The 461373-nt window shown below is 73.0% G+C and carries 412 protein-coding genes, 6 tRNA genes, 9 pseudogenes and 1 riboswitch (2 of these 428 only partly in view); of the genes and pseudogenes, 163 read left to right on the plus strand and 264 right to left on the minus strand.

Annotated features, from left to right (window positions below; all coding sequences use genetic code 11):
• The 7 genes from O7612_RS24800 to O7612_RS24830 form a co-directional block, all read left to right on the plus strand.
• Positions 1–1900, plus strand: partial view of a lantibiotic dehydratase gene (locus O7612_RS24800; protein ID WP_282267782.1) — the 3' portion only. 1130 nt of this gene lie to the left of the window's left edge; 1900 of the gene's 3030 nt are visible here — the last part of the coding sequence; its start codon lies off the left edge, out of view; it ends in the stop codon at positions 1898–1900.
• Positions 1897–3159, plus strand: coding sequence for a lanthionine synthetase C family protein (locus O7612_RS24805; RefSeq protein ID WP_282267783.1), 1263 nt, complete (start codon positions 1897–1899; stop codon positions 3157–3159). The genes O7612_RS24800 and O7612_RS24805 overlap by 4 nt, the downstream gene beginning before the upstream one ends.
• Positions 3160–3171: 12 nt before the next feature.
• Positions 3172–5256, plus strand: a complete 2085-nt coding sequence (gene fxlM / locus O7612_RS24810) for a methyltransferase, FxLD system (protein WP_282267784.1) — start codon at positions 3172–3174, stop codon at positions 5254–5256.
• 128 nt (positions 5257–5384) lie between these two features.
• Positions 5385–6509, plus strand: a complete 1125-nt coding sequence (locus O7612_RS24815) for a hypothetical protein (protein ID WP_282267785.1) — start codon at positions 5385–5387, stop codon at positions 6507–6509.
• Positions 6510–8156: 1647 nt separating this feature from the next.
• Entirely contained in the window at positions 8157–8282 is a 126-nt protein-coding gene (locus tag O7612_RS24820; RefSeq protein ID WP_282267787.1) for a hypothetical protein, read from the plus strand.
• A gap of 337 nt (positions 8283–8619) precedes the next feature.
• Positions 8620–9096, plus strand: a complete 477-nt coding sequence (locus tag O7612_RS24825; RefSeq protein ID WP_282267789.1) for a hypothetical protein — start codon at positions 8620–8622, stop codon at positions 9094–9096.
• On the plus strand, positions 9093–11000 hold the full coding sequence (locus tag O7612_RS24830; RefSeq protein WP_282267790.1) for a recombinase family protein: 1908 nt from the start codon (positions 9093–9095) through the stop codon (positions 10998–11000). The genes O7612_RS24825 and O7612_RS24830 overlap by 4 nt, the downstream gene beginning before the upstream one ends.
• Positions 11001–11157: 157 nt before the next feature.
• On the opposite strand, the gene ligD is transcribed toward O7612_RS24830, so the two are convergent.
• A complete protein-coding gene (gene ligD / locus O7612_RS24835) occupies positions 11158–12120 on the minus strand; it encodes a non-homologous end-joining DNA ligase (RefSeq protein ID WP_282267791.1) in 963 nt (320 codons plus the stop codon).
• Positions 12121–12376: 256 nt separating this feature from the next.
• Between ligD and O7612_RS24840 the strand changes: the two genes are divergently transcribed.
• The 3 genes from O7612_RS24840 (at position 12377) to O7612_RS24850 (ending at position 15739) form a co-directional block, all read left to right on the plus strand.
• The gene (locus O7612_RS24840) at positions 12377–12763 is read left to right on the plus strand and encodes a helix-turn-helix domain-containing protein (RefSeq protein ID WP_282274044.1); all 387 of its coding nucleotides are present in this window, start codon (positions 12377–12379) and stop codon (positions 12761–12763) included.
• Positions 12764–12921: 158 nt separating this feature from the next.
• The gene (locus O7612_RS24845; RefSeq protein ID WP_282267793.1) at positions 12922–13509 is read left to right on the plus strand and encodes a TetR/AcrR family transcriptional regulator; all 588 of its coding nucleotides are present in this window, start codon (positions 12922–12924) and stop codon (positions 13507–13509) included.
• Between the two features lie 13 nt (positions 13510–13522).
• On the plus strand, positions 13523–15739 hold the full coding sequence (locus O7612_RS24850; protein WP_282267794.1) for an MMPL family transporter: 2217 nt from the start codon (positions 13523–13525) through the stop codon (positions 15737–15739).
• 143 nt (positions 15740–15882) lie between these two features.
• On the opposite strand, the gene O7612_RS24855 is transcribed toward O7612_RS24850, so the two are convergent.
• Positions 15883–17139, minus strand: coding sequence for an erythromycin esterase family protein (locus O7612_RS24855; protein WP_282267796.1), 1257 nt, complete (start codon positions 17137–17139; stop codon positions 15883–15885).
• 214 nt (positions 17140–17353) lie between these two features.
• On the opposite strand from O7612_RS24855, the gene O7612_RS24860 reads away from it, so the two are divergent.
• Positions 17354–17545 carry a DUF2795 domain-containing protein gene (locus O7612_RS24860; protein WP_282267798.1) on the plus strand — a complete coding sequence of 64 codons (192 nt, stop codon included), beginning with the start codon at positions 17354–17356 and terminating at the stop codon, positions 17543–17545.
• Positions 17546–17614: 69 nt separating this feature from the next.
• On the opposite strand, the gene O7612_RS24865 is transcribed toward O7612_RS24860, so the two are convergent.
• The gene (locus O7612_RS24865) at positions 17615–18514 is read right to left on the minus strand and encodes a Gfo/Idh/MocA family oxidoreductase (protein ID WP_282267800.1); all 900 of its coding nucleotides are present in this window, start codon (positions 18512–18514) and stop codon (positions 17615–17617) included.
• 235 nt (positions 18515–18749) lie between these two features.
• Here O7612_RS24865 and O7612_RS24870 point away from each other — a divergent pair, with 235 nt between their 5' ends.
• Positions 18750–19145, plus strand: a complete 396-nt coding sequence (locus O7612_RS24870) for a hypothetical protein (protein ID WP_282267802.1) — start codon at positions 18750–18752, stop codon at positions 19143–19145.
• Positions 19138–19563 carry a hypothetical protein gene (locus O7612_RS24875; RefSeq protein WP_282267804.1) on the plus strand — a complete coding sequence of 142 codons (426 nt, stop codon included), beginning with the start codon at positions 19138–19140 and terminating at the stop codon, positions 19561–19563. The genes O7612_RS24870 and O7612_RS24875 overlap by 8 nt, the downstream gene beginning before the upstream one ends.
• 33 nt (positions 19564–19596) lie before the next feature.
• Here the strand turns inward: O7612_RS24875 and fabG are convergent, their stop codons facing one another.
• Together fabG and O7612_RS24885 are read right to left on the minus strand one after the other, a co-directional pair.
• Positions 19597–20355, minus strand: coding sequence for a 3-oxoacyl-ACP reductase FabG (fabG, locus tag O7612_RS24880; protein ID WP_282267806.1), 759 nt, complete (start codon positions 20353–20355; stop codon positions 19597–19599).
• A 124-nt stretch (positions 20356–20479) separates the two neighbouring features.
• The gene (locus tag O7612_RS24885; RefSeq protein WP_282267808.1) at positions 20480–22132 is read right to left on the minus strand and encodes an alpha-amylase family protein; all 1653 of its coding nucleotides are present in this window, start codon (positions 22130–22132) and stop codon (positions 20480–20482) included.
• Positions 22133–22261: 129 nt separating this feature from the next.
• Between O7612_RS24885 and O7612_RS24890 the strand changes: the two genes are divergently transcribed.
• The gene (locus O7612_RS24890; RefSeq protein WP_282267809.1) at positions 22262–22873 is read left to right on the plus strand and encodes a DUF1349 domain-containing protein; all 612 of its coding nucleotides are present in this window, start codon (positions 22262–22264) and stop codon (positions 22871–22873) included.
• A gap of 216 nt (positions 22874–23089) precedes the next feature.
• Complete coding sequence (locus O7612_RS24895; RefSeq protein ID WP_282267811.1) at positions 23090–23761, plus strand: DedA family protein; 672 nt, start codon at positions 23090–23092, stop codon at positions 23759–23761.
• Positions 23762–23904: 143 nt separating this feature from the next.
• Here O7612_RS24895 and O7612_RS24900 read toward each other — a convergent pair whose 3' ends face one another.
• The 7 genes from O7612_RS24900 to lysX all read right to left on the minus strand — a co-directional run bounded on the left by O7612_RS24900 (position 23905) and on the right by lysX (position 33365).
• On the minus strand, positions 23905–25467 hold the full coding sequence (locus O7612_RS24900) for a cellulose binding domain-containing protein (protein ID WP_282267813.1): 1563 nt from the start codon (positions 25465–25467) through the stop codon (positions 23905–23907).
• A gap of 223 nt (positions 25468–25690) precedes the next feature.
• The gene (locus O7612_RS24905) at positions 25691–27127 is read right to left on the minus strand and encodes a carbohydrate-binding protein (RefSeq protein ID WP_282267814.1); all 1437 of its coding nucleotides are present in this window, start codon (positions 27125–27127) and stop codon (positions 25691–25693) included.
• A gap of 76 nt (positions 27128–27203) precedes the next feature.
• Positions 27204–27935: a membrane protein insertase YidC gene (yidC, locus tag O7612_RS24910; protein WP_282267816.1), complete on the minus strand. Its 732-nt coding sequence runs from the start codon at positions 27933–27935 to the stop codon at positions 27204–27206.
• 127 nt (positions 27936–28062) lie between these two features.
• A complete protein-coding gene (locus O7612_RS24915; protein WP_282267818.1) occupies positions 28063–28368 on the minus strand; it encodes a DUF6412 domain-containing protein in 306 nt (101 codons plus the stop codon).
• 10 nt (positions 28369–28378) lie between these two features.
• The gene (locus tag O7612_RS24920) at positions 28379–29287 is read right to left on the minus strand and encodes an alpha/beta hydrolase (RefSeq protein ID WP_282267820.1); all 909 of its coding nucleotides are present in this window, start codon (positions 29285–29287) and stop codon (positions 28379–28381) included.
• Positions 29284–30009 carry a DUF998 domain-containing protein gene (locus tag O7612_RS24925; protein ID WP_067310197.1) on the minus strand — a complete coding sequence of 242 codons (726 nt, stop codon included), beginning with the start codon at positions 30007–30009 and terminating at the stop codon, positions 29284–29286. The genes O7612_RS24920 and O7612_RS24925 overlap by 4 nt, the downstream gene beginning before the upstream one ends.
• Positions 30006–33365, minus strand: a complete 3360-nt coding sequence (gene lysX / locus O7612_RS24930; RefSeq protein WP_282267824.1) for a bifunctional lysylphosphatidylglycerol synthetase/lysine--tRNA ligase LysX — start codon at positions 33363–33365, stop codon at positions 30006–30008. The genes O7612_RS24925 and lysX overlap by 4 nt, the downstream gene beginning before the upstream one ends.
• A gap of 202 nt (positions 33366–33567) precedes the next feature.
• On the opposite strand from lysX, the gene O7612_RS24935 reads away from it, so the two are divergent.
• Both O7612_RS24935 and O7612_RS24940 read left to right on the plus strand, forming a co-directional pair.
• Positions 33568–34707 carry a glutamate--cysteine ligase gene (locus O7612_RS24935; protein WP_282267827.1) on the plus strand — a complete coding sequence of 380 codons (1140 nt, stop codon included), beginning with the start codon at positions 33568–33570 and terminating at the stop codon, positions 34705–34707.
• 120 nt (positions 34708–34827) lie between these two features.
• Positions 34828–36198, plus strand: coding sequence for an FAD-dependent oxidoreductase (locus O7612_RS24940; protein ID WP_282267829.1), 1371 nt, complete (start codon positions 34828–34830; stop codon positions 36196–36198).
• A 63-nt stretch (positions 36199–36261) separates the two neighbouring features.
• Here the strand turns inward: O7612_RS24940 and O7612_RS24945 are convergent, their stop codons facing one another.
• Positions 36262–36414 (minus strand): hypothetical protein, encoded by a 153-nt coding sequence (locus tag O7612_RS24945; RefSeq protein ID WP_282267831.1) that lies wholly within the window; start codon positions 36412–36414, stop codon positions 36262–36264.
• Positions 36415–36648: 234 nt separating this feature from the next.
• Here O7612_RS24945 and O7612_RS24950 point away from each other — a divergent pair, with 234 nt between their 5' ends.
• Positions 36649–37593: a hypothetical protein gene (locus tag O7612_RS24950; protein ID WP_282267833.1), complete on the plus strand. Its 945-nt coding sequence runs from the start codon at positions 36649–36651 to the stop codon at positions 37591–37593.
• A gap of 548 nt (positions 37594–38141) precedes the next feature.
• A complete protein-coding gene (locus O7612_RS24955; RefSeq protein WP_282267835.1) occupies positions 38142–39008 on the plus strand; it encodes an aminoglycoside phosphotransferase family protein in 867 nt (288 codons plus the stop codon).
• 306 nt (positions 39009–39314) lie between these two features.
• Here O7612_RS24955 and O7612_RS24960 read toward each other — a convergent pair whose 3' ends face one another.
• Complete coding sequence (locus tag O7612_RS24960) at positions 39315–40121, minus strand: DNA-formamidopyrimidine glycosylase family protein (RefSeq protein ID WP_282267836.1); 807 nt, start codon at positions 40119–40121, stop codon at positions 39315–39317.
• A gap of 143 nt (positions 40122–40264) precedes the next feature.
• Between O7612_RS24960 and O7612_RS24965 the strand changes: the two genes are divergently transcribed.
• The 3 genes from O7612_RS24965 to rocD all read left to right on the plus strand — a co-directional run bounded on the left by O7612_RS24965 (position 40265) and on the right by rocD (position 43494).
• A complete protein-coding gene (locus O7612_RS24965; protein WP_282267837.1) occupies positions 40265–41116 on the plus strand; it encodes a thrombospondin in 852 nt (283 codons plus the stop codon).
• Positions 41117–41467: 351 nt separating this feature from the next.
• Positions 41468–42283, plus strand: a complete 816-nt coding sequence (ddaH, locus tag O7612_RS24970; RefSeq protein ID WP_282267839.1) for a dimethylargininase — start codon at positions 41468–41470, stop codon at positions 42281–42283.
• A complete protein-coding gene (gene rocD, locus O7612_RS24975; RefSeq protein WP_282267841.1) occupies positions 42280–43494 on the plus strand; it encodes an ornithine--oxo-acid transaminase in 1215 nt (404 codons plus the stop codon). Before ddaH ends, rocD begins: the two co-directional genes overlap by 4 nt.
• Positions 43495–43565: 71 nt before the next feature.
• On the opposite strand, the gene O7612_RS24980 is transcribed toward rocD, so the two are convergent.
• From O7612_RS24980 to O7612_RS25005, 6 genes are all read right to left on the minus strand, one after another.
• A complete protein-coding gene (locus O7612_RS24980; protein ID WP_282267843.1) occupies positions 43566–44618 on the minus strand; it encodes an acyl-CoA desaturase in 1053 nt (350 codons plus the stop codon).
• 221 nt (positions 44619–44839) lie between these two features.
• The gene (locus tag O7612_RS24985) at positions 44840–45991 is read right to left on the minus strand and encodes an FHA domain-containing protein (protein ID WP_282267845.1); all 1152 of its coding nucleotides are present in this window, start codon (positions 45989–45991) and stop codon (positions 44840–44842) included.
• Positions 45992–46108: 117 nt separating this feature from the next.
• Positions 46109–49915, minus strand: coding sequence for a hypothetical protein (locus tag O7612_RS24990; protein WP_282267846.1), 3807 nt, complete (start codon positions 49913–49915; stop codon positions 46109–46111).
• Between the two features lie 48 nt (positions 49916–49963).
• Positions 49964–50284, minus strand: a complete 321-nt coding sequence (gene cutA / locus O7612_RS24995) for a divalent-cation tolerance protein CutA (protein WP_067313973.1) — start codon at positions 50282–50284, stop codon at positions 49964–49966.
• Positions 50285–50336: 52 nt separating this feature from the next.
• Positions 50337–51356, minus strand: coding sequence for a 1-acyl-sn-glycerol-3-phosphate acyltransferase (locus O7612_RS25000; RefSeq protein WP_282267849.1), 1020 nt, complete (start codon positions 51354–51356; stop codon positions 50337–50339).
• Positions 51356–52186: a patatin-like phospholipase family protein gene (locus O7612_RS25005; RefSeq protein WP_282267851.1), complete on the minus strand. Its 831-nt coding sequence runs from the start codon at positions 52184–52186 to the stop codon at positions 51356–51358. The genes O7612_RS25000 and O7612_RS25005 overlap by 1 nt, the downstream gene beginning before the upstream one ends.
• Before the next feature lie 192 nt (positions 52187–52378).
• Between O7612_RS25005 and O7612_RS25010 the strand changes: the two genes are divergently transcribed.
• Entirely contained in the window at positions 52379–54145 is a 1767-nt protein-coding gene (locus tag O7612_RS25010; protein WP_282267854.1) for a serine/threonine-protein kinase, read from the plus strand.
• 77 nt (positions 54146–54222) lie between these two features.
• Here the strand turns inward: O7612_RS25010 and O7612_RS25015 are convergent, their stop codons facing one another.
• The 8 genes from O7612_RS25015 to O7612_RS25050 all read right to left on the minus strand — a co-directional run bounded on the left by O7612_RS25015 (position 54223) and on the right by O7612_RS25050 (position 63485).
• Entirely contained in the window at positions 54223–55281 is a 1059-nt protein-coding gene (locus tag O7612_RS25015) for a glycosyltransferase family 4 protein (protein WP_282274045.1), read from the minus strand.
• Positions 55282–55608: 327 nt separating this feature from the next.
• Positions 55609–57288, minus strand: a complete 1680-nt coding sequence (locus O7612_RS25020; RefSeq protein WP_282267856.1) for a trypsin-like peptidase domain-containing protein — start codon at positions 57286–57288, stop codon at positions 55609–55611.
• Positions 57289–57372: 84 nt separating this feature from the next.
• Positions 57373–58926 (minus strand): HAMP domain-containing sensor histidine kinase, encoded by a 1554-nt coding sequence (locus tag O7612_RS25025; RefSeq protein ID WP_282267858.1) that lies wholly within the window; start codon positions 58924–58926, stop codon positions 57373–57375.
• Entirely contained in the window at positions 58923–59624 is a 702-nt protein-coding gene (locus O7612_RS25030; RefSeq protein WP_067312683.1) for a response regulator transcription factor, read from the minus strand. Before O7612_RS25030 ends, O7612_RS25025 begins: the two co-directional genes overlap by 4 nt.
• A gap of 140 nt (positions 59625–59764) precedes the next feature.
• Entirely contained in the window at positions 59765–60382 is a 618-nt protein-coding gene (locus O7612_RS25035; RefSeq protein ID WP_282267861.1) for a PadR family transcriptional regulator, read from the minus strand.
• Positions 60379–61209 (minus strand): DUF4097 family beta strand repeat-containing protein, encoded by an 831-nt coding sequence (locus tag O7612_RS25040; protein ID WP_282267863.1) that lies wholly within the window; start codon positions 61207–61209, stop codon positions 60379–60381. Before O7612_RS25040 ends, O7612_RS25035 begins: the two co-directional genes overlap by 4 nt.
• Before the next feature lie 501 nt (positions 61210–61710).
• Positions 61711–62709, minus strand: coding sequence for a lysophospholipid acyltransferase family protein (locus tag O7612_RS25045; protein ID WP_282267865.1), 999 nt, complete (start codon positions 62707–62709; stop codon positions 61711–61713).
• Positions 62706–63485 carry a GNAT family N-acyltransferase gene (locus O7612_RS25050; protein WP_282267867.1) on the minus strand — a complete coding sequence of 260 codons (780 nt, stop codon included), beginning with the start codon at positions 63483–63485 and terminating at the stop codon, positions 62706–62708. Before O7612_RS25050 ends, O7612_RS25045 begins: the two co-directional genes overlap by 4 nt.
• A gap of 164 nt (positions 63486–63649) precedes the next feature.
• Between O7612_RS25050 and O7612_RS25055 the strand changes: the two genes are divergently transcribed.
• The 5 genes from O7612_RS25055 to O7612_RS25075 all read left to right on the plus strand — a co-directional run bounded on the left by O7612_RS25055 (position 63650) and on the right by O7612_RS25075 (position 71178).
• On the plus strand, positions 63650–64315 hold the full coding sequence (locus tag O7612_RS25055) for a hypothetical protein (protein ID WP_282267869.1): 666 nt from the start codon (positions 63650–63652) through the stop codon (positions 64313–64315).
• Between the two features lie 150 nt (positions 64316–64465).
• On the plus strand, positions 64466–65398 hold the full coding sequence (locus tag O7612_RS25060; RefSeq protein ID WP_282267871.1) for an ABC transporter ATP-binding protein: 933 nt from the start codon (positions 64466–64468) through the stop codon (positions 65396–65398).
• Positions 65395–66219, plus strand: coding sequence for an ABC transporter permease (locus tag O7612_RS25065; protein ID WP_282267873.1), 825 nt, complete (start codon positions 65395–65397; stop codon positions 66217–66219). The genes O7612_RS25060 and O7612_RS25065 overlap by 4 nt, the downstream gene beginning before the upstream one ends.
• Before the next feature lie 311 nt (positions 66220–66530).
• Positions 66531–70310: a multifunctional oxoglutarate decarboxylase/oxoglutarate dehydrogenase thiamine pyrophosphate-binding subunit/dihydrolipoyllysine-residue succinyltransferase subunit gene (locus tag O7612_RS25070; RefSeq protein WP_282267875.1), complete on the plus strand. Its 3780-nt coding sequence runs from the start codon at positions 66531–66533 to the stop codon at positions 70308–70310.
• A gap of 688 nt (positions 70311–70998) precedes the next feature.
• Positions 70999–71178, plus strand: coding sequence for a DUF6104 family protein (locus O7612_RS25075; protein WP_088645992.1), 180 nt, complete (start codon positions 70999–71001; stop codon positions 71176–71178).
• A gap of 282 nt (positions 71179–71460) precedes the next feature.
• On the opposite strand, the gene O7612_RS25080 is transcribed toward O7612_RS25075, so the two are convergent.
• On the minus strand, positions 71461–73644 hold the full coding sequence (locus O7612_RS25080) for a glycosyltransferase (RefSeq protein ID WP_282267876.1): 2184 nt from the start codon (positions 73642–73644) through the stop codon (positions 71461–71463).
• On the minus strand, positions 73637–74230 hold the full coding sequence (locus O7612_RS25085; RefSeq protein ID WP_282267878.1) for a hypothetical protein: 594 nt from the start codon (positions 74228–74230) through the stop codon (positions 73637–73639). The genes O7612_RS25080 and O7612_RS25085 overlap by 8 nt, the downstream gene beginning before the upstream one ends.
• A gap of 334 nt (positions 74231–74564) precedes the next feature.
• Between O7612_RS25085 and pta the strand changes: the two genes are divergently transcribed.
• The 4 genes from pta to O7612_RS25105 all read left to right on the plus strand — a co-directional run bounded on the left by pta (position 74565) and on the right by O7612_RS25105 (position 79924).
• Positions 74565–76640 (plus strand): phosphate acetyltransferase, encoded by a 2076-nt coding sequence (gene pta / locus O7612_RS25090; protein WP_282267880.1) that lies wholly within the window; start codon positions 74565–74567, stop codon positions 76638–76640.
• On the plus strand, positions 76637–77758 hold the full coding sequence (locus O7612_RS25095; protein ID WP_282267881.1) for an acetate kinase: 1122 nt from the start codon (positions 76637–76639) through the stop codon (positions 77756–77758). Before pta ends, O7612_RS25095 begins: the two co-directional genes overlap by 4 nt.
• An 88-nt stretch (positions 77759–77846) precedes the next feature.
• On the plus strand, positions 77847–78743 hold the full coding sequence (locus O7612_RS25100) for an alpha/beta hydrolase (protein WP_282267883.1): 897 nt from the start codon (positions 77847–77849) through the stop codon (positions 78741–78743).
• 218 nt (positions 78744–78961) lie between these two features.
• On the plus strand, positions 78962–79924 hold the full coding sequence (locus tag O7612_RS25105) for a chlorophyllase (RefSeq protein WP_282267884.1): 963 nt from the start codon (positions 78962–78964) through the stop codon (positions 79922–79924).
• Positions 79925–79970: 46 nt separating this feature from the next.
• On the opposite strand, the gene O7612_RS25110 is transcribed toward O7612_RS25105, so the two are convergent.
• From O7612_RS25110 to O7612_RS25120, 3 genes are all read right to left on the minus strand, one after another.
• On the minus strand, positions 79971–80933 hold the full coding sequence (locus O7612_RS25110; RefSeq protein ID WP_282267887.1) for a zinc-binding dehydrogenase: 963 nt from the start codon (positions 80931–80933) through the stop codon (positions 79971–79973).
• A gap of 106 nt (positions 80934–81039) precedes the next feature.
• Positions 81040–82218 (minus strand): NADP-dependent malic enzyme, encoded by a 1179-nt coding sequence (locus tag O7612_RS25115; RefSeq protein ID WP_282267889.1) that lies wholly within the window; start codon positions 82216–82218, stop codon positions 81040–81042.
• A gap of 148 nt (positions 82219–82366) precedes the next feature.
• Positions 82367–82717, minus strand: a complete 351-nt coding sequence (locus O7612_RS25120) for a S24 family peptidase (RefSeq protein WP_282267891.1) — start codon at positions 82715–82717, stop codon at positions 82367–82369.
• A gap of 84 nt (positions 82718–82801) precedes the next feature.
• On the opposite strand from O7612_RS25120, the gene sodN reads away from it, so the two are divergent.
• The 3 genes from sodN to O7612_RS25135 are packed head-to-tail and all read left to right on the plus strand — an operon-like array spanning position 82802 to position 84167.
• On the plus strand, positions 82802–83206 hold the full coding sequence (sodN, locus tag O7612_RS25125) for a superoxide dismutase, Ni (RefSeq protein WP_067311955.1): 405 nt from the start codon (positions 82802–82804) through the stop codon (positions 83204–83206).
• Entirely contained in the window at positions 83203–83763 is a 561-nt protein-coding gene (locus O7612_RS25130; RefSeq protein WP_282267895.1) for a GNAT family N-acetyltransferase, read from the plus strand. The genes sodN and O7612_RS25130 overlap by 4 nt, the downstream gene beginning before the upstream one ends.
• Positions 83760–84167, plus strand: a complete 408-nt coding sequence (locus O7612_RS25135) for an ATP-binding protein (RefSeq protein WP_067311948.1) — start codon at positions 83760–83762, stop codon at positions 84165–84167. The genes O7612_RS25130 and O7612_RS25135 overlap by 4 nt, the downstream gene beginning before the upstream one ends.
• A 39-nt stretch (positions 84168–84206) precedes the next feature.
• On the opposite strand, the gene O7612_RS25140 is transcribed toward O7612_RS25135, so the two are convergent.
• On the minus strand, positions 84207–84596 hold the full coding sequence (locus O7612_RS25140; protein WP_282267898.1) for a hypothetical protein: 390 nt from the start codon (positions 84594–84596) through the stop codon (positions 84207–84209).
• A gap of 42 nt (positions 84597–84638) precedes the next feature.
• On the opposite strand from O7612_RS25140, the gene O7612_RS25145 reads away from it, so the two are divergent.
• Positions 84639–85589, plus strand: coding sequence for a diacylglycerol kinase family protein (locus O7612_RS25145; protein ID WP_067311944.1), 951 nt, complete (start codon positions 84639–84641; stop codon positions 85587–85589).
• A 443-nt stretch (positions 85590–86032) separates the two neighbouring features.
• The gene (locus O7612_RS25150) at positions 86033–86290 is read left to right on the plus strand and encodes a WhiB family transcriptional regulator (protein WP_067311984.1); all 258 of its coding nucleotides are present in this window, start codon (positions 86033–86035) and stop codon (positions 86288–86290) included.
• A 131-nt stretch (positions 86291–86421) separates the two neighbouring features.
• Here the strand turns inward: O7612_RS25150 and O7612_RS25155 are convergent, their stop codons facing one another.
• From O7612_RS25155 to O7612_RS25170, 4 genes are all read right to left on the minus strand, one after another.
• Positions 86422–87180 carry a CbiX/SirB N-terminal domain-containing protein gene (locus tag O7612_RS25155; protein ID WP_282274046.1) on the minus strand — a complete coding sequence of 253 codons (759 nt, stop codon included), beginning with the start codon at positions 87178–87180 and terminating at the stop codon, positions 86422–86424.
• A gap of 122 nt (positions 87181–87302) precedes the next feature.
• The gene (locus tag O7612_RS25160) at positions 87303–88067 is read right to left on the minus strand and encodes a phosphoadenylyl-sulfate reductase (RefSeq protein WP_282267902.1); all 765 of its coding nucleotides are present in this window, start codon (positions 88065–88067) and stop codon (positions 87303–87305) included.
• Complete coding sequence (locus O7612_RS25165) at positions 88064–88222, minus strand: IS1 family transposase (RefSeq protein WP_172898451.1); 159 nt, start codon at positions 88220–88222, stop codon at positions 88064–88066. The genes O7612_RS25160 and O7612_RS25165 overlap by 4 nt, the downstream gene beginning before the upstream one ends.
• Entirely contained in the window at positions 88219–89940 is a 1722-nt protein-coding gene (locus O7612_RS25170; RefSeq protein WP_282267904.1) for a nitrite/sulfite reductase, read from the minus strand. Before O7612_RS25170 ends, O7612_RS25165 begins: the two co-directional genes overlap by 4 nt.
• Positions 89941–90275: 335 nt before the next feature.
• Between O7612_RS25170 and O7612_RS25175 the strand changes: the two genes are divergently transcribed.
• Complete coding sequence (locus O7612_RS25175; RefSeq protein WP_282267906.1) at positions 90276–91922, plus strand: glycosyltransferase family 39 protein; 1647 nt, start codon at positions 90276–90278, stop codon at positions 91920–91922.
• Positions 91923–91938: 16 nt separating this feature from the next.
• On the opposite strand, the gene O7612_RS25180 is transcribed toward O7612_RS25175, so the two are convergent.
• The 5 genes from O7612_RS25180 to O7612_RS25200 form a co-directional block, all read right to left on the minus strand.
• The gene (locus O7612_RS25180; RefSeq protein WP_282267908.1) at positions 91939–93474 is read right to left on the minus strand and encodes a glycosyltransferase family 39 protein; all 1536 of its coding nucleotides are present in this window, start codon (positions 93472–93474) and stop codon (positions 91939–91941) included.
• A complete protein-coding gene (locus O7612_RS25185; RefSeq protein ID WP_282267910.1) occupies positions 93471–94466 on the minus strand; it encodes a glycosyl hydrolase in 996 nt (331 codons plus the stop codon). Before O7612_RS25185 ends, O7612_RS25180 begins: the two co-directional genes overlap by 4 nt.
• Positions 94463–96115 (minus strand): glycosyltransferase family 2 protein, encoded by a 1653-nt coding sequence (locus O7612_RS25190; protein WP_282267912.1) that lies wholly within the window; start codon positions 96113–96115, stop codon positions 94463–94465. Before O7612_RS25190 ends, O7612_RS25185 begins: the two co-directional genes overlap by 4 nt.
• Positions 96116–96376: 261 nt before the next feature.
• Complete coding sequence (locus O7612_RS25195) at positions 96377–97900, minus strand: PAS domain-containing sensor histidine kinase (RefSeq protein WP_282267914.1); 1524 nt, start codon at positions 97898–97900, stop codon at positions 96377–96379.
• A gap of 49 nt (positions 97901–97949) precedes the next feature.
• On the minus strand, positions 97950–98981 hold the full coding sequence (locus O7612_RS25200; protein WP_282274047.1) for an SIS domain-containing protein: 1032 nt from the start codon (positions 98979–98981) through the stop codon (positions 97950–97952).
• Positions 98982–99169: 188 nt separating this feature from the next.
• On the opposite strand from O7612_RS25200, the gene O7612_RS25205 reads away from it, so the two are divergent.
• Positions 99170–101017 (plus strand): tetratricopeptide repeat protein, encoded by a 1848-nt coding sequence (locus O7612_RS25205; protein ID WP_282267916.1) that lies wholly within the window; start codon positions 99170–99172, stop codon positions 101015–101017.
• A gap of 181 nt (positions 101018–101198) precedes the next feature.
• Here the strand turns inward: O7612_RS25205 and O7612_RS25210 are convergent, their stop codons facing one another.
• Positions 101199–102788 carry an MDR family MFS transporter gene (locus O7612_RS25210; RefSeq protein ID WP_282267918.1) on the minus strand — a complete coding sequence of 530 codons (1590 nt, stop codon included), beginning with the start codon at positions 102786–102788 and terminating at the stop codon, positions 101199–101201.
• Between the two features lie 106 nt (positions 102789–102894).
• Between O7612_RS25210 and O7612_RS25215 the strand changes: the two genes are divergently transcribed.
• A complete protein-coding gene (locus O7612_RS25215) occupies positions 102895–103464 on the plus strand; it encodes a TetR/AcrR family transcriptional regulator (RefSeq protein WP_282274048.1) in 570 nt (189 codons plus the stop codon).
• A gap of 117 nt (positions 103465–103581) precedes the next feature.
• On the opposite strand, the gene O7612_RS25220 is transcribed toward O7612_RS25215, so the two are convergent.
• Entirely contained in the window at positions 103582–104076 is a 495-nt protein-coding gene (locus O7612_RS25220) for a GNAT family N-acetyltransferase (RefSeq protein WP_282274049.1), read from the minus strand.
• A 23-nt stretch (positions 104077–104099) separates the two neighbouring features.
• Complete coding sequence (locus O7612_RS25225) at positions 104100–104315, minus strand: biotin/lipoyl-binding carrier protein (protein ID WP_067312089.1); 216 nt, start codon at positions 104313–104315, stop codon at positions 104100–104102.
• Between the two features lie 126 nt (positions 104316–104441).
• Here O7612_RS25225 and O7612_RS25230 point away from each other — a divergent pair, with 126 nt between their 5' ends.
• Positions 104442–104678: a hypothetical protein gene (locus tag O7612_RS25230; RefSeq protein WP_282267922.1), complete on the plus strand. Its 237-nt coding sequence runs from the start codon at positions 104442–104444 to the stop codon at positions 104676–104678.
• A gap of 99 nt (positions 104679–104777) precedes the next feature.
• Here O7612_RS25230 and rsrA read toward each other — a convergent pair whose 3' ends face one another.
• The 5 genes from rsrA to O7612_RS25255 form a co-directional block, all read right to left on the minus strand.
• Positions 104778–105065, minus strand: a complete 288-nt coding sequence (rsrA, locus tag O7612_RS25235) for a mycothiol system anti-sigma-R factor (protein ID WP_067312082.1) — start codon at positions 105063–105065, stop codon at positions 104778–104780.
• Between the two features lies 1 nt (position 105066).
• Positions 105067–105885, minus strand: a complete 819-nt coding sequence (locus tag O7612_RS25240) for a sigma-70 family RNA polymerase sigma factor (RefSeq protein ID WP_089004164.1) — start codon at positions 105883–105885, stop codon at positions 105067–105069.
• 338 nt (positions 105886–106223) lie between these two features.
• On the minus strand, positions 106224–106835 hold the full coding sequence (locus tag O7612_RS25245) for an alpha/beta family hydrolase (protein ID WP_282267929.1): 612 nt from the start codon (positions 106833–106835) through the stop codon (positions 106224–106226).
• 74 nt (positions 106836–106909) lie between these two features.
• Complete coding sequence (locus tag O7612_RS25250) at positions 106910–107302, minus strand: WhiB family transcriptional regulator (protein WP_282267931.1); 393 nt, start codon at positions 107300–107302, stop codon at positions 106910–106912.
• 200 nt (positions 107303–107502) lie between these two features.
• Positions 107503–108201: an SOS response-associated peptidase gene (locus O7612_RS25255; protein WP_282267933.1), complete on the minus strand. Its 699-nt coding sequence runs from the start codon at positions 108199–108201 to the stop codon at positions 107503–107505.
• A 101-nt stretch (positions 108202–108302) separates the two neighbouring features.
• Here O7612_RS25255 and aroA point away from each other — a divergent pair, with 101 nt between their 5' ends.
• The 4 genes from aroA to O7612_RS25275 all read left to right on the plus strand — a co-directional run bounded on the left by aroA (position 108303) and on the right by O7612_RS25275 (position 112683).
• Positions 108303–109604: a 3-phosphoshikimate 1-carboxyvinyltransferase gene (gene aroA, locus O7612_RS25260; RefSeq protein WP_282267935.1), complete on the plus strand. Its 1302-nt coding sequence runs from the start codon at positions 108303–108305 to the stop codon at positions 109602–109604.
• 204 nt (positions 109605–109808) lie between these two features.
• A complete protein-coding gene (gene rsgA / locus O7612_RS25265; protein ID WP_282274050.1) occupies positions 109809–110702 on the plus strand; it encodes a ribosome small subunit-dependent GTPase A in 894 nt (297 codons plus the stop codon).
• A 187-nt stretch (positions 110703–110889) separates the two neighbouring features.
• Positions 110890–111708, plus strand: a complete 819-nt coding sequence (gene hisN / locus O7612_RS25270) for a histidinol-phosphatase (RefSeq protein ID WP_282267937.1) — start codon at positions 110890–110892, stop codon at positions 111706–111708.
• 60 nt (positions 111709–111768) lie between these two features.
• The gene (locus O7612_RS25275) at positions 111769–112683 is read left to right on the plus strand and encodes a hypothetical protein (RefSeq protein ID WP_282274051.1); all 915 of its coding nucleotides are present in this window, start codon (positions 111769–111771) and stop codon (positions 112681–112683) included.
• 73 nt (positions 112684–112756) lie between these two features.
• Here the strand turns inward: O7612_RS25275 and O7612_RS25280 are convergent, their stop codons facing one another.
• Positions 112757–114034, minus strand: a complete 1278-nt coding sequence (locus O7612_RS25280) for a glycosyltransferase (protein WP_282267939.1) — start codon at positions 114032–114034, stop codon at positions 112757–112759.
• A gap of 323 nt (positions 114035–114357) precedes the next feature.
• On the opposite strand from O7612_RS25280, the gene O7612_RS25285 reads away from it, so the two are divergent.
• Both O7612_RS25285 and O7612_RS25290 read left to right on the plus strand, forming a co-directional pair.
• Positions 114358–115152, plus strand: a complete 795-nt coding sequence (locus tag O7612_RS25285) for an ATP-binding protein (RefSeq protein WP_282267940.1) — start codon at positions 114358–114360, stop codon at positions 115150–115152.
• A gap of 73 nt (positions 115153–115225) precedes the next feature.
• Positions 115226–115798 (plus strand): DUF5709 domain-containing protein, encoded by a 573-nt coding sequence (locus O7612_RS25290; protein ID WP_282267941.1) that lies wholly within the window; start codon positions 115226–115228, stop codon positions 115796–115798.
• Between the two features lie 21 nt (positions 115799–115819).
• Here O7612_RS25290 and O7612_RS25295 read toward each other — a convergent pair whose 3' ends face one another.
• Entirely contained in the window at positions 115820–116488 is a 669-nt protein-coding gene (locus O7612_RS25295) for a response regulator transcription factor (protein ID WP_282274052.1), read from the minus strand.
• Positions 116489–116499: 11 nt separating this feature from the next.
• Positions 116500–117630: a DUF5931 domain-containing protein gene (locus tag O7612_RS25300; protein WP_282267942.1), complete on the minus strand. Its 1131-nt coding sequence runs from the start codon at positions 117628–117630 to the stop codon at positions 116500–116502.
• Positions 117631–117749: 119 nt separating this feature from the next.
• On the opposite strand from O7612_RS25300, the gene O7612_RS25305 reads away from it, so the two are divergent.
• A complete protein-coding gene (locus O7612_RS25305) occupies positions 117750–118184 on the plus strand; it encodes an ATP-binding protein (protein WP_282267943.1) in 435 nt (144 codons plus the stop codon).
• Positions 118185–118187: 3 nt separating this feature from the next.
• Here the strand turns inward: O7612_RS25305 and O7612_RS25310 are convergent, their stop codons facing one another.
• On the minus strand, positions 118188–119126 hold the full coding sequence (locus O7612_RS25310; RefSeq protein ID WP_282267945.1) for a ribose-phosphate pyrophosphokinase: 939 nt from the start codon (positions 119124–119126) through the stop codon (positions 118188–118190).
• A 63-nt stretch (positions 119127–119189) separates the two neighbouring features.
• Between O7612_RS25310 and glpK the strand changes: the two genes are divergently transcribed.
• From glpK to O7612_RS25335, 5 genes are all read left to right on the plus strand, one after another.
• A complete protein-coding gene (glpK, locus tag O7612_RS25315) occupies positions 119190–120674 on the plus strand; it encodes a glycerol kinase GlpK (protein ID WP_282267948.1) in 1485 nt (494 codons plus the stop codon).
• Between the two features lie 70 nt (positions 120675–120744).
• Positions 120745–122160 (plus strand): hypothetical protein, encoded by a 1416-nt coding sequence (locus O7612_RS25320; RefSeq protein ID WP_282267951.1) that lies wholly within the window; start codon positions 120745–120747, stop codon positions 122158–122160.
• Between the two features lie 208 nt (positions 122161–122368).
• Entirely contained in the window at positions 122369–123940 is a 1572-nt protein-coding gene (locus tag O7612_RS25325) for a glycosyltransferase family 39 protein (protein ID WP_282267953.1), read from the plus strand.
• Positions 123937–125676 (plus strand): glycosyltransferase family 2 protein, encoded by a 1740-nt coding sequence (locus tag O7612_RS25330; protein WP_282267955.1) that lies wholly within the window; start codon positions 123937–123939, stop codon positions 125674–125676. Before O7612_RS25325 ends, O7612_RS25330 begins: the two co-directional genes overlap by 4 nt.
• Positions 125673–126671, plus strand: coding sequence for a glycosyl hydrolase (locus O7612_RS25335; protein WP_282267957.1), 999 nt, complete (start codon positions 125673–125675; stop codon positions 126669–126671). Before O7612_RS25330 ends, O7612_RS25335 begins: the two co-directional genes overlap by 4 nt.
• On the opposite strand, the gene O7612_RS25340 is transcribed toward O7612_RS25335, so the two are convergent.
• Positions 126620–127396 carry a hypothetical protein gene (locus O7612_RS25340; protein ID WP_282267959.1) on the minus strand — a complete coding sequence of 259 codons (777 nt, stop codon included), beginning with the start codon at positions 127394–127396 and terminating at the stop codon, positions 126620–126622. The genes O7612_RS25335 and O7612_RS25340 overlap by 52 nt on opposite strands.
• A 75-nt stretch (positions 127397–127471) precedes the next feature.
• On the minus strand, positions 127472–128305 hold the full coding sequence (locus O7612_RS25345; RefSeq protein WP_282267961.1) for a phosphoribosylaminoimidazolesuccinocarboxamide synthase: 834 nt from the start codon (positions 128303–128305) through the stop codon (positions 127472–127474).
• Between the two features lie 145 nt (positions 128306–128450).
• Between O7612_RS25345 and O7612_RS25350 the strand changes: the two genes are divergently transcribed.
• Positions 128451–129785, plus strand: coding sequence for an ABC transporter substrate-binding protein (locus O7612_RS25350; protein ID WP_282267963.1), 1335 nt, complete (start codon positions 128451–128453; stop codon positions 129783–129785).
• Positions 129786–129855: 70 nt separating this feature from the next.
• On the opposite strand, the gene O7612_RS25355 is transcribed toward O7612_RS25350, so the two are convergent.
• The 5 genes from O7612_RS25355 to O7612_RS25375 form a co-directional block, all read right to left on the minus strand.
• Positions 129856–130107 carry a hypothetical protein gene (locus O7612_RS25355; protein ID WP_282274053.1) on the minus strand — a complete coding sequence of 84 codons (252 nt, stop codon included), beginning with the start codon at positions 130105–130107 and terminating at the stop codon, positions 129856–129858.
• A gap of 153 nt (positions 130108–130260) precedes the next feature.
• A tRNA-Met gene (locus O7612_RS25360) sits at positions 130261–130334 on the minus strand.
• Between the two features lie 213 nt (positions 130335–130547).
• Positions 130548–130621: transfer RNA gene (locus tag O7612_RS25365), tRNA-Met, on the minus strand.
• A 114-nt stretch (positions 130622–130735) separates the two neighbouring features.
• Positions 130736–133723, minus strand: a complete 2988-nt coding sequence (locus O7612_RS25370; protein ID WP_282267964.1) for a UPF0182 family protein — start codon at positions 133721–133723, stop codon at positions 130736–130738.
• Between the two features lie 117 nt (positions 133724–133840).
• Positions 133841–134854 (minus strand): PDZ domain-containing protein, encoded by a 1014-nt coding sequence (locus O7612_RS25375; RefSeq protein WP_282267965.1) that lies wholly within the window; start codon positions 134852–134854, stop codon positions 133841–133843.
• Positions 134855–134967: 113 nt separating this feature from the next.
• Here O7612_RS25375 and O7612_RS25380 point away from each other — a divergent pair, with 113 nt between their 5' ends.
• A complete protein-coding gene (locus O7612_RS25380) occupies positions 134968–136266 on the plus strand; it encodes a zinc-dependent metalloprotease (RefSeq protein ID WP_282267967.1) in 1299 nt (432 codons plus the stop codon).
• A gap of 221 nt (positions 136267–136487) precedes the next feature.
• On the opposite strand, the gene O7612_RS25385 is transcribed toward O7612_RS25380, so the two are convergent.
• Positions 136488–137090 (minus strand): hypothetical protein, encoded by a 603-nt coding sequence (locus O7612_RS25385; protein WP_282267969.1) that lies wholly within the window; start codon positions 137088–137090, stop codon positions 136488–136490.
• A 306-nt stretch (positions 137091–137396) separates the two neighbouring features.
• Complete coding sequence (locus tag O7612_RS25390) at positions 137397–137927, minus strand: M48 family metallopeptidase (RefSeq protein ID WP_282267970.1); 531 nt, start codon at positions 137925–137927, stop codon at positions 137397–137399.
• Positions 137928–138438: 511 nt separating this feature from the next.
• Between O7612_RS25390 and O7612_RS25395 the strand changes: the two genes are divergently transcribed.
• From O7612_RS25395 to O7612_RS25405, 3 genes are all read left to right on the plus strand, one after another.
• Positions 138439–138606, plus strand: a complete 168-nt coding sequence (locus O7612_RS25395) for a DUF5679 domain-containing protein (RefSeq protein ID WP_007464795.1) — start codon at positions 138439–138441, stop codon at positions 138604–138606.
• A 266-nt stretch (positions 138607–138872) separates the two neighbouring features.
• Positions 138873–139955 carry a hypothetical protein gene (locus O7612_RS25400; protein WP_282267972.1) on the plus strand — a complete coding sequence of 361 codons (1083 nt, stop codon included), beginning with the start codon at positions 138873–138875 and terminating at the stop codon, positions 139953–139955.
• An 86-nt stretch (positions 139956–140041) separates the two neighbouring features.
• Positions 140042–141373 carry an AarF/ABC1/UbiB kinase family protein gene (locus O7612_RS25405; RefSeq protein ID WP_282267975.1) on the plus strand — a complete coding sequence of 444 codons (1332 nt, stop codon included), beginning with the start codon at positions 140042–140044 and terminating at the stop codon, positions 141371–141373.
• A gap of 301 nt (positions 141374–141674) precedes the next feature.
• On the opposite strand, the gene O7612_RS25410 is transcribed toward O7612_RS25405, so the two are convergent.
• The 3 genes from O7612_RS25410 to O7612_RS25420 all read right to left on the minus strand — a co-directional run bounded on the left by O7612_RS25410 (position 141675) and on the right by O7612_RS25420 (position 144731).
• Complete coding sequence (locus O7612_RS25410; protein WP_282267977.1) at positions 141675–142040, minus strand: WhiB family transcriptional regulator; 366 nt, start codon at positions 142038–142040, stop codon at positions 141675–141677.
• A gap of 130 nt (positions 142041–142170) precedes the next feature.
• Complete coding sequence (locus O7612_RS25415) at positions 142171–142428, minus strand: hypothetical protein (RefSeq protein ID WP_282267979.1); 258 nt, start codon at positions 142426–142428, stop codon at positions 142171–142173.
• A gap of 122 nt (positions 142429–142550) precedes the next feature.
• On the minus strand, positions 142551–144731 hold the full coding sequence (locus O7612_RS25420) for an ATP-dependent DNA helicase UvrD2 (RefSeq protein WP_282267981.1): 2181 nt from the start codon (positions 144729–144731) through the stop codon (positions 142551–142553).
• A gap of 87 nt (positions 144732–144818) precedes the next feature.
• Between O7612_RS25420 and O7612_RS25425 the strand changes: the two genes are divergently transcribed.
• Positions 144819–145061, plus strand: coding sequence for a mycoredoxin (locus O7612_RS25425; protein ID WP_067308489.1), 243 nt, complete (start codon positions 144819–144821; stop codon positions 145059–145061).
• Between the two features lie 62 nt (positions 145062–145123).
• Here O7612_RS25425 and O7612_RS25430 read toward each other — a convergent pair whose 3' ends face one another.
• Complete coding sequence (locus tag O7612_RS25430) at positions 145124–146455, minus strand: MFS transporter (RefSeq protein ID WP_282267985.1); 1332 nt, start codon at positions 146453–146455, stop codon at positions 145124–145126.
• A 236-nt stretch (positions 146456–146691) separates the two neighbouring features.
• Here O7612_RS25430 and O7612_RS25435 point away from each other — a divergent pair, with 236 nt between their 5' ends.
• Both O7612_RS25435 and O7612_RS25440 read left to right on the plus strand, forming a co-directional pair.
• Complete coding sequence (locus O7612_RS25435) at positions 146692–147669, plus strand: helix-turn-helix transcriptional regulator (protein WP_282267986.1); 978 nt, start codon at positions 146692–146694, stop codon at positions 147667–147669.
• 74 nt (positions 147670–147743) lie between these two features.
• Complete coding sequence (locus tag O7612_RS25440; RefSeq protein ID WP_282267987.1) at positions 147744–147965, plus strand: DUF397 domain-containing protein; 222 nt, start codon at positions 147744–147746, stop codon at positions 147963–147965.
• Positions 147966–148058: 93 nt separating this feature from the next.
• On the opposite strand, the gene nudC is transcribed toward O7612_RS25440, so the two are convergent.
• Genes nudC through O7612_RS25455 form a run of 3 tightly spaced genes read right to left on the minus strand, consistent with a single transcriptional unit; the run spans position 148059 to position 151662 of the window.
• Entirely contained in the window at positions 148059–149024 is a 966-nt protein-coding gene (gene nudC, locus O7612_RS25445; RefSeq protein ID WP_282267988.1) for an NAD(+) diphosphatase, read from the minus strand.
• Positions 149021–150355, minus strand: coding sequence for a pitrilysin family protein (locus tag O7612_RS25450; protein WP_282267989.1), 1335 nt, complete (start codon positions 150353–150355; stop codon positions 149021–149023). Before O7612_RS25450 ends, nudC begins: the two co-directional genes overlap by 4 nt.
• Positions 150352–151662: a pitrilysin family protein gene (locus tag O7612_RS25455; protein ID WP_282267990.1), complete on the minus strand. Its 1311-nt coding sequence runs from the start codon at positions 151660–151662 to the stop codon at positions 150352–150354. Before O7612_RS25455 ends, O7612_RS25450 begins: the two co-directional genes overlap by 4 nt.
• A 221-nt stretch (positions 151663–151883) precedes the next feature.
• Here O7612_RS25455 and O7612_RS25460 point away from each other — a divergent pair, with 221 nt between their 5' ends.
• The 4 genes from O7612_RS25460 to O7612_RS25475 are packed head-to-tail and all read left to right on the plus strand — an operon-like array spanning position 151884 to position 155076.
• The gene (locus tag O7612_RS25460; RefSeq protein WP_282267991.1) at positions 151884–152948 is read left to right on the plus strand and encodes an ABC transporter substrate-binding protein; all 1065 of its coding nucleotides are present in this window, start codon (positions 151884–151886) and stop codon (positions 152946–152948) included.
• Positions 152945–153724 (plus strand): ABC transporter ATP-binding protein, encoded by a 780-nt coding sequence (locus O7612_RS25465; protein ID WP_282267992.1) that lies wholly within the window; start codon positions 152945–152947, stop codon positions 153722–153724. The genes O7612_RS25460 and O7612_RS25465 overlap by 4 nt, the downstream gene beginning before the upstream one ends.
• On the plus strand, positions 153714–154598 hold the full coding sequence (locus O7612_RS25470) for an ABC transporter permease (RefSeq protein WP_282267993.1): 885 nt from the start codon (positions 153714–153716) through the stop codon (positions 154596–154598). Before O7612_RS25465 ends, O7612_RS25470 begins: the two co-directional genes overlap by 11 nt.
• Position 154599: 1 nt before the next feature.
• On the plus strand, positions 154600–155076 hold the full coding sequence (locus O7612_RS25475; protein WP_282267994.1) for an Rrf2 family transcriptional regulator: 477 nt from the start codon (positions 154600–154602) through the stop codon (positions 155074–155076).
• 160 nt (positions 155077–155236) lie between these two features.
• Here O7612_RS25475 and O7612_RS25480 read toward each other — a convergent pair whose 3' ends face one another.
• From O7612_RS25480 to O7612_RS25510, 7 genes and pseudogenes are all read right to left on the minus strand, one after another.
• The gene (locus tag O7612_RS25480) at positions 155237–155437 is read right to left on the minus strand and encodes a hypothetical protein (RefSeq protein WP_282267995.1); all 201 of its coding nucleotides are present in this window, start codon (positions 155435–155437) and stop codon (positions 155237–155239) included.
• A gap of 418 nt (positions 155438–155855) precedes the next feature.
• Positions 155856–157169 carry a DEAD/DEAH box helicase gene (locus O7612_RS25485; protein ID WP_282267996.1) on the minus strand — a complete coding sequence of 438 codons (1314 nt, stop codon included), beginning with the start codon at positions 157167–157169 and terminating at the stop codon, positions 155856–155858.
• A 219-nt stretch (positions 157170–157388) separates the two neighbouring features.
• Positions 157389–157592, minus strand: coding sequence for a cold-shock protein (locus tag O7612_RS25490; RefSeq protein WP_067374184.1), 204 nt, complete (start codon positions 157590–157592; stop codon positions 157389–157391).
• A 198-nt stretch (positions 157593–157790) separates the two neighbouring features.
• The gene (locus tag O7612_RS25495) at positions 157791–161366 is read right to left on the minus strand and encodes an ATP-dependent DNA helicase (RefSeq protein ID WP_282267998.1); all 3576 of its coding nucleotides are present in this window, start codon (positions 161364–161366) and stop codon (positions 157791–157793) included.
• Between the two features lie 64 nt (positions 161367–161430).
• Positions 161431–165615 carry a PD-(D/E)XK nuclease family protein gene (locus O7612_RS25500; protein ID WP_282267999.1) on the minus strand — a complete coding sequence of 1395 codons (4185 nt, stop codon included), beginning with the start codon at positions 165613–165615 and terminating at the stop codon, positions 161431–161433.
• Positions 165616–165667: 52 nt separating this feature from the next.
• On the minus strand, positions 165668–166213 hold the full coding sequence (locus tag O7612_RS25505; protein ID WP_282268000.1) for a TIGR00730 family Rossman fold protein: 546 nt from the start codon (positions 166211–166213) through the stop codon (positions 165668–165670).
• Positions 166214–166403: 190 nt separating this feature from the next.
• Positions 166404–167249 (minus strand): annotated as a pseudogene (locus tag O7612_RS25510) (TIGR00730 family Rossman fold protein); the annotation flags it as partial.
• Positions 167250–167404: 155 nt separating this feature from the next.
• Here O7612_RS25510 and O7612_RS25515 point away from each other — a divergent pair.
• Positions 167405–167575 carry a hypothetical protein gene (locus O7612_RS25515; RefSeq protein ID WP_282268001.1) on the plus strand — a complete coding sequence of 57 codons (171 nt, stop codon included), beginning with the start codon at positions 167405–167407 and terminating at the stop codon, positions 167573–167575.
• Positions 167576–167658: 83 nt separating this feature from the next.
• Here the strand turns inward: O7612_RS25515 and dapE are convergent, their stop codons facing one another.
• A complete protein-coding gene (gene dapE, locus O7612_RS25520; RefSeq protein ID WP_282268002.1) occupies positions 167659–168732 on the minus strand; it encodes a succinyl-diaminopimelate desuccinylase in 1074 nt (357 codons plus the stop codon).
• A gap of 72 nt (positions 168733–168804) precedes the next feature.
• Here dapE and dapD point away from each other — a divergent pair, with 72 nt between their 5' ends.
• Positions 168805–169761, plus strand: coding sequence for a 2,3,4,5-tetrahydropyridine-2,6-dicarboxylate N-succinyltransferase (gene dapD, locus O7612_RS25525; RefSeq protein WP_282268003.1), 957 nt, complete (start codon positions 168805–168807; stop codon positions 169759–169761).
• Positions 169762–169836: 75 nt separating this feature from the next.
• Here the strand turns inward: dapD and O7612_RS25530 are convergent, their stop codons facing one another.
• Complete coding sequence (locus O7612_RS25530; protein ID WP_282268004.1) at positions 169837–173178, minus strand: S8 family serine peptidase; 3342 nt, start codon at positions 173176–173178, stop codon at positions 169837–169839.
• A gap of 175 nt (positions 173179–173353) precedes the next feature.
• Here O7612_RS25530 and O7612_RS25535 point away from each other — a divergent pair, with 175 nt between their 5' ends.
• Together O7612_RS25535 and O7612_RS25540 are read left to right on the plus strand one after the other, a co-directional pair.
• The gene (locus O7612_RS25535; protein ID WP_282268005.1) at positions 173354–173902 is read left to right on the plus strand and encodes a sugar O-acetyltransferase; all 549 of its coding nucleotides are present in this window, start codon (positions 173354–173356) and stop codon (positions 173900–173902) included.
• Between the two features lie 92 nt (positions 173903–173994).
• Positions 173995–176571, plus strand: coding sequence for a hypothetical protein (locus tag O7612_RS25540; RefSeq protein ID WP_282268006.1), 2577 nt, complete (start codon positions 173995–173997; stop codon positions 176569–176571).
• Here the strand turns inward: O7612_RS25540 and O7612_RS25545 are convergent.
• The 5 genes from O7612_RS25545 to fdxA form a co-directional block, all read right to left on the minus strand.
• On the minus strand, positions 176554–177195 hold the full coding sequence (locus O7612_RS25545) for a nucleoside/nucleotide kinase family protein (RefSeq protein ID WP_282268007.1): 642 nt from the start codon (positions 177193–177195) through the stop codon (positions 176554–176556). The genes O7612_RS25540 and O7612_RS25545 overlap by 18 nt on opposite strands.
• A complete protein-coding gene (locus O7612_RS25550) occupies positions 177195–177833 on the minus strand; it encodes an SIMPL domain-containing protein (RefSeq protein ID WP_282268008.1) in 639 nt (212 codons plus the stop codon). The genes O7612_RS25545 and O7612_RS25550 overlap by 1 nt, the downstream gene beginning before the upstream one ends.
• 47 nt (positions 177834–177880) lie before the next feature.
• On the minus strand, positions 177881–178897 hold the full coding sequence (locus tag O7612_RS25555; RefSeq protein ID WP_282268009.1) for a prephenate dehydrogenase/arogenate dehydrogenase family protein: 1017 nt from the start codon (positions 178895–178897) through the stop codon (positions 177881–177883).
• Between the two features lie 10 nt (positions 178898–178907).
• Entirely contained in the window at positions 178908–180005 is a 1098-nt protein-coding gene (gene dapC, locus O7612_RS25560) for a succinyldiaminopimelate transaminase (RefSeq protein ID WP_282268011.1), read from the minus strand.
• Between the two features lie 65 nt (positions 180006–180070).
• Positions 180071–180397 carry a ferredoxin gene (gene fdxA / locus O7612_RS25565; RefSeq protein WP_282268012.1) on the minus strand — a complete coding sequence of 109 codons (327 nt, stop codon included), beginning with the start codon at positions 180395–180397 and terminating at the stop codon, positions 180071–180073.
• Positions 180398–180476: 79 nt separating this feature from the next.
• Between fdxA and O7612_RS25570 the strand changes: the two genes are divergently transcribed.
• A complete protein-coding gene (locus O7612_RS25570) occupies positions 180477–181439 on the plus strand; it encodes a GNAT family N-acetyltransferase (protein ID WP_282268013.1) in 963 nt (320 codons plus the stop codon).
• Between the two features lie 18 nt (positions 181440–181457).
• Here the strand turns inward: O7612_RS25570 and O7612_RS25575 are convergent, their stop codons facing one another.
• The 3 genes from O7612_RS25575 to mshB form a co-directional block, all read right to left on the minus strand.
• Complete coding sequence (locus tag O7612_RS25575; protein WP_282268014.1) at positions 181458–181922, minus strand: hypothetical protein; 465 nt, start codon at positions 181920–181922, stop codon at positions 181458–181460.
• An 81-nt stretch (positions 181923–182003) separates the two neighbouring features.
• Positions 182004–182462, minus strand: a complete 459-nt coding sequence (locus tag O7612_RS25580; protein ID WP_282274054.1) for a hypothetical protein — start codon at positions 182460–182462, stop codon at positions 182004–182006.
• 2 nt (positions 182463–182464) lie between these two features.
• Complete coding sequence (mshB, locus tag O7612_RS25585) at positions 182465–183502, minus strand: N-acetyl-1-D-myo-inositol-2-amino-2-deoxy-alpha-D-glucopyranoside deacetylase (RefSeq protein WP_282268015.1); 1038 nt, start codon at positions 183500–183502, stop codon at positions 182465–182467.
• Between the two features lie 86 nt (positions 183503–183588).
• Between mshB and O7612_RS25590 the strand changes: the two genes are divergently transcribed.
• Positions 183589–185733: a prolyl oligopeptidase family serine peptidase gene (locus O7612_RS25590; RefSeq protein WP_282268027.1), complete on the plus strand. Its 2145-nt coding sequence runs from the start codon at positions 183589–183591 to the stop codon at positions 185731–185733.
• A gap of 297 nt (positions 185734–186030) precedes the next feature.
• Here the strand turns inward: O7612_RS25590 and O7612_RS25595 are convergent, their stop codons facing one another.
• A complete protein-coding gene (locus tag O7612_RS25595; protein ID WP_282268029.1) occupies positions 186031–186795 on the minus strand; it encodes a class I SAM-dependent methyltransferase in 765 nt (254 codons plus the stop codon).
• Between the two features lie 212 nt (positions 186796–187007).
• Between O7612_RS25595 and O7612_RS25600 the strand changes: the two genes are divergently transcribed.
• Positions 187008–187439 (plus strand): DUF5980 family protein, encoded by a 432-nt coding sequence (locus O7612_RS25600; RefSeq protein ID WP_282268031.1) that lies wholly within the window; start codon positions 187008–187010, stop codon positions 187437–187439.
• Positions 187440–188090: 651 nt separating this feature from the next.
• Here O7612_RS25600 and O7612_RS25605 read toward each other — a convergent pair.
• The 7 genes from O7612_RS25605 to O7612_RS25635 form a co-directional block, all read right to left on the minus strand.
• Positions 188091–188222 (minus strand): hypothetical protein, encoded by a 132-nt coding sequence (locus tag O7612_RS25605; protein ID WP_282268033.1) that lies wholly within the window; start codon positions 188220–188222, stop codon positions 188091–188093.
• The gene (locus tag O7612_RS25610; protein ID WP_282268034.1) at positions 188219–188536 is read right to left on the minus strand and encodes a prevent-host-death protein; all 318 of its coding nucleotides are present in this window, start codon (positions 188534–188536) and stop codon (positions 188219–188221) included. Before O7612_RS25610 ends, O7612_RS25605 begins: the two co-directional genes overlap by 4 nt.
• A gap of 149 nt (positions 188537–188685) precedes the next feature.
• Positions 188686–190428: an ABC transporter substrate-binding protein gene (locus tag O7612_RS25615; protein WP_282268035.1), complete on the minus strand. Its 1743-nt coding sequence runs from the start codon at positions 190426–190428 to the stop codon at positions 188686–188688.
• 119 nt (positions 190429–190547) lie between these two features.
• Positions 190548–191534: an ABC transporter permease gene (locus tag O7612_RS25620; RefSeq protein WP_282268037.1), complete on the minus strand. Its 987-nt coding sequence runs from the start codon at positions 191532–191534 to the stop codon at positions 190548–190550.
• Positions 191535–191546: 12 nt separating this feature from the next.
• Positions 191547–192596 (minus strand): ABC transporter permease, encoded by a 1050-nt coding sequence (locus tag O7612_RS25625; protein ID WP_282268041.1) that lies wholly within the window; start codon positions 192594–192596, stop codon positions 191547–191549.
• A complete protein-coding gene (locus tag O7612_RS25630; RefSeq protein WP_282268043.1) occupies positions 192593–193600 on the minus strand; it encodes a dipeptide ABC transporter ATP-binding protein in 1008 nt (335 codons plus the stop codon). The genes O7612_RS25625 and O7612_RS25630 overlap by 4 nt, the downstream gene beginning before the upstream one ends.
• Before the next feature lie 55 nt (positions 193601–193655).
• Positions 193656–194702 (minus strand): ABC transporter ATP-binding protein, encoded by a 1047-nt coding sequence (locus tag O7612_RS25635; RefSeq protein WP_282274055.1) that lies wholly within the window; start codon positions 194700–194702, stop codon positions 193656–193658.
• 278 nt (positions 194703–194980) lie between these two features.
• Between O7612_RS25635 and O7612_RS25640 the strand changes: the two genes are divergently transcribed.
• The 6 genes from O7612_RS25640 (at position 194981) to O7612_RS25665 (ending at position 202520) form a co-directional block, all read left to right on the plus strand.
• Positions 194981–195529, plus strand: coding sequence for a Uma2 family endonuclease (locus O7612_RS25640; protein ID WP_282268045.1), 549 nt, complete (start codon positions 194981–194983; stop codon positions 195527–195529).
• Between the two features lie 32 nt (positions 195530–195561).
• On the plus strand, positions 195562–196998 hold the full coding sequence (locus tag O7612_RS25645; RefSeq protein WP_282268048.1) for a TldD/PmbA family protein: 1437 nt from the start codon (positions 195562–195564) through the stop codon (positions 196996–196998).
• Positions 196995–198410 carry a metallopeptidase TldD-related protein gene (locus O7612_RS25650; protein WP_282268050.1) on the plus strand — a complete coding sequence of 472 codons (1416 nt, stop codon included), beginning with the start codon at positions 196995–196997 and terminating at the stop codon, positions 198408–198410. The genes O7612_RS25645 and O7612_RS25650 overlap by 4 nt, the downstream gene beginning before the upstream one ends.
• A gap of 286 nt (positions 198411–198696) precedes the next feature.
• Positions 198697–199503, plus strand: coding sequence for a hypothetical protein (locus tag O7612_RS25655; RefSeq protein ID WP_282268052.1), 807 nt, complete (start codon positions 198697–198699; stop codon positions 199501–199503).
• A gap of 12 nt (positions 199504–199515) precedes the next feature.
• Positions 199516–201432: a fumarate reductase/succinate dehydrogenase flavoprotein subunit gene (locus tag O7612_RS25660; RefSeq protein WP_282268054.1), complete on the plus strand. Its 1917-nt coding sequence runs from the start codon at positions 199516–199518 to the stop codon at positions 201430–201432.
• Entirely contained in the window at positions 201432–202520 is a 1089-nt protein-coding gene (locus tag O7612_RS25665) for a succinate dehydrogenase/fumarate reductase iron-sulfur subunit (protein ID WP_282268056.1), read from the plus strand. Before O7612_RS25660 ends, O7612_RS25665 begins: the two co-directional genes overlap by 1 nt.
• A gap of 143 nt (positions 202521–202663) precedes the next feature.
• On the opposite strand, the gene O7612_RS25670 is transcribed toward O7612_RS25665, so the two are convergent.
• On the minus strand, positions 202664–203104 hold the full coding sequence (locus O7612_RS25670) for a (deoxy)nucleoside triphosphate pyrophosphohydrolase (RefSeq protein WP_282268058.1): 441 nt from the start codon (positions 203102–203104) through the stop codon (positions 202664–202666).
• 182 nt (positions 203105–203286) lie between these two features.
• Between O7612_RS25670 and O7612_RS25675 the strand changes: the two genes are divergently transcribed.
• Positions 203287–203595, plus strand: coding sequence for a 4a-hydroxytetrahydrobiopterin dehydratase (locus O7612_RS25675; protein WP_282268061.1), 309 nt, complete (start codon positions 203287–203289; stop codon positions 203593–203595).
• 69 nt (positions 203596–203664) lie between these two features.
• Here the strand turns inward: O7612_RS25675 and O7612_RS25680 are convergent, their stop codons facing one another.
• Positions 203665–204795, minus strand: coding sequence for a DUF4190 domain-containing protein (locus O7612_RS25680; RefSeq protein WP_282268062.1), 1131 nt, complete (start codon positions 204793–204795; stop codon positions 203665–203667).
• A 111-nt stretch (positions 204796–204906) separates the two neighbouring features.
• On the opposite strand from O7612_RS25680, the gene O7612_RS25685 reads away from it, so the two are divergent.
• Positions 204907–205269 carry a PH domain-containing protein gene (locus O7612_RS25685; RefSeq protein WP_067313722.1) on the plus strand — a complete coding sequence of 121 codons (363 nt, stop codon included), beginning with the start codon at positions 204907–204909 and terminating at the stop codon, positions 205267–205269.
• Here the strand turns inward: O7612_RS25685 and O7612_RS25690 are convergent.
• A complete protein-coding gene (locus tag O7612_RS25690) occupies positions 205257–205676 on the minus strand; it encodes a MerR family transcriptional regulator (RefSeq protein ID WP_282268069.1) in 420 nt (139 codons plus the stop codon). The two genes, O7612_RS25685 and O7612_RS25690, sit on opposite strands and share 13 nt — an antisense overlap.
• A 59-nt stretch (positions 205677–205735) precedes the next feature.
• Between O7612_RS25690 and O7612_RS25695 the strand changes: the two genes are divergently transcribed.
• Positions 205736–206629: an NAD(P)-binding domain-containing protein gene (locus O7612_RS25695; RefSeq protein ID WP_282268071.1), complete on the plus strand. Its 894-nt coding sequence runs from the start codon at positions 205736–205738 to the stop codon at positions 206627–206629.
• Positions 206630–206664: 35 nt separating this feature from the next.
• Positions 206665–207384, plus strand: coding sequence for an ElyC/SanA/YdcF family protein (locus O7612_RS25700; protein WP_282268073.1), 720 nt, complete (start codon positions 206665–206667; stop codon positions 207382–207384).
• Positions 207385–207541: 157 nt separating this feature from the next.
• Here the strand turns inward: O7612_RS25700 and O7612_RS25705 are convergent, their stop codons facing one another.
• Entirely contained in the window at positions 207542–208012 is a 471-nt protein-coding gene (locus O7612_RS25705) for a GNAT family N-acetyltransferase (RefSeq protein ID WP_282268075.1), read from the minus strand.
• Positions 208013–208085: 73 nt separating this feature from the next.
• On the opposite strand from O7612_RS25705, the gene O7612_RS25710 reads away from it, so the two are divergent.
• A complete protein-coding gene (locus O7612_RS25710) occupies positions 208086–208697 on the plus strand; it encodes a hypothetical protein (protein ID WP_282268077.1) in 612 nt (203 codons plus the stop codon).
• 17 nt (positions 208698–208714) lie between these two features.
• Here O7612_RS25710 and O7612_RS25715 read toward each other — a convergent pair whose 3' ends face one another.
• From O7612_RS25715 to O7612_RS25740, 6 genes are all read right to left on the minus strand, one after another.
• Positions 208715–209212 (minus strand): GNAT family N-acetyltransferase, encoded by a 498-nt coding sequence (locus tag O7612_RS25715; protein WP_282268079.1) that lies wholly within the window; start codon positions 209210–209212, stop codon positions 208715–208717.
• A 67-nt stretch (positions 209213–209279) separates the two neighbouring features.
• The gene (locus O7612_RS25720) at positions 209280–209675 is read right to left on the minus strand and encodes a VOC family protein (RefSeq protein ID WP_282268081.1); all 396 of its coding nucleotides are present in this window, start codon (positions 209673–209675) and stop codon (positions 209280–209282) included.
• A 13-nt stretch (positions 209676–209688) separates the two neighbouring features.
• The gene (locus tag O7612_RS25725) at positions 209689–210252 is read right to left on the minus strand and encodes an exonuclease (RefSeq protein ID WP_282268083.1); all 564 of its coding nucleotides are present in this window, start codon (positions 210250–210252) and stop codon (positions 209689–209691) included.
• A gap of 32 nt (positions 210253–210284) precedes the next feature.
• Positions 210285–211370 carry a redox-regulated ATPase YchF gene (ychF, locus tag O7612_RS25730; RefSeq protein WP_282268085.1) on the minus strand — a complete coding sequence of 362 codons (1086 nt, stop codon included), beginning with the start codon at positions 211368–211370 and terminating at the stop codon, positions 210285–210287.
• A gap of 68 nt (positions 211371–211438) precedes the next feature.
• Complete coding sequence (locus O7612_RS25735) at positions 211439–211591, minus strand: hypothetical protein (RefSeq protein ID WP_282268086.1); 153 nt, start codon at positions 211589–211591, stop codon at positions 211439–211441.
• Complete coding sequence (locus tag O7612_RS25740; protein WP_282274056.1) at positions 211588–211965, minus strand: hypothetical protein; 378 nt, start codon at positions 211963–211965, stop codon at positions 211588–211590. The genes O7612_RS25735 and O7612_RS25740 overlap by 4 nt, the downstream gene beginning before the upstream one ends.
• A gap of 224 nt (positions 211966–212189) precedes the next feature.
• Here O7612_RS25740 and O7612_RS25745 point away from each other — a divergent pair, with 224 nt between their 5' ends.
• The 9 genes and pseudogenes from O7612_RS25745 to valS all read left to right on the plus strand — a co-directional run bounded on the left by O7612_RS25745 (position 212190) and on the right by valS (position 223684).
• A complete protein-coding gene (locus O7612_RS25745) occupies positions 212190–212699 on the plus strand; it encodes a SigE family RNA polymerase sigma factor (RefSeq protein WP_282268088.1) in 510 nt (169 codons plus the stop codon).
• Positions 212696–213283: a hypothetical protein gene (locus O7612_RS25750; RefSeq protein WP_282268090.1), complete on the plus strand. Its 588-nt coding sequence runs from the start codon at positions 212696–212698 to the stop codon at positions 213281–213283. The genes O7612_RS25745 and O7612_RS25750 overlap by 4 nt, the downstream gene beginning before the upstream one ends.
• 113 nt (positions 213284–213396) lie before the next feature.
• Positions 213397–214419: pseudogene (locus O7612_RS29505) on the plus strand (DNA-3-methyladenine glycosylase 2 family protein); the annotation flags it as partial.
• Between the two features lie 177 nt (positions 214420–214596).
• Positions 214597–214977 (plus strand): annotated as a pseudogene (locus tag O7612_RS29510) (DNA-3-methyladenine glycosylase 2 family protein); the annotation flags it as partial.
• Positions 214974–215486, plus strand: a complete 513-nt coding sequence (locus O7612_RS25760) for a methylated-DNA--[protein]-cysteine S-methyltransferase (protein WP_282268091.1) — start codon at positions 214974–214976, stop codon at positions 215484–215486. The pseudogene O7612_RS29510 and the gene O7612_RS25760, both read left to right, overlap by 4 nt.
• Positions 215487–215523: 37 nt before the next feature.
• Positions 215524–217329 (plus strand): ABC transporter ATP-binding protein, encoded by a 1806-nt coding sequence (locus O7612_RS25765; RefSeq protein WP_282268093.1) that lies wholly within the window; start codon positions 215524–215526, stop codon positions 217327–217329.
• 98 nt (positions 217330–217427) lie between these two features.
• Positions 217428–219260 carry an ABC transporter ATP-binding protein gene (locus tag O7612_RS25770; protein WP_282274058.1) on the plus strand — a complete coding sequence of 611 codons (1833 nt, stop codon included), beginning with the start codon at positions 217428–217430 and terminating at the stop codon, positions 219258–219260.
• A 145-nt stretch (positions 219261–219405) separates the two neighbouring features.
• Entirely contained in the window at positions 219406–220986 is a 1581-nt protein-coding gene (locus tag O7612_RS25775; protein ID WP_282268095.1) for a trypsin-like peptidase domain-containing protein, read from the plus strand.
• Positions 220987–221068: 82 nt separating this feature from the next.
• A complete protein-coding gene (valS, locus tag O7612_RS25780) occupies positions 221069–223684 on the plus strand; it encodes a valine--tRNA ligase (RefSeq protein WP_282268097.1) in 2616 nt (871 codons plus the stop codon).
• Between the two features lie 69 nt (positions 223685–223753).
• On the opposite strand, the gene O7612_RS25785 is transcribed toward valS, so the two are convergent.
• From O7612_RS25785 to O7612_RS25800, 4 genes are read right to left on the minus strand one after another with little or no spacing between them, the layout of a single operon-like run.
• Positions 223754–224464 carry an ABC transporter permease gene (locus O7612_RS25785; RefSeq protein ID WP_282268099.1) on the minus strand — a complete coding sequence of 237 codons (711 nt, stop codon included), beginning with the start codon at positions 224462–224464 and terminating at the stop codon, positions 223754–223756.
• Positions 224464–225414, minus strand: a complete 951-nt coding sequence (locus tag O7612_RS25790) for an ABC transporter ATP-binding protein (RefSeq protein WP_282268101.1) — start codon at positions 225412–225414, stop codon at positions 224464–224466. Before O7612_RS25790 ends, O7612_RS25785 begins: the two co-directional genes overlap by 1 nt.
• Positions 225411–226295 carry an ABC transporter permease subunit gene (locus O7612_RS25795; RefSeq protein ID WP_282268103.1) on the minus strand — a complete coding sequence of 295 codons (885 nt, stop codon included), beginning with the start codon at positions 226293–226295 and terminating at the stop codon, positions 225411–225413. The genes O7612_RS25790 and O7612_RS25795 overlap by 4 nt, the downstream gene beginning before the upstream one ends.
• Positions 226288–227202: an ABC transporter ATP-binding protein gene (locus O7612_RS25800; protein ID WP_282268104.1), complete on the minus strand. Its 915-nt coding sequence runs from the start codon at positions 227200–227202 to the stop codon at positions 226288–226290. Before O7612_RS25800 ends, O7612_RS25795 begins: the two co-directional genes overlap by 8 nt.
• Before the next feature lie 142 nt (positions 227203–227344).
• Here O7612_RS25800 and O7612_RS25805 point away from each other — a divergent pair, with 142 nt between their 5' ends.
• The 4 genes from O7612_RS25805 to galT all read left to right on the plus strand — a co-directional run bounded on the left by O7612_RS25805 (position 227345) and on the right by galT (position 231665).
• Positions 227345–228037: a DM13 domain-containing protein gene (locus O7612_RS25805; protein WP_282268106.1), complete on the plus strand. Its 693-nt coding sequence runs from the start codon at positions 227345–227347 to the stop codon at positions 228035–228037.
• A gap of 126 nt (positions 228038–228163) precedes the next feature.
• Positions 228164–229693, plus strand: coding sequence for an adenylyl-sulfate kinase (cysC, locus tag O7612_RS25810; RefSeq protein ID WP_282268108.1), 1530 nt, complete (start codon positions 228164–228166; stop codon positions 229691–229693).
• A 98-nt stretch (positions 229694–229791) separates the two neighbouring features.
• A complete protein-coding gene (locus tag O7612_RS25815) occupies positions 229792–230592 on the plus strand; it encodes a DeoR/GlpR family DNA-binding transcription regulator (protein ID WP_282268110.1) in 801 nt (266 codons plus the stop codon).
• Positions 230589–231665 (plus strand): galactose-1-phosphate uridylyltransferase, encoded by a 1077-nt coding sequence (galT, locus tag O7612_RS25820; protein ID WP_282268112.1) that lies wholly within the window; start codon positions 230589–230591, stop codon positions 231663–231665. Before O7612_RS25815 ends, galT begins: the two co-directional genes overlap by 4 nt.
• A 456-nt stretch (positions 231666–232121) precedes the next feature.
• On the opposite strand, the gene O7612_RS25825 is transcribed toward galT, so the two are convergent.
• Complete coding sequence (locus O7612_RS25825) at positions 232122–233339, minus strand: NADP-dependent isocitrate dehydrogenase (protein ID WP_282268113.1); 1218 nt, start codon at positions 233337–233339, stop codon at positions 232122–232124.
• A 147-nt stretch (positions 233340–233486) separates the two neighbouring features.
• Between O7612_RS25825 and O7612_RS25830 the strand changes: the two genes are divergently transcribed.
• Positions 233487–234320, plus strand: coding sequence for an MBL fold metallo-hydrolase (locus O7612_RS25830; RefSeq protein WP_282268115.1), 834 nt, complete (start codon positions 233487–233489; stop codon positions 234318–234320).
• Between the two features lie 103 nt (positions 234321–234423).
• On the opposite strand, the gene O7612_RS25835 is transcribed toward O7612_RS25830, so the two are convergent.
• On the minus strand, positions 234424–235374 hold the full coding sequence (locus tag O7612_RS25835) for a malate dehydrogenase (protein ID WP_282268117.1): 951 nt from the start codon (positions 235372–235374) through the stop codon (positions 234424–234426).
• Positions 235375–235561: 187 nt separating this feature from the next.
• Positions 235562–236422: a bifunctional methylenetetrahydrofolate dehydrogenase/methenyltetrahydrofolate cyclohydrolase gene (locus O7612_RS25840; protein ID WP_282268119.1), complete on the minus strand. Its 861-nt coding sequence runs from the start codon at positions 236420–236422 to the stop codon at positions 235562–235564.
• Positions 236423–236837: 415 nt separating this feature from the next.
• Between O7612_RS25840 and O7612_RS25845 the strand changes: the two genes are divergently transcribed.
• The 5 genes from O7612_RS25845 (at position 236838) to O7612_RS25865 (ending at position 242756) form a co-directional block, all read left to right on the plus strand.
• Positions 236838–238442, plus strand: a complete 1605-nt coding sequence (locus O7612_RS25845; protein ID WP_282268120.1) for an ABC transporter substrate-binding protein — start codon at positions 236838–236840, stop codon at positions 238440–238442.
• Between the two features lie 187 nt (positions 238443–238629).
• Positions 238630–239568 (plus strand): ABC transporter permease, encoded by a 939-nt coding sequence (locus O7612_RS25850; RefSeq protein ID WP_282268123.1) that lies wholly within the window; start codon positions 238630–238632, stop codon positions 239566–239568.
• 18 nt (positions 239569–239586) lie between these two features.
• The gene (locus O7612_RS25855) at positions 239587–240543 is read left to right on the plus strand and encodes an ABC transporter permease (protein ID WP_282268125.1); all 957 of its coding nucleotides are present in this window, start codon (positions 239587–239589) and stop codon (positions 240541–240543) included.
• A gap of 145 nt (positions 240544–240688) precedes the next feature.
• The gene (locus O7612_RS25860) at positions 240689–241726 is read left to right on the plus strand and encodes an ABC transporter ATP-binding protein (RefSeq protein WP_282268127.1); all 1038 of its coding nucleotides are present in this window, start codon (positions 240689–240691) and stop codon (positions 241724–241726) included.
• Positions 241710–242756 carry a dipeptide ABC transporter ATP-binding protein gene (locus O7612_RS25865; protein WP_282268129.1) on the plus strand — a complete coding sequence of 349 codons (1047 nt, stop codon included), beginning with the start codon at positions 241710–241712 and terminating at the stop codon, positions 242754–242756. The genes O7612_RS25860 and O7612_RS25865 overlap by 17 nt, the downstream gene beginning before the upstream one ends.
• A gap of 136 nt (positions 242757–242892) precedes the next feature.
• On the opposite strand, the gene purH is transcribed toward O7612_RS25865, so the two are convergent.
• Both purH and purN read right to left on the minus strand, forming a co-directional pair.
• Positions 242893–244464, minus strand: coding sequence for a bifunctional phosphoribosylaminoimidazolecarboxamide formyltransferase/IMP cyclohydrolase (gene purH, locus O7612_RS25870; RefSeq protein ID WP_282268131.1), 1572 nt, complete (start codon positions 244462–244464; stop codon positions 242893–242895).
• On the minus strand, positions 244461–245081 hold the full coding sequence (gene purN, locus O7612_RS25875; protein ID WP_282268133.1) for a phosphoribosylglycinamide formyltransferase: 621 nt from the start codon (positions 245079–245081) through the stop codon (positions 244461–244463). The genes purH and purN overlap by 4 nt, the downstream gene beginning before the upstream one ends.
• A gap of 183 nt (positions 245082–245264) precedes the next feature.
• Here purN and O7612_RS25880 point away from each other — a divergent pair, with 183 nt between their 5' ends.
• Positions 245265–245564 carry a CD225/dispanin family protein gene (locus O7612_RS25880; RefSeq protein WP_282268135.1) on the plus strand — a complete coding sequence of 100 codons (300 nt, stop codon included), beginning with the start codon at positions 245265–245267 and terminating at the stop codon, positions 245562–245564.
• Positions 245565–245590: 26 nt separating this feature from the next.
• Entirely contained in the window at positions 245591–246181 is a 591-nt protein-coding gene (locus O7612_RS25885; protein ID WP_282268137.1) for a hypothetical protein, read from the plus strand.
• Positions 246182–246667: 486 nt separating this feature from the next.
• Here the strand turns inward: O7612_RS25885 and O7612_RS25890 are convergent.
• Positions 246668–247945 (minus strand): annotated as a pseudogene (locus O7612_RS25890) (DUF6350 family protein); the annotation flags it as partial.
• A gap of 156 nt (positions 247946–248101) precedes the next feature.
• Between O7612_RS25890 and O7612_RS25895 the strand changes: the two are divergent.
• On the plus strand, positions 248102–248359 hold the full coding sequence (locus O7612_RS25895) for a hypothetical protein (RefSeq protein WP_282268139.1): 258 nt from the start codon (positions 248102–248104) through the stop codon (positions 248357–248359).
• A gap of 127 nt (positions 248360–248486) precedes the next feature.
• Here O7612_RS25895 and sucD read toward each other — a convergent pair whose 3' ends face one another.
• The 3 genes from sucD to O7612_RS25910 all read right to left on the minus strand — a co-directional run bounded on the left by sucD (position 248487) and on the right by O7612_RS25910 (position 251349).
• On the minus strand, positions 248487–249374 hold the full coding sequence (sucD, locus tag O7612_RS25900) for a succinate--CoA ligase subunit alpha (protein WP_282268141.1): 888 nt from the start codon (positions 249372–249374) through the stop codon (positions 248487–248489).
• Positions 249375–249376: 2 nt separating this feature from the next.
• Positions 249377–250555, minus strand: coding sequence for an ADP-forming succinate--CoA ligase subunit beta (gene sucC, locus O7612_RS25905; protein ID WP_282268144.1), 1179 nt, complete (start codon positions 250553–250555; stop codon positions 249377–249379).
• A 389-nt stretch (positions 250556–250944) separates the two neighbouring features.
• Entirely contained in the window at positions 250945–251349 is a 405-nt protein-coding gene (locus O7612_RS25910) for a cobalamin B12-binding domain-containing protein (protein WP_282268146.1), read from the minus strand.
• Positions 251350–251734: 385 nt separating this feature from the next.
• Here O7612_RS25910 and O7612_RS25915 point away from each other — a divergent pair, with 385 nt between their 5' ends.
• Positions 251735–252451: a M23 family metallopeptidase gene (locus O7612_RS25915; RefSeq protein WP_282268148.1), complete on the plus strand. Its 717-nt coding sequence runs from the start codon at positions 251735–251737 to the stop codon at positions 252449–252451.
• 405 nt (positions 252452–252856) lie between these two features.
• Positions 252857–253606, plus strand: coding sequence for a M23 family metallopeptidase (locus O7612_RS25920; protein WP_282274059.1), 750 nt, complete (start codon positions 252857–252859; stop codon positions 253604–253606).
• A gap of 75 nt (positions 253607–253681) precedes the next feature.
• On the opposite strand, the gene pcrA is transcribed toward O7612_RS25920, so the two are convergent.
• Complete coding sequence (gene pcrA / locus O7612_RS25925) at positions 253682–256120, minus strand: DNA helicase PcrA (protein ID WP_282268152.1); 2439 nt, start codon at positions 256118–256120, stop codon at positions 253682–253684.
• A 263-nt stretch (positions 256121–256383) separates the two neighbouring features.
• Between pcrA and O7612_RS25930 the strand changes: the two genes are divergently transcribed.
• Both O7612_RS25930 and O7612_RS25935 read left to right on the plus strand, forming a co-directional pair.
• A complete protein-coding gene (locus O7612_RS25930; RefSeq protein WP_282268153.1) occupies positions 256384–258234 on the plus strand; it encodes a bifunctional metallophosphatase/5'-nucleotidase in 1851 nt (616 codons plus the stop codon).
• 275 nt (positions 258235–258509) lie between these two features.
• The gene (locus O7612_RS25935) at positions 258510–258935 is read left to right on the plus strand and encodes a chorismate mutase (protein WP_282268155.1); all 426 of its coding nucleotides are present in this window, start codon (positions 258510–258512) and stop codon (positions 258933–258935) included.
• Positions 258936–259055: 120 nt separating this feature from the next.
• Here the strand turns inward: O7612_RS25935 and O7612_RS25940 are convergent, their stop codons facing one another.
• The 8 genes from O7612_RS25940 to O7612_RS25975 form a co-directional block, all read right to left on the minus strand.
• Positions 259056–260069 carry a dipeptide ABC transporter ATP-binding protein gene (locus O7612_RS25940; protein WP_282268157.1) on the minus strand — a complete coding sequence of 338 codons (1014 nt, stop codon included), beginning with the start codon at positions 260067–260069 and terminating at the stop codon, positions 259056–259058.
• Positions 260062–261096, minus strand: coding sequence for an ABC transporter ATP-binding protein (locus tag O7612_RS25945; protein WP_282274060.1), 1035 nt, complete (start codon positions 261094–261096; stop codon positions 260062–260064). Before O7612_RS25945 ends, O7612_RS25940 begins: the two co-directional genes overlap by 8 nt.
• 19 nt (positions 261097–261115) lie before the next feature.
• A complete protein-coding gene (locus O7612_RS25950) occupies positions 261116–262093 on the minus strand; it encodes an ABC transporter permease (protein WP_282268159.1) in 978 nt (325 codons plus the stop codon).
• The gene (locus O7612_RS25955) at positions 262086–263012 is read right to left on the minus strand and encodes an ABC transporter permease (RefSeq protein ID WP_282268161.1); all 927 of its coding nucleotides are present in this window, start codon (positions 263010–263012) and stop codon (positions 262086–262088) included. Before O7612_RS25955 ends, O7612_RS25950 begins: the two co-directional genes overlap by 8 nt.
• Positions 263013–263161: 149 nt before the next feature.
• Positions 263162–264805 (minus strand): ABC transporter substrate-binding protein, encoded by a 1644-nt coding sequence (locus O7612_RS25960; RefSeq protein ID WP_282268163.1) that lies wholly within the window; start codon positions 264803–264805, stop codon positions 263162–263164.
• 681 nt (positions 264806–265486) lie between these two features.
• Entirely contained in the window at positions 265487–266683 is a 1197-nt protein-coding gene (locus tag O7612_RS25965; protein WP_282268164.1) for a thioester domain-containing protein, read from the minus strand.
• Positions 266684–266856: 173 nt separating this feature from the next.
• Entirely contained in the window at positions 266857–267543 is a 687-nt protein-coding gene (locus O7612_RS25970) for a response regulator transcription factor (protein WP_282268166.1), read from the minus strand.
• Position 267544: 1 nt separating this feature from the next.
• Positions 267545–268858 (minus strand): ATP-binding protein, encoded by a 1314-nt coding sequence (locus O7612_RS25975; protein WP_282268168.1) that lies wholly within the window; start codon positions 268856–268858, stop codon positions 267545–267547.
• 168 nt (positions 268859–269026) lie between these two features.
• On the opposite strand from O7612_RS25975, the gene O7612_RS25980 reads away from it, so the two are divergent.
• From O7612_RS25980 to O7612_RS25990, 3 genes and pseudogenes are all read left to right on the plus strand, one after another.
• Positions 269027–270631, plus strand: a complete 1605-nt coding sequence (locus tag O7612_RS25980) for a PspC domain-containing protein (RefSeq protein WP_282268170.1) — start codon at positions 269027–269029, stop codon at positions 270629–270631.
• Positions 270628–270813 (plus strand): annotated as a pseudogene (locus tag O7612_RS25985) (hypothetical protein); the annotation flags it as partial. The gene O7612_RS25980 and the pseudogene O7612_RS25985, both read left to right, overlap by 4 nt.
• A gap of 581 nt (positions 270814–271394) precedes the next feature.
• Positions 271395–272642: a phosphatidylserine decarboxylase gene (locus O7612_RS25990; protein WP_282268172.1), complete on the plus strand. Its 1248-nt coding sequence runs from the start codon at positions 271395–271397 to the stop codon at positions 272640–272642.
• A gap of 63 nt (positions 272643–272705) precedes the next feature.
• Here the strand turns inward: O7612_RS25990 and O7612_RS25995 are convergent, their stop codons facing one another.
• From O7612_RS25995 to O7612_RS26005, 3 genes are all read right to left on the minus strand, one after another.
• Complete coding sequence (locus O7612_RS25995; protein WP_282268174.1) at positions 272706–273635, minus strand: CDP-alcohol phosphatidyltransferase family protein; 930 nt, start codon at positions 273633–273635, stop codon at positions 272706–272708.
• Positions 273636–273982: 347 nt separating this feature from the next.
• Complete coding sequence (locus tag O7612_RS26000; RefSeq protein WP_282268176.1) at positions 273983–275068, minus strand: NUDIX domain-containing protein; 1086 nt, start codon at positions 275066–275068, stop codon at positions 273983–273985.
• Positions 275069–275187: 119 nt separating this feature from the next.
• Positions 275188–276135, minus strand: a complete 948-nt coding sequence (locus O7612_RS26005; protein WP_282268177.1) for an NUDIX hydrolase — start codon at positions 276133–276135, stop codon at positions 275188–275190.
• Positions 276136–276279: 144 nt separating this feature from the next.
• Between O7612_RS26005 and O7612_RS26010 the strand changes: the two genes are divergently transcribed.
• The gene (locus tag O7612_RS26010; RefSeq protein ID WP_282268179.1) at positions 276280–276711 is read left to right on the plus strand and encodes a PspC domain-containing protein; all 432 of its coding nucleotides are present in this window, start codon (positions 276280–276282) and stop codon (positions 276709–276711) included.
• 6 nt (positions 276712–276717) lie between these two features.
• On the opposite strand, the gene guaA is transcribed toward O7612_RS26010, so the two are convergent.
• Both guaA and O7612_RS26020 read right to left on the minus strand, forming a co-directional pair.
• Positions 276718–278274, minus strand: a complete 1557-nt coding sequence (gene guaA, locus O7612_RS26015; RefSeq protein WP_282268182.1) for a glutamine-hydrolyzing GMP synthase — start codon at positions 278272–278274, stop codon at positions 276718–276720.
• A 68-nt stretch (positions 278275–278342) separates the two neighbouring features.
• The gene (locus O7612_RS26020; RefSeq protein WP_282268184.1) at positions 278343–280049 is read right to left on the minus strand and encodes a GMC family oxidoreductase; all 1707 of its coding nucleotides are present in this window, start codon (positions 280047–280049) and stop codon (positions 278343–278345) included.
• A 123-nt stretch (positions 280050–280172) separates the two neighbouring features.
• Between O7612_RS26020 and O7612_RS26025 the strand changes: the two genes are divergently transcribed.
• Positions 280173–281288 carry an LCP family protein gene (locus O7612_RS26025; protein ID WP_282268185.1) on the plus strand — a complete coding sequence of 372 codons (1116 nt, stop codon included), beginning with the start codon at positions 280173–280175 and terminating at the stop codon, positions 281286–281288.
• A 66-nt stretch (positions 281289–281354) separates the two neighbouring features.
• Here O7612_RS26025 and O7612_RS26030 read toward each other — a convergent pair whose 3' ends face one another.
• The 3 genes from O7612_RS26030 to guaB all read right to left on the minus strand — a co-directional run bounded on the left by O7612_RS26030 (position 281355) and on the right by guaB (position 285665).
• Positions 281355–282797 carry a M1 family metallopeptidase gene (locus O7612_RS26030; protein ID WP_282268187.1) on the minus strand — a complete coding sequence of 481 codons (1443 nt, stop codon included), beginning with the start codon at positions 282795–282797 and terminating at the stop codon, positions 281355–281357.
• A gap of 156 nt (positions 282798–282953) precedes the next feature.
• Positions 282954–284072: a GuaB3 family IMP dehydrogenase-related protein gene (locus O7612_RS26035; protein WP_282268189.1), complete on the minus strand. Its 1119-nt coding sequence runs from the start codon at positions 284070–284072 to the stop codon at positions 282954–282956.
• Between the two features lie 30 nt (positions 284073–284102).
• On the minus strand, positions 284103–285665 hold the full coding sequence (guaB, locus tag O7612_RS26040; RefSeq protein WP_282268191.1) for an IMP dehydrogenase: 1563 nt from the start codon (positions 285663–285665) through the stop codon (positions 284103–284105).
• 196 nt (positions 285666–285861) lie between these two features.
• Here guaB and O7612_RS26045 point away from each other — a divergent pair, with 196 nt between their 5' ends.
• Positions 285862–286272 carry a DUF5319 domain-containing protein gene (locus tag O7612_RS26045; protein WP_067309774.1) on the plus strand — a complete coding sequence of 137 codons (411 nt, stop codon included), beginning with the start codon at positions 285862–285864 and terminating at the stop codon, positions 286270–286272.
• 31 nt (positions 286273–286303) lie between these two features.
• On the opposite strand, the gene O7612_RS26050 is transcribed toward O7612_RS26045, so the two are convergent.
• On the minus strand, positions 286304–287128 hold the full coding sequence (locus O7612_RS26050; protein WP_282268194.1) for a helix-turn-helix transcriptional regulator: 825 nt from the start codon (positions 287126–287128) through the stop codon (positions 286304–286306).
• Positions 287129–287384: 256 nt separating this feature from the next.
• Here O7612_RS26050 and O7612_RS26055 point away from each other — a divergent pair, with 256 nt between their 5' ends.
• Positions 287385–287768 (plus strand): WhiB family transcriptional regulator, encoded by a 384-nt coding sequence (locus O7612_RS26055; RefSeq protein ID WP_067315890.1) that lies wholly within the window; start codon positions 287385–287387, stop codon positions 287766–287768.
• A gap of 230 nt (positions 287769–287998) precedes the next feature.
• On the opposite strand, the gene O7612_RS26060 is transcribed toward O7612_RS26055, so the two are convergent.
• From O7612_RS26060 to groES, 4 genes and pseudogenes are all read right to left on the minus strand, one after another.
• On the minus strand, positions 287999–289435 hold the full coding sequence (locus O7612_RS26060) for a non-reducing end alpha-L-arabinofuranosidase family hydrolase (RefSeq protein ID WP_282268199.1): 1437 nt from the start codon (positions 289433–289435) through the stop codon (positions 287999–288001).
• A 180-nt stretch (positions 289436–289615) separates the two neighbouring features.
• Positions 289616–290683: pseudogene (locus O7612_RS29515) on the minus strand (molybdopterin-dependent oxidoreductase); the annotation flags it as partial.
• A gap of 898 nt (positions 290684–291581) precedes the next feature.
• Positions 291582–293222, minus strand: coding sequence for a chaperonin GroEL (gene groL, locus O7612_RS26070; RefSeq protein ID WP_282268205.1), 1641 nt, complete (start codon positions 293220–293222; stop codon positions 291582–291584).
• 72 nt (positions 293223–293294) lie between these two features.
• A complete protein-coding gene (groES, locus tag O7612_RS26075; RefSeq protein ID WP_084261531.1) occupies positions 293295–293609 on the minus strand; it encodes a co-chaperone GroES in 315 nt (104 codons plus the stop codon).
• 260 nt (positions 293610–293869) lie between these two features.
• On the opposite strand from groES, the gene O7612_RS26080 reads away from it, so the two are divergent.
• The 7 genes from O7612_RS26080 to O7612_RS26110 all read left to right on the plus strand — a co-directional run bounded on the left by O7612_RS26080 (position 293870) and on the right by O7612_RS26110 (position 301332).
• Positions 293870–295072 (plus strand): methyltransferase domain-containing protein, encoded by a 1203-nt coding sequence (locus O7612_RS26080; RefSeq protein ID WP_282268207.1) that lies wholly within the window; start codon positions 293870–293872, stop codon positions 295070–295072.
• Positions 295073–295082: 10 nt separating this feature from the next.
• Positions 295083–295562, plus strand: coding sequence for a Cys-tRNA(Pro) deacylase (gene ybaK, locus O7612_RS26085; RefSeq protein ID WP_282268209.1), 480 nt, complete (start codon positions 295083–295085; stop codon positions 295560–295562).
• A gap of 266 nt (positions 295563–295828) precedes the next feature.
• Positions 295829–296929 carry a substrate-binding domain-containing protein gene (locus O7612_RS26090; RefSeq protein WP_282268211.1) on the plus strand — a complete coding sequence of 367 codons (1101 nt, stop codon included), beginning with the start codon at positions 295829–295831 and terminating at the stop codon, positions 296927–296929.
• Between the two features lie 119 nt (positions 296930–297048).
• Positions 297049–297873, plus strand: coding sequence for an ATP-binding cassette domain-containing protein (locus tag O7612_RS26095; protein ID WP_145921701.1), 825 nt, complete (start codon positions 297049–297051; stop codon positions 297871–297873).
• A complete protein-coding gene (locus O7612_RS26100; RefSeq protein WP_282268215.1) occupies positions 297870–299129 on the plus strand; it encodes an ABC transporter permease in 1260 nt (419 codons plus the stop codon). The genes O7612_RS26095 and O7612_RS26100 overlap by 4 nt, the downstream gene beginning before the upstream one ends.
• A 40-nt stretch (positions 299130–299169) precedes the next feature.
• Positions 299170–300351 (plus strand): ROK family protein, encoded by a 1182-nt coding sequence (locus O7612_RS26105; RefSeq protein ID WP_067313439.1) that lies wholly within the window; start codon positions 299170–299172, stop codon positions 300349–300351.
• Between the two features lie 243 nt (positions 300352–300594).
• Complete coding sequence (locus O7612_RS26110; RefSeq protein WP_282268218.1) at positions 300595–301332, plus strand: DUF4142 domain-containing protein; 738 nt, start codon at positions 300595–300597, stop codon at positions 301330–301332.
• A 187-nt stretch (positions 301333–301519) separates the two neighbouring features.
• Here O7612_RS26110 and O7612_RS26115 read toward each other — a convergent pair whose 3' ends face one another.
• The 4 genes from O7612_RS26115 to tsaB are packed head-to-tail and all read right to left on the minus strand — an operon-like array spanning position 301520 to position 304106.
• The gene (locus tag O7612_RS26115) at positions 301520–301774 is read right to left on the minus strand and encodes a hypothetical protein (protein WP_282268220.1); all 255 of its coding nucleotides are present in this window, start codon (positions 301772–301774) and stop codon (positions 301520–301522) included.
• 16 nt (positions 301775–301790) lie between these two features.
• On the minus strand, positions 301791–302837 hold the full coding sequence (tsaD, locus tag O7612_RS26120; RefSeq protein WP_282268221.1) for a tRNA (adenosine(37)-N6)-threonylcarbamoyltransferase complex transferase subunit TsaD: 1047 nt from the start codon (positions 302835–302837) through the stop codon (positions 301791–301793).
• Entirely contained in the window at positions 302830–303306 is a 477-nt protein-coding gene (gene rimI / locus O7612_RS26125) for a ribosomal protein S18-alanine N-acetyltransferase (RefSeq protein WP_282268223.1), read from the minus strand. Before rimI ends, tsaD begins: the two co-directional genes overlap by 8 nt.
• Positions 303303–304106 carry a tRNA (adenosine(37)-N6)-threonylcarbamoyltransferase complex dimerization subunit type 1 TsaB gene (gene tsaB / locus O7612_RS26130; protein ID WP_282268225.1) on the minus strand — a complete coding sequence of 268 codons (804 nt, stop codon included), beginning with the start codon at positions 304104–304106 and terminating at the stop codon, positions 303303–303305. Before tsaB ends, rimI begins: the two co-directional genes overlap by 4 nt.
• A 311-nt stretch (positions 304107–304417) precedes the next feature.
• Here tsaB and O7612_RS26135 point away from each other — a divergent pair, with 311 nt between their 5' ends.
• On the plus strand, positions 304418–305248 hold the full coding sequence (locus O7612_RS26135) for a helix-turn-helix transcriptional regulator (protein ID WP_282268227.1): 831 nt from the start codon (positions 304418–304420) through the stop codon (positions 305246–305248).
• Positions 305249–305404: 156 nt separating this feature from the next.
• Here O7612_RS26135 and ung read toward each other — a convergent pair whose 3' ends face one another.
• The 5 genes from ung to O7612_RS26160 form a co-directional block, all read right to left on the minus strand.
• Positions 305405–306106: a uracil-DNA glycosylase gene (gene ung / locus O7612_RS26140; protein WP_282268228.1), complete on the minus strand. Its 702-nt coding sequence runs from the start codon at positions 306104–306106 to the stop codon at positions 305405–305407.
• Between the two features lie 55 nt (positions 306107–306161).
• Positions 306162–306644: a tRNA (adenosine(37)-N6)-threonylcarbamoyltransferase complex ATPase subunit type 1 TsaE gene (gene tsaE / locus O7612_RS26145; RefSeq protein ID WP_282268229.1), complete on the minus strand. Its 483-nt coding sequence runs from the start codon at positions 306642–306644 to the stop codon at positions 306162–306164.
• On the minus strand, positions 306641–307738 hold the full coding sequence (locus tag O7612_RS26150; RefSeq protein ID WP_282268230.1) for an alpha/beta hydrolase: 1098 nt from the start codon (positions 307736–307738) through the stop codon (positions 306641–306643). The genes tsaE and O7612_RS26150 overlap by 4 nt, the downstream gene beginning before the upstream one ends.
• Positions 307735–308853 carry an alanine racemase gene (gene alr / locus O7612_RS26155; protein WP_067313501.1) on the minus strand — a complete coding sequence of 373 codons (1119 nt, stop codon included), beginning with the start codon at positions 308851–308853 and terminating at the stop codon, positions 307735–307737. The genes O7612_RS26150 and alr overlap by 4 nt, the downstream gene beginning before the upstream one ends.
• 70 nt (positions 308854–308923) lie before the next feature.
• Positions 308924–310393, minus strand: coding sequence for an NAD(P)H-hydrate dehydratase (locus O7612_RS26160; protein ID WP_282268233.1), 1470 nt, complete (start codon positions 310391–310393; stop codon positions 308924–308926).
• 379 nt (positions 310394–310772) lie between these two features.
• Here O7612_RS26160 and O7612_RS26165 point away from each other — a divergent pair, with 379 nt between their 5' ends.
• Both O7612_RS26165 and O7612_RS26170 read left to right on the plus strand, forming a co-directional pair.
• Entirely contained in the window at positions 310773–311069 is a 297-nt protein-coding gene (locus O7612_RS26165; protein ID WP_282268235.1) for a hypothetical protein, read from the plus strand.
• Positions 311066–312688 carry an alpha/beta hydrolase gene (locus O7612_RS26170; RefSeq protein WP_282268237.1) on the plus strand — a complete coding sequence of 541 codons (1623 nt, stop codon included), beginning with the start codon at positions 311066–311068 and terminating at the stop codon, positions 312686–312688. The genes O7612_RS26165 and O7612_RS26170 overlap by 4 nt, the downstream gene beginning before the upstream one ends.
• Before the next feature lie 8 nt (positions 312689–312696).
• On the opposite strand, the gene glmS is transcribed toward O7612_RS26170, so the two are convergent.
• Complete coding sequence (gene glmS, locus O7612_RS26175) at positions 312697–314610, minus strand: glutamine--fructose-6-phosphate transaminase (isomerizing) (protein WP_067313510.1); 1914 nt, start codon at positions 314608–314610, stop codon at positions 312697–312699.
• A gap of 458 nt (positions 314611–315068) precedes the next feature.
• Between glmS and O7612_RS26180 the strand changes: the two genes are divergently transcribed.
• Together O7612_RS26180 and O7612_RS26185 are read left to right on the plus strand one after the other, a co-directional pair.
• Positions 315069–315515: a hypothetical protein gene (locus O7612_RS26180; RefSeq protein ID WP_282268245.1), complete on the plus strand. Its 447-nt coding sequence runs from the start codon at positions 315069–315071 to the stop codon at positions 315513–315515.
• A gap of 129 nt (positions 315516–315644) precedes the next feature.
• Entirely contained in the window at positions 315645–316841 is a 1197-nt protein-coding gene (locus O7612_RS26185) for a pyridoxal phosphate-dependent aminotransferase (RefSeq protein WP_282268248.1), read from the plus strand.
• A 95-nt stretch (positions 316842–316936) separates the two neighbouring features.
• On the opposite strand, the gene glmM is transcribed toward O7612_RS26185, so the two are convergent.
• The 7 genes from glmM to O7612_RS26220 all read right to left on the minus strand — a co-directional run bounded on the left by glmM (position 316937) and on the right by O7612_RS26220 (position 322623).
• Complete coding sequence (gene glmM / locus O7612_RS26190; protein WP_282268251.1) at positions 316937–318292, minus strand: phosphoglucosamine mutase; 1356 nt, start codon at positions 318290–318292, stop codon at positions 316937–316939.
• Between the two features lie 116 nt (positions 318293–318408).
• Complete coding sequence (gene rpsI / locus O7612_RS26195; RefSeq protein WP_282268253.1) at positions 318409–318873, minus strand: 30S ribosomal protein S9; 465 nt, start codon at positions 318871–318873, stop codon at positions 318409–318411.
• Positions 318874–318893: 20 nt separating this feature from the next.
• Positions 318894–319337, minus strand: a complete 444-nt coding sequence (rplM, locus tag O7612_RS26200) for a 50S ribosomal protein L13 (RefSeq protein WP_007465158.1) — start codon at positions 319335–319337, stop codon at positions 318894–318896.
• Between the two features lie 211 nt (positions 319338–319548).
• Complete coding sequence (locus O7612_RS26205) at positions 319549–320862, minus strand: nitrate/nitrite transporter (RefSeq protein ID WP_282274061.1); 1314 nt, start codon at positions 320860–320862, stop codon at positions 319549–319551.
• A gap of 413 nt (positions 320863–321275) precedes the next feature.
• Positions 321276–321581, minus strand: a complete 306-nt coding sequence (locus O7612_RS26210; protein ID WP_172898447.1) for a type II toxin-antitoxin system PemK/MazF family toxin — start codon at positions 321579–321581, stop codon at positions 321276–321278.
• Positions 321559–321816 carry a DUF6364 family protein gene (locus O7612_RS26215; protein WP_067314550.1) on the minus strand — a complete coding sequence of 86 codons (258 nt, stop codon included), beginning with the start codon at positions 321814–321816 and terminating at the stop codon, positions 321559–321561. The genes O7612_RS26210 and O7612_RS26215 overlap by 23 nt, the downstream gene beginning before the upstream one ends.
• Before the next feature lie 105 nt (positions 321817–321921).
• Positions 321922–322623: a class I SAM-dependent methyltransferase gene (locus O7612_RS26220; protein WP_282268258.1), complete on the minus strand. Its 702-nt coding sequence runs from the start codon at positions 322621–322623 to the stop codon at positions 321922–321924.
• 150 nt (positions 322624–322773) lie between these two features.
• Here O7612_RS26220 and O7612_RS26225 point away from each other — a divergent pair, with 150 nt between their 5' ends.
• From O7612_RS26225 to O7612_RS26245, 5 genes are read left to right on the plus strand one after another with little or no spacing between them, the layout of a single operon-like run.
• Positions 322774–325017 (plus strand): molybdopterin oxidoreductase family protein, encoded by a 2244-nt coding sequence (locus tag O7612_RS26225; RefSeq protein ID WP_282268260.1) that lies wholly within the window; start codon positions 322774–322776, stop codon positions 325015–325017.
• Entirely contained in the window at positions 325014–326450 is a 1437-nt protein-coding gene (locus O7612_RS26230; protein WP_282268262.1) for an FAD-dependent oxidoreductase, read from the plus strand. Before O7612_RS26225 ends, O7612_RS26230 begins: the two co-directional genes overlap by 4 nt.
• Positions 326451–326479: 29 nt before the next feature.
• The gene (gene nirB, locus O7612_RS26235; protein ID WP_282268264.1) at positions 326480–329041 is read left to right on the plus strand and encodes a nitrite reductase large subunit NirB; all 2562 of its coding nucleotides are present in this window, start codon (positions 326480–326482) and stop codon (positions 329039–329041) included.
• Positions 329038–329385 carry a nitrite reductase small subunit NirD gene (gene nirD / locus O7612_RS26240; protein ID WP_282268266.1) on the plus strand — a complete coding sequence of 116 codons (348 nt, stop codon included), beginning with the start codon at positions 329038–329040 and terminating at the stop codon, positions 329383–329385. Before nirB ends, nirD begins: the two co-directional genes overlap by 4 nt.
• Positions 329385–330473 carry a uroporphyrinogen-III synthase gene (locus O7612_RS26245; protein WP_282268268.1) on the plus strand — a complete coding sequence of 363 codons (1089 nt, stop codon included), beginning with the start codon at positions 329385–329387 and terminating at the stop codon, positions 330471–330473. The genes nirD and O7612_RS26245 overlap by 1 nt, the downstream gene beginning before the upstream one ends.
• Positions 330474–330568: 95 nt before the next feature.
• On the opposite strand, the gene O7612_RS26250 is transcribed toward O7612_RS26245, so the two are convergent.
• The 4 genes from O7612_RS26250 to O7612_RS26265 form a co-directional block, all read right to left on the minus strand.
• Entirely contained in the window at positions 330569–331192 is a 624-nt protein-coding gene (locus O7612_RS26250) for an ATP/GTP-binding protein (protein ID WP_282268270.1), read from the minus strand.
• On the minus strand, positions 331173–331535 hold the full coding sequence (locus tag O7612_RS26255; RefSeq protein WP_067313317.1) for a DUF742 domain-containing protein: 363 nt from the start codon (positions 331533–331535) through the stop codon (positions 331173–331175). The genes O7612_RS26250 and O7612_RS26255 overlap by 20 nt, the downstream gene beginning before the upstream one ends.
• Positions 331536–331622: 87 nt before the next feature.
• Positions 331623–332030 (minus strand): roadblock/LC7 domain-containing protein, encoded by a 408-nt coding sequence (locus O7612_RS26260; RefSeq protein WP_067313320.1) that lies wholly within the window; start codon positions 332028–332030, stop codon positions 331623–331625.
• Complete coding sequence (locus tag O7612_RS26265) at positions 332027–335302, minus strand: nitrate- and nitrite sensing domain-containing protein (protein WP_282268277.1); 3276 nt, start codon at positions 335300–335302, stop codon at positions 332027–332029. Before O7612_RS26265 ends, O7612_RS26260 begins: the two co-directional genes overlap by 4 nt.
• 426 nt (positions 335303–335728) lie before the next feature.
• Between O7612_RS26265 and O7612_RS26270 the strand changes: the two genes are divergently transcribed.
• Entirely contained in the window at positions 335729–336910 is a 1182-nt protein-coding gene (locus O7612_RS26270) for an ABC transporter substrate-binding protein (RefSeq protein WP_282268279.1), read from the plus strand.
• Between the two features lie 189 nt (positions 336911–337099).
• Here the strand turns inward: O7612_RS26270 and O7612_RS26275 are convergent, their stop codons facing one another.
• Together O7612_RS26275 and O7612_RS26280 are read right to left on the minus strand one after the other, a co-directional pair.
• Positions 337100–337966 (minus strand): ABC transporter permease, encoded by an 867-nt coding sequence (locus tag O7612_RS26275; protein ID WP_282268281.1) that lies wholly within the window; start codon positions 337964–337966, stop codon positions 337100–337102.
• Positions 337967–338066: 100 nt separating this feature from the next.
• Complete coding sequence (locus O7612_RS26280) at positions 338067–339095, minus strand: ABC transporter substrate-binding protein (RefSeq protein ID WP_282268284.1); 1029 nt, start codon at positions 339093–339095, stop codon at positions 338067–338069.
• A gap of 260 nt (positions 339096–339355) precedes the next feature.
• On the opposite strand from O7612_RS26280, the gene O7612_RS26285 reads away from it, so the two are divergent.
• The 4 genes from O7612_RS26285 (at position 339356) to O7612_RS26300 (ending at position 343855) form a co-directional block, all read left to right on the plus strand.
• Positions 339356–340141 carry an ABC transporter ATP-binding protein gene (locus O7612_RS26285; RefSeq protein ID WP_282268286.1) on the plus strand — a complete coding sequence of 262 codons (786 nt, stop codon included), beginning with the start codon at positions 339356–339358 and terminating at the stop codon, positions 340139–340141.
• Positions 340142–340143: 2 nt separating this feature from the next.
• A complete protein-coding gene (locus O7612_RS26290) occupies positions 340144–341094 on the plus strand; it encodes an LLM class F420-dependent oxidoreductase (RefSeq protein ID WP_282274062.1) in 951 nt (316 codons plus the stop codon).
• On the plus strand, positions 341091–341399 hold the full coding sequence (locus tag O7612_RS26295; protein WP_282268289.1) for a cupin: 309 nt from the start codon (positions 341091–341093) through the stop codon (positions 341397–341399). Before O7612_RS26290 ends, O7612_RS26295 begins: the two co-directional genes overlap by 4 nt.
• An 86-nt stretch (positions 341400–341485) precedes the next feature.
• Complete coding sequence (locus O7612_RS26300) at positions 341486–343855, plus strand: hypothetical protein (RefSeq protein ID WP_282268291.1); 2370 nt, start codon at positions 341486–341488, stop codon at positions 343853–343855.
• A gap of 175 nt (positions 343856–344030) precedes the next feature.
• Here O7612_RS26300 and thiC read toward each other — a convergent pair whose 3' ends face one another.
• The 7 genes from thiC to thiE all read right to left on the minus strand — a co-directional run bounded on the left by thiC (position 344031) and on the right by thiE (position 350137).
• Positions 344031–345623, minus strand: a complete 1593-nt coding sequence (gene thiC, locus O7612_RS26305) for a phosphomethylpyrimidine synthase ThiC (RefSeq protein WP_282268293.1) — start codon at positions 345621–345623, stop codon at positions 344031–344033.
• A gap of 17 nt (positions 345624–345640) precedes the next feature.
• The gene (gene thiD, locus O7612_RS26310) at positions 345641–346429 is read right to left on the minus strand and encodes a bifunctional hydroxymethylpyrimidine kinase/phosphomethylpyrimidine kinase (protein WP_282268294.1); all 789 of its coding nucleotides are present in this window, start codon (positions 346427–346429) and stop codon (positions 345641–345643) included.
• Positions 346426–347151, minus strand: a complete 726-nt coding sequence (locus O7612_RS26315; protein ID WP_282268296.1) for a thiamine phosphate synthase — start codon at positions 347149–347151, stop codon at positions 346426–346428. Before O7612_RS26315 ends, thiD begins: the two co-directional genes overlap by 4 nt.
• 250 nt (positions 347152–347401) lie before the next feature.
• Positions 347402–348172: a thiazole synthase gene (locus O7612_RS26320; RefSeq protein ID WP_282268297.1), complete on the minus strand. Its 771-nt coding sequence runs from the start codon at positions 348170–348172 to the stop codon at positions 347402–347404.
• A 5-nt stretch (positions 348173–348177) separates the two neighbouring features.
• The gene (thiS, locus tag O7612_RS26325) at positions 348178–348378 is read right to left on the minus strand and encodes a sulfur carrier protein ThiS (protein ID WP_282268298.1); all 201 of its coding nucleotides are present in this window, start codon (positions 348376–348378) and stop codon (positions 348178–348180) included.
• A 9-nt stretch (positions 348379–348387) separates the two neighbouring features.
• Positions 348388–349458, minus strand: a complete 1071-nt coding sequence (thiO, locus tag O7612_RS26330) for a glycine oxidase ThiO (RefSeq protein WP_282268300.1) — start codon at positions 349456–349458, stop codon at positions 348388–348390.
• Positions 349459–349510: 52 nt separating this feature from the next.
• Positions 349511–350137 carry a thiamine phosphate synthase gene (gene thiE, locus O7612_RS26335; protein WP_282268302.1) on the minus strand — a complete coding sequence of 209 codons (627 nt, stop codon included), beginning with the start codon at positions 350135–350137 and terminating at the stop codon, positions 349511–349513.
• A riboswitch (TPP riboswitch) is annotated at positions 350132–350240 on the minus strand. It overlaps the preceding gene by 6 nt.
• A 338-nt stretch (positions 350241–350578) precedes the next feature.
• On the opposite strand from thiE, the gene O7612_RS26340 reads away from it, so the two are divergent.
• Positions 350579–356398, plus strand: coding sequence for a ThuA domain-containing protein (locus O7612_RS26340; RefSeq protein ID WP_282268304.1), 5820 nt, complete (start codon positions 350579–350581; stop codon positions 356396–356398).
• A 74-nt stretch (positions 356399–356472) separates the two neighbouring features.
• The gene (locus O7612_RS26345) at positions 356473–357021 is read left to right on the plus strand and encodes a hypothetical protein (protein WP_282268306.1); all 549 of its coding nucleotides are present in this window, start codon (positions 356473–356475) and stop codon (positions 357019–357021) included.
• Positions 357022–357216: 195 nt separating this feature from the next.
• Here O7612_RS26345 and O7612_RS26350 read toward each other — a convergent pair whose 3' ends face one another.
• From O7612_RS26350 to O7612_RS26360, 3 genes are all read right to left on the minus strand, one after another.
• Positions 357217–358179, minus strand: a complete 963-nt coding sequence (locus tag O7612_RS26350; RefSeq protein WP_282268307.1) for an aldo/keto reductase — start codon at positions 358177–358179, stop codon at positions 357217–357219.
• 86 nt (positions 358180–358265) lie between these two features.
• Positions 358266–359945: an ATP-binding cassette domain-containing protein gene (locus O7612_RS26355; protein WP_282268308.1), complete on the minus strand. Its 1680-nt coding sequence runs from the start codon at positions 359943–359945 to the stop codon at positions 358266–358268.
• A gap of 41 nt (positions 359946–359986) precedes the next feature.
• On the minus strand, positions 359987–360592 hold the full coding sequence (locus tag O7612_RS26360) for a methyltransferase (protein ID WP_282268309.1): 606 nt from the start codon (positions 360590–360592) through the stop codon (positions 359987–359989).
• A 202-nt stretch (positions 360593–360794) separates the two neighbouring features.
• Here O7612_RS26360 and O7612_RS26365 point away from each other — a divergent pair, with 202 nt between their 5' ends.
• A complete protein-coding gene (locus O7612_RS26365) occupies positions 360795–361910 on the plus strand; it encodes a hypothetical protein (RefSeq protein WP_282268310.1) in 1116 nt (371 codons plus the stop codon).
• 71 nt (positions 361911–361981) lie between these two features.
• On the opposite strand, the gene O7612_RS26370 is transcribed toward O7612_RS26365, so the two are convergent.
• The gene (locus O7612_RS26370) at positions 361982–362476 is read right to left on the minus strand and encodes a GyrI-like domain-containing protein (RefSeq protein WP_282268311.1); all 495 of its coding nucleotides are present in this window, start codon (positions 362474–362476) and stop codon (positions 361982–361984) included.
• Positions 362477–362629: 153 nt separating this feature from the next.
• Here O7612_RS26370 and O7612_RS26375 point away from each other — a divergent pair, with 153 nt between their 5' ends.
• Both O7612_RS26375 and O7612_RS26380 read left to right on the plus strand, forming a co-directional pair.
• Entirely contained in the window at positions 362630–363430 is an 801-nt protein-coding gene (locus tag O7612_RS26375; protein WP_282268312.1) for a phytanoyl-CoA dioxygenase family protein, read from the plus strand.
• Positions 363431–363435: 5 nt separating this feature from the next.
• Entirely contained in the window at positions 363436–364260 is an 825-nt protein-coding gene (locus tag O7612_RS26380) for a TrmH family RNA methyltransferase (protein ID WP_282268313.1), read from the plus strand.
• Between the two features lie 89 nt (positions 364261–364349).
• Here O7612_RS26380 and truA read toward each other — a convergent pair whose 3' ends face one another.
• The 57 genes from truA to O7612_RS26665 all read right to left on the minus strand — a co-directional run bounded on the left by truA (position 364350) and on the right by O7612_RS26665 (position 408446).
• On the minus strand, positions 364350–365180 hold the full coding sequence (gene truA / locus O7612_RS26385; protein ID WP_282268314.1) for a tRNA pseudouridine(38-40) synthase TruA: 831 nt from the start codon (positions 365178–365180) through the stop codon (positions 364350–364352).
• A 73-nt stretch (positions 365181–365253) separates the two neighbouring features.
• Positions 365254–365826, minus strand: coding sequence for a 50S ribosomal protein L17 (gene rplQ / locus O7612_RS26390; RefSeq protein ID WP_067301474.1), 573 nt, complete (start codon positions 365824–365826; stop codon positions 365254–365256).
• Between the two features lie 34 nt (positions 365827–365860).
• A complete protein-coding gene (locus O7612_RS26395) occupies positions 365861–366883 on the minus strand; it encodes a DNA-directed RNA polymerase subunit alpha (RefSeq protein ID WP_007073009.1) in 1023 nt (340 codons plus the stop codon).
• A gap of 95 nt (positions 366884–366978) precedes the next feature.
• On the minus strand, positions 366979–367605 hold the full coding sequence (gene rpsD / locus O7612_RS26400; protein WP_067301470.1) for a 30S ribosomal protein S4: 627 nt from the start codon (positions 367603–367605) through the stop codon (positions 366979–366981).
• Positions 367606–367619: 14 nt separating this feature from the next.
• Entirely contained in the window at positions 367620–368027 is a 408-nt protein-coding gene (gene rpsK / locus O7612_RS26405; protein WP_030329919.1) for a 30S ribosomal protein S11, read from the minus strand.
• A gap of 85 nt (positions 368028–368112) precedes the next feature.
• Positions 368113–368493, minus strand: coding sequence for a 30S ribosomal protein S13 (gene rpsM, locus O7612_RS26410; RefSeq protein WP_067301467.1), 381 nt, complete (start codon positions 368491–368493; stop codon positions 368113–368115).
• 260 nt (positions 368494–368753) lie between these two features.
• Positions 368754–368867: a 50S ribosomal protein L36 gene (gene rpmJ, locus O7612_RS26415; protein ID WP_043965539.1), complete on the minus strand. Its 114-nt coding sequence runs from the start codon at positions 368865–368867 to the stop codon at positions 368754–368756.
• A gap of 92 nt (positions 368868–368959) precedes the next feature.
• Complete coding sequence (gene infA / locus O7612_RS26420) at positions 368960–369181, minus strand: translation initiation factor IF-1 (protein WP_007073013.1); 222 nt, start codon at positions 369179–369181, stop codon at positions 368960–368962.
• 262 nt (positions 369182–369443) lie between these two features.
• Positions 369444–370067: a DUF1707 domain-containing protein gene (locus O7612_RS26425; RefSeq protein WP_282268316.1), complete on the minus strand. Its 624-nt coding sequence runs from the start codon at positions 370065–370067 to the stop codon at positions 369444–369446.
• A gap of 45 nt (positions 370068–370112) precedes the next feature.
• Positions 370113–370964, minus strand: a complete 852-nt coding sequence (gene map, locus O7612_RS26430; protein ID WP_282268318.1) for a type I methionyl aminopeptidase — start codon at positions 370962–370964, stop codon at positions 370113–370115.
• 96 nt (positions 370965–371060) lie between these two features.
• Entirely contained in the window at positions 371061–371714 is a 654-nt protein-coding gene (locus O7612_RS26435; protein ID WP_067301462.1) for an adenylate kinase, read from the minus strand.
• The gene (gene secY / locus O7612_RS26440; RefSeq protein WP_282268324.1) at positions 371715–373043 is read right to left on the minus strand and encodes a preprotein translocase subunit SecY; all 1329 of its coding nucleotides are present in this window, start codon (positions 373041–373043) and stop codon (positions 371715–371717) included.
• Positions 373044–373277: 234 nt separating this feature from the next.
• Complete coding sequence (gene rplO, locus O7612_RS26445; RefSeq protein WP_282268325.1) at positions 373278–373721, minus strand: 50S ribosomal protein L15; 444 nt, start codon at positions 373719–373721, stop codon at positions 373278–373280.
• Positions 373721–373903, minus strand: a complete 183-nt coding sequence (gene rpmD / locus O7612_RS26450; protein ID WP_067301451.1) for a 50S ribosomal protein L30 — start codon at positions 373901–373903, stop codon at positions 373721–373723. Before rpmD ends, rplO begins: the two co-directional genes overlap by 1 nt.
• Entirely contained in the window at positions 373903–374517 is a 615-nt protein-coding gene (rpsE, locus tag O7612_RS26455) for a 30S ribosomal protein S5 (RefSeq protein ID WP_282268327.1), read from the minus strand. Before rpsE ends, rpmD begins: the two co-directional genes overlap by 1 nt.
• 33 nt (positions 374518–374550) lie before the next feature.
• Positions 374551–374940, minus strand: coding sequence for a 50S ribosomal protein L18 (gene rplR / locus O7612_RS26460; RefSeq protein WP_282268329.1), 390 nt, complete (start codon positions 374938–374940; stop codon positions 374551–374553).
• The gene (rplF, locus tag O7612_RS26465; protein ID WP_204924859.1) at positions 374937–375479 is read right to left on the minus strand and encodes a 50S ribosomal protein L6; all 543 of its coding nucleotides are present in this window, start codon (positions 375477–375479) and stop codon (positions 374937–374939) included. Before rplF ends, rplR begins: the two co-directional genes overlap by 4 nt.
• A 16-nt stretch (positions 375480–375495) precedes the next feature.
• Positions 375496–375903, minus strand: a complete 408-nt coding sequence (gene rpsH / locus O7612_RS26470) for a 30S ribosomal protein S8 (RefSeq protein ID WP_067301438.1) — start codon at positions 375901–375903, stop codon at positions 375496–375498.
• Positions 375904–375999: 96 nt separating this feature from the next.
• On the minus strand, positions 376000–376185 hold the full coding sequence (locus O7612_RS26475; RefSeq protein WP_007465272.1) for a type Z 30S ribosomal protein S14: 186 nt from the start codon (positions 376183–376185) through the stop codon (positions 376000–376002).
• Between the two features lies 1 nt (position 376186).
• Positions 376187–376756 (minus strand): 50S ribosomal protein L5, encoded by a 570-nt coding sequence (gene rplE / locus O7612_RS26480; protein WP_067301437.1) that lies wholly within the window; start codon positions 376754–376756, stop codon positions 376187–376189.
• Complete coding sequence (rplX, locus tag O7612_RS26485; RefSeq protein ID WP_172898445.1) at positions 376756–377076, minus strand: 50S ribosomal protein L24; 321 nt, start codon at positions 377074–377076, stop codon at positions 376756–376758. Before rplX ends, rplE begins: the two co-directional genes overlap by 1 nt.
• On the minus strand, positions 377073–377441 hold the full coding sequence (rplN, locus tag O7612_RS26490; RefSeq protein WP_007073026.1) for a 50S ribosomal protein L14: 369 nt from the start codon (positions 377439–377441) through the stop codon (positions 377073–377075). The genes rplX and rplN overlap by 4 nt, the downstream gene beginning before the upstream one ends.
• Positions 377442–377541: 100 nt before the next feature.
• The gene (rpsQ, locus tag O7612_RS26495; protein ID WP_282268337.1) at positions 377542–377823 is read right to left on the minus strand and encodes a 30S ribosomal protein S17; all 282 of its coding nucleotides are present in this window, start codon (positions 377821–377823) and stop codon (positions 377542–377544) included.
• Complete coding sequence (rpmC, locus tag O7612_RS26500) at positions 377820–378056, minus strand: 50S ribosomal protein L29 (protein WP_067301431.1); 237 nt, start codon at positions 378054–378056, stop codon at positions 377820–377822. Before rpmC ends, rpsQ begins: the two co-directional genes overlap by 4 nt.
• The gene (gene rplP / locus O7612_RS26505) at positions 378056–378481 is read right to left on the minus strand and encodes a 50S ribosomal protein L16 (RefSeq protein ID WP_067301427.1); all 426 of its coding nucleotides are present in this window, start codon (positions 378479–378481) and stop codon (positions 378056–378058) included. Before rplP ends, rpmC begins: the two co-directional genes overlap by 1 nt.
• Before the next feature lie 3 nt (positions 378482–378484).
• Positions 378485–379357: a 30S ribosomal protein S3 gene (gene rpsC, locus O7612_RS26510; protein WP_067301424.1), complete on the minus strand. Its 873-nt coding sequence runs from the start codon at positions 379355–379357 to the stop codon at positions 378485–378487.
• Entirely contained in the window at positions 379357–379815 is a 459-nt protein-coding gene (rplV, locus tag O7612_RS26515; RefSeq protein ID WP_282268345.1) for a 50S ribosomal protein L22, read from the minus strand. Before rplV ends, rpsC begins: the two co-directional genes overlap by 1 nt.
• Before the next feature lie 40 nt (positions 379816–379855).
• Positions 379856–380137, minus strand: coding sequence for a 30S ribosomal protein S19 (gene rpsS, locus O7612_RS26520; RefSeq protein WP_007073032.1), 282 nt, complete (start codon positions 380135–380137; stop codon positions 379856–379858).
• 12 nt (positions 380138–380149) lie between these two features.
• The gene (rplB, locus tag O7612_RS26525; RefSeq protein WP_053653944.1) at positions 380150–380989 is read right to left on the minus strand and encodes a 50S ribosomal protein L2; all 840 of its coding nucleotides are present in this window, start codon (positions 380987–380989) and stop codon (positions 380150–380152) included.
• 12 nt (positions 380990–381001) lie between these two features.
• On the minus strand, positions 381002–381304 hold the full coding sequence (gene rplW, locus O7612_RS26530; protein WP_067301418.1) for a 50S ribosomal protein L23: 303 nt from the start codon (positions 381302–381304) through the stop codon (positions 381002–381004).
• Positions 381301–381978 carry a 50S ribosomal protein L4 gene (gene rplD / locus O7612_RS26535; protein WP_282268349.1) on the minus strand — a complete coding sequence of 226 codons (678 nt, stop codon included), beginning with the start codon at positions 381976–381978 and terminating at the stop codon, positions 381301–381303. Before rplD ends, rplW begins: the two co-directional genes overlap by 4 nt.
• Entirely contained in the window at positions 381975–382640 is a 666-nt protein-coding gene (rplC, locus tag O7612_RS26540) for a 50S ribosomal protein L3 (protein WP_282268350.1), read from the minus strand. The genes rplD and rplC overlap by 4 nt, the downstream gene beginning before the upstream one ends.
• Positions 382641–382651: 11 nt before the next feature.
• The gene (gene rpsJ / locus O7612_RS26545; protein WP_007073037.1) at positions 382652–382960 is read right to left on the minus strand and encodes a 30S ribosomal protein S10; all 309 of its coding nucleotides are present in this window, start codon (positions 382958–382960) and stop codon (positions 382652–382654) included.
• A 354-nt stretch (positions 382961–383314) separates the two neighbouring features.
• The gene (gene tuf / locus O7612_RS26550) at positions 383315–384508 is read right to left on the minus strand and encodes an elongation factor Tu (protein WP_067301408.1); all 1194 of its coding nucleotides are present in this window, start codon (positions 384506–384508) and stop codon (positions 383315–383317) included.
• 223 nt (positions 384509–384731) lie between these two features.
• Positions 384732–386828 carry an elongation factor G gene (gene fusA / locus O7612_RS26555; protein WP_282268353.1) on the minus strand — a complete coding sequence of 699 codons (2097 nt, stop codon included), beginning with the start codon at positions 386826–386828 and terminating at the stop codon, positions 384732–384734.
• A gap of 75 nt (positions 386829–386903) precedes the next feature.
• Positions 386904–387374 (minus strand): 30S ribosomal protein S7, encoded by a 471-nt coding sequence (rpsG, locus tag O7612_RS26560; protein WP_067301402.1) that lies wholly within the window; start codon positions 387372–387374, stop codon positions 386904–386906.
• 1 nt (position 387375) lies between these two features.
• Positions 387376–387750: a 30S ribosomal protein S12 gene (rpsL, locus tag O7612_RS26565; protein ID WP_007465318.1), complete on the minus strand. Its 375-nt coding sequence runs from the start codon at positions 387748–387750 to the stop codon at positions 387376–387378.
• 469 nt (positions 387751–388219) lie between these two features.
• A complete protein-coding gene (locus O7612_RS26570) occupies positions 388220–388570 on the minus strand; it encodes a hypothetical protein (RefSeq protein WP_282274063.1) in 351 nt (116 codons plus the stop codon).
• A gap of 638 nt (positions 388571–389208) precedes the next feature.
• Complete coding sequence (locus O7612_RS26575; RefSeq protein WP_282268355.1) at positions 389209–389577, minus strand: hypothetical protein; 369 nt, start codon at positions 389575–389577, stop codon at positions 389209–389211.
• Positions 389578–389746: 169 nt separating this feature from the next.
• Positions 389747–393637 (minus strand): DNA-directed RNA polymerase subunit beta', encoded by a 3891-nt coding sequence (locus O7612_RS26580; RefSeq protein WP_282268359.1) that lies wholly within the window; start codon positions 393635–393637, stop codon positions 389747–389749.
• Between the two features lie 164 nt (positions 393638–393801).
• Entirely contained in the window at positions 393802–397233 is a 3432-nt protein-coding gene (locus tag O7612_RS26585; protein ID WP_282268361.1) for a DNA-directed RNA polymerase subunit beta, read from the minus strand.
• Between the two features lie 584 nt (positions 397234–397817).
• Complete coding sequence (rplL, locus tag O7612_RS26590) at positions 397818–398207, minus strand: 50S ribosomal protein L7/L12 (protein ID WP_067301388.1); 390 nt, start codon at positions 398205–398207, stop codon at positions 397818–397820.
• A 54-nt stretch (positions 398208–398261) separates the two neighbouring features.
• Positions 398262–398810, minus strand: a complete 549-nt coding sequence (gene rplJ, locus O7612_RS26595; protein WP_067301385.1) for a 50S ribosomal protein L10 — start codon at positions 398808–398810, stop codon at positions 398262–398264.
• 579 nt (positions 398811–399389) lie between these two features.
• On the minus strand, positions 399390–400076 hold the full coding sequence (locus tag O7612_RS26600; RefSeq protein WP_282268365.1) for a hypothetical protein: 687 nt from the start codon (positions 400074–400076) through the stop codon (positions 399390–399392).
• Positions 400073–401080 (minus strand): ATP-binding cassette domain-containing protein, encoded by a 1008-nt coding sequence (locus O7612_RS26605; protein ID WP_282268367.1) that lies wholly within the window; start codon positions 401078–401080, stop codon positions 400073–400075. Before O7612_RS26605 ends, O7612_RS26600 begins: the two co-directional genes overlap by 4 nt.
• A gap of 82 nt (positions 401081–401162) precedes the next feature.
• Positions 401163–401879 (minus strand): 50S ribosomal protein L1, encoded by a 717-nt coding sequence (gene rplA / locus O7612_RS26610; RefSeq protein ID WP_282268369.1) that lies wholly within the window; start codon positions 401877–401879, stop codon positions 401163–401165.
• Positions 401880–401961: 82 nt separating this feature from the next.
• On the minus strand, positions 401962–402393 hold the full coding sequence (gene rplK, locus O7612_RS26615) for a 50S ribosomal protein L11 (protein ID WP_067301374.1): 432 nt from the start codon (positions 402391–402393) through the stop codon (positions 401962–401964).
• Between the two features lie 187 nt (positions 402394–402580).
• Positions 402581–403303, minus strand: coding sequence for a transcription termination/antitermination protein NusG (gene nusG, locus O7612_RS26620; protein WP_067301371.1), 723 nt, complete (start codon positions 403301–403303; stop codon positions 402581–402583).
• Between the two features lie 38 nt (positions 403304–403341).
• Entirely contained in the window at positions 403342–403761 is a 420-nt protein-coding gene (gene secE, locus O7612_RS26625; RefSeq protein WP_282268372.1) for a preprotein translocase subunit SecE, read from the minus strand.
• A 216-nt stretch (positions 403762–403977) separates the two neighbouring features.
• Positions 403978–404050 (minus strand) — tRNA-Trp (locus tag O7612_RS26630).
• A 128-nt stretch (positions 404051–404178) separates the two neighbouring features.
• On the minus strand, positions 404179–404571 hold the full coding sequence (locus O7612_RS26635; protein WP_282268374.1) for a MaoC/PaaZ C-terminal domain-containing protein: 393 nt from the start codon (positions 404569–404571) through the stop codon (positions 404179–404181).
• A gap of 1 nt (position 404572) precedes the next feature.
• Positions 404573–405019 (minus strand): MaoC family dehydratase N-terminal domain-containing protein, encoded by a 447-nt coding sequence (locus tag O7612_RS26640; RefSeq protein ID WP_282268376.1) that lies wholly within the window; start codon positions 405017–405019, stop codon positions 404573–404575.
• Positions 405020–405148: 129 nt separating this feature from the next.
• A complete protein-coding gene (gene rpmG, locus O7612_RS26645) occupies positions 405149–405316 on the minus strand; it encodes a 50S ribosomal protein L33 (protein ID WP_013288652.1) in 168 nt (55 codons plus the stop codon).
• Between the two features lie 132 nt (positions 405317–405448).
• Positions 405449–405521, minus strand: a tRNA-Met gene (locus O7612_RS26650).
• Between the two features lie 26 nt (positions 405522–405547).
• Positions 405548–405620, minus strand: a tRNA-Thr gene (locus O7612_RS26655).
• Positions 405621–405716: 96 nt separating this feature from the next.
• Positions 405717–408236 carry a bifunctional diguanylate cyclase/phosphodiesterase gene (locus tag O7612_RS26660; RefSeq protein ID WP_282268380.1) on the minus strand — a complete coding sequence of 840 codons (2520 nt, stop codon included), beginning with the start codon at positions 408234–408236 and terminating at the stop codon, positions 405717–405719.
• Positions 408237–408299: 63 nt separating this feature from the next.
• Complete coding sequence (locus O7612_RS26665; RefSeq protein WP_282268381.1) at positions 408300–408446, minus strand: hypothetical protein; 147 nt, start codon at positions 408444–408446, stop codon at positions 408300–408302.
• A gap of 482 nt (positions 408447–408928) precedes the next feature.
• Between O7612_RS26665 and O7612_RS26670 the strand changes: the two genes are divergently transcribed.
• A complete protein-coding gene (locus O7612_RS26670; RefSeq protein ID WP_282268382.1) occupies positions 408929–409441 on the plus strand; it encodes a GyrI-like domain-containing protein in 513 nt (170 codons plus the stop codon).
• Positions 409442–409505: 64 nt separating this feature from the next.
• Positions 409506–409979 carry a hypothetical protein gene (locus O7612_RS26675; protein ID WP_282268383.1) on the plus strand — a complete coding sequence of 158 codons (474 nt, stop codon included), beginning with the start codon at positions 409506–409508 and terminating at the stop codon, positions 409977–409979.
• A gap of 144 nt (positions 409980–410123) precedes the next feature.
• On the opposite strand, the gene O7612_RS26680 is transcribed toward O7612_RS26675, so the two are convergent.
• The 3 genes from O7612_RS26680 to O7612_RS26690 are packed head-to-tail and all read right to left on the minus strand — an operon-like array spanning position 410124 to position 411410.
• Positions 410124–410666 (minus strand): DapH/DapD/GlmU-related protein, encoded by a 543-nt coding sequence (locus O7612_RS26680; protein WP_282268385.1) that lies wholly within the window; start codon positions 410664–410666, stop codon positions 410124–410126.
• Positions 410667–410719: 53 nt separating this feature from the next.
• Positions 410720–411022, minus strand: coding sequence for a precorrin-4 C11-methyltransferase (locus O7612_RS26685; protein WP_282268387.1), 303 nt, complete (start codon positions 411020–411022; stop codon positions 410720–410722).
• The gene (locus O7612_RS26690) at positions 411015–411410 is read right to left on the minus strand and encodes a hypothetical protein (protein ID WP_282268388.1); all 396 of its coding nucleotides are present in this window, start codon (positions 411408–411410) and stop codon (positions 411015–411017) included. The genes O7612_RS26685 and O7612_RS26690 overlap by 8 nt, the downstream gene beginning before the upstream one ends.
• A gap of 503 nt (positions 411411–411913) precedes the next feature.
• Here O7612_RS26690 and O7612_RS26695 point away from each other — a divergent pair.
• The 4 genes from O7612_RS26695 to O7612_RS26710 all read left to right on the plus strand — a co-directional run bounded on the left by O7612_RS26695 (position 411914) and on the right by O7612_RS26710 (position 415665).
• A complete protein-coding gene (locus O7612_RS26695) occupies positions 411914–412756 on the plus strand; it encodes a hypothetical protein (RefSeq protein ID WP_282268390.1) in 843 nt (280 codons plus the stop codon).
• The gene (locus O7612_RS26700) at positions 412726–413586 is read left to right on the plus strand and encodes a protein phosphatase 2C domain-containing protein (protein ID WP_282268392.1); all 861 of its coding nucleotides are present in this window, start codon (positions 412726–412728) and stop codon (positions 413584–413586) included. The genes O7612_RS26695 and O7612_RS26700 overlap by 31 nt, the downstream gene beginning before the upstream one ends.
• A 71-nt stretch (positions 413587–413657) precedes the next feature.
• Positions 413658–414611: a DMT family transporter gene (locus O7612_RS26705; protein WP_282268394.1), complete on the plus strand. Its 954-nt coding sequence runs from the start codon at positions 413658–413660 to the stop codon at positions 414609–414611.
• A 106-nt stretch (positions 414612–414717) separates the two neighbouring features.
• Complete coding sequence (locus O7612_RS26710; RefSeq protein ID WP_282268396.1) at positions 414718–415665, plus strand: hypothetical protein; 948 nt, start codon at positions 414718–414720, stop codon at positions 415663–415665.
• 90 nt (positions 415666–415755) lie between these two features.
• On the opposite strand, the gene O7612_RS26715 is transcribed toward O7612_RS26710, so the two are convergent.
• The 3 genes and pseudogenes from O7612_RS26715 to O7612_RS26725 form a co-directional block, all read right to left on the minus strand.
• Positions 415756–416496, minus strand: coding sequence for a hypothetical protein (locus tag O7612_RS26715; protein ID WP_282268398.1), 741 nt, complete (start codon positions 416494–416496; stop codon positions 415756–415758).
• A 490-nt stretch (positions 416497–416986) separates the two neighbouring features.
• Entirely contained in the window at positions 416987–417616 is a 630-nt protein-coding gene (locus O7612_RS26720; protein ID WP_282268400.1) for a hypothetical protein, read from the minus strand.
• A gap of 89 nt (positions 417617–417705) precedes the next feature.
• Positions 417706–417885, minus strand: a pseudogene (locus O7612_RS26725) (GntR family transcriptional regulator); the annotation flags it as partial.
• Between the two features lie 3 nt (positions 417886–417888).
• On the opposite strand from O7612_RS26725, the pseudogene O7612_RS26730 reads away from it, so the two are divergent.
• Positions 417889–418752, plus strand: a pseudogene (locus O7612_RS26730) (integrase); the annotation flags it as partial.
• On the opposite strand, the gene O7612_RS26735 reads toward O7612_RS26730, so the two are convergent.
• Positions 418743–419345: a hypothetical protein gene (locus tag O7612_RS26735; protein ID WP_282268402.1), complete on the minus strand. Its 603-nt coding sequence runs from the start codon at positions 419343–419345 to the stop codon at positions 418743–418745. The pseudogene O7612_RS26730 and the gene O7612_RS26735 sit on opposite strands and share 10 nt — an antisense overlap.
• A gap of 155 nt (positions 419346–419500) precedes the next feature.
• Positions 419501–419584: transfer RNA gene (locus O7612_RS26740), tRNA-Tyr, on the minus strand.
• A gap of 148 nt (positions 419585–419732) precedes the next feature.
• Here O7612_RS26740 and O7612_RS26745 point away from each other — a divergent pair.
• On the plus strand, positions 419733–420227 hold the full coding sequence (locus tag O7612_RS26745; RefSeq protein WP_067301337.1) for a YajQ family cyclic di-GMP-binding protein: 495 nt from the start codon (positions 419733–419735) through the stop codon (positions 420225–420227).
• A gap of 141 nt (positions 420228–420368) precedes the next feature.
• Here O7612_RS26745 and O7612_RS26750 read toward each other — a convergent pair whose 3' ends face one another.
• Positions 420369–421628: an MFS transporter gene (locus O7612_RS26750; RefSeq protein ID WP_282268408.1), complete on the minus strand. Its 1260-nt coding sequence runs from the start codon at positions 421626–421628 to the stop codon at positions 420369–420371.
• A gap of 201 nt (positions 421629–421829) precedes the next feature.
• On the opposite strand from O7612_RS26750, the gene O7612_RS26755 reads away from it, so the two are divergent.
• A complete protein-coding gene (locus O7612_RS26755) occupies positions 421830–423047 on the plus strand; it encodes an MFS transporter (protein WP_282268410.1) in 1218 nt (405 codons plus the stop codon).
• A 114-nt stretch (positions 423048–423161) separates the two neighbouring features.
• Here O7612_RS26755 and htpX read toward each other — a convergent pair whose 3' ends face one another.
• From htpX to O7612_RS26790, 7 genes are all read right to left on the minus strand, one after another.
• The gene (gene htpX / locus O7612_RS26760; RefSeq protein ID WP_282268412.1) at positions 423162–424040 is read right to left on the minus strand and encodes a zinc metalloprotease HtpX; all 879 of its coding nucleotides are present in this window, start codon (positions 424038–424040) and stop codon (positions 423162–423164) included.
• A 188-nt stretch (positions 424041–424228) separates the two neighbouring features.
• Positions 424229–425767, minus strand: a complete 1539-nt coding sequence (locus O7612_RS26765; protein ID WP_282268413.1) for an NADH-quinone oxidoreductase subunit N — start codon at positions 425765–425767, stop codon at positions 424229–424231.
• 31 nt (positions 425768–425798) lie between these two features.
• Positions 425799–427331 (minus strand): NADH-quinone oxidoreductase subunit M, encoded by a 1533-nt coding sequence (locus O7612_RS26770; RefSeq protein WP_282268414.1) that lies wholly within the window; start codon positions 427329–427331, stop codon positions 425799–425801.
• Positions 427332–427504: 173 nt separating this feature from the next.
• On the minus strand, positions 427505–429418 hold the full coding sequence (locus tag O7612_RS26775) for an NADH-quinone oxidoreductase subunit L (protein WP_282268415.1): 1914 nt from the start codon (positions 429416–429418) through the stop codon (positions 427505–427507).
• Positions 429415–429852: an NADH-quinone oxidoreductase subunit NuoK gene (nuoK, locus tag O7612_RS26780; protein ID WP_282268416.1), complete on the minus strand. Its 438-nt coding sequence runs from the start codon at positions 429850–429852 to the stop codon at positions 429415–429417. The genes O7612_RS26775 and nuoK overlap by 4 nt, the downstream gene beginning before the upstream one ends.
• Positions 429853–430030: 178 nt before the next feature.
• A complete protein-coding gene (locus O7612_RS26785; RefSeq protein WP_067301321.1) occupies positions 430031–430537 on the minus strand; it encodes an NADH-quinone oxidoreductase subunit J in 507 nt (168 codons plus the stop codon).
• Positions 430534–431220, minus strand: a complete 687-nt coding sequence (locus O7612_RS26790) for an NADH-quinone oxidoreductase subunit I (protein WP_282268419.1) — start codon at positions 431218–431220, stop codon at positions 430534–430536. The genes O7612_RS26785 and O7612_RS26790 overlap by 4 nt, the downstream gene beginning before the upstream one ends.
• A gap of 139 nt (positions 431221–431359) precedes the next feature.
• On the opposite strand from O7612_RS26790, the gene O7612_RS26795 reads away from it, so the two are divergent.
• Positions 431360–431935 carry a Uma2 family endonuclease gene (locus tag O7612_RS26795; RefSeq protein WP_282268421.1) on the plus strand — a complete coding sequence of 192 codons (576 nt, stop codon included), beginning with the start codon at positions 431360–431362 and terminating at the stop codon, positions 431933–431935.
• Here the strand turns inward: O7612_RS26795 and O7612_RS26800 are convergent.
• Positions 431916–432338, minus strand: coding sequence for an ester cyclase (locus O7612_RS26800; protein WP_282268423.1), 423 nt, complete (start codon positions 432336–432338; stop codon positions 431916–431918). The two genes, O7612_RS26795 and O7612_RS26800, sit on opposite strands and share 20 nt — an antisense overlap.
• Positions 432339–432537: 199 nt before the next feature.
• Here O7612_RS26800 and O7612_RS26805 point away from each other — a divergent pair, with 199 nt between their 5' ends.
• Complete coding sequence (locus tag O7612_RS26805) at positions 432538–433575, plus strand: glutathione S-transferase C-terminal domain-containing protein (protein WP_282268425.1); 1038 nt, start codon at positions 432538–432540, stop codon at positions 433573–433575.
• Between the two features lie 55 nt (positions 433576–433630).
• On the opposite strand, the gene O7612_RS26810 is transcribed toward O7612_RS26805, so the two are convergent.
• The gene (locus O7612_RS26810; protein ID WP_067301307.1) at positions 433631–434044 is read right to left on the minus strand and encodes a GntR family transcriptional regulator; all 414 of its coding nucleotides are present in this window, start codon (positions 434042–434044) and stop codon (positions 433631–433633) included.
• Between the two features lie 93 nt (positions 434045–434137).
• Here O7612_RS26810 and O7612_RS26815 point away from each other — a divergent pair, with 93 nt between their 5' ends.
• From O7612_RS26815 to O7612_RS26825, 3 genes are all read left to right on the plus strand, one after another.
• On the plus strand, positions 434138–434323 hold the full coding sequence (locus tag O7612_RS26815) for a hypothetical protein (RefSeq protein WP_084261006.1): 186 nt from the start codon (positions 434138–434140) through the stop codon (positions 434321–434323).
• Complete coding sequence (locus tag O7612_RS26820) at positions 434320–434628, plus strand: hypothetical protein (protein WP_282268428.1); 309 nt, start codon at positions 434320–434322, stop codon at positions 434626–434628. Before O7612_RS26815 ends, O7612_RS26820 begins: the two co-directional genes overlap by 4 nt.
• A 110-nt stretch (positions 434629–434738) precedes the next feature.
• Complete coding sequence (locus O7612_RS26825; RefSeq protein WP_282268430.1) at positions 434739–436097, plus strand: S8 family peptidase; 1359 nt, start codon at positions 434739–434741, stop codon at positions 436095–436097.
• Between the two features lie 103 nt (positions 436098–436200).
• Here O7612_RS26825 and nuoH read toward each other — a convergent pair whose 3' ends face one another.
• Together nuoH and O7612_RS26835 are read right to left on the minus strand one after the other, a co-directional pair.
• Positions 436201–437166 carry an NADH-quinone oxidoreductase subunit NuoH gene (gene nuoH / locus O7612_RS26830; RefSeq protein WP_282268431.1) on the minus strand — a complete coding sequence of 322 codons (966 nt, stop codon included), beginning with the start codon at positions 437164–437166 and terminating at the stop codon, positions 436201–436203.
• Positions 437166–437918: an NADH-quinone oxidoreductase subunit C gene (locus tag O7612_RS26835; protein WP_282268432.1), complete on the minus strand. Its 753-nt coding sequence runs from the start codon at positions 437916–437918 to the stop codon at positions 437166–437168. The genes nuoH and O7612_RS26835 overlap by 1 nt, the downstream gene beginning before the upstream one ends.
• A 198-nt stretch (positions 437919–438116) precedes the next feature.
• On the opposite strand from O7612_RS26835, the gene O7612_RS26840 reads away from it, so the two are divergent.
• Positions 438117–439163 carry a glucose 1-dehydrogenase gene (locus O7612_RS26840; RefSeq protein ID WP_282268433.1) on the plus strand — a complete coding sequence of 349 codons (1047 nt, stop codon included), beginning with the start codon at positions 438117–438119 and terminating at the stop codon, positions 439161–439163.
• A 16-nt stretch (positions 439164–439179) separates the two neighbouring features.
• Here the strand turns inward: O7612_RS26840 and O7612_RS26845 are convergent, their stop codons facing one another.
• The 6 genes from O7612_RS26845 to O7612_RS26870 form a co-directional block, all read right to left on the minus strand.
• Entirely contained in the window at positions 439180–440496 is a 1317-nt protein-coding gene (locus O7612_RS26845; RefSeq protein WP_282268434.1) for a DUF2252 domain-containing protein, read from the minus strand.
• 160 nt (positions 440497–440656) lie between these two features.
• The gene (locus tag O7612_RS26850) at positions 440657–442543 is read right to left on the minus strand and encodes a carboxypeptidase-like regulatory domain-containing protein (RefSeq protein WP_282268435.1); all 1887 of its coding nucleotides are present in this window, start codon (positions 442541–442543) and stop codon (positions 440657–440659) included.
• Positions 442544–442777: 234 nt separating this feature from the next.
• Entirely contained in the window at positions 442778–443356 is a 579-nt protein-coding gene (locus O7612_RS26855) for an NADH-quinone oxidoreductase subunit B (RefSeq protein ID WP_282268436.1), read from the minus strand.
• A 228-nt stretch (positions 443357–443584) separates the two neighbouring features.
• Positions 443585–445042, minus strand: a complete 1458-nt coding sequence (locus O7612_RS26860) for an aminotransferase class V-fold PLP-dependent enzyme (protein ID WP_282268437.1) — start codon at positions 445040–445042, stop codon at positions 443585–443587.
• Positions 445039–446589 carry an MFS transporter gene (locus tag O7612_RS26865; RefSeq protein ID WP_282268438.1) on the minus strand — a complete coding sequence of 517 codons (1551 nt, stop codon included), beginning with the start codon at positions 446587–446589 and terminating at the stop codon, positions 445039–445041. The genes O7612_RS26860 and O7612_RS26865 overlap by 4 nt, the downstream gene beginning before the upstream one ends.
• Positions 446590–446620: 31 nt before the next feature.
• Positions 446621–446935: an MGMT family protein gene (locus O7612_RS26870; RefSeq protein ID WP_282268439.1), complete on the minus strand. Its 315-nt coding sequence runs from the start codon at positions 446933–446935 to the stop codon at positions 446621–446623.
• A gap of 13 nt (positions 446936–446948) precedes the next feature.
• Here O7612_RS26870 and proB point away from each other — a divergent pair, with 13 nt between their 5' ends.
• Both proB and O7612_RS26880 read left to right on the plus strand, forming a co-directional pair.
• Positions 446949–448106 (plus strand): glutamate 5-kinase, encoded by a 1158-nt coding sequence (gene proB / locus O7612_RS26875; protein WP_282268441.1) that lies wholly within the window; start codon positions 446949–446951, stop codon positions 448104–448106.
• 49 nt (positions 448107–448155) lie between these two features.
• Positions 448156–449397: a glutamate-5-semialdehyde dehydrogenase gene (locus O7612_RS26880; protein WP_282268444.1), complete on the plus strand. Its 1242-nt coding sequence runs from the start codon at positions 448156–448158 to the stop codon at positions 449395–449397.
• A gap of 131 nt (positions 449398–449528) precedes the next feature.
• Here the strand turns inward: O7612_RS26880 and O7612_RS26885 are convergent.
• The 6 genes and pseudogenes from O7612_RS26885 to O7612_RS26910 form a co-directional block, all read right to left on the minus strand.
• Positions 449529–450347 (minus strand): annotated as a pseudogene (locus O7612_RS26885) (prenyltransferase/squalene oxidase repeat-containing protein); the annotation flags it as partial.
• Between the two features lie 116 nt (positions 450348–450463).
• Positions 450464–451714 (minus strand): adenylyltransferase/sulfurtransferase MoeZ, encoded by a 1251-nt coding sequence (moeZ, locus tag O7612_RS26890; protein ID WP_282274064.1) that lies wholly within the window; start codon positions 451712–451714, stop codon positions 450464–450466.
• Positions 451715–451755: 41 nt separating this feature from the next.
• The gene (locus O7612_RS26895; RefSeq protein WP_348774252.1) at positions 451756–452799 is read right to left on the minus strand and encodes a DUF3152 domain-containing protein; all 1044 of its coding nucleotides are present in this window, start codon (positions 452797–452799) and stop codon (positions 451756–451758) included.
• Positions 452800–452967: 168 nt separating this feature from the next.
• Positions 452968–453975 carry a DUF3152 domain-containing protein gene (locus tag O7612_RS26900; RefSeq protein WP_282268448.1) on the minus strand — a complete coding sequence of 336 codons (1008 nt, stop codon included), beginning with the start codon at positions 453973–453975 and terminating at the stop codon, positions 452968–452970.
• Positions 453976–453980: 5 nt separating this feature from the next.
• Positions 453981–454976: an alpha/beta hydrolase gene (locus tag O7612_RS26905; RefSeq protein WP_282268450.1), complete on the minus strand. Its 996-nt coding sequence runs from the start codon at positions 454974–454976 to the stop codon at positions 453981–453983.
• A gap of 77 nt (positions 454977–455053) precedes the next feature.
• Positions 455054–456973, minus strand: coding sequence for a hypothetical protein (locus O7612_RS26910; protein WP_282274066.1), 1920 nt, complete (start codon positions 456971–456973; stop codon positions 455054–455056).
• A 2074-nt stretch (positions 456974–459047) separates the two neighbouring features.
• On the opposite strand from O7612_RS26910, the gene O7612_RS26915 reads away from it, so the two are divergent.
• The 3 genes from O7612_RS26915 to O7612_RS26925 all read left to right on the plus strand — a co-directional run.
• On the plus strand, positions 459048–459686 hold the full coding sequence (locus O7612_RS26915; RefSeq protein WP_282268452.1) for a TetR/AcrR family transcriptional regulator: 639 nt from the start codon (positions 459048–459050) through the stop codon (positions 459684–459686).
• 65 nt (positions 459687–459751) lie between these two features.
• The gene (locus O7612_RS26920; RefSeq protein WP_067315195.1) at positions 459752–459979 is read left to right on the plus strand and encodes a DUF3107 domain-containing protein; all 228 of its coding nucleotides are present in this window, start codon (positions 459752–459754) and stop codon (positions 459977–459979) included.
• Positions 459980–460350: 371 nt separating this feature from the next.
• Positions 460351–461373 carry the 5' portion of a DEAD/DEAH box helicase gene (locus O7612_RS26925; protein WP_282268455.1) on the plus strand. 711 nt of this gene lie beyond the right edge of the window, so only the first 1023 of its 1734 coding nucleotides appear in the window; its start codon is at positions 460351–460353; the stop codon falls past the right edge of the window.

The following is a 461373-nucleotide window of genomic DNA, read 5'->3' on the forward strand; positions in this document are numbered from 1 at the left end:
GCACTTCGGCGCTGTGGCCGACGCGCCTGCGGCTCTGCTGTCCGGTCGTGACGAGCGTCTGCTCGCGATGGCTCAGCAGGCGTTGATCGACGGTGTTGGTGAGGTGGTTCTCGATGACGCGGCCGTCGAATGGCTTGCCGGCACTGACCGGGTCACCGGGCCTGTCAGCCCTCACGTCGACGTTTCGGCAGAGGTCCGCGCGGTTTCGCTGGAGGCGCTGACACAGGGACGGTTCACTGTCGCGCTGACCGGCATGGGCCGCTCGGCGATGGCGACGAGCGGGCGTTTCCTCGACGGGCTGCCCTACGCCGACCGGGAGTTGATGTGCCGGGAGTTCGCACATCTTCCTGTCGCGGTGGACGGGGCCATTCCGGCGCAGCTGAGCTTCCCGCCGCGCAAGCTACACACCCAGAACGTGCTCAACTCCCGGCAGGTACTCCCGTGGCTGATCAGCCTCGCCGAGCACCGGCCCATGGCCGAGAACGTAATTAGCCTTGACGACCTCGGTGTGACCGCCGGCCGCGATCGGCTGGTGCTGGTGTCGATGTCCCTGCGGCGGGTGGTGGAGCCGACAGTGGCGCATGCCGCCGCCGTACACACGATGCCGCTGCTCGGCCGGTTTCTCCTGGAGCTGCCGCGAGCCACGGACGCCCGGCTGAAACCCTTCGACTGGGGTGCGGCCTCCTGCTTGCCGTTCCGACCCGCGCTGAGACACGGCCGCGTCCTCCTGACGGCGGCCAGGTGGCGCGTCGATCCGACGGCCCTGCCCGGTGCGGACGCAAGCGATGACGAATGGTTGACGGCTTGGGAGGCGCTGCGGAAGAGGCTGCGGCTGCCGGCATGGGTCCAGGTCGGCAACGGTGACCAGAGGCTTCGGCTCCACCTCGATCAGGCCATGGACCGTGCCCTGCTCCGCGCCCACCTGGACGCCAGCGCCGGACCGGTAACCGTGGTGGACGCGGCGAGCCCGGAGGACTTCGGTTGGCTCTCCGGCCGCGCCCACGAGATCGTCGTGCCCGTCGCCTCGACGGCTGCGCCCGCTGCCGCGCCGGCTGCGATTACCGCGCGAGGCGCATGGCCGCCACCCGCTCCCCCCGAGCCGGTCATACCGGGTGCCAGTGGCCTGCTGTCCGCTTCGGTGGTCGTCGAGCCTTCGACAATGGAGCTGGTTGTGATGCGAGGGCTGCCAGCGCTGTTCGCCGACTGGCCCGAGCCGCCGCTGTGGTGGTTCGTCCGCATGCGACACCCCACCCCGCAGCTTCGACTACGACTGCACACCGATGACTACGGCGACGCGGCGGTACGGGTCGGGCGGTGGGTCGCCGGGCTCCGACAGCAGCGCCTTGCCGGCGACTGGAGCCTGGACACCTACCATCCCGAGTCCGGTCGCTACGGCTGCGGCACCGCGCTGGCAGCAGCCGAGAAGTTGTTTGCCGCCGACTCCACCGCAGCCCTGGCACAGCTGGTAGCGCAGCGCGCGTCTGGAATCGATCGGCAGGCACTGACCGCCCTGAGCATGGTCGACCTGGCCGCCTCGATGCTCGGCAGCCGCACCGACGCATGCGAGTGGCTGGTGGCGCGCCCCGAGCAGACCGGGCAGGCACCGGTCAACCGGGACGTGCTGCGCCAAGCGGTCACCCTCGACCCGGGCGAACTTCCCGAGACCATCCAGCATGCATGGCAGGAACGCTCCAGGCCCGCGACGCGGTACGCCGCCGAACTGTCCGCCGTCGTCGGCCCGCTCACCCCCGCCTCGGTGCTCGCGTCGCTGATACACCTGCACGTCGTTCGCGCTCTCGGTCCCGACGAAGACGCCGAGCAGCTCACGTATCGGTTGGCACGCCATGTCGCGCTGGCGGCGGTGCGTCGCCGGACTCGCGCCGTAGGAGCATCCCGATGACCAGAGCACCGCTGAGGACACCGTTGCTGCGGGCGGCCGAGGCGATGGCTGCGTGTATCACCGACACCCTGACCGAGCCGCCGCCCCCGGACTTCGCGGCGGACGACTACGGGCCACGCAGTACCCGCTGGTACGCCCAGTCGCTGTCCCGGGGTGCCGCCGGGGTGGCAATCCTGCACGGGGTGCGAGCGCAGACAGGACACGGCGGGTGGGAACCTGTCCATGCCTGGCTGCGACGCGCGACCGCTGACACGCTGAACAGCGGCAGCGGAGCCGGACTCTGGTTCGGCGCACCCGCTGTCACCCACGCGCTGACCATGGCCATGCCGCACTCCCGCCCGGCAGCCCTGGACGCGCTTGATCATGCCCTCGATGACCTGGTGGAACGCCGCCTGGCCGCTGCCACGGCCCGCCTCGCGGCGCGTGCCCGGCCCTCGCTGTCGGAGTTCGACCTCGTACGTGGGCTGACCGGCCTGGGAGCCCACCTGCTACGCCGAGCCCCGCACGGACCTCTGCTCCGGCGGGTGCTGGCGTACCTGGTCCAACTCACCGAGCCGGTGCACACCGACGACGCCGCAGGTCGACTCGCGCCGGGGTGGTGGAGCGCAGACCCCGCAGACCGCGAAGGTCTGGAGCCGGGCGGACATGCCAACGTCGGCATGGCGCACGGTATCGCCGGTCCATTGGCTCTCCTGGCTCTGGCGCTGCGGCAGGACATCTGGGTGCCGGGGCACGCGGAGGCGATCCGCCGGATCTGCACGTGGCTCGACTGTTGGCAGCAGACGAGCCCTGCGGGACCGTGGTGGCCGGAGAAGATCACCGTCGCGGAGTTGCACGCCGGGAAGCCCTCCATGAGCGGACCGGCGCGGCCGTCCTGGTGCTACGGCACCCCCGGACTCGCCCGCGCCCAGCAGTTGGCCGGGATCGCTCTCGACGACGCCGCCCGGCAAGAGGCGGCAGAAGAGGCCCTGATCCGTTGCCTGGCCGACCCCCTCCAACTCGGCCGGATCATCGATCCGTCGCTGTGTCACGGCTGGGCAGGGCTTGCCGCTACGGCTTGGTACGCCGCCGCCGACGCCCGCACCACCAGTCTGCAGAAACAGCTGCCTCAGATAGTGCGCCTGCTGATCCAGCACGCCACGGACACCACCCCGGCACGATCCGGCTTGATCACCGGCCCCGCCGGAATCGCCCTCACCCTGCATACCGTCGCGACCGGCAGCGACGTCCGCTGGGCCACCAGCCTACTGATCAACTAGACGAGGAGCGTCGTGGATCTCGATTCCGAACCCGACACCGAGCCACCCGCCGTGGCACCGGTAAGCCGCTGGCGGCAGACCAACCTGACCTTCTCGGACTGGCAGACCGCTGAGGATTTCGCCGCTACACGGCTCGCCCCTGAGCTCGCCGCTGCGGAAGACCACCGGGCGATCACCGCCTTCTGGTTCATTCGTAAGGGCGAGACGTGGCGGCTGCGGCTCCTGCCCGGCGACCGGCTCGCCCAGGTCTATGCCCTCCTCGCCGCCATCACTGACGACGACCGCATCCGCGGTGCCACCGAGCCCGTCTACCGGCCCGAGGCGTACGCCTTCGGCGGGGACCAGGCAATGACGATCGCCCACACCCTCTTCCACACGGACAGTCGCCACATCCTCGGCCATCTCGCCACCGCTGGCGGCACCCATCGGCGTGAACTCGGCGTCCTACTCGCCACCCGGCTCATGCGCGCCGCCGGACTGGAGTTTTCGGAGCAGGGCGACGTCTGGCGGCTCCTCGCCTCCCGCCGGCACCAGCCGAACGCCCCCACACCGAGCCCACGGCTCATCGCGGCGGTGCAGCGCCTGATCACCGCAGCCGACGACACGGCCGCAAGCCCACTGGCCGTCACCCCGCAATGGCCGAAAGCCCACGAGCAGGCAGGCGCGGACCTCAGCTTCCTCGACCGGCACGGCGCGCTAACCCGCGACCTACGCGAGGTGCTGACCCACCACCTCCTGTTCCTGTTCAACCGGCTCGGCATCTCCGCCGCTGACACCTGGCTACTCGCGACGGCGGCCGTGACCGTCACCTTCCACCACCCGTTCGACACCCCATCCGGCTATCAACCCGCCGCCAAGATCGACAGTAGGGTCAACGCAGTGAACACTTCCTTCACCGCACCGGGAACGTCGAGCGCCGCAACGCTGCGCGAACAGCTCGTCAGCACGCTCGAACAGCGCGGCCACATCCGCTCCGCCGCCGTGGCGCACGCATTCCGTACGGTCCCCCGCGAGCAGTTCCTCCCTGGTATCGACCTGGAGACTGTCTATACGCGCCGCCAGATCGTCACGAAACGAGACCCCAGCGGTGCGGCGTTGTCGTCAGCGTCGAGCCCCAGCCTCGTCGCTGACATGCTCGAACAACTCGCCCCACAACCCGGCCACCGCGTCCTGGAGATCGGCGCGGCCACCGGCATCAACGCCGCCCTGCTCGCCGAGCTGACCAGCCCCGGCGGCAAGATCGTCACCATCGAACTCGACCAGGACCTCGCCGACGGCGCCCGAGCCGGCCTCGACCGCACCGGCTACGACACCGTCGAGGTGATCTGCGGCGACGGAGCCCTCGGCGACCCCGACCACGCGCCCTACGACCGGATCATCGTCACCGCCGGCGCCTGGGACATTGCCGCCGCCTGGTGGGACCAACTCGCCGACCACGGCCGCATCGTCGTCCCCCTGCGCGTGCACGAGAGCGGCCTGACCCGATGCTTCGCCTTCGACCGCACCAGCCCCCACCAGCTCGTCAGCACCACGACGCCACTGGTCTGCGGATTCGTCCCCATGCGCGGCAGCACCGAACACACCGACCACCACGTACGCCTCGACACCGACGTCGTCCTCAAACTCGACGCCACCGACCAACCCGACCGCACCGCCCTCACCAACGCCCTGAGCCACCCCCGGCTCGAACGCTGGACCGGCATCCAGGTCAACGACACCGACCCCATCGGCCACCTCGACCTATGGCTTCTCGTGCACGCCAACAAGCCATTCGGCCGCCTCGGCGTCGGTGACACCACCCGCACCAACGGACTGGTCACCCCCGCCTACCGATGGGCCGGCGCCGCCATCTACCACGGCGGCACCATCGCCTACCTCGCCTTCCAAGACACCGGCGACGGCCACCACGAACTCGGCGCGATCGCCCACGGACCGAAGGCCAACGCGCTCGCCACCGACCTGACCAACCTGCTCGACCAATGGGACGCCGCAGGCCGCCCAAACCAGCCCACCGTCACCGCCCACCGCGCAGGAACCCGGCCCGCCGACCACGGCGACATCAGCCGATCCGACACCACCCTCAGGATCTCCTTCTGACCGCATCCAGGCCGGGGCGGTGTCCTGTCCCGCCCAGGGACGAGCGCGGCTGAGTCTGAGCCGTCACGTACGACCTGAACGCACCTCGTTGCCCACATGCGGGCCCTTCCGCAGCAGATGAGGACACCATGACTCCGTCTCTTGCCGCCACCATCGCGGCCCGCTTCCCTCTCGTCGCCCGCAAACGACCGCCCGCCAAACCACTGGACGCTCGGGTCGACCGGCTTGTCAGGCTCGCCGAGACCGCACACTGCGAGAGCGATCCGGACAAGGCGTCCATGGTGTTCAACGGGGCGGCCCTCGTCGCCTCCGACTGCGGAGACGCCAATCTTGCCCGCGCCTGGTGCCGCCGCCACGCGAGCCTCTACTTCAACCAGGCCCCGCTGAACGGCTACGCGGCCCGCTTCGCTCTCGAACCAGTCGTCAACCTCGCTCGCCTGCGCATTCGGGACGGCGACGGCGACGGCGCGTACCGCCTACTCACCCACCTGTACTCGGCCATCGTCGGCGGCACTCTCGCTTTTCTGGACGGCCTGGAGATACATCCTCGACAGCTTCCCGCCGATCCCGAAGAGCTCAACCAGATCATCAGTTGGCTGCGCGGCACCCTGCTCTCCGACGGAACCCGCGCCCTCACCCTTGCGGGACGGTGGGACGACGCTGTGACCCATGTACGCCAATACGACGGGATCGGACCGACACTCGTTGATGGGCGACAGGTCGCGGTCGTCGCCCATCTCCTGCAAGACGAAGGGCCGTCAGCAGCGGCTCTCCTCGCGGCCACCGAGATCGAGGCGCCGTGGGAGCAAGCGGTGCATGGGCTCCTCAAGACCTGGCGGGAGTTGGCCGTGGGGGCGGTCGCCGTCGACCACGCTGACCTCATCGATCGAGTGTCAGCCGTACCGCGAGCTCCCGGGCTCGCAGTGTTCCGCGTTCGCCTCGGGCTGGCAGCCCTGGACCTCTCGGTGGGCTTGCCAACCGATGTCGTAGATGGCCTGATCAAACAGCTGGTGGCAGATGTTGTTCATGACGAGGACGCGAACGCGGCGCGCGACCTCATCAATCACTCCGCTGTCGCGGCCGAACACCAAGGGACGCTCCGCCCGTTGATGAAGGCGAGCGGGTTAGACCAGGGCTATCTGCCAGCTTCGGCGATTGATCCACTTTCCGTAGCGCTCGACCTGGCCGGAACCGTAATAGCTAGGCGACGTGATCGAGATCGGGGAGCAGGACTACATGCACGGACGCAGTGATCTGACTCCACGAGTCACCCGCGTCGGTGACCAGATTCGGTGGCACGGCCACGGCTCGTCGAACGAGAAAGGTCTGGCGCTACGGGTAGACGGCACGCCGCTCGGCCAAAGCCCGCGACCGGCACTCGTTCGGATACGCGCCTTGCGCGTCACGCCATCGTCGAGGCCGTGGTGAGCACGACCTATCTGGCCAACGTGGCACTCGAAGAGGTCGAAAGAGCCCAGGCGGAACTTGAACGCCACCTGACGGTCCGACCGTCCGGAGAGTGTGTGACGTGCGGTGAGGTCGAGCCGTGCTCCGGACGCCAAGAGGCCAGCACCACGATCATCAAGTATGGACTTCTGCCGCGCCGTCGGCCGGGCGCTTCGGGGGTACGCCGCGCCACGTTAACCACGATGGGTGCTGCCCCGACTTCGTGGTTCACGTCGGCGACCGACGGCGACGGTCACGAGCTGCCCGGGACGAGATCCGAGACATAGGCGCGCACAGGCATCCCGCAGTTCGGTCGCTGGAAGTGCGCCGAGCAGGGGACGTTCTCGGGGGGTGAGTCGGCCGAATTCGGCGGCCACGGCGGACGCCGCCAGGCGCGGCACTGCCGGTGGCAGATGTGCGGGTAGAAGGGATATTTCTTATCAGTCGGTTCCGGTCCACCGGCCCTCCTCACCCCCGTTGACGTGCTTGTACGACGTACTGAAGGGGGCGTCCTCACCCGGCTGTTCGTGGTCGTTGCGTTCCTCGTTGGATCACTCGTTAGACATCTCGTTAGAACCCTCACCCCTGAACAGCACGTGTTTCGCGGCCAATCAGCTCGACCGATGCAAGCTCAGCGGGCGCCGAGGATTCGGGCTTGGGCTTACCGCGGTCACCCCTCCATGGGACGAGCGCCGCTGCGAGGGGGTCGGTCGGACAGGGCGAGTAGGCGGCGGGGACGGAGGCCATCCGGCGCGGACGGCGGACGGGGACGGGGACGGCGGGGTCGCACTGGTTGGTGCGGACGGCCTCGCAGGACGAGGCGCGGAGACGGGGTCGCCGACCGCCCGGGACGGCGGACGGGGTTGGCGGACGGGTCGTGCCGACGCACCGCACCACATGGCGATCTCGTCCACAACCCGAGGCGGTCAGCCAGGTCGCGCGCTCAAGCAAAAGGTGATCTTGTTCAAGTGGGTGGAGATTCTATGCAACCTGTCACTGATCGTATCGGCGTTCCACGCCGCTTCCGTGCCGCCGGAAGTCGCCACCTCACGAGCCTGACCTGTGTGTTCAACCCGTTGAGGATCTTGTTCAACCGGGCGCCGGCGGGCAATGCGAGTTGTTCGGCGCGGAGCGCGGTTTCCAATCCGAGGCCCGGATTTGTAATCCCTTAGTGTCAGCGCTCGTCGGCGGACGTGGCCCACACGCCCATGCCGAAGCCCAGCCCCACCACCCCCGGCGGCCGGCCCCAGCCGGCAACGGCCGGTTTGCTCCTCCCCCCTATCCACGTCCCTTGCACCCCCGATCCGGGAGTACCGGACGGGCGCGGACCGTCCGCCCGGGAAGCGGACGACGGCAGACATCGCGGGGTATCGACCCCGCCCGATCGCGGGTCTCCGGCTCGCGGTGACGAGCAGTCGGCAGAGAGCACGATCGCCCGCGGCGACGTGCCGGAGGTGCGGTTCGACGTCACCGTGCTCGATGGTGAGGCCGGTCGGCGGCTGGCCGTGCTGCAAGCCGAGGTGATCCTCGACGTGCTGACCTGGCTTCACGACCAGCGGCACCACGCCGAGCCCGCCTGACCGGTCGCCCTCCGGGCCACTCGGTGTGCCGTGGCCGGTGTTGCCCTCGGGGCGGTCTTGATCCCTTCACCGAGTTGAGCGGTGATCGACGCCCACGGGTCGACCGGCAGCACCAGCGGTCGGCCCGTGGCCCGCCCCGACGCCAACCAACCGCAGGAGGTACGCACGTCATGTACGCCACCGTCGGCCGCGACGACACCAGCAGCAGCGTCGTCTACGGCCCCCACGACACACCGGCCATCGCACCGAACGATGGGGCAGTCACCACCTGCCCACCGGGGGCCGCTGACCGCACTACCGGCACCCTGGCCGAGGCATGAACATCCACCGCACGAAAGTGCTCCAGCGTGTGGCGTTCTACGGCTGGACCGCCGAGGCCAGCGACCTCGACACGGCAGCCCGCGTGGTCGGCGGTCAGTACCAGCAGTGCGTCTCGGTGCTGCCCTACGGCGCGATCACGGCGGTGTTCTCCGACCTCGGTACCCGGCCTGACTACCGGCGGGCACCCGCCACCCTCACCGTCGACCACGAGCGGGAGATCAGCCGTGACGGTGGTCTGGATGCCCTGCTCACCGAGGCGAACCGGCCAGAACGCCGGTTCGACTTCGTGATCAGCACCGACGTCCACCCCCTGTCCTGCGACACGGCGACGAGGACCGCGCTGCTACGTGCGTTCGCGGTCGCCGGCATCGAGTTCCTCCACGCCCCCGAGATCCGCGACGGTGACCGGCTGCCGGTCATGCCCTGGCGGCTGCGGAGCGTCGCCTACATCAACGTGCTGACCCAACTCATCCGCGACGGAGGCCACCTGTGACGAGCACCCTGCCCGAATGGCTCCGCCCACCCGCCACCACAGCCCCGAAGCGGACGATCCGGGTCGCGTTCCTCGGACGTACCTCGACCGAGGAGCAGCAGGATCCCACGCTGTCGATCCCCCGGCAGTTGACCAACTCCGAACGGGCTCTGCTGCCCAACATGGTCATCGTGGCGTGGTTCTGGGACGTGGAATCCTCCCGCAAGGAACTCAGCCAGCGCGGCCGGGGCACCGCGTGGCAGAAGTTCGACATCGCCGTGCAACGAGACGGCGGCCTCGCCGACATGCTCGACGAGGCCACCTCGCCGGATCGCCGCTTCGATGTCGTCATCTGCGAGTCGATCGACCGCATCGCCCGCTGGACCCACCAGGGCACCAAGATCGAGCACGACCTTGAACTCGCCGGGGTGCCACTGCTGGCCGCCGACGAGCCGGTCATGCAGTCGAACAGCCGTAAACGGGCCGCCCAGATCCTCCTGCGCCGCACCAAGCAGGGCGTCGCCGAGTGGTACATGATCGAGATGCTGGAGAAGTCGTGGGACGGCTTCGAGGAACACACCACCCAGGGCTGGAACGTCGGCAAGCCCCCGTACGGCTACCTCGCCGAGAAGCACAAACACCCGGTCCCCGCCAAGCGGGCAGAGGGCAAGCACAAGACCAAGCTGAAGATCGACCCCGACCGAGGGCCGGTGGTCGAGCAGATCTACGCCTGGCGCATCGACGAGAAGCTGTCCTACCGGGCCATCGCCGAACGACTCAACACCGACCTCGACCGCTACCCACCCCCACAACCTGTCGATCCCGCCCGCGCGGTCGGACGATGGACCGGCTCGGCGGTCCGCGAGATCCTCGTCAACCCCAAGTACACCGGCCACATGGTCTGGAACCGGCGCTCGACCAAAGACAAACTGCACCCCGGCAAGGTCAACCCCCGCGAGCAGTGGGTCGTCTCCGCCCAGCCCACCCACCCCGGCATCGTGTCTATCGAGACGTTCCTCGCCACCCAGAACGTGGGCCGATCCCGAGAACGCTCCCGCGCCGACGCCCACCACGGAACCCCCAACCGGCACCGACAGACCAAACGGGTCTACGCGCTGCGCTCCTACGTCTGGTGCGCTCCGTGCCAGCGACGCATGTTCGGCCGCACCGTCACCCAGTACACCTACTACTCCTGCCAACCCCGAGAGAGGGCCATCCCCGAGGGGCACCCGAGCATGATCTCCGTGACGGAGGAGGTGCTGCTCGACTTCACCAATCGGTTCTTCAACACCTACGTCCTCGGCCCCGACCGGGTGCAGCTCGCCACCCGCAGCCTGGACATCGCCGCCCAACAAGCCGCCGAGGAACAGCGGCGACAGATCGCAGTGCTGCGACGGACTCTGGACGACATCGCCGCTCGTCGCCGTCGCCTCCTGCGGGTCATCGAGGAGAACGACGACCCCGACGGCACCGTGTTCGCGGAAATCTCCGAACGCCGAGCCCAACTCGACCGTGACCGCGAGATCAAGACCGCTGAACTCGCCCACCTCGAAGAAGCCATGCCCACCGACCCCGGCAGCGCCGACATCCTCGCCGCCCTACCCGAGATGGAAGTCAAACTCGGCCTACTACCAACCGACCGTCTCCGCCGCCTCCTGGACGCCTTCGCCGTGCAGATCCACCACGACGTCCGCACCAACCAGGTCTCGTTCCGAGCCACCGTCAGCCAACACGCCGCCCCACACCTGGCCCGGCTAACCCGCGCCACGGCAGACGGCCCCCGCCCCGCCACCCACCACCACCACCACACCAGCACAAACAACGCTGCCCCCGCCGACGACGACGGCGGGGGCAACGACCATTTGCAGTTCTGTGACATGCCCCGCCGGGGGCACCACGGACGACCAGCACGAGAAGGCCGCTGACCAGGGGAAACCCGATCAGCGGCCTTCGTCGTACACACGCCGGGGCGTCCAGCCGCCGGCAGGACCCGCAGCGACCTTCGTCGCATACGCGGCCCCGGCGTCCAGCCGCCGGCCGGAGAGCAGGCGGCAGGACCGTCGACGGCCGGGCGGCGGGCCGTCAGTGGCCGGTCTCGCGGCGGGCCTTGGCGCGGCGTTTCCCCTCGTGCATCGCCTGCACCCGGGGCACCGGGATGGTGCGCCCCTCGGCCACCAGGTCGACCGGGAGCCGCTGCGGCGCGGGCATCGCCCCGGCCCACGGATCCCGGTCGCCGAGCAGCGCGGGGACGGCCCGTACGGTGAAGTCGCCGGGGGTGACGGCGTCGAGGTCGTCCCAGGCCACCGGGAACGACACCGGCAGCCCGGGGCGCAGCCGGGGGCTGTACGCGGCCACCACGGTCGCCCCGCCGGACCGGGTCGGGTCGACGAACACCCGTCCGCCCCGGTCCTCGCGGATGAACGCCGTGGTGGCGGATTCCGGATCGAGGCGTTCGGTGTGCACGGCGAGCGCCCGGGTGGCGGCGGCCACCTCCTCGGCGCTGGTGTCGGGGTGCACCGGGACGAAGATGTGCAGCCCCTTGACGCCGCTGGTCTTCACCGCGCCGACCAGCCCGACGTCGGCGAGTGCCCGGCGCACCGCCCCGGCGACCCGGGCCACCGCCGGGAAGGCGTCCCCCTCGGGCGGGTCGAGGTCGAGCACCAGATGGGTGGGCCGCTCCGGGTGGGTCGCGGTGACCAGCGCCGGGTGGTACTCGACGGCCCGCTGGTTGGCGAACCAGAGCAGGGTGCGCCGGTCGTCGCAGAGCGCGTACGACACCTGGCGGTGGGAGGTCTCGGCCCAGATCGCGGTACGGCGTACCCACTCCGGGGTGTACGTCGGCAGGTTCTTCTGCATGAACGGCTCCTGCCCGCGCAGCAGCCGGACCACCGACAGCGGCCGGTCGTGCAGGCCGGGCAGGATGCGGTCGCGCACGGCGTCCAGGTAGTCGACCAGATCCCGCTTGGTCACCTCGCCCCCGGCGAGCAGGGGCTGGTCCAGGTTGGTCAGGCCGACCCCGTCCCGCGTCTCCTGCGCCCCGCCCATCCGTCCACCCTCCCGGCCGCACCGACCCGGCGCAACCCCGACCCGGGCGACCCACGGATCCGTCGCCCCGACGTTCGTCTGTGACGATGGCACCGGCGGAAGGAGGGGCCTCGTGTCCCAGGAACACGGCGACGGCTGCGCCGACGCGGAGAACAGTGGCGACGGCCACGCCGACGCGGCAGACAACGGCGACGGCCACGCCGACGCGGCAGCCAGCGGCCACGGCCACGTGGAAGACGGTGCTGACGGATGCGCCGTGGAAGACGGTGGCGACGGCTGCGCCGTCGGTGGGCGGGAGACCGGCTGCACGCTGCGGGAGGCGCTGGACCGGGTGGGCGGCAAGTGGAGCATCGGCATCCTGCTGGCCGCCTCCCCGGGACCGGTCCGCTTCTCCGAGTTGGAGCGGCGGGTGGAGGGGATCAGCCGACGAATGCTCACCCTGACCCTGCGCAACCTGGAACGGGACGGGCTGCTGCACCGCCGGGCATATCCGACCGTGCCACCGAGGGTCGAGTACCGGGCGACCCCGATGGCGAGGGAGTTGTACGAGCCGCTGCTGGCGTTGACCGCCTGGGCGCAGCGGCACCGTTCGGCGATCAGCGAGGCGCGGGCCGCCTACGACCGCGCGCACGACCGGCCGTGAGGCCCGGCCGGGGCTCCGGGAGGACGGTGGTTCCCCGGAGCACGGTGTACGGCGCGGGCGGTCCACCCGGCCGCGAGGGCGGGCCTGTGGTGAACGCCACCCTCTTTCTCTGACCGATCGGTCAGTGTCTGACCGATCGGTCAGGCATGCTGGAGCGCATGATCCGACGCGCCCCCCGCACCCACGGCGAGATCCTCGCCGCGGCGGCCCGACGGTTCGCGGTGACCGGTTACAAGGGCACCTCGTTGCAGGACATCGCCCGCGAGGTGGGCTGTTCCAAGGCGGCGGTGCTCTACCACTTCGCCGGCAAGGAGACCCTGCTCGCCGAGCTGATGGCCGGGCCCATCTCGGCACTCTGCGAGCTGGACGAGCGGATCTCGGCGCTGTCCGGGGCGGCGGCGCAGCGGGCGGCGGCGGAGGGCTTCGTCGACCTCGCGGTGCGGTTCCGGGGCGAGATCACGCTGCTCCGCGGAGAGTTCCCGGAGCTGCTCGCCCAGCCCGCCTTCGCCCACATCCAGCGGATCTCGGAACGGCTGATCGAGGCGATGACCGGCCCCGACGGCGGGCAGGACGCGCGGGTCGCCGCGCTGGTGCTGCTCGCCGGCATCGCCGAGGGGTGCGGCGCGTTCGCCGACATCCCCGACGAGGAACTGCGTCCCGCCCTGCTGGCCGTCGCCCAGCGGGTGCTCGTGACTCCCGCACCGCCGCCACCACCGCCAACTCCCGACTACCAACACCAGGATTGAGGACAAGGATCTGATGGCGACCCTGCTGTACCGGCTAGGCCGGGCATCGTTGCGCCGCCGGCGACTCGTCGTCGCCGTCTGGCTCGTCGTACTCGTCGGCCTCGGCATCGCCGCCGCCACCCTGAAGGGACCGACGGCCAGCAACTTCACCATGCCCGGCACCGAGTCGCAGCAGGCGCTGGACCTGCTCGCCGAGCGGTTCCCGGCGGCCAGCGGCGCCACCGGCACCATCGCGGTGAAGGCTCCCGCGGACGGCCAGTTGACCACCCCCGAGGGACAGGCCGTGGTCAAGGAGGTCGTCCAGGAGGCGGCGACGCTGCCCGGGGTGGTCGGCGCGGTCGACCCGTACCGGTCCCAGGCGATCACCCCCAACGGCCGGTTCGCGCTGATCCAGGTGCAGTTCGCCACCGTCGGCGACGACGTCACCGCCGACCAGCGCGAGGCGTACGAGAAGGTCGGCGCGAAGGCCGAGGCGCAGGGCTGGCAGATCGCCCCCGGCGGTGAGGTCCTCAACGCCGAACCGGAGGTCGGCTCGACCGAGGCCCTGGGTGTGCTGGTCGCCGCGATCGTCCTGATCATCACCTTCGGCTCGCTGGTCGCCGCCGGGATGACCATGCTGAACGCGCTGATCGGCGTCGGGGTCGGGATGGCCGGCCTGTTCGCCCTCAGCGGCGCGGTGGAGCTGACCAGCACCGCGCCCATCCTGGCCCTGATGCTGGGCCTGGCGGTCGGCATCGACTACTCGCTGTTCATCACCTCCCGTCACCGGCAGCACCTGATCGAAGGGCTCAGCCCCGAGGAGGCGGTCGGCCGGGCCGTCGGCACCGCCGGTTCCGCCGTCGTCTTCGCCGGCGCCACCGTGGTCATCGCGCTCGCCGGACTCGCCGTCGTCGGCATCCCGTTCCTCACCGTGATGGGTCTCGCCGCCGCCGGCACGGTCAGCGTGGCGGTACTGGTGGCGATCACCCTGGCTCCGGCACTGCTCGGCTTCGCCGGCCGCCGGGTGCTCCCCCGCAAGCTGCGCAGAGCCGGGGAGGCGACCGCCACCGAGGCGACCGAGAGCACCGGGACGACCGGAGCCGCCGCCACGCCGGCCGCCGAGGACCGCTCCGGTTTCGGTTTCCGCTGGGCGCACTGGGTGACCCGGCTGCGCGTCCCGGTCATCCTGGTCGGCCTGCTCGGCCTGGGGCTGCTCGCCCTGCCGGCCCAGGACATGCGGATCGCCCTGCCGGACGCCAGCACCGCCCCGGTGGGCAGCCCGGCCCGGACCAGCGCCGACCTGATCCGGGAAGGATTCGGTCCGGGGTTCACCGGCCGGCTCGCCGTGGTGGTCACCTCGGATTCCCCGCAGGAGACCGCGACCGCGGTACCCCAGGTCACGGCGCTGGTCCAGCGGACCGAAGGGGTGTTGGCGGTGGCTCCGCCGCAGCTCGACCCGTCCGGGCGCACGGCGCTGATCGGGGTGATCCCGAAGAGCGGTCCGACCGACGCCGCCACCGAGACCCTGGTCCACGACATCCGGGACCGGGTGGGCTCGGTCGGTGACGCCGAGGTGCTGCTGACCGGGGTGACCGCGATCGGCATCGACGTGTCCGAGAAGCTCGCCGACGCGATGCCGGTCTACCTGCTGCTGGTGGTGGGCTTGTCAATCCTGCTGCTGATGCTGGTCTTCCGGTCGATCCTGGTGCCGGTGAAGGCGGCCCTGGGCTTCCTGCTCACCGTCGCCGCCACCTTCGGCATCACCGTCGCGGTGTTCCAGCAGGGCCACCTCGCCGGCCTGGTCGGCCTGGACAGCCCGGCCCCGCTGATCAGCTTCCTGCCGATCCTGCTGATCGGCATCCTGTTCGGTCTGGCCATGGACTACGAGGTCTTCCTGGTCTCCCGGATGCGGGAGGACTTCGTACACGGGGACACCGCCCGGCAGGCCACCATCAACGGGATGGGGCACGGTGCCCGGGTGGTCACCGCCGCCGCGCTGATCATGATGTCGGTCTTCGGCGGCTTCATCTTCCTCGACGACCCGGTGATCAAGTCGATGGGCTTCGCGCTGGCGGTCGGTGTCGCCATCGACGCCTTCGTGGTCCGGATGACCATCGTTCCCGCGGTGATGTCGCTGCTGAACACCCGGGCCTGGTGGCTCCCCCGCTGGCTGGACCGGGCGCTACCGAACGTCGACATCGAGGGTGAGGGCCTCCGCGCCCACCTCGACAAGCAGCCGGTCAACGTCTGACCCCCACCCGCCCCCCTGTCGATCATGGGGTTGTGGTGCCGGACAATGGTGGCAGAAAACCACCGACCGGGCACCACAACCCCATGATCCACCAGCAGGGTGGGGTCCGGCCAGCATGGTGGGGGGTTGGCGCGTGGGGTGGGTCAGAGGCCGGAGGGGTAGGTTTCCAGCTCGTTGACGGTGGTCGCGGCGGGGAGCGGGTGCAGGGCGGTGGAGTCGTCGCACCAGACGAAGGCGTCGTAGCGGTCGGCCAGCCGGGTGGGCACGTAGTTGCCCCAACGCTCGGCGGCCGGGTCGTAGACCACCCCGATCGCCCGGTGGTCGGCCACGCCGGTGAACCAGGCGGGTTGGTCGGCGCCCCCGAAGACGAGCACCGCCCGCTCCGGCAGCAGCCCGTGCAGCCGGTGTTCCACCGAACCCTCCAGGGCCGGCGGCACCGTCATCACCTCGGCCGGTGAGCCCCAGTGCGGGGCGGCGACCACCGTCCCCCGGTAGCCGCCGAGGCCGATCAGCGTCACCGCGTCCCGGCCCCACCGTTCCCGGACCAGCTGCCCGATGTTGACCATCCCGTCGCCGGCCATGTCGGTGGCGCGGGCGTCCCCGATGTGGGTGTTGTGCGCCCAGACGATCCCGCGTGCCGCCGGACCGTAGCGGTCCAGCAACCGGTCCAGGGTGTCCGCCATGTGGATGTCCCGCACGTTCCAGGAATCCGGTCCGCCGTGCACCATCGCCCGGTAGTACCGTTCCGCGCCGGCCACCACCTCCGCGTTCTGCCAGGCGGCGAAGGCCTCCGGGCCGTCCGAGACGACATGCGCCCGGGTACGCGCCAGCAGCCGGACCACCTCCTCCTCGCAGCGCGCCGAGACGAACCGGCTCGCCGCGCCGTACGCCTCGACCCGCCCGCCGTACGGCTCGAAGCACCGGTACGCGTCCTGCGCCGCCTCCATCGCGCCCGGGTCCTCCTCGCCGAGGTAGTCGAAGATCGCCTGCATGGACTCCCCGAGGCTGTAGACGTCCAGCCCGTGGAAGCCGGTCCGCTCCCCCTCGGGACGTTGCAGGTTCCACGCCCGCAGCCAGCGGCAGAACCGGTCCACCTCGGCGTTGGCCCACATCCAGGTCGGCCACCGGGTGAAACCCCCCAGGGCGGTACGCGGGTCCGGTGCGCCACCGGGTGCGCCGACCACCGACCGGTGCACCCGGTCACAGGCCGGCCAGTCCCCCTCCACCGCCACGAAGTCGAACCCCTGCTCGGCGATGAGCCGCCGGGTGAGCTGCTCGCGTAACCGGTAGTAGTCGTGGCTGCCGTGCGTCGCCTCACCGATCATGACCATGCGGGCGTCCCGGACCCGGTCCAGCAACGGGTCGAAGTCGCCCGGCGTACCGAGCCGCTGTACCAGCATGGGCGGGGCTACCCGGCGGCGTCGGCGGACAAACGCCGCCCGGCCCGGACCGTCCCGCCGCCCCGGACGATCCCGCCCCGCCGCCCGCCCCGGAGGTGCCGCCCCGAACCGCCGCCCCGAACCGGACGGTCCCGACCCCGATCCGGGGCCGCCCAGTCCCGTGCCGGTCGGTGTGGGCGGTGTGGCGGCGGCCGGAACGGGTAGCCGGACGGTCATGAGCGGCACCGGGATGCGGTTGCAGGAGTACCTGGCCGGCCTCGACTATCCGGTCTCCCGGGAGGACCTGGTCCGCTGGGGGCAGGAGAACGGCGCGAGCACCGACCTGCTCCAGCGGCTGCGTACCCTGCCGGTCGAACGGTTCGACGACCCGGCCGCGCTGCACGAGGCCCTCGGCACCCTGACCTGACCCACGGACTGCCCCTGCCTGCGGACGACCGGTGCCCGACGATCCGGCCGGCGGTCCCGGCGGGTCGGGTCAGACGTCGACGGTACGGGCCTCGGCGCGGGCGGTCTCCGCCGCCGCCAGGACGGCCACCACCTCCCGACCGAAACGGACGTCGCACCGGTGGTCCCGGGCGCCCGAGTCGACCTGCGCCAGCAGCTGGTCGACGGCCGTGCCGAAGGCGGTCAGCGCGCTGCCGTCGCCCGGTGGGACGGAGCTGGTGCCGTTCTCGCCGTAGAAGGTGTAGTCCCGGGTGACCGCCGCCGGTGGCGCGTCCAGGGTCAGCGACAGGGCGCTGGTCGCGCCGCCGTCGTGGGTGAGCAGCAGGTGCACCAGGCCCCGGGGGCCGTCCATGGCCGCCACCCGGGTGACCCGGCCGAGCACCGGCAGGACGATCGACAGCGCGTGCGGGCCGATGTCCCACAGCGCCCCCTGCTCCCGCCGCCAGGCGGAGCCGCCGTACGGGCTGCCGGGCTGGTAGATCGAGGCGAGCTGGACGGCCCGGGCGTGCTGCCAACCGCCGGCCGCGGCGGTGGCGGCGAGGAAGGCGTCGATGTTCGGCAGGAACCGCTGGGTGAAGAAGACCACCGAGGCCACCCCGGCGGCCTGCGCGGCGGCGACGACCCGGTCGGCGTCGGCGGTCCCGAGCGCCAGCGGCTTGTCCAGCAGCAGGTGCCGGCCGGCGGTGGCGGCCCGGACGGCGATCCCGGCCTGCACGTCCGGGGGCAGCGCCACGGCCACCGCGTCACAGGCGTCGATCAGCGCGTCGGCATCGTCGAACGCCGGTACGCCGAGCCGGGCGGCCAATGCGGCGGCCCGTTGCGGGTTGCGCCCCCAGACGCCGGCCAACGCGGCGCGTGGATGCGCGTCCAGCCCCGCGCCGTGCGTCTGCGCCGCCCAGTGACCGGTGCCGAACAGGCCGAACCGCAGCACGAGGAACCCCCGGTGTCGTCGTCGGCCACGGGAGCCCGTGGCCGACGCCCACGCTAGTCGCCCGCCCAGCGGGCCGCCGCGATGCACGCCGCACCACGGGCCGCAGCGATGCACGCCGCCCAGCGGGCCGCAGCCGACGCGCCGTACCGCAGGCCGCAGCCGACATGGCCGTCCGGGCGTGCCGTGGCGGTCAGTAGGCTGTGCCGGTGAACGACACACCCATCGGACGTCCGCGATGACCGGTGCGGCGTCGGCCGGTTCGCCGGTGGACGGCGTCCCCGCCACGGTGACGATCGTGCTGTCGCTCGTCCTCGCGTTGTGGGCTCTGGTGGCGGCGGTCCGGCACCGGCCGCCGGACCGGGTGCAGTCCGTCGGGCTGGGCCTGCTGGAGGTGGCGCTGCTGGCGCTGACCGTGCTGGCCCTGGTGGCCGTCGCCGGGGGCGAGCGGGCCGGCGAGCCGGGCGCGTTCTTCGGATACCTGGTGACGCTGGTCTGCCTGCCCCCACTGGCCTGGGTGCTGGCCCGGATGGAGCCGACCCGGTGGGGGTCGGCGATCGTCTGCGCGGTCTGCCTGGTCCTGCCGGTGGTCGTGGTCCGGCTGCAACAGACCTGGGAGGTCGCCGGTGGCTGACACCCGCGCGACGCACCGCGCCACCAACGCGGGACCGGGCCGGCTGCTGATCGCCGTCTACATCCTGTTCGCCATCGCCGCCACCTCCCGGGCCGGCCTCCAGATCGCCACGAAGTTCGACCAGGCGCCGGTGGCGTACCTGCTCTCGGCGGTGGCCGCGTTGATCTACATCGTGGCGGCGGTCGGGCTGGCCCGCGCCGGGCACGCCGGCCGCCGGGTCGCGCTGGCCTGCTGCTCGGTGGAGCTGGTGGGGGTGCTCGGCGTCGGGGTGCTCAGTCTGGTCGACCCCGGACTCTTCCCCGACGAGACGGTCTGGTCCGGCTTCGGCAGCGGGTACGGCTACATCCCGCTGCTGCTGCCGGTGCTGGGGCTGCTCTGGCTCTGGCGTACCCGCGCCGCCACCCGCCCCCACGCCTGAGGCCCCCGGGGCGACAGGCGACAGGCGTGCTGGTCAGTCCTTCGGCCCCCCGGCGACGTAGATGACCTGGCCGGAGACGAAGGACGCACCCTCGCTGGCCAGGAACGAGATGGTGTGCGCGACGTCCTCCGGGCGGCCGGGACGGCGGACCGGGATCTCGGCGGCGGCGTGCTTCTGGAGCGCCTCGAAGTCGACCTTCATCCGGGCCGCGGTGGCGGCGGTCATGTCGGTGACGATGAAGCCGGGGGCGACCGCGTTGACGGTGATCCCGAACGGCCCCAGCTCGATGGCGAGGGTCTTGGTGAAGCCCTGGAGGCCCGCCTTCGCCGCCGCGTAGTTGGCCTGGCCCCGGTTGCCCAGCGCGGAGGTGCTGGAGAGGTTGACGATCCGGCCGTACTTCTGCTCGACCATGTGCCGCTGGGCCGCCTGGCTGAACAGGAACGCGCCGCGCAGGTGCACCCCCAGCACGGTGTCCCAGTCGGCGTCGGTCATCTTGAACAGCAGGTTGTCCCGCAGCACCCCGGCGTTGTTGACCAGGACGGTCGGCTCGCCCAGTTCGCTGGCGACCCGCGCGACGGCGGCCTCCACCTGGGACCGGTCGGCGACGTCCGCGCCGACCCCGAGCGCCCGGCCACCGGCGGCGGTGATCGCGTCGACCGTCTGCCCGGTCGCCGACTCCTCGATGTCGACCACGGCGACCGCCATGCCGTCGGCGGCCAACCGCCGGGCGGTGGCCGCGCCGATGCCGCGCGCGGCTCCGGTCACGATGGCGACGCGGGGCTCCTCCGACACGATTACCTCCCGGTAACTTGTGGCTCGATCGGAGGAGCTTAACGCAACGGCGGCCCGGACGGACCCGTCGCCGGCCGGCGACGTTGCCGGCCGGCGACGGGTGCGGGCCGGCGACGGGGTGCGGTCAGTAGGTGGTGGACCGGCAGAGCCGGATCCAGCGGTAGCCGTGCCCACCCAGCTTCAGGCTGTCCAGCTTGCCCACGTCGCCGTAACCCCGGTCGCTGAGGACGTCGATCGGCAGGTCCGCCTCGGCGGCCAGGGTGCCCAGGTCCACCTCGACGTCCTCGGTGCCGAGGTTGTGCAGGAAGACCATGGTGCCGGTGGGGCCGTCGGCGCGGTGCGCGAGCACCCCGGCCGGCACCGGCACGTCGATGTGCGAGGTCGAGCCGGAGCCGATCTCCGGGGCCTCCCGCAACGTCCGGATCATCCGCTCGAACCAGGCCAGCAGCGACGTCGCGTCGCCCCGTTGGGCGGTGACGTTGACCTTCTGGTAGCCGAAGTCACCCTTGTCGATCACCGGGCGGACCAGCTTCTCCGGGTCGGCGGTCGAGAAGCCCGCGTTCTCCTTGTACGACCACTGCATCGGGGTACGGATAGCGTCCCGCCCGTCGAGCGCCAGGTTCTCGCCCATCCCGATCTCCTCGCCGTACCGCAGCACCGGGGTGCCGCGCAGCGAGAACTGGAGCGCGTACGCCAGCTCGATGTGCCGGCGGTCGTTGCCGAGCATCGGGGCGAGCCGACGCCGGATGCCCCGGCCGTAGAGCTGCATGTTCTCGTCCGGCCCGAACTTCGCCAGCACGTCGTTGCGCTGGTCGGCGGTGAGCCGGGACAGGTCGATCTCGTCGTGGTTGCGCAGGAAGGTGGCCCACTGGCCGCCGGTGGGCAGCTTCGGGGTGTCCCGCAGCGCGTCGATGATCGCCTCCGGGTCCTCCCGGGCCAGGGCGAGCATGAGCCGGCCGTTGAGCATGAAGTCGAAGAGCATGTGGATCCGGTTGCCCGAGCCGCTGCCGTCGCCGAAGTAGACCGGCAGCTGGTCCGGTTCGACGTTCGCCTCGGCGAGCAGCACCGCGTCGCCGCGCCGCCACTGGACGTGCTGGCGCAGGTCGGTGAGGAAGTCGAAGTCCTTGGGCGCGTTCGGGTTGCCCGGTTCGGTCTGCTCGATGATGAACGGCACGGCGTCCATCCGGAACCCGGAGACACCGAGCTGGAGCCAGAACGAGGTGATCTTCTTGATCTCGGCGCGGACCTTCGGGTTCTCGATGTTCAGGTCCGGCTGGAACTTGTAGAAGCGGTGGTAGTACCACGCCTTGGCGGTCCGGTCGTAGCTCCACGTCTCGTGCTGCTCGCCCGGGAAGACCATGCCCTGGTACCGGTCCGCCGGCTCGTGGTCGGCCCAGACGTACCAGTCGCGGTACGGCGAGTCGGGCGAGGAACGGGCGGACTGGAACCACGGGTGCTGGTCGGAGGTGTGGTTGACCACCAGGTCGATGATCACCCGGATGCCCCGGTTCTGGGCCTGGTGCAGCAGTTCGGCGAAGTCACCGAGGGTTCCCAGGCGCGGGTCGACATTGTAGAAGTCGGTCGCGTCGTAGCCGTCGTCCTGGTTGGGCGAGGGATGGATGGGGTTGAGCCAGAGGCAGGTCACCCCCAGCCGCGCCAGGTAGTCGAGCCGCCCGATCAGGCCCCGGAAGTCACCGATCCCGTCACCGTCGGAGTCCGCGTACGTGTCGACGTCGAGGCAGTAGACGACGGCCTCGGAATACCACCTGTCACCCATGCCGGCCTAATGTCTCCGATCCGTCGGCACCGCAAACGCGAGACCTCCTCCGCTGGCCGCACCGGACGGCCCGGGTCACCGCTCCCGCACCGGGCACCCGGTCACCGTCGTCCGGGGTACGGTGCCGGCATGGCTGATCATCCGACGGTGGCCCCCCGCGTGGTGGACTGGGACGAGGGCCGGTGGCTGCACCCACCGGTACGGGTGGAGCGGACCGACGGCGGCCTGCTGGTCGAGCCGGGCGCGGAGAGCGACCTGTGGCGGCACACCAGTTACGGCTTCGTCCACGACGACGGGTCGGCGCTGCTCGCCGGGTTCCCCGTCGGCACCGCGGTCGAGGTGACCTTCGTGCTGGACTACACGGCGCAGTTCGACCAGGCCGGGGTGCTGGTCCGGGTGGACGAACGGAACTGGGTGAAGGCCGGGGTGGAGATCAGCGACGGGTTGCCGCAGGTCGGCGCGGTGGTCACCCGCGAGGTCTCGGACTGGTCGGTGGCCCCGGTGCCGGACTGGACCGGGCACGAGGTGACCGTGCGGGTCAGCCGGGACGGCGATGCGCTGACCGTCCGGGCGCGCACCGACGGTACGGCGTGGCGGCTGGTCCGGCTCGCCCCGCTCGCCCCGGACGCGGCCGCGCTGGCCGGGCCGTTCTGCTGCTCGCCCTCCCGGGGCGGGTTGACCGTCCGGTTCACCGGCTGGCGGCAGGGGCCGGCGGACCCGGCCCTGCACCCGACGGACTGACCACCGGAAACCTCTGCCCGGCTCCGGGCCACGTCACGGGACTGGGCCGGAGCACGCCCGGCTGACCCCCGGATCAGCCGGGGCCGGTCCGGCCGCGACCGGGGTCAGCGGGGTCGGGAGGCCGGGCGGCGGCGGGTGGAACGGCCCACGACCAGGTGTAGGCGGCGGCCCAGCGGGTAACAGTGTCGGTCCCACCGGTGCCGCGAAAGGACGACAATGGCCCTCGCCCAGGATGTCGACCCGAACAAGTTCACCGGGCTGACCGGTTGGGTGGCGAGCGTCATCGACTCGCTCGGGGCGGTCGGTGTCGCCTTCCTGGTGGCGTTGGAGAGCATCATCCCGCCGATCCCCAGCGAGATCGTGCTGGCGATGGCGGGCTACCTGGCCGCCGAGGGGCGGTTCAACCTGGTGGTGATCGTCGCCGCCGCCACGGTCGGTTCGCTGGTCGGCGCGCTGGTGCTCTACTGGCTCGGCGCGGCGATCGGCGAGGAACGGCTCAAGCACTGGCTGGACCGCATCCCGCTGGTCGACCGGGACGACCTGGAGAAGGCCGACCGCTGGTTCGAACGGCACGGCCGGTGGGCGGTGCTGATCGGCCGGCTGGTGCCGGTGGTGCGCAGCCTGGTCTCCGTCCCGGCCGGCGCGAACCGGATGCCGATGGGCGAGTTCGTGCTGCTCACCACGCTGGGCAGCGGGGTGTGGAACGCGCTGGTCGTCGGCCTCGGCTACACGCTGGGCTCGCGCTGGCAGGACGTGGAGAAGTACAGCGACTGGTTCAACTACGCCATCTTCGCGGTCTTCGCGGTCATGATCGTGAGCTGGGCAGCCAAGAAGGTCCGCTCCCGGCGTGACCGGGACGACCGGCGCTCGGTCACCGCCGACCACTGACCGTGGCTCACCCCACGGACCCCTGACCGGGCCACCGCGCCGTCCACTGACCGGGCCGGCCGGCACAGGTCAGCCCGCCCCGAGGGGCCGCCCGCCCGGGAGACCGGCCCGCCGGACCGGCCGGCCCCACCGGGCGGTGGTGCTCAGAACCTCGCGGTGATCGAGGTGAACTCCCAGAGGTTCTGGGCGATGCCGGAGCAGTTGGCGACCACTCCCCCGTCCGGGCAGGCGCGGTCCCGGTTGACCGACCAGAAGGTGAAGCGGGACAGCCCCCGGGCCCTGGCCCAGTCCCGGATCTGGGTCCAGGTGGCCGGCGAGGTCAGCTCCCGCTGGTCGGACAGGCCGTTCATGCCGCTGATGCCCATGTGCGCGTACGCGGTCGCGTCGGACCAGCCGAACGCCGACTTCAGGGTGTTCTTCAGCCCCTCGGCGGCGTTGACGGTGTTCTGGTACATGTTCGCCCCGCCGCCGAAGTCGAACGGCATGATGGTGAAGGTGTCGATGTTCGCGCCGAGCGCGGCGGCCTGATTGACCAGCCGGGTGCCGTGGTACGACGGCCCGGTGGTCGAGGTGCCGAAGGTGACGATCGTCCTGATCCCCGGGTTGTTCTGCTTGACGATCTTCAGCGCGCCGAGGATGCGGTCCTGCACCACCTCGTTCTCGAACTCGTCGCTGTTCTCGATGTCGATGTCGATCGCCTTCAGGCCGTACGCGTTGATCACCTGCTGGTACGCCCCGGCGAGGGCGCTGGCCGACGCGCAGTTCGGGCCGAGCTTGTTGCCGCTCCACCCGCCGAACGACGGGATGACGTCGCCGCCGGCCGCCCGGATCGCGGCGATGGTGCCGGCGTGCGTGCCACCGGTGAGTGGCCCGGAGCCGTCCCAGGCCGGGGTGCAGCCGCCACCGGAGAGCACGAACGCGATGGTGAACCACTTCACCCCGGTCGCGCCCATCACGGTGGCCGGTGCGGGCGGGTCACCCCAGCCCGGGTAGAGGTAGGGGGCGGCGGCCATCGTGCCGGTGCCGCCGGTGCAGCCGGTGGTGGTGGCCGACACCGGGGACGACTTCGCCGACTCGCCGGCCGCGTTGTACGCCGTGACGGTCCAGCTGTGCGTGGAGCAGGCGGCCAGCCCGGAGACGGTGGTCGAGGTGCCGGTGACGGTGGCCTTCACCGTGCCGCCCTCGTAGACCCGGTAGCCGGTGACCGTGCCGGAGACGGCGTTCCAGGCCAGCGTGGCCGACGACGCGGTGGTGCCGGTGACCCGTAGTCCGCCCGGGGTGGCCGGGCCGGTCGGGTTGCCGGGGCCGCCGCCGGTGCAGGCCGCGCCGTTGACCGTGCAGTTGGTCGGGTCGCCGGTGCCCGCGACGACGAAGCCGAAGCTGGTGCTGGCACCCGGCGCGAGGCTGCCGTTCCAGCTCTGGTTGAGGGCGGTGACGTGCTGGCCGGAGCTGCTGAGCCGGGCGTCCCAGAACGAGCCGACGGTGCTGCCGGACGGCAGGTCGAACTGGACGTTCCACGAGCTGATGGCGGTCGAGGTGTCGTTGGTGACGGTGAACTTCGCCTCGTACCCGCTGCTCCAGCTGGCGGTGCGGACGAAGGCGGCGGTGGCGGCGGACGCGGCCGGCGGGGCCACGACCGTGCCGGTGACCAGGGCTGCGGCGAGCGCGACGGCGAGGGTGGCCGCGCGGGGGGAGCGGAGTCTCACGGGTGGCCTCCAGGGACCGGGGCGGGGGGTGCGACCGGTCCGCCTGCGCGGACCGGGGGCGCGGTCCGGGGGTGGGACCGCCGGGACGACCGGGATACCGATCCACGGTCGTCCACGTCCGCGCTCATTATTAAGACTCTTAACTGTTAATGTCCAGAGCCCACCGCCCGGTCACCGGCGGGGGTCCGCGCCGTACCGGCGACGGACCCGCGGCCGGGCAGGCTCACCGGCGGAAGGTGAACCAGTTGACGTTGACGAAGTCGGCCGGCTGGCCGCTGCTGAAGGTGAGGTAGACGCTGTGCCGACCGGTCACCGCCGACACGTTGCCGGGCACCGACCGCCAGCTCTGCCAACCCCCGGTGTTGGCCAGGGCGAAGCTGCCGATCGGGGTGCCGGTCGGGCTGTCCAGCCGCACCTCGACCAGGCCGCTCACCCCGCCCGCCGCCCCGGAGGCCACCCGGGCCAGGAAGTCGCGCGGTCCACTGGTGCCGAAGTCCACGTTGTCGTAGCGGGCCCAGTCGCCGTTACGCAGCGCGGCGATGTTCTGCCCACCCTCGGCGCACGTCTCGACGGCCACCCCGTTCTGCGCCGAGAACGCCTCGGCCTGGATCGTCGAGTAGGCGTCCACGGTGCCCGACGGGGGCGGCGTGGTCGGGGGCGGCGTGGTGGGGGTCGGCGTCGGGGTGGAGCCGCCGCCCCGGCGATAGACCGCCACGTAGTCGACCACCATCGGCCGACCGGAGACGGTCGATCCGGTCGGGGTGACCGACCCGGCCACCCCGTCCGGGAAGGAGCCGCCCATCGCCACGTTGAGCAGCAGGAAGTAGCCGCCGTGGCCGGTCATCTGCGCCCAGTAGCCGGCCCCGACCTGGGTCTCGGTGACGGTGTGGAACAGCTGGCCGTCGACGTACCAGCGCAGTTGCTGCGGGCTGACCGAGGTGTCCCACTCGGTGCGGTAGGTGTGGAAGGCGGCCTGGCAGGCGCTGCCGGGGCAGACCCGGGTGGCGCCCAGCCCGCTGAACTCGTTGCACGGCCCCCCGGGGGCGACCCCGCAGTGCAGCGCGCCCCACACCTGGTTGAGCCCGTTGACGTTCTCCATCACGTCGATCTCGCCGATGCCCGGCCAGTTCTGGTAGTTGCCCCGGTACGGCGAGCCGAGTGCCCAGAACGCCGGCCAGTAGCCGGCCGCCTGCGCGCCGGTGACGTTGGGCATCTGAATCCGCCCCTCGATCGCCAGCACCCCGCCGGCCGGGGGCTTGAAGTCGGTGCGCACGGTCTCGATCCGGGCCGAGGTCCACCGGCCGCCGGAGTCGCGCAGCGGGGTGATCCGCAGGTTGCCGGACCCGTCGTGGGCCAGGTTGGCGGTGCTGCCGGTGTACGTCTGGATCTCGCCGGTGCCCCAGTTGGCCGGGCCGCCGGGGTAGCTGGTGCCGGTGTCGACGATCCAGTTGGCCGAGGACGGCAGGGTGCCCGCCGCGCCGGTGAAGTCGTCGCTCCACACCAGGTTCCACCCCGAGGGCGGGGTCGGGACGGCGGCCTGCGCGGCGACCGAGACGCCGGTCAGCGCGGTGGCGGCGGCGAGGGTGACCGCCAGGGCGAGCCGGCGGCGGGGCCGGCGCGGGGCGGTGGGGGCGACCGGAGCCGCCGGGACAGCGTTCATCGGGATGCCTCTCTGGGGGACGGGAGCAAAGAGAGCGCTCTCTGAGCGGTTTTCTACGCTCCCGTCCCACCACTTGTCAACGCTCGTCGATGGCTCCGGCCGGCACCGGTCGCGGCCGGCGCAGCAGCACGTGCTCGGCCACCGTCCACCCGGTCGTGGTGACCAGGTAGAGCACCGCCGCCAACGGCACCACCAGCGCCAGCAGCACCGTGCCGTACGGCAGCAGCGGCAGCACCCGGGCCAGCAGCGCCGCCCCCGGCTGGTCGGCCGGGACGGCAGCCGACGCCGCCGCCCGCCGGGACAGCACCGTGGCCAGGCCGGCCAGGGTCGCCAGCAGCACCCCGAAGACCAACAGCACCGACGGCGACAGCCCGTCGCCCAGATGCCAGCCCAGCGGCACCCCGGCCAGCCGCGCGTCGAGCAGCCCGGCGGCACCGTCACCGGTGCCGAACAGGCGGTACATCACCAGGAAGAACGGCGCCTGGAGCAACGCCGGCAGGCACCCCGCCACCGGCGACGCCCCGGCCCGGCGGTAGAGCGCGAACACCTCCGACTGCAACGTCGCCGGGTCACCCGCGTACCGCTGCCGGAGCTGGCGCAGTTGCGGGGCGAGCGCCGCGCGACGCCGCTCCGCACGGACCTGGGCGACGGTGAGCGGTGAGATCAGCAGCCGGACCGCGACGGTGAACACCACGATCGCGGCGGCGGTGGCGGCCCCGCCGGCCAGCGGTGTCAGCAGCCCGGTGAGCCAGCCGACAACGGAACCCGCGGCGGCCGCCGCGTCGTGCACAGGTGAGAAGGCGAGCATGATGGAACCCCTCGGGCCGAATCCGGTCGTCCGCACGGGACGGCTGCCGGCCGCCCGTCAGGGCTACCGGTGGTCCACCGTGGGACGGATGACGACGGAACCGGTCGGGGGTCGGCGGCGCGCGGGATCAGCCCGCGACCGGGGACCAGCCGACCGGCGGGGAACCCCCGGGTGCCCGGGGACGCGGCCGACCCGGCGCGTCCGGGTCGACCTGGCGGGGCACGTGTCGACGCCGGATCCGTGACCCGACCGCCTGCCGTCGCCCGCCACCCGCGGCGTGCGCCGGGCGGGGTCGGGCCGCCAGCAGGGCGACCAGCAGCAGCGCGGCCACCACCGCCGCGCCGGCCAACAGGTCGCCCGGACGGTCCGCGAGCAACGTCAGCCCGACGAGCGCGTACGCCCACAGAGCCGTCACCACCCGCAGACCCGACATGCGCGCCAGCCTAGGACCCGCTGTCACGCCGGACCGCCGCGACCGCGTCGGCCACCACCGCCGGCCGGTCCACGTGCACCAGGTGCCGGGCGTCCCGGAACACCTCCTGCCGACCGGCCGGGAAGCCCGCCGCCAACCGGGCGTGCCCGGCCCGCCACGCCGCCCGGCCCGCCGGGGTGGCCACGTCGCCGAGCGCGGTCAGCACCCGCACCGGGAGCACCGGCGCGGGGGTCACCGCCCGCAACGCCGACAGCTCCGCCGCCACCGCCGGATGCCCCAGCCACTGTGTCAACGCCCCGACCAGCACCGCCCCCGAACCCCACGGCACCGCCGCCGCCGGATCGGGCGGCCGGACGCTCATCCGGCGTACCGCCCGCCGCCACGCCCACGGGCCGCAGCGGCGGGCCAGTCCGGACCGGTCGAGCCCCCCGGCCAGCACCGGGGCGAGCGCCGTCACCGCGCCGGCCGACCACGCCGACCACCACGCCCACCGGGCCGCCCCGCCCGGGTCCACCAGGCTCGGGTCCACCAGCACCAGCCCGGCCAGCCGGCCCGGATGCCGCCGGGCGTACGCCTCGGCGGGCAACGCCGCCGCCGAGTGCGCCACCAGCACCGGCCGGTCCAGCCCGGCGACGGCCGCGTCGATCCGGCCCAGTTCGGCGGTGAGGGTGGGTGCCGCGCCGTCGTCCGGCCGGTCCAGCCGGCGTACCCGGTAGCCGGCGGCGGTCAGCAGCGGGGCCAGCCGGTCCCAGGTCGACGCCCCCTCCCCCATCCCCGGGCAGAGCAGCACCGCCGGTCCGCCGGCCCGGGCCGCCCGGTCGGCGTCGGCGACGGGCCTGACCGCCCGGTCGTCGTGGGCCGCGGGGCGGACCGCCCGGTCGGCGCCGGCGGCGGGCCGGTCGGCGGGTGGGCCGGTCACCGGGACCGCTCCGGGCGGGAGCCGGTCCCCCGGAGGGCGACGGCGGCGGCCAGCAGCAGCCAGCCGGACAGCCCGGCCAGCTGGGTCCGCTGCCACAGGCCCAGCCCGTACCCCGGGTGGACCGAGGCGACCAGCGTCCCGACCGTGCCGACCGCCAGCACCACCGCCACCACCAGGCCGGTCCGGCGGCGGGCCGGGCCGCGCAGCACGGCGAGCAGCGCCACCAGGGAGAGCAACGCCCCGGCCACCGCCACCGACGAGGTGACGGTGTGCGCCTGGTGCCGCCAGGACAGCTCACCCAGCTCCTCCAGCCGCGCGCAGCGGGCGTCCACCGACGGGGCGCAGTCCATCGTGGTCCAGCCGCCGTCCACGGCGGTCGCCACCCCGAAGACCACCAGCCCCCAGCGGGCCACCCGGGGCACCTCCCGGGCCACCCGGCCCAGCAGCACCCCGGCCACCACCGCACAGAGCCCGGTCACCACGTCGCCGAGCTGGAAGAACAGGTGGTACGGCTGGTCCCGCGCGGCCAGCTCGCTCAGGTAGCTCCGCACCGGCCGCAGCCCCGGATTGAGCACCGGGGCGAGCAGCCAGGAGGCGTAGCAGACCGCCGCCGCCAGCAACGCCACCGCCGCCCCGGTCCGGGCGGCCCGGTGTCCGTCGCCCGCACGGCCCGCCGACCCGGACGCCGGGTCCGGGTCAGAGTGCGGGCGGGGGCGGCTCACGAGGACTCGCGGACCATCGGGAACGGCAGGGTCTCCCGGATGGACCGGCCGGTCAGCAGCATCACCAGCCGGTCCACGCCCAGCCCCAGGCCGCCGGTCGGCGGCATCGCGTACTCCAGCGCGGTGAGGAAGTCCTCGTCCAGCTCCATCGCCTCCGGGTCACCGCCGGCCGCCTTCAACGACTGGGCGGTCAACCGCCGCCGCTGCTCGGTCGGGTCGACCAGCTCCGAGTACGCGGTGCCCAGCTCCATCCCGAACGCCACCAGGTCCCACCGCTCGGCCAGCCGGGGGTCGGTCCGGTGCTGCCGGGTCAGCGGCGAGACCTCGGTCGGGAAGTCCAGGTAGAAGGTGGGCAGGTCGGTGGCCGCCTCGACCAGCCGCTCGTACAGCTCCGACAGCAGCTCGGCGCGCTCCCACCCCGGGTCGTACGGCACCCGGGCCGCATCGGCGAGGCGACGCAGGGTGGCCACCCCGGTCTCGACGGTCACCTCCTCGCCCAGCGCGGCGGAGACCGCCCCGTGCACCGTGTGCACCGGCCACGGCCCGCCGATGTCCACCAGCTCACCGGTGTCGGGTCGACGGGCCAGCGGAGCGCCGTGCACCGCCACCGCCGCCGCCACGATCAGCTCCCGGGCCAGCTCCCGCATGTCGTGGTAGTCGGCGTACGCCTGGTAGGCCTCCAGCACGGTGAACTCCGGGTTGTGACTGAAGTCGACACCCTCGTTGCGGAACACCCGGCCCAGCTCGTACACCCGCTCGACGCCGCCCACCGCGAGCCGCTTGAGATACAGCTCGGGGGCGATCCGCAGGGTCAACCGCAGGTCGTAGGCGTTGCTGTGGGTGACGAACGGGCGGGCGTTGGCCCCGCCGTGCACGCGTTGCAGGATCGGCGTCTCCACCTCCAGGAAGTCCCGGGTCACCAGGGTCCGCCGCAGGCTGGTCAGGGTGGCGCTCCGCGCCCGCAGCAGCTCCCGCGCCTGCGGGTTGATCGCCAGGTCCAGGTAGCGGCGACGGACCCGCGCCTCCGGGTCGGCCAGCCCGTGGTGCTTGTCCGGCAGCGGACGCAGGCACTTGGCGGTGAGCCGCCAGTCGGCCACCCGGACCGACACCTCGCCGCGCCGGGTGGCGTACACCTCGCCGGTCGCGCCGACGTGGTCGCCGATGTCCACGGTGGCCCGCCACCGGTCCAGCTCCTTCTCCAGCACCAGTTGCAGGTCGCCACTGCCGTCGCGGACGGTGACGAAACAGATCCGGCCGTGGTCGCGGACCAGCAGCACCCGCCCCGCCACCGAGACCGTCTCCCCGGTGCCGGTGTCCGGGGCCAGCCCGGCGTGCCGCCGCCGCACCGCCGCGCAGTCGTCGGTCCGCGACCACCCCACCGGGTACGCCTCGACGCCCTGCTCCCGCAGCCGGTCCAGCTTCGCCCGCCGGACCCGGACCTGCTCGGGAAGCTGCTCGCGGGCCGGTTCCGGGCTGACCGCCTGCACGGCACCGGCCTCCGGCGGCACGAAACCCACCCCGCCACCGACCGGGGGCACCCCGTACAGCGGGGACGGTCGGCCACCGGGCAACGCCAGGAAACCCTCGGCGACGGCGGCGGCCAACCCCACCCGGGCCAGCTCCCGCCGCTCACCGAAGCACAGGTAGCGGGGCGTCCAGTGCGGCTGGTACTTGGCGTTGGACAGGTACAGCGACTCCAGTTGCCACCAGCGGGAGAAGAACAGCAGGGTACGCCGCCACAGCCGGATCACCGGCCCGGCGCCGATCCGCGCGCCCTGCTCGAAGACCGACCGGAAGACGGCGAAGTTCAGCGACACCCGCTCGACGCCCAGCCGGGGGGCGGCACCGAGCAGCGCGGCCACCATGAACTCGGTGACCCCGTTGTCGGCGGTCCGGTCCCGGCGCATCAGGTCCAGCGACAACCCGTCGACGCCCCACGGGCTCAGCGACAGCAGCGCCCGCACCCGGCCGGTGCCGTCCCGGGCCTCGACCAGCACACAGTCACCGTCGGCCGGGTCGCCGAGCCGGCCCAGCGCCATCGAGAAGCCGCGCTCGTGCTCGGTGTCCCGCCAGCGGGTGGCCAGCGCGGCGAGGTCGGCCAGCTCGTCCGGCGGGATGTCGGCGTGCCGGCGGACGGCGGCGGTGTAACCGGCCCGCTCGGCCCGGTGCACCGCCTGCCGGACCGGCCGCATGTCCCGGCCGCCCAGGTCGAACTCCCGGGCCAGCAGGATCGCCTCGTCGCCCAGTTGCAGCACCTTCAGCCCGTGCCGGTGGTAGGCCCGCGCGCCGATCTCGCTGGCCCCCATCACCGCCGGGGTCCAGGCGTACTCCCGGGCCTGGTCCAGCCAGGCGGTGATCGCCGGCCCCCACGCCTCCGGGTCGCCGACCGGGTCACCGCTGGCCAGGCTCACCCCGTTGACCACCCGGTAGGTCAGCGCCGCCTTGCCGCTGGCCGAGAAGATCGCCGCCTTGTCCCGCCGGGTGGCGAAGTAGCCGAGCGAGTCCCGGTCGCCGTACCGGGCCAACAGTTCCCGGATCCGCTGCTCCTCCTCGGGGTGCAGGACGGCGGCGGCGCGCTGCGAGCGCAGCAGGGTGAACAGGCCGGCGAGGAAGGCGGCCGCGCCCATCCCGCCGAGCAGCAGGTTGACCCAGCCGGGGGCCTGGCCATGCCGGGTGACGTCCAGGGTGATCGCGCCGCCGAAGACCTTCTCGATGGCGTACCCGATCCGGTCCAGCCAGCTGCGCAGGCTGCCGGGCACGGCGGCGAGCAGCAGGTAGCCCAGCCCGACGGCCGTCGCGGCGAGGCCGAAGAACACCCCGAGGGCGCGGCGGGTGCTGCCGCTGCGCACCCGGGCGTAGAACTCCCGCCGGGCGGCCCGCAGCAGGACGAGCGCGGCGGCGGCGAAGCCGGTGCCCACCCAGACACCGACGGTCTCGACCAGGGTGAACAGCCGTCGGCCGGCGTCGTCGGTGAGCTGGTCCGCGCCGACGGTCACCAGCAGCAGGCCGGTCAGCACGCCGACCACCAGGCTGAGGATGAAGTAGACGACCAGCACCCAGTACGCCAGCCGCTTGCGGCGCAGCACCGCCGCGGCGAGGGTGCCGAGGAAGACGGCGTACGCCAGGTTGGCGGGGGCCGGCACCAGCAGCGTGTCGATGGTGCTGCGGACCGGCTGGAACTCGGCGTTGGCCGCGCTGCTCACCGCGGCCAGCGCGCAGATCGCGGCGACGAACCACAGCAGCGACGCGAACATCCGGGGCACCTGCCGCCGCCAGTCCGGCGCGGACGGCCGCCCGGGCTGGCCGGGTCGCACGGGCAGCGGGGGTGCCTCCCGGGACACCGTCGTCGGGGTCACCTGGCCTCCCTCCCTCGCCGCCCCCACCCGCCCCGGCCGGGGCGGGGGTGCGGCACGGCACCGGTCGGCGGACCGGGCCATGGTAAGCATCCGGCGCGACGGCTCGCCGTGTCGGGTTTTCCCCGCCGGACACAGCGGGTAATGGGCCGGACAGCACCGCGGCGGACCCGCCGCGGCCGGGACCGGACGGACGGTGATGGTGATGACCAGTGGGGTGGCGGCCGGGGAGGTGACCCCGCAGCGGGCCGGGGTCGACCGGCTCACGGTGGGGGTGGAGGAGGAGTTCCTCCTGGTCGATCCACACACCGGGGCCGCGGTGCCCGCCGTCGACCTGGTCATGGAGCAGGTGCCGGCCGAGCTGCGCGGGCAGGTGGAACGGGAGTTCCAGACCAGCCAGATCGAGATCGGCAGCCCGCCCGGGTTGGAGCTGGCGTCGATCCGGCACTCGTTGGGCGTGCTGCGCGGCGCGCTGGCCGACGCCGCCGAGCGGGCCGGCGTCCGGGTGCTGGCCATCGGGACGGGGCCGGTGGCGGGACCGGTGCCGGCGGTGGTCGACAAGCCCCGCTTCGACCGGATGATCGAGCGGTTCCGGCTGCTGGTGCCCGGCCCCGGCAACAACGGCATGCACGTGCACGTGGGTGTCCCCGACCCGGACACCGGGGTGCAGGTGCTCAACCACATCCGGCCGTGGCTGCCGGTGCTGCACGCGATGACCACCAACTCGCCGTTCTCGGAGGGCGTCGACACCGGGTACGCGAGCTGGCGGTCCGTCGAGTGGGAACGCTGGCCGTCGGTCGCGCCGACCCCGTACCTGGAGTCGCACGAGCACTACGAGCGGCTGATCCGGCAGTTGATCTCCAGTGGGGTGATGCTCGACGAGGGGATGCTCTACTGGTACGCCCGGCTGTCGGCGAAGTACCCGACGGTGGAGGTCCGGATCGGCGACGTCTGCCCGTCGGTCGACGACGCGGTGCTGGTGGCCGCCCTGGTCCGGGCGTTGGTGGCCACCGCGATGGCGGACGTGGCGGCGGGCCGCCCGGCGGTCAACACCGACCACCACCTGCTGGTCGCCGCGCACTGGCGGGCCGCCCACGACGGGTTGGAGGGCGACGGCGTCGACCTGGCCAACGGTGAGCTGTGCCCGGCCTGGGAGCTGGTGGACCGGCTGGTGGAGCGGGTCCGCCCGGCGCTCGAGGCGCACGACGACCTGGCCGAGGTGACCGAGTTGCTGGCCGGGCTGCGCCGGCACGGCACCGGGGCCGCCCGGCAGCGGGCCGTGTTCGCCCGGTCCGGCCGGCTGGAGGACGTGGTCGCCGAGGTCGCCCGGCAGACCCGTGGCTGACCGCCCCGGGACTCGTCGGGCCGGCCAGCTCACCGCCAGGGGCGGCCAGCTCACCGCCAGGGGCGGCCAGCTCACCGCCGGTCGGCCCGGGGCCGCCCGACGCGTGGGAGAGTGGGTGTCGTGGCAGAGCGGCTGATCGTCGTCGGAGGGGACGCCGCCGGAATGGCGGCGGCCTCCCAGGCCCGTCGCCGCCGGGGCGTCGACGACCTGGAGATCGTGGCGTTCGAGCGGGGACACTTCACGTCGTACTCGGCGTGTGGCATCCCGTACTGGATCAGTGGGCTGGTCGAGGAGCGGGACGCGTTGATCGCCCGCGACCCGGCCACCTTCCGGGACGACTACGCCATCGACGTGCGGCTGCGCACCGAGGTCACCGGCATCGACCTCGACCGTCGGGAGGTCACCGCCCGCCGGCTCGACGACGGCCGCGAGGTCCGCGAACGGTTCGACACCCTGATGTACGCCACCGGCGCGGTCCCGAACCTGCCCGACTGGGCGGACGACGACGTCGCCGGCATCTTCGGCATCCAGACGCTGGACGACGCGGCGGGGCTGCGGGCCTGGCTGGACGGCACCCCCACGCCCCGCCGGGCGGTGGTGGTCGGCGGTGGCTACATCGGGGTGGAGATGGCCGAGGCGCTGATCCAGCGCGGGCTCGCCGTCACCCTGGTCGAGCGGGGCGAGCAGCCGATGGCCACGGTCGACGAGGACATGGCCCGCCTGGTCGCCGAGGCGATGCGGGGGCTCGGCGTCGAGATCCGTACCGGCGTCACGGTGAGTGGGGTCGAGCAGCGCGACGGCCGGGTGTCCGCGGTGGTCACCTCCGCCGGCCCACTGCCGGCCGACGTGGTGGTCCTCGGCCTGGGGGTACGCCCCAACACCGCGCTCGCCGCCACCGCCGGCCTCCCGCTCGGCAAGACCGGCGGGGTGCTGGTGGACCGACGGATGCGGGTGGTCGGGGTGCCCGACGTCTGGGCGGCCGGCGACTGCGTGGAGACCCTGCACCGGGTCACCGGCATGTCGGTGCACGTCCCCCTCGGCACCCACGCCAACAAGCAGGGCCGGGTCGCCGGGATCAACATCGGTGGCGGGTACGCCACCTTCCCCGGGGTGATCGGCACCGCCGTGACGAAGGTCTGCGACCTGGAGGTGGGGCGTACCGGGCTGCGGGAGCGGGACGCCCGCGCGGCCGGGTTCGAGTTCGTCTCGGTGATCGCCGAGTCGACGAACCGGGCCGGCTACTACCCGGGGGCCGAACCGATGACGGTGAAGCTGATCGCGGAGCGTCCCACCGGACGGCTGCTCGGCGCGCAGATCGTCGGCCGCTCGGAGGCGGCGAAGCGGATCGACGCGCTGGCCGTGGCGCTGTGGAACGAGATGACGGTGGACGAGATGACCGCCCTCGATCTCGGCTACGCCCCGCCGTACGCCCCGGTCTGGGATCCGGTGCTGATCGCCGCCCGCAAGGCCGTCGACGCCCTCGACCGCTGAAGCCACCACCTCGCTGAAACCCACCGCACCACCCCCACCCGCACGCTGACCCCCACCCCCCCTTCACCAGCACAGCGCCGCACCCCCTGCACCCACCCGCCACCACCACACCCCACCCCACCACCGCCACCGCACCCCGCCCCACCACCGCACCCGCTCCACCACCGCCACCGCCACCGCACCGCACCGCACCCCGCCCCACCGCGGCCGCTTCACGCCCCGCCCACCAGCACCGCGGCCGTATCACGCCCCGCCCCACCCCCACCGCAGCCGTATCCCACTCCGCCCCACCAGCACCCCGAGACACCGCGCCCACCGCCGTGCCCCGGTGCCGGCACGGGTCCACCATCCCCCGCCGCAGCGTCACGTGCGCCGGCACGCGTCGCTTTGTGAAGAGTTCTTGTCGCCAGGACGACAAGAACTCTCCACAAAGCATGGTCTGCTTGTCGGATGCGGATGCCTGGCGACGATGCTGCCGCCCTCGACTGGTTGCTCTTCACGCAGACCGGTGTGGTGAGCTGGGCGCAGGCCACCGCCGAGCTCACCCCTTCCCGGGTACGCCACCTGCTGGCCACCGGTCGCTGGGAGCGGGTGTGCCGGGGCATCCTGCGGGCCGGCGGTGGCCCGGTGACCGTCGACCAGGCGCGGTGGGTGGCGGTCCTGGCCGCCGGTACCGACGCCGTCCTGGCCGGCCTCGCGGCGGCCCAGGCGGGCGGGCTGCGTGGCCGTTGGCGGTACGAGACCGTGGACGTGCTGATCCCGTACCACCGTCAGGCCCCCGACCTGCTACGCCGGCTGCCACTCGGCATGCCGGCGGTACGGGTACGACGAACCCGGCACCTCGACGACGACCGGCAGCGGGGACGGCCGGACCGCACCACGATGGCCCGCTCGCTCGTCGACGCCGCACAGTGGATGCGGTCCGACGACGATGCGCAGGCGGTGCTGGCGGCCGGCTGCCAGCAACGGCGGGTGACCCCCGACGAACTCGATTCGGTGGCCCGCCGGTTGCCCCGCCTGCGGCGAGCGGCGGTGATCCGGCGGACCATCGGCGACCTGGCCGGCGGGGCAGAGGCACTGTCCGAGATCGACCTGGTCCGGCTCTGCCGCCGGTACGGGCTACCCCGGCCCGAGTTGCAGGAACGGCGGCGCGACGCCGACGGGCGGACACGATACCTGGACGCCTACTGGCGGCGGTGGGGGCTGCATGTCGAGGTCGACGGGGCGCACCACATGGACGTTCGGCACTGGGCGGCGGACCTGCGCCGGCAGAACGGAGTGTGGATCTCCGGGGACCGGATTCTGCGGTTCACCGCCTTCGACGTCCGCCACCGCCCCGACGAGGTGGCGGCCCAGCTCCGTGCGGCCCTCACCGCCGCCGGCTGGCACCCCTGACCAGCGCCTTCATCATTGTCCACCCGCCCGCCGCCCGACCGGCCCCACCCGACCACCACCCGGCCAGCCCCACCCGGCCGCCGCACGGCCGGCCCCACCCGACCACCACCCGACCGGCCCACCCGACCGGCCCACCCGACCGCCGCACGGCCGGTCCCACCCGAACACCACCCGGTCGACCCCGCCCGAGCGCCGCCGGCCACAAGCCGGCCCCGACCGCATCGACCGGCCCCGGCCGCCGGCAACGCCCGACCGGCCCCGCTCGCCCGACCGGCCCCGCTCACCCGACCATCACCTGGTCGGCCCGGCCCACAAGCCGGCCCGCACCGACCGGACCGCCCGCCGGTACGTCTGACCCGCCCGCCCGCCGGTAACGCCTGACCGGCCCGCCCGCGTGGGTGTCCACACGTCGTCGGGCCAGCCGGTGCCCCGTCCCTGGCCATGCGCCGGGCGCGGCCGATCCGACCGGAGCAAGCGCTCGGTTCTTATCGTGGAGAGTTGTTGTCGCCAGGGCGACAACAACTCTCCACGATCGGCACCATGCAGGGGTGGAGATTCCGGCGGGGTTGTCGTGGGTACGGCAGCGACCGGGCGGGCCGGAGTGGCTGGCGACGCTGCCCCGGTGGCGCGACGATTGCGCGCGGCAGTGGTCGCTGCGGCTCGGGCCGCCCTTCCCGTACGCGTTCGCCTCGCTGGCGATGCCCGCCGACCTGCCCGACGGCACCCCGGCGGTGCTGAAGTTGCAGTATCCGGATCCGGACAGCCGGCACGAGGCCGACGCACTGGCGCACTGGGACGGCGAGGCGGCGGTCCGGCTGCTCGCCCACGATCCGCGGCGACGGGCGCTGCTGGTGGAGCGGTGCCGGCCCGGCTCGCCGCTGCACGAGCTGCCCGCCGACGAGGCGGTGGACGTGGTCGCCGCCCTGCTGCCCCGGCTGTGGCGACGGACGGCCGGACCGTTCACCCCGCTCGCCGAGGAGGCGACGGGCTGGCGGCACCGGTTGCCCGAGCAGTGGGACCGGGCCGGCCGGCCGTACGAGCGGCGACTGCTCGACGCGGCGCTCGACCGGCTGGACCGGCTGGTCGACAGCCAGGGCGAGCAGGTGCTGGTCAACCAGGACCTGCACGCCGGCAACGTGCTGCGGGCCACCCGGGAGCCGTGGCTGGTGATCGACCCGAAGCCGTTGCTGGGCGAGCGGGAGTTCGCGGTGGTGCCGATCGTGCGCGGCGTCGAGCTGGGCCACTCCCCGGAGGCGGTACGGCGGCGGCTGGACCGCATCACCGGCGCGCTCGGGCTGGACCGGGAACGGGTGGTCGGCTGGACGGTCGCGCACTGTCTCGCCTGGAGTCTGGACGGCGACACGGTCTTCACCAACCAGGTCGAGGTGGCCCGCTGGCTGGTCGACGGCGCGTAGGCGGCGTACCCCGCCGGCATGCCGGGCCGGGCGGCGCGGGCGGCGGGCAGGCGGGCAGGTGGGCAGCGCCGGTCGACGGGCCGGCATGCCGAGTGGGTCGGCGCGGGCGGCGGGCAGGCGGGCAGGTGGGCAGCGCCGGTCGACGGGCCGGCATGCCGAGTGGGTCGGCGCGGGCGGCGAGCAGGCGGGCAGCGCCGGCGGCGGGCAGACGGGCAGCGCCGGTCGACGGGCCGGCATGCCGGGTGGGTCGGCGCGGGCGGCGAGCAGGCGGGGCAGCGCCGGTCGACGGGCCGACAGCCGGGCCGGTCAGGGTTGGCAGGTGGGGCACCAGTAGAGGTTCCGACCGGCCAGCGCGCCCCGGCTGACCGGGCTGCCGCAGACGTGGCAGGGTTCGCCGGGGCGGCGGTAGACGTACACCTCACCGCCGTGCCGGTCGACGCGGGCGGGGCGGCCCATCGCCTCGGGCAGGTGGGCGTCGCGGACGGTGTCGATCCGGCCGCGCCCCACCGCCTGGGTCATCAGCGCCACCAGGTCGGCCCAGAGCGCCACCCAGCCCTCCGGGGTGAGCTGCCGGCCGGGCAGCGTCGGCCGCAGGCCGGCCCGGAACAGCGCCTCGGTCACGAAGATCAGGCCGGTACCGGCCACCACCGACTGGTCCAGCAGCAACGCGGCGAGCGGGGTGGGGCTGCGGCGGATCCGGGCGTACGCCCGCTCGGGGTCGGCGTCGGCGCGCAGCGGGTCCGGGCCGAGCCGGCCGCGCAGCGCCGCCACCTCGGGCGGGGTGAGCAGTTCACAGGCGGTGGGTCCGCGCAGGTCGAGCCAGTGCCGGTCGCTGGCCAGCCGCAACCGGACCTGCCCCACCGGTACGGGCGGCTCGCCGTCCCCGTCGGTGAACCTGCCGTACAGGCCGAGGTGGACGTGCAGGGTCCGCTCGTCGGCGTAGTGGTGCAGCAGGTGCTTGCCGTACGCCTCGGTGCCGTCCAGGACGGTGCCGGAGAGCAGGGCGGCGCCCTCGGTGAAGCGGCCCTGCGGGCTGCTGGCGGTGACCTTGTCCCCGGCGAACAGCTCGGCGTGCCGGGCCGCCAGGCGGTGGATGGTGTGTCCCTCTGGCACGGGTACCAAGGGTAGTCAGCCCGTTCCGGTACCACCCCCGGCGGTCGGCGTGTGGTCGATCGACGCACGGGGTACGTACCGGTCGTTCCCGCGTGGCGGCCACCGACCCTTCCGAGGGCTGCACGCATCGACAAGGAGGTGTGGTGGTGAACGTTCCTTCGCTCCTGCGGCGTCGTACGGCGCAGGACAGCAACGGTGACGGGGTGGTCGACGCGCGCGACGGCCAGCCGGTGGTGACGGACCGGGACGGCGACCGGACGACGTACCGCGACGGGTCGCCGACCACCGACGGCGGGCGCGACGCCGACGTGGCGCGGCGCACCGCCGAGCGTGGGCCCACCGGCGGCGGACGCGACGCGGAGCAGCGGGCGGCGGAGCGCGGCGCGCTGGCCCGGGCGGCGACCGCCCGCAGCGCCGTCGACGGCACCCGCAGCGCCGCCGCCGCCCGACCCGCGACGGTCGACGACGAGCCGCGCACGCCGACCGACCCGATCCGGGTCGCCGACACCGGCCCGGTGCGCACCGCACCGCGCCCGGTGGACGCCGGCCGCCCGACCGACCGGGACCGGACGACGCCCGTCGCCCCGGCCGGCGTCACCACCGGCCCCGCCGACCGGGACCGGGTGACCGCCGACGAGGCCCGCCCGGAGCCCCCGGTGGTGGCCGGCCCGAAGCCGAGGACCAGCCTGCTCGCCACCCTCGGCCTGATCGTCTCGGTGGTGGGCGCGACGTTCGTGCTCACCGGCACCCTGGCCGGGTACGGCATCGCGCTCGGCGCGCTCGGCGCGGTCCTCGCGGTGCTGGGCCTGGTCGCGACCCGGCGGCGGCACGTGGCCGGCACCACCGACGCGCTGCTCGGCGTGCTGGTCGGCCTGACCGCGGTGGTGCTGGGGGTGCTCGCCTTCACCGGTCAGTTCGACTGGCCGACCACGGACGGCGACTGGGTGGCCCGGTTCCGGGAGTGGCTTGACTCACAGTTTGTGGACCGGTTCTGAGGGCACATTTGATCTCGCCGGCGGTTCGCCGGCGATGTTGGACCAGCCGGCTCGCCGGCACCGCCCGACCAGTCTGGTGGTTCACCAGCCGGGCACCCACTCGTTCGGGGGCAGCGGTTCGCCGCCACCGATGCGCACAGGGGCCGTCACCTCCGCCGGGGTGACGGCCCCTTCGCGTGCACTCCACGCAACGAATCGCTACCGCTGACCGTCCAGACGCAACGAACCACCGCCGGACGCAAGTCTCGGCGGTGGTTCCCGCACCCCAGACCCGCATACCGTTGAGCCACGGCGCCAGCCCGTGGGCCACGGAGGCCGGGCGCGCCCGACCCCGGGAGCAGGACAATGCCGATGGACGCCACCAGCCAGCGCTTCCTGATGTGCCGGCCGACGTACTTCGCCGTCGACTACGCCATCAACCCGTGGATGGACCCGACCGCGCCGGTCGACACCGCGCTGGCGGTCCGGCAGTGGGAGCAGCTCCGCCGCACCTACCTCGACCTCGGCCACACCGTCGAGCTGATCGACCCGGTCGCCGGCCTGCCGGACATGGTCTTCGCCGCCAACGGCGGCACGGTGATCGACGACCGGGCGATGGCGGTGCAGTTCCGCGACCCGCAGCGCGCCGACGAGGCCCCCGCCTACCGCGCCTGGTTCGAGGCCGCCGGCTTCGAGGTGTACGACCCGAAGCACGTCAACGAGGGCGAGGGCGACGTGCTGCTGGTCGGCGACCAGCTGCTCGCCGGCACCGGGTTCCGCACCGCGCACGCCTCGCACGCCCAGTTGCAGGAGGTCTTCGGCTATCCGGTGATCACCCTGCAGCTGGTCGACCCACGCTTCTACCACCTGGACACCGCGCTGACCGTGCTCGACGAGCGGACCGTGGCGTACCTGCCCGAGGCGTTCTCCCCCGGCAGCCGCGCGGTGCTGCGTCGGCTGTTCCCGGACGCGGTCCACGCCAGCATGGCCGATGCCGAGGTGCTGGGCCTCAACGCGGTCGGCGACGGCCGGCACGTGGTGCTGCCCGCGCAGGCCACCGGACTGGCCGCGCAGCTGCGCGACCGGGGCTACCGGACCATCGGTGTCGACCTGTCCGAGCTGCGCAAGGCCGGCGGCGGACCGAAGTGCTGCACGTTGCGACTCCGTCAGGGAAAGGCGAGCCAGTGATCGACGACATGCTGCGGACCCCGTCCGCCGTCCGGGACGCGGAGCGGTACACCGCGCACAACTACCACCCGCTGCCGGTGGTGATCTCCTCCGCCGAGGGCTCCTGGCTGACCGACGTGGACGGCCGCCGCTACCTGGACTGCCTCGCCGGCTACTCCGCGCTGAACTTCGGCCACCGGCACCCGGAGCTGATCCGGGCCGCCCACCAGCAGCTCGACCGGCTCACCCTGACCAGCCGGGCGTTCATCCACGACCAGTTCGCCGACTTCTGCCGGGAGCTGGCGGCGCTGTGCGGCAAGGACCTGGTGCTGCCGATGAACACCGGCGCCGAGGCGGTGGAGACCGGAATCAAGGTGGCCCGCAAGTGGGGCTACCAGGTCAAAGGGGTCGCCCCGGGGCGGGCCAACATCATCGTCGCCGACGGCAACTTCCACGGCCGGACCACCACCATCGTCAGCTTCTCCACCGACCCCGACGCCCGCGCCGACTTCGGGCCGTACACGCCGGGGTTCACCGTGGTGCCCTACGGCGACCTGGCGGCCCTGGAGGCGGCGATCGACAGCAACACGGTCGCCGTGCTGCTGGAGCCGATCCAGGGCGAGCAGGGTGTCGTGCTGCCGCCGGAGGGCTACCTGCCGGGCGTACGCCGGGTCTGCACCGAACGCAACGTGCTGTTCGTCGCCGACGAGATCCAGTCCGGCCTGGGCCGCACCGGGCGTACCTTCGCCTGCGACCACGAGGGTGTCGTGCCGGACATGTACCTGCTGGGCAAGGCGCTCGGCGGCGGCATCGTGCCGGTCTCCGCGGTGGCCGCGGACGCCGACGTGCTCGGCGTGCTCCAGCCGGGCCAGCACGGCTCGACCTTCGGCGGCAACCCGCTCGCCTGCGCGGTCGCCACCGAGGTGGTCCGGCTGCTGGCCACCGGCGAGTTCCAGCGCCGCTCCACCGAGCTGGGGGAACGGCTGCGGGCCGGGCTGGAAGGGCTGCTCGGCAAGGGCCTGGTCGCGGTGCGGGTTCGCGGGCTGTGGGCCGGGGTGGACATCGACCCGGCGCTGATGACCGGCCGGCAGGCCTGCGAGCGGCTGATGGAGCGGGGCGTGCTCGCCAAGGACACCCACGGCTCGACCATCCGGCTGGCCCCGCCGCTGGTGATCACCGCCGACGAGATCGACCACGCGGTGGCGCAGCTCGCCGCGGTGCTGGCCGGCTGACCCCGTACCACGGACGGCGCCGGGACCACGGTGGTCCCGGCGCCGTCGGTCGGTGGGTCAGGCCCGCCGGCTCAGCCCTCGCGCAGCGGTCGCCCCACGGCGTGCAGGTGCGCCAGCCCCTGCCGGTACGAGTCGATCAGCCCCGTCTCCGCGTACGGGATGCCCTGCTCGGCGCAGTACGCCTGGACCAGCGGCCGGGCCTTGCGCAGGTTGCCCCGGGGCATGTTCGGGAACAGGTGGTGCTCGATCTGGTAGTTGAGACCGCCCAGCGCCAGGTCGACGAACCGGCCGCCCGCCACGTTGCGCGACGTCAGCACCTGCTTGCGCAGGTAGTCGAGGTCGTCCTCGTCGGTCGGCATCAGCATGCCCTTGTGGTTCGGGGCGAACGCGCACCCCATGTAGAGCCCCCAGAGCCCCTGGTGGACGGCGGCGAAGAGCAGCGCCTTCCCCGGTGACATCACCGCCAGCAGCAGGCCCACGTAGCCGACGGTGTGCACCGCCAGCAGCAGCGCCTCCACGACCCGGTGTCGCATCGGCACCCGCCAACGGCCGTCCGCCTCCCGGCCGGTCAGCGCCCGGATGCTCGCCACGTGCAGCGCCAGGCCCTCCAGCAGGAGCAGCGGGAAGAACAGCCACGCCTGCCGGCGGGCCATCCACCGGCCCAGGCCCCGGGTCGCCATCACCTGCTCGTCCGTCCACACCAGCACACCCGCGCCGACGTCGGGGTCCTCGTCGGCGTGGTTCGGGTTGGCGTGGTGCCGGTTGTGCTTGTCCACCCACCAGCCGTAGCTGAGCCCGACGGCGAGATTGCCGGCGATCAGGCCGGCCGCCTCGCTGTGCCCGCGGCGGCGGAACATCTGCCGGTGCCCGGCGTCGTGCCCGAGGAACGCCACCTGGGTGGTGGCCACCGCCATCACGACCGCCATCGGTAGCTGCCACCACGAGTCGCCGACCATGCCCACCAGGACCCAGCCGGCCAGGAAGGCGCCCAGGGTTCCGACGATGCGGGCGGCGTACCGGCCGGGACGCCGGTCCAACAGCCCCGCCTCGGCGACCCGACGGGACAGGCGCGCGTAGTCGCTGCCCCGCTGGGCTGTCGACGCTGCCAACGTCGAAGAACTCATCCGATGTCGCCCTCCGGTAACGCGGGCCGCACTCGGTGTGCGACCCTCCGTCACCAATCCTGGCCACATCGACACCGTTGGACAATCCTGTCAGCCCCCGATTCCGGGGTGGTGTTACCCCTACTGGACCCGCGCCCGGTGGGACGCCACCGCCGACGGGCGGACGCGGTGGCGGGCAGCGTCCCCGCCCGTCGTGCGGGCACCACCGCGGCCGTGCCGGGTCAGTTGCGGGGCAGCCGCATCGCCATGGTGGGGGCCTCCGCCATCACCGACGTGGGGGTGAACGCCGCGCCGGTGGGCAGCTCGCGGGCCCGGCCGATCTGCACCCCGGGATAGAGCTCCACCATGTCCGCGCCGCCGAGCACCCGGGACTGCTTCGGGGCCAACGCGACCCGCTCCGCCTCGACCAGCGAGCCGTTCGGCCGGATGCCGGAGCCGTTGGTGCTGACGTCGGTGACGATCACCTCGCCGACCCGCAGCTCGAACCGGACGTGCGCCCGGCTGATCCAGCGCCGCGCCTCGTCGTTGAGCCACTGGCCGAGCATCACGCCCCCGGACTCCTCGGGTGCCCGGCCCACCGTCACCGGCTGGTCCTCGGTCAGCACGAAGCGGCGGCGGATCAGGCCGCCGATCCGGATCGCCAGCACCTCGCTGCGCGGCCGGGGGCCGGCGTCGGAGAGCCGGACCCCGTGCCGGGGGCAGGTCGGCACACCGTTGCGCAGGGCCGGCGGCGGCTGACCGGCCGGGGCACGGTCCACCCGGGCCAGGTCGGCGAACGCGCCACCGCCCCCGCCCCCGCCGAACAGCGCGCAGCCCGGCTCGGGGCACCGCCACTGCCGGGCCAGCAACTGCCCGCCGGTCGGGGACCGGTCACCCTCGACCGGGGTGTGCCCGCCGCCGACGTGCGCGACGAAGGCCGGACCGCCGGCGCCGGGCACCGGGGCGACCACCCGCCCCGGCTGCTCCACCAGCCACGGGAACCGACCCCGCAGACCGTCCCACCGGACCCGGCTGACGACCGGGAGACCGAGCAGGTCGGCCACCTCCAGCATCCGGTCACCGGGGTTGTCGAGCACCTCCACCAGGCCGTCGTCGGCCCAGCGACGGACCACCATCCGTTCGTTGGAGGTGAGGTCGGCGTCGGACAGCAGCGCCCGGTGCACGACCGCGTAGACCGGGACGCTGTCCTCGGCCAGCTCGCGGGAGAGCGCGTCGATCACCATGCCGAGCCGCAGCAGGCTCGCCGGACGGCCCCCGTCGAGGTCCTGGTAGCGGATCACCTCGGCCAGGTCCAGGACGGCTCGGGCCAGGGACGGGTCGGTGCAGACCCGCCCCTCGATGGCGTCCAGCACCTTGCTGATCTCGAATCTCATCGCGCGCTCCGGGGGATCTCGTCGCTCTGCCGGGCCGCCACCGCCGGCCCGACCAGCACCCGCGCCGGCTCGGCGGTGGGCGGGCGCTGCCTTGGCACGACCCTACCGGTGGCCGGGTCACCTCATCCGGCCCACCGCCGCCCGCAGCCGGGTCACGTCACGCCGACGACGCTCGTAGGTGGCGGCGAGGGTGATCAGCGTCAGCCCGCCGACGGCCAGGTAGATCCAGCGGGGCAGCAGGTCCCAGCCCCGGACCAGCTCGTGCAGCGCGAGCAGGACGAGGCTGCCGCCGCCCAGCACCACCGGGGCCTGCCAGCGCCGGACCGCCCCGGCCAGCACCACCCCCAGCGCCGCGGCACCGAGCAGCAGCCGCCGCCAGGGTTGCGGGTCCGAGGCCACCAGCACCGACACCAGGCTGGGCAGCAACCCGGCGGCGAGCGCCGGACCGAGCGCGAGCCAGCTCGTCAGCCCGGGTCGGGCGCGCAGCGCCAGCAGGCCGGCGACCAGCGTCAATCCGGCCGCCGGCAGGGTGTACGCCTCCAGCAGCACCACCTCGCCGCTGATCAGCAGCAGCCACGCCCCGAGCAGCTCACTGCCACCGGCCACCGCACCGAGGCCCCACCGTCGGCCGGTCGACTGGCCCGGGTACAGCACCCGCAGCGCGGCGGCGGCCCCCCAGAGCACGCAGATCACCGCCGCGTGCCGGATCGCGCCGATGGTGAGCAGCAGGGCCAGCACGGCCACCGCCTGCGCCGCCGCCTCCAACGCCCGTACGGTGAGCGGCCCGCGCCGGGTCAGCAGAGGGGCGCCGAGGAGCACCGCCACCGCCACCCCGAGTACCGGGAGACCGGCCGTCCGCGGGGGCAGGCCGGCGGCCAGCGTCGCGGTGAGCGCGAAGCAGGTGGCCGCCGCGACCGTGGTCAGCCAGCCGAGCAGCCGGACCCCGGCCCACCGGCCGACCGCGCCGACGACCGCCGCGGCGGTCACCAGCAGGGCCAGCCCGGCCAGCGTGCCGGCCCGGGTGGCCAGCAGCCCGAGCAGACCGGCGACGGTCCACAGCAAGCCGACCGGGGTGGTCACCGCCGCCCCCGGACCGCCGAGCGCGGCGGTGAGCAGGGCGGCCACCCCGACGAGCAGCACCACGGCCGGCACCAGTGGCCAGCCGACGGGCGTGCCGAGCAGCAGTACGGGCAGCGCCGCCGCCACGAACGGCAGCGCCGCGACGGCCGGACCGGACCGGCCGCCGGCGTGCCGGTGGGTGACCAGCGCGGCGGTGAGGGCGACGACCAGCAGCGCCGCCCCGACCACGGGGACGGCCGCCGGCCCGTCCCCGGTCGGCACCCCCGCCCAGGGGCGGACCGGCCCACCGTACGGGGCGAACAGCGCGGTCAGGGTCACCGGGGCGGCGGCGAGCAGGGCGCACCCGGCCAGCCCGACGCCGACCACCCGCTCCGGTGTCACCGGCTCGGAACGCCGGTCGGCCAGTGCCGACGCGAGCAGCGCCAGGGCGGCGTAGAGCGCCACCGGCTCGCCGCCGGGCACGGCGGTCGGCGCCACCACGGCGGCGAGCGCCACGGCGAGCGCGGTGCCGGCGTACCCGTCGAGGTCGGGTCGGTGGCGACGCAGCGTGAGCAGCGGGACCAGCAGCAGCACGGCGGCGACGAGCCCGGCCCGCAGCTGCCACCACGACGGTGATCCGGCGGCCAGCAGCGCGACCGCCGCACCGGCCGGCACGGTGAGCAGCGCGACCGCCAGGGCGAGCCCGGCGACCCGGCGCGCGGCGGCGTTCACCGGACGGCCGGGCAGCGCCACCACCGACCCGACGGCCAGCACCACCCCGAGCGCCACCAGCAGCCCCACCGGGTCGGCCGCCGCCACCAGCAGCCCGTGCCCGAGCAGCGCCCCCGCGCCCACGGCACCGACCAGGACGGTGGCGGTCCGCCGGCCGCGCAGCACCGCGACCGGCAGCAGCGCCGCGCCGACGACCAGCTCGACCGCGAGGGTGGCCGGCCACGGGGTGACCGTCACCGCCGGCAGCGCCATGGCGATGACCGCCAGCCCCAGCAGCACGGTCACCGGGCGGGCCGCCCTCGGCAACAGCAGGAACCCGGCGGTGACGGTGAGCAGCACGGTGAGCGGGAGCTGCCAGCCCCAGGGCAGGTCGGGACCGGCCTCGGCACCCCGCCACGCGGGCAGTGACCGGTCCACCGCGAGCGCGGCGACGCCCCCGGTGGCGAGCACCGCGACCTGGGCCGCCCCGGCCGCGACCAGCAGCGCCCCGACCCGGGGACCGCTGCGGTGCCGCTGCGGCAGCAGCCGGACGGCGCCGGCCAGGACGGCCGCCACCAGGCCCACGGCGAGCAGCAGGAACCCGGCCCGCACCTCACCCACCGGCCGCAGCAGCGCGACGGCCAGCAACGGCACCAGCAACCCGGCGGCGATCTGCTGGAACACCCGGGCACCGGCGACCCGTGCCGCGCCGGTCAGGACCAGACCGACGAGGAGCAGCGGCAGGCCGGCGAGGAGCGGCTGACCGCCGGCCCGACCCAGCGCCAGCGGCACCAGCGCGCAACTCGCGGCGACCGTCACCGCCGTGCCGAAGCCGAGCCAGCCGAGCACCCGCCCGGCGAGCACGGCGGTGGACCCGGCCGGCCCGGCCGCCGGTCCCCCGCCGGCGACCGGCCCTCCACCGGCCAGCGGTCCTCCACCGGCCAACGGTCCCCCACCAGCCAACGGTCCCCCACCGGTGACCGGTTCCGCCGGTCCTCCGGCCGCCGGGGCGGTGGCGGTGCCCGACCCCCCGGCGGGCACCACCACCTCTCCCCCCGGACCCGCCGCGGCGGGCGCCGACGGGCGGCGGCGCAGCGCGGCCACGACCGCGAGGTCGAGCAGCGCCACACCGAGGAACACCAGCGTCCAGCCGGTGGCACCGGGCCGGGACTGCGCCGCCGCCAGCGGCAGCACCGGCTGGACCAGGAGCAGCGCCGCGAACCACGGCACGGTGAGTCGGCTGAGCAGGGCGTATCCGGCGGCGACCCCCGCGCTGACCCCGCCGACCAGGGCGGCGTAGCGGGTGCCCGGCCAGTCGGCGGTGCCCAGCAGGTTCACCGACCAGGCGGCGTACCCGTCGAGGACCACCAGCAGCAGACCCACCGCGGCGAACGTCTCGGCGGTGCCACGCAGTCCGCGCCACCTCGCCACCAGCGGCACCACCAGGGCGAGGGCGGTGAACGCGGCCAGGATCAGCGCCCGGCCGGCCACCCCCACCGTCGCCCAGGCGACCGCCGTGAAGACCACCGCCGCCGTACCGAGCAGGAGGCCACCGAGGACGAACAGCAGCCACTGGATCGTCCTGGTCGAGGTCTCCGGCCGGCCCGGCGTCTCCCCCGTCGCGGTGGGGGCACCGAACCCGGCCGGCGGCACGGTCGCACCGGCCGCGACAGTCCCGGCCGGACGCCCCGGATACGCGACCGGGTTGGTCGGGTGCGCGACCGGCGGTGAGGCCGGGGTGGACGGGTGGCTGGCAGGCACGGCCGGGGTGGACGGGTAGCCGGCGGGCACGGCCGGGGTGGTCGGCGTAGCGGGGCGGAGCGTCGACGGCACCGGATGCGCGGCCGGCAGGCCCGGATGTGCCGCCGACGGCACCGGCCGGGCGGTCGCACCGACGCGGGTGGGGGCGGGGATCTCGCGACGGATGCCGGCCGCCAGTTCCGCCCGGCGGCGCTGCGCCGCGAGCAGCCGCGTGCCGAGTCCCTGGTACGCCTCCCGCGCCCGCTCGACCTCACGACCGAGAGTGACGATCTCCCGGTCCAACCGGACCACCTCGGCGGCGGGCGGGTACGGCCCGAGCCCGCAGCGGGCACACCCCCGGGTCAACTCGGCGGGCGCACCGCAGCGCGGGCAGGGGTAACCGGTGTTCTCCACCCGGCCATCCTGCCGGTGGGCCGCAACCGCAGGCCAGAGTGCCCGTACCTAGGTACGGGTGTTCTCGTGCACCCAGAGCGCGTACGCCGGATCGCCGCTCTCCACCCGGGTGACCAGGATCTCGGGCACCTCGTAGGGATGGTTGGCGCGGATCTGCCCGACCAGTGCCGTGGCCCGGTCGGGCGCGGTCTTGAACTGCACCGACCACTCGGTGCTGGTCTCCACCCCGGCCCGCCACCAGTACGTGCTGTCGACCTGGCCGCCGACCTGGGCGCAGGCGGCCAGTCGCCCGGCCACCGCGGCGGCCGCCATCAGGTCCGCGACGGAGCGCGAGTCCACCACCGTCGTCACCACGCAGATCTGGTCCACCAGCGCACCCTACGTGGGAATGGCGTCGAACCGGTCGACCGTGACGCTGCGTTCATTCGGTGGTCACCCCGTCCCGGTTGGCGGCGATCCACCGGTCGATCCGGTCCCACCAGTCGAAGAGCCAGTCGATGCGCTCCTGTCGGCCGGTCGGGACGTCCTCCGGGGGCACCGACCAGAAGCGCATCACGATCCGTTTGTCCATCGGCAGTTCGCGCCACACGTCGGCGACGGTGAGCATCCGGTCCAGGCCGGTGTGCGCCACGAAGATCACTCCGGCCTCCGGGGCGGCGTCCAGGGCGGCGAGCACCCCGCCGGGCTGCGGGGCGAGCACGTGCTGCATCCGTTCGGCACGCACCGCCATCCGTTCCAGGCCGAGCGCGCGCAGCTTGGAGATGGCCCGCAGCCGCCGGCCGGGGGTGAAGTTGCCGCCCTCGGGGAAGATCACGAAGGCGTCGTCGTCGTCCAGACCGGTGGCGAGGTGGCCGATCTGCCGGACCGCCGCGCCCCGACCGTCACCGGCGGCGATGAAACGGTTGGGCAGCCGGTTGAGCAGGACGTCGATCGCCGGATCCCACTGGAGCGCCTCCTTGAGCACGATCCGGGGCTCCCGCCGGAACCAGTTGACCAGGGAGTGGATCAGGATGAACGAGTCACCCGGGCCGGCGTGCCGGCAGAGCACCAGCTCCGGTCGGCCGGGCAGCGCGGTGTCCGGGTCGGTGCCGACCACGTCGATGCTCAGCCGCAGCGTCCACCGGGCCTGCCAGAACAGCACCCGGAGGAACCGGCCGGCGAGCACGTAGTGCGCCCGCTGGAACGCCGGCGTCCGCTTCCACCGGCCGAACCCGGAGGCCAGCCAGAGCACGAAGAGCGCGACCAGCGCGGCGGCGTCCCAGACCAGGTAGACGCAGCCGATCCAGAGCAACCGCAGCGGGCGCAGTCGGCCCGGCACGAACGGCGACACGGCGAGCGCGAGCAGCGCCCACACCGGCACGGTGGTCAGCACCGTGACCGCGAGCAGCACCACCCCGGGGGCGAACAGCAACCGGCGTACCCACCGTGGGGGCAACGGCATCAGCGGTCCAGTGTCGCCAGGTAGGCCCGGGACGCGGTGTAGGCGCGGCTGATCCGCCGTCCCACGGCCGCCATGTCCCGGTAGGCCCAGGGGCTGTCGTCGCGCGGCTCCAGCCCGCCGGTCGGCAACACGTGCACCCGCACCCCCTCGGGCAGCGCGGCCAACTCCCGGGCGAACCGGTGCCGGCGGGCGATCTCGAACGCGACCTGGGCGATCTCCCAGGGCCGTCGGGGCGGCGTCAGCTCCCGCTCGATCCGCCCCACCTGGAGTACGAAGATCTGCGTCGCGCCGACCGCCACCGCCTCGCCGATCGGGATCGAGTTGACGATCCCGCCGTCGATGTAGTGCTGGCCGTCGATCTGGGCCGGCGGCAGCAGGCCGGGCACCGAGGCGGACGCGAGCACCGCCGGCACCAGCGGTCCGGTGTGGAACCAGTGCTCGGCGGCCCGCTCGATGCTGGCCGCGCAGCAGCGGAACGGGACCTTCAGGTCGGCGAAGGTGGTCTGCGCCCCCAACTCGCCCTCCAACAGCTTGCGCAGCGGCCGGGGCGAGTGCAGGTGGGTGCGGGCGGCGAACCGGCGCAGTTGCCGGGCCACCGAGTCGCCGTACACCTCGCTCGCCTCCGGGGAGGCCCAGAGCCGGACCAGCCGGTCGGTGACCGCCTCGGACGGGTCGGCGGCGACCAGCGCGCCGTTGACCGCGCCGATCGAGGTGCCGAGCACGACGTCGGGGCGGATCCGGGCCCGGAAGAGGGCGCGCAGCATGCCCACCTCGACCGCGCCGAGCACTCCCCCGCCGCCGAGCACGAACGCCACCGGACCGCCACTCATGCCGTTCATCCTGGCACGCCGCCACCCGCACCCTGCGGTGCAGCCGCTGGCCACCGACGCGGGCCGCCGATCCGTAGCGGTGGGAGCACCCGCCGTCGCGGACGGTCACCGGGCAACTGGACAACCGTTGACAGTGGGGACACATTCCCGCAACCTGACACCACCCCGACCCCCAGGCAGGTGCGAACACTGATGGCAGCCCTGAACGCCGGTAGGTTGCTGGCCCGCAGGTACCGGCTCCTCGACAGGATCGGGGCCGGCGGGATGTCGGTGATCTGGCGGGCCCGCGACGAGGTGCTCGACCGGGTCGTCGCGGTCAAGGTGCTCGCGCCGTCGCTGGCCGCCGACGCCCGGTTCCGCGACATGGTCCGCGAGGAGGCGCGTTCCGCCGCGCAGCTGGTGCACCCGCACGTGACCGCGGTGCACGACTACGGCGAGGCGCTCGCCCCGGACGGTGAGATCACCTCGTTCGTGGTGATGGAGCTGCTCACCGGCGAGGAGCTGGAGCACCGGCTGTCCGAGGGGCCGCTGCCCTGGCCGGAGGCGGTCGAGGTGGGTGCCCAGGTGGCCGAGGCGCTGGCGGCGGCGCACCGGCTGGGCATCGTGCACCGGGACATCACCCCGGCGAACGTGATGATGACCAGGGTCGGTGCCAAGGTGCTGGACTTCGGCATCGCCACCCAGGTCGGCACCCCCGACGACGACGAGGACGGGGGCACCTTCGGCACCCCGGCGTACGTGGCCCCGGAGCGGTTGGACGGTGCGCCGGCCCAGCCGTCGACCGACGTCTACTCCCTCGGGGTGCTGCTCTACGAGACGTTGACCGGCCAGCCGCCCTACCCGGCGGAGACCTGGGAACAGCTCGCCGCCGCGATCACCGACGAGACGCCGCCGTCGCTGGACGGCGTGCCCGGGCTGCCGCCGGTGGTGGTCGACGTCTGCCTGCGCTGCCTGGCGCGGGATCCGCACGAACGGCCGACCGCGCACCAGGTCGCCACCGCGCTGCGCGACCAACTGCTGCCGGGCGACCCGCAGGCGGCCACCATGCTCTCCCCGACGGTCAGCCTGCCCGCGCTCGCCGGGCCACCCGCCGCCCCGGGGGTCGCGGCCACCGGCACGGGTACCCGGCCCACCGCCACCGCCCGGGTCGCGTCGGACGCCGGGGCCGTCCCGGCGGCCGGTGCCGGTGCCACCACGGCGGCCGGTAGCGGGGCGGGGCTCGGCGGTGCCGCCGGGGCCGGAGCCGGACGCGGCGGAGTCGCGCGGGCCGGGGCGGTCGGCGGTGCCGGCGACCGGGCCACGGGCGACGCGACGACGGGCGCCGGGGTGGCGGGTGTCGGGACGGCGGGCGGTCGTCCCGTCGGTCGCGCGGGCGGTGTCGGCGACGGCGGCCCACCCCCCGCGCCGGCCGAGCCGGAGTTGCCACCGTCGCGGCGTCCGCTGGTGGCGGTGGGCGCGCTGGTCGTGTTCACCGTCGCGGCCGTCCTGCTGCTCGCCCCGCTCCTGGAACCGGGAACCCACACCCCACCGGTGGCCCGGCCGACCGAGAGCCCGGTGACCGAACCGCCGCCCGCGCGCACCCAGCCACCGGCGGACCCCACCTCGCCGGTGGCCCCCCGCAGGGCCACCGGCACGCCCACGCCCACGCCACCCCGCACCCCGTCGACCCCGGAGGGCGGGCAGAGCGCCGGTGGGCTGACCGAGGCGGCCGAACGGATGCGCCGGCTGGTCGACGACGGGGTCCGCACCGGTGAGATCCGCGAGGACGTCGGCATCGACCTGCGCAACGTGCTGGCCAACCTGACCCGCGCCGCCGCCGAGGGGAACCCGGACGTGCCCGCCCAGGCGGTCGCGCTCCGCGAAAAGGTGACCCGACGGGTCGACGAGGGCGGCATCACCGCGACGTACGGCCGTCAGCTCGAATCCGCCGCCCGGGACCTCGCCGCGACCGCCACCTGACCGTCCCCGCCACCCGGTTCGACCCACCGGCCGCGCGCACCCGCTGACCGGTCGACGGGTCGCGGCGCGGCGGCCGGTCAGCGGGTGCGCAGCGGAACGTGGCCGGTGGCGGGGTGGGGTCGGGCCGGGTGTGCCACCGCCCGGTAGATCGCCTCGTAGCCGCGCGCCATCCGGTCGGTGGAGAAGTTCTCGGCGACGTGCGCGACGCAGGCCGCCGGGTCGAGCCGGTCCACCTCGCGCAGCGCCGCCGGCAGTGCCTCGGCACCGTCACAGATCAGCCCGGTCACCCCGTCGACCACCACCTCCGGCACCGCGCCCCGGCGCAGTGCCACCACCGGCGTGCCGGTCGCCATGGCCTCCACCATCACCATGCCGAAGGGCTCCTCCCACTGGATCGGCATGATCAGGCACCGGGCGTCGACCAGCAGCCGCAGGGTCTCCTCCCGGTCGGCGTTGACGATCACGGTGACGTCCTCGCCCAGCATCGGCTGGACCACCTCGGCGAAGTACTGCCGCTCGGCGGGCTCGTTGCACTTGCCCGCCAGGGTGAGTGGCAGGCCGGCCGCCCGGCAGGCCCGGATCGCCAGGTCCGGGCCCTTGTCGGGGCTGAACCGGGCCAGCCAGAGCACCGGGCCACGACCGGGCTCCCGCTTGGCGGGCACGTCCCGGCCGTCCAGGGCGTTGTGCACCGTACCCACCCAGGGCAGGCCGGGGTTGGCCCGGCGTTGGGCGTGTGAGATCGCCACCAGGCCGACCCCGTGGTCGGTGTCGCTGAGCACCGCTCCGTACTCCCCGACCGGGTTGCCGTGCACGGTGGCCACGGTGGGCACCGCACGCCGGCCGGCGATCAGCGGCCCGATCGTGGTGTGGTCGTGGATCACGTCGAAGTCGGCAGCGGAGATCAGCTGCCGGACGCGCGCCAGGTGGGCCAGTTCCGGCAGCGACTCGCCCAGCCGGTCGTACTGCAACTCGTCGATCGTGCAGACGTACTCGGCGGCCGTGCCGTGCTGCCGCCCGGCACCGAAGAGGGTCACCTCGTGACCGCGCCCGACGAGCGCGTCGACCAGCCCGTGCACCACCTGCTCCAGCCCGCCGTAGCCGGGCGGCGGCACCGACAGCCAGGGCGGGACCAGCATCGCTATCCGCAGCGGCCGCTCCGGCGGCGGCCGGTCCGACAGGCGGTGGGTCACGGTCACGGATCCTCCCCGTCGTCCCGGTGAAGCGGGACCGGCGGCGAGTTCCCGTCGACCGGGCGGTCAAACGCCCCCAACCCGGCCGGGCCGCCAGAGCCGCACGCACCCGGCCGGGCCGGGCCGCCAGAGCCGCACGCACCCGGCCGGGCCGGGCCGCCAGAGCCGCACGCACCCGGCCGGGCCGCCCCGGGCAGGAAGAAGGGCGGCGGGCGGTGGAGCCAACCCCCTTGGCTCCGCCGCCCGCCGCCCCGGAGGAGGCAGGTCTGATGGCTATGACGTTTCGGCGAGCGTGACGGTTGCCGTCGCCTCGACACCATTTCGCTTGTAGGTCACCTGGACCCGGTCGCCGACCTTGCCGGCCTGTACCGCGCCGACCAGATCGTTGGAGTCGTTGATCACCTTGTCCCCGAACTTGGTGATCACGTCGCCCCGCTGGATACCGGCCTTCTCGGCGGCGCTACCCCCGCTGACGGCGGCGACCAGTGCCCCGCCGTCCTCGGCCGCGTTGACGCTGACGCCGAGGGAGGGGTGACTGATCTTCTCGCCCCGCTGGAGCTTCTCCGCGACGTCCTTGGCCTTGTTGCTCGGGATGGCGAAGCCCACCCCGATGTTGCCGGTGCTGCCCTGCCCGGCGGTGGCGATGGCGGTGTTGATGCCGATCACCTCGCCCCGGGTGTTGACCAGCGCGCCACCGGAGTTGCCCGGGTTGATCGGGGCGTCGGTCTGGAGCAGGCCGGAGATCGAGCTGGCGCCGCCCTGGGGGGACTGCTGCGGGCCGTTGCCGCTGCCGGCCTGGATGGTGCGGTCGCGGGCGCTGAGGATGCCTGCCGTCACCGAACCCTGGAGGCCGAGCGGGCTGCCCAGGGCGAGTACCTGGTCACCCACCTGCATGGCGTCGCTGTCGCCGAACTTCGCCGCCTTGAGGTTGTCGATGCCGCTGGTCTGGACCACCGCGAGGTCGGTCTTCGGGTCGGTGCCGACGATCTTGGCGGGGGCGGTCTTGCCGTTGGCGAAGACCACCCGGACGGCATTACCGGAGGCGGAGGCGACCACGTGGTTGTTGGTCAGCACGAAGCCGTCGGAGCTGAGGATCACGCCCGATCCCTCACCGTTGTCGGTGATGATCGAGACGACGCTGTCCTGCACCGACGCGGCGATCTTGGGCAGGTCGGCACTGTCGATCACCGGCGCGGCGGAGTAGGTGCGGGTGATGCCGCCCCGGTCGCCGTCCACCGCCAGGGCGAGCGCGCCGCCGGCCACACCGGAGCCGAGCATCAGGGCGAAGACCGCCACCCCGGCGCCGACGAACTTGGCCACCCTGCCGGCCTGCGGCGCGGGGGCGGGAGCCCACGGCTGCTGCTGGCCGGGGTGCTGCGGGCCGCCCGGACCGGCCGACCCGGGATACCCGGCGGACGGCTGACCGTGCTGGCCCGGGTAACCGACGCCCGGCTGCCCGGTGCCGCCGGCACCCGACTGACCCGGGTAACCGACGGACGACGTGCCGGCACCCGGCTGACCCGGGTAACCCGCGGACGACGTGCCGGCACCGGGCTGACCCGGGGTGCTCAGGTGGTGGTGCTGGCCGGACTGGCCGGCGGCCCACCCGGACCCCGGCTGCTGCTGGCCGGGCTGCGGGTGACCGGCCGACGGGTACTGGCCCGCCGGCGGGTAACCCGGGTAGCCGGTGGACGCCGGATAGCCGGGCCGGTACGCCTGGCCACCCGGCTGGTACGAGGACTGCGGGTACCCGGGCGGCGCGTACGGCGACGACGACTGCGGCGGCGCGTACGGCGATCCGGCGCCGGGCGTGCCGGCCGGCTCGGTGCCGGCGGCGGTGGGGGTGGTGTCGGACTCGCCGCGCGCGGCGCGGGACGGCTCGGCGGAGGGGTGCGACGGCTCGGCGTCGGTGGCAGCCGGCCGACGCTGCGGGTCGGTCTCGAACTCGGTCATGACCTTAGTTTTCCCCGTGGCACTGTCACCAGCCTGGATCCTGCCTGGAAGTTTTCTGAAAGTCACACCCCGGCCGGTGGAACCTCACTCGGTGTCACCGTCGGGCTCGGGCAGCAGCGGCAGCCGGACCCGGAAGGTCGCCCCGCCGCCCGGCGTCTCGTCCACCTCCACCGTGCCCTGGTGCGCGGTGACCAGCGCGGCGACGATGGCCAGCCCCAGGCCGGTGCTGGTGATTCCGCTGGCCCGCCGGGTCCGGGCCGCGTCGGCCCGGTAGAACCGTTCGAAGACTCGCTCGGCCTGTTCCGGGGCGAGCCCCGGGCCGGTGTCCGCCACCTCGACCACGGCCAGGTGCCCGGTCTCCGACCGCAGCCGCAGGGTCACCGACGCCTCGGGTGGGGTGTGGGTCAGCGCGTTGGTCATCAGGTTGCCGATCACCTGCCGTAGCCGGGCGTCGTCGGCGTGCACCACCAGCGGGCCGGATCCCGGGGCGATCTCCAGCTCGATGCGCCGTTGCGGGGCGACCACCCGGGCCGCCTCGACCGCGTCCGTGGCGAGCACCGGCAGCTCGACCGGGGCGAGCGACAGCGGGCGCTCCCGGTCCAGCCGGGCGAGCAGCAGCAGGTCCTCCACCAGCAGACCCATCCGGGACGCCTCGTCCTCGATGCGGCGCAGCAGGTCGGCGGTCTGTTCCGGGGCGCGGGCCGCACCCTGCCGGTACAGCTCGGCGAAGCCCCGGATGGTGGTCAGCGGGGTCCGCAGCTCGTGCGAGGCGTCCGCGACGAACTGCCGCATCCGTTCCTCCGACCGCCGGGCGCGGGCCTCGGACGCCAGCGCGGCGTCCGCCGCGTCCCGGGCACCGGCCTCCGCCGTACGGGCCGCCATCTCGGAGGCGGCCCGGGCGGTGAAGGCGGCCTCGATCTGGGCCAGCATCGCGTTCAACGCCCGGGAGAGCCGGCCCAGCTCGGAGGTGGCGCACTCCTGGCCCTCCTCCGGGTCGGGCACCCGACGGGTCAGGTCACCACCGGCGATCGCGGCGGCGGTCCGTTCGATCTCCACCAGCGGTTTCAGGCTGGTCCGCACGATGGCCGCGCCGATCGAGGCGAGCAGGATCAGCACCGCCCCGCCGACCAGCATGTCTATCCAGATCAACCGCTTGACGGCCAGGTCGACGTCGGTGAGGTGCTGCCCGACGGCGAGCACCCGGCCGTCGGAGAGTTCCCGGTAGAGCATCCGCCACCGTTCCCGGCCGTCCTGGGACCGGACCGTGAACGGGTCGCCCTCCGCGCTGCGGAAACCGGCCACGTCGGCGGGGACCGGTGGCAGGTCGTCCGTTTCGAGGGCCGGGTCGTAGCCGATGAACCGGGAGCTGTCGCCGTCGGCGAGCGCCACGACGTAGTCGGTGGGCAGGGTGGCCTTGGCCCACCCGGCCTCCAGGTTGGGCAGCACCCGGCCGACCTGGATGCTGGCCGTCTGCAACTCGCCGTCGACCTGCCCGATCAGGTACTCACGCAGGAAGTACGTGGTCAGCGAGCTGATCACGACCAGCGCGACGGCGACGAGGGTGAGGACCGCCGCGACCAGCTTCACCCGCAGCGGGACGCTCCGGATCCGCCCTTTCGCCTCGTCGAGCGGGCTCACGCCGCCGGCTTGCGCAGGACGTAGCCGACGCCACGCAGGGTGTGGATCAGGCGGGGCTGGGTGTTGTCCACCTTGCGGCGCAGGTAGGAGATGTAGGACTCGACGATGTTGTCGTCGCCCCGGAAGTCGTAGTTCCACACGTGGTCGAGGATCTGCGCCTTGGACAGCACCCGGTTGGCGTTGAGCATCAGGTAGCGCAGCAGCTTGAACTCGGTCGGCGAGAGCTGCACCCGTTGACCGGCCCGGTGCACCTCGTGGGTCTCCTCGTCCAGCTCCAGGTCGGCGAAGGTGAGCCGGGACGGGGCGTGCTCGCCGGTGGCCGTACGCCGCAGCACCGCCCGGATCCGGGCGGTCAGCTCCTCCAGGCTGAACGGCTTGGTGACGTAGTCGTCACCGCCCAGGGTCAACCCACGGATCTTGTCGTCGGTGGCGTCCCGGGCGGTCAGGAACACCACCGGGGTACGCGTGCCGCCCTCCCGGAGCATCCGGATGACCTCGAAGCCGTCGAGGTCGGGCAGCATCACGTCGAGCACCACCAGGTCGGGGCGGTGGTCCTTGGCCGCGTGCAGGGCCGCACTGCCGTTGGTGGCGGTCGCGACGTCGAACCCCGCGAAGCGGAGGCTGGCGGAGAGCAGTTCGAGGATGTTGGGATCGTCCTCGACGACGAGCAGTCGCGCCTCGGTCTGGGTAGCGGCCATGCTGGCCATCATCCGTGACGTCGCTGCGGCGGCGCTGGACGGTTCCTGCAAAAATCCTGTGAAGCCGTCCGGCGCCCCGGTCGTGGCCGGCGACCGGGGCGACGGCCGGCGACCGGGGCGGTGCCCGCGACGGGTGGCCGTCAGCGCAGCAGCCGGCTCAGCCCGTCCAATGCGCCGTCGAGGACCCGGATCGCGGTACGGAGCTGGGTGTCGCTGAGCTGTCCGGCCCGGACCAGCGCCCCGACCTCGACGGTGAACGCGGCCAGCCGCCGGTCGAACTCCGCGAGCAGCGGGGAGTCACCGTCGCCGGGGGCGGCCGGGCGGGGCTGCGGGGTGGGGGCCGACCGGTCCCAACGGGTCTGCCGGGTCTGTCGGGTGGCCTCGCGCAGTTCGCGCTTGAGGTCGCGTACCGAGCCGCGTACCTCGGTCTGGATCTCCCCGGCCAGGGCGGAGAGGTCCTCCACCGAGGCGCTGATGTCGGATTCCAGGGTGGTCACCTCGTCGGCGCGCTGACGCAGCTCGGTCCGGCCCGCCTCGGTGATCTCGTAGACCTTGCGGCCCCCGGCGGCGGTGTGGGTGACCAGGCCGTCGGCCTCCAGCCGTTGCAGCCGGGGATAGATGGTGCCGGCGCTGGGGGCGTAGAGGCCGAGGAAGCGCTCCTCCAGCAGCCGGATCAGCTCGTACCCGTGCTTGGGGCCGTCGTCGAGCAGCCGGAGCAGGTAGAGCCGGAGTCGCCCGTGACTGAACACGGCGGTCACGGCAGCTCCTCCGGGTCGTCGTCCACCGGCCGGGCGAGCAGCGCGATGCTGCCGGAGGTCGCGGATGCCCAGAGCTTACCCGCGCCCGCGCCGAGCACCCCGTGGCTGTCCTTGACCGGACCGACGCCGACGCTGCCACCGACCTGGGGAAACCCGCTGGTGATCCGGCCGGAGGCGGTGTGCAGGTGGACGGCGAGGTCGCTGTCCTCGCGGACCCGGACGGTGATCGGCCCGGAGATGGTGGTGAGCCGGATCTCGCTACGTCGGGGGTTGTCCAGGTCGCAGGTGATCGCCCCGGAGATGGTGTTGGCGTACACCCGGCCGGCCGCGCTCTCGGCGAGGGTCACCTCGCCGGAGACCGTGTCCAGGGTGAGGTCACCGGTGACCCCGAGCGCCTCGACCGGGCCGGAGACGATCCGCGCGTTGGTGCGTCCGGCCAGGCCCATCAGGGCGATCCGCCCGGAGGTGACGTTGACGTTGGTCTCGTTGACCAGCCCGGAGGCGACCAGCGCGCCGTCGACCAGGTGCAGGTCGGCCAGGGTGCCGGCCGGGACGGCGATGGACACCTCGGCCCGGAAGCGACGGCCGAACTGACCGAGCCACCAGAGGAACCCGGGCCAGCGGGGGTGGCGCTCGTGGCCGACCCGGAGCACGCCGTCGCGGTGTTCGACGATGACCGGCCGGCTGCTGACCCGGGTGACGTCGACCCGGACCGGGCCGTCGGTGCCGACCACGTTGAGCCGACCGGTGACCATTCGTACGTCGAGTCGGGTGACCGGCTCCTCGATGGTCAGTTGCTGTGGTCTGTCGACCGTCCAGTTGGTCATGACGTCTCCCCTCGATGGGTCACGGCCGACGGCCGCGCCACTGCACGGGGGAAGCGTAACGCGATACATCGCGATAGAACAAGACTGTCGCGAGTCGTGAACCCGTCCCACCCGCGCACCCCGCCGGCCACCGCCCCGACCCGACCGGTCCGGTGCCCGCCCCCGACGCGGGGACCTGGCGGTTCTTCGCCGGGTTCACCAGGCGGTCCTGACCGGCCGATGCTGAAGGGACCGCCCGGCATGATGCCGGGTGGTCCCTTACGTGTCCCGCCCGGCGACCCGACCCGCAGTCGGCGGAGGGGTCTTATCCGGCGGACGAGCTATTCCTGTCCGTCATATTCATGCCGCAGCGTCATATCCGACTGGTTGGTGGTAGACCTGCCAGGCTCACCCCACGCGACCGGGTGGCCAGGGTCGACCCTGCGCGCCTGGCGGCCCGTTCCGCCCACGGGTGGACGTGACCAGCACCCGCCGCGACGGCACGCCGCACCCCGCCGACCCTCAGGCGGCCAGGCGAAGGCCCGCCCCGGCGGCCGGCGTGACCACCGAACCGGGCGGGACCACCGGGCCGGGCGCGACCACCGGGCCGGGCGCGACCACCGGGCCGGGTAGGGCCACCGAAATGGGCGCGGCGACCGGGGCGACAGCGGCCAGGGTGGGGCGGCCGGGGACCGGGCGGGGCGGGAGCAGGTGCACGGCCGACTCGGCGGTCCGGGCCAGCAGCCGACGGTCCGCGCCGGGGGCCGGGTGCAGGGCGGCGGTCACCGCGACGTCGACCACCAGGTCCCGGGCGGCCACCACCCGGCGCACCGAGCGCCACAGGGTCTCGTCGCCGAGGAAGGCGGCGGTGGTGGTCGTCGCCCCGGTGGTAGCAGAGCGGTAGCTGATCCGCAGCGGCACCACCGGTGCCCCGGCGTCGATCGCCGCCTGGAAGGCCGCCGGGCGGAAGCCCCGGCGCGGCCGGCAGTCGGTCGACGGCGCGACGCCGCACCAGGTCGTACCCTCGGGGAAGACGGCGACCGGGTGACCGGCCCGCAGGGTGGCCGCGATCCGGGCCACCGTGTGCGGCAGGTCCCGGGGCCGCGACCGGTCGACGAAGAGCGCGCCGCCGGCGCGGGCCAGCAGGCCCAGCAGCGGCCAGCGCCGGACCTCCCGCTTGGCCAGCAACCGGGCCGGCGCGACCGCCAGCACCGCGAGGATGTCCAGCCAGGAAACGTGGTTGGCGACCAACAGCGCCCGCCGGCGCGGCAGCCGCCCGCGCACCGCCAGCCGCACCCCGAGCGCCCCGGCGGTCCCCCGCGCCCAGCCCCGGACCGCCGCCGCCCGCTCCGCGGCCGGCAGCACCGGCAGCAGGACGACCACGGCGGCCCCGACCAGCACCATGCCGAGCACCCCCAGCAGCCGGGCCACCCGGCGGGCCGGCGACACCTCCGCCCGCCGCGCCGACGGCAGGCAGGCCGGTCCGCAGCCGGCTGTCGGCCGCCACAACTCGGCGCTCACCGCGCCGCCCCGCCCAGGAAGTGGCGCAGGTAGCGCGGGTTCATCCGGTCCAGCGAGAAGAGCACGTAGAAGTCCGCGCAGCGGAAATCCGGGTCGTACGCCGGCTCACCGGCGATCCACGCGCCGAGCCGCAGGTAACCGCGCAGCAGCGCCGGGATCCGCGCCCGGCCGGCGGAATCCCCGACGGCGGTCTCCACAGCCGCCGCGCCCGGCTCGGCGAACCAGGGCCGCAGTGGGCGGATCCGCAACAGCGGGGGCGCGAGGTGACCGGCCCGGGCCAGCGCCCACGCCTCGGCGACGGCCCGGCCGCCGTCGTCGACCGGTACCGAGGCGCACCCGCCGAGCCAGTTGGAGCCGCGCAGGTGCAGGTAGCGGGTCAGCCCCGCCCACATCAGGTTGATCACCGCGCCGGAGCGGTGGTCCGGGTGGACGCAGGAGCGACCCGTCTCGACCAGCAGATCGCGCAGCGGGTCCAGCGCGGTCAGGTCGAACTCGCCGGCGGCGTACCGGCGGTCGGTCCGGCCCGGTGGCAGCAGCCGGTAGGTGCCGACCACCGCGCCGGTGCGCTCCTCCCGGACGATCAGGTGGTCGCAGTGGACGTCGAGGTCGTCGGCGTCCAGTCCGGCGACGCCCGGACGCAGGGTCGCGCCGAGTTCGGTGGCGAACACCTCGTGGCGCAGGCGTTGCGCGGCCGCGACCTGGGTCGGGTCGTCGGCGATCAGCAGGGTGTATCCACTGGTCGTCAGGGGTGCGCCAGCGGCATGCAGAACAGCCATGAGACCTGTGTAGGTGCCCCGGGTTGCCGGGTGCCTGGAGACGGGTGTCGATCCGGTGAACGCCGGCCGGCGGACCGGCCCCCACGGTGGCCTGCACGGGGCGTGCGAGGCTGGCGGCGGACATCCGGCCGTCCACGGCCGGAGGACGAGGCAGTGGAGGGGCGATGATCGTCGAATTCCGGTACAACGGGCCGCCCGGCTCGGGCAACGGCGGCTGGAGCGCCGGGGTCTTCGCCGGGGCGTACGACGCGGACCGGCCCGTCGAGGTGACGCTGCGTCGCCCGCCCCCGCTGGACACCCCGCTCACCCTCACCGACGGCGACGTGTACGACCCGGACGGGCAGCTGGTCGCCGAGGTGCGCCCGGCCGGCGACCCGCCCGCCCCGGTCCCCCCGGTCGACCCGGCGACCGCGGACGCCGCCTCGGCCGGCTACCCGGGCCTGCGGGACCACCCCTTCCCCGGGTGTTACGTCTGCGGCCCGGACCACCCGGACGGCCTGCGGATCTTCCCGGGCCGGCTGCCCGACGGCCGGACGGCCGCGGCGTGGCGGACACCGCGGCGGGTGACCGCGCCGACCGTCTGGGCGGCACTGGACTGCCCCGGGGGCTGGGCGGTGATCGCTCCCGGCCGGCCGTACGTGCTGGGCCGGATCGCGGTGACCCTCGACGCGCTACCCCGGCCGGGCGAGGGCTGCGTGGTCACCGGGGCGGTGGTCAGCGCCGAGGGACGCCTCGCGGTGGTGCACACCAGCCTCTACGACGACGCCGGCCGGCTGCTCGGCCGGGCCCGCGCCACCTGGGTCGCGCTGCCGCCCACGCCTCGTCCCTGAGGACGACCCGCTCCTGCCTGAGACGGAGTACGACCTACCGAACGGGACTGATGGCGTAACTTGACCTGACCAGCGAGGCTGGCAGCGGCGCATTCCGCAACGGCGCCGCAGGACGCGGCGCGCGACGCGCCGCCGCACGGGAGGAGAACGATGTCCGACGGGCAGTGGAGCCCCAGCACCGGCCAGATCGTCGTGTCCGGGTTGACCAAGCAGTACAAGAACGTACGGGCGGTCGACAACCTGTCCTTCACGGTCGAGTCCGGTCGGGTGACCGGCTTCCTCGGCCCGAACGGGGCGGGCAAGACGACCACCCTGCGGATGCTGCTGAACCTGGTCACCCCGACCGGTGGCACGGCGACCATCGGTGGCCAGCGGTACGCCGACCTGACCGACCCGCTGCGCCACGTGGGCGCGGTGCTGGAGGCCTCCAGCGCGCACAAGGGCCGTACCGGTATCAACCACCTGCGGGTGATCTGTGCGGCGGCCGGCCTGCCCCGCAGCCGGGCCGACGAGGCGTTGGCCCTGGTCGGGCTCACCCCGGCGGCGAAGCGCAAGTTCAAGGGCTACTCGCTGGGCATGAAGCAGCGGCTCGGCATCGCCGCCGCGATGCTCGGTGACCCCCGGGTGCTGATCCTCGACGAGCCGGCCAACGGTCTCGACCCGGAGGGTATCCGCTGGATGCGGGGCTTCCTCAAGGGGCTGGCCCACGAGGGGCGCACCGTGCTGGTCTCCAGCCACCTGCTGTCCGAGATGCAGCTCCTCGCCGACGACGTGGTGATCATCGCGGCCGGCAAGCTGATCCGGCAGGGGCCGGTGGAGCAGGTGCTCGGCTCGATGGCGCAGGGCGGCCGGGTGCGGGTGCGCACCCCGCAGGCAGAGAAGCTGACCGTGGCGCTGCGCGAGCAGTCCGCGACGGTGGAGGCCGACGAGCACGGCGTGCTGCTGGTCAGCGGAGTGGAGGCGCCGGCGATCGGCCGGGCCGCGCTGGCCGCGCAGGTCGAGCTGCACGAACTGACCCCGGAACGACCCGACCTGGAACGGGTCTTCCTGGAGCTGACGGCCGGGAAGGCGGGCATCCGATGAACCTGGTCCGATCCGAGCTGTTGAAGATCCGTACCACCAGCACGTGGTGGATCTTCGGGCTGATCACGCTGCCGCTGTGGGCGCTGACCGCACTGATCAACTGGTTGCAGACCGACGCGCTGGCCAGCAACAACTTCGGTGACGTGCCGGCCGACCAGGCCGACCAGATCCAGGCCGTGCAGTCGGTGGACAGCCTCGCCGCCAACGTCTACACCAACGGGCAGTTCTTCGGTCTGATGATCGTGATGCTGCTCGGCATCATCGTGGTGACCAGCGAGTTCTTCCACCAGACGGTCACCACCACCTTCCTCACCGTGCCGCACCGGACGGCGGTGATGCTGGCCAAGCTGGCCGCCGCGGCCATTCTGGCCGTGCTGTTCTGGCTGGTCACCACTGCGCTCAACCTGCCCTTCGGTGCCCTGGTGATGAACAGCGTCGACCTGGGCTCCCAGCTCGGCAGCGGCGCGGTCTGGCGGGCCACCGCGCTCAACGGCCTGGCCTACCTGCTCTGGTCGGTGCTCGGGGTCGGGATCGGGGTGCTGATCCGCAGCCAGATCGGTGCCACGGTCACCGGCATCCTGCTGTACCTGGGTGGCGCGGTCGGCGCGGCCATCGCGATCAGCATCCTGGCCGCCCGGTGGGGCGACTGGATCAACGACCTCCAGGTGCTGGTGCCGTCGCTGGCGTCGTCGCTGATGGTCAGCGGGACGGAGATCCCGGGCAATCCGCCCCGCTGGGCGGGTGCGGTGGTCCTGATCGGGTACGCCGTGGTGGCCGGTGCGATCGGCACGCTCACCATGCGGCGGCGGGACATCTCCTGACCCGACCCGTTTCCGGTCCGGGCCGGCCCGGCGTGACGACCGTCGCGCCGGGCCGGCCGGCTGTTCAGGGCTTGCCGCCCGGCCCGGTTGCGGTCCGGGTGGGGGAGCACACTCCGCCCCGAAGTCAACAGGACACGAAGAGGTCATTGACTTCTGGCATCTTCTGTGAATCCTGCCACCCAACGGAGGTGGAAATGCCTACCGTAATCTCACGGCGTAGCCTGGGAGCCGTCCCCCGCCCACGCGCACTTCCGGACGACGGCGGACACCGCGTGACACACAAACCCGCGTGAAAGAGGCGATTACCGGCCGTGTCGACCCAGCAGACTTCGCAGGAGAACCCACTGGCGGGTTTCGGCCCGAACGAGTGGATCGTCGAGGAGATGTACCAGCGCTACCTCGCCGACCCATCGAGCGTCGACTCGGCCTGGCACGACTTCTTCGCCGACTACCGCCCCGGCACCGCGACCTCGCGCCCGGCCGAGGGTAGGGGCACCCCGGCCGCCGAGCCGGAGCCGGCCGAGCCGCAGCAGCCGGCCGCCGCGAAGGAGCAGCCCGCCACCCAGGAGCAGCCGGCCGCCAGCGCCAAGCCGGCCACGGCCACGAAGGCGACCACCACCGCGAAGGCCGCCCCGGCCAAGCCCGCCGCCGCCAAGCCGGCCGCGACCACCAAGCCCGCCACGAGCGCCAAGCCGGCCGCCGCCGCCAAGCCGGCCGCGAAGGCCCCGACGGCCAGCGCCGCCGGCACCACGCCGCTGCGGGGGGTGGCCGCCCGGATCGTGCAGAACATGGACGCCTCGCTCTCCGTGCCGACCGCCACCAGCGTGCGCGCCGTTCCGGCCAAGCTGCTCGTCGACAACCGCATCGTGATCAACAACCACCTCGCCCGGGGACGCGGCGGCAAGGTCAGCTTCACCCACCTGATCGGGTACGCGCTGATCCGGGCCGTGGTGGAGCACCCGGAGCTGAACAACTCCTTCGCCGAGGTCGACGGCAAGCCGGCGATGGTCCGCCCGGAGCACGTCAACCTGGGCATCGCCATCGACCTGACCAAGCCCGACGGCACCCGTAACCTGGTCGTGCCGTCCATCAAGGGCTGCGAGCAGATGGACTTCCGGCAGTTCTGGCAGGCGTACGAGGACGTGGTCCGGCGGGCCCGCCGCAACGAGCTGACCATGGAGGACTACGCCGGCACGACGATCTCGCTGACCAACCCCGGCGGTATCGGTACGGTCCACTCCATCCCCCGGCTGATGCAGGGGCAGAGCGCGATCATCGGGGTCGGCGCGATGGAGTACCCCGCGCCGTACCAGGGGATGAGCGAGGCGACCCTGGCCGAGCTGGCGGTCAGCAAGATCATCACGCTGACCAGCACCTACGACCACCGGATCATCCAGGGCGCGCAGTCCGGCGAGTTCCTCAAGGTCATGCACGAGCTGATGCTCGGCGAGCGCGGCTTCTACGACCAGATCTTCACCTCGTTGCGCATCCCGTACGAGCCGGTGCGCTGGGTGCGGGACGTGGCCGTCGACTCCGAAGGCCAGATCAACAAGACGGCGCGGGTGCACGAACTGATCCACGCCTACCGGGTCCGGGGCCACCTGATGGCCGACACCGACCCGCTGGAGTTCGCCATCCGCAAGCACCCCGACCTGGACGTCCTCCAGCACGGGCTGACCCTGTGGGACCTGGACCGCACCTTCCCGGTCAACGGCTTCGCCGGCAAGCAGCGGATGAAGCTGCGCGAGATCCTCGGTGTGCTGCGTGACTCGTACTGCCGGCGGCTCGGCATCGAGTACATGCACATCCAGGACCCGGAGGAGCGCCGCTGGATCCAGGAACGGATCGAGCGCCGCTACGAGAAGCCGGCCGCCGACGAGCAGAAGCACGTGCTCAACCGGCTCAACGCCGCCGAGGCCTTCGAGACCTTCCTGCAGACCAAGTACGTCGGCCAGAAGCGGTTCTCGCTGGAGGGCGGCGAGTCGCTGATCCCGCTGCTCGGCGAGGTGCTGGAGGCGTCCGCCGAGGACGGGCTGGACGAGGTCGTCATCGGCATGGCCCACCGGGGCCGGCTCAACGTGCTGGCCAACATCGTCGGCAAGCCGTACGAGAAGATCTTTTCGGAGTTCGAGGGCCACCTCGACCCGCGTTCCACCCAGGGTTCCGGCGACGTGAAGTACCACCTCGGCCAGAACGGCAAGTTCACCACCCCGGACGGCGACCACTCGGTCAAGGTCTCGGTGGTGGCGAACCCGTCGCACCTGGAGGCGGTGGACCCGGTGCTGGAGGGGATCGTCCGGGCCAAGCAGGACCGGATCGACCTCAAGCTGGAGGGCTATACCGTGCTGCCGCTGGCGGTGCACGGTGACGCCGCCTTCGCCGGGCAGGGCGTGGTCGCCGAGACGCTCAACCTGTCCCAGCTGCGCGGCTACCGCACCGGCGGCACCGTGCACGTGGTGGTCAACAACCAGGTCGGTTTCACCACCGCGCCGGAGTACAGCCGGTCCAGCCTCTACAGCACCGACGTGGCCCGGATGATCCAGGCGCCGATCTTCCACGTCAACGGCGACGACCCGGAGACCGTGGTCCGGGTCGCCCGGCTGGCCTTCGAGTACCGGCAGGCGTTCAACAAGGACGTCGTGATCGACATGGTCTGCTACCGCCGGCGCGGGCACAACGAGGGCGACGACCCGTCGATGTCCAACCCGCAGATGTACAAGATCATCGACTCGAAGCGTTCGGTCCGCAAGCTCTACACCGAGGAGCTGATCGGCCGGGGCGACATCACCGTCGAGGACGCCGAGGAGCTGCTCCGCGACTACCAGGCGCAACTGGAGCGGGTCTTCAAGGCCACCCGGGACGCCGCCACCACCCCCCGCCAGGTGAGCCGGCCGAGCCGCGAGGACGAGCCGGAGCCGCAGGTGGAGACCGCCACCGACGCCGCCGTGGTCAAGGCGATCGGCGAGGCGCACGTCAACCTGCCCGACGGCTTCACCCCACACAAGCGGATCCAGCAGTTGCTCGACCGGCGGGCCAAGATGTCCGTCGAGGGCAACATCGACTGGGGGTACGGCGAGATCATCGCGTTCGGCTCGCTGCTGCACGACGGGATCACCGTCCGGCTCGCCGGTCAGGACTCCCGCCGGGGCACCTTCGTCCAGCGGCACGCCTCGATCGTCGACGCGAAGACCGGCGAGGACCACCTCCCGCTCAAGTCGCTCACCGCCGACGGCGAACGGTCCCGGTTCTTCGTGCACGACTCGCTGCTCAGCGAGTACGCCGCGATGGGCTTCGAGTACGGCTACTCGGTGGAGAACGTCAACGCGCTGGTCTGCTGGGAGGCCCAGTTCGGCGACTTCGTCAACGGCGCCCAGTCGGTGATCGACGAGTTCATCTCCTCCGGCGAGGTGAAGTGGGGCCAGCGCTCCGCGGTCACCCTGCTGCTGCCGCACGGTCACGAGGGGCAGGGTCCGGACCACACCTCCGGACGCCCCGAGCGGTTCCTCCAGATGTGCGCCGAGGACAACATGCGGGTGGCCATCCCGACCACCCCGGCCAACTACTTCCACCTGCTGCGTCGCCAGGCCCTGTCGCCGAAGCGCAAGCCGCTGGTGGTGTTCACGCCGAAGTCGCTGCTGCGGCACAAGCTCTGCGTCAGCCCGGTGGAGGACTTCACCACCGGCACCTTCGCCCCGGTGCTGGCCGACACCGCCGCGCCGGCACCCGAGCAGGTCAAGCGGGTGCTGCTCTGCTCGGGCAAGGTCTACTACGACCTCTTCCAGGCCCGGCAGGAACGGGGTGTCACCGACACCGCGATCGTCCGGATTGAGCAGCTCTACCCGCTGCCGGTGCAGGAGATCCGGGCCGCGCTGGCGGCGTACCCGAACGCGGAGGACTTCGCCTGGGTACAGGAGGAGCCGGCCAACCAGGGGGCGTGGAGCTTCGTCGCGCTCAACCTGCTGGAGCACCTGGCCGACGTCCGGCTGCGCCGCATCTCCCGGCCCGCCGCCGCCGCCCCGGCGGTCGGCTCGGCCAAGATGCACGAGGTGGAGCAGACCGCGCTGATCGACGCCGCCCTCCCCCGCCCCTGACCGCGACCGTCCCGACTCGATCCACCCGGCCCGCGCCCCTCCCCGGGGGCGCGGGCCGTCCCGTGCCGCCCCACCCAGGCCTGGCCGCACCACCCCGCCCTAGCCGCACCACCCCACACCGCCCTGCCCTGCCCTGCACCGCCGCACCGCACCACCCAGCACCGTCGCACCACACCGCACCGGCACACCGCAGCGCCACACCGCCGCACCGGCACACCGCCACACCGCACCGCCACACCACCCCGCACCGCCGCACCGCACCGCCACACCGCCACACCACACCGCACCGCCACACCGCCACACCACACCGCACCGCCACACCGCACCGCCACACCGCCACACCATCCCGCACCGCACCGCACCGCACCGCACCGGGCGAGGCTCCCCCGTGGGGCGGTCGGCACGGACCACAGTTTCGGGGAGAGTTGTTGTCGCCCCAGCGACAACAACTCTCCCCGAAAGGGCCGAACCCGCTGCGCGGTGGGCGCAGCGGGTGGCGTCAAAGGCCGCCTCCGACAGCTCTCCCCCGTCACGGGCCGAACCCGCTGCGCGGTGGACGCGGCGGGTGGTGCAGGGTGACCGCTCGGGACTGCTTCGCCACCCGGGTGGCGAAGCAGTCCCGAGCGGGAGGGATCATGTCCATTTCCGGGTTGGCCCGAGGCCCGGAACTCAGCAGTGAGGAGGCACGATGTACTTCACCGATCGTGGGATCGAGGAACTGGTGCAGCGGCGGGGTGACGAGCAGGTCACCCTGGAGTGGCTCGGCGAGCGGCTGCGCGACTTCGTCGACCTCAACCCCGAGTTCGAGACGCCGGTCGAGCGTTTCGCCACCTGGCTGGCCCGCCTCGACGACCTCGACGAGGACTGATCCCGGCCGGGCGTACCGTCGGCCGGCACCGCCCACGGCCTATCCACCGCCCGGCACCGCCCACGGCGTACCGCCGGCCGGCACCGCCCACGGCCTACCGCCCAGCACCGCGCACGGCCTATCCACCGCCCGGCACCGCCCACGGCGTACCGCCGGCCGGCACCGCCCACGGCCTACCCAGCGGCCGGGACCGCCCACGGCGTACCGTCGGGCGTACCGCCGGCCGGGACCGCACACGGCCTACCCGATGGCCGGGACCGCCCACGGAAACCCCCCGACGGGTCAGCCGCTGCGGACGGGTTCCAGGCCGATGCGGCGGAGCTTCTGCCAGCCCAGCCGGCCTCCGGTCACCGCGGTGACCACCGCCTGGACCAGCACCAGGTACATCAGCTGGCGGTAGACGAACTGTTGCAGGGGCAGCACCCAGAGCACCCCCAGCTTCTCCCGGTCCAGCCGGAACGCCACCACGGCGGTGGCGGTCTGTACCCCGAGCATGGCCAGCCAGGCCACCGCCGTGGCCTTGCGGTCGAGGAAGAACAGGCCGTACAGGGCCAGCAGGTCGATCACCGGCGCGAGCAGGGGCAGCAGCACCCCGAAGAGGCTGAGGAAGAACATGCACCGCCGGGTGAACCGGCCGGACGCGCCCCGGTCGAAGACCGAGCGGCGGTGCTTCCACATCGCCTGCATGGTGCCGTAGCTCCAGCGGTAGCGCTGCTTCCAGAGCTGCCCGATGGTCGCCGGGGCCTCCGTCCAGGCGCGGGCGGTCTCCTCGTAGACCACCTTCCAGCCCGCCCGGCCCAGGGCGATGGTGATGTCGGTGTCCTCGGCCAGGGTGTCGTCGGTCATCCCCCCGGCGTAGCGCAGCGCCTCCCGCCGGAACCCGCCGATCGCGCCTGGCACCGTCGACATGCACCGCAGGGTCTCGTAGAGCCGCCGGTCCAGGTTGAACCCGATGACGTACTCGATGTGCTGCCACTTGGCGATCAGGCTGCGCCGGTTGCCGACCTTGACGTTGCCGGCCACCGCCCCCACCTGCGGGTCGGCGAAGGGTTGCACCAGCCGGCGGACCGCGTCGGGCTCGAAGACGGTGTCCCCGTCGACCATCACGATGAGGTCGTGCCGGGCCAGCGCCAGACCGGTGTTCAGGGCGCTGGGCTTGCCGCCGTTGGGCTTGCGGACGACCCGGACGTTGGGCAGGCCGAGCGCGTCCACGATGTCGGCGGTGCCGTCGGTGGAGCCGTCGTCAACGACGACCACCTCGATCCCGCCCGGGTGGTCGCCACCGGCCAGCGAGCGGACCGCGGCGGCGATCCCCTCCTTCTCGTTGTAGGCCGGGACGATCACCGAGACCGGGGCGGTGACCGGTGGCCCCCAGCTCCAGTCCCTGCGCCGTCGACGGCGGGCGTGCCGCCCGGCCAGCACGAACAGCACGGACGTACGGCCGACGGTGAGCAGGCCGACGACGACGAAGAGCCCGCCGAACACGGTCAGCATGTGGTCGGCGCCCTGCACCGCCCAGATCAGCATCCGGCCGCGCCACCGGTCGGCGGCGGAGGCGGGCACGGCGGCGTCGACCCGGTGGTCCACCCCGGCGGCGGCGAAGGCGAGGTTCAGTCCCTCCGTGGCGGTGACGAACCGGTATCCCCGCTGCTTCATCATCGGGATGAACCGGTCGAGGGCGGCGACGGTCTGCGCCCGGTCGCCACCGGCGTCGTGCCAGAGGGTGACGGCGCCGGAGTCGCCCTCCGGGGCGGCGTTCTCGATGATCCGGTCCACCCCGGGCAGCGACCAGTCCTGGCTGTCGGTGTCGTTGAGGAAGGTCAGGTAGCCGAGGTCACCGGCGGCGGTGAGCACCGGCCAGTCCCGGTTGTCGATCGCCCCCGGGTGCGAGGAGTACGGGAACCGCACCAGCGAGGTCCGCAGGCCGGTGGCGCTGGCCACGGCGAGCTGGGTCTGGGCGTACTCCAGCCGCTGTCGCCACCCGGGCAGCTCGGCGAGGTCGGGGTGGGTGAAGGTGTGCACCCCGAGCTGGTGCCCGCCGTCGGCCAGTTCCCGGGCCACCCCGGGATACCGGGCGACCTGCGACCCCAGCACGAAGAACGTCCCCTTGACCTGGTGGGTGTCCAGGACCCGCAGCACCTCGCGGGTCCAGACCGGGTCGGGGCCGTCGTCGAAGGTCAACGCGATGGTGCGCGGCGGCAGCCGGTAGGAGCGGACCATCTCGCTGCTGGCGCTGATGATCGGCCCACCGGTCACCACCGAGGTGGGTACCTCCCGCTGCCCGCCGGTGCTCTGCCGGCGGTCCGGGGCGAAGGAGGCGTTGGCGTACGCGCCGACGAGCAGCACGCCGGCCAGCAGGGACAGCACCGTGCCGAGCAGGATCCAGCTCGGTGGTGGCACCGCCCGGCGTCGGCGGGCCGGCCCGACGCCGCGACGGTGTCCCGCCCGGACGGGCGGCTCACCCATCGACGCGTCCGCCGTCGCCGGGCACCGGGTCGGGCAGGGTCGGCGGTTCGTCCGTCGGCTCCGGTGCCGGCGGCGTCGTGGTCGTCGGGGCGGGCCGGGTCGGTCGGGGCGAGGCCGATCCGGTGGCCGGGCTGCGGCTCGGCGACCGGCTGGCGCTCGGGGACGGCGACGGGGTGCCGGTGGAGCGGACCGCGGACGGGGTGACCGGGACGGCGGCGGGGGTGCCCGCCGCCGGCTTCCGGGAGGCGGCGGTCGGCGGCGCGACGTCGGTGGGGGCCACGGTGCCGGCGGCGGGAGCGCGGGTGGTCGCCCCGGGCGACGGTGACGGCGACCGTTCGGGCTGCGCCACCTCGTCGACGAAGGGGAGCACCGCGTGCGGCGCGATGCCGCCCGCGAAGCTGACCCCCACCAGGCCGGTGTAGATCAGGCCCACCAGCCCGAGGGCGTACGCGAACCAGCGCAGCCGGGAGTGGCGTCGGCCGGTGGGGTCGACGAACACCGGGGTCGGCGGGGTGACGGCGGCGATCGTCGCGGTGGGGCCGTCGGCACGGCTGATCACCACGGTCGGCCCATCGAATTCCGTCACGCCGTCGATACAATGTGGATCAGCAGCAGACTGACCGCCGGCCGCACCCACCGGTCTCGATTTCCCGGAGTGTGCATTTTTCCTGCTCAGACGGTCGGCAGCCATGGGATGCGAGTCTAGGCACGAGGATCACTCAGCTCCTAGCCCGTCCCACTAATGAGACTCGGGTCGCACTGGCGGACGCTCGCCGTCGCGCTGACGCCCACCGGACCGGCCCCGGCGGGTCGCACCGGACCGGCACCGTCTGGCCCGCACCGGACCGGCACCGGCGGGGCGTACCGGTTCGGGGCGAAGGTCCCGGGCGGGGCGCGACCTGATCTTCTAGGGTGGGGGCGTGGCCCGCAGCGTCTACCTGACCAGCGTGGGGTCCGGCGGGGGTAAGTCGACCATCGCCCTCGGCCTCGCGGAACTCCTCTCCCGGCAGGTCGAACGGATCGGCGTGTTCCGGCCGCTGGTCTCCGACGCCGGCCCCGACCCGATCCTCGCCCTGCTGCACGACCGCTACCGGATCGAGCTGCCCGAGGCCGACCTGACCGGCGTGACGTACGCCGAGGCGGCGGCCCTGGTCGCCGACGGACGGCGGGAGGAGCTGATCTCCCGGATCGTCGAGCGGTACCGGGCGGTCGAACGACGCTGCCCGGCGGTGATCGTGGTGGGCAGCGACTTCGCCGACGGCGGGGACACCGCCGGCCCCCGGGAACTGGCCTTCAACGCCCGGCTGGCCACCGAGTTCGGCAGCGTGGTGGTGCCGGTGGTGGACGGCTTCGGGCAGCAGCCGGAGGCGATCACCGCCGCCGCGCGGGGGGCGTACCACGATCTGGCGGACCTGGGCGCGACGGTGCTGGCGGTGATCGCCAACCGGGTGACCGGCGCGTCGACCCTGCCCGAGCTGCCCGTCCCGACGTACGCCATCCCGGAGGTGCCGAGCGTGTCCGCGCCGACGGTGGCCGAGGTGGCGGCGGCCCTCGACGCCACCCTGCTGGCCGGGGACGCCGCCGCCCTCGGCCGGGACGTGCTCGACTACGTGGTCGGCGCGGCGCACGTGCCGATCCTGCTCGACCACCTGACCGAGGGGGCGCTGGTGATCACCCCCGGCGACCGGGCCGACCTGCTGGTCGCGGCGGCCACCGCGCACGTCGCCGGCCAGGTCTCGCTGGCCGGGGTGGTGCTCACCCTCGGCGAGCAGCCCGACCCCCGGGTCATGCGTCTGGTCGAACGGCTCAACACCGGCTTCGCCGTGCTCTCGGTGACCAGCGACAGCTACGACACGGTCGAGGCGTCCAGCCACATCGAGGGCCGGCCCGGCCCGGCCAACCCGCGCAAGGTGGAGGCCGCCCTCGGCGCGTTCGAGGGCCACGTGGACACCGTCGACCTGGCCCGCCGGCTGCGGGTCAGCCGCTCCGAGCGGGTCACCCCGCTGATGTTCGAGTACGACCTGATCGACCGGGCCCGCGCCGACCGCCGCCGGCTTGTGCTGCCCGAGGGCACCGACGAGCGGATCCTGCGGGCGACCGAGATCCTGCTCCGCCGCGGGGTGGCCGACCTGACCCTGCTCGGCCGCCCCGACGAGGTGGCCCGCCGCACCCGCGAGCTGGGCATCGACCTGACCGGCGCGGAGGTGGTCGACCCCGCCGGCAGCGCCTGGCGGGACGGGTTCGCCACCCGGTACGCGGCCCTGCGCGCCCACCGGGGCGTCACCGTCGAACTGGCCCACGACATCGTGGCCCAACCCAACTACTTCGGCACCATGATGGTGGCCACCGGGCACGCCGACGGAATGGTCTCCGGGGCCACCCACACCACGGCCGCCACCATCCGGCCCGCCTTCGAGATCATCCGTACCGTGCCGGGCGTCTCGGTGGCGTCGAGCGTGTTCTTCATGCTGCTCGCCGACCGGGTGCTGGTCTACGGCGACTGCGCGGTCAACCCCGACCCGGACGCCGCCCAGCTCGCCGACATCGCCATCTCCTCGGCCGACACGGCGGCCCGGTTCGGCATCGAGCCGAGGGTGGCGATGCTGTCGTACTCGACCGGGGACTCCGGCGCGGGAGCCGACGTGGAGAAGGTCGCCGCCGCCACCAGGCTGGTCCGCGAACGCCGGCCCGACCTGCTGGTCGAGGGGCCCATCCAGTACGACGCGGCGATCGACCCGCAGGTCGCGGCGACCAAACTGCCACGGAGCACGGTCGCCGGCCGGGCCACCGTGTTCATCTTCCCGGACCTCAACACCGGCAACAACACCTACAAGGCGGTGCAGCGGTCGGCGGGGGCGGTGGCCGTCGGCCCGGTGATGCAGGGCCTGCGCCGACCGGTCAACGACCTGTCCCGGGGCGCGAAGGTCGCCGACATCGTCAACACGGTGGCGATCACCGCCATCCAGGCGGCCGGATCGCCGGAGGAGGGGTCGTGACCGACCGGGTGCTGGTGCTCAACTGCGGGTCGTCGTCGGTGAAGTACCGGCTCTACGCCGGGGGGTCGACCGTCGACTCCGGCACGGTGGAGCGGGTGGGCGAGCCGGGCCGTGGACCGGCCGACCACGGCAGCGCCGTCCGGGACGTCCTCGGCCGGCTCGACCTGACCGGGTTGACCGCGGTGGGGCACCGGGTGGTGCACGGCGGCCGGCGGTTCAGCGCGCCGGTCCGGATCGACGACGTGGTCTTCGCCGCGATCGGGGAACTGGTGCCGCTGGCGCCGCTGCACAACCCGGCCAACCTCGCCGGCATCGAGGTCACCCGGGAACTGCTGCCGGACGTCGCCCAGGTCGCGGTCTTCGACACCGCCTTCCACCACACCCTGCCCGAGGCCGCCGCCACCTACGCCATCGACCTGGAGACCGCCCGCCGGCACGACATCCGGCGGTACGGCTTCCACGGCACCTCCCACGCGTACGTGTCGCGGCGCACCGCCGAACTGCTCGACCGGCCGTACGACCGGGTGCGGACGATCAGCCTGCACCTGGGCAACGGGGCGAGCGCCTGCGCCGTGGACGGTGGGCGCAGCGTGGCCACCTCGATGGGGATGTCGCCGCTGGAGGGGCTGGTGATGGGCACCCGCAGTGGGGACCTCGACCCGACGGTGATCTTCCACCTGCGCCGCGAGGGCGGGCTGGGCGTCGACGAGATCGACGATCTGCTCAACCACCGCAGCGGGCTGCTCGGGCTCACCGGGGCCAACGACATGCGGGAGGTGCTGTCCCGCCGGGCCGACGGGGATCCCGCCGCCGTCCTCGCCTTCGACGTCTACTGCCGGCGGATCACCGGCTACGTCGGGGCGTACTACGCGCTGCTGGGCCGGGTGGACGCGGTCACCTTCACCGCCGGGGTGGGCGAGCACTCCCCCGAGGTGCGGGCCGCCACCCTGGCCGGGCTGGGCCGGCTCGGCATCGCCGTCGACCCGGAGCGCAACGCCGGCACCGGCGACCGGGTGATCTCCCCGGCCGGCGCGGAGGTCAGCGTCTGCGTGGTCGGCACCGACGAGGAACGGGAGATCGCCCGGCAGACCCGCGCGGTGCTGACCGGCGGGGACTGACCGGTGGAGGCGCACCGACCGGGGTGGTGACCACCATCGGTCCGGACGGCCGGGCCGGGACGGGCCGCGGACCACCTACCGTCGAGGGATGGGGGTGAGACGGCTGTGCGCCGTGGTGCTGGCCGCGTCGCTCGCCGGCTGCGCCCCGGCCACCGTCGCCACCGAGCCGCCCCCGCCGGCCCGGCACGCCCCGGACCAGGCCCGACCGGTCGCGGTCCGCACCCTCACCGTCGACGCGTCCGGGCCACGCCCGCTGCCGGTGACGCTGTGGTACCCGACCGAACGCGGCACGGTCGCCCCGGGCCGGTTCCCGGTGGTGGTACACAGCCACGGCCTGCTCAGCCTGCCCGAGTTGCACGCCGCGCTGGCCACCCGGTGGGCCGCCGCCGGGTTCGTGGTGGCTGCGCCGGCATACCCGTACACCAGCCGGCGGGCGACCCGGTTCAGTCGCGCCGACGTCCGCAACCAGCCCGCCGACGCCTGGCGGCTGATCCGGCACCTGGTCCGGCTGGACACCCGCGTCGGTGACCCGCTGGCCGGGCACCTGGACGTCGGCAGGTTCGCCGCGACCGGCCACTCGGCGGGCGGCTTCACCACCGCCGGCATGTTCACCTCCGGCCACCCGGCCCGGCTACGCTCCGGCGTGATCATCGCCGGGGGCGGGCTGGCCGGGGCCTTCGCCGGACCGGCCGCCCCGCTGCTCTTCGTGCACGGCACCGCCGACCCGGTGGTGCCGTTGACCGTCGGGCAGGCCGGCTACCGGCGGGCGACCGGCCCGAAGGCGTTCCTCGGCGTGCTCGGGCAGGGTCACGGCGAGTACCTGACCCCGGGCCGGCCCGGCTTCGACCAGGTCCTCGCCGCCACCACCGACTTCCTCCGCTGGACCCTCTACGACGACCGGGACGCCGGCCGCCGGCTACGCACCGACGCCGCCCGTCCCGGCGTCACCACCTTCGACGACCGGCTGGCCGGCCCGGGTCCGTGACCGCCGCCCCCGACGGGGCGTCCGGGCCGCGACGAAGGCGTGCGCCGGTCCGGGCAGGCGCGTGCACCGGCCCGGGACAGGACCGCCCACCGGGACGAGGCGGGGCCGCCCGCCGGGCCGGGGCGGGGCCGCCCGCCGGGCCGGGGCGGGGCCGCCCGCCGGGACGAGGCGGTTCGTAGCAGGCCGGGTAGCCCGACCGGCAGGGCACAATCGGGTTCATGTTCCGTCGCCGTACCCCGGTCCTGCTGACCGCCGCGCTGCTCGCCACCGGCCTCGCCGGCTGCTCGACGCCGGCTCCCGCCCCCACCGCGGCACCGCCGGCACCGCCGAAGACCACCGCCCCGGCTCCGCGTGTCCCCGCCGGCACCGCGCCGGCCGAGGCGTTCGCGGTCGGCGTACGACAGCTCACGCTGAACCGGGGCGGCGACCGCCCGCTGCCGGTGACCCTCTGGTACCCGGCCCGGGGCGGTGCGGGTGCGGCGGCGCAACGGGATGCGACGGCGGCCACCGGACGCTTCCCGGTGGTGGCGTTCAGCCACGGCCTCGACGGGCGGCCGACCGACTACCGGGCGCTGCTGACCCGCTGGGCGGCGGCCGGTTTCGTGGTGGCCGCGCCGACCTTCCCGCACACCGGCAAGGGCACCGACGGCAGCGTCCTCGACGTGCTCAACCAGCCCGCCGACGTGTCGTACGTGCTGGACAAGGTGCTGGCGCTGGACACGAGGGCCGGTGACCCGCTGCGCGGCCGGCTCGCCACCGACCGGGTGGCGGCGGCGGGACACTCGGCCGGCGGGGTGACCACCATCGGCCTGTTCACCACCGGCCGGGACGAGCGGCTGCGCGCCGGGGTGGTGCTCGCCGGGACCGGGCTGGGGGTGGGCACCGCCTTCGCCGGGGCCGCCGCCCCGCAGCTCTTCGTGCACGGCCGGGCCGACGAGGTGGTCGACTACGCCGCCGGTAAGGCCGTCTACGACGCGGTGCCCTGGCCGAAGGCGATGCTCAGCCTGCCCCGGGGCGACCACGGCCGCGCGCTGCTCGGCGACGAGGCGGCCCTGCGGGTGGTCTCCGACACCACCATCGAGTTCCTCCGCTGGACCCTCTACGGCGACCGGGCCGCCAAGGGCCGACTGCCCGCCTCGGCGGCCCGGGGTGACATCGCCACCCTCGACGACCGGCTCTGACCGGCCCCGCCGCCGACCGGCCGGCGGCCCGGTCGACGCCGCGCCGTCAGACGGTGTGGTCGACGACGATCTTGCCGAAGACCTCACCGGAGTGCAGCCGGGCGAAGGCGTCGGGCACCCGGCTGAACGGGACCACGCTGTCCACCACCGGGCGCACCTCGTGCTCGGCGCAGAACGCGAGCAGCTCGGTCAGCTCGTCCGGGGTGCCCATCGAGGTGCCGAGGATCTCCAGCTGCATGGCGAAGACCCGTCGCAGGTTCACCGCCGGCAGGTGCCCGGAGGTCGCCCCGGCGACCACGATCCGGGCCAACGGCGCGGCCGACTTCAACGAGTGGTCGAAGGTGGCCGCGCCGATCGTCTCGATCACCACGTCGACCCGCTCCGGCAGCCGGGCGCCGGGCTCCACCGCGGTCGCGCCCAGCGCGGCGATGCGCTCCCGCTTGCCGGCGTCGCGGCTGGTGGCGTACACCCGCTTGCCCAGTGCCACGCCGAGCGCGACCGCTGCGGTGGCGACGCCGCCGCCGGCCCCCTGCACCAGCACCGACTCGCCGTCGGCGACCCGGCCACGAGTGGTGAGCATCCGCCAGGCGGTGAGCCAGGCGGTCGGCAGGCAGGCCGCGTCGGTCGCCGACAGGCCGGTCGGCAGGGGCAGCAGGTTCATCCGGGGTACCGCCACCCGCTCGGCGAGGGTGCCCTGGTAGTGCTCGGAGAGGATGGAGACGCCGCGCGGGTCGCCGGGGGTGGGCAGCACCGGGTAGACGACCACCTCGTTGCCCTCGGGGTCGGTGCCAACCGCGTCGCACCCGAGGATCATCGGCAGCTGACCGTCGGCGAGCCCCACCCCGCGCAGCGACCACAGGTCATGGTGGTTGAGCGAGCTGGCCCGGACCTGCACGGTCACCCAGTCGTCGTGCGGGTGGGCGGGCTCGGGACGGTCGCCGACGGTGAGCGCGGCGAGCGGGTTGTCGGCGTCGAACCGGGAGGCGAAGGCGGCACGCATGATCCGCACCGTAACAGCGCGACGATCGTTCCCGAAGGGTTCGGGCGGCTCAGGCGCGGGCGACGCCGTCGTGGCGGGCGGGTCAGCCGCGGGCGACGCCGTCGTGGCGGGCGGCTCAGCCGCGGGCGACGCCGTCGTGGCGGGCGGCTCCGGCGACCGCCGCCGCGACCGCCGGGGCGACCCGGGGGTCGAGCGGGGATGGCACGATGGCGTCCGCGCTGAGCGACCCGGCGACCACCCCGGCGATCGCGTCGGCGGCGGCCACCTTCATCCCGTCGGTGATCCGGGTGGCCCGGGCGTCCAGCGCGCCCCGGAACACCCCGGGGAAGGCGAGCACGTTGTTGATCTGGTTGGGATAGTCGCTGCGTCCGGTGGCGACCACCGCCGCGTGCCGGGCGGCCACTTCCGGGTCCACCTCCGGGTTCGGGTTGGCCAGGGCGAAGACGATCCCCCCGGGGGCCATCCCGGCGACCGCAGCCTCGTCGATCCGCCCGCCGGAGACGCCGATCAGCACGTCCGCGTCGCGCAGCGCCTCGGTGACGTCACCCCGGCGGCCCTGGGCGTTGGTGGTCCCGGCGAGGTGCGCCTTGGTCTCGGTCAGGTCGGCCCGGTGCCGGCCGATGATGCCCCGGGAGTCGCAGACCACCACCTGCTCCGGGTCCACTCCCCCGGCGACCAGCATCCGGGTGACCGCGATCCCGGCGGCCCCGGCCCCGCTGACCGTCACCCGCAGGTCGCCGAGCTTGCGGTGGAGCAGGGTCGCCGCGTTGCGGAGCGCGGCGAGCACCACGATCGCGGTGCCGTGCTGGTCGTCGTGGAAGACCGGGATGGGCAGCGCCTCGTCGAGTTGCCGTTCCACCTCGAAGCAGCGCGGGGCGCTGATGTCCTCCAGGTTGATCCCACCGAACGACGGGCCGAGGGCGCGCACCGTCGCCACGATCTCGTCGACGTCCTGGGTGTCCAGACAGATCGGCACCGCGTCCACGTCGGCGAACTGTTTGAACAGCACCGCCTTGCCCTCCATCACCGGCAGCGCCGCGCGCGGGCCGATGTTGCCGAGGCCGAGCACGGCGGAGCCGTCGGTGACGACCGCGACGGTGTGCGACACCCAGGTGTAGTCGTCGACCAGGGCCGGGTCGGCGGCGATCGCCTCGCACACCCGGGCCACCCCCGGGGTGTACGCGAGGGAGAGGTCCTCCCGGTTGGTCAGCGGGACCGTCGAGGCGACGGCCAGCTTGCCGCCGAGGTGCAGTCGGAAGACGGGGTCGGCGGAATCCACGGTGGATGCGGACATGGTGACTCCAGGATCTGTCGAAGCAGACGGAGCGGCCGGCGCGAGGGCGCGAGGTGAGGCGGAGCGGCGACACGCGGGTACTCGGTACGGGGGTCACCCGGGCACCTCCCGAGCATAGTCAGCCCACCGGCGTCGCATGTGAGGAGGGTCATATCGACACGGTCGGCAGCCGGCCGGGGCGGGGCCAGTAGCGGAGCACCACCCGACCCAGCACGTCGGCCACCCCGTACGTGCGCGAGTCGTCGGTGCCGAACTCGTTGTCACCGCGCAACCACCAGCCGTCGTCCTGCCGACGGACCGCGCGCTTGACCACCAGCAGGTCCGGGCGGCTCCGGAAAACGGCCACCACCACGTCGCCGGGGCGGACCGGTCGGCCACCCCGGCGGACCAGCACCGCGTCGCCGTGGCGCAGGGTCGGCGACATGGACGGGCCGACGACGCCGACGGCGGTGACCGGGGCACGCAACCGTGGGGTGGAACCGGGCCCGCCGACCGTCACGAGGTTTCCCCTCCGCCCCTGCCGGGGACGTCCTCAGGAGTAGTGTCGTCTCGGATCATCGCAAACATCCCATGGAGGACCCTGATGCGACTTGCCCGCATCCTCTCGCCCCGTGTGACCGCCAGCGCGCACTGCGACCTGCCGTGCGGCGTGTACGACCCGGCCCAGGCCCGGATCGAGGCCGAGTCGGTCAAAATGATCTGCGAGAAGTACCAGGCGAACACCGACCCGGAGTTCCGCACCCGGGCCATCCTGATCAAGGAGCAGCGCGCCGACCTGGTCAAGCACCACCTGTGGGTGCTCTGGACCGACTACTTCAAGCCGGCGCACTTCGAGAAGTACCCGCACCTGCACCAGCTCTTCAACGAGGCCACCAAGGCGGCCGGCGCGGCCGGCGCCAAGGGCGCGACCGACCCGGCCAAGGCCGACGAGCTGCTCCAGAAGATCGACGAGATCTCCAAGATCTTCTGGGAGACCAAGCAGGCGTGACCCTGCCCGCCACGGCACCGGCGATCCGGCCGGCACGTCCCGAGGACGTGCCGGCCGTCGTCACGATGGTGCACGAACTGGCCGACTACGAGCGGGCCGCCGACCAGTGCCTGCTCACCGTGGCACAGCTCGACCGCGCCCTGTTCGGCCCGGCCCCGGCCCTGTTCGGTCACGTCGCGGTGGACGACGACGACCGGCCCGTCGGCTTCGCGCTGTGGTTCCTCAACTTCTCCACCTGGGCCGGTGTGCACGGCATCTACCTGGAGGACCTGTACGTCCGGCCGACCCACCGGGGCACCGGGGCCGGTCGGGCGCTGCTCGCCACGCTCGCCGGGATCTGTGTGGAGCGCGGCTACCAACGGCTGGACTGGTCCATGATCCACTGGAATCCGGCCGCCCGGTTCTACGCCTCGATCGAGGCCGATCCGATGACCGAATGGATCCCGTACCGGCTCAGCGGAGCGGCCCTGCGCGGCCTCGCCGGGCGAGGGGTGACGTCGGCCACGCACGTGTCGGCCCGGCCGGGTAGAGTCCCGGACCGGGGGGATGAGGCGTGACTCAACTGACCGGCCAGCCAGCGACCGACGACGACGTCGTGCACCTCACCGTGCCCGCCGACGGCGGATACCTGGGCGTGCTGCGCACCGCCACGGCGGGGCTCGCGGCCCGTCTCCAGTTCGCTCTCGACGAGATCGAGGACCTACGGATCGCGGTCGACGAGGCGTGCGCCATGCTGCTCGCCATCGCCACCCGCGACGCCGAGTTGGAGTGCCGCTTCTCGGTCACCGAGGACGCGCTGACCGTCGAGGTGACGGTGCCGACCGTGCGCGGCGCGGCGCTGCCGGGCGAGTCCTCGTTCGCCTGGAAGGTGCTCACCGCGCTGACCACCTCGGCGGCGGCCGAGTCGGCCGACGGCCGGGCCACCATCTCGCTGTTGACCCGCCGCTCCGCCGGTTACTGACCCCCGGCCGCCCGGCCGTCCCGGGCCGGTGGCCGAGGGTCAGTCGAAGCCCAGCGCCCGGGTGGTGGGTGGGCTGACCAGCAGCGCGCAGACGCCGAGGCCGAGCGCCATCAGGGGGACGCCGAGCCAGCCCAGCCCGCCGGAGATCATGAACCAGCCGACCGGCAGCAGCATCAGCTCCAGCACCATCGCCGGGGCCCGGGCACCGGCCCGACGACGGGCCAGCGCCCCGCCGAGCGCCCAGAGGGCGACCGCACCGGCGACCGCGAAGCCGGTCACGAAGAGTGCCGAGACGAGGTCGGTCTTGGTGGCGGTGAGGTCGGCCCAGACGAGCCACCCGGAGAGCAGCGCCAGGGCGACCGCCTCGGCCCGCAGCAGGCGTACCGCCCACCGCAGGGTGTCGGGAACCGGCGCGGAGTCGATCGTCACGCGGGCCACGATACCGCTGTCCGATCACGTAAAGTGCCGCCCATGCGGGCCGTCCTGGTGGTCAATCCGAAGGCCACCACCACCAGCGAACGCAGCCGGGACGTCCTGGTCCGGGCACTGCGCAGCCAAGTAGACCTGTCGGTGCGGTACACCCGCCGCCGGGGTCACGCCACCGACCTGGCCCGGGAGGCCGCCCAGGAGGGTGTCGACCTGGTGGTCACCCTGGGTGGCGACGGCACGGTCAACGAGGTGGTCAACGGCCTGATGACCGCCGAGCCACCGACGATCCGCACCGGCGGTTCCCCGGCGGACCGGTTGCCGGCGCTGGCCACCGTGCCGGGCGGCTCGACCAACGTCTTCGCCCGGGCCCTCGGGCTGCCCCGGGAGTGGGCGGACGGCACCAGCATGATCCTGGAGGGGTTGCGGCTGGGCCGGTCCCGGACGATCGGGCTGGGCCGGGCCGACGACCGCTACTTCACCTTCTGCGCCGGCTTCGGCCTGGATGCCGCGGTGATCAACCGGGTGGAGCAGGCCCGGCGGCGGGGGCGGGTGTCGTCACCGTCGCTCTACTTCCGGTCCACCCTGAGTCACTACTTCCTCGGCGCGCACCGCCGTCACCCGGCGATCAGTCTGGAGCGGCCCGGCGAGCCCGCCGAGGGCGAACTGGGCACGGTGATCATCCAGAACACCGCGCCGTGGACGTACCTGGGCGACCGGGAGGTCAACCCGAACCCGGAGGCGTCGTTCGATCTCGGGCTGGACGTGTTGGCGCTTCGTCAGCTACGCGTCGCCAGCACAACACGGACAGTGACCCAGCTGCTGTCCCGACACCCCGACCCGCACGGCAAGCAGGTGCTCCGACTGCACGATCTGGAGGAGTTCACGCTGGTCTCGGCCCGTCCGCAGGCCTTCCAGCTGGACGGGGACTACCTCGGCGAGCGACACAAAGTCAGATTCACCTCCGTTTCCGGCGCACTGAGAGTAATCTGTTAGGTCTCGGGTAACGCCCTAGGTCGAGCGGTCGGGACACCGCGCGGCGCGGTGGCCGCCACACCGAGGAGGTAGTGCCGGAAATGTCAGCAATGTCACGCGGACTGTACTATATTGATCCTCGACTGTGGTACGCCGGGTAACGGGGAAGCCCGGGAACCGGACAAAAGGGTCGTGAGCTTGCTCACCGAGCGGAGTTTTTCCGCGCGTCACCCCTTGACATCGCGTTCGTTCGTGAAAGTATTCACAAGCGAACTTGAGTTACCGGGACATTGCCTGGATACGCTCGGCGGGCCGAGCTGTTCCAGCAGGCCCAGGCGCTGAACGAGTCTGCTCACGCAATGCTGAATAGTCGTACGCGAACCGTAACGATTGGCACTGCGGACGGATATAAGAAAAGCACCAGCGTTATCTGCCGCCCATCCAGAATGAGGAGTGTTGCCGCCATGGACTGGCGTCACAATGCCGTCTGCCGCGACGAGGACCCGGAGCTGTTCTTCCCGATCGGGACGTCCGGTCCGGCCGTCCTGCAGGTCGAGCAGGCCAAGGCCGTCTGCCGGCGCTGCTCCGTGACCGACCAGTGCCTTCAGTGGGCACTGGAGTCCGGTCAGGACGCCGGCGTCTGGGGCGGGATGAGCGAAGAGGAGCGCCGCGCGGTCAAGCGCCGTGGCGGTCTCCGGGTGCTGCGCGCTCATTCCGCCTGAAACCGCTCTCACACGCTGTTCGCCCCGGCCGGGTCCACCCCGACCGGGGCGTTCCGCATTCAATACTCTCCGTTACCGGAACCCGACTGTCGCGCGTGCCGAAGCATTCACGCACAGTAATGTCGGAGCGGTTACTCCCGGTTGCCGTCGACCGTGGCGTCGACCCGCCGCAGCACGAGGTCCACGAGGTCCGGTGAGTCGTTCAGCGGCGCGCTGACGGCCACCGCGCCCGCCCGGCGGGCCGCCGTCACCACCGAGTCGTGGAAGAGCCCCGGCGCGAGGAAGTAGGCGCACACCGCCACCCGCCGGGCACCCGCCGCGCGCAGCCGGGTGACCGCCACCTCGGCCACCGGCGGGGCGGCCGAGGCGTACGCCACCGTGCAGGGCACCCCGAACCCGGTGGAGAGGGCGGCGGCGACCCGGCCCACCGAACCACGCGCCCGCGCGTCCCTGGTCCCCGCCGCTGCCAGCACCAGCGCGTCGACGTGTCCCGGCCCCGCCTCGGCCAACCGGTGCCCCAGCCCGGCCAGCAGCCCGGCGTCCACCGTGCCGTCGGCCGGTCCGAGCACGTCGGTCACCCGTACCGTCAACTCCGGCGCGGCCTCCCGGGCGGCCGCCACCGCCGCCGGGACGTCCACCCGCCGGTGGTACGCGGCGGTGAGCAGCAGCGGCACCACGACCGCCGTACGGTGACCGGCGGCGGCCAGCCCGCGCAACACCTCGGTCGGCCCCGGGTCGGTGTGGTCCAGCCAACTGGGCAGCACCGGGGTACCGGGACGGGCCGCCTCGACGGCCCGGGCCAGCGCCCGGGTCGCCGCCGCAGCGCGTGGATCCCGGCTGCCGTGCGCCACCAGCACCACCGGCACACCGGCGCCGGGCAGCACCGGCACACCGGACCCGGCCGGCAGCGGCCCGGCGGTGACCCGTGGCTCCCGCAGGCCGCCCGCAGCCGGCGGACCGGCGGCCGGTACGGCGGCCACCGGCCCGGCCGCCGGGAGGTGCTCCGGCCCGGTCAGACGTGCAGACCGCACTCGGTCTTCTCGAACATCGCCCACCGGCCGGCGCGCGGATCCTCCCCCGCCCTGGTGCGGCGGGTGCAGGGCCAGCAGCCGATCGAGCCGTAGCCCCGGCTGAGCAGCTCGTTGACCGGGATGTCGTAGCGGGAGATGTAGGAGTCCACGTCGGCCTGGGACCAGGCGGCGATCGGGTTCACCTTCACCTTGCCGCGTCGGGGGTCGAACGTGACCACCGGCGTGTTCGCCCGGGTTGGCGACTCGTCCCGGCGCAGCCCGGCGGCCCAGGCGTCGTACCCGGACAGGGCGCGCTCCAGCGGCTCGACCTTGCGCAGCTGGCAGCAGTCGTCCGGCGAGCGGTTGAACAGCCGGGGCCCGTACTCGCCGTCCTGCTGGCCGACGGTCTGCCGGGGCCGGATCGACCGGACGTTCACCGGCAGCCGGCGGGCCACCTCGTCGCGGACCCGCAGCGTCTCCGGGAAGTGCAGCCCGGTGTCCAGGAAGACCACGTCCACGCCCGGGGCCACCCGGGACACCAGGTGGGCGAGCACGGCGTCGGCCATCGAGCTGGTCACACAGAGCCGGTCGCCGAAGGTGTCGGCCGCCCAGCGGGCGATCTCCAGCGCCGGAGCGCCCTCCAGCTCACGGCCGGCCCGCTCGGCCAACGCCCGCAGCTCGGTCCGGTCCCGACCGGCCGGATCGGCCGACCGTGCCCCGCCGGGGCCGACCAGACCCAGATCGGTGGCGGAGAGCAGGCCGGTCATCGGGCCACCGCCCGGCTGAGCAGGCCGTTGAACTTCACGGTGAAGACCCGCGCGCAGGCGTGGCACTCCCAGGCGCCGTGTCCGGCCTCGTTCGGTCGCAGGTCCTCTTCGCCGCAGTACGGGCAGTGCAGCGGCGCGGATCGGGTTTCGCTCATCGGAGTTCCTCCTCGTCGACCCTGATCACCCAGTTGGCGAACGTCTCGCCCTCGGTCCGGCCGGCCAGGTAGCGGCGGGCCAGTCGTTCCACGTACTTGGGAAGCTCGTCGGCGGTGGTCTTCAGGCCGCGCAGCTTGCGGCCGAACCCGGCGGTCTGTCCCTGGGCCATGCCCAGCCCGCCGCCCAGGTGCACCTGGAAGCCCTCCACCTGCCGGCCGTCCGGGCCGACCACCAGCTGACCCTTGAGGCCGATGTCGGCGACCTGGGTGCGGGCGCAGGCGTTCGGGCAGCCGTTGATGTGGATGGAGATGTCCGCGTCGAAGTCGCGCAGCCGCTCCTCCAGCCGGGCCACCAGCTCCTCGCCGCGCGCCTTGGTCTCGACGATGGCCAGCTTGCAGAACTCGATCCCGGTGCAGGCCATGGTGCCGCGCCGCCACGCCGACGGCCGGGCCTCCAGACCGATCCCGCGCAGCTCGTCGACCAGGGACTCGGTCCGCTCCGACGGCACGTCCAGCACCAGCAGCTTCTGGTACGGGGTGAGCCGCACCCGGTCACTGCCGTGCGCCTCGACCACGTCGGCGAGCTTGGCCAGCTGCCCCCCGGAGACCCGCCCGACCACCGGGGCGGCCCCGACGTAGTTGCGCCCGTCGCGCTGCCGGTGCACGCCGATGTGGTCGACCGGCTTGTCGGGCAGTTGCGGGGCAGGGCCGTCGAGCAGGGTGCGCCCGAGGTACTCCTTCTCCAGCACCTCCCGGAACTTCGCCACGCCCCAGTCGGCGACCAGGAACTTCAACCGGGCCCGGTTGCGCAGCCGGCGGTAGCCGTAGTCGCGGAAGATGCCGACCACGCCCGCCCAGACGTCCGGCACCTCGGCCAGCGGCACCCACACGCCGAGCCGCTTGGCCAGCATCGGGTTGGTGGAGAGGCCACCGCCGACCCAGACGTCGAAGCCGGGGCCGTGCTCCGGGTGCTCGACCCCGAGGAAGGCGATGTCGTTCGCCTCGTACGGGGTGTCGACCAGCCAGGAGATCGTGGTCTTGAACTTGCGGGGCAGGTTCGAGTACGCCTTGTCGCCGACGTACCGCCGGACGATCTCGTCGAGCGCCGGGGTCGGGTCGAGCACCTCGTCCTCGGCCACTCCGGCGACCGGGCTGCCCAGCACGATCCGGGGGCAGTCGCCGCAGGCCTCGGTGGTCTGCAGGCCGACCGACTCCAGCCGCCGCCAGATCTCCGGCATGTCCTCGACCCGGATCCAGTGGTACTGGATGTTCTGCCGGTCGGTGATGTCGGCGGTGTCCCGGGCGAACTCCCGGGAGATGTCGGCGATCACCCGCAACTGGGCCAGCGAGAGCTGACCGCCGTCGACCCGGACCCGGAGCATGAAGAACTCGTCCTCCAGCTCGTGCGGCTCCAGCACGGCGGTGCGCCCGCCGTCGATGCCGGCCTTGCGCTGGGTGTAGAGGCCCCACCAGCGGAACCGGCCGCGCAGGTCCTGCGGGTCGATGGAGGCGAACCCGCCGTGGGCGTAGATGTTCTCGATCCGGGCCCGGACGTTCAGCGGGTCGTCGTCCTTCTTGATCCGCTCGTTGGGGTTGAGCGGCTCACGGTGCCCGAGGGCCCACTGTCCTTCGCCACGGGGACGACGGGGGGCACGGGTGACGGGGCCGGCGGTGGGCGTCGGGTTCCCGGGGCGGGCCGGGGTGCTGCTGACCGCCATCGCGGCGTCCTCCGTTGTCTCTGCGGTGCCTCGTGGGAGCGCGGGCGCGGCGGCTGGGCCCTGGGAGGGCCGAGGACAACGGTGTCGGAACGGCCGGCGCGGAATGCGCGCCCGAGACGGATGGGTCGGGCGTCGTCAGTAGGCCGGACAGAGCGCGCTGCGTACGCGACCGTAGTCGACGTGGCGGCGGGCCACGAAGCGGCGGACGACAGCGGCGGTCATGCCGCTATGTTCCCACACCCACCGGAGACCGGCCAATGACTAGGTGCGACATCCCACATCACGGGCCGCAGCCCCGCCGTGACCGTCGCCACCGGGTATGGAATCCTCGATCGATGGGCGCAATGTCCGTAAAGAGGTATTCAGCGGGATTGTCGCGGGCACTGGTCTGGCTGGTCCCGCTGCTGGCCACCCTGCTCGTCGGCGGCTACGGGACCGGCCGGGCACAGCTCTGGCGCGACGAGCTGGCCACCTGGAGCGCGGCCACCCGACCGGTCGGGGACCTGCTCCGGCTCACCCGCACCATCGACGCGGCGAGCGGCCCGTACTACCTGTCGGTGCACGCCTGGACGGAGCTGGCCGGCGACTCCGAGGTGGCGCTGCGGCTGCCCTCGGTGCTGGCCATGGCGGCGGCGGCCGGCCTCACCGCCGTACTCGGTCGACGGTTGTTCGGGTCGGCTGCCGGCCTGCTCGCCGGCCTGCTCTTCGCGGTCCTCCCGGGCACCTCCCGGTACGCGCAGGAGGCCCGGCCGTACGCGCTGGCGACCCTCCTCGCCGTGCTGGCCACCGTGCTGCTGGTCCGCGCGCTGGACCGCCCCGGCCGGTGGCGCTGGTCCGGCTACGCGGCGGCGGTGGTCGGGCTCGGCCTGGCGCACCTGCTCGCCCTGGGCCTGGTGGCCGCGCACGCCGTGGCGGTGCTGGCCGGCCGACCAGCGGCCGGCCCCGCCCGCCCGGGCTTGGCAGCCGACCCCGACCATCCGGACGGGACAGCCGGCCCCGCCCGCCCGGGCTTGACAGCCGACCCCGACCACCCGGACGGGACAGCCGGGCCCGGTGGGCGGTGGCGGGACCGCCGGTCCGCCGGCTGGGCGGTGGCCGTGCTGGTCGCCGCGCTGCTGCTGGTGCCGCTGCTGGTCACCGCGGCGGGGCAGCGGTCACGCCAACTCGACTGGATCACCCCGGCCCGGCCGGCGGACCTGGCGGCCCTGCCGGGTGCCCTGGCACAGAGCGGTGTGGTCGGCGGGGTGCTGGTCGGGCTCGCCGCGCTCGGGGCGGCCCGGGCGGGACGGCGCGCTCTGCTGCCCGGAGCCTGTGCGCTGCTGCCGGTGCTGCTGCTCTTCGCCGCCGCGCTGGCCGTCCCGCTGTGGGTGCCGCGGTACCTGTTCTTCACGGTGCCGTTCGGCTGCCTGCTCGCCGGTGCCGCCCTGGCCGGGCCACCGGGGCCGGTGCCGACGGGATGGCGGCCGACGGGATGGCGGCCGACGATCGGCGCGGGACTGGCGGTGGTGGCGCTGACCGGGCTGCTCGGCCTGCCCGACCAGGCCGCGGTGCGGCACGGTCACGGCTGGCCGCGCAGCGCCACCGTCGACTACCGGGGGGCGGCGGCGGTGATCGCCGCCGGACAGCGGCCCGGCGACGCGGTGGTCTACGCCCCCCGCGACGGCTGGTTCTTCCTCGACCTCGGAATCGACTACCACCTGGCCCGGATGACCGGTGACCCGGCCGGCGGGGTCCACCCCCGGGACGTGCTGGTCACCGAGGGACGACGGGAGCGGGCCGACCTGTGGGTCGGCGAGTGCGCCCGGCCCGCCGGGTGCCTGGCCGGCGTCGACCGGGTCTGGCTGGTGGTCGCCGGGCGGCGCGACGACCCGCTCGCCGCGGTGCCCGGGGCCACGGGCGGGGCGCTGCGGGCCGGCTTCAGTGTCGACGAGGTCCGGCCCCGGCCGGGGGTGACCGTGGCGCTGCTCGTCCGCAGGGGCTGAGCGGCACGGTCACCGGTCAGGCCGGCTTGCGCTCCAGCAGGACCACCCGCACCCGGTCGAACCGCTCGACGTGCCGGATCAGGAAACGCTGCCGCAGCAGCGCCTCCCGGGCCGGCGGCAGCCCGGCCAGCGGGTCGTCGAGGTGCCCGGTCTCCACCAGCCAGATCCGCCCGGTGTCACCGAGGCAGGGCAGCGGTTCCCGGCACTCGCGGGCGGTCAGCCAACCGGTCTGCCGGGCCGGTACGGCCACGAAGACGTCCCGGGGGCGTACCTGGTCGCGCAGGCCGTAGTCGGTGGCCTTGCGGGCCACGTCGCTGGAACCGCCGAACCCGTCGTTGTACGCGACCCCGTCGCCCGGCTTGACCTGTCTACCCAGGTAGCGCACCGCGTCGAGGTAGCGGGGCTGCCCGTCGGCCTCGTTGGACCGCACCCGCTCCTGGGCCGGCAGGGTCTGCCAGACCAGCACCGGCAGCAGCACCAGCGCCCCGGCCAGCCAGGCCGCCGGCACCCGCCCCCGGGTCGCCAGCCGGGCGGTGCGGCAGACCGCGAACGCGGCGAGCAGCGCCCACGCCGGGGTGGTGAACAGGAAGTACCGGGCCAGGAAGAGGTGCGCCACGCTGGAGGTCAGGTAGCCCGCGACCGGGGGCAGCACGGCCCAGACCAGCAGCATCAGCACCGTGGCCCGCCAGCGTGGGCCGGCCACCGCCACCGCGAGCACGGCGAGCGCCGCGACCAGCGCCAACGCGGCCGTCGTGCCGGTCAGGTTCGCCAGGAAGCGGAGCACGGCGTCGGCGTCGTTCTCCACCCAGGAGATCTGCCCGGACTGCCGGCTGCCGAGGATCAGCATCGGCAGGACGAACAGCCCGGCGACGGCGGTGGACGCCGCCCACCGCCAGCGCGGTTCCTCGCCGGGCACCGACCGCCACAGGTGGAACAGGTGCGCGACCACCACCAGCAACGCGACGAAGTGCAGCCAGCCGACCAGCACCAGCAGCACGCCGTACGCCCACCAGCGGCCCCGGGTCGGCCGGTCCACCGCGCGCAGGAAGTACCAGGTGGCCGCCACCGCCGCCAGCGTGACCAGGGCGTACGAGCGGGCCTCCTGGGCGTACCGGGAGACGGTGGGCAGCAGGGCGAAGACCAGCCCGGCCAGCACCCCGACCGGGGTGTCGAAGAGCCGCCGCCCGATCAGGGCGACCAGTCCGGCGGTGAGCCCGACCGCGAGCACCGAGGGCAGCCGCAGGGCGGTCGCCGAGTCCCCGGTCACCGTGGTCAACGCCGACATGACCAGGTAGTAGCCGGCGTGCACCAGGTCGATGTTGCCGACCAGCATCCGGAACTGCTCGACCGACAGCGACGTGACGTGCCAGGTGACCAGTTCGTCGTTCCACAGGTCCCGGGCGTCCAGCCGCCACCAGCCGAGGCCGAGCGCGACGACGGTCGGCAGCAGCGCCCACCAGCCGCCCCGGCCGCCGGTCCGCACCGGTGCCGCCCGGCCGGTGACCTCCGCCGGGTCGGCCCGCCCGGTCCACCGGATCGTCGGTGCGGTCACTTCGCGGTCCGGACGTCGAAGCCGAAGGTGTCCTTCGCGGCGGACCGGCGGAACGCGCGCAGCGCGGCGTCGTCCCGGTCGATGTTCCACTTCCCGGAGCCGTTGATGTTGAAGTAGGCCACCCCGATGATGTCCCGACGCCGGGCCACGTTGGTGAGCAGGTCGGTGATCTGGGCCGGTCGCCGGCTGCTCGGTTCGGCTCCGGTCTCCACGATCAGCAGCGGACGCCGGGTGAAGGTGCGGATCTGGGTGATCGTCGGGACGAAGAGGTCCTGGAACGTCTTGGGCCCCCGGTTGGTGTAGTAGCCGTCCATGCCCACCCAGTCGACGTAGGCGTCCCCGGGGTAGAGCGCCCTGATGCTGACCTTGCGCAGGTAGTTGACGACGTTCGGGGTCCAGGTCCAGATCACGTTGGTGGCGCCCTGCTGGGTGAAGATGTCGTGCAGGTGCCGCCAGGCGGCGACGTACTCGGCGGCCCTGGTCTGCTTCGTCCCCCAGGAGTACCAGTGCCCGTTCATCTCGTGGGCGAAGGTGAGGGCGATCGGCAGGTTGAGGGTGCGCACGGCGGTGGCGAACTCCTTGACGTACGCGTCGTGCTTGCCGGCGGCGATGTCCCGCAGCGGCACGTCGTACGGCTCCCAGCGGATCACCGCCAGCGCGCCGTAGTGGTGCAGCTCGCGGACCTCGCTGGCGGCGAACCTGTCGTCGAAGCTCTCGAAGATCGCCACCAGGTTCGGGGTCTTGCCGGTCTCCGCGGCGAACGCGCGGACCCGCGCCATCTCCGCGCCGCCGGCCACGGTGACGCCGAGGTACTTGCCCTTCGGCGACTTCAGCGCGGTGACGTCGTACGCCGGGACCTGTTCCTCGGCGGCGGCCCCGCCCGGTCCGCCGACCGCCCCGGCGACGGTGATGTCGATCCGGCGCAGCACGGCGAACTCGGTGAAGGCCAACGCGAGCACCAGCAGGAAGGTGACCAGGTACTTCGTCCTCACCGCACGACCTCGACGTCGCGTGCCGGGTCGACCAGCAGCGCCTGCCCGACGACGGCCAGGTAGAACACGGCGCTGAGCAGGGCCGGCACGAAGATCCAGGGTTCCGGTTCGACGAGCATCCGCCACCCGGCGACGCCGGCCCAGACCAGCCCGGTGCCGGCGGTCCAGATCCTCATGCCGGTCCACAGCCGGCGGGTCTTGCTCTTCTTGGCGGTGCCGCCGGTGGGCTGCCAGCCCATCCGCCGGCCCCGGACGATGTCGATGATGGCGAAGGCGTGCGCCCAGCCGTAGATCATCTTGACCGTCCAGCTCTCCAGGCCGTAGCGGCTGCGGTGCCAGAGCGGGAAGACGATCAGGTTGTAGACCACGCTGGGCAGGATCAGCAGGTAGTTGGCCAGCGCGATCCGGTGCGCGAACGCGGTCAGCATCAGCACCGGGATGACCGGCGCGACGAAGGTGAACAGCCCGGTGTGCAGGTAGTAGCAGAAGCCGGAGAGGTAGCTCAGCCGGGCCCGCAGGCGCAGTTTCGTCGACCAGAACTTCCTCGACCCGAGCAGGCTCATCGAGCCGGCGCACCAGCGGTACTGCTGGGTGAAGAACGAGTCCACGTCCGACGGGCAGAGCCCGGCGGCCAGCACGACCGGGATGTAGCGCAGATTCCACCCCTTCATCCGCAGGTCGAAGCCGGTGTGCACGTCCTCGGAATGCTCGATGAGGGTGGACCCGCCGATGGAGAAGAGCGCGTCACGGCGGTAGACGGCGCAACTGCCCACGCAGATCGCCGAGTCGTGGGCCTGCCGGGACACCTGCACCGACCGGTAGAACAGCTCCTGCACCGCGCCGGCCCCCCGCTCCACCCAGGTCTGCCCCAGGTGCACCCGGAAGTACTGCGGCGACTGCACGATGCCCGCCCGGGGCTCGGCGTCGAACCAGGGCAGCATCTGGTCGAGCATGTCCCTGCGGGGGACGAAGTCGGCGTCGAGGACCAGGATGAAGTCGCTCATGGTGCGCTCGAAGGCGTACCGCATGTTGCCGGCCTTCTTGAACCAGCCCCGGTTGGGTCGCCGCTGGTAGACGAAGCCGAAGGCGAGCGCCATCCGTTCCATCGCCTCGTTCGGCGAGTCGTCGAGCACGTAGACGGTGACCGCGCCCCGGTAGTGGCCGGCCATCGCCCGGACGTGCTCCCAGGTGTTGCGCAGCACGTGCGGGGGCTCACCGCAGACCGGCAGGAAGACGTCGACGCTCGGGTAGCGGGCCGGTCGCCAGGTGCGGACCAGCTCCTGGTGGCGGGCCAGGTCGAAGCCCGGGGTGAACAGGTTGACCGCCAGCGAGACGAGGTAGTAGGCGATCGTGAAGAACAGCAGCGGGGCGAGCAGCCAGAGCCACGGGGTCAGCCGGACGAAGAGCAGTTGGCTGGTGATCAGGCAACCGAAGCTGACCAGCGACGGCACCACCAGCGCGGCCAGCCGCCGCTTGCGGTAGGAGACCAGCTCGGCGTCCGTCGGCGGCAGCGGCACCGGGGCGTACGCGGGCCGGTGCGCGGCGTCGGAGGGCCTGCGTGGGGTCCACTTCGAGACCTGACGCGGAACCCGGAACTCCGCGGTCGGCGACAGCACCGCGGCCGGATCGACCGCAGGCGGTGAGGTCATCGCTTCGTCTCCCCCGTTCGCCGGCCGCACGCACTCCCCCGACAGGGCGAGCGGGATGTCGCCGGACGCGTCCAGGGAAGCCGGGCACGGTGAACTGGCCGTGTCTGCTTGGTGGTGAAGCTAGAAAACTATTCAGTCGGCCGCAAGGTGTCAATGCCCGCGAATCGCCTGAAAGGCGTATCGGATCGCAGATCGCACGTCAATCCACTCATCTTCATCCCGGCGTCACCGGCGGGCCACCGTACCGTCGGACGGCCCGGTTCAGGTCTTGGCCAGCGGGAGCACCAGCGCCGCCTCGGTGCCGCCGGTCGGGCCGGGACGCAGCTCGATGCTGCCGCGCAGTTCCCCGGTGACCAGCGCCCGGACGATCTGGAGGCCGAGCCGCCCGCCCCGGTCGGCGTCGAACTCGGCCGGCAACCCGCGCCCGTTGTCGGTCACCGAGACGTGCAGCTGCTTACGGTGCCGGTGGGCCGAGACGACCACCTCCGGCCGGACGTCCGGCTCCGGCGCCTCGCCGCCCTCCTCGACCGGCGGGAACCCGTGCTCGACCGCGTTGAGCAGCAATTCGTTGAGCACCATCACCAGCGAGGTGGCGATCTCGGCGGGCAGCACCCCGAAACTGCCGGTCCGGCGCATCCCGACGCTCACCTCGGTCGCGGCCACCTCGGTCGCCGCGCTCGCCACCCGGTCGACGATCCCGTCGAACTCGACCGCCTCGTCGCTGGACATGGAGAGCGTCTCGTGCACCAGGGCGATGGAGGCGACCCGGCGTACCGACTCCTCCAGGGCGACCCGGGCCTCCGGCATCGACACCCGGCGGGCCTGGAGGCGCAGCAGCGCGGCGACGGTCTGGAGGTTGTTCTTCACCCGGTGGTGGATCTCCCGGATGGTGGCGTCCTTGGTGATCAGTGCCCGGTCCCGGCGGCGTACCTCGGTGATGTCGCGGACCAGGACCAGCGCGCCGATCGGCACCCCGGCGGGCATCAGCGGCAGGGCGCGGGTGAGCATGGTGGCCCCCCGGGCGTCGATCTCCCGGCGGGGCGGACCCTCGCCGCGTAGCGCGGCGAGGATGCCGTTGGCCGCCTCGGTGCCGTCCAACGGGTCGCTGGCCAGCCGGCGGTGCAGCTTGGCCAGATCCTCGCCCACCAGATGGGAGGCGTAGCCCAACCGGCGGTACGCCGACTGCGCGTTCGGACTGGCGTAGGTGACCTTGCCGCCCGCGTCGAGGCGGACCAGCCCGTCGCCGACCCGGGGCGCCGAGGTGGTCTCGCCCGGGTGCCGGGGCGGCGGGAAGGTGCCGTCGGCGATCATCTGGGCCAGGTCGTCGGCGGTGGTCAGGTAGTTCAGCTCCAACTGGCTGGGGGTGCGGGCGGTGGACAGGTTGGTGTCCCGGCCGACCACCGCGATCACCTCGCCGGCCTCCCCCTCGGCGGTGCGCAGCCGCACCGGGATCGCCTCGTGCCGGGCCGGCACGTCGCCGTACCAGACCGGGTCGCCCTCCCGCCAGATCCGGCCCTGCCGGTACGCCACCTCCAGGTGGGCCACCTCCGGCCCGCCCACGATCCGTCCCACCTGGTCGTCCAGGTAGGCCGTCGGCGCGGTCGTCGGGCGGACCTGGGCGACGCAGAGGAACGTGCCGTCGTCGTCCACCGGCACCCACAGCAGCAGGTCGGCGAAGGACAGGTCGGACAGCAACTGCCAGTCACCGGCGATCCGGTGCAGGTGGTCGATGTCGGCCGGGCGGAGCTTCGTGTGCTCCTCGGCGAGGTCGCGCAGCGTGGACACGGACACAGCGTGCCACGGCCGCCGGTGTCCCGTCCCGCTGGCCGACCCGTCACATCGTCGCGGTGACCTTCTTCAGGCCGCGCGGGGCGTCCGGGTCCTCGCCCCGGGCCAGCGCCAGGGCCAGCGCGAGGCGCTGCAACGGCAGGATGTCCAGCAGCGGGGCGTACCGCTCGTCGACCTCGGGCACCGCCATCCGGGTGGCCCCCTCGACCTCGGCTGAGCCGACCACCACCACGTCGGCCCGCCGCTCGCCGAGCCGGGGCAGCACCTCGCCCATGGACCGGCCACCGGGGCCGGAGCCGACCACGGCCAGCACCGGGACGTCCGGGTCGGTCATCGCCAGCGGACCGTGCAGCAGGTCGGCCCCGGAGAAGGCCAGCGCCGGCAGGTAGGACGTCTCCATCAGCTTCAGCGCCGCCTCCCGGGCGGTCGGGTACGCGTACCCCCGGCCGGTGGTGACGAGCTGGCCGGCGAACCGGTAGCGCGGGGCGAGCTGGGTCGGGGTGGGGTCGGCGAGGGTCCGCTCGGCCAGCTCGGGCAGGCGCTCCAGGGCGGCCCGCTGGTCGGCCGGCAGCACGCCGTCGCCGGCCCGGATCCCCTCCACCAGCAGCAGCAGGGCGAGCAGCTCGGCGGTGTACGTCTTGGTCGCGGCGACCGCCCGCTCGTGCCCGGCGGCGATGTCCACGCTCAGCTCGGCGGCCCGCGCCAGCGGCGAGTCGGGGGCGTTGGTGACCGCCAGGGTGAGCGCGCCGGCGTCACGGGCGGTACGCAGCACCTCGGTGAGGTCGGGTGAGCCACCGCTCTGGCTCACCCCGACCACCAGCGCCCCGGACAGGTCGGGGCGGGCACCGTAGACGGTGACCGCGCTGGGCGAGGCGAGGCCGGCGGGCAGCCCGAGCCGGATCTCGGTGAGGTAGGCCCCGTAGAGGGCGGCGTGGTCAGAGGTGCCCCGGGCAGTGAACACCACGTGCCGGGGGCGGCGTCGTGCGACGGCCGCCGCGACCCGGGCGATCTCCCCGGCGGGCCCGGCGGAGAGCAGCCGGGCGTAACCGGCGGGCTGCTCGTCGATGTCGGCGGCCATCCCGGCCCCTGGCTGTGTCACGGGGACTCCTCTCACTGCGCGATAGACGCGCGTTTCATGTTCATTCTTGCACTATTCAGTCGCCCTCACCACTGATGTGAGCAGTAATGCGCAGAAGATCCACACATGTTGCCGGCATCCCCTACGCTTGCCCAGCCCTGGCAACCCCTGCGAGACGAAAGGCCGACGTGTCGGAGGAGCCGCCCGCGCTGACCGCGGCAGAGGAACTCGCCCTCGCCCGGCTCGCCCTCGACGAGGGCGACCTGACCCACGCCGCCGACCACCTCGCCGCCGCGCTGGTGCTGGCACCGACCCTGCCCGACACGCACGAGACGCTCACCCGGATCGCCGCCGCCTCCGGCGGGGGCCTCGACCTCTTCCCGCTCGGCCAGCGCGCACACATCGGGGCCGTCGTCGCCCGCGCCCACCTGCTCGCCGCCGCCGGCCGCCCGGCGGAAGGGCTGGACCTGCTGGTCGCCGCCACCGGCCACGCGCCCGGCGTCGACTGGGCCGCAGTGCCCTGGGTGACCGATCCCGACCTCGCCGGACGACTCGACCCGGAGCGGTGCGCCCGGATCCTGATGCAGGTCTGCGCCGCCGCGCCGGACCCGGTGCCCCGGATCGGGCGGGCGCCCCTCCAGCCCTACCTCACCCTTGCCCGGCACGCGGTCGCCGCGTACCCCCGGCACGCCCTGCTGCTCGGCGCGGCGTCCGCGCTGGCCCGGCGGCTCGGCGAGGTCACCCTGGCGGTCACCTGGGCCAGCCGGGGGGTACGCCTCGCGCCGTCCAAGCTCGGCGAGGTGTGGCTCGGGTACGCGTACCGCAGCGCCGGCCGGACCCGGGAGGCCCTGGCCGCGCTGGAGCGGGCCGTCGGGCACGACCCCGACGACCTCGCCGTCTACGCGGACATCGCCGGCACCCTGGCCGACCACGGCCGGCTCGACCAGGCCCTCGGCTGGATCGACCGGGCGCTGGCCCGCGACCCGACCTTCGACTGCGCGGTGCACACCGCGCACCGGCTGCGTTTCCTGCGCGACGGCGACGTCGGCCACCTGGTCGCCCTGGCCGACTTCACCCGGGACCACCCCGACGACAGCCACGAGCACACCGACCTCGCCGAGTCCTGCCGGAGCCGGCCCTGGCTGGGGCAGGTCACCCCGGCCACCGGCGCGATGGTCGACGCGCTGCGCCGGGCGCTCGCCGCCGACGGCCTCCCCGACGCGGCGGTGCACCTCGACAGCCTGGAGCCGCCGAGCGCGATGCGTACCGTCACCGCCGCCGTGCCCGGCCTCTACGTCGAGGTGACCGGGGTCGCCGACCCGGATCCGCGGGAGCCGCGCCGGGCCACCGAGTGCCGGCTCTGGCGCTACGACGGCACCACCGCCGCGCCGACCCTGCCGACCCCGTCGACCGCCGCCGCCGACCGGGTACGCCAGCTCGCCCACCCGGCGTGGCCGCACCCGCCGGCCGCGTACGACGCGGCGGTCGGCCTCGCCACCCTGGACCTGGCCGACCTGCTGGGCCTGCTGGTACACCCGCCCGAGCCGCCGCCCACCGCGCTGGGCCGGGTGCTCACCGGCCAGGATCCGTCGCTCTGGGTCCGCTGCGCGCAGGTCTGGGCCTGCCTCGGGCTGCTGCACCACCGCACCGACGAGGAGTGGGCCACCTCGACCCGCCGCCGGGTGCTGGTGGAACTGATCTGGGGCGTCGAGGACTGGATCACCGAAGCGGCGCTGTTCGCGCTGGTCACCGCCGCCTGGGTGGATCCGGCGGTACGCGCCGACGTGGCCGGGCTGGTGGCCGAGCGCCTCGCCGACGTGGCGGCCGTCGCGCAGGACCGGCCGGTGCCGATCGCCGTCTCCCTGGCCCACCTGGCGCTGGCCACCCCGGCCGTGGACCCGACCACCACCGCGCTGGCCCACCGGCTGCTCGTCGCCCCGGCCCGGGCCGGCCGGCCCGGTCGGCTGGGCCGCGCCTGGCGGCGGCTCACCACCGTGCTGCGTCGTCGCCGTCGACGACCGGTCCGACCCGGGTGAGCCGGCGGCGGGACGGACGCCCCTGACGACGCGACGGTGCGGTCGGCCCGCGCCCGGGGCCGTGCGGCGGCCGTGCCGGTCCGCCCCGGGCGGCACGGCGACGCGGGTCCGTGCCCGGGGTCGCCCGGCGACGCGGCCGGCCCGCGCCCCGGGTGGGGGCGGACCGGCCGCGCCGGACGACTCAGGAGACCGGTGCCCTGCTGAGGGCGACCTCGGCCTGCTCCTCGCCGGTGGCCTGCGTCGACGGGACGTCGTTCGCCGTGCGCAGCGGGATCTCCCGGATGAACCAGGCGAGCACCGGCACCGCGACCGTGATGACCATCGCCCAGAAGAAGACGTGCGCGATGGCGTCGGAGAGACCGCCGAGCACCGCCTCACGCGCCTGCGCCGGGAGTTCCCCGAGCTTCTCCAGGTCCAGTCCCCGGCCCTCACCGGTGCCGCCGTCGAAGGCGCCGCCGGCGGACGAGCCGGCGAGCCGGTTGGCGAAGATCGCGCCGAACAGCGAGATGCCGAACGAGCCACCGATGGACCGGAAGAAGGTGGCCGCGCCGCTGGCCGCGCCGAGGTCCCGCTGCTCGACACTGTTCTGCGCGATCAGCATCGAGGTCTGCATCAGGAAGCCCATGCCGGCACCGAGGACCAGCATGTACAGCGACGACTCGAGCTTGCCGGTGTCGACCTCCAGCCGGGACAGCAGCGCCATGCCGACCGCCATCAGCACGCCCCCGGCGATCGGGAACACCCGGTAGCGACCGGTCTTCGTGATGGCCCTACCGACCACCAGGGAGACCACCAGCATTCCGAACATCAGGGGGAGCAGGAGCAGGCCGCTGTTGGTGGCCGAGGCGCCCTGCACGGTCTGCTGGTAGAGCGGCAGGAAGTTCATCGCGCCGAACATCGCGAAGCCGAGCAGGAAGGCGATCGCCGAGATCAGCGTGAAGTTGCGGCTGGCGAACAGGCCCAGCGGCAGGATCGGTTCGACGACCCGCCGCTCGACCAGACCGAAGACGAACAGGCTGACCAGCGCCAGCGCGGCGAGCCCGAGGATCTGCGGGGAGGTCCAGTCGTACTCGTTGCCGCCCCACGTGGTGACCAGCACGATCGCGGTGATGCCGACGGAGAGCAACGCCGCGCCCAGCCAGTCGATCTTGTGCTCGGTCCGGTACTTCGGCAGGTGCATGGTGGTGGCCAGGATCAGCAGCGCGAGGCCGCCGAGCGGCAGGTTGACGTAGAACGCCCAGCGCCAGGAGAGGTGGTCGGTGATGAAGCCGCCGACCAGCGGGCCGGCGACCATGGCGACCGCCATGATCCCGGCGATCATGCCCTGGTACCGGCCCCGCTCCCGGGGTGGCACCAGGTCGCCGATGATCGCCATCACGCCGACCATCAGGCCACCCGCGCCGAGACCCTGGAGCGCGCGGAACGCGATCAGCTCGACCATCCCGTTGTCGGTGCCGCCCAGCAGCTCCGAACCGGACATCCCGCAGAGCGCCGACCCGATCAGGAAGATGACCACCGAGGTCAGGAAGACCGCCTTGCGGCCGTACAGGTCGCCCAGCTTGCCCCAGATCGGGGTGGAGACGGTGGTGCCCAGCACGTACGCGGTGACCACCCAGGTGAAGTGGTTGACGCCGCCGAACTCGCTGACGATCCGCGGGAGCGCCGTGCTGACGATCATGTTGTCGAGCATCGCGAGCATCATCGCGATCATCAGACCGAACAGCACCACCCTGATGTTGGGTTTCGCCGTCGCCTGGGTTTCCTGAGTCATGGGTAAGCTCCCCCGGAGATCTGTCGCACTTACTTGCCGCCCGGCTAGTCACCTTACTAGCCGCACGGTAAGTTGGGTGGCAGTGACCCGTCAAGTGAGTTGGGTGGTGCAGGTGAGTCAGGGCACAGGCGGCACACGGGAGCGCATCCAGGCCGTCGCACTGGAGCTCTTCACCGAGCAGGGCTACGAGAAGACCTCGCTGCGGGAGATCGCCGAACGGCTCGGCGTGACCAAGGCCGCCCTCTACTACCACTTCAAGAGCAAAGAGGAGATCGTCAACAGCTACGTCGAGGACCGGCTGCACCGGATGGACGAGCTGATCGACTGGGCGCACGGGCAACCGGCCACCCGGGCCACCCGACGCGCCCTGGTCAGCCAGTACGCCGACACGATGTTCGCCGCCGGGCAGCCCCCGGTGATGCGCTTCTTCGAGCAGAACCAGACGGTGCTCAAGAGCCTCACCGCCGGCCAGCAGATGCGGGAACGGATGTACCGGCTCGCCGACGCCATCTGCCTCGGCGACGACTCGCCCCGGGCCCAGATCCGGGCGGCCCTGCTCCTGTTCGCCGTGCACAGCAGCTGGTTCGCCGTCCGGAACCCGGACATCAGCGACGACGAACGCAAGGCGATCGCCCTGGAGGTAGCCGACGAGCTGCTGGCCGGCTTCGACGACTAGACCGGCACCGGGCCGCCGCGTCCCGGCGTAGCACCCCTGCCGGGCCGACGCGCCCGGCGTAGCACCCCTGCCGGGCCGACGCGCCCGGCGTACGACCCGTGCCGGTCAGGCCGGCCCTTAGGGTAGCTCGTAGCGCAGGGCGAGCAGGTCGACGCCCGGCAACGGCGACCAGTCCCGCGCCGGGGTACGGACGAAGCCGAGCCCCGCGTACAACCGGTGGGCGGCCTCGGCGAGCCCGCTGCGCACACAGATGACCACCGCGGAACAGCCCTGTGCGGCGGCCCGGGACAGGCAGGCCCGGACCAGCGCCACGCCCGCCCCCCGCCCCTGGGCGGCCGGATCCACCGCCAGCATCCGGAACTCCGCCTCGCCCGGCCCGGACAACTCCGCGTACGGGCTGCCGGGCAGCACGAAGGTGACCGAGCCGAGCACCGCCCCGGTCGTCGGGTCGACGGCGACCAGGACCTCACCCTCCGCCGCCCGGGTGGCCACGTCGGCCAGCGTCACCTCGTAGCCGTTCTCGCCCTTGAGCTGGCCGTCGGCCTCGTACGCGGCGACGGTCAGCCGGGCCACCGCCGCGAACTCGGCCGGCGTCGCCCGCCGGACCGGCAGCCCGGCCGGCCGGTCCCCGGTGATCAACCGATCACCGCGATCAGGTCACCGTCCTGCACCACGTCGCCCTCGTTGACCGCGAGCTGCTCGACCACGCCGTCGGACTCGGCGAGGACCGGGATCTCCATCTTCATCGACTCCAGGATCACCAACGTGTCCCCCTCCGACACGCTGTCCCCGGTCGACGCCACGACCTTCCACACGTTGGCCACCATCTCGGCGCGGATCTCCTCGGCCATCACGGCCCTCCCTCTTCACCGGGTGTGTCTGCGTCGGTATCCAATCACGTGCCGGCCCTGCACGGGCAGGGAGCGCGACAGCGGAGTGCGGCCCCGGGCGCGGTGAGCGCGGCACCGGATCCACCGGTGTCCGCGCACCGACCGGGGTACCGTCGCCGCCCCGGCGCGGTGGCAGGGGCCGGTCGCACTAGCATCATCGGGTCGGACCCCGACGCCGGGTGGACCGGCGGCGGCACCGGTGCCGAGGGTCGCCGCGGCAGGGGTCGGACCCATCACGAGGAGGTCAACATGGCGAAGAAGGCCCGCAAGAAGAAGGCCCGCAAGAAGAGCAGCGCGAACCACGGCAAGCGTCCCAACTCCTGAGTCTACCGACGGACGTCCGTCGCGACACCAGGTCCGGCCCGGAGCCGGACAGGCCGGTGGCCCGGGTCGGACCGACCCGGGCCACCGTCGTCGTACGCCCTACTCGGCGAGTTCGCGTGACTCGCTGGCCTCGAAGACCACCAGCTCGGTGAGGCGCACCCGCAACCGCTCCCGCAACTGGTCGGGGGCGGTCTCGTTGCCGCAGCACCGCGCCACCAACGCCCGTACCTCCTGCTCGATGCCGTACTCACGCAGGCACGGCCCGCACTCGTCCAGGTGGTAACGGATCAGCGAGCGACGCTCCTCGGCGCACTCCAGGTCCAGGTAGAGGTAGACCTCGGCGAGCACTTCCCGGCAGTCCGTCTCGTGCGGCTTCCCACAGCTCACGTCACACCTCCCGGCTGGCAGCGGCGGTGGAGCCCTTCGCGGGCTGGGCGGCGCTGAACCCCCGCTCGGCGGCGTACCGCTCGAGCAGCTTGCGCAGATTACGACGCCCGCGGTGCAGCCGGGACATCACGGTGCCGATCGGCGTGCCCATGATGTCGGCGACCTCCTTGTACGAGAAACCCTCGACGTCGGTGAGGTAGACCGCGAGGCGGAACTCCTCCGGCAGCTGCTGGAGCGCGTCCTTGACGTCGCTGTCCGGCAGCCGGTCCAGCGCCTCGGTCTCCGCCGACCGCAACCCGCTGGAGGTGTGCGACTCGGCCTCGGCGAGCTGCCAGTCGGTGATCTCCTCGGTGGGCGCCTGGATGGGCTGGCGCTGCCGCTTGCGGTAGGAGTTGATGTAGGTGTTGGTCAGGATCCGGTAGAGCCAGGCCTTCAGGTTGGTGCCCTGCTCGAACTGGTGGAAGGCGGCGTACGCCTTCAGGTACGTCTCCTGGACCAGGTCCTCGGCGTCGGCCGGGTTCCGCGTCATCCGCAGCCCGGCAGCGTAGAGCTGATCGACGAAGGGCATTGCGTCCCGCTCGAAGCGGGCCCTGCGCTCGTCCGTCTTCTCGGTGGTCAACCGCACATCCCCTCGCGTCGGATGCTGTCCCGCCGAGGATACGCGGACGAACCGGTCCGCAGCTTCGGTTCCGCCGGGTGTGCCGGTGCTCACCGCCGCGGCGCCGTCCCCCACCGCCGGCCAGTCCGGACCGTCCAGCAGCCGCCTGAGCCGCCGCGCGCCCCGCTCGTCACGCTCCCGGCTCCGTGTCTCGGTCGGCACCGGTCACACCCCCCTCGCCAGATTTCTCGTCCGGGAGTCGTAACGCCCGCCCGTGGGCCGGACATTCCACCGGCCCCCGCTCCTGGTCCCGGCCCGCCCGGTCGGCTACCGGAGGGCTGGGACCAGGAAGGGCCTGGGAGGGACGGTCCCGACCACCCGAACCGGAAGGCCGACACCACCGGATGCAACGACGGCTCCGCCGGGGCGGAAACGGGTGGCCGGCCCGCCGACCGTCCCCTCGCCCGGCCCCGGCCGCGCTGCGGCGGACCTTCGGCGCAGCGCCGGTCGGCCGCCCAACCGCCCGCGGGCGGAGCGGTTCGCGCAGGGCTCGGAACCGGTCACCGCGCCCACCGCCGGGTCCGCAGCCAGGCGAGCACCGCGCCGGCCACCCCGGGCGGGTCCTGGCGCAGGTCGTGACGTTCACCACGGCGCACCACCACCTCGACCGGGACACCGGCGGCGGGTACCCCGAACGGATCCCGGTCGCCGTTGACGACCAGCGTCGGCAGCCCGGTGGCCAGTTCGTCGGCCCGGGACCGCTCCGGGCGGCCGGGCGGGTGCAGCGGGAAGGCCAGCGCGACCACTCCGACCGCGCCCACCGTGCGCGCCGTCCGGCAGGCCACCCGGGCACCGCTGGACCGCCCGCCGACCAGCAGCGGCACGTCGGGATGCCGGTCGCGCAGCACGGCCAGGACCGCCGTCCACGCCTCGTCCAGGTGCCTAGCGGGGGCCGGCGCCCGGCGACCGGCCACCCGGTAGGGCTGGGTCATCCGGGCCACCACCACCCCGGCCCCGCACGCGGCGTCCCGCAGGGCCAGCAGGTCGGGCGCGTCCACCGATCCGCCCGCCCCGTGGCCGAGCACGAGCAGGGACACCGGGGTACCCGCCGGCAGGTCGGTGTCGACCCGGGCCGGGCCACGGGGGGTGTCGAACGACGCGAGGTGCGGCACCCGGTCATTCTGCGCCGTCCCCGGCGCACGGGTCAGCTCAACGGCACCGGGATGCGGCCCTACGGCACCAGCGCTCAGCTCAACGGCACCAGGGTGAGCAGGCGGTCCCGGACCGGTGGGCCGGCGGCGTCGGCGGCGTCGGGATCGGACTCGACCTCGCCGCGCCAGGCGACCAGCATCGCCCGCCGCTCGCGGGGCGTGGTGCCGCCCCACACCCCGTGGGTGTCGCCCACCTCCAGTGCCCAGGCCAGGCAGGAGCCCTGGACGTCACAGCCGCGGCACAGCTCGATCGCCGCGTCGGCCGGTTCGTTGGGTGCCGGAAAGAACGTCTCCGGATCCACGCTCTGGCAGGTTCCTCTGGTACGCCAGGCCTCGTCGGAACGGCGGTCCCGCAGTGCCCGCAGCAGTCGCGGATCCCGTCGTGCGGCGGCCACCTCGTGTGGTCGGGGCATACGCGCCCGGGTCATCGCACCCACCTCCCCCGTGGGACCGGCAAGATCGACCGGCGTCGTTCGCACTGCGCGAAGACGCTCCCAGTGCCAGCGCTGTGTTCTATCGCACTCTCGGCTACCGGGACAAGAGGTGTGCCGGAAAGATGGCGAAAGGTCCGAGCGACTTTTCATCCACAACTCGGCTAATTCGTACGCGCCAATGTCACCTATCGCGATCAGAACAGCGCGCTCTCCCCGTGGGAGCGTTCCCGGTCCACCGCCACCCGCTCGGTCAACCCGGGGCCGTCGTTACGGACGTCGCCCACCGCCCGACCGACCGGCCGGATCTCCAGCCCGGCCAGCCACCGCGGCGACGGGGGGACGAGCAACGCCGCAGGATCGTCGGCCGGCGCCAGCCAGTCCGCCCACCGGTCGGCGGGCAGCAGCAGCGGCATCCGGTCGTGCACCTCGGCCAGTTCGCCCACCGCCGCCGTGGTGAGCACGCTGAAGGTCAGCGACGACTCCCCGGCCGACCAGATGCCGGCCAACGCCAGCACCGACCCGTCGCGCGGGGTCATGAAGTACGGCTGCTTGCCGCCGGTGGGCCGGCGCACCCACTCGTACCAGCCGTCGGCCGGGACCAGGCAGCGGCGGCGGGCGAACGGCACGGCGTACGCCCGGCTGGTGGCGACCGTCTCGACCCGCGCGTTGATCATGCGGGCGGCCCCGGCGGTCGACGTCGCCCAGTGCGGCACCAGCCCCCAGCGCCCCACCGAGAGCACCCGCCCCCGGTCCGGGTCGACCCGGACCACCGGCACCGGGTCGGTCGGCGCGACGTTGTGGTCGGGCCGGAGCCCGCCGTCGGTGTCGTCCGACGCCTCGAAGACGGCGCTCAGGTCGCCGGCGCTCCGGGTCGTCGCGTACCTGCCGCACATGGCGCCCACGGTAACCCGCCGCGCCACCGGCGGCTGTCCCGACAGCCGGGAGTCGACCGACGACCGGTCCGACGACCGCGCCGGGTTGGCAGAATGTGACCGTGGGAAACCTGACCGCCACCCGTGCGCAACAGCCCTGGACCGCACCGACCGCCAGCGACCCGGTGACGGCGACGCTGCGCCTGCCCGGCTCCAAGTCGATGACCGCCCGCGCCCTGGTGCTCAGCGCGCTGGCCGGCGGCCCGTCGACGCTGCACGGGCCGCTGCGCGCCCGGGACACCGAGTTGATGGCGGGCGGGCTGCGCGCGATGGGCGCGCACGTGTCGCTCTCCGACGACGAGCGCTGGCTGGTCCGGCCGCACCGGCTGGTCGGCCCGGCCCACGTCGACGTGGGGCTCGCCGGCACGGTGATGCGGTTCGTCCCGCCGGTCGCCGGCCTCACCGAGGGCCGGGTCACCTTCGACGGCGACCCGCAGGCCCGGGTCCGGCCGCTCGGCCCGCTGATCGGCGCGCTGCGCTCGCTCGGCGTCCGGATCGACGCGCCGGCCACCGGCAGCCTGCCCCTGGTGGTGCAGGGCGGCGGCCGGGTCACCGGCGGCGAGGTGGTGATCGACGCCTCCGCCTCCAGTCAGCTCGTCTCCGGCCTGCTGCTCGCCGGGGCGCGCTTCGACCGGGGCGTGGTGGTCCGGCACGAGGGGCCGCCGGTGCCGTCCGCACCGCACCTGCGGATGACGGTGCAGATGCTGCGGGCCGCCGGGGCGGCCGTCGACGACAGCGTTCCCGACCTCTGGGTGGTCGAGCCGGGACCGCTCGCCGGCCGGAGCTGGGAGATCGAGCCCGACCTCTCCGGCGCGGTGCCGTTCTTCGCCGCCGCCCTGCTCACCGGCGGTGAGGTGACGTTGCGGGGCTGGCCGCACAGCAGTGTCCAGCCGATCGAACAGCTCCGCTCCCTGCTGCACCGGATGGGCGGCGAGGTGACCCTGACCACCACGGGGCTGACCGTCCGCGGCACCGGCACCGTGCACGGCCTGTCCGCCGACCTGTCCGACGTCAGCGAGCTGACCCCGGTGCTGACCGCACTGGCCCTGCTGGCCGACTCGCCGTCCACCTTCACCGGGGTCGGGCACATCCGGGGGCACGAGACCGACCGGCTGGCCGCCCTGGCCAGCGGCTTCACCGCCCTCGGGGCCGACCTGACCGAGACCGCCGACGGGCTGGAGATCCGGCCCCGGCCCCTGCGCGGCGGCCCCTTCCGCACCCACGCCGACCACCGGATGGCGCACGCCGCAGCGGTCGTCGGGCTCGTCGTCGGCGGCATCGAGGTGGACGACGTGGCGTGCACCTCCAAGACCATGCCGGAGTTCCCGGCACTATGGTCGGCGATGGTGACCGGCGAGAACTGACGGCGGAGGGGGCAGGTCCTGACGACCAGACGACGGGAGTACGACGAGGACGACGTACGGATCCGGCCCGGCCGTTCCTCGCGTCCGCGTACCCGGACCCGCCCCCGGCACGACGACGCGGTGGACGGGTTCGTGATCGCCGTCGACCGGGGCCGGTACACCTGCGTGCTCCCGGACACCCCGGACGACGGCGCGGTCACCGCCATGCGGGCGCGCGAGCTGGGCCGCAAGTCGGTGGTGGTCGGCGACCGGGTGAGCCTGGTCGGCGACGTCTCCGGCGCGGACGGGGCGCTGGCCCGGATCGTCCGGATCGTCGAACGGCGCTCGGTGCTGCGGCGCACCGCCGACGACGACGAGAACACCGCCGAGGGGCGGCAGGAACGGGTGGTGGTCGCCAACGCCGACCAGCTCGTGATCGTCAGCGCGCTGGCCGACCCACCGCCCCGGACCGGGTTCATCGACCGCTGCCTGGTCGCCGCGTACGACGCCGACATCGAGCCGCTGCTCTGCCTCACCAAGGCCGACCTGGCCGGTCCGGACCAGGTGGTCGGCTACTACGCCGAGCTGGAGCTGCCGTACGTGCTCATCCGGCCGGACTCCGACCTGGACGCGCTGCGCACCCTGCTCGCCGGCCGGGTGTCGGTGCTGGTCGGCCACTCCGGGGTCGGCAAGTCGACGCTGGTCAACCGGCTGGTGCCGGACGCGCTGCGGACGGTCGGCGTGGTCAGCGCGATCGGCCGGGGCCGGCACACCTCGACCAGTGCGGTGGCGCTGCGGCTGCCCCGGACCCCGGACGCCGACGGCGACCCCGGCTGGATCGTGGACACCCCCGGGGTCCGCAGCTTCGGGTTGGCCCACGTCTCGGCGGAGAGCCTGCTGCACGGCTTCCCCGATCTGGTGGAGGGGACGGTGGACTGCCCGCCGAACTGCCCGCACACCCCGGACGAGGCGGACTGCGCGCTGGACGCGTGGGTGGCCACCGGCAAGGCCGACCAGCGCCGGCTGGCCTCGTACCGTCGGCTGCTGGCCTCCCGGTCCGGCGACGGCGACCCGCGCGAGCCCGAACGCAACCCCGGCGACCCCCTCGCCGGTTCCTGACCCCGTCCCCACCCTCTCCCCCTGCCGCCCCGCTCCGCGCCGGACCGACCCCGGTGAGCAGGAGGTTCACGTCATCCACCGTGCCCCGGCGTGACCTGAACTCCTCGGTCACAGGGGCAGGGCGGCGCGGGAACCGGGTGGGGTGGGGAGGGAGGGGTGGCGGGAGGGTGGGGGTTAGGGTTTCGGGGTGACGGGGTACGCGGAGGACATCGATCTTGCTCATCGGCTGGCGGACGCTGCCGACGCCATCTCCATGGACCGGTTCCGGGCGCTGGATCTGCGGGTGACCGCCAAACCGGACCTCACCCCCGTCTCCGACGCGGACACCTCGGTGGAGCGGGCCATCCGGGCGCTGCTGGCCACCCACCGACCCGGCGACGGGCTACTCGGCGAGGAGTACGGCGAACAGCCGGCCACCGGCCCGGACGGCCGGCGCTGGGTGATCGACCCCATCGACGGCACCAAGAACTTCGTCCGGGGGGTACCGGTCTGGGCCACCCTGATCGCCCTGCTGGAGGGGGACCGGCCGGTGGTCGGCCTGGTCTCCGCCCCCGCCCTGGGCCGGCGCTGGTGGGGCGCCTCCGGGATGGGCGCGTACGCCGGCCCGGACGCCGCCTCCGGCGAGCCGATCCGGGTCTCCGGGGTCGGCAACCTCGCCGACGCCAGCTTCTGCTACTCCTCGCTGACCGGCTGGGAGGCGGCCGGCCGGCTGGACGCGGTGCTCCAGCTGATGCGGGACACCTGGCGCAGCCGCGCGTACGGCGACTTCTACGGCTACATGTTGCTGGCCGAGGGGGCACTGGACGTGATGGTGGAGCCGGAACTGTCGCTCTGGGACGTCGCCGCGCTGGTGCCGATCGTGACCGCCGCCGGGGGTACCGTGACCACCCGCGAGGGGGCTCCCGCCCCTGGTGGGACGGCATCCGGTGAGATCAGCGCGATCGCCACCAACGGGCTGCTGCACGCCGACGTCCTGTCCCGGCTGGGTCGGCCAACCGCGCGCTGAACCCACGCAACCCCTTATCCTCGCCAGGTGGTGTCCTCCGGTTGGTGCTTCCTCGCGGCGATGATCGTCGCGTACGGCTTCGCCAACATGCTCCAGTCGGTCGCCGCCGCCCGGACGACCGTGCACCACACCTTCGACCCGGGTCTGCTGCTGCGGCTGGCCGGGCACCGGACGTACCTGGTCGGGTTGCTCTGCCAGGTGGTCGGCTTCGTGCTGGCCTTCCTGGCCCGGCGGGACCTGCCGTTGTTCCTGGTCCAGGCGAGCGTGGCGGCCGGGCTGGGGGTGACCGCGCTGCTCGGGGTGGTGGTGCTCAAGTGGCGGCTGCCCGCCGCCGAGGTGGCGCTGCTGGTGCTGCTCTTCGCCGGGATCACCGCGCTGGTGCTCTCCGCCCAGCCGGCCCCCTCGAAGGGGCTCGGCACCGCCGGCCTGGTCGCCCTGGCGGCGGCCCTCGGCGGGATCGGGCTGCTCGGTTTCTTCGCGGTACGCCTGCACGGGGCACCCGGTTCGGTGGCCCTCGGCTCGCTGGCCGGGTTGGCGTTCTCCGCCGCCGCGGTGGCCGCCCGGCCGCTCGCCTCCGCCCCGTCGGCCGAGGCGTTCGTCCGCGACCCGCTGCTCTACCTGTTGATCGTCCACTCTCTGGTGGGTCAGCTCCTGCTCGGCCTGGCGATGCAGCGCGGTTCCACCACGGCGGCCGTCGCCGCGATGGACGCCGCCGGGGCGGTGCCCGCCGCGATCGTCGGGCTGCTCCTGCTCGACGACAAGATCTGGCCGGGCCGGGAGTGGCTGGCCGCCGTCGGCTTCCTGACCACCCTCGCCGCGGTGATCGGGCTCACCCGGTACGCCGCGCCGCAGCACCACCACCAGGCGGCGACCCGGCCACCGGAACGCCTCGTGGTGGGTACGGTCCCCGCACCCGACCGGCCGGCGCACCTGGCCGGCCCGCGTACCGCCGCGGCCAACCGCCAGCCGTCCTAGCGACCCACCGTCCTAGCGACCCACCGTCCTGGCGACCCACCGTCCTGGCGACCCGCAGGCCCGGGCGGACCGCTCAGACGCCGACCGGGCCGGCGGTCGTCCCCTCGACCGGTGCGTCGGTGTCGACCGGCACCGTGTCGGGCACCTCGACGGTCACCTCGGCCGGGGTCCGCCGGCCCACCACCCGCTCGTAGAGCCGTTCCAGCGCACCCGCCGTCCGTTCCCAGGTGTAACTGCACCGGACCCGGTCCACCGCCGCGTGCCCGTACGCGAACCGTCCGGCGTTGTCGGCGAGCAGCCGACGCAGCGTCATCCCGAGCGTCCGGACGTCGCCCGGCGGGACCAGCCGGCCGGTGACCTCGTCGACCACCGCGTCGGCGATCCCGCCCATGGCGTAGCCGACCACCGGCACCCCGCAGGCCATCGCCTCCAGGGACACCCGCCCGGCGGACGCGTAGTGCGGGGTGCAGGCCACCACGTCGGCGGAGCGGTACCAGGTCGCCAACTGGTCGTGCGGCACCGCGCCGACCAGGGTGACCTGGTCGCCCACCCCGGCGCGCTCGGCCAGCTCCCGTAGCCGCCGGGCCTCGGCGTGGGTGGCCAACTGGTCCGCCGGCGGTCCACCGGCGATCACCAGCTCCGCGTCGCCGACCAGCCGCATCGCCCGGATCAGGTCGTCCTGACCGTGCCCGGGGGAGAGCCCGCCGACGGAGAGGATCCGGGCCCGCTGGTCCCGGGGGGCCGCCTCGCCGTCGGGGTGGAACCGCTCGATGTCCACCCCGGTCGGCACCATCGCCACCGAGGCGCGCTGCAACCCCATCCGGGTCAGCTCGTCGACCTCGTCGCTGCACTGGGCGACGGCCATGTCCACCGCCCGGGTGAGCGCCCGTTCCAGCGGGATCCGCTCACCGGGGCCGTCGTACTCCCGGCCGAGGTGGCGGCGTTGCTCGATGCCGAGCGAGTGGAAGGTCTGCACCACCGGGATGTCCGTCTCGCGTACCGCGTGCGCGGCGGCCAGGCCACCAACCCAGTAGTGCCCGTGCACCACCTCCGGCGTCCACTCCCCGGCCCAGCGGTCGGCCAGCCAGCGACCGAACGCGGAGACGTACGGGACCAGTTCGGCGGTGGCGGTGGGCCGGTCCGGTCCGACGGGCACCCGTTCCACCCGGTAGCCGTCGATCTCCACGCTCTCCGGCAGGGCCGGATCGTCGCGACGCTCGTACACCCGGACGTCATGGCCGCGCCCGGCCAGCTCCCCGGCGACCCGCGCGACGTGCTCGTGGGTGCCGACGGGTGGTCCTTCCGCGTGCCGGGACGTCCCGGCGTGCGCGCAGACGAGGCCGACGCGCATGGTGCACCTCCATGCGATCTGCGAGGGATGGTCCGGTCAGAGCGTCCCATTAACCTGGGTCCTACGCGCCGAAACCTCGCAGATCGGAACCGGTCAGCGGCTGGTCGGGCCGGGTGTGGGGGCGGTGCGCGGTCCGGCCGCGATCCGTGGTCCCGCCCCGGTATGACCCGGCCTGGTCGGGGGTACCGGACAGGGATGCCGATGACCCGCACCCCCGCCGAGGCCGCCGGGGCGGCCGGCGGGACCGATGCCGCGACGCCGTGCCCCCTCGCCGCCGTGCGCCCGACGACCGCCCGCCCGCGGCCCCGACGAAGGGAACCACGATGAGCGTCGCCGACCGGCCGTCGGCCCGGCCCGACTCCCCCGCGACGGTCCGTCCGGTGGAGGCGGGTTGCCGGGTGGTGGTCGACGACTCCTCGGCGTTGGTTCGGCTCAGCGGGGTGCTGGCACCGGCCGGTCCCGACCGGGTGCGCGACGCCCTGCTCGCCCGCCTCGTCGACCGGCCCGGTCCGATCGTGGTCGACCTGGCCGGGCTGCGGTACGCCGGACCGACCGTCGGCCGGCTGCTGGCCGGGGTGCGGCAGGAGGTGGTCGACTGGCCCGCCGCCGAGCTGCTGGTGGTCGACCCGGCCGGGGTGGTCGCCGGGGTGGCCCCCGGCGAGCTGGCGGTCTTCCCCACCGCGGACGAGGCGCTGGCCGCCCTCGCCCGGACGCCGATGGCGGCGGTGCTGAGCGAGGAGCTGGCCCCGGCGGTCGGGGCGGCCCGGCGGGCCCGGCAACTGGTCACCGACGGTTGCGACCGGTGGGGGATGCCGGAGCTGACCGAGCCGGCCTGTATCGCGGTCACCGAGCTGGTCAACAACGTGGTGGCGCACGCGGGCACCGCGATGACGTTGCGGCTGGCCCCGGCGGACGGCGTCCTGCGCCTGGCCGTCCGGGACCACTGCCCACGGCAGCCCCGGTACGCCGGGCCGGCACCGCTCACCTCGACCGGCGGCCGGGGCCTGCTGCTGATCGACACGGTGGCCCGGCGCTGGGGCAGCACCCCGCTCGCGGACGGCAAGGTGGTCTGGTGCGTGCTGCACACCGAGGACGAGTCCCGCTGGCACCGCGACTGATTTCTGCGCTTTAGTCCCGATCCGGGAGGCCGGACCCGGTTACCCGGGCGGTGGCAGTGGGTAGTGCTCAGCCATGCGCGACGACGAGTTCCCGACCCCCGTGTCCGACCCCGAGGCGCTCGGCCTGCCCGACACCGCCGACGACGACTCGACCGCCCACGACGACGTCCTGACCGGCCGGGAGGCGGACGGTCCGGACCCGGCGCAGCTGCCCGGTGACCGCACCCCGGTGGCCGTCGACGATTTCGGCACCACCGCCGAGGAGCAGCTCGACGGGGAGTCGCTGGACTACAAGCTCGACCGCGAGCAGTACGAGCGGCGGGCCGACGACCCGCTGGCCGGACCGGTCGACCCGGACATCGCCGCCGAGGCGGAGAACGAGGAGGCCGCCGCCCAGGCCCAGCTCGACGCCGACGTGCTGGACCCGGGGCCGACCTCGGACCCGAACTCCCCGGTCTCGATCTACGACCACGGTCAGCTCGGCACGGTCGCCGACGCACAGGTGGGCCGCCTGGTCGAACCGGACGAGGGCGCCCGCACCGACCAGGAGACCGACAACATCGCGTACGACGCGGGCGCGGCCGGCGGCGGCGCGAGCGCCGAGGAACTGGCCATCCACGAGACCCGGCCGCCCGAGGCGCACTGACCCCACCCGGCCACCCGGGGCTCAGCCGTCGAGGCCCTGCTCGATCGCGTAGCGGGTCAGCTCCACCCGGTTGTGCAGCTGGAGCTTGCCCAGCGTGTTCTGCACGTGGTTCTGCACGGTGCGGTGGGACAGTCCGAGCCGGCCGGCGATCTGCTTGTAGGACAGCCCCTTGGCCACGAGGCGCAGCACCTCGGTCTCCCGTTCGGTGAGCCGGGGTGCCGTGGCGGGTCCGCCGTCGCCGGGTCCGCCGGCCGGGGGGCCGGCGGCGAGCCGCCGGTACTCGCCCAGCACCAGACCGGCCAGGCCGGGGGTGAAGACCGGCTCGCCGGCGGCGGTCCGGCGCACCGCGTCCAGGAACTCCGCCGGGGCCGCCGACTTCAGCAGGTAGCCGGTGGCCCCGGCCTTCACCGCGTCCAGCACGCCCTGCTGCTCCCCGCTGGCCGACAGCATCAGCACCCGGACCCGGGGCAGCGCGGCCCGCAGCCCGTGGATCACCGCCACCCCGGAGATGTCCGGCAACTGGAGGTCGAGCACCACCACGTCCGGGCGGGCGGCGGCGGCCACCCGGACCGCCTGGCGGCCCTCGCCGCTGGTCGCCACCACCAGGTGGCCGGCCTCGGTGAGGTCGCGGGCCACCCCCTCCCGCCACATCGGGTGGTCGTCGACCACCATCACCCGTACCCCGGTCATCGGTTCCCCGGTCATCGGCCCCTCCTCGGCACCATCAGCTCGATCTCGGTGCCCTCCCCCGGCGTGGAGACGATCCGGGCCTCACCGCCCAGGTCGGCCATCCGGCCCCGGATGGCCTGGGCCACCCCCAGCCGGCCCTGCCGGGCCGCCTCCACCAGCCGGCCCGCCGGAATACCCGGACCGGCGTCGCGCACCGACACGGTCACCGCCTCCCCCTCGTCCTCGACCAGCACCCAGGCCCGCCCGTCGGCGTGCCGGCGCACGTTGTCCAGCGCCGCCGCCGTCGCGGCGGCCACCTCCCGGGCCACCGGCAGGGGCAGCGGCACCGGGGTGGCCGGCGCGGAGACCTGCACCTCCGTCGAGGCGTAGCCGGCGAGCAGGGACCGCAGGTCCAGCTCGCCGACCGGGTCGGCGGTGGAGGCCGGTGGCACCCCGGAGATCAACGCGCGCAGCGCGGCCTCCTGCTGGCCGGCGAGCCGGGCCAGCTCACCGGCCTCGCCGTCCAGGTGTGCGCCGCGCCGCTGGACCAGCGCCAGCACCTGGAGCACCGAGTCGTGGATGTCCCGGGCCAGTCGCTCCCGTTCCCGGGTCGCCGCCTCCAGCTCCACCGCCCGCTGCAACCGGTCCTCGGTGGTCGCCGCCAACCGGGCCACGTGCCCCACCACCGCCCCGGCGAGCAGCAGCAGGATCACCCCGGTCAGCGAGGACGGGGCGAACCGGCCCCGGGTGACCAGGTCCGTGCCGCCGACCAGCAGGGCGGCCACCGTGCCGCGTCGTCGCCCACCGGAGACCGCCCAGGCGAGCACCGGCCCGGCCAGCCAGGCCACGGCCAGGGCCGGCACGCCGGCCGCCAGCGCGGGGCGGCCCACCACCCACGGGGTGACGGCCAGGATCAGCAGCACCACGCCGAGGTCGGCCGAGAGCAGCGGCCAGCCCCGGTTCGCCGGCCGGGCGTAGCCGACCGCGGTCACCCCGGACCAGGCCAGCATCACCAGCAGCACACCCCCGGCGGCGATCGGGTGGGCGTACCGGTCGGCGTCGCGCAGGACCAGCAGGCCGACGTAGACCAGCGAGGCGAAGCGGAAGACCGCGACGGAGCGCCAGAGCGGGACCTCGAAACCACCCGGCGGAGACGACGGCATGGCCGCCACGATGCCACAACCGCCCCGGTCAGCTGCCGGACCGCCCGCTGCCGCGTCAACAACCCTGACGTACGGTAGAAATACCGCGAAACTCCAGGATCGCTGTCGGGACAGGGCCCATGACGAACGCAGAGCTTCCCACACCGCGTACGGTGGTGCCCATCGAACCTTCCCTTCTCATCGCCGAGGCGTTCGACCAGGCACAGGTGACCGAGCTGAGACACTCGGTCAGCTCCTGTGCGCACGCGGCCGGGCTGGCCGGGCAGCGGCTCGACGACTTCGTGCTGGCGGTCAACGAGCTGATCACCAACGCCGTCCGGCACGGCGGCGGCCGGGGCTGGCTGCGACTCTGGCGACGCCCCGGCGAACTCGTCTGCGAGGTGTCCGATCACGGTCAGGGTCTGAGCGAGCGCCAGCTCCACGACCGCAGCCGACCCGCCCCGGACACCGCCGGTGGTTGGGGCCTCTGGCTGGCCCGGGAGCTCAGCGACGCGATGGAGGTCGAGAGCGGCAGCGCCGGCACCACGGTCCGGATCAGCGCCACCGCCGACTGACCGTCAGCCGAACAGGGCGCTGACCGACTCGCCGTTGTGGATCCGACGCATCGCCTCGGCCAGCGCCGGGGCCACCGAGAGCACCTCCAGCTTCGGCACCCGCTTGTCCTGCGGGATCGGCACCGTGTTGGTGCAGACGATCTCGCACACCCCGTCGGTGGCGCTGAGCCGGGCCAACGCGCCGCTGGAGAACAGGCCGTGGGTGCAGGCCAGCCGGATCGACCGGACGTTGCGCTCCCGCAGGTGGCCGATCAGCTCGATCACCGTGCTGCCCTTGGCGATCTCGTCGTCCAGCACGATCACGTCCCGGTCGTCCACCTCGCCGATCACCGTGCTGATGGTGACCCGGTCGTCGCTGAACCGCTGCTTGGCCCCGGCCGCGACCGGGGTGCCCAGCATCCGGGCGAACGCCGCCGCCTCCTTGGCGTTGCCCAGGTCCGGCGAGACCACCACCGTGTTGCCCAGGTCACGTCCCCGGAAGTGGGCGGCCAGCTCCCGCAGCGCGTGCAGGTGGTCGACCGGGACGCTGAAGAAGCCGTGCACCTGCGGCGAGTGCAGGGTCATCGCCAACACCCGCTGGGCGCCGGCCGAGGTGAGCAGGTCGGCCACCAGCCGCGCGCCGATGGAGATGCGCGGGGCGTCCTTCTTGTCCGAGCGGGCGTACGCGTAGTGCGGCAGCACCACGGTGATCCGTCCGGCCGACGCGCCCCGGGCCGCGTCGATCATGAGCAGCAGCTCGACCAGGTGCTCCTGGACCGGCGGCACCAGCGGCTGGATCAGGAAGACGTCCCGCTCCCGGCAGTTCGCCTGCAACTGCACCTCCAGGCAGTCGTTGGCGAACCGGGACACCCGCACCGGGTGCAACGGCACCCCGAGGTGGGAGCAGATCTCGGCGGCGAGGTCGGGATGGGCGGTTCCACTGAACACGGCGATGTCGCGCACGTCTGGAGATCGTACGGAGCCGCGACGGTGCTCCGGGGCGTACCCGCCGGGTACGGTGCCGGGATGACCGGAGAGTACGTCGCCGCCATCGACCAGGGCACCACCTCGTCGCGGTGCATCGTCTTCGACCGGGCCGGTGAGATCGTCGCCGTCGCCCAACGCGAGCACCGGCAGATCTTCCCCCGGCCCGGCTGGGTGGAGCACGACGCCGGGGAGATCTGGACCAACGTCGAACAGGTGGTCCGCGACGCGCTGGCCGAGGCCGGCACCGGCCCGGAAGGGCTGGCCGCCGTCGGCATCACCAACCAGCGGGAGACCACCGTGGTCTGGGACCGGGCCACCGGCCGCCCGGTCGCCAACGCCGTCGTCTGGCAGGACACCCGCACCGGCCCGCTGCTGCGCGAGCTGGCCGGGTCGTACGGCGAGGAGAAGCTGCGCGGGCGCACCGGCCTCACCCTGGCCACCTACTTCGCCGGCCCGAAACTGCGCTGGCTGCTGGACAACGTCGACGGGCTGCGCGGACGTGCCGAGCGGGGCGAGGTGCTCTTCGGGACCATGGACAGCTGGCTGATCTGGAACCTGACCGGCCGGCACGTCACCGACGTGACCAACGCCAGCCGGACCATGCTGATGAGCCTGGAAACCCTCGACTGGGACCGGGAACTGCTCGACGCGCTCCGCATCCCGGCCGCGGTGCTGCCGCAGATCCGCAGCTCGGCGGAGGTCTACGGGACCGCCCACGGGGTGCTCGCCGGGGTGCCGGTGGCCAGCGCGCTCGGCGACCAGCAGGCCGCCCTGTTCGGACAGACCTGCTTCCAGCCCGGCGAGGCGAAGTGCACCTACGGCACCGGCAGCTTCCTGCTGCTCAACACCGGCGCCAGTCCGGTGCCGTCCAGCCACGGCCTGCTGACCACGGTGGCCTACCGGATCGACGGCCAGCCGGCCGCGTACGCCCTGGAGGGGGCGATCGCGGTGACCGGCTCGCTGGTGCAGTGGCTGCGGGACAACCTCGGGCTGATCTCCTCGGCCGCCGAGATCGAGGAGCTGGCGGCCACCGTGGACGACAACGGCGGCTGCTACGTGGTGCCGGCCTTCTCGGGCCTGTTCGCGCCACACTGGCGCAGCGACGCCCGGGGGGTGATCGCCGGGCTGACCGGCTACATCACCAAGGGGCACCTGGCGCGGGCGGCGCTGGAGGCATCGGCCTGGCAGACCCGGGAGGTGGTCGACGCGATGAACGCCGACTCCGACGTGGCCCTGCGCCGGTTGCGGGTGGACGGTGGGATGACCGCGAACGGCCTGCTGATGCAGTTCCTGGCCGACGTGCTGGCGGTGCCGGTGGTCCGCTCCCGGATCACCGAGACCACCTGCCTCGGCGCGGCGTACGCGGCCGGTCTGGCGGTCGGTTTCTGGCCGGACCTGGCCACCCTGCGCGCCCAGTGGCGCTCCGACGCGCAGTGGGAGTCCCGGATGGATCCGGCCCACCGGGAGCGGGAACTGGGCCGGTGGCGCAAGGCGGTCGCCCGTACGCTCGACTGGGTCGACTGACCGCCCGGCGACCCGCCGGTCGATCGGTCCGCGCCGCTGCGACCGATACCATCGGCCGGGGGGATGCCACATGCAGACAGTCGGTCCGTACGCGCTGCACCGGAAGCTGAGTTCCTGCGAGCTGGGTGAGGTCTGGGCCGCCCGGGACACCGCCGAGAGGCCGTTCACCGTGGCCGTGCTCGCGCCGGCCGCCGCCGAGGGTGGCTGGCGGGAGGCGTTCGCCGCGGCGGCGAACACGCTGGCCCGTTCGGACGGTCTGCCGATCACCGGAGCCAACCACACCGGCCCGGTGCCCTGGGTGGCCTGCGCCGCCGGCCACGGTGGCGGTGCCGCGCACGTCTTCCTCGCCCTCGGCCAGCGGCTCACCCCGGCCGAGCAGCCGCCGCCGGCCGGGGCCGGGCAGCAGCCGGTCGGTCCGCCCGGCGCGACCGCCCCGGTGCGCCCGACGGTCGGCGCGGGGCCGGCGGCCGACCCGCCCACCCGGCGTCCCGGCAGCGGCGCGTCCCCTCCCCCGGCTGACGGCCCGGGTGCGTCGACGGCTGCCGCCCCCTCCGCCGGCACCACGGCCGCGACCGTCGCCGGCACCACGGCCACCCCCTCCGCCGGCACCACGGCCGTGAGCGGCCCTCCGGGGCCGACCTCGCCGGTGCCCGCCCCGCAACCGCCGGCGCCGCCCGGGGCGGTGCCGGTCGCGCAGCGTCCAGGCCCGCACCAGGCGGCGCCGTATCCGCATCCACCGGTCGCGGCGCGTCCCGCGCCGGCCGGAACGCCCGCCGGGTGGGTTCGCGGCCGGGGCCGTACCGGATGGTTGCCGGCGCTGGTCGCACTGGTCGCGGTGGTCGCGGCGGCCCTCGGGGCGGCCGGCGGCTTCGGCGTCGCGAGCTGGTCCGACGGCGACCGGACCAGCGTCGCCGGCACCGCCGGGCCGACCCCGGAGGCCGACCTGGGCCTGCCGGGCACCCCGCCGCGCCAGCCGGGCGTGGAACCACCGGTCGGCGGCGGCTGGCCGACCGCCGCGCCCACCTTCGCCGGCACCGACCCGACCCGGGAGATCACCGGCCTGGCCGGGGTCGACTTCAGCTTCCGGGTGCCCACCGGGTGGAGCTGCACCGAGGTCGGCCGTACCAGCGGTTCGGCGCACTACCGGTGCGGCGTCCCGGCCGCCGACGGGTCGACCATCGGTGGCGACCTGGTCGTGCGGCAGTGCCCCCGGCTCTGCACCGACGAGCGGCGCACCGCGCTGCGCCGGCAGGAAGAGGCATGGGGGTTGCAGTGGGTACGCAGTGGCGAGTTCACCACCTGGGCGGAGACCTCCCGGGTGGACGGTGCGCCCCGGTACGGCCTGGTCTACCTCTCCTACTGGCGCAGCGTGCCGGAGGACGCGATCGACCGGCAGCTGGTGCTCCGGATGACCGCGCCCCTCGACCGGGCCGACGAGGTGCGCAAGGTCGCCGCCTCCGTCAGGGAGGCCACCTTCACCATCTGAGGCGGTCCCGGAGCCGGCCCGCACCCGCTGACGCGGGGGCCGGAGCGGCCCCGGCCGACCGGTACCCTTCGCCCCGGACGCCGACGACGTTCCGGTCCGTCCCTTCCACGACCGAGCGGGGCCACGTACGCATGCTGACTGTCTCCCCCTGTCCGCCCCTCCCGGGTGCGCCGCGGACCGCGCCGGACGACGCGGTCGTCGCCGCCCGGTGACCGGGAACCCACCCGCCGGGGGTGGCGCGCGGAGCGACGCGCCGACCGCCCTGATCGTCCGCGTCCGCGACGCGCCGCCCGAGCCGGTCACCGGCTGGCAGCCCACCGAGGCCGACCGGCCGGCCCCGCCGGAGCCGCTGGACGCGCCCTGGCTGCGGCAGCTCGCCCGGCTGCTGCCGGTGGCGGTCGTCGGTGTCCTCGGCGGGACCGGGATCGGCCGGCCCGGCCTGTGGGAGGACGAACTGGCCACCTGGGGCATGGTCACCGCCGGGTTCGACGACTTCGTGGCGGTGCTGCGCAACGTCGACGCCTCCCTCGGCGCGTACTACCTGCTGCTGCGCGGCTGGGTGGCGCTGGCCGGCAGCTCCGACGTCGCGCTGCGGATCCCCTCGCTGCTGGCCATGGCGGCGGCGGCCGGGCTGGTCGCCGCGATCGGCCTGCGGATCGGTGGGCTGCGGGTCGGGCTGGTCGCCGGGGTGCTGTTCGCGGTGCTGCCGACCACCTCCCGGTACGCGCAGGAGGCCCGCCCGTACGCCTTCGCGGTGTGCGCCGCCGCGTTGGCCACCCTGCTGCTGCTCCGGCTGCTGGAACGTCCCCGGTTCGTCCGCTGTCTGGGCTACGCCGCCGCGGTGGCTCTGCTCGGGCTGCTGCACCTGGTCGGGTTGCTGCTGCTCGTCGCGCACGCGCTGATCGCCTGGCGGGGGGCGGACCGGCGGCGTGCCTTCCTCGGTTGGCTCGGCGCGGCGGCGGCCGGTGTGCTGCCCGCCCTGCCGGTGCTCTGGCTGGGTGGTCGACAGACCGGAACGCAGATCACCTGGATTCCACCGGTCACCCTGGACCGGTTGGCCGCCACCCCGGAGGCGCTGTTCGGCGGGCCGCTGCTCGCGGGCGCGGTGCTCGCCCTGGCCTTCCTCGGCATGTCGATGCGGCAGCGGTCGGCGGTGGCCACCGCCTGGCTGGTGCTGCCCACCCTCGGCCTGCTGGTCGCCGCCCGGTTCGTCCCGCTCTGGCTGCCGCGCTACCTGCTGTTCACGGTGCCGGCCTGGGTCCTGGTCGCCTCGCTGGCGCTGCGCCGCAGTTCGCTCCTGCGGGGCACCGCCGCGGTGCTGGCGGTCGGGCTGCTCGGTGTCCCGGTGCAGGTGGAGATCCGCGGTGTCACCGGCCACGGCCAGGGCACCAGCGAGATCGCCGCCGTGCTGCGGGCGCACGCGGCCCCCGGCGACACCCTGGTGTACGGCCCGTTCGACGCCGGCGACCAGCGCACCAGCCGGGACGCGGTGAACCGGTACGTCGACGAGAGCCGGCGGCCCCGGGACGTGTTGATGACCGTGCCGGCCCGCCGGCAGGGCACCCTGGGCGCGCAGGAGTGCGCCGACCGGGACGTCCCGGTGTGCCTGGGTCGCCCGGAGCGGGTGTGGATCGTCCGCAAGGGAGCGCTCGACGATCCGGTGCAGCGGATCGGGCCGGCCAAGGAGGCCGCGCTCAAGCCGTACGCCGTCGCGCGCACCTGGCGGGTCCGGGGCTTCAGCATCGGGCTGCTGGTGCGCAGACCCGAGGTGACGAAGTGAGCACCCGGGCCGGCGCGGACCGCGTCGACGAGACGACCCAGTTCCTCCGACCGGCGGTGGTGCCCACTCCCCGTGGGCCGGTGGCGACCCCGCCTCCACCGGAGACGGTCACGGCACCGGCTCCACCGGGGGCTGTCGCGGTGCCGGCTCCACGCGGGGCGGTGGCGCGGCGGGCGGTGACGCCGGCCCGCCCGGCGACCGTCGACCCGTCGCTGCCGCTGCCCCCCGACGACGACGAGAAGGCCGCCTACCGGCACCGCCGGCTGCCGGTGTTGACGACCGCCTCGTTCGTCAGCTTCGGCGGGCTGCTCGTCAGCCAGGCGCTGTTCGTCCGGATGGCCCCCTGGCTGCTCCTGCTGCTGCCGCTGTTCGGCTTCACCGTGCTCTACTACCTGATCTCGACCTGCGTGAACGTCGGTACGCCCGGGTTCGACCTGGACCGGCACCGGCGGCTGGTCCGGGACTTCCGGCCGGCCGTCCACCCGTCGGTCGACGTCTTCCTGCCGGTGTGCGGCGAGGCGACCGGGGTGCTCCGCAACACCTGGGAGCACGTCAGCCGGATGGTCGACCACTACCCGGGCCGGGTGCACGTCTACGTGCTCGACGACTCGGCGACCGACGAGCGGGAGGCGATGGCGCTCGCCTTCGGCTTCGTCTACCAGCGCCGCCCCAACCGGGGCTGGTACAAGAAGGCCGGCAACATGCGGTACGCGTACCAGCGCACGCTGGGCGAGCACATCCTGGTGCTGGACGCCGACTTCACCCCCCGGCACGACATCCTCGACGAGATGGTGCCCTACCTGGCCACCGAGCCGGATCTCGGGATCGTGCAGTCCCCGCAGTACTTCCGGGTGCACGCCGGGCAGGGCTGGCTGGAACGGGGGGCCGGCGCGGTGCAGGAGCTGTTCTACCGGGTGGTGCAGGTGTCCCGGCAGCACCACGAGGCGGCGATCTGCGTCGGGAGCTGCGCGCTCTACCGCCGGGAGGCGCTCGACGCGATCGGTGGCTCCACCCTGATCGAGCACTCGGAGGACGTCCACACCGGGTTCGACATGCGGCGGCGCGGCTGGCGGCTGCGGTACCTGCCGGTGCCGCTGGCCACCGGCCTGTGCCCGGCCGACGTCAACTCGTTCTTCACCCAGCAGTACCGCTGGTGCGCCGGCTCGATGAGCCTGCTCGGGTCGACGAAGTTCTGGAACACCCGGATGCGGCTGCGCACCCGGCTGTCGTACCTCTCCGGGTTCTGCTACTACCTGCACACGGCGCTGTTCACCTTCGTCGGGCCGCTGGTGCCGATCGTGCTGCTGGCCCGGTTCCCGCAGTCGGTGGCCCCGGCGAACTACCTGTGGATCGTGCCCAGCCTGGTCTACAACCTGGCGGTGTTCCCGCTGTGGCACCGGTGCGCGTACCGGGTGGAGGCGTGGACCGTCAAGATGATCTACGGCTGGTCGCACGCGTTCGCGATCTGGGACCTGCTGCGCGGGCAGAGCATGGGCTGGCAACCCACCGGCGGCACGGCACCCAAGAACAGGACGGCCCGGCTGTGGTGGGGGATGGCCGTCTGCACCGCGGGCAGCGGCGCGCTGTGGACCGGGCTGGCGGCCCACCGGATGATCACCGACGACCTGCTGACCTTCGCCCCCGCCTTCCTCGGCGGCACGTTCTACCTGACCGTCGCGTTGCAGGCGCTGCTGGTGCGGCCGGCGCGGGACGTCCGCCCGGAGCGTTCCCGGTGACCTCCCGCCACCTGTTCACCGTCATGACGATCTTCGTGATCGGGGTGTTCGGCTACGCCGCGCTCGCTCCCGGCCCGGTCGGCCGTCCGGCCCGGTTCGTCACCGCCCCCGGTGTCCCGGCCCCGCCCACCGGCCCACCCCCGGCGTACGACGTCGGCCCGCTGACCCGGCCGGCGGGGCGGTACCTCGGGGTGGCGTTGAACGGGGCACCGCAGGACATGAGCCGGGTCGACCGGTTCGCCGACCTGGTCGGCCGGAAACCCAACATCATCACCATCTACGAGAGCTTCGACGACGAGTTCGCCGCCGCCGAGGTCCGCAAGGTCCACCGGTACGGCGCGCTGCCGATCGTCCGCTGGGAACCGTTCACCGTGAAGCTGAAGGACATCGCCGCCGGGCGGCACGACCCGTACCTGGAGGAGTTCGCCGTCGCGGTCCGCCGGCTCAACCTGCCGGTGGCGCTCACCGTCGCGCACGAGATGAACGGCCACTGGTACTCGTGGGGCGCGCACGACAACAGGGCCAGGGACTTCGTCGCCGCCTGGCGGCACATCCACGCCGTCTTCGCCCGCGCCGACGCGACGAACGTGATCTGGGCCTGGACCCCGAACGTGGTCAACCCGGTCCCGTCGGTGAAGCTCGCCCCGCTGTATCCCGGCGACGCGTACGTGGACTGGGTCGGCATCGACGGGTACTTCACCCGGCGCGGGGAGCAGACCTTCGACGACCTGTTCGCGCCCACCATCAGGCAGGTCCGCACGTTCACCGACCGGCCGCTGCTGATCGTGGAGACCGGGGCCGAGCCGGGTGCGATGCGCCGCCGCGCGGTGGACGAACTCTTCACCGCCATGCGGAAACGACCCGACCTGCTCGGTTTCGTCTACTTCAACCAGAAGGGCTCCGGCGACTGGGTCATCGACTCGGATCGGCCGGCGCTCGCCGCCTACCGCTCCCGCGCGGCGGCCGACCCACGGACCGGTTTCCGGGTCGGCTGAGCCGGCCCGGCACCGGTGAGCAGGGTGGCGAGGCGCTTCTTCCGGCTGTTCTCGCGGACGATCCAGGCCACGTCGCCGTCGTCGACGGCGGCCAGGGCCCGGAACGCCGGCAGGCCGACCGTCGGGTCGGCGGCCACCGCGACGCTCCAGCAGTAGCCCAACGCCTGACGCAAGGCCCGGACGTCGTCGGCGCGACGCCGGTCGGCCGGCAGCGCGGCCAGGCCCGCCGTTGTCCGTTCACAGAGTGTGACGGCACGGGTGACCGCCGCCGGGGTGGTCAGCAGGCGGGGTTCGCACACCGCCGCGACGGCGGCCCGCCGGACCAGCGGGTGCGGGTCCGCGGCCCAGGCCGTGCCGAGGTCGAGCAGGCGCGGCAGGTCCGCGTCACCGAGCCGCTGCAACGCCATGGCCACCGCCTCGCGTACCCGCCAGCGGGGGTCGGTGGCGTGACCGCGCAGCCGTGTCTCGGTGCCGGTGCGCTCCCGCGCCCGGGTCTGCCCGGCCAGCAACCGGCCGAGGCCGAGCACCCCGCACAGCACCAGGTACTCGTCGTCGGTGGCGATCAGCCGATCGAACGTGGCCGGCTCGCCCTCGTCGGCGACGGCCTGGGCGAGTTCGAGGTCGGCCCGGGGCCCGGGCAGCCCCGAGTGGTCCCGCAGGAACGCCGGCCAGCGCGCCGGGCCGGCCGCCCGCAGCTCGTCCCGGTACCGCTCACGCCGGCTCACCATCGCAGCGTAGCCGCCCTGCGCCGGCCGACGGCCGCTCTCCGCCACCGTGGGGTGCTCGGGCCGGGTGAGGGATCAGGACCAGCGTTCGCCGGTCAGCCGCTCGTAGACGTCGACGTAGCGGGCCCGGGTCGCCTCGACCACCTCGGCGGGAACCTCGGGGGCGGGCGAGCGCTTGTCCCAGCCGCTGCCGGTCGCCCAGTCCCGGACGTACTGCTTGTCGTAGGAGAACTGGGTGCGGCCCGGCTGGTACGACTCGGCGGGCCAGTACCGCGACGAGTCGGAGGTGAGCACCTCGTCGCCGAGCATCAGGGTGCCGTCCGGCGTCCAGCCCAGCTCGATCTTGGTGTCGGCGACCAGGATCCCCCGGTCGGCGGCGAGTTCCGCGCCCCGCCGGTAGACGTCCAGGGTGATCTGGCGCAACCGCTCGGCGGTCGTCGCCCCCACCGTGTCCACCACCTCGGCGAAGGTCATCGGCTCGTCGTGCTGCCCCGCCGGGGCCTTGGTCGACGGGGTGAAGATCGGCTCCGGCAGGATCGACGCCTCGACCAGGCCGCGCGGCAGCGGCACGCCGGAGACCGCACCGGTGCGCTCGTACTCCTTGAGGCCGCCTCCGGTGAGGTAGCCACGGGCGACGCACTCGACGGGCACCATGTCCAGCCGACGGCAGCGGATCGCCCGCCCGGCGAACTCGGCGGGCACGTCGGTGGCCGAGACGACGTGGTGCGGCACCAGGTCGGCGAGCTGCCCGAACCACCACAGCGACAGGGCGGTGAGCAACCGGCCCTTGTCCGGGATCGGGGTGGGCAGGACCACGTCGTAGACGGAGATCCGGTCCGAGGCGACCAGGATCAGGTCGTCGCCGTCGGCGTAGACGTCCCGGACCTTGCCCGAGTGCAGAAGTTCCACGCGCCCTAGTACACCACGGGTGCCACGTCGTCCGGTGCGCCCACCCGGCGACCGGCGCACCGCGGCCCGGCCGGCCGTTGACACCCGCCCGCACCACCTGCGTGAATGATCCGGCCCCCGGCTCACCCCTCCCCAGGAGCACCCGTTGTCCGTCGCGCCTTCCCCGCTCCCCCGGCCCGGTGCCGACCCGGCCCGGCGGCAACTGCTCGGCGGGCTGCTCGGGCTGCCGGTGCTGGCCGCCGGCGGGCTCAGCGGGTGCGCCGGCGACGAGGAGGAGACGCCGGCCCGGGACGGCCCGGTGGAGCTGTCGGTCTTCTGGTACGGCGGCACCCGGCGGGCCGAGGTCACCGAACAGGCCCTGCGGCTGTACTCGGCCCGCAACCCGCTGGTCACCTTCCGGGTGACCTGGCAGGGCCAGGGCGGCTACTACGACCGGCTGGCCACCCAGGCCGGCGGCGGCAACGCGCCCGACCTGTTCCAGATCGACGACTCCGTGCTCGGCGAGTACGCCCAGCGCGGCATCGTCCTGGATCTCGGCGGGTACGTCGACGACGGTCGGATCGACCTGGACACGCTGCCACCCGGCCTGACGGACTACGGCACCATCGACGGCCGGCTCTACGGGGTACCGGCGGGGCAGACCCACGCCGCCGTGGTGTTCAACCGGGACCTGCTCCGTCGGCTCGGTGTCCCCGAACCCACCACCTCGATGACCTGGGCCGACTATCTGAGCTGGGCGGCCGGGGTGACCCGGGCCGGCAACGGCCGGGTGGCCGGCTCGATGGACCCCTCCGGGGACCACCGGGCGCTGTGGCTCTGGCTCCGCGGTTTGGGCACCCGGTTCTACCAGGGCCGCCAGTTGGGGTTCGGTTCGGCGGCCCTGCTGGACTGGTTCGAGTTCTGGGAGCGGGCGCGCAGCCAGCAGGCCACTCCGGCCGCCGCCCTGGTCGACCGGGCCGACAACGGTGAACCGGCCCGGCAGTTGGTGGTCACCGGGCACACCGCCGCGTCGTTCGCCTGGTCGCACCAGTTTCCGGAACTCCAGCGCTACTCCGACGACGAGCTGGCCATGGTGGGCTTCCCCGGCCCCCGGGCGGCCCAGTGGGACCGGGCGTCGATGTACTGGGCCGGGTTCCGCGGCACCCGGCACGCCGGGGTGGTGGCCAACGTGGTCAACTTCCTCACCGGCAGCATCGAGGTGGGCCGGATGTTCGGTACCGAGCGGGGCCTGCCGGCCAGCCTGACGGTCCGCGAGGCGGTCGTCCAGACCCTCGACGATCCGCTGGCCAAGCGGGTCGCCACCCTCGGCGAGGCGCTGAACCAGCAGGTCGGCCCGGCCCCCGCGCCACCCCCGAAGGGGCACGGCGAGGTACGCACCCTGCTCGCCGACGCGGCCCGGAGCATCCGGGCGGGACGCTCCGGGGCGCGCGCGGCGACGGCGCAGTTCATGGCCCGGGCCCAGGCGGCCCTGGCCCGGTGACGGACGGGGTGCCGGGGCCGGGCCGTCGGTCGGGTGACGGTCACCGTGTCCCCCGGCCGCAGGTGACGGGTCAGCGCGGCGGGCGGTTACGGCGGTTGCGGGTCAGCAGGACCACCAGGAGGACGATCCCGCCGACCACCACCAGGCAGCAGAGCAGCCCGAGGAAGCCGAAGCCACCACCTCTCGACCGGCGACGGGCGGCCTCCACCACCAGTTCACCGGTGCCGGTGGACGCCCAGGCGGCCACCGGCACGAAGACCGAGAGAACGACCGCGCCGAACACCGCGGCCAGCCGGCCCCACCACTTGGTCGGAGTTGACATGTTGATCCCAGTAGACATGTCCTCATCCTGACCGAGGAGCGCAAATCCGGCACCCCGAAGCACCGACGACCCACCCGCCACGGTGTCGGAAGGAGGGGACCGGTGGGAACGACGAAAAAGGCCCCGGAGAGAACTCCGGAGCCTTTTCCACAGTAGCGGGGACAGGATTTGAACCTGCGACCTCTGGGTTATGAGCCCAGCGAGCTACCGAGCTGCTCCACCCCGCGCCGGCCCGTTAAGCCTAACCCATCGCCGCGACGGAGATCAGCGGGGTCCTCGATCCGGTGTCCGCGCAGCTCAGCGTGGTGCTCGACGGTCCGGTGCCGACCAGGCCGGCCCCACGCCCGGATACCGGCAACCGGCGGGAACATCCGGAGACAGTGCCCCGGATCGGGACGACGAAAAAGGCCCCGGAGAGAACTCCGGGACCTTTTCCACAGTAGCGGGGACAGGATTTGAACCTGCGACCTCTGGGTTATGAGCCCAGCGAGCTACCGAGCTGCTCCACCCCGCGTCGGCTGATTAACCGTAGCGCACCGCCCCCCCGGCCCGCAAAACGGGGCCGCAACGGCGCGGAGCCACGACCCGGGGTCCGGGTCGTGGCTCCGTCGACAGGGCCGCGGGCGGGTCAGCCACCCCCGGACGGTGACGGCGTGGCGGGCGGGTTGCCGCCGGACGGATTGCCCTGCTGGGCCTGTTGGAAGGCGTTGATCGCGTCGTCCAGTGCCTTCAGCGCCCGGCCGTACCGCTCGAAGTCACCGGACGCCTGCGCGGCCTTGACCTCGACGATCGCCGCCTGGACCCGCTGGGCGGCGACGGTCAGGTCGCCGCTGGGCGGCGGGCTGCTCGCCCCGGGCGAGGCCGAGGGCGAGGGCGAGGCCGACGGGGGCGGGGTGGGCGGGGTGCCGCCGCTCGACGGTGGCGGGGTGCTCCCCTGCCCGACCCGCTTGCCCTGTTCGACGAGCTGCTTGATGCCGTCGGTGACGTTGTTGGCCAGCACCACGTACGAGCCGCCGTCGCCGTACGACAGGAGCACCTTCTGCAACAGCGGGTACGCGTCCTGCTGGTTGCTCTTGACGTAGACCGGCTCGACGTAGAGCATCCCGTCGGCGAACGGCAGCGAGAGCAGGTTGCCGTACTGCACCTGCGCCTGGTTGGAGGAGAGCAGGTTCAGCTCGGTCCGGATGGTGGCGTTGTTGGTCATCTGCTGGTGCACCTGTACCGGGCCGGAGATCCGGGTCTGGTCGGGCAGCTCCAGCACCTCCAGCTTCGGCTGCCCGTCGACGTACGACCCGGAGATCAGCGCGGCGAGGTTCTGCCGCCCGTTCGGAGTCACCGCCGAGGTGAGCTGGAACCGCGGCGCGTCCTGGTTGGGGAACTGGGTGAACAGGTAGTACGGCGGCTGCTTCTGCCCGCTGTCCGGCGCGTCCGGCACGTTGGGCACCTGCCAGAAGTCCTGGCCGGAGTAGAAGTCGCCGGGGTTGGTGACGTGGAACTTGGTGAGCAGGTTGCGCTGCACCTTGAACATGTCGGCCGGGTAGCGGAAGTGCGCGGCCAGGTCGGCCGGAATGGCGCTCTTGGGCAGCACCAGGTCGCCGCCGAACGCCTTGTTCCATGCCTTGAGCACCGGGTCGCCGTCGTCGAACTCGTACAGCCGGACGGTGCCGTCGTACGCGTCGACGGTGGCCTTCACCGAGTTGCGCATGTAGTTGACGTTCTCCCGGGCGAGCTGGAACGTGCCCCGGTTGGTCAGCTCGTCGGTGGTCTCCTGCTGGAGGTTGATCCGTTCGGCGTACGGGTAGGTCGCCGCCGTGGTGTAGCCGTCGATGATCCACTGGATCTTGCCGCCCACCACCGCCGGGTACGGGTCGCCGTCCAGGGTGAGGAACGGGGCGACCTTCTCCACCCGGTCCCGGGGGTTACGCACGTAGAGCAGCTTGGAGTTGTCGTTGACCGCCTCGGAGAGCAGGAAGTTCGTCTCCTGCTCCTTGATGGAGTAGAGCAGCCGCCGGGTGAACGAGCCGATCTCGACGCCGCCCTCACCGGTGTAGGTGTAGTACTGCTCGCCGCCGGTGGTCGGGGTGGGCCGGTCGAACTCCACGTCCTTGTCCGCGCTGGTCTGGCCGACGATGGCGTAGTCGTCGGGCTGCATCCGCTCGCCGTAGTAGATCCGCGGCTGGCTGGCCGGGATCTGCTCGGCCTGCGAGGAGCAGGCCTCCTGCGCCTTCTCGCCGAGGAAGCCGGAGACGAAGTACGGCTGCCCGCCGCAGACCACCTGGTTGGCCGGGGCCGCGACCAGGCCGTAGCCGTGGGTGTAGACGGTGTGCCGGTTGATCCAGTTGTTCTGCTGGTCGGTCAGCTCGCCGTAGTTGATCTCGCGGACCCCGACCACGTAGTCGGAGGTCTTGTTCTCCACCGAGTACCGGTCGATGTCCAGCTTGGGGCCGAAGTCGTAGAACCCGCGGACCTGCTGGAGCTGGGTGTACGTCTCGGATACCAGCTGCGGGTCGAGCAGCCGGACGTTCGGCACCACCGAGGTGTCGGTGGCCAGGCTGGCCGGTGGCACCAGGTTGCTGGCCGCGTATCCCTTGGTCTGCACCTCGGATATGTCGAACGCGGCGCGGGTGGCGTCGATGCTGCGCTGGATGTACGGCGCCTCCTTGTCCCGGGCGCTCGGCTTGACCTCGAAGGTCTGCACCGCCCAGGGGTAGATGCCGCCGATCGCCACGGCCGAGACCCCGAGCAGGGCCAGCGAGATGCCCGGCCAGACCAGGTTCCGCATCACCGCGTTGGAGAACACGATGATGGCGATCGCCACCACCACCGAGATGTACGCCAGGATCTCCTTCGCCGGCAGCAGCGCGTTGACGTCGGCGTAGCCCGCCCCGTACAGCTTGGCGCCCTCGTTGTACTCCAGCAGCATGGCCCGCCGGTCCAGCACGTACGCGACCGCCTTGAGCAGGACGAAGACCGCGACCAGCGTGCTCAGGTGGGCCCGGGCGGCCCCGGTCATCCGGTCGCCGACGCCCTGTAGGCGCACCCCGCCGAAGACGTAGTGCACGGCCAGCGCGCCGATCAGAGCCAGCACCACCGCCGTGAAGCCGACCCCGAGCAGGTAGCGCCAGAACGGCAACTGGAAGACGTAGAAGCCGACGTCGATGCCGAACTCCGGGTCCTTGACGCCGAAGTCACCGCCGTTGCGGAACAGCAGCCACTGGGTCCAGCGGCCCTGGGCGGAGAGCCCGGCGAACAGGCCGAGCACCACGGCGGTCAGGCTGATCCAGGTGCCGATCCGGGGCGCGATCAGCACCCGGTAGCGTTCCAGGGTGGCCTGCTCCAGCGAGTGCGGGCGCAGCTTCGGCCGCAACCGGTACGCCAGCCAGAGGTTGCCGCCCACGAAGGCGGCCAGGCCCAGCCCGACGGTGAGGAAGAGCAGCAACCGGGTCAGCAGCACGCCGGTGAAGACCTGGGTGTAGCGGACCTCGTCGAACCAGAGCCAGTCGGTCCACGCCTGCACCCCCCAGCCGAGCAGGGTGAACAAGAGGAACACCCCGACCAGGACCCCGATGGTGACGCGTCCGCGCCGACTCATCCTCGGCAGGGGGCTGCTACGCATGACCACTGTTTGGCTCCGCACGCTCGATGTGATCGGCTCCGGACAGGCACCCAGAGTACGGGGTGTTCCTGAAGGTGTCGGGTCAGGTCGCGCCCGGTCGGTCCGGCGTGCCCGCTCTCAGCAGCGGGTCGGCTCGCCACCGGCGCGCAGCGTGTCCAACGCGGTCAATGCGTCGTCCAGCGAGGCGACCCTGAGCATGGGGAGTCCGGGCTGGGGATTGCGGACCGCCTCGGCGCAGTTGTCGGCGGGGACCAGGAACGCCTTGGCGCCGGCCTTCTTCGCGCCGACCAGCTTCTGGGCGATGCCGCCGATCGGGCCGACCTGACCCTCGTCGTCGATGGTGCCGGTGCCGGCGATGATCTTCCCGCCGGTGAGATCCTCCGGCTTGATCTTGTCGATGATGCCGAGGGCGAACATCAGCCCGGCGCTCGGACCACCGATGTCCTTCAGGTCGATCTTCAGGGTGAACGGGTGCGGCTGCCGCTGGTCCGGGACCACCCCGATCCGGGGACGGCCGTCGGCCTCCCGGCTGGTCACGGTGGCGGTCCCGGGGGTGCCGTCGCGGACGTACCCGATGGTCAGCCGGCTGCCGGCGGGCTTGCCCCGGACCAGCTCGACCAGCCGGGTCGCGGAGGTGACCTGCGCGCCGTCGACGGTGGTGACCACGTCACCGGCCTTCAGCGCGCCGGCCGCCGGCCCGTCGGCGGCCACCTCCTTCGCCACCACCTCGACCGGGTAGCCGAGCTTGACCAGCGCGGCGGTCTCGGCGCTGCTCTGCGAGTTCTGGAAGTCCTCGGCGTTGCGCTTCTCGACCTCCTCCTGCGACTCCCCCGGCGGATAGACCAGCTCCCGAGGCACCACGGCCTCGTCCTTCGACAGCCAGCCGGCGATCGCGGCGCGCAGCTTCACCGTCGGCTGCACCCCGACCGTGGTCATCCGGAGCTGACCGGCGGAGGTGGACGTCTCCCGGCCGCTGACCTGGATCACCTCCCGGCCGTCGGAGGTGCCGAGGGTGTTCACCGTCGGCCCCGGGCCGAGCACCACGTACGGGATGGGTGCGCCGAGCACGCCGATGCTCAGCAGGGTGGTGAGCACAGCACCGAGGAGGACGGTCACGCCACGACGTCGCATGCGGCAGAGCGTACCGACCGGTGGCGGCGGGGTCGGCACGCTGCGGAGGACTTCGCCCTCAGCGCAACGCCAGTGGCGGCTACCAGGGGCGCGGCGCGCGTACCGTAGACGTCGTGCCTGATATTCCGTTCGGTTTCGCGCTCCCGGGTGGGCAACCACCAGACCCCAACGATCCCGCGCAGATGCAGCAGTTCATGTCGCAGTTGCAGCACCTGCTCTCCGCGCCGGGCAGCGGGCCGGTCAACTGGGACCTGGCCCGCCAGGTGGCCGCCAGCCAGCTCGCCGCCACGGGTGACCCGATGGCCTCGCCGTACGAGCGGCACGCCGTGGAGGAGGCGCTGCGCCTGGCCGACCTCTGGCTGGAGCCGGCGTCGGCCTGGCCGACCGGCATCCGTACCTCCCTGGCGTGGAACCGCAACGAGTGGATCTTCAAGACGCTGGACGTCTGGCGCAAGCTCTGCGACCCGGTCGCCAGCCGGATGGTCGGCGCGATGGGCGACCTCGTCCCGCCGGAGGCCCGCGCCCAGCTCGGCCCGATGCAGTCGATGGTCACCACCCTGGGTGGGGCACTCTTCGGCGGCCAGCTCGGCCAGGCCCTCGGCCAGCTCGCCGCCGAGGTGCTGTCCGCCGGTGACATCGGCCTGCCGCTCGGCCCGGCCGGCACCGCCGCGCTGATCCCGGCCAACATCCGGGTGTACGGCGAGGGCCTGGAGCTGCCCGAGGACGAGGTACGCCTCTACGTGGCCCTGCGCGAGGCGGCCCACCAGCGGCTCTTCGAGCACGTCCCGTGGCTGCGCGGGCACGTGCTGACCGCGGTCGAGAACTACGCGTCCGGCATCCGGGTCAACCGGGAGGCGATCGAGGAGGCGATGGGCCGGGTCGACCCGACCGACCCGGAGTCGATGCAGGCGATCGCCCTGGAGGGGATCTTCACCCCGGAGGACACCCCGGCGCAGAAGGCGTCCCTGGCCCGGTTGGAGACGGCCCTGGCGCTGGTCGAGGGCTGGGTCTGCCACGTGGTCGACAGCGCCGCCGCCGACCGGCTGCCCAACGTGGTCCGGCTCGGTGAGGCGTTCCGTCGCCGTCGGGCGGCCGGCGGGCCGGCCGAACAGACCTTCGCCGCCCTGGTCGGCCTGGAGCTGCGCCCGCGCCGGCTGCGGGAGGCGTCGGCGCTGTGGGCGGCGCTGACCGAGCACCGGGGTATCGCCGGCCGGGACGCGGTCTGGGGTCACCCCGACCTGCTCCCCTCGGACGCCGACTTCGCCGACCCGGTGGCGTTCGCGACCACCTCGGCGGACCTCGACGACGAGCTGGCCACCTTCGACTTCACCGCCCCCGGCGGTCCCGAGGAGCAGGCGCCGGGCAGCCGGCCCCGTCCCGACGACACCGACGGCGACACCGACCGGCCCTGACCGGTCCCGACCACCACCGCGAAGCCGGCCGGACCGCCCGCACCCGGGCAGGTCCGGCCGGCTTTCCGACAGGTCCGGCAGGCCGGGCCGTCTCCGGCCGGCTTTCACAGGTCCGGTAGGCCGGCCGTCTCCGGCCGGCGTCCGGGCAGGTCCGGCCGGCTTTCCGACAGGTCCGGCAGGCCGGGCCGTCTCCGGGCATGCCCGGTGGCTGCGGCGGGAGGTCAGGCGTGGCGACCGGAGAGCAGGGTCCGGGTGGTGTCCCAACCCTCGACGGCCGGATCCAGGGCGGCCAGGTCGGCAGGTCCGCGCAACCGGTGCCAGCCGGGCGTGACCGCCACGTCGGCCGGGGCGGGGGCCGCACGACGCAGGTCCGCCGGCCCGGCCGCGTCCAGGTCCAGTGCCGGCAGCCATCCGGGTACGGGCAACCGGGACGCCACACCGAGCAGCCCGGGGCCACCGCCCTCCACCGGGGCGACGGCGACGGGTCTACTGGTCAGCGGCCGGAGCAGCTTGCCGAGGACGAGCCCCGGAAGGTCGGGGGCGTCCGCGGCCAGCACGGCGGCCTGGTCGTACCCGTCGAGGGCGGCCAGCACCGCGGTCACGGTCGGCTCGGGCACCTCGTACACGGTGGTGCCGGGCCAGCGCACCGCGTCGGCGAGCCAGCGGTCGGCCGGTGTCGCCGCGACCGCGGTCTCCACCTCGGCGAGGGTGGCGAGCAGGTCCACCACGTCCTCGGCCAGCGCGGTACGCCACTGCACCGGGTCGACCCCGGGTGGCGACCAGACCACCGGGCCGAGCAACGCCACCACCACCCGTCGGACCATTCCCCGACCCTAGTGGGCGCGGTACCGCGACTCGACCCCCGCCGCCCGCCGGTGCGCATCGGCCGGCTGCGCCCGTGGGCGCCGAGCGCGTGGGCCGCCGAAGCGCGTGAACCGTCTGAGCGCGTAGGCCGTCGGAGCGCGTAGGCCGTCGGAGCCAGTGGGCCGCCAGAGCGCGTGAACCGCCGGAGCGCGTGAACCGCCGGAGCCCGTGGGCCGCCAGAGCGCGTGAACCGCCGGAGCCCGTGGGCCGTCGACAGTCGGTGGGGACGCCGGACGGTTCCGACTGCCGGCGACCGGGCGGGTCGGTCAACCGGCGACCGGGACGGCGGAGGCGGCGGCGACCCCCTCCAGGTAGCCCCGGGCCCGCTCGGTCTTGGCGTACCGGCCGACCAGCGCCCAGAAGCGGGCGTTGTGGCTCGGCACGATGAGGTGCGCCAACTCGTGCAGCAGCACGTAGTCGAGCACCCAGTCGGGCATGTCCTGGAGCCGGTGCGAGATCCGGATGGTCCGGTCGGCGGGGGTGCAGGAACCCCAGCGGCCGTTCTGGTTGGTCACCCAGCGGACGCTGGCCGGCAGCGCGTCGCCACCCTGGTCGGACAGGTACAGGCCGATCAGCCGGAGCGCCCGGTCGAGCAGCTCGGTGTCGTTGCGGGTCAACCGGCCCTCGCGGGCGGCGAGCCGGGCCAGCATCCGGTCGACCCACTCGCTCTCCTCGGCCCGGGAGAACTGGTCCGGGATGAGGACCACGACCCGCTCGCCGTCCCGGTAGGCGGACACCGTGCGTCGCCGGCGCTGACTGCGCCGTACCTCGACGACCGGCTTCCGCGCCGCCACCATCAGTGGGCCGCGCAGCCGTGGTTTCCTGCCACGAGGGAAAGCTAATGCGTACTGACCAGGGGTCCGCAAGAGTCAACACCCCGACTCGCGCCCGGAAAATGGTGTTTGGTGGTGAGGAGTCCGAAAAAAACTGGTGATGACCATGAGCTTCGGCGGTCGTCACCCTTCGTGGCGGGGGTCACCGCGTCCACCGGGCGTGATCTCCACGGTGGGTGAGCGGCCCGGACAGGGCCGCCGCACCTCGTCCGGGTGACCCCGAGCAGGGTTCCACACGGCGTGTCCCCGGCAAACTCACTTATCCCGCCTATTTCGGGATGCACACTCTCGACGTCGACTTGCTCACAGTGTCGATGTACAGCTGACATGGAACCGCCCAGAGCTGGGTAGGGTCCGCCAACCGGCGGTCACGTGGGTGACCGCGGAGAAGGACCCGACGCCGGCGCCCCGCGTGGCCCGCCGTCGGGAGAACCGTCGGGCCGACGTGTCCGGCGGACGAGACGAGGAGGCTACCGTGGCCGACCAGGCCCAGACGTACAACGGTTACTGCGTCAAGTGCAAGGAGAAGCGGGACTTCGAGGGACACGTGGAGGTCTCGAAGACCGGGATGAACATGGCCAAGGGCAAGTGTCCGGTGTGCGGCACAACAGTGAACCGCATCCTGGGCAAGGCCAAGGTCTGACCCGTTCGGGATGCGATGCGGGAGGGGCGGCCGGCGAGGCCGCCCCTCCCGCGCGTGCGGCCCGGTGCCACCGGAGCACCGCCGGGCGTCGGCCCGCCCGCGCCGACCTGCCCGTGGGTGAGCACGGCAGCCATGTCAGCTAGGCGACATCACTGCCGGTAAGCTGTGGATAACTCGCTGAATCCTGTGGACAACGCTGGATCTGGCGTTGTGCACCTGTGGACAACGATCGACGGACCGCAGGGATTCGGTCACGATTCGTCGTCATGAGCCCGCCCCGCCCCGCACCCTCCCGGTCGACGCTGCTCCGCCCGGCCCTGTTGCCGGGGCTGACCCGGCTCTGGCGTGACCGGCACACCCTGCAGCTGGGGCTGACCCCGGGCCGGGCCGTGCTGCTGGAGGTTACCGGCACGGGCATCACCCGGCTGCTCGACCTGCTCGACGGCACCCGTAGCGAACGTGTCGTGCTGGCGGACGCGGCAGCCGCCCGAGTCGACCCCGCCCAGGCGCGCGGGCTGATCGACACCCTGCACGCCGCCGGGCTCGTCGTACCGGCGCACACCCTGCTTCCCCGCGACCTCACCGGCCCGGACCGGACCCGGCTCGCCGCGGAGGCCGGGGCGCTCGCCCTGACCGCCCCGACCGCCCTGCCCGGCACCCCGGCCCAGGTGCTCCGCCGACGACGCGGCGCCCGGGTGGTGGTGGCCGGCGCGGGCCGACTCGGTGCGCCCGTCGCCGTGGCGCTGGCCCAGGCCGGCGTCGGTCACGTGGCGACCGAGCTGACCGGCCCGGTCCACCCCGGTGACCTGGTGGGGACGGGGCTGGCCGCGACCGAGGTGGGGCGGCCGCTGGCCGCCGCGATCCGGGCCGCCGTGGAGAGGGTCGCCCCCGGCACCCGGACCGGTCCGGTCAACCGACGTCGGGCCGACCTGGTGGTGCAGGTCGGCGCGGACCGGCCGGCGGGCCTGCTCGCCAGCGGGTACGCCCGGCGTCGCCAACCGCACCTGCTGCTCACCCTCCGGGAAGGGGTGCCGGTGGTCGGCCCGCTGGTCCGACCGCCGGTCGGCCCCTGCCTGAACTGTCTGGACCTGCACCGCACCGAGCGGGATCCGGGCTGGCCCGGTCTGGCCGCCCAGCTCGCCACCGGCCCGGCCGACCAGTCCTGCGGCACGGCCACCCAGCTCACCGCCGTCGGTTACGCGGTCGCCGAGGCGCTGGCGCAGCTCGACGGCGGCACCCCGGAGACGGTGGGTTGTGCCGTGGAGATCGGGCCGGCCGGCCGGTTCCGCCGCCGGGCCTGGAGCCCGCACCCCCGGTGTTCCTGCGCCGACCCCGGCCGCCACCGGTGACCCCGGCCGGGGGCGGAAGGGGGGATGCGGCCACCAGCCCGGCCGCCGAGCAGCAACGGGAGCCCGAAGTCGGTAACAATGGCCGGGTGACCGACATCCCGCGCCGCGCCGTGTCCCGGACCGCCAAGCTCGCCGCTCTGCCGCTCGGCTTCGCCGGTCGGACCGTCCTCGGAATGGGAAAGCGCGTCACCGGCATGGCCTCCGACGTCATCTCCGCCGAGATCCAACAACGCACCGCCGAGCAGCTCTTCAGCGTGCTCGGGCAGCTCAAGGGCGGGGCGATGAAGTTCGGCCAGGCGCTGTCGGTGTTCGAGGCGGCCCTGCCGGACGAGATCGCCGCGCCCTACCGGCAGGCCCTGACGAAACTCCAGGAGGCCGCCCCGCCGCTGCCGGTGGCCAGCGTGCACAAGGTGCTCGCGGAGCAGCTCGGGCCGGACTGGCGGGACCGGTTCGTGGAGTTCGACGACACCCCCGCCGCGGCCGCCAGCATCGGGCAGGTGCACCGGGCGGTGTGGCGCGACCCGGAGACCGGGGCTTCCCGGACCGCCGCCGTCAAGATCCAGTACCCGGGGGCCGGGGACGCCCTGCTCGCCGACCTCAAGCAGCTCTCCCGGCTGGGCGGGATGTTCCGGGCCATCCAACCGGGCCTGGACGTCAAGCCGCTGCTGGCCGAGCTACGGGAGCGGATCACCGAGGAGCTGGACTACGAGCTGGAGGCCGAGTCGCAGCGCGCCTTCGCCGCCGCGTACACCGACGACCCGGAGATCTTCATCCCGGCGGTGCTCTCCTCGTCGCCCCGGGTGCTGGTCACCGAGTGGATCGAGGGGACACCGCTGGCGGACGTCATCCGGGAGGGCACCGACGAGCAGCGCAACACCGCCGGCCGGTTGATGGCGACCCTGCACCTGTCCGCCCCGGCACGGGCCGGCCTGCTGCACGCCGATCCGCACCCGGGGAACTTCCGGTTGCTGCCGGACGGTCGGCTCGGCGTCATCGACTTCGGGGCGGTGGCCCGGATGCCCGAGGGCACCCCGGAACCGATCGGTCGACTGCTCGGCTTGTCGTTGCGCGGTGACGCCGACGCGGTCGTCGCCGGGCTGCGCGAGGAGGGCTTCGTCAAGCCGACCGAGTCGATCGACGCGACGGCGCTGCTGGACTACATCCGACCCATGCTGGACCCGGTGGCACAGGAGGAGTTCCGGTTCACCCGGGCCTGGCTCCGGGCCGAGGCGACCCGGCTGGCCAGCCCGAAGTCGCCCGCCTTCCAGCTCAGCCGGCAGCTCAACCTGCCACCGTCCTACCTGCTCATCCACCGGGTGACGCTGGGCTCGATCGGGGTGCTCTGCCAGTTGGAGGCCAAGGCGCCGTACCGGGGCATCCTGGAACGGTGGCTGCCCGGCTTCGCGCCGGTGGCCTGACCAAAACACGAGGGGGGCGGTGACCGGAATCCGGTCACCGCCCCCGTCTGTCGGTGGTGGTCTAGAGAACGCCCAGGTCGCGAGCCGACTGGCTGCGGCTCTCCATCGCGACGTCGCGGGCGGAGCGGTGCGCCTCAGTGCTCGTGGTGGTACGACCGGCCTGAGGCCGGCGCATTCGAGCCCGGGACAACGCTTCGTGGAGTAGTTGCATCTCGGTCACGTTCGGCAGGTGCAGCATCAACGTCAACTTTCTCGGGGCCGACCGATCGTCGGCGGACGGGTGGAACGGATCGGGTAGGTGTCAGGCTGCCAACCGGACCGCGCTACGCGAGGTGGCCACACCACTGGCCGCCAGTCGCGCCTCGGCCTCGACCTGAAGGGCGGCGTCGCGGGCGAGGTCCTCCTTGCGCGGACGGCCACGGGGCCGCTTGCGCGGGACGACCGCGCCACGCTCGAAGATCTCGCCGCCCCAGACGCCCCAGGGCTCGGCCCGCTCGACCGCCCCGGCCAGGCACTCGACGCGCAGCGGGCAGTCCCCGCAGAGCGACTTGGCCAGCTCCAGGTCGGTGGGCGAGTCCGAGAACCACAGGTCGGGGTCGAACTTCCGGCAGGGCAGGTTCGCCTCCAGCTCGACGCTCACATCGAGGGGGGCCAACGCCAGACTCATCTCCCGGTCACCTCTCTCTCACTTCGATCTCATGGATCGCATTCCGACGTACTTCGACGGGCAAAAAACTGAGGCCGCGGATCCCGGTGAGCGGGTTCCGCGGCCTCGAGGTGAGCCGGTGGTCTGAAGATCAGACCGGTCTCCCTCGAGGTGGAACGCCGCGGACATCCATGCGCTTGTTGTCGACATCGATGCCCAGACCCGTGAAGCCACTGGTCCCCTGGACTCCCGCAGTGGGCGCAACAGTCAGGTTCAGCTCGGCCTGAACCGAGACCTGGTGCACCTGCGGGACCGACGGTCGCGGAGCGGCCGGGGCCACCCGAACAGCCGACAGCGGAGCGTGGGCAGCTGGCATCGCCGCCGGACGCTCATAGGTGAAGATCTCCACGGGTGCCACCTCCCTCACGTTCCTTGTGCCGACTGGGACCTACCCCGTGAGCAGCCGAAACGGCGCTGCTCCCGAGGTGCGTTCTGAGGCTATTCCTCGCCCCGGGGCGAGAGCAAACGAATTTACGACGAGATTTTGGAAGTTTTCTCCGGGCCGACGTCGTCCACCGCGGCGCCGGCCACCAGGGCCAGCACCGCGTCGCCGTACAGGCCGAGTTTGCGGGGGCCGATCCCGGCGATCGCGATCAGCTCCTCCATCCGTCCCGGACGCCGTTCGGCCAGCGCGACCAGGGTGGCGTCGGTGAACACCACGTACGCCGGCACCCGCTGCGTCCCGGCCACCCGGGCCCGCCAGTCGCAGAGCCGCTCGTACAGGTTCTCGTCGATGTCGGAGGGGCAGCTCGGGCAGCGCCCCAGTTTGCGGTCCGCCCCGGCGAGCAGGGTCGCTCCGCAGACCCGGCAGGACACCACCTGGCTACGGCGGCGCTCCACCGCCCGTTTCACCCCGGCCGCACCCCCCGTCCGGGCCGCGCCGGCCCGTTCGCCGCCACCGGTGCGGTCCAGCTGGGGCAGGAACCGCGACGGGCGACGGGACCGGCCACCCGGCGAGCGGGCCGAGGCGTACGACAACCAGAGCCACTGCCGGGCCCGGGTGATCCCGACGTAGAGCAGCCGCCGTTCCTCCTCCACCTGCTCCGGGGTACGGGCGTACGAGGTGGGCAGGGTGCCCTCGGCCAGGCCGACCAGGAACACGGCGTCCCACTCCAGCCCCTTGGCCGCGTGCAGGGAGGCCAGGGTCACCCCGTCCACGGTCGGCACGTGCTGCTGGGCGGCCCGCCGGGCCAGCTCGTCGTTGAAGTCCGCCAGGGTCGCGGGGCGTTCCACCGCCGCCGCCTCGCCGATCGGCAGCACCTCGGGGGTGGCCGCGTACTCCTCGGCGAGCTGGACCAGCGCGGCGAGCGCCTCCCAGCGCTCCCGGGCCGCGCCACCGGGCGGGGGCGCGTCGGGCGCCCAGCCGATGGCCGTCAGCGCCTCCCGGGCCGCGACCGGCACCGGGGTCTCGCCCGGGATCGACCGGGTGGCGGCCCGCAACGCCACCATCGCCTGGCGCACCTCGGCCCGCTCGAAGAACCGCTCCGCCCCCTGCACCACGTACGGCACGCCGACCTCGGTCAGCGCCTTCTCGTACGCCTCGGACTGGGCGTTGGTCCGGAACAGCACGGCGATCTCCCGCGCCGGGGTGCCCGCCTCGACCAGGGTCCGGCAGCGGGCCGCCACCGCGTTCGCCTCGGCCGGCTCGTCGGTGAAGATCCGCAGCTCCGGTTCGGGGCCGGGCGGGCGCTGACCGTGCAGCTCCAGCCGCAGCCGCGCCTCGGTGCCCCGGGCCTGGCCGATCACCGCGTTGGCCAGCCCGACCACCTGCGGGGTGGACCGGTAGTCGCGGACCAGCCGGACCACGGTGGCGTCCCGGTGCCGGCGCGGGAAGTCGATCAGGTACGCCGAGGTGGCCCCGGTGAACGAGTAGATGGTCTGGCTCGCGTCACCGACCACGGTCACGTCGTCCCGGCCCCCCAGCCAGACGTCGAGCAGCCGCTGCTGGAGCGGGTTGACGTCCTGGTACTCGTCGACGACGAAGTGCCGGTACTGGCCCCGCACCTGCTCGGCCACGTCCCGGTGCTCCTCGATGCCCCAGACCGCGGCCCGCAGCAGGTCCTCGAAGTCGATCACCCCGGAGGACCGTTTCAGCCGTTCGTACGCGGTGAAGACCTCGGCCACCCGGGCCGGGTCGTGGGGCGTCTCGCGCAGCGCCCTGGCCGCGGCGACCGGGTACTCCCCCGGCTCGACCAGTGACGACTTGGCCCACTCGATCTCGCCGGCCAGGTCCCGGGCGGCGGCCCGGTCGGTCCGCAGGCCCACCTTGGCGGCCGCCAGGGTGACCATCCGGACCTTGCTGTCCAGCAGCTCCGGCATAGCCCGCCCGGACAGCAGCCGGGGGGCGAAGTAGCGCACCTGGCGCAGGGCCGCGGCGTGGAACGTCCGCGCCTGCACCCCCGGCACCCCGATCAGGGCCAGCCGGTTGCGCATCTCGGCGGCGGCCCGCGCGGTGAAGGTGACCGCCAGCACGTGCCGGCCGACGATCTCGCCGGTCAGCACCCGGTGGGCGATCCGGGAGGTCACCGCGCGGGTCTTGCCGGTGCCGGCGCCGGCCAGCACGCAGACCGGACCGGCCGGCGCGGTGACCGCCGACCGTTGTTCCGGATCCAGCCCGCTGAGCACCGCCTCCACGCCCGAGTGAACCCCCACGGCCAGGAATCATCTCAGCTCCGGCTGATGTTGTAGCGGTTAGCCTGGCCTGACCGGGCCGGTGCGGCGACCCCTGGAGGACCGACGATGTTGACCATGTATTCCACCCCGTGGTGCGGCTACTGCCACCGGCTGAGGTCGCAGCTGGACCGGGAAGGCATCGGGTACGAGGTCGTCGACATCGAGCAGGACCCGCAGGCGGCGGACTTCGTGATGAGCGTCAACGGCGGCAACCAGACCGTCCCGACACTGCGCTTCGCCGACGGCAGCGCGCTGACCAACCCGTCCATCGTGCAGGTCAAGCAGCACCTGGCCGCGCTCACCGGCTGAGCCGGACGCCCACCGCGCGGGCGGGACGACCCACCGGTCGGGCCGCCCGCGCGGCGTCGGGGTCACCGGCCGGGGATCCGGTCGACCGCGGGGTCGGACAGCGGCCGGCGGGGGGCCGGGACGTGGACCGCCGGGGTGGGCGGGACGGCGGTCGCCGGGGTCGGCGGGACGGCCGTCGGCGGGACGGCCGTCGGCGGGACGGGCGGGACGGCCGTCGGCGGGGTCAGCCGACGGCCGTGCCAGAGCCAGAGACCGGCGAGTGTGGTGACCACCCCGACGAGGACGAAGAGCAGCCGGTAGTCGATCGCACCGACGAGCAGCGCCCCGGTGCCGATGGAGACCGCCTGCGGGCCGCTGACCAGCGCCTCGGAGGCCGCGGTGACCCGGCCGAGCAGCCCCGGCGGGGTACGCCGCTGGACCAGCGTGCTCAGCCCGACCATGGTCAACGGCAGGGACAGCCCGGCCAGCAGCAGCGCCAGCACGCCGAGCCGCAGATCCGGCCAGGCCAGGGCCAGGGCGGCCGGGCCGAAGAGGGTCACCCCGGCGGCGAGCGCCCCCAGCTCACCCACCCGGCGGACGACCGTCGGCGAGAGCAGACCGCCGGCCAGGCCGCCGACCCCCTGCACGGTGATCAGCACCCCGACGAAGGCGGCGTCGCGGTCCAGCCCCTGGTCGACGTACGCGAAGATCAGCGATTCGGTGAAGCCCATCACGAGCGAGCCCAGCCCGTACCCGAGCAGTGCCCGGCGCAGGGCCGCCTCGCGGGTCAGGTGGCGCAGCCCGGCGGCCAGTTCGGCGGGCCAGCGCAGGGTGGCGGTGGCGGGCGGGTGCTCGGTCACCCGGAGCAGGCCCACCACGGCGGCGGCGACCACGAACCCGGTCATCGCCAGGCTGGTCAGCAGCCACCCGCCGACCGCCGCGTACAGGGCCGCGCCGGCCAGCGGACCACCGAGCCGCAGTCCCTGCCGCACGGTCTGCAACGCCCCGTTCGCGTCGGCCAGCAGCTCGCTCGGCACGAGCTGGCGGAGCAGCCCGCTCAGGGTCGCGTGCAGCGTCAGGTAGGACAACCCGTAGCAGGCCGCCACCAGGTAGACGATCCAGACGTCATTCCGGTCCCGGACCACGAACAGCGGACTGAGCAGCAGCGCCGTGCCGAGATTGGCGACCACGAAGAACGGCCGGCGACGGTAGCGGTCGACGACCCAGCCGACCAGCGGGGCCAGGACCATCGGCGCGATGATCGCGAAGATGGTCGCGCCGGCCAGCCCGTCGGAGCCGGTCAGATCCTTGACCCAGATGGCGAGGGCGAGCAGCAGCATCGACTCGGCCGCCATGCTGGCCAGCAGCGCGACGAAGAGCAGACGGAAGTCGGGGCGGCGCAGGACGGTGCGCATGGGGTTCCCTCCGGCGGGAGTGGCGCCCGGGTGGGGCGCGTACGGGGGAACTGCCGCCAGGTGGGAAGGCATCGTTCCCGGGGTTCGGCGGGCAGGTTCCACAGTCCTCTTTTTGTCGCAAGACACGCCCTCGTCGGGACCTCCGACTCCGGTCGCGCCGTCCATACTGACCGTGGGGGGCGAATTTCATACAGTTACCGTCGCGTCCTGCGACGGTCGACGGAATCGAGGACATCGTGCCTCCTGCCGTACCGAGCCCGATCCTGCGGCGACGCAGGCTCGGCAATGAACTACGCCGCCTGCGCGAGGCGGCGGAACTCACCGGCGACCAGGTGATCGAGCGGATCGGCTGGGCATCGGCGTCGAAGCTCTCCCGCCTGGAGAACGGCCGCAGCCGACCCGACCCGGAGGACGTCGGCATCCTGCTCGACCTCTACGGCACCGACGCCGCGCTGCGCGACGAGCTGCTCGTCATCACCGAGGAGGCCGGCGACATGCGCGCCTGGCGCAGGTCGTATCCGGTGATGACCCAGCAGCAGCTGGGCTGGACCGAGCTGGAGGCGGGCTGCGCCCAGATCCGGGAGTACAACCCGGTGCTGGTGCCGGGGTTGTTGCAGACCGAGGGGTACGCCCGGCTGCGGATCGTCTCGGCCAACGCCGCCGCCACGGAGTCGGCCGGGCCGTCCGCCGGGCACGACCCGGAGGCCGAGGTCAAGGCCCGCCGGGCCCGGCAGTCCCTGCTGGACCGCGCGGACGGCCCGGAGTACACCGCGGTGCTGGAGGAGGCCGCGCTGGGTCGGCGGGCCTGCCCGCCGGACGTGCTGCGGGACCAGCTCGCGCACCTCTGCGAGCTGGCCATCCTGCCGAACGTGACGCTGCACCTGCTGCTCCGGGACACCCGGATCGGCGAGTTCTACCTGCCGCCGACGGCGTTCTCGCTCTACCGGTTCGCCGACGCGCAGGATCCGGAGACGCTGGCGATCGAAGGAGGCTTCATCGACGTCATGTCGACCGAGGCAACCACGGTAAATCGATATAAAGTGGCATTTGAGTGGTTGTGCTCGGCGGCGCTCTCCGCATCGGACACCCTTACCTGGCTCTTCACGGCGACGGGACGGCTGACCGAGACGGCGACCTCGTCCACAGCGGCCCCGGGTCCGACAGCAGCGCCGGCCCAGCGCCGCCGACAGACCGGACGTCTGACGGAACGGTGACACCCACCTGCCGTCAGCGCCGGGCGACCGCCGCTCGTTTCGTCGAAGCAGTTCCAGCAACCAGGAGCAGAGTCATGAACGAGATCCAGGAGACCGTGCCCGCCGACGCCCGCTGGCACAAGAGCACCCGCAGCCAGACCTCCAACTGCGTCGAGGTCGCCCAGCTGCGCACCGCGACGGCGGCGGTGGCGCTGCGGGACAGCAAGGACCCCGGTGGCCCGATCCTGCTGTTCCCCCGGGCCGACTGGCTCGGCTTCATCGCGGGCACCAAGAACGGACAGTTCGCGCTGGACTGATCCGGTGACCGGGTGGGCCGTCGGCGGAACCGCCGGCGGCCCCACGTCGCGCGGGTCAGGCCGGACCGGAGCGCACCCCCCGGTCGGGCCGGGTCAGCAGTGACCGTCGAGCCAGCGGTGGATCAGGAACAGCGCGATCGACGACGGCGGCGGCAGGACCAACTGGTCACCGTCGCCCGCGTCCACCGCCCGTCCGGCCAGCACCGCGCCGATCTCCCGCCGGGTGAACCAGCGGGCGTACGCGATCTCCGTCGGATCCACCCGCACCGGCTCGCCCGGGTCCGCCTCGGCCAGGTACCCCAGCATCAGCGAACCGGGGAACGGCCATGCCTGGCTGCCCGCGTACCGGATCCGCCCGACCCCGACGCCGACCTCCTCGCGGACCTCACGCAGCACGGCCGCCTCCGCCGACTCCCCCGGCTCGACGTAGCCGGCGAGGCAGGAGAAACGCCGCCGTCCCGGGGTGTGCGGCCAGGTGGCGTTGTTGCCCAGCAGGCAGCGACCCTCCGGACCGTCCACCCCGTCGTGCACCAGGACGATCATCGCCGGGTCGGTACGGGGCCAGGCCCGGCGGCCGTCCGCGTCCACCCGCGACCAACCGCCCTCGTCCACCTCGGTCCGCTGCCCGGTCCGTGGTGACCAGCCGTGCCCCAGATGCCAGTTGACCAGGGCGAGCGCGGTGGTGAAGATCCCGGCGTCCCGGTCACCGAGCAGGTGGCCGATCTCCCGCAGGTGCGCGGCCCGGGTGTCCGGCAGGTCGGGCAGCGGGGCGTCCACCGCGAACACCGGCACCCCGTCGGGCTCCACCCCGAGAAAGAGCGGGTACGGCTCCCCCGGTGAGCCGACCTGCCCCGGTGAGCCGACCTGCCCGGCCTCGCGGAACACCAGCACCGGAGGGTGCACGTCGGCCCGGACGAGCGCCCGGCCCTCCCTGGTCGAGTCCAGCACCAGCACCCGGGCCCGCTGCCAGGCCTGCGCCAACCACTGCGGATCGGTACGCCGGTGCGCGGCCCGGTCCAGCGTGGAGCGGGCCAACGGCGGGGCGGTCTCACCGCTCACGCCGACTCCGTACGGACCGGGGTGAGGGCGGCCAACGGACCGGCGATCCGCTCGGCGTCCCCGAGCACCACCACGACCGCCCGCGCCGGGGCGAGGTACCGGGCCGCCACCTCGGCGACGTCGTCCACGGTGACCTTCGCCAGTCGGGCCGCGTGCTCGGCGATGAAGTCCAACCGCAACCCGTTGCCGGCGTACGCGCTGGTCAACGCGGCCAGCCCAGCCTGGGTGGAGATGCCGAGCTGGAGGGTGCCCAGGGCGTACTGGCGGGCCTGCTCCAGTTCCTCGGCACCCGGCGGCAGCGACGCCAGCCGACCCAGCTCGTACGTCGTCTCCAGCAGCGCCGGACCGGTCGCCTCGGTGGCCACCTCGGCCCCGGCGACCAGCACCGACCCCGCCACCGAGTGCTCGACCGACGAGTGCGGGCCGTAGGTGTAGCCCTTGTCCTCCCGGATGTTCTCCGTCCAGCGGGACGAGAAGTAGCCCCCGAAGATCAGGTTCGCCAGTTGCAGCGCGGCGTGGTCCGGATGGGTACGCGGTACCGCCGGCAACGCGATCCGCAGCGACGACTGCACCGAACCGGGCCGGTCCACCAGCAGCAGCGGCCCGGGTTCCAGCGGTGGCGCGGGCGGCAGGTCGACCCCCCGGCTGTCCCCGGTCCAGCCGGCCAGGGCCTTCTCCGCGGCGTCCAACGCGCGCTCCGGCTGGATGTCGCCGACCAGCACCAGCACCGCCTCGGCCGGGTGCACCCGGTCGGCGTGCAGCCGACGCAGCGCCGCCGGACGGACCGCACGGACCTGCTCCGGCTCCGGCGTCTGCACCGCGTACGGGTGCCGGCCGTAGATCCGCCGGAGCAACGCGGTACGGACCACCTGGGCGGGCTGGCTCTGCGCGACCTGGATCCGGTCCACCAGCCGGTCCCGTTCGGTCTGCACCCAGTCGGCCGGGTAGGTGGCCCCGGTCAGCACGTCGGCCAGGATCTCCAGCATCCGGTCCAGCCCGGTGACCAGCCCCGCGCCGGAGACCATCAACCGGTCCGGATCGACCCCGGCGGAGAGCCCACCGCCGACCTTCTGCAACTCGGCGGCGATCCGGGTGGCGGTGAGGGTGGCGGTGCCGGCGAGCATCGTCTCGGCGAGTATCGCGCCCCGGGCCAGGTGGGTCCGGCCGAACGGCAGCCACAGCCGCAGCTCGACCAGGGGCACCGCGGGGCGGCGTACCGCGATCACGGTCAGCCCGTTGCCGAGCCGCCGCTCGGCCTGCCTGGGCAGCTTGAGCCGCCGGGTCGGACCGAGCGCCGGCAGCGCCCGGACATTAGGGGTCAACGCACTCATCGGGCACCTCCGGGGATGATCTCGATGGAGGCGCGGCGGTCCGGGCGCAGCGTGGCGGCGGCGGCGCGGACCTGTGCCTCGGTGACCTCGCCGACCAGCCGGGGAAGCTCGTTGAGCAGGCCCGGCTCGCCACGTTGCTGTTCCAGCACCGCCATCCGTAGCGCCCGGCCGAGCACCGCGTCGGTGTCCCGCAGCAGGTGGGTGGCCATCCGTGCCTGGGTGCGGGCCAGTTCGCCGTCGGTCAGCCCGTCGGTGGCCAGCCGGTCCAGTTCCTCGTCGACCGTGCGCAGCACCTTGTCCACGTCGCCGCCGGGCGGCAGGTGCGCCTGGAACAGCAGCGCGGTGGGGTCGCGGACGTCGAACGGGTCACCCATGAAGCCGAGGTAGCCGCCGAGGCCGGTGACGCTGCGGTCCCGCTGGACCAGCCGCTCGACCAGCCGGGACGCCTCCCCGTCGGTGAGCACCTCGGCGAGGACCGCGTAGGAGAGGTAGCCGGTGAAGTCGCCGACCGGATCGGGCACCCGCCACGCCGAGGCCACCGCCGGCAGCGGCGCCAACCGGTCGGTGTACGAGGTGCGCCGCTCCGCGGTCAGGTCGGGCTCGGTGAAGTCGGGGCGCTCCGGGGCGGGCCGGGCCGGCACGTCACCGAAGTGCCGTTCGACCAGGGCGGTCGCCTCCGCGACGTCGACGTCCCCGCTGACCGCGAGCACGGCGTTGCCGCTGGCGTAGTAGCGGCGGAAGAAGTCGGCGGCGTCGGCGACGGTGGCGGACTCCAGGTCGTCGAAGGAGCCGTAGCCGTCGTGCGCGTTGGGGAAGGTGTCGAACATCACCGGCGGCAGGGTCAGCCAGGGGAACCCGCCGTACGGCCGGTTCAGCACGTTGACCCGGATCTCCTCCTTGACCACGTCGACCTGGTTGCGCAGGTTCTCCTCGGTCAACCGGGGGCCGCGCATCCGGTCGGCCTCCAGGAACAGCGCCCGCTCCAGGGCGTTGGCGGGCAGCGTCTCGTAGTAGTCGGTGTAGTCCAGGTGGGTCGAGCCGTTGAAGGTGCCGCCGGCACCCTGCACGTACCGGAAGTGGGCCAGTTTCTCCAGGTTCTCCGAGCCCTGGAACATCAGGTGCTCGAAGAGGTGGGCGAAGCCGGTGCGGCCCTGCGGCTCGGAGCGGATACCGACGTCGTAGACGACCGCCACGCCGATCACCGGGGCGCTGCGGTCCGGGGTGAGGACCACCCGCAGGCCGTTGTCGAGGGTGAACCGCTCGACCGGGTACTTCGTCGCTGGAATCTTCGCTCTCCGGGTCGGCACGTGGTCGACCCTAGCGTGTCGCCACCGGCGACACGGCCGTCCTCGGCCGCGCCGGGTGTCGGCGGGTGTGCGGCAATGAGTCCGAAAACCCCGCAAGAGGAGGGGTAAGCCGGCAATATTCGGGATCGCTCATCCCACGATGTGGACTATCCTTGACGCTGCCGGACCACTGCCCCACTCTTCCTACCAACTAAATAGGAATACTGCGGATTGGATGGACGATGAGACGGCTCCCCTTCCGTCGGTTGGTCTCCCTCGCCACCCTCGCCGTCATCGGCGCGGCCACGATGGGGACCACGGCGGCGTGCGGTGACGACGACAGCGCCGGCGGCGGCGACTCCGGCCCGGTCACCCTGCGACTGGGCTACTTCCCCAACATCACCCACGCGCCGGCCGTGGTCGGCGTCGAGAAGGGCGTCTTCGCGGAGAAGCTCGGCAACGACGTCAAGCTGGAGACCAAGACGTTCAACGCCGGCCCGGCGGCCATCGAAGCGATCTTCTCCGGCGCGCTCGACGCCACGTACATCGGCCCGAACCCGACGGTGAACGCCTTCTCGAAGTCCAAGGGCGAGGCCGTCCGGGTCATCTCCGGCGCCGCCTCCGGCGGGGTGGCCCTGGTGGTCAAGCCCGGGATCACCTCGGTCGAGCAGCTGCGCGGCAAGAAGATCGCCACCCCGCAGCTCGGCAACACCCAGGACGTCGCCATCCGTCACTGGCTCAAGGAGAAGGGCCTCAAGACCACCAAGGAGGGCGGCGGCGACGTCAAGATCGTCCCGCAGGAGAACGCCCAGACGGTGGAGACCTTCTCCAGCGGCTCGATCGACGGCGCGTGGGTGCCCGAGCCGTTCGTCTCCCGGCTGGTCAACGCCGGTGGCAAGGTCCTCGTCGACGAGCGGGACCTCTGGCCGGACAAGAAGTTCGTCATCACCAACCTGATCGTCTCCACCAAGTTCCTCAAGGCCCACCCCGACGCGGTGAAGAAGCTGGTCGAGGGGCAGGTCGCGGCGAACGACCTCGTCAACACCAAGCCGGACGAGGCGCAGCAGGCGATCTCCGACCACATCGGCAAGATCACCGGTAAGCCGCTGGACCTCAAGCTGATCAAGCAGGCGTGGCCGACGCTGCTGTTCACCAACGACCCGATCGCGTCCTCGCTCAAGACCGGGCTGGACCACGCCGTCGCGGTGGGGCTGACCCAGCCGGTCGACCTCGACGGACTGTACGACCTGAAGTACCTCAACGAGGTGCTCAAGGCGCAGGGCCAGACCGAGGTCACCCAGCCGTGACGTCGACCACGACGACCCCGCAGAGCGCGACCGCCGCGGTCGCGCTCTCCGGGGTGACCAAGGTGTACGGGCGCGGGACGAACGCCGTCCTCGCCCTGGACGGGGTGAGCCTGGACGTCCGGCCGGGCGAGTTCGTCTGCCTCGTCGGCGCGTCCGGCTGCGGCAAGAGCACGCTGCTCAACCTGGTCGCCGGGCTGGACCGGGCGCAGGGCGGCACCATCACGGTGGCCGACGACGCGAACCCCGGCCTGATGTTCCAGGAGCCGGCGCTCTTCCCGTGGCTGACCGTCGAGGCCAACGTCGAGGTGCCGTTGAAGCTGCGCGGGCTGCCCCGGGCCGAGCGTCGCGAACGGGTGGCGGAGCTGCTGGGCACCGTCCACCTGTCCGACTTCGGCCGCAAGCGCCCGCACGAACTCTCCGGCGGCATGCGGCAGCGGGTCGCCCTGGCCCGCACCCTCGCCCTGGACACCCCGGTACTGCTGATGGACGAGCCGTTCGGCGCCCTCGACGCGATGACCCGGGACATCCTGCACGACGAACTGGAACGCATCTGGGCCGAACGGCAGCTCACCGTGCTGTTCGTGACCCACAACGTCCGCGAGGCGGCCCGGCTCGCCGACCGGATCATCCTGCTCAGCAGCCGGCCCGGTCGGATCATCTGGTCGACGGAGGTGAACGTGCCCCGACCCCGGCGCATCGACTCCCCTGAGATCGCCGCGATCGCCTCCGAGGTCACCGACCGACTCCGTACCGAGGTGGGCCGCCATGGCAAATGACACCCTGACCGGCGCGGCCCGCGCCGACGCGGAGATCTCCGGGCTGGACGCGCTGGAGATCGCCGGCCGGGAGAAGGAGGTCTCCCGGGGTGCCCGGCTCTGGGCGTCCACCTGGCCCAAGCTCGCCGCGCTCGGCATCGCCATCGGCCTGTGGCAGGTGGTGGTCTGGAGTGGCTGGAAGCCGCCGTACTCACTGCCCGGCCCGGTCACCGTCGCCGAGGAGCTGGTCCGGCAGGCCAGCGGCCGGCAGCTCTGGGACGGGCTCGCCACCACGCTGCAACGGGCGGCACTCGGCTACCTCTTCTCCGTCGCGGTCGGCCTGCTGGTCGGCCTGGCGGTGGCCCGGTCCAAGGTGCTCCGGGCGGCGATCGGCTCGATGATCACCGCGTTGCAGACGATGCCGTCGATCGCCTGGTTCCCGCTGGCCATCCTGCTGTTCGAGCTGAGCGAGAAGGCGATCTTCTTCGTGGTGGTGCTCGGTGCCGCGCCGTCCATCGCCAACGGCGTGATCAGCGGGGTCGACTACGTGCCGCCGCTGCTGGTCCGGGCTGGTCGCAACCTCGGCGCGCGGGGGCTGAACCTCTACCGGTACGTCATCGCGCCCGCCGCGCTGCCCGCCATCGTCGCCGGACTCAAGCAGGGCTGGGCCTTCTCCTGGCGCAGCCTGATGGCCGGCGAGCTGCTGGTGGTCGGCATCTCCCAGACGTCGCTGGGTGCCCAGCTCACCTACTCCCGGGAGCTGTCCGACGCGCCCTGGCTGCTCGCCACGATGATCGTCATCCTGGTGGTCGGGCTGGTGGTCGACGCCGCGTTCGGAGTGGCGGACCGGACGATCCGCCGCCGCTGGGGCGTACTGGACCAGGCTGGTCAGTGACGTGTACATCTCCGCGCGCAGCGACTATGCGCTCCGGGCCATGCTCGCCGTCGCCGCCTCCGGCGGCGGCGAGCACGACCGCCCCGACGACGGGACCGGCCGCTCCGACGGTGGGGGCGGTGGGGAACTGGTGAAGGCGGCGAGCCTGGCGCAGGCGCAGGGCATCCCGCTGAGCTTCCTCCAGGGCATCCTGCTCGACCTGCGTCGTGCCGGCCTGCTGCTCAGCCACCGGGGCACCGAGGGCGGCTACGCGCTGACCCGTCCCGCCTCGGAGATCAGTGTCGGGGACGTGCTGCGCGCCGTCGGCGGATCGCTGACCACCGTCCGAGGGCTGCCCGCCGAGGACGCCGGCTACCACGGGGTGGCCGCCGGCCTGCGCGACGTGTGGCTCGCGGTCGACGGCGCGATCGCCGTGGTGGTCGACCGGACCACGCTGACCGACCTGCTGGTCCACCGGGAGCAGACCGCGGCCCGTTGACCCACGGCCGGCGGACCCACGACCGGCGGACCCACGGCCATCCGGCCGTCGACCCCTCGATCGGCGGACCCCCGGGTGGCCGGCCGACCGTCGACCCCCCAGGATCCGACGGTCGGCCGGCCACCCGGGACGCCGACCCACCCGCCCGGACCGGACCGGCTCAACCCACGGTCAACTCGACCGTGGACGGCTGTTTCTCGTCGGGGGTGTGCAACTCGACCAACCCGGCCGGAGCGGTCCGTCCCGGCCTCGGGTGCCAGGGCGCGAACGCCGCGACCATGGCGAGCAGGATCCCGGCGCCCGCCACGGCGAGCACCACCAGCAGCTCGCGCCCCGCCCCCGAATCGGCGTCGCCCGCCATGGTCACCCCTCCCGTGCCCGACCGTGCCGGCCGGTTCTTCCCCCGGCAGCTAGCTTCGACCAGCCACGGCCGGTGGAACAGTCACCGATCGGACGCAATAGAGCCGGCAAACCGACCCATCCGCCAGCATGATCACCGAGGGTCTCCCGGCGACCCCGCAGCGTCCATCCGACGGCCGGAATCCGCCCCGACCGACGGTGTGTGCGGCCCCGCTCCCGCTCGGCACAGGGCGACGACCCCCACTCCGGGTCGGCACAGGGTGACGACCCCCACTCCCGGTCGGCACGAGGTGACGACCCCGGAACGGGGACGACCCGACCGGACCACGGTGCGGCACCGGCAGCACGCCGACACCACATCAGCGGTCCCGTCGGGTCGGTCCCGGCGCTCGGTCGGTCGCCGGGGGACGGTGCGTCGGTCAGGCGGTGCGGGGGCGACGCGGCCGACGGGACCGTCCCGACGCCCGGTGCGACCGCCCCTCGCCACCGTTGGCACCGCCGGCGGCGGCACGCGGCCGGACCGCCGGAGCGGGGGCCGGGGCGACGATGGTCACCGGCACGCCGGACGGCTCACGCGCCCCGGTCACCCGGGCCAGCGCACCGTCGTCGAGGCGTACCTGGGTGGACTGCGGCTTGATGCCGGCCACGCTCATCAGCCGGGAGACGTCCCGGCGCTGCTCGGGCAGGACCAGGGTGACCACCTGGCCGGCCTCCCCGGCGCGGGCGGTCCGGCCACCACGGTGCAGGTAGTCCTTCGCCTCGGTGGGCGGGTCCACGTTGACCACCATGTCGAGTCCGTCGACGTGGATGCCCCGGGCCGCCACGTCGGTGGCGACCAGGGCGGTGACCTGCCCGGTCCGGAACTGCTCCAGGATCCGGGTGCGCTGCGGCTGGGACTTCCCCCCGTGCAGCGCCGCCGCGCGTACGCCCTTGGCCAGCAGTTGCCGGGCCATCCGGTCGGCGCGGTGCTTGGTCGCCATGAACAGGATGGTGCGGCCCTCGCGGGCGGCGATCTGGGTGAGCGCGGTGGGCTTGTCCGCCGCGTCGACGTGCAGCACGTGGTGGGTCATCGCGGTCACCGTGGCGGTGCCCGGGTCCACCGAGTGCGACACCGGGTTGCTGAGGAACCGGCGGACCAGACGGTCCACCCCGCCGTCCAGGGTGGCCGAGAAGAGCATCCGCTGGCCGTTCGGGGCGACCTGCTCCAGCAGCTTGGTCACCTGCGGCAGGAAGCCCATGTCGGCCATCTGGTCGGCCTCGTCCAGCACGGTGATGGCGACCTGGTCCAGTCGGGCGTCACCCCGGTTGATCAGGTCGTGCAGCCGGCCCGGGGTGGCGACCAGCACCTCGGCCCCGGCGCGCAGCGCGTCCGCCTGCCGTTGCAGGGACAGGCCACCGACCACGGTGGCGCAGCGCAGCCCCAGCACCCGCGCGTACGGGGTCAGTGCCGTGGTCACCTGGGCGGCCAGTTCACGCGTGGGGACCAGCACCAGGGCGAGCGGACGGCCGGGACGGGCCCGGTGGCCGGCGGTGCGGTGCAGCAGCGGGAGCCCGAAGGCCAGGGTCTTGCCCGAGCCGGTACGCCCCCGGCCGAGCACGTCCCGACCGGCCAGCGAGTCCGGCAGGGTGGCCGCCTGGATCGGGAACGGCTCGGTGATGCCCTGCGCGGTCAGCTCGGCGACCAGCGTCGGCGCGAGGCCGGTCGCGGCGAAGGTGGGAACGGTCATGGTCATGCGGAATGCCTTCCTCGACGCGGCACGTGTCGAGGGAGGGCGCCGAGGACCGGCGCGGTCTCCGACGGACTGGTCCGTCGGGACTCACAAGCACGAACCGATGGGTTACGGGCGGTCCGCCGCAGCACGCCGCGTCCCGCCGGAGCGGGGGGCGGCGCGGCGGACCGGCCCGTCACCGGGTCCGGAGGACCCGGAGGGTGTTACCGGACGATCCGAAGATCAGAGCGGACGGATGTTCTCCGCCTGCGGGCCCTTCTGGCCCTGGGTCACCTCGAACTCGACCCGCTGGTTCTCGTCCAGGCTCCGGTAGCCGGAGGTCTGGATCGCCGAGAAGTGGGCGAAGACGTCAGCGCCGCCGCCGTCCGGGGTGATGAAGCCGAAGCCCTTGTCAGCGTTGAACCACTTGACGGTGCCAATTGCCATCTGTTTCGTCTCCTTGACGGAACGTCGAGCCCGCACCTCGCGGGCCCGAAGAGGAGCGCTCCGCGCGGGATGCGCGAATCGCCTGTTGTTTTTGGTCGCCCCGCCCGGAGAACTCCGGACACAACAAAGAGCGCCTGGGGCCACAATCCGCCAGGCGCACACAGAGTCTCTGGAAACCAAAACTGCAACAAGAACAACCTACCACGGATCTTCCGCCGCGCCACCCCCCACCGGATTTTCCGGCAACCCGGCGATGATCGCGGTCAGCCCGTCGGCGTCCAGCAGGTCGGTCGGCCGGACCGTCACCCCGTCCCGGACGTAGTGGAAGGCGGCCCCGACCCGGTCCACCGGCACCCCGGCCAGCTCCGCCCAGGCCAGCCGGTACACGGCCAACTGCACCGCGGCCACCTCGGCCTCCCCGGCGGTCGGCTGTCGCCCCGTCTTCCAGTCGACCACGTCGTACCGCCCGCCGGGACGGGCGAAGACGGCGTCCATCCGGCCCCGGACCACCACACCGCCCAGCACCGTGGCGAACGGCACCTCCACCTCCACCGGCACCCGGTCGGCCCACTCGCTGGCCAGGAAGCGCTCCTGCAACTCGGCCAGCGCCGCGTCGGGCGCGGCGTCCGCGTCGGCGGCCCCCGGCAACTCGTCCAGGTCGAGCAGCCGGTCGGCCCCGAACCGGGACTCCAGCCAGGCGTGGAACGCGGTGCCCCGCCGGGCGTAGGGACTGGGCGGGCCGGGCATCGGCCGCCGCAGCGTACGGGCCAGCGTGGCCGGATCCCGGCGCAGCGCCACCAGTTGGGTGACCGACAGGTGGTCGGGCAGCGTCACCTCGACCGCCTCGGCCCGTCGCAGCAGCTCCGCCCGCTCGGCCAGGAGCAGGTCCGCCTCCCGCCGCCACCGCAGCAGTTCCGGATCCGCCACCTCCGGCCCGGGTTCGCGCCCGACCGCGTCGGGACCGTCCCCGGCCGCCTGACGGGCCACGTCGGCGGCGGCCCGCCGACCGGCCACCTCGGGATCGGTAGCCTCCCGACCGGCCACCTCGGGGTCGGCGGCGGCATCCCGACCGGCCGCCTCGGGGTCGGCGGCGGCATCCCGACCGGCCACCTCGGGGTCGGCGGCGGCATCCCGACCGGCCACCTCGGGATCGGCCAGGTAGCGGCGGACCAGCGCCGCCGCCTCGGCCAGGGCCGGCCGTCGCGGCCCGAGCGGATCGGCCGGCCAGTCGGCCCGCAGCACCAGCTCGGTGGTCGGGTTGACCGCGTCACCGGCCGGCTCGGGTGCCCACTCGTCGACCAGCAGACCGTCCCCACCCGCCAGACACGCGTCGTACAGCTCGCGGAGCAGCACCGACGGCCCCCGGAACCGCTTGGTCCCCTCGCCCCACCAGTAGCCGGAGCAGAGCAGCAGCCGGCGGGGACGGGTCACCGCCACGTAGGCCAGCCGGCGTTCCTCGCGCTCGTCGTGCGCCCGCCAGGCGTCGGTGAAGTCGGCCACCGACCGGGCCACCCCGCGCTGGTCGGTCACCTCGGTGAGGTCGAGCACGGGCAGCCCGTCGGCGTCGCCGCGCAGCGGGAACGGCAGCACCCCCAGCCCGCCCAGCCAGTGGTCGGAGTTGCGGACCTGGCCGGGCCAGCCGCCCCGGGTCAGCCCGGCGACCGCGACGACGTCCCATTCCAGACCCTTGGCCGCGTGCGCGGTGAGCACCTGCACCGCGCCCGCCACCACCTCGACCTCCCCCGGGGAAAGCCCGCGTTCCTCGTCCTCGGCGGCGGCCAGGTAGGCCAGGAAACCGGCCAGCGTCGCCGCCGGGGTCTCGCCGCTGAACCGGGCCGCCACGTCACCGAGCGCGTCCAGGTGCCCCCGGGCCAGCCCGGCGTCGCCGGTGCCGTCCCGGCCGGCCCGGACCGCCACCTCGACGTCCAGGCCGATGGTGCGTTCGACGTCCGCGATCAGCTCCGGCAACGTCTGGTCCAGCCGGTACCGCAACAGGGCCAGTTCCATCCCGTACGATCGCAGCCGCGCGTACCCCTCCGCCGAGTACGCCTGCGCCGGCCCCAGGTCGGCCAGCGCCTCCACCAGGGTCGCCTCGTCGAGGGTGTCCACCACGATCTCCGGACCGTCGTCGCCGGTCAGCTCCCGACGGGACCGGGCGATGATCCGGGCCCGCCGGTGCAGGGCCACCAGGTCACGCGGCCCGATCCGCCAGCGCGCCCCGGTGAGCAGCCGCAGCAGCGACGCGCCGTCGGTCGGGTCGGCGAGCACCCGCAGGGTGCAGACCACGTCCCGTACCTCGGGGGTGTCCAGCAGCCCACCCAGACCGACCACCTCGACCGGCAGCCCCCGGGACCGTAGCGCCGCCTCGATGGCCGGGATCTGGCTGCGCAGCCGGACCAGCACGGCGGTGGCGGGGCGCTGCGGCACCGGAATGTGCTCGGGCAACGCACCCGGCATCCGGGCCGCCCCCCGCCAGGCGGCGAGCACGCTGTCGGCGATCCAGTCCGCCTCGTCCACGTAGGTGGGCAGCAGCGCGCAGTGCACGGTGCCGGCGGCCCGCCCGCGCGGGCTGCGGTGCGGGATCGGTTCCCGGACGCTCAGCGCGGCGTGCAGCTCCGGCACCCGGGCGCCGGCCGCCCGCAACGGCACCGACAGCGCGTTGGCCACGCCGAGGATCTCCGGCCGGTTACGCCAGCTGGTGGTGAGGGTCACCGACCCGGCGGGGGTGCCGTCGGCGCGGGCGAAGTCGGTGGGGAACCGGTCCAGCGTGCCGGCGCTGGCCCCGCGCCAACCGTAGATCGACTGGCAGGGGTCGCCGACCGCGGTGACCGGGTGGCCGCCGCCGAACAGGTGGTTGAGCAGCACCACCTGGGCGTGACTGGTGTCCTGGTACTCGTCGAGCAGCACCACCCGGTAGCGGTCCCGTTCGACCACCCCGACCGCCGGATGGTCCCGGGCCACCCGGGCGGCGCGGGCGAGCTGGTCGGCGAAGTCCATCGCCTCGAAGTCGTCCTTGCGCCGGGTGTACGCCCGCACCAGGGGAAGCAGCTTCAGTCGGGTCCGCTGGAGCTGGAGCGCCTTGCGGACGTCGGCGTAGACCCGGCCGGGATGGGCCTGCACCTCGGCGAAGAACCGGCCCGTCCAGGCGGCCAGCTCGTCCGGGTCGACCAGGTGCTCGTCCAGTTCGCCGGCCAGGGCCAGCACCGCGTCGGTGACGGTGCTGGGCATCCGGTCGACCTCGGACATGTCGCCGTCGTAGTTGCGCACCAGCAGGTCGACGAGCTGCCACCGGGACGCCTCGGTGAGCAGCCGGGTGGTCGGTTCGTAGCCGGCCCGCAGCCCGTGCTCGGCGACGATCCGCCCGGCGTACGAGTGGTAGGTGGCGACGGTGGGCTCACCGGCCAGCGGATCGTCCAGCGGGTTGCGCGACCGCCGGCCGAGCCGCCGGACGAGCTGGTCGAGCCGGGTACGCACCCGGTGCGCCAGTTCGCCGGCCGCCTTGCGGGTGAAGGTCAGCCCGAGGATCTGTTCCGGGCGGACGTACGAGTTGGCGACCAGCCACACCACCCGGGCGGCCATCGTCTCGGTCTTGCCCGAACCGGCGCCCGCCACCACCAGCAGCGGTGCGACCGGGGCCGCGATGATCGCGGCCTGTTCGGTGGTCGGGGCGGGCAGCCGGAGCAGCCGGGCCAGCTCCACCGGCGTGTAGCGCGGGCCGGCGTCGGCGGCCCGTGGCGCGGGGGTGCCGGTGCCGAACAGGGTGGGCTGGGTCACCGCTGCCCCCTCGTCCCGCACCGTGGCGCCCGCCGCCCGGTCGTCGGTGGCCCGACCGGCACGTTCACTCCTCGCCCGCCCGCTGCTCGCCGGTGGCCGGTGGCTCGACGACCTGACGGCCCTGACCGGAGACGGGGCAACTGGTCCGCACCGGGCAGACCCGGCACTTCGCGTTGGCGACGGCGGCGAAGGTCGCGGCGGCCATCGTATCGGCGGTGCGCCGGACCAGGGCGGTGGCCCAGCCGGCCTCGGGGCCCTGGCCGGCGGCGGCCTGGGTCTGCTCGCGGGCGTCCCGCGCGCCGGTGCCGAGCTGCACCAGCGCCGCGCCCCCGGCCTCGTCGCCGAACTCGGCGAACCCGCCCGCCTCCACCGCCGCCTGGTACGCCCCGAGCTGGGGATGCTCAGCCATCTCCCGCTCGGTGACGGCCGTCGACTTGCCCGTCTTCAGGTCGATCACCACGAGCCGGCCGTCGGCGTCGACCTCCAACCGGTCCACCCGTCCGGTCAGCTCGACCGGACGCGTCGGGTCGTCGAGGCGGACCGCGAACTCGTGCTCGATGGCGAGCAGCCGTCGCGGGTTGCCGGCCAGCCAGCGCAGGAGCTTGTCCACCATGGCCTCGGCGCGCTCCCGTTCCGGGCCGACCATCCACCGGGCCGCCAGCTCGATCGCGTCGAACCGGGCGGCCACGTACTCCAGCAGGGCGGTCCGGTCGGCGCTGGCGTCCTCGGCCAGCATCGCGGCGGCGTGCACCAGGTTGCCGACCCCCTGGGCGGCGCTGGCCGGTCCACTGCCGCCGTGCCGTTCGAGCAGCCAGCGCAGGCTGCACCGCAGGGCACTCTCCATCCCCGACGGGGTGACCCGGACGGTCTCGCCCTCGTCGACCAGGGGCCGGTCGTCGGAGAGGCCGCGCAACCCCCACCAGTCGTCCGGATGCGCGCCCGGGATGCCGGCGGCGGCCAGCCGGGCCAGCTCGGCCGCCGCCGCGCGCCGCCGGGCCACCGACGCCCCCGGTGCGGTGATCGCGGTACGCAGCTCCGCCACCAGCGCGGACAGGGTCAGTGCCCGGGGAACCCGCCCGACGGGCAGCTCCCGGGGCGACCCCTCCCCCGGTTCTCCGGACAGATCCTCAGCCGGTCCTCCGGACAGGTCGTCACCCCGCCCCCCGGACGGGTGCTCAGCCGGCCCCCCGGGCAGGTCCTCACCCTGCCCCCCGGGCAGGTCCTCACCCCGCCCCCCGGACAGGTCCTCACCCCGCCCCCCGGACAGGTCCTCACCCCGCCCCCCGGGCAGGTCCTCAGCCGGCCCCCCGGACAGGTCCTCACCCTGCCCCCCGGACGGGTGCTCAGCCGGCCCCCCGGACAGGTGCCCGTCCGCCTCCCCACGCGGCTGCTCGCCCGCCTTCCCGGGTTCCCCGTTCGATAACCGACCCGGCCCACCGTCGGCCGCCCGACCCGGTTCCCCCTGGGCCGGCGCGTGCCCCACGCCGCCCCCACCGACCCCGCCGTTGTGGGCAGCCAGCGGATCTTGGAGGGAAAGTGCCCCTCCAGGGGCCGTTTCCCTCCAAGATCTCTGTTCGCCGACACCGATGGCGGCGGGCGGGGTGAGGCTGCCGTCAGCGGAGATCGAGGTGGGGCCGTCGCCGGCGGAGCCGCTGCCGGCGGGACCGCTGCCGGCGGGACCGCTGCCGGCAGGGGAGATCGAGGTGGGGCCGTTGCCGGCGGGGCCGCTGCCGGCGGGGCCGCTGCCGGCGGAGCCGTTGCCGGCAGGGCCGTTGCCGGCAGGGCCGTCGCCGTCCTGGTCGGTGACGCCGAGTTCGTGCAGGAATCGGCTGGGCTGCTCCTCGTGGTCGTCGCCGCCGACGGCCGCCGAGGCGACGGCGGTGACCAGCAGCCGACGCCGGGCCCGGGTCACCGCGACGTGGAACAGCCGACGTTCCTCGTCGAGCAGGGCGGAGGTCTGCCCGACCAGACTGGCCCGGACGCCGGCGTCGTCCGCCCGGCCGACCAGCACGTCGACCAACCGCTCCGAGCCGAGCAGGCTGCCGCGCAGCCGCAGGTCGGGCCAGACGCCCTCCTGCACGCCGGCCACCGCGACCAGGTCCCATTCCAGGCCCTTGGCGGCGTGTGCGGTGAGCAGCCGGACCGCCTCGCCCCGGTCGGCGCTGGCGGCCAGGGTGTCCGCCGGCAGGTCTTGGCCGAGAACGTGGTCGAGGAAGACCTCCGTCCGGGCACCGGGCAACCGGTCGACGAACCGGGCCGCCGCGTCGAAGAGCACCAGCACCGCGTCGAGGTCCCGGTCGGCGGCCTCGGCCCGCCAGCGCCGGGCGGTCTCGTGTTCGCCGGTGGCCTCCTGCCCACGCGTGATCGCCCCGGCCCACCGTTCGGCGAGACCGCTGGCGCTCCACACCGCCCAGAGCACGTCCTCGGCGGTGGCACCGGGCACGGCCGCGGCCGTCCGTGCCGTGGCCAGCAGTTCCGCCACGGTACGGGCCGGCGCGACCCAGCGCCGTTCGACGCCGGCCAGCTCCGCCGGGTCGGCCAGCGCCTCGACGATCAACTCGCCGGAGGGCCGCCGGTCGCCCCGGGCCAGCGCGAGCGCCCGCAGCCCCTGCCGCAACCGCCGCTCGGCGAGCGGATCGGCCCCGCCCAGCGGGGAGTGCAGCAGGGCGATCGCGGACTCCTCGTCCAGCCGGGCCGGTTCGAGCGCGCAGCGCAGCAGGAGCAGCAGCGGGGCCACCGCCGGTTGCAGGTGCAGGGGCAGGTCCTCGCCGTGCACGACGGTGGGCACCCCGGCGGTGTGCAACGCCCGCCGCAACGAGGGCAGGTGCAGGTGGGTCGAGCGGACCAGCACCGCCATCGCCGACCAGGGCACCCCGTCGAGCAGGTGGGCGGAGCGCAGCGCGTGGGCCAGCCAGGCGGCCTCGCTGGTGGCCGAGCGGAAGGTGCGCACCTCGACGCTGCCGGGCGGTGTGTCGGGCAGCGGACGCAGCCGCCGGTGCCCGGCCGGGCCGCGCAGCCGCCGGGCCAGCCGGCCGGTCGCGCCCAGCAGCACCGCGCCGGCCCGGTAGGAGGTGGTGAGGGTGACCTGCGCGGCCGGTGCCCCGGAGGCCGTCCGGAACCGGTGCGGGAAGGCGGCCACCACGGCCGGGTCGGCACCCCGGAAGGCGTACGTGGAGGAGTCCGGGTCGGCGAAGGCCACCAGGGGCCGGCCGCCACCGGCCAGGACGGCCAGCAGCTCCTGTTGCGCCGGGTCGGTGTCGGCCAGCTCGTCGACGTAGACGTGGGCCAGCCGGCGACGCTCGGCCGCCAGCAGCTCCGGATCGTCGAGCAGCATCCCGGTGGCGGCGCGCACCAGCTCGGCCGGGTCGTACGCCACGGAACCGCGGTTGCCGACGTCGCGCAGGGCGAGCACGGCGACGTACTCCCGGAGGAACCGGGCGGCGGCCGGCCAGTCGGCGCGGCCCAGCTTCTCCCCCAGCCGGGCCAGCTCGACCGGGCCGACCCCCCGCTCGGCGGCCCGCATCAGCAGGTCGCGTAGCTGGGCGGCGAACGCCCGGGTACGCAGGGCGGGGAGCAGGTCGTCCGGCCAGCCGACCGGATCGTCGTCGGGTGCGGTGCCGACGACGTCCAGCAGCTCGCGGATGATCAGATCCTGTTCGGGGCCGGTGAGCAGCCGGGGGGACGGTTCGCCCCGCTCGGCGGCGGCCCGGCGCAGCAGCCCGAACGCGTACGCCGGGAAGGTGCGGACCAGCGGCTCGCGCAGTACCCGGTGACCGTCGGCGGCGATCCGGGCCTCGATCCGGTGCCGCAGCCCGGTGGCCTGCCGACGGCCGAAGGTGAGCACCAGCAGGCGTTCCGGGTCGACCCCCTCGGCGACCCGGGCGGCGACCGCCTCGACCAGGGTGCCGGTCTTGCCGGTACCCGGCCCGCCGAGGACCAGCATCGGCCCGTCGGTGTGCGCCACCACCTCGGCCTGGAGCGGGTCGGGCCGGCGGCCACCGGGCCGTCCGGCGGACGCCTGGGCGTCACGACCGCCGCCGCGTGTCCGACCCGGGGTACGGGTCGCGTCGGGGCGCGCGGCATCATCCGTCGACCCCCCGGGCCGCGGCTCCCCCTCGACGTCCGGCCCGGCCCGGTCCGGCCCTCCGGTCGCCCCGCCGTGCCGACCGTCCCCCCGAACGTCCGCGGCGGACCGCCCGTCGTCGGGGCCTGGTCCGGCAGGTCGGCGCACCAGCCGGTACCCCTGCACCCCCACATCCCACCACGCCGGTACGACACACCCCCGGACCGGTCCCCGGGGATCAGGGCAGCCGCGACTCCAACGCGTCCAGCGCGGTGGCGACGGTCGGGGCGACCGTGAGCAGCTCCAGGCCGGCGGGCTTGAGGAAGGTCTGGTCGGTGATCGTGGCGAGCCAGTCGAGCAGTGGCCGGTAGAAGCCGTCGGTGTCGACCAGCACCATCGGCTTGGTGTGCATGGCCAGCGTGGCGGTGGTCCAGACCTCGAACAGCTCGTCCAGGGTGCCGAGGCCGCCGGGCAGGGTGAGGAACGCGTCCGACCGGTCAATCATGAGGGTCTTTCGGCTGGCCATGCTGTCGGTGACCAGCAGTTCGTCAGCATCGCGGTCGGAGACCTCCAGGTCGATCAGCGCCTGCGGGATGACCCCGACGGTGCGCCCGCCGGCCGCCCGCGCCCCGTCCGCGAGCGCGCCCATCATCCCGACGCACCCACCGCCGCTGACCAGCGTGTGCCCGCGCCGGGCCAGCTCCGCCCCGGTCTCGGCCGCCAGGTCCAGCCAGCGCTGGTCGAGGGTACGGGAGGACGCGCAGAAGACACAGATCGCCGCCACCGCCTCAGCCCTCCCGGCCGTCGCCGACGTCCCGACCCGTACCGCCGCCCCCGGCACCCTCGGCCCCGGCACCGCCGGCCCCCGTGCCGCCTGATCCGGGGCCGCCTGGTCCCGTGGCGCCTGGTCCCGTGGCGCCTGGTCCCGTGGCGCCGAGACCCGCGCCGGTGGGCCGGTCCGGACCGCCGGTCGGCCCGGCCTCGTCGGCGGCCCGGCGGGCGGCCTGCTGGTCGGCGGCGGTCCGGGCCACCGCCTCCTCGCGGACCGCCTCCTGGTCGGCGGCGAGCGCCGCCTCGGCGGCGACGATGTGCCGTACCGCCGCGTCGACGTCGTCGGTGAGGCAGATCAGCTCCAGGTCCACCGGGCCGATCTTGCCTTCTGCGGCCATGCTGTCCCGCAGCCAGTCGAGCAGCCCCCGCCAGTAGTCGGTGCCCATGAGTACGACCGGGAAGCGCGTCACCTTGCCGGTCTGCACCAGGGTGAGCGCCTCGAACAGCTCGTCCATGGTGCCGAAGCCGCCCGGCAGCACGACGAACGCCTGGGCGTACTTGACGAACATGGTCTTGCGGGCAAAGAAGTAGCGGAAGTCGATGGCCAGGTCGACCCACTCGTTGAGCCCCTGCTCGAAGGGGAGTTCGATGCCCAGTCCGACGGAGAGGCCGCCGGCCTCGCGGGCACCCCGGTTGGCCGCCTCCATCACGCCGGGACCACCGCCGGTGATCACGGCGTAACCGGCGCGGGCGAGGGCGGCACCCAACTCCTCGGCCAACCGGCACTCCGGACTGTCGGGTTTACTACGGGCGGAGCCAAAGACACTCACCGCGGAGGGCAGATCGGCCAGCGTGTCGAAACCCTCGACGAACTCGGAGAGGATCCGCAGCGCCCGCCAGGAGTCCTTGCTCTTCCAGTCGCCACGCCCCCGGGAGTCCAACAACCGCTGGTCAGCGGTGCTGGTGGGGATCGCGCCACGGCGCAGCGTCACCGCTCCCCGGTGCCGCTCCGGATCACGGCCCGACTGCCGCCCGTTGCTCTGACTCATGACAGCCACCGTAGTGGAGGCGCACGTCACGCCGGTGGCGGCCGGCGGGCCGAGGAAAAAATTCGCGATCTTGGGCAACTAATTCTGTCGCCCGTACGTCTTACTATTCACATACCGGGTATGGCCCGACGCGCGCCTTCGGGGGAGGAGCAAGCGTGATCAGCAACAACGAGCGGATGCGTATCCGCCGGCAGATGCAGCGAAGGATCAACGAGGTGGTGGCCGAGCGTCGGCGTGCCCGGCAGCTCGAGGTGCCCACGGAGCCCGCCGCCCAGCCCCTCGACCCCGCCACCGAACCCGACGCCCCGCGCCTCACCCACGCCTGACCCCGAACCATCCCGAAACCCCCTCCGCCGCCCACAGGCTCCAGGGGGTGGGTCAGGCCGGGATGGGTCAGGCCGGGATGGGGTCAGGCCGGGGTGAGCCAGCGGTGGAGGGTGGCGGCGCCGTCGCGGATCTTGGTCAGTTCGACGTGCTCGTCGCGGTGGTGGGCCAGGTTGGGGTCACCCGGGCCGAAGTTCAGCGCCGGGATGCCCATCGCCGCGAAGCGGGCCACGTCGGTCCAGCCCAGCTTGCCGATCGGGGCCGCACCCACCGCCGCCAGGAACTCCTGCGCCACCGGCGCGTCGAGCCCGGGACGCGCACCGGCCGCCGCGTCGGTGACCGTCAGCTCGAAGCCGGCCAGCACCTCCCGCAGGTGCGCCTCGGCCGCCGCCGGGTCACGGTCCGGGGCGTACCGGTAGTTGACCTCGATCTCACAGCGGTCGGGGACGACGTTGCCGGCCACCCCGCCGTGGATCCGTACCGCGTTCAGGCCCTCACGGTAGTCGCAACCGTCGATGGTCACCCGCCGCGCCTGGTAGGTGGAGAGCCGGCGCAGCACCTCGCCCGCGCCGTGGATGGCGTTGACCCCGTGCCAGGACCGGGCCGCGTGGGCGCGTTCCCCGTGGGTGGTGACGACCGCCCGCATGGTGCCCTGGCAACCGGCCTCGACGATGCCGTACGTCGGCTCCAGCAGCACCGCGAAGTCGGCCTGGAGCCATTCCGGGTGCGCCTCGGCGACCAGGGTGAGCCCGTTGTACCGCGACTCGATCTCCTCGGCCTCGTAGAAGAAGTACGTCACGTCGTACCGGGGGTCGGGCAGGGTCACCGCCAGGTGCAGCGCGAAGGCCACCCCGGACTTCATGTCGGAGGTGCCGCAGCCGTACATCAGGTCCCCGCGCATGGTCGACGGGAAGTTGTCGTTGTGCGGCACCGTGTCCAGGTGCCCGGCGAGCACCACCCGGGAGTCCCGGCCGAGGTCCGTACGCGCCATCACCGTGTTGCCGTGCCGGAAGGTGCTCAGGTGCGGTACCCGGCGCAGGACCTCCTCGACGCAGTCGGCGATGGCCTTCTCGTCGAGGGACACGGACTCGATGTCGACCAGGGCACGGGTGAGCGCCACCGGGTCGGCCAGGACCTCGGGGGTCAGCGGGTTCTCCATGGTTCGCACGGTACCGTCCTGAACGGTGGGCACGAGGGGTGAGCCCGCAGCCGCGAACGAGAGGGTAGAACAGTGACGTCCCAATCCGCCTGGGGTATCGGCCTGGCCACCGTGACCGTCGCCGAGCAGGTGCTCGACACCTGGTACCCGACCGGCAAGCTGGGGCTGGGCGAGTTGCCGCTGGTGCCCGGCGAGGACCAGGCCGACGTGCTCGACCTGCCACCGGGCGCGGTCGGCGAGCGGTCCCTGCCCGGCCTGCGTACGGTGCAGGTGGTCACCGTGATCGGCGCGCTGGACGAGCCGATCAAGGACGCCGCCGACGCGTACCTGCGGCTGCACCTGCTCTCCCACCGCCTGGTGCGGCCCAACGAGCTGAACCTCGACGGCATCTTCGGCAAGCTGGCCAACGTGGCCTGGACCTCGGCCGGCCCGTGCCCACCGGAGCGGGTGGACGAACTGCGGGTGATCGAGCGGGCCGCCGGCCGCCACCTGGCGGTGTACGGGGTGGACAAGTTCCCCCGGATGACCGACTACGTGGTCCCCGCCGGGGTGCGGATCGCCGACGCGGACCGGGTCCGGCTCGGCGCCCACCTGGCCACCGGCACCACCGTGATGCACGAGGGCTTCGTCAACTTCAACGCCGGCACGCTGGGCACCTCGATGGTCGAGGGCCGGATCGTGCAGGGCGTGGTGGTCGGCGACGGCTCCGACATCGGCGGCGGCGCGTCGATCATGGGCACCCTGTCCGGCGGCGGCACCGACCGGGTGCGGATCGGCGAGCGGAGCCTGATCGGCGCGAACGCCGGGGTGGGCATCTCGCTCGGCGACGACTGCGTGGTGGAGGCCGGCTGCTACCTGACCGCCGCCTCGAAGATCACCCTGCCGGACGGCCGGGTGGTGAAGGCCCGGGACCTGTCCGGTGTCGACGGGCTGCTGTTCTGGCGCAACTCGGTCAGCGGCGCGCTGGAGGCGAAGCCGCGCACCGGTCGGGGCATCACGCTCAACGCCGCCCTGCACGCCAACGACTGACCGGGGTCGGGGCGGACGCCCCGACCCCGGTCGTCCCGCCGGGGCCGTCACGTGGACGGTCCCGGCGGGGTCGGCTCACGCCAGGCGGTACGCCTGGATGATCCGGGTGCTCGCGGTGTTGCCGTCGGTGTCCCGGGCGGTCGCCCGCAGGGACACGTACCCGGCACCGGCCGGATGGTCGACCAGCGCCACCGTGCCCTGGCCCGGCACCTTCACCACGGTCGCCCGCCGCCAGGTCTTCCCGCCGTCGTACGACACGTCGACGCCGAGCTTCGCCAGCTTGGCGGTGCCGGCGTCGGGCTGCCGCCGCACCTGCACCGGGACGGCGAAGATCCGTCCGGCCGGGGCGGTGTTGCCGGCGGTCAACCGCGGGGTGAACCGGATCTCCGACAGCGGCAGCCGCTTCGGCGTGTCACCGGCCACGTGCCCGGAGCGGAAGGTCCAGCTCGCCTCCACCTCGGTGCCGAGGTCGGTGAGGCTCCGCCCGGCCCCCACGGTCAGCTGGTAGTCGGCGGCCCCCTGCGGCACAGTGAACTCGCCGTACCCCGGGTTGTCGAGCTCCGCCACCAGCTTGCCGTTGCGCCACAGGGCGGTGCGGGCACTGTCGGTCAGCGACCCTCCGGGGTGCCCGGCCGCGTCGCTGTGCAGCGCCACGTTCACCATGATGGTGTCCCCGATCCGGGTGACGCCGTCCTCCGGCCAGCGCGGGGCGGGCAGCGACGGCCCGAGCGGCGCGGCCCCCCAGGTCTCGGTGACCCGGCGGCCGGCCTGGTACTTCGTGGGCGCACCCAGCAGGATCGCCTGGACGTCCAGCCAGCCCGCCTCCGGGTCGCGGACGCCGAAGTCCAGCTCGGACTCCCAGCGCACACCCCTGGTGCTGTAGTGCTCGGTGCGCTGGCCCGGCAGGTCGGTCGGCAGGACGACCGCCCAGCCGCCGAGGTTGTAGCCGTTGTCCGGGAAGACCAACCGTTCGGCGTCCAGCTTCGGGTACGGGTCACGGAACTTGTGCACCACCGTGGCCAGGTCCCGCGGGCGGTAGTCGCGGACGAGTCCGCTGGGCAGCCTGCCCGTGACGGTCTCGGACAGCGCGTACAGGTAGGGGCTGGGTTGGACCTGCCGGTCGATCCACTGGCTGTTGAAGACGGCGACGAACTCGTCGGTCGACACCGCCGGGCCGAGTTGCCCGGTGGACAGCCCGTCGAAGGTGTCGAAGGAGACGATGCCGAAGCCGTAGACGCCGTCGTCGGGCAGCAGGTAGTTGGCGCTGATGTCGACCAGGGCGACCCTGGCGTCGGCCTGCGGGACGGTCATCCGTACCGGCTTGGCCTTCCGCAGGTCGATGGTGACCGCCGTGTCGCCGTCGACCACCAGTTCCGGCTGGGCGAGCATGCCCAGTCCGCTCGTCTCCTCGTCCGGTCCCGGCTCGAAGAAGACGCTGCTCAGGCCGTACCTGCCCTTGGGGAGCCGGAGTTCGGCGACCCCGTCGGCCTCGAACACGTCGCGGATGTCGCCGTCGGCGAGGTCGACCAGGGTGGTGCCGTAGTCACTGCCCGGCCTGCCGCTGCGGTCGAGGTGGGTGAGCGTGACGGTGTAGCTCTCCACCTCCCGGTGCACGGCCAGCGGGGTCACCGCGACGGTGCCGCCGGAGCGGGCCACCACCCGGCCGGTCCAGTAGCCGTCGACGCCGAGCCGGGTGTTCGCGGTGACGGTGGTCTCGGCCCGGCCGCCGGCCGGGACGGTGATCCGGTCGACGCCGAGGGTGAACATGCCGGCCGGTGCGGCCTTCCCGCCCGGTCCCTTCACCTCGACGGTCAGGTCGAGGGTGAGCGGCGTGGTGCCGCCGTTATGCCAGGCGACGGTCCGGGTGATCGGGGCGTCGTCGCCGTGCGGCCACAGTGCCCGGCCGAACGAGAGGCTGACCGGGTCGGTGGTGACCTGCTGGGTGACCGCCCGGGTCAGGTCCACCCGGCCGGCGCCCTGCTCGTACGCGGTCTGCGTGGGGTGCGGCCTGGCGGCGGCCATCAGGGTCGCCTTGAGCTGCCCGGCCTTCCAGCCGGGGTGCTGCTGGGCCAGCAACGCCACCGAGCCGGCGACGTGCGGGGTGGCCATCGAGGTGCCGGAGAGCGCGACGTACGCCGTCCCCACCGGGTCGCCGATCTGGCCGTCGGCGGAGCGGGCGGCCACGATGTCGACGCCGGGGGCGGTGATGTCGGGCTTGAGGGCGTCGTCGCCGACGCGGGGGCCCCGGCTGGAGAAGTCGGCGAGTTCGTCGTCCCGGTCGACCGCGCCGACGGTGAGTGCGGCGTCGGCGCTGCCCGGTGAGCCGACCGAGCCGTCCCGGCCGTCGTTGCCGGCGGCGATGACGAAGAGGCTGCCGGTCTGGGCGGTCAGCGTCTGGACGGCCTCCTCCAGCGGGTCGACCTCGGGGGTGTCCCCGCCGCCGAGGCTCATGTTGACCACGGTGGCCCTCTTGTCGACGGTGGCCCACTGCATGCCGGCCAGGATCGCCGACTCGGCGCAGCCGAACTCCTCGCAGACCTTGCCGTCGAGCAGCTTCGCGTCCGGCGCGACGCCCCGGTACTTCCCGCCGGAGGCGGCGCCGCTGCCGGCGATGGTGGACGCGACGTGGGTGCCGTGCCCGACGGTGTCCTTCTGGTCCGGCGTCTCGCTGAAGTTGCGCGCCTCGGTCACCTTGCCGGCCAGGTCGGGGTGGGTGGCGTCGACCCCGGTGTCCAGCACCGCGACGGTCACCCCCTTGCCGGTCCAGCCGGCCGCCCAGGCGGTGGGTGCGCCGATCTGGGGCACGCTGTGGTCGAGCGAGACGGCACGGCGGCCGTCCAGCCAGATCCGCTCGACGCCCCCTGCCGCGTCGAGTCGGGCACCGCCGGCACCGCCGGTGAGCGTCGACCAGACCGTGCCGGTCGAGGACTTGCCGGCGGTCAGGGCCGCGCCCCCGATGGCCGGCAGGTCGCGGGTCACCCGGGTGCCGGGCAACGCGGTCGTGGCCCGCCGGGCCTGCCCCTCGCGGTACGACACCAGCAGCGGCAGGTTGTCGCGGTGGGCGTCGTCGTAGCGGGCGGCGATCAGGCCGGTGACGTCGAACAGTCGCCGGTCGACCTGCCCCGAGCGCAGCAGCGGCACCGCGTCGCGGGGCACCACGGAGAGGTGGCCGTGTTCCCGGCGGACCAGGAACTGCTGGTGTTCCCGGCCGGCGCCGGGGCGGACGGCGGCCCCGCCGGCGCGGGTGACGGTGACCTGGTCGCCGGTGATCAGGGTGACCGTGGTGGAGCCGACGGCCGGCGTGGCCGGCCGGGGCGTGGACGGCGTGCCGGGCGCGGCGGCCGCGTTCGTCGCCGGCAGGCCGAGCGCCAGGGCGAGCACCAGGCCCCCGGTGGCGGCTCTTCTGGTTCTGTGCAACGGATCCCTCCTTCTGGGACGTCTCCATGACAAGAGTCATATCGACGCCCTAGAATTACATACTCGGTATGCAAAAAGAAGTCCGGATGATGACCTTCCGACCACATTGTCGAGACACCACCCCGTCGGCACCGCATCGGACCCACCGATCGGCGACGATCAGCAGGTGACGTCCATGAAGGAACGCATGCTCGCCGGTGAGCCGTACCGCGCCGACGACCCCGAGCTCATCGCCGACCTGATCCGCGCCGCCCGGCTCACCGAACGCTTCAACCGCAGCAGCCCCGACGACCCCGACGGTCGACTCGCCACCCTGCGCGAACTGCTCGGCACCGTCGGCGAAGGTGCCCGGGTCCGCCCGCCACTGCACTGCGACTACGGCTGGCAGGTCCATCTCGGCGCACGCAGCTTCGTCAACGTCAACGCCGTCCTGCTCGACGTCGCACGGATCACCATCGGCGCGGACGTCCAGATCGGACCCAACGTGCAACTGCTCGCCGCCACCCACCCCGTCGAGCCGGAACCCCGCCGGGCCGGGTGGGAGGCGGCCCGACCGATCACCATCGGCGACAACGTCTGGCTCGGCGGCGGGGTGATCGTTCTCGCCGGGGTGACCGTCGGCGAGAACACCGTGGTCGGGGCGGGCGCGGTGGTCACCCGCGACCTACCGCCCAACGTGGTCGCCGTGGGTAACCCCGCCCGGGTGATCCGAACCCTCGAATAAGGTCTTGAGCTGCGAAAACGATACCGAAATCGGTGGGCGAACCGAGAATTTCGATGCACTCTGGGTAGTGAACACGTCACCAGGGAGCACCGATGGCCGAGCGGGTACTCGAACTTCGGGTGCACGGCGTGTCCAACACCCCGCCCGACCAGATCCTCGGGCTGCCCGCCGACCCCACCGACGCCGGCCCGCCGCCCCGGCGGGTCTCCGGCGGTGACGTCACCGGCTTCTACCGCGCCGCCACGTCCACCCCGGACGACCCGGTCGTGGTGGAGGCGTACAGCTGGGGGCAGTTGACGTCGGGGGCGCGGACCGCGCGCGACGTCGAGCGGGCGCTGTGGACGTTCCTGCTGCCGTTCACCCTGGCCAACGTCGCCCTGCACGCCCGCCCCGGCATTCCGTCCGACCCGGACACCGAACGCTGGGGCAGCCGCTCCGGTATCACCGCCTGGCTGATCCGGCTGTTCTGCCTCAGCCTCACCGGCACCCTGGTGATCGCCGCCACCGGCATCGGCGTCGACCTGATCGCCTGGCAGTGCGTCGACCAGGCGTGCCTGCGGCAACTGCCCGGCCCCTGGGAGTTCCTCGGCCAGGGCTGGTGGCACACCGACGCCCGCGCCCTCGCCGTCGGCCTGCTGCTGCCGCTGGCCGTCCTGCTGGTGCTCGGCGTCGTCGCCTGGCGCACCTACCAGTACGAGGCGGAGATGCCCGCCGAACCCCGCCCGCCCCACCCGGTGCCGGACGACGGGGAACACCCCGCCGGGGCGACGCCCCTGGCGAACCCGCTCCAGGACCCCACCTTCTGGTGCGGGGAGGGCCAGCTGCGCCGCGCCGCCGTCCTGCACCTGTGCGTCGGCGTGGTGCTCGCCGCCGTGGTGCCCGTCGGCGCGGTCCTGGTGATGGACCCGCCCCGGGGGGTCCGGGCCGTGGTCGCCGCCCCCACCGTCGTGGCCCTGGTCGCGGTCGTGGCGATCGCGGTGGTCGCGGTGGGACGACCCTGGCTGACCCGGCGCAGCGGCGCCACCCCGCTCGGCCGGTGGAGCCTCGCCGTCGGGGTGCTCACCGGCCTCGCGCTGGCCGGCACCTTCACCCTCCTGCTGCTGCCGGACGGCCCCGCCGGCCCCCCGTTGGCGCAGTTCCGCCCACCGGCCGGCTGCGCCCTGGACCCGGCCCCCGCCGGCTGCCTCACCGACCACTCCCTGCCCGGGTACGACGGCATCGTCGCCTGGCTCGCCACCTACCAGGTGCTGCTGCTGATCGCCATCGGCGCGGTCGCCCGCTCGGGCCGCCGCGCCCTGCTCGCCCCCGGCACCGCCGGCGTGCTGCTCCCCCTCGGGATGGCCTGGCTCGACGGCCGGCTGCCCGGCCTCCCCGCCGCCCCCGACGAGCTGCCGATCTGGCTGCTCGCCGCGCCGGCCATCGCGCTCGCCGCCACCGGCCTGCTGCTGCCCCGCACCGACGTCGCCGCCGACCGGCGACCGTCCGCCGGGCACACCGGGGTGGCCTGGGGCGGCCGGGGGGCCGCGGTGATCGCCGGCTTCGGTTGGATGATGGCCATCGCCTACTGCGCCGGCCTGCACTACTGGATCACCGACCGGCTCAACGGCCCCTCCTCACCCAGCGGCTTCTCGCCGATCGTGCCGCCGCTGCCGGCGCTCTGGGCCGGGCTGGCCTGCACCGTCGCCACGGCCGCCCTGATCGGCACGCTGATCCACGCCGGGGTGCTCCTGCACCGGCTGCGCCGTGTCGAGTACGCCCGCCTCACCACCGGCGGGCAGGCCGTCTCCGCGCACGACCTGCGGCGCTGCCGGGACGTCAGCACCTACCGCGCGCTGCACCGCCTGGTCGGCGAGCACGCGGTACGGCTGACCGGCTGCTACGCCACCGTCTCGGCGGTGCTGGTCGCCCTCTCCTGCGTGGCCATGCTCACCCGTACCCGCCCCGCGCCGGCCGGGGCGTCGGGCTGGGCGGGCCTGGTGCACGCCGCCGCCGACCTCGGCGACACCATGCTGGGCTGGCTCCCCCTGGTGGTCGCCGGCCTGGGCATGCTCGTCTACCGCAACGACACCGTCCGGCGCAGCGTCGGGGTGCTCTGGGACATCGGCACGTTCTGGCCCCGCGCCGCCCATCCGCTCGCCCCGCCCAGCTACGCGGAACGGGCCGTCCCCGAACTACAGACCCGGGTCGCCGGAATCCTCGCGCTGGCCGAGCCCGACCCCCGCAGGATGGACGGGGTGATCCTCTCCGGGCACAGCCAGGGCACCGTGCTCTGCGCGGCGATGCTGCTCCAACTGCCCACCCGGTGGCGGCGGCGGATCTGGTTCCTGTCCTACGGCTGCCAGCTCACCCGGCTCTACGGACGGATCTTCCCGGCCTACTTCGGGCCGGACCGGCTCCGGGTGCTCGCCGACTCCCTGACCTGGCCCTCCGGCTACGTTGCGTGGACCAACTTCTGGCGCGGCACCGACCCGCTCGGCTGGCCGGTCGACGCCGGGGAACGGGACGTGCCGGTGAGCGACCCGGAGGCGCTGCACCCCAGCGGGGGCGAGGTCGCCGACCCACCGATCCGCAACCACAGCGGCTACCCGGAGGCGCTGGAGTTCCACCGGGAACGGACCCTGGTGGCCCGGCTGCTACGGCGTACCGTCCCGTCACCCCGGGTCGGTTGACCGGACCACCAGGTCGGCCCGGCCGGCGGTGCCCGCCACCAGAGCGGCGTTCGCCTCGTCGCTGCCGCACGCCCAGGCCTGCGCCGCCTCCGGCGACCGCCCGTACGCGACGTGCCGCGCCACCAACCGGCGCAGCCGCAGCCCGGCGTCCAGGTCGAGGAACCACGCCTCGTGCAACAGCGACCGCACCTCGTCCCAGGGCGGATCGTCGAGCAGCAGGTAGTTGCCCTCGGTCACCACCAGCCGGACCGAGGGCGGCACCTCCACCGCCCCGGCCACCGGCTCCTCCAGGTCACGGCGGAACAGCGGTGCGTACACGGCGGTCGGCTCCAACCGGCGCAACCGGCGCAGCAACGACACGTACCCGTTGGCGTCGAAGGTGTCCACCGCGCCCTTGCGGTCGGCCCGGCCCAGCCGGACCAGCTCCGCCTGGGCGAGATGGAAGCCGTCCATCGGCACCAGCCGGGCGGTCGGGCCGACCGCCGCGACGATCCGCTCGGCCAGGGTGGACTTGCCCGCGCCGGGTGCCCCGGCGATCCCCAGCAACTGCCGGGGGCCGGCGTCGGCCAGCGACCGGGCTCGGGCCACCAGGTCGTCGACGGAGAACGGACGCGCCCCGGGCATCAGTCCAGGACCGGCTCGCTGATGGTGAACCGGGCCCGTACCACCGCGTGCACCGGCTGCGGACGGGGGTCGAGTTCCAGTTCCGGCGAGCCGGCCAGCCGGTCCTGGCGGGCGTACATCGCCCCGCCCCCGCCGAAGCCCTCGTCGGTGTCGGCCAGCTCCACCAGCGCGGTCACCCGGGCCCCGAGCGCCTCGGCGTACTCCCGTGCCCGGCGCAGCGCGTCGGTGATCGCCGCGTGCCGGGCGTCGCGGTGGACCGGGCTGTCCGGACGCAGCGACCACCAGGGACCGGCGACCTCGACCTGGTCCAGCTCGGCCAGGCGCAGCATCAGCTCGGCGAGGGAACCGAAGTCGGTGACGGTGACCGTGGTCGAGACACTGCCCAGGTAGCCGACGACCCGCTCGCCGGACCTGTTCGTCTCGGGGCGTACCCGCAGCTCCCCGGCCTCCCGGCGGTCCACCGCCGGCTCGTGCTCGTCGAGCAGCACCCGGACGGCGGCGGCCCGTTCGGCGAGCCGGGTCAGGGCGACCTGACGGTCCCGTTCCCGGGCCGTCGCGGTCACCTCGAACCGGGCCAGCTCGGGTGCCACCTCCCGGTACGCCTCACCGCGCACCGCCACCACCGGTCCGTCCGCCACGCACCCACCCTAACGGCGCGACCGGGCCGCCGCCGGCTTCCGCACGGTCACGCCGGGGCGTCGGCGGGCCGCAGGCCGGTGTACGTGACCAGCCCTCCCGCCACCGTGCACCCGGTGAGGTGCCCGCCCGACTCGCCGACCGACCGCACGAACGCCAGCTCGTCGGCCGGGTCGCCGTCCAGCGCGAACTGCCGGCGTACGGGTGGCGCGTGTCCCGGCCGGGCCCGGCGTACCGTGGCGGCCCGCTCGTACCGGTCCACCAGGGTGGGCAGGTCGTCGGCGCGGACCGCCTCGGCCAGCCCGTCGAGCGCGGCCCGCACCTCGGCCAGTTGCCGGAGCACCTGTTCCCGGTTGGCCAGCAGCATGTCGGCGGTTCGCCGGGCCGGGGTCGTGGCGACCCGGGTGCCGTCGCGGAAACTCCCCGCCGCCAGCCGGACCACCGCGTCACGCACCGCCGAGTCGGCGGCGGCCCCGGCCAGGCTGCCGGCCAGCAGGTGCGGCACGTGCGAGGAGAGCGCGACCACGGAGTCGTGCACCCCCGGCGACATCGGTACGGCATGCGCGTGGAAGACGTCGACGACCAGCCCCACCAGCGACCGGAACGGCCCCAGCCCGTCGACGCTCGGGCAGAGCACCCAGGCCGCGTCGACGAAGAGCCCGGCCAGCGCGGCGGTGAGCCCGGCCCGCTCCGCGCCGGCCATCGGGTGGCCGGGGACGAACCGACCGGTCAACCCGTGCGCCCCGGCGAACTCGGCGACCGCCGCCTTGGTGCTGCCCACGTCGGTGACGACACACCGGTCGTCGGTCAGCCCGGCCACGGTGAGCAGGGTCTCCGGCAGACTCGGCAACGGGCCGCCGAGGAACACCACGTCCCGCTCCCGGACCGCCTCGGCCAGGTCGTCGGGGAAGGTCAGCCCCCGCCCACGGCCCGCGGCCCGGGTCGCCGGATCCGGATCCCAGCCGACCACCCGGACGCCGGCCTCGTGCAGCCGCAGCAGGATCGACCCGCCGATCAGGCCGGTGCCCACCACGGCGGCCCGGAGCCGGCCCACCTCGCCCCCCACCGCAGCCGCCCTACGGCTGGGCGAGCCGCTGCGCGACCGCCGCGACGTGCGCGTCGGAGCCGGTCAGCGCCACCCGCACGTGCCGCTGCCCGGCCGGGCCGTAGAAGGCCCCGGCGGCGACCAGGACGCCCCGCCGGGCCAACCAGTCGACGGTGCGCCAGCAGTCCTCGTCGCGGGTGAGCCAGAGGTAGAGGCCCGCCTCGGAGTGGTCCAACCGGAACCCCGCCCCGGTGAACGCGGCGAGCAGCGTACCCCGCCGTGCCCGGTAGCGTTCCCGCTGCTCGTCGGCGTGCGTCTGGTCACCGAGCGCGGCCACCATCGCGGCCTGCACCGGGGCCGGGACGATCATGCCCGCGTGCTTGCGGACCTTCAGCAGCTCGGCGACCAGCGCCGGATCCCCGGCGACGAACCCGGCCCGGTAGCCGGCCAGGTTGGACCGCTTGGACAGCGAGTGCACCGCCAGCACCGCCTCGTACGACCCGCCGCAGACCTCCGGCGCGAGCACCGACACCGGCGCGGCGTCGGCCGTCCAGCCCAGCGGCAGGTAGCACTCGTCGCTGGCCACCACGGCACCGCGCTCCCGGGCCCAGTCGACCACCTTACGCAGGTGGGCGGCGGGCAGCACCCGACCGGTCGGGTTGCCGGGCGAGTTGACCCAGACCAGGCGCACCCGGGAGGTGGGGCCGACCGCGGTCAGCGAGTCGGCGCGGACGACGGTGGCACCGGCCAGCGCGGCCCCGTCGGCATATGTCGGATAGGCGATCGAGGGCACCACGACCACGTCGCCGGGGCCGATCCCGAGCAGGGTGGGCAGCCAGGCGACCAGCTCCTTGGAACCGATCGTCGGCAGCACCGCGAGCCCGTCGACGCCGGCACCGCAGGCCCGGCCCACCCAGCCGGTGATGGCGGCCCGCAGCGCCGGGCTGCCCGCCGTCAGCGGGTAGCCCGGCGCGTCGGACGCGTCCGCCAGCGCCTGCCGGATCACCGGCGGCACCGGATCGACCGGCGTGCCCATGGAGAGGTTGATCAGGCCGTCCGGGTGCGCCGCGGCCAGGGTGGCCGCGGCGTCCAGGGCGTCCCAGGTGAATTCGGGCAGCCGGGCCGACACCGCGGCGGAACCGACCGGCGGCTCCGGCCCGGACCCGACCGCCGGCCCCGGCGCCACCGGCCGGTTCAGCTGCCCTCGCCGCGCGGCGGTTGGCCGACGACGAAGGTGGCGTCCTTGTCCACCTTGCCGATCTTCGACGCACCGCCCGGCGAGCCCAGGTCCTCGAAGAACTCGTAGTTGGCCCCGGTGTAGTCCTTCCACTGCTCCGGGACGTCGTCCTCGTAGAAGATGGCCTCCACCGGGCAGACCGGCTCACAGGCACCACAGTCGACGCACTCGTCGGGGTGGATGTAGAGCATCCGGTTGCCCTCGTAAATGCAGTCGACCGGGCATTCCTCGATGCATGCCTTGTCGAGCACATCCACGCACGGCTCGGCGATGATGTAGGTCACCGGTCTTCTCCTCCGCAAGACTCGTCGCGATCACCCGCGACGCTAAGAGCCTAGTATCTCGCCGGGGAGGAGGTCGATCGTGCTCAGACAGCAGGATGTGGGACACCGGATCGTGGTTCGCCGCATTGTGGGGATTCGTGAGGGCCGGCCCCTCTTCTCGGACGCCCTCGGCGAGCTGGTCGAGCTGAGCGAGACCCATCTCACCATCGCCACCGCCCAGGGTCGGGTCCGGGTACCGGTTACCGAGGTGCACCGGGCCAAACGGGTGCCCCCCACCCGGCGGCCCACCGCCACCGCCGTGGTCGAGCTGGAACTGGCGGCCGACGAGGCGTGGCCCGCGCCGGTACGCGGTCGGCTCGGCGACTGGCTGCTGCGCTCCGCCGACGGCTGGACCGGGCGGGCCAACTCGGCGCTGCCGGTCGGCGACCCGGACCGCCCGCTGCCGGCGGCCGTGGACGCGATCGAACGCTGGTACACCGAGCGCGGCCAGCCCGCCATCGTCAACACGCCGTTGCCGCTGGCCGTCCCGGTCGGCGTCGAACTCGACGCCCGGGGCTGGACGGCCCGGCCGCTGACCCTGGTCCAGACCGTCCCGCTGACCACCCTGCGGCCGCCGGAACCCGCCCCGGCCGACGGCCCGCCGGTCACCCTGGCCGACGCGCCGTCCGAGGAGTGGCTCGCGGTCGCCGCCGGCCGCAAGGGTGGCCTGCCGGCCGCCGCCCGGCACGTCCTCACCGCCGTGGACCGGGTCCGCTTCGCCCAGGTGTACGCCGACGGCACGCTGGTCGCCATGGCCCGGGGCACGGTCACCGGGCAGGGCCGCTGGCTGGGGCTCAGCCTGATCGAGGTGGCCCCGCAGGTCCGGCGGCAGGGGCTGGCCACCCGGGTGGTCCGGGAGCTGGCCGGCTGGGGCGTGGTCGAGGGCGCCACCCACGCCTTCCTCCAGGTGGAACAGCGCAACACCGAGGCGGTGTCGCTCTACCGCAGGCTCGGCTTCACCACCCACCACACCTACCTGACCCGGGTCGCCCCGTCGGGCTGACCCGGAACGGTCACGGGGTCAGCGGCGGACGACCCGGCGCGGCCTGGTCGCGTTGCGCTCGGCGTACCGCTGGAGCTGCCGGGAGCGGTGGTCCCGGCCGAGCGCGATGAGCACCAGGTAGCCGATCGCCACGCCCGCACCCGCGGCGGCGAGGTAGAGCCAGATCTGGGCGAAGAAGAGCCCCGCGCCCCCGCCGAACGGGTCGTCGCCGACCAGCAGCGGCCCGACCAGCACGGTCAGCAGCAACGCCACGGCCACCGCGGCGGCGACGTCGGCCCCCCAGCGCGCCGCCGGGACGACCCGGCCCCAGGCGAACACCACCGCCGCCAGCACCAGCCCGACCACCACGAACATGCCCAGGGAGGCCCGGTCGGCGGCGGCGTCGTCGCCGTCGAAGCCGAGCTTGATGATCAGCCGGGCCACCACGTTGACCGCGAACAGGGCCGCCGCGAGCACCCCGACCGCCCGCCACCGCTGCGTCATCACACGCCTCCCGCCGTACCGCCCGCCCGGTCGGCGGGTCTCCTGGCAGGAATATCTACCACCGCCGGCCGGTTGTCGTCATCACCCGTCGTGCCGGCGCGGCTGCGGGCTGAGGATCTGCCGGAACGCCATCACCGCGAAGGTCATCGCCCCGGTGGTGATCATCGCCAGCCCGACCCAGTTCTCCCCGGCGACCAGCAGGTCACCCTCGTCGGTGCGGACCGCCGCCACCGCCATCAGCACGAACCACGGCAGCGCCGGCAACGCCACCGCCCACCTGCGGCCGACCGTGGTGTACGCGAACCAGCTCACCGCTACCGCCCCCGCGATGGTGACCACCACCGACACCCCGATCAGCTGACCGCCGACCCGCACGGTGGACAGCAGCAGGGCGATCAGGGCGGTGAGCACCCCGCCGGCCACCGCCACCAGCCCACCGACGACCCGCAGCACGACGTCGAGCAGCCGGAGGCCCCGGCCGGGTGGTCGGGCCTCGGCGGCGGGCTCCTCCTCGACGACCGGCACCGGCGTGGCGGGCAGGGTCACCGGAGCCCGACCGTCGCGCCGGCCCGCGCCGGCCCGCCCCCGGCCCGCTCCGGCCCGCCCCCGGCCGGCGGCGGGTCGGCCAGATCGTGTCCGGGTTGTTCCGGCAGGTCGTGACCGGGTTGTTCCGGCAGTCGGACGGCCCACTGCGGGGCGGTCACGTCGATGCCGGCGAAGAGGTCGCTCTCCCAGCCGTTCGGGCCGCCACCCGGCCCCCGGTCCCCCACCGCCAGGGTGAAGTACTCCACCCCCATGAACTCCGCGCCGAAGTTCCCGGCGATCGCGTACAGCCACGAGTTGGCCGGGATCTGGGTGGCATGTGCCCGCATCGCCGCCTCCTTGGCGGCATGCTGGTCGGTGCCGTCGATCCGGGCCGCGATCTGCTCGTCCGGGGTGCCGAAGGGCAGGTCGTCGATACTGTCGATACCGTCGAACGGGTTGTCCGACGACTCGGTGAAGTGGCTCATCCCGGCCTCCATGACGGTACGTGGCAGCGCCGTCCAGTAGACCTTGGCCGGGGCGATGCCCTCCGCGGCGGCCAACTCGTGCGCCCGCATCGCCACCCGGTGCGCCTGGATGTGGTCCGGGTGCCCGTAGAAGCCGTTCGGGTCGTACGTGACCATGACCTGCGGCCGGACCTCCCGGATGACCTCCAGGAGCTGCCCGGCGGCCTCGTCGAGGTCGGCGGCCCAGAACGCCCGCGGGTGCTCGTTGGTGGGCATGCCCATCATCCCCGAGTCCCGGTAGCGGCCCGCGCCGCCGAGGAAGCGGTGGTCGGTGACGCCGAGCGCGGCACAGGCGGCCGTCAGCTCCCCGATCCGGAACCCGCCGAGCTGGTCGGCCTCGGCGGCGGCGAGCTGCGCCAGCGCCGGCACGTGGATCTCGCCCTCCTCGCCGAGAGTGCAGGTCACCAGCGTGACGTGGGCACCGGCGGCGGCGTAGTGCGCCATCGTCGACCCGGTGCCGATGGACTCGTCGTCGGGATGCGCGTGGACCAGCAACAGGCGTCGGTCGGGCAGCGTCGTCACGACCGTCACTCTAACCGGCGGTCCGGGCGCCCCGAGGCGTACGCGTCCAGGCAGGTCGGCCACATCACGCCCGACGCCGCTCTACGATCCGGGTTGTGGACTTTCCCGAGCTGGCCGCCCGTACCCGTCGGTTCAGCCACGGGGCACCGCGTGCCGTTTCCGTGGCCGACGACGGTTCCCGGGTGGTCTTCCTGCGCTCCGGCGGCCCGGAGGACCCGGCCGACGCGCTCTGGGCGTTGGAGACCGCCTCCGGCGAGGAGCGGCTGATCGCCGACCCGGCCGTGCTGCTCGGCGAGGACGCCGAGCCGGTGGCGCTGGCCCCGGGCGAGCGGACGCTGCGCGAACGACGCCGGCTCAGCGCCGCCGGCATCGGCTCGTACGCCCTGGACGGTGCGGCCCGGGTTGCCGTGTTCGCGCTGGCCGGACGATTGTTCCGGGCCGACCTGGTGCACGGCGACGTGATCGAGGTGACCACCGTCGGCCCGGTGGTCGACCCGCGCCCCGACCCCACCGGGCAACGGGTGGCGTACGTCACCGACACCGCCCCCGGGGTGCGCCGGGGCGAGCTGCGGGTGATCGACCCGGACGGCACCGACACCCTGCTGGCCGGCGAGGACGGTCGGGTGGCCTGGGGTCTCGCCGAACACGTCGCGGCGGAGGAGTTCGGCCGGTTCCGGGGCTACTGGTGGGCGCCGGACGGACGGATGGTGCTCGCCGCCCGGGTCGACGAGTCCCGGCTGCCCCAGTGGCACCTGCACGACCCGGCGGACCCGGCGGCCCCGCCGACCGTCGTCGCGTACCCCCGGGCGGGCGGGCCGAACGCGGAGGTCAGCCTGCACCTGCTCGACCTGGACGACGGCTGGGTCGACGTGCACTGGGACCGGGAGACCTACCCCTACCTGGCCTCGGCCGACTGGGCCGACGGCAACCCGCTGATCACCGTGCTGCGCCGGTCGCAGCAGCACGGCCTGGTGCTGGCGGTGGACCCGCGCACCGGCGAGACCCAGGTGCACGCCGAGCTGGCCGACCCGCGCTGGGTGGAGCCGATCCCGGGCACCCCGACTCACCTGCAGGACGGCCGGGTGCTGGTCGGCGGCGAACTGGCCCACGACGGGTACGACGCCCGCTGCCTGTTCGCCGACGGCACCCTGCTCACCCCGCCCTCGCTGTACGTGCGGCGGGTGGTGGGCCGGCTGCCCACCGGTTCCGGCCCGGCCGACCTGCTGGTCGAGGCGAGCGAGGGCGAGCCGAGCCAACGGCACCTCTACCGGGTCCGGACCGTGATCGGCGGCGGGGTGGACACCCGCCGGATGAGCAGCGCCCCGGGCTGGCACACGGCGGTCGTCGGCGGGGATACGCTGGTGGTCGGCACGGCCTCGCTGGACGAGGCGGGGACGGCCTGGTCGGTGTGGCGCGGTGACCGGGAGGTGGCCCGGTTGCGGTCACTGGCGGCCACCCCGTCGTCCGCGCCCCGGCCGATGCTGGTCCGGGTGACCGACCGGCGGTTACCGACGGCGGTGCTCTACCCGACCGAGCACGTCAAGGGCACCCGGTTGCCGGTGCTGCTCGACGTCTACGGCGGCCCGGGACACCAGGAGGTGGTGGCCGCCCGGTCGGCCTGGCTGGAGCGGCAGTGGTGGGCCGACAACGGGTTCGCCGTGGTCACCATCGACAACCGGGGTACGCCGGGCGTGGCCCCGTCGTTCGAGAAGGCGATCCACCGGCGGGTGGCCGACGTGATCCTGACCGACCAGGTGGACGCGCTGACCGCGCTCGCCGGCAAGCATCCCGACCTGGACCTGGAGCGGGTGGCGGTCCGGGGCTGGTCGTTCGGCGGCTGGCTGGCCGGTCTGGCGGTGCTGCGGCATCCGGAGCTGTTCCGGTGCGGTATCGCCGGTGCCCCGGTCACCGACTGGACGCTGTACGACACCGCGTACACCGAGCGTTACCTGGGCCTGCCGGACGACGGCATCGACGTGTACGGGCACCACTCGCTGGTGGAGCTGGCGGCGGAGCCGCTGCATCCCGGTGAGCCGGCCCGCCCGCTGCTGCTGGTGCACGGGATGGTCGACGACAACGTGGTGGCCGCGCACACGCTGCGGCTGTCGGCGGCGCTGCTGTCCACCGGTCGGCCGCACGCGGTGCTGCCGTTGACCGGGGCCACCCACCTGGCGGCCGGGGGGCTGTCCGAGCGCCTGCTCCGCCTGGAACTCGACTTCCTCCGTAACCACCTGGGTTGAGCCGAGACCCCGGCGGGCCGGGCCGTTGTCCGACCCCGGCCACCATCGTCACCGTGGCCGCCGGGGTCCGACCGAGACCCCGGCGGGCCGGGCCGTGGTCCGGGCCGCGCACTGCCCGACGGGACGGCAGCCTGGCTCACCGCCCGGCGGGCTGGCTCACCCCCCTCCGGCGGGACGGCGGCCCCACTCACCGCCCGGCGCGACAGCGACCCCGCTCACCGTCCGGCGGGACAGTGGCCCGCTCACTCCCCGGCGGGACAGTGGCCCGCTCACTCCCCGGCGGGACGGCGACCCCACTCACTCCCCGGCGGGACGGCGGGCCAGCAGGGCGAACGCGTTCGGCAGGCGACCACGGAAGGCCGCCGCGTCGATGTCACCCATCCGCCAGAACGGCTCCGCGTACTCGGCGAGATGCCGGACCTCCAGGCCGGCGTCGACCACCGCGGTGACGATCCGGCCGAGCGTCCACTGCCACATCACCGCCCCGTACGCCGGGAAACTGTCGTCGGCGCAGACGAACGAGCGGCCGAAGTAGCTGCGGTCGGGGCGGATACGCGGCTCGTCCAGGTCCCAGGTCCACAGGTCGGTGGCCGGATGCCCGTCGTGGACGAACAGGTGGCCGCCGGGGCGCAACAGGCGGGCCAGCTCCGTGGCCCAGGCGTCGATGTCGGGCATCCAGATCAGCGCGCCCTTGCCGGTGTAGACGAGATCGACGCAGCCGTCGCGCAGCGGCACCCCGGGGACCGCCCCGACCAGGTAGTGGCAGGCGGCACCGAGGGCGTCGGCGCGGCCCCGCGCGCCGGCGATCGCGTTCTCGCTGTAGTCGACCCCGACCACCGTCCGCGCACCGGCCCGAACCAGGGCGATGTCGTCCTGGCCGTTGCCGCTCTGCGGGTGGACCACCAGGGGCCGGGTCGCCAGGATGTCGCGTAGCAACGCGCGTTCGCTGGCGACGAGGGTGCCGCCGGCCGCCGCCTCGGCCAACATCTCGGCGTCGGCCCAGGCCCGCCCCTGATGGGCCTGATCCCAGGCGATCCGGTTGGCGCGCGAGGTCGGGTCCATACCCCGCACTGTCCCGACCGGTCCACCGGGGGTCAATCGATTTACGTCTTTGGCTGACCGTCGACACGGGTGGCGGTGCCGGCCGGGTCTCCGGAGGCGGGGCGGTGGGCCACGGGTGACCATCTTTCCCGGCGCTCTTCTCAAAAACCTCTGAAATCGTCCTGCCAGTCTGGGCGGCGTTCGTGTCATGCCGGAAAGGTAAGGAGCCGATGATGAGCTTTGCCCGCACCGCCCGCCGGATCACCGCCCCCGTGTTGGCGGCGTTGTCACTCGCCCTCGTCGGCGGCACCCCGGTCGCCGCGTCGCCCGCCCCGGTCAGCTCGTCGACCTGGACCCTGGAGGACCTGCCGCAGCGCATCTGCGCCATCCCCGACGACCCGCGCGCTCTGTACTTCTTCGTCGTCCTGGACGGGACGTGGACGACGACGATCACCGCCGGCTACACCGGGATGCCCGCCGGCACCGAGGTCTACAGCCCGCAGAGCACCCCGCCCGGGTCCGGCGACGGCCACGTCGTGCAGATCCTGGCCGCGTTCCGCCTGCACAGCGCCCCCCTCGGCCACTACGTCCCACTGCTCCAGGTCACCGACGGCACCACCACCCAGAGCGTCCCGGTAACCCTCGACATCAAGTCCTCCTGCTGAGGGCGACACCGCCGGCGTGAGCGACACCGCCGGCCTGATCGACACCGCCGGCGTGAGCGACACCAGCCGGCCTGATCGACACCGCCGGCCTGATCGACACCGCCGGCCTGATCGACACCGCCGGCGTGAGCGACACCAGCCGGCCTGATCGACACCGCCGGCCTGATCGACACCGCCGGCCTGATCGACACTCCGGCTTGAGCGACACCTGCCGTCCGAGCGACACCAGCGGGCTGATCGATGCGATGCCGCCGATGGTGCGGTGTCCCGGCACGCGGACACCGCACCATCGGCCCACGGAGTGGATCAGGCCAGCCAGGTGCCGAACAGGTGGCCGAAGCACCGGCAGAGGCCGGGGACGAACACGAAGGCTCCCGGGCGGTGGAGCCCAGCCCGCCCATGGAGCCCACCCGTACACCGGAGTCGTCACCCGAGTCACCCAAGGTCATACCGGATCCAGGATGTAGTGGCCTCGGAGTCGCCGGAAGCCACTACATCCTGGATCCAGCACGATCTCCGGGCGGGGATGGCGACGGGCGCGGGAACGGCGACGGGCGCGGGAACGGCGACGGGCGCGGGGGCGGGGGCGGGGCGTTTGCACCGGTGTCGGTAAGGGCGTCGGCAGCCTCAGAGCAGCCTGGGGCCTGGCTGCTACCGGTACGCTCCGGTGAGTCCTTCGCCGGGCAGCACTTCCTGGTCATGCTCCGGCACGGGGCGGTCGAGTTCGCGCAGCAGCGTGGCGGCGGCGCGCTCGACGTCAACGGTGCAGGTCGGTGTGGTCACCCGCCCAACGCACGGCGCAGTTCGGTCAGCGCAACAGGCGTGTCGCCCTCGTCGATGCGGACCAGAGCCGCCCTGGCGGCAGCGACAGTCGCCCGGGCTTCAGCGACGTCGGCGGCGTCCTCGACGCGTTCGACCGCTTCGGCCGGCTCGGTGGGGACGATGGCGGCCAGTCGCTGCCCACGCCGGGTGACGCAGGTGATCCGCCCGGCGTGGTGGCCGCGGGAGACGACGTCCGGCAGGCTGTCACGGGCATCGGAGATCGGTGGTTTGGCGGCCGCCTCATCTTTGGCAGAAATTGCACAAATGGCACGCATGGCAAAAAATGCTACAAAAGTGGATATACGCGCTCACGAGCCGGCGGGCCGCCTCGCCACACTGACCGGGAGGGAGCCCGCACTCACGAAAGCCGGCGGGCTCCCTCCCGACGCTGACCGGGAGGGAGCCCGGCCGGCTCAGTGCCGGGTCACTGCTTGACGTGGGCGTTGACGAAGGACGGGTAGCCGAAGACGCTGGAGATGAAGACGCCGCCCGCCTTCGAGCCGTGCACCGTGTAGGCCACGTCGACGAAGAGCGGCACCACCGGGGCGTACTCCGTCATGATCCGCCGGTCGAGCTTGCCCCACTCCGGCCCCTGGTCGGCCGGGGGCATGGCCTGAATCCGGTCGATCTCGGCGTTGACCGTCGGGTCGTTGAAGTACGCCTGGTTGCTGTTGCCCTCGGCCTTGATGGTGCGGCCGTCGTAGAGCACCGGCAGGATCGACGCGCCGCTGGGCCAGTCGGCGGCCCAGTTGCCGATGTAGAGGTCCCAGGGGTTGTTCTTCTTCTTGATCTCGTCGAGCTTCGCGTCGTCCGGGATGTTCCGCACCGTGATCCTGAAGCCGGCGCGTTCCAGGTTCGCCTTGAGCTGGGTGCCCATCTGCTGCTCGGTGGTGCTGTCGGCCACCCCGAGGACCAGCTCCGGGGTCTTGCCGGCGAGCAGCTCCCTGGCCTTGTCGACGTCGCCGTTGGCACCGGCCGGGTAGGCGTCGTACGCCTGGTAGCCGATGGTCGAGGGCGGCATCAGCGTGGTCATCGGCTGGGCGACGGTCTGCCCGCCGAGCGCCTTGACCAGGCCCTCGCGGTCGACGGCGTAGTTGAGCGCCCGGCGGACGGCGAGGTCGGTGACCCGCTGGTTGTTGATCACCAACTGGTTGGCGCTCGGCGTCGGGGACAGCACGCTGCGCGCCCTGAGCGTCTGGTCCTGGGCGACCCGGGCGACCAGCGAGGCCGGCACGTAGTTCCAGGCCAGCGCGCTCTGGTCGGCGCCGTTGTCGGCGATCACCCGGTTGACGGCCGCGTCGGCGGTCGGCCCGAAGGTCCAGACGAACCGGTCCGGGTACTGGTGGCGGACCGGGTCGGTGGCGGCGTCCCAGTGCGGGTTGCGGTCCAGGGTGAGCTGCACCCCCGCCTGGTTCTTGGCGATCTTGTACGGCCCGGAGGAGAACGGCTTCTGGTCCAGGTTGACGCCGGTGTCCTGGTCGGGCCGCAGCGGCGCGGTGGTCGGCAGCGAGACCGCGAACGGCAGGTCACAGCGGGGCTTGGCGAACTCGAACCGCAGCGTCTTCGGGTCCGGCGTGGTCAGCCCCGGCGGCAGCGCGGTCCTGTTCTTCTTGAAGTCCCACGCCGTGTCGTACTGCGGGCTGTCGGCCAGCCACTCCTGGAGGTAGGTGGGGCCACCGGTCAGGTCGGGGTCGAAGGAGCGGGCGATGCCGTACGCGATCTCCTTCGACGTGATCGGGCTGCCGTCCTCGAACTTCACCCCGTCCTTGATGGTGAACTCCCAGACCCGGCAGTCGCTGTTGACGTTGTTGCCGGGGGTCTGCGCCAGGTCACCGACGAGCACCAGGCCGCCCTTGCCGTCGTCCTTCCAGGTGGTCAGGTAGCGGGCGAAGAGCGGGTTGGCCATCAGACCGGCGAACGAGTACGTCCGCTGCGGGTCCAGGTGCGAGATCGGCGTCTCCCGGATGACGGTGAAGGTGCCGCCCTTCGCCGCGCCGGCCACCTCGGCGGCGGGCCCCTGCGAGTCCCTGGGATCGGTGGCGATCACCCCGGTCTGCTGCCGGCCGGTGTCCACGGTGGTGCCCTCGCCCGTGTTCTCCGAACAGGCGGCCAACGCCACCACCAGGGCGATCGCGCCGCCTGCGGCGACTGCTGCGCGTGGTCGCATCCCCTACCTCCTCCATCCCGTCGGCGTCGGGCGGTGAACGCCGGCACCCGGGGACCGTCAAGAAGAAAACCTTCGGACTGTCTAACAGATTTCGACAACTTCCGTCGCCTGACGGCCGGTCAGCGCAACCGCACCCGAGGGTCGATGGCCGCGTACAGCAGGTCCACCAGCACGTTCGCCAGCACCACGAAGACCGCCGCGATCAGCACGGTCGCCATGATGGTGGGCAGGTCACCGGCGCGCACCGCGTCGACCGCCGTCCGCCCCAGGCCGTTGAGGCCGAAGGTCGTCTCGGTGATCACCGTGCCGCCCAGCGCGCCGCCGACGTCCAGGCCGGCGATCGTCACCACCGGCGTGATCGCCGCACGCAGCGCGTGCCGCCCGTACACGGTGCGTCTGGCCAGGCCCTTGGCCCGCGCGGTGCGGACGAAGTCCTCCGAGAGCGTCTCCAGCATCTGTGCCCGGGACAACCGGGCGTAGATGGCGGAGAACAGGAACGCCAGCGCCAGCCAGGCCAGCACCAGCCCGCCGGCCCAGCGCACCGGGTCGTCCAGCAGCGGCGTGTAACCCGGCACCGGCAGCCAGCGCAGCGTGTAGACGAACACCAGCAGCAGCACCGCACCGACGAAGTAGAGCTGCAACGACGCCCCGGCCAGCGAGAAGCCGATCGCCGCCCGGTCCAGCCAGGTGCCCCGGCGCAGCGCCGAGACCATGCCCAGGCCGACCCCGAGCAGCAACCACAGCACCGCCGCCGGGACGACGATGCTCAACGTCACCGGCAGCACCCGGGCGATGGTGTCCGAGACCGCCTCGTTGGCGACGTACGACCAGCCCAGGCAGGGCGCGTCGCACCGGCCGCCCTGGGCGCTGCCGAGGTCCCGGCCGGTCACGATGCCCTTCATGTAGCCGGCGTACTGGCTGACCAGCGGATCGCGCAGGCCCAGCTCCTGACGGACCCGCTCCAGCCGCTCCGGGGAGCAGTTCTTGGGGCACATGCCGGTGACCGGATCCCGGGGCAGGGCGAAGAACATCAGGAAGCTGAGCACGCTGACCGCGAAGAGCGTCAACGCCGCCGAGAAGAGCCGCTTGACCAGGAACCGCGCCACCGCCGGACCCTCCTACCGGGACGACTTCGGGTCGAGCGCGTCCCGCAGCGCGTCACCGAAGAGGTTGAAGGCGAACACGAGCGCGAAGATCGTGATGCCGGGGAAGAAGACGTACGCCGGGTCGGTCTGGAGGTAGTCCAGACTGCGGTAGATCATCCGGCCGAAGCTCGGGGTGGCGTCGGTCAGTCCGACCCCGATGAACGACAACGCCGCCTCGCCGGTGATGTACGCCGGCACCGCCAGCGAGAAGGACACCAGGATCGGCGCCCAGAGGTTCGGCAGCAGTTGCCGGAACAGCATGTGCCCCAGCCCCGCGCCGCTGGCCCGCGCCGCGTCCACGAACTCCCGCTCGCGTAACGCGATCACCTGCCCCCGGACCAGCCGGGCGGTGCTCGTCCAGCCGAACAGCGCGAAGACGGCGATCAGCACCCCGATCTGGAACGCCGCCGGCACCTCCTCCCGCTCGCCGTAGAAGCGCAGCGCGATGGTCGGGGTCAACGCCAACGCGATGATCAGGAACGGCATCGCCAGGGTCAGGTCGGTGACCCAGTTGACCACCGCGTCCACCCAGCCGCCCAGGTAGCCGGCGACGGTGCCCAGCACGACACCGATCGTCGCCGTGGTCACCGCCGCCACGAAGGCGATGAACAGCGAGGTACGCAGCCCGTGCACCATCCGGATGAAGATGTCCCGGCCCAGCCCCGGCTCCAGCCCGAACCAGTGCTCACCGGTCACCCCGCCGGCATAGCCCAGCGGCATCCCGAAGCCGTCCAGCCGGGACTGGAACTGCTCCCGGGGGCCGGTCCCGTACGCCCACTCGATCAGCGGCACGGCGAGCGCCACCAGCACGAAGAAGACCAGCATGCCGCCGCTGACCAGGCCGGTCCGGTCGCGCCGCAGCCGGTCCCAGGCGAGCCGGCCGGGCGACCGCCCGACGACACCCGCGCCGCCCCCCGGCCCACCGCCATTGGCCGCCCCGCTCCCGGCTCCGGCTCCGGCTCCGGCTCCGGCTCCGGCTCCGGCTCCGGCCAGCGTCGTCGGGTCGACCGGGGACACGCTCATCCCGCCACCTCCCACGCGCCCGCCTGCACCGGCCCGGTCTCCGGGAAGTGGCAGGCGGTCTCCTGCCGGCCGCCCGCACGGACCACCAGCGCCGGCTCCTCGCTGGCGCAGACGTCCCGGGCCGTGGCGCACCGGGTCCGGAACCGACAACCCGACGGTGGATCCAACAGCGTCGGCACGTCCCCGGTCAGCCGGATCCGTCCGGCCCGACCCGACGCGGTCACCTCCGGGACCGCCGACAACAACGCCCGGGTGTACGGGTGCCGGGGCCGCCGGTAGACGTCCTCCCGGTCCCCGATCTCCACGATCCGCCCCAGGTACATCACCGCGACCCGCTGGCAGAAGTGCCGCACCACGGCCAGGTCGTGCGCGATGAACACGAACGCCAGCCCGAGGTCGCGTTGCAGGTCCCGCAGCAGGTTCACCACCTGCGCCTGGATCGAGACGTCCAACGCGGACACCGGCTCGTCGGCGACGATCAGCTTCGGCCGCAGGGCCAGCGCGCGGGCGATCCCGATCCGCTGCCGCTGCCCGCCGGAGAACTCGTGCGGGTAGCGGTTGTAGTGCTCCGGGTTGAGCCCGACCAGCTCCAGCAGCTCCCCGACCCGCCGTTTCACCCCGCCCGGCGGGTCGATCCCGTTGACCTGCAACGGCATCCCCACGATCCGCCCGACGGTGTGCCGGGGGTTCAGCGAGGCGTACGGGTCCTGGAAGATGATCTGGAGGTCCTGCCGCAGCGGGCGCAGCTCACGACGGCGGGCGTGGGTGATGTCCCGCCCGGCGAACTCGATCGTCCCGGCGGTCGGCTCCAGCAGGCGCACCAGCAGTCGTCCGGTGGTGGTCTTGCCGCAGCCGGACTCCCCCACCAGGCCCAACGTCTCGCCGGGCCGCACCTCGAAGTCGAGCCCGTCGACCGCCCGCACCAGCCCGCTGGCCCGCAGGCCGGTCCGCACCGGGAAGTGCTTGGTCAATCCCCGCACCCGCAACAACGGCTCGACGCTCATCGGGTCCGCCCTTCCTTCGCGACTGCGGGACTCCGCTGCGCTGCATTCCACACGCTCATGGGGACACCCCCGGGCGGGGCACGTCCCGGTGGTACAGGCGGGCGCGTTCGTCGGTGGGCAGGTGGCAGGCGACCAGGTGGTCGTCCGCGCCGGCCGGGGCGAGTCGCGGCAGCTCGGTGCGGGAGCGGTCGTCGGCGTACCGGCAGCGGGGGTGGAACGCGCAGCCGGACGGCAGGTGGATCAGCGAGGGCGGGTTGCCCGGGATCGGCACCAGGTCCGCGTCCGCGTCGCCGTGCAGCGACGGCACGCTGGAGAGCAACCCCCAGGTGTACGGGTGCTGCGGCCGGCGGAGCACCCGCGCCGCGCTGCCCTGCTCGACCACCCGTCCGGCGTACATGACCAGCACGTCGTCGGCGACCTGGGCGACCACGCCCAGGTCGTGGGTGATCAGCACGATCGCGGTGCGGAACTCGGCCTGGAGGTCGGCGAGCAGGTCGAGGATCTGGGCCTGCACCGTCACGTCCAGCGCGGTGGTCGGCTCGTCGGCGATGACCAGTGCCGGATCGTTGACCAGGGCCATCGCGATCATCGCCCGTTGGCGCATGCCGCCGGAGAACTCGTGCGGGTACTGGTCGTAGCGGCGGGCCGGTTGCGGGATGCCCACCCGGTCGAGCATCTCCACCGCACGGGTCCGGGCCGCCCGCCGGCCGACCCGGGGATGGTGCACCCGGTACGCCTCGGCGACCTGCCGTCCCACGGTGTAGTACGGGTGCAGCGCGGAGAGCGGATCCTGGAAGATCATCGCCAGGTCCCGGCCGCGTAGCCGGCGTACCCGCTCCTCGGCCAGGCCGACGAGTTGCCGGCCACCGACGGCGATCCCGCCGGTGACGGTGCTCCGTCGGGGGTCGTGCAGGCCGAGCACGGCCAGGGCAGTGACGCTCTTGCCGGAGCCCGACTCACCGACGATGCCGAGCGTCCGGCCGCGCGGCACGGTGAAGGACACCCCGTCGACCGCGCGCACCACGCCGTCGGTGGTGTCGAACCGTACCCGCAGGTCGTCCACCCGCAGGTACGGGTCGTCACCGCCGCGCGGCTGCGGCACGGCCGGACGACGGTCGTCGGGTGTCCCCGGCGCGTCCGGCCGGGCGTCCGGCGGACCGGACGGCGCTGCGTGCGGACTGTCCACGACCGCCTCCTCGGGTTGCAGGGAACCTACAACAAAGAGACGGGGCTGAAAATAAGCTACGGGGCGGGAGCTGTCGCCGGACCACGGCGTCGTCGCCACGCGGTGTCGTCGCCGGCCGGTCGCACCCGGGGTGCGACCATGGGCGAGGTGCCCGGTGGAGGATGCCCGGCGACACGAGGTGGAGGTGACCGACCATGATCGCAGCGGTGTTCGGCCACGACGGGCCGTGGACCGAAGAGGAATACCTCTCCCTCGACGAGACCTCGCAACGCGTCGAACTCTTCGACGGGAGCCTCCACGTGACCCCAGCCCCGACCCCCCGCCACCAGCGCATCTCGCGCAAACTTGGCAACATACTCGAACCGGCGGCCGAGCAGGCCGGTCTGGAACTGCTGGAGGCGGTGAACGTCCGGCTTCGGCCGGGGCGCATCCCCATCCCCGACCTCATCGTCACCGACCCCGTGGATTTGGACGAGCTCATGATCGACGCGGCCGAGGTACACCTCGTCTGCGAGATCGTCTCGCCGAGCAACGCGTCCACCGACAAGGTCCTCAAGATGCACTACTACGCGGCAGCCGGCATCGAGTGGTACCTGCTGGTGGAGCAGAAGACCGGCGCGCTACGCCTCCACCGTCGGCGGGGCCGCCACTACACGGAGCACTCCGCCACCAAACGCGGAGAGATCCTGAGCCTGATCGAGCCGGTGCGGGCCACGATCCGGCCCGAGGATCTGGTGCCCTGACGGATGTCGGTCGGCTGGCCTAGGGTCGGTCCATGACCGAGTTCGATGCGGCGTCCGCCGCCGTGCAGGCCGCCCTCGACGCGGGCGCCCGGTATGCGGACGCCCGGGTGATGCACCTGCGCTACGAGTCGATGTCCGCGCGCAACGGCGAGATCGAGGAACTGACCCAGGACGAGAGCCTCGGCCTGGGCGTACGCGCACTGGTCGGTTCCGGGTGGGGCTTCCACGCCGTACCCGAGCTGTCCGACGCGGCGGCGCGGGCGGCCGGCCGGCGGGCCGCGGAGGTCGCCGCCGCGAGCGCCCGGGTGCCCGGTCCACCGATCACGCTGACCCCGGCCGAGCCGACGGTGGCGAGCTGGGCCTCCGGCTGCGCGGTCGATCCCCTGGGGGTGGCGCTGTCCGACAAGGGCGACCTGCTGGTCCGGGCCACCGCGACCGCCCGGGGGCAGGGGGCCGACCTGGCCGAGGGGCTCTACCAGATCTGGGACACCCGCAAGTGGTTCGTCTCCAGCGAGGGGCACCGCATCGACCAGCACATCCGCGAGTGCGGCGGCGGCATCTCGGCCACCTCGATCGGCGAGCACGAGACCCAGCGCCGTTCCTGGCCGAGCTACCGGGGCCAGTACGGCACCACCGGCTGGGAGCTGGTCGAGTCGCTCGACCTGGCCGGGCACGCCGCCCGGATCGCCGACGAGTCCCGGGCGCTGCTCACCGCGCCCGAGTGCCCGGCCGGCGAGACCGACCTGATCCTGGGCGACGAGCAGCTCGCGTTGCAGATCCACGAGTCGGTCGGGCACGCCATCGAGCTGGACCGGATCCTCGGCTGGGAGGCCGCCTTCGCCGGCACCTCCTGGCTCGACCTGGCCCAGCTCGGGTCGCTGCGGTACGGCTCCGAACTGATGAACGTCACCATCGACCCGACGATCCCCGGCGCGCTGGGCAGCTTCGGCTTCGACGACGAGGGCTCCCCGGCGGTCGCCCGGGACGCGGTACGCGAGGGCCGCTGGGTCGGGGTGCTCGCCGGCCGCGACTCGGCCGCCGTCGCCGGCCTGGACCACGGCGGCAGCGTCCGGGCCGACGGGTGGGCGCGGCTGCCGATGGTGCGGATGACCAACGTGGGCCTGGAACCCGGCCCGCACACCCTCGACGAGATCATCGCGGCCACCGACGACGGGGTGCTGATGGACGTCAACCGGTCCTGGTCGATCGACGACCGGCGGCTCAACTTCCAGTTCGGCTGTGAGATCGCCTGGGAGGTGCGCAACGGCCGGCGTGGCCGGATGCTGCGCAACCCCACCTACACCGGCATCGGGCCGCTGTTCTGGCGGTCGATGGACATGCTCTCCTCCGAGATCGTCCCGTGGGGCACCCCGAACTGCGGCAAGGGCCAGCCCGGCCAGATCGGGCACACCGGTCACCCGGCGGCGCCGGCCCGGTTCCGCAACGTCCGGGTGGGGGTACGCGCATGACCGGCCCGGGGGACACCGGCGCGACCGAGCTGGACGTCGCCGCCCGGGTGGTGGAGCTGGTCCACCAGGTCGCCGGTCCGTCGGCCCAGGCCGAGGTGACCGTCGTCCGGCACGACCTGGCGCTGACCCGGTTCGCCAACTCGTTCATCCACCAGAACGTCGCCGAGTCCGGGGTGCGGGTCCGGCTGCGGGTGCACGTCGACGGCCGGACGGCCACCGGGGGCGGCAGCCTGGTCGACGCGGACGGGCTGCGCGCCCTGGTCGGGCGCACCCTCGCCGCGGTTCGGCTCTGCCCACCCGACCCCGCCTGGCCGGGGTTGACCCCACCGTCGGCGGTGCACTCCAACGGTCTGCTCGACGAGGCCACCGCCGGTGCCGAACCGGCGGCCCGCGCCGAGCGGGTCCGGGACTTCGTCGACGCGGTGGGCGGGCTGGAGGCGGCCGGCTACTGCCGTACCTCGTACCGGTCGGGGGCGTTCGCCAACTCGCTCGGACAGTCGGCGCAGGGACGGACCACCGAGGCGGCGATGGACGGCATCGCCCGGCTCGACGGCGCGGACGGGGTGGCCCGGCTCTGCGCCGGCCGCCTCGACGGGCTGGACGGCACGGCCCTCGGCACCCGGGCGGCGGCCAAGGCACGGGCCGCCGCCGACCCGGTCGAGCTGCCACCGGGCCGGTACGAGGTGGTCCTCGAACCGGCCGCCGTGGCCGACCTGTTGCAGAATCTCGCCTGGTACGGCTTCAACGGCAAGCGGCACGCCGAACGCCAGTCGTTCGCCCGCCCCGGCACCGCCCAGTTCGACCCGGCGGTGACCCTCATCGACGACCCGACGTACGGCGGCGCGATGCCGTTCGACCTGGAGGGCACCCCGTGCCGGGCGCTCACCCTGGTCGAGGCGGGCACCACCCGCGCGGTGGCCCACGACCGGCGCAGTGCCGCCGGGGCGGGCACCACGTCGACCGGCCACGGGGCTCCCGGCGGGTCCACCTTCGGCCCGGTCCCGCGGACGGTGCGCCTGCTCGGCCGGGCCGGGGCGGGCGACGCCGGTCCCGCCCCGACCGGCGGCGTCTCCGGGGCGGTGGCGGACACGGACACCGCCGCGCTGGTCGCGCCGATGACCCGGGGGCTGCTGGTCAGCGACTTCTGGTACACCCGGGTGCTCGACCCGAAGAGCCTGGTGGTCACCGGGTTGACCCGCAACGGGGTGTGGCTGGTGGAGGACGGCGTGCCGACCCGGGCGGTCCGGAACCTCCGGTTCACCGAGGCGTACCCGCGGGCGTTGGGGCCGGGCGCGGTGCTGGGGCTCGGCCGGTGGCCGGTCCGCCAGCCGGACCGGACCGACGGCGGCTGGTGGGAGGCGCCGCCGTTGCGGCTGGCCTCGTGGAACTTCACCGGCGGCGCCTCGGGCTGACCGGCCGTCACCGGTGCGTCGGGGCACCGGTCCGGCCGCGACGCGGTGCCCGCCGGAACTGATCGTGGCGCGGGGCTTTCCAAGGTGCGGGACACACGGGACACTGCGTTGCGCGGCCCGACCGTGAAGATCGGCGTAACGTGTGTCACTTAGCTGCGCCGATGTCCCGGCGCGGTCGCCTGCGTGCCGCAAGGCGTGGCAGTGGACACGGTCCGGCCGGTCCGCTGACCGCACGGAACGTGAACCGCCGCCCGCGAGGGCCCGTCCCGTCAGGAAGACAACTCGAATGACATCAACGGCAACGAAGCCGCGGGGGGCGCGGGCGCGCGCCGCCATCACGGCGAAGACGTTGCGAACCGACCGCTGGTGGTTCGCCCCCCTGATCACCGTCGTCGGGCTCACCGCCTGGGTGGCGTACGCGACCGTCCGGGTGTTCATGCACAAGTGGTACTGGGTGGAGCAGTACCACTACCTGACGCCGTTCTACTCCCCCTGCGTGACCGACCGGTGCGTCGAGGGATCGTCGCACTTCGGCAGCTTCCTGCCCGGCTGGTGGATCATCCCGGACGCGGCGCTGACCCTGCCGTTCCTGCTGCTGTTCCGGTTGACCTGCTACTACTACCGCAAGGCGTACTACCGGTCGTTCTGGTTGTCGCCGCCGGCCTGCGCGGTGCCGGACGGGCACAGGTCCTACTCCGGGGAGACCCGGTTCCCGCTGCTCGGGCAGAACCTGCACCGCTACTTCTTCTACGCCGCCGCGATCATCTCGCTGATCAACACCTGGGACGCGGTCCTGGCCTTCCACTCACCGAAGGGCTTCGGTTTCGGGCTGGGCAACGTCATCCTGCTGCTCAACGTGGTGATGCTCTGGGCGTACACCATCTCCTGCCACTCCTGTCGGCACATCATCGGCGGCCGGCTGAAGCACTTCTCCGCGCACCCGGTGCGTTACCGGGCCTGGACGTTCGTGTCCAAGCTCAACACCCGGCACATGCAGCTCGCCTGGATCACCCTCGGCACGCTGGCCCTCACCGACTTCTACGTGATGGCCGTCGCCGCCGGATGGTTCGACGACCTGCGGTTCATCAACTAGAGGGCGCGCGACATGACCACTACCACTCGCATCGAACGACACCACTACGACGTCGTCGTGATCGGGGCCGGCGGCGCCGGCCTGCGCGCGGCGATCGAGGCCCGGCTCGCCGGCAAGAAGACCGCGATCATCTCCAAGTCGCTCTTCGGCAAGGCGCACACCGTGATGGCCGAGGGCGGCGCGGCGGCCGCGATGGGGAACGTGAACAGCCGGGACAACTGGCAGGTGCACTTCCGCGACACCATGCGCGGCGGCAAGTTCCTCAACAACTTCCGGATGGCCGAGCTGCACGCGAAGGAGTCGCCGCAGCGGATCTGGGAGCTGGAGACGTACGGGGCGCTCTTCGACCGGACGAAGGACGGCAAGATCTCCCAGCGCAACTTCGGCGGGCACGAGTACCCACGGTTGGCGCACGTCGGCGACCGGACCGGCCTGGAGCTGATCCGCACCCTCCAGCAGAAGATCGTCTCCCTCCAGCAGGAGGACAAGCGCGACCTCGGCGACTACGAGGCGCGGATCAAGGTGTTCTCCGAGACCACCATCACCGAGCTGCTGCTCGACGGGGACCGAGTGGCCGGGGCGTTCGGCTACTACCGGGAGTCCGGCGAGTTCATCCTGTTCGAGGCCCCGGCGGTGGTGCTGGCCACCGGTGGCGTCGGCCGGTCCTACAAGGTCACCTCGAACTCGTGGGAGTACACCGGGGACGGGCACGCGCTGGCCCTGCGGGCCGGGGCCACGCTGATCAACATGGAGTTCCTCCAGTTCCACCCGACCGGCATGGTCTGGCCGCCCTCGGTGAAGGGCATCCTGGTCACCGAGTCGGTGCGCGGCGACGGCGGCGTGCTGAAGAACTCCGACGGCAAGCGGTTCATGTTCGACTACGTCCCCGACGTCTTCCGCAAGCAGTACGCGGAGACCGAGGAGGAGGCGGACCGCTGGTACACCGACCCGGACAACAACCGGCGTCCGCCGGAGCTGCTGCCCCGCGACGAGGTCGCCCGCGCGATCAACAGCGAGGTCAAGGCCGGTCGGGGTACGCCGGCCGGCGGCGTCTACCTGGACATCGCCTCCCGGCGTTCGGCCGAGGAGATCCGTCGCCGATTGCCGTCGATGTACCACCAGTTCAAGGAGCTGGCCGACGTCGACATCACCGCCGAGCCGATGGAGGTCGGGCCGACCTGCCACTACGTGATGGGCGGCGTCGAGGTGGACCCGGACTCCGGTGCGGCGTACGGCACCGTGCAGGGGCTGTTCGCCGCCGGTGAGGTCTCCGGCGGCATGCACGGCTCCAACCGGCTGGGCGGCAACTCGCTGTCCGACCTGCTGGTCTTCGGCAAGCGGGCGGGCGGGCACGCGGCGTCGTACACCGATCAGCTGACCTCGCGGCCGAAGGTGGCGGTGAGCGCGGTGGAGACCGCCGTGGAGACGGCGCTCGCGCCGTTGCAGCGGGACACCGGGGAGAGCCCGTACACCCTCCAGCAGGACCTCCAGGCGGTGATGGGAGACCTGGTAGGAATCATCCGTCGGGAGGGTGAGCTGGTCGACGCCCTGCGCCGGCTGGCCGAGCTGCGTGAGCGGGTGGCGAAGGTGAGCGCGGTCGGCGGCCGGCGCTACAACCCGGGCTGGCACCTGGCGCTCGACCTGCGCAACATGCTGGTCGTCTCGGAGTGCACCGCGAAGGCGGCGCTGGAGCGGCAGGAGTCGCGCGGCGGGCACACCCGGGAGGACTTCCCGACCATGGACCCCCGGTGGCGTCGGGTCAACCTGGTCTGTGCGCTCGACGGGGACACCGTCCGGCTGGAGCACAAGCCGCTGCCGAAGATGCGGGCCGAGCTGATCGGCCTCTTCGACCGTACCGAGCTGGCCAAGTACCTGACCGACGAGGAGCTGGCCGACGTCGACGCCGTCGGCGAGGAGGCGAGCAACTGATGGGAAGCAAGAGGGATTTCCGCATCTGGCGGGGTGACGAGACCGGCGGTGACCTCCAGGACTACTCGGTCGAGGTGAACGAGGGCGAGGTCGTCCTCGACGTCATCCACCGGCTCCAGGCCACCGACGCGCCGGACCTGGCCTGCCGGTGGAACTGCAAGGCCGGCAAGTGCGGCTCCTGCTCGATGGAGATCAACGGCAAGCCCCGGCTGAGCTGCATGACCCGGATGTCGACGTTCGAGGAGTCCGAGACCGTCACGGTCACCCCGCTGCGCACCTTCCCGGTGATCCGGGACCTGGTCACGGACGTCTCGTTCAACTACGAGAAGGCCCGCCAGACGCCGGCCTTCGCCCCGCCGGCCGACCTGGCCCCGGGCGAGTACCGGATGCAGCAGGTCGACGTGGAACGCTCGCAGGAGTTCCGCAAGTGCATCGAGTGCTTCCTGTGCCAGAACGTGTGCCACGTGATCCGTGACCACGAGGAGAACAAGCCGGCCTTCTCCGGCCCCCGGTTCTTCATCCGGGCCGCCGAGCTGGACATGCACCCGCTGGACGCGAAGACCGACCGCAAGCAGTACGCGCAGCAGGAGCAGGGGCTCGGCTTCTGCAACATCACCAAGTGCTGCACCGAGGTCTGCCCCGAGCACATCAAGATCACCGACAACGGGATCATCCCCATGAAGGAACGGGTCGTCGACCGCAGGTACGATCCCCTGGTATGGCTCGGTAGCAAGATCTTCCGTCGGGGCGAGACGCCCCCGAGCACCGCGAACAGCGGAGGAAAGGGGTCCGTGGTGCACAGCGGCGCCCGTCAGGCTGGAGTCCACTCGCACGCCGGCGGCTCCGGCGACCCGGCCGCGGAGGCCCAGGCCCAGCAGGGCGTGAACTGGCACCGCGAGGTTCCGCACCCGACCATGCCGGCGGTCGACGACCGGGGCAGGCTCCCGCTGACGGAGTTGACCTTCGACCGGGCGGCGGCCCCGTCGCCGTTCGGCGACGACGTCACCTTCCCGCTGCCGCCGGAGCACCTCAACTTCGCCCACCCGAGCCAGGACGACAAGCCCACGAGCCACGGCGACGGGCACTGAGGTAGAGCACGACGGGGTCGGGCACCGAGGTAGCACGGCACTGACGCAGCGCGACCGGCGCCGGGCGGCACGACACGCGACGGGGGCCACGGCGAGAGCCGTCGGCCCCCGTCGGCGTTTCCCAGCCGGGTGTCCGATACCGGTCAGTCGGAGGCCAGCAGCGGGCCGAGGGCGGCGACGATGGGGGCATCGGCCGGGAGCCAGGTGACGCTGTGCAGCTCACCGGCGGTGAGCCAGCGCATCGCGGAGTGCTCCAGCGCGCGGGGCCGGTCGCCGTGCAGCAGGCGGGCGGCGTACACCTTGAGCACCGAACGGCCGTGGGCCATCCGGACGTCCCGGCCGACCCGCTCGCCGATCTCGACCCGGACGGCCAGCTCCTCGGCGCACTCGCGGATCAGCGCGGCCGTCTCGCTCTCCCCGGGCTCGACCTTGCCGCCGGGGAACTCGAACATGCCGGCGACCTCGGGCGGTGCGGTGCGGGCACAGGCCAGCACCCGCCCGGCGGAGATGATCGCCGCGCCCACGACCACCCGCGGCTCGCGCCGGTCGGTCTGTCCGTTACCGCTACGCCGTTCGGTCTGCACGGGCATCCAGCGTGCCAGATCAATCGTCGGTTTGGGTACCGTGGCCGACCGGTAGGCCAATAAGAGACGGAAGTGTGGGCGTGGACACACCGCCATCGGGTCGACAGACTGTTAGCACCACGAGGACACGGGACGGCGACGATTTGGCCACAAGCCGGCAACGGCGCCTGGGAGGTGCGGTGATGCGCGTGCTGTTCACCAGCCGAGCCAAGCACGATTATCTCACTGACGCCCTCACGCTCCTGCACGGGTGGACCCGCGAGGGTGAGCAGATCCGCCGCACCCTGGTCATGGACGACTCCCAGCACGCGGCGCTGACCGAACGGATCAAGGTGGTCGCCGACGCGCTGCGGCTGCGGCCGGACATCAGCCGGCGGGACACCGAGACGCGCATCCGGGTCGGCCACGGCGACGGCGAGCCGCTCACCGAGGGTGAGGTGCTCCTCGCCGCCCGGATCGAGGACGCGTACCGCGCGGTGACCGAGGACTGACGCCGGCCACCGGGTCGGCCTGTCACACCGGCCACCGTATCGACCGTGCCTGCCGGCCACCGGGTCGGCTCAGCGCGCCGGTCGCCGCATCGGCTCGCCCTGCGTGGTGGGCAGTCCCAGCACCTGGCGTACCGCCAGCTCGGTGGCCGGATCGGGGTGCTGCCCGGCCTGCGCCACGATCTGGAGCAGCTTGCCCCGGTCGGGTTCCCCGTCGGCGTTCCGCCAGGCCGGCTCGTCCTGCTCCATCTCGGTGAGCATCCGTTCCATCGCCGGTCGTACCGTCTCCGGCCAGGGCTCCCGGCGCAGCCGGAACCACATGTCGGTGTGCGTGGCCTCGGCCCGCCGGACCGCGTCCCGCAGCGTGGCCGGGGGAGCCGCCGGCGCGTCGGCCACCAGCGCGGTCCGGGTCTCCGCCCAGTCCCGGGTGGCCAGCAGGTAGCCGAGCTGCGCCGGGTCGAGCACCGTGCCGTCCATCCGGAGCGGCCGGGACAGGGCCTGCGGCGCGGTCAGGTAGCAGGTGATCGTGGGATCGGTGGACCAGTCGACCCGGGTCGGCAGGTACCAGCTCAACCGCACCTCGGCGGGCAGCCCCAGCGGATCCACGACGTAGCTGCGTTGCCGCTGCCGGCACAGCTCCTCCGCCCGCTGGGAGAGCACCGCCGCCCCCGGGTACCGCTCGTCGGCGGACCGTTCGTACGCGGGGAAGTCGTCGACGTACTCGGCCTGGTGCGGGGTGTCACACGGCACCCGGGTGACCTGCTCGGGCGCGGTCCGGCTGGCGGTCGCGCCGGTGGGAACCCGGAAGCAGTCCCCCACCCGCAGGGCGCGCAGCCCGGTGTCCGGGGCGGAGCCGGTCCAGGTGACGCCCCACGCCACCAGCCCGGCCAGCAGCCACCCTCCGCACAGCACCAGCCCCGCGACCACCAGGCCCTTCCCCCGCTCGCCGTCGCGCCGGATCCGGCGCAGCGCGAACCCGGCGGTGACCAGGGCGAGCACGCCGCCCAGCAGGCCGAGGACGAGGGTGACGACGGCCAGCCGGTTCAGCCGGCCCCGCTCGGTCGGCCGCTGCGGCCACGGCTCCCAGTCGCCGACGGCGGTGGGGCCGGCGCGACCGGTCGGGGCCGCCTGCTCGTCACCGGTCGGCGTCGACTGCCCCCGCGCCTCGTCGCTGGGTTGCGTCTTGGAATGTTCGCTGGTCACGCCGCTGCCCTCCCCCGTCGCCCGCGTCCGGCCAGGCATGGCGAGACTAGTCGACCGGACCAACCGACGGGGAACGGCGGAGGCTGGCGGCCACCTCCTACCGTGGGATCCATGGCAAATGTGACGTACGACCGCAAGGAGCAGTTCCAACAGATCCAGAGTGGACTGCTCGACGGGGAACAGATCATCGCCGTCTACGACGCCGTCGGCACCGGCACCGGGTTCATCGGCCTGACCGACCGGCGGGTGATCATCCAGGACCGCTCCTTCGTGGGCAAGCGGTACGCGATCACCAGCATCCCGTACTCGAAGATCACCAGCGTGAGCGTGGTGAGCAACAAGTCATGGGGCGGGGAGTTCTTCTCCACCGGCTCGATCGCGGTGCACGTCGGCACCCACACCTACGAGGTGGAGTTCCGGGGCGCACAGAAGAGCCACCACGTGCACAACGTGATCCTGCACTACATCTCCTGACCCGCGCCCCGTCCGCCGGCACCACCGCCCGCGGCGGCCGGCTCCCGGTCGGCGGGGGCGGTGCCGGTGGCGATCAGGGCGTCCAGGATGTCCCGGGCCGCGGCGAGCCGCTGCATCGACGCGGTGATCCGCGCCCGCTCCTCGGCCAGGCCGTCGAGCAGTTCGGGACAGGTGGGGGCGAGCACCGTGGTGTCGTCCGGCACACAGGGCAGGATCTCGGCGATCACCGCCGTGCCGAGCCCGGCCGAGAGCAGCAGCCGGATGTGCCGCACGGTGGTCAGGGCCTGCTCGCCGTAGTCGCGGTAACCGCTCGACCGCCGGTCGGGCCGCAACAGGCCCTGTTCCTCGTAGTACCGCAGGGCCCGGGTGCTCACCCCGGCCCGCCGGGCCAGTTCACCGATCCGCATGCCCACAGGAGACCGCGGACTTGACCTTCACGTCAACGTGAAGGTCTACCGTCCTCGGCATGAGCGATCGACAACTCACGTACCGTGACCCGGTGGCGGTGCTCGGCCTGGGTCCGATGGGCCGGGCGCTCGCCGCCACCCTGATCTCCGCCGGGATTCCGACGACCGTCTGGAACCGTACCCCGCACCGGGCCGAAGCCCTCGTCGCGCGGGGCGCGACGGCCGCGTCGACCGTCACCGGGGCGGTGCGGGCCGCCGCCCTCGTGGTCACCTGCCTGCGGAACCCGGCGGCGGTCGACAGCGTGCTGGCCGGGCACGGCGACTGGGCCGGACGGACGGTCGTCGACGTCACCACCAGCCGACCGGACGAGGCCCGCAGGCTGTCGGACTGGGCCGACGGCCACCGCGTCCACCTGGTGAAGGGAGCCATCCTGACCCCGACCCCGACGATCGGCACACCGGCCGCCATCACGCTGTGGTGCGGCGACCGACCCGCCTTCGACGCCGCCCTGCCCGTCCTGGCCACCTTCGGCGGCGCCCCCGCCCACCTCGGCACCGACCCGGGCGCGGCGGCGGCGTACGACATGGCGCTGCTCGACCTGTTCGGCACCGCGGTCAGCGGACTGACCCACGCCTTCGCGCTGGCCTCGGCCGAGGGCGTCGCCCCCCGGTCGTTCGCCCGGTACGCCGCCGGAATCGCCCCGATGCTCGGCGAGATGACGACCCGCTTCGCCGACCAGCTCACCGAGGAGCGGTTCCCCGGCGACCGGTCCACCATCGCCTCGGCCCACTCGGGCATCACCCACGTCATCGAGACCGCCGACACCCACGGGATCGACTCCGCGGTGCTGCGCGCCGCCCGGTCGGTCATCGCGGAGGCCGTCACCGCCGGCCACGGCGAGGACGGTCTCGCCCGGCTGGCCCGGTTCCTCACACCGGCCTGCTCCGCCTGACCTCGGAGCCGGGCGGCCCTGCGATACTCGTCCGCATGCGGAGCGATCTGTCCAGTGTGGTCCGGCGACTGCTCCGTCCCGACGGCCGGCGGGCCCGCTGGCTCCGCCGCGCCGTCGTGACGGTCGTCGCCGGCGCGGTGCTGCTGACCGGTGGCACCGTGGCGAGCATCGCCTGGATCCGTGGCCACGCCGACGGGCACCTCTTCGCCGAGCAGGACGTCCCCGAGGCACCGGTCGCCCTGGTGCTGGGCACGATGGTGCGGTCCGACGGCACACCGTCGCCGTTCCTCACCGCCCGTCTGGAGATCGCCCGCCGGCTGCTCGCCGCCGGCCGGGTCCACGCCATCCTGCTCTCCGGCGACAACATGCACCCGGACTACGACGAGCCGACCGCGATGCGGCGCTGGCTGCTCGCCCACGGCGTGCCGGCGGAACGGGTGGTGCTCGACTACGCCGGTTTCGACACCTACGACTCCTGCGCCCGCGCCAAGCGGATCTTCGGGGTGGACCGGGCCACCGTCGTGACCCAGTCCTTCCACCTGCCCCGCGCCGTGGCGGTGTGCCGGCGGCTCGGCATCGACGCCAGCGGGGTCGGCGACGACACCGCCCGCGCGGACGACCGCACGTGGTGGATCAGCTCCACCCGCGAGTACGGCGCCTGCGTGAAGGCCGCCCTCGACCTGCTGTCCGGGCGCGACCCGGTGCACCTCGGCCGCCGGGAGACCGGTGTGGACGACGCGTTGCGCGACAGCTGACCGGGCCGCCGGCCGCACGGCGCGGTGGGCGTCCGCACGGCGCGGTGGGCGCAGGAGCCCGACGCGGTGGGCGCAGGAGCCCGACGCGGTGGGCGCAGGAGCCCGACGCGGTGGGCGCAGGAGGCCCGCTACGGCGCGGTGGCCCGCAGCGCCCGCCCTACAGCCGCTTGGTCATCCGGACGGCGGTCACCTCGAACCCCATCTGCTCGTAGAGCGCCCGCGCGCCGGTGTTGAACCCGAACACGCTCAACCCGATGGCGACCACGCCCAGCTCCCGGCACACCCGCTCGGCGGCCTCGATCATCGCCCGGCCGTAGCCCCGGCGACGCAGTTCCTCGCGTACCTCGAAGTCGTAGCCGAAGGCGTGCAGGCCGTCGGACTTCTGCTCCAGGTGCAGCCAGAGCATGCCGACCTCGTCGGCGTCGGCGTACGCCGTCCACAGCCGGTGGCCCTCGGTGGCCAACCCGTCGGGCAGCAGGTTCCGGTAGTCCTGCCGGGCCTTCTCCTGCGCGTCCGGCAGCGGCATCGCCCCGGAGGCGGCGATGTTGCGCGCGTACTCCCCCTCGGCGCGCTCCCGGTAGCGGAGATACTGCTCGTCGGTCATCGGTTCCAGTCGCAAGGTCACCACCCCGCCACCGTAGGGGCAGCGCCACCCCGCCCGCAGCCCCGGGGCACGACGGCGTTCTGCTAGTCATGACCACATGCGGTACGACCCCCGGCGGCACCTCTGGGCCGCGCTCTCCGTCGCCGAGGTGGGCGCGTCGCTCGCCGGCTGCCCGGCACGCTGGTGGCTCTCCGGCGGGTGGGCCGTCGCCCACTGGTGCGGCGGGCCGGGCCGACCGCACGGCGACATCGACGTCAGCACCCTGCGGCCGGTACTGCCCACCCTGCTGCGCGCCCTGCCGGCGGGCCTGCGACCGTTCGCGGCCCGACGGGGACACCTGTCCCCGCTGGCGGAGCGTCCGGACGACCCCGAGGTGCACAACATCTGGGTGTACGACACCGGTCGGGACCGCTTCGTCCTCCAGATCAACGTGGAGGACGGGGACGGTTCGGGCTGGCGCTACCGACGCGATCCACGGATCAGCCTCCCCTGGGAGGCGGCGGTGGGGTGGGTCGACGGCGTACCGACCGGGACGCCCGTCACCCAGCTGCTGTGGAAGTCACGCGACCCGTGCCCCCGGGACGAGCACGATCTGGACGTCGCCCACCGCCTGCTGGGCCCCGCCCAGCGGCGGTGGCTGCGCGCAGCGGTCCGCCGGGCGCACCCGCACTCACCGTGGTCGGACGACCCCCGGCTGGCCCACCCCTGACCCGCGCCGGGGGTCGGTCAGCGGGGCACGCGCAGGTCCAGGAACATCACGTGCAGCCCCACCGGGCCGTGCTCGGCGTGGTCGAACGCCCCGGGGACGGTGGCGAGCACCCGGAAACCCAACGAACGCCACAGCCGGACCGCGACCTCGTTCGTCTCGACGACCGCGTTGAACTGCATGCTCCGGTAGCCGCCGGCCCGCGCCCAGTCGACGACGTGCTCACCGAGAGCGCGTCCGACGCCCCGCCCGCCGTGCCGGGGATCGACCATGAAGCTGGCCGTGGCCACGTGTGCGCCCCGCCCCGGCCGGTTCGGTCCCATCTTCGCGCTGCCCAGGACGGTCGTCCCGTCCACCGCGACGACGGTACGGCCCGGCGGGGACTCCATCCACCACCCGTGCGCCTCTTCCCGCGACAGGTCCTCCGGGAACGCGTACGAGCGGCCCTGCGCCACGATCTCCCGGAAGAGGGGGTAGATGGCCGGCCAGTCGCCGTCGTCGGCGTCACGGATCACCACCGGTCCACCGTAGGGCCGTGCCAACGGGCCGGGCAACACGATTCCGCCGGCCTTCGCGCGGAGAGGATCAGACGCGGAACTGCTCGAACATCACCTCGTAGCCGTCGGGGTCAAGGCCGTAGAAGATCTCGGCGAACCCCACGTCCTCCGGCTCCAACGTGACGGGGAGACCTTCGCGTCGCCAGATCTCACGCGCTGCCGCCAGGTCAGGAGTCGGCACCACGAGGACGACACCGCTACCGAGCGGACCCGACCGGGCAGCTCGCTCGCGCTCCGCGTGGTGATACCCGTGGGAATGACGGCTGGAGAGGACGAGCCAGGTGTGGCCGAACGTCAGGTACCTCAGCATCGGCTGATCTTGATTCGGGATCTGCCGGAACCCGACCTGGCGATAGAGCGCGACCGACCGCTCCAGATCGTCGACCCGGAGTCCGACCTTCAACTGCCTCGCGCCGGCGACCATGGCTTCAGGCTAGTCACCCGGCGGCGCGGGCGTCGGCGGCGCGGCGCATGGCGAGCCACAGGTGGCCCTGTTCGATCGCGTCGTCGAGGGCCACGTGGGTGTGCCGAGCCGGCCCGAACCAGTCGCGGGGCATCGTGCGTTTGGTGGTGCCCCGGAAACTGCCACCGAGCACCGCCATCGCGTACGACTTCAGGTCGAGGGCGGAGTGCGAGAACGGGCTACCGCCGGTGAACCGGACCAGGTACCAGTAGATGAACATGAAGTCGTACGCGGCCGGATAGCCCACGAACACCGGCCTGCCCGGCAGCGCTTCGAGCCAGCCGCGGTATTCGGTCATCGCCTCGCCCGGCTCGCGGAGGTCGGACCGGCAGGCCTGCCACGCCTCAGGGTTCCCCGCCCACCAGGCCATGGTCTCCGGATCCGCGCTGGCCCCGGGAAGGGTCGCGAGATTGGCGGTGTAGGTGCCGACCATCGTGCCGTCGGCCCGGAAGGCCGCCGAACCGAAGCTCAACAGCGAACTGCAGCCCGGGATCGGCCCGTCCGCCTCGACATCCGTGCTCACGTAGATTTCGGTCACGCGCGGACAGTAACCGGCCGGCGGGTCACCGCTCAGACATTGAATCTGAACTCGACCACGTCGCCGTCCTGCATGACGTACTCCTTGCCCTCGATCCGGACCTTGCCGGCGGCCTTCGCCGCCGCCATCGAGCCGGCCGCGACCAGGTCGTCGTAGGAGACCACCTCGGCCTTGATGAAGCCGCGCTGGAAGTCGCTGTGGATCACTCCGGCGGCCTCCGGGGCGGTCGCGCCGACCGGCACGGTCCAGGCTCGCGCCTCCTTCGGCCCCGCCGTCAGGTACGTCTGGAGCCCGAGCGTGCGGAAGCCGACCCGGACGAGCTGGTCCAGCCCCGGCTCGGACTGCCCGATCGACTCCAGCAGCTCGCGGGCCTCGTCCTCGGGCAGGTCCACCAGCTCGGATTCGATCTTGGCGTCCATGAAGACGGCCTCGGCGGGGGCCACCAGGGCGCGCAGCTCGTCGAGGAAGGCGGCGTTGCCCAGTTCGGCCTCGTCGACGTTGAAGACGTAGAGGAACGGCTTGGTGGTGAGCAGGTGCAGCTCCCGCAGGTGCTCCAGCTCGATCTTGGCGGCGGCGGCCCCGGCGTACAGGGTGGTGCCGCCGTCGAGCACCTCGACGGCCTGCTTCGCGGCGGCCACGGCGGCGGCCCGGTCCTTGCGGAGCTTGGCCTCCTTCTCCAGCCGGGGCAGCGCCTTCTCCAGGGTCTGCAGGTCGGCCAGGATCAGCTCGGTGTTGATCGTCTCGATGTCGTCGGCCGGCGAGACCTTGCCGTCGACGTGCACCACGTTCGGGTCCGAGAAGGCCCGCACCACCTGGCAGATGGCCGAGGCGTCCCGGATGTTCGCCAGGAACGCGTTGCCCCGGCCCTGCCCCTTCGACGCCCCCCGGACCAGGCCGGCGATGTCGACGAACGACACCGGCGCGGGCAGCACCTTCTGCGACGAGAAGATCTCGGCGAGCTTGTCGAGCCGCGCGTCCGGCAGCCCCACCACCCCGACGTTGGGCTCGATCGTGGCGAACGGGTAGTTCGCCGCGAGCACGTCGTTCTTGGTCAACGCGTTGAACAGGGTGCTCTTGCCGACGTTGGGCAGGCCGACGATGCCGATGGTGAGACTCACGACGGGCCAGCTTACGCCGTCGGCCACCGGCCCCCGGCAGGCAGCCCCGTCGGGACCGCCGCAACGGCTCAGGCGGTGAGCAGCCGGGGCCCGGTCCGGGTCTCCCGCACCCCGCCGGCACCGTCCGGCACCACCTCGGACGCGGCCACCCCCGGCCGGTCGGCGACCGCCTCGGCCGGTCGGGTACCCCGGTGGACCCGGCCCCGCCCCGCCCGGGTCACCCGGCGAGTCGCCAGTCCGCCCCGCCGTCGGCCGATCCGGGCAGCTCCCCGGCCGCCGCGAGCGGCAGGGTGAGCCGGTCCCCGGCGCTCGGGCCGGCCCGTTCGGACTCGCCGAGCATCCAGCGCACCTCGTCCGGCGTCCAGCCCAGCCCCCGCCGGCCGGCGATCTCCCGGACCAGCCGCCGGCCGACCCGGGTGTCGTCGTCGTAGAACCGCATGCACCAGTGGTGTGTCCACATGCCCAGCGCCCGCAGACCGGCCGCGTCGAGGGAGCCGACCAGCCGGCCACAGGCGGTGTCGGCGAACGGCCGCGCCGGATCGTCGGCCCGGTCCCGTTCGATCGCGCCGAAGGCGGCCGGCGCGACCACCCGCATCCGGTCGTAGAGGCCCTGCACGGCGGCATCGTCCGGCCGCACCTGCCCTGACCGAGGGTCGCCCCGCCCGGTCACGCTCGCCATCGCCGCACCCTTCTGGAGTTGGTGCCGGGACGCTACCGGCCACGACCGACACTTTCCGGCGGGAAACTGCCCGCGATTCCAGGGATAGCTGCGGTGAGCTGGGGCGTCTGTATCGGTGACAGACAACGACGGGAGGGTGGGTGGACGAGGACGATCGAGCCCGACTGGCCGAGTTCGTGGCCAGCCGGGCACCGGCCCTGATGCGGGTCGCGTACCTGCTCACCGGGGACCGGCACGCCGCTGAGGACCTGTTCCAGTCGGCGCTGGCCAGGACCATTCCGAGGTGGCGTGACCTGCGCCACACCGATCCGGAGGGTTACCTGCGCACGGTCATGTACCGAGAGCAGGTCAGCTGGTGGCGGCGGCTGCGCCGGTACCGGGAGACGTTGCTCACCGGCGGCGACGACCGGGCCGGGCCGGACCTGTTCGGCGGCACCGACGTGCGGCTGGCGATGCGGGCCGCGCTGCGGGCGCTGCCGCCGACCCAGCGCACGGTCGTGGTCCTGCGCTACTACGAGGACCTGACCGAGACCCAGGTGGCCGCCGCGCTCGGCTGCTCGGTCGGCACCGTGCGCAGCCGCACCCACCGGGCCGTGGCCCGGCTGCGGCAACTCCTGCCGGACATCGAACTGCTGGAGGTACGGCGGTGACCACGCCCCTGGAGAACCTCATCCGCGCCACCCTCTCCGACCTCGCCGAGGAGGCACCGACAGTGCACGACCAGTTGAACCGGGCGGAACGCCGGGCCCGGTCCCGCCGCCGCGCCACGATCACGATGAGCGCGGCGGGTGTCCTCGCCGCCATGCTGATCGCCACCCCGATCGCGATGGCCGCCAGCGGCAACGGGGACGCCCCGCCCGCCGCACCGGCCTCCACGCCGAGCGGGCCGCCCGCCGCCCCCGTCCCGGCAGCGGTGACCGACCCCCCCGTCGACCAGGACGCCCGGACCGGTCGCGACGGTGGGCCGGCGGCCCCCGTACCGGCCCGGAGCACCACCGCGTCCCCGGGCGTGCCGGCCTCGACCGCGGTACCCGCGACGTCCACGCCGGCACCGCCCGCCATCCCCGCGTCGCCCGCCCCGGCGACGACCGCCGTGCCCGTGTCGCCCGTTCCCGCGTCGCCCGCGCCACGCGTCGACGGGCCGCGGACCGGCCCGGTCACCGCGCCGGTCCCCGCCCGGAGCGCACCGCCCGTCGACCAGGGCCCCGCGACCGGCCCTGTTCCCGCGCGCTGACGCACGGCCGCCCCACCCCGGTGCGGTCCGGGGTGGGGCGGTCACCGCCGCCCGCACGCTCAGGTCCGTTTCCCGCGAGCCAGCGCCGGTGAGCTGCGGGCATGATCGGTGGCGTGGAGTTGGACTTCGAACGGTGCTATCGCGCCGTGGACAGCCGTGACCAGCGGTTCGACGGCTGGTTCTACACGGGCGTCACGTCGACCGGGATCTACTGCCGGCCGTCCTGCCCGGCGATCACACCGAAGCGGCGTAACGTCCGCTTCTTCCCGTCGGCGGCCGCCGCGCAGGGGGCCGGCCTGCGGGCCTGCCGCCGGTGCCGGCCGGACGCCGCGCCCGGCTCACCGCAGTGGGACGTCCGCGCCGACGTGGTGGGCCGCGCCATGCGGCTCATCGCCGACGGGGTGGTCGACCGGGACGGGGTACCCGGGCTGGCCGCCCGGCTGGGTTACACGCCACGGCACCTGCACCGGATGCTCCGGGCGGAACTGGGTGCCGGCCCCCTGGCGCTGGCGCGGGCGCAACGTGCCCAGACCGCCCGGACGCTGATCGAGACCACCGGGCTGGGCCTGGCGGAGGTGGCGTTCGCGGCCGGGTTCGGCAGCGTGCGGCAGTTCAACGACACCCTCCGCCAGGTGTACGGGACGGTGCCGTCGCAGTTGCGTACCGGGCGGGGCGGCCCACCGACGCCGGGCGGGGCGGGCACCATCACGCTCCGGCTGGCGTACCGGCCGCCGCTGCACGCCGCCGCCCTGCTGGGGTTCCTGGCCGCCCGGACGTTGCCCGGCCTGGACGAGGTGCGCGACGGGACGTACCACCGGGTCCTGCGGCTGCCGCACGGCCCGGCGCAGGTCGCGTTGACGCCGACGACCGGGTACGTGGTGGCGACGCTGCGCCTGGCCGACCTGCGGGACCTGGCCCCGGCGGTGGCCCGGTGCCGTCGCCTGTTCGATCTGGACGCCGATCCGGAGGCGGTCGACCAGACGCTGTCCGCCGATCCGGCCCTGGCCGGGGTGGTCGCCGCCGAACCCGGCGTGCGCGTGCCCCGGGCGGTGGACGGTTTCGAGACGGCGCTGCGGGCCGTCGTCGGCCAACAGGTCTCCCTCCCCGCCGCCCGCACCACCCTCACCCGCCTCCTCGCCCACACCGCCCCCGGTCCCGGTCCCGGTGATCAAGAGCCGTGCGTCACGGCGAGCGCCTCCCGACGACGTGAACCTCTTGATCACCCCGCCGGGGCGGGCGGGGACGGTGGGGCGGGCGCGGACGGCGAGACGGCGGGTGGGGACAGCAAGGCGGTGGCCAGCGGGGGTGGGCGGGGGGTGTGGGGGTTTCCGGGGGCGGAGGAGGTGCTGGGGTTGCCGGACGCGGCGTTCGGGATGCCGGTCGCGCGGCGGGAGACGATCCGGGCGCTGGCCCGGGCGGTCGCCGCCGGTGAGGTGGACCTGGAGCCCGGCGGCGACCGGGCGGAGACCGTACGACGGTTGACCGCGCTGCCCGGGATCGGCCCGTGGACCGCCGGCTACCTGGCCATGCGGGCGCTCGGCGACCCCGACGTGCTGCTCCCCACCGACCTGGCGGTCCGTCGGGGCGCCGCCGCCCTCGGCCTGCCCGACTCCCCCACCATCCTCGACACCTACGCGGACCGCTGGCGACCCTGGCGGTCGTACGCGGTGATCAGACTCTGGAGAGCGGCATGACGACCATCGACACCACCACCATCGACACCCCGACCGGCCCGCTCAGCGTGCTGGTCGACCCGGACGGCGCGGTCCGGGCCGCCGGCTTCACCGCCGTGCCGGAGAGCCTGCTGCCGCTGGTGCACCCGACCCTGCGCGGTCCGCTCCGGCCGCACGCCGACCTCGGCCCGGTGACCGTCGCCGTGCACGCCTATCTTGACGGGGAGCTGACCGCGATCGACAAGGTGCCGGTGACGCAGCACAGCGGCGGGGTGTTCCTGACCCACGCCTGGGACGTCCTGCGCGACGTCGCACCCGGCGAGCCGGTCACCTACACCGCCTACGCCGCGCTGGCCGGCCGGCCCGCCGCGGTCCGGGCGGCCGCCGCCGCCTGCGCCCGCAACGCCGCCGCCCTCTTCGTCCCCTGCCACCGGGTGCTGCGCACCGACGGAACCCTGGGCGGCTACCGGTATGGGCTGGCGGTGAAGACGTGGTTGCTCGGCCACGAGCGCCGGCTGACGGCAACCTGACAGCCGAATCGACGCCGATCGACGCTACCGTCGGGTAGTGCCTGCGCAGCGCGACGGCGACCCGGCCCCGGGGGCGGACGGCCGGGGATGGCCGCTGCGCAACCTCTGGCGGCTGCGTCGCTACCTCCGCCCGTACGCCCCCGCGTACGCCCTGCTCCTGCTGGCCGCGTTGGCCGCCACCGGGGCGGGTCTCGCCGTACCGCTGGTGGTGCAGCGGGTGGTGGACGGGCCGATCGCCCGGCACGACCCGGCCGGGCTGGTGCGGCTCGGCGGGCTGGCCCTGCTGCTCGGGCTCGTCGAGGCGGTGTTGATCTTCATTCGCCGGTGGAGCCAGTCCTCCTCCTCGGTCGGCATGGAGGCGACCATCCGGGCCGACCTCTACGCCCACCTGCAACGGCTGCCGGTCGGTTTCCACGACCGCTGGCAGTCCGGGCAGTTGCTGTCCCGCGCCACCAGCGACCTGTCGGTGCTCCGCCGGTTCCTCTCCTTCGGGCTGCTCTTCCTGGTGCTCAACCTGGTCACCTACGTCGCCGTGGTGGTCCTGCTGGCCCGGCTGCACGGGCCGCTGACCCTGCTGGTGGCGGCCTGCGCGGTGCCGCTGTTCGTGATCAGCCGCCGGTTCGGACGGCGCTACCACGCGGCCTCCCGACGGATGCAGGACCAGCAGGGCGACGTGGCCACCCTGGTCGAGGAGACCGCGCAGGGGCTGCGCACCATGAAGGCGTACGGCCGGGGGCCGGAGCTGGCAGACCGGTTCGCCCGACGGACCCGCACGCTGCACGACACCGGGGTCGGCAAGGGCGTCCTGCAGGCCCGCGCCTCGGCGCTGTTCGACCTGGTGCCCAACCTGACCCTCGGCGCGGTGCTGGTCGGCGGGGCGACGCTGGTCGCCCGGGACGCGCTCACCATCGGCGAGCTGGTCGCCTTCGTCAGCCTCCAGCTCATGCTGATCTGGCCGGTGCAGTCGCTCGGCTGGATCATCGCCAACGGGCAGGAGGCGGCGACCGCGGCGGACCGGATCCAGGAGGTGCTGGACACCCCGCCGTCGATCGTGGACGCCCCGGACGCCGTACCGCTGGCCCGGTCGCAGGTGCGCGGGCAGCTCCGCTTCGAGCGGGTGTCCTTCCGCTACCCGGGCAGCGTCGAACCGGTGCTGCGGGAGATCGAGCTGACCGTCGAGCCGGGCGAGACACTGGCCCTGGTCGGGGCGACCGGCTGCGGCAAGAGCACCCTGCTCTCCCTGGTCCCCCGGCTGCACGACGTGACCGACGGCCGGATCACCCTGGACGGGCACGACCTGCGGGCGGTACGCCTGGACTCGCTGCGCCGGCTGGTCGGGGTGGCCTTCGAGGAGCCGACCCTGTTCTCCATGTCGGTGTGGGAGAACCTCACCCTGGGCCGCCCGGACGCCGACGCCGACGAGGTCCGAGCCGCGTTGACGCTGGCCCAGGCTGATTTCGCGTACGACCTGCCGTGGGGGTTGGCGACCCGGGTCGGCGAGCAGGGCCTGTCGCTCTCCGGCGGGCAGCGGCAGCGGCTGGCGCTGGCCCGGGCGGTGCTCGGCCGACCGGCGCTGCTGGTCCTGGACGACCCGCTCTCCGCGTTGGACGTGCAGACCGAGGCGCTGGTCGAGGCGGCGCTGCGCCGGGTGCTGCGGGACACCACCGCGCTGCTGGTGGTGCACCGGCCGTCGACCGTGGCGCTGGCCGACCGGGTGGCGCTGCTCGACGGTGGTCGGATCATCGCCGTCGGCCGGCACTCCGAGCTGCTGGCCACGGTGCCGGCGTACCGGGCGGTGCTCGCCGCCGACCCGTCGGCGACGCCGGGCCTGGTGCGCTCGTGAGCCCCCGACCGCGCCGGTGGCGCGGCACGGCCGGGAGCAACGACCGTCCGCCCCGGCAGCACCCGCCGACCGGGAGCGACGACCGGTCCGTCACCGCGTTGGCGCACTGGCGGGGCCGGGCCACCGACCCGGACGCCGACCGCAGCCACGCCGAGGACGACTCGCCCGAGGCGATGGCCCGGCTGCGGGGTCGCAGCCGGGCGCTGCTGCGGGACCTGCTCCGCCCGCACCGCCGACCGCTCGGCGTGGCGGTGGCCCTGCTGCTCGCCCAGAACGCCGCCGCGATGGCCGGGCCGTACCTGGTCATGCTCGGTATCGACCGGGCGGTGCCGCCGCTGCGCGACGGCGACCCGGGTCCGTTGGCCGCCGTCGCGGGCGCGTTCGCCGTCGCGGCCGTCACCGAGTACACTGCCCGGCGGGGCTACCTCGTGCGCTCCGCCCGGATCGGCCAGGCCGTCCTGCTCGATCTCCGCCAGCGGGTGTACGGCCACCTGCTGACCCTCTCGGTCGGCTTCCACGAGCGGTACACCTCGGGTCGGGTGGTGTCCCGGCTCACCAGCGACGTGGACTCCATCGCCGAGCTGGTCGACGGCGGGATCGACACCCTGGTCGCCGCCGCGCTGTCGGTGCTGTCGGTCGCCGCCATCCTGCTCTGGCTGGACCTGCCGCTGGCGGCGGTGACCCTGCTGGCGTTCCCCTTCCTGTTCTGGCTGTCCCGCTGGTTCGCCCGCTCCTCGGCGCACGCCTACCGGCGCAGCCGGGAGGCGATGGCCCTGGTGATCGTCCACTTCGTGGAGTCGCTGCGCGGTATCCGCGCGGTGCAGGCGTTCCGCCGCGAGCCGCGCAACCAGCAGATCTTCGGCGCGGTCAACGACGAGTTCCGGCGGGCCAGCCTGCACGGGTTCCGGCTGATCGCCACCTACTCGCCGGGGATCAAGGTGATCGGCAACGTCACCGTGGCGTCGGTGCTCGGGTACGGCGGCTGGCGGGTGCTGGGCGGTGACACCGAGCTGGGGGTGCTCGCCGCGTTCCTGCTCTACCTGCGCCGGTTCTTCGAGCCGATGCAGGAGCTGAGCCAGTTCTACAACTCCCTCCAGTCGGCGACCGCCGCCCTGGAGAAGCTGGCCGGGGTGCTGGACGAGCGGCCCGGGGTGCCCGAGCCGACGTCACCGGTGCCGTTGCCGGCCGGGCCGGGCCGGGGCGCGGTGACCTTCCGCTCGGTCTCCTTCGGCTACCGGCCGCAGACGCCGATCCTGGCCGGGCTGGACCTGGACGTGCCGGCCGGGCAAACGGTGGCCCTGATCGGCCCGACCGGCGCGGGCAAGTCGACGGTGGCGAAGCTGCTCGCCCGCTTCCACGACCCGGACGACGGCACGATCGAGCTGGACGGCGTGGACCTGCGGAAGCTGGCCGACGCCGACCTGCGGCGCGCGGTGGTACTGGTGACCCAGGAGAACCACCTGTTCGGCGGCTCGGTGGCGGAGAACATCCGGTTCGGCCGACCGGACGCCACCGACGCCGCGGTCCGGGCGGCGGCGCGGGCGATCGGGGCGCACGACTTCATCGCCGCCCTGCCCGACGGGTACGACACCGACGTGCACCGGCGCGGCGGCCGGCTCTCCGCCGGGCAACGGCAGCTCGTCGCGTTCGCCCGCGCGTTCCTGGCCGACCCCCGGGTGCTGATCCTGGACGAGGCCACGTCGTCGCTGGACGTGCCGACCGAACGGCTCGTCCAGCGGGCGCTGGCCACCGTGCTGCGGGACCGCACCGCGCTGGTGATCGCGCACCGGCTCTCCACCGTGGAGACCGCCGACCGGGTGCTGGTCGTCGACTGCGGACGGATCGTCGAGGACGGTCCGCCGGCCCGGCTCGCCACCACCGACGGCCGGTACGCCGCGCTGCACCGGCAGTGGCGCGACTCGCTGGTCTGAGTGCGCCCGGGCGGGGCGTCCGCGATCCCCGACGGCGGTTAGACTCGGCTCTCGTCGATCGGCCGCACCCCCGGCCACCTCCCGGTACCCCCGGGGCGGCCGGGCAGGGCCGGTCGGATCGCCGGGCATACGGGGAGGTTGCGGCGTGCGGATTCGTGGGCGAGCGGTGCTGGCAGCGGCGTTGGCGCTGGGCACGGTGGGAACGTCGGGGGTGGCACTGGCCGTCGGTAGGCCCGCCGACCCGGCCGTCGCCACCGGCTCGACCGGCGGGGCCTGGTCCGCCGGGTCGGTCCCGGTCGCCGCGGAGGTCCCGGCGGCGACCCGCGCCGGCACCGCCGGGCGGGCCACGGCTTCGGCCGCCCCGCCCCCGGCGCCGGTGGTGACCCGTCCGGCGGCGCAGGTGGCGCAGGCCGCGCCCGCCTCGGTGGGCTACCTGAGCGGTCGCTACCGGGTCACCCCGGGCGAGGCCGCCCGCCGGCTCGCCCTCCAGGAGTTGTCCGCGCCGCTGGCCGACACGCTCGCCGCCCGCTTCCCCGGTTCGTACGCGGGGATGTGGCTGGACCAGGCGGGCGGCGGGGTGCTCACCATCGCCGCCACCGATCCGACGCCGGTCGCCGCGGCGGTCGCCGGGCTGCCGGACGCCCGGCACGTCACCGTCGTCCCGGTCCGCCACTCGCGGCGTGACCTCGACGCGGCGGCGACCCGGCTGGCCGGCACGCTGGGCGTCACCGCCGGTCGGGACGTGCTGGTCGACGAGCGGGCCAACACGGTACTGGTGCTCACCGGCGACGCGGTGCCGGCCGACGACGCCCGGCTGGCCGGTGCGCTCGGCTCGGCCGGGGTGCCCGTCCGTGCCCAGGCCCGCCTCGACGGCGCCACGATCCCCAAGGCGTGCGACCCGCGCTACTGCCCGCAGCCGCCGATGCGCGGCGGCATCCGGCTGGACGTGCCCCGCGACGACGGCACCGTCGGCGGCTGCACCAGCGGGTTCAACGTCCGGGCGAAGTCCGGGCGGTACTACGTGCTGACCGCGGGGCACTGCGTGGTCGGCGGCCGGCACCAGCGCGTGGACGACACCTGGCACCAGTTCCTGGGGCCGAAGGTGCCGGTGGGCGTCGAGTCGACCAACCCGGTGCTGGCCGAGAACGACTTCCCCCACGACTACGCGGTCCTGCCGTACGCCGAGGGTGCGGCGACCCGGTGGGCGTACCCGAGGCGCAGCGTCGGCAGCACGCCCAGCCTGGTGAACTACTGGTGCGTGGCCGACAATCCGGCCTGCGCCGGCAAGGGTAGCCGGGACGTGCCGGTCACCGGTGTCACGCCGTACGCCTCGGTGCAGGCCGGCTGGGTGGTCTGCGCCACCGGATCGGCGTACACCCCGAAGGCCGGCGAGCAGTACGTCGACTCCGGGGCCGGGGCCGGCTACCTGCCGGGCACCCGCTGCGGCGAGGTCATCGGCAAGACCAGCGGCGGCATCGACGTGCGGGTCTGCGCCCGGCCGGGCGACAGCGGCGGCCCGCTGTTCACCGAGTCCGACGGGCGGGCGCTGGGCATCCTCAACAACGGCGACCCCGGCGAGGGCCCCTGCACCAACCCGAACGAGAAGAACACCTACGCGGCGGTCTCGGTGATCCTCGACCGGGTCAACGACCGCACCGGGCTCGACTTCCAGATCGCCACCAAGGGGCCGCTGCTCGCCCCGCCGACCACCTCCTCCCGCCGGTAGGGACGCCCACCCGACAGGACCCGTCCGACCACACCGGGTAAAGCCGGTGGGCGGGCGGTCGGTGGCTGCCTACGATCGACCGATGACTGACACGGCGAGGACGGCCCGCGCCGGTGTTCCCGAACGTCCCACCCTGGACGGCATCGAGGAGCGCTGGGCGCGTCGCTGGCAGGAGGAGGGCACGTACGCGTTCGACCGGGCGGGGGCGACCGTAGCGGGTCGCGGGGCGACGGCGGGGACGCCGGCCCGCCGGGGCCGGGGCGACGACGTGTACTCCATCGACACCCCGCCGCCGACGGTCTCCGGCGAGCTGCACATGGGGCACGTCTTCTCGTACACGCACACCGACACGGTGGCCCGGTTCCAACGGATGCGGGGCCGCAACGTGTTCTATCCGATGGGCTGGGACGACAACGGCCTGCCCACCGAACGCCGGGTGCAGAACGTCCACGGTGTGCGCTGCGACCCGTCCCTGCCGTACGACCCGGCGTGGCAGCCGCCCGACACCCCGGTCACCGAGGCCCGCCGCCGGGAGCCGACCCCGATCTCCCGCCGCAACTTCGTCGAGTTGTGCGAACGGCTGACCGCCGACGACGAGCAGGTCTTCGAGGCGCTCTGGCGGCGGCTCGGGCTGTCGGTGGACTGGTCGCTGACGTACACCACGATCGGGCGGACGGCCCGGGCCACCTCGCAACGGATGTTCCTGCGCAACCTGGCCCGGGGTGAGGCGTACCAGGCAGAGGCGCCGACGCTCTGGGACGTCGGCTTCGGCACCGCCGTGGCCCAGGCGGAGCTGGAGGACCGGGAGCGCCCGGGGGCGTACCACCGGCTGCGGTTCGCCGGACCCGGCGGGCGGGAGGTGCTGGTCGACACCACCCGGCCGGAGCTGCTGCCGGCCTGTGTGGCGCTGGTCTGCCACCCGGACGACGAGCGCTACGCCGACCTGGTGGGCGCGTCGGCGCGTACCCCCGTGTTCGGGGTCGAGGTGCCGGTGCGGGCGCATCCACTGGCGGACCCGGGCAAGGGCACCGGCGTCGCGATGGTCTGCACGTTCGGTGACCTGACCGACGTGACGTGGTGGCGGGACCTGGCCCTGGAGACCCGGGTGGTGCTCGGCCGGGACGGTCGGCTGCTGGCCGGGCCACCGGCCGGGGTGCCGCCGGCGACCTACGCGGCGCTGGCCGGGCAGCCGGTCAACGCCGCCCGGCGGACCCTGGTGGAGCTGCTGCGGGAGGCCGGCGACCTAGTCGGCGAGCCGCGCGAGATCACCCATCCGGTGAAGTTCTACGAGCGTGGCGACCGGCCGTTGGAGATCGTCTCGACCCGGCAGTGGTACCTGCGCAACGGCGGGCGGGACGCCGCGCTGCGGGCGGAACTGCTGGCCCGGGGCGACGAGCTGCGCTGGGTGCCGGAGCACATGGCGCACCGCTACGCGCACTGGGTGGGCGGGCTGACCGGGGACTGGCTGGTCAGCCGGCAGCGCTTCTTCGGGGTGCCGGTGCCGGTGTGGTACCGGCTCGACGCCGTTGGCGAGCCGGACCACGCCAACCCTCTCACACCCCACGAGGCGTCGTTGCCGGTCGACCCGTCCGGTGAACCGCCGCCCGGCTACGACGAGTCGCAGCGCGGCGTGCCCGGCGGTTTCGTCGGCGACCCGGACGTGCTGGACACCTGGGCCACCTCGTCGTTGACGCCGCAGATCGTCGGCGGCTGGGAGACCGACCCGGAGCTGTTCGACCGGGTCTTCCCGATGGACCTGCGTCCGCAGGGGCAGGAGATCATCCGGACCTGGCTCTTCGCCACCGTGGTCCGCGCCCACCTGGAACACGGGGTGCTGCCCTGGCGGGACGCGGTGCTCTCCGGCTGGATCCTCGACCCGGACCGCAAGAAGATGTCCAAGTCCAAGGGGAACGTGGTCACCCCGATGGCGCTGCTGGAGCAGCACGGCTCGGACGCGGTCCGCTACTGGGCGGCCAACGGCCGGCCCGGCATGGACCTGGCCTTCGACCCGGCGCAGATCCGGGTGGGCCGGCGGCTGGCCACCAAGCTGCTCAACGCGTCGAAGTTCGCGCTCGGGCTGGGTGCCGCCGACGCGCTGCGCGCCCCGGCCACCACCCCGCTGGACACCGCCATGCTCGCCGAACTCTCCACCGTGGTCGCCGCCGCCACCGCCGCCTTCGACGGGTACGACCACACGGCCGCGTTGCAGGCCACTGAGGCGTTCTTCTGGCGGTTCTGCGACGACTACATCGAGTTGGTGAAGGAACGCGCCTACGGGACCGGTCCGGGGGCCGACTCGGCCCGTGCGGCGCTGGCCACCGCCCTGTCCGTGCAGCTACGACTCTTCGCCCCGGTGCTGCCGTACGTGACCGAGGAGGTCTGGTCGTGGTGGCGGTACGGCTCGGTGCACCGGGCCACCTGGCCCACCACCTACGAGGTGGACCGGGCGATCACCGGCACCGGTGACCCGGCCCTGCTCCGGCTGGCCGGGGACGCCCTGGCCCAGGTCCGTCGGGCCAAGTCCGACCGCAGGCTGTCGATGCGGGCGGAGATCCCGCTGGCCGAGGCGCTGGGTCCGGCGGCCCTGCTCGACCAGCTCACTTTGATCGCCGACGACGTGCGCGCCGCCGGCCGGATCACCACCCTGGACCTGCTCCCCGACCGTACGCCCGAGTTGGTGATCGCCAGCGCCTTCTGACCGTCGACGGCCACCCGCCGACGTCGGGGTGGCGGTGCCCGTGCGGACACCGCCACCCCGACGGGTCGGTCAGCTGGTTTCTCCGGCGACGCTGAAGGAGCGGAGCCGGCTGATCGCCAGGACGGTGAAGCCGACGCTCACCAGGGCGGTCAACACGACCGCGACCGGCACCGAGACGGTCGTCGACAGCAGTGCCGTGGGGGCCATCCGGTCGGCCAGGGCGATCACCCACTGCTGGATCGACAGCACCCTGGTGCCGCTGACGAAGTTGCCCAGCAACCCCTCCCAGATGAGCACGTACACCAGGCCGAGCAGCACCGGCCGCCGGGTGACCAGGCTGAGCGCCAGGAACAGCGCCGAGTAGGCCAGCGCACCCAGCGCCGAGGCGGCGGCGAGGGCCAGGCCGAGGCGTACCGAGTCGGCCAGCACGCCCGCGACGTAGAGCGGCACGGCGACGGTGACCGCGCTGACCCCGGCGGCCACCGCGAGTTTCGGCAGCACGATCTGCCAGCGCGGCAGCGGCTTGGTCAGGATGTGCACCACCGTGCCGTCGTCGATCTCCGCGCCCAGCACGCCGGTGCCGACGATGAGCGCCACCACCGGCAGCACCACGGCCAGGCCGAGGCCGACCAGCACCGGCGGCGCCCACTCGCCCGGGTCGACCCCGAGTGACCGGCAGAGGACGGCGAGCAGCACCAGCACCGCCGGCAGCGGCAGCAGCATGAGGAACCGGCGACGGCCGAAGAGCCCACGCGCGGTGATCCAGGAAACGGTCGACATCAGGCCTCCACCAGGTAGGAGAAGACGCTCTCCAGGGACTCGTCCTCGGGGGTCAACTGCCGGACCCGGATCTGCCGGGCGAGCGCGATCTTGGGCAGCGCCCGGGTGAACGCGCCGTAGTCGCCGGCCCGTACGGTCAGGCCGGTCCGGTCCAACTCGACGCCGGTGACCGACGGGTCGGCCATCAGCGCCACGGCCAGCGCCCGGTCGTCGGTGGAGCGGACCGCGAAGACGTGCGGCCGGTTGGTCATCAGCCGACGGATGGTCCGGAAGTCGCCGGAGGCGGCCAACCGGCCGGCCACCATCACCTGCACCGTGCCGGAGACCTGCTCGACCTCCTCCAGGATGTGCGAGCTGAACAGGATCGTCCGCCCGGCGTCGCCGAGGGAGTGCAGCAGGCCCATCATGTGCAGCCGCTGGCGCGGGTCCATCCCGTTGAACGGCTCGTCGAGCAGCAGCACCTGCGGGTCGTGCACCAGCGCGGCGGCCACCCGGGTGCGTTGCCGCATCCCCTTGGAGTACGTGCCGATCCGGCGGTCCTGGGCGTCGGTCATCTCGACCAGCTCGATCGCCCGGCGGGCCGCGGCCTCCGGTTCGGGCAGCCGGTGCAGCTTCGCACTGGCCAGCACGAACTCCTTGGCGGTGAGGAAGGAGTGCACCGCCTCCCGCTCGCTGACCAGCCCGAGGTGGCGGTAGACACCGGGATTGCGCCAGGTCGACTCGCCGTCGAGGGTGAGCGTGCCCCGGGACGGGGCGAGGAAGCCGGCCATCATGTGCAGCAGGGTGGTCTTGCCGGCGCCGTTGGGGCCGAGCAGGCCGGTCACCCCGGAGCCCAGCCGCATGGTGACGTCGTTGACCGCCACCACGTTGCCGTACCAGCGGGAGACCCCGACGAGATCCAGGGTGCTGGTGGTGACCGCCGGCCGGGCGTCGGTGTCGAGTGTGGTCATCGGGCGGCCACCTTCCGGTATCGCAGCAGCAGCAGGGCGGTGCAGGCGCCGACCAGCAGCACGGCGGCGGCCGCGTAGACCGGGCCGAAGCCGCCGATCGGCAGCCCGCCGCCCTGGTCCGCGGGCACCAGCAGGTCGCCGAGCGCCCAGGTGCCCACCCCGCCGACCAGCGTCGACGGGGAGGCCAGGAAGGCCAGCTCGTTGACGGCCCGGGACGGCAGGATCGACAGCACCCCGACGACCGGGGTGGTCATCAGGAAGACCGCCACGATCCCACCGGCGGCGAAGGCCCGCTTGCCGGTGAGCGAGGCGACCAGCAGGCCGATCGAGGCGAAGACCACCGCCCACAGGCCGGCGTAGAGCAGGCCGGGCAGCAGGTCCAGCAGTTCGTTCCAGGTCCCGCGCAGACCGTCGGAGGTGGTGAACGCCGCGGCCAGGAACATCAGCAGCTGCGGTCCACCGAGCAGCAGCCAGAGCGCGCTGGCCAGGGAGAGCAGCTTGGCCAGCGCGTAGTCGTCGCGCGGCAGCGGCCGGGAGAAGTAGAGCGGGAGTACGCCGCTGCGCAGGTCCCGGGAGACCAGTTCGGGGGCGGCCACCGCGACGAAGAAGATGACCAGCCAGCTCATCGAGTCGGCGAACTGGGCGTAGGTCATCACCACCTGGCCGAGTTGGCTGCGGACGGCGGCGAGGCCGGCGGCCACCACGGTCACGATGCCGACCACCAGCCAGGGGAAGATCTTCGCCTTGGCGCTGCGGCCCAACCCGAAGACGGTCCGCAGGCCGTGCAGGTAGAGCGCGCCGAAGACGTGCCGGCGGCCCAGCCGCGGGCCGGTGTACCGCTGGTAGCCGATGTCGTGGATGACGCCGGTCGGCTCAGGCATTGCTGGGCTCCCTCGGGGCGAAGAGTTCGGCCACCCGGTGCCGGCGCTGGTCCAGCCGGTGCAGCGGCAGGTCCAGCTCGGCGACCACGCCGAGGATCAGGTCGTAGGTGCGCTCGTCGGCCAGGGGGACGAGCAGCATCCGGCCGTCGCGGGTCACCGGCAGGTCGAGCGCGGCGAGCCGCCCGGCCAACTGGTCGGTGCCCTCGCTGACCTCGACGGCGAGCAGGTCGGTGGCCGAGGTCATCGCGTCGATCCGGTCGGCGCGCAGGAGCCGGCCGCCGTCGATGGCGATCAGGGTGTCGCAGATCCGCTCCACCTCGCCCAGCAGGTGCGAGCAGACCAGCACGGAGATGCCGAACTCGGTGCCGATCCGGTGGACCAGGGCGAGCATGGCGTCCCGGCCGGCCGGGTCGAGGCCGTTGGTGGGCTCGTCGAGCAGCAGCAGGTCCGGGTCGTGCACCAGGGCCTGGGCGAGCTTGACCCGCTGCTTCATCCCGGTGGAGTAGCCGCCGACCGGCCGGTACCGCTCCTCGTAGAGACCGACGTGCCGCAGCGTCTCGGAGGCGCGTTCGCGGGCCACCGTCCGGGGCAGGCCGCTCATCCGTCCGAGGTGGGTGACGAGTTCGGCGGCGGACAGGTCGGGTGGGAGCGCCTCGTGCTCCGGCATGTAGCCGACCCGGGCGCGGACCGCCGCCGGGTCGGTGGTGGGGTCGAGGTCGAGCACGGAGACCCGTCCGCTGGTCGGCGGGAGCAGGCCCAGCAGGATCTTTATCAGGGTCGACTTGCCGGCGCCGTTGGCGCCGACCAGTCCGATGATCCCCGGCTCGACCGCGACGGTGAGGTCGGCCAACGCGGTGACCCGGCCTCCGTACGTCTTGGTCAGCGACTCGGTCGCGATCAGTGTCACGCCGCCAGCCTAGGGAGCCGCCACCCTGGTGGGCATCCGGAATCGCCCGGGGTCGCCCCTGATTCCCAGCCCAGGGGCGGTAAGGCTTTCGTAACGCCACCGGCCGGTGCCCGACGGCCATGCTCCGGCGAGACTGGGCGGTATGTCCCGTCGCCTGCTCCGTGCCCCACTGACCTGGGTCGCCGTCGCCGTCCTCGGTGTCGGCGTCGCCTTCGGCCTCTACTGGTTCCAGCCCTGGAAGGTGGTCACCGACAACCGGGTCGACGAACAGCTCTCCGAGGTGGACGCCGCCCCGACCGGTTCCGCACCCACGGGGGCCACGCCGACCGGCACCACGTCCACGGATGCCACGCCCACGGGTGCCACGCCCACCGGCGCCACGCCCACCGGCACCACGTCCACGGGCGCCACGCCCACGGGTGCCACGCCGACCGCCCCGGCCGGACAGCCTCCCGCCGGCAGCCCCACCGGCACCCGGCCGGTGGTGGTCAGCCGGGGGGCGTTCGTCAGCCACGAGCACGACACCTCGGGCGACGCCCGGATCGTCCGGACCACCGACGGCCGGCACCGGTTGGAACTGGTCGGGCTGGACACCTCCAACGGTCCCGATCTGAAGGTCTGGCTGACCGACCAGCCGGTGCGCACCGGCCGGGCCGGCTGGGGCGTCTTCGACGACGGCCGCCGGGTGGAGCTGGGCCGGCTCAAGGGCAACCGGGGCGACCAGGCGTACGCCATTCCGGCCGGCACCGATCTCACCGGGTTGACCAGCGTCACGATCTGGTGCCAGCGGTTCGCCGTCTCGTTCGGGGCCGCGCCCCTGGTCGCGGGCGGCTGACCGGCCCACACGGGCGGCCGGCGCACCAACCGTTGATCCACTTCCGGGCCGGGACGGGAGTGGCGCTCTCGACCGATCGCCGAACGGCTGAGAAACTGTGAGCCGGCCGGCGAGTGAGGGGTACGGATGAGCAACGGTTCAGTGCTGCCCGAGGACGTGCTGCGGGATGCTCCCGCGTACGCGCCACGCCCCGGTGAGCTGGCCGATCTGGAGTTGCTGCTGAGCGGGGCGTACACCCCGCTGGCCGGCTTCATGACCCGGGCCGACCTGGTGTCGTTGCAGCGGCGTGGCCGGCTGGCCGACGGCACCTCCTGGCCGGTGCCGGTGACCCTCCAGGTGCCCACCCCGGTCGCCGACGGGCTGGACCCGGCCGATCCGGGCCGCCGGACGCTGGTGCTCACCGACGGCGAGGGCGCCCCGGTGGCCGCGCTGGAGGTGACCGACGTCTGGCCGGTCCGCGAGGGTGTGGCCGGGCTGGGCGGCCCGGTGCGCCGGCTCGGCGACGGCGGGCACGGCCCGTTCCAGCGGCTGCGTCGAGGCCCGGAGGAGGTACGCCCGCTGCTGCCCCCGGGCCGGGTGCTCGGGGTGATCGCCGACCGGCCGCTGCACCGGCCGCAGCTCGCGCAGATCGCGCACGCGGCCCGGACCCTCGGGGCGCACCTGCTGGTGATGATCCCGGTCGGTGAGGACGGCGCGGGCGGACTGCCCACCGAGGCCCTGGTCCGCAGCATCTTCGCGGCCCGGGACCGGATGCCCCCGGCCACCCTGGTCGCGGTTCCGCTGCCCCGGCGTACCGACGAGATCAGCGACGCCCTGCTGCGGGCCCGGATCTCCGCCGCCTACGGGGTCACCCACCTGCTGTCCACCGGCGGCATGCTCTCCGGTGCCGGGCTGCGGGTGCTGGTCCCCCGCGAGCTGGCCTACGACAGCCGGGACGGTCAGTGGCGCTGGCGCGACGACATCCCGCCGCGCAACCGCAAGCTGGCGCTGAGCGAGGCGGAGATCGACGATCTGCTCGACCGGGGGTTCCCGCTGCCCGAGTGGCACACCCCGCCGGCGGTGGCCAAGGAACTCGTCCGGGCCCGCCCGCCGCGCCGGCACCGGGGGCTGGTGGTCTTCCTGACCGGGCTCTCCGGTTCCGGCAAGTCGACCATCGCCCGAGGGCTGGCCGACCTGCTCCGTGAGCAGGGCGAGCGGACGATCACCCTGCTCGACGGCGACGTGGTGCGCCGGGAGCTGTCGGCCGGGCTGACCTTCAGCCGGGCCGACCGGGACGCCAACGTCCGGCGGATCGGCTGGGTGGCGGCCGAGATCGCCCGGCACCGGGGGGTGGGCATCTGCTGCCCGATCGCCCCGTACGCCCAGGCACGGGCGGCCGTCCGGGAGATGGCCCGGTCCGCCGGTGCGGGCTTCCTGCTGGTGCACGTGGCCACCCCGCTGGAGGTCTGTGAGCAGCGCGACCGCAAGGGCCTGTACGCCCGTGCCCGCGCCGGCCTGCTCACCGGGATGACCGGGATCGACGACCCGTACGAGGCCCCGACCGACGCCGACCTGGTGGTCGACACCACTGGCCAGAGCATCGAGGAGGCGGTGCAGGCGGTGATGAACCACCTCACCGAGACCGGCTGGGTGGAGCCACGGCTACCGGCCGCCTGACCCGGGGGGTTCCACTTCCACCGCTGCCTGCTGCGCGCTAGTGTTCAATCTTGTTGGAACACGTTCGAGCGCGTGCAGGTGCGGGGAGGTGCGGCGGGATGCTGGCGCGGCAGCGGCAGGCCACCATCCTCGACCGGGTCCGGGCCGCCGGTGGCGTACGGGTCACCGAGCTGGCCGCCGAGTTCGGCGTCTCCGACATGACCATCCGGCGCGACCTGGACACCCTGCACGAACAGGGCCTGCTGGCCAAGGTGCACGGGGGCGCCACCGCCACCGGCTCGACCGACGAACCGGGCTTCCACGCCAAGTCCGTCCGGCAGTCCGCCGAGAAGGCCGCCATCGCCGGCCACGCCGCCGGCCTGGTCCGCCCGGGTGCCGCGGTCGCCCTCTCCGCCGGCACCACCACCGCCGAGCTGGCCCGCCGCCTGGTCGACGTGCCGGGGCTGACCGTGGTGACCAACTCGCTGCCGGTGGCGGAGATCCTGCACACCGCCGGCCGCCCCGACCAGACCGTGGTGCTGACCGGCGGGGTACGCACCCCGTCCGACGCGCTCGTCGGGCCGCTGGCCGTCGAGGCCGTCCGCTCGCTCCACCTGGACCTGCTCTTCCTCGGCGTCCACGGGATCACCGAGCGGGCCGGCTTCACCACCCCCAACCTGATGGAGGCGGAGACCGACCGCGCCCTGGTGGAGGCCGCCGACCGGCTGGTCGTCCTCGCCGACCACACCAAGTGGGGCACCGTGGGTATCTCCTCCATCGTCGGCCTGGGCGCCGCCGACGTGCTGGTCAGCGACGACCGGCTGGCCCCCGAAGCGCGCCGGGTGATCGACGAGAAGGTGGGCGAGTTGGTGATCGTGACAGGCACGGGCCGGGCGGCCGGGCAGGAGACGACGCGGTGAAACGTACGGCGATCGAGCTGGCCGACGGCCGCGAGCTGATCTACTTCGACGAGCGGGACGACACCGTCCGGGACCAACCGGACCGGCGGGAACTCCCCCCGCCCCCACCGGCCTCCCAGCTCCGGTACGATCCGCTCACCGACGAGTGGGTGGCCGTCGCGGTGCACCGGCAGACCCGGACCTTCCTCCCCCCGGCCGACCAGTGCCCGCTGTGCCCGTCCCGGGGCGACCGGCACAGCGAGATCCCCGCGCCCGACTACGACGTGGCGGTCTTCGAGAACCGGTTCCCCTCGCTGAGCCAACGGATCGCCGACGAGCCGGCCGAGATCACCGGGTTCACCCCGGTCCGTCCCGGCCAGGGCCGCTGCGAGGTGGTCTGCTTCACCGACGACCACCAGGCCTCCTTCGCCAGCCTCTCCCCCGCCCGGGTCCGGCTGGTCCTGGAGGCGCTGGCCGACCGGACCACGGCGGTCGGCGCCCTGCCCGGCGTGGAACAGGTCTTCTGCTTCGAGAACCGGGGCGTGGAGATCGGGGTCACCCTGCACCACCCGCACGGCCAGATCTACGCGTACCCGTTCGTCACGCCGCGTACCCGGTCGCTGCTGGCGGCGGCACGCCGGCACGCCGACCGTACCGGCGGGGGCAACCTGTACGCCGACGTGCTCGCCGCCGAACGGGCCACCGGCGACCGGGTGGTCGCCGCCAACGAGTTCTGGACGGCGTTCGTCCCGGCGGCCGCACGCTGGCCGTTCGAGGTGCACGTCGCCCCGCACCGGCCGGTGCCGGACATCCCGGCGCTCGACGACGCCGAGCGGGACGCCTTCGGCCCGCTCTACCTGGACGTGCTGCGCCGCTTCGACGACCTGTTCGACCTGCCGATGCCGTACATCTCGGCCTGGCACCAGGCCCCGGTGCGGACCGACCGGGAACTGGGCCACCTGCACCTGCAGTTGTTCAGCGTGCGCCGGGCCAGGGACAAGCTCAAGTACCTGGCCGGCTCCGAGTCGGGCATGGGCGTGTTCATCAACGACATCGCCCCCGAGCGCGCCGCCGAACTCCTGCGCGCCGGCTGACCCGTACCCGCTGCGGGGCGGCCCCGGCGCGGTGGTGGGCACGGGTCGCCAGCGGCCGGGCCACCGCTAGGCCGGGCCACCGCTAGGCCGGGGAACGCGGCGCGGGGGGCCCGGGACGGGCCCCCCGCAGGGAAGGGACGGCTGGCTGTGCGAGCAGCCGGGAAGGGTCGGCCGGTCGGTGGTCATGCCACGGCGGCCGGGGGCGACCTCTCCTGGACGCGACTGGCACGCGTCCACCCCGCTCAACGACCTGTCGTCACCCCCGGTGACGAGCACGACCCGCGCTCACCCGATCGGGGCAACGGCCGTCACCGGTTCCCCTGGTCGCACCGATCCCCTGGTCCCACCGGTCCCGCCACGGCACCCCGGCTTCCGGACAGGGCCGCCCCGGCTCCGGGGTGGTACGACGGAACCCGCCGGCGGGCTGCCGGCGGGTTCCGTCGATGCGGGCGAGGGTCAGGCGCTGAGCTTGCGCGCCAGGTTCTCGTCGAGGGTGTTCATGAACTCGTCGGTGGTCTGCCACGGGGCGTCCCGCGAGATGAGCAGCGCGAGGTCCTTGGTCATCTGGCCGCTCTCGACCGTGTCGACGATGACCTGCTCCAGGGTGTCGGCGAACTCGGTGACCGCCGGGGTGCCGTCCAGCTTGCCCCGGTGGGCCAGGCCACGGGTCCAGGCGTAGATCGAGGCGATCGGGTTGGTCGAGGTCTTCTCGCCCTTCTGGTACTGCCGGTAGTGCCGGGTGACCGTGCCGTGGGCGGCCTCCGCCTCGACGGTACGACCGTCCGGGGACAGCAGCACGGAGGTCATCAGGCCGAGCGAGCCGAAGCCCTGCGCGACGGTGTCGGACTGCACGTCACCGTCGTAGTTCTTGCAGGCCCACACATAGCCGCCCTCCCACTTGAGCGCGGCGGCGACCATGTCGTCGATGAGCCGGTGCTCGTAGGTGAGGCCGGCGGCGGCGAACTCGTCCTTGAACTCGCTCTCGAACACCTCGGCGAAGAGGTCCTTGAACCGGCCGTCGTACGCCTTGAGGATGGTGTTCTTGGTGGACATGTAGACCGGGTAGTTGCGGTCCAGGCCGTACCGGAACGAGGCGCGGGCGAAGTCCCGGATCGACTCGTCGTAGTTGTACATGCCCATGGCGATGCCGCCGCCGGGGAAGTTGGCGACCTCCAGTTCCATCGGGGCGCCGCCGTCGGCCGGGGTGTAGGTGATGGTGACCGTGCCCGGACCGGGGACCACGAAGTCGGTGGCCTTGTACTGGTCGCCGTGGGCGTGCCGGCCGATGATGATCGGCTTGGTCCAGCCGGGGACCAGCCGCGGCACGTTGGACATGATGATCGGCTCGCGGAAGACGACGCCGCCGAGGATGTTGCGGATCGTGCCGTTCGGCGACCGCCACATCTTCTTGAGGCCGAACTCCTCCACCCGGGCCTCGTCCGGGGTGATGGTCGCGCACTTGACGCCGACGCCGTGCTCGGCGATGGCGTTCGCGGCGTCGATGGTCACCTGGTCGTCGGTGGCGTCCCGGTGCTGGATCGACAGGTCGTAGTAGTGCAGGTCGACGTCGAGGTAGGGCAGGATCAACTGCTCCCGGATCTGCTTCCAGATGATCCGGGTCATCTCGTCGCCGTCGAGCTCCACGACCGGGTTGTTTACCTTGATCTTCGCCATCGGCCGGCGCTCCTCTCGGGGGACACGTGCTCTAGCAGTACGAGCGTACTGGAAACCGGTTCACGGCACCGAGCCGGCCTCGACCCGGCAGCCCCGGACGGCCGAAATCACCGCGCGGGCCACGGCGGACCCTGGCACCATCACCGGATGCCGCTGAGCCGCATCCTCGGGTCTATCACGGTCACCGCCCTCACCGACGGTGAGGGACCGTTCTTCCAGCCCCGGGCGGAGGCATTCCCCGACGCCACCGCCGCACACTGGCGCGAGGCGGACCGGCGCGAACCCGGCTCGGTCACCGCCGACGGCGGGTGGTGGCTGCCGTTCCGCGCCTTCGCGCTGCGCGTCGGGGACGGGCCGGTGACCCTGATCGACGCCGGCATCGGACCGGCCGGCTCCCCGGCCGCGAGCTGGGCACCGGTCCCCGGCCGGTTGCCGGCCGAACTGGCCGCCGCGGGCATCGACCCGGCGGACGTACACACCGTTGTCCTCACCCACCTGCACAGCGACCACATCGGCTGGGCGGTGACCGGCACCCCGGGCCGCCCCTACTTCCGCAACGCCACCTACCTGCTCCAACGGACCGAGCTGGCCGTCGCCGAGAGCATCAACCCCGGGCTGCCGGCCGGCCTGATCGCGCCGTTACGCGCCGCCGGCCAGCTCCGGTCGGTCGACGGCGACACCACCCTCGCCCCCGGGGTACGCCTGCTGCCCAGCCCCGGGCACACCCCTGGCCACCAGTGCGTACTGGTCGACGCCGGCGACGAGCGGGTCCTGTTCACCGGCGACCTGCTGGTGCACGTGGTGCAGCTGGTCGACCCGGACCTGGCGTACGCCCACGAGGAGGACCCGGTCGCCGCCCGGCACTCCCGCACCACCCTGCTCCACGACCCCGCCGCCCCTCCCCCCACCATCCTCGCCACCCCCCACCTCGCCACTCCCTTCACCCCCTTCACCCCGACCCCGCCTCCACCCACCGCCTAGGGCGGGGCAGGGGCGGGTGGGTTGGGGCAGGGGGTGGAATGGGGTGAGGGGCGGGGCGGCATCAGCCGGCCCGCCCCTCAGAGATGTTCGGGGGTGTCCAGGGTCACATGTTGGCCACGTCGGCCTGCTTGGCGCGGACGGCCTCGGCGGCCTCCTTGAGGCTGGCCAGCTCGTCGGCGTCCAGCTCGGTCTCGACGACCCGCTTGACGCCCTCCGCGCCGATCTCGGCCTCGACACCCAGGTAGACCCCGGAGATGCCGAACTCGCCGTCGACCCAGGCGCAGACCGGCATGACCGCGCCGGAGTCCTCGGCGACCGCCCGGGCCATCCGGGCGGCGGCGGCCGACGGGGCGAAGTACGCCGAGCCGGTCTTGAGCAGCGCGACGACCTCGGCGCCACCGTTGCGGGTCTTGACGACCAGTTCCTCGATCTGCCCGGCCGGCATCGCCTCGCGTAGCGGCTTGCCGTCGACCGTGCTCCTGGACGGCACCGGCACCATCGTGTCACCGTGCGAGCCGAGGGTGAGCGTGGTCACCGACTTCACCGGCACGTCGAGGGCCTCGGCGACGAAGTTGGTGAACCGGGCGGTGTCGAGCATGCCGGCCTGGCCGAGCACCCGGTTCCTGGGGAACTGGGTGGCGAGCTGGGCCAGCGCGGTCATCTCGTCGAGCGGGTTGGACACCACGATGACGACGGCGTTCGGGGCGTACTTGGCGACGTTCTCGGCGACCTGCCGCACGATCTTGGCGTTGGTCCCCAGCAGGTCCATCCGGCTCATGCCCGGCTTGCGGGGCAGACCGGCGGTGATCACCACGACGTCGGAGCCCTCGATGGCCTCGTAGCCCTCGCCGTTGGGGCCGGTGGTGACGCCGACGACCTTGGTCTCGAAGCCCTCGATGGCGCGGGACTGGTTGAGGTCCAGCGCGAGGCCCGCCGGCTTGCCCTCCACGATGTCGGTGATGACGACGGTGTCGAAGACGTCGTACTCGGCCAGGCGCTGTGCGGTGGTGGAGCCGTAGAAGCCGGCCCCGACGACAGTGACCTTCTTACCCATGGTCGTCCCACTCCCTGCTACCAGTCGGTTTTCCAGACCGTAACAGTCACCCTGGCACTGTTCAGGCCAGGGGCGGCGACCGTCCCCGGGATGGGGCCAACGTCACCACCGCGCGGTTCCCCGCCGGCCCGGCGGTCGGACCGCACCGCCGTCCGGCACGCCGGGCCGGCCTGTCCGGCCGGCCGGCTCAGCCCCGCTCGGCGCGTTCGACGACGTTGGTGAGCAGCATCGCCCGGGTCATCGGCCCGACGCCGCCCGGCATCGGCGCCAGCCGGCCGGCGACCTGGGCCACCTCCGGGTCCACGTCACCGGTGTAGCGGCCCTTGCCGTCGTCGCCGATCACCCGGGTGATGCCGACGTCCACCACGGTGGTGCCCGGGGTGACCATGTCGGCGGTGAGCAGGCCGGGCACCCCGGCGGCGACGACGACGATGTCGGCGGCGCGGGTGTGCGCGGCGAGGTCGAGGGTGCCGGTGTGGCAGAGGGTGACGGTGGCGTTCTCGCTGCGCCGGTTGAGCAGCAGGCCGAGCGGTCGGCCGACGGTGTTGCCCCGGCCGACCAGGGCGACGTTGGCGCCGCGCAGCGGCACGTCGTACCGGCGGAGCAGCTCGACGATGCCGCGCGGGGTGCAGGGCAGCGGTCCGTCGTAACCGAGCACCAGCCGGCCCAGGTTCACCGGGTGCAGACCGTCGGCGTCCTTGTCCGGGTCGATCAGCTCCAGGGCACGCTGGGTGTCCAGGTGCGCCGGCAGCGGCAGCTGGACGATGTAGCCGTGGCAGCCGGGGTCGGCGTTCAGCTCGGCGAGCACGTCGTCGAGCTGCTGCTGGGTGGCGTCGGCGGGCAGCTCCCGGCGGATCGAGGCGATGCCCACCTCGGCGCAGTCGCGGTGCTTGCCGTTGACGTACGCCTCCGAGCCGGGGTCCGCCCCGACCAGCACGGTGCCCAGCCCGGGGGTGACACCTCGCTCCGCCAGCGCCTTGACCCGTACCCGCAGCTCGTCCTTGATCTCGGCTGCGGTCGCCTTGCCGTCCAGGATGATCGCCGTCACGACCTGATCGTCTCATGGCGGGCGGACGGCGGACCGGCGACGGGGAACCGTGACGGTACGTGACGTGCCTTTGGTCACCCTGGGTGACGAATTGAGGAGCGGGTCACCTGGCAGACCGGAGCGGCGCACCGCATCGGGCACGAACCGGACGACCGGTGCGCCGGCCGACCGACGGCATCGACCCGCCCCACCACACCACGGAACCCCTCCCGGATGACCGATCCCGAGCAGCACCCTTTGCCGATCTCACTACCAGCGGAGGCTGCCGGCGACAAGGGGTGCCGGCGGGATCCGTTATCTCTTCGCAACGCCCACGTTGTCGATGCAACGACTCCGACCTACCGTTGCCGAACGTTGCTCAGAGTGACCCAGCGTCGGGTCCGGCTGCGCTACGTGATGAGATGAGGAGACCCCCATGCGTGTACGCAGGCTCGCTGCCTGGACCGCCCTCCCGCTCGCGGTGACCCTGGGCCTGGCGGCCTGCGGCTCGGGCGGCGGCAGTGGTTCCGGCCAGTCCGACCCCGACGCGGCCGTGCGGATCGAGATCGCCGAGCCGCAGCACCTGGTGCCGACCAACACCAACGAGACCAGCGGTTCACAGGTGCTCGCCGCCCTGTTCAGCCCGCTGGTCGACTACGACGAGGCCAACAAGCCCCACGAGGTGGCGGCCGAGTCGGTCACGTCGTCGGACAACAGGGTCTGGACGGTCAAGCTCAAGGACGGCTACACCTTCCACAACGGCGAGAAGGTCACCGCCGACAACTACCTGGACGCCTGGAACTACGGCGCGTACGCCCCGAACGGGCAGAACTCCAGCTACTTCTTCGAGAAGATCGCCGGGTACGCCGACCTCCAGGGTGAGAAGCCGCAGGCCGAGCGGTTGTCCGGGCTGAAGAAGGTCGACGACCTGACCTTCACCGTCACGCTGACCGAGCCGTACAGCGAGTTCAAGACGATGCTCGGCTACACCGCCTTCTACCCGCTGCCCAAGGCCGCCTTCTCCGGGCCGGGCGTGCTACGGGAGGGCTACGAGCAGGCCCCGATCGGGCAGGGCCCGTTCCGGATGAAGGGCTCCTGGCAGCACGACGCCAAGGTCGAGGTGGAGCGCTACGACGCCTTCCCCGGCGAGCAGCCGAAGGTGGGCGGGGTCGAGTTCCGGATCTACCAGCAGCTCACCGCCGCGTACGCGGACGTGCTGTCGGACAACCTCGATGTGATCAAGACGATCCCGACCGAGAACCTGTCCACCGCCGGCACCGACCTGGGTGACCGGTTCCGGCAGAGCCCCGCCTCGTCGTTGCAGGTGCTGGCCTTCCCGACCTTCCAGAAGGAGTTCAGCAAGCCCGAGGTGCGCAAGGCGATCTCGATGGCGATCGACCGGGACGAGATCACCAAGTCGATCTTCAAGGACTCGCAGCAGCCGGCCCGCTCGTTCGTCTCGCCGGTGGTCGCGGGCTACCGGGAGAACACCATCGGCGCGGCCGGCGAGTTCGACCCGGCCAGGGCGAAGGCGGCGTACGAGGCGGCCGGCGGCCCGAAGAGGATCGAGTTGTCGTACAACGGCGACGGCGGGCACAAGGACTGGATCGACGCGACCTGCAACCAGCTCAAGGCCAACCTGGGCGTGGAGTGCGTCGGCACGGCCGAGCCCAAGTTCGCCGACCTGCTGACCAAGGTCAAGGCGAAGCAGCCGGTGGGCCTGTTCCGGATGGGCTGGGTGATGGACTACCCGTCGATGGAGAACTACCTCGGCCCGCTGTACAGCACCAACGGCTCGTCGAACTACTACGGCTACCGCAACCCCGAGTTCGACAAGCTGCTGGCCGAGGGCGCCAAGGCGCCGAACGAGGAGGCCGCGATCGCCAAGTACCAGGCGGCCGAGGACCTGCTGGCCGAGGATATGCCGGTGATCCCGCTGCGCTACGGCCAGAACAACTTCGGCCACTCGACCAAGGTGAAGAACGTCCAGATGGACCTCTTCGACCGGGTCGACCTGCTGAAGATCGAGGCGGTCAGCTAAGTCCGTGAGGACGTCGGCGGCGGGCGGGCCGCCGGCACGTCCGGGCGCGTCGGCGGCACCGGAGCCGTCGGCCGTCCGGGCGCGTCGGCGGCACCGGGGCCGTCGGCGGGAGTGACGGGTCGGGTCATCGGTGGACGGTGGCCCGACCCGCCCCCGTATCTGCCGTTTTTCGGCAAGACTGCACAGTATGTTCCGCTTCGTTCTGCGGCGTCTGCTCCAGATGGTCCTGGCCTTCTTCGGGACCACGCTGATCGTGTACGCCCTGATGTTCGCCGGCCAGGGCGACCCGATCCAGGCGCTGGCCGGCGAACGGCCGGTCACCCCGGCCCAGCGGGCGTACCTGACGGAGAAGTTCCACCTCGACCGGACCGGCATCGGCGGCTTCTTCTACCGCTACCTCGACTACCTGGGGAACCTGCTCAAGGGCGACCTCGGCCAGTCGCTGACCGGACGGTCGATCGGGGACGTCCTCGCCGCCGCCTGGCCGGTCACCGTCAAGCTCGCCGTGATCGCGATGGCGGTGACCATCCTGTTCGGGGTGACCGCCGGGGTGCTCGCCGGCATCCGTCGGGCCGGCCTCTTCGACAACGCCACCCTGGTGCTGACCCTGCTGGTGCTGGGCATCCCCACCATCGTGCTGGCCCCGCTCGCGCAGTACCTGCTCGGCGTCCGGTGGGCGCTCTTCCCACCCACCGCCGGCGCCGACCCCGACCTGTACGCCCTGCTGCTGCCCGGCATCGTGCTCGGCTCGCTGTCGCTGGCCACCGCGCTGCGGCTGACCCGTACCTCGGTCGCCGAGAACCTGCGCGCCGACTACGTACGCACCGCCCGGTCGAAGGGCCTGGTCCGGCGGCGGATCATCGGGGTGCACGTGCTGCGCAACTCGCTCATCCCCGTGATCACCTTCCTCGGTGTCGAGCTGGGCAACCTGATGAGCGGCGCGATCATCACCGAGGGCGTGTTCAACATCCCGGGGGTCGGCTTCAACCTGTTCCGGGGCATCCGTACCGAGGACGGGCCGCTGGTGGTGGGCATCGTCAGCGTCCTGGTGGTGGTCTACCTGGTCGCCAACCTGGCGGTGGACGTCCTGTACGCCGTCCTCGACCCGAGGATCCGCTATGAGTGAACGCGACGGGGTGCCGGCATGAGCGACTTCGAGACGGTGGCGGCGACGGAGGACCAGTCCGCCCGGCGGGGGGTCTCCGGGGAGCCCGGCACCCCCGACCGGGTGGGCGTACCGCGGAAACCCCGCAGCCTGGCCGGGGACGCCTGGCGCGACCTGCGCCGCAAGCCGGTCTTCTGGATCAGCCTGGCGCTGGTCGTGCTGGTCGCCGCGATGGCCGCCGTGCCCTCGCTGTTCACCGCCAACGACCCGCGTGACTGCGTGCTCTCCCGCCAGCACGCCGCCGCGTCCGGCGGGGCGGTCTTCGGGTACGACTTCCAGGGCTGCGACACGTACGCCCGCGCCGTCTACGGGGCCCGCGCCTCGCTGCTGGTCGGCGCGCTCTCCGCGCTGCTCACCGGGATCATCGCGCTGGTGGTCGGGATGCTGGCCGGGTACTTCGGCCGCTGGGTCGACGCGGTGCTCTCCCGGGTGATCGACATCGTGCTCGGCATCCCGCTGCTGCTCGCCGCGATCGTGCTGCTCAAGCGGGTCAGCACCGGCAGCGACACGGTCCGGCTGTTCGCGGTGATCTTCGTGTTGGCGGTGCTCGGCTGGACCACCGCCGCCCGGGTGGTCCGCTCCTCGGTGATCACCGCCAAGGAACAGGACTACGTGGCCGCCGCCCGGATGCTCGGCGCGGGCCACGGGCGGATCATGTGGCGGCACATCCTGCCGAACGCGCTCGCCCCGGCGATCGTGGTGCTGACCATCGCGCTCGGTTCGTTCATCGCCGCCGAGGCGACCCTGAGCTTCCTCGGCATCGGCCTGAAGGCCCCCACCATCTCCTGGGGCATCGAGATCGACGCCGGCCGGGTGCACATGCGCGAGTCGGCGGTCCCGCTGGTCGTCCCGTCCGCCTTCCTCGCGCTGACCGTGCTGGCCTTCATCATGCTGGGCGACGCCATCCGCGACGCCTTCGACCCGAAGCTCCGGTGACCGCCGTGCCCGCCACCGCCACGCGCCGAACGCCCGCCCGCCGAGCGCGTGGAGCGGGACCGGCCGGTGCGCGCAGGAGATCGACGCCGCGCGCGCAAGGAGCGGGCGCAGTCCGCCCCGCAGTCGCCAGCGAGAGGCAGATCCGGTGACCGGCTCCGCGGTCCGGCCCACGCCGGCCTCCCCCACCCCACCCGGCGGTCACCTGCTGGAGGTGCGGGACCTGCACGTCGAGTTCCGCACCGGCGAGGGGGTGGCCAGGGTGATCAACGGGGTCTCCTACCACCTGGATCCGGGCGAGACGCTGGCCGTGCTCGGCGAGTCCGGCTCCGGCAAGTCGGTCACCGCCCAGGCGATCATGGGCATCCTGGACACCCCACCGGCGGTGATCCGCTCCGGTCAGATCCGCTACCGGGACCGCGACCTGCTCACCCTGCCCGAGGAACAGCGCCGGCAGGTACGCGGCAAGGAGATCGCGATCATCTTCCAGGACGCGCTGTCGGCGTTGAACCCGGTCTTCCCGGTCGGCTGGCAGATCGGCGAGACGCTGCGGCAGCGGGACCGGATGTCCCGCGCCGACGCCCGACGGCGGACCGTCGAGCTGATGGACCTGGTGCGCATCCCCGGGGCGGCCGGGCGGCTCGGCGACCACCCGCACCAGTTCTCCGGCGGCATGCGGCAACGCGTCATGATCGCCATGGCGCTGGCGCTGGAGCCGAAGGTGCTGATCGCCGACGAGCCGACCACCGCCCTCGACGTCACCGTGCAGGCCCAGATCATGGACCTGCTGGCCGACCTGCGGCGTGACCTCGACATGGCGATGATCCTGATCACCCACGACCTGGGCGTGGTGGCCGGCGTCGCGGACCGGATCGCCGTCATGTACGCCGGCCGGATCGTCGAGCACGCCGACGTCCGCGCGCTGTACTCCGCGCCCGCCCACCCGTACACCAAGGGGTTGCTGGCCTCGATCCCCCGGCTGGACGTGCGCGGCCGGGAACTGGCCACGATCCGGGGACTGCCACCGAACCTGATGCGGATCCCCACCGGCTGCCCGTTCCACCCCCGCTGCCCGTACGCCCGGCAGGTCTGTGTGGACGTGGTGCCGGACGACCTGGTGCTCGCCGACGGCCGGACCAGCGCGTGCCACTTCGCCCAGGAGGTGCACGATGACCGGGCCCGCTAGCCCCACCGAGGTCCGGGGGGAGACCATTCTCGCCGTCGACGACCTGGTCAAGCACTTCCCGATCACCCGGGGCGTGCTCTTCCCCCGGCAGGTCGGCGCGGTCCGGGCCGTCGACGGGGTCAGCCTCACGCTGCGCCGGGGCGAGACGCTCGGCATCGTCGGCGAGTCCGGGTGCGGCAAGTCGACCCTCGCCCGGGTGCTGATGCGGCTGGAGACACCGACCTCCGGCCGGGCCACCCTCCAGGGCCGGGACCTGCTCTCCGCCTCCGGGGGCGAGCTGCGCCGGCTGCGGCGCAACATGCAGATGGTGATGCAGGACCCGTACACGTCGTTGAACCCACGGATGACGGTGGGCGACATCATCGGGGAACCGTTCGACATCCACCCGGACGCCGCCCCGAAGGGCAGCAAGCGCGGCCGGGTCCAGGAGCTGCTGGACGTGGTCGGTCTCAACCCCGAACACGTCAACCGGTATCCGCACCAGTTCTCCGGCGGCCAGCGGCAGCGCATCGGCATCGCCCGCGCGCTCGCCCTGCGCCCCGAGGTGATCGTCTGCGACGAGCCGGTCTCCGCCCTGGACGTCTCGATCCAGGCCCAGGTGATCAACCTGCTGGAGCAGCTCCAGGACGAGTTCGGGCTCTCCTACATCTTCATCGCGCACGACCTGTCGGTGGTCCGGCACATCTGCGACCGGGTGGCGGTGATGTACCTGGGTCGGATCGTCGAGACCGGCACCGAGGAGGAGGTCTACGAACGGGCCACCCACCCGTACACCCAGGCGCTGCTGTCGGCGGTGCCGGTGCCGGACCCGGACGCGCGCGACGCCACCGACATCATCCGGCTGACCGGGGACGTGCCCAGCCCGGCCGACCCGCCGTCGGGCTGCCACTTCCGTACCCGCTGCTGGAAGGCCGAGGAGATCTGCGCCCGCGAGGATCCGCCGACCGTCCCCCGTCCCGCCGACCCCCACCCCAGCGCCTGCCACTTCGCCGCCCTGCGCCCCCCACCACCCGCCGCCCCGACCCGCTAGCACGGCTCGCGGCCGGCCGGGTCCTGTCCGGCTCACCGTGATCGCCTACGTCTGACCGACTCGACACGCCGGGGGAAGTGCCGCTCAGCCGTAGACGATCACGGGACCGACCGCAGCGGAGGCTGGGGCCGGGACGTCAGTGGAAGAAGTGCCGGGTGGCGGTCAGGTACATGGTGACGCCGGCCCGCTGGCAGGCGGCGATGACTTCCTCGTCGCGGATCGAGCCGCCGGGCTGGACGATCGCCGTCACCCCGGCGTCGATCAGGATCTGTGCGCCGTCGGCGAACGGGAAGAAGGCGTCCGAGGCGGCGACGGAGCCACGGGCGCGCTCCGCACCGGCCCGGCTGACCGCCAGCCGGGCCGAGTCGACCCGGTTGACCTGGCCCATCCCGACCCCGACCGAGGCACCGTCCTTCGCCAGCAGGATCGCGTTGCTCTTCACCGCGCGGACCGCCCGCCAGGCCAGCGCGAGGTCCCGCAGGGTGGCCTCGTCGGCCGCCTCGCCGGTGGCCAGCTTCCAGTTCGCCGGGTCGTCGCCCTCGGCGTCGATCCGGTCCCGCTGCTGGACGAGGACACCGCCGGTGACCTGCCGCCACTCGGCCGGCAGCGGGGCGAAGGCCGGGGCGCGCAGCAGCCGGATGTTCTTCTTGCCCTGGAGGATCTCCACCGCGCCGGGCTCGAACTCCGGTGCCACCAGCACCTCGGTGAAGATCTCCGCGACCTGCCCGGCCAGCTCCACCGAGACCGGCCGGTTGACGGCGATCACCCCGCCGAACGCGGAGACCGGGTCGCAGGCGTGCGCCTTGCGGTGCGCCTCGGCCACGTCCGCGCCGACGGCGATGCCGCACGGGTTGGCGTGCTTGATGATCGCCACCGCCGGTTGGTCGGGGAAGTCGTTCGCGGCCCGCCAGGCGGCGTCCGCGTCGACGTAGTTGTTGTAGGACATCTCCTTGCCGTGCAGCTGCTCGGCCTGGGCCAGCCCGGCGGGGCTGCCCGGGTCGGCGTAGACGGCGGCGCCCTGGTGCGGGTTCTCGCCGTAGCGCAGCGTCGCCTGCCGGCGCAGGGCCAGCCCGGCGAAGTGCGGCCAGCCGTCCTCGGCCGGGGCGGCGGTGCCGGCGAACCAGTCGGCGACCGCCACGTCGTACTCGGCGATGTCGGCGAACGCGCGGGCCGCCAGCGCCCGGCGCTGGGCCAGCGTGAAACCGCCCTCGGCCAGCGCGGCGACCAGCGCCGGGTACGCGGCCGGGTCGGTCACCACGGCGACCGAGGCGTGGTTCTTGGCGGCGGCCCGGACCATCGCCGGCCCGCCGATGTCGATCTGCTCGACGCACTCGTCCGGGGACGCGCCGGAGGCGACGGTGGCCTGGAACGGGTAGAGGTTGGAGACCAGGACGTCGATGCCGGCGATGCCGTGCCCGTCGAGCTGGGCGGCGTGCGACTCCTTGCGCAGGTCGGCCAGGAGCCCGCCGTGGATCTTGGGATGCAGGGTCTTGACCCGGCCGTCGAGGATCTCGGGGAAGCCGGTCACCTGCTCGACCGGGGTCACCGGCACGCCCGCGCCGGAGATCGTCGACGCGGTGGAGCCGGTCGAGACGATCTCCACCCCGGCCTCGTGCAACGCACGGGCCAGCTCGACCAGACCACTCTTGTCGTAGACGCTGACCAGCGCCCGCCTGATCGGGCGACGGGAGTCCTGCGGGGCACTCACGGAACGGTGACCTTTCTTCCGGTGATCGTCCAACCTGCACGAACCAGCCGACCGACCTGCTCGACGAGCTGGCGGCGTTCGGCTTCCTTGATGCGCTCGGTGAGCGTCTCCTCGTCGTCGTCGTCGAGGACCGGCACGGCGACCTGCGCGACGATCGGGCCGGTGTCCATCCCGGCGTCGACGAAGAAGAGGGTGGCCCCGGTGATCTTGACGCCGTAGGCCAGCGCGTCCCGGGGCCCGTGGATGCCGGGGAACGCCGGCAACAGGGTGTTGTGCGTGTTCAGGTAGCGGTCACCGAAGGCCGCCAGGAACTCCGGCCCGACCAGCTTGAGGAAACCCGCCGAGATCACCAGGTCGGGCCGGTGCCCGGCGACGTGCGCGGTGAGGGCCTCGTCCCAGTCGGCGCGGGTCGGGTGGTCCTTCACCCGCTCCACGAAGGTCGGCACCCCGGCGGCGGCCGCCCGGTCCAGGCCGGCGATGCCGTCCCGGTCGGCACCGACGGCCACCACCCGGGCCCCGTAGCCGGGGTCGGCGGCGGCGTCCAGCAGCGCCTGGAGGTTGCTGCCGGAGCCGGAGACGAGGACGACGAGGCGGGCGACGGACGCGGGCTCGGTCACCGGGCCACCCTAGCGGTCAGGTCGGAACGCCCATCTGCCGGGCAGCGACGTTTCGGGTGATCACGCATGTCGTCCCGACACGATACGCTGCCGGTCGCCCGGTGGCCGGATCACCTCCGACCGCCGCACTCTTGCCAATGATCAGGTACGGACGCCGTACCGACGTGAACGAGGAGTTCCACGATGCAGCCCGGCTACCCCAACCCGCAGCAGCCGATCAACAACAACATGACCGCGTCGATCGTGGCCATCTTCTTCTTCTGGCCGCTGGCGATCCCCGCCATCATCAACGCCTCGAAGGTCAACCCCGCTCTCCAGCAGGGCGACTACGCGGGCGCCGAGGCCGCCGCCCGGGAATCCAAGAAGTGGTCGAAGCTGGCCTTCATCATCGGTGGGGTCTGGCTCGTCATCGTGCTGCTCTGCTGCCTCTTCGGTGGTGTGATGGGCGCAATCGACGGCAGCACCAGCACGAGCAGCTACTGACGGACCACGACTGAGGAGCACCCGCCATGCAGCCCGGAAACCCCGGCCAGGACCCGTACGGCCAGCAGCCCCCGCACGACCCGTACGGGCAGCAGCCTGCCCCGGGCCAGCCGCAGGACCCGTACGCCGCGCCGCAGGCGCCGTACGGGCAGCAGCCACCGGCACCGTACGGGCAGCAGCCACCGGCGCCGTACGGGCAGCAGCCGCACGACCCGTACGGCCCCCAGCCCACGTCGGGCCAGCCGTACGGCCAACCCGACCCGTACGGCCAGCCCGTCGGAAAGGACCCGTACGGGGCGCAACCGTACGGGGCGGCCTCGTACCCGGGGGCCGGCTACCCGGCGCCCCAGGGGCAGCAGAACACCCTCGGCCTGGTGTCGTTGATCCTCGGCATCGCCTCGATCCCGCTGGTCTGCTGCGCCTTCCTGGGCATCCCCGTCGGCATCGGCGCGGTGGTCACCGGCTGGCTGGGCATGCAGAAGGCGAACCAGGGTCTGGCCGGCAACGGCGGTCAGGCCAAGGCCGGCCTGATCTGCGGCGCGGTCGCGGTCGGACTGGGCCTCCTGCTGGTGCTCCTCAACATCGTCGGCTCCTTCACGCTGCCCACCTCGCCCTGACCGGGCGCGACATCGAGGGGCGTCCCGGCACCGTCCGGGGCGCCCCTCGCCGTGTCCGCGTTGCGGGACCACCGTAGGGCGGTGCGCCGCGGGTCGGTGCGCTCCGGGTCGGTCCGTCCCGGGGCGTCGCACCGGGGCCGCTCCCACGCCGTGGACCACCGGACGCGACGGCCGGTCGGCCGCGTGGGGCCGACGGACGTGGTCGCCGGCCGGCTCGATGGACCACCGGACGCGGCGGCCGGTCGGCGCGATGGGCATGGGGCCGACGGACGCGGTCGCCGGTCGGCGCGATGGGCATGGGGCCGAGGGACGCGGCGGCCGGTCGGCTCAGTCGGGCACCGGACGCGGCGGCCGGTCCCCGGTCGGGTGGCGTCGGTCCCCGGTCGGGGAGAGCCTGTCCCCGGTCGCGCCGGGACGGTCGTGGGACGGTCGGGGGCGGCCGACGGGTGGCCGCGACCGGGCGGGTGGGCGGGGAGCGGGCGACGGACGGTCGAGGGTCTTGGCGGCGGCGGCCCCGAGCAGGGCACCGACCGTGACCACCGCGGTCGCCACCGCCGCCACCTGCCAGGGCACCGGGCCAATGTCGGCCAGCCGGCCGCCGCCGAGCGGGCCGCCGGAGGCCGCCGAGGCCAGCCCGAGGACCAGGCCGACCACCGGGCCGGCGAGCGCCGCCGGGCCGAGCAGCGCCGCCCAGCCCGCCGTGGGGCGGTCCTCGGCGTCCGGGCGGAGCAACCGGCGACCGAGCAGCCAGCCCGCCGCCATGCCGGCCAGCACCGGTACCGCCAGCAGCGCCGCCCCGATCCCGTCGACCGGGCCGCTGGGCAGCCCGGCGAGCAGCGGTACGGCCGGCAACGACCCGACGGAGACCTCGCTGAGCCGCACCGCCGTGTCGGTGCCGACGGCGAACCCGGGACCGAGCAGGTAGGCGGTCGACCAGACGGCGGCGTTCGGCACGTAGGCCAGGCTGACCAGGGTGATCCCGGCCTGGCCGGCGACCCCGGTCCGGTAGGCCCCGATCAGGTCGGCGGCGTCTCCCCCGGCGCTCACCACCGCCAGCCCGGCCGCCCCGGCACCGGCCCCGAGCAGCAGCAGAGCCGTGACCAGGCCGGTACGGACGCCCTCGCGCAGCGGCGTGGGGGCGCGGGCCGCGGTCAGGGCGGCCACCCCGGTGGTGCGGGCCGCCCCGAGCAGGGCGGCCAGGGTGCCGAAGATCAGCAGGGTCGACCCGGCCCGCACCGGGGACACCCGTAGGCCGGCATCGTCGACCAACAGCGCGGCCAGCACGCCGAGCAGGGCGTACCCGGTGCCGACGGCGACCGCGACGGCGGCCGCCTGCCGGAGGGACCGGCCGCCGCGGGCACCCACCGCCCGGCTGGCGTGCACCCCGGCCCGGGACAGCCGCCAGAACGCGAACCCGGCGAGCGTCAACGGGACGAGACCGAGCGGGCCGGCGGTCGTCTGCAACGGCACCCCGTGGCCGAGCAGCCATCCGGCCAGCCCGGCGCGCAGGGCCCCCGGCACCGAGCCGGCGTCCTCGCTGAGCTGGGCTGATCCCAGCACCAACGCCACCGGCAGGTACGAGGTGACGGCGGCTCCGGCGGCGGCCACCCCGGCGGCGACCGGCAGCGGTGCCCGGGAACGTCCGGACCGCTCCGGCGTACGGGCGGTGGACACCCGGGGCGGCCCGCCGGCACGACCGGGCGGCCGCCCACCGGCACGGACCCCGGCGGGACGGCGTGGCTGATCAGGGGTGGTCGAGGACATCGGGTCTACTCTGGCACGTCGGACCGGTGGCGGCTGCCCGTCCGGGCCGCCCGGACCCGGCGAGTTCCGTGATCCACCGCCCCCGGCCGCCGATCCGGTCTAGCCTCGGCGCAGGGACTCGACCGAAGTCGGGGCACCGATCGCCCGGAGGAAGCCGTGAACGCCTCGTACCCACCACCACCGGCTGCGGCCGGGCGGGACCGCACCACCCTCTGGGGGGTGCTCGGCATCGTCCTCGGCCTGGTCTGCTGCGGCATCCTGGGCATCATCTTCGGCTATCTGTCGATCCGGGACGCCAAGCGGTACGGCCAGTCGCCGGTCCTCGGCTACCTGGCCATCGCGTTCGGCGTCATCAACATCATCGGTACGGCGATCTGGCGGGCCAGCGGGACGTACCCGCTCTGGAACGACTGAGGGCCGACCGTCGCCGGTCGGCCCCCTCGGTGCTGCGCCCGACCCCGGCCGGGCGGACGGCCCGGTCACCGTCGGGCCGCCCGGCCGGTCGGGGTGGCCGGTCCGGCCGGGCGGTGTGGTCGGCGGCTCAGCGGCCCGACATCAGCTCCCGCATCAGCTTGGCGGTCTCGGTCGGGGTCTTGCCGACCTTGACGCCGACCGCCTCCAGCGCCTGCTGCTTGGCCTCGGCGGTGCCCGCCGAGCCGGAGATGATCGCGCCCGCGTGCCCCATGGTCTTGCCGGGGGGCGCGGTGAAGCCGGCGATGTAGCCGACCACCGGCTTGGTGACGTTGTCCTTGATGAAGTCGGCGGCCCGCTCCTCGGCGTCGCCGCCGATCTCGCCGATCATCACGATCGCGTCGGTGTCCGGGTCGGCCTCGAACGCGGCGAGGGCGTCGATGTGGGTGGTCCCGATGATCGGGTCACCGCCGATGCCGACGCAGGTGGAGAAGCCGATGTCGCGCAGCTCGTACATCATCTGGTAGGTCAGCGTGCCACTCTTGCTGACCAGGCCGATCCGGCCGGAGCCGGTGATGTCGGCCGGGATGATGCCCGCGTTGGCGGCGCCCGGCGAGGCGATGCCGGGGCAGTTCGGCCCGATGATCCGGGTCTGCTCGCCCTTGGCCACGTTGTACGCCCAGAACGAGGCGGTGTCGTGCACCGGCACGCCCTCGGTGATCACCACGGCGAGCGGGATCCCGGCGTCGATCGCCTCGACCACCGCCCCCTTGGTGAACTGCGGCGGTACGAAGATCACCGTGACGTCCGCCCCGGTCTCCCGCATCGCGTCCGCCACGGAGGCGAACACCGGCAGCTCGGTGCCGTCGAAGTCGACGGTGGTGCCGGCCTTGCGCGGGTTCACCCCGCCGACGACCGAGGTGCCGGCGGCGAGCATCCGCCGGGTGTGCTTGGAACCCTCGGATCCGGTCATCCCCTGCACGATGACCTTGGACTCCTTGGTCAGCCAGATCGCCATCGTCAGACCCCCGCAGCTGCCAGCTCGGCGGCCCGCTCGGCCGCGCCGTCCATGGTGTCGACCCGCTGCACGAGCGGGTTCTCGGCGCCGTCGAGGATCGCCCGACCGGCCTCCGCGTTGTTGCCGTCGAGCCGGACCACGAGCGGCTTGGTGACCTTCTCGCCGCGCTCCTCCAGCAGGGCCAGCGCCTGGATGATGCCGTTGGCGACCTCGTCACAGGCGGTGATGCCGCCGAAGACGTTGACGAAGACACTGCGCACCGACGGGTCGGAGAGCACGATCTCCAGGCCGTTGGCCATCACCGCGGCGCTCGCGCCACCACCGATGTCGAGGAAGTTGGCCGGCTTGACGTTCCCGTGCCGCTCGCCCGCGTAGGCCACCACGTCGAGGGTGGACATGACCAGGCCCGCGCCGTTGCCGATGATGCCGACCTCGCCGTCGAGCTTGACGTAGTTGAGGTCCTTCTCCTTGGCGGCCTGCTCCAGCGGGTCCACCGCGGCCTGGTCGACCAGGGCCTCGTGGTCGGGGTGCCGGAAGCCGGCGTTCTCGTCCAGCGTGACCTTGGCGTCGAGCAGCAGCAGCGTGCCGTCGCCCGTCGTGGCCAGCGGGTTCACCTCGACCAGGGTGGCGTCCTCGGCGACGAAGGCCTTCCACAGCCCCACCGCGACCGCCACCACCTGGTCGGCGACCTCGGCCGGGAAACCGGCCGCGTCGACGATCTCCCGGGCCTTCGCCTCGTCGACGCCCTCGACCGCGTCGATCGGGGCCTTGACGACCTTGTCGGGGGTCTCGGCGGCGACCTGCTCGATGTCCATGCCGCCGGCCACGCTGGCGATGCAGAGGAAGGTGCGGTTCGCCCGGTCGAGCAGATAGGAGAAGTAGTACTCCTCGGCCACGTCCGCGGTCACCGTGATCATGACCTTGTGGACGGTGTGGCCCTTGATGTCCATGCCGAGGATGTCGGTGGCCCTGGCCACCGTCTCGTCGGCGCCCTCGGCCAGCTTGACGCCGCCGGCCTTGCCTCGGCCACCGACCTTCACCTGCGCCTTGACGACCACCCGACCGCCGAGGCGTTCGGCGATCGCGCGGGCCTCCTCCGGGGTCGTGGCGACGCCGCCGGCGAGCACGGGTAAGCCGTGCCGCTCGAACAGGTCCCGCCCCTGGTACTCGTACAGGTCCACGATTGCGCGTCCCGTCCCGTCTCCGCGGCGCGCCGTCGCGCCGCCGCCAGCGTTGAGAAACTCCGTTGACGCCTGTCATCAGTTGAAACAGGCCATTGGCCGCAGCCTAGCGAGGTGGGCACCGGCGGCAACCGAGCGGGTGCGCGGTGTGCGGTAATGCACAGCGCGCCGTGGGCGACTCGCCGACGGCACAGAATCGTCCACAGGTTGTCCCGCGTGACGCGTAACCCCACCGTACGGGCGTCGTTGAGTCTGATGTCGGAGCGCTGGTCAGCGCGAAGACGGGAGCGGCCGATGCCCTGTCGGTCGAGGGGTGGCGGCGGGGCATCGTGCATAGAAGGGCCGGGCGTGTGAGGGGTGCGTCCGGCCCTTCACCCTGCCCGGAATCGTCAGCCGACCGGCTGCGCCACGTTGGCGCGGACCCACTCGACGATCGCCTGGGTGGTGGCACCCGGCGTGAAGATCTTCGCGACGCCGAGTTCCGTCAGCTCGGGGATGTCGGCGTCGGGGATGATGCCGCCGCCGAAGACGACGATGTCCCGCGCGTCCCGCTCGGCGAGCAGCTCCAGCACCCGGCGGAAGAGCGTCATGTGCGCGCCGGAGAGCACGGAGAGACCGACCGCGTCGGCGTCCTCCTGGATCGCGGTCTCCACGATCTGCTCCGGCGTCTGGTGCAGCCCGGTGTAGATGACCTCCATGCCGGCGTCGCGCAGCGCCCGCGCCACCACCTTGGCACCCCGGTCATGGCCGTCGAGGCCCGGCTTCGCGACGACCACCCGAATGCGAGAGCTCATCAGGCGCACACCTTTCCCCGCTTCGCGGCTACCAGCTGAACGAACGGTAACCCACCTCGCAGGGGTACAGAAGCCGGGACGGACGCCTACCGTCCCAGCGCGGCTACCGGAAGCCGGACGCCTCCGCCGAACGGTCACAGTGCGCGACGAACGGGCAGGAACAGGGACGGCCGTCCGGCGCTACGGGCTATGACAATGCACCACGGAACCGGACATTTAGCGTGGACGCTCCGGCGCTGCCGCTTGTGACCGAAGCGGCGGAGGGCTAACGTGTCCACGGTTGTCATCAGGTCCACGGACGGGTGATGACGCGACCGACGTCCGTTCGATCGGCAACACCGAACGGTCGGAGGTCGCATCGGATCCCCGACAACGGAGGGTGTGCGTGCGCCAGCGCCTGTCGTCTGAGCCCGATAGATATCGCGGCCGTCGCCGTGTACCCACCCCGCCACGGAGCCGCTACGCGGCGGTCGTCACCAGCGCGTTCGTCGGTGCCGGCATCGTCGCGCTCGGTGCGGGGGCGATGCCGGACGCCAAGAGCGTCAGCCCGTCGGTGCTCGACGAGCTCCGCCAGGCCTCGATCACCAGCCAGGACGCGGCCGCGCGGGCCGACGCCGCCGAGCGGGCCACCCGGAGCGACGCCCGGGGTGCCGAGGCCGGCACCAACGCGCAGGACCCGTGGCTGCTCCCCATGCAGGGCTACGACTTCAACTCCCCGTACGGCGTCCGGTGGGGCAGGCTGCACACCGGCATCGACCTGGTCGCCCCGGAGGGCACCCCGTACGTGGCCATCCACTCGGGCACGGTCACCAAGGCCGGCTGGTTCGGCGGCTACGGCAACGCGGTGATCGTGCAGCACGCCGACGGCAGCGAGGCCATCTACGGGCACTCCTCGGCGGTGAGCGTGCGCGAGGGCCAGCAGGTCAAGGCGGGTGACCAGCTCGGTCTGGTCGGCAACACCGGTCACTCGTACGGTGCCCACCTGCACCTGGAGGTCCATGTCAAGGGCCAGCCCCTCGACCCGGTGCCGTGGCTCCAGGAGCGCGGAGTGGACATCAAGCTGCAAGTCGAGGCGTACTACACCGAGGCCGCCGCTTCCTGATCACCAGCAACGCCCGTCGACCGCCCGGATCCACCGATCCGGGCGGTTCTTCGTGTGGCCAAGTATCCTGCGTCACACCTGGCGAGGTGACCCGGGACACGGTGGTCCCGGATCCGGTAACTGGGCAGACGACACCCCGGCGGGACATAGCCCGGCAGCGTGCCACCCGCCGCGGGCACCCCACCGGCACCCGTGCCGCCCCCGGCCCGGTTCGACACCCAGGATGGTTCCGGTCCGAACCCCTGAGTGTGAAGGTCCACCGTGCAGGAAGACAGCCACCGCCGGGACGACAGCACGCCCCGCAGCGACAGCACCACCCCCGTCACCCCGAACCACGGCACCGCCCCCGTCACCCCGGGCGACGGCACCGCCCGGGTCACCCCGTCGGCCGGGACCACCGCCGCCGTGGTCCGGCACCGGCGGCGACCACCCGCCGGACGGGTCCTCGCCGCCGGCGCGGTCGCACTGATCGGCCTCGGGCTGGCCGGTGTCGCCACGGTCATCCTCGACCGGGACGACGCCCCCGAGCCGGCGACGGTCGCCCTCGACGCCCGGGACCGCGCGGAGGCCGACTCCCGCGCCGACCGGTCCGCCCGGGAGTCGACCGCCCCGGCCAGCCCGACCGCCGTGCCGGTCCCCGCCACCGTCAGCCCGACCCCGGCGGCCACCCCGACGAAGGCCGCCACGAAGCCCCGGGCGGCGACGCAGCGGCCCCGGGCCGCCGTCCCGAGGGCGACCACCCCGAAGCCGAAGCCGTCGTGGGTGATCCCGATGGCCGGCGCCCAGATCACCTCCTGCTACGGGCAACGGGGCGGCGTGCTGCACGCCGGCATCGACTTCGCCCTGCCGGCCGGCACGCCGATCCACGCCGCTGCGGCGGGCACCGTGGTCAAGGCCGGTGACGCGGGGGACGGCTACGGCATCTCGGTCTTCCTCGACCACGGCAACGGCTACCTGACCCACTACGCCCACCAGGGCAGCCTGAAGGTCGCCGTCGGCGACCGGGTCGGCGTCGGCCAGGTGATCGGCTACGAGGGCTCCACCGGCGACTCCACCGGCCCCCACCTGCACTTCGAGGTGCACCAGGGGCAGATGTGGAACCAGATCGACCCGGCACCGTTCCTGCGCGCCCGCGGCATCGACGTGGCCTGCTGAGCCGAACCGTCGGCGGACCGGTCGAGCTGAACCGTCGCGGCCCCGCCCCCGGTCGGGGGCGGGGCCGCGGCCCGATCAGAGTTTGTCGAGCGGAGCGTGCCGCAGCACCAGCCACATGGTCTGGTCACCGAAGTCGATCTGCGCCCGGGCGCCCGGTCCGTGCCCCTCCACCGCGAGCACCCGGCCCAGCCCGTAGCGCTGGTGGTTGACCCGGTCACCGGCCGACACCTTCGGCCCCTGCGGCAGCTCACTGGCGGTGGCCAGCCGGCTGGCGTCCACCCCCAGTCGCTTCGCCAGTTCGGCGGCTCTCGGCGTACCCCCGGTGAAACCGCCGCGCCCGCCGGGCGCGCGGTCCGCACGGCCGCCGACGCCACCGCCCCCACCGGCCCACGAGGTGTACGTGCCCTCGGTGCGCTCCCAGCGGACCAGCTCCGGCGGCAACTCCTCCAGGAACCGGGACGGTGGGTTGTAGGACGGCTGCCCCCAGGCCGACCGGGTCACCGCGCGGGAGAGGTAGAGCCGCTGCCGGGCCCGGGTGATCCCCACGTACGCCAGCCGGCGCTCCTCCTCCAGCTCCCGGGTGTCGCCCAGCGAACGCAGGTGCGGGAAGACACCGTCCTCCAGGCCGGTCAGGAAGACCACCGGGAACTCCAGCCCCTTGGCGGTGTGCAGGGTCATCAGGGTGACCACACCCTGATGGGGCGCGACGTCGTCTGCCTCGGCGCCGTCAGGCGACGATCCTGGTTGGACAGGGATCTGGTCGGCGTCGGCGACCAGCGCCACCTGCTCCAGGAAGCCGGCCAGGGTGGCCCGCTCGTCCTCGCCACCCAGCGCCTCGATCCGCTCGGTGTACTCCCGGGCGACGCTGACCAGTTCCTGGAGGTTGTCGACCCGGCCGGCGTCCTGCGGGTCGAGGCTCTCCTCCAGCTCGGTCAGGTAGCCCGAACGGGTCAGCAGCGCCTCCAGCACCTCCTCCGGGGTGCCCTCCTCGGCCAGTTCGCGGGCGCCGTCGAGCAGCGCGACGAACTCGCCGATGGAGTTGGCGGCCCGGGTCGAGATGCCCGGTGCCTCCCGTGCCCGGCGCAGCGCCGCGCCGAAGGAGATCCGGTCCCGGCCGGCTAGTGCCTCGACGCACGCCTCGGCCCGGTCACCGATGCCCCGGCGGGGGGTGTTCAGCACCCGGCGGAGGCTGACCGTGTCGTCCTCGTTGACCACCGCGCGCAGGTAGGCCAGCGCGTCCCGGACCTCCTTGCGCTCGTAGAAGCGCACCCCGCCGACCACCTTGTAGGGCAGGCCGACCCGGATGAACACCTCCTCGAAGACCCGGGACTGGGCGTTGGTGCGGTAGAAGACGGCCACGTCACCGGGGCGGGTCTCCCCCGCGTCGACCAGCCGGTCGACCTCCCGGCCCACCCAGTCGGCCTCGGCGTGCTCGGTGTCGGCGACGTAGCCGACGATCTGCTCGCCCGCCCCGGCGTCGCTCCACAGCCGCTTCGGCTTGCGGGAGGTGTTCCGGTCGATCACGGCGTTGGCCGCGTTGAGGATGGTCTGGGTGGAGCGGTAGTTCTGCTCCAGCAGGATCGTCCGGGCGTCGGTGAAGTCCCGCTCGAACTCCAGGATGTTGCGGATCGTCGCACCCCGGAACGCGTAGATCGACTGGTCCGCGTCACCGACCACGCACAGCTCGGCCGGCGCGATCCCCTCGGTGCCGGCGACCAGCTCCTTGATCAGGGTGTACTGCGCATGGTTGGTGTCCTGGTACTCGTCGACCAGGACGTGCCGGAACCGGCGGCGGTAGCTCTCCGCGACGTGCGGGTGCGACTGGAGCAGGTGCACCGTCGTCATGATCAGGTCGTCGAAGTCCAGCGCGTGCGACTCGCGCAGCCGCCGCTGGTAGAGCGTGTACGCCTCGGCCAGCGCCCGCTCGTTGGGCCCCTTGGCCCGGCCGGCGAACTCCTCCGGATCGACCAGCTCGTTCTTCAGGTTGGACACCTGGGCGGCCAGCCCCCGGGCCGGGTAGCGCTTCGGGTCGAGATCCAGCTCCCTGGTGACCAGTTGCATCAACCGGCGGGAGTCGTCGGCGTCGTAGATGGAGAAGGTCGACTTGAGGCCGGCGTGCTCGTGCTCGGCCCGCAGGATGCGGACGCAGGCGGAATGGAACGTCGACACCCACATCAGCCGGGCGCGCGGACCGACCAGATGGGCCACCCGCTCCTTCATCTCACCCGCGGCCTTGTTGGTGAAGGTGATCGCGATGATCTCGCCGGGATGGACGTCCCGCGCGGCGAGCAGGTAGGCGATCCGGTGGGTGAGCACCCGGGTCTTGCCGGAGCCGGCCCCGGCCACGATCAGCAGCGGCGTGCCGGCATGGGTGACCGCGTCCCGCTGCGGGCTGTTCAGGCCCTCCACCAGTTCCTGCGGGTCGAGACGGCGGGCCGGGCCGGGGCGGCGCGGTGGGACCGACGCGGGCTCGGGCTCGGCGGGGGACGCGGGGATGTCGAAGAGAGGATGCATCGCCCGGCGAGTCTATGCCGTGGGCCGGACACTTCCCGCCGCGCACACCCGGAAGGCCGACCCGTCGCCGCCGCCGTCGCCGTCGCCGACCCGCCGCCGTCATCATTGCCGCCGCCGACCCGCCGCCGTCCCCCGGTCCGGCGACCGGCCCGGACTGAGACAAAGCTGTCACGGTGGTCCCACTGGCATCTTCGTCCCCGAGGCGCGACGATGACGCGGGAAATCCCCGCCTGCTCCCCCGAAGACGACTTGGGAGAACAACCATGAGTCAACCGCGCTCGCGCGGTCGGGCCGTGCTGCGTCACCTCGCCGCGCCGGCCCTCGCCCTGGCTGTCGTGGCCAGCCTGCCCAGCACCGGCCGCACCACCACGCCGCCGGCCGACGTCGCGTCCGGGGCCGGTCTCGCCCCGGTCGCCGTCTCGTACGCCACCACGACCGGTGGCGAGGTCAAGGGCCAGTTCCTCAGCTACAACGACTTCCACGGGGCGATCGACCCGCCCGGTGGCAGTGGCGCCACCGTCAACGGCACCCCGGCCGGCGGGGTGGAGTACCTCGCCACCTGGCTGAAGAAGCTGCGCGCCGAGGCGAAGGCCGAGGGTCGGGTCACCACCACCGTCGGCGCCGGCGACCTGATCGGGGCCTCCCCGCTGGTCAGCGCCGCCTTCCACGACGAGCCCACCATCGAGCTGATGGACCAGATCGGCCTGGACGTCAGCTCGGTCGGCAACCACGAGTTCGACGAGGGCGTCAAGGAGCTGCTCCGGATCAACAAGGGCGGCTGCCACCCGGTCGACGGCTGCCAGGACGGCGACGGCTTCGCCGGGGCGAAGTTCACCTACCTCGCCGCCAACACCATCAACAAGAAGACCAAGCTGCCGATCCTGCCCCCGATCGACGTGAAGTTCGTCGGCGGCGTGCCGGTCGGCTTCGTCGGGGTCACCCTGGAGGGCACCCCGGGCATCGTCAACCCGGCCGGCATCAAGGACGTCACCTTCGCCGACGAGGTGCAGACCGCCAACAAGTGGGGCGCCGTGCTCAAGCTCTTCGGGGTCAAGGCGATGGTCCTGCTGGTGCACGAGGGCGGCACCCAGTCCGCGCCGCCGACCACCCCGGGGGTCTCCGACTGCGCCAACTTCTCCGGCCCGATCGTCGACATCGTCAAGGGCCTGCGGCCGGAGTTCGGCGTGGTGGTCTCCGGGCACACCCACCGCTTCTACTCCTGCTCGCTGCCGAACTCCTCGGGCAAGCCGAGCGTGGTCACCAGCGCCGGCAACAACGGCCAGCTGGTCACCGACATCGACTACTCGCTGGACCGGCGTACCGGCCGGTTCACCGGCATCACCGCAAAGAACGTGGTCGTGGAGAACGGCGTGCGCAACGCCGACGGGACCTGGCAGCAGACCGGCGGGGTGTTCGCCAAGAACCCGGCCCTGGTCGACGCGGGCGCGAAGGCGCTGGCCGACAAGTACCGCACGGCGGTCGCCCCGATCGCCAACCGGGTGGTCGGGAAGATCAGTGCGGACATCGTCCGGGACGCCCGGCCCAACGGGGAGAGCCCGATGGGTGACGTGATCGCCGACGCCCAGCTGGCGTACACGAAGGGCGACGGGGCGCAGCTCGCGCTGATGAACCCCGGCGGCGTCCGGGCCTCCCTGGCGTACGGGGCGTCGGCCGGTGGCGAGGCGCCGGGTGAGGTGACCTACGGCGAGGCGTTCACCGTGCAGCCGTTCAACAACCTGGTGGTCACCCAGACGTTCACCGGCGCGCAGCTCAAGAACGTGCTGGAGCAGCAGTTCGTCGGCTTCAACGGGCAGACCGCCCAGCGCATCCTCCAGCCGTCGGCCGGGCTGACCTACTCGTACGACAGCACCGCCCCGGCGGGCTCCCGGGTCAGCGCGCTGGCCCTCAACGGCACCCCGGTCGATCCGGCGGGCAGCTACCGGGTCACCACGAACGACTTCCTCGCCAACGGTGGGGACGGGTTCTCCGAGCTGACCGGCGGCACCGGCCGGACCACGGCGCCCGGCTTCGACGTGGACGCCCTGGTGGCGTACCTGGCCGCCGGGGAACCGGTGGCCCCCACCGCGGCCGACCGCATCACCCGCCTCGGCTGACCGGACGGAAAAGGACCCCTCGCCGACGCGTGCGCGCGGTGCCGAGGGGTCCTTTTCCCACCGGTGGCCAGGGTGTGCTTGCGCGGACCGGCCACCGGTCGGCATACTCGACGGCGTGTGCGATCGGCGTTTCTACTTTTACTACGGCACCGGGAGTCCGGCTGCCGTGGGTCGCGCCTGATCGACAGGACCTACGAAAGCCCCGGGCTCGGAGAGCCCGGGGCTTTTTCGTCCCGGGATCCGAACACCGGGCCCGAGACCCGAGGGGTACGACGATGATGACTGACGTGGTGGAGTCCAGCGGTGTCCCCGCGCGGCACGACGACCCGGCTCCGGCCGACCCGATCGGCACCGGCCCGGTCGACGCCGACCCGATCGGCACCGGCCCGGTCGACGTCGGCCCGACGGATGCCGACCCGGTCGACGTCGCCGCCCGCACCGGTACCGGTGACACGGCGGCGGCCGAGCGGATCGTCGCGATCCGGCAACGGATCGACGAGATCGACCGTACGCTCATCGCGCTCTGGCAGGAGCGGGCGGCGCTCTCCCGGGAGGTCGGGGTGACCCGGATGGCCTCCGGGGGCACCCGGCTGGTGCTCTCCCGGGAACGGGAGATCCTGGAGCGCTTCCGCAGCGAGTTGGGGGCCGACGGCACCCAGCTCGCGCTGCTGCTGCTGCGGGCCGGGCGCGGACCGCTGTAGCCCCGCCGCCGCCGACCGGGGGCGGACCACGGTCGGCGGCGGTGCCGCCGACCGGCCCGGCCTGGACATGACGAACCGCCTGCCACCGTCGGGCTGACGGTGGCAGGCGGCCCGGGTGTCTCACGCCTCGTGGGTGGCGACGATCTCCCGCTTCTCGGCGAAGTGGCAGGCGCTCGGGTGGTCCGAGCCGGAGCGGATCTCCAGCAGCGGCTGCTGCTCGGCGCAGACCTCCTGCGCCTTCCAGCACCGGGTGCGGAACCGGCAGCCCGAGGGCGGGCTGATCGGGGACGGCACGTCACCGGTGAGCCGGATGATCGCCTTGTTGTCCCGCAGCGTCGGGTCCGGCACCGGCACCGCGGAGAGCAACGCCTGGGTGTACGGGTGCGTCGGCCGCTCGTAGATCTCGTCCTCGGTGCCGATCTCCACGATCTTGCCGAGGTACATCACCGCGACCCGGTCGGAGAGGTGCCGGACCACCGACAGGTCGTGGGCGATGAAGACGTAGGACAGGCCCAACTCGTTCTGGAGCTGCTCCAGCAGGTTCATCACCTGGGCCTGGATCGAGACGTCCAGGGCGGAGACCGGCTCGTCGCAGACGATCACCTCGGGGCGCAGGGCGAGCGCGCGGGCGATGCCGATGCGCTGCCGCTGGCCACCGGAGAACTGGTGCGGGTACCGGTGGATGTGCTCCGGGTTGAGGCCCACCAGGTCGAGCAGTTCCCGGACCTTGTCCCGGCGGCTGCCCTTCGGCGCCACCTCCGGGTGGATCTCGAACGGCTCCCCGATCAGGTCACCGACCGTCATCCGCGGGTTCAACGAGGTGTACGGGTCCTGCATCACCAGCTGGATCTGCCGGCGCAGCCGCCGCAGCGCGCCACCGGAGAGCTTGGAGATGTCCTGGCCCTTGTAGTAGACGCTGCCGCCGGTCGGCTTCTCCAGGTTCATCAGGACCCGGCTCAGCGTCGACTTGCCGCAGCCCGATTCACCGACCACGCCGAGCGTCTCGCCGGCCTTCAGCTCGAACGAGACGCCGTCGACCGCCTTGACCTGGCCGATGGTCTTCTTGAGCACGATGCCCCGGGTGACCGGGTAGTGCTTGACCAGGTCACGGACTTCGATGATGGGATCAGTCACGGTTCACCAGCTCCTCGGCGAAGTGGCAGGCGCTGGCCCGGCCGGGGCGGATCTGCAGCAGCGGCGGGAGCTTCTCCCGGCACACCGGCTGCGCCATCGGGCACCGCGGGTTGAACGGGCAGCCCGGCGGGATGTTCATCAGGTTCGGCGGCAGGCCCTTGATGGTGCGGAGCTGCTGGCCCTTCTCGTCGAGCCGGGGGATCGAGTTGAGCAGGCCACTGGTGTACGGGTGCGCCGGCTTGGCGTACAGGTCGTAGACGTCGGCTTCCTCGACGATCCGGCCGGCGTACATGACCGCGATCCGGTCCGCGACGTCGGCGACCACGCCGAGGTCGTGGGTGATCAGGACCATGCCCATCCGGCGCTCCCGCTGGAGCTCGCCGAGCAGGTCCATGATCTGGGCCTGCACGGTCACGTCCAGCGCGGTGGTCGGCTCGTCGGCGATCAGCACCTCCGGGTCCAGCGCCAGCGACATGGCGATCATCGCGCGCTGCCGCATACCGCCGGAGAACTGGTGCGGGAAGTTGCTGAACCGCCCCTTGGCATTCGGGATCTTGACCTGGTCGAGCATCTCGATCGCCCGCTTCTTGGCGTCCGAGCGGCTCATCCCGCGCCGTACCCGGAACTGCTCGGCGATCTGGAAACCGACGGTGAAGACCGGGTTCAACGCGGAGAGCGAGTCCTGGAAGATCATCGCGATGCCCTCGCCGCGGATACGGCGACGCTCCTCGGCGGACATGGTGAGCATGTCCTTGCCGTGGAAGCGGACCTGACCACCCGTGACGAAGCCGGGCGGCATGTCCAGGATGCCCATGACGGTCTGCGCGGTGACGCTCTTGCCGGAGCCGGACTCGCCGAGCACGGCGAGGGTCTCCCCCGCATCGACGTGGTACGTGACCCCGTTGATGACCTTGGCGACGCCGTCCCGGGTGCGGAACTCCACCCGCAGGTCGTCGACCTCGAGCAGCCGGCCCGAGGGGCGGCCGGATCCGTCGGCGCCCGGCGCGGACTGCTCGGAAACGAGAATCTCGGACAACTCAGTTCCCCTATCGGAGCTTCGGGTCGAGGGCCTCGCGGACGGCCTCACCGAGCATGACGAAGCTCAGCACGGCGGTGACGAGGAACGCGGCGGGGAAGAAGAGCAGGTAGGGCGCGACACGGATGTAGTTCTGCGCCTCACTGATCATGATGCCCCAGGACACCACCGGGCTCTTCAGGCCGACACCCAGGAAGGAGAGCGTCGCCTCGGCGCCGATGAAGGAGCCGACCATGATCGTCCCGTACACCAGCAGCGGAGCCAGACAGTTCGGCAGCAGGTGCTTGAGGATGATCCGGCCCGTCCCCGCACCCAGCGCGCGGGCCGCCATGATGTAGTCGGCCTCCTTGGTGGACAGCACCGAGGAGCGCATCAGCCGCATCACGACCGGCCAGCTCAGCAGCACCAGCGAGGCGATGACCAGGCCCATGATCTTCCACTTGCTGTTGCTCGTCCCGGACCCGTTGAACGTGGTCAGGATGACGATCGCGCCGAGCACGAACGGCAGGCCGAAGAAGACGTCGGCGATCCGGGAGAGCAGCGCGTCCACCCAGCCGCCGCGGTAGCCGGAGACGACCCCCATCAGGCCACCGAAGAGCAGCGTGCCGGCCACGGACAGCAGCGCCACCACGACGGAGGCGCGGGCGCCGTAGATGACCCGGGCGTAGACGTCGCGGCCCTGCACGTCGTAGCCGAACCAGGCCGTCGACGAGGGCTTGCCCAGGCTGTTGTCGAGGCTGCCGTTCACCGCGTCGCCGGAGCTGAACAGCGACGGGACGGCCGCCATCACGATGAACAACAGGATGAAGAAGGCCGAGATCCAGAACAGCGGCTTGCGGCGCAGGTCGCGCCAGGCGTCGCCGAGCAGACCGCGGGGCTTCTCCTTGCGGGCGCTCTCCGGCAGACCGGCGTCCGCGGGGGCGCCGATCTGGCCGGGCTGTTCGGCACGGGGGGTGCTGACGATCGAGGCGGTAGAGGGGTCACTCATAGCGGATCCTCGGGTCCAGGGCGGCGTAGAGCAGGTCGACCAGCAGGTTCATCAGCAGGTAGACCAGCACCAGCACCACCACGATGGAGACAACGGTAGCGCTCTCCTTGGTGACGATCGACCGGTAGACCTGCCGGCCGATCCCGTTGATGCCGAAGATGCCCTCGGTGACGATCGCACCGCCCATCAGCGCACCGAGGTCGGTGCCGAGCAGGGTGACCACCGGGATCAGCGAGTTGCGCAGCAGGTGCACCCCGACCACCCGGCGCATCGGCAGACCCTTGGCGATCGCGGTACGCACGTAGTCGGCCCGCCGGTTCTCGGCGATGCTCGTCCGCGCCACCCGGGCGATGTACGCCGTCGACGCGCTACCCAGCACGAAGCCGGGGATGATCAGTTCGGAGAGCCGCATCTCGCTGGAGACGGTCGGCTTGACGATGCCCCACTGCACGCCGAAGAGCCACTGGAGCACGAAGCCGACCACGAAGACCGGCAGTGCGATCAGGAACAGCGTGGAGACCAGCACCAGGTTGTCCAGGAAACCGTTGCGACGCAGACCGGTCAGCACACCGGCGGTGAGGCCGATGACCGCCTCGATGACCAGCGCGACCACGGCCAGCTTCATCGTGTTGGGGTACGCCGTCGCGATGATGTCGTTGATCGACTGGCCGCTGAACGTCTGCCCGAAGTCGCCCTTGAGGAGGTTCTGCATGTAGATCGCGTACTGGACGAACACGTTCTCGTCGAGGCTGTACTTCTCCGTCATGAAGTCGACGTAGGCCTGCGGACACTTCCGCTCACCGCACTTGCCCGCGAAAGGGTCGCCCGGCACGGCCCAGACGAGTGCGTAGATCATGAATGTGGTGCCGATGAACACCGGCACGAGTTGGAGCAGCCGTCTCAAGAGATAGCGGCCCATGGGGTGGTCCTCCAGACAGGGGGCGCGTCGGACGGCCGACACGGTGGCGACGACGTGCGAGGCGGGTGTGGTGACACCCTGCTCGCGGAACTGCCCCGAGCCGGGCCCGCCGGATGTGGCGGGCCCGACCCGGGGTCAGCGCGGATCGATCAGAGCTCGACCGAGGAGAGGTCCAGCTCACCGACGTTGTTCAGCTCCATCTTCTTGATCTTCTCCGAGTGGCCGGACTGCTGGCCGTAGAAGTAGATCGGGATGGTCGGGACGTCAGCGTCGACCTTCTTGAGAACCTCGGCGAACTGCTGGTGCGAGGCCTCCAGGCTCGGGGCGGCACTGGCGGCCTTGGCGCCGGCGTCGACCTCGGGGTTGCTGTAGAGGCCGTCGTTGGAGGAGCCACCCTTGACGAAGAGCGGGTTCACCCAGTTCTCGATGTCCGGGTAGTCCTGCTGCCAGGCAGCCCGGTACGGGCCCTTCATGCTGTGGGCGTTGATGTTCTGACGGAACACCGCGAAGGTGGGGACACCCTCGGCCCGCGCCTCGATACCCAGGTTGGTCTTGACCTGCTGGGCAACGGCCTCCATCCAGTCCTTGTGGCTGGAGTCGGCGTTGTAGTAGAAGACCATCTCGCCGGTGAAGCCACCGGCCTCGGTCAGCAGCTGCTTCGCCTGCGCGGCGTCGAACTTGCAGGAGGAGCAGTTACCGGCCGGGGCGCCCGGGGTGAGCGGGTTGGCCCAGCTGTCGGCCGGCTTGCGGGTGCCGAAGAAGATCTTGTCCGAGATGTCCTGCCGGTTGATGGCCAGGGAGACGGCACGACGCAGCTTCGGGTTCTCGAAGCGCTTGTCGTAGATCGGGAACGCGATGAACGCGGTCGTCGGGGTGACCGTGTTCAGCGCCCGCGGGCCGAGGTCGGCCTTGTACTTCTCGCCGGCCAGCGCCGAGGTGGGGATCGACTCCAGGAAGTCCAGGTTGCCCGAGAGCAGGTCCGCGTAGGCGGCGTTCTCGTCCTGGTACAGCTTGACGTTGACGTCCTTGACCTTGACCTTGTCGCGCAGGTTGTAGTCGTCGAACCGCGTCAGCTTGATCGAGACGTTGTCCTCCCAGGACACGAACTTCACCGGGCCGTTGGCGATCGGCTTCTTGCCGAACTCCTCGGGCTTCTGGGTGAAGAACACGTCCGGCAGCGGCATGAACGCGCTGTAGCCGAGCTTGGTCGGGAAGACCGCGGTCGGGGCGGACAGGGTGACCTCGAAGGTCTGGTCGTCGACGACCTTCAGGCCGGACATCTCCTTGGCGGCCGGCTCCGGGGCCTTCTTCGGGCCGTCCTCGTCCGGGTCCTCCGAGGTGACCTGGTCGTAGCCGGCGATGTCAGCGAAGAAGCTGCCGTTCGCCGCACCGTTCGGGGAGTAGGCGGCCCAGTTCCAGGCCTTGACGAAGCTCTCCGCCTTCACCTCGGTACCGTCGTGGAACTTGGTACCCTTCTTGATCTTGATGGTGAAGACCTTGGAGTCCTTGGTCTCGATGGACTCGGCCAGCGCGTTACGCGGGGCACCACCGTCGTTCGGGTACTCGACCAGGCCGGTCCACAGGTCGTCGATGATCTTGCCGCCACCGGTCTCGGTGGTGTTCGCCGGAACCAGCGGGTTCTCGGGCTGGACGCCGTGGATGGTGATCGCACCGTCGGCGGTCGCGCCGGAGTCGCTCTCACCGCCGCCCTCACTGCTGGAGCAACCGCTGGCGACCAGCGCGGCGGCCATGCCGGCCGCGATGACGCCGGTTGCCCGCTTCGAGACTCTCATTCCGAGGGGCCTCCTCTTTCTAACCAGTTCCGTCGTGGGTTTCACGCACGTATGGGGGGTGACGCCGCCGACGACCCCGTTGTCGCAGGTCACCGGTTTACCGCAGAGAAATCGGGACACCCCAGGGGGGCCGATCCGCCGGGCCACCCCACCTCTCACACGCGACGCCGCGCAGGACCGACGACCACGCGCGGGTACGGCAGCGTGGCAGGCGGGACGTGCGGGGCGCCTCGCTTCAAGGGTGAGGTGCTGCAACTGTGACACCAACCGGCCCGTGACGTGAAGGTGCCGTTATCAAGCCGTTAATCGGGTGCCGCGTTGCCGATACTTGAGAAAAGATCATGAGATGCCCTGGTCGTACCGCTCTGAGCAGGAAAGACAGCAAGTCAGCTCCGACAGGCCGCGGTCAGGGGACGAGCGGTGTGAGCTTTCCCGCGTCCCGGTTGGGGCGTCCCGACGTCCACCGAGCGTTGGCCGTTTTTGCCCATCCGGCTGATGCCGACGTGGCCGGGCGGAGACGGCTGTCGACCAGGCGGCCAGCACCCACCGGTTCCCCGTCCTCCCCCGCCCCGTCAGCCGGTACCGGACAGCGGGGACACCCCGGCACGTACCGGGCGGGGAACCCGGACACGGGTCGGCCCCGACACCACCGGGTGCCGGGGCCGACCCTACCGGTGCACGTCAGACGGTGAAGCGGACCTTGCGACGGCGGACCAGCAGCACCGCCACCGCGCCGAAGGCGAGCAGCGCCAGCCCGGCCAGGGCGGCCATCGCGATCGGCGAACCGGTCAACGGCAGCCCGCCTCCGTTGCTGGCCGGCGAGGTCGACGGGGCCGGACTCGCCGGCGACGAGGACTCCGCCGGGGCGGACGGCGACGGCGACTCCACCGGGGCCGACGGGGACGGCGACGGCGAGGGCGACCCGGACGGGGTGGCCGACGGCGACGGCGAGGCGGGGGCGGCGGCGAAGCTCGCCGCCGCGTCGGCGGTGACCGAGGTGCCGGTGCTCCCGCCCAGGATCAGCTTCTGCTTGGCGTTCTTGCCCCCGGAGAAGAGGAAGACCCGCCCGAAGGAGACCGAGTCCGGCGCGGAGACGGTCACCGTGACCCGGCCGGCGGCGGTGGCGGTCAGCCAGAACCGGCCACCGTTGGTGGTCGTGCCGACCGGACGACCGTCGGCGTCGACGGCCGTCCCACCGTCGACCTTCAGCGCGATCTCCCCGGACGGCCCGTGCACGGTGAACGGCCCGGCCCGCCCGCCGGTGGTCGCGGTGGCGGACGCCGGGTCCAGGCTCAGCTCGGCCTTCGGCTCCGGCTGGTCGGTGGCGTTGCGCACCAGGTAGTCGTGGACCCGCCGGATCACGTCGTACTCGGCGGCGGCGGTCAGCCCGCGCGTCCACTCACCCAGGGTGACGCCGTCGCTGAAGTGCCAGACGGCCGTCTGGGTGCCGAAGTAGAGCAGGGTGTCCCGCCGGGTGTCGGACAGCCCGGCGGGCAGGGTGGCCCCGGCGGCGGCGAGCAGCTTCGCCCGGTCGGCGTTGGGGTAACCGTGGGTGAGCACCCACTGCACCCGTCCGAGGTTCTTCACCTCCGACTCGCTCCAGGTGCCCTCGGCGTACCCGCCGTCGCGGGCCACCGGGGTGTGGAAGTCGATGCAGAAGACCGGCACCGTGCCGTCCTTCAGCTCCAGGGCCAGCGCCGAGGTCTTCTGCGCCCGGCCGTCCAGCTTCAGCGTGACGCTGGTGCCCGGCACCGCCCGCGCCACACCCTTCACCGTCGGCTCGGCAGCGGCCGGACCGGCTACGGCGAGCACCAGCGCGCCGCCGGTGACGAGCGCCGCGGCGAGACCCGCCCAGCGTCGTCCTCGTTCAACGAACATCAGTTCCGTGCACCTCTCCCCAGGGGTGGGCCGGCCCGCTCCCGGCGGGCCGGCGTGCGTCGCCGTCCCGCGGGGCCGTGGCACCCGCCCGCACGCGCGAAGGCGACGGGGCATTATGCGACACGAATTGATCTCTTGTCAGCCCTGGGGCGATGTTCCCGGAATGGGAGGTGTCAGACGAGTCGTCGGTCCGCCGCCCAGCGGGACAACTCGTACCGGTTGGACATCTGGAGCTTGCGCAGCACGTTCGACACGTGCGTCTCGACCGTCTTGATCGAGATGAACAGCTCCTTGGCGATCTCCTTGTAGGCGTACCCCCGGGCGAGCAGGCGCAGCACCTCGCGCTCACGGTTGGTGAGCTGGTCCAGCTCGGGGTCGGCGACCGGGGTGTCCGGCCGGGCCGCGAACGCGTCCAGCACGAAACCGGCCAACCGGGGGCTGAACACGGCGTCCCCGTCGGCGACCCGGCGGATCGCGTCGGTCAGCTCGTCCGGGGAGATGGTCTTGGTGACGTACCCCCGGGCACCCGCCCGGATCAGCCCGATGACGTCCTCGGCGGCGTCGGACACGCTCAGCGCCAGGAACTTCACCTGCGGGTGGCTGCGCCGCATGGCGTCCAGCACCGCCCGACCGCCGCCGTCGGGCATGTGCACGTCGAGCAGCACCACGTCCGGCCCGGTCACCGCGATCCGGGTGACCGCCTCGGCCACCGTGCTCGCCTCTCCCACCACCTCGACGTGCCGGCCCAACTCGGCCCGGACACCGGCCCGGAACATCGCGTGGTCGTCGACGAGGAAGACCCGCAACCGCTCCACCCGGGCCGGGGCGTCCGCGCCCGGTTCCATCGACTGCTCCGCCATCTCAGCTGTCCCCTTCCGCCGTGGATCCGGTTGCCGCGCCGGCGTTGGTGCTGGTGCCGGCGTTGGTGCTGGTGCCGCTGTTGGTGATGGGCAGCATCAACCGGACCTCCGTGCCCTCCCCGGGCTCGGAACGGATCTCCGCCCGGCCACCGTGCCGCTTCATCCGCCCGATGATCGACCCCCGGACCCCGTGCCGGTGATCCTCCACGGTAGCCGGGTCGAAGCCCTTCCCCCGGTCCCGGACGAAGACGCTCACCTGCTCCGGCTCCACCTCGGCATAGAGCGACACGGTCTGCACCCCGGCATGGCGGGCGGCGTTGACCAGCGCCTCCCGGGCCGCCGCCACCAGCGCGCCGACCCGCTCGTCGGTCTCCCGGTCACCCACCACCACCGCCTCGACGGTGATCGCGAAGGTGTCCTCCACCTCGGCGGCGGCCTGTTCCAGCGCCGCCGCGAACCGCTCGGTCGGTGAGGCGGTCGGCTTGTAGAGCCAGTTGCGCAACGACCGCTCCTGACCCCGGGCGAGTCGCTGCACCGTCTTGACGTCGCTGGCGTTGCGCTGGATCAGGGCGAGGGTGTGCAGCACCTGGTCGTGCACCATGGCGGCCAGTTCGGCACGCTCCTGCTCCCGGATGCGCCCCTCCCGCTCCGAACGGAGCTGGTTCCAGGTGCGCCACAGCAGCGGGGCGGCCACCACCCCGACACCGACCAGCCCGACCAGCGCGAAGATCACACCGTTGACCACCGCGTCGAGGTTCTGCACCGGGGAGTAGACCGCGGCGACGCCGATGATGCCGACGGCGACCAGCACCGCACCGCCGGCGAAGCGGAGCAGGAAGGCCCGTCGGTCGCTCTCCTCCACCACCGCCCCGAGCCACGGCACCGGCATCGACCCGCTCCACTGCCGGCGACGCTCCGGCGCGGACTGGTGCCAGATCACCCCGGCCCCGACCGCGATGATCGCCACCAGCCAGCCGGCGGTGCCCGCCGCGCCGACCGAGTCGAAGACCAGCACCTGGACCAGCAGCACACCGAGGCCGATCGCCACGAACGGCAGGAGCTGCCCGGGATCGCGCCGGGGCGGGGAGGCGGTGTCCCCGGGCCGCAGCGGCACCACCGCCCAGAACGCCGCGTACAGCAGCAGGCCCAGCCCGCTGAGCCCGAGCAGCACCATGAACGCGACGCGGACCCGCAGCACCGAGATGCCGAGGTGGTCGGCGATGCCGGCGGCCACACCGGCGGCCAGCCGGTGCTCGGGCGCCCGGTACAGACGCGGTGGCGGGGTCACGACGCTGATCAGAGGCTCCCTGGTCACGGTGGGTGGCGGACGGACACCGTGCGGTGCGGTGCCGCTCCGATCGTCACACGTGGGGGACGGCACCGGCCACGGGGACGCCCCGGACATCCGCCCGCCGGGATCTCAGGGTGGGGTCAGGGTCGGTTCCGGAGGCAACTCGGCCCGGGGACGCCGCAGGATCGAGGCATGACCGAGGACCCTGCCCCGCCGCCGTACCCTCCGGTGGCCGCACCGGGTGGCACGCCACCGCCCGGCTCCGCCGCCGGGCCACCGCCGACGGCGCCCACGCCGCCCACGGGGGGCGACGACGCGCCGAGACCGCCCGGAGGCTATCCCCCACCGTCCGGCGGTGCCGGCTTCACCTCGCGGTACGGCCTGGTCCGGCCCCGTGACGGCCGCTACCTCGCCGGGGTCTGTGCGGCGATCGGCCGGGCCACCAACACCGACCCGGTGCTGTGGCGCGTGCTGCTCGCCGTGCTCGGGTTCTTCGGCGGGGTCGGCATCCTGGTCTACGTGGCCGCCTGGCTGATCATCCCGGGTGAGGGCGACAGCGCCTCGCCGCTGGAGTCGATGCTCGGCCGGGGCCGGTCGAGCATGTCCCCGATCACCGTGATCGTTTTGACCATCCTGGTCGCGGTCAGCTTCGGGTACATCGTCACCGACGCGTTCCGGGCGGTGCTGCTGGGCGCGGCCATCCTCATCGGCGGGGCACTGCTGCTCAACCGGGAGAGCCGGGACGGTGTCCCGGCCGCCGGGCCGGGCGGGCCACCACCCGGGCCGGTCGCCCCCACCGGGCCGGTCCCCCCGGTCAGCTTCCCGGCACCCGCCCCGGCCACCCCGACGGCACCCACCGCACCGTTCCCGTCGCGTGCCGGGGCACCGGCGGTGTGGCCGGCGGCGCGTACCGGGAAGTCGGAGGGCTGGCCCGCGCAGGCCCGTACCGCCCCCCTGCCGGCCTGGCCGGCGGCCCCGCCGATGGAGATCACCGCCACCCGGGCGGACGCGCCGAACTGGCCGCCCCGCCCGCCCCGGCCCGGCGGCCCCACCGCCCCGCCGGTGGCGGTCCCCCCGTCCCCCGGCGCGGGCTACCGGCCGCCGTTCGCCCCGCACGGCCCGTACGCCAGCGCAGGCGCACCGGTGGCACCGCCCGCACCCCGGGTCAAGCCACCGAAGAAGCCGAAGGAACGGTCGGCGCTGGGTGCCGCGACCTTCTCGCTGATCTTCCTGGTCGTCGGCGTGGTCGCCATCCTGGACCTGCTCGACGTCTTCCCGATCGGCGCGGCCGGCTACTTCGCGGCGGTCCTCGCCACCATCGGGCTCGGCCTGCTGGTGGGCACCTGGTTCGGCCGGGCCCGTTGGCTGATCGCCCTCGGCCTGGTCGCCGCCGCCGCCCTCGGCGTCGCCACCGTCGCCGAGTCCTACGACCGGGTCCGGGGCGTCGACGGGGCGGTCACCTGGGCACCGACCAGCTACCAGGAACTCGCCGACCGCTACGAGAACAGTTTCGGCGACGCGACCCTGGACCTGCGCGCGGTGGACTTCGACAAGCAGGACACCGACCTCACCGTGGTGGTCAACTTCGGCGAGGCCCTCATCGTGGTGCCGCCGAACGTCGACGTCACCGCGGTGACCAACGTCAAGGCCGGGGAGGCCACCGTGTTCGGACGGCGTACCGCCGGCCTGGAGGGGCGGGCCCGGCAGCTCACCGACCTGGGTCAGGACGGGCCCGGCGGCGGCACGCTACGGCTCACCGTCCAGGTCAACGCGGGCAACCTGGAGGTGACCCGGTGAAGGCCCACCGCACCGATCTGGTCTCGTTCGTCTTCGGACTGATCTTCGTCGGGCTCGCCCTCTGGTGGCTGCTGGCCCAGATCCTCGGGTTGGCGCTGCCGGCGGTGGGCTGGTTCCTGGCCGGCGCCCTGGTGCTGATCGGGCTGCTCGGACTGGTCGGGGCGGTACGGTCCGCCCGCACCCCGGACCGGCGGGCCGAGACGACCGATACCCCGACGAGGCGGGACACCGCCGAACTGGACTTCGGCACCCGGGAGACGGCCGCACCCAGCCCCGACACCCGCGACACCGCCGAGCTGCACCTGGAGAGCCGGGAGACGGTCGGGTCGAACGACACCGTCCGCCTCAGCAACATAGGCGGGTCCGACGGCGGGGGCGGGCCGGCCGAGACCGCCAGACCGGGCGACGCTCGACTGCCGGTGGGCGACGCGGTGGCCCGGCCGGACACCGGTGTACCGGGCACCGGCCCGGGTGCGGCCCCGGACCGGCCGGGCCAGCCACCGCCGCCCCGCTGAGGGCACGGGCCGGCCGGACCAGCCACCCGTCCCGCTGAGGGCACGGGCCGGTGAGGGCCGCCCGCACCGGTGCGGGCGGCCTCCGCCGGCTCGTATGCTGGCCGGGGAGATCCCGCCTCCGCCCGGCCACGTGGCCGTCGGGTCCGCCGGTGGCGGTGCCGGGGCACCGGCCCGGGTGCACCCGTCCGGGGCACCCGAGGCGGTCCCGCCGCGACGTCCGTCCCTACCCCGTCAGGAGTCCGCCCGACATGACCCAGTCCCCCGCCGTGCGCCCCTCCGGTCCCACCGGTCCGGTCCGCATCGGCGAGCGTGCCGCCCGTACCCTCGTCGCCGAACTCGCCCGACGCAACGACCCGAAGGCCGCCCTGCTGGTGGGCGCGGCCCCCGGGGCCGCGGTCCTCGCCGCGGCGATCGACGCGCTGCTGCCGGGGGACACGCTGACCGTCGTGCCCGCCCCGGCCACCGACGCCGCCGCGCTGCGCGAGCACGTGACGGCCCAGGGCCGCTGGGTCGCCGACCGGGTACGGGTGGTCGACTCCCTCGCCGAGGCGGACGCCGCCGAGCTGGTCATCGCCGCCGAGCCGTTCACCGGCACCGGCGAGGAGACCCGCGACGCCGTCGACGGCCTCGCCAAGTACCTGACCGACGGCGCGGTACTGAGCGTGGCCGCACCGGTGTTCCGCACCGACGGGTCCGCCGCCGAGCTGGACCGGTACGGCGTGCTGCACGGGGTCCGCACCGACCTGGTGCTGCGCAACTCCCCGCCGGTCCGGGTACACCACCTGCGGTTCACCCCGGCCGGGGCCGCGTCGGCCGCCCGCCTCGCCCCGGCGTACCGGCCGTCGAGCGTTCCGCTGACCCGGGGGATGCACATCGACTCGAACGGGGTCGCGGCGGCCGGCATCGCGCTCGGTCTGGCGGCGGTCGCCCGGGTCGTCCGGCCGAAGTCGAAGCTGTGGCTGGTGCCGGCGCTCGCCGCCGCACCGGTGGCCGCCTTCTTCCGGGATCCGCAGCGGGACGTGCCGGAGGATCCGTCGGCGGTGGTGGCCGCCGCGGACGGCCGGGTGCTGTCGGTGCAGCGGCTGCACGACGAACGGTTCGGCGACGGTGAGTGGTTGCGGATCGCGGTCTTCCTGTCGGTGCTCGACGTGCACGTCAACCGCACGCCGGTGGCCGGCAAGGTGGTGGACTACTTCGTCGCCGACGGCGGCTTCGTCAACGCGATGAAGCCGGACGCCGAGCACAACGTCGCCGCCTACACGGTGCTGGACACCGCGCACGGCACCGTGGTGGTGGCGCAGCGGACCGGGCTGATCGCCCGACGGATCGTGCAGCGTGCGCCGGTGGGGGCGCTGCTGGCCCGGGGTGAGCGGTTCGGGCTGATCCGGTTCGGCTCCCGTACCGACGTCTACCTGCCGGCCGACGCCGCCGAGCCGCTGGTCGGCCCGGGCGACAAGGTGATCGGCGGGTCCTCGGTCATCGCCCGCTGGAGCTGAGCCGACACCGACGCGAACAGGGGCGCCGCGGATCGCGGCGCCCCTGTCGTGTGGCCGGGACGGTCAGGCGGTGCGGCGCTGGTGCAGCCAGAGCAGCGGCCCGCTGACCAGGTAGCCCACCACCACGAGGGCGAAGGTGAGCCGGACGTCGACCAGCGCGCCGACGGCCGGGGCCAGCCAGAGCCACGGCGGCAGCTTGACCAGCCGGGCCAGCTTGGCGTACGGGAAGCTGGAGACCATCGCGAAGGCCAGCAGCGCCACCCCGCCGATCTGCACGGTCGCCGGCAGCGGCAGCCCGATGGCCACGGTGAGCGCGAGCACCGCCGCCGCCATGGTGGTGGGCACGCCGCAGAAGAACCGGCCGTCCTTGGGCGAGACGTTGAACCGGGCGAGCCGGATCGCCGCGCAGGACGCCACGAGGGCCGCCGCGACCGCCGCGGCGGCGGTGGGGGCCGACCCGGCCAACGAGGCGTAGACCACCACCGGGGCGGCGAGGCCGAAGGAGCACATGTCGGCCAGCGAGTCCATCTGCGCGCCGAAGGGGCTGGACACGCCGAACTTCCGGGCCAGCGCACCGTCGAGACCGTCGAAGACGACGCAGGCGATCAGCAGCAGGGCCGCGATCCGGGCCTGGCCGTTCATGGCGACGAAGATGGCGTTGATGCCGAGCACCAGGCTGGCCAGGGTGCAGGCGTTGACCAGCGCGAACTTCATCCGGCGGGCGGGGGTACGCGCGCCGGGGAGCAGCGGGATGGCCATCGCCGGGGAGTCGTCGACCGCGGTGGCCGGGGCGAGCGCCGGGCTGACCGGCACGACCGCCTCGAGCTCGGCGCGGTCGAGGCCGATCCCCCGCCGGTCGAACCCGTAGCGGCGGCGCTGGCGGTCCACGCGGTGCTCGGGCAGGACCAGGTCGGTGCCGTTGAGCTGGTCACCGTCGCGACGCCCCACCCGCACCAGCAGGACCTGGCGGGCGAATGTGCTGCTGCGGCGCAACCGGCCCGCCCAGCGACGTCCTGCGGGGCGCGGACTGTCGGTCGTACGACGCCGGCGCCATGGGGCTCTCGGCACGATTTCCTCCATCACCGGATCGGCTGGCCGCCCGTGCGGGCGGGTGTCCGGCTGTCTCGTGCCGGACCGCTCTTGGCCCGGCAGCCGTTCAAGCGGAGTACACCATTGCACAGGGGCCTGGTGATTGGCGATAGCTGCCGGCGGTGTTCTATCTCCCTTAAACCGCGCGAACCGCCCTCTTATTCCCATCTCGGGCTTCATCACCTTTTTTGTTCGCCAACCGCAGGCCTGACTTTACCGGAGCACGTCCCGGCCGGCTCGTCGAGCGACCGTCACCCGACCGTCGACCCGGTTGCCAGAATGGCGACATCGGTCAGATCAAGGCCACTGAGCTGGGAAAATGCAAACCAGGCGGCGGCCGCTGTCGATCCACCCGGTTGTTCGGTGACCACCGGCTCACCGGGCTCGTCGACCAGCACCCGATAGATCACCCGCACCCCGTGCCAGTCCAGCGGCCGTCCTTCCGGACCAATTGCGGCCGGATTGTGGAGATTGTCGACCAGCAGCAACCGATCGGCCCGACCCACCTGACCGGACTCCTCGACCAGTTCCCGTAACAGTCCGTCGACCGGCTGCTCACCGTGGTCGGTTCCGCCGCCGGGCAGGTGCCACTTGCCGGCCCCCGGATAGCCGGGGGCGATCCGGGTGAGCAGCAACCGCTCGTCGGGCGCGGTGACCAGGCCGTACGCGGCGAACCGCTGCCTGCGGTCGGCCGACCCGCCGGCCGGAGCCGCCGCCCCGGCCGACCCGACCGGCGGCTCGGTCGCCTCCGCCGATCCGCCGCCCAGATATGTCGCATCCGTCGAGCCGGCCGGCGGAACCGTCCCGTCGGCCGACCCGACCGGTGGACCTGTCGTGTCCGCCCGGTCGGCCGGCGGATCCGTCGGGTCCGCCCGGCCGGCCGGCGGCGCCCCGGGCGGGGCGACGTCCGGCGGGGTGGCCGGCAGGCCGAGCAGGTCGGCGGTGAACGGCAGCAGCGGCAGCCCCACCGCCTGCTCCGGGGTGCACCAGGTCAGCCCGTTGACGTCCCCGCCCGCCCGGGGGCGCGGACGGTCGCCGCGGACCGTGACGTCGAACACCAGCCGGTCGGTGTGCACCGACACCCCGGTGGCCCCGGCCCGGTGCACGGTCACGTCGGCGACGGCGGCACGCACCCCGGCCACGGTCACGTCCAGCCCGGCCCGGGCGGTGAACTCCCGGACCACGGTGTCGGCCGGATGCTCGGCATGCCGCACGACCGCGCCCGGCAACCCCCAGCGCCCCGGGTACGGGCCGGACGCCGCCCCGCGCGCCAGCAACACCCGGCCGGCGTCGTCCACACTCCGGCCGTACGCCGCGATCTGTCGCCGCTGCCGCATGTCGCGCCCCCCGTCCCGGCCGCCCCGTCGATCATGAGGCTAGCGGCCGCCCGCCCGGACCGGACGTCGTGGGAGCCGACCGGCGGTCCCCGACCGGATCGCCGGCCGGGGAGCCGACGTCAGGTGAGCCGGGCGGCCTGCACCGCCTCGGCGGTGACCTCGGTGAGCCGGTCGGTGGGCAGGGCGCCCAGCTCCTCCCGGGCGAACCAGCGCGCCTCGCAGGTGGAACCGCCCACGTCGGTGACGGTCGGCGGGGCAGGCTGGTCGACCATCACCCGGTAGAAGGCCCGCACGCCGTGCCAGTCGATCGGATAGCCCTCCGGGCCGAGCGAGGCGGCGTCGCGGTGGCTGGCCACCCCGAGCAGCTCGACCAGCCGGCCGGTCTGCCCGGTCTCCTCGACCAGCTCACGGATCAGCGCCGCACCCGGCTGCTCGCCGTAGTCGGTGCCGCCGCCGGGCAGGTGCCAGCAGCCCGCGCCCGGGTAGCCGTCGGAGACCCGGGTCAGCAGCACCCGGCCCGCCGGGTCGGTGGCCACCGCGTACGCGGCGAAGCGCTGCGCGCGGTGCAGCCCGTCCGGACCGGGCACGGCGTAGAAGGAGGGGAACTCGGGAGCCTCGTCGGGCACCACGTCGGCCGAGGAGGCCGGCAGCCCGAGGGCGCGGGCGGTGAAGGCCCGCAACGGCAGCTCCCGCGCCTCGTCGAGGGTGTGCCAGCGGGCCAGGTCGGTGGAGCGGTCCACCCGGTCGGTGAGGGTGCCGCCGCGCACCGAGACCTGGTAGATCAGGCGATCGGTGTGGATGGTGATGCGCCGCTCGGGCAGGGCGCGCATGTCGGCCAGGACGTCCGCCAGGCCACCGACGGCGACCGAGAGGCCCGTCTCGGCGGCGGTCTCCCGGACGACGGTGTGGTTAGGGTCCTCGCCGTGGTCGACCGCCCCACCGGGCAGGGACCAAACGCCGGGGGTGCCGGAGCGCTCCGATGCGCGGACCAGCAACACTCGGCCGACTGAATCTGCACAGACTGCATATGCCGCGATCCTGCGGAGCGGCTCCAGCAAGGTGGTCACGGAGCCAAATTCTCCCCGGGTCGCGTTACCGACGCGGAAAAGAGTCGGATTCCTGACTCAGGGCTGGCTACTCAGGGGTCGATCAGGGTAGGTCTCCGGGCGGTCACCGAGGTCGGCGGGGCGGCCGGCGCGGACCGTGGAGACATGACCTCGACGAACACCCACCACGCCCCGTACAAGCAGCTCCGCAGGCCGACCACCGACCGGATGGTGGCCGGCGTCGCCAGCGGCCTCGGCCGCTACTTCGCCGTCGACCCCACCCTGGTCCGGGTGTTGTTCGCGGTGGCGACCCTGGTCACCGGCGGTCTCGCCGCGCTGGCGTACCCGATCATGTGGTTCCTGATGCCGGAGGAGCCGGCCGGCGCACCGGCCTGGCCACACCCGACGGACCCGGCGGCGCAGCCGGCGACGACGGCTCCGACCACCTGGCCGCACCCGGCGGCCCCGACCACCTGGCCGCAGCCGGCCGGGCCGACCACCGGACCCCAGCCGGCCGGGCCGACCACCGGGCCGCAGCCGACCGGGCCGCAGCCGACCGGGCTGCAGCCGCCGACGACCCCGCCGACGGCCGGCTGAGCCGGCTCACTCCCACTCGATGGTGCCCGGCGGCTTGCTGGTCACGTCCAGGACCACCCGGTTGACCTCGGCGACCTCGTTGGTGATCCGGGTGGAGATCCGGGCCACCACCTCGTAGGGCAGCCGGGACCAGTCGGCGGTCATCGCGTCCTCGCTGGAGACCGGGCGCAGCACCACGGGATGCCCGTAGCTGCGCCCGTCACCCTGCACCCCGACGCTGCGCACGTCGGCCAGGAGCACCACCGGGAACTGCCAGACACCCCGGTCCAGGCCGGCGGCCGTCAGCTCCTCCCGGGCGATCAGGTCGGCCTGGCGCAGCAGGTCCAGCCGCTCCCGGTCGACCGCGCCGATGATCCGGATGGCCAGGCCCGGCCCCGGGAACGGATGCCGCCAGACCATCGCCTCGGGCAGGCCCAGCTGGAGCCCGAGCGCCCGGACCTCGTCCTTGAACAGCGTGCGCAACGGCTCGACCAGGGCGAACCTCAGGTCGTCCGGAAGGCCGCCGACGTTGTGGTGGCTCTTGATGTTGGCGGTGCCGGTGCCGCCGCCGGACTCCACCACGTCCGGGTAGAGGGTGCCCTGCACCAGGAACTCGACGTCCCCGTGCGCGGCGACCTCACGGGCGGCGGCCTCGAAGACCCGGATGAACTCCCGGCCGATGATCTTCCGCTTCTGCTCGGGGTCGGTCACCCCGGCCAGCGCGCCGAGGAACCGCTCGGCCGCGTCCACCACCTTGAGCTTGATCCCGGTCGCCGCCACGTAGTCCTTCTCCACCTGCTCGGCCTCACCGGCCCGCAGCAGGCCGTGGTCGACGAAGACGCAGGTGAGCTGGTCCCCCACCGCGCGGTGGACCAGCGCGGCGGCGACCGCCGAGTCGACCCCGCCGGACAGGCCGCAGATGACCTCCTTGTCACCGACCTGGGCGCGGATCCGGGCCACCTGCTCGTCGATGATGTTCTGCGGCGTCCAGGTGGGCTCGATGCCGGCGATGTCGTAGAGGAAGCGCCGCAGCATCTCCTGACCCTGCGCGGTGTGCCCCACCTCGGGGTGGAACTGCACACCGGCCCGACGACCGGCCAGGTCCTCGAAGGCGGCGACCGGGGCACCCGCCGACTCGGCGGTCACCGTGAAACCGGCCGGGGCCTCGGTCACCGCGTCGCCGTGGCTCATCCAGACCGGCAGGTCCGCCGGCAGGTCCCGCAGCAGCACCCCCGGGTCGAGCAGCCGGGGCCGCAGCGGGGTGCCGCCGTACTCCCGGTTACCGGTCCGGGCGACCGTGCCACCGAGGGCCTGGGCCATCGCCTGGAAGCCGTAGCAGATGCCGAAGACCGGCACGCCCGCGTCGAAGAGCCCGGCGTCGATCTGCGGGGCGTCCGGGGCGTAGACGCTGGACGGGCCGCCGGACAGGATGATCGCGGCCGGATCCTTCGCCAGCATCTCGGCGACCGGCATGGAGTGCGGGACGATCTCCGAATAGACCTTCGCCTCGCGCACCCGGCGCGCGATGAGCTGGGCGTACTGGGCTCCGAAGTCCACCACGAGGACGGGGCGAGGCGTGCTCATGCGCGCAAAGCCTACCGACAGTCACTCCCCGCCCCGGGCGCGGGCCGCCCCGGGCCCGCCGGGCCACGTCACCGCGGCCCACCGCGCAGCGCGCCGGGGGCGTCCGCCGGGACCGCCGGGTGCCGCGGCGGCACCGCCTCCACCCGGGTGTACGCCGACCCGAGCGGCGGCCGGGGGTCCGGTCCACCCTTGTTCGGCCAGTACGACATCGCCCGTTCCGCCTGCGCGGTGATCGTCAGCGACGGGTTGACACCGAGGTTCGCCGAGACCGCCGCCCCGTCGACCACGTGCAGCCCCGGATGGCCGTGCACCCGGTGCCACGGATCGACCACCCCCTCGGCGGCGGTGACACCGATCACCGCCCCGCCGAGGATGTGCGCGGTCAGGGGGATGTCGAACGGCTCGGTCAACGCCCCGCCGGGGGTGCCGTCGATCTCGTCGGCGAGCAGCCGGACCGCCTCGTTGCCGGCCGGGATCCAGGTCGGACTGGGTACGCCGTGCCCGGGGCCGGAGACCAGCCGCCGCCGGCCCAGCCGTCCCCGCCGCCAGTGGGTGGTCAGCGAGTTGTCCACCGACTGCATCACCAGCGCGATCACCGTCCGCTCCGACCAGCGGCGTACCGAGAGCAGTCGGACGGCCTGCCGGGGCTGCCGGGCGAGCCCGCCCAGCCAGCGCCGGAGCCGGTGCGGCCCACCGTCGACCAGCAGCGACTGGAGCAGTCCCATCGCGTTGGCCCCCCGGCCGTAACGGACCGGCTCGACGTGGGTCCGCGGATCGGGGTGGAACGAACTGGTGATCGCCACCCCGTCGGTGAAGTCCAGGCCCCGCCGCCGGGCCTGCCGGCGGCCCACCGACGCGCCGAGGATCGCCTCCGAGTTGGTCCGGGTCAACTCGCCGAGGCGCTCCGACAGGTGGGGCAGCGCACCGGTCCGCCGCATCTCGTGCAGCAGCCGCTGGGTGCCGAGCGCGCCGGCCGCGAAGACCACCTGGTCGGCCCGGAACACCTGAGGACGCCGTGACCAGCCCCCGGTGCGGACGGCGTGCACCCGGTAGCCCCCGTCGGCGGCCGGGTGCACGGCGGTGACCGTGGTCAACGGATGGACCCGGACGCCGAGCCGTTCGGCCAGCCACAGATAGTTCTTGACCAGGGTGTTCTTGGCCCCGTGCCGGCAGCCGGTCAGGCACGATCCGCAGTGCGTGCAGCCGGTGCGCTCCGGTCCCGCCCCACCGAAGTACGGGTCGGCCACCCGGTGACCGGGACGGCCCAGGTGCACCCCCACCGGCGTCGGCCCGAAGGTGTGCCCGACCCCCATCCGTTCGGCCACCGCCCGCATCGCCCGGTCCGCCGCGGTGTGCCGTGGGTACCTGGTCACCCCGAGCATCCGGCTGGCCTGGTCGTAGTGGGGGGCGAGTTCGGCCCGCCAGTCGGTGACGTCGCACCACTGCGGGTCGGTGTAGAAGGCGTCCGGCGGCTCGTAGAGGGTGTTGGCGTAGACCAGCGAGCCGCCGCCCACCCCGGCCCCGGAGAGCACCAGCACACCACCGCCGGCCTTCCGGTCGGCCGGGCGGAGCAGGGTGATCCGTTGCAGCCCGTAACAGCCGAGCCGGGGTGCCCAGAGGAACCGGCGCAGCCGCCAGGAGGTCTGCGGGAACTCGTCGTCGGCGAACCGGCGGCCCGCCTCCAGCACCCCGACGGAGTAGCCCTTCTCCGCCAGCCGCAGCGCGGCGACGCTGCCGCCGAAGCCGGATCCGATGACGAGCACGTCGTACCGCATGACCGCATCATTACCGGCGGGTAGCCATCGCGCCAGTGCCGGATTTCGCGCGATCATGCTGACCGTCGCCGACCGCAACCCGGGGGGCCGGTCGAAGCGTTGTGCAGACGGGGGTGGCGAGCGATGACTCAGGAAACCGGAACGGGACGCCCACGTTGGGTGTGGGGGCTGGCCGCCCTGGGCGTGGTCGTCCTGGTGGCGGTGGTCGCCCTGGTGGTGACCCGGACGGTCCGCGACGACGACGGGGCACGACGGACGGCCGGCCCGGTCGCCACCACCGCCAGCCCGACCCCGACCCCCAGCCCGACCCCGCCCCCCGGGGCGGCCGTCACCGGCCCGCTCAACCTGCTCCTGGTCGGGGTGGACACCCGGGTCAGCGTGCCCGGCTGGGAACCGCACGGCGATTCGGTGCTGGTGCTGCACGTGCCGGCCGGACTGGACCGGGCGTACCTCTTCTCGCTCCCCCGCGACCTGGTGGTCGACATCCCGGCGTTCCCGAAGTCGGGGTACAAGGGCGGCCGGACCAAGCTCACCCATGCCATGAGCTACGGCAGCCGGGTGCCGGGCAAACCCCAGAAGCCGAGCGCCGCGCAGGGGTACGAGCTGCTGCGCAGCACCGTCGCCGGGTACACCGGGCTGCGCTTCGACGCCGGCGCGGTGATCACCTTCAACGGCTTCGACCGGCTGGTCGACACCCTCGGCGGGGTGGACCTCTACGTCGACCAGCGGGTTCCCTCGCTGCACCGCAGGCCGGACGGCAGGTACCGCGACCCGGCCCCCGGCGGCGGCGGGTACACCGGCCCGCAGATGGTCTACGAGAAGGGCGAACGGCACCTCAACGGCTGGCAGGCGTTGGACTACGCCCGGCAGCGCTACATCGCCGGCGGGGACTACGCCCGGCAACGGCACCAGCAGCAGCTCCTCCGGGCGCTGGCCAGCAAGATCCTCGGCGAGAACCTGGCCCGCGAGCCCGACCGGGTGGAGCAGGTGGTGGCCGCGCTCGGCGACACCCTGGTCTACGCGGGCGGTCCGCGCATCGTCGACCTGGCGTACGCGCTGGGCGGTATGAGCGCCGACCGGATCACCCTGGTCGGGCTGCCCGGCGACGGGGTGGGCAAGGGCAGCGGCTACCGGGGTGAGCAGCTCACCAAGGTCGGCAAGGGCTTCCTGCCCGCACTCAGAGCCGGCCGGGCCGAGAGCTACCTGGACGCCCACCCCGAGCTGCGGGTGAAGAACTGACGACACCGGCCCGGCCACCCGGTCGGGGCTACCCCCGACGGTCCCGCGTCTCGACCGGCAGCGCGGTCAGCCGGCCCGGGTGGGGGCCGGGGGGCGTTCGGTGCCGTACAGCCAGGCGGCGAAGAGGTCGTCGAGCTGCTGTCCGGAGACCCGTTCGGCGGTGGCCACGAACTCGGCGGTGGTGGCGTTGCCGTTGCGCTTCTCCGCCACCCAGGTCCGCAGGATGCGGAAGAACGCGTCGTCACCGACCGTCACCCGCAGCGCGTGCACGGTCATCGCGCCCCGCTGGTAGACCGAGCTGCTGAACAGGTTCGCCACCCCGGGCGCTCCGGGCGGCACCCGCCAGAGCTGGTCGTCGGAGGAGACGTACTCCTGGTCGAAGGTGGCCTGCGCGGTGTCCCGGCCCTGGTGCTCGTTCCAGAGCCACTCGGTGTACGTGGCCAGCCCTTCGTTGAGCCAGATGTGCTCCCAGCGGGCCACCGTGATGCTGTCGCCGAACCACTGGTGGGCCAGTTCGTGCGCCACCACCTCGGTGTTCTCGCCGGCCCGGAAGAAGTTGGCCGAGTAGACCGGCCGGCTCTGCGTCTCCAGCGCGTACCGGATCCGGGGTTCGTCGACCACCACCCCGCCGTACGCCCCGAACGGGTACCGCCCGAAGATGCTCTCCAGGTGGTCGGCGACCTCCAGGGTGCGGGCGACCGACGCGTCGGCGGCCCCCCGGGGCAGGGTGCTGGCGACCGCGCTGAACACCGGCCTGCCCCGGTGCTCGCCGGTGGTGGTGCGGTACTTCCCGATCACCACCGTGCTCAGGTAGCTGGCCATCGGGGTGGTCTCGGACCAGCGCCACGTGGTCCAGCCGCCGGCTGCGGGACGCTGCCCCTCCGGCACGCCGTTGGCGACCGCCACCAGCCCCGCCGGCACGGTGATCTCGAAATCGTAGGTGGCCTTGTCGGAGGGGTGGTCGTTGACCGGGAACCAGGTGCTCGCCGACTCGGGTTGGCCGAGCGCGATCGCCCCGTCGGCGGTGTGCAGCCAACCGCCCTCCCCGATCGTCTCGTTGCGCAGCGGCACCGGACGGCCGTCGTAGCCGACCTCGACGGTGAAGGCCGCCCCGGCGCGGACCGGCGTGGCCGGGGTGACCACCAGCTCGGCTCCGGCGCGGGCGTGCCGGGCCGGCGTGCCGTCCACGGTCACCTCCCGCACCGTCAGGCCGGCCAGGTCGAGGTGGAACAGGGGAAGCCCGGCGGTGGCGGTGGCCCGCACGGTGGTGGTGCCGCGCAGCTCGTCGGTGGCGGGGTCGTAGCGGACCTTGAGGGTGTACCGGTCGACGTCGTAGCCGCTGTTGCCGGCGGTCGGGAAGTAGGGGTCACCGACGCCGGCCGGGCCGGGGGTCGGGCTGGACGTCGGCGTCGGCCGGGAGACCTTCCCCGGCCGGCGGTCGGCGGTGCAGCCGGCCAGGGTCAGCGACACGACCACCAGCAGCGCGAGGCCGCGCCGGCTCCGGCTCATGGCCACCCCGCACCCCCGTTCGCCGCCGCGCCGTGCGCGCAGCCTACCGAGCGCACCGGCCCCACGTACCCCGAACGGCGGACCGGTGCGCCCCGGGCCGTCGGGACCATGGCGACCGGCCGGACCCGGGCGGGTCCGGCCGGTCGCCGTGGCGGGTCAGCGGTCGAGGACCAGGCCGACCCGCTGGAACTCCTTCAGGTCGCGGTAGCCGCACTTGGCCATCGCCCGACGCAGCCCGCCGAAGAGGTTGAGCTGGCCGTCCGGCTCGTCGGCCGGGCCGAACAGCAGCCGCTCCATCTCCCCGAGCGACTCGCCGGCCACCTCGAACGCGCCACGCGGCAGCGACGGGTGGCTGGCCGCCGAGTGCCACCACGCGCCGCCGGCCGGGGCCTGGTCGCAGAGCGACAGCGGCTCGCCGAGCATCACCGCGTCCGCGCCGCAGCCGAGCGCCTTGGCGATGTCGCCGGAGGTCTGGATGTCACCGTCGGCGATCAGGTGGACGTAGCGTCCGCCCGTCTCGTCGAGGTAGTCGCGGCGGGCCGCGGCGGCGTCGGCGATCGCGGTGGCCATCGGCACCCGGATGCCGAGCACCGACTCGGTGGTCGACCAGTCGTCGCCGCCGATGCCGACGATCACCCCGGCAGCGCCGGTACGCATCAGGTGCAGCGCCGTCTTGTAGTCGGTGCAACCGCCGACGACCACCGGAAGGTCGAGGTCGGCGATGAACTCCTTGAGGTTCAGCGGCTCGTCGGTGGTCGAGACGTGCTCGGCCGAGACGATGGTGCCCTGGATGACCAGGATGTCGACGCCCGCGTCCAGGATCACCGGGGCCAGCGCCAGGGTGTGCTGCGGGGAGACCCGGACGGCCACCGTACCGCCGCCGGCCCGCAGCTCGCGGACCCGCTCGGCGATCAGTTCGGGGCGGATCGGCTCGGCGTAGACCTCCTGGAGCCGCTTGGTCGCGCGGGCGTCCTCGCCCAGACCGGCCAGTTCCTCCAGGATCTTGGTCGGGTTCTCGTACCGGGTCCAGAGGCCCTCGACGTTGAGCACGCCGAGGCCGCCGAGCTGGCCGAGCCGCACGGCCGAGGCGGGACTCATGGTGGCGTCCGACGGGTGACCGACACAGGGGATGTCGAACTGGTAGGCGTCGAGCTGCCAGCCGGTGGAGACGTCGTCGACGTCCCTGGTCCGCCGGCTGGGCACGATGGCGATGTCGTCCAGGTGGTAACCGCGCTGCGCGGTCTTGCCCAGCCCGATCTCGACCACGTCACGCATGAGGGACTCCAGGTGGTTGGGGGTGGTGGGTCAGCGGGTGTGGTAGTTGGGCGCCTCGACGGTCATCTGGATGTCGTGCGGGTGGCTCTCCTTCAGCCCGGCCGCGGTGATCCGGATGAGCTGGCCCCGGTGGTGCAGGTCGGTGATGTTCTCCGCGCCGGCGTACCCCATCGCCAGCCGGAGGCCGCCGACGAGCTGGTGGGCCACCCGGGACAGCGGCCCCCGGTACGGCACCTGGCCCTCCACGCCCTCCGGGACCAGCTTGTCGTCGCTGAGCACGTCCTGCTGGAAGTAGCGGTCCTTGCTGTACGACTTGGCCTGGCCCCGGGACTGCATCGCGCCCAGCGACCCCATCCCCCGGTACGCCTTGAACTGCTTGCCGTTGACGAAGATCAGCTCGCCGGGGCTCTCCTCGCAGCCGGCCAGCAGGCTGCCGAGCATCACCGTGTCGGCGCCGGCCACCAGGGCCTTGGCGATGTCGCCGGAGTACTGGATGCCGCCGTCGCCGATCACCGGGACGCCGGCCGGGCGGGCCGCGCGGGCCGCCTCCATGATCGCGGTCACCTGCGGCACCCCCACCCCGGCCACGATCCGGGTGGTGCAGATGGCACCCGGTCCGACGCCGACCTTGACCCCGTCGGCACCGGCCTCGACCAGGGCCTTCGCCCCGGCGTAGGTGGCCACGTTGCCGCCCACGATGTCGATCGTGACGTCGGCCTTGAGCCGGCGGACCATGTCCAGCACGGCCCGCTGGTGGCCGTGCGCGGTGTCCACGATCAGCACGTCGACGCCGGCGTCGACCAGGGTGCGGGCCCGCTTGTAGGCGTCCTCGCCCACGCCGATGGCGGCGGCGACCCGCAGCCGGCCGGCGTCGTCCTTGGTCGCCTCCGGGTACTGCTCGCTCTTGGTGAAGTCCTTCACGGTGATCAGGCCGCGCAGCCGGCCCGAGTCGTCCACGATCGGCAGCTTCTCGACCTTGTGCTGGCGCAGCAGCGCCAGCGCGTCGTCCTTGCTGACCCCCACCGGGGCGGTGACCAGGGGCGTCCGGGTCATGATCGTGTGGACCGGGGTGGTCGGGTCGGAGACGAAGCGCATGTCCCGGTTGGTGACGATGCCGACCAGCTGGCCGTCGCCGTCGACCACCGGGACACCGGAGATGCGGTAGCGACCGCACAGCTCGTCGACCTCGCGGAGGGTGTCCTCGGGGCTGGCCGTCACCGGGTTGGTGATCATGCCGGACTCGGAGCGCTTGACCAGGTCGACCTGGAGCGCCTGGTCCTCCAGGGAGAGGTTGCGGTGCAGGACGCCGATGCCGCCCTGGCGGGCCATGGCGATCGCCATCCGGGCCTCGGTGACGGTGTCCATCGCGCTGGACAGCAGCGGGATGGTCAGCTCGACGTTGCGGGTGAGCCGGGTGCGGGTGTTCACCCGGCTGGGCACCACGTCCGACTCGCCCGGCTGGAGCAGCACGTCGTCGAAGGTCAGACCGAGCGGCACCACCCGGGCCGACCCGGCGGGCAGTTCCGGCAGATGACCCGCGAACTCGCCGCTGTCGACGCCGGCCGGAAGATCGGTGCTGGGCGAATTCTCCACGATTGCTCCCCTGAGCTGCTCGAACGGGATTCAGCGAGGCGGCGCACGCGGCGACCGGCGCACGCCGGGGTGACGGCGAGTCGTCTCATCGTACCCACTGAGCTGGGCGGCCCTCGTCGGCGACCGGCCGACGCCGGCGTGACCACCGGGACCGCCGGGGGGCGCGTGCCGCGGGCGTTGGGTCTACGGTGAGGGGGTGCACGACGAGCCCATCGACCCGTTCAACGGCGACCCGGCCGATCCGGCTGCGGGGCTGGACGACCCGGGCGACGACGCCCCGCTCGACCCGCTGACCGAGGTCGAGCGGCAGGACGTGCTGGAAGACCTCGCCGACCTGGAGATCTACCAGGCCCTGCTGGCCCCGATCGGGGTCCGTGGACTGGTCATCGAGTGCGAGGACTGCCGCGAGCCGCACTACTTCGACTGGGACCTGCTCCGGGGCAACCTGCGCCACCTGCTCAGCTCGGGTCGGCCCCGGGTGCACGAGCCCGCCTACGATCCCGACCCCGACCACTACGTCACCTGGGACTACGCCCGTGGCTACGCCGACGGCGTGCACGACACGCTGACCGAGTCCACCGGCGACGAGGCCGACCCGGACGACTGACCGGTCGGTCCCCGCCGGAGGTCCGGACGGTTCAGGCCACCAGGCCGGCGCGGAAGCCGGCGGCCACGGCGTGCGCCCGGTCGCGGGCGCCGAGCTTGCGGAACAGCCGGCGGGCGTGCGTCTTGACGGTGTCCTCCGAGACGAACAGCTCCCGGCCGATCTCGGCGTTGCTCTTGCCCTCGGCCATACCGAGCAGCACCTGGAGCTCACGTTCGGTCAGCCCGACGGAACTCCGGCCGCCCCGTGCGCCGGAGGTCGGGCGCGGCAGCGTGCCGGTCGGCGTCGGCTCGGCCGCGTCGGTGTCCGGTTCCCCCTCGACCTCGTCGTCCCCCCGCTGCACGGGCACCACCGACGGCGCTCCGGATGGCCCCTCGGCCGCCGTCGGCGACCTGCCCGCTGCCGGCGCACGACCGGCGGCGGGTCGCGGTGGCGCACCGACCGCGGCGGTGTCCCGGGCCGGGTCGGCGACCCGGTGCCGGGCGGGCCGGCCGGGCGCGGAGAGCAGCAGCAGGGCCTTGGCCACCGCGCTGGTCAGGTCTTGGTCGGCACCCTGGATCAGACCCCGCGCCCCGGCGCTGATGGTGGCCGCCGCCGCCTCCGACTCCTCGGTGCCGAGCAGCAGCACCGCGGCCTGGGGCGCGCGGGCCAGCACCCGACGGACGAAGCCGGCGCTGTCCGGCCGGGTGAGCGCCGTGTCGGCGAGCACCACGTCGGCCGGACGCTCGGCGAGCCGCAGCATCACCTCGGGATCGGAGACGGCCGTCCGGACGACCGCAGCCAGGCCGAGCCGAGCCGCCGCGTTCGCCAACTGCTGCGCGGCGAGCGGTGTCCGAACGCATACGAGAACGGTACGCACGGTGTTCTCCTCTCCGGACACGAGCAGACCATGACGGGCCGCACCGGGGAGGAGGTTCCCGGCAATCCTCTGAACTTTTCCGACATTTGGGGCATCTAACGCAAGGTGCCCGGCTTTTCGATCTCAACACGTGTGAGCCGGCGAGGGTTCGGGTACCGAGGCTGCACGCCGGAAGCGCGGTACGCCAGCGCGGACCACAGCCCGGACGCCGGTTCAACGAGGATCTCCGCGGTGCCGCGCGGGAGGAGGGGTGCTGATGTCGAACGTACGCAGACTGCCCGGTCCCATCGTCGACCTGTGGGACTGGCAGCGTCTCGGTGCCTGCCGGGGCCGGGACAGCGCCCAGTTCTTCCACCCGGACGGCGAGCGGGGGTCGTCCCGGTTGCGCCGGGAGTCCAGCGCGAAGTCCGTCTGCGGGGGTTGCCCGGTCCGGGCCGAGTGTGCCGCCCACGCGCTGTCCGTCCGCGAGCCGTACGGCGTCTGGGGCGGGCTCAGCGAGTCGGAGCGGCTGCGGCTGCTCGCCCTCGGCTGGGAGGACCTGGCCGACCGGCGGCAGACCCGGGTCGACATCGCCCGCATGGAGGCCCGCCTCGGCGCTCCGCACAAGACCGCCGTCCCGGCCCAGCGCAAGATCGCCTGACCGACCCACCACACCTCGACGAGGCCGCACTCCGATCTCCGGAGCGCGGCCTCGTCGTTTCCCGGCCCATGGGTCGGCCGGCACAGGGAGCGGGGCGGGCCCGGTGATGCCGGACCCGCCCCTTCGTTCCATCCGACCCTGCTCCCGAGCCGTCGTGCGGCTCACCCGATGCGGCGTACGCCGGCGGTCACGGGAGTCAGGACCAGTGGGGTCGCACCTGCGTCACGCCATCAGCGCCGCAGGGTCAGCAGACCCGGCCGGTACGGCAGGAGGCCGTAGTCACCGCCCGAGTTCGTGGCGCGGCCCTGGTACAGCAGCTGCAGGTTGCACGGGTCGATCGTGTTCGTCTGGTCCGCGCTGGTGCGCAGCAGCTCGCCGTGGCTGATGTCGTTGGTCCAGGTGGCGCCGCTGTTGGCCTTGCCCGCGAACGGGTTGTTGTAGGTCGTCGCGTTCGGCGTCCAGGTGCCGCCCAGGCTGGTCGCCGTGAACGAGCGGAAGTAGCGCTCCCAGCCGCTGGTCCTGGCCTCGATGATCATCAGGTACTGGTTGCGGCCCGCGACCTTGTAGACCTGCGGCGCCTCGAAGATGTTCTCCGAGGTGTCGCTCATGATGGTCGTGTAGTTGGAGCCGAAGCTGCCCGGGAAGTTCCCGATCGGCATGACCTGCCGGTAGATCTTGCCGTTGTCACCGGCGAAGAACAGGTACATGTTCTGGTCGTCGCCGATGATCGTCTGGTCGATCACGCCGGTGCCGGAGTCAGTGATCTTCGCGGTCGACAGGGTCTGCGCGGCCGACCAGCCGTTGGCGTTGGCCGGGTTGGTCGACGTGCGGTACGAGAACGACGTCGGGCCCCACTGGTGGGCGAGAATCCAGATGTTCTTCGGCGCGAAGTAGAACAGCGACGGCGCGACGGTGCTCTGGCTCATGGTGTTCTGGGGGGCCGTGGCGAGCTGGTTGAGGTTGTCGACCAGGCCGAAGTTCATCGAACCCCAGCCGCCGGTGGCGCTGCTGCTGTGGGTGGTGGCGTACACCAACTGCTTGCCCTGGTAGGGGGCGATGGTGAAGTCCTTGAGCGACGCCCAGCCGGCCTTCGGCTGCGCCAGCGGACCGGTCGACGACCAGCGGTAGGTGGTCGGCAGGGAGCAGTTGCTCGGCGGCGGGGTGGTCGGCGGGGGCGTGGTCGGCGGCGGGGTCGTGGGGGGCGGGGTGGTCGGCGGCGGCGTGGTCGGGGGCGGCGTGGTCGGGTTCGGGCCGCCGTTGCAGGCCACCCCGTTGAGCGCGAAGCTGGTCGGGACGGGGTTGCTCGACGTCCAGGCCCCGTTGAAGCCGAACGACACCGAGCCGTTGGTCGGGATCGCGCCGTTGTAGCTCACGTTCTTGGCGGTCACCGCCGAGCCGCTCTGCGTCACGGTGGCGTTCCATGCCTGCGTCACCGACTGCCCGGAGCCGAAGGACCAGGTCAGGGTCCAGCTGCTCAGCGCGTCGCCCAGGTTGGTGATCGCGACGTTGGCGCCGAAGCCACCGCCCCACTCCGAGGACACGGTGTAGTTCACCGAACAACCCGCCGCCGCGGCACCCGCCGGCAACGCGGTGACGATCGATGCCGATGCCAGCATTGCGACACCGGCCGAGACCAGGCCGACATTGGCCGATCTGGATCTGGACATAAAACATCCTCCTGACGGGACGGGACGTGCACATTGGTGGTGGTTGCTGTTAGGTGAACGTTAACAGTCGCATCAGGGATGTTACGGGAGCGCTCCCACAGCCTCAACCCTCGATATCACGGAGGATTTTCCATCCATCAACATATCGATCATGCTTGATGACTGACAGGTGGCGGGAAATCAGCGGACGGTAACCTTCACCCGGTGCCAGCCGGTCGCTCCGTCCGGGGCGACCGGCGCGGTCAACGGGGTCTGCGTCTCGCCGTCCCGGTCGGTCGCCCGCACCTGGAGGGTGTGCTCACCCGGGGTCGCCGACCAGCGCCAGGACCACTGCACCCAGGTGTCCACCGACACCGCCGGGGCGAGGGTCGCCTCCTGCCACGCGCCGCCGTCGACGCGCACCTCGACCCGGCTGATCCCCCGGTGCTGCGCCCAGGCCACCCCGGCCACCGTCACCTCGCCCGTGGTGAGCCGATTACGCGCGCGGGGGGTGTCGATCCGCGACTGCGTCTTCACCGGCCCCTGCGCCGACCAGCCACGCGGCACCCAGTACGCGTCGAAGTCGGCGAAGCTGGTCAGTTCCAGCTCGGTCACCCACTTGCAGGCCGACACGTACCCGTAGAGACCGGGCACCACCATCCGTACCGGGAACCCGTGCTCGACCGGCAGCGGCTCGCCGTTCATCCCCACCGCCAGCAGGGCGTCCCGCCCGTCGCGCAGCGCCGCCGTCGGGGTGCCGCAGGTCCAGCCGTCGACCGAGCGGCCGACCACCTGGTCGGCCCCCTCCTCCGGTTCCGCCTCGTCGAGCAGTTCCTTGATCGGTACCCCCAGCCAGCGGGCATTGCCGATCAGGTCCCCGCCCACCTCGTTGGAGACGCAGGCCAGGGTCACGTACCGCTCGACCATCGGCCGGGCCAGCAACTCGGCGAAGGTCAACTCGATCGGGTTGCGCACCCGACCGTGGATGCGCAGCCGCCAGGTCTCCGGGTCGACCTGCGGCACCACCAGCGCCGTGTCGATCCGGTAGAAGCCGCCGTTCGGGGTGGTGTAGGGCGCGAGCTGGGCCAGGGACAGGTCCGCGCCGGCCGGCACCGGCGGCGCCACCGCCGACGGGGTGGGCAGGGCGACCGCCTCCCGGGCCGCCGACACACCCCGTCGGCCGGCGAGCCAGTGCCCGCCCAGCCCCACCACCGTCGCCGCGCCCGCGAGCAGACCGGCCCCGCGCAGGAAGCGCCGCCGGGATTCCGGGTCGCCCGGCTCCGACGGTTCCCGCCCGAGCGCCCGGGTCGGCCCGGTGGCGGACGACTCGACCGCCGGGACCGGCACGGTGGCGGACGACTCGACCGCCGGGGTCGGCGCGGTGGCCGACGGCTCGACCGCCGGGGTCGGCGCGGTGGCCGACGACTCGACCGCCGGGGTCGGCGCGGTGGCCGACGACTCGACCGCCGGGGTCGGCGCGGTGGCCGACGGCTCGACCGCCGGGGTCGGCGCGGTGGCCGACGGCTCGACCGCCGGGGCCGACGCGGGGTGGGCCGGTGGGGGGAGGGTGGGCAGCGGGGTGGGTGGCCGCCAGGGCCAGGGGTCGAGCTGCCACGGACCGGCCACGAAGGCCCACAGCACCAGCGCGCCCAGTCCCCCGCCGACCAGGGCGGGCAGCGCGTCGGCCGGATCCGCGCCGGCCCGGGTGAGCGCGGCGGCGACGCCGAGGCCGGCGAACGCCGCGATACCGGCCAGCCCCACGGCGAGCCGACGCGCGGCCAGCACGCCGATCCCGGCGGCGAACACCGCCAGCAGCACCGCCGTGCCGACCAGCAGGGCGATCTTGTCGTACCGGCCGAAGACGTCGATGGCGAACTGCTTGAGCGGCTCGGGGACCACGTCGACCACCACCCCGCCGACCGCGATCAGCGGCGCGGAACGGGGACCGGTGAGGACGGCGACCGGCTCGGCGACACCGATGGCCACCACGGCGGCGGTGACGCCGGCCAGCGCGGCGAAGCCGCGGGGGGTGCTCATCGGGCAAGTGTCGTCGATCGACCACCCTGGCCGCCAACCATGTCACCGTTCCGTAAGCAGGGTGCCCCGCATGCGTCAGGGCGCACCGCCGACGTACGACGGTGCGCCCTGAACCGGTTCTACCGCGAGGTCAGAAACCCGGGCCGTGCTGGTGGCCGTGACCGTGGCCGTGCCCACCGGCGGCGGCCGGCTCCGGCTGCTCCGGCTTCTCGACCACCAGGCTCTCGGTGGTCAGCAGCAGCCCGGCGATCGACGCGGCGTTGGTGACCGCGTTGCGGGTCACCTTCACCGGGTCGATGATGCCGGACTTCACCAGGTCGACGTACTCGCCCTCGGCGGCGTCGAGGCCGTTACCCCAGTCCTGGCCGCCGACCTTCTCCACCACCACGTAGCCGTCGTGGCCGGCGTTCTGGGCGATCCAGCGCAGCGGCTCGACCAGCGACTTGCGCACGATCGAGACGCCGACCTTCTCGTCACCGGTCAGGCCGAGGTCGTCGTCGAGCACCGCGCGGATCTGGGCCAGCGCGGCGCCGCCGCCGGGGACCGTACCCTCCTCGACCGCGGCCTTGGTCGCGGCGATCGCGTCCTCGATGCGGTGCTTGCGCTCCTTCATCTCGACCTCGGTCGCCGCGCCGGCCTTGATGACCGCGATGCCACCGGAGAGCTTGGCCAGCCGCTCGGCCAGCTTCTCCCGGTCCCAGTCGGAGTCGGACGCCTCGATCTCCTTGCGGATCTGGGCGACCCGGTCGGTGACCTCGGCGGACTTGCCGCCGCCGTCGATGACGGTGGTGTTCTCCTTGTCGACCACGACCCGCCGGGCGGTGCCGAGCGCCTCCAGGCCGACCTGGTCGAGCCGGTAGCCCAGCTCCGGGGCGACCAGCTCGGCGCCGGTCAGGATCGCCATGTCCTGGAGCATCGCCTTGCGCCGGTCGCCGAAGCCGGGGGCCTTGACCGCGCAGACCTTGATGGTCTTGCGGATCGCGTTGACCACCAGGGTGGACAGCGCCTGGCCCTCGACGTCCTCGGCGACGATCAGCAACGGCTTGCTGTTCTGGAGGACCTTCTCCAGCAGCGGCAGCAGCTCCTCGATCGCCGAGATCTTCTGCGTGGTGATGAGGATGTACGGGTCGTCCAGCACCGACTCCTGCGACTCCGCGTCGGTGACGAAGTTCGGCGAGATGAAGCCCTTGTCGAACTGGAGACCCTCGGTCACCTCCAGCTCGGTGGTGAGGGTGGAGCCCTCCTCGACGGTGATGACACCGTCGCGGCCGACCTTCTCCATCGCCTCGGCGATCAGCGCGCCGATGGTGGCGTCCTGCGCGGAGATCGTCGCGACGTGCGCGATCGACTCCTTGTCGGCCACCTCCACGGCCCGGCCGAGCAGCGCCTCGGAGACCTTGGTGGCCGCCGCGTCGATGCCCCGCTTGAGGCCGGTCGGGTTGGCCCCGGCGGCCACGTTGCGCAGGCCCTCGCGCACCATCGCCTGGGCCAGCACGGTCGCGGTGGTGGTCCCGTCGCCGGCGACGTCGTTGGTCTTCGTCGCCACCTCCTTGACCAGCTGCGCGCCGAGGTTCTCGTACGGGTTGGTGAGCTCGATCTCCTTGGCGATGGTCACACCATCGTTGGTGATCGTGGGCGCACCGAATTTCTTGTCCAGGACGACGTTGCGCCCGCGCGGGCCGAGGGTGACCTTGACCGCGTCCGCGAGGGCGTTGACACCGTGCTCCAGCAGGTGCCGGGCGTCGTCCGAGAAGCTCAGGATCTTCGCCATGAATGTCCCTTCGAAGCGACGTCGCCCCGGCCCGGCGAGCCGGACCGGGGCGACGACACTGGAATCGGTTGGTTACTTCTCGATGACCGCGAGAACGTCGCGGGCGGAGAGCACCAGGTACTCCTCGCCGGCGTACTTGATCTCGGTGCCGCCGTACTTCGAGTAGAGGACGGTGTCGCCGACCTTGACGTCGAGCGGCACGCGGTTGCCCTTGTCGTCGATCCGGCCGGGGCCGACGGCGAGGACGGTGCCCTCCTGCGGCTTCTCCTTGGCGGTGTCGGGGATCACGATGCCCGACGCCGTGGTGGTCTCAGCCTCGTTCGCCTGGACCACGATGCGGTCCTCGAGCGGCTTGATCGCAACCTTGGTCGCGGTAGTCACGGGCATACCCTCCTGGGGTACTTGGTTTCGTTGCCGGCCGAGAGTCCGACCAGCGTCAATTGCCACATGCCACCGGGCGGGGCCGTCGTCGCGGGTGCCGGTCCGCCTGGCGTTCAGCACCCGGACCGGGTGGCCCGGACGCTGGCACCCTCGGGGTGAGAGTGCTAATCGCAGGTTATTCCTCGGCTAGCACTCCGTCAAGGAGAGTGCCAACGAGACACCTCCCCGTGTCGCCCCGGTCCCGCACCGGACCGGACAATGGGCCGGTGGATCTGGACCAGTTCGCCGCCCTGCGTACCCCCGAGGGGTCGGCCGTGCTCGCCGCGGCGACCGAGGTGGCCGGCGGTGACCCGCTGGTCGCGGCGGCGGCGCTGCGCTCGCGCGGGGTGCCGGCCGGGCTGGCCGCCGCGGCGCTGACCCAGGCCGAGCTGCGCCGCCGGGCGGTCGGCAAGTTCGGCCCGGAGGCGGCCGGGATGTTCCTCACCCGCCCCGGCCTGGAACAGGCCACCCGCCGCGTGGTCGCCGACCGGCGGGCGGCCAGGCTCGCCGCCGCCGGGGTGCGCACCCTCGCCGACCTGGGTTGCGGCCTCGGCGCCGACGCGCTCGCCGCCGCCCGCGCCGGCATCCGGGTGTACGGGGTGGAGGCCGATCCGGTCACCGCCGCGCTGGCCGCCGCCAACGCCGAGGCCGCCGGGCTGGCCGCGATGTTCACCGTGGAGCGCGGTGACGCGACCGCGTTCGACGTGACCCGGGTCGACGCGGTCTTCTGCGACCCGGCCCGGCGGCGGGCCGGCACCGGTCGACGGATCTTCGACCCGGACGCCTACTCGCCACCGTGGGACTTCGTCACCGGGCTGGCCGGGCGGGTGCCGCACACGGTGGTGAAGGTGGCCCCCGGTCTCGACCACGCGCGGATCCCGGCCGGGACCGAGGCGGAGTGGGTCAGCGTCGACGGCGACCTGGTCGAGGCGGCCCTCTGGGGCGGGCCGCTCGCCGAGGTGCCCCGCCGGGCGACCGTGCTGCGGTCGGCGCACGGCCACCAGCTCACCGGCGCGGGCGAGGCGGAGGCGACGGTCGGACCGGTCCGGCGCTACCTGTACGACCCGGACCCGGCGGTGGTCCGGGCGCACCTCGTCGCCGAGCTGGCCGGCACGCTGGACGCGACCCTGGCCGACCCGAGCATCGCCTACCTGTACGCCGACGCCCCGCGGCCGACCCCGTTCGGCCGCTGCCTGGAGATCGTCGACGTGCTGCCGTTCTCGCTGAAGCGGCTGCGGGCGCTGCTGCGGGAGCGGCGGATCGGCCGGGTGGAGATCCTCAAGCGGGGTTCGGCGCTGGTGCCCGAACAACTGCGCCGGGACCTGAGGCTGGTCGGCGAGCATCCGGCCAGCCTGGTGCTGACCCGGGTGGCCGGGGCGCCGACGGTGCTGATCGGCCGACCGGTCGCGCAGGCGGGTACACCGGACTAGCGTGACCGGCATGGCGGGACGGGCCACCGCGGCGACCGCGCTGCTGACCAAGCGGAAGATCGCGTACCGCACCCATCCGTACGACGTCTCCCCGGACGCGCCCGACTACGGCGCGCTGGTCGCGGCGGCGCTCGGGGTGCCGCCGGAGCGGGTGTTCAAGACGCTGGTCGTCGAGGTGGACGGGGCACTGGCGGTGGCGGTCGTCCCGGTCACCGGCGAGCTGGACCTCAAAGCGCTGGCGGCGGCGCTGGGCGGCAAACGGGCCGCGCTGGCCGACCGGGCCGTCGCCGAGCGGAGCACCGGATACGTGCGGGGTGGGATCAGTCCGCTCGGCCAGCGACGCCGGCTGCCGACGGTGGTGGACGCCTCCGCCCTGGCCCACCCGACCGTCTACGTCTCGGCCGGCCGCCGGGGGTTGCAGCTCCAGCTCGCCCCGGCCGACCTGGTCGCCCTGACCGGGGCCGGCACCGCGCGGATCGCCGCCGGCTGACCGGGCCGGGCGACGGTGGTCGCCGGCCGACCGGCGACGACGGCCGGGGCGACGATCCGGGGGCGACGGCGGTCGCAGAACGGACACGCAGTGTGATTGCCGGACGGGTGTCCTGGTGGTGACAACCGCGTTGCTGAATTGTTACCGCCGCCAACAAACTTCTGACCTCGGCACCCTTGCGCCCGAGATGTGAGCGGGAATACGTTGCCGGACACAACAAAACACCGACCACTCCTTCCCCCACCCTCGAAAGGACCCGTGCAGACATGCGCAAGGGCTTCCTCACCTTCGCCGCCGTCGGCCTGCTGGCCACCGGCAGCATGGCCGCCTGTGGCGACGACTCCAAGAGCAACGAGGCCGGCGGCGGCACCGACAAGAAGCCGAAGATCGGCGTGATCCTGCCGGACAGCAAGTCCTCCGCCCGCTGGGAGACCGCTGACCGCAGGTTCCTCAAGGAGGCGTTCGACGCCGCCGGTGTCGAGTCGGACATCCAGAACGCCCAGAACGACAAGAACGCCTTCCAGACCATCGCCGACCAGATGATCACCGGCGGGGTCACCACCCTGATGATCGTCAACCTGGACTCCGGCACCGGCAAGGCCGTGCTGGACAAGGCGAAGTCGCAGGGTGTCGCGACGATCGACTACGACCGGCTCACCCTGGGCGGCTCGGCCCAGTACTACGTCAGCTTCGACAACGAGGCCGTCGGCAAGCTCCAGGGCGAGGGCCTGGCGAAGTGCCTGACCGAGAAGGGCGTCAAGAACCCGACGGTCGCCTACCTCAACGGCTCGCCGACCGACAACAACGCGACCCTGTTCAAGAACGGCTACGACTCGGTGCTCAAGCCGAAGTTCGACTCGAAGGAATACACCAAGGGCCCGGACCAGTCGGTGCCGGACTGGGACCCGGCGCAGGGTGCCACGATCTTCGAGCAGATGCTCACCCAGACCGGCGGCAAGATCGACGGTGTGCTCTCCGCCAACGACGGTCTCGGCAACGCGGCCATCTCGGTGCTGAAGAAGAACAAGCTCAACGGCAAGGTCCCGGTGACCGGCCAGGACGCCGACGTGACCGGCCTGCAGAACATCCTCGCCGGTGACCAGTGCATGACCGTCTACAAGGCCGTCAAGAAGGAGGCCGACGCGGCCGCCGAGCTGGCCATCGCCGTGGCGAAGGGCGAGCGCAAGGAGACCGGGCAGACCGTCAAGGACCCGGAGAGCGGCCGGGACGTCCCGTCCGTCCTGCTGGAGCCGAAGGCGATCGACAAGTCGACCGTCAAGGACGTGGTGGCCGACGGCTACGTCGACAAGGCCAAGCTCTGCACCGGCGCGTACGCCCAGCTCTGCGCCGCGAACGGCATCAGCTGACCCGTACGACGAGCGTCGTACCCCGTCGACGCGACGCCGCCCGGCACGGAACCTCGTGCCGGGCGGCGCTCGCCGCCGGACGGGCTCCGAGACCTTCCCTCCGTCCGAAGGAGACCCCCGTGTCCGCGACCCCCCTGCTGGAACTGCGCGGGATCGACAAGAGCTTCGGTCCCGTCCAGGTCCTGCGCGACGTCGCCCTCGCCGCCCACGCCGGAGAGGTGACCGCACTGGTCGGCGACAACGGCGCCGGCAAGTCAACCCTGGTCAAGTGCATCAGCGGCATCTACCCGGCCGACGCCGGCGAGTTCCTCTTCGACGGCCGCCCGGTGAGCATCAACAGCCCCCGGGACGCCGCCACGCTCGGCATCGAGGTCGTCTACCAGGACCTCGCGCTCTGCGACAACCTCGACATCGTGCAGAACATGTTCCTCGGCCGGGAGAAGCACAGCGGGCTGGTGCTCGACGAGCCGACCATGGAACAGATGGCGGCGGAAACCCTCGCCGGGCTCTCCGTACGGACGGTGAAGTCGCTGCGCCAGCACGTCTCCAGCCTCTCCGGCGGCCAGCGGCAGACCGTCGCCATCGCCAAGGCGGTGCTCTGGAACAGCAAGCTGGTCATCCTGGACGAGCCGACCGCCGCGCTCGGCGTCGCACAGACCGCCCAGGTCCTCGAACTGGTCCGCCGGCTGGCCGACAACGGCCTGGCCGTGGTCCTGATCTCGCACAACATGAACGACGTCTTCGCGGTCTCCGACCGGATCGCCGCGCTCTACCTCGGCCAGATGGTCGCCCAGGTGAAGACCACCGACATCACCCACTCGCAGGTCGTCGAGCTGATCACGGCCGGCCGCTCCGGCAACCTCGGCCTCACCGGCGAGCCGGTCACCGCCGGTAACGGCACCGGCGCCGGCCCCGCCGACACCACTCCAGGAGGCGTTCGATGACCACCACCGCCGTGCGCAAGGAAGGGCCGGCGGCGGTCACGCCACCGCCGACCGTCGGCAGCCACCTCCGCGGCTACTGGGGCCGGGTACGCGGCGGCGACATCGGCGCGCTGCCCGCCGTACTCGGGCTGATCGTGCTCTGCACGGTCTTCTCCGTCATGCGGCCGTCGTTCCTCACCGCCGGCAACTTCGCCAACCTGTTCACCCAGGGCGCGGCGGTCACCCTGATCGCCATGGGGCTGGTCTTCGTCCTGCTGCTCGGCGAGATCGACCTCTCCGCCGGCTTCGCCAGCGGGGTCTGCGCCGCCATCCTGGCCAACGTCGCCACCAAGGCCGGCTACCCCTGGTACGTGGCCGTGCTCGCCGCGATCCTCACCGGCGTGGTCATCGGCACCGTGCTCGGCTTCCTGGTCGCCAAGATCGGTATCCCGTCCTTCGTGGTCACCCTGGCCGGGTTCCTCGCCTTCCAGGGCATCGTGCTGATGCTGATCAGCGGCGGCGCCAACATCCCGGTCAACGACGAGGTGCTGGTGGCGATCGCCAACCGCAACCTCCCGCCGACCCTCGGCTGGGCGCTGGCCGCCGTCGCGATCGGCGGGTACGCGGCCGTGCAACTGCTGCGCCACCGCAAGCGGCTGGCCCGGGGCCTGACCACCGACCCGATGGCGGTGGTGCTCGCCCGGATCGGCGGGCTGACCCTGATCCTCGGCATCGCGGTCTACATCCTCAACCAGGAGCGCAGCCGCAACGTCCTGATCAACTCGCTCAAGGGCGTGCCGATCGTGGTGCCGGTCATCGCGGTGCTGCTGATCGTCTGGACCTTCGTGCTCCAGCGCACCAGCTACGGCCGGCACGTCTACGCCGTCGGCGGCAACAAGGAGGCCGCCCGCCGGGCCGGCATCAACGTCGACCGGATCCGGATCTCGGTCTTCGTGATCTGCTCGTCCATGGCGGCCGTCGGCGGCATCGTCGCGGCGAGCCGGGCCAACTCGGTGGACCCGAACACCGGCGGCAGCAACGTGCTGCTCTACGCCGTCGGCGCGGCGGTGATCGGCGGCACCAGCCTCTTCGGCGGCAAGGGCCGGGTCCTCGACGCGGTGCTCGGTGGCGCGGTGGTCGCCGTCATCGACAACGGGATGGGCCTGATGGGTTACAGCGCCGGGGTGAAGTACGTGGTCACCGGCGTGGTGCTGCTCCTCGCCGCCAGCGTGGACGCGCTGTCGCGCCGCCGGGCCGCCGCATCCGGCACCCGCTGATCCGCGGACGCCACCGGCGGGACATGGGGTGCCAGCGACGATGCGGGTAGGACCGAGCCAGGACGAGATCCGACGGCAGAACCTCGGGGCGCTGCTCCGGCACGTCCACGTGCACGGCGCCACCTCCCGCGCGGAACTCACCACCGCCCTCGGGCTCAACCGCAGCACCATCGGCGCGCTCACCGCCGACCTGGCCGGCGCCGGGCTGGTCAGCGAGGGGACACCGAAGGAAACCGGCCGGGCCGGACGACCGTCGCTGGTCGTCCGGCCCGAGTCGGCCCGGGTCTACGCGTACGCGTACTCGATCGAGGTGGACCGGCTGCGGGCCGCGCGGGTCGGACTCGGCGGCGAGGTGCTCGACCGCCGCGAGCTGGACCGGCCGCGCGACCTGGACGCCGCGGAGACCACCCCGATGCTGGCCGGCGCGCTGAAACAGATGCGGGAACGGGTGCCCGCCGGGTCCATCTGCGTCGGTGCCGGCGTCGCCGTCTGCGGCATGGTCCGCAAGGCCGACGGGCTGGTCCGGCTCGGCCCCACCACCGGATGGGTGGACGAGCCGATCGGCGCGGCGCTCGCCGCCGAGGTGGGCGTGGAACTGCCGGTCACCGTCGGCAACGTGGCCGACGTCGCCGCCTTCGCCGAGCACGCCCGGGGCGTCGCCGCCGGCTGCGACAACGTGATCTACCTCTACGGGGACGTCGGCGTCGGCGCCGGCATCATCGCCGGGGGCCGCCGGCTGACCGGTCACGGCGGGTACGGCGGCGAGGTCGGGCACATGGTGGTGGTGCGCGACGGTACCCCCTGCGAGTGCGGCTCGCGGGGCTGCTGGGAGACCCAGATCGGCGAGTACGGGCTGCTCCGGGCCGCCGGCCGGTCCGACGCCCGGGGCCGTGAGGCGCTGCTGGCCGTCTTCGACGCCGCCGACCGGGGCGACGCCCGTGCCCAGACCGCGGTACGGCACGCCGGTGACTGGCTCGGTTTCGGGGTGGCGAACCTGGTCAACATCTTCAACCCCGAGATGGTCATCTTCGGCGGCACCATGCGGGACCTCTACCTGGCCGCCGCGGCCCAGGTCCGCAGCCGGCTCAACGAGACCGGACTGCCCGCCTGCCTGGAACACGTCCGGCTGCGCACCCCCAAGCTCGGTGACGACGCGGCACTGATCGGCGCGGCCGAACTGGCCTTCGAACGGCTCCTCGCCGACCCCCTCGACGTCGGCTGAGCCGCCGCACGGCGTCCCGCCGCGACGCTGAGCCGCCGCCGCACGGCGTCCCGCAGCGACGCTGAGCCGCCACCGCACGGCGTCCCGCCGGGCCGTCCCCGCCGCCCCGGTTTGCCCCCGTCCGGCGAGTTGACCGGCCGGATGAACCGATCGGCCCGGTGGTCCGTACCAGTGGACGGACGGGCAGCCGGCGGGTCGCTGCCCGGCAGGACAGGTCGGCCCGGATCGAGGAGGCACCGCAGCATGGCACCGCTGGATTCCGTACGTCGTCGGCGAGGGCACCGGACCCACCGGGTGGCGGTGCTGCTCGTCACCTTCCTGGCCGGGCTGGTCGTCCTACCCGGTATGGCGGTCGCCGCCCCCGGCGTCCAGATGAACGCCGCCGACGCGGCGCTGCTCAACGGCGTCCGGCTCGCCGGCCTGTGGGAGATGCCGGCCGGCACGATGGCCGCCGAGAAGGGCCAGTCGGCGCGGGTACGGGAGGTCGGCGCGGAGATCGCCCGACAGCACGGCGTCCTCGACGAGTTGGTGGTGCAGGCCGCCAACAAGCTGGGCGCGACGCTGCCGTCCGATCCCACCACCGAGCAGAAGGGGTGGCTGACCGAAATGCAGAACGCCTCCGGTGCTCAGTTCGACCAGATCTTCGTGACCCGGCTCCGGGTGGCGCACGGCAAGATCTTCCCGGTGATCGGCGCGGTGCGGGCCAGCACCCGGGACAACACGGTCCGCAAGCTCGCCGACGAGGCCAACAAGTTCGTCAACGACCACATGGCCATGCTGGAGAGCACCGGACTGGTCCGTTGGCAGCAGATGCCGCCGGCCGCGATCCCGGCCGCGCAGAACGACTCGCTGGTCGCCGCCGCCCAGGCCGGTGCCGCCGGCCCGTCGGTCGCGATCAGCACCACCGTCGTCTGGGCGGTCTTCCTGCTCGCGCTCGGCGCGGGCGGTTACGCCACCTGGCGGGTCATGCGCCGCAGTTGACCCGTCCCGCGTGACCGACGGCCCGCCGGCCCACCGCAGGCGGGCCGTTCGGCTGTCCGGCGACGTCCGGCCGGCGGTCGACCCGGGCGACGTGTACCGGTCAACGGCCGACCCAGGTAACGTGCGCCGGTCAGCGGTCGACCCGGGCGACGTCTACTGGTCGGTCGACCCGGGCGACGTGTGCCGGTCAGCGGTCGACCTGGGTGAAGTCCCAGGAGTGCGGGGGCCGGGCGACCAGGATGGCCGGTGGCTCCGGCAACGCCCGGGGGCTGCTGCGCCACTTCGAGACGACCACCACCCGGTGGTCGGTGGACGAGAAGACCTCACTGGACACGTGCAGCGGATCGTGTTCGAACTCCGGCAGCGCGGTCTCGCACACCCAGGTGATCAGGTCGGCGACGCCGTACGCCTCCGCCCGCGCCTCCCACATCCGGACGATCATGTCGGCTCCCCTCCCGTCACACGCTGACCGTGGTCAGCGGCAGCGCCGAGTCGGCCGGCAGGTCCAGCCGGCTCGGTGCCACACCGGCGGCCACCAGGTGCGCCCCGAGCGCGGCGACCATCGCCCCGTTGTCGGTGCACAGCCCCGGGCGGGGCACCCGGACCCGGATGCCGTACCGCTGCGCCCGTTGCTCGGCCATCGCCCGCAGCCGTGAGTTGGCCGCCACTCCCCCGCCGATGACCAGGGTGTCCACCCCGTGCGCCCGGCAGGCGGCCAGTGCCTTGCCGGTGAGTACGTCGCAGACCGCCTCCTGGAAGGAGGCGGCCACGTCGGCCACCGGCACCGGCTCACCGGCACGTCGCCGGCCCTCCACCCAGCGGGCCACCGCCGTCTTCAGCCCGGAGAAGGAGAAGTCGTACCGGTGGGCGGCGAGGTCCTTGGCGGCGGTCAGGCCACGCGGGAAGCCGATCGACGCCGGGTCGCCGGCCCGCGCCTCCCGGTCGATGTACGGGCCGCCCGGGAACGGCAGCCCGAGCAGCCGGGCCACCTTGTCGAACGCCTCCCCGGCCGCGTCGTCGATGGTCGCGCCCAACGGGGTCACCCCCCGGGACAGGTCGTCGACGAGCAGCAGCGAGGAGTGCCCACCGGAGACCAGCATGGCGATCGCCGGCGCCGGCAGCGGACCGTGTTCCAGGGTGTCCACCGCGACGTGCGCGGCCAGGTGGTTCACCCCGTACACCGGCTTCTCGGCGGCCAACGCGTAGCCCTTGGCGGCGGCCACCCCGACCAGCAGCGCCCCGGCCAGACCGGGACCGGAGGTGACCGCGATCGCGTCGATGTCGGCGATGGTCACCCCCGCCTCGCGCAGCGCCCGGTCCATGGTCGGCACGATGGCCTCCAGGTGTGCCCGGCTGGCCACCTCGGGCACCACCCCACCGAACCGGGCGTGTTCGTCCACGCTGGAGGCCAGCGCGTCGGCGAGCAGGGTGTGTCCACGGACGATGCCCACCCCGGTCTCGTCGCAGGAGGTCTCGATGCCGAGGATCAGCGGTTCGTCACCCATGGTCCGTCCCGTCTGCGACCGGGGCCGCGTCACGCCGCATGACCAGCGCGTCGGTGTTGCTCGGTTGGTAGTAGCCCCGCCGTACGCCGATCGGCTCGAATCCGTACGTCGCGTAGAGCCGTTGGGCGGGGGCGTTGTCGACGGCCACCTCCAGCAGGACACTCTCGACCCCGCACCGGGCGGTCTCGGCGAGCAGGTCCTCCAGCAGAGCCCGACCGATCCCGCGCCGCTGGGCGTCCCGGCGGACCGCGATGTTCTGCACCCACGACTCACCGGCCGGATCGACGGTCAGGCCCGCGTAGCCCACCAGCGACCCGTCGGCGTCCAGGGCGACCCGGTAGTGGTGGCCGCTGGCCAGTTCGTTCCAGAACATCGCCGGCGACCACTGCTCCGCGCCGAACAGGTCCGCCTCGATCAGCAGCACCTCGGCGATGTGCCACCAGCGAAACCGGTCGATTCGTACCGTCACGGCAGCACCGACTTACGGCTGGTCGCCGCCACCGCGTCCGGCCGGCGCAGGTAGAGCGGGGTGAGCGCCTCGCCCGGCGCACCCGCCCGGATCCGCTCGGCGGCCAGGGCGACCAGCGCGGCGGCGTCCGGGTAACGGGGTTCGGCGCGCAGCGGCAGACCGAGCACGTCGGCGTAACGGTGGGCGCCGTCCCCGACCGCCACCGTGGCCGCCAACTCCCGGGCCTGGGCGGCGACGGTCGCCGGGGCGTCCACCGCCGGCCCCACGATCCGCTGCCCACTGCTGTCGTAGACGGCCCAGTAGACCTCCTTCCGCCGGGCGTCGGCGGCGACCAGCACCCGCTGCGCCCCTGCGGTGGCCAGGCCGGCAGGAGCGTCCCCGGTGGCGACTGGCGGGCCTGCGGGCGACGGGGGTGCGGTGGGCGGAGGCGCGGTGGACTGGGGTGCCGCGGCCGAGGGTGCGGTGGGCGGGGAGGCCGCTGTCGGGTGGCCGATACCGTCGAGCGAGCACACGCCGTACGTGGGGATGCCGAGCACCTGGCCGATGGTCGCGGCGGTCACCAGACCGACCCGCAGCCCGGTGAAGGGGCCGGGGCCGAGCCCGGCGACGATCGCACCCAGGTCGCCCGGCCGCGCGCCGCCCTCGGCGAGCACCGCCTCGACCTGCGGGGCGAGCAGTTCACCGTGCGCCCGAGCGTCGACCGTGCACCGGTGCGCCCGCACCGCGACAGTGTCCACCGTGACCTCGGCCAGGGCCGCGGTGACCGCGGGGGTCGAGGAGTCCACCACCAGTACGAGCACGGTAAGCCAGCCTAGCCGTTCAGCCGGGCCGCCCGGTCACAGCCCGCCCCGTCCCTCGGCCGCCTGTCACGAGGGCGACGGGCGACGGGCGACGGGCGACGGGCGACGGGCGACGGGCGACGGGCGACGGGCGACGGGCGACGGGCGACGGGCGACGGGCGACGGGCGACGGGCGACGGGCGACGGGCGACGGGCGACGGGCGACGGGCGACGGGCGACGGGAAGTTATATCCGATGTCAGCGGTATGCCAGCCCGTCATGAATATGACAGCCAGACATAGCACTCACCTTCACTACAGCATCATGCGGAGATGCCTGAGAGTAGTCGTGTCACCACGGAGATCGCCGCCATCCTGCGGCGGGAGCGCAGCGCCCAACGGCTCACCCAGCAGCAACTGGCGGATCGGGCCGGGACGAGTCAGAGCGCGGTGGCCCGCATCGAGCGCGGGCAACGGGTGCCGGGCATCCCGCTGGTGGAACGCCTCTTCGCCGCCCTCGGTCGGCAACTCGCCGTAACCGTCGAGGAGCTGGACAGCCACCTCGACGCACGGATGGACGCCCTCGCCACGCGGTCGCTCGCCGACCGGATCGACGAACTGGGGCTGGATCGGCTGTCGGACCGGCTGGGCGACCTGCCCCACCTGTTGACCGGAGGCTCAGCCGCCCTGCTCCAGGGTGCCCCGGTCCCTGCCGACGCGGTCGAGATCGCCGTGCGGTGGCGCGACTCCGCCCGGTTCACCGCCTGGCTGGAGGCCGCCTACGGGCAGCGGTGGAACGCCCGGTGGCGTGAGTTCGGCGGCCTGCACCTGGCACCGGAGGAGCCGGGCGAGCACTACTGGTCCACCCGGTACGGCGAGATCCGCGCCCAGATGTGCGACGAGCTTCCGGCGGCGATCGAGGTACGGCACGGGGAGCGCAGTTACCGGGTGGTCCCGCTGGTCACGGTGGAGCTGACCGACCCGCAGGCCGCTGCCCTGCTGCGCCGGTACCGCCGCCGCTCCGCCGACCATCGCGCGATACCCGACGGCCCCACCCCGACCAACGACCCGGCCTCGGTCCACGACCGCCGTTCGGCCGACAACCGCGATTCGGCCGACGACGCGGCCTCGGCTGCCGGCCCGCGCCCGCGAACCCGGCGGTAGGCGTCGGTCCCGCTACGCCGTGCCGGGGCTCCGCCACCGCACACCGCCGACGTCAGCCGGCGACGTGCGGTGGGTGGCGAGGCGTGGGTGGCGAGGGGTGGCGAGGCGTGGGTGGCGAGGCGTGGGTGGTGAGGGTGAGGGGTGAGGGGTGGGGGGTCAGCCGGCCGAACGCTCCCAGTCGATCGGGGGCAGGCCGGCATCGGCGAGGGCCTTGTTGGTGGCGCTGAACGGGCGGCTGCCGAGGAAGCCACGCGGGTTCATCGGGCTCGGGTGACCGGCCTCCAGCACGACGTGCCGGGGGTTGGTGACCAGGGCCGCCTTCTTGCGGGCGTAGCCGCCCCAGAGCAGGAACACCACCGGCTCGTCCCGGGCGTCCAGGGCGCGGATGGTCGCGTCGGTGAACTCCTCCCACCCCTTGTTGCCGTGCGAGCCCGGGCTGGCCTGCCGGACGGTGAGCACCGCGTTGAGCAGCAGCACCCCCTGTGCCGCCCACCCGTCCAGGTTCCCGCTGCGCGGCTTGGGCACCCCCAGGTCCTCGCTCAGCTCCTTGAAGACGTTGCGCAGCGACGGCGGCACGGACACCCCCTCGCGGACGCTGAAGCTCAGCCCGTGCGCCTGCCCCGCCTTGTGGTACGGGTCCTGGCCGAGGATCAGCACCCGGCACTGCTCGGGCTCGCACAACCGGTAGGCGGAGAAGAGGTCCTCCACCGGCGGGAAGACGGTCTGGGTGGCGTACTCGCGGGCGACGTAGTCGGCCAGCGCCGCCGTCCGGGCCGGGTCCAGGTGTGGGGTGAGCACGGCACGCCACGCCTCCGGCAGCAGCGCCAGCAGGTCGAGGGTGGGGGTGTCGTCGGGCATCGGCAACCTTTCGCAACGAAGTCCCCGGAACTCTAGGCAGCGGGTACGACACCCCTCAGCCCAGGGCGGTCAGCCGCCGCGCCCAGTCCCCGCCCACCGGTTCCAACTCGACCACCCGGGTGTCGTCGTCGCGCCGGTCGATGCGTACCCGCAGGTGGGCGTCGACGAGCTGCTCGACCAGGCCCTCGCCCCACTCGACCACGGTCACCGAGTCGTCCACCGAGGCGTCCAGGTCCAGGTCGTCGATCTCGGCGCGCGGGTCGGTCGCGTCACCCAACCGGTACGCGTCGGCGTGCACCATGGCCACCGCGCCGCCGCGCGCCGGATCGGGCCGGTGCACCCGGGCGATCACGAAGGTCGGCGAGGTGACGTCGCCGCGTACCCCCAGGCCGGTGCCGAGGCCCTGGGTGAGCGCGGTCTTGCCGGCCCCCAGCGGGCCGGTGAGCAGCAGCAGGTCACCGGCGCGCAGCACGGCGGCCAGCCGCCGGCCGAAGTCCCGGGTGTCCTCGACGGTGGGCAACGTGACGCGCACGCTCACAGCGCCTCCAGGAAACGTTCGAGTGCGGCGTTGACCTCGTCGGCGTGCTCCAGCATCACCACGTGCCCGCTGTCGTGGATCTTGACGTACTCGGCGTGCGGCAGCCGGCGGACGATCTCCTCCGAGTGCACCACCGGCGTGATCATGTCCTTGTCGCCCACCACGACCAGCACCGGTGTGCCGCTCAGCGCGGCCAACGCCGGGAACCGGGAATGGGTGGCCAGGGTCCGCAGGTAGCGGGTCACCGTGTCGGCCGACGTGCGGGAGTTCATCCGCTCCACGTACGACACCAGGGCCGGGCTCGGTTTCGGGGTGCCGAAGCCGTACCGGCGGGTCAGCAGCCAGGCCACGTTGGAGGTGGACCTGCGGGCCCGGTCGATCACGATCCCGCCGTACCGGGTGGCGTTGTTCATCATGAACAGCACCGGCGAGCCGACCCGGCCGAGCAGGGCCGGCGCGACCAGCTTCGTCTCGGCGAGCAACCCGCCCGACGTGGCCATCAGCACCGTGCCGACCACCCGGTCACCGAACAGCTCCGGGTACGCCTCGGCGAACGCCATGATGGTCATCCCACCCATCGAGTGCCCGACCAGCACCAACGGACCCTCCGGGGCGGTCCGGTCGATCACCCGGCGCAGGGTGTGGCCGAGCGCGGCGAGGTCGTACTCGCCGGTCTCCAACCGCCCCGACCGGCCGTGCCCCGGCTGGTCGTACGCGACGATCCGGTAGTCGCCCCGCTCGGCCAGCATCTGACGCTGGAAGTGGAACGTCCCCATGTCCAGGCAGAAGCCGTGCACCAGCACCACCGTCGGGTGCCCGGGCACCGGCCGGGTCGGCTCGACCACCTCGACGTGGATGTCGGTGCCGTCCGGCAACTCCAGCCGGTACGCCTCGTCGTAGCGCTGCGCGCCGAAGTCCTCCCCGGCGTACGGGTCGGCGGGGTCGGCCTTGAGCCGGCGGACCAGGGCGCGCTCGGTGGCCACCCCGGCGGCCAGCCCGGCGGCGGCCACCCCCACCGCGGCCCCGACCACGCCGGCGACCCGCCCGGCGGCGGTCCTCGGCCGGGGCACCCGGAACCGGCTGACCGCGCTCACTGTCGCTCGCCGTCGTAGACCCGGGGCACCCGGACCCCGCCGAACCGGGTGACGATCTCGTAGTTGATGGTGCCGACCGCCTCGGCCCAGTCGTCGGCGGTCGGCATCCCGTCGTCGCCGCTGCCGAAGAGGGTCGCCACGTCACCGGCGGCCACCTCGTCGGCGCCGCAGTCGAGGACGAACTGGTCCATGCAGACCCGGCCGGAGATGGTCCGCCGCTTCCCGCCGAGCTGCACCGGGCCGACGTTGGAGGCGTGCCGGGGCACCCCGTCGGCGTAGCCGAGCGGCACCACCGCCAGGTTCGCCTCCTCGGCCGTGGTGTAGGTGTGGCCGTACGACACACCGGTGCCGGCGGGAACCCGCTTGGCGAGCATCACCCGGGCCCGCGCGGTCATCGCCCGGCGCAGCCCGAACTGCTGCCCGGCGATCGGCGACAGCCCGTACACGGCGAGCCCGGGCCGGACCAGGTCGAAGTGGGTGTCCGGCCGGGTCAGGGTGGCCGCCGAGTTGGCCAGGTGCCGGTACCGGGGGCGCAGTCCGGCCCGCTCGGCCATGGCCAGCCCCTCGTGGAAGACCGCCAACTGCCGGTCGGTGGTGGGGTGGCCGGGCGAGTCCGCGTACACGAAGTGGCTCCACACGCCGACCACCTCGACCAGGCCGTCGGCCTGGGCCTTCGCGGCGGCCTCCAGCAGGGCGGGCCAGTCGGCGACGGTGGCCCCGCCCCGGGACAGCCCGGTGTCGATCTTCAGGTGCAGCCGGGCCGGCCGGTCGGCGACCCGACCCGCCTCGACCATCTCGTCGAGCTGGGCCAGGCTCGCGGCGGCCAGGTCCACCCCGGCCGCCACCCCCTCGTGCAGCGGCAGCCCCGGGGTGAGCAGCCAGGCGAGCACCGGCACCGTGATCCCGGCCCGGCGCAGGGTCAACGCCTCGTCGAGGGTGCACACCCCCAGCCAGTCCGCCCCCGCGTCGAGCGCGGCCCGCGCCGACGGGACCATGCCGTGGCCGTACCCGTCGGCCTTCACCACCGCCATCAGCTCGGCGCCGGTGCCCGACCGGAGCCGGGTCACGTTCGCACGGATCGCGTCCAGATCGACGCGTACCTCGGCCTGCCACATGCGCCCAGCCTACTGGCGTCGGTGATCACCCGGTCGCCGGACGCCGACCCCGACCGCCGCACCCATGCCGTCAGAGCAGCGGAGCGACCACCGGGCGCAGCGCGGCCACCACGTCCGGCGCGGTCACCGGGCCGCCCCGGGCCGCCTCCCGACCGGCCAGCCCGTGCAGGTACGCCGCGACGGCCGCCGCCCGCTCCGGGGCCAACCCGGCGGCGAGCAGCGCGCCGAGCAGCCCGGCCAGCACGTCCCCGGTACCCCCGGTGGCCAGCGCGGGACTGCCGGTCGGGTTGACGTACGCCCGGCCGTCCGGCGTGCCGACGACCGTGCGGTCCCCCTTGAGCAGGACCGTCGCGTTCATCCAGGCGGCCAGCCGCAGCGCGGCGGCGACCCGGTCGGCCCCCGGCTCCTCGCCGCACAGCCGGGTGAACTCCCGGTCGTGCGGGGTGACCACGATCGGGGCGTCCCGGTGACGCAGCCGGTCGGCGAGCGAGCCGTCCACCAGCAGGGTCAGCGCGTCCGCGTCGAGCACCACCGGCACCGGCGCGGCCAGCACGGCACGCAGCTCCGCACCGGCCTGTTCGTCGGTGCCCAGGCCGGACCCGCAGACCCAGGTCTGCACCCGGCCCGCCCCGGCCACCCGGTCGGTGGCGATCACCGACGGGTGCTGGCGGACCACCTCGTCCCGGGCCCCACCGGCGTACCGGACCAGGCCGGTGGGGCCGGCCAGCGCGCCGCCCACCGAGAGCACCGCCGCCCCCGGGTAGGTCCGCGACCCGGTGGCCACCCCGACCACGCCCCGGCTGTACTTCTCCGCCGACGCCCCGGCGCGGGGCCACCAGTCACGCACGTCCGACCACTCGGTGACCCGCAGCGCGGGATCCCCGCGCAGCCACGGCCCGAGCCCGATGTCGACCAGCTCGACCTGGCCGGCGAGCGGGGCCGCCGGGCCGACCACCAGGGCCGGCTTCAGCGCGCCGAACGCCACCGTGACGTCCGCCCGCACGGCGCGGGGCCGACCCGTGTCGTCCGTCGGCACGTCCCCGGTGTCCACCGCCACCCCGCTGGGCACGTCCACCGCGACCACGGTGGCCCGGCCGCCGTCCCGACCCCGCAGCGCGGGCAGGCCGGCGACGAGCCGGTCGGCGTTCTCCCGCAGGCCGCCGGTGCCCCCGATCCCGACGATCCCGTCCAGCACCAGGTCGACCACCGCGGGCGGGGCGTCGACCAGGCGTCCCCCGGCGGCCCGCAGCGCGGCCAGCCCCCCGGTGTGCGTCCGGTCGGGGCTGGTCGGCAGCACGGCGACCTGCGCGCCGCGCCGGGCCAGCCGTTCGCCCGCGTACAGTGCGTCGCCGCCGTTGTCGCCGGAGCCGACCAGCAGCAGCACCCGCGCGCCGTACACCCCGCCCCGGTCGGCGAGCAGCAGGGCGCAGCGCCGGGCCAGTCCGGCCGCCGCCCGCTGCATCAGCGTCCCGGGCGCCAGGGTCGCCATCAGACCGGCCTCCGCCGCGCGTACGTCCGCCACCCGCCACACCGGTTTCATCCCGCCCCCGTCCTCCCGCCGGCCGCTCTGCCCGCACCGGCGGCCCGTTCGTCACCCGGACCGCCCGCCCGTCGCGGTCGACGCGGGTGTCCGTCCTGGCCGGGACCACCCTACCGACGGTGGGGGCGGCAGGTTAGCCTCCGGCGTCGCGGCAGGCAAGACCTGTGGACGAGCCCCGGGTACGCCCGTCGCCCGTCGTCCACAGGGTCGGTCCGACCGCCGCCGGGCCACCTAGCGTCGGGGCACCGGTCGGCGACGGAGCCGACGAGACGGACACGGTCGGCGACAGAGCCGACCAGACGGACACGGTCGGCGACAGAGCCGACGTGATGGGCACGGTCGGCGACGGAGCCGACCAGACGGGCGCGGGAGGCGGGCGATGACGAACGAGCCGGTGGAGGTCGACGTGGCGCTGCTGCGGGTCGTGGCCGGTGGGCTGGCCGACGAGGCTTACGCGTTGGCGCAGGGGCTGGTGGGGCGGCCCGGGTTGGTGCTGTCCGCGCCGGGGTGGCGGGCCGGCACGGCGCTGTCCGGGCTGGAGTCGGCGGTGCACGCCTGGCACGGGACGCTCGGCGTCCGGGTGGCGGAGACCGGCACCGCCCTGCGCGCCGCCGCCGAGGCGTACGCGGCGGCCGACGACCGGGCCGCCGGGCGACTGGTCGGCCGACCCCGATGATCGGGTACGCCCAGCTCTGGACCGCTTCCCCGGGTGACTGGGACGCCGCGGGGGTGGCCTGGCGCGGGGTGGACGCGCCCGTCGGGCGGCGGCGGGCCGGGCTGGCCGACCGGGCGGCGGCGCTGCGCACGGGCTGGCGCGGCACGGCGGCCACGGCGGCCGGTGGCCGGCTCGACGGGCTGCGGGCGGAGCTGACGACCATCCTGCCGGCGCTGGTTGAGACCGAGCAGACGCTGGCCGAGTTCGCTGGTCGACTCCGGGTGGCGAAGGCCCGCCTCGCCGGGGCGGTCGCGGTCGCCGACCGCACCGGCGTGGCGGTGGACCGGCACGGCAGGGCACGGGCGGCCCCGCGGGCCTGGCACGGCCCGGAGTCCGGCGCGCTGCCGGGCGGCCCCGATCCGCGACCTCCCGGGACGGGTTCCCCGGCGGCGGTGGGTCAGGTGGCGGCGGCCCTTCGGGAGGCGCTCGTCCTGGCCGACGCGGCCGACCGGGAGGCCGCCGCCCGGTTGACCGAGCTGGCCGGGGCGGCCCGTACCGGCTGGGTCGAGCCGCCGCCACCCGGGCGACCGGCCGACGACGCCACCCCGGCGGCGGTCCGCGCCTGGTGGGCCGGCCTCACCCCGGCCCAGCGGCGGTGGCTGGTGCTGCACGAGCCGGCCCGGACCGGGCCGCGTGACGGGGTGCCGGCGGCGGCGCGGGACCAGGCGAACCGGTTGCTGCTGGCGGGGCACCGGGAGGCGCTGCTGGCCGAACGGCGGTCGCTGTCGGCCCGCCGGTCGGGCGAGCGCGCCGCGCTACGACGGATCGACCGGGCGCTGGCCGTCCTGGACCGGCTCGCCGGCCGGCTGGCCTCGACCGGGGCACCCCGGGCGTACCTGCTCGGGCTCGACCCGGCCGGCGACGGGCGGGCGATCGTCGCGCTGGGCAACCCGGACCGGGCCGGTCGGGTGCTGACCTACGTGCCGGGGATGACCAGCGACCTCGCCGACGTCCCCGGTGAGCTGGGCCGGGCCGCCCGGGTGCAGGCCAGGTGCACCGCCATCGCCCCGGACGAGGAGACGGCGGCGGTGCTCTGGCTGGACTACGACGCCCCGGACTTCCTGCCCGAGGCCTCCTCGCCGGCCCAGGCCCGGGACGCCGGGTCGGCGCTGCACCGGTTCCAGGAGGGGCTGCGCGCCACCCACGACGGGCCGGTGGCCCGGCAGACCGTGCTCGGGCACAGCTACGGCTCGCTGGTGGTGGGCAGCGCCGCCCGGGACCACGGGCTGTCCGCCGACGCGTTGGCCTTCGTCGGCTCACCCGGTGTCGGGGTGGACCGTGCCGACGCGCTCGGGCTGCCACCGGACCGGGTCTGGGCGAGCACCGCCCGCGACGACGTGATCGCGCTGGTCGAGCCGCCCCGCGACCTGGCCGGCCGGGCGGTGCTGGCCACCTCGCCGCTGGCCAGCGCCGCCTGGCTGCTCCGCCCGGACGACCACCAGCTGTGGTTCGGCCACGACCCGAGCGATCCGGGCTTCGGCGGCCGGACCTTCCCCAGTGGCCGGTACGGTCACACCGGCTACTGGGAGCCCGGCAACCCCGCCCTGGACGGGATGGCCCGGATCGTGCTCGGTCGATGACCGGCGTCCTACTCGACGGTGACCGACTTCGCCAGGTTGCGCGGCTGGTCGACGTCGTGCCCCCGGGCGGCGGCGATCTCGGCCGCGAGCACCTGTAGGGGGACGGTGGTGACCAGCGGCGCGAGCAGGGTGGGCGTACGCGGCACGTAGATCAGGTGGTCGGCGTAGCGGACCACCGCCTGGTCGCCCTCCTCGGCGATCACGATGGTCCGCGCTCCCCGGGCCCGGACCTCCTGGATGTTGGAGACGACCTTGTCGTGCAGCATGCCCCGGCCGACCGGCGACGGCACCACGCAGATCACCGGGGTGCCCTTGTCGATCAGGGCGATCGGCCCGTGCTTCAGCTCACCGGCGGCGAACCCCTCGGCGTGCATGTACGCCAGCTCCTTGAGCTTGAGCGCACCCTCCAGGGCGACCGGGTAGCCGACGTGCCGGCCGATGAAGAGCACCGTCGGCTCGGACTTCAGCTCCCTGGCCAGCTCCCGCACCGGCTCGATCCGGCCGAGCAGCTCGCGCAGCTTGTCCGGCATCTCCTGGAGCTGGGCCACCACCGCGCCGACCTCGTCGGCGAACTTGATCCCGCGTACCTGGGCCAGGTGCAGGCCGATCAGGTAGCAGGCGACCAGCTGGGTGAGGAACGCCTTGGTGGAGGCGACCGCGATCTCCGGGCCGCCGTGGGTGTAGAGCACCGCGTCGGACTCACGCGGGATGGTGGAGCCGTTGGTGTTGCAGATGGCCAGCACCCGGGCCTTCTGCTCCTTGGCGTGCCGCAGCGCCATCAGGGTGTCCATCGTCTCGCCGGACTGCGAGATCACCACGATCAGGGTGGACCGGTCGAGCACCGGGTCGCGGTAGCGGAACTCGCTGGCCAGTTCCACCTCGCAGGGGATCCGGGTCCAGTGCTCGATGGCGTACTTGGCGACCATGCCGGAGTGGTACGCGGTGCCGCAGGCGACGATGAAGATCTTGTCGACGTCGCGCAGGTCCTGGTCGCTGAGGCGGACCTCGTCCAGGGCGATCTCCCCGGTCTCGGTGAGCCGGCCGAGCAGGGTGTCCGCGATGGCCTGCGGCTGCTCCTCGATCTCCTTGAGCATGAACCAGTCGTAACCGCCCTTCTCGGCGGCCGACGAGTCCCAGTCGATGTGGAAGTCCTTGCCGGTGGCCGGCTCCCCGTCGAAGTCGGTGATCTCGATGCTGTCGGCGGTGATCAGGACGAGCTGGTCCTGGCCCAGCTCGACCGCCTCGCGGGTGTGCTCGATGAACGCCGCCACGTCGCTGGCCAGGTAGTTCTCCCCGTCGCCCCGGCCGACCACCAGCGGCGAGTTACGCCGCGCGCCGACCACCGCACCGGGGACGGCGGCGTCCACGGCGAGCAGGGTGAAGGCGCCCTCCAGCCGTCGGCACACCACCCGCATCCCGGCGGCGAGCAGCTGGGGGCCGTCGGTCCCACCCGCCGCGCGCAGCTCGGCGAGCGCCCGGGCGAGCAGGTGAGCGGCGCACTCGGTGTCGGTGTCGCTGGTGAACTGGACCCCGTCGTCCTCCAGCTCGGCGCGGAGCTTGGCGAAGTTCTCGATGATGCCGTTGTGGATCACGGCGACCCGGCCGTCGGGGGCCACGTGCGGGTGGGCGTTACGGTCGGTAGGCCCGCCGTGGGTGGCCCACCGGGTGTGACCGATACCGGTGGTGCCGTCGCCGATGCCGACCGGGCTGGCGGCGCAGTCCTCCGGGTTGCTGGCGGCCCGCTCGGAGAGGACCTTCTCCAGGTTGGCCAGCTTGCCGGCCTTCTTCTCGGTGAGCAGCTCGTCGTCGCACACGATCGCGACCCCGGCCGAGTCGTAACCCCGGTACTCCAGCCGGCGCAGCCCGTCGAGCACGATGCCGAGCGCCGGGCGCGAGCCGGCGTAACCCACGATTCCACACATGGTCCGCAGCCTAACCCAGTTCCGCTCATCACGCGTGCGCGGAAGCCGGGTAAACAATCACCGAATTTGAGCGAACGGACGGTGACCGGCGACAACCGGACGGTCGCTCCACCCGTTCGACGGCGCGGGCTTGCGGGCCGCCCGACCGTACGACAGTCTCTCGGCGACCCTGGGACCGCCCAGGGACGGCCCGCTCACCCCTTTCCTGCCCCTCCGTCCTCGGAGCGAGAATGTCCGACGCGCCCCCTCCCGGCGACCCCTCACCCGCAGCCGCAGCCGCCGCCCCGCCGCCGGACCCGACGGGCGGAGCATCCGCCTGGCCCGCGCCCGACCCGCTCACGGTCCCGCCGCCCTGGTCGGCCCCCGACCCGTGGCCCGGACCACCGTCGACCGGTGGCCGTACGGTCCCGGCTCTTCCCGGGACGCCCGGCGGCCCACCCGCCGCGGGCTGGACCGGCATGGACCCGGCCGGGCAGGGCAGCCCACCCGCCGCGGGCTGGACCGGCATGGACCCGGCCGGGCAGGGCGGCCCACCCGCCGCGGGCTGGACCGGCATGAGCCCGACCATGCCCGGCGGGTCACCCGGCCAGGGCTGGCCGCCGCCGGGCTACCCGCCGCCGTTCGCCCACCCGGGGTACCCGCGGCGGAGTTCCACCGGCGCAGGGCAGGTGGTGGGGATCGTGGTGGCGGTGGTCCTGGTCCTCGTCCTGGGCTTCTGTGCCTGCGCCTGCGGGGGTGGCACCCTGCTGGGCCAGCTCGTACCGGAGTCGACGACCGGGGACGACCACGACGACCCCGCGCCCAGCTGGCCCCCGACGCCGTACCGACCGGCCACGCCCGTCGCCGCGCCCACCAGCGCTCCGGACGGGCACCCCGTGCGGTGGGTTCCGACGGGTGACAGGTGACGGTTGGGTGCCCCGCCGACTTCTCCACCGCCCCGGAGCATGCCGGGACCGCACGGCCCCGCGTCCGTCCCGGAAAAGCCGACCACGCGTCCTACGGGACGGGCACGTCCGGCCCGTAGGCTGACGGGCGTGACGACGCCGACCGATGTCGACCCGCTGGTGGCCCGGATGCGCCCGTTCGGGACGACCGTCTTCGCCGAGATGTCCGCGCTCGCCGTCCGGACCGGGGCGGTCAACCTGGGCCAGGGCTTCCCGGACACCGACGGGCCGCCGGAGATGCTGGCCGCCGCCGCCGAGGCGTTGCGCTCCGGGCAGAACCAGTACCCGCCCGGTCCCGGGATCCCCGCGCTGCGCCGGGCCGTCGCCGAGCACCAGCGCCGTTTCCACGGCCTGACGTACGACCCGGACGGCGAGGTGATCGTCACCGCCGGGGCCACCGAGGCGATCGCCGCCAGCATCCTGGCGCTCTGCGAGCCGGGCGACGAGGTGGTCTGCTTCGAGCCGTACTACGACTCGTACGCGGCGTCGATCGCGTTGGCCGGTGCGGTGCGGCGACCGGTGACGTTGCGCCCCGGCGGCGACGGTCGGTACGCCTTCGACCCGGCCGAGTTGCGGGCCGCGTTCGGGCCGCGTACCCGGCTGGTGCTGCTGAACTCGCCGCACAACCCGACCGGGAAGGTCTTCACCGGGCCGGAACTGGCACTGGTCGCCGACCTCTGCCGGGAACACGACGTGTACGCGGTCACCGACGAGGTCTACGAGCACCTCGTCTTCACCGACGCCGCCTCCGCCCACCTGCCGCTGGCCACCCTGCCCGGGATGCGGGAACGCACCCTGCGCATCTCGTCGGCCGGCAAGACCTTCTCCTGCACCGGGTGGAAGGTGGGCTGGGTCAGTGGCCCCGCCGCGCTGGTCTCGGCGGTGCTGCGGGTCAAGCAGTTCCTCACCTTCGTCAACGCGGCACCACTGCAACCGGCGGTCGCCGTGGCGCTGGCGCTGCCCGACGGCTACTACACCGGCTTCCGGGACGCCCTCCAACGACAGCGGGACCTGTTGATCGACGGTCTGACCGACGCCGGCTTCGAGGTGCTCACCCCGGAGGGGACCTACTTCGTCACCGCCGACATCACCGGCCTCGGTGGTCGGGACGGGCTGGAGTTCTGCCGTTCCCTGCCGGAGCGCTGCGGCGTGGTGGCGGTGCCCACCCAGGTCTTCTACGACGACGCCGAGGCCGGTCGCCGCCTGGTCCGGTTCGCCTTCTGCAAGCGGCCCGAGGTGCTGACCGAGGCGGTCACCCGGCTGCGCGCACTGGCCGACCCGCACTGACCGGCGCCCCGGTCAGCCAGCCGACGGCGGCGGACCGGGCGTCGGCGGTCACCGGCCGGTCGGCACCCGCGTCCGCCGGCCCGACCGATGTGGTGTCAGGTGACGGGGCTGGCGGTGCGGACGTGTTCGGCGATCCGCTCGGCCACCGACCGGGCCGTCTCCTCGGTGCCGGCCTCGACCATCACCCGCACCAGCGGTTCGGTGCCGGACGGGCGCAGCAGCACCCGGCCGGTCTCCCCCAGCTCGGCCTCGGCCCGCTCGACCTCGGCCCGCACGGCGGGGGCGGCGGCACCGACCGTCCGGTCGCCGACCGGCACGTTGATCAGCACCTGGGGCAGCTTGGTGACCACCGAGGCCAGCTCGGCCAGGGAACGGCCGGTGGCGGCCATCCGGGCCATCAGGTGCAGGCCGGTGAGGACACCGTCCCCGGTGGTGGCGTGCGCGGGCATCACCAGGTGGCCGCTCTGCTCGCCGCCGAGGGCGAGGCCGGAGGCGCGCAACTCCTCCAGCACGTACCGGTCGCCGACCTTGGTCTCGACCAGCCGGATGCCCTGCGCGGACATGGCCAGCCGCAGGCCGAGGTTGCTCATCACGGTGGCGACCAGGGTGTCCCGGGTCAGTTCGCCGGCGTCCCGCAGGGCCAGGGCGAGGATCGCCATCAGCTCGTCGCCGTCGACCTCCGTGCCGTCGGCGTCGACCGCCACGCACCGGTCGGCGTCGCCGTCGTGGGCGAGGCCCAGGTGCGCGCCGTGCTCGACCACGGCGGCCCGCAGGCCGTCGAGGTGGTTGGAACCGCACTCGTCGTTGATGTTGAGGCCGTCCGGCTCGGCGTGGATCGCGATCACCTCGGCACCGGCCTCCCGGTAGGCGACCGGGGCGACCTCGGCGGCGGCGCCGTTGGCGCAGTCGACCACGACCTTGATGCCGTCGAGGCGGTGCGGCACGGTACCGACCAGGTGCTGGACGTAGTGGTCGGCACCGTCGAGCAGGTCGTGCACCCGGCCGACCCCCGCGCCGACCGGGCGGTCCCAGGCCGTGGTGGCGTTCGCCTCGACGGCCGCCTCGATCCGCAGTTCGATCTCGTCGGGCAGCTTGTGCCCACCGGCGGCGAACAGCTTGATCCCGTTGTCCGGCATCGGGTTGTGCGACGCGGAGAGCATCACGCCCAGGTCCGCCTTGGCCTCGGCGGTCAGGAACGCCACGGCGGGGGTGGGCAGTACGCCGACCCGGACCACGCTCGCCCCGGCGCTGGTGAGCCCGGCGACCACGGCGGCCTCCAGCATCTCGCCGCTGGCCCGGGTGTCCCGTCCGACGACCGCCAGTGGCGGGTGGCTACGGTCCGACTCGGCGAGCGTGTGCGCGGCGGCCACCGCAACGGCGAGCGCCAACTCCGGGGTGAGATCGACGTTCGCCCGCCCGCGTACGCCGTCCGTGCCGAACAACCGCCCCATACCCGCCAACCTCCGGTGCAACTGCGATGAGTGGAGAAAGCGCGACGGCCGGGCCACCTCCCGCGGAGGGGAGGCGGACCCGGCCGTTCGTCAGAAGTACAACGCGCCGTCGGTGATCAGCGCTTCGAGTACTGCGGAGCCTTACGGGCCTTCTTGAGACCGTACTTCTTGCTCTCCTTGACCCGGGCGTCCCGGGTGAGGAAGCCGGCCTTCTTCAGGGCCGGACGGTCGTCCGGCTCGCTGACGATCAGCGCGCGGGCGATGGCCAGCCGCAGCGCACCGGCCTGGCCGGTGGTGCCGCCGCCCCGCAGGTTGGCGATGACGTCGAACATCTCGGGCTTCTCGGCGGTGACCAGCGGGTCCTTGATGAGCTGCTGGTGCACCTTGCTCGGGAAGTAGGCCTCGAGGTCACGGCCGTTGCAGGTGATCTTGCCGCTGCCCGGGACGATACGGACCCGGACGATGGCCTCCTTGCGGCGGCCGACGGTCTGGATCGGCCGGTCACCATGCGGCGCGCGGGCGACGGGCGCGGGCGCTTCGGTGGCCTCGGGGGCGACCTCGGTCTCGGTGATGTCGGTCATGCTGTTTCCTTCGCCCTCGCTCACTGCGCGATCTGCTTGATCTCGAACGGCACCGGCTGCTGCGCCAGGTGCGGGTGCTCAGCACCGGCGTAGACCTTCAGCTTCTTGATCAGCTGACGGCCGAGCTTGTTGTGCGGGAGCATGCCCTTCACAGCCAGCTCGATGGCCCGCTCGGGCCGCTTGGTCAGCAGCTCGTCGTAGCCGACCTGCTTGAGGCCGCCCGGGTAACCGGAGTGCCGGTAGGCGACCTTGGTCTGCCGCTTGTTGCCGGTCAGCGCCACCTTGCCCGCGTTCACGATGACGACGAAGTCGCCCGTGTCGACGTGCGGCGCGAAAGTCGGCTTGTGCTTGCCGCGCAGCAGCGTGGCGGCGTGGGTGGCCAGGCGGCCCAGCACGACATCAGAGGCGTCGATAACGTGCCACTGACGCTCGATCTCACCCGGCTTCGGGCTGTACGTACGCACAGGTCTACCTTGTCTCGTCGTCGGTCTGGGGTCGCGCGCCGAGGTGACCAGAGGCTTCCCGGCCGGACCAGCGCGCACGAACGACCAAGCGTACCTGAGCGGCACGCCTCTGGATGTCGTACAACAGCAGGCAACGATACCCGGCACCCCAGCGGCTGGTCAAAACGGGGGGTCGGCCGGCGTGGCCGCCGATTCCACCGCATGACAAGGGTCACACACCGACCAGCTTCCCGGGGCCGGGCCGCAGGTACACCGCCCAGGTGACCACGAAACAGAGCGCGTACCAGCCGATGAAGGCCAGGTAGGCGGCGTCCGCGTTGCCCGAGGCGAGGAAGGACTGCCGGAAGGCCACGTTCACCAGCACCCCGCCCGAGGCACCGACCGCCCCGGCGATGCCGATCAGCGCCCCGGAGCGCCGTCGCGCCCGGCGCTGCGCCGCGGCCGGGTCGCCGGTCAGCTCCGCCTCGGCCACCGCCCGGACCCGGAAGATCGCCGGGATCATCTTGTACGTCGACCCGTTGCCGATGCCGGAGAAGACGAACAGCGCCAGGAACCCGGCCAGGTAGAGCGGGAACGACCGCTCCCGGGCGGCGTAGAGCACCAGCCCGGCCCCGGCGGCCATCGCGACGAAGTTCCAGAAGGTCACCCGCGCCCCGCCCAGCCGGTCGGCGAGCTGCCCGCCGAGCGGCCGGATCAGCGAGCCGATCAGCGGCCCGAGGAAGGTCAGCCAGGCCGCGTCGACCGGGGTGGGGAACCGCTCGGCGAACTGGAGCTGGAGCACCTGGCCGAAGGCGAAGCCGAAGCCGATGAACGAGCCGAAGGTGCCCACGTAGAGCAGCGACATCACCCAGGTGTGCCGGTCGCGGGCGGCCTCGCGCAGCGCGCCGGGCTCGTTGTGGGCGTCCGGGATGTTGTCCAGCCACCGGGCCGCGGCGAGCGCGGCCAGCACGATCAGCGGCAGGTAGACCGCCGGCACCAACCGGGGGTACGCCGCCCCGGCGGTGGCCAGCACCGCCAACCCGACGAGCTGCACGGCCGGCACGCCGAGGTTGCCGCCACCGGCGTTGAGCCCGAGCGCCCGGCCCTTGAGCCGGTCCGGGAAGAACAGGTTGATGTTCGCCATCGACGAGGCGAAGTTGCCGCCGCCGACCCCGGTCAGGCAGGCCAGCACCATCAGCGTCGAGTACGAGACCCCCGGCTCCAGCAGCACCGCCATCGGCACCGCCGGCACCAGCAGCAGCAGCGCGCTGACGATGGTCCAGTTCCGCCCCCCGAACCGGGCCACCGCCAGGGTGTACGGCAGCCGCAGCACCGCCCCCAACGCGGCCGGTACGGCGGTGAGCAGGAACTTCCCGGCCGGGTCGATGCCGTACGCCGGGCCGAGGAAGAGCACGGTGACCGACCAGAGGCTCCACACCGAGAACCCGACGTGCTCGGCGAAGATCGACACCCAGAGGTTGCGCCGGGCGATCGGGGCTCCGGTGGTCCGCCAGAAGGTGGGGTCCTCGGGACGCCAGTCGTCGATCCGGTGCCGGCGACCGGTCCCGGTCGCGACGGCCCCGTCGGTGGCGGTGGTCCGGACGTCGGTGGCGGTGGCCCCGGCGGCCGGGGCCTGCGGGTCAGCGGCCGGGGCCTGCGGGTCGGTGCCGGTGGCCTGCGGGTCGGTGGCCGGCGGATCGGCGGCGGTGCTGCGGGCGAGCGTGCTCACGGCGACTCCTCCTGCTGGTCGTGGTGAGCGGAACGCTAGGCAGGCCGGGTTTCCCCGAGGGTGCCTCTCCCGGGTCGTTCCGGAAACGGAGATCGCACCTCGGCCCGGATCCGATGGTGAGACGGCCCACGGAACGGCCACGGTGACCGGCCTACGGCCGGCGACCGACCGGCGACGCGGCGGGGCGGCACGGCGACCGGGGGCGTGGCGGCGGGACGGCGACCGGATGGTCAGAGTTCCTGGAGGATACGCAGTGCCCGGGTGACCCGGCGCATGGTCTCGGTGTCGGCGACGTCCACGCACTCGGTGAACCACTTCTTCATCGGTGCCGACAGCCGGTCGGGCATCACCACGTTCGCGCCCATCGGCACCGCGAGCGGAGAGTCACGCAGCAGCGCGGTCTCGACCACCTCGGCGACGATCACGATCGGCACGTCGGTGGAGTTGTAGACGTCGGAGCTGATCACCAGCCCGAGCCGTTCCCGGGCGCCCTCGATGCGCCAGACCTCTCCCCTACGCAGCACGTGGGCGACCACCGAAGAGCACGTCGGCGACCATCCCCACCTCGCGGGCGTCGGCGAGGGCGGCGGACTCCAGGTCGAGCCCGGCCCGGCCGACCGCCTCGGCGTGCGCGGTGAAGACCTCCCGTAGCGCCTTCTCCCGGGCGGCCTGGTCCATCCAGGCGGACAGCGAGAGACCCTCCCGCTTGGCGAACCGGCGGGCCTGCTCGATCGTCTCGTCGGAGAACGAGAGAGTCACCTTCGCAGTCATGCCACCGATCCTACCCGCGGTATGACCAGCGGTCATCCCACCCGGGCGGAGTCAGGCGGCCGGGCGGGGTCAGGCGGCCGGGCGGGGTCAGGCGGCCGGGCGGGGTCAGGCGGCCGGGCGGTGGCCGCCGAAGACGGCGAACCGCCACGCCTTGTAGAAGCAGTCCACGTCGACCAGGCCGGCGTCGGCCAGCCAGCGGCACTGGTCGGTCACCGGGACCGGTCGGTCGTGCCGCATCCGTTCCCGGGCGGCGGCGATCTCGGCGTCGTCCGAGCCGCGCGCGGCGGTCTGCGCCAGCCAGACCTCGTCGTACCGGCGGTCCAGCGCCGGGGTGGGGCCGGCCACCTGCTCGGCGTTGACGAACACCCCGCCGGGCCGGAGCGCGTCGGCCGCCCGCCGGTAGAGCGCCCGCTTGCCGTCGTCGTCGAGGTGGTGCACGGCCAGGGCGGAGACCACCGCGTCGTACCGGCCGGCGGGGAGCGGGTCGGCCAGGTCGGCCAGCACGGTCCGGTGCGCCACCCCCCGGGCGGCCAGTCCTTCGGCGGCCACCGCGAGCATCCCCGCGGCACCGTCGACCAGGGTCACCCGCACGCCGGGCAGCGCGGCGGTCAGCAGCAGCGAGAGCAGCCCGGTGCCGGCGCCCAGGTCGAGCACCTCGGGGGTACGCCCGGCCGCGAGCGCGGCCCGCACCGGTGGGGCGGCCACCTCGACGGCCGCGCCGTAGAAGTCGTCGAAGCAGGGCACGAGCCGGCGACGGGCCTGATCGTACGAGCCTGCCACCGCATCGAAGGCCGCCGTGACGTCCATGCTCGACTCCTCTCACATAATGGGAAAACTGTCTCATATTATAGACCCTGCCGGCCGACACGTTTCCCCTGTGCGGTGTGAGCCGCTCTTGACAGGACCGAAACAGAAGGGACGCGGGTCGGAAACCGCCCGGCGGCACGCTTTCCCGACATGACAGACGGTGCACGCGCCGCGACGCGAACGGGGCCACCTCCCCGGGAGGCGGAGACGCACTGCCCGTACTGCGCTCTCCAGTGCGGCATGGTCCTGCGGGACGACGGGGGCGGCGGGATCGAGGTCCGGCCCCGGCAGTTCCCCACCAACCGCGGCGGGCTGTGCCAGAAGGGCTGGACCGCCGCCGAACTGCTCGACCACCCCGACCGGCTGACCACCCCCCTGGTACGCGACGCGTCCGGCGAGCTGCGCCCGGCCGACTGGGACGTCGCGCTGGACCGGATCGCCACCGGGCTGCGCACCGTCCGACGTGACCACGGGCGGGACGCGGTCGCGGTCTTCGGCGGCGGCGGGCTCACCAACGAGAAGGCGTACGCCCTCGGCAAGTTCGCCCGGGTGGCGCTGCGGACCCGGAACATCGACTACAACGGCCGGTGGTGCATGTCCTCCGCCGCCGCGGCCGGGCTGCGCGCCTTCGGTGTCGACCGGGGGCTGCCCTTCCCGCTGACCGACCTGGGCCGCACGCAGACCCTGCTGCTGGTGGGCGCGAACCCGGCCGAGACCATGCCGCCGCTGATGCGGCACCTCGCCGACCAGCAGGCCCGGGGCGGCCGGCTGATCGTGGTCGACCCCCGGCTGACCGCCACCGCCCGCCAGGCCGACCTGCACCTGCAACCGCTGCCCGGCACCGACCTGGCGGTCGCCAACGCGCTGCTGCACATCGCGCTCACCGAGGGCCTGGTCGACCGGGAGTACGTGGCCGCCCGGACCGAGGGCTTCGACGCGGTACGCCGCACCGTCGCCGGGTACTGGCCCGCCGAGGTGGAACGGCTCTCCGGGGTGCCGGTGGCCGACCTGGAGGAGACCGCCCGCGCGCTCGGCACCGCCGCCTCGGCGGTCATCCTCACCGCCCGGGGCGCCGAACAGCACGCCAAGGGCGTCGACACGGTCAGCGCGTACGTCAACCTCGCCCTCGCCCTCGGTCTGCCCGGCCGCCCGTACTCCGGTTACGGCTGCCTGACCGGCCAGGGCAACGGCCAGGGCGGACGCGAGCACGGCCAGAAGGCCGACCAGCTCCCCGGGTACCGCAAGATCGACGACCCGGCGGCCCGGGCCCACGTCGCCGCGGTCTGGGGGGTGGATCCCGCCGAGCTTCCCGGCCCCGGCGTCCCGGCCTACCAGCTCCTCGATTCGCTCGGCACCCCCGGCGGCCCCCGCGCGCTGCTGGTCTTCGGCTCCAACCCGGTGGTCTCCGCGCCCCGGGCGGCCCGGATCGAGTCCCGGCTGCGCGGGCTGGACCTGCTGGTGGTGGCCGATTTCCTGCGTTCCGAGACGGCCGAGCTGGCCGACGTGGTGCTACCGGTCGCCCAGTGGGCGGAGGAGGACGGCACGATGACCAATCTGGAGGGTCGGGTGCTGCGTCGCCGCGCGCTCCGCGAGCCACCCCCCGGCGTCCGCACCGACCTGGCGGTCCTCGCCGGCCTCGCCGCCCGCCTGGACGACCCGGCCCCGGTGGCCGCGCCCGCCCCGACCGGCGGCGAGCCGACGAGCAGCGGTCCGGCGGGGATGCCGGACGGGACCGCCCCGACCGGCGGTGATCCGGCGGGGGCCGCGGGCAGCACCGACGCGGCGGACGTCCCGGACCGCTTCCCGACCGACCCGAGGGTGGTCTTCGCCGAGCTGCGGCGGGCCTCCGCCGGGGGCGTCGCCGACTACGCCGGGGTCACCTGGGACCGGATCGAGTCGTCCGACGGCGTCTTCTGGCCGTGCCCCGACCCGGAGGGGCCGGACACCCCCCGGCTCTTCGCCGACACCTTCCCCACCCCGTCCGGCCGGGCCCGGTTCCATCCGGTCCAGCACCGGCCGGCGGCCGAGGAGGTCTGCGCCGACTACCCGCTGCACTTCACCACCGGGCGGGTGCTGGCCCAGTACCAGTCGGGCACGCAGACCCGGCGGGTCGCCGCGCTGCGCCGGGCCGCCCCACGGGGCTTCGTCGAGCTGCACCCCGACCTGGCCGCCCGGCTCGGGGTCGCCGAGGGTGACGAGGTACGGGTCGCCTCCCGCCGGGGTGAGCTACGCGCGCCGGCCCGGCTCAGCCCGACGATCCGGCCGGACACCGTCTTCGCGCCGTTCCACTGGCCCGGGGCGGCCCGCGCCAACTCGGTCACCAACGACGCCGTCGACCCGGTCTCCGGGATGCCCGAGTTCAAGATCTGCGCGGTCCGGGTGGAGCGGGCATGACCGGGCGGATCGTGATCGTCGGGTACGGGATGGCCGGTTCCCGGCTCGCCACCGAGCTGCACGCCCGCAACGGCGACCGGAAGGTCACCGTGCTGGGGGCGGAACCGCACCGGGCGTACAACCGGATCATGCTCTCCACGCTGCTCGCCGGCAAGATCGGCGAGCCCGACGTGGAGCTGGCCGAGGTCGCCGGGCAGGGCACCGACGTGCGGACCGGCGTGGCAGCCGCCGCCATCGACCGGGTGGCCCGGACGGTCCGCACCACCGACGGCGAGCGGATCGACTACGACCACCTGGTCCTCGCCACCGGCAGCCGGGCCGTGGTGCCGCCGCTGCCCGGTCTCGACCCGGCCGACCTGCCGGCCCGGGTGGCCGTCTTCCGCACCCTGGCCGACTGCCGCCGGATCCTCGCCGCCGCCCGCACCGCCCGCACCGCACTGGTGCTCGGTGGCGGTCTGCTCGGCCTGGAGGCGGCCCGCGGTCTGGCCGCCCGGGGGCTGACGGTGACCGTGGTCCACCCCCACCCGCACCTGATGGAACGGCAGCTCGACCCGGCCGCCGGCGCGGTGCTCGCCGGCACCCTGGCCGGGCTCGGCGTCACCAGCCGGCTGGGCGTGCCGGCCACCGCGCTGGACGCCGACGCCGACCGGGTCCGGCTGCACCTGGCCGACGGCACCCACCTCGACGCCGACCTGCTGGTGCTCTCCTGCGGCGTACGCCCCGACACCGGGCTGGCCGCCGCCGCCGGACTGGCCGTCGACCGGGGGGTGCTGGTCGACGACCGGCTGCGCACCGGTGACGAGGCGATCTCGGCGATCGGCGACTGCGCCCGCCCCGCCGGTGGTCCGACCGGACTGGTCGCCCCGGCCTGGGCACAGGCCCGGGTGGTGGCCCGGCTGCTCACCGGCGAGGACGACACCGCCCGCTACCGCCCCCGGCCGGTGGTGACCCGGCTCAAGGCCGCCGGGATCGACCTGGCCGCGATGGGTGACCCGACCGGCGGCCCCGGCGAGGAGTTGACCTTCGCCGACCCGGCCCGGGGGACGTACGCCCGGCTGCGGATCGACCACGACCGGCTGACCGGGGCGATCCTGCTCGGTGACAACCCGTCGGTCGGCACGGTGGTACAGCTCTTCGACCGGGGCGGCCCGGTCCCCACCGACCGGCGGGCGCTGCTGCTCGGCCGGTCGCTCGGCGTCACCCCCGCGACGCCCGCCGCGACCCCGGCGCTGATGCCGGACGCGGCGACCGTCTGCCAGTGCAACGACGTCGACAAGGGCACCCTGGTCCGCTGCTGGCGGGCCGGCGCCCGGACCGTCGACGAGGTGGTCGCCGCGACCCGGGCCGGTACCGGCTGCGGCGGCTGCCGGGAGGCCGTCGGCGGGATCGTCGACTGGCTGTCCGAGGTGGACTCGGTGGGGACGCCCCGATGACCGTGATGACACCACGAGGAGGTGACCCGATGACCGGTGGACGATTGGTCGTCGTCGGCAACGGCATGGTCGGGCAACGGTTCGTCGAGGCGCTGCGCGCCCGCGACCATGACCGGCGATGGCGGGTGACGGTGCTCGCCGAGGAGGCCCGCCCCGCGTACGACCGGGTACGACTGTCCGCGTTCTTCGACGGGGTGACCGCCGAGGAGCTGAACCTGCACACCCCGGACGACGGGGTCGAGCTGCGCCTCGGCGACCCGGTGACCGGGATCGACCGGGACCGGCGGGTGGTGACCACCGCGTCCGGGGAGCACCCGTACGACGCGCTGGTGCTGGCCACCGGGTCGTACCCGTTCGTGCCCCCGGTGACCGGCACCGACCTGCCCGGCGTCTTCGTCTACCGCACCCTCGACGACCTGGAGGCGATCCGGGAGCACGCCCGGGGTCGGGCCACCGGCGCGGTGATCGGGGGCGGCCTGCTCGGCCTGGAGGCCGCCAACGCGCTGCGGCTGCTGGGGCTGCGGACCCACGTGGTGGAGTTCGCCCCCCGGCTGATGCCGGTGCAGGTCGACGAGGCGGGCGGCGCGATGCTGCGGCGCTACGTCGAGGAGCTGGGGGTCACCACGCACCTCGGGGTGGGCACCACCGCGCTGCGGTCCGGCCCGGACGGCACGGTCGCCGCGTTGGACCTCTCCGACGGCGGCACGGTCGCCGCCGACCTGGTGGTGGTGGCCGCCGGCATCCGTCCCCGGGACGAGCTGGCCCGCGCCGCCGGGCTGCCGCTCGGCCCGCGCGGCGGGGTGCTGGTCGACGGGAGCTGCCGCAGCGACGACGAGCGGATCTGGGCGGTCGGCGAGTGCGCGGCCGTCGACGGCACCTGTCACGGCCTGGTCGCCCCGGGGTACGCGATGGCCGAGGTGGTGGCCGACCGGCTGCTCGGCGGCGCGGCCACCTTCCCCGGCGCGGACAGCGCCACCAAACTCAAGCTGCTCGGTGTCGACGTGGCCTCGTTCGGGGACGCCCACGGCAGCACGCCCGGCTGCCTGGACGTCACGTTCACCGATCCGGTCACCCGCTCGTACGCGAAGCTGGTCCTCTCCGACGACGCGCGGACGCTGCTCGGTGGGGTGCTGGTCGGGGACGCTAGCGCCTACCCGACGCTGCGGGCCAGTGTCGGCGGGCCGCTACCCGCTGCCCCGCTGGCGCTGCTGGCGCCGGCCGGCGGGGCGGGGGCCGGTGCGGCGGCGCTGCCCGGGGCCGCGCAGGTCTGCTCCTGTAACGCGGTGACCCGCGACGACATCGACGCGGCGATCGCCGGTGGGGCGTGCGACGTGCCGGCGTTGAAGGCGTGCACCCGGGCCGGGACGAGCTGCGGCTCCTGCGTACCGATGCTCAAGCAACTGCTCGACGCGGCCGGGGTGCGGCAGTCCACGGCGCTGTGCGAGCACTTCGACGCCAGCCGGCAGGAGCTGTTCGACATCGTCCGGGTGCGCGGCATCCGGACGTTCTCGCAGCTCGTCGCCGACCACGGCCGGGGCCGGGGCTGCGACGTCTGCAAGCCGGTGGTGGCGTCGATCCTCGCCTCGCTGGGTGCCGGCCACGTGCTCGACGGCGAGCAGGCGTCGTTGCAGGACACCAACGACCACTTCCTGGCCAACCTGCAACGCGACGGCAGCTACTCGGTGGTGCCCCGGATTCCGGGGGGCGAGATCACCCCGGACAAACTGATCGTGATCGGGGAGGTGGCCCGCGACTTCCAGCTCTACACCAAGATCACTGGCGGGCAGCGGATCGACCTGTTCGGCGCGCGGGTCGAGCAGTTGCCGCAGATCTGGCGGCGGCTGGTCGACGCCGGCTTCGAGTCCGGCCACGCGTACGGCAAGGCGCTGCGCACGGTGAAGTCCTGCGTCGGCGAGACCTGGTGCCGGTACGGGGTACAGGACTCGGTCGGCCTGGCCGTCGCGCTGGAGCTGCGCTACCGGGGGCTACGCGCCCCGCACAAGCTCAAGTCCGCCGTCTCCGGCTGTGCCCGGGAATGCGCCGAGGCCCGTAGCAAGGACTTCGGCATCATCGCCACCGACACCGGGTGGAACCTCTACCTCGGCGGCAACGGCGGCTTCCGCCCCCGGCACGCCGACCTGTTCGCCACCGACCTGTCCACCGACGAGCTGATCACGCTGATCGACCGGTTCCTGATGTTCTACGTCCGCACCGCCGACCGGTTGCAGCGCACCGCCGCCTGGATCGAGGCGATGGACGGCGGCCTGGAGCACCTCCGGTCGGTGATCGTCGACGACTCGCTCGGGCTCTGCGCCGAACTCGACGCGGCGATGGCCCGGCACGTCACCTCCTACTCCGACGAGTGGCGCGACGTGCTGGACGACCCGGAGCGGCTGCGGCGCTTCACCTCCTTCGTCAACGCCCCCGACGTGCCCGACCCGTCGATCACGTTCGAGGTGGAACGCGGCCAGCCGGTGCCGGCACGCGACACCCGCGCCGCCGCACCACCCGGTGGAGCCGCACCACCGGACGGAACGCCCGTCCGGCGTCGCCAGCCGGTCGCCCTCGGCCTGCCGGAGGTACGGCGATGAGCGACACGGTCACCGTCAGCTGGACCCCGGTCTGCCCGCTGGACCGGCTGGAACCCGAGCGGGGCGTCGCCGCCCTGGTCGACGGGGTGCAGGTGGCGCTCTTCCGGATCGACGACGAGCTGTTCGCGGTCGACAACCTCGACCCGCTGAGCGGCGCGTACGTGATGTCGCGGGGCATCGTCGGCAGCCGGGGCGGGACGCCCACCGTCGCCTCACCCCTGCACAAGCAGGTGTACGACCTGCGAACCGGGCTGTGCCTGGACCTGCCCGGGGTGACCCTGCCCCGGTACGACGTCCGCTGCCGGGACGGCCTGGTCGAGGTGCGGCTGCGACAGGAGGAGTGATGCGGGACGAACTGGCCGGCTTCACCATCGGGGTGACCGCCGACCGGCGACGCGACGAACTGGCCGCGTTGCTGGAACGACGCGGTGCCCGGGTGGTGCTCGCCCCGGCCCTGCGGATCGTGCCGCTGGCCGACGACACCGACCTGCGGGACGCCACCCGGGCCTGCCTGGACCGGCCACCGGACGTGCTGATGGCCAACACCGGCATCGGGATGCGTGGCTGGCTGGAGGCCGCCGAGGGCTGGGGGCTGGCCGAGCCGCTGAAGAACGTGCTGTCCCGGGCGTACGTGGTGGCCCGTGGTCCCAAGGCGCGCGGCGCGATCCGCGCCGCCGGCCTGCACGACCAGTGGTCACCCGCGTCGGAGAGTTGCGAGGAGGTGGTCGAGCACCTGTGCCGGCGCGGGGTGGCCGGGCAGGTGATCGCCATGCAGCTGCACGGTGACCGGCAGCCGAAGTGCACCGAGGCGCTGGAGGCCGCCGGCGCCACCGTGATCGAGGTGCCCGTCTACCGGTGGGCCCCACCGACCGACCCGGCCCCGTTGCACCGGCTGATCGACCTGGTCGCCGGCCGACTGGTCGACGCCGTCACCTTCACCTCCGCCCCGGCGGCGGAGGCGCTGCTGCGCGCCGCGGGCGACCGCACCGAGACGGTGTTGGCCGCCCTCCGCGGCGACGTGCTGGTCAGCTGCGTCGGCGCGGTCACCGCCGAGCCGCTGGTGCGCCGGGGGGTGCCGGTCAGCGCGCCGAGCCGGGCGCGGCTCGGCGCGCTGGTCCGCACCATCGTGGACGAGCTGCCCCGCCGGACCCTGACCGTCAAGGCGGCCGGGCACCTGCTGACCCTGCGCGGGCACGCGGCCGTCATCGACGGGGAGCTGCGGCCCCTGGCCCCCGCGCCGATGGCGGTGCTACGGGCGCTCGCCGCCCGGCCCGGCCGGGTGCTGTCCCGGACCGAACTGCTGCGCACGCTGCCCCGGGGGGCCGACGAGCACGCGGTGGAGATGGCGGTGGCCCGGCTGCGGGTGGGGCTGCGGGCACCCCGGGTGGTGCAGACCGTGGTCAAGCGCGGCTACCGGCTCCGGGTGGAGTGAGACCGGCTCCGGAGGGGGTGACGGCGGCGACCGGGTCACCGGTGGTGGCGACCCGGCCCGGCTCCTGAGCCGTCACCACCGGCGACCGGTCGCGCTCAGCCCACCGGGGTCGGGAAGCCCCGCCCGTGCTCGGCCTGGAGCCGGAGCATGGCGTGCTCGACGACCGTCACCAGCACCTGCTTGACCGACTCGCGGTCCCGGGCGTCGCACATCACCAGCGGCACGTCCGCCGAGATGGCCAGCGCCTCCCGGACCTCCTCCGGCTCGTACAGGTCCGCGCCGTCGAACCGGTTCAGCGCGACCACGTACGGCAGGTTGCGGTTCTCGAAGTAGTCCAGCGGAGCGAAGGCGTCGGTGATCCGCCGCGTGTCCACCAGGACGGCGGCACCCACCGCCCCCCGGATGATCTCGTCCCACATGAACCAGAACCGGGTCTGGCCGGGCGTGCCGAAGAGGTACAGGATCAGGTCCTGCGCCATGGTGATCCGGCCGAAGTCCATGGCGACCGTGGTGGTCTCCTTGCCGGGCACCTTCGACGGATCGTCGATGCCGACGCCCGCGGCGGTCATCAACGCCTCTGTGGTCAGCGGAGTGATCTCGGAGATCGCTCCGACCAGGGTCGTCTTGCCCACGCCGAAGCCGCCCGCGACCACGATCTTCGCGGAGACGATTCCCCGGCTCTGGCGCGACCCGGCGGGGTCATAGCCTGCGAAGTCCACTTAGCACCCTTCCAAGGATTTCCATTCGCTCCTCGAACCCCTCGGCGGGAGCGGCAGTGTGTAGCGTGAGCAGACCGTCGGCGACCAGGTCGGCGACCAGCACCCGGGCGACGCCCAACGGCATCCGGGTGTACGCGGCGATCTCCGCCAGCGACTGCGCCCGGCCCTCGCAGACGGTGGCGATGCGGTACTTGTCGTGCCCGGCGAAGCGGGACTCGGCCACCTGGGTCGCGCTGGAGGTGAGCACCGCCTCCAGGGCGATGTCCCGGCTCGGCTCGGTGCGGCCCCGGGTGACCGCGTACGGACGGACCAGTGCTCCACGGGGATCCCGTCGGGGGTCCATGCCGCGATCACCTCCTCCCGCCCGGGTCCGCCCCGGTCGCCTCGTCCCCGGCCGGGCGCGGTCGCGCCCGGCCAGCCCACCGACGTGCTACGAACGCACGGCGTCCCGGGGCAGCGGCACCAGCGCCGCGCCCACCCGCTCGACCAGCAACGCCATCTCGTAACCGACCTGACCGACGTCGCAGCTGCGGGCCGCGAGCACCGCCATCGACGAGCCGTCACTGATGGACATGAGGAACAGGTAGCCGCTGTCCATCTCGATCACTGTCTGCAGCACCCCGCCAGCGCTGAACATCCGGGCGGCACCCTCGGTCAGACTCACCACGCCGGAGGTGATCGCGGCGAGCTGGTCGGCCCGGTCGGTGGGCAGGTCCCGCGAGGAGGCGAGCAGCAGCCCGTCCGCGGACACCGCCACCACGTGGGCGATGCCCGCCACGCTGTCGGCGAAGTTGGTGAGCAGCCAACCCATGTCCTGCATGGCAGCTGGCCTGTTCATCGGTTCGTCTCCTTGGTCGAGGTGCTGTTGAGGTCCGCGCCCGCGGTGCGCCCGCGCTGCACACCACGGTGGTACGCCGAGAGCAGGCCGCGTACCTCGTCGGGGGTACGGCGGCTGCGGTCCCGGCCGCCCTTCGGCTCGATCCCACCGGGCACGAGCTGGGCCTGCGGCACCCGCTTCGGCAGGCCCGAGCGGGTGGTGCCGGCGCTGGCCGGCTCGGCCGCCTGGCTGGCCCGGGACCATCCCTCGTCGGCCGCCGTCCGCCAGGCCTCGGAGTCGCCGCCGGCCGGGGCCGTCGGGGCCTCGGGGGCGGTACGCGGTGGCGCGGGCGGCGCGTCGGTGGTGGCGTATGCCGGCGGCACGGTGGCGGGCGGTGTGTCGGGGACGGTCACGGCGGGCGCCTCCGTTGGGGCCGGGGCGGGCGTGACGGTCGGGGTGCCGGCCGCGGTGGGCGCGGCGGGTACCCGGGTCGGCAGCGGCGGGCGCGACGGCCGGGCCGCGCCGTTCGACCGGGACGGTGCGGCGGGCGGTTCGTCGTCGAAGCGGGGCCTTGTGAAGATCGCGGTGGCGTCGTCCCCGTGGGACCGGAACCACACCGCCTCCATCTCCCGGAAGATCGGCGAGTCGGCCGGCCGGTCCGGACGGGCCACCACCGGCGTGGCCGGCGTCGGCGGGGTGTACGGCGTCGCCGGGGGACTGTACGCGGCGGCGGGGGCGGCGTACGACGGCGCGGTCGGTGCCGCGAACGGGGTGGCCGCGGGAGCACCCGCGTACGGGGTGGCCGCGGGAGCACCCGCGTACGGGGTGGCCGCGGGAGCACCCGCGTACGGGGCCGCGGCAGGGGCACCCGCGAACGGCATCGCCGGGCCACCGTAGGAATCCGCGGTGGCGGGGGTGCCCAGCGCACCGGCCACCGGGCCGGCCGGGAGCACCGGGGCGGTCTCGCCCGGCGCGGCCCGCCTCGGCAGCGGGTCGATGGTCGGGTTCGCCACCGTGGGGCTGCCGGCCGAGAAGGCGGCGAACCTGGCCCCGGAGTCGGCCGCGGGGGCGGAGACGGGGGTGAGCGGGGGCGCGGAGACCGGGCCGCCGAACTGCACGGCCGGGGCGGTGTCCCGGGCGTCCACCGGCGACTGCCAGGGTGCCGGTGCCGGCGGGCTGGTCCGCCACTGGTCGGTCAACGTCGCCGCGGCGCTGCGGGCGCCGGCGAAGGCACCGCCGATACCGGTCGTGGCGGGGGCGGGCTGCTCGACCGCCAGCGGCTGGCGCTGCCGGTTGACCGCCTGGTCCCGACCCCGGTGGGCGGGGAGCACCACGGTGGCGTTGGGCAGCGTCACCTGCGCGACGGTGCCGCCCTCGACGTTGCGGCGCAGCTCCACCCGGATGCTGTACCGACTGGCGAGCCGGCTGACCACGGCCAGACCCATCAGTCGGAAGGCGGCCACGTCCACGGTGGGCGGCGCGGCGAGCCGGCGGTTGAGCGAGTCCAACTGCTCGTCGGTCAGGCCCAGTCCCCGGTCCTCGATCTGGATCAGCACGTAGTCCCGGATGCGCCGGCCGTCGGCGACCACGGTGGTGGTCGGCGAGGAGAACCGGGTGGCGTTGTCCAGCAGCTCGGCGACGAGCCGTACCACGTCGTTGACGGCGTGGGCGGCGACCGAGATGTCGGTGTCGACGGTGCCGAACTCGATCCGGTTGTAGAGCTCCACCTCGGACTGGGCGGCCCGCAGCACGTCGACCAGCAACGCGTCGTCGCGACGCGGCACGGCCGAGTCGGCACCGGCCAGCACCAGCAGGTTCTCGTCGTTACGGCGCATCCGGGTGGCGAGGTGGTCGAGTTCGAAGAGCTGGGCCAGCCGCTTCGGGTCCTCCTCGCCGCGCTCGATCGCGTCCAGCTCGCCGATCATCTTGTCGACCAGGGTCTGACTGCGCCGGGCCAGGTTCAGGAACATCGCCGAGACGCTGGTCCGCAGCGCCGCCTGCTCGGCGGCGACCCGGACGGCCTCCCGGTGGACCACGTTGAAGGCCAGCGCCACCTGGCCGACCTCGTCCCGGTTGGTCAACCGGATCGGATCCCGTACCTGCCGGACGATCTCCTCCACGCCGCCGTCGCTGACGCTGCCCATGTTCTGCAGCCGCTTGACCGCGTCCGGCAGGTCGTGGTTGGCCACCGACAGGGCACCCTCGCGCAGCCGGCGCAGCGAGTGGTTCAGCGAGCGGGCCAGCACCACGGCGAGGGTGATCGCCGTGATCAGGGTGAGCAGCACCAGCACCGACTCGATGATGGCCTGCTGGATGACGTCGCTGCGGGCCTGCTCGGAGCGGGCGAGCAGGGTGTCCTGGAGCTGGATCTCGGTCCACCGCATCAGGTCGTTGACCGCGCCGATCGAGGCGCTGGCGTCGCCCGCGCTCACCGGACTGCGCTGCCCGACCGAGCGGGTGATGTCGGCGGCCACCCGGTCGGCCAGACCGACGGCGTCGCCGGAGACCGCGCCGTCGACCAGCGCCCGCTGGGTGGGGTCGGCGGCGAGGGAGAAGCCGAGCAGCGCCTCCTGCTGGCTGGTCAGGGTCGCCACGAAGGAGGAGAACTGCTCCTCGTCCAGGCGTCCACCGACCAGCGCGGTGTAGGCGACCGCCTCCTCCTCGGCGACGGCGGCCTTGGCCCGGCTGAACGCGGCCACCGCGCGGCGGGCGTCCGCCAGGCTCTCCTGCCCGGACAGCTGCGCCAGGGTGTCGCCGTACGAGACCAGGTCGGTGAGGATCACGCCGTACCGCAGGGTGGCCTCGGCGACCGGCATCTGCCGGCGGTCGAGCACCTCCTGCCGGGTCGCGTCGAGCGTCCGCAGGTGGTCGTCGATCACGGTGAGCCGGTCCCGCACGGCGGCCGGGACCTCGCCGAGGTCGGTGCGCTCGGCCCGGTAGCTGTTGACCCGCTCACCGGTGGCCCGCACCCGCAGGTTGTAGTCGTCCGGGCGCAGCTGGGGGTTGGCCAGAAAAGCTGCGGCGGCCATCCGTTCCTTGTGCAGATCCTGCGTCAGCGCGGAAACCTCGATGGACAGTGCCGTCAGTGACCGGATTTGGGTAGCGTCGACAGCACCCTCGGTAGTGGACACCAGTCGCATTGTTGCCAACAGGACGACCGCGGCGACCGGCACGACCAGAATGAGGGCGAGCTTGGAGCGAATGCGTGCGTCCCGCAGCCGGGGCAGTCGGCGTCCCCGTTCAGGTCCGGCGCTTTCGCCTGGCTCGGGCAGGGTCGTCGGTCCGGTGCTCACGACATCGCCTCCGTCGTATCTTCCACACGCCTGACCCGCCGACCCGCGCCTGGTGCAACGGACAGCGCCATGCGCGGCACGGCCGCGATTTCATCAGAGAAGATCCTGTTTGGGAAGTCGGCAACGAGGCAGAAATCGGTCGACCGACTCGACGGTCGCCTTTTGCCCTCATTAGCAGGCCACCCCTGAACAGGGCATGTCACTCCAGAGTGTTCGTTCGCCTCTGGTGAGTGAGCATCGGTAAATATCTGATGTCCCCACAATGTGAGATTCGCGTCCCGAAACCGCAGACAGCTCCGCGCTTGACCGCAGCGCCCCCGCATTGGCAAGGTTTTGCAGGCTTTCGCGCACACCGTACGGCACCCAATCCCGTTTCTCCACTGAGGACGGACTAGCGGCGGTCCACGCCGCACCTGGAGGACTGAGTTGAGCCCCATCCGCTCCGCGACCATCGTGGCGCTCGCATCGGCCGTGCTGGCCACCACGCTCACCGGCTGCTCGTTCGGCGCGGCAGAGGAGGACGACAGCCCGATCACCATCGGTGCCGACCTCGAACTCTCCGGTGCCGCCGCGCCCGTCGGCAAGGCGTACCAGCGCGCCCTGGAACTGAAGGTCGACCAGCTGAACGCCTCCGGCGCGCTGGGCAAGCGCAAGGTCAGACTGACGGTCAAGGACAACCGGTCCGACGTCAACGAGTCGCTGCGCAACGTCGGTGACTTCAGCAACGACGCCAAGGTCAACGCCATCATCATGGGTGGCTGCAACGAGTGCGCCGTCGGCGCCGTCCGCACCATCAACGAGCGGAAGATCCCGACGATCGCGCTCGCTCCGTCGGGGGCGGTCGCCAGCCCGACCCCCGAACGCCGGTACGTGTTCAAGCTCGCGCCGAACGCCGCCGACAGCGCCGCCGCCCTCACCGTCGAGCTGCGGCGACGCGGGATCACCGAGGTCGGCGTCCTGCACAGCGCGGACGACTACGGCCGGGAGGGCCTGGCCGCGTTGGACGACGAGTTCCGCAAGGTCGGCATCAAGCGGGTCCGGGCCGAGGCGGTCCGCACCACCGACACCGAACTCGGCGAGCCGATCCGCCGGCTCGCCAACCGCGACCCCGCCGGCCTGATCATCTGGACCCCGCCGGAGCAGGCCGCCCTCGCCGCCACCGCCGCCGACCAGTCCGGCTACGCCGGGTCGCTCTTCTTCGACGCCGCCGCCGCCGGGGACCTCTTCCTGGGCGGCTCGGGCCGGGCCACCGAGCGGGCCACCCTGATCTTCACCCAAACCATGGTGATCGACGACGTCATCGCCACCACCCCGGCCAAGGCCGCCCGCCGGCAGTGGTTCCAGGACTACACCGCCCGGTTCGGCGGCTACAACGGGCTCTCGTCGTTCGCCGCCGACGCGGTCCAGCTGCTCGCCGACTCCGCGCTGCGGGCCGGCGGTCCGACCGGCAGCGTCAACCGGGACGGCCTCCGGGACGTCCTGGAGACGTCCCAGCTCGACGGCCTGTCCGGACCGATCCGGATGACCCCGGACAACCACTCCGGCCTGATGCCGCAGGCGCTGACCACGCTGGTGGCCCGGGGTGGACGGTGGCGGCTGGCGGGTTGACCGGCCGGGCCGCCCACCGCCCGCCGGGCCGGGCTCACGGGCTACCGGGCCGGGCTCGTCACCTGCCGGGCCGGCTCGCCCCCGGGGGCGTCCACGGTGTGCACGGCCCGGGTGTCCGGCCATGACCGACGGGCCGACCCCCGCCTCGGGGGTCGACCCGTCGGTGCTCCGTGGTCGCCGCCGCTGGGGTCAGCGGGCCGAGGTGGTGGCCCGGACCCACGGCAGGGCCAGCCGCTCGACCAGTGACAGCGCCGAGTAGAGCGCGATGCTCATCGCCGCGATCAGCACGATCGCCGCCCACGCCGTGGCGGTGTCGCCGACCCCGTTGTACTGGAGGATCTGGAAGCCCAGGCCCGGCTTGTCGGAGTAGAACTCCCCGATCACCGCGCCGATCGCGGCCAGCGGCATCGCCACCTTCAGGCCGACGAAGATCTGCGGCAGCGCGGCCGGGAACCGCACCTTGCGGAACGACTGCCACCAGGAGGCGTTCAGCGACCGGGCCAGTTCGGCCAGGTCCGCCGGGGTGGTGGTGAGCCCGGTGGCGGTGGAGAGCACGATCGGGAAGAAGCAGAGCAGGAACACCATGGTCAGGATCGGCTTGGTCCCCCAGCCGACCGAGACCACCAGCAGCGGCCCCAGCGCGATCTTCGGCACCGCGTTGATCGCCACCAGCAGTGGGGCGAACATCCGTTCGGCCCGCCGGGAGGCGGCCAGCGCCATCCCGATCAGCACCCCGGCGACCGTCGACAGCAGGAAGCCGAGCAGCGTCATCAGGGTGGTCGTGCCCAGCGCCGGGAAGAGCACGTCCGCCGAGGAGGTCAGTGACGTCCCGACCGCCTGCGGCGGCGGCAGGGACGCCGGGTGCACCAGGTGCAGCCCGGAGGTGACCACCCACCAGACGGCCACCGTGACCACCAGGCCGAGCAGCGGCAGGCCGACCGTCGCGGGACGTATCCGGGACCAGGGTGACCGGCCGGGCGTCGGGGGCACGGTCGGCACGGCGGTCGGCGGTCCGGCCGACCCGGGTACGGGACGGGTCCGGATCGACTCCGTCACAGGGTCCTCCTCTCCTGCCGGCACGCTGGCCGGCACACGACGGGGGTGCGACCCACCGGTCGTCCCGCTGGATCGCACCCCCGTGGCACCGCGGTGCCGGTCAGGCCTTCGGTACGAGGTTGAAGTCGATGACCTGGTCCGGGGTGATGTTCGACTTGAGCGCGCCGGCACCCTGGAGGATGGCGATGCTCTTGGCGACCCGATCGCTGTCCAGCGTGCCGATGGCGGTGCCCGAGTTGCTGGAGCGGACGTAACCGGCCATCAGCTGCAACTCGGCAGCGGCGGCGGCCGGGTTGGTGGTGGCCACGTTCTTCTTCAGGATCTCGGCCGCCTCCTGCGGGTTGGCCAGGGCGTACTCCAGGCCCTTGAGCAGCGCGGCGGTGAACTTCTTCACCGTCTCCGGCTTCTCCTTGGCGATCTTGCTGGAGGTGATCAGCGCGTTGCCGTAGAGGTCCTGCATCACGTTGCTGTACGGCAGCACGACGGGCTTCTTCTTGGTGACCGCCTCGACGGTCGGCTGGCCGACGACGAACTGGCCGATGCCGTCCACCTGGCCGGAGGCCAGCGTGCCCATCAGGGTCTGCGCCTCACCGTTGACCCAGGTGACCTTGTTGTAGTCCACGCCCGCCATCCGGGCGTACGTCGGGAAGAGGTTGCGCACGACGGAGCCGGGGGTGTCCGCGAGCTTCTTGCCTTCCAGGTCCTTCGGGGTGGCGATGTTCTTGCCCTCGACCGAGACGATGGCGGCCATGGTGCGCTGCTGGATCGCGGCCACCGCCACGAAGTCCTTGGCCACGCCGTTGCCGACCTGGAGCAGGCCACCGGTCAGGTCGATCGGGCCGAAGTCGGCCTGGCCACCGACGATGGTCTGGATGACCGCGCCGGTGCCCTGGCCGGCTTTGATCTCCACGTCGAAGCCGGCCTCCTTGAAGAAGCCCTTGTCCTTCGCCACCCAGGCGTAGGAGTCGCGGCCGAAGTTGCCGAACGAGGTGAGGTAGGTCACTTTCTCCAGCGACGTGCCGTCGCCGGGCTTTGCGTCCGCCGACTCCGACCCGCCGCTGCAGGCGGAGACCAGGGCGAGGGCGGTGGCCAGGGTGGCCGCGGCGACCGTGCGGGTCAGCCTTGTCATCTGTGCACCATGTCCTTTCCGACCGGGCGGTGTACCCGGAGGGGGTTGTCGGTCGGCGGCACGGCGTGAGGGGGCACCGGACCGCCGTCGTGAAGGGACTCTTCGCTGGCACAGCGTACGAGACACTTACCGTCACCACACCAGGCGGATCGGGTTGCGGAACGGAAACAACTCCACTCCACCCCGGACGGTGAGCAGCCAGCACGCTGGGGATACCCTTGTCAGATTCCTGACCGCCGACTCAGGGGAGACCGACGGCGATGATCCGACTGTCCGATGTGTCGCGTACCTTCGACGGCCGTTCGGGGCGGGTCGAGGCGCTGCGCGGCATCGACCTCGACGTGGCCGAGGGCGAGTTCGTCGCCGTGCTCGGCCGCTCCGGCTGCGGCAAGTCCACTCTACTCAGGATGATCGCCGGGCTGCTTCCGGTCACCGGCGGCGAGATCACCGTCGCCGGCAGCCCGATCACCCGGCCCCGCCGGGACGTCGCGATGCTCTTCCAGAAGCCGGCCCTGCTCCCCTGGCGCACCGTGCTCGACAACGTGCTGCTGCCCGCCGAGATCTTCGGCTGGAGCCGGGCCAAGCACCGCGACCGCGCCCGTCAGCTGCTGGAACTCTCCGGCCTCGCCGGCTTCGAGAAGCGGCTTCCGCACGAGCTCTCCGGTGGCATGCAGCAGCGGGTGTCGCTGTGCCGGTCCCTGATCGGCCAGCCCCGGGTGATGCTGATGGACGAGCCCTTCTCCGCCCTGGACGCGCTGACCCGCGAGGAACTCTCCGGGGAACTGCAACGGGTGCACATGGAGACCGGGGCGACCGTCGTCTTCGTCACCCACTCCATCGACGAGGCGGTGCTGCTGGCCGACCGGGTGGTCGTGCTCAGTCCCCGCCCCGGGCGGATCCGCAGGATCGTCGACGTGGACATCCCCCGCCCCCGCACCCTCGGCCGCAACGCCCACCTCGCCGACGTCGCCCGGGTCAGCGCCGACCTGCACGAACTGCTGATGGAACGGGATCTGCCGACGACAGCCGGGATGGAGGGACGATGACCATGCGGGTGGCCGTCTTCACCGAGCCGCACCGGGGCGCGAGCTACGACGACCAGCTCCGGTTCGCCCGGCTCTGCGAGGACGGCGGCTTCGACGGGTTCCTCCGGGCCGACCACTACCGGGCGATGGGCGACGAGCCCGGGCTGCCCGGCCCCACCGACGCCTGGCTCACCCTGGCCGCGCTCGCCCGCGAAACCTCCCGGATCCGGCTGGGCACCCTGGTCACCTCGGCCACCTTCCGGCTGCCCGGCCCGCTGTCCGTGATGGTCGCCCAGGTGGACCAGATGAGCGGCGGACGGGTCGAGCTGGGCATCGGTGCCGGCTGGTACGAACGGGAGCACGTCGCGTACGGCATCCCCTTCCCGGGAGTCGGCGAACGCTTCGACCGGCTCGCCGAACAGTTGGAGATCATCACCGGGCTGTGGCGCACCCCGGTCGGCGAGACCTACAGCTGGGCCGGCGAGCACTACCGGCTCGTCGACGCCCCGGGCCTGCCCAGACCGGTCCAGCAGCCGGGTCCACCGGTGATCGTCGGGGGTCGCGGTCCGAAGCGCACCCCCGACCTGGCCGCCCGGTACGCCGACGAGTTCAACGTGCCGTTCACGTCGGTCGAGGAGACCGCCGAGGCGTACGACCGGGTACGGGAGGCCTGCGACCGGGCCGGCCGGGCCGACTCGGGACGTCCCCCCCTGGTGTTCTCCGCCGGGATCGTGGTGGCGGTCGGGCGTACCGACGCCGAGGCCCGTCGTCGGGCCGCGCCGCTGCACGTCAAGAGCGCCCTGCCGCCCGAGGACCCGGTGGTCGGCTCCCCGGCCCACCTGGTCGACCGGATCGGCGAGTTCGCCGCGATCGGCGCCACCCGGGTCCACCTGCGGCTGATCGACCTCGACGACCTCGACCACCTGGAGCTCATCGCCGCCGAGGTGCTCCCCCAACTGGACGGAAGCCGATGACCACCGCATCCCACGACCTCGAACTCGGCCCCGTCGGCCAGGAGATCGTCTACGAGAACGACCGGGTCCGGGTGTGGCACATCCGGCTGGCCCCGGGCGAGCGGCAGCCGCTGCATCGGCACGACCACCCGTACCTGGTGATCGCCATCGAGGGTGCCAGGAACGTGGTGCAGACGATCGACGGCACCCGGATCGACGCCGACGAACCCACCGGCGGCGTGGTCTACCGGGATCCGGGCGCGGTCCACATGCTCACCAATGTCGGGGACACGACCTACCTGGCCCGTCTGGTCGAGCTGAAGTAGTCACTGGTAGCGCTTGGGTAACAGCTGGTCCCGGCCGCGCCGCGCCGCAGTGGCGATCGGGCGCACCGGGCCGTAACGTGCCCGACATGGCCTTTCGGACGTGGGGCAGACTGCTGCTCACCGCACTCGGGGTGAGCATGTTGGCCGGGGCCGGCCAGCTCGGCATCGCGTACGGCTTCGGCATCGTCCGACTCACCGGCGACTTCCCCGACGTCAACCGGTGGCTGGCCCAGCTCGCCTGGGTCGGCTGGTTCGCGGCGACCGCAGCCGTGGTCGGCGCGGTCCTTACCGGCCGGCTCGCCCGCCGCGAGGGACTGCCGGGGACCACCCCGGTACACCTGGCGATCTCCGGTGTCGCCGCGCTCGGGGCGCTGGTCGTCGCCCCGCTCTGCATGCAGCCCGCACGGGCCGCCGAACTGGGCGGCGTCGATCCGGTCCGGGCGGTCGGCATCTGCGCGGTCGCCGGAGCGGTGGTCGGCGCGGGTGCCGCCGCGGCCGTCCTGCTACGCCCCCCGCTGGGCGGGAACGTCGCCCTGCTGGCGGGCGCGGTCTGGCTGCTCGCGTCGATCTCGGCCGCGCCGGGGGTGCTGTCCACCGGGCCGCTGCGCACCGTACGGCTGGGGGTGCTGGAGCCGACCTGGCTCGGCCCGGACCGGGCCCGGTGGCTGGCGCCGGTGGTGCTGCCCGTGGTCGCGCTGGTGGCCGGCGCGGTGACCGGTGGACTGGCCCGACGGCGCGGCCACGTCCCGCTGATCGGCGGGGCCACCGGCGCGGCCGGCCCGATGCTGCTCGCCTTCGCCTACCTGACCGCCGGGCCGGGCGACCCGGCGGACCGTTACCAGCTCGCCCCGTACTACGGCGCGCTGATCGCGGTCGTCGCCGGTGCGCTCGGCTCGACCACCGCCGCGCTGGTGCGCTGGCCGCTGCTGCCCGCCCGCCCTGCCGCCGGTGACCGGGACGGGGTGATCGAGCCGACCGACATCCTCGCGCCGTTGCCCGCCGTGCCCGGCCCGACCCGGGCCACGACCGAGGGAACCGTCCCGGCCGGAGCCATGGCGGAGGGAAGCGTTCCGGCCGCCGCGCTGGCGGACGAGCCGGTCACCGTGGATCTGGGTGTGGTCGGCCGGAGCGTCGATTCCGGCTCATCCGGCCCGGCTGGTACCCCGGCCCACTGGGACTGGCCGGATCCCGCCGCCACCGTCACCGACCGACCGACGATCCGCCCCGCTCCCGCTCCGGCCTCTGCTCCCGCTCCCGCACCTGCTTCCTCTCCCGCACCGGCGTCTGCGTTGACGCCGCCACCGGTTTCCGCACCCGCACCCGCTCCAACCGGGGGGCCGCTGTCGACGCCCGCCCCGGCCCCGACCGGTCTGTCCCGGGCCGAATCGACCTCGACCGAACCGACGCCAGCCACGCCCGCCCGGACGAAGCGGACCCCACCCGGATCGGCCCGGTCGGTCCCGACCCCGGCCGTGTCCGAGCCCGCCCGACCCGAACCGACCCCGGCAGAGCCGTCCCCATCCGGGTCCGCACGAACCGGGTCCGCACGAACCGGGTCCGCACGAACCGGGTCCGCACGAACCAAGGACGCGACTGCCGGGCAGGGGCAGGCCGCTTCACCGGCCAGCGGGGACGAACCCGCTCCCGCGTCTCGACCGAGGCGGGCCACGGCCGCCACCGCCGGCACCCCGGCCGGTTCCACCGAGCGAACCGCCCCGACCTCGGCAGCCGGGGGCGGCGACACCGACGGGGACCGCCCGGCCGCCACCCGATCCGGGCCTGCCACCCCGACCGACGCCGACGAGACGGTCGGAAGGCGATCCGCCGCCACCCGATCCGGGCCTACCGCCCGGTCCGCACCGACCGGTGCCGCAGCGCCGGACAGCACAGGGCCGGACAGCGCACCCAGCATGCCGGCCGCCGTGCCCACCGCCGGGGCGGTACCGCCCGTGGCCGGGTTGCGACACGTCACGCCGGACGGGGTCGAGGGCATGCCACGCCCCCGCCACCAACTGCCGGACCTGAGCGGTACCGGTGGACCGGTCGACGCCGACCACCCCGGGCCGCCCCGGGCCGCCCTGCCGTTTCCCGAGCCGGACACCACCGGGCGGACGGAGACCCCGGGGCCGGTCAACCTCCGCTGGGAGGCGAGCACCTCCCCCGCCGACACCCCGCCGGCGGGGAAGCCCGCCGCCCCGGATTCCGTCGACACCATGCCGACGGACAGCGACGATCGGAAAATTGCCGGAAAGACCAAGGGCCGACGTGGACTGTTCCGGCGTAACCGACCGACCGAGGTCGAGCAGGCAGACGACCGGACCGCAGCGCAGGCGACCCCCGACGACGAGTACGTCGACTGGGTCGCCGGCCTGAGCAAGCCGCTGGCCGACAACGAACCGGAACGGGAGAGCGGTCGCCGCTCACTACGCACCAGCGGCCGCCACCACCGCGACTGACCCACCCACCCACCCCGGCCCCCGGCTCCCTCCCCCGGCCCACGACCACGACCACGACCACGACCACGACGATGATCAAGAGGTTTGCGTCAGGCTTCCGCGCACAGTTGACGCAGACCTCCTGATCACGACGGCTGAGGGCGGGGCGGGCGAGGAGGGCGGGAAGGTGGAAGGGTCAGGCCAGGGGGAGGTAGACGCGGTTGCCGGCGGAGCGGAACTCGGCCGACTTGCCCTGCATGCCCTGGGCGGCGTACTCCTTCAGTTCCTGGGTGATCTTCATGGAGCAGAACTTGGGGCCGCACATGGAGCAGAAGTGGGCGGTCTTCGCCGGCTCCGCCGGGAGCGTCGCGTCGTGGTAGGAGCGGGCGGTCTCCGGGTCCAGCGACAGGTTGAACTGGTCTTCCCAGCGGAACTCGAACCGCGCCTTCGACAGCGCGTCGTCCCAGGCCTGCGCGCCGGGGTGCCCCTTGGCCAGGTCGGCCGCGTGCGCCGCGATCTTGTACGCGATCACGCCGGCCTTCACGTCGTCCCGGTCGGGCAGCCCGAGGTGTTCCTTCGGGGTGACGTAGCACAGCATCGCGGTGCCGAACATGCCGATCATCGCGGCCCCGATCGCCGAGGTGATGTGGTCGTACGCCGGGGCGATGTCGGTGGTCAACGGGCCGAGGGTGTAGAACGGGGCCTCGTGGCACCACTCCTGCTGGAGGTCCACGTTCTCCTTGATCTTGTGCATCGGCACGTGGCCCGGACCTTCGATCATCACCTGCACGTCGTACTCCCAGGCGATCCGGGTCAGTTCGCCGAGGGTACGCAGCTCGGCGAACTGGGCCTCGTCGTTGGCGTCGGCGATCGAACCGGGCCGCAACCCGTCGCCGAGGGAGAACGTCACGTCGTACCGGGCGAGGATCTCGCACAGCTCCCGGAAGTTGGTGTAGAGGAAGTTCTCCTCGTGGTGCGCCAGGCACCAGGCCGCCATGATCGAGCCGCCCCGGGAGACGATCCCGGTGACCCGGTCCACCGCCAGCGGCACGTACGGCAGCAGCACCCCCGCGTGCACCGTCATGTAGTCCACGCCCTGTTCGGCCTGCTCGATGACGGTCTCGGCGAACACCTCCCAGCTCAGCTTGACCGGGTCGCCACCCACCTTCTCCAGCGCCTGGTAGATCGGCACCGTGCCGATCGGCACCGGCGCGTTGCGGACGATCGCCTCCCGGGTCTCGTGGATCCGCTTGCCGGTCGACAGGTCCATCACGGTGTCCGCGCCCCAGCGGGTGGCCCAGGTCAGCTTCTCCACCTCCTCGGCGACCGACGAGGTCACCGCCGAGGTGCCGATGTTGGCGTTCACCTTCACCAGGAACGCCCTACCGATGATCGCCGGTTCGCACTCGGGGTGGTTGACGTTGAGCGGCAGCACCGCCCGCCCGGCGGCGATCTCGTCCCGCACCACCTCCGGCGGCATGCCCTCCCGGATCGCCACGAACTCCATCTCCGGGGTGACCACCCCGGCGCGGGCGTACCAGAGCTGGGTGGGGCGTTTCGCGTCGACGCCGGCCAGCGGGGTGCCGGCCCCCCGGACCGGCGCGACGTCGCCCCGCTCGGCGATCCACGGCCCGCGCAGCGGCGGCAGCCCCACCTGCGGATCCGAGCCGGGTCCGGAGGTGTCGTAGAGGCGGACCGGCGGGTTGTCCCCGGTCAGTTCCACCTCGGCGAACGGCACCCGGACGTCCGGCCGGGATCCCTCGACGTAGACCTTGCGACGTGCCTGCATGACAGCCTCCCTGATGGTCATCGGGACCAGCCGAAGTGGTCCAGCGGGCCGCGTCCCGCGCCCAGTTCCCAGTCCCGCCCGCCGGTCAGCGCGCGGGTGACGTACTCCTTGGCGGTGGCGACCGCGACCGGCACCGGGTCGCCGGCCGCGAGCCGGACGGCGATCGCCGCCGAGAACGAGCAGCCGGTGCCGTGGCTGTGCCGGGTGTCCACCCGGGGCGCGCGGAGCAGGGTGGTCGTCGTGCCGCCGGCCAGCACGTCGACCGACTCGCCGCCCGCGTCGACGTCGCCGCCGGTGACCACCACGAACTCCGGGCCGCCGGCCGCCAGCGTCTGTGCCGCCTCGACCATCTCCCCGACCGTGGTCACCGGGCGTCCGGTGAGGGCGGCGGCCTCCGCGCAGTTCGGCGTCGCCACCCGGGCGTACGGCAGCAGCCGCTCGACCGCCGCCACCACCCCGAGCCGGTGTCCACTGGTGGCGACGAGCACCGGGTCGACGACGAGGTGCGGCAGCCGGCCCGCCTTCGCCGCCTCGGCCACCGCGTCGGCGACCGCCGGGGTGCCCAGCATCCCGGTCTTCACCGCCCGGACCGCGAAGTCGGCGAGCACGCTGTCGAGCTGCTCGGTGACGGTGCGCGGGGGCAGCGGCAGCACGGCGTCCACGCCCCGGGTGTTCTGCGCGGTGACGGCGGTCAGCACGCTGGTGCCGTACGCGCCGAGGGCGGCGAAGACCTTGAGGTCGGCCTGGATGCCGGCACCGCCGCCGGAGTCGGAGCCGGCGATGGTCAGCACGGTCGTCGGTGTCATGTCCCCTCCTCGGGGCCCGCGTCGCTGATCGGGCTGCGGGCAAAGGCGCTGGTGAGGGTCGCGGCGGTCTCGGTGGGATCGGCGGCCCGCATGATCGCGCCGAGCACCGCCACCCCGACCGCGCCCGCCTCGACACAGGCCGTCACCTGCTGCGGGGTCTCGATGCCACCCAGGGCGAGGACGGGCACCGGGCTGAGCCGGACCAGCCGGCGCAGCCCGTCCGGGTGCAGGGGTGGGCCGTAGCCGGGTTTGCTGCGGGTGGTCCAGACCGGCGAGAGCGTCACGTAGTGCTCGGTGCTGAGTCGGGCCAGCTCGGCCGGGTCGTGACAGGACCGGCCGACGAGCCGCACGGCCGGCGGCGGGTACGGCCCGGCCGCCGCCAGATGCACTGCCCCACCGGCACCACCCGGGTCCGGGCCGGGCGGGTCGGGGCCGTCTTCGAGCGGGTCGGGGCCGTCTTCGAGCGGGTCGGGGCCGGCGACGATCAGGGTGCCGCCGTTCCCGGCCAGGACCGCCCGCAGGTCGACGGCGAGGGCGGCCCGTTCGGCGCGGGGCAGGTCCTTCTCCCGCAGCACCACCCAGCGGACCCCACCCCGCACCGCCCCCGCGACCACGTCGACGAGGTCCGTCCGCGCCGCCCGCCGGTCGGTCAGCAGCAGCACCCCCGACGGCCGACTGTCGCCCCGCCCCGCCCCCGGCCCCGTCCGCACCGTCCCGGTCACCAACCGACCCACCTCCCGACGGCGCCCCCTCGGGCCTCGACGCCGTTGCCGGTGCAGAGATCTTGGAAGCAGGTGGCCCCCTGGGGGGCCGATTTCTTCCAAGATCTACTAGCCCCCGCCCAGGCCGCAGACGCCGCCACAGGTGGGAGCGCAGGCACAGGTGGGAGCGCAGGCACAGGTGGGAGCGCAGGTACAGCGGGGGGCGGGGACGCAGGCGCGGGCGGGCAGCCGTCGAGGGGGCGGGGGCGGGTCACAGGTCGGGTCTTCCGTCGTCGGGGGTGGAGGCGAGGGCGTGGAAGCGGCGGGGAATGCGGCCGGCGGTGTACGCGAGCCGCCCGGCCCGGACGCCGTACCGCATGGCGGTGGCCATCGCCGGCGGGTCGGCGGCCCGGGTGACGGCGCTGGCCAGCAGCACCCCGTCGCAGCCCAGCTCCATGGCGAGCGCCGCGTCGGAGGCGGTGCCGATCCCGGCGTCGAGGATCACCGGCACGTCGACGCTCTGCCGGATCAGTCGGATGTGGTGCGGGTTGGTCACCCCCAGTCCGGAGCCGATCGGGGCACCGGCCGGCATCACCGCCGCGCAGCCGACGTCGGCCAGCCGACGGGCCAGCACCGGGTCGTCGGAGGTGTACGGCAGCACGACGAAGCCGTCGGCGACGAGTTCCTCGGCCGCCCGCAGCAGCTCCACCCCGTCGGGGAGCAGGGTGCGTTCGTCGCCGATCACCTCCAGCTTGACCCAGTCGGTGTCGAACGCCTCCCGGGCCAGCCGGGCCACCTTCACCGCGTCGGCGGCGGTGTAGCAGCCGGCGGTGTTGGGCAGCAGCTTCACCGCGCACCGGTCGAGCAGGTCGAGCAGTCCGCCGGCGGTGCCGGGGGCGGTGTCGACCCGGCGCAGGGCGAGGGTGACCAGTTCGGTGCCGGAGGCCCGGATCGCCTGTTCCAGCACGTGCAGGTTGGCCGCGCCGCCGGTGCCGAGGACGAGCCGTGAGGTGAAGGTCTGTCCGGCGATGGTGAGGGGCATCGGGGTCACCCGCCCTGGGCGGCGCTGAGCACCTCGACCCGGTCACCGTCGCGCAGCGGGGTGACCGGCCAGCCGCCCCGGGGCACCACCTCGCCGTTGACCGCGACGGCGAGCCCGCGCCGTTGCCCGGTGACCGTGGCGACCAGGTCCGCGACGGTCGCGCCGCCGGTCAGCTCACGGTCGACGCCGTTGACGATCAGTCGCACGTGTCCTCCTCAGTGGAACCGGTCGGCGGTGAACGGGGTGAGCAGCGGGTCCGGCTTCCCGGTGACGATCAGCTCGGTGATCAGGTCGGCGGTGACCGGGGTGAGCACGATGCCGTGCCGGTGGTGGCCGGTGGCGGCGAGCACGCCGGGCCGGCCGGGCAGTGGCCCGAGGACCGGTGCGTTGTCCGGGGTGCCGGGGCGCAGCCCGGCGGTCGCCTCGACCAGCTCGTACTCGGCGAGTTCGGGGACCAGGTCGACGGCGGCCCGGAGCAGCCGCAGCACCGCCCCGGTGGTCACCTCGGTGTCGGCGCGTTCCTCCACGGTCGCCCCGACCACCACCTCGCCGCTGTCCCGGGGGACCAGGTAGACCGACTCGCCGTCGGCGTACCCCCGGATGACGTGCCGGAAGCCGGGCGGGCGGTGGTCGGGCGCGCGCAGCCGCAGCACCTGGCCCTTGACCGGGCGGACCGGCAGCCCGGTCAGCGCGGTGGCGCCGCACCCGGCGGCGACCACGACGACCGGCGCGACCAGGTCGGCCAGCCGGGTCACCGCGCCGGGAAGCAGGGTCACGCCGGCCCGTTCGGCGGCGGTCCGCAGCGCGGCGACCAGCCGGCGCGGGTCGACCTGGTGGTCGCCGGGGGCGACCGCCCCGCCGCGCAGCCGGGGGGTCAGCGCCGGTTCGCGGTCGCGGAGCTGCGAGGGCGGCAGCGCGCTGATCGGCAGTCCCAGCCCCTGCTGGTACGTCCAGAGCCGGCGTGCCTCGGCCAGGTCGTCCCCGGTCAGCCCGACCACCAGGGTTCCGTCCGTGCGGTGTCCGAACCCGGTGCCGGCGGCGGCGGTCAGGTCGGCGGCAAAGCCCGGCCAGCGGGCGGCCGATTCGACGAGCAGCCCGGTCAGCTCCCGTTCCCCGAAGTAGGCCTCGGCGACCGGGGCGAGCATGCCGGCGGCGACCCGCGACGCACCGGAGCCGGGGGCCGGATCGTGCACGACCACCCGCAGGCCACGGGCGGCGCAGCGCCAGGCGATCGCCAACCCGACCGGTCCCGCCCCGACGACGGCGACGTCCGGCCCGGTCAGCATGTCGGGGCCGGGGTCGGCCCGGCGGTGACCCGGTCCGGGCCGCCGGCCCGGGTCAGCATGTCAGGGCCGCGATCAGCTCGGCGGTGGCCCGGCCCGGGTCGGCGACGGCGGAGAGCGCCCCGACCACGGCCACCCCGTACGCCCCGGCGGCCCGCAGCGCCGGCACCGTCGCGGCGGTGACGCCGCCGATGGCGATCACCGGCACGGCCACGGCCTCGGCGACGGCCCGTACCCCGGCGGGGCCGATCGGGTCGGGCAGGCCAATCTTGGTGGTGGTCCGGTGGCAGGGGCCGACACCCAGATAGCTGGCCCCGGCGGCCACCGCCCGCGCCGCGCCACCGGGTTCCCGGGCGGTCGCGCCGAGCACGGCGTGGACGCCGAGCACCCGGCGGGCCGCCGCCACGGGCAGGTCGTCCGCGCCGACGTGGCCGCCGTCGGCGTCCACCGCGAGGGCCACGTGCAGCCGGTCGTTGACCAGGCAGCTGGCCCGGTACGGCAGGCAGAGGGCGCGGACCCGCCGGGCCAGGTCGTAGGCCTGCCGGTCGGTGGTCTCGTCGGTGACCCGGACCTGGACGACCAGGTCGGCGCGGGCCACCGGGAGGGCGGCCCGCACGATGGCGAGGGGGTCGCACCCGGGCCGGGTGTCGGTGATCAGGTGCAGTCGGCCGAGGGGCGGCACGGCAACTCTCCTCCCTGCGCCGGCATTATCCGGATCAGGTTCGACGGTCGGGGGCTCTCAGCCCCCCTCTCAGCCCGGTGTACCGGGCTCCCGTGGGTTACGTGCCTGTGACCGTACGACAGATCTGCTGATCCGCCAAGGGGTGCTAGATTGATCCAACACTGTCGATGACTATCTTTTACCCCCTCTCTCCACATAAGCCGGAAAGGTGAGTCGGCGATACCGAATCGTTACATGCTCATGCCTTGCCGGAAACCAATCCAGCGGCGCTAATTTGTTCAACCGATCGACATTATTCCGGCGCGAGGCCTCGGCGTGGCCCGCACCGGATCGCCACCGGTGCGGACCTCGGCGGGCCCACACCGATCCGACCGGGGACGGTCTGCGGCGAGTCGTCCCCATGCCCCCACCACTGTCCAATACGGACAAAAGGAGCATGGAGTGTCTCCATCCCGCCATCGCCGCGTACGTCGCGGCCCACTCGGAGCCGGTCTACTGGCCCTCTCCCTACTCGCCAGCGGCCTGATCGGCGGTACCCCCGCCCAGGCCGCTCCCGTCGCGGCGGCCCGGCCACAGGCCGCCCCGGCACCGGCGGCGGCAGCCGCCGAACCGTTCTCCGTCCTGGTCTTCTCCAAGACCGCCGGTTTCCGGCACGACGCCATCCCGGCCGGCATCGCCGCGATCCAGAAGCTCGGCACCGACAACGGCTTCACCGTCGACACCACCGAGGACGGGGCCGCCTTCAACGACACCAACCTGGCCAAGTACCAGGCGGTGATCTGGCTCTCCACCACCGGTGACGTGCTCGACAGCACCCAGCAGGCCGCGTTCGAGCGCTACATCAAGGCCGGCGGCGGCTACGCCGGCGTGCACGCCGCCTCGGACACCGAGTACGACTGGGCCTGGTACGGCAACCTGGTCGGCGCGTACTTCTCCGGCCACCCGGCCAACCAGCAGGCCACCGTCAAGGTCGAGGACCACGCGCACCCGTCGACGGCCACCCTGCCGGACCGCTGGTCCCGGTTCGACGAGTGGTACAACTTCCGCACCAACCCGCGCTCCAAGGTGCACGTCCTGGCCAGCCTGGACGAGAAGTCCTACAGCCCGGGTGCCGGCGCGATGGGCGCCGACCACCCCACCGCCTGGTGCCAGGACTACGACGGCGGTCGGTCCTGGTACACCGGCGGCGGCCATACCCAGGCGTCGTACACCGAGCCCGAGTTCCTCACCCACCTGCTCGGCGGCATCCGTACCGCGGCCGGGGTGGAGAACGCGGACTGCGGCGCCACCAAGACCGCGAACTTCGAGAAGGTCACCCTCGACAGCAACACCAACAACCCGATGGAGCTGGACATCGCTCCGGACGGCCGGGTGTTCTACGCCGAGCGCGACGGCCGGGTGCAGATCGTCAAGCCGGACACCGGCAACACGGTCACCGCGACCCGGCTGGACGTCTTCACCGGCAACGAGGACGGCCTGATCGGGTTGCGCCTCGACCCGAAGTTCGCCGACAACAAGTGGATCTACCTGTACTACGCACCGGCCGGTGGCGCACCGCGCAACTACCTGTCCCGGTTCACCGTCAACGGTGACACCATCGACAAGGCCACCGAGAAGGTCGTGCTCCAGGTCGACACCCAGCGCAACACCTGCTGCCACGCCGGCGGCAGCATGACCTTCGACTCGCAGGGCAACCTCTACCTGGCCACGGGCGACAACACCAACCCGTTCGAGTCGAGCGCGTTCACCCCGATCGACGAGCGGCCCGGCCGCCAGGACTACGACGCGCAGCGCAGCGCCGGCAACACCAACGACCTGCGCGGCAAGGTGATCCGGATCCACCCGGAGGACGACGGCACCTACACCATCCCGGCGGGGAACCTGTTCGCCCCGGGCACCGCGAAGACCCGTCCCGAGATCTACGGCATGGGCTTCCGCAACCCGTTCCGGATCGGTATCGACCCGGCCAGCAACACCCTCTACGTCGCCGACTACGGGCCGGACGCCTCGGCGGCCAACCCGAACCGGGGCCCCGAGGGCCTGGTGGAGTGGAACATCGTCAGCGCGCCGGGTAACTACGGCTGGCCGTACTGCGTCGGCAACAACCGGGCGTACAACGACTACACCTTCCCGTCCGGGCCGAGCGGCGCGAAGTTCGACTGCGCCGCGCCGGTGAACGACTCGCCGAACAACACCGGCCTGACCAACCTCCCGCCGGTCGTCCCGGCCACCGTAGACTACGGCTACGCGGGTGACCCGCGCTTCCCCGAGATCGGTGGCGGCGGCGCCCCGATGGGCGGCCCGGTCTACCGGTACGACGCCGACAACACCTCCACCCGCAAGTGGCCGGCGTACTACGACGGCAAGGCCGTCATGGGCGAGTGGAACCAGTCGAAGCTGTACACGATGCAGGTCAGCCCGGACGGCAAGACGCTGATCGACATCAACCAGCTGCTCACCGGCATGCCCATGATCCGTCCGATGGACTTCGAGTTCGGCCCGGACGGCGCGCTCTACATGATCGAGTGGGGCACCGGCTTCGGCGGCAACAACGACGACTCCGGGGTCTACCGGATCGACTACACGGCCGGTGACCGCGCCCCCATCGCCGAGGCCAGCGCCGACCCCACCTCCGGGGCCGCCCCGCTGACCGTGAAGTTCTCCAGCGCCGGGTCGCGTGACCCGGACGGCGGCACGCTGACCTACGCGTGGAAGTTCGGTGACGGGCAGACCTCCACCGAGGCGAACCCCACCCACACCTACACCACGGCCGGCGACTACACCGCGCAGCTCACCGTGACCAACCCCAAGGGCCGTACCGCCGTGGCGAACGTGCCGGTGACGGTCGGCAACACCGCCCCGACGGTGACCATCGAGTTCCCGCCCAGCGGCGGCTTCTTCGACTGGGGCGACCAGGTCAAGTACACGATCAAGGTGACCGACCCGGAGGACGGCACCGTCGACTGTGACCGGGTGCAGCTCCAGGTGCTGCTCGGCCACGACGAGCACGCCCACCCGCTGGAGCAGCACACCGGCTGCACCGGCACCGTGCAGACCTCGCTGGCCTCCGGTCACGGCGCGGAGGCCAACGTCTTCGCGGTCTTCGAGGCCACCTACACCGACGACGGCGGCACCGGCGGCGCCGGCCCGCTGACCGGTCGGGCGATCGAGATCCTCCAGCCCAAGCGCAAGCAGGCCGAGTACTACACGGCCACCGGGCGGGCCCCGGGCAGCACCGGCGGCGGTGACCCGGGCGTGCAGAAGGAGACCACCAGCGACACCGCCGGTGGCGGCCAGAACATCGGCTTCATCGAGGACGGCGACTGGTGGTCGCTCGTCCCGGCCAACCTGACCGGGGTCGAGCAGATCCGGTTCCGGGTGGCCTCCGAGGCCCAGGGCGGTCGGATCGACGTGCACGCCGGGGCCGTCGACGGTCCGGTCGTGGCCACGGCGACCGTACCGGCCACGGGCGGCTGGCAGCAGTTCGTCGACGTGACCGCGCCGGTGACGGCCGGCGCGGAGGGCGCGCTGTACTTCGTCGCCAAGGACCCGGCCGGTGGCGCGGGTTCGCTGTTCAACGTCAACTGGATGGACTTCATCGGCCGGGGCGTGACCGACAACGCGCCGCCGCAGGTGACGGCCACCGCCACCCCGGCGACCGGCACCGCGCCGGTCACCGTGACCTTCACCGGCACGGCCACCGACGCCGAGGGTGACACCCCGCTGACGTACGCCTGGGACTTCGGTGACGGCGGGACGGCGACGACCCTGAACGCCACCCACACCTACACCACCCCGGGCGCCTTCACCGCCACCCTGACGGTGACGGACAAGCGGGGCGCGAAGTCCTACGCGACCGTCCCGGTCAAGGTGGACGCGCCGACCAACTCCTGCCTGGGAGCGCGGTCGGACGAGTTCACCGGCAACACCCTCGACAAGGACCGCTGGTCGGTGGTCCGGGAGAACCAGCTCTACTCGGTCTCCGGCGGCGCGCTGCGGCTGCCCACGTCCTCGGGTGACCTGTACGGCTCCCGCAACGACGCGACCAACCTGGTGCTCCAGCCCGCACCCAGCGGGGCCTGGCAGGCCACCACGAAGGTCACCGTGCCCGTCACCGCCGACTACCAGCAGGCCGGCCTGCTGATCTACGGCGACGACGACAACTACGCCAAGGTCGACCTGCTCTACGGCGGGTCGCGCAAGGTGGAGTTCATCCGGGAGACCGCCGGAACGCCCCGCAACGACGCGGCCGACGCCGTGGCCGCCCCGGCCGGTGACACCATCTGGCTGCGGCTGATCAGCGACGGCACCAACCTGACCGCGCAGTTCTCCACCGACGGCTCCACGTTCACCCCGGTCGGCCGGTCCGCCGCGCTGGCCGGCATCACCAACCCGCGGATCGGTCTGCTCGCCCTCAACGGCGGCACCACCGCTCCGGTGGTGGACGCGGTGTTCGAGTCGTTCCTGGTCTCGCCGGACGCTCCGGCCGGCCCGGTCGTCCCGTCGGACGAGTTCACCGGCACCACGCTCGACAAGTGCCGGTGGAACGCGGTGCTCCGGGAGGACCCGGCCGCCTACCGGGTGGTCGACGGCGCGCTGAAGATCGACGTGCCGAAGGGTGACATCTACGGCACCAGCAACACCGGTCCGACGAACTTCATCCTCCAGACCGCGCCGAGCGGCGACTGGACCCTGGAGACGAAGGTCGACGGCAGCGCGCTGGCCGAGCAGTACCAGCAGGCCGGTCTGATCGTCCACGCCGACGACGACAACTACGTCAAGTTGGACTTCATCGTGGACAACCAGGCGGGTCAGACGCCGTCGCGGCGGATCGAGTTCCGTGGCGAACTCGCCGGGGTGACGCAGAACCCGCAGCCCCAGGTCTCCAACCTGACCTCGGCGGTGTGGCACCTGCGGCTGGCCCGGGCCGGTGACACCTTCACCGCGTCCTACTCGGCGGACGGGCAGGAGTGGACCACGTTCGAGACGGTGACGAACGCCGCCGTCGGGGCCACCCCGAAGATCGGTCTGTTCACCCTCGGCGCGAACGCGGCCACCTCGAAGACGGCCTCGTTCGACTACTTCCGGCTCTCCACCAAGGCGGCCGACACGACCGCCCCGGTGACCACGGCCACCGTCTCCGGCACCCCGACCGAGGGTTGGTACACCGGCCCGGTCACGGTGACGCTGGCGGCGGCCGACGAGGCCGGCGGTAGCGGGGTGGCGAGCACCGAGTACCAGCTCGACGGGGCCACCACGTGGACCGCGTACACCGGACCGGTGCAGGTCACCGGGGACGGCACCCACGAGGTGCGGTTCCGTTCGACGGACGCGGCCGGCAACGTGGAGGCGACGAAGAAGGTCGCCGTGAAGATCGACGCCACCGCGCCGGTCAGCTCGGCGTCGTTCGCCCCGGCCAACGACGACGGCTGGCACAACGGCACCGTCCCGGTGGTGATCACCTCCACCGACGCCGGTTCCGGGGTGAAGAAGCTGGAGTGGTCGCTCGACGGTGGCGCCTGGACGGCGTACACCACGCCGGTCGAGGTGACCGGGGACGGCACGCACGAGCTGCTGTACCGGGCCACCGACGCCGCCGGCAACGTCGAGGCGCTCAAGTCGGCGGTCGTGAAGATCGACGGCACCAAGCCGACGCTGCTGGTCTCCGGCATCGCCGACGGCCAGCTCTACGGTGACAGCCAGGACGTCCGGATCTCGTGGCAGGCGGTCGACCCGACCTCCGGCATCAAGACGACCTCCGGCGTGCTGGACGGCCGGGCGTACACCAGCGGCACCCTGCAGGCGCTGTACGAGCTGCCGCTCGGCCTGCACGAGCTGACGGTGACCGCGACCGACAAGGCGGGCAACTCCACCACCTCGACGGTCCGGTTCTTCGTCACCACCTCGTTCCGGGACATGCAGAACCTGCTGGACCGGTTCAAGGCGACCGGACGACTCACCACCAAGGCGCACCGTCAGCTGTCCAACAAGCTGGACGCGGTGCGGGAGTCCGAGGCGGCGGGCAACGACAAGCGGGCGGTGCAGCAGTTGACCGCCTTCAAGGCGTTGGCCACCGACACCGCGGTGGTGACCGACACCGATGTCCGGGACGTGCTGGTCCGTGACGCCGACGCCATGATCGTCCGGCTCGGCGGCGCGGCCACCAAGGCCGGCGTCAAGGCGAACGACAACAAGTCGGTCGACGGGGCGGGCCGGCTCGGTGCCGACCCCACCCGGATCGCCAAGGGCGGTTCGCTGTAAGGAGCACCACGGGGCCGCTCCCACCGTCGACACCGACGGTGGGAGCGGCCCCTCCACATCGGAAGGAGACGTCGATGCGTAGCTTCAGAGCCCTCGCCGCCGCGCTGGTCGTGGCGGGCCTGGTGGCCCTGCCGGCGGGTCCGGCGGCGGCGCACGGCGGGAAGGTCAAGCTGACCGTGGCCGGTGACGGCGCCGGCGGGGTCACCGTGATGGCCGTGTACGCCGACGGGCACCGGCTGGACCAGCCGGTCCGGCTCACCGTGACCGCCGAGGGCGAGGGTGGCCGGACGGCCGGTCCGGTGCAGATCGCCCCGGCCGGCGAGGGGCAGGGCTTCTACAGCAGCGGCCCGCTGCTCGCCCCCGGCGACTGGCGGGTGACGGTCAGCGCGCCCGCCCCGTACGAGAGCACGGCGACCGCCCAGGTGCAGGCCCGGGTGGCCCAGTCGCCGTCACCGGTCGCCGCCGAGCGCCCGGCGGCCGGGACGGATCCGGCCGGATCCCGGTGGTGGCCGTGGCTGGCCGGCGGACTCGTGGTGGTCGCCGCCACGGCCGCGGCGCTGCTCTGGCGTCGCCGTCGGGCCGATCCCGGCCCCGGGGACCAGCCGGCCGGTCTGGGCGGCTGAGGCCCCGGTACCGTTCCCACCGGCGACCGATCGGCCCCGGACACCACCGGTGTCCGGGGCCGACGCGTCGGCCCCACCGGGCCGGAATCGCCCCGGGCGGGTCGGCTCGACCGGCCGGGTGGAGGTGCCACGCGGCGCGACGGCCGTACGCGCCGACCGAGTGCCGTCCGCCCCGGCCGGGGGCCGACCGGACGGTCAGAGCAGGGCGTCCAGGGCGTCGAGATCGTCGTCGCCGGGCTGCCAGGTGCCGGCGGCGGCGTTCGCCCGCACCTGCTCGGGCGTGGTCGCCCCGGCGATGACGGAGGCCACCGCCGGCCGGGCCGCCAGCCCGCCGATGGCGACCTGGAGCAGGGTGAGCCCCCGCTGCTCCGCGTACGCCCCGAGCGCCTCGATGGTGTCCCAGCGGGCGGCGGCCAGCCGCTCGGCGTACCGGCCACCGCCGGAGAGGCGGCTGCCGGCGGGCGGGGCGGTGTTGCGCTGGTACTTGCCGGTGAGCAGCCCGTTGGCCAGCGGGAAGAACGGCAGCAGGCCCAGGCCGAAGCGCTCGCAGGCCGGGATGATCTCCACCTCGGCGTCCCGGTGGAGCAGGTTGTAGTGGTTCTGCGCGCTGACGAACCGGGTCAGCCCCCGGGTCTTCGCCGTCCAGTCGGCGTCGGCGATCTGCCAGCCGGAGAAGTTGGAGTTGCCCAGGTAGCGGACCTTACCGGCGCGGACCAGGTCGTCCAGCGCGGCGAGCGTCTCGTCGATCGGGGTGTCCGGGTCGGGCTCGTGCAGCTGATAGAGGTCGATGTGGTCGGTGTCGAGCCGGCGGAGCGACGCCTCGACCGCCCGCACCACGTACCGCCGGGAACCGCGCACCCCGAAGTCGCGACCGTTGCGCCCGCCCATCGACATGCCGAACTTGGTGGCCAGCACCACGTCGTCCCGGCGGCCCTTGAGGGCCTGCCCGAGCAGTTCCTCGGAGCCGCCCGGGGGCTCACCGTAGATGTCGGCGGTGTCGAAGAGGGTGATCCCGGCGTCGAGCGCGGCGTCGACCACGGCCCGGGTGCCGTCGAGGTCGAGTTTGCGGCCGAAGTTGTTGCAGCCGATGCCGACCACGGACACCACGAGCCCGGAGTCGCCCAGCCGGCGGTAGGTCATCTCAGTCACGAGATCCACCCTATGCCGGCCGGACCGGCTGCGACCGGCGACGACCACGCCCGGTGACCGGGCGTGGTCGTCGCCTCACTTCCGGCGCGGGTGGATCAGCCCACGTCCCAGACCGGTTCCGGGGTCTCCACCACGTCACCGTCGCCCCGGAACAGCACGAACCGGTCGAACGACCGGGTGAACCAGCGGTCGTGGGTGACCGCGACCACCGTCCCGGCGAACGCGGTCAGCCCCGCCTCCAGCGCCTCGGCCGAGGCCAGGTCGAGGTTGTCGGTCGGCTCGTCGAGCAGCAGCAGGGTCGCCCCGGACAGCTCCAGCAGCAGCACCAGGAACCGGGCCTGCTGGCCACCGGAGAGGGTGCCGAAGCGTTGGTCCCCCTGCCCGGCCAGCTCGTAGCGGCTGAGCGCCGCCATCGCCGCGTGCCGGTCCATCCCCTCCCGGTGCTCGTCGCCCCGCCACAACGCCTCGACCAGGGTCTTGGCCATCAGCTCCGGCCGGTCGTGGGTCTGCGAGAAGTGCCCCGGCCGGACCCGCGCGCCGAGCCGGACCACCCCGCCGTGGGCCACCGGGGCGAGCGCGGCGGCCCCGTCGACCGGGCCGTTGGCCGGGTCCGGGTCGGTGCCGCCCCGGGCCAGCAGGCGCAGGAAGTGCGACTTGCCGGTGCCGTTGGCACCGAGCACCGCCACCCGGTCGCCGTACCACAGCTCCAGGTCGAAGGGGTAGGTCAGCCCCTCCAGCTCCAGCCGCTCGCAGATGACCGCGCGCTTGCCGGTCCGCCCGCCGGCCAGCCGCATCCGGATGTCCTGGTCCTTCGGTGGTACGGGCGGCGGCCCGGCCTCCTCGAACTTGCGCAACCGGGTCTGCGCGGCCTGGTAGCGGGAGGCCAGCCCGTCGTTGTACGCGGCCTTCTGCTTGTACATCAGCATCAGCTCGCGCAGTTTCTGGTGCTCCTCGTCCCAGCGGCGGCGCAGCTCGTCGAGGCGGGCGTGCCGGGCCGTCCGGGCGTCGTGCCAGCTGGCGAAGCCGCCCGGGTGCACCCAGGCGCTACCGCCCTCGACGGCGACCACCCGGTCGGCGCTGCGGGCCAGCAGCTCCCGGTCGTGCGAGACGTACAGCACCGATTTGGCGGACTCGCGCAGCCGCTGCTCCAGCCAGCGCTTGCCGGGCACGTCGAGGAAGTTGTCCGGCTCGTCGAGCAGCAGCACCTCGTCGGTGCCGCGCAGCAGCAGCTCCAGGGCGAAGCGCTTCTGCTGCCCGCCCGACAGCGTGCGGACCGGCCGGTCCCGGGAGGCCTCCCAGGGCAGGTCGAGCACGGTGGTGGTGACGGTGTCGAAGAGCACCTCGGCGTCGTACCCGCCGGCCTCGCCCCAGGCGGCCAGCGCGTCGGCGTACGCGAGCTGGGCCTTGCCGGCGGCGGTGCTGTACTTGCCGCGCAGCTCGGCCGCCCGCATGGCCTGCTCGGTGTCGGCCAGCCGCCGGCCGGCGTCGCGCAGTGCCGGCGGGGCCAGTGACAGGGCCAGGTCGGCCAGCGTCGACTCGTCACCGATCATGCCGATGAACTGCCGCATCACGCCCAGCCCACCGGAGCGGGCGATCGCGCCGGTGCGCACCGGCAGGTCCCCGGCGACCATCCGTAGCAGTGTGGTCTTGCCCGCACCGTTCGGCCCGACCAGGGCGACCTTGGCACCCTCGCCGACCCGGAACGACACGTCGGCGAAGAGTTCCCGACCGTCCGGAAGGATGTGCCCCACGGCTGCCACGTCCACGTATCCCACGCCGGCATCCTGCCCGAGACGCAGCGCCGGGCGACACCGGATTACCGGGTGACCCGCAGCACCCGGTAGCCCTTCTGGCTGGCGTGCCGGGTGACCGTGAACCCCTCGTCGAGCAGCCAGCGGTGCAGCGAGTCGCCGCCGAGGTGCCGGGCCACCACCAGCCAGCCGACGCCGTCCGGGGTGAGCCGGGGCAGCCAGCGGCGCAGCAGCGCGTGCAGCTCCGGCTTGCCGACGTGGATCGGCGGGTTGGACCAGATCTGCGCGAAGGCGACCTCGGCCGGCACCTCGTCCGGGGCGACCGCGCGGACCCGGTCGGCGGCGTCGATCCGGGCGGCGTTCGCCGCGGTCAGCGCGCGGGCCCGCTCGTTGACGTCGACCGCCCAGACGGTGGCGGTCGGTGCGAGGTCGGCCAGCACACAGCTGATCGGTCCGAACCCGGAGCCGATGTCGAGCAGGTGGCCGCCGGTGCCGGCGGTCGGCAGGTCCGCCTTGCGCAGCAGGACGGCGGTGCCGGGGTCGAGCCGGGTGGCGGAGAAGACGCCGCTGGCGGAGGTGAGCGCGTAGTCGCGCCCGGCGACCTGGAACTCGACCTCGTGGGGACGGGCCGGGGCGCTGGGCTCCGCGGTGAAGTAGTGGTCGCCGGTCACCGGGGCATTCTTCCACCGGCCCCGACCGGACCCACCGCCGGCCGACCCGGCCCCGACCGGACCCCGCCGTCGGCCGACCCGCCGTCGGCCGACCCGCCGCCGGCCGACCCGGTGCCGGTCCGCCCGGTGTCGGTCGACGCGCCCATGCGCACTTTTCCGGTTTTTATCCCTTAAAGAGGCGATGAACCCTACTCTGGGCGACATGGTATATCGGTACGAGTCCCCTGAGGACGCGTTTGAGGAGAACCCGCAGCCCGGGACGGACCTGCCGCTGTTCCAGCCCGTCCCGCCCACGCCGGCCGGGCCCTCCCCGTCCCGCTTCCCGGTCCCCTCGCTGCCCCGGGCCGCCCGGCCGGTCCCCCCGGCCGCCGACCCCGTGCCGATCCGCTCCTCCGTCCAGGTGCCCGCCCACGGTCACGCCTCGCCGTCCGGGCCGGACGGACCGCGGTCCCGCCGCGCGTCCGACAGTCGGGGCGGTCGGCTCTGGAAGGTGGTCGTCGGCGGAGCCGCCGTGCTGGTGCTGTTCGGTCTGTGCGGGCTCGCCGGGGCCGTCCTGCTCATCGACCGCACCGCCACCGACGATCCGTCGCGGAACGGGCAGGCCGCCCCGACCGGCTACCCGACCACCGCCGGGCCGGACGACACCGCCACCGGTCCGCTGGACTCCCGGGAGACCGACCGGCAGCCGCTGACGGTGAAGGAGGTCTTCCCGGACCGGAAGCTGGTCGTCGGCACCGACCGGCACGAGTACCCGGTGCTCAAGACCCACTCCGGCACCGGTTGCGCCGTCGCGGCCACCGGCGAGATCGCCGACCTGCTGACCACCCTCGGATGCAGCCAGGTGGTCCGGGCCACGCTGCGCTCCCCCGACGGCGACCACCTGGTCACCGCCGGTCTGCTCAACCTGACCGACCTGGCGACCGCGCAACGCGTCCGGGACCGCATCCGGCCGTTGCTCGACGACCGGCGGGGCCGGTTCCGGGGCATGCCCGCCGGGGACGGCACCGAGTCCGTCGCCACCGCGGCCGCCCGGGTCGCCTGGCAGGTACGCGGCCACTACGTGGCCTACTGCCTGGTCACCCGGGACGACGGTGGTGCCGTGCCGGCCGGCGACCCCGGCATCCGCGAGATCATCTACGACGTGCTCGAACTGCACCTCGACAAGAGCGTGCTGGACCGTCGGGCGGCCAGCGTCAGCGTGGACCAGCCCGACCCCGAGACCACCACCGCCCCGGGCGCCGGGGACCGGAAGACCACCACCCCGTCCGCGAGCCCGCGCTCCGCCGACCCGGACACCGACGACCTGCCCGGCGACTGACCACCGCCCGGAATCGGCCGCCCCCGACGGGCCACCGTCGGGGGCTGGCACCCGGATCCTCCACCCGCCCGCTACGCCGGCTCGACGGGTAGCCAGAGTTCGCGGGTCGCGGTGCCGGGGTCGACCGCCGGCTCGGGCACCGCGACGATCTCTGGACCCGGCCGCAGCCGCCACGGGTTGAACGGGAACCACTCGGTCGCGGCCGCGGCCCAGGTCCTCTGGAGGGCCTGCGGATCCCGCCCCACGGCCCGGATGACCAACCAGTGGCCCGCCGGGACCTCGATGACGGCGAGGTCGCCCGGGACCGGCGTGCCCGGGGACACCGCGACCCCGTGCAGGTAGGTCAGCTCGCTGCCTTCCTCGTAGTCGGCGTCGAGACCGTCGCAGACAGCGAGCAGACCACCCGGTTCGACGTCGCCGAGTGTCTTCAGGCGCAGGTGCTCCTCCGCCGGCAGCGCGGCGACGTGCTGCCGGATGTACGGGTTGACGCCCCGGTGGATCAGTGGAACCCGGGCGGCGTGCCCCACGAGCCGGAACGCGGGACGGTCGACGATGCGGGTCAGCATGCGTGCGATCCCTTCGACAGTTGGGCGGGACGTGAGCTGTGGCGTGGTGCGACCGGACCCCCGTAGCGTGACCGGCGCTGTCGCGGCGCTCCCGACGGATGCGGAGCGGAAAGTGTCGGGCGACCGGGCCCGGTGCCGCCACACGATGGGGTCATGGACGACACGACACTGGTATCCCGGTTCCTTCGCGACGGCTTCGTGAAGGTGGCGGGCGCCGTCGCACCGCGCGTGGCCGCGGACTGCGCGCGGCTGCTGTGGCGGGAGACCGGCTGCGACCCGGACGACCCGGCCACCTGGAACAAGCCGGTGCACTGGGTGCCCGGGATGGCGCAGGGGCCGTTCGCCGCCGCACCCAATTCCCCGTTCCTCCATCACGCGTACGACCTGCTCGTGGGCGCGGGACGCTGGGAGCCGCGCTACTCACTGGGCACGTTCCCGCTGCGCTTCCCGCACGAGGACGAGCCGGACGACGCGGGCTGGCACATCGAGGGCAGCTACCTGCCGGAGGGGGCGAGCTGGTACTTCACGAATGTCCGCTCCCGGGGGCGCGCGCTGCTGATGCTGTTCCTGTTCAGCGAGGTCGGTGCGGAGGACGCCCCGACCCGGATCCGGGTCGGCTCGCACCTCGACGTGCCCACGGTGTTGGAGCAGTACGGGGAGGACGGGGCGAGCGGACTGGACCTCGCGCCCGAGTTGGTGGCGGCGTCCGACCACCGGCCGCTCGCCCTGGCCACCGGTTCCCCGGGCGACGTCTTCCTCTGCCATCCGTTCCTGGTGCACGCGGCGCAGCCGCACCACGGGACGCGACCGCGCTTCATGGCCCAGCCGCCACTGCTGCCGGCCGCACCGTACGAACTGGAACGGGCCGACGGTGCCTACTCGCCCGTGGAGATCGCGATCCGCCGGGGGCTCGGGCGGGACATCCCCGGCCCCGACGGGCGAGGGACGCGGTGACGCCGGTGCGGGTTCGGGTGAGCGGCCGCAACGCGCGGTTCCAGCAGTGGGAGGCGCTGCTCCGCAACCGGACCAAGCGGCAGCGTCGTGGCGAGTTCCTCGTGCAGGGCGTACGCCCGATCACCATGGCCGTCGAACACGGCTGGCAGATCCGGGAGCTGCTGCACGACGCCGACGGTCCGCTGTCCGGTTGGGCGCGGGAGGCCCTGGACACGGTCCCGGCCGAGAAGTTCGCCGTGTCCCGTGAGCTGATGCACGAGCTGGGAGGCAAGGCGGACACCGTTCCGGAGCTGCTGGCGGTGGTCGCGCTACCGGAGGACGACCTGGGCCGCATTCCGACCGGACCCACCATGCTCACCGTGGTCTTCGACCGGCCCGCCAGCCCCGGCAACATCGGGACGCTCATCCGGTCCGCCGACGCCTTCGGCGCGTCCGGCGTCATCGTCACCGGCCATGCCGCCGACGTGTACGACCCGAAGGCGGTGCGGGCGAGCACCGGCTCGCTGTTCGCACTGCCCGTCGTCCGGGTGCCCGCACACCAGAGCGTGCTGTCCTGGGTCGCCGACGTGCGCGGCGTCGGCGTCGACGTCGGCATCGTGGGAGCCGACGAGCGCGGCGAACTGGCCGCCGCCGAGTACGACTTCACCCAACCCACGCTGACCCTGATCGGCAACGAGACCACCGGGCTCAGCGTCGGCTGGCGTGCGGCCTGCGACCACCTCGTCCGGGTTCCGATGTCGGGGGCCGCCAGTTCCCTGAACGCGGCGGCCGCCGCCACCGTCGTGCTCTACGAGTCGGCCCGCCAGCGCAGCGCCGCCGCCCGCCGGTAGCGCTCCGGCTCCCCGGGCTGGTCACCCACCGGTGCGGATCCGCCGGCGGCGTCACCCGTACCCGGCACCCTGGGAACGGACCTGGGACTCTAGGACTCCACGGGCAGGCGCAGCCGGCGGGTGCGGTCGGCGCGGGCGGCGTACCCGGCCGGATCCTCCGGATAGCCGACGGCGACCAGCGTCAACCCGTGCGCCGGCGCGACGGTCACCTCGCTCGACCGTTCCCGCCGGGTCAGCTGGCCCGCCGGCCAGTCCACCGGGCGTCGACCGTCCCCGACGGTCAGCATCGCCCCCACCAGACTGCGCACCATCGCCTGGCAGAACGCGTCGGCCTGCACGGTGGCGACCAGGATGCCGTCCGGGTCGCGCCGCCAGTCCAGCCGGGTCACCTCGCGCACGGTGGTGGCGTTCTCCTTGCGCCGGCAGTACGCGGCGAAGTCGTGCTCCCCCACCAGCCCGGTCGCCGCGGCGGTCAACGCGGCTGGGTCCAGCGGTCGGTGCCAGGCGAGGGTGTCCCGGCGGCGCAGCGGCTCGGCACCCCACGGGGCGTCGGTCACCCGGTACTCGTACCGCCGGAAGGTCGCCGAGAAGCGGGCGTCGAAGTCGTCGGGCGCCTCGGTCATCGCCCGGACCCGCACGTCACCGGGGAGCAGCCGGGCCAGCCGGCGCAGCAGCCGCTCCCGGTGCTCCCGCCAGGCGGCGGTGGGCAGGTCGAGGTGGCAGACCTGGCCGGTGGCGTGCACGCCGGCATCGGTCCGGCCGGCCACCGTCAACCCGGTCACCGTGCCCGCCCCGAGCACCAGGTCCAGTGCCCCGACCAGCACACCGGCCACGGTCCGCCGGGTCGGCTGGGCCGCCCAGCCGGAGAAGTCGGTGCCGTCGTACGAGACGTCCAGCCGTAGCCGGGTCCGCTCGTCCACCTCGTACCTCCCGTTCACGACATCGGGCCCGGCACCCCACGCAGGGGTGCCGGGCCCGACGGTGCCGTGGTGCTCAGGCCTTGTTCTCGGTGGCCTCGTTGGTCTCGGTGGCCTCGTCGCTGTCCTCGCGGGCGGCGGCGGTGTCACCGGACGCCGAGACCGGCGCCTCGGAGTCCTGGTCGGCGGGGGCCGCCGGGGTCTCCTCGGCCGGGGCGAGCGCCTCGACCTTGTCCTGCTGCGCGCTCTTGCGGGCCGCGGTCTTCTTGTTCGCCTTGGGCTCGGCGACCTGAAGCTCCTCGACCAGCTCGATGATCGCCATCGGAGCGGCGTCACCCTTGCGCGGACCGGTCTTCACGATCCGGGTGTAGCCACCGTTGCGGTTCGCGTACCGGGGCGCGATCTGGTCGAACAGGGAGTAGACCACGTCCTTGTCCTTGACGACGCCCAGCACCCGGCGGCGGGAGGCGAGGTCGCCCCGCTTGGCCTTGGTGATGAGCTGCTCGGCCAGCGGACGCAGCCGCCGGGCCTTCGTCTCGGTGGTCTGGATCTTGCCGTGCTGGAACAGCGCGGTGGCCAGGTTGGCCAGCATCAGCCGCTCGTGCGCGGGGCTGCCGCCGAGGCGGGGGCCCTTGGTGGGCGTGGGCATGCTTGGTGCTCCTCAGGTGTGGCGGCAGCGCGGACTAGAGCTGCTCGGTCTCGCGATAGTCGTCGGTGTCGTAGTCGGCCTCGCCGAAGGCGTCCACGACGTGTGCCGGGTCGAAGTTCGGGGCCGAGTCCTTCAGCCCCAGACCCATCCCGGCGAGCTTCATCTTGACCTCGTCGATCGACTTCTGCCCGAAGTTCCGGATGTCGAGGAGGTCGGCCTCGGTACGCCCGATCAGCTCACCAACGGAGTTGATGCCCTCGCGCTTGAGGCAGTTGTAGGAGCGGACGGTGAGGTCCAGCTCCTCGATCGGCAGGGCCAGGTCCGCCGCCAGCTGGGCGTCCTGCGGGGACGGCCCGATGTCGATGCCCTCGGCGGTCTCGTCCAGCTCCCGGGCCAGCCCGAAGAGCTCCACCAGCGTCGAACCGGCGGAGGCCAGCGCGGTCCGCGGCCCCATCGACGGCTTGGTCTCGACGTCGATGATCAGCCGGTCGAAGTCGGTCCGCTGCTCGACACGGGTCGCTTCGACGCGGTACGTCACCTTCAGCACCGGCGAGTAGATCGAGTCGACCGGGATCCGGCCGATCTCGGCACCGGCCTGCTTGTTCTGCGCCGCCGTCACGTAGCCGCGACCCCGCTCGACGGTCAGCTCCATGTCGAGCCGGCCCTTGCCGTTGAGGGTGGCGAGCTTGAGGTCCGGGTTGTGCACCGAGACACCGGCCGGGGGCTGGATGTCGCCCGCGGTCACGTCGCCCGGCCCCTGCTTGCGCAGGTACATGCTGACCGGCTCGTCGTGCTCGGAGCTGACGCAGAGCTCCTTGATGTTCATGACGAGCTCGACCACGTCCTCCTTGACCCCGGGGATCGTGGTGAACTCGTGCAGCACACCGTCGATCTTGATCGAGGTGACCGCGGCACCCGGGATGGACGACAGCAGCGTACGCCGCAGCGAGTTGCCCAGGGTGTAGCCGAAGCCGGGCTCCAGCGGCTCGATGGTGAACCGGGAGCGGGTCTCGTTGATCGACTCTTCGGAGAGAGACGGTCGCTGGCTGATGAGCATTTCTTCTCTTCTCTTCCGGGACGCCCGCTATATGACGCCCACGACACGAACTGTTCCGGTGGCCCGCCCGACCGGACGGGCCACCGCAACGGGCCCTACTTGGAGTAGAGCTCGACGATCAGCTGCTCCTGGACCTGGGTGTCGATCACCTGACGGGCCGGGAGCGAGTGCACCAGGACCTTCATCTGGCTCGGGATCGCCTCCAGCCACGCCGGGACGGTCTTCGAGCCGGCCTGGGCCTGCGCCACGATGAACGGGGTGAGCTCCTTGCTCTTGCCCCGGACCTCGATGATGTCGTGCTCCTTGACGCGGTACGACGGGATGTCGACCTTCTTGCCGTTCACGGTGAAGTGACCGTGCTTGACAAGCTGGCGGGCCATGTCCCGCGAGTGCGCGTAACCGGCCCGGTAGACCACGTTGTCGAGGCGCGACTCGAGGATCTGCAGGAGGACCTCACCGGTCTTGGCCTGCTTGGCCACGGCCTCCTCGTAGTAACCGCGGAACTGCTTCTCCAGCACGCCGTACACACGACGGGCCTTCTGCTTCTCGCGGAGCTGGAGCAGGTACTCCGTCTCCTTCGTGCGCCCACGGCCGTGCTGTCCGGGCGGGAAGGGCCGGGACTCGAACGGGCACTTCGGGCCATCGCACTTGCTGCCCTTGAGGAACAGCTTCATCTTCTCCCGCCGGCAACGGCGGCAGTCAGCACCGGTGTAACGAGCCATCTCTCTCTAACCTCTCAGACCCGACGACGCTTCGGCGGACGGCACCCGTTGTGCGGCTGCGGGGTGACGTCGGCGATCTGGCCGACCTCCAGCCCGACGGCCTGCAGGGAGCGGATGGCGGTTTCCCGGCCGGAGCCGGGGCCCTTGACGAACACGTCGACCTTGCGCATGCCGTGCTCCATCGCCCGACGCGCGGCGGCCTCGGCGGCCAGCTGCGCGGCGAAGGGGGTCGACTTGCGGGAGCCCTTGAAGCCCACCTGGCCGGCGGAGGCCCAGGAGATGACCGCACCGGTCGGGTCCGTGATGGACACGATGGTGTTGTTGAACGTGCTCTTGATATGCGCCTGCCCGTGGGCGACGTTCTTGCGTTCCTTGCGCCGGACCTTCTTGACGGCGGCTCCGGCACGAGCCTTCGGTGGCATAAGTCTGTGCGCTCCTAGTTGACTTTCCGGACGGGCCGCGAAGTCCGGTCCTGGACCCGACCCCGACCCGCAATCCGGTCAAAATCTACTTCTTGCCGGGCTTCTTCTTGCCGGCGACAGTCCGCTTCGGGCCCTTGCGGGTCCGGGCGTTGGTCCGGGTCCGCTGGCCACGCACGGGCAGACCCCGGCGGTGCCGGATGCCGGCGTAGCAGCCGATCTCGACCTTGCGGCGGATGTCAGCGGCGACCTCGCGGCGCAGGTCGCCCTCAACCTTGTAGTTCGCCTCGATGTGGTCGCGGAGCTGGACCAGCTCCTCGTCCGTGAGGTCCCGAGCGCGCTTGTCCGGCGAGATGCCGGTGGCGGCGAGCGTCTCCAGGGAACGGGTGCGACCCACCCCGAAGATGTAGGTGAGCGCGATCTCCATCCGCTTCTCGCGGGGGAGATCCACGCCGACTAGACGTGCCATGTGCGGGCGTACTCCTCGTGATGTGTGGCGGAGGTGTGGACCCGTCCCATCCCGCTACCGACCGTCCGCCTCCGACGCGGTGTGCGCCGGCGACCGAACGGCCGCTGCCCGAGCGGGCCCCGGCCTCCGACCGGGGGTTGGCCACGAGAAGATACGCGTGCGTACGTTCCGCGGCTGGGACGAGCTGGTGACGTGGTGTCGTCGGATCTGCGCGACCCGGACCGGTCCGCCGCCCTCCGGTTACGGAGGACGGGATCGGATCAGCCCTGGCGCTGCTTGTGGCGCGGGTCGCTGCAGATGACCATGACCCGGCCGTGCCGGCGGATAACCCGGCACTTGTTGCAGATCCTCTTGACGCTCGGCTTGACCTTCACGGTTGCCTTACTTCCCATCTGGCCCGGCGACGCGGTGACCGCGACTCCGGACGTCGAAGACGGACACGGGGACTTCCCGGCCGCCGTCAGGCTTACTTGTAGCGGTAGACGATGCGCCCGCGGGTCAGGTCGTACGGCGAGAGTTCGACGACGACCCGGTCCTCCGGCAGGATGCGGATGTAGTGCTGCCGCATCTTGCCGCTGATGTGAGCCAGCACCTTGTGGCCGTTCGCGAGTTCCACCCGGAACATGGCGTTCGGCAGAGGCTCGATGACCCGACCCTCGATCTCGATGGCTCCGTCTTTTTTCGGCATGTACTCCGCTGTCCTGACGTCGGTTGCTCCGGACGGCCCACAACGTCTTACACGGGCCTTCCGATGGTCATCGGGAACCCGCGCCAGCCGCGGCTCCGACTCCCACCGAAGCGCAAGGTGGGCATGCCGGAGTGGACGCTGTGCGCCGATCTGAAAGTCTACGCCCGCCCACGGGCTGTCGCCAAACCGGCCACCCGTGGCGTCACCCACGAGGACGAAAGCGGACACCAGGTCCGTGACACACCAGCCCGGCCGTTCGGCCTCAACGACCGCGCCGACGCCGCTTCCGCCGTCGCGCGCGGGCCGCCCGCAGCCGCTCCCGGCGGGCGACGTCCCGCCCGGACGCCCCGGTGCCGAACCCACCCACGGTACGGAAGACCAGCATCGCCCCCCACGGGCCCAGCACCCAGACCGGCCAGTAGAACGGCAGGTCCCGGCTGCCGAGCGCGGAGATCGCCCAGATCACGGTCAGGATGGCCGCCACCCGCAGCCAGGGCACCCACACCTCGGCCGGCCAGCGCCCGGAGACGGTGCCGGCCGGTCCACCGGCCACCGACTTCCCGCCCACCGGTTCCCCGTCCCCGGGCCACCCGGGTGTCGCCCGCTGTCCGGCGACCACCGTGTGGTCCTGGTCGACGACCGGCCCCGGCGGCACCCCGGGGGTGGTTCCGACCGGCGTCAGGGCGGACCGCTGGGCCGACGCCGGTCCCGGCAGATCCGCCAGTACGGTGTCCAGCTCCGCGTAGGTCTTCGCCCCGTACGTCTGTTGCAGGCGCTCGTCGTACTCGTGCAGGTCGAGCCGGCCCTCCTCCAGGGCGACCCGGAGCCGTTCCGCCGTCGCCTCCCGGTCGGTGTCGGCCGCCCTCATCCGGTCCCGCCCCTCCATACCGGCAAGCATGACACCGGGGGGCCACCCGCGCCGACCGGCGGGTCAGGCGGCCGGGGAGTCGGCCCGTTGCCGGGAGGTCACCAGGTCACCGAGCCGCCCTCGGCCGCCGTCGAAGGCGGTCAGCACCCACACCCCGTCCTCCAGCAGCGCCATCGAGTGCTCGACGTGCACCGCCATCGACCGGTCCCGGGTGACCACGGTCCAACCGTCGGACAGTTCGACGGTACGCGGCGACCCCATGGTGATCATGGGCTCGATCGCCAGCGCCATGCCGGGCACCAGGCGTGGCCCCTTGCCGGGACGGCCGTGGTTGAGCACGTGCGGGTCCTGGTGCATCTCGGTGCCGATACCGTGCCCGCCGTAGCCGTCGACGATGCCGTACCGGCCGCCCCGGCGGACCGCGGTCTCGACCGCGTGCGAGATGTCGGTGAGCCGGCCCCGGCCGTTGGCGCAGCCCCGCGCGGCGGCGGCGATCCCGGCCCACATGGCGTCCTCGGCGACCGCGGCCATCTTCAGCAACGCCGGGTCGACCTCGCCCACCCCGACGGTGACCGCCGCGTCGCCGTGCCAGCCGTCCAGCACCGCGCCGCAGTCGATCGAGATCAGGTCGCCCTCCCGGAGCACCTGGTCGGCTGCCGGGATCGCGTGCACCACCTGCTCGTTGACCGACGAGCAGATCGACGCGGGAAAACCGTGGTAGCCCTTGAAGGACGGGATCGCCCCGGCCTCCCGGATGGTCGCCTCGGCGATCGCGTCGAGGTCGGCCGTGCTCACGCCGGGCGCGACCGCCGCGCTCATCCGACGCAGGGCCTCGGCGACCACCAGCCCGGCGGCCCGCATCTTCTCGATCTGTTCACCGGTCTTCAGCTGGATGTCCAGCTGGGTACGACGCATGGGGCGGTCACCTTTCGTTGCCGACACACAGCGAAACAGCGGGGCACGTCGCGTACCCCGCCGTTCGCACTCTATCCGCCGGGTCTCGCCGGGAGGTCAGCCGCCGTACGAGCGCAGCGCGTCGATCGCGCGCACCGTGACGTCCTCCACCGGGCCGGTGGCGTCGATCCCGACGAGCTTGTTCTGGGCACCGTAGTAGTCGACAAGCGGCGCGGTCTTCTCGGCGTACTCGCGCAACCGGGCCGCGATGGTCTCCGGCTTGTCGTCGTCGCGCTGGAACAGCTCGGCGCCACACCGGTCGCAGATGCCGTCCTTGGTGGTCGCGTCGAACTCGACGTGCCAGATCTTGCCGCAACCCCGGCAGGTACGTCGGCCGGACAGCCGGCGGATCACCTCGTCGTCGTCGACCACCAGTTCGAGCACCAGATCCAGCGCGGTACCCAGGTCGGCGAGGAGCTTGTCCAGCGCGGCGGCCTGCGGCGTGGTGCGCGGGAACCCGTCGAGCAGGAACCCCTCGGAGGCGTCCGGCTCGGCGAGCCGGTCCCGGACCATGTTGATGGTCACCTCGTCCGGGACCAGCTTGCCCGCGTCCATGTACCGCTTCGCCTCGACCCCCAGCGGCGTCCCCTGGGAGACGTTGGCCCGGAAGATGTCACCGGTCGAGATCTTCGGCACCGAGAGGTGTGCGGCGACGAACTCCGCCTGTGTGCCCTTGCCCGCGCCCGGCGGGCCAACCAGAACGAGTCGCATCTACCGCAGGAACCCTTCGTAGTTCCGCTGCATGAGTTGGCTCTCGATCTGCTTCACGGTCTCCAGACCGACGCCGACCATGATGAGCACAGCGGTGCCGCCGAACGGGAAGTTCTGGAACTGCTGGCTGTTCAGCCAGATGAAGAAGAAGTTCGGCAGGACCGCCACGATACCCAGGTAGAGCGCGCCCGGCAGGGTGATCCGGCTGAGGATGAAGTCGAGGTAGTCGGCGGTCGGCTTGCCGGGACGGATGCCCGGCACGAAACCGCCGTACTTCTTCATGTTGTCCGCGACCTCGGTCGGGTTGAACGTGATCGACACGTAGAAGTACGTGAAGAAGATGATCAACAGGAAGTAGATCACGATGTGCAGCGGCGCGTCGGCCTGCACGATGTTGTTCTGGATCCAGGCCTGGGTCTTGCCCGGGTCGGTCTGGTCGAAGAACTGGAGCGCCAGCTGCGGCAGGTAGAGCAGCGACGAGGCGAAGATGACCGGGATGACACCGGCCTGGTTCACCTTCAGCGGGATGTAGGTGGAGGTGCCGCCGTACATCCGTCGGCCGATCATCCGCTTGGCGTACTGCACCGGGATCCGGCGCTGCGCCTGCTCGATGAAGCAGACCGCGGTGATGACCACCAGGACCAGCGCGAGCACCAGGGCGAACTTGCCCCAGCCCTCGTTGGTCTTGATCTTCCAGCCCTCGCTGGGGAGCCGGGCCGCGATCGAGGTGAAGATCAGGACGGACATGCCGTTGCCGACGCCGCGGTCGGTGATCAGCTCACCGAGCCACATCACCATGCCGGTACCGGCGGTCATCGTCATGACCAGGATGCTGAGGGTCAGCCAGTCCGGGATGCCGGTGCCCTGGGGCACGATCGGGAACTGGTCGCAGCGGTTCTGGAAGAGCTGGCCGGAACGGGCCAGCGCCACGAACGCCGACGACTGGAGGATGCCCAGGCCGAGGGTCAGGTAGCGGGTGTACTGGGTGATCTTCGCCTGACCGGCCTGGCCCTCCTTGCGGAGCTGCTCCAGCCGGGGGATGACCACCGTCAGCAGCTGCAGGATGATCGACGCGGTGATGTAGGGCATGATGCCCAGCGCGAAGACCGAGAGCTGCAACAGCGCGCCGCCGGAGAACAGGTCGAGCAGGTTGAGCACGCCCGTGTTCTGGCCCTGCAGACTGTCGAGACACTTCTGCACGTTGCCGTACGAGACGCCGGGGCTGGGCAGAGTGGCGCCGAGCCGGTAGACCGCGATGATGCCTACTGTGAACAGCAGCTTCTTGCGCAGGTCAGGCGTACGGAACGCACTGAGAAAGGCGGACAGCAACTTCTTCCTCCTGCGCGCGGGCCGCCCGGTGGTGGTCCCTGGCGGGTGGGGTGGGTGCCGGGCGAGTGCCCGATATCCATGGCTGGGAAGGGACTCTAACAGCCCGATCCCGCTCCGGGCAGGTGTGCCCGGCTACATAAACCAAATCCGATATTACCCGGCGCACACGCTCCGGGGAGACCAGGGCGCCCGCCCAGTCACAGAGAACTGAGCGGGCGCCATGGATCGCCTGACCTACAGCTCGGTGACCGAGCCACCGGCAGCGGTGATCTTCTCCTTGGCCGACGCGCTGAACGCCTGCGCCGACACCTGGAGGGTCACTCCGCCGAGGTCGCCGGTCCCGAGGACCTTGACCGGGTGGCCCTTGCGGACCGCGCCGGCCTCGACCAGCTCCAGCGGGCCGACCTGGCCGCCCTCGGGGAACAGTTCGGCGAGCCGGTCCAGGTTGACCACCTGGAAGACGACCTTGAACTTGTTCTTGAAGCCCTTCATCTTCGGCAGGCGCATGTGGATGGGCATCTGCCCACCCTCGAACGCCGCCGAGATGTTCTTGCGGGCCTTCGAGCCCTTGGTGCCGCGACCGGCGGTCTTGCCCTTGGAGCCCTCACCGCGACCCACCCGGGTCTTCGCGGTCTTGGCACCCGGAGCGGGGCGCAGGTGGTGAACCTTGATCGTCATTACTCGACCTCCTCGACCTTCACGAGGTGGCTGACCGCGAAGATCATGCCCCGAATCTCGGGACGGTCCTCCTTGACCACCACGTCGTTGATCCGCTTCAGGCCGAGCGAACGCAGCGAGTGCCGCTGGTTCTGCTTCCTCCCGATCGCGGACCGGAGCTGGGTGACCTTCAGACGTGCCATCAGGACGCCACCCCCGCCCGCGACGCCAGCATGGCGGCCGGCGCGACGTCCTCGACCGGCAGGCCACGACGGGACGCGACGGCCTCCGGGGACTCGAGCCCCTTCAGCGCCGCCACCGTGGCGTGCACGATGTTGATGGGGTTGGACGAGCCGAGGCTCTTGGAGAGCACGTCGTGGATGCCCGCGCACTCCAGGACGGCACGCACCGGCCCACCGGCGATGACGCCCGTACCGGCGGAGGCCGGCTTGAGCAGCACGACGCCGGCGGCGGCCTCACCCTGGATCGGGTGCGGGATCGACTGACCGATCCGCGGCACCTTGAAGAAGTGCTTCTTGGCCTCCTCGACACCCTTGGCGATCGCCGCGGGCACCTCCTTGGCCTTTCCGTAGCCCACGCCGACCGTGCCGTCGCCGTCGCCCACGATCACCAGGGCGGTGAAGCTGAAGCGACGACCACCCTTCACGACCTTGGCGACGCGGTTGATCGCGACGACCCGCTCGATGTGCGGGGTCTTCTCGACGGGCGCGTTTCCGCGGCCGCCCTCACGGCGGTTGTCGCGGCGACCACCCTCGTTGCCACCGGACCCGCCGCCACGGCGCTGTTGACCTGGCATCAGCAGCCTTCCTTATCTCTCGTGACGGGGTTTCTAGAACTCGAGCCCGGCTTCGCGGGCGGCGTCGGCCAGCGCGGCGACACGCCCCGCGTACCGGCTGCCACCGCGGTCGAAGACGACCTTGGACACGCCCGCGGCCTTGGCCCGCTCGGCGAGCAGGCTGCCGACCTTGCCGGCCAGGGCGCTCTTGTCGCCCTGGGCACCGCGCAGCGACGCGTCCAGGGTCGAGGCCGACGCCAGGGTGTGACCCTTGGTGTCGTCGACGACCTGGGCGACGATGTGCCGCAGCGAGCGGGTGACCACGAGACGGGGACGCTCGGCGGTGCCGCTGACGTTCTTGCGGACCCGGAAGTGTCGACGCGCACGGCCGACGGCGCGCTTGGCGGCGACGCCGCGGCGGCGCTTGAGCAGCGTGGCGCTCACTTCTTACCTGCCTTTCCGGCCTTGCGGCGGATGACCTCGCCCTGGTACTTGACGCCCTTGCCCTTGTAGGGCTCCGGCGGGCGGATCTTCCGGATGTTGGCGGCGACCTCACCGACCTGCTGCTTGTCGATGCCGGCCACGTGGAACAGGGTCGGCCGCTCCACCGTGAAGGTGATGCCGTCCGGCGCGGGGACCAGGACCGGGTGCGAGAACCCGAGCGCGAACTCGAGGTCCTTGCCCTTGGCCGTGACCCGGTAACCGGTGCCGGCGATCTCCAGGCTCTTGCGGTAGCCCTCGGTCACCCCGACGATCATGTTGGCGACCAGGGTACGGCTCAGGCCGTGCAGCTCCTTGGCCTTGCGCTCGTCGTTCGGCCGGTTGACGTGCAGCTGGCCGTCCTCGCCCCGCTCCGCGGAGATCGGCTCGGCGAGCGTGTGCGACAGCTCGCCCTTCGGACCCTTGACCTTGACGGTCTGGCCCTCGATCGTGATGTCGACGCCGGAAGGCACCGGGATCGACTTACGTCCAATACGCGACATTTCTACCTGTCTCCCGTTACCAGACGAAGGCGAGGACTTCCCCGCCAACGCTCCGCTTGCGGGCCTGCCGGTCGGTGAGCAGCCCCTGGGACGTCGAAATGATCGCCACGCCCAGCCCGCCGAGCACCCGCGGGAGCCCGTCCGACTTGGCGTACACCCGGAGACCGGGCTTGGACACACGCTTGATGCCGGCCAGGCTCCGCTCGCGGTTCTGGCCGTACTTCAGCTCGACGACCAGTCGCTTGCCGACGGCACCCTCTTCGGGCTCCTCGACCAACCAGGTGGCGATGTAACCCTCGGCCTTGAGGACCTCGGCGATGTTCGCCTTGATCTTCGAGTAGGGCATCGTCACCCGGTCGTGGTACGCCTGGTTGGCGTTCCGCAGACGCGTGAGCATGTCTGCGATCGGGTCGGTCATCGTCATGAAATTCGTCAACCTTTCTCGCCGGGGTTCCCCGGGCACGGCCCGGGGCCTACGGCGAAGAGACAGTTCAGCTGACGCGCGAGGCGCGCCGGGCTATTACCAGGAAGCCTTGGACACGCCGGGCAGCTCACCGCGGTGGGCCATCTCCCGGATGCACACCCGGCAGAGACCGAACTTGCGGTAGACCGCCTTCGGACGCCCGCACCGCTGGCAGCGGGTGTACGCGCGAACCGAGAACTTCGGCTTCGCGGCCGCCTTGATGATCAGCGCCTTCTTGGCCATCTCAGTTCTCCTTGAACGGGAAGCCCAGGAGCTTGAGCAGCGCCCGGCCCTCGTCGTCGGTCGTGGCGGTCGTGACCACCGTGATGTCCATGCCCCGCTGGCGATCGATCCGGTCCTGGTCGATCTCGTGGAACACCGACTGCTCGGTCAGGCCGAACGTGTAGTTGCCGTGCCCGTCGAGCTTGCGCCCGTCCAGGCCGCGGAAGTCACGGATACGCGGCAGCGCGATCGACAGCAGCCGGTCCAGGAACTCCCACATCCGGTCGCCGCGCAGGGTGACCTTCGCGCCGATCGGCATGCCCTCACGCAGCTTGAACTGCGCGATCGACTTGGTGGCCCGCCGCACCTGCGGCTTCTGGCCGGTGATCGTGGCCAGGTCGCGGACGGCGCCGTCGATCAGCTTGGCGTCGCGAGCGGCCTCGCCGACACCCATGTTGACGACGATCTTGACCAGCCGCGGCACCTGCATGGGGTTGCCGTAGCTGTGCTGCTCCTGCAGCTTGGCCACGATCTCGTTGCGGTACCGCTCCTTGAGACGCGGCAGGGTCTTGGTTTCGGTAGCCGTGGTCATCACAGGTCCTTACCGGTGCTACGCGCGATGCGGACCTTCTGGCCGTTGTCGTCGAACCGGTAACCGACCCGGGTCGGGTTCCCGTCGGAGTCCAGGACCTGCACGTTCGAGACGTGGATCGGGGCCTCCTGGGTGACGATGCCACCGGTCTTGGCGCCACGCTGGGTGGTGCTGATACGGGTGTGCTTCTTGACCCGGTTCACGCCCTCGACGAGGACCTTGTCCTGCCGCGGGTAGGCCGCGATGACCTTGCCCTTGGCACCCTTGTCCTTGCCGGCGATGACGATGACCGTGTCGCCCTTCTTGACCTTCACGGTCACAACACCTCCGGCGCGAGGGAAATGATCTTCATGAACCGCTTGTCCCGCAGTTCCCGCCCCACCGGGCCGAAGATACGGGTACCGCGCGGGTCCCCACCGTCCTTGATGATGACGGCGGCGTTCTCGTCGAAACGGATGTACGAGCCGTCCGGCCGCCGCTTCTCCTTGGCGGTGCGGACGACGACGGCCTTGACGACGTCGCCCTTCTTCACACCGGCACCCGGGATCGCGTCCTTGACGGTGGCCACGATGACGTCGCCGATGCTCGCGTAGCGCCGACCGGAGCCACCGAGAACCCGGATGCACAGGATCTCCCGGGCACCCGTGTTGTCGGCGACGCGCAGTCGCGACTCCTGCTGAATCACGTCTATCTCCTATGTCTGCCGGTTCTCCGGCCGCCCTCGCGGGCGGCCGGAGCCTGGCGGAACCTGCGCCCGACCGAAACCGGCCGAGCTCGAGCCTTCGCTACTTGGCCTTCTCGAGGATCTCCACGATCCGCCAACGCTTGGTGGCGGACAGCGGCCGGGTCTCCATGATCGAAACCCGGTCGCCGATGCCGGCGGCGTTCTGCTCGTCGTGCACCTTCAGCTTGCTGGTACGGCGCATGATCTTGCCATACAGCGCGTGCTTGACCCGGTCCTCGACCTCGACCACGACGGTCTTGTCCATCTTGTCGCTGACCACCAGGCCCTCACGGACCTTACGGCGGGCCCGCACGGTGGCGGTGGTGTTCTCGGTCTCGCTCATGATGCAGTCACCTCAGTCGGCGCGGCCGAGAGACCCAGCTCGCGCTCACGCATGATCGTGTAGATCCGGGCGATCTCCCGGCGGATGACCTGCAACCGCCGGTTGTTGTCCAGCTGACCGGTCGCGGCCTGCACGCGGAGGTTGAACAGCTCCGCCTTGGCCTCGCGCAGCTTCGCGACCAGCTCCTCCTCGGAGAGTTCACGCAGCTCGGAAGGCTTGACGCCCGCTGCCATCAGGATTCACCCACTTCGCGCGTAACAATGCGGCACTTCATCGGGAGCTTGTGGACCGCGCGACGCATCGCCTCTCGCGCGACCTGCTCGTTGGGGAAGGACATCTCGAAGAGGATCCGCCCCGGCTTGACGTTCGCGACCCACCACTCGGGCGAGCCCTTGCCGGAACCCATCCGGGTCTCGGCCGGCTTCTTGGTGAGGGCCTGGTCCGGGAAGACCGTGATCCAGACCTTGCCACCACGCTTGATGTGCCGGGTCATGGCGATACGTGCCGACTCGATCTGCCGGTTGGTCACGTACGCCGGCTCGAGAGCCTGGATTCCGAACTCGCCGAACACCACCCGGTTACCGCCCTTGGACGCGCCGTGGCGGTCCGGGTGGTGCGGCTTGCGGAAGCCCTTCGGGGGCTTGCGCGGCATCAGCATCTGTCAGCCCTCCTGCTGCGTTTCTGCCGGCTGGGTGACGGCCTCGGCGACAGCGGAGCTGTCGACCGGGTCACCACTCGGCGTCTCGGCCTGCTGCGCGATGGTGGTCGCGGCGGCCCGACCGGCCTCGGTCCCACCGGCGGTCGTACCCGACGAACCGGACCGGCCACGACGCGGCCGCTCGGGGCGGTCGCCACGCTCACCGCGACGCGGGCGGGACGGACCGGCCTCGGCCGGAGCCTCCCGGCCCGGCACGGCGTCGCCCTTGTAGATCCAGACCTTCACGCCGATCCGGCCGAAGGTGGTACGGGCCTCGAAGAAGCCGTACTCGATGTTGGCCCGCAGCGTGTGCAGCGGAACCCGACCCTCGCGGTAGAACTCCGTCCGGCTCATCTCGGCGCCGCCGAGACGGCCCGAAACCTGCACCCGGATGCCCTTGCAGACGGGGTTCTTCATCGCCGACTGCATGGACTTGCGCATGGCCCGACGGAAGCTGACCCGGCTGGAGAGCTGCTCGGCGACGCCCTGGGCGACCAGCTGCGCGTCCGACTCGGGGTTCTTCACCTCGATGATGTTCAGCTGCACCTGCTTGCCGGTGAGCTTCTCCAGCTCGCCGCGGATCCGGTCGGCCTCCGCACCCTTACGGCCGATGACGATGCCCGGCCGGGCGGTGTGGATGTCGACCCGCACCCGGTCCCGGGTGCGCTCGATGTCGACCTTGGAGATACCGGCGCGCTCGAGGCCCTTGGACATCATCCGGCGGATCTTGACATCCTCGCCGATGTAGTCCTTGTAGAGCTTGTCCGCGAACCAGCGGGACTTCCAGTCGGTCGAGATGCCGAGCCGGAACCCAGTGGGGTGAACCTTCTGACCCATTACTCGGCACCCTCCGTCTTGCTCTCGGTCCCAGCGGCCTCGGCCTGCTGCGCCGGCGCGGCCTTCTTCGCCGCGGACTTCTTCGGCGCGGCCGGCGCGACCGCCTCCACCGCCACGGTGATGTGGCAGGTGCGCTTGCGGATCCGGTACGCCCGGCCCTGCGCCCGCGGCCGGAACCGCTTCATGGTTGGGCCCTCGTCGACGAACGCCTCGCTGACGAGCAGCGCGTCGGGGTCCAGCCGCTCGTTGTTCTCCGCGTTGGCGATCGCGCTCGCGAGCACCTTGTACACCTGCTCACTCGCCGCCTGCGGCGCGAACTGCAGCACCGTGAGCGCCTCCTTCGCGGGCAGGCCGCGGACGAGGTTGACCACCCGGCGCGCCTTCATCGGCGAGATGCGCACGTGCCGCGCAACCGCCCGCGCGCCCGGAAGCACCGGAGCGTCGCCCTTTCCTGGCATCGCTGTAACCCCTTGTTCCTCTATCCGTATGCCCGCGGCGTCAGCGCCGGCGGCTCTTCCGGTCGTCCTTCTCGTGACCCTTGAACGTGCGGGTCAGCGCGAACTCGCCGAGCTTGTGCCCGACCATGGCCTCGGTCACGAACACCGGGACGTGCTTGCGTCCGTCGTGCACGGCGATCGTGTGCCCGAGCATCTCGGGAATGATCGTCGAGCGCCGCGACCAGGTCTTGATGACGTTCTTCGAGCCCTTGTCGTTCTGCGTCTCCACCTTCTTGAGCAGGTGGTCGTCGACGAACGGGCCCTTCTTCAGGCTGCGAGGCATGCTCTATCTCCCTCAGCCGCGCTTACGCGTGGCGTAGCGGCGGCGGACGATCAGCCGGTCGCTCGGCTGGCCCTTACGACGGGTGCGGCCCTCGGGCTTACCCTGCGGGTTCACCGGGTGGCGACCACCGGAGGTCTTACCCTCACCACCACCGTGCGGGTGGTCGACCGGGTTCATCGCGACACCACGGACGGTCGGGCGCTTGCCCTTCCACCGCATCCGGCCGGCCTTACCCCAGTTGATGTTCGACTGGTCGGCGTTGCCGATCTCGCCGACGCTGGCACGGCAGCGGACGTCGACCCGCCGGATCTCACCGGACGGCATCCGGAGGGTCGCGTACGCGCCCTCCCGGCCGAGCAGCTGGATGCCGACGCCGGCCGAGCGGGCCAGCTTGGCGCCGCCGCCCGGACGCAGCTCCACGTTGTGGATGGTGGTACCGACCGGGATGTTGCGCAGCGGCAGGTTGTTACCCGGCTTGATGTCGGCGCCCGGCCCGGACTCGACCCGGTCACCCTGCTTCATGTCCTTCGGCGCGAGGATGTAGCGCTTCTCGCCGTCGGCGTAGTGCAGCAGCGCGATGCGCGCGGTGCGGTTGGGGTCGTACTCGATGTGCGCGACCTTCGCCGGCACGCCGTCCTTGTCGACCCGCTTGAAGTCGATCAGGCGGTACTGCCGCTTGTGGCCGCCACCGTGGTGCCGGGTGGTGATCCGGCCGTGGGCGTTGCGCCCACCCTTCTTCGGCAGCGGGGCCAGCAGGGACTTCTCCGGCGTGGACCGGGTGATCTCGGCGAAGTCGGCGACGCTGGAGCCGCGTCGGCCCGGCGTCGTCGGCTTGTACTTACGGATAGCCATTGTCTACACCCCTCAGCTGACCGGGCCGCCGAAGGCCTCGATACGGTCACCGTCAGCCAGCTTCACGATCGCCCGCTTGGTCGCCTTGCGCTGGCCGAAGCCGGTCTTGGTGCGCTTGCGCTTGCCCTGGCGGTTGAGCGTGTTGACCGTCAGGACGCGGACGTTGAAGATCTGCTGGATAGCGATCTTGATCTCGGTCTTGTTCGCGTCCGGGTGCACCAGGAAGGTGTACCAGTTCCGGTTCAGCTCGCTGTAGCTCTTCTCCGAGACGACCGGCGCGACGATGACGTCCCGCGGGTCGGCGATCGTGCTCACTTGCCACCCTCCTCGGTGGTCTCGGCGGACTCGGCCGCGGGGCCGGCCTCCGCGGGAACACCCAGGAACTCGTCCAGGGCGTCCTTGGTGAAGACCACGTCGTCGGCCACCAGCACGTCGTACGTGTTGAGCTGGCCGGACTCGATCAGGTGCACCCGCGGCTCGTTGCGCAGCGACACCCAGTTCAGTTCGTCGGTGCTGCTCAGCACGACCAGCACCCGACGGGCCTGGGTCAGCTTGGCCAGCGTGGCCAGGGCCGCCTTGGTCGACGGCTTCTCGCCCGAGACGAACGCCTCGACGACGTGCAGCTGGCCGGCACGCGCCCGGTCGGAGAGGGCGCCACGCAGGGCGGCTGCCTTCATCTTCTTGGGGGTCCGCTGGCTGTAGTCACGCGGCACGGGGCCGTGCACCACGCCACCGCCGGCGAACTGCGGCGCGCGGATCGAGCCCTGCCGGGCCCGACCGGTGCCCTTCTGCTTGTACGGCTTCTTGCCGCCACCGGCGACCTCGCCGCGGGTCTTGACCTTGTGGGTGCCCTGGCGGGCCGCCGCGAGCTGCGCCACCACGACCTGGTGCATCAGCGCGATGTTGGCCTGCACGTCGAAGACGTCGGCCGGCAGCTCGACGGAGCCGCTCTTGGCACCTTCGACATTGTGGACGTCAACGGTGGTCACTTGGCCACACCGCCCTTCTTCACCTTCGTCTTGGCCGCGGTGCGGACCAGGACCAGCGCACCCTTGGGGCCGGGGATGGCACCACGGACGAGCAGGAGGTTGTTCTCGGTGTCGACCGCCTGGACGGTCAGGTTCTGGACGGTGTAGCGCACGCCACCCATCCGACCCGCCATCCGGGTGCCCTTGAAGACGCGACCCGGGGTCGCGCAGGCGCCGATGGCGCCCGGCGAGCGGTGCTTGCGCTCGACACCGTGGCTGGCGCGCAGGCCGTGGAAGCCGTGCCGCTTCATCGGGCCGGCGTAGCCCTTGCCCTTGGTCTTGCCGGTGACGTCGATGGTCACGCCGGCCGGGAACTCCTCGACCGTGACCTCCTGGCCCAGCGAGTAGTCCGCCGCGTTCGTGGTGCGCAGCTCGACCATGTGCCGGCGCGGCGCCACGTCCGCCTTGGCGTAGTGCCCGCTGACCGGCTTCTTGACCTTGCGCGGGTCGATCGTGCCGTAGGCGAGCTGGACCGCGGAGTAACCGTCCTTCTCGGCGCTACGCACCTGGCTGACGACGCACGGGCCGGCCTGAACCACGGTCACCGGCACAACCTTGTTGTTGTCCCAGACCTGGGTCATACCGAGCTTGGCGCCCAGGATCCCCTTGACTTGCCTGTCCATTTGTCCGGTCCCTACAGCTTGATCTCGATGTCGACGCCAGCCGGCAGGTCGAGGCGCATGAGCGAGTCGACCGTCTTCGGAGTCGGGTCGATGATGTCGATCAGCCGCTTGTGCGTGCGCATCTCGAAGTGCTCGCGCGAGTCCTTGTACTTGTGCGGCGAGCGGATGACGCAGAAACGGTTGATCTCCGTGGGCAGCGGCACCGGGCCCGCGACCTGCGCCCCGGTGCGCGTCACCGTCTCGACGATCTTCCGCGCCGAGGAGTCGACGACCTCGTGGTCATAGGCCTTGAGCCGGATGCGGATCTTCTGTCCCGCCATGGTGGCTTCTGTTCCTTCTCTCGATGCCGCTGTGTTGCGGGCACCTGTACCGGCTGGTACAGGCCCACTTCGCCGACCCCCGCGGTCGGGCGTGTCGCGCCCGTGGACCAGGCTCCGCCCCGGGACTCCGGAGCGACTCTCTGACCGCGCGGTGGGTCAAGGCGCCGATCGCATCACAGCGATCTGGACGCCGTGCGAGGGTGGTTGACCGCCAGGGGCGATCAACCACCCTACGCGCGACTGTTGGTCTTCCCGGAGGTCCAACTGACGCCGGACACGGGCGACTAACCGTCGTTACGCAACCTGACTAGTATGCCGCACGACCGGCGGCAACGCTAATCGGGGTTACCTAGTTCACTTGATGATCTTGGTGACGCGACCGGCGCCGACCGTACGACCACCCTCGCGGATCGCGAACTTGAGGTTGTCCTCCATCGCGATGGGCTGGATGAGCTTGACGGCCATCGTGGTGTTGTCGCCCGGCATGACCATCTCGGTGCCCTCGGGGAGGGTGACGACACCGGTGACGTCGGTGGTCCGGAAGTAGAACTGCGGACGGTAGTTCTGGAAGAACGGGGTGTGCCGGCCGCCCTCCTCCTTGGAGAGGATGTAGACCGTCGCCTCGAACTCCGTGTGCGGGGTGCTGGTGCCCGGCTTGACGACCACCATGCCGCGCTCGACGTCCTCGCGCTTGATGCCCCGCAGCAGCAGACCGACGTTCTCACCCGCGCGGGCCTCGTCGAGCAGCTTGCGGAACATCTCGATGCCGGTGCAGACCGTCTTCTGCGACTTCTCGCGGATACCGACGATCTCCACCTCCTCGTTCGGCTTGAGGATGCCGCGCTCGGCGCGACCGGTGACGACCGTGCCACGACCGGTGATCGTGAAGACGTCCTCGATCGGCATCAGGAACGGCTTCTCGGTCTCCCGCTCGGGCTGCGGGATCGCGGTGTCGACCGCGTTCATCAGCTCCAGCAGACGACCGGTCCACTCCGGGTCACCCTCGAGCGCCCGCAGCGCCGAGACCCGGACGACCGGCAGGTCGTCACCCGGGTACTCCTGCGCCGACAGCAGCTCGCGCACCTCGAGCTCGACGAGCTCCAGGAGCTCCTCGTCGTCGACCATGTCGCTCTTGTTGAGCGCCACGACGATGTACGGCACACCGACCTGACGGGCCAGCAGCACGTGCTCGCGGGTCTGCGGCATCGGACCGTCGGTCGCCGCGACCACCAGGATCGCGCCGTCCATCTGGGCGGCACCGGTGATCATGTTCTTGATGTAGTCGGCGTGCCCGGGGCAGTCGACGTGCGCGTAGTGCCGCGCCTCGGTCTGGTACTCGACGTGCGCGATCGAGATCGTGATGCCGCGGGCCTTCTCCTCCGGCGCCTTGTCGATCTCGTCGAACGGCGTGTACGGGTTGAGGTCCGGGTACTGGTCGTGCAGGACCTTCGTGATGGCCGCCGTCAGCGTCGTCTTACCGTGGTCGATGTGACCAATGGTGCCGATGTTGACGTGCGGCTTAGTCCGCTCGAACTTAGCCTTCGCCACTGGTGTCCTCCTGTGGACTTCTTGGTTCTTCTCGCCCCGGCGCGCCGGACGGCGCTTAGGACTCTGTCGACAGCCTTTCCGGCCGACGGCCGGAGAGCTTGGTGGGTTCTGCGGCGATGAAGCCTACAGGCCCGGATTCACACATCCCGACCGAGGTGGTCGCGGACGGGATTCCCGCCCGCGACCGGCCCCGGCTCACCGGATCATCGGCAGCAGGTGAGCGTCACTCACCCGTCGCCTTGGCGATGATCTCCTTCGCCACGCTCTGCGGCACCTCGGCGTAGGAGTCGAACTGCATGCTGTAGCTAGCCCGGCCCTGGGTCTTCGACCGCAGGTCGCCGACGTAGCCGAACATCTCCGACAACGGCACCAGAGCCTTCACGATGCGGGCGCCGCTGCGCTCCTCCATCGCCTGGATGATCCCGCGGCGGGAGTTGAGGTCGCCGATGACGTCACCCATGTTCTCCTCAGGAGTGGTGACCTCAACGGCCATCATCGGCTCGAGCAATGCCGGGTCGGCCTTGCGGGCCGCGTCCTTCATCACCATCGAACCGGCGATCTTGAATGCCATTTCCGACGAGTCGACGTCGTGGTACTGACCGTCGAGCAGGGTCAGCTTGACGCCGACCAGCGGGAAGCCCGCCAGGACGCCGTACTGCATGGCGTCCTGCGCGCCGGCGTCGACCGACGGGATGAACTCCCGCGGGATACGACCGCCGCTGACCGCGTTGGCGAACTCGTAGGTCGGCGAGTCGTTGTCCAGCGGCAGCGGCTCGACGCTCACGATGACGCGGGCGTACTGGCCCGAACCACCGGTCTGCTTCTTGTGGGTGTACTCGACCTTGTCCACCTTGCGGCGGATCGTCTCACGGTACGCCACCTGCGGCTTGCCGATGTTCGCCTCGACGTTGAACTCGCGGCGCATCCGGTCGACCAGGATGTCCAGGTGCAGCTCGCCCATGCCGGAGATGACCGTCTGACCGGTCTCCTCGTCCAGCTTGACGCGGAAGGTCGGGTCCTCCTCGGCCAGCCGCTGGATGGCGGTGCTGAGCTTCTCCTGGTCGGCCTTGGTCTTCGGCTCGATCGCGACCTCGATGACCGGCTCGGGGAAGGTCATCGACTCGAGGATCACCGGGTTCGCCGGGTCACACAGGGTGTCCCCGGTGGTGGTCTGCTTGAGACCCTGCACCGCGATGATGTCGCCAGCCTGGGCCGAGCCGCGCTCTTCCCGCTTGTTGGCGTGCATCTGGTAGATCTTGCCGACCCGCTCCTTGCGGTCCTTGGTGGAGTTGACCACCTGGGTGCCGGTCTCGACCACGCCGGAGTAGACCCGGACGTAGGTGAGCTTGCCGAGGTGCTTGTCGGTCTGGATCTTGAAGGCCAGGCCGGAGAACGGCTCGGACTTCGACGGCTTCCGCTGCATCGGCGTCTCGCCGTCGGTCGCGGTGCCCTCGATCGCGGGGACGTCCAGCGGCGACGGCAGGAAGTCGACCACGGCGTCGAGCATGGGCTGCACGCCCTTGTTCTTGAACGCCGAGCCGCAGAGCACCGGGTTGGCCTTGCTGGCGATGGTGGCCCGCCGGATGGCGGCCTTGATCTCCTCGACGGAGATCTCCTCGCCCTCCAGGTACTTCTCCATCACCGCGTCGTCGACGTCGGCCAGGGTCTCCAGCAGCTTGTCACGCCACTCGGCGGCGGAGTCGGCCAGCTCGGCCGGGACCTCCTCGATCGCGTAGTCCTCACCCTTCTGGGTCTCCCCGCGCCAGGTGAGGGCACGCATGCCGATCAGGTCGACGACGCCGATGTGGTCGCCCTCGAGCCCGATCGGGATCTGGAGCACCAGCGGGGTGGCGTTGAGCCGGTCGATCATCATCTGCACGCAGCGGAAGAAGTCCGCGCCCGTGCGGTCGAGCTTGTTGACGAAGCACATCCGCGGGACGTGGTACTTGTCGGCCTGCCGCCAGACGTTCTCCGTCTGCGGCTCGACGCCGGCGACGCCGTCGTAGACCGCGACCGCACCATCCAGCACCCGCAGCGACCGCTCGACCTCGACCGTGAAGTCGACGTGACCGGGCGTGTCGATGATCTGGATCGTGTGGCCCTTCCACTCACACTTGGTGGCAGCGGAGGTGATGGTGATGCCACGCTCCTGCTCCTGCTCCATCCAGTCCATGACGGCAGCGCCCTCGTGGACCTCACCGATCTTGTAGGTGATACCGGTGTAGAACAGGATCCGCTCGGTGGTCGTGGTCTTACCGGCATCGATGTGCGCCATGATGCCGATGTTGCGTACGTTGGCGAGCGCGTCTGCGGCGGCCACTTCAATCCCTACTTATCGTCGTGTCGACTCGACCGATGGCGGTCCCGGCGCCGGTCCGGCGCCGGAACCAGGCTGTTACCAGCGGTAGTGCGCGAAGGCCTTGTTGGACTCCGCCATCTTGTGGGTGTCCTCGCGCCGCTTGACGGCGGCGCCCAGACCGTTGCTCGCGTCGAGCAGCTCGTTCATCAGCCGCTCGATCATGGTCTTCTCACGACGGGCCTTGGAGTACGTCACCAGCCAGCGCAGACCGAGGGTGGTCGCCCGGGACGGGCGGACCTCGACCGGCACCTGGTAGGTGGCGCCACCGACCCGGCGGCTGCGCACCTCCAGGGTGGGCTTGACGTTGTCCATCGCCCGCTTGAGGGTGACCACGGGGTCGGTGCCGCTCTTTTCGCGGCAGCCCTCCAGGGCCGCGTACACGATGCGCTCGGCGAGCTGACGCTTACCGCGCATCAGGATCTTGTTGACCAGCTGGGTGACCAGCGGCGAGTTGTACACCGGGTCAGCGACCAGCGGCTTCCGCGGAGCGGGTCCCTTACGCGGCATGTCAGCTCTTCTCCTTCTTCGCGCCGTAACGGCTGCGCGCCTGCTTGCGGTTGCGGACACCCTGGGTGTCCAGCGAACCGCGGACGATCTTGTAACGCACGCCGGGGAGGTCCTTCACCCGGCCGCCGCGAACGAGCACGATCGAGTGCTCCTGGAGGTTGTGACCCACGCCCGGGATGTAGGCGGTCACCTCGATCTGGCTGCTGAGCTTGACACGAGCGACCTTGCGGAGCGCCGAGTTCGGCTTCTTGGGGGTGGTGGTGTACACGCGGGTGCACACACCGCGCCGCTGAGGGGAACCCTTCAACGCCGGGGTCTTGGTCTTGGTCGTCTTGGCCTGGCGGCCCTTTCGGACCAGCTGCTGAATGGTGGGCACCGGGTTTCTCCGCTCCCTTCGGCCGCGTCACGCGACCGCGCCGTCTGCTCGTTAGCCGACCTGATGGCCGACTCTCCTACATTCCGACCGGCACCGCCTCGCGGAGATCCCGGCACCCGCGGTCGGGTGTGTCGCCCGATCCACGGTCCCGGTGCCGTCGCTCACGCGCGCACCGGCTTCTTCTGTCACCGGCACGTGAACACCACGCACCGGGTCTTCGACTGTGTCGTACGGCCGCTCGATCTCCGGAGCGATCCGGATCCCGCGCACGCACGAGCCGCCCAGGCATGCCAGGGCACAGGGGAGAAGAGTACCTACCACAGCCGCACAGGTCAAAACGGATCGGTCCGCCGGGTCTCGTCGCTCCCCGTCGGCCCCACCGTGTGCCTGCTCGCCCGTGCTAAGCCCCTCAGGCGATCCAGTGTACCGGCTGCCGCGCGCCGCGGCCCGTCACCCCCGGGCGACGACCTCAGGCCAACTGCACCAGCAACGCCAGTCCCAGCCCCGACAGGCTCAGCAGCAGCCCCGCCCCGCCGCAACTGATGCCGGCCGTCGCCAGGCCCCGACCGGTGAACCGCACCGCCGGTGGCGGCGCGGCCCGGCGGATCTGCCGGCGGGCCAGCAGCCCGGCGACGATCGCCGCCCCGCCGGCCAGCATCCCGGGCACGGTGAACGCGCCGGCCGCCCAGGCCCCGCCGAGTCGCGCGCCCCCGACGCCGAAGCAGATCACCAGGAACGAGACCAGGATCGACACCACCCCGGCGATCAACGATCCCACCGCCGGGCCGGAGGTGACCGCCGGCACGTCCAGGTACACCACGGCGAAGGGCGTACCGGGGACCGGGTCGACCCGCTTCGGGGCGCGGGGGGCGTCCGGCGGTGGCGGGGGTACCGGCCCGGAGGGGCTCGACCAACCCGGCGCACCCGACGCCCGCCCCGGGTACGACCCGGACGGCCCTACCGGGTGGCCTCCCCCGGCCCCCGTTCCGGGGTACGGGCCGACCCCGGGCGGACCGGCGGCGACACCGGCGGCCGGCGGCCGGGCGTACCCGCTGCCGCCGGCCGCCGACGGTACGCCGACGGGGTGACCCGGCCCGGCTGCCGACGACGGCCGCCACGGGTCGACGGCCCACGGATCGGGACGGGTCGGATCGACCGTCCCCCGGGCGGCGGGACGGTGGGGATCGACCTCCCCCCGGTCGGCGGGACGATACGGGTCGACGGCCCACGGATCGGGGCGGGCCGCCGCACCGGAGCCCTGGTCGGGACGCGCCCAACCGGCCGGGCCGGGCTCCGGGGAGCCGGCGGGCGGCCTGTCCGGGTCGCCGCCCGGCGACGCCGGTTCCGTCACGGTGTCCTCCTGTCACGAGCTGGGTCCACCGTCACCCGACGGACACCGGCCAGGCTACCGTCGCCACGCACCGTGGGTGCCCCCCGCCGGATCATCACCCCGACGGGTCAGTCCATGTTCGGGGCGAAGTCCTGCCCGTACGGGGAGCCCGCCAGCCGGACCACGCCGATCACCACCAGCGTCACCAGGGCGACCGCGACCAGCACCAGCCCCACCCAGGCCAACCGCTCCCCCCGCCGCAGCCAGGCCGCCCCGGTGAGGAAACCACCCGAGGCGTACGCCTCACGGCGGGCCTGCCGCGCCAACTGCAGGGCGACCGTGGCGGGCACCACCCCGCCGACGAACAGCCCGGTCAACGCCCCGATCAGGCCGAGCGCGAAGACGGCCCGCGCCTTGGTGGCGCGCACCGGATCGGGATCGAGCGGATGACGTGGCGGCTGGTACGTCACCGGCACCTGTCCCGCAGCGGTCGTCATACCCACCATCATGCCCGGCCGCCCCGGCCGCCGGGCACTCCCCGGCGGACCACCACCACGCACCCGCCGCGCCACTGCCCGGAACGGACACCGGGGGCACCCCGTGGCGTACCCCGGACACGACGACGGCCCCCGGCGCACTGCCGGGGGCCGTCGTCGGTGCTGCCTACTAGCGGTACGACCCGAAGTCGAAGTCGTCCAGCGGAACAGCCTGGCCGCTGGCCGGCCCGAAGCCGTAGTCGGTCTCCGGGTACCCGGTCATCGAGTAGACCTTGGCCTTCGCCTCCTCGGTCGGCTCGACCCGGACGTTGCGGTACTTGCTGATGCCGGTACCGGCCGGGATGAGCTTACCGATGATCACGTTCTCCTTGAGGCCGACCAGCGAGTCGCTGCGCGAGTTGATCGCCGCGTCGGTCAGCACCCGGGTGGTCTCCTGGAAGGAGGCCGCCGAGAGCCAGGAGTCGGTGGCCAGCGAGGCCTTGGTGATACCCATCAGCACCGGACGACCGGCGGCGGGCTCGCCACCCTCGCCGACCAGCCGGCGGTTCTCCGACTCGAACAGCGCCCGGTCGACCAGCACGCCCGGCAGGAACTCGGTCGAGCCGGAGTCGATGACCGTCACCCGCTTGAGCATCTGACGGATGATGATCTCGATGTGCTTGTCGTGGATGAGCACACCCTGCGAGCGGTAGACCTCCTGGACCTCCTGGGTCAGGTGGACCTGGACCGCCCGCGGGCCGAGGATGCGCAGCAGCTCGTGCGGGTCGATGGTGCCCTCGGTGAGCTTCTCGCCGACCTCGACGTGGTCCCCGTCGTGGGTCCGCAGCCCGACCCGCTTGGAGATCTTGTCGTAGACGATCTCGTCGCTGCCGTCGTCCGGCACCACGATGATCTTCCGGGACCGCTCGCCGTCCTCGATCCGGATCCGGCCCGGGGTGTCGGCGATGGGCGCCTTGCCCTTCGGGATCCGGGCCTCGAAGATCTCCTGGACACGCGGCAGACCCTGGGTGATGTCCTCACCCGCGACACCACCGGTGTGGAAGGTACGCATCGTCAGCTGGGTACCCGGCTCACCGATCGACTGGGCGGCGATGATGCCGACCGCCTCGCCGACGTCCACGGTCTTGCCGGTCGGCAGCGAGCGGCCGTAGCACGCACCGCAGACGCCCAGCTTCGACTCGCAGGTGAGCACGCTGCGCACCCGCACCGTCTCCACCCCGGCGGCGACGATCTGGTCGACCCCGATGGAGTTGATGTCCTGGCCCCGGTGGGCCACCACGGTGCCGTCCGGCCCCTTGATGTCGTCGGCCAGGGTCCGGGCGTGCACGCTGGTCTCGGCGTGCTCGTGGACCACCAGCCGGCCACCCTCCAGGCGCTCGCCGATCTGCATCGGGATCGCCCGGTCGGTGCCGCAGTCCTCCTCACGGATGATGACGTCCTGCGAGACGTCCACCAGACGACGGGTCAGGTAACCCGAGTCGGCGGTCCGCAGCGCGGTGTCGGCCAGACCCTTACGGGCACCGTGCGTGGAGATGAAGTACTCCAGCACGGACAGACCCTCCCGGTACGAGGCCTTGATCGGCCGCGGGATGATCTCGCCCTTCGGGTTGGCCACCAGACCACGGATCGCCGCGATCTGCCGGAGCTGGAGCAGGTTACCGCGGGCACCCGAGTTGATCATCTTCCACAGCGGGTTCTCCTGCGGCAGCGCGGTGTCCATCTCCTTGGCGACCTCGTTGGTCGCCTTGGTCCAGATCTCGATGAGCTCGCCGCGCCGCTCCTCGGCGGTCATCAGACCACGCTGGTACTGCTTGTCGATCCGGTCGGCTTCCTTCTCGTACCGCTCCAGGATCTCCCGCTTGCGCGGCGGCGGGATGACGTCCTCCATGCCGATGGTGACGCCGGACCAGGTGGCCCAGTGGAAGCCGGCCTCCTTGAGGCCGTCCAGGGTGGCCGCCAGGGCCACCTTCGGGAAGCGCTCGGCGAGGTCGTTGACGATCGCGGAGAGCTGGCCCTTGCGGATCTCGTAGTTCACGAAGCGGTAGCCCTGCGGCAGCGTCTCGTTGAACAGGACCCGGCCCAGCGTGGTCTCCACGGTCACCGGGTCGCCCTCGGTCCAGCCCTCGGGCGCGACCCACGGCTCGGCGCCCGCGCCGTTGTCGACCCCCACCACGTCCCGCAGCCGGATCTTCACCGGGGTCTGCAGGTGCAGCTCGCCCGCGTCGAAGGCCATCCGTGCCTCGGCGTCGGAGCTGAACGCCCGGCCCTCGCCCTGGCCACCCCGGATGAGGTGGGTGAGGTGGTAGAGACCGATGACCATGTCCTGGGTGGGCATGGTGACCGGCTTGCCGTCGGCCGGCTTGAGGATGTTGTTCGACGACAGCATCAGGATCCGCGCCTCGGCCTGGGCCTCGGCGGACAGCGGCACGTGCACCGCCATCTGGTCACCGTCGAAGTCGGCGTTGAATGCGGTGCAGACCAGCGGGTGGATCTGGATCGCCTTGCCCTCGACCAGCTGCGGCTCGAAGGCCTGGATGCCCAGGCGGTGCAGGGTCGGCGCCCGGTTGAGCAGCACCGGGTGCTCGCCGATGACCTCTTCCAGCACGTCCCACACGACCGGCCGCTGCCGCTCGACCATCCGCTTGGCGGACTTGATGTTCTGCGCGTGGTTGAGGTCGACCAGCCGCTTCATCACGAACGGCTTGAACAGCTCCAGCGCCATCTGCTTGGGCAGGCCGCACTGGTGCAGCTTGAGCTTCGGGCCGACCACGATGACCGAACGGCCGGAGTAGTCGACGCGCTTGCCCAGCAGGTTCTGCCGGAACCGGCCCTGCTTGCCCTTCAGCATGTCGGACAGCGACTTCAGCGGCCGGTTACCCGGGCCGGTGACCGGACGGCCACGACGGCCGTTGTCGAACAGCGCGTCGACGGCCTCCTGGAGCATCCGCTTCTCGTTGTTGACGATGATCTCGGGAGCCCCGAGGTCGATCAGCCGCTTGAGGCGGTTGTTCCGGTTGATCACGCGGCGGTACAGGTCGTTCAGGTCGGAGGTGGCGAACCGGCCACCGTCGAGCTGCACCATCGGACGCAGGTCCGGCGGGATGACCGGGACGCAGTCCAGCACCATGCCGAGCGGCGAGTTGCGGGTGTTCAGGAACGCCGCGACGACCTTCAGCCGCTTGAGCGCCCGGATCTTCCGCTGGCCCTTGCCGGAACGGATGGTCTCGCGGAGGTTCTCGGCCTCGGCGTCGAGGTCCATGTTCTGGACCAGTGCCTTGATCGCCTCGGCGCCCATGCCACCGGTGAAGTACTCGCCGAACCGGTCGCGCAGCTCACGGTAGAGCAGCTCGTCGGTGACCAGCTGCTTGGAGTCGAGCTTGCGGAAGGTGTCGAGGACCTCGTCGAGGCGGTCGATCTCGCGCTGGGCCCGGTCGCGGATCTGGCGCATCTCGCGCTCTCCGCCCTCCTTGACCTTGCGCCGGACGTCCGCCTTGGCACCCTCGGCCTCCAGCTCGGCCAGGTCGGCCTCGAGCTTGGCGGCCCGCTTCTCGATCTCCGAGTCGCGGCTGTTCTCGGACTGCCGCTTCTCGGCGAGGATCTCGTTCTCGATGGTCGAGAGGTCACGGTGACGCGCCTCGGCGTCCACGCTCGTCACGACGTACGAGGCGAAGTAGATGATCTTTTCGAGGTCCTTCGGGGCGAGGTCCAGCAGGTAGCCCAGCCGGCTCGGCACGCCCTTGAAGTACCAGATGTGGGTCACCGGAGCGGCCAGCTCGATGTGCCCCATCCGCTCACGCCGGACCTTGGACCGGGTCACCTCGACGCCGCAGCGCTCACAGATGATGCCCTTGAACCGGACCCGCTTGTACTTACCGCAGTAGCACTCCCAGTCCCGCTGCGGACCGAAGATCTTCTCGCAGAAGAGCCCGTCCTTCTCCGGCTTGAGGGTGCGGTAGTTGATGGTCTCGGGCTTCTTGACCTCACCGTGCGACCACTGACGGATGTCATCCGCGGTCGCGAGGCCGATACGCAGCTCGTCGAAGAAGTTGACGTCGAGCACTATGTCCCCTATGTCGTCGTCTGTACTGCTAGCTAACCAGTGGGGTTCGGGGCAGGGTGACCCGCGCAGGGATCAAGCCTGACCTTGCGGATTCCAGCGCGCCCGCTTCGCATCGCGCCCTGGAACCCGCACCGGAGCGGGTCACCCTGCCCCGAACCACCACCTCAGACCTCTTCGACCGAGCTCGGCTCGCGCCGGGACAGGTCGATGCCCAGCTCCTCCGCGGCCCGGAACACCTCGTCGTCGGTCTCGCGCATCTCCAGGGCGACCCCGTCGCTGCTGAGCACCTCGACGTTCAGGCACAGCGACTGGAGCTCCTTGAGCAACACCTTGAACGACTCCGGGATGCCCGGCTCGGGGATGTTCTCGCCCTTGACGATCGCCTCGTAGACCTTGACCCGGCCCAGGACGTCGTCGGACTTGATGGTGAGCAACTCCTGCAGGGCGTAGGCGGCGCCGTACGCCTGCATCGCCCAGCACTCCATCTCGCCGAAGCGCTGGCCACCGAACTGCGCCTTACCACCCAGCGGCTGCTGCGTGATCATCGAGTACGGACCGGTCGACCGGGCGTGGATCTTGTCGTCGACCAGGTGGTTGAGCTTCAGGATGTAGATGTAGCCGACCGCGATCGGATCCGGCAGCGGCTCACCGGACCGGCCGTCGAACAGCCGCGCCTTGCCGGAGGAGCCGATCAGCTGGTTGCCGTCCCGGTTGGGCAGGGTCGACGCGAGCAGACCGGAGATCTCCTCCTCGCGGGCACCGTCGAAGACCGGGGTGGCCACGTTCGTGTCCCCCTCGGACTCGTGCGCGTCGATCGAGCGGAGCTGGCGCTTCCACTCGGCGTCGTCGCCCTCGACCTTCCAACCGGTCTTGGCGACCCAACCGAGGTGGGTCTCCAGCACCTGCCCGATGTTCATCCGGGAGGGCACGCCCAGCGGGTTCAGCACGATGTCGACCGGGGTGCCGTCCTCCAGGAACGGCATGTCCTCGATCGGCAGGATCTTCGAGATGACGCCCTTGTTGCCGTGCCGGCCGGCGAGCTTGTCGCCGTCCTGGATCTTCCGCTTCTGGGCGACGTAGACCCGGACCAGCTCGTTGACGCCCGGCGGCAGCTCGTCGCCGTCCTCGCGGGAGAAGGTACGCACGCCGATGACCGTGCCGGTCTCGCCGTGCGGCACCTTCAGCGAGGTGTCCCGGACCTCCCGCGCCTTCTCACCGAAGATCGCCCGGAGCAGTCGCTCCTCCGGGGTCAGCTCGGTCTCGCCCTTGGGCGTGACCTTGCCGACCAGGATGTCGCCGGGGACGACCTCGGCGCCGATCCGGATGATCCCGCGCTCGTCGAGGTCGGCGAGCATCTCCTCGCTGACGTTCGGGATGTCGCGGGTGATCTCCTCCGGGCCGAGCTTGGTGTCCCGGGCGTCGACCTCGTGCTCCTCGATGTGGATCGAGGTGAGCACGTCCTGCTGCACGAGGCGCTGCGACAGGATGATCGCGTCCTCGTAGTTGTGGCCCTCCCAGCACATGAACGCCACCAGCAGGTTGCGTCCGAGCGCCATCTCGCCCTCGTCGGTGCACGGACCGTCGGCGATGACCTGACCGGCCTCGACGCGGTCGCCCTCGAAGACCACCGGCTTCTGGTTGACGCAGGAGCCGGAGTTGGAGCGGCGGAACTTGTGCAGCAGGTACGTGCGGCGGTGGCCGTCGTCCTGGTGGATGGTGATGTAGTCGGCGCAGAGGTCCTCGATCACACCGCCGACCTCGGCGACGACGACGTCACCGGCGTCCACGGCCGCGCGGTACTCCATGCCCGTGCCGACCAGCGGGGCCTCGGCCTTGACCAGGGGCACCGCCTGACGCTGCATGTTGGCGCCCATCAGGGCACGGTTGGCGTCGTCGTGCTCGAGGAACGGGATCATCGCGGTGCCGACGGAGACCATCTGCCGCGGCGAGATGTCCATGTAGTCGACCGCGCTCGGGACCACGTCCTCGGTCTCGCCACCCTTACGGCGGCAGAGGACCCGGTCCTCGGCGAAGGTGCCGTCGGCGTTCAACGGCGCGTTGGCCTGCGCCTTGACGAAGCGGTCCTCGTCGTCCGCGGTCAGGTAGTCGACCTGGTCGGTGACCCGGCCGTCGACGACCTTGCGGTACGGCGTCTCGATGAACCCGAACGGGTTGACCCGGGCGAACGTCGACAGGTTGCCGATCAGGCCGATGTTCGGGCCTTCGGGCGTCTCGATCGGGCACATCCGGCCGTAGTGCGACGGGTGCACGTCCCGGACCTCGAAGCCGGCCCGCTCCCGGGACAGACCACCCGGGCCGAGCGCGTTGAGCCGCCGCCGGTGGGTGAGCCCCGCCAGGGGGTTGGTCTGGTCCATGAACTGGGACAGCTGCGACGTGCCGAAGAACTCCTTGATCGCCGCCACCACCGGACGGATGTTGATCAGGGTCTGCGGCGTGATCGCCTCGACGTCCTGCGTCGTCATGCGCTCCCGGACGACCCGCTCCATCCGCGACAGACCGACCCGGACCTGGTTCTGGATGAGCTCACCCACGGTCCGGATCCGGCGGTTGCCGAAGTGGTCGATGTCGTCCGCCTCGTAGCCCTCCTCACCGGCGTGCAGCCGGCAGAGGTACTCGACGGTCGAGACGATGTCGTCCTCGGTGAGCGTGCCGGTGGTGATCGGCACGTCCAGCCCGAGCTTCTTGTTGAACTTGTACCGACCGACCTTGGCGACGTCGTACCGCTTCGGGTTGAAGAAGAGGTTGTCGAGCAGGGTCTGGGCGTTCTCACGGGTCGGCGGCTCGCCGGGGCGGAGCTTGCGGTAGATGTCGAGCAGGGCCTCGTCCTGGCCGGCGATGTGGTCCTTCTCGAGCGTGGTCATCATGAGTTCGGACCAGCCGAACCGCTCGCGGATCCGCTCGGCCGACCAACCGATGGCCTTGAGGACGACCGTCACGGCCTGCCGGCGCTTGCGGTCGATCCGGACACCGACGGTGTCACGCTTGTCGATGTCGAACTCCAGCCAGGCACCCCGGCTCGGGATCACCTTGACGCTGGACAGGTCGCGGTCGGACGTCTTGTCCGGCTGCTTGTCGAAGTACACGCCGGAGGAGCGGACGAGCTGGCTGGTCACGACGCGCTCGGTGCCGTTGATGATGAAGGTGCCCTTCGGCGTCATCATCGGGAAGTCACCCATGAACACGGTCTGGCTCTTGATCTCGCCAGTGGTGTTGTTGGTGAACTCCGCGGTCACGAACAGCGGCGCGCAGTAGGTCAGGTCCTTCTCCTTGCACTCCTCGATCGAGGCCTTGACCTCGTCGAAGCGCGGCGCCGAGAAGGAGAGTGACATGGTGCCGGAGAAGTCCTCAATGGGACTGATCTCATCGAGGATCTCCGCGAGACCCGAGCGTGCGTGCGGGTCGTCCGCCGACCGGCCCTGCCAAGCCTCGTTGCCGACGAGCCAGTCGAAGGACTCGTTCTGAATGGCGAGGAGGTTGGGGACCTCGAGGTGTTCGGTGATCCTGCCGAAAGAAACTCGGCGGGGAGCGAAAGCGCTCGACGTACGACTGGTCTTCGCAGGGCGGGAAGCTGCCAAGATGCGTCCTTCCGAGGACCGGTGCTGCAGAACGGCTGGTATGCGTGCACTCCAATGACCCCACCAAAAATATCCATAATCGGACATTTCCGAGCAGGGGCCACGTCGGAAGGCAGCGCAAACTAGCAGTGTAGCCGAGAGGCTAACCGCTGTCCAGCCCATCCCGCAGGTCGTCGCGGAACGTGCCTCGGGACCCCTGAACCGGGGTCGAACCGGGCCGCTCGGAACGCGAGTCCCTGTCGGGCCGCTCGGATCGGAGCGGCTGACGGTGCTGCCGCTGCCATACCCAAGAGGTGGCCGTCGCAAGCGCGGAAGGTCTTGCTGGTGTCAGCGTGCCTGGCAGGTCGGGCCACGTCAAGAGCCTCATCCCGGCTGAACGCTGGGTTTCCCACTGACGGACTATGCGCGGCGTGACCACGGCGTCGCACCACGGGTGCGAACACCCTGCTCACACCACTGATACCCGGAGTCACCAAGCGCAACGGGCGGTGATCCGTTCCCGGATCACCGCCCGTCATGGTGCGGTGTGCCACAACTCACCCGAGCCGGGCACGCGCCGAAGCCGACCCGAGGCCGGCCTCAGGTCACTTGAGGGTGACCTTGGCGCCCTCGCCCTCGAGCTTGGCCTTCGCCTTCTCGGCGGTGTCCTTGTTGACCTTCTCCAGGATCGCCTTGGGCGCGGCCTCGACCGCGTCCTTGGCCTCCTTGAGGCCCAGGCCGGTCAGCTCACGCACGACCTTGATGACCTGGATCTTCTTGCCACCGTCGGCCTCGAGGATGACGTCGAACTCGTCCTTCTCCTCCTCGGCCGGGGCAGCGGCGGCGCCACCGGCGCCACCGGCGGCGGCGACCGCGACCGGAGCGGCGGCGGTGACCTCGAAGGTCTCCTCGAACTGCTTCACGAACTCAGAGAGCTCGATCAGCGTCATCTCCTTGAACGCGTCGAGCAGCTCGTCGGTGCTGAGCTTCGCCATGTCTGGCGTCCTTTCTCGCAATGAAAATTAAGAACGTGGTGCGCCGGGAGGGCCTCAGGCCGCCTCGGCGCCCTCCTGCTCGCGCTTCTTGTCCGCCAGGGCGGCCGCCGCACGGGCGGCCTTGGAGAGCGGTGCCTGGAACAGGGCCGCGGCCTTGCTCAGGTTGCCCTTCATCGCGCCGGCCAGCTTGGCCAGCAGCACCTCACGGGACTCCAGGTCGGCGAGCTTCGTGACCTCGGCCGCGGAAATGGCCCGGCCCTCGAAGACACCGCCCTTGATGACGAGCTTCGGGTTGGCCTTCGCGAAGTCGCGAAGACCCTTCGCCGCCTCGACGACGTCGCCCGAAACGAAAGTCAGCGCGGTAGGACCGGTGAACAGCTCGTCGAGGCCGGAGATGCCCGCCTCGGTCGCGGCACGCTTGGCCAGCGTGTTCTTCGCGACCGTGTAGGTGGTCTCCTTGCCGAGCGAGCGCCGCAGCTGGGTGAGCTGGGAAACCGTCAGACCACGGTACTCGGTGAGCACCGCGGCGCCCGAGGTACGGAAGCTCTCGGTCAGCTCAGCGACGGCCGTGGCCTTGTCGGCCCGGATCGGCTTGTCCGCCATGTCCCTCCTCTCTCGTTACTCGGAGCTGGTCGCCGTCGGGGAGCACGGGGCTCGGCGACGGCACCGGAGGCGTCACGACAACGAAAAAGCCCCGGCGCAGGGCGCGCGGGGCGAGGGCCGGACCGGTCACCGTGGTCGGCGGACCACGGCGAGGAACCGTATTACGCTTACCGCCCTGCGCGGGTCGCCCGTCGTCGCGGAGCCTTCGACCGTGCCGGGGCACGGTGACCAGCGGTCTCTGGGTGGAACTACCGGCCCAGGTTACGCGACGTGCCCACCCAACGCCAAATCACCCCCGCCCTGTACCCCTCACCCCCGGCCTCGCCCCGGCAAGATCGCACAACTTCATGGTTGTAGTGGCCTTCATCGACGGCGGACACCACTACATCCTGGATCCAGCACGACCTTGATACGGGCACACGACCGAGACCGTCGGGGCGGGCCGGCGAGACGCCTCGACCGGTGGCATGGCCAGGTGACCCAGTCCCCGGCCCGGACCAGGCGACCCGGACCAGGGAGCCGAGTCGGATCGCTTGGCGAGGTGGTTGGCCGGCGCCTGCCGGGTCGGCCAGGTCGGTGTCAGGGGCTGGTCCGCCGCCGCCAGGCGTAGCCGGCCAGTGCCAGCCCCGTCCAGGCGATGGCCCAGCCGGAGAGGAACAGGGCGGTTCCGGCGGACAGGGGCCCGCCGAGTGCCCGGGCGGTCGCCAGCACCGGTGGCACGAGCCACGGCGCCACCGAGTCACGCAGGCCCAGCGCGAGGGTGCCGACCACGGCCACCGAGAGCACCGCGACGCCGTACCCTGCGCTGCGGGTCAGGGCGCGGCTGGCGAGTGCGCCCACCGCTGTGGCGGGCAGCAGAGCAAGCAGGTGCGCCCAGAGCCCGAGGGTGAGCGCGACAGACAGCGGCAGGTCGTCCGGACCCGGCACGGCCATCCCGCCGACCAGCCACGGGAAGACCAGCGCCACCAGGATCGTGCCGAACCCCGCCACCATCGCCGCGAGCAGCCCGGCGGCCCGGTCCCGGGCCGGGCCGAGCAGGACCTGCGCCATCCGGCGCTGAACGTCCGGCTCGACGTCCAGCAGGATCTTGGTCTGCCAGGCCAGCACCGGAAAGAGCACCACGGCGCAGACGCCGTACCCCTCCGCCGGCCGGGCCCGACCGCCGCCGTACAGGATGCCGAGGACGAGCAGGCCGGCCAGCAGCGGCGCGAGCGCCCGTCCGGTACGCAGGAAGCCGGCCAACCGCATCCGGACCAGCGCGCTCACCGGGCCACCTCCCCCGGCCGACCGTCCTGTACCGGGCCACCACCCGGCCGGTCGTCCCGTACCGGGTCACCACCCGGCCCGCTGTCCCGCACCGGGTCACCACCCGGCCGACCGTCCTGTACCGCATCACCACCCGGCCGGTCGTCCCGTACCGGGTCACCACCCGTCTGGGCGGCGGGCGGCGGCGGATCCTGCGGAGGCGACGGGGGGACGGGGACCGGCGGCGCAGCCGCCCGCGGGGGCGGGGGCGGGGCGGCCCGCGGGGGCGGGGCAGCGGGTTCGCGTACCCGCAGGACGTGGTGGCCGTCGGCGCGCAACCGGGCGACGGTGCCGGCCAGCCGCGCGGCCGGCACCGCGACCTCGACCACCGCGACGGCCGGTGCTCCGGCGGTCGGCTCCTCGGTGACCACGCCGTCGGCCAGCGCCCAGTGCCGGGCGTCGGGGAGTCGGACCGTCTCGCCCCGGTGGTCGCTGACCAGTACCGCTCCCCCGCCGGCCAGTACCTCGTCGACCAGCTCCGGCACTAGGCCCCGGGCGGCGGCGTCCAGCCCCTCCCAGGGCTCGTCGAGGACCAGCAGGCCCGGGGTGCGCAGCATCGCCTGGGCCAGGCCGACCTTCTGCGCGGTGCCCTTGGACAGGTCGGGCAGGCGGACCGCCCGGAACGGGGCCAGCCCCAGCCGGTCGGTCCACCGGTCGGCGGCCCGGTCGGCGTCGGCCCGGCCCAGACCGGCGATCCGGCCCATGCCGACCAGGTAGCGGGACACCGTGAAGGGCTGGTCGGCGGGGAACCGCTCGGGCACCCAACCCACGTGCCGGGGCCGGTCGACCACCCGGCCCCGGACCGGCCGCAACACCCCGGCGCAGAGTTGCAGCAGGGTCGACTTGCCCGCGCCGTTGCGGCCGAGCACCACCGCCACCTCGCCCGGGTCGAGCCGGGTGGTGACGCCGCGCAGCACCCAGGGGCCGCCCCGGTGGTAGCGGAGCCGCACGTCCTCCAGTCTCATGGGGCGACCCTGCCACACCCGGACAGACGGAAGGTGCCCCGCCACTGTCCGTGGCGGGGCACCTTCGCGGGAGAATCCGGGCTCAGCCCTCGGCGCCGGTCTCCTGGAAGTTCTTCACCACGTTCGGGTCGACCGGGACACCCGGACCCATCGTGGTGGCCAGGGTGACCTTCTTGAGGTACTTGCCCTTGGCGGCGGACGGCTTGACCCGGATGACCTCGTCCAGCACCGCGGCGTAGTTGTCGATCAGCTGGGTCTCGGAGAACGAGGCCTTGCCGATGATCAGGTGCAGGTTGGAGTGCTTGTCCACCCGGAAGGTGATCTTGCCGCCCTTGATGTCCGAGACGGCCTTGGTGACGTCCATGGTCACCGTGCCGGTCTTCGGGTTCGGCATCAGACCGCGCGGGCCCAGGATCCGCGCGATCCGGCCGATCTTGGCCATCTGGTCCGGCGTGGCGATCGCCGCGTCGAAGTCCAGCCAGCCGCCCTGGATCCGGGCGACCAGCTCGTCCGTGCCCACCTCGTCGGCACCGGCGGCGACGGCCTCCTCGGCCTTCGCGCCGGCGGCGAAGACGATCACGCGGGCGGTCTTACCGGTGCCGTGCGGCAGGTTGACCACGCCACGGACCATCTGGTCCGCCTTGCGGGGGTCGACGCCGAGGCGCATGGCGACCTCGACCGTGGCGTCGAACTTGGCGTTGGTGGTGTCCTTGGCGAGCTTGACCGCCTCGGCCGGGGTGTAGAGCTTGGACTTGTCGATGGCCTCGGCGGCCTTGCGGTACGTCTTGCTGCGCTGCATCTCGGGTTACTCCTGTGGTCTCTGGCGGGCCGCGGTGGACGCGCACCCTCCCACGAACTGATCTTGGGGACCGACCGCGGGGTCAGTCGTTGACGACGATGCCCATCGACCGGGCGGTGCCGGCGATGATCTTCGCAGCCTGGTCGATGTCGTTGGCGTTGAGGTCGACCATCTTCTTCTCGGCGATCTCGCGCACCTGGGCCTGGCTCACCGAGCCGACCTTCTGGCTCTGCGGCACGCCGGAGCCCTTCTCCACACCGGCGGCCTTGAGCAGCAGCCGGGCGGCGGGCGGGGTCTTCAGGACGAAGGTGAAGGAGCGGTCCTCGTACACGCTGATCTCGGCGGGGACGATGTCGCCCCGCTGGGACTCGGTCTGCGCGTTGTAGGACTTGCAGAACTCCATGATGTTCACGCCGTGCTGACCGAGCGCGGGGCCCACCGGCGGAGCCGGAGTCGCCTGGCCCGCCTTCAGCTGAAGCGTGAACGTCTTGACGAGCTTCTTCTTCGGAGGCATGTCACTTCCTGGGGCTTGGAACTGGGAAAGGTGCCGGCCCTGGGCGCGCACGGTCAGCGCGGAGCCAGAGCGGCGACGTTCAAGAGTAGCGCAGCGCCCGGTGACCCTCTGCGCCGAGGTCCACGCGGGGTGGAAACGCCGTCGCCGGCGGCGGGCCGCTGCCCACCGCCGGCGACGGGGAACGTCGTCAGATCTTGGCGACCTGGTTGAAGTTCAGCTCGACCGGGGTCTCCCGACCGAAGATCGACACCAGCACCTTGAGCTTCTGCTGATCGGCGTTGATCTCGCTGATCGTCGCCGGCAGCGAGGCGAACGCGCCGTCGGTGACGGTGACCGAGTCACCGACCTCGAAGTCGAGGACCCTGACCTCGGGCTTGGCCTTCTTCTGCTCGGTCTCGACCGCCGGGGCGAGCCACTTGATCACCTCGTCGAGGCTCAGCGGCGCCGGCCGGTCGGCCCGGTCGGTGGCCCCCACGAAGCCGGTGACCCCCGGCGTGTTGCGCACGCACGAGTAGGACTCAGCGGTCAGCTCCATCCGGACCAGGATGTAGCCGGGGAAGACCTTGGCCTGGATCTGCGAACGCTTGCCGTTCTTGACCTCGACCTCTTCCCGGGTCGGCACCTCGACCTGGTAGATGTACTCCTCCATGTCGAGGGAGATGATCCGGGTCTCGAGGTTGGTCTTGACCTTGTTCTCGTAGCCGGCGTACGAGTGCACCACGTACCAGTCGCCGGGCGCGTAGCGCAGCTTCTGGCGCAGCTCGGCGACCGGGTCGTAGTCCTCGTCGGGCTCCGGTTCCGTGGTCGGGAACTCCGGCTCGCTGGCGGCCTCGACCGACTCGTCACTCGCCGCCGTCGCGACCGTGGACTGGTCGTCCGTGGTCTCGGCGGTCTCGTCGTACTCAGGCACGCTTGCTCACTTCCGTCACTATCGGCTCAGTCGGCCGGTCAGCTGGGGCTGCCGAAGACCCACAGCACGCCCTTCGCGAACGCGAAGTCGAGAAGGCCCACGATCGTCAGCATCACCGCGACGAAGGTGACCACCACGGCCGTGTAGGTCAGCAGTTCCTTGCGGGTCGGCCAGATGACCTTACGCAGTTCGGCGACCACCTCGCGGAAGAAACGCGCGACGCGGGCGAACGGCCCCACCCGGTCGGTCTCGTTCCGGGTCTTCGGCTTGCTGTCGGCCGCGCCCGCGCGGGTCCGCGACCGGGTCGCGGTGCCGCCCCGGGATACCGGCTCGTCCGCGTCGGTGGCGTCGTCGTCGGTGGCGTCGCTGTCGGCGGTCACCTCGTCGACGACCTCGTCACGCTCGTCGCGCAGACCGTCGTCGCCGGCGTCCTCGCCGCGCCGCTTGCTCTCGGCCACTTCGCCCTCCGTCGCGGGATGTCGGTTCGTACGCCGGGCGGCGTACGCGGCGCGCTGGTCACGCCGGCCGGGCCACACCGTCCCGCGACGGGCCGCGGCCGGCGGACCGGACGAAGTGCCCCGAGTCGCCTCGGAACCACCCCGCCGGTGCCACCACCACGGGCCGGACGCCGCCTTGCGGCGGCGCGACCCACGGGAACGGTCAGGCCTGAGGCGCAGGGGTGACAGGACTTGAACCTGCAGCCTGCGGTTTTGGAGACCGCTGCTCTGCCAATTGAGCTACACCCCTGTGCGGCAACGCTCGCCCCATCCGGCCCCAACGGGCCGAACAGGGGTTACTTGCCCCACGGCGGACCAGTGTACGGGTAGCGCCCCGACTTTCCCAACCGGTCCCGCCCGACAGCTTCCGCCGACCGGTCAGCCGGCCGTCCGGACGGTCGCCCGCGCCTGCGAGAGCACCTTCTCACCACCGCACCGCGCGGTGACATCGAGCCTGGTCAGTCCCGCCTCGGTGACCTCCTTGACCACCGCGTCGACGGTGATCTCGGCACCCTCGTCGTCGTCCGGGACGACCACCGGCCGGGTGAACCGCACCCCGAAGTCGACCACCGCGTCGGGCGCTCCGGCCCACTCGGCGACCGCCCGGCCGACCAGCGCCATGGTGAACATGCCGTGGGCGATGACCCCCGGCAGGCCCACCGCGGTGGCCGTCCGGTCGTTCCAGTGGATCGGGTTGAAGTCGCCCGAGGCGCCCGCGTAGCGGACCAGGTCCGCCCGGGTCACCCGGTACGTCCGGGTCGACAGTTCCACGTCAGGACTCCCCACGTACAACGAGCTTGGACCAGACGGCGACCACCGGCTCGCCGGCCACGGTGGTCACATCGGTGCGGGTGGTCAGGAAGCCGTGCCCGCTACGGGAGGTGATCTCCTCGACGGTGTTCACGCAGACCAGCTCGTCCCCGGCGACCACCGGGCGGGTGTAGGCGAAGCGCTGGTCGCCGTGGACCACCCGGCTGTAGTCGACCCCGAGTGCCGGGTCGTCGACGATCTGCCGGCTGGCGGCCATGGTGAGCACGATCGGAAAGGTGGGCGGGGCGACCACGTCCGGGTGGCCGAGGGCACGCGCCGCCTCCGGGTCGTGGTGGGCCGGGTCGGTGGCGCCGATGGCGGTGGCGAACTCACGGATCTTTTCTCGGCCCACCTGGTAGGGGGCCGTCGGCGGATACGTCCGGCCGACGAAGGACGGGTCCAGGGACATGCCGCCGAACCTACACGGGACGCACGAACGCCGACCCGTACGGGCGGGCGGCTCTCAGGCCGCGCCATCCGTGCGGATCGGCGTTCGGGTTGTCGCTGCGGACCGGGCCGGCGCGGGACCGGCCGAGGGTCAGCGGGTCTCGCGGTGGACCGTGTGCTTGCCGTCCCGGGGGCAGAACTTCTTCAGCTCGATGCGGTCCGGGTCGTTACGGCGGTTCTTGCGCGTGATGTAGTTGCGCTCCTTGCACTCCACACACGCCAAAGTGATCTTCGGCCGGACATCGGTCGCCTTCGCCACGGCGGAGTGCCTTCCTCGCTACGGATATCAACTACAGCGCATCAGCCTACGCGGACGATGCCTGGACATGCAAAGCGGGCGCCAGTGGCGCCCGTCCCACCGGCCGCCGGGGATGAGCCCGGAGGACGAGAGTAGCGGTGGCCGGACTTGAACCGGCGACACAGCGATTATGAGCCGCTTGCTCTGCCATCTGAGCTACACCGCCGCAGGCGGGTCCAGCCGGACCCTCTGAGCCCCCTTACGGAATCGAACCGTAGACCTTCTCCTTACCATGGAGACGCTCTGCCGACTGAGCTAAGGGGGCCTACCCGATCACCCCGGAGGGTGTCGCGCAGGGGATACATTACACGGCACCGCGCCGGGGGTGAAACCGGATCCCCGGGTGCCGCATCAGCGCAGCTCAGAGCACGGCACGCAGCCTGGGGAGCACGCCCGACCCGGTCGCCTCCTGGTCCACCTGGGCGCCGAACCAGGCCTCCAGCCGCTCGTACGGCAGCGGCCGGCTGAACAGGAAGCCCTGGCCGATCTCGCAGCCGATGTCCTGGAGGAGTTCGAGGGTCAGCTCGCTCTCCACCCCCTCGGCCACCACCGCCAGGCCGAACTGCTGGGACAGCGACACCACCGCGTTCACGATCGCCAGGTCACCCGGATCGGTCGCCATCCCCTGCACGAACGACCGGTCCACCTTCACCTCGTGCACCGGCAGCCGGCGCAGCTGGGCCAGCGACGAGTTACCGGTGCCGAAGTCGTCCACCGCGAGCCGGACCCCGAGGTCCCGCAGCCGACGCAGGGTGGGGATCGGCCGCTCGGTGCCGTCCAGCACCGCCGCCTCGGGGATCTCGACGGTGAGCAGCTGCGGCGGCACGCCGTACTCGGTCAGCAGCTCGCCCACCCGGTCCGGGAAGCGCCGGTCGGTCAGCGAGCGGGCCGCGATGTTGACCGCCACCGCGAGCGGCTGCCCGGTGTGGCTCCAGTCCCGGCTGCGCCGCAACCCCTCGCGGAGGACGAACTCGGTCAGCCGCCCGAGCTGGCCGGTGTGCTCGGCCACCGCGACGAAGTCCTCCGGGGAGACCGTGCCGTGCGCCGGGTGCTCCCAGCGGGCGAGGCACTCCACCCCGAGCAGCCGGCGGTCCCGCAGGGTGACCTTCGGCTGGAAGTAGACCTCCAGCTCGCCCTCGTCGAGGGCGCGGCGCAGGTCGCCGGCGAGCCCGAGCCGGCGCAGCGACCGCGACTCCAGCGCCGGATTGAACAGCTGCACGCTGCCCGGCACCGCCTTGGCCGCGGTGGCCGCCAGGTCGACCCGCTGCAACAGTACGGCGGCGTCGCTGCCGTGGTCCGGGTGCACCGCCACCCCGACCGCGGTGTCCACGTCGAGGGTGAGCGCGTCGAAGACGATCTCGTCGCGGATCTGCTCCCGGAGCTGGGCGGCCAGCTCCAGCGCCGCCTCGGCGTTCTCCAGCCGCAGCGTGACCAGGAACTCGTCGCCGCCGGCCCGACCCACCAGGGCGGACGACGGGGCGCAGGCGCGCAGCCGCTCGGCCACCTCGACGAGGACCTTGTCCCCCGCCGCGTGCCCCAACGACTCGTTGACCTGGCGCAGCCCGTCCACGTCGAAGAGCAGCACGGCGACCACCTCGCCGGGGGCACGGATCTTGACCGCCTCGGCCAGCGCGGCGGTGATCCGTCGCCGGTTGGGCAGCGTGGTCAGCGCGTCGTGGTAGGCGTCGTGGCGCAGCCGGTCGACCAGCCGGGAATTCTCCAGGGCGACGGCGGCGTGCGCGGCCACGGTCTCGAAGACGGGGATGTCGCTGGTGGTGAAGTGCCCGATGTCGCTGAGCCGGTTGGTGACCTCCAGGGTGCCGATCACCGCCTGGCCGGAGCGCAGCGGCACCACGATGGCGTCCTTGACCTGTTTGGCGCCCACCTCGCGGCGCAGGGCGGTGTCGTCGCCGAGCAGCCGGCCGATGGACAGGGTCTTGCCCAGCTCGCGGGCCTGTTCCCGGAAGACCATCGGGGTGGGTGCGAAGTCGAGCAGGCCGGGGGTGTCCACCCGGGCGGTGAGCAGGACCTCCGGGTGCCGCCGCTGGGCGGGCAGCCAGAGGGTGGCGTACTCGGCCTGCATCAGGCCGCGTACCCGGTCGAGGAGGATGTCCGCGATCGCCCCCTCGGCGCTGTTGGTGAGCAGCCGGGTCAGGTCGTACATGCCGGTGAGGGTGCGGTGCTGCCGGAAGAACTGCGAGTACGACCGGTAGACCTGGAACAGCGCCGCGAACAACGCGGCCAGCAGCAGCACCGACCACCAGGTGGTCTTCAGGGCGATCAGGACGAGCAGGCCGACCGAGGCGTTGATGGAGGTGGTGAGGAAGACGGAGGGCGCGGTGCGCAGCGCCTCCCGACCGGCCTGCCACCCCTGCAACAGCACGTGCACCCCGGCCACCGAGAGCAGGCTGACCAGGGTGATCGTGTTGACCGCGAGGAAGAGGATGCCCCAGGTGCCCGGCCCGACGCCGGCCAGCGGGGGCAGGGCCAGCAGGAGCAGCCCGGCCAGCGAGGTGGCCGCCGCCGCCTTCGCCACGTTGAACCACAGCTTGGCCGGCGCGAAGCGGTGCGACGCGCTCCAGATCAGCACGGAGAGCGTGTAGATCAACACCACGGTCAGCGGTGGCAGGAAGAAGAGCGCGACGACGAGGGGCACCTCGGTCAACGTCACCCCGACCGACTGACGCCGGACGATGACGTTGAGAACCGGGATGCTGATCCCCGTCATCGCCACGAACAGAACGAACGCCAGGCCCCACTCCCCGAATTCGGGGCGCAGGACACCGATCGCGGTGCTGAAGACGATGGCCAACAGGGCCAGGGGTGCGGTGATGAACCAGGCGCGTTCGGTGGATTTACGCCGTTGATCTCGACTGGCCATCCGCCACCCTCTCCCTGAGAGACGTCGCCCCCAGGGCACCGGGAGCGGGGACGACGTAGGGGCTTAGCGCGCGGTGCCCATGGTCCAGACGACGTCGGCCATCTGCGCGCTGCCGTCGGCGGAGGGGATGCCGGCGACGGCAAGTCCACCCAGGATGGTGGCGAGCACGAGGAGCGAGCCAAACAGCCGGCCCAGCCTTCGACCAGACATGATTGCTCCTGTCGAGAGAGTGTTCACGGGGGATGGTGGAGGTTCCACGATCGTGCCACACCTCGGGTACCCAGAAAAGCGGGAAGAGCGGCGCTGGGCCGAGCAGCGGGCAGGTTCCGCCGTTCGGACCACCGCCGTCACCTCCCCGTGCCAGATCACCGGCACCAGGACGGGTAACAGCCTCCACGAATCGCTCAATGTCACTATCGACGCAAACCCGATCTTTAACGGCGCGGAGCCGCCTTCCAGGTAGCCGGGCGACCATCCCAACCCAGGGTCGCTACCACCGCTCCCGGAACCGTCACATCGATCACCATAGCTCATTTCGCCGGGTACGGAAGCGGCCTGTCGGGAGTCGACGGACTCCGCACCAGATCAACGACAAAACGCACGTACGGTGGCGAGCTGCCGCGACCAGGTGAAACACCTCCCATCCGAGGCTGGAACCGATGACTGTCGTACCGGGATGCTGTCGTGAATCCATGACATCGCAGCCACCGGTGACGCCGGTGATCATCGAGCGGGCAGCCCAGCCGTACGTGGGGATCAGGCGGTCGGTCACCATGCGGACCATCGGCGGGTTCTTCGGCACCCTGTCCGAGCTGATCGCGTGGGTGGCGGCCCAGGGGGTCATCCCGCCCGGCCCGGACTTCATCCGGTACCACGTGATCGACATGGCGGGTGAGCTGGAGATCGAGGCGGGGGTGCCACTGCCGGCCGGGGCCGAGGTGGCCGTCGAGGCGCCGATGCGCATCGACGTGCTCCCCGCCGGCCGCTACCTCACCACCACCCACGTCGGCGACCCCGACGACCTGGTGGCGGTCACCGGGGCGTTCCTCGCCTGGGCGGAGCAGCACGGGATGCGCTGGGACGCCCACGACACCGACGCGGGCGAGCACTGGGGTTGCCGGCTGGAGATTTACCACAGCGGCCCGGACGACGACCCGGACCGCGACACCTGGGAGACGCAACTGGCGTTCCGGCTGGCCGACTGACGCCGGACGGCCGCCCACCTCGGAGCGGGGATAGTCGGGGTGGTTTGGGGGTATGTCGGGGGTTATGGCAGGTCAGAACGGTGCGGTGGACGAGGAGCACGCCCGGCCGGCGGGGGTCGACGACGCCACGGTCGAGGCGCTGGGCAAGCTGAGCGAGGCGTTGGAGGCGGTCCACCGGGTGCGCGGGCACCTCTACTCGGCGCACCAGCTCGTCGGCGGCGCGGATCTCACCCTCGACCGGGTGGTGGAGCTGCTGCGCGGGGCCGGGCACGACGAGGTGGCCGACCGGGTCGCGCGGGAGCTGCTGGGGCGCAACCTGCTGCCCGGCCGGTGGACGTTCCAGATCGTGGAGGAGTTCGACGACGGCTACTACGCCACGTTCCAGGAGATCGAGCGGTACGCCCGGGAGAAGCTGGCCGGCGGCCGGCGGCACCTCTACGAGGCGGAGATGAAGCAGCGGCGGCGTACCCACGGGATGCCCGGCCACGAGGCCACCCCGGCAGCGACGCGACCCGGCCGGGCCGCTCAGGGCGCATGATCACCTCAAGCGGGCCGAGGTATCGGTATCCGGCCAGCCCGACACCACTACATCGGCCCACCGGCGAGGGTGGCGGAGGCTCAGCCCCGGCCGTCGGCGAGGCGGGTGGAGGTCACCCCGGCCCGCGGGCGAGGCGGGCGGGGGTCACCACTGGCGGCGTACCGACGCTTTGGGGCCGGTGACCAGGGTGGCGGGCGGGACGTCGTCGGCGACCACCGCGCCGGCCGCCACCACGGCGTCCCGGCCGATGCTGACGCCCGGCAGGATCGTCGCGCCCGCCCCGATCCACACGTTCTCGGCCACGTCGATGGGCGCACCGGTCAGCCACTCCCGCCGTTCCTGCGGATCGACCGGGTGACCGCCGGTGATGAAGGTGACCCTCGGGCCGACCAGCACACCCTCGGCGAGCCGGATACCGGCGTAGTCCAGGAACGTGCAGTTCTGGTTGACGAACACCCGCTCGGCGAGTTCCAGGCGCAGGCCGTGGTCGGTGTAGAACGGCGGGTAGATGGTCACCCTCGGCGGCAGCGGTCGGCCGAGGATCTGCGCGAACAACTCCGCCCGGCCCGCCTCGTCGTCGAACGGAAGGCTGTTCAGCCGGGACGTGAGCTGGGTGACCTGCAGGACCCGGGCGGCCATCGCCTGGAACTCGGGGCTGTGGATACGCATGAAGCGGTCGCTGGACATGCCCGCGATCCTCGCCGACGCCTCCGGGGCTCGACGCTACGGGCCGACCCCGCTCACCGCCCCTCCCCCGCCCGCCCGGCCGGTGCCCGCATCAGCCGACGCGCCTGGGTCAGCTCCTCGACGAGCCGGTCGACCTGACCGGGCGACAGCAGCACGGTCTGGTTCACGCCGTACCGGGTCGCGTCCAGCTTGACCGCCGCCTCGCGCCGGACGAACCGGTCGACGAGCAGTTGCAGGCTCACCCAGCCGGTCCGCTCCCGCCCCACCGTGGCGAGGAACCCCCGGTGCATCGGATCGTTCGGCCCGCACCCCCGGCACCACGCCGGGCAGACCACCGGCCGCCCCGCCTCACTCACCGCCGTCCCCCTGCCCGCCGTCCCCCTGCGGGTCGGGGTGGGTCCGGTCGGCGTCCGGGTCGTCGGCTTCCGGGTCGTCGGCGGCACTGCTCAGCAGGTCACGGAGCTGCCCGGCCAGTTCGGCGGCCTGGGCCAGGGACAACTCGGCCCAGGCGTTGCCGGCCCGGCACGCCACGTGCACGGCGACGAGCGGCTCACCCGGGACCGCCCCGCTGATGAGGTACGTCGCGACGACGCCGGCCGCCCGACTCCGGCCGACCCGGAGCATCGGGCCACGATGGCGGCGGGCCAGGTGCGGCACCACCGGCGGGACCAGATGACCACAGCGCTCGGGGGCACACCACCGTGGGTGGGTGGCGGCGGTGACCGATCCTCCGGTACGGGTCATCGCGACCACCGCCCGACGTTGCCCCGACGCGCCTGGCCGACCGTCAGCAGCGGGGCACACCGCAGCGCGGGCAGCTCGCGGGTCACCCCGACCGACCAGCACGGCGCGGGCGGGGCAGCGGCCCTGGGCGGACTCGTCGGGGCGCTGTGCCGGCCGGGTCGCGACGGTGCACGCCGTCGAGCCCGCCAGGACGAGAACCAACCACATCGACGATGAGTGCCGGACATCACACCTCCACAGGTAACCGGGGACCGATGACCCCGGATCTCGATGCGGACAGCACCGCTGCCACGCATTCCCGATCGGCTCCGACTCCAGGTCGGGGGCTCGCACTCTGGACAGTTGCCGCTGATCTCACGAGTCGGAGCCGACTCGACGAAGGGCAGCACCCACGCTTACCCCCTCTAAACAAAGGCCGCGCACCTGAACCGCTTCGGTGCTTAGCGGGTATAAGCAAGGCTACTCGTCCTACCAGGGGTGTCAAGGGGTCCTAAACTCCGCGTGTGGAGACTGATGACGGCTTCGAGCGGGTACGACGTGAAGCCGACCCGCTCCGGCAGGCCAAGCTCGCCGGCGAACTCATGGCCGTCTACCAGCAGCGGGCGGTCGAGCTGGCGAGACTGCGCCGGGAGGCGATCAACCGGGCGGCGGCGGACCAGGGTCTCTCGTTCAGCGCCATCGCCAAGGAACTCGGACTCACCCGAGGGCGCATCACCCAGATCCGGCAGACAGCACCTCCTGCCGAGCGGGCGTTCTTCGGCGTCGGTCCGGTGACGGTCGCCGTACCGCTGCGGGCGTTGCCCGACCGCGCGCTGCCGGTGATCTCGTCCGAGGACGCCCGCGCCGCCGACCTACTGACGAAGCTCCTCACCGAACTGGCATTCCAGGTGGACCACCTCCACATTCCGCCGGACGGCCGCTGGCAGCCCCGAGGCGATGTCGCCGCGATCTGCGGGCCGAAATCGTCACCGGTCACCGCCCGGGCCGTCGCGTCCGACCCGGTGCTGACGTTCGAGCCCGACGATGCCGGCCGGTGGACCATCCGGGAACGCGACGGCAGCCGCGTCTACGAGTCACCGATGGACGACCCTGCCACGCCACGATGGGCCGATGTCGCCTACGTCGGCCGCCTCGCCCTGAGCGACGAAGAGAGCATCTTCGTCGTCGCGGGAGTGCATGCGCTCGGTTCGGTCGGCGCGATCGACTACCTCGCCCGCAACCTGCCCGACCTCTACGCCCACGTGGGCACTCAGCGTTTCTCGATGGTCGTCCGCAGCGAACACGACGGTGACACCGTGACCAGGAGCGAACTCGTATGTCCGCCACGAATCCACGACCGGAAGTAGTCACCGCCGAGCGGCCCGGCCGGAACCGCCCCACCGAGGACCGCGTCTTCACCACGTCCAACGCGGTCATCGTGCTCGACGGTGCGTCGCAACCCGAGGCGAGCACCCGTGACGGCGGGTGGATCGCCGAGCGGGTCGGGCGACGCCTCCAGCAACTCCTCACCGAGCATTCCGATGCCGACCTGGCCGACGCGCTGGCCGAAACGATCCAGCACGTCCGCGACCTGCACGGCCTGCGGCCCGGCGCCTCGCCCTCAACGACGGTGAGCATCGTCCGATGGTCCGGAGACGACGTCGACGTCCTGGTCCTCGGAGACAGCCCCGTCGTCCTCCTCACCCGTACCGGCGAGATCCACCAGGTCCGCGACGAACGGCTCGCACAGGTAGCGCTCGACCAGCACATGGCCCTACACAGAGCAATACGGCAACGCGGCGGATTCGGCTTTCACCACGCCGCAGAGTGGGCCGCGCTGGTCGGCGCGCAGAGACGAGTCCGCAACAGCCCTGGTGGCTACTGGATCGTCGAGGCAGCGCCGGAGGCCGCTCGTCACGCCGTCCGTACGACGTGGCCTGCCAGTGACCTCGCGGCCGTCCTGACGATGACCGACGGCGTCTCAGACGGAATCGACAAATACCAGACGCCTGCCACCTGGCAAGCGGCGATCACACTTGCCAACCAGCACCCGGCACGGTTGGTTGAGACCGTGCACGAGGCCGAGGAAGACGACATGGACGGACGACGCTGGCCACGCAACAAGCGCCACGACGACAAGGCTGTGGCACTGCTTCGACTCACCACAGCAGCGCACATCGCCGCACTGACCACCTGAGAGCCAGGCCGCCACATGACGCGGACCGTCCCCCGCCCCGACGTGAACGGCATGGACCACGAGGTGCCCCATTGAAGACTGACCGGCAGCGGATCAGCCGGGCCGGTGTCGCCCGGATAGCCGCTCTCGCGTTGCTGTGGGGCTCCGGCTTCCTCTGGATCAAGCTCGCGTTGCGGGGCTTCAACCCGGTGCAGATCGTGTTCGCCCGGCTTCTGCTCGGCTTCCTGGTCCTGACCCCGATCGCGCTGTCCCGGGGGCTCCGCTTTCCGAGGCAGGGGCGGCTCTGGGGTCACCTGTTCGTCGCGGCCCTGGTCGCCAACGCCGTACCGTATCTGCTGTTCAGCCTCGCCGAGGAGACGATCGGGTCCAACGTGGCCGGGGTGCTCAACGCGACCACCCCACTGTGGACGCTGCTGCTGGCGTTCCTCGTCGGTGTCGACCGGGCCGTCACCGTCAAGAAGGCCGCCGGCTTCGCCCTCGGCTTCCTCGGCGTCGTGGTCATCTTCTCGCCGTGGGAATCCGCGAGCGAAATCGCCAGCTGGGGCGGCATCGCCTGCCTGGCCGCAGCGGCAAGCTACGGACTCGGGTACGTCTACATGGGCCGCTTCCTGACCGGACGCGGAATCCCGCCGATCATGCTGTCGGCGGCCCAACTCGGCGCGGCCACCGTGCTCCTGGTCCCGGCGCTGCCGTTCGCCGGGCTGGCATCGCCGCAATGGCGGCTCGACGCGGTGGCGAGCCTGCTCGTGCTCGGGGTGCTCGGCACCGGGGCCGCCTACGTGCTGAACTACCGCATCATCGACGACGAGGGGCCGACCGCCGCCTCGGTGGTCACCTACCTGCTGCCCGTCGTCGCCGTACTCCTCGGCTGGGTGATCCTCCGCGAGGCCGTGACGACCGCGATCGTGGCCGGGATCGCCCTGGTCCTCACCGGCGTGATCCTCACCCGCCGGCGGTCCGCGTCGTCGCCCGCGACGACCGGCGGGGAACCAGTCGCCACACCTCCCAGCAATCGCGTGGAGTAGCGGAAGAAAGACTGTCGGTCATACGACGACAGGCCGCCCGACCCGCAGGGCGGGCCTAAGCTCGGTTTGCCTCTCGCCCGGTCGACGCTCCGGAGGGTGCCGCCCCATGTCGTCCCTGCTCGCCAGCGCGCTCCTCTCCGTGGCCCTGATCGCCGCACCCGCCCCTCCCGTGGCCGCATCTGCCGCACCTGACGCCCAGGCCAGCTATCTCATGGTGGACCTCGGCACCCTCGGCGGCGACGACAGCTATGCCAACGCCATGAACGACCGCGGTGATGTGATCGGCCGCGCTCAGGACGCCAGCGGCGTCTACCAGGGTTTCCTCTGGCAGCGGGGTCGGATGATCAACCTGGGTGCCTTCAACCCCATCGACGTCAACGACCGCGGCGAGGTCGTCGGTGCCCGCGACGACGGCTCCGGCGCGTACGTCTGGCACCGCGGCATCTTCCGGCCGCTCGGTGGCCGGTACATCCGGCCCGTGGCGATCAACAACCGCGGACAGGTTCTCGGTCAGGCCGCCGCAGGCCCCGTCCTCTGGACGGACGGCCGCACCCAACCCCTGCCTCTCGACGACGTGTCCGACGTCAACGACCGCGGCCAGGTCTCCGGCGGTGTCAGTCTGTCGCCGGACGGCTTCCACGCCGCGCTGTGGCACGGTCGCCGGACCACCGACCTGGGTGCCGGCCCCTTCAACCGCAGCAACACCTACGGCCTCAACGACAGCGGCTGGGTGATCGGCTGGCAGTTCTCGCCTGACCAGTACCCGCGCGGCATCCTCTGGCGGCACGGCCGCGCCCTGGACATCGGCACTCTCGGCGGCAACACCACCGAGCCGCTGGCCATCAACAACCGCGGGGAGATCCTGGCCAAGTCCCACAACACCAGCAACTACGCCCGCCCGGCCCTGTGGCGCAACGGTGTCATGCACGATCTCAGCCTCGCCGGGATCAGCACTGAAGGTGAGGTCGTCGACCTCGATGACCGCGGTGGCATCGCCGCCACGATCCGCCTGGTGCCGGGTAGCGCCCACGCGGTCGTCTACCGCCCGCGCTGACGTGCCGGGCCGCGCTCGGCCGACCGCCGCAGAGCCCGAAGGACGGGTTCCGCGGTGGGCCCCGTCCGGCCCGGCTCGGCGTACGCCCGCTCAGTCGTCGGATTCCCCGGCCTCGTCGTCGCCCGAGATCATCAGCCACTCGCCCGGCAGCCGCTCCCGCACCGCCTGCACCGCTTCCGGGCTGCGGCCATGGACCCACAGCCACGTCCCGCCGTCGTTGCGCAGCAGCACATCCGGGCCGGCGAACCAGCGGACCCCCGGCCCGTCCATCCCGGCCCAGAACGGGAAGGCCGGCAGCGGCAGACACTCGAACGCGGCGCTCACCAGCGCGTTCACCGTGTCGTCCAACTCCCGGTTATCGACGTGGCGCTCGCCGGCAGAGAACATCGCCTCCGACATCACCATCTCGACAAGCGCCACCGAGAGCCGATCCGCGTAGGGCACCCAGCCGTCTCCGGCGTCCACCACCACCGGCGGATCGTCCTGACCAATCGCCCGGACGGGAACACCCCACGACGCGCAGCCCTGCGCCTCCACCCGGAACACCAGGACGTCATCAGAGTCGACGTCAAGGTTCTGTGGCTCTACCAAAGTGTCCTGAGATGCGGTCAGATCCCTCCGGCCACCGAACAGCAGATAGGCCTCATGCAGTGCGGCCGGCAGCGCGAAGCCGATCCGTTCCTCGCCCACCGCCAACAGGGCCGGGTCGACACCATCGCCCTCGACGACTGGACGGCCGAACGCCGCAGTCAGCGCCCGGACGAACTCCCACCCCCGGTGGCGGTCACCCGCGGTCAGTTCGTCGAGGCCTTCGAGCATGTCGATCACCATACAGACGTCCAGCCCACTCACCCGCCAGAGTCAATCTGCGAGGGAAGGGCAGGCCGATTCCACCCCCCCTGCTCGTTCCAACGGCCCGCCACGTGGGCCGAGACCCGACAAGACCGCCCGGGACCATCCGCGCGGGAAAGACTGATTAATACTCCCGAAAGCGACCCCTGGCAGACATTCTCGCTGTTCAGGGCCTCTTCGTGCACCTGGTGCCGGGAAGAGGATTCGGACCTCTGCAGCTTTCGTGGCGGATTTACAGTGCGACAACGCCAAGCCCGAGACCAGCAGGTTTGCGTAGCCATGTGCAAATAGCGACAAGCACACGACCTAGGACTCGGAGATGGCCAACGGGTGATCTGATCCTCCGCTGCCGTGCTGGCGTCCCACCGGTTGCCGGGACGCCAACACGGTGAAGAGTGCGGGCTGACCGAAGTCCCGCCTGTCAGCCGACTTGCAGGCGACACTAGTCGCCGAGTGCCCTCAAGGCTTCCTAGACCGCATTCACATCTGGGTCAGCGGCCAACCGCTCGTTGGCCAGCCGGCGCTCCTCCTCAATGACTTCTTGCCGCCGCTTCCAGTCCTCTACTACGTCGTCGCTCGGCAGCAGCCGAACCGGCTCCTGCTCACCGTTACGGCGCCAGCGAGCCCCGCGGTTATCGGTAAACACGAACTCAAGGTCGAGGTGCCAGGCGTGACCAGGACAGCCAGGGCCGATGTGCATCACGTGCCAAAGCTCTGGTGCGTCAAGCCAGCCGTTGCGCTTCGACTGGCCAGGCCCGATCGTCCCGAAATGCAGGGGCAAGGCCCGTTCCGGCAGAAAGACCATCACGGATGAGATCGGCTCGCCGCCATGGTTGTCCACCTGAACGATCACCTGGTCATACTCGCGAGGCGAGGTGTTGGCAGGGCGTGGCAGATGGTCGTTGTCCCAGTGCACATTCGGCTCAGAGACGATGTCCGCGGTCACCAGCCGGGCGGCCTGCCGCCGCGCCTCCTCGGCCTCAATCCGGCGCCGATCACGGGCGCGCCTGACCGTCACGGCCGACCCGACCATCGCTGCCACACCGGCCGCACCGCCGAGTATCGACGCGATGGATTGACTGATGTCCCAGAAGCCCATATGCCGAGGATGCCACTGCCATGTGGATCTCTAGTGGCGAGGCTACCCCTCACGTGGGCCACGGTTGCCAGCTCAACCCAAATCAGCTAGAGCGCGTCTCGCAACGTCTCGCCCGAGAATCCGGCGAAGTCGATGGTGACGTGCGGCCTCTCGAATGAGGCTTCGATGTGTGGCCGCAGCTCCACGGCCTGCTGCGTTTGCGCGCGGACGAACGCCCCGCTGCCCTGCCGGGACACGATTAGCCGCTCCGCCCAGAGCAGGTCCAAGGCTCAATGGATGGCGCTCCCGCGTCGCCCAGCACGATCGCCCGGAAGCGGGCCGTCTTCTCCGGTGCACTCAAGTACGCCGTTGAGCTGCGGCTACTCGACGCACACCCGATGTCCCTGGTGAGCTGGACCGCGCCGAAGATGGCCGATGAGGTCGACCGGGGAGCGGTGGTCAACCCTGATCAGGCTCGGGCGCTGCTTGCCGAGGTGGGGCACAGCGTGCCCGAGTTGGAGGCGTTCTTCGGGTGCATGTACTACGCCGCGCTACGGCCCGAGGAAGTGCTCCACCTGCGCGAAGACGAGTACGAGCGGCCCGCACAGCGTGGGAGGTGGGGCGTACTGCACCTGACCGGTTCGACGGTGGCCGTTGGCCGGGATTGGGGCGACGGAGACGACACCGCCGAGGACCGAGGACTCAAGCACCGGGCAAAGGCAGCGACCCGGGACGTACCCGTTGCGCCGCCACTCGTGCGACTACTCGACCACCACATCAAGGAGTACCCGCCGGGATCGAACGGCAAGCTATTCGTGACCCGGCGCGGCCCCGGCGGGCGGTACGTACCCACCGCCGGCCAGCCGATCCCGAACAACACCTACGGGAAGGCGTGGCGCGTCGCACGGGCAAAGGTGCTCACCCCAGCTCAGCAGCGCTCCCCGCTGGCCCGGCGACCGTACGACCTGCGGCACGCCGCCGTGTCGCTCTGGCTCAATGCGGGGGTGCCGGCTACCCAGGTCGCCGAGTGGGCCGGGCACAGCGTCCATGTCCTCATGCGGGTGTACGCGAAATGCGTCTACGGTCAGGAGGAGACAGCACGTCGTCGGATCGAGGCTGCCCTCAATATCACCGACTCCCGGAAGAACTATGGGTGATACTTCTCCACCGTTTCTCTCAGGAGAGAAAACTGCCCCTCGCGTCGATCACTGTCAACGTCTACATCCCGATGCATGGTCAGGCAAATAACCGCATACAGCTCTCGCGCTTCGGCAACCGACTCTGAACGCCGAGCTGAGTTTGATAGAGCAGTAGCGAGCAGGTTGGCCGCCGCGCCTAGGTCTGGACCAGCAATCACCAGCACCTCGGCCTCAAGCTTGCGCAGTTCGGTCATCCCGCTGAGCAAATCTTCTGATACCTGAACCACTTCCTTGTGGAGGCGCATACGCTCATCATCCGAACTCGACCCCCTCCCTTTCAATTCTTCGACTTGCATTTTCAAGTACCGCAACCGAGATACCGCACTCTTGACGGCCTCTACCTGCGCCAGGAATTTCGCATACACTTTCCTCTTTTCAGCAATCAATGCCTTAAATTGGTCAGCTTTCAACTGCGCATCGAACACCTCGCGCTGCAGCTTCTGACCCGCGATCAAGACGCGTGAGTTGATGATCATGCCCGCCACGCCGACGCTCGCTCCCAGCAACGCACCTGCAACAGTCGCCGCCCCGGGAAGCCATTCCCATGCCATCCGGACATCGTGCGACCAGGCCGCAAGCCGCGCCAGGCGGTGACACGTATGTGACACAGCCAGCGAGATCGAGCGGGCTAGAGCGGGACTGAGCGAGACTCACGACAGAGGCCCCTGACCGGCGTTCACGCTGGTCAGGGGCCTCTTTCAGCACCTGGTGGCGGGTAGAGGATTCGAACCTCTGTAGCTTTCGCGACGGATTTACAGTCCGCTCCCATTGGCCGCTCGGGCAACCCGCCAGGGCGTGCCACCACGCCGTAACGCGGCAGCGGAGCAAGGATAGCGGTCGCCCCCGGGGGTGTGGCAACCGGGTACCGTCAGAGGGTCGTGGGGCTGGTCAGCCCGGCGACGACCCTGACAGACCGCCGGACAAGCAGGAGCATCAGCATGGCAGCGAACCCGTCGTTCGACATCGTGAGCAAGGTCGACCGGCAGGAGGTCGACAACGCCCTTCGCCAGACGGAGAAGGAGCTTGCCCAGCGGTTCGACTTCCGTGGCACCGGCGCCGAGATCTCCTGGTCGGGAGAGGAGGCGATCAGCCTCCAGGCGGAGACCGAGGAGCGGGTCGCCGCCGCCCTCGACGTGTTCAAGGAGAAGCTGGTCAAGCGGAACATCTCGTTGAAGTCCCTGGACGCGGGTGAGCCCCGGGGCTCGGGCAAGATCTTCAAGATCGACGCCAAGGTGATCCAGGGCATCGAGTCGGACAAGGCCAAGGCGATCAGCAAGAAGATCCGCGACGAGGGTCCGAAGGGCGTCCAGGCGCAGATCCAGGGCGACCAGCTGCGGGTCACCGGCAAGAAGAAGGACGACCTCCAGGCCGTCATCACGCTGCTCAAGGGCGAGGACTTCGGGGTGGCCCTCCAGTTCACCAACTACCGCTGACCCGGTAGGCAGGCACGGCCGGTCGGTCGTCCCCCGACGGGGACGGCCGCCCGCCGCACGCGTCCCGGGAGGCGCACCCCGGAAGAGGGCCAGACGCATGTCCGGTAAGACTGCTGTGCCGCGTACCCCGAAGGGTGCGGTCTAGACCGTGACGGGGTGTTCGGCGCGGGTGGCGGCGGCCTCGGCGCGGGCGATCGGGCCGGCGGGCAGCGCCGCCACCCCGGCCCCGACGCCGACCGCCCCGGCGGCGAACAGGAACGCCCAGGGCACCCCGCCGGCATGGTCGACGATCAGGCCGGCTACCGCGCCGCCGGCCGCGCTCGCCGCCACCGACATGGTCACCACCCAGGTGTACGCCTCGTTCAGCATGCCGGTCGGCGTGATCCGCCCGACCAGGGTGTTCTCCAGGGTCAGCGCGGGGGCGATGGTGGCCCCGCCGATCACCAGGGCGACGCCGAGCGACACCGGACCGGGCATCACCGCGAAGATCGCCAGGGTGCCGGCCACCGCCGCGAGCAGCCAGGCGAACTGGCGGGTCATGTTGGCCGCCGGGCGGCGTACCCCGAACCAGAACCCGCCCACGGCGCTGCCCACCCCCCAGACGGCGAGCAGCAGACCGGCGAGGCTCTGCGGGTCGCCGGTGGGCTGGTTGCCGGCGAACGCCGGCACGATCACCCCGGCCGCGCCGAACGCGATGCCGAGGCTCGCCACGCAGACCAGCAGGGCCGGGAAGCCACCCACCCGCAGCGGGCCGAGCCCCCGGGCGTGGTGCTCCCGGGCATGTGGCCGCCAGGCGCGCATCACCCGGCCCAGCGCCACCCCGGCGGTGCCGACCAGCGTCACGACGGCCGCGCCGAGCAGCGCGGCGGCGGCGTCGGCCAGCAGGACGAAGGCGGCCACCAGCAGCGGGCCGAGCACGAAGACCACCTCGAACAGCGTCGTCTCGGCGGCCAGTGCGGTGTTCCGGAGCTGGTAGCGGCCGGTCGCCGGGGCGGTCAGGTCGTTCCAGGCGCCCCGGATGGCGGCGGTCAACGGCGGGTAGGTTGCCCCGGCCAGCCCGGCCGCTAGGTAGATCAGGCGCAGGTCGGCATTCTCGGCGCGGCTCGCCCCGAGCAGCCCGACCAGGGCCAGCGGGTGCGCCACGGCGGTGACCAGCAGCACCCGGGTGGGGCCGACCCGGTCGGCGATCCGGCCGGCGACCGGGCTCAGCGCGGCACCGGACAGCGCGTAGATGCCCCCGGCCACGGCGGCGAGCGAGTACCGGCCGGTGACCTGCTCCACGACCAGCAGCAACGCCAGCGGGGTCATCCCGATGCCGAGCCGGCCGACGACGCCGAGGAGCAGCAGCAGCGGCGCCCCGGGAATCCGCCAGACGCCCAGGTACTGGCGCAGTGCGGCCACGGGGGCACCTCCAAGGAGACGATCAGGTAACGACTCGGAACCCTGTAGACCCTAACGCCGCAGGTCGCTCCGCGAATGGTCGATTCACTCACACTCCGGGCCGCTGATCCGGTGGCGACGAGAGGGTAATTTGCTGATCGAGCCAGATAGATGTGCCGTTTTCCATCGTTCCCCACGCCGCAGGGAGGTCCGGCCGAGCCGATGACCGACGCCGACGAACGGCTCGCGCCGACACCCGGTTACCTGGCCCTGTTCCGTCATCCGGTGGCCTCCCGGCTGGTCACCGCCCGGGGCATCTCCGAGCTGGGCGACTTCGTGGGGCTCGCCGCGCTGCTGCTGCTCGCGTACGACCAGACGCAGTCGGTCCTCGGCCCGGCCGCCGTGTACGCCGCCCGCGCCCTGCCGGCCCTGCTGGTCGCCACCGTGTTCAGCGGCTGGTTGGACGTGCCGGCCCGGCGGACCCTGCTGGTCTGGCTCTCGGTGGCCGGCGCGGTGCTGATCGCCGTCCCGTTGGCGGTGCCCCGGCCGGTGCCGGCGATCGTCGCCGCCGGGCTGCTCGGCGCGGTCCGGGCCGCCTACTCCAGCGTCAACGTGGCGGTCGCCGCCGAGGCGGTGGACGCCCCGCTCCGGCTGCCGTTGTTCGGCCTGTCCGCCTTCGCCAACCAGGTCGGCCAGGTGACCGGCCTGCTCGCCGGGGCGAGCATCACGGTGGCGCTCGGCCCCCGGGTGGCGCTCCTGATCGACCTGGTGTCGTTCCTGGTCGCGGCGGTGGTGCTGGCCGGGCTGCCGACCGGGCAGCAGCGGCACCGGGGACGCCCGCCGGCCACCGCCGGGGTCCGGACCATCGCCGGCCACCCGGTGCTGCGCGGCATCGCCCTGCTCACCCTCGGCACGGTGCTCTCCGGCGCGCTGCCCGAGACGCTGGCCCCGGACCTCGCCGACGGGGGCTGGCGGCCCGTGGTGCTGGCCTCGTCGGCGTTGGGCGGCGCGATCTTCGTGCTGGTGGTGGGGCGGTGCGCCTGGCTGAGCCGGCTGGCCGGGCAGGTCGCCATGGTCGCCGCGCTGGCCGGAGCGCTGGTGCTGGCCGGCGTCCTGGTCGCCGCGCACGCCCCGGTCTGGGCGTTGGCCTGCGCCAACGCGCTGATCGGCGCGGGTGGCGGGTGGCTGATCGGCGCGCAGGCCACCTTTGCCCGGCTGGCCCCGGTGGAACGGATGGGGCAGGTGGAGGCGACCATCGTGGCCGCCAACATCGTCGTCGCCGGCTGCGGGATCTTCGTGCTCGGTTCGACGGCCGCGCTGTTCGGCCCCGCCGTGGCGTACCTGCTGGCCGGGGTGGTGCTGCTGGTCGTGGTGCTGCTGACCCGCCCGGACCGGCTGCCGGTCGACGCCGGCCCGCAGGCGGCCCGTTCCGCCCACTGACCGCGTTCCCCGCCATCTTGTCCCTGTTTCCCCAGCACCGCTGACGATGCGGCGGCGCCCGCGTCCGGGTGGACGCGGGCGCGGCCGGTGTCGTCGGAGGGCGGCGGGCCCCGGTCAGCGTTGGAACTGCACCGGGCCGGCGTTGCGGGCCATCTGCTCCAGCCGGGCCACCCGCTCCTCCATCCGGGGGTGGGTGGAGAACAGCGCGGCGATGCCGCCACCCCGCTTGAACGGGTTGTCGATCATCAGGTGTGCGGTGCTGGTGAGCTGGCCCTGCGCGGGCAGCGGCCGGGCCTGGGTACCCAGGTGGATCTTGCGGAGGGCGCTGGCCAGGGCCAACGGATCCCGGGTGAGCTGCGCGCCCGAGGCGTCCGCCTGGAACTCCCGGCTCCGGCTGATCGCCAACTGGATCACGGTGGCCGCGATCGGGCCGAGGATGATGGTGAGCAGCAGCACCGCCGGGTTCGGGCCGTCCTCGTCGTTGCTGCCGCCGAGCGGGATGAAGAACGCCAGGTTCGCCAGCATGGTGATGATGCCCGCCAGCCCGGCCGCCACGCTGGAGATCAGGATGTCCCGGTTGTAGACGTGGGACAGCTCGTGACCGATCACCCCGCGCAGCTCGCGGTAGTCCAGGATCTCGGTGATCCCGTGGGTGACGCAGACCGCCGCGTTGGCCGGGTTACGACCGGTGGCGAACGCGTTCGGCTGCGCGGTGGGGCTGACGTACAGCCGGGGCATCGGCTGCCCGGCCTCGGTGGCCAGCTCGCGGACCATCCGGTACAGCTCGGGGAACTGTGCCTCGCTGACCGGTTGCGCCTTCATCGAGCGCAACGCCAGCTTGTCGGAGAAGAAGTAGGTCACACCGTTCATCAGCAACGAGACGACGACGGCGATGACGAGGCCGCCGCTCCCGCCGAACCAGTAGCCGACCGCGAGGATCAGCGACGTCAGCAGGCCCAGCAACGCGGCGGTCTTCAGACGGTTGTGATGCACGATCGCTCCTTCGGTGCGCGGGTCGCGCTGGACCCGCTGACCGGTACAACGTCACCGGTACCCGTCAACCATCCTGCTCATGACTGGCAGTTGACTGACAGAAGCTGTGAACCGGCTGGACGGACCGGACACCGGGGACGACCCGGGACACCAGCCCGACACCCCGTGTCGGATGCTTGGCCGCCGCCTCAGCGGGCGGCGAGGTCCAGCACCACCTGGGGGACGAAACCGATCACCACGGCCAGCGCGGTCGCCCCGGCCAGCGCCACGGTGACCGGCCAGGCCACCCTGTCCGGCGCTACCCCGGCAGGCTCCCCGACCGACACGGTCGGCTCCCCTGCCGGCACCGTCGGCTCCCCGGCGGAGGCCAGGTTGGTCGGCAGCGGGACCGGACCGGCGTACAGGGTGGCGGCGAGGCGCAGGTAGTAGGCCAGGCCGATCACCGCGTTCACCGCCACCACCAGCGCCAGCCAGCCGGCTCCGCCGTCCAGCAGCGCCCGGACCACGGTCACCTTGGCGAACAGCCCCGCCAACCCCGGTGGCAGCCCGGCCAGCCCCACCAGGGCCAGCGCCAGCGCCGCCCCGACCCAGGGCCGCCGCCGGGCCGCCCCGCGCAGGTCCGCCACCGTGCCGCCGTCCGCCCCGGGTGGGCGCAACGCCACCAGCGCCGCGAACGCCGCCAGCTCCACCACCACGAAGAAGACCGCGTACGCCACCGTGGCGGCGTACGCCCCGGCCCGGACCTCCCCGGCCCGGCCGGCGGCCAGCGCCAGCACCCCCAGCGGGGCCAGGATGTAGCCGGCCTGGGCCACCGACGACCAGGCGAGCAACCGGACGGTACGCCGCTGGCGCAGCGCCACCAGGTTGCCCACGGTCATGGTGAGCACCGCCAGCAGGGCCAGCACCGGGCCGGTCACCTCGGCCGGCAGCGCCCGCTGCACCACCGCCAGCAGGGCTACCACCCCACCCAGCTTCGACGCGGTGGACAGGTACGCCGCCACCGGCAGCGGAGCGCCGTCGTAGGTGGCCGGCGCCCAGGCGTGGAACGGCACCGCGGCCACCTTGAAGGCCAGCCCGAGCACCACCAGCGCCACCGCCGCCGGGATCAACGGCAGGTCGGGTGCCCCGGCCAGCAGCCCGCCCAGCCGGTCCAGGTGCAGGCCACCGGTCGCCGCGTAGAGCAGGGCCGCGCCGAGCAGGGTGACCGTCGTGGCCACCACGCTCACCACGAAGAAGGTGACCGCCGCCTCGGCGCTGGCCAGGCTGCCCCGACGCAGGCCCACCAGCACGTACAGCGGCAGGGTCAGGGTCTCCAGGGCGACGATCAGGGTGATCAGGTCACCGGCCGCGCCCAGCACCACGCCACCGGTCATCGAGCAGGCCAGCAGGAAGCAGTACTCGCCGACCGGCGTCGGACCGCCGCGCAACAGTGGCCCGGACAGCCCGAGGACACCGAGCGTGAGCAGGGCGAAGACCCCCGCGATCAGGGCCGCCCGGCCGTCGAACACCCACGAGCAGTCGGCCCCCACGCAGAACGTCCGCCGGGTGCCGGCCGAGCCCACCAGCACCGCGCCGACCCCGGTGGCGACGAAGCCCGCGCCGGCCACGGCCACCGTCGCGCCGGCCCGGCCCACCAGCAGATCCGCCAGCAGCACGAGTACGGCGGTGCCGGCCGCCAGGTACGCCGGCAGCAACGCCACATTGTCGACGCTCTGCACCACACTCACCGGTGCCCACCTCCGTTCGTGACTGCGGACGTCACCGGACCACCGCCACCAGGGCGTCCACCGGGCCGGTGGCGTAGCCGAGCACCAGGGTGGGCACCAGGCCGACGGCGAGGGCGAGCAGGACCAGCGGCACCCAGGCGGTCAGCTCCACCCCGGCCAGGCCGGGGCCGAACCGGCCGACGACGGGACTCGGCCGACCGTGGGTCACCCGACGCAACAACCGCAGGAAGTACGCGGCCGTGAGCGCCCCGCCGACCGCCGCCAGCACCGCCAGCGTGGTCCACAGCGGCCCACCCCGCTCGACGGCGGCGACCACGGCGAACGCCTCACCCCAGAAGCCCGCCAACCCGGGCAGGCCGAGCGAGGCGACCGCCGCGAACCCGAGCAGCCCGGCCAGCCGGGGCGCGGTCTCCCGCAGCCCGGACAGCTCGGCCAGCGCCCCGGTGTGCGCCCGGTCCTTGACCGCCCCGGCGAGGAAGAACAGCAGCCCGGTGATCACCCCGTGCGCCACGTTGCCGATCAGCGCCGCCTGGATGCCGGTGGCGGTCAGCGTCGCCACCCCGAGCAGCACGAACCCCATGTGCCCGACGCTGGAGTAGGCGATCAGCCGCTTCAGGTCGTCCTGGGCCAGGCAGACCAGCGAGCCGACCAGGATCGCCGCGACGGCCAGCACCCCGAGGACCGGCGCGGCCCAGCGGGCGCCCTCCGGGGCCACCCCGACCGCCACCCGGATCAGGCCGTACGTGCCCATCTTGAGCAGCACCCCGGCGAGCACGACACTGCCGACGGTGGGTGCCTGGGTGTGCGCGTCGGGCAGCCACGAGTGCAGCGGCCAGAGCGGGGCCTTCACCGCGAACGCCAACCCGAGCAGCGTGAACGCGGCCAACTGGATGCCCCGGGACAGCCCCGCCCCACCGGTCAGCGCCACGATGTCGGCGGTGCCGGCGGCGGCCACCACCACGAACACGCCGACCAGCAGCAGCACCGAGCCGAAGAGCGTGTAGAGGGCGAACTTGCGGGCCGCCGCACGGGCCGTGTCCCGCGCCGACGAGCCGGCCGTGCCGGTACCACCCCAGCCGGCGATGATCGCGTACATCGGCAGCAGGACGATCTCGAAGAAGACGAAGAACAGCACCAGGTCGAGCGCCAGGAAGGTGCCCAGGATGCCGACCTCGACCACCAGCAGCAGCGCCACCAGCGCCCGGCCGCTGCCACCGCCCTCGGGTACCCGACGCACCGTGTAGCCGCAGCAGAGCAGGGTGAGCAGCGCGGTGAGCACCACCAGCGGCCAGGAGATGCCGTCCACCCCGAGGTGGAAACGCAGGTCGAGGCCGGGCACCCAGGGCAGGTCGACCTCGTGCCAGGGCTGCACGGCGGGGGCCGGGCCGTAGCCGAACCAGCCGTGGTCGCCGAGCACCAGCAGCACCGCCCCGACCAGGGTCGACCCGGCGACCGCCGTTCCCAGCAGCCGGGCCGTCCGCTCCCCGGGGACCACGGCGACCAGCGCCGCCCCCACCGCCGGCAGCGCCAACACCGCGACCAAAAGCACCTGCCCCGCACTCACTGGACTGACCTTTCGTTCGCGACTGCGGGGCTCCGCTGCGCTGCACTCCTCGCGCTCACCGGACCGACCTTTCGTTCGCGACTGCGGGGCTCCGCTGCGCTGCACTCCTCGCGCTCACCGGACCGACCTTTCGTTCGCGACTGCGGGGCTCCGCTGCGCTGCACTCCTCGCGCTCACCGGGAAACTCCGATCAGGGCGGCGGCCAGGCCGATCAGCAGGGTGCCGGCCAGCACCGCCGCCGTCGCGCGGGGCAGCGCCGCGCGGTGCAGCGCGGCCAGCCCGGCACCGAGCGTGGACGTGCCCCGGCCGATCCCCTCGACCAGCCCGTCCACCCCCACCTCGTCGACCGTGCGCGTCACCCGGGCGAGCGCCGTCGTGGGGCGTACCACCAGGGTGTGTTGCAGGTCGTCGAGGCGGAAGGCGCGGGCGAACACCGGCCGCAGCGGACCCAGCGCACGCGCCGGGTCGGCGGCCGGATCCCGCCGCCAGCCGGCCCAGGCCAGCCCCGCCCCGGCCAGCAGCAGCGCGAGCGGCAGCAGCACCGCCGGGGCCAGGTGGACCAGTTCGACGTCGGTGGCGGTGCCCCGCAGCCGGTCGGTGAACGGCGGCCAGAACGCCGCCAGCCCGAGCAGCGCGGCCGGGACGGCCAGCAGCAGCACCGGCCAGCGCATCGCCGCCGGTGGGTCGTGCGGGTGCAGCAGCGGCAGCCGGGGCTCGCCGAAGAAGGCGCGCAGCAGCAGCCGGGTGGCGTACGCGGCGGTGAGCAGCACCCCGAGCAGCCCGGCCAGCCAGACCAGCCAGCCGACCCAGGTCGGGGCGGGGCCGGTGCCGTCGAGCGCGGCGGCCTCGGCGGCGGCGAGCACACCGTCCTTGCTCCAGAAGCCGGACAGCGGCGGCACCCCGGCCAACGCGCCCAGGCCGATCAGGGTGCACCAGAAGGTGACAGGCATGCTCCGGCGCAGCCCACCCATCCGGGACAGCAGGGTGGTGCCGACGGCGTGGATCACCGCACCGGCGGCCAGGAACAGCAGCGCCTTGAACGCGGCGTGGGTGAGCAGGTGGAACAGCGCGGCGGCCGGGGCACCCACGGCGAGCGCGCCGGTCATGTAGCCGAGCTGGGAGACCGTCGACCAGGCGAGCACCCGCTTCAGGTCGTCCTGGGCGGTGGCCGCCAACGCGCCGAGCAGCAGGGTGACGGAGGCGAGCACCCCGAGCACCGCCAGCGCCACCGGTGCCCGGGTGAACAGCGGGTAGAGCCGGGTCACCGCGTACACCCCGGCGGCGACCATGGTCGCGGCGTGGATCAGCGCGGAGATCGGGGTCGGGCCGGCCATCGCGTCCGGCAGCCAGGTGTGCAGCGGGAACTGGGCGCTCTTGCCGGCCACCCCGGCGAGCAGCAGCAGGCAGGCGGCGGTCAGGGTGCCGGTGGCATGGTCGTGGGCGAGCACGTCGGCGATCCGGAAGCTGCCGGCCGAGACGCCGAGCAGCGCGATGCCGAGCAGGAACCCGACGTCACCCACCCGGGTGACCAGGAACGCCTTCATCGCGGCGGCCGGCGCCTCGGGCAGCCGCCGGTCGTGGGCGATCAGCAGGTACGAGCAGAGGCCCATCACCTCCCAGCCGACCAGCAGCAGGATCAGGTCCCCGCTGACCACCACCAGCAGCATCGCGGCGGTGAACAGGCTGATCTGCGCGGCGTAGGGCGGGTAACGGTGGTCCACCTCGACGTCGTCGTGCGGGCCGCGCCGCAGGTAGGCCACCGAGTAGACCTGCACCGCCAGCGCCACCGCCGCCACCGCGACCGCGACCAGCGCGGCGACGCCGTCCAGCCGGACCCCGAGGGTGACCCGCAGCCCGCCGAAGTCGATCCAGCTGGTGCTGGTTTCCACCGGCTCACCGATCCGGGCCAGCAGCAGCACCGCGACCAGCAGCGCGCCGGCAGCACCGGCCACCCCGAGGCCGACCGCCGCCCGCCGGGCCGTGTCCTGCCCGCCGGTCGCGTCCTTCGACGCCGGCGGCAGCAGCAACCCCGACAACCCCGCGACCAGGGGTACGACGGGCAGCGCCGCCCCGAGCAGCCCGGTCACCGGCCGACCCCAGTCCGCTCGCCGCCCGGCCCGACCCCGGCCCGGTCGACGGACGACGCGGCCCGGTCCACGCCCGGCCCGCCCCCGAGCCGGTCGACGGACGATCCGGACCTGGCCAGGTCGGCGGCCGGCTCGGTCAGCGGCACGTCGTCGACGGTGACGCTGGCCCGCAGCCGGTAGAGCTGGAGCACGATGGCCAGCCCGACACCGATCTCGGCGGCGGCCAGCACGATCACGAAGAGCGCGAAGACCTGCCCGGAGTGCGGCAGCACCGCCCGCACGGTGGTGTCCGCGGTGACCAGGATCAGGTTGACCGCGTTGAGCATCAGCTCCACCGCCATCAGCACCAGCACCGCGTTGCGTCGCCGCAGCACGCCGTAGACGCCCAGGCCGAACAACAGCGCGGCGGTGACATAGGGGATGACCGGCCTCACCGGAACACCACCTCCGTTCGCGACTGCGGGGCTCGCAGACCCGGCTCACTCCTCGCGCTCACCGGCCCGTCTTTCGTTCGCGACTGCGGGGCTCGCAAACCCGGCTCACTCCTCGCGCTCACCGGCCCGTCTTTCGTTCGCGACTGCGGGGCTCGCAAACCCGGCTCACTCCTCGCGCTCACCGGCCACCAGCTCCGATGTCGGGACGGGACAGGACGACCGCGCCGACCAGGGCGGACAGCAGCAGCACCGACAGCACCTCGAAGGGCAGCACCCAGGAGCGGAACACCTGCTCGCCGATGCCCTCGGCGGTGCCCGCCGCCGGCAGGTCCACCGTCGACCAGCGGAACGCGTCGACCAGCAGCGCGGTCAGGCCCAACCCGACGCCACCGCCGATCAGGGCCGCCGGCCAGCCCGGCCGGTCCAGGTCGTCGGAGGCCCCGATCGGGGCGCGGGTCAGCATCACCGCGAACAGCAACAGCACCACCACCGCGCCCACGTAGATCAGCACCTGCACCCAGGCGACCAGCTCGGCGGTGAGCACCAGGTAGTCGCCGGCCAGCGCGCCCAGGCAGAGCACCAGGTAGAGACCGGCCCGGACCAGGTGCTTCGTGGCGACCACCAGCACCCCCGACCCGACCGCCACCGCGCCCAGGGCGAGCAGCAGCACGTCCGCACCGGTCACCGGGGGGCACCTCCGTCGTCGGCGGGGCCGGACTCGGGAGCGGCCGGGCCTGGGCCGCCGGGAGCGGCCGGGCCGCCGGCAGGCGGGGTGGTGGGGCCGGTGGCGCGGGGGGTGGCGGGGCCGGGCTCGGGGCGTACCACGGTGGGGCGGGCCGCGGAGCTGGTCGGGGCGGCGGCCTTGCGGGCGGCGGTGGTCTCCTCCTTCGCCGGCTCGCCGTGCGGGTCGTGCGCGGGCGGCGGCGGCACGGTGGCCATCCACTGGCCGAGGTGGTCCTTGTCGTGCAGCAGGTCCTTGATGTCGTACTCGGCGTACTCGAACTCCGGCGACCAGTAGAGGGCGTCGAACGGGCAGACCTCGATGCAGATGCCGCAGTACATGCAGAGCGAGAAGTCGATGTCGAACTTGTCGAGGACGTTGCGCTGGCGGGGGCGGGCCGCGCCGGCCACCGCCACCTCCTCCTTGTGCGAGTCGATGTAGATGCACCAGTCGGGGCACTCGCGGGCGCAGAGCATGCAGACCGTGCAGTTCTCGGTCAGCAGCGCGATCACGCCCCGGGAGCGGGGCGGCAGCTCGGGGGCGACGTCCGGGTACTGCTGGGTGGTCGACCGGCGGGTCATCGTCTTCAGCGTGACCGCCAGCCCCTTCACCAGCCCCTCGCCGGGAAGCCCGCCGCGCTCGCTCACCGTGTCGCCCCGATTCGCCCGCCGCGCTCGCTCATGGGGTCATCCTGCCCTGTGGCCACGGCGTGCGCGACCACCACCCGGGGTTTGCCGGCGTTACCCTGACGGGCGGGGAGAACGACGCACCGGGAAGGACCGACCGATGACTGCCGCGTTGCAGAACGACTATCCGCCCGAGGGCGGCTGGACGACCGACGATCTGGACGCGCTGCCCGAGGACGGCCGCCGCCGCGAACTTCTCGATGGAGTGCTGATCGTGTCCCCCTCCCCCACCCGTGTCCACCAGACCATCGCCGGCCGCCTGATGGTCGCGCTCGAAGAGGAGTGTCCCGACGACTACGACGTGACCCAGGCCGTCGAGGTGCGGATCAACCGGACCCGCTCCTTCATCCCCGACGTGCTGGTGACCACGTCCACCGCCGCGGCCCGCGAGCCGTCCCGCTACGAGCCGCACGAGGTGGTGCTGGCCGTCGAGATCGTCTCCCCCAGCACCCGCTCCATCGACCGGGTGCTCAAGCCGACCCTCTACGCGCAGGCCGGCATCCCGTTCTACTGGCGGATCGAGGTGGAGGACGACGGCCTGGTCGTGCACACCTACCGGATCGACGCGGTGAACGAGGTCTACCGGGAGACCGGGCGGTGGACGAAGTTCGTCGACACCGGAGAGCCATTCCCGGTGAACCTGTCGATCGCCCGGATCACGCCCCGGCGTCGGTGAGCGGCGGCAGCATCTCCACACCCAACTGTTGCAGCAGTTGGAACAGCTCGTTGACGCTCCACACGTCGACGATCCGCCCGGCGGCGTCGAACCGCAGGAACGTCGCCCCGGAGTAGCTGACCACCTGCCCGGTCGGCGGCACCGGGCCGAACTGTCCCGCCTGGGTGCCGGCGGCCCGCCAGCGCAGCGCCACCCGGTCCCCGGTCGCCACCACGTCCACCAGCTTGTAACGCAGGTCGGGGAAGGCGGCCCGGCGGTCCCGGTGCCAGGCCAGCGCCGCCGCCGGGCCGGTGCCGCCGAGCCCCGGGCACTCCTCGGCTACCAGTTCGTACGCCGACTCCTCGCGGCCGGCGTTCCACACGTCGGCCACGAACCGCCGGGCCACCGCCGCCACGTCGATCATGTGGGCAGCCTAACCAGCCCGGCCGCCGGACCGACCCTCCCGGGCGGGGAACCCGGACCACCCGAGCGGGCATACCGGTGCCGGGACCGCCACTGTCGGTAGCGCCCGGGGATCGGACCGGGCGCTCCGGGGGCCGATGCCGCGGTGATAAGTCAGGATGGAGCGGTAGGACACGCACAAGGCGGACTCAGGGGGCGACGTGGGCGACGAGGCAGGCACGACGACCGGTGGCAAGTACGTCGAGCCGGGCGGCGAGTTCACCCGGGACCAGCGCTACATCGCCACCCGGATCACCGCCGACGGGCGGGACGGCTACCCGGTCGAGCCGGACCGCTACCGGCTGGTGGTCAGCCGGGCCTGCCCGTGGGCCAACCGCATGATCATCGTACGGCGGCTGCTCGGGCTGGAGGAGGCGCTGCCGATGGCGGTCGCCGGGCCGACCCACGACGCCCGGAGCTGGACCTTCGACCTGGATCCGGGCGGGCGCGACCCGGTGCTCGGCATCGAACGGCTGGCCGAGGCGTTCTTCGCCCGCTACCCCGGCTACGACCGGGGGATCACCGTGCCGGCGATCGTCGACGTGCCGACCGGGCAGGTGGTCACCAACGACTACGCGCAGATGACCCTGGACCTGTCCACCGAGTGGACGGCGTACCACCGCGAGGGCGCCCCGCAGCTCTACCCGGAGCACCTGCGCGCCGAGATCGACGAGGTGAACGCCGTGGTGTTCGCCGACGTCAACAACGGGGTCTACCGGTGCGGCTTCGCCGGCTCACAGGAGGCGTACGACAAGGCGTACCGGCGGCTGTTCGACCGGCTGGACTGGCTCAGCGACCGGCTGGCCGACCAGCGTTACCTGGTCGGCGACACCATCACCGAGGCCGACGTGCGGCTGTTCACCACGCTGGTCCGCTTCGATCCGGTCTACCACGGCCACTTCAAGTGCAACCGGCAGAAGCTGAGCGAGATGCCGGTGCTGTGGGCGTACGCCCGGGACCTGTTCACCACCCCCGGGTTCGGCGACACCATCGACTTCGACCACATCAAGCGGCACTACTACGAGGTGCACCGGGACATCAACCCGACCGGGGTGGTGCCGCTCGGCCCGGACCTGGTCAACTGGCTCAGCCCGCACGGGCGGGAGGCCCTGGGGGGTCGGCCGTTCGGCGACGGCACTCCCCCGCCGCCCCCGCCGCCCGGCGAGCAGGTGCCGCCGGAGCACACCCCGATCGGCTGAGCCACCACCGGAGACCACACGCGCCCCCGCCCGGCCTATGGGTGGGGGCGCGCGTTCATCCGACCACGATGCTCACGCGGTGCGCCCCGTAACTCTCCACCGTGCCGTCCGCCCTGGTCACCAGGATGACAGGCTCACCCTCATGGAGGGTGAGCCTGCGCCGCTCCTCGGGGTCGGGCATCCGTGAGTGCGCCCGATCGCCTTTACTCAGGATCACTTCGACGCGATCCTGTTCTCCCCGGACGAAGGTTCCGCGACTCTGTACGACCACGATCAGGCCCTCGCTTCGCAACTGTTGGAGCGCGCGGCGGACCGTGAGTCGGCTGAGCTGGAACTCCTGGGTGAGGCTCAGCTCGGTGGGCACTCGCTGACCAGGGGCGAACCTGCCTGAACGGATGGCCTGTCGCAGCCGGTCCGCGAGTTGTTTCCAGGTGGCGACATCTGGATCGAAGCCGCTCTCACTGCTCACATCCGCACGCTAGGTGATGTCAGGCTGCCCTACTGTTGTGCTTACGTCAATACAACACTTAGAGTGACTCAAACAGCCCACTGAGGAGACGCCATGCCCACGCACGTGACCTACGACGAGTATCTGACCGCCGTCGCGCTGACACTGCGCCGCAGGCACCGGCCAGCGTGGTCCGTCGACCGGAAACGGATCGTCTGCCGCTGCGGCAGCGAACTACCATGCAGCGGCCGGCACCGGGTGCCGATCAACCGGGGGCACTGGCCGGGTGAGGGCAGATGAGCACGCACGGCCCCATCCCACCGAACAACCTCCGATCCGGCGACCTACTCCACGTGACCCGAGCGGCAAGCGTGCAGTTCATCAACCCGATCACTTTCCGAGTCATCCGCGTGCTCGACTGGCCGACCTACGACGGCTGGGTCTGGCTGGAGGGTTACCAGCTCAACGCCAAAGGAGACGCCGTCGCGCGCCGGTCGATCTTCGTACAGCCGGCGGGGCTGGTCATCACACAGCGGCCACCGCGACAGCCCCCACGTCAGACACTGAGAGGTGCCACACATTCACGTGGGGTGTTCAAGAGTTAACACGGTGGTCAATATGAGCTGGTCGACTATGGGGGTTCGGTGCCGTGATCCACGGGTGGCATCGGGCAGCACGGTCCCTCTGTGGACTCCCCTGTCGAGAGGAACGAGCCTTGCGCAAGCTGGGTAGCACAGCCGCACGTCTGGGCGTACTCGCCGGTGTTCTCGTCGGCGCGCTCGCCACCACCACCAACGCCGCCGTCGCGGCCCCGGGCACCCCCGGCCCCGGGCGGGCCGCCCCCGCACCGCTGCTGGCCGGTGGCCCGAACGCGGCGCCGGACCGGTACATCGTCGTCCTCTCCGACAAGCCGGTCAGCAGCGACCGCACCGCCCGGGTCACCCGGACCTCCCAGTCGGCCGCCGCCGCCGAGCGGGCCGGCGGCACCGTGCTGAACCGCTACTCCCAGGTCCTCGACGGGTACGCCGCCGTCCTGCCGCCGGCCGCCCTCGCCGCCGTCCGCAACGACCCGGCCGTGCAGTACGTGGAGCGGGACACCCGCATCCACGGCGGGCTGACCAGCACCACCCCCAGCGGGGCCGGCCAGGCACCCGTCCGGACCGGGAAGTCGGCCCAGGCCGGCACCGCGCCCCGCCGGGCCGGCACGACGGCCCAGGCCGGGGGCGTGTCCATCCAGGCCGTGCAGAGCAACCCGCCCTCGTGGGGGTTGGACCGCATCGACCAGCGCAACCTCCCGCTGAGCAACAGCTTCGGCTACACCACGACCGGTTCCGGGGTGACCGCCTACGTGGTCGACTCCGGCATCCGGGCCACCCACGTCGACTTCGGCACCCGGGCCGCCGGGGTCTACGACGCGGTCGGCGACGGCAACGGCACCAACGACTGCCACGGCCACGGCACCCACGTCGCCGGCACCGTCGGCGGGACCACCTACGGGGTGGCCAAGTCGGTGACCATCCGGGCGGTCCGCGTCCTGCAGTGTGACAACTCCGGGTGGAGCACCGACCTGATCGAGGGGGTCGACTGGCTGGCCACCAACCACGCGGCCGTCTCGGTGGCGAACTTCAGCCTCCAGGGCTACGGCACCTCCGCGAACACCTCGATCGAGAACCTGATCGACCACGGCGTGTACCCGGTCTTCATCGCCAACAACTTCAACACCGACGCCTGCACCAACGGCCCCCGCTCCAGCCGGGGCATCACCGTCGCGGCCACCGACATCAACGACAACCGGGCCTCGTTCTCCAGCTACGGGACCTGCGTCGACATCTTCGCCCCGGGGGTGAACATCACCTCCGCCGGCATCGCCTCGAACACCGCCGTGGCCAGCGGCTGGTCCGGGACCTCGATGGCGGCCCCGCACGTCACCGGCTGGCTGGCCCGCTACCGGCAGACCAACCCGTCGGCCACCCTCGCCACGGCCAAGAGCGCGCTGATCAGCGCGGCCACCACCGGCAAGGTGGTCAACCCCGGGGTCGGCTCCCCGAACCGCCTGCTCTACGCCGCACCGTGATCGTGCCGGAGGGGTCCGGGACCACTCCCGGACCCCTCCGGGCCGCACCGCACCCGCGCGCCGCCGCGCCGCTCACCCCAGGGAGGAGCCGCACGGCGGCGGTTCACCCCAGGGAGAGCCGCACGGCGGCGGTGAGGACCAGCTGGGCCAGGGCCGCCGGCACCAGGACCAGCCAGCACAGCCGCTGGAGCTGGTCCTCCCGCAGCCGGGGGAACGACACCCGCAGCCAGATGATCACGAAGGAGACGGCGAAGACCTTCAGCAGGGTCCACAGCCAGCCGAGCTGCGCGTCGGCGAACGGCCCCTGCCAGCCGCCGAGGAAGAGCACGGTGGTCAGCGCGGCGATCACCACGATGCCGACGTACTCGGCGAGCAGGAAGAACGCGAACCGCAGCCCGGTGTACTCGGTCATGTAGCCGAAGACCAGCTCCGAGTCGGCGACCGGCATGTCGAACGGGGGCCGGCGGATCTCGGCCAGCCCGGCCACGAAAAACACGATCATCGCGGGGGCCTGCCAGAACAGCCACCACGGCTGCCACGCCTCGACGATCCCGCCGAGGCTCAGCGTCCCGGCCGCCATCGCCACCGAGGCGGCGGCCAGCACCAGCGGCAGCTCGTAGCCGAGCAGCTGGGCCGCCCCGCGCAACCCGCCGAGCAGGCTGTACTTGTTGGCCGAGGCCCACGCCGACATCAGCACCGCCACCACGCCGACGCCGACCACCGCCAGCACGAAGAACAGGCCGATGTCCAACGGCTGCCCGACCAGGTCGCCCGGGCCGAGCGGGATCACCAGCAGCACCAGCAGGTAGGGCACCAGGGCCACCACCGGGGCCAGCCGGAAAACCGCCCGGTCCGCCTCGCGCGGGGTGATGTCCTCCTTCTGGACGAACTTGATCCCGTCGGCGACGAGCTGCGCCCAGCCGTGGAAGCCCCCGGCGTACATCGGACCGAGCCGGCCCTGCATGTGCGCCATCACCTTGTGCTCGGCCTGGCCGACGATCAGCGGCAGGGTGAGGAACGCGACCAGCACCCCGCCGATCCGGATCACCAGCTCCAACCAGGTCGGCATCAGGCCGTACCCCCCTCGTCGCCCTGGTCGCTCCGCGCCGGGCCGTCGCCGGCCGCGCCGGAGCGGGGGGTACGCGGCGGACGGGCCCCCGCGGCGGGCCGGGCCGGCCGCTCCCGGGGCGCGCGGGCCGGACCGCCGCGCGGCCCGTCACCCACGGTCACCGGCCCGGCCGGGGCCGGCACCGTGCCCCACTCGCCTGGTGCGGGCACCCCGGGCGGGCGGACCGCCCGGCGACCCCCACCGGCCTCCGACTCGCCCGGTTCCTTCGCCCCCGGCCACGGTTTCGCCACCCGGGAGGCGAGCACGAACTCCTTACGCAACGGGTGACCCTCGAACTCCGGCGGAAGCAGCAGCGGGGTCAACCCCCGGTGGCCGGCGAAGTCCACACCGAACATCTCGTGGGTCTCCCGCTCGTGCCAGGCCGCCCCGGGGAAGACGTCGACCACCGACGCCACCGTCGGGGTCTCCCTGGGCACCCGGGTCCGCAGCAGCACCCCGTGCCGGTGCCGGGTGGACCAGAGGTGGACCACGATGTCGAAGCCGCCGGCCAGCTCGTCGACCGCGGAGAGCCAGTCGAAGAAGTCACAGGCCAGCTCGGCGTCGTCGCGGACCGCGCGGAGTGTGTCCGCCCAGGCCGGCGGGGGTACGTCGACGGTGCCCCGGGCATGGGCCTGCCCACCGGACACCGACGCGGTCGCCTCGACCGGCGCGAGCAGCGCGACCACCCGCCGACCGACCTCTTCCGGAGTCATGCGGTCGATCCTATGGCCGCCGCCCCGGCCCCGGGTGCGCCCGTCCGGTCGTCCGCGCCCGACGGGTGCCTGGATGAGGTGAGCGGGCCGACGCCCGCCGCAGTACCGGACCCGTGCCGCCCGCCGTGTCGAGGCGGGGAGGGCGGGCATCTGCCGCTTTGCCGGGCGGGACGGGGCGGGGCGGGGAAGGATGGGGTCGTGCGCGCTGTGACGGTGACTCCCGGGGTCCGCGACTCGCTGCGGTTGGTGCAGGACTGGCCGGAACCGGCGGCCGAGGAGGGCGCCATCCTGGTCGAGGCGCTCGCCGTCGGCATCTGCGGCACCGACCAGGAGATCATCTCCGGGCACTACGGCGAGGCTCCGCCCGGCCAGCGGGAGCTGGTGCTCGGCCACGAGTCGCTCGGCCGGGTGCTGGAGGACCCCTCCGGCACCCTGCAACCCGGCGACCTGGTGGCCGGGGTCGTCCGGCACCCCGACCCGGTGCCCTGCCCGAACTGCGCGGTCGACGAGTGGGACATGTGCCGCAACGGCCGGTACACCGAGCACGGGATCAAGGGGCTGCCCGGCTTCGCCCGGGACCGGTGGCGGGTGCAACCCAAGTTCGCCGTCGGGCTCGACCCGGTCCTCGCCCCGGTCGGCATGCTGCTGGAACCGGCCAGCGTGGTGGCGAAGGCGTGGGACCACATCTCCCGGATCGGCACCCGGGCCGAGTGGAAACCGCAGACCGTGCTGGTCACCGGCGCCGGGCCGATCGGGCTGCTGGCGGCGCTGCTGGCCGTCCAGCGGGGGTTGTCGGTGCACGTGCTGGACCGCAACACCACCGGGCCGAAGCCGGACCTGGTCCGGGCGCTCGGCGCGACGTACCACCCGGTGCCGGTGGACGAGCTGGACGTCGAGCCGGACGTGGTGGTCGAGTGCACCGGAGCGCCCACCGTGGTGCTGGACGCCATGTGCAAGGTCGGCCCGACCGGGATCGTCTGCCTCACCGGGGTGTCCAGCGGGGGCCGGACCATCGACTTCGACGCCGGGGCGCTCAACCGGGCGCTGGTGCTGGAGAACAACGTGGTCTTCGGCTCGGTCAACGCCAACCGGCGGCACTGGGAGATGGCCGCCCAGGCCCTCGCCCGGGCCGACCAGTCCTGGCTGAACTCGCTGGTCACCCGCCGGGTGCCGGTGTCGGCGTACGACCAGGCGTACGCCCACACCGACGACGACATCAAGGTGGTGCTGGAGTTCGACCGGTGAACGTCGACCGGCCGGCTCAGATGCCGGGCAGCCGGCCGTTGCGGAACAGGTCGACGAAGAGCTGGTGATCGGTGCGGGCCTGCACGCCGTACCGGTGGGCGAACTCGACCAGGTGCCCGACGAAGCCGTCGGTGTCGTCGCCGACCGCCGCGACGATCGCCTCCTCGGTGGAGTAGTCCACCAGGTCGTGGCTGGACTCGTCGTCGGCCACCGAGTGCATCCGGGCCACCGCCCGCCCCAGGTCGGCGAGCACCCCGGCCAGTTCCTCCGGCTCGTTGACGTCCGACCAGTCCAGGTCGGCGGCGTACGGGGAGACCTCGGCGACGAGCTGACCGGCCCCGTCCAGCTCGGTGAAGCCCAGCCACGGGTCGGCGTGCGCCTGCAACGCCCGCTGCGACTCGGCCGTCCGGTGCCCCTGGTGCCGGAAGTAGCCCCGCACCCGCTCGTCGTCGATGTGCCGGGCCACCGCCGGCACCTGCGCCTGCTTCATGTAGATGACCACGTCGTTCTCCAGGGCCTCGGTGTGCCCCTCCAGCAGCAGGTTGTACGACGGCAGCCCGGCCGAGCCGATGCCCACCCCCTTGCGCAGCACCACGTCCTTGATCTGGGTGGCGACCGGACGCAGCCGGGCCGTCGCCTCGGGCAGCGTGTCCAGGTACCCGGTGAACGCGGCGCAGACCCGCTCCCGGGTCTCCCCGTCGATCTCGTACACCCCGTCGCCGAGGGCGAACCGCCGCTCGTAGTTGTCGACGGTGGTCTGCGCGGCCAGCAGGTCGACCCGGGTGTTCAGCCGGGCCTGCTGGAGCACCCGGCGCAGCACCCCGTCGGCGTTGTCCAGGGTGATCGAGCCGATCGCGTCGTCCCCACCGGCGGCGATGGCCCGCAGCTCGGTCAGGTAGGACCGGGCGAACCCGGTGACCAGCTCGCCGATCGCCCGGTCCGACAGTGCCTTGGCGTAGCCGAGCAGCGCCACGCTGGCGGCCAGCCGCTTGAGGTCCCAGGAGAACGGCCCGACGTACGCCTCGTCGAAGTCGTTGACGTTGAACACCAGGTGCCCGGAGCCGTTCATGTAGGTGCCGAAGTTCTCCGCGTGCAGGTCGCCGTGGATCCACACCCGGCTGGTCCGCTCGTCGAGGAACGCGTCGTCGGCGAACCCGCCGCGCTGGTCGGCGTAGAACAGGGCGGCGCTGCCCCGGTAGAAGGCGAACGGCGAGGCGGCCATCTTGCGGAACTTGCGGCGGAACGCCGCCGGGTCGAGCGCCATCGACGCGCCGAACTCCCCGGTCAGCACGTCGACGATGAAGGTGGACCGCCGGTCCACAGAGTCGGTCATGAAGCGCACGCTAATCCCCGCCCGCCAGCGGGGCGCTCGGCCGGCCGGGTGGCCCGGTACGGCGTTCAGCCGGCCGGGTGGCCCGGTACGGCGGGACGGACCCACCCGGCCACCCGGCCGGCCGACGGTCAACGCAGGCTGTCGCCCGGCCGGCCGACGGTCAACGCAGGCTGTCGGCCGGCCGCGTCTGGGACGCCACCAGTGGCGCGCGGGCGCAGGTACGGGTCATGTCGGCCGTGACGGTGGTGGTCGCCCCGGCCCGTACCGCGACCGGAATCGGGTTACGGCCCGGGGCGCCGTACCAGCAGCTCCGTTCGGTGTCCGCGTACTCGACGTAGACGTCCTGGGTGCGGTGGCCGGGGAGGCTGAAGGTGCCGTCCCGGGCGACATAGGCGTACGACGGGCTGGCGATGTCCCCCGTCCGCGCGTGGTACGTCCAGACGTAGCCCGCGTCCACCGGGCCGGCGCCCTCGGTCACCCGCCCGGCCAGCACGCCACCGGCGGCCAGCGTGGCGTCCATCGTCGCGGTGCCTCCCGCCGTGACCGGGGTGAGCGTGGCGGAGAACCGGTCCGCGACGTCACCGGACCACTGCCAGGCGTACCCGGTGTTGGCCAGCGGGGTGAACTCCACCGGCCAGCGGTACGGCCCCAGGTCGGTGATCGTGTACCGGCCCTGCGCGTTGGTGCAGTTCGCGCCGAAGACCGACCCCTGACCGGGGTGGAAGGCGAACGGGTAGGTGCAGATCCCGGGGACCGCCGCGCCGGCCGGGTTGCGGACCGTGCCGGTGATCGTGCCCGGCGGGTCCATCCGGATCGTCGGAATGGTGATCGTCTGCCCCGGCTTCAGGGTGACGGTCAGCGCCTCCCGCTGGTCCCCGCTCCCCCCGTCGGCGGTGACCCACTGGCTCCCGTACCGCTTGGTGGGCGGCACCCACGGGTGGACCGCCTGGTAGGCGTAGAGCTGGAAGGTCTCCGCGGTGGAGAACGGGCCGATCGCCAGCCGGCCGTCGTCCCCGGCGCAGGTGCTGCCCATCCGGGCGGACTGGCCGCCGCCCCTCGGCCGGACCGTCCGGACGCAGATGTCCTCGGCCGGCTCGCCGGTCGCCGCGTCCAGCACGGACGTGGTGACCGCCGCACCGGGACGCAGCTGGAACGCGACCCGGGTGAGCTGCCCCCGGGTGATCTCGTAGTAGTCCGGCGTCTCGTCGAGGCTGAAGTACGACGCCCCGCCGGTGACGGAGAGCTTCCAGGTGCCGGGCCGGACCCGGGGCACCCGGACCACCCCGTCGACGCCACAGGCGTCCGCGTCGTTGCCACCGGTCGACAGCACGCTCAGGCAGGGCCGGGGCACCGGCAGGCCGGTCACCGCGTCGGTGACCCGCGCCTCGACCGAGCCCATCGGCAGGAAGCTCTCGTCCACCACCAGCGCGTCCCCGTCGGCCAGGGTGAACACCGTCCCCTCCTCCTGGCTCTCCTTCCCCGGCACCCACTGGAAGCCGCGCACGTTGTCCGACACCGAGATCCGGTAGCGGCCGGGCGGCAGGTCGCGCAGGGCGTACCGGCCCGCGCCCAGGTCCCAGGTGTAGGCGATGGCCTCGTAGAAGAAGTCCACCCCGTGGACCGTGACGGTGGCGTCGGTGGCCACGCCGTTCTCGTCGGTGATCATGCCGCTGATGCCGGCCGAGCCGCGACCGAGGGTGAAGTTCTGCTCGATCAGCCCGTCCGGGGGGAAGTAGACCGAGTCCGCGTTCAGATGGTCCGGGGCGTGGTACCACCACTCGGTGCGCAGGCCGGCGGCGTGCATCCGTACCTTGTAGGTCGCGGTGCCGTCCGGGCGGGGGAGGGTGTACCGGCCGTCGGCGTCCGTGCAGTGCTCGGCGACGACGTCGGTGGGTGAGGTGTGTACGGCGAAGCAGGCGTTCGGGACGGGCACGCCGTCGGGATCGCTGACCACCCCGGTGTACCCGGCGGTGGCGGCGGCGGCCGGAGCCGCGAGGAGTGTGGCGGTGGCGAGCGCCGCAAGGAGAGCGGCCCCCGTGGCTCGCATCGATATCATGCCCCGCAAGATAGCGACGACCGCCGACATTGAAGATCATCCTGTCGGTTCGTCCGCGCCACCGGTCGGCCGCGATCCGTGGCCATCGCCGGACCGCCGCCCGGACCCCGGTGGCGGCCGGGGACCGGTGAACCACGGGCGGGTCGGTGACCGGGCGGACTGTCGAAGGACCGGTCACCGGACACGTGGCCGGCCGGCCGGGGGGACCGGTGACCTGGCGCGCGGTCAGCCGGCCGGGGGACGGACCGGAGGTGCGGTGAGCGACTCGACCGGGCGCGACGGGCCGCCGTCGGCGGGCGCGACGTCGGCGGGCGGGGCCAGCGGGTCGGTGCGGTCGACGCCGCCGATGCCGGACTGCTCGGCGGCGATCCGCTCCTGGAGACGGAGGATGCCGTGCAGCAGCGCCTCCGGCCGGGGCGGGCAGCCGGGCACGTAGACGTCGACCGGGATGAGCTGGTCGACCCCCTTGGTCACCGAGTACGAGTCCCAGTACGGGCCGCCGCAGTTGGCACAGGCACCGAAGGAGATCACGTACTTCGGCTCGGGCATCTGGTCGTACAGCCGCTTGATCGCCGGGGCCATCTTGTCGGTCACCGTGCCGGAGACCACCATCAGGTCGGCCTGCCGGGGGCCGTGGGCGAACGGGATCACGCCGAGCCGGATGAAGTCGTGCCGGCCCATGCTGGTGGCGATGAACTCGATCGCACAGCAGGCCAGGCCGAAGTTGAACACCCAGAGCGAGTAACGACGGCCCCAGTTGAGGACGAACCGGATCGGCTCGCCGAGCACTCCCGGCACCTGCACGGCCGCCTCCCGTCCCGTCCGACCACACCGACTCTCCCCCGGTGCACAGTCAACCACAGCCGCCCGACGTAGCCCCCTGCGCCGGCCGGGGGCTACTCCGGCGTCCCGGCTGGCCCCCCTCGCCCGCGCCCCGGTGACCAAGGGGTTTACGTCACCTCCACACCGAACGTCGACCCCGACCTCTGGATGACCGAGCTGCACCGGGGCTAGGTGGGCGGGGTGGGTGGGTCACCAGGTGGGGCGTTGCAGCAGACCGACGAACTCCACCAGCAGGCGCTCCCGCAGTGCGGCGGGGGCGGCGTCGAGCAGGGTGTTCACCATCGCCAGCCGGTCCGGCGTCGTCCCGGCGGACCCGCCCAGCCCCAGCCCGGCGGCGAGCCCCGCGATCAGCTCCGGGGTGAGCGCCTCCGGGGTGAGCGACCCGGCCAGGGCGACCAGCTCGGCCGGCAGCTCGACCGGCCCGGCCCGGCGGGCGGCGGCCACCGCGGCGGCCAGGTCCCCGCCGAACTCCGCCACCCGGGGTGCCACCGAGGCGGTAACCGTGAGGTGGACGCTGGCGGGCAGGTCGGCGTACCGGAGCTGGGGCTGGGTGTGCCAGCCCCGGGCGGTCAGCTCGTCGACCAGCACGAAGAGGTCGAGCGCCGGATCGGTGCTGGTGAAGCAGACCACGGTGGCCTCCGGCTCGGCCATCAGCCGCAACCCGTCGACCCCACGGACGGCCGCGGCCAGAGTGTCGACCGCGTCCCGGGTGGCGGCGGCGAGCCGCAGGTATCCGTCGTCGCCGAGGTGCCGCAGGGTGGCGTACGCGGCGGCGATCGGGCCGCCCGAGCGGGTCGAGGCGAGCACCGGGTTGACCATCGTGTAGCCGGGCCAGTCGGCGTACGCGAAGAACTGCGGGGCGCGCAGCGTCGCGTCCCGGTGCAGCAGCACCGACACGCCCTTCGGGGCGTACGCGTACTTGTGCAGGTCGACGGAGATCGAGGTGACCCCGGCGACGGTGAAGTCGAACGGCGGCACCGGCACGCCGAGGCGGCGCAGGTAGGGCAGGGTCCAGCCACCGAAGCAGGCGTCCACGTGGCAGCGCACCCCGGCCGCCGCCGCGACCTCGGCGATCCCGGCCACCGGGTCGACCACCCCGTGCGCGTAGGACGGGGCGGAACAGGCCACCAGCACCGTCTCCGGACGGATCGCGGCGGCCATGTCGGCCACCGACGGGCGCAGGGTCACCGGGTCGACCGCGACCGTGTCGAGGGCGACCCGGAGCAGGTGGGCGGCCTTGGCGAAGGCGGCGTGCCCGCTGGCCGGCACCACGATCCGGGGTGCGGTCAGCTCCGGGCGGGCGTCCCGGGCCGCCTTGACGGCCAGGATCAGCGACTCGGTCCCGCCGCTGGTGACGCTGCCCACCACGTCCGGTGCGGGGCTGCCCGGTCCACCCCCGAGCAGCCCACCGGCCGCCCCGACCAGCCAGTTCTCCATCGCCAGCAGGGACGGAAAGGCAGTCGGATCCAGCCCGTTCACATGCGCGCTCTCCGCGTAGGCCGCCACCGCCAACGCATCAAGCCCGTCGACACCCGGGTCATACACATAGGCGAACAGCCGCCCCCCGTGCACCGGCCGATCCCCCGCCCGCAGCTGCCGAATCCCCTCCAGCACCCGCTCCGCGGGCACTCCGTTCTCGTCGATCATGGACTCGTGGTGGCCTTTCCGTGAACTTTCGCGGCTTTCGTTCCCGCCACAACTCCATGATCGACGGGGTGAGTGGGGGGTGGGGGTGGGTGGTAGGGGTGGGGGCGGAGGAGGAGGGTGGCGGGGGCGATGAGGAGGGCGGGGACGACGGTGAAGCCGAGGAGGACGCCCAGGCGGGCGGTGGGGGTCTGGGGGGCGGCCGTGCCGGTGGCCGAGGAGACGTAGCCGGACAGGGCCAGGACCAGGCCGTAGATGCCAGGGCCGAGGGCCAGACCGAAGGTCTCCCCGGCGGTCCACAGGCCGGTGAACACCCCGGCCTGCCGGCGGCCGGTACGCGCCGTGGAGGCGGCCACGCAGTCGGGGAGCAGGGCGAGCGCGAAGACCTGCTGCCCGGCGTACCCGACCCCGAGGAGCGCGACCACCGCGTAGACGACGGCGGCGGGCAGCACCGGCGCGGCCACCAGCGCCGCCGCACCGGCGGCCAACAGCAGCGAGGCGGCGACCAGCGCGGCCTTCTTACCCCGTCGCGCGCCGAGCCGGGTCCACAGCGGCATCACCAGCAGTGCCGGCCCGACGAAGCAGGCGAACAGCACGGTCGGGCCGGTGGTCGGATCCCGCAGGACCTGGGCGGCGAAGTAGCTGACCCCGGCCAGGATGGTCGCCACCCCGGCGGACTGGACGACGAAGCAGACCAGCAGCGCCCGGAACGGCCGGTCGGCGGCGACCACGGCGAGCTGGGCACGCAGCGTCGGCTCGGTCGCGGTCACCGCGCCGGGTGCCACCGACCGGGTGCCGAGGAACGCGCCGAGCGCGCCGAGCGCGATCAGCGCGGCGACGAACACCCCCATCCAGCGGTGCCCGGCCAGCCCCTCGCCGCCCGCCGTCACCACCATCGGGGCCACCGCGCCGGAGATCAGGATGGCCAGCGCCAGCACCGCGACCCGCCAGCTCATCAGCCGGGTACGCTCCGCCGCGTCGTCGGTCAGCTCGGCCGGCATCGCCACGTACGGGACCTGGAAGAAGGCGAACGCGGTGGCGGTGGCGAGGAAGGCCACGGCCACGTACGCCCCGGCGGCCGGCCCGACGCCGAACGGGGCGGCGAAGATCGCGGCGAAGAGCACCGCCAGGGCGAGCCCGGCACCGAGCAGCCACGGCCGGCGCGGACCCAGCCGGGAGCGGGTCCGGTCGGAGATCCGCCCGGCCACCGGGTTGACCAGCACGTCCCACGCCTTCGGCAGCAGCACCAGCAGGGCGGCCAGCCCGGCGGCCACCCCGAGGGTGTCGGTCAGGTACGGCAGCAGCAGCAACCCGGGCACGGTGCCGAACGCCCCGGTCGCCAGCGAGCCGAGCGCGTAACCGGCGTGCACCCGGCGCGGCAGGGCGGCACCGGACGGCGGCGGACCGGACGGCGGCGGACCGCCGGGAGACGCCGGACCCGCCGGCGGCGGACCGTCGGGGGACGCCATGCCGGCCGGCTCGGGCACGCCGACGGCAGCCGGGGGCGGACCGGCGGGAGGTGAGCCGGGCTCGGCCGGCGGCGCGTCCATGCGGCCGAATGTTACTCACGTTCCCGCCTGGTCACCGCCCCTCACCCGGCCACCATTTGGCGGCATCCAGATCCACCCCGGCACCCCGCAGCGGGCAGCCCTCGGCCCGCAGCAGCGCCCGCGCCCGCACCTCGTGGCCGGGTGGCAACCGGCCCGCCGCGTTGACCACCCGGTACCAGGGCACCGCGGCCCCGTGCCGGGCCATGATCGAGCCGACCAGCCGGGCCGAGGCCCGGCCGGAGCGCTCGGCGAGCGCGTCGGCGATCGCCCCGTAGGACATCACCCGACCCGGCGGAATCCGCTCGACCAGCGCGAGCACCGCCTCCACGTACTCCTCAGGCGTCACGACCGGCCAGGATATGGGAACGCGCCGGGGTCCGTCGGGACCGACCGCGCAGAATGGGCGGGTGCGTGAAGCAGTCACCAGTGCCCGGCGGATCGTCGTCAAGATCGGCTCGTCCTCGCTGACCACCGCGACCGGCGGCCTGGACGAAGCCCGGGTGGCCACCCTGGTGGACGCCCTCGCCGCACTCGTCGCCGCCGGCCGCGAGGTGGTGCTGGTCTCCTCCGGGGCGATCGCCGCCGGGCTCGCCCCGCTCGGGCTCCCCCGCCGCCCGCGTGACCTGGCCACCCAGCAGGCCGCCGCCAGCGTCGGCCAGGGCCTGCTGATCGGCCGGTACGCGGCCGGCTTCGCCCGGCACCGGCTCACCGTCGGCCAGGTCCTGCTCACCGTCGACGACGTGACCCGGCGGACGCACTACCGCAACGCGTACCGGACCCTGCGCAAGCTGCTCGACCTGCGGGCGGTGCCGATCGTCAACGAGAACGACACGGTCGCCACCGAGGAGATCCGGTTCGGCGACAACGACCGGCTGGCCGCCCTGGTCGCCGCCCTCGTCGACGCCGACCTGCTGGTCCTGCTCTCCGACGTCGACGCGCTCTGGACCGGCAACCCGACCCGCCCCGGCAGCACCCGGATCACCGAGGTACGCGGCGAGGCCGACCTGGCCGGCGTCGACATCCGCGGCGCGGGTCGGGCCGGGGTCGGCACCGGCGGCATGGTCACCAAGGTGGAGGCCGCCCGGATCGCCACCGGCTTCGGCATCCCGGTGGTGCTCACCGCCGCCCCGCTGGCCGGGGACGCGCTGGCCGGCGTACCGGTGGGCACGTTCTTCCACCCGGCCCGGCGACGCCCGGCGGCCCGGCTGTTCTGGCTGGCGCACGCCACCGCACCCCGGGGCCGGCTGCACCTCGACCCGGGCGCGGTGCAGGCCGTGGTGGGTCGGCGCAAGTCGCTGCTGCCGGCCGGGATCACCGCCGTGGACGGCACCTTCACCGCCGGGGATCCGGTGGACCTGGTCGACACCGACGGCGCGTCGGTGGCCCGGGGACTGGTCAACTACGACGCGGTGGAACTGCCCGGCCTGCTCGGCCGGTCCACCGGGGAACTCGCCGCGGCGCTCGGCCCGGCGTACGAGCGTGAGGTCGTCCACCGCGACGACCTGGTACTGCTGTGACATCAGGCGCCCGGGGCACGGGCGCTTCCGGACCCCCAAGGAGTACGCAATGAGCGTCGTCGAGCAGGCCCGGCGGGCCCGGGACGCGGCAGAGGCCCTCGCGGTCGCCACCCGTACCGTCAAGGATGGCGCGCTGGGCGCGATGGCCGACGCGCTGGTGGCGCGTACGCCGGAGATCCTCACCGCGAACGAGGCGGACCTGGCGGCCGGGCGGGAGGCCGGGCTGAGCGCGGCCGTGCTGGACCGGCTCGCCCTCGACGCGGGCCGGGTGGCCGGCATCGCCGACGCGCTGCGCGAGATGGCGGCGCTGCCCGATCCGGTGGGCGAGGTGGTCCGGGGCTCGACCCTGCCCAACGGGCTGGAGCTGCGGCAGGTCCGGGTGCCGTTCGGGGTGGTCGGGATCATCTACGAGGCCCGGCCCAACGTGACCGTGGACGCCGCCGGCATCTGCCTGAAGTCCGGCAACGCGGCCCTGCTGCGTGGCTCGTCGTCGGCCGCGCACTCCAACGCGGCGCTGGTGACGGTGCTGCGCGAGGCGGTGGCCGGGGCCGGTCTGCCCGCCGACGCGGTGCAACTGCTCGACGCCGGCTCCCGGGACTCGGTCAAGGAGCTGATGCGGGCCCGGGGCCTGGTCGACGTGCTGATCCCGCGCGGCGGCGCATCGCTGATCCGGACGGTGGTCGAGGAGTCGACGGTGCCGGTGATCGAGACCGGGGTGGGCAACTGCCACGTCTACGTGGACGCCGCCGCCGACCAGGCCAAGGCGGTGGCGATCGTGCTGAACGCCAAGACCCAGCGCCTCTCCACCTGCAACACCGCCGAGTCGCTGCTGGTGCACGCCGACGTCGCCGACACCTTCCTGCCGGTCGTGCTGGCCGCGTTCGCCGAGGCCGGGGTGACCGTGCACGGCTCCCCCGAGGTCGCCGCCCACTCCCCCGCCGTGGTGCCGGCCACCGACGAGGACTTCGCCACCGAGTACCTCTCGGCCGACATCTCCGTCGCCGTGGTCGACTCGCTCGACGCGGCGGTGGCGCACATCCGTCGCTACGGCACCGGCCACACCGAGGCGATCGTCACCGACTCGCAGGCCGCCGCCCGGGAGTTCGTGGCCCGGGTGGACGCGGCGGCGGTGATGGTGAACGCCTCGACCCGGTTCACCGACGGCGGCGAGTTCGGCTTCGGCGCGGAGATCGGCATCTCCACCCAGAAGCTGCACGCCCGGGGGCCGATGGGGCTGCCCGAGCTGACCTCCACCAAGTACGTGGTGACCGGCGACGGCCACCTGCGCTGAGCCGCGCGCCCCCGGGGTCACCAGGTGCCGGGCTCCTCGTCGGTGGCCGGCGGAGCCGCGCGGTGCCGCCGGACGACCGGTGACCCCGGCGGGGCGACCGGTGACCCCGGCGGGAGGAACGACCCGACCGGGCGGCAGGCGCGGATCGCGGTGAGCGTGGTGTGCACGTCGAACTGGTGGCCGTCGTCGCTGTCCCAGCCACCGTCGCTGCGCTGGGTCTCGGCGAGGCGCTTGCGGGCCGACACCAGCACCCACTGCTCCTCGCCCACCTCGACCCGGCGCAGCGTGGCGGCCAGCGCGGCCACGTCGGCCGGGGAGAGCCCCGGTATCCGCTCGGCCAGCACCGTCTGGATCCGGGCCGACTCGTAGTAGAGCTGCTGGCGGTGCAGCACCGCCGCGCTGAGCCAGCCGGCGGCCAGGAAGGACGGCCAGGTGCCGTCCGGGGCCAGCCGCCCGGCCAGGGCCTGCGCCGCCGCCTGCACCACCCCGGCGTACGCCCCGCCGACGCGTTCGTCCAGCGGGCCGGCGGCACGGGCGTCCCGACCGGCCACGCTGAGCCAGAACGCGGCGTTGGCGGTCAGGTACAGCCGGGCCTCCGGGTCGCCCGGGGTGGCCCACTCGGGGGCGCTGCCGGCCAGCCTCGGGTCCTCGTCCCAGCCACCGTCGGGCAGTTGCCGGGCGGCCAGCCAGTCCAGCGCGTGCCGGGCCGCCGGCCGACCGAGCGCGCCGAGATCGTCCAGCTCGCCGAGGCGGAAGCAGGTGGCGTCCACGGACGGGACGTCGCCACCGAGGAGGGCGGGCCAGCCGCCGTCGGCGGTCTGCCCCACCTCGGCGGCGTCGAGCAGTTCATCGGGTACGGACGCGCCGGTGCGCAGCCGGGACAGCCGGGCCCGGTCCACCGCGTCACCGTGCGCCACGACGAAACCGATCGCGGCATCCAAGTCGACCACGGCGCAGACGCTACCGGCGCGAAGGCGATCCCGCCTCGGGGAATCGGTCGGGGCCGGGGGCGGTTCGTCGCCGCCCCCGGCCCCGGCCCGTCGTCGCCCCGGCCCGCGGTCGCCGGTCAGTACGCGGGCAGCGAGGGATCGATCTGCTTGATCCAGGACAACACCCCGCCCTGGACGTGCACCGCGTCGCGGAACCCGGCCGCCTTCAGCGCGGCGAGCGCCTCGGCCGAGCGGACCCCGGACTTGCAGTGCAGGACGACCTGCCGGTCCTGTGGGAACTTCGCCAGCGCCTCGCCGGAGAGGATCTCGCCCTTGGGGATCAGGGTGGAGCCGGGGATCCGGACGATCTCGTACTCGGCGGGCTCCCGGACGTCGACCAGGAAGATGTCCTTGCCGGCGTCCTGCCACTCCTTCAGCTCGCCGGCGGTGATGGTCGAGTCGACGACCGCCTCCTGGGCCTCCTCGGAGACCGCGCCGCAGAAGTCCTCGTAGTCCTCCAGCAGGTCGGTGACCGTGGGGTTCTCCCCGCAGAGCACGCAGTTCGGATCCTTGCGGACCTTGATCTTCCGGTATTCCATCTCCAGCGCGTCGTAGACCATCAGCCGGCCGACCAGCGGCTCGCCGATCCCGGCCAGCAGCTTGATCGCCTCGTTGACCTGGATCGAGCCGATCGACGCGCAGAGCACGCCGAGCACGCCGCCCTCGGCGCAGGACGGCACCATGCCCGGCGGCGGGGGCTCCGGGTAGAGGCAGCGGTAGCAGGGGCCGTGTTCGGCCCAGAAGACCGACGCCTGACCGTCGAACCGGTAGATCGACCCCCAGACGTACGGCTTGCCGAGCAGCACCGCCGCGTCGTTGACCATGTAGCGGGTGGCGAAGTTGTCGGTGCCGTCGACGATCAGGTCGTACCCGGAGAAGATGTCCCGGACGTTGTCCCGGTCCAGCGCGGTGTTGTGGATCTCCACGTTGACCAGCGGGTTGATCTCGCGGATCGAGGCGGCGGCGGACTCGGCCTTGGACCGACCGATGTCGGAGACGCCGTGGATGATCTGGCGCTGGAGGTTGGACTCGTCGACGGTGTCGAAGTCGATGATGCCGAGGGTTCCGACGCCCGCCGCGGCCAGGTACATCAGGGCCGGCGAGCCGAGACCGCCGGCACCGACGCAGAGCACCCGGGCGTTCTTCAGCCGCTTCTGCCCCTGCACCCCGACGTCGGGGATGATCAGGTGGCGGGAGTAGCGGCGGATCTCGTCAACGGTCAGCTCGGCGGCGGGTTCGACGAGCGGGGGCAACGACACGGTGGACTCCCCGGGATCGGCTGGTGGCGAACCGGGCCATTGTCGCTCGCCGGGAGGCCCCTCGGCCATGAGCAGGGACACCCCGTCCGACATGCGGGAGCGGGAATATCTCAGCTACCGGGGACGAGGTCGCCGGAGTAGCGGGAGCCGTCCACGTACGGCCAGGCGTTCGCCACGCAGCCGTCCAGCCCGTAGGTCTGCTGCTGCATCACCGGGGCCGGCTCGCCGGGGCCGGGACAGGCCTGGTGCTCCTCGCCCAGTTCGTGGCCGACCTCGTGGTTGACCACGTACGTCCGGTAGACCGCCAGCGAAGCCCCGTAGTCCGGCACCGCCTCCATCCAGCGGGCCAGGTTGATGACCACCCGGCCGGGCAACCGGCAGGAGGTGTAGCCCTCGGTGTCCAGCCCGCCCTCGGCACACATCCGCTCCGAGGTGGCCGGGGTGGCGAGGTAGACGGTGAAGTCGGCGGCGGCGACCTCCGGCACCCGTTGGAAGCGCAGTTCACCGGAGCGGATCCAGCTGTTCGGGTCGCCCAGGGTGTCGTCCACGGCGGCGGCGAACTCGGCCACGTCCTGGCCGCTGCCCTGCTCCACCTCGACCCGGTAGCGGTACAGCGGGCCGTCGAAGCCGGCCACCTCGGAGCGGCCCCCGGCGGCGGTGAACCGGCCGGGACCGCTGCGCGGATAGCGGTCGGCGGTCGGTTCCGTCGCCACCCGGCCGGCCAGCCGGCCACCGCCCGCCCCGTCGGCCAGCCGCCCGGCGACCCGCGCCGGATCCTCCGACCGGTCGTCCGGCTGGAGTGTGAGGAGCCCGCCCACGCCGAGGCCGAGCACGACCAGGCCGAGCAGGACGGTCCGGCGACGACGCCGCAACCGCCGCCGACGGTACGGGTTCCCGTGCCGGGCGACGGCACGGCGCGGCCCGCCGTGCCGCGATCCGGCCTCCGGGTCGGTGTGCCGCGATCCGGCCTCCGGGTCGGTGTGCCGCGATCCGGCCTCCGGGTCGGTGTGCCGCGATCCGGCCTCCGGGTCGGCCCGCGACCCGACCTGCCACGGTCCGGCCTCCCGGGCGGCACACGGGTCGCCGTGCCACGGGTCGGGCCGGCCGGTGGCCGGTACCTCCGGGTGGCCGGCGGAGTCGGTCGGGGTGTTCACCCGACCAGCATGGCAGACTAATCGGGCATATGCCTGCTATTGCCGCATATTACGAGAAGATGTTTCACGTTGGCGGTAACCGTCCCGCCCGTCGGAAGCGGCACCGGGCACCCGAAGCGCCGTCCGGGGGACGGACCACCACGCGGCACCCCCCGCACCGCGACGGACTCAGCGGGCCGGACCGGCGTACCGTCTGCCGTCCAGGTAGGGCCACGGGTTCGCCGTGCAGCCCCGCAGGAACAGCGACTGCTGCTGCATCACCGGCGCCGGCCGACCCGGCCCCGGGCAGTCCTCGTGACGATGCCCCAACTGGTGCCCCACCTCGTGGTTCACCACGTACGTCCGGTACCGCTCCAACGGCACCCCGGCCCGGACGAAGTGCGGCACCGACAACCGCCAGCGGTCCAGGTTGATGATCACCTTCCCGGGCGCGCGGCACGACGTGTACGGCACACCACCGACCCGGATGTCCACACCCCCGGCCCGGCACAGTCGGGCCGCCGTGTTCCGGGTCACCAACTGGACGGTGAAGTCGTACGGCGCGTTCCCCGGCACCCGCCGCAGCCGCAACCCGCCGCCGTCCACCCAACTGCCCGGCCCGGCCAACGCCGCCTGCACCTGGTCGGAGAAGTCCCGGACGTCCTCGCCGGAACCGTTCTCCACCGCCACCCGGTACCGCTGCACCCCGCCGGACCGGCCCAGCGTCACCCCGGCCCGGTCGTCGTACCGCAGGGTGCCCCGGCCGGTCGTCGGCACCGGCCCGGACACCGCCAACGCCGGCACCGTCGTCGACGGGACAGCACCACCGGCCACCTGGGCCGCCGACGTACCGACCGGCGTCGACGCACCGGACGCACCGACCGGTCCGGAGCCGACGCCCGGCCCGGCGACGGCCAGGTCACCCGGGCCACCGGCCACCCCGGAGGCGTAGCCGGTGCCGGCGGACCCGACGCCACCGGTGGGGCCGCCTGACGGGACCACCGGCCGGGCGACCAGCCGGCCGGCGTCCGGCCGGGCACCGGCGGTGACCGCCAGCCCGCCGGAGACCAGCAGCAACACGGCCGTCAACGCCGCCGGCCGCCACCGGCCGGTGGCGGGGAGAACGAACCGGGAGACGGCGGACCGGTGACCGGCGGGGCGCACCGACAACGGACCACGACGCAGAAACGCAGACATTCGGGTCAGCTTGCCACGTCGGGCCGCAACCCCGCGTCACCGCCGGAACGCGGCGCGTCCGCCACCTCGGCGAGCAGGTGCAGCACGGCGCGGGCCACCGTACGCGGCACCTCCAGCTGCGCCACGTGCCCGACGCCGGCCAGCATCATCAACCGGCTGTCCGGGATGATCCGGGCCGTCTGCGGGGCCACCCGGACGTCCACCAGCCGGTCCTTCATGCCCCCCACCACCAGCGTGGGCGCCTGGATCGCGGCGGCGATCCGCCACAGCGACCCCGGCCCCGGCAGGTACGACCGCAGGAAACTGGCCACCAGCCCCCGGAACGTCCGCACGTAGGCGGCGGCGTAGTGGGTCGCCTCGTAGCGGACCCGGATCTCCTCCAACGCCTCCTGCCGGCGCTGCTCGCTGATCCGGCTCAGATCGGCCACGCACGCCTCCATCGCCTGCCGCGCCATCACCTCCGGGGCGAGCTGGGCCAGCCGCCAGGCGGCCAGCCGCTCCCCGCGCGGAATGGCCAGCAACGGCAGCATCCGTCCCTGCAACGAGCGGCCGAAATTCAAGAACGGCAGGGCCGGCGAGATCAACGTCAGGGTACGCACCAGGTCCGGCCGGCGACCCGCGACGTACACCGCGACCGCCCCGCCCAACGAGTTGCCGAACAGGTGCACCGGACCCCGGCCGGAGTGCTCGATCCAGCGCACCACCCGGTCGGCGAAGGCCGGGATGGTGTAGCGCAGCCCCGGCTCGCTGCGGCCGAAGCCGGGCAGGTCGATCGCCTGCCCGTCGAGGCGGCCGGCGAGCAGCCCGGCGAGGTCCGTCCAGTTCTGCGACGAGCCGCCCAGCCCGTGCACGTACAGCGCGGGTTCGGCGTCCGGGCCGGTGGCCGGGGTGTCCCGGACGTAGGTGAGCGTGCCGTCGAGCCGCACCGCCCGGCCGGGCCAGGGTGGGGGCAGCCGGTGCGGGGGCAGGTGCTCCTCGGGCCAGAGGGCGGCGCGCTTCATACCGGCAGTGTTCCCGTCCCGTCCCCGTACCGACAACGTGCCGCTCAGGCGAGCAGCGCTTTCGAGCAACGTGCCGCTCAGGCGAGCAGCGCTTCGAGGCGACGGTTGACCGCCGCCAGTGTCGCCCGGACCACCGCCTGCCGCGGATCCCCGGCGACCAGCGCCGAACCCGCCAGCTGCTCCACCCAGCCGTCGCAGACCAGCAGCACCACCACGGTCGCCACCTCGCAGTTGCCGAACGGCACCACGGCGGCGTGCTCGACGAAGCAGCGTCCCCGCTCGGCGGTGCGCTCGGCGTGACGCAGCAACTCGTCCACGGCCGCCGCGGCGGCCACCGCGCAGAGCCGCAGCACGTATCCGTCCACGGCCGGCCCGGTGGCGTGCCCGGCCGCCGGCTCACCGGCGGCGAGCAGGCGTACCTCGACGTTGGCGTCCAGGCCGAACGTGCTCACCTGGACGTGGTCGATCACCACCCGCGGCCCCGGCACGCCGCCGGTGTCCAGCGGTCGCGAGGGCGCTGTCTCCGTCGTGGTCATCTGTCCACCACCGGAGTACGACGCGTTGAGCGTCGCCGGGCTCCCGGTGGGCGGCAGCAGCGCACCGGGGACGTCCTCCACGCTGGCCCGGCCCCGGTGGGCGGTCGGCTGCCGGCGTCGGCGGGGCACCCCGGACACCGTCGGCGACTGCTCGGCCGGCGGTTCCTCGGCGTCCCGGCCGGGGCCGCCGGTGGCGGCGTCCCGGCCACCCGGCAGCTCACCCGCCAGTGGCCCGGCACCACCGACCGGCCGGTCCCCGGGGACCGACGGGACGGCGGACGGCTGGCCGGCACCGACCGGCCGGGGGCTGGTCGGTGCGCCACGGTTCGGATCCCGGCCGCTGGCCGGGACGGACTCGTCGCGGCCCCGGACGTCCCCCGGGCGCGGTTCGCCGGTACGGCGGCGCAACGGTGGCGGGACTGCGGCGCTCGGCTCGCCGGGCAGGTCCTGCGGTGCCGCGGCGAGGCCCATCCGCTCCTGGAGCAGGCGGGCCACCAGCCGGCTCACCTCCGCCGGGTCGGCCCCGTCGGACAGGTCCAGCCGCAGGCTGTGCGCCCCGGCCGGGGTACGACGCAGCGCCGCGTCCCGCACTCCGGCCACCTCGCGTACGGCGTCCAGGATCGCGTTGACGTCGAAGCCCTCGGGACGTTCCCGCAGCGGGGCGGGCTCGTCGTCCCGGCGCAGGTGGGTGGCGATTCGGGCGAGTTCCGGGGTCTCGGCGGGGGGCTCCACGGCTGGCGGCTCCGGCACGACGGGCACGTCCGGTTCGGCGGGGACGCGCTGCGGCAGCACCGCCGTGCCCCGGTCCGGTCTCCGCTCGTCCACCACCGGCTCGGTCGTGGTCGACGGGTCGGGGGCGGATCGGCGGGCCGCGTAGGGGGGCACGCCCGTCGGGACGGGCGCGGCGGGTGGGATCCGGTCCAGGCGGCGCGGCCCGCTGACGGCGGGGGTGCCGACGGGAGGCTCCGGGGAATGGCCGGGAGGGGTGGCGGGGCTGGCCGGCTCGGCCGGCACCGACCGGAGCCGGAACGGTTGGTCGGCGCGACCGGCCGGCGGGGCGGCCGGTCGGACGGCCGGTTCGTCCCGGGGCAGCCGGAACGGTTGGTCGGCGCGACCGACGCCCGGCAGCCCGGTGCCCCGATCACCACCGGACGCGGGCGACGCCCCCACCGGCTCGTCGCGGGACGACGACAGTCCGGCCGGCTCGACACGCGGCAACGGCAGTCCGGCCGGCTCGACACGGGACGGCGGCAGTCCGGCCGGCTCGACATGCGACGGCGGCGGTCCGGCCGGCTCGACATGCGGCAGCGGCAGCGCAGCCTGCTCGTCGCGGGACGACGGTGGTCCGGCCGGCTCGGTACGGGGCAGCGGCAGCGCAGCCGGGTCGTTGCGGGACAGTGGCGATCCGATCGACTCGTCGCGGGACAGCGCCGGCGGGGTGGCCGACGCGTCGTAGAGCACGGGGGGTGCGGCGGGCGGTGCGGCGGCGGGACGGCCCATGGTCCACCGGGGCGGTTCGGCGGCCCGGTCCATCGCGCGGGCCTGGTCCGGGGCGGGCTGCTCACCGGCCGACGGGTCACGATCGGCCCGCTGCGCCCGGTCGGACCAGCTCCGTTCCGCCCGCTCGACCTCGGCGCGGTCCCGCTCGGCCCGGTCGGACCAGTCGACCTCGGCCCGGTCGACCTCGGCCCGGTCGACCTCGGCCCGGTCGGACCAGCTCCCCTCGGCCCGGTCGGACCAGCCCCGCTCGGGCCAGCCCGCCCTCGCCCGGGGTGCCCGGTCAGCGCGGTCGGACCAGGTCCCCCCGGCACGACCGGACCAGTCCCGTTCGGACCGTTCCGGTCGACCGCCGCGCTCCGACCAGTCCCGCCCGGGGCGGTCGTCGTCACGGCCCACCCGAGCGGACCAGTCCCGCTCGGGCCGGTCCCGCTCGGGCCGGTCGTCGTCGCGGCCGGCGCGCGCCGGCCACTCGCGCTCGGGGCGCTCGTCGTCACGGCCCGCGCGAGCGGACCAGTCGCGCTCGGAGCGCTCGTCGTCCCGGCCGGCGCGGGCGGACCAGTCCCGCTCGGGCCGGTTGTCGTCCCGGCCCGCGCGAGCCGGCCGGTCGCGCTCGGAGCGCTCGTCGTCCCGGCCGGTGTGCGTCGGCCGGTCCCGCTCCGGGCGACCCGGGCCGACCCGGTCAGCGGTCGGCCGCTCCCGGTCGGGCCGATCGACCACGGCCGGCACGGGCTCGGGCAACGCGGGTGGGGTGACCGGCTCGGAACGGGTCACCTCGTACGGGCGCGGCACCTCCGAGCGCACCGGCTCGTACGGGCGGGCCGGCTCGGCACGCACCGGCTGGTAGGGGCGGGCCGGCTCGGCGCGCACCGGTTCGTACGGGCGGGCCGGCTCGGCCGACCACTCCACCGGCCGGTCGGTGCGGCCACGTCGCCCGGCCGCCGGGTCCTCGTCCCGGGGCCAGGAGGGTGCCCAGCTCCCGCCCCAGCTCGGCCGGTTCCAGCTCGGGCCGGACCAGTCCGGTTCCTCCCCGGTGGCGGCCGGTCGACGCTGGGCGTACGGCCGGTCCCCACCCTGCGGCTCGGTGGTCCGGGATTCGCCGCTCCCGCCGGGCTGCTCGGCGGCACGCGGTTCGGCGGCACGCGGCTCGGTGCCGGCGGTCGGCTCGCCCGGGGGGAGACGGTCGGCCCCGGCCGGCGGACCGCCCTCGGCGGGGAAGCGGCCGTCCCAGTCGCGGGGATCGCCGGCCGGAGACTCGGCCGCACCCCGTTCCGGGGCGTGGAAGCCGGGGGGCACCTCGAAACCGGAGGCGGCCGTGCCCACCGGGGGGACCTGCATCGCCGGTGGGGCCGAGGAGGGCAGGTCGCTCCCGGGCCAGCGCCCGCCGCCGGGTGTGGAGGGGTCGTCCGAGGAGTGCCGGGCGGCCTCCGGGTGCTGCTGCCCGGCCGACGGCATCGGCCGCTGAGCCGGGACGACCAGCCGGTCGCCGCCGTCGGTCCGCGGGTCGCCGGTCCGCAGGTCGCCGGTGGGATGACGGGGGTCGCCGGGCGGGGCGCTCACCGGGCGACGAGCAGGGGCCGGGAAATCCGGTGCCGAGTCGTGACCATTGCGGGGTGCCCGACCGTTGCGCGGGGCGTCGTCACCGGTCGCCGGGGAGACGAACGGCGCAGGCAGGTCACCGGGCCGCGCGGGCGACCCGCTCCAGCCCGCCCCGGGGTCGGCCCGGTTCCACGGTGAGCCGGTCTCCCGGTAACCCGGGGCGTCGGCCCCGCCGGACCACCCGGTCGCAGGCGCCCACCCACTGACGGAACGGGCCAGGTCGTCCTGCTGACCCGTACCGTCGTCATGCTCTCCCGGGGTGGCGGCACCGGGTTGCCCTGATTCACTCACCGCGCGCTCCTTGGTCGCCCCCGCTGAGGCTACCGTGTGGTGACAGTGGCGATAAGTTACAGCGGCGGGCCAATTCCGGGGCCGGGTGAGTGTCCTGACCGGTACGGGGTAAAAGTGCCGGCTGGAATGACGAAACTCGGAGGTTCCCGTGACCGCTGTGGGGAACGGTGCGCAGACTGCCGGCCGGCCTACCCGGCTACCCCGTTCAGCACGCCGTAAGCAGCTACTCGCCGCAGCGCAGGAGGTGTTCGTAGCGCAGGGGTACCACGCCGCCGCGATGGACGACATCGCCGAGCGGGCCGGGGTTTCCAAGCCGGTGCTGTACCAGCACTTCCCCGGAAAGATGGATCTGTATCTGGCATTGCTCGACACGCACTGTGACGCCATCGTCGCCAAGGTGCACGACGCGATGCGCGGAACCCAGGACAACAAGGAGCGGGTCGGCGCGTCGGTGCAGGCGTACTTCGACTTCGTCGACCACGAGAGCGAGGCGTTCCGGCTCGTCTTCGAATCCGACCTGCGCAACGATCCGGCCGTCCGGCAGCGGGTGGAGCGGGTGGAGCAGGGCTGCATCGCGGCGATCACCGACACCATCATCTCGGACACCGGCGTCAGCCGGGCGCACGCCGAGCTGCTCGCCTCCGGTCTGGTCGGGGCGGCCGAGACCGCCGCCCAGTTCTGGCTGGCCGGTGGCCGGCAGGTGCCGAAGGCCGAGGCGGAGGCGCTGGTGGCGGCGCTGTCCTGGCGGGGCATCGCGAGCTTCCCGCTCCAGGGTGAGTCGGCCTGAACATCCGGCCCCGAGATCGGATAGCCTTCCGATCGGCGGCTATCTCGCCCACCTGAGGAGGCACAGTGGAGGTCAAGATCGGCGTGCAGTACGCGCCGCGCGAGCTGGTTCTGGAGAGCGCGCAGTCGCCGGCCGAGATCGAGCAGATCGTCACCGACGCCTTCGCCACGGCCGAGGGGACGCTGTCCCTGACCGACGAGAAGGGTCGACGGGTGATCGTGCCGGTCGGCAAGGTCGCCTACGTCGAGATCGCCGAGGCGTCCCCCCGCGCGGTCGGGTTCACCGTTCGCTGAGCCGGTCCGGCCCCTGCGGCGGGGACTCCCGCCGCAGGCCGGACCTGCGGGCGGCGGCCCGGGCCGCACGGCGGCCGGGCGACTGCCGCCCTCTGCGCACCGGCCACCACCCGCGTCGCCAGCAGTGGCTCAGGTCACATTTTTCACCCCCGGCGAAAGCCGGGCCTCCAGGTCAGCCGCGTGTGCCGGCCTGCTCGGGTAAGATGAGGTAGTTGCCGTGGGCGCCGATCTGATCGAAGTCCTGCCTGCGGCGCGCGTGCGGCCCGGTCCGGCGCGGCGATTTCCCGCCGCCGATCGCGTGGCCCGCGCCATACCGAACGCGCCCTGAGGACAAAACGGGGCGCACCACGAGAGGGCACCCCCAGATCCAGATGAGCGAACAGATTCTCGATCAGTTGGAGGGCCAGGAACTGGTCCCCACCGCCCCGGTCCGTCCGGAGGCCCCCACCTTCGCCGCGCTCGGTGCGCGGCCCGAAACCGTCGATGCCCTGGCCGCGGCGGGGATCACCCGCGCGTTCGCGATCCAGGAGTACGCCATCCCGATCGCGCTGCGGGGCACCGACATGATCGGTCAGGCGCCGACCGGCACCGGCAAGACCCTCGGCTTCGGCGTACCGCTGCTGGAGCGGGTGCTCGCACCGGGCGAGGGCAGCGACGGCGTGCCGCAGGCGCTGGTCGTCGTACCCACCCGTGAGCTGGGCATCCAGGTGGCCAAGGATCTCGCCGCCGCCGGGCGTACCCGGGGCGTGCGGGTGCTGCCGATCTACGGCGGGGTGGCGTACGAGCCGCAGATCGACGCGCTGCGCAAGGGCGTGGAGATCCTGGTCGGCACCCCCGGCCGGCTGATGGACCTGCAGAAGCAGAAGCACCTGCGGTTGGACCGGGTCCGGGCACTCGTGCTCGACGAGGCCGACCGGATGCTCGACCTGGGCTTCCTCGACGACGTCGAGAAGATCCTGGCGATGCTGCCGGAGGACCGGCAGACCATGCTCTTCTCGGCCACCATGCCGGACCCGATCGTCACCCTCTCCCGGCGGTTCCTGCGCCGGCCGGTGACGATCCACGCCGGGCACACCGCCGAGACCGGCCCGTCGCCGCAGACCCAGCAGCTGGCGTACCGCACCCACTCGATGAACAAGATCGAGATCGTGGCGCGGATCCTCCAGGCCGAGGGACGCGGCCTCACCATGATCTTCACCCGCACGAAGCGGGCCGCCGACCGGGTCGCCGAGGACCTCGACTTCCGTGGCTTCGCGGTGGCCGCCGTGCACGGTGACCTGGGTCAGGGCGCACGGGAGCGGGCACTGCGCGCGTTCCGGGCCGGCAAGATCGACACCCTGGTCGCCACCGACGTCGCCGCCCGGGGCATCGACGTCAGCGGCGTCACCCACGTC

It is taken from the genome of Micromonospora sp. WMMD987, assembly GCF_029581435.1.
Classification (GTDB): domain Bacteria; phylum Actinomycetota; class Actinomycetes; order Mycobacteriales; family Micromonosporaceae; genus Micromonospora; species Micromonospora rifamycinica.

Excerpts from the sequence above, each read along its gene's own strand:
- O7612_RS24805 (WP_282267783.1), top strand. The coding sequence starts at position 1,897 with ATGACCAGAGCACCGCTGAGGACACCGTTGCTGCGGGCGGCCGAGGCG.
- O7612_RS24815 (WP_282267785.1), top strand. The coding sequence starts at position 5,385 with ATGACTCCGTCTCTTGCCGCCACCATCGCGGCCCGCTTCCCTCTCGTC.
- ligD (WP_282267791.1), bottom strand. The coding sequence starts at position 12,120 with ATGGGCGGGGCGCAGGAGACGCGGGACGGGGTCGGCCTGACCAACCTG.
- O7612_RS24845 (WP_282267793.1), top strand. The coding sequence starts at position 12,922 with ATGATCCGACGCGCCCCCCGCACCCACGGCGAGATCCTCGCCGCGGCG.
- O7612_RS24850 (WP_282267794.1), top strand. The coding sequence starts at position 13,523 with ATGGCGACCCTGCTGTACCGGCTAGGCCGGGCATCGTTGCGCCGCCGG.
- O7612_RS24855 (WP_282267796.1), bottom strand. The coding sequence starts at position 17,139 with ATGCTGGTACAGCGGCTCGGTACGCCGGGCGACTTCGACCCGTTGCTG.
- O7612_RS24860 (WP_282267798.1), top strand. The coding sequence starts at position 17,354 with ATGAGCGGCACCGGGATGCGGTTGCAGGAGTACCTGGCCGGCCTCGAC.
- O7612_RS24870 (WP_282267802.1), top strand. The coding sequence starts at position 18,750 with ATGACCGGTGCGGCGTCGGCCGGTTCGCCGGTGGACGGCGTCCCCGCC.
- O7612_RS24885 (WP_282267808.1), bottom strand. The coding sequence starts at position 22,132 with ATGGGTGACAGGTGGTATTCCGAGGCCGTCGTCTACTGCCTCGACGTC.
- O7612_RS24890 (WP_282267809.1), top strand. The coding sequence starts at position 22,262 with ATGGCTGATCATCCGACGGTGGCCCCCCGCGTGGTGGACTGGGACGAG.
- O7612_RS24895 (WP_282267811.1), top strand. The coding sequence starts at position 23,090 with ATGGCCCTCGCCCAGGATGTCGACCCGAACAAGTTCACCGGGCTGACC.
- O7612_RS24905 (WP_282267814.1), bottom strand. The coding sequence starts at position 27,127 with ATGAACGCTGTCCCGGCGGCTCCGGTCGCCCCCACCGCCCCGCGCCGG.
- yidC (WP_282267816.1), bottom strand. The coding sequence starts at position 27,935 with ATGCTCGCCTTCTCACCTGTGCACGACGCGGCGGCCGCCGCGGGTTCC.
- O7612_RS24915 (WP_282267818.1), bottom strand. The coding sequence starts at position 28,368 with ATGTCGGGTCTGCGGGTGGTGACGGCTCTGTGGGCGTACGCGCTCGTC.
- O7612_RS24935 (WP_282267827.1), top strand. The coding sequence starts at position 33,568 with ATGACCAGTGGGGTGGCGGCCGGGGAGGTGACCCCGCAGCGGGCCGGG.
- O7612_RS24950 (WP_282267833.1), top strand. The coding sequence starts at position 36,649 with ATGCGGATGCCTGGCGACGATGCTGCCGCCCTCGACTGGTTGCTCTTC.
- ddaH (WP_282267839.1), top strand. The coding sequence starts at position 41,468 with ATGGACGCCACCAGCCAGCGCTTCCTGATGTGCCGGCCGACGTACTTC.
- O7612_RS24980 (WP_282267843.1), bottom strand. The coding sequence starts at position 44,618 with ATGAGTTCTTCGACGTTGGCAGCGTCGACAGCCCAGCGGGGCAGCGAC.
- O7612_RS24985 (WP_282267845.1), bottom strand. The coding sequence starts at position 45,991 with ATGAGATTCGAGATCAGCAAGGTGCTGGACGCCATCGAGGGGCGGGTC.
- O7612_RS25000 (WP_282267849.1), bottom strand. The coding sequence starts at position 51,356 with ATGCCGTTGCCCCCACGGTGGGTACGCCGGTTGCTGTTCGCCCCCGGG.
- O7612_RS25005 (WP_282267851.1), bottom strand. The coding sequence starts at position 52,186 with ATGAGTGGCGGTCCGGTGGCGTTCGTGCTCGGCGGCGGGGGAGTGCTC.
- O7612_RS25010 (WP_282267854.1), top strand. The coding sequence starts at position 52,379 with ATGGCAGCCCTGAACGCCGGTAGGTTGCTGGCCCGCAGGTACCGGCTC.
- O7612_RS25015 (WP_282274045.1), bottom strand. The coding sequence starts at position 55,281 with ATGCTGGTCCCGCCCTGGCTGTCGGTGCCGCCGCCCGGCTACGGCGGG.
- O7612_RS25020 (WP_282267856.1), bottom strand. The coding sequence starts at position 57,288 with ATGACCGAGTTCGAGACCGACCCGCAGCGTCGGCCGGCTGCCACCGAC.
- O7612_RS25030 (WP_067312683.1), bottom strand. The coding sequence starts at position 59,624 with ATGGCCGCTACCCAGACCGAGGCGCGACTGCTCGTCGTCGAGGACGAT.
- O7612_RS25040 (WP_282267863.1), bottom strand. The coding sequence starts at position 61,209 with ATGACCAACTGGACGGTCGACAGACCACAGCAACTGACCATCGAGGAG.
- O7612_RS25050 (WP_282267867.1), bottom strand. The coding sequence starts at position 63,485 with ATGGCTGTTCTGCATGCCGCTGGCGCACCCCTGACGACCAGTGGATAC.
- O7612_RS25055 (WP_282267869.1), top strand. The coding sequence starts at position 63,650 with ATGATCGTCGAATTCCGGTACAACGGGCCGCCCGGCTCGGGCAACGGC.
- O7612_RS25060 (WP_282267871.1), top strand. The coding sequence starts at position 64,466 with ATGTCCGACGGGCAGTGGAGCCCCAGCACCGGCCAGATCGTCGTGTCC.
- O7612_RS25065 (WP_282267873.1), top strand. The coding sequence starts at position 65,395 with ATGAACCTGGTCCGATCCGAGCTGTTGAAGATCCGTACCACCAGCACG.
- O7612_RS25075 (WP_088645992.1), top strand. The coding sequence starts at position 70,999 with ATGTACTTCACCGATCGTGGGATCGAGGAACTGGTGCAGCGGCGGGGT.
- O7612_RS25080 (WP_282267876.1), bottom strand. The coding sequence starts at position 73,644 with ATGGGTGAGCCGCCCGTCCGGGCGGGACACCGTCGCGGCGTCGGGCCG.
- O7612_RS25100 (WP_282267883.1), top strand. The coding sequence starts at position 77,847 with ATGGGGGTGAGACGGCTGTGCGCCGTGGTGCTGGCCGCGTCGCTCGCC.
- O7612_RS25105 (WP_282267884.1), top strand. The coding sequence starts at position 78,962 with ATGTTCCGTCGCCGTACCCCGGTCCTGCTGACCGCCGCGCTGCTCGCC.
- O7612_RS25115 (WP_282267889.1), bottom strand. The coding sequence starts at position 82,218 with ATGTCCGCATCCACCGTGGATTCCGCCGACCCCGTCTTCCGACTGCAC.
- sodN (WP_067311955.1), top strand. The coding sequence starts at position 82,802 with ATGCGACTTGCCCGCATCCTCTCGCCCCGTGTGACCGCCAGCGCGCAC.
- O7612_RS25145 (WP_067311944.1), top strand. The coding sequence starts at position 84,639 with ATGCGGGCCGTCCTGGTGGTCAATCCGAAGGCCACCACCACCAGCGAA.
- O7612_RS25150 (WP_067311984.1), top strand. The coding sequence starts at position 86,033 with ATGGACTGGCGTCACAATGCCGTCTGCCGCGACGAGGACCCGGAGCTG.
- O7612_RS25160 (WP_282267902.1), bottom strand. The coding sequence starts at position 88,067 with ATGACCGGCCTGCTCTCCGCCACCGATCTGGGTCTGGTCGGCCCCGGC.
- O7612_RS25165 (WP_172898451.1), bottom strand. The coding sequence starts at position 88,222 with ATGAGCGAAACCCGATCCGCGCCGCTGCACTGCCCGTACTGCGGCGAA.
- O7612_RS25170 (WP_282267904.1), bottom strand. The coding sequence starts at position 89,940 with ATGGCGGTCAGCAGCACCCCGGCCCGCCCCGGGAACCCGACGCCCACC.
- O7612_RS25175 (WP_282267906.1), top strand. The coding sequence starts at position 90,276 with ATGGGCGCAATGTCCGTAAAGAGGTATTCAGCGGGATTGTCGCGGGCA.
- O7612_RS25190 (WP_282267912.1), bottom strand. The coding sequence starts at position 96,115 with ATGACCTCACCGCCTGCGGTCGATCCGGCCGCGGTGCTGTCGCCGACC.
- O7612_RS25200 (WP_282274047.1), bottom strand. The coding sequence starts at position 98,981 with ATGGCCGCCGACATCGACGAGCAGCCCGCCGGTTACGCCCGGCTGCTC.
- O7612_RS25210 (WP_282267918.1), bottom strand. The coding sequence starts at position 102,788 with ATGACTCAGGAAACCCAGGCGACGGCGAAACCCAACATCAGGGTGGTG.
- O7612_RS25225 (WP_067312089.1), bottom strand. The coding sequence starts at position 104,315 with ATGGCCGAGGAGATCCGCGCCGAGATGGTGGCCAACGTGTGGAAGGTC.
- O7612_RS25250 (WP_282267931.1), bottom strand. The coding sequence starts at position 107,302 with ATGACCCGGGCGCGTATGCCCCGACCACACGAGGTGGCCGCCGCACGA.
- O7612_RS25255 (WP_282267933.1), bottom strand. The coding sequence starts at position 108,201 with ATGTGCGGCAGGTACGCGACGACCCGGAGCGCCGGCGACCTGAGCGCC.
- rsgA (WP_282274050.1), top strand. The coding sequence starts at position 109,809 with ATGCGGGCGCGCGAGCTGGGCCGCAAGTCGGTGGTGGTCGGCGACCGG.
- O7612_RS25275 (WP_282274051.1), top strand. The coding sequence starts at position 111,769 with ATGATCGTCGCGTACGGCTTCGCCAACATGCTCCAGTCGGTCGCCGCC.
- O7612_RS25280 (WP_282267939.1), bottom strand. The coding sequence starts at position 114,034 with ATGCGCGTCGGCCTCGTCTGCGCGCACGCCGGGACGTCCCGGCACGCG.
- O7612_RS25285 (WP_282267940.1), top strand. The coding sequence starts at position 114,358 with ATGAGCGTCGCCGACCGGCCGTCGGCCCGGCCCGACTCCCCCGCGACG.
- O7612_RS25290 (WP_282267941.1), top strand. The coding sequence starts at position 115,226 with ATGCGCGACGACGAGTTCCCGACCCCCGTGTCCGACCCCGAGGCGCTC.
- O7612_RS25295 (WP_282274052.1), bottom strand. The coding sequence starts at position 116,488 with ATGACCGGGGTACGGGTGATGGTGGTCGACGACCACCCGATGTGGCGG.
- O7612_RS25300 (WP_282267942.1), bottom strand. The coding sequence starts at position 117,630 with ATGCCGTCGTCTCCGCCGGGTGGTTTCGAGGTCCCGCTCTGGCGCTCC.
- O7612_RS25305 (WP_282267943.1), top strand. The coding sequence starts at position 117,750 with ATGACGAACGCAGAGCTTCCCACACCGCGTACGGTGGTGCCCATCGAA.
- glpK (WP_282267948.1), top strand. The coding sequence starts at position 119,190 with ATGACCGGAGAGTACGTCGCCGCCATCGACCAGGGCACCACCTCGTCG.
- O7612_RS25320 (WP_282267951.1), top strand. The coding sequence starts at position 120,745 with ATGCAGACAGTCGGTCCGTACGCGCTGCACCGGAAGCTGAGTTCCTGC.
- O7612_RS25355 (WP_282274053.1), bottom strand. The coding sequence starts at position 130,107 with ATGTCAACTCCGACCAAGTGGTGGGGCCGGCTGGCCGCGGTGTTCGGC.
- O7612_RS25370 (WP_282267964.1), bottom strand. The coding sequence starts at position 133,723 with ATGCGTAGCAGCCCCCTGCCGAGGATGAGTCGGCGCGGACGCGTCACC.
- O7612_RS25375 (WP_282267965.1), bottom strand. The coding sequence starts at position 134,854 with ATGCGACGTCGTGGCGTGACCGTCCTCCTCGGTGCTGTGCTCACCACC.
- O7612_RS25385 (WP_282267969.1), bottom strand. The coding sequence starts at position 137,090 with ATGGTCCGACGGGTGGTGGTGGCGTTGCTCGGCCCGGTGGTCTGGTCG.
- O7612_RS25390 (WP_282267970.1), bottom strand. The coding sequence starts at position 137,927 with ATGGTGGCGGCGCGGAAGCCGGTCGTCGAGGTACGGCGCAGTCAGCGC.
- O7612_RS25400 (WP_282267972.1), top strand. The coding sequence starts at position 138,873 with ATGAGCCCGCCCCGCCCCGCACCCTCCCGGTCGACGCTGCTCCGCCCG.
- O7612_RS25410 (WP_282267977.1), bottom strand. The coding sequence starts at position 142,040 with ATGAGTCTGGCGTTGGCCCCCCTCGATGTGAGCGTCGAGCTGGAGGCG.
- O7612_RS25425 (WP_067308489.1), top strand. The coding sequence starts at position 144,819 with ATGTTGACCATGTATTCCACCCCGTGGTGCGGCTACTGCCACCGGCTG.
- O7612_RS25430 (WP_282267985.1), bottom strand. The coding sequence starts at position 146,455 with ATGCGCACCGTCCTGCGCCGCCCCGACTTCCGTCTGCTCTTCGTCGCG.
- O7612_RS25440 (WP_282267987.1), top strand. The coding sequence starts at position 147,744 with ATGAACGAGATCCAGGAGACCGTGCCCGCCGACGCCCGCTGGCACAAG.
- O7612_RS25450 (WP_282267989.1), bottom strand. The coding sequence starts at position 150,355 with ATGAGTGCGTTGACCCCTAATGTCCGGGCGCTGCCGGCGCTCGGTCCG.
- O7612_RS25460 (WP_282267991.1), top strand. The coding sequence starts at position 151,884 with ATGAGACGGCTCCCCTTCCGTCGGTTGGTCTCCCTCGCCACCCTCGCC.
- O7612_RS25470 (WP_282267993.1), top strand. The coding sequence starts at position 153,714 with ATGGCAAATGACACCCTGACCGGCGCGGCCCGCGCCGACGCGGAGATC.
- O7612_RS25480 (WP_282267995.1), bottom strand. The coding sequence starts at position 155,437 with ATGGCGGGCGACGCCGATTCGGGGGCGGGGCGCGAGCTGCTGGTGGTG.
- O7612_RS25485 (WP_282267996.1), bottom strand. The coding sequence starts at position 157,169 with ATGACCATGACCGTTCCCACCTTCGCCGCGACCGGCCTCGCGCCGACG.
- O7612_RS25490 (WP_067374184.1), bottom strand. The coding sequence starts at position 157,592 with ATGGCAATTGGCACCGTCAAGTGGTTCAACGCTGACAAGGGCTTCGGC.
- dapE (WP_282268002.1), bottom strand. The coding sequence starts at position 168,732 with ATGGAGAACCCGCTGACCCCCGAGGTCCTGGCCGACCCGGTGGCGCTC.
- O7612_RS25535 (WP_282268005.1), top strand. The coding sequence starts at position 173,354 with ATGAAGGAACGCATGCTCGCCGGTGAGCCGTACCGCGCCGACGACCCC.
- O7612_RS25540 (WP_282268006.1), top strand. The coding sequence starts at position 173,995 with ATGGCCGAGCGGGTACTCGAACTTCGGGTGCACGGCGTGTCCAACACC.
- O7612_RS25545 (WP_282268007.1), bottom strand. The coding sequence starts at position 177,195 with ATGCCCGGGGCGCGTCCGTTCTCCGTCGACGACCTGGTGGCCCGAGCC.
- O7612_RS25575 (WP_282268014.1), bottom strand. The coding sequence starts at position 181,922 with ATGACGCAGCGGTGGCGGGCGGTCGGGGTGCTCGCGGCGGCCCTGTTC.
- O7612_RS25595 (WP_282268029.1), bottom strand. The coding sequence starts at position 186,795 with ATGGACCCGACCTCGCGCGCCAACCGGATCGCCTGGGATCAGGCCCAT.
- O7612_RS25600 (WP_282268031.1), top strand. The coding sequence starts at position 187,008 with ATGAGCTTTGCCCGCACCGCCCGCCGGATCACCGCCCCCGTGTTGGCG.
- O7612_RS25610 (WP_282268034.1), bottom strand. The coding sequence starts at position 188,536 with ATGCGTGCCATTTGTGCAATTTCTGCCAAAGATGAGGCGGCCGCCAAA.
- O7612_RS25615 (WP_282268035.1), bottom strand. The coding sequence starts at position 190,428 with ATGCGACCACGCGCAGCAGTCGCCGCAGGCGGCGCGATCGCCCTGGTG.
- O7612_RS25625 (WP_282268041.1), bottom strand. The coding sequence starts at position 192,596 with ATGAGCGTGTCCCCGGTCGACCCGACGACGCTGGCCGGAGCCGGAGCC.
- O7612_RS25630 (WP_282268043.1), bottom strand. The coding sequence starts at position 193,600 with ATGAGCGTCGAGCCGTTGTTGCGGGTGCGGGGATTGACCAAGCACTTC.
- O7612_RS25640 (WP_282268045.1), top strand. The coding sequence starts at position 194,981 with ATGATCGCAGCGGTGTTCGGCCACGACGGGCCGTGGACCGAAGAGGAA.
- O7612_RS25645 (WP_282268048.1), top strand. The coding sequence starts at position 195,562 with ATGACCGAGTTCGATGCGGCGTCCGCCGCCGTGCAGGCCGCCCTCGAC.
- O7612_RS25650 (WP_282268050.1), top strand. The coding sequence starts at position 196,995 with ATGACCGGCCCGGGGGACACCGGCGCGACCGAGCTGGACGTCGCCGCC.
- O7612_RS25655 (WP_282268052.1), top strand. The coding sequence starts at position 198,697 with ATGACATCAACGGCAACGAAGCCGCGGGGGGCGCGGGCGCGCGCCGCC.
- O7612_RS25660 (WP_282268054.1), top strand. The coding sequence starts at position 199,516 with ATGACCACTACCACTCGCATCGAACGACACCACTACGACGTCGTCGTG.
- O7612_RS25665 (WP_282268056.1), top strand. The coding sequence starts at position 201,432 with ATGGGAAGCAAGAGGGATTTCCGCATCTGGCGGGGTGACGAGACCGGC.
- O7612_RS25675 (WP_282268061.1), top strand. The coding sequence starts at position 203,287 with ATGCGCGTGCTGTTCACCAGCCGAGCCAAGCACGATTATCTCACTGAC.
- O7612_RS25685 (WP_067313722.1), top strand. The coding sequence starts at position 204,907 with ATGGCAAATGTGACGTACGACCGCAAGGAGCAGTTCCAACAGATCCAG.
- O7612_RS25690 (WP_282268069.1), bottom strand. The coding sequence starts at position 205,676 with ATGCGGATCGGTGAACTGGCCCGGCGGGCCGGGGTGAGCACCCGGGCC.
- O7612_RS25695 (WP_282268071.1), top strand. The coding sequence starts at position 205,736 with ATGAGCGATCGACAACTCACGTACCGTGACCCGGTGGCGGTGCTCGGC.
- O7612_RS25700 (WP_282268073.1), top strand. The coding sequence starts at position 206,665 with ATGCGGAGCGATCTGTCCAGTGTGGTCCGGCGACTGCTCCGTCCCGAC.
- O7612_RS25710 (WP_282268077.1), top strand. The coding sequence starts at position 208,086 with ATGCGGTACGACCCCCGGCGGCACCTCTGGGCCGCGCTCTCCGTCGCC.
- O7612_RS25720 (WP_282268081.1), bottom strand. The coding sequence starts at position 209,675 with ATGGTCGCCGGCGCGAGGCAGTTGAAGGTCGGACTCCGGGTCGACGAT.
- O7612_RS25740 (WP_282274056.1), bottom strand. The coding sequence starts at position 211,965 with ATGCGGGTGGTCGCGCCGGCCGCCTTCGGCGCGATCGAACGGGACCGG.
- O7612_RS25760 (WP_282268091.1), top strand. The coding sequence starts at position 214,974 with ATGACGACCATCGACACCACCACCATCGACACCCCGACCGGCCCGCTC.
- valS (WP_282268097.1), top strand. The coding sequence starts at position 221,069 with ATGACTGACACGGCGAGGACGGCCCGCGCCGGTGTTCCCGAACGTCCC.
- O7612_RS25785 (WP_282268099.1), bottom strand. The coding sequence starts at position 224,464 with ATGTCGACCGTTTCCTGGATCACCGCGCGTGGGCTCTTCGGCCGTCGC.
- O7612_RS25790 (WP_282268101.1), bottom strand. The coding sequence starts at position 225,414 with ATGACCACACTCGACACCGACGCCCGGCCGGCGGTCACCACCAGCACC.
- O7612_RS25795 (WP_282268103.1), bottom strand. The coding sequence starts at position 226,295 with ATGCCTGAGCCGACCGGCGTCATCCACGACATCGGCTACCAGCGGTAC.
- O7612_RS25805 (WP_282268106.1), top strand. The coding sequence starts at position 227,345 with ATGTCCCGTCGCCTGCTCCGTGCCCCACTGACCTGGGTCGCCGTCGCC.
- cysC (WP_282268108.1), top strand. The coding sequence starts at position 228,164 with ATGAGCAACGGTTCAGTGCTGCCCGAGGACGTGCTGCGGGATGCTCCC.
- O7612_RS25815 (WP_282268110.1), top strand. The coding sequence starts at position 229,792 with ATGCTGGCGCGGCAGCGGCAGGCCACCATCCTCGACCGGGTCCGGGCC.
- O7612_RS25825 (WP_282268113.1), bottom strand. The coding sequence starts at position 233,339 with ATGGCGAAGATCAAGGTAAACAACCCGGTCGTGGAGCTCGACGGCGAC.
- O7612_RS25830 (WP_282268115.1), top strand. The coding sequence starts at position 233,487 with ATGCCGCTGAGCCGCATCCTCGGGTCTATCACGGTCACCGCCCTCACC.
- O7612_RS25835 (WP_282268117.1), bottom strand. The coding sequence starts at position 235,374 with ATGGGTAAGAAGGTCACTGTCGTCGGGGCCGGCTTCTACGGCTCCACC.
- O7612_RS25845 (WP_282268120.1), top strand. The coding sequence starts at position 236,838 with ATGCGTGTACGCAGGCTCGCTGCCTGGACCGCCCTCCCGCTCGCGGTG.
- O7612_RS25850 (WP_282268123.1), top strand. The coding sequence starts at position 238,630 with ATGTTCCGCTTCGTTCTGCGGCGTCTGCTCCAGATGGTCCTGGCCTTC.
- O7612_RS25855 (WP_282268125.1), top strand. The coding sequence starts at position 239,587 with ATGAGCGACTTCGAGACGGTGGCGGCGACGGAGGACCAGTCCGCCCGG.
- O7612_RS25865 (WP_282268129.1), top strand. The coding sequence starts at position 241,710 with ATGACCGGGCCCGCTAGCCCCACCGAGGTCCGGGGGGAGACCATTCTC.
- O7612_RS25880 (WP_282268135.1), top strand. The coding sequence starts at position 245,265 with ATGCAGCCCGGCTACCCCAACCCGCAGCAGCCGATCAACAACAACATG.
- O7612_RS25885 (WP_282268137.1), top strand. The coding sequence starts at position 245,591 with ATGCAGCCCGGAAACCCCGGCCAGGACCCGTACGGCCAGCAGCCCCCG.
- sucD (WP_282268141.1), bottom strand. The coding sequence starts at position 249,374 with ATGGCGATCTGGCTGACCAAGGAGTCCAAGGTCATCGTGCAGGGGATG.
- O7612_RS25910 (WP_282268146.1), bottom strand. The coding sequence starts at position 251,349 with ATGAGCTCTCGCATTCGGGTGGTCGTCGCGAAGCCGGGCCTCGACGGC.
- pcrA (WP_282268152.1), bottom strand. The coding sequence starts at position 256,120 with ATGCATCCTCTCTTCGACATCCCCGCGTCCCCCGCCGAGCCCGAGCCC.
- O7612_RS25930 (WP_282268153.1), top strand. The coding sequence starts at position 256,384 with ATGAGTCAACCGCGCTCGCGCGGTCGGGCCGTGCTGCGTCACCTCGCC.
- O7612_RS25935 (WP_282268155.1), top strand. The coding sequence starts at position 258,510 with ATGATGACTGACGTGGTGGAGTCCAGCGGTGTCCCCGCGCGGCACGAC.
- O7612_RS25950 (WP_282268159.1), bottom strand. The coding sequence starts at position 262,093 with ATGAGTGACCCCTCTACCGCCTCGATCGTCAGCACCCCCCGTGCCGAA.
- O7612_RS25955 (WP_282268161.1), bottom strand. The coding sequence starts at position 263,012 with ATGGGCCGCTATCTCTTGAGACGGCTGCTCCAACTCGTGCCGGTGTTC.
- O7612_RS25960 (WP_282268163.1), bottom strand. The coding sequence starts at position 264,805 with ATGAGAGTCTCGAAGCGGGCAACCGGCGTCATCGCGGCCGGCATGGCC.
- O7612_RS25965 (WP_282268164.1), bottom strand. The coding sequence starts at position 266,683 with ATGTTCGTTGAACGAGGACGACGCTGGGCGGGTCTCGCCGCGGCGCTC.
- O7612_RS25970 (WP_282268166.1), bottom strand. The coding sequence starts at position 267,543 with ATGGCGGAGCAGTCGATGGAACCGGGCGCGGACGCCCCGGCCCGGGTG.
- O7612_RS25980 (WP_282268170.1), top strand. The coding sequence starts at position 269,027 with ATGACCGAGGACCCTGCCCCGCCGCCGTACCCTCCGGTGGCCGCACCG.
- O7612_RS25990 (WP_282268172.1), top strand. The coding sequence starts at position 271,395 with ATGACCCAGTCCCCCGCCGTGCGCCCCTCCGGTCCCACCGGTCCGGTC.
- O7612_RS26000 (WP_282268176.1), bottom strand. The coding sequence starts at position 275,068 with ATGCGGCAGCGGCGACAGATCGCGGCGTACGGCCGGAGTGTGGACGAC.
- O7612_RS26010 (WP_282268179.1), top strand. The coding sequence starts at position 276,280 with ATGACCTCGACGAACACCCACCACGCCCCGTACAAGCAGCTCCGCAGG.
- guaA (WP_282268182.1), bottom strand. The coding sequence starts at position 278,274 with ATGAGCACGCCTCGCCCCGTCCTCGTGGTGGACTTCGGAGCCCAGTAC.
- O7612_RS26020 (WP_282268184.1), bottom strand. The coding sequence starts at position 280,049 with ATGCGGTACGACGTGCTCGTCATCGGATCCGGCTTCGGCGGCAGCGTC.
- O7612_RS26025 (WP_282268185.1), top strand. The coding sequence starts at position 280,173 with ATGACTCAGGAAACCGGAACGGGACGCCCACGTTGGGTGTGGGGGCTG.
- O7612_RS26030 (WP_282268187.1), bottom strand. The coding sequence starts at position 282,797 with ATGAGCCGGAGCCGGCGCGGCCTCGCGCTGCTGGTGGTCGTGTCGCTG.
- O7612_RS26035 (WP_282268189.1), bottom strand. The coding sequence starts at position 284,072 with ATGCGTGACGTGGTCGAGATCGGGCTGGGCAAGACCGCGCAGCGCGGT.
- O7612_RS26055 (WP_067315890.1), top strand. The coding sequence starts at position 287,385 with ATGTCGAACGTACGCAGACTGCCCGGTCCCATCGTCGACCTGTGGGAC.
- O7612_RS26060 (WP_282268199.1), bottom strand. The coding sequence starts at position 289,435 with ATGTCCAGATCCAGATCGGCCAATGTCGGCCTGGTCTCGGCCGGTGTC.
- groL (WP_282268205.1), bottom strand. The coding sequence starts at position 293,222 with ATGGCGAAGATCCTGAGCTTCTCGGACGACGCCCGGCACCTGCTGGAG.
- groES (WP_084261531.1), bottom strand. The coding sequence starts at position 293,609 with ATGCCCGTGACTACCGCGACCAAGGTTGCGATCAAGCCGCTCGAGGAC.
- ybaK (WP_282268209.1), top strand. The coding sequence starts at position 295,083 with ATGGCGGGACGGGCCACCGCGGCGACCGCGCTGCTGACCAAGCGGAAG.
- O7612_RS26090 (WP_282268211.1), top strand. The coding sequence starts at position 295,829 with ATGCGCAAGGGCTTCCTCACCTTCGCCGCCGTCGGCCTGCTGGCCACC.
- O7612_RS26100 (WP_282268215.1), top strand. The coding sequence starts at position 297,870 with ATGACCACCACCGCCGTGCGCAAGGAAGGGCCGGCGGCGGTCACGCCA.
- O7612_RS26105 (WP_067313439.1), top strand. The coding sequence starts at position 299,170 with ATGCGGGTAGGACCGAGCCAGGACGAGATCCGACGGCAGAACCTCGGG.
- O7612_RS26110 (WP_282268218.1), top strand. The coding sequence starts at position 300,595 with ATGGCACCGCTGGATTCCGTACGTCGTCGGCGAGGGCACCGGACCCAC.
- O7612_RS26115 (WP_282268220.1), bottom strand. The coding sequence starts at position 301,774 with ATGATCGTCCGGATGTGGGAGGCGCGGGCGGAGGCGTACGGCGTCGCC.
- tsaD (WP_282268221.1), bottom strand. The coding sequence starts at position 302,837 with ATGGGTGACGAACCGCTGATCCTCGGCATCGAGACCTCCTGCGACGAG.
- O7612_RS26135 (WP_282268227.1), top strand. The coding sequence starts at position 304,418 with ATGCCTGAGAGTAGTCGTGTCACCACGGAGATCGCCGCCATCCTGCGG.
- ung (WP_282268228.1), bottom strand. The coding sequence starts at position 306,106 with ATGCCCGACGACACCCCCACCCTCGACCTGCTGGCGCTGCTGCCGGAG.
- alr (WP_067313501.1), bottom strand. The coding sequence starts at position 308,853 with ATGTGGCAGGCCGAGGTACGCGTCGATCTGGACGCGATCCGTGCGAAC.
- O7612_RS26160 (WP_282268233.1), bottom strand. The coding sequence starts at position 310,393 with ATGAAACCGGTGTGGCGGGTGGCGGACGTACGCGCGGCGGAGGCCGGT.
- O7612_RS26165 (WP_282268235.1), top strand. The coding sequence starts at position 310,773 with ATGACGAACGAGCCGGTGGAGGTCGACGTGGCGCTGCTGCGGGTCGTG.
- O7612_RS26170 (WP_282268237.1), top strand. The coding sequence starts at position 311,066 with ATGATCGGGTACGCCCAGCTCTGGACCGCTTCCCCGGGTGACTGGGAC.
- glmS (WP_067313510.1), bottom strand. The coding sequence starts at position 314,610 with ATGTGTGGAATCGTGGGTTACGCCGGCTCGCGCCCGGCGCTCGGCATC.
- O7612_RS26180 (WP_282268245.1), top strand. The coding sequence starts at position 315,069 with ATGGACCCGGCCGGGCAGGGCAGCCCACCCGCCGCGGGCTGGACCGGC.
- glmM (WP_282268251.1), bottom strand. The coding sequence starts at position 318,292 with ATGGGGCGGTTGTTCGGCACGGACGGCGTACGCGGGCGGGCGAACGTC.
- rpsI (WP_282268253.1), bottom strand. The coding sequence starts at position 318,873 with ATGACCGACATCACCGAGACCGAGGTCGCCCCCGAGGCCACCGAAGCG.
- O7612_RS26215 (WP_067314550.1), bottom strand. The coding sequence starts at position 321,816 with ATGACTGCGAAGGTGACTCTCTCGTTCTCCGACGAGACGATCGAGCAG.
- O7612_RS26220 (WP_282268258.1), bottom strand. The coding sequence starts at position 322,623 with ATGGACGTCACGGCGGCCTTCGATGCGGTGGCAGGCTCGTACGATCAG.
- O7612_RS26225 (WP_282268260.1), top strand. The coding sequence starts at position 322,774 with ATGACAGACGGTGCACGCGCCGCGACGCGAACGGGGCCACCTCCCCGG.
- O7612_RS26230 (WP_282268262.1), top strand. The coding sequence starts at position 325,014 with ATGACCGGGCGGATCGTGATCGTCGGGTACGGGATGGCCGGTTCCCGG.
- nirB (WP_282268264.1), top strand. The coding sequence starts at position 326,480 with ATGACCGGTGGACGATTGGTCGTCGTCGGCAACGGCATGGTCGGGCAA.
- nirD (WP_282268266.1), top strand. The coding sequence starts at position 329,038 with ATGAGCGACACGGTCACCGTCAGCTGGACCCCGGTCTGCCCGCTGGAC.
- O7612_RS26245 (WP_282268268.1), top strand. The coding sequence starts at position 329,385 with ATGCGGGACGAACTGGCCGGCTTCACCATCGGGGTGACCGCCGACCGG.
- O7612_RS26255 (WP_067313317.1), bottom strand. The coding sequence starts at position 331,535 with ATGGACCCCCGACGGGATCCCCGTGGAGCACTGGTCCGTCCGTACGCG.
- O7612_RS26260 (WP_067313320.1), bottom strand. The coding sequence starts at position 332,030 with ATGAACAGGCCAGCTGCCATGCAGGACATGGGTTGGCTGCTCACCAAC.
- O7612_RS26280 (WP_282268284.1), bottom strand. The coding sequence starts at position 339,095 with ATGACAAGGCTGACCCGCACGGTCGCCGCGGCCACCCTGGCCACCGCC.
- O7612_RS26285 (WP_282268286.1), top strand. The coding sequence starts at position 339,356 with ATGATCCGACTGTCCGATGTGTCGCGTACCTTCGACGGCCGTTCGGGG.
- O7612_RS26290 (WP_282274062.1), top strand. The coding sequence starts at position 340,144 with ATGCGGGTGGCCGTCTTCACCGAGCCGCACCGGGGCGCGAGCTACGAC.
- O7612_RS26295 (WP_282268289.1), top strand. The coding sequence starts at position 341,091 with ATGACCACCGCATCCCACGACCTCGAACTCGGCCCCGTCGGCCAGGAG.
- O7612_RS26300 (WP_282268291.1), top strand. The coding sequence starts at position 341,486 with ATGGCCTTTCGGACGTGGGGCAGACTGCTGCTCACCGCACTCGGGGTG.
- thiC (WP_282268293.1), bottom strand. The coding sequence starts at position 345,623 with ATGCAGGCACGTCGCAAGGTCTACGTCGAGGGATCCCGGCCGGACGTC.
- thiD (WP_282268294.1), bottom strand. The coding sequence starts at position 346,429 with ATGACACCGACGACCGTGCTGACCATCGCCGGCTCCGACTCCGGCGGC.
- O7612_RS26320 (WP_282268297.1), bottom strand. The coding sequence starts at position 348,172 with ATGCCCCTCACCATCGCCGGACAGACCTTCACCTCACGGCTCGTCCTC.
- thiO (WP_282268300.1), bottom strand. The coding sequence starts at position 349,458 with ATGCTGACCGGGCCGGACGTCGCCGTCGTCGGGGCGGGACCGGTCGGG.
- O7612_RS26345 (WP_282268306.1), top strand. The coding sequence starts at position 356,473 with ATGCGTAGCTTCAGAGCCCTCGCCGCCGCGCTGGTCGTGGCGGGCCTG.
- O7612_RS26365 (WP_282268310.1), top strand. The coding sequence starts at position 360,795 with ATGGTATATCGGTACGAGTCCCCTGAGGACGCGTTTGAGGAGAACCCG.
- O7612_RS26370 (WP_282268311.1), bottom strand. The coding sequence starts at position 362,476 with ATGCTGACCCGCATCGTCGACCGTCCCGCGTTCCGGCTCGTGGGGCAC.
- O7612_RS26375 (WP_282268312.1), top strand. The coding sequence starts at position 362,630 with ATGGACGACACGACACTGGTATCCCGGTTCCTTCGCGACGGCTTCGTG.
- rplQ (WP_067301474.1), bottom strand. The coding sequence starts at position 365,826 with ATGCCCACGCCCACCAAGGGCCCCCGCCTCGGCGGCAGCCCCGCGCAC.
- O7612_RS26395 (WP_007073009.1), bottom strand. The coding sequence starts at position 366,883 with ATGCTCATCAGCCAGCGACCGTCTCTCTCCGAAGAGTCGATCAACGAG.
- rpsD (WP_067301470.1), bottom strand. The coding sequence starts at position 367,605 with ATGGCTCGTTACACCGGTGCTGACTGCCGCCGTTGCCGGCGGGAGAAG.
- rpsK (WP_030329919.1), bottom strand. The coding sequence starts at position 368,027 with ATGCCACCGAAGGCTCGTGCCGGAGCCGCCGTCAAGAAGGTCCGGCGC.
- rpsM (WP_067301467.1), bottom strand. The coding sequence starts at position 368,493 with ATGGCACGTCTAGTCGGCGTGGATCTCCCCCGCGAGAAGCGGATGGAG.
- infA (WP_007073013.1), bottom strand. The coding sequence starts at position 369,181 with ATGCCGAAAAAAGACGGAGCCATCGAGATCGAGGGTCGGGTCATCGAG.
- O7612_RS26425 (WP_282268316.1), bottom strand. The coding sequence starts at position 370,067 with ATGGAGGGGCGGGACCGGATGAGGGCGGCCGACACCGACCGGGAGGCG.
- map (WP_282268318.1), bottom strand. The coding sequence starts at position 370,964 with ATGCGTCGTACCCAGCTGGACATCCAGCTGAAGACCGGTGAACAGATC.
- O7612_RS26435 (WP_067301462.1), bottom strand. The coding sequence starts at position 371,714 with ATGCGACTCGTTCTGGTTGGCCCGCCGGGCGCGGGCAAGGGCACACAG.
- rplO (WP_282268325.1), bottom strand. The coding sequence starts at position 373,721 with ATGACGATCAAGGTTCACCACCTGCGCCCCGCTCCGGGTGCCAAGACC.
- rpmD (WP_067301451.1), bottom strand. The coding sequence starts at position 373,903 with ATGGCACGTCTGAAGGTCACCCAGCTCCGGTCCGCGATCGGGAGGAAG.
- rpsE (WP_282268327.1), bottom strand. The coding sequence starts at position 374,517 with ATGCCAGGTCAACAGCGCCGTGGCGGCGGGTCCGGTGGCAACGAGGGT.
- rplF (WP_204924859.1), bottom strand. The coding sequence starts at position 375,479 with ATGTCGCGTATTGGACGTAAGTCGATCCCGGTGCCTTCCGGCGTCGAC.
- rpsH (WP_067301438.1), bottom strand. The coding sequence starts at position 375,903 with ATGACGATGACCGACCCGATCGCAGACATGCTCACGCGTCTGCGGAAC.
- O7612_RS26475 (WP_007465272.1), bottom strand. The coding sequence starts at position 376,185 with ATGGCCAAGAAGGCGCTGATCATCAAGGCGGCCGCGAAGCCGAAGTTC.
- rplE (WP_067301437.1), bottom strand. The coding sequence starts at position 376,756 with ATGACCACGGCTACCGAAACCAAGACCCTGCCGCGTCTCAAGGAGCGG.
- rpsQ (WP_282268337.1), bottom strand. The coding sequence starts at position 377,823 with ATGAGCGAGACCGAGAACACCACCGCCACCGTGCGGGCCCGCCGTAAG.
- rpmC (WP_067301431.1), bottom strand. The coding sequence starts at position 378,056 with ATGGCAGCGGGCGTCAAGCCTTCCGAGCTGCGTGAACTCTCCGAGGAG.
- rplP (WP_067301427.1), bottom strand. The coding sequence starts at position 378,481 with ATGCTGATGCCGCGCAAGCCCCCGAAGGGCTTCCGCAAGCCGCACCAC.
- rpsC (WP_067301424.1), bottom strand. The coding sequence starts at position 379,357 with ATGGGTCAGAAGGTTCACCCCACTGGGTTCCGGCTCGGCATCTCGACC.
- rplV (WP_282268345.1), bottom strand. The coding sequence starts at position 379,815 with ATGCCAGGAAAGGGCGACGCTCCGGTGCTTCCGGGCGCGCGGGCGGTT.
- rpsS (WP_007073032.1), bottom strand. The coding sequence starts at position 380,137 with ATGCCTCGCAGCCTGAAGAAGGGCCCGTTCGTCGACGACCACCTGCTC.
- rplB (WP_053653944.1), bottom strand. The coding sequence starts at position 380,989 with ATGGCTATCCGTAAGTACAAGCCGACGACGCCGGGCCGACGCGGCTCC.
- rplC (WP_282268350.1), bottom strand. The coding sequence starts at position 382,640 with ATGGACAGGCAAGTCAAGGGGATCCTGGGCGCCAAGCTCGGTATGACC.
- rpsJ (WP_007073037.1), bottom strand. The coding sequence starts at position 382,960 with ATGGCGGGACAGAAGATCCGCATCCGGCTCAAGGCCTATGACCACGAG.
- rpsG (WP_067301402.1), bottom strand. The coding sequence starts at position 387,374 with ATGCCGCGTAAGGGACCCGCTCCGCGGAAGCCGCTGGTCGCTGACCCG.
- O7612_RS26575 (WP_282268355.1), bottom strand. The coding sequence starts at position 389,577 with ATGACGACCGCTGCGGGACAGGTGCCGGTGACGTACCAGCCGCCACGT.
- rplL (WP_067301388.1), bottom strand. The coding sequence starts at position 398,207 with ATGGCGAAGCTCAGCACCGACGAGCTGCTCGACGCGTTCAAGGAGATG.
- rplJ (WP_067301385.1), bottom strand. The coding sequence starts at position 398,810 with ATGGCGGACAAGCCGATCCGGGCCGACAAGGCCACGGCCGTCGCTGAG.
- O7612_RS26605 (WP_282268367.1), bottom strand. The coding sequence starts at position 401,080 with ATGAGACTGGAGGACGTGCGGCTCCGCTACCACCGGGGCGGCCCCTGG.
- rplA (WP_282268369.1), bottom strand. The coding sequence starts at position 401,879 with ATGCAGCGCAGCAAGACGTACCGCAAGGCCGCCGAGGCCATCGACAAG.
- rplK (WP_067301374.1), bottom strand. The coding sequence starts at position 402,393 with ATGCCTCCGAAGAAGAAGCTCGTCAAGACGTTCACGCTTCAGCTGAAG.
- O7612_RS26640 (WP_282268376.1), bottom strand. The coding sequence starts at position 405,019 with ATGTCCCTGGACCCGTCCTTCGTCGGCCGGACGTATCCGCCGACGGCC.
- O7612_RS26660 (WP_282268380.1), bottom strand. The coding sequence starts at position 408,236 with ATGGCCAGTCGAGATCAACGGCGTAAATCCACCGAACGCGCCTGGTTC.
- O7612_RS26665 (WP_282268381.1), bottom strand. The coding sequence starts at position 408,446 with ATGTCTGGTCGAAGGCTGGGCCGGCTGTTTGGCTCGCTCCTCGTGCTC.
- O7612_RS26670 (WP_282268382.1), top strand. The coding sequence starts at position 408,929 with ATGACATCGCAGCCACCGGTGACGCCGGTGATCATCGAGCGGGCAGCC.
- O7612_RS26675 (WP_282268383.1), top strand. The coding sequence starts at position 409,506 with ATGGCAGGTCAGAACGGTGCGGTGGACGAGGAGCACGCCCGGCCGGCG.
- O7612_RS26680 (WP_282268385.1), bottom strand. The coding sequence starts at position 410,666 with ATGTCCAGCGACCGCTTCATGCGTATCCACAGCCCCGAGTTCCAGGCG.
- O7612_RS26690 (WP_282268388.1), bottom strand. The coding sequence starts at position 411,410 with ATGACCCGTACCGGAGGATCGGTCACCGCCGCCACCCACCCACGGTGG.
- O7612_RS26700 (WP_282268392.1), top strand. The coding sequence starts at position 412,726 with ATGTCCGCCACGAATCCACGACCGGAAGTAGTCACCGCCGAGCGGCCC.
- O7612_RS26710 (WP_282268396.1), top strand. The coding sequence starts at position 414,718 with ATGTCGTCCCTGCTCGCCAGCGCGCTCCTCTCCGTGGCCCTGATCGCC.
- O7612_RS26715 (WP_282268398.1), bottom strand. The coding sequence starts at position 416,496 with ATGGTGATCGACATGCTCGAAGGCCTCGACGAACTGACCGCGGGTGAC.
- O7612_RS26720 (WP_282268400.1), bottom strand. The coding sequence starts at position 417,616 with ATGGGCTTCTGGGACATCAGTCAATCCATCGCGTCGATACTCGGCGGT.
- O7612_RS26735 (WP_282268402.1), bottom strand. The coding sequence starts at position 419,345 with ATGGCATGGGAATGGCTTCCCGGGGCGGCGACTGTTGCAGGTGCGTTG.
- O7612_RS26745 (WP_067301337.1), top strand. The coding sequence starts at position 419,733 with ATGGCAGCGAACCCGTCGTTCGACATCGTGAGCAAGGTCGACCGGCAG.
- O7612_RS26755 (WP_282268410.1), top strand. The coding sequence starts at position 421,830 with ATGACCGACGCCGACGAACGGCTCGCGCCGACACCCGGTTACCTGGCC.
- O7612_RS26795 (WP_282268421.1), top strand. The coding sequence starts at position 431,360 with ATGACTGCCGCGTTGCAGAACGACTATCCGCCCGAGGGCGGCTGGACG.
- O7612_RS26800 (WP_282268423.1), bottom strand. The coding sequence starts at position 432,338 with ATGATCGACGTGGCGGCGGTGGCCCGGCGGTTCGTGGCCGACGTGTGG.
- O7612_RS26815 (WP_084261006.1), top strand. The coding sequence starts at position 434,138 with ATGCCCACGCACGTGACCTACGACGAGTATCTGACCGCCGTCGCGCTG.
- O7612_RS26820 (WP_282268428.1), top strand. The coding sequence starts at position 434,320 with ATGAGCACGCACGGCCCCATCCCACCGAACAACCTCCGATCCGGCGAC.
- nuoH (WP_282268431.1), bottom strand. The coding sequence starts at position 437,166 with ATGCCGACCTGGTTGGAGCTGGTGATCCGGATCGGCGGGGTGCTGGTC.
- O7612_RS26835 (WP_282268432.1), bottom strand. The coding sequence starts at position 437,918 with ATGACTCCGGAAGAGGTCGGTCGGCGGGTGGTCGCGCTGCTCGCGCCG.
- O7612_RS26845 (WP_282268434.1), bottom strand. The coding sequence starts at position 440,496 with ATGACCGACTCTGTGGACCGGCGGTCCACCTTCATCGTCGACGTGCTG.
- O7612_RS26850 (WP_282268435.1), bottom strand. The coding sequence starts at position 442,543 with ATGCGAGCCACGGGGGCCGCTCTCCTTGCGGCGCTCGCCACCGCCACA.
- O7612_RS26860 (WP_282268437.1), bottom strand. The coding sequence starts at position 445,042 with ATGATCGACGAGAACGGAGTGCCCGCGGAGCGGGTGCTGGAGGGGATT.
- O7612_RS26865 (WP_282268438.1), bottom strand. The coding sequence starts at position 446,589 with ATGGACGCGCCGCCGGCCGAGCCCGGCTCACCTCCCGCCGGTCCGCCC.
- proB (WP_282268441.1), top strand. The coding sequence starts at position 446,949 with ATGGGAACGCGCCGGGGTCCGTCGGGACCGACCGCGCAGAATGGGCGG.
- O7612_RS26880 (WP_282268444.1), top strand. The coding sequence starts at position 448,156 with ATGAGCGTCGTCGAGCAGGCCCGGCGGGCCCGGGACGCGGCAGAGGCC.
- moeZ (WP_282274064.1), bottom strand. The coding sequence starts at position 451,714 with ATGGCCGAGGGGCCTCCCGGCGAGCGACAATGGCCCGGTTCGCCACCA.
- O7612_RS26900 (WP_282268448.1), bottom strand. The coding sequence starts at position 453,975 with ATGTCTGCGTTTCTGCGTCGTGGTCCGTTGTCGGTGCGCCCCGCCGGT.
- O7612_RS26905 (WP_282268450.1), bottom strand. The coding sequence starts at position 454,976 with ATGAAGCGCGCCGCCCTCTGGCCCGAGGAGCACCTGCCCCCGCACCGG.